At 55.9% G+C, this 461,373-nt stretch carries 334 protein-coding genes, 4 tRNA genes, 1 other RNA gene, 149 pseudogenes, 2 riboswitches and 1 other annotated feature (2 of these 491 only partly in view); of the genes and pseudogenes, 268 read left to right on the forward strand and 220 right to left on the reverse strand.

Translation table 11 applies throughout. From position 1 onward, the window contains the following. The 3 genes and pseudogenes from SOPEG_RS06840 to SOPEG_RS06850 form a co-directional block, all read right to left on the reverse strand. Positions 1 to 870: pseudogene (locus SOPEG_RS06840) on the reverse strand (thymidine phosphorylase) (it extends 122 nt beyond the left edge of the window). 77 nt (positions 871 to 947) lie between these two features. After that, entirely contained in the window at positions 948 to 1,727 is a 780-nt protein-coding gene (gene deoC / locus SOPEG_RS06845) for a deoxyribose-phosphate aldolase (RefSeq protein ID WP_025244784.1), read from the reverse strand. 487 nt (positions 1,728 to 2,214) lie between these two features. Further along, positions 2,215 to 2,858: pseudogene (locus tag SOPEG_RS06850) on the reverse strand (TatD family hydrolase). A 525-nt stretch (positions 2,859 to 3,383) separates the two neighbouring features. Here SOPEG_RS06850 and SOPEG_RS22590 point away from each other — a divergent pair. Further along, positions 3,384 to 4,592 (forward strand): annotated as a pseudogene (locus tag SOPEG_RS22590) (IS256-like element ISSoEn2 family transposase). A gap of 36 nt (positions 4,593 to 4,628) precedes the next feature. On the opposite strand, the pseudogene SOPEG_RS29240 reads toward SOPEG_RS22590, so the two are convergent. From SOPEG_RS29240 to SOPEG_RS06890, 7 genes and pseudogenes are all read right to left on the reverse strand, one after another. Further along, positions 4,629 to 4,793 (reverse strand): annotated as a pseudogene (locus tag SOPEG_RS29240) (CsbD family protein); the annotation flags it as partial. 66 nt (positions 4,794 to 4,859) lie between these two features. Further along, entirely contained in the window at positions 4,860 to 5,021 is a 162-nt protein-coding gene (locus tag SOPEG_RS24260; protein ID WP_071882147.1) for a DUF1328 domain-containing protein, read from the reverse strand. Between the two features lie 162 nt (positions 5,022 to 5,183). Then, positions 5,184 to 6,107, reverse strand: coding sequence for an IS5-like element ISSoEn1 family transposase (locus SOPEG_RS06865; RefSeq protein ID WP_025244788.1), 924 nt, complete (start codon positions 6,105 to 6,107; stop codon positions 5,184 to 5,186). A gap of 121 nt (positions 6,108 to 6,228) precedes the next feature. Further along, positions 6,229 to 6,843, reverse strand: coding sequence for a molecular chaperone OsmY (osmY, locus tag SOPEG_RS06870; protein WP_025244789.1), 615 nt, complete (start codon positions 6,841 to 6,843; stop codon positions 6,229 to 6,231). A gap of 731 nt (positions 6,844 to 7,574) precedes the next feature. Then, positions 7,575 to 9,164, reverse strand: coding sequence for a peptide chain release factor 3 (gene prfC, locus SOPEG_RS06880; protein WP_025244790.1), 1,590 nt, complete (start codon positions 9,162 to 9,164; stop codon positions 7,575 to 7,577). Positions 9,165 to 9,286: 122 nt separating this feature from the next. Beyond that, positions 9,287 to 9,730 (reverse strand): ribosomal protein S18-alanine N-acetyltransferase, encoded by a 444-nt coding sequence (rimI, locus tag SOPEG_RS06885; RefSeq protein WP_025244791.1) that lies wholly within the window; start codon positions 9,728 to 9,730, stop codon positions 9,287 to 9,289. Then, entirely contained in the window at positions 9,699 to 10,112 is a 414-nt protein-coding gene (locus SOPEG_RS06890) for a DNA polymerase III subunit psi (RefSeq protein WP_025244792.1), read from the reverse strand. The genes rimI and SOPEG_RS06890 overlap by 32 nt, the downstream gene beginning before the upstream one ends. A gap of 112 nt (positions 10,113 to 10,224) precedes the next feature. Between SOPEG_RS06890 and rsmC the strand changes: the two genes are divergently transcribed. The 3 genes from rsmC to SOPEG_RS06905 all read left to right on the forward strand — a co-directional run bounded on the left by rsmC (position 10,225) and on the right by SOPEG_RS06905 (position 13,067). After that, positions 10,225 to 11,277 (forward strand): 16S rRNA (guanine(1207)-N(2))-methyltransferase RsmC, encoded by a 1,053-nt coding sequence (gene rsmC, locus SOPEG_RS06895; RefSeq protein ID WP_025244793.1) that lies wholly within the window; start codon positions 10,225 to 10,227, stop codon positions 11,275 to 11,277. A 165-nt stretch (positions 11,278 to 11,442) separates the two neighbouring features. Further along, a tRNA-Leu gene (locus SOPEG_RS06900) sits at positions 11,443 to 11,529 on the forward strand. A gap of 440 nt (positions 11,530 to 11,969) precedes the next feature. Then, a complete protein-coding gene (locus SOPEG_RS06905) occupies positions 11,970 to 13,067 on the forward strand; it encodes a GGDEF domain-containing protein (protein WP_081742944.1) in 1,098 nt (365 codons plus the stop codon). Between the two features lie 575 nt (positions 13,068 to 13,642). Here SOPEG_RS06905 and SOPEG_RS06910 read toward each other — a convergent pair. Both SOPEG_RS06910 and SOPEG_RS22595 read right to left on the reverse strand, forming a co-directional pair. Further along, positions 13,643 to 14,566, reverse strand: a complete 924-nt coding sequence (locus SOPEG_RS06910; protein ID WP_025244795.1) for an IS5-like element ISSoEn1 family transposase — start codon at positions 14,564 to 14,566, stop codon at positions 13,643 to 13,645. 272 nt (positions 14,567 to 14,838) lie between these two features. Further along, positions 14,839 to 15,762: pseudogene (locus tag SOPEG_RS22595) on the reverse strand (IS5-like element ISSoEn1 family transposase). 78 nt (positions 15,763 to 15,840) lie between these two features. On the opposite strand from SOPEG_RS22595, the pseudogene SOPEG_RS06925 reads away from it, so the two are divergent. Continuing rightward, a pseudogene (locus tag SOPEG_RS06925) lies at positions 15,841 to 16,361 on the forward strand (type 1 glutamine amidotransferase domain-containing protein). Between the two features lie 401 nt (positions 16,362 to 16,762). Continuing rightward, a pseudogene (locus SOPEG_RS30445) lies at positions 16,763 to 17,026 on the forward strand (GIY-YIG nuclease family protein); the annotation flags it as partial. 119 nt (positions 17,027 to 17,145) lie between these two features. Here SOPEG_RS30445 and SOPEG_RS06935 read toward each other — a convergent pair. Further along, positions 17,146 to 17,667 (reverse strand): GNAT family N-acetyltransferase, encoded by a 522-nt coding sequence (locus SOPEG_RS06935; protein WP_038468399.1) that lies wholly within the window; start codon positions 17,665 to 17,667, stop codon positions 17,146 to 17,148. Continuing rightward, positions 17,661 to 18,173: pseudogene (gene ubiT, locus SOPEG_RS06940) on the reverse strand (ubiquinone anaerobic biosynthesis accessory factor UbiT). Before ubiT ends, SOPEG_RS06935 begins: the two are co-directional and overlap by 7 nt. Positions 18,174 to 18,462: 289 nt before the next feature. Here ubiT and ubiU point away from each other — a divergent pair. After that, positions 18,463 to 19,374, forward strand: a pseudogene (gene ubiU / locus SOPEG_RS06945) (ubiquinone anaerobic biosynthesis protein UbiU); the annotation flags it as partial. Between the two features lie 132 nt (positions 19,375 to 19,506). Here the strand turns inward: ubiU and SOPEG_RS06950 are convergent. Continuing rightward, a pseudogene (locus SOPEG_RS06950) lies at positions 19,507 to 20,266 on the reverse strand (DNA adenine methylase). 315 nt (positions 20,267 to 20,581) lie between these two features. Here SOPEG_RS06950 and istA (SOPEG_RS06955) point away from each other — a divergent pair. Then, positions 20,582 to 22,132: an IS21-like element ISSoEn3 family transposase gene (gene istA, locus SOPEG_RS06955; RefSeq protein WP_025244799.1), complete on the forward strand. Its 1,551-nt coding sequence runs from the start codon at positions 20,582 to 20,584 to the stop codon at positions 22,130 to 22,132. A gap of 11 nt (positions 22,133 to 22,143) precedes the next feature. Beyond that, entirely contained in the window at positions 22,144 to 22,893 is a 750-nt protein-coding gene (istB, locus tag SOPEG_RS06960) for an IS21-like element ISSoEn3 family helper ATPase IstB (protein ID WP_025244800.1), read from the forward strand. 82 nt (positions 22,894 to 22,975) lie between these two features. Here the strand turns inward: istB (SOPEG_RS06960) and SOPEG_RS06965 are convergent, their stop codons facing one another. The 3 genes from SOPEG_RS06965 to rcsA form a co-directional block, all read right to left on the reverse strand. Continuing rightward, a complete protein-coding gene (locus tag SOPEG_RS06965; RefSeq protein WP_025244801.1) occupies positions 22,976 to 24,184 on the reverse strand; it encodes an IS256-like element ISSoEn2 family transposase in 1,209 nt (402 codons plus the stop codon). Between the two features lie 196 nt (positions 24,185 to 24,380). Further along, positions 24,381 to 24,890 carry a zinc uptake transcriptional repressor Zur gene (gene zur, locus SOPEG_RS06970; RefSeq protein ID WP_025244802.1) on the reverse strand — a complete coding sequence of 170 codons (510 nt, stop codon included), beginning with the start codon at positions 24,888 to 24,890 and terminating at the stop codon, positions 24,381 to 24,383. Between the two features lie 69 nt (positions 24,891 to 24,959). After that, the gene (gene rcsA / locus SOPEG_RS06975; protein WP_081742945.1) at positions 24,960 to 25,589 is read right to left on the reverse strand and encodes a transcriptional regulator RcsA; all 630 of its coding nucleotides are present in this window, start codon (positions 25,587 to 25,589) and stop codon (positions 24,960 to 24,962) included. Between the two features lie 908 nt (positions 25,590 to 26,497). On the opposite strand from rcsA, the gene dusA reads away from it, so the two are divergent. After that, positions 26,498 to 27,484 (forward strand): tRNA dihydrouridine(20/20a) synthase DusA, encoded by a 987-nt coding sequence (dusA, locus tag SOPEG_RS06980; protein WP_236851779.1) that lies wholly within the window; start codon positions 26,498 to 26,500, stop codon positions 27,482 to 27,484. Here dusA and SOPEG_RS06985 read toward each other — a convergent pair. Next, positions 27,464 to 28,186, reverse strand: coding sequence for a helix-turn-helix transcriptional regulator (locus SOPEG_RS06985; protein WP_025244805.1), 723 nt, complete (start codon positions 28,184 to 28,186; stop codon positions 27,464 to 27,466). The two genes, dusA and SOPEG_RS06985, sit on opposite strands and share 21 nt — an antisense overlap. Before the next feature lie 952 nt (positions 28,187 to 29,138). On the opposite strand from SOPEG_RS06985, the gene SOPEG_RS06990 reads away from it, so the two are divergent. From SOPEG_RS06990 to pspG, 3 genes are all read left to right on the forward strand, one after another. Further along, a complete protein-coding gene (locus SOPEG_RS06990) occupies positions 29,139 to 30,239 on the forward strand; it encodes a DUF917 domain-containing protein (protein ID WP_025244806.1) in 1,101 nt (366 codons plus the stop codon). Next, positions 30,218 to 31,798 (forward strand): hydantoinase/oxoprolinase N-terminal domain-containing protein, encoded by a 1,581-nt coding sequence (locus tag SOPEG_RS06995; protein ID WP_236851646.1) that lies wholly within the window; start codon positions 30,218 to 30,220, stop codon positions 31,796 to 31,798. The genes SOPEG_RS06990 and SOPEG_RS06995 overlap by 22 nt, the downstream gene beginning before the upstream one ends. Before the next feature lie 206 nt (positions 31,799 to 32,004). Then, positions 32,005 to 32,235, forward strand: a complete 231-nt coding sequence (gene pspG, locus SOPEG_RS07000) for an envelope stress response protein PspG (RefSeq protein WP_025244808.1) — start codon at positions 32,005 to 32,007, stop codon at positions 32,233 to 32,235. 304 nt (positions 32,236 to 32,539) lie between these two features. Here the strand turns inward: pspG and SOPEG_RS07005 are convergent, their stop codons facing one another. Next, entirely contained in the window at positions 32,540 to 33,523 is a 984-nt protein-coding gene (locus SOPEG_RS07005; RefSeq protein ID WP_025244809.1) for a quinone oxidoreductase, read from the reverse strand. Between the two features lie 137 nt (positions 33,524 to 33,660). On the opposite strand from SOPEG_RS07005, the gene dnaB reads away from it, so the two are divergent. From dnaB to SOPEG_RS07030, 5 genes and pseudogenes are all read left to right on the forward strand, one after another. Further along, positions 33,661 to 35,067, forward strand: coding sequence for a replicative DNA helicase (gene dnaB, locus SOPEG_RS07010; protein ID WP_025244810.1), 1,407 nt, complete (start codon positions 33,661 to 33,663; stop codon positions 35,065 to 35,067). A 140-nt stretch (positions 35,068 to 35,207) separates the two neighbouring features. Next, positions 35,208 to 36,365 (forward strand): annotated as a pseudogene (locus SOPEG_RS07015) (amino acid aminotransferase); the annotation flags it as partial. A gap of 80 nt (positions 36,366 to 36,445) precedes the next feature. Beyond that, a complete protein-coding gene (locus SOPEG_RS07020; protein ID WP_025244812.1) occupies positions 36,446 to 37,654 on the forward strand; it encodes an IS256-like element ISSoEn2 family transposase in 1,209 nt (402 codons plus the stop codon). A gap of 147 nt (positions 37,655 to 37,801) precedes the next feature. After that, complete coding sequence (locus tag SOPEG_RS07025) at positions 37,802 to 38,218, forward strand: secondary thiamine-phosphate synthase enzyme YjbQ (protein WP_025244813.1); 417 nt, start codon at positions 37,802 to 37,804, stop codon at positions 38,216 to 38,218. Positions 38,219 to 38,221: 3 nt separating this feature from the next. After that, a pseudogene (locus SOPEG_RS07030) lies at positions 38,222 to 38,521 on the forward strand (MmcQ/YjbR family DNA-binding protein). Positions 38,522 to 38,825: 304 nt separating this feature from the next. Here the strand turns inward: SOPEG_RS07030 and SOPEG_RS07035 are convergent. Both SOPEG_RS07035 and uvrA read right to left on the reverse strand, forming a co-directional pair. After that, a pseudogene (locus tag SOPEG_RS07035) lies at positions 38,826 to 40,035 on the reverse strand (IS256-like element ISSoEn2 family transposase). A gap of 113 nt (positions 40,036 to 40,148) precedes the next feature. Beyond that, the gene (gene uvrA, locus SOPEG_RS07040; protein WP_025244814.1) at positions 40,149 to 42,992 is read right to left on the reverse strand and encodes an excinuclease ABC subunit UvrA; all 2,844 of its coding nucleotides are present in this window, start codon (positions 42,990 to 42,992) and stop codon (positions 40,149 to 40,151) included. Positions 42,993 to 43,236: 244 nt separating this feature from the next. Here uvrA and ssb1 point away from each other — a divergent pair, with 244 nt between their 5' ends. Next, positions 43,237 to 43,773, forward strand: a complete 537-nt coding sequence (ssb1, locus tag SOPEG_RS07045; RefSeq protein ID WP_025244815.1) for a single-stranded DNA-binding protein SSB1 — start codon at positions 43,237 to 43,239, stop codon at positions 43,771 to 43,773. Between the two features lie 824 nt (positions 43,774 to 44,597). Here the strand turns inward: ssb1 and SOPEG_RS07050 are convergent. From SOPEG_RS07050 to SOPEG_RS07070, 6 genes are all read right to left on the reverse strand, one after another. After that, entirely contained in the window at positions 44,598 to 45,521 is a 924-nt protein-coding gene (locus SOPEG_RS07050) for an IS5-like element ISSoEn1 family transposase (protein ID WP_025243926.1), read from the reverse strand. 60 nt (positions 45,522 to 45,581) lie between these two features. Next, complete coding sequence (locus SOPEG_RS07055) at positions 45,582 to 46,475, reverse strand: hypothetical protein (RefSeq protein ID WP_148297012.1); 894 nt, start codon at positions 46,473 to 46,475, stop codon at positions 45,582 to 45,584. 659 nt (positions 46,476 to 47,134) lie between these two features. Then, entirely contained in the window at positions 47,135 to 48,124 is a 990-nt protein-coding gene (locus SOPEG_RS07060) for an LLM class flavin-dependent oxidoreductase (protein WP_081742946.1), read from the reverse strand. A gap of 113 nt (positions 48,125 to 48,237) precedes the next feature. Further along, entirely contained in the window at positions 48,238 to 48,726 is a 489-nt protein-coding gene (locus SOPEG_RS07065) for an OsmC family protein (protein WP_200867868.1), read from the reverse strand. A gap of 44 nt (positions 48,727 to 48,770) precedes the next feature. Then, positions 48,771 to 48,923, reverse strand: a complete 153-nt coding sequence (locus SOPEG_RS28200; protein ID WP_158382334.1) for a hypothetical protein — start codon at positions 48,921 to 48,923, stop codon at positions 48,771 to 48,773. A 40-nt stretch (positions 48,924 to 48,963) separates the two neighbouring features. Next, on the reverse strand, positions 48,964 to 49,704 hold the full coding sequence (locus SOPEG_RS07070) for a PhnD/SsuA/transferrin family substrate-binding protein (protein WP_158382336.1): 741 nt from the start codon (positions 49,702 to 49,704) through the stop codon (positions 48,964 to 48,966). Positions 49,705 to 50,093: 389 nt separating this feature from the next. Here SOPEG_RS07070 and SOPEG_RS07075 point away from each other — a divergent pair, with 389 nt between their 5' ends. Beyond that, complete coding sequence (locus SOPEG_RS07075) at positions 50,094 to 50,504, forward strand: hypothetical protein (RefSeq protein WP_038468409.1); 411 nt, start codon at positions 50,094 to 50,096, stop codon at positions 50,502 to 50,504. Between the two features lie 295 nt (positions 50,505 to 50,799). On the opposite strand, the gene SOPEG_RS22600 is transcribed toward SOPEG_RS07075, so the two are convergent. The 5 genes and pseudogenes from SOPEG_RS22600 to istA (SOPEG_RS07105) all read right to left on the reverse strand — a co-directional run bounded on the left by SOPEG_RS22600 (position 50,800) and on the right by istA (SOPEG_RS07105) (position 55,389). Further along, positions 50,800 to 51,060, reverse strand: coding sequence for a LysR substrate-binding domain-containing protein (locus SOPEG_RS22600; protein WP_025244819.1), 261 nt, complete (start codon positions 51,058 to 51,060; stop codon positions 50,800 to 50,802). A gap of 177 nt (positions 51,061 to 51,237) precedes the next feature. Next, positions 51,238 to 52,445: pseudogene (locus SOPEG_RS07085) on the reverse strand (IS256 family transposase). A gap of 60 nt (positions 52,446 to 52,505) precedes the next feature. Next, on the reverse strand, positions 52,506 to 52,997 hold the full coding sequence (locus SOPEG_RS07095) for a LysR substrate-binding domain-containing protein (protein WP_025244822.1): 492 nt from the start codon (positions 52,995 to 52,997) through the stop codon (positions 52,506 to 52,508). Between the two features lie 80 nt (positions 52,998 to 53,077). Then, a complete protein-coding gene (istB, locus tag SOPEG_RS07100; RefSeq protein ID WP_025244823.1) occupies positions 53,078 to 53,827 on the reverse strand; it encodes an IS21-like element ISSoEn3 family helper ATPase IstB in 750 nt (249 codons plus the stop codon). Positions 53,828 to 53,838: 11 nt separating this feature from the next. Further along, positions 53,839 to 55,389 carry an IS21-like element ISSoEn3 family transposase gene (istA, locus tag SOPEG_RS07105; RefSeq protein ID WP_081743105.1) on the reverse strand — a complete coding sequence of 517 codons (1,551 nt, stop codon included), beginning with the start codon at positions 55,387 to 55,389 and terminating at the stop codon, positions 53,839 to 53,841. 28 nt (positions 55,390 to 55,417) lie between these two features. On the opposite strand from istA (SOPEG_RS07105), the gene SOPEG_RS27240 reads away from it, so the two are divergent. The 4 genes and pseudogenes from SOPEG_RS27240 (at position 55,418) to SOPEG_RS07120 (ending at position 60,914) form a co-directional block, all read left to right on the forward strand. Beyond that, positions 55,418 to 55,612: a hypothetical protein gene (locus SOPEG_RS27240; protein WP_148297013.1), complete on the forward strand. Its 195-nt coding sequence runs from the start codon at positions 55,418 to 55,420 to the stop codon at positions 55,610 to 55,612. A 122-nt stretch (positions 55,613 to 55,734) separates the two neighbouring features. Then, positions 55,735 to 56,493, forward strand: coding sequence for an SDR family NAD(P)-dependent oxidoreductase (locus SOPEG_RS07110; protein ID WP_025244825.1), 759 nt, complete (start codon positions 55,735 to 55,737; stop codon positions 56,491 to 56,493). A gap of 282 nt (positions 56,494 to 56,775) precedes the next feature. Further along, positions 56,776 to 59,016, forward strand: a pseudogene (locus SOPEG_RS07115) (TonB-dependent receptor). A 251-nt stretch (positions 59,017 to 59,267) separates the two neighbouring features. Beyond that, positions 59,268 to 60,914, forward strand: a complete 1,647-nt coding sequence (locus tag SOPEG_RS07120) for a Na+/H+ antiporter (RefSeq protein WP_025244826.1) — start codon at positions 59,268 to 59,270, stop codon at positions 60,912 to 60,914. A 63-nt stretch (positions 60,915 to 60,977) separates the two neighbouring features. On the opposite strand, the pseudogene SOPEG_RS07125 reads toward SOPEG_RS07120, so the two are convergent. Continuing rightward, positions 60,978 to 61,550: pseudogene (locus SOPEG_RS07125) on the reverse strand (LysR substrate-binding domain-containing protein); the annotation flags it as partial. 157 nt (positions 61,551 to 61,707) lie between these two features. On the opposite strand from SOPEG_RS07125, the gene SOPEG_RS07130 reads away from it, so the two are divergent. Together SOPEG_RS07130 and SOPEG_RS07135 are read left to right on the forward strand one after the other, a co-directional pair. After that, entirely contained in the window at positions 61,708 to 62,130 is a 423-nt protein-coding gene (locus tag SOPEG_RS07130; protein ID WP_025244828.1) for a CidA/LrgA family protein, read from the forward strand. Further along, positions 62,120 to 62,808, forward strand: a pseudogene (locus SOPEG_RS07135) (LrgB family protein). The gene SOPEG_RS07130 and the pseudogene SOPEG_RS07135 overlap by 11 nt, the downstream one beginning before the upstream one ends. A 67-nt stretch (positions 62,809 to 62,875) precedes the next feature. Here SOPEG_RS07135 and SOPEG_RS07140 read toward each other — a convergent pair. The 3 genes and pseudogenes from SOPEG_RS07140 to acs all read right to left on the reverse strand — a co-directional run bounded on the left by SOPEG_RS07140 (position 62,876) and on the right by acs (position 66,865). Beyond that, a pseudogene (locus SOPEG_RS07140) lies at positions 62,876 to 64,538 on the reverse strand (cation acetate symporter). Continuing rightward, positions 64,528 to 64,845, reverse strand: coding sequence for a DUF485 domain-containing protein (locus SOPEG_RS07145; RefSeq protein ID WP_025244829.1), 318 nt, complete (start codon positions 64,843 to 64,845; stop codon positions 64,528 to 64,530). The pseudogene SOPEG_RS07140 and the gene SOPEG_RS07145 overlap by 11 nt, the downstream one beginning before the upstream one ends. A gap of 61 nt (positions 64,846 to 64,906) precedes the next feature. Continuing rightward, a pseudogene (gene acs / locus SOPEG_RS07150) lies at positions 64,907 to 66,865 on the reverse strand (acetate--CoA ligase). Between the two features lie 534 nt (positions 66,866 to 67,399). On the opposite strand from acs, the gene gltP reads away from it, so the two are divergent. After that, entirely contained in the window at positions 67,400 to 68,698 is a 1,299-nt protein-coding gene (gene gltP / locus SOPEG_RS07155; RefSeq protein WP_025244830.1) for a glutamate/aspartate:proton symporter GltP, read from the forward strand. A gap of 196 nt (positions 68,699 to 68,894) precedes the next feature. Here the strand turns inward: gltP and SOPEG_RS07160 are convergent. Beyond that, a pseudogene (locus tag SOPEG_RS07160) lies at positions 68,895 to 69,563 on the reverse strand (efflux RND transporter permease subunit); the annotation flags it as partial. A gap of 160 nt (positions 69,564 to 69,723) precedes the next feature. On the opposite strand from SOPEG_RS07160, the gene istA (SOPEG_RS07165) reads away from it, so the two are divergent. Continuing rightward, positions 69,724 to 71,274: an IS21-like element ISSoEn3 family transposase gene (gene istA, locus SOPEG_RS07165; RefSeq protein WP_038468413.1), complete on the forward strand. Its 1,551-nt coding sequence runs from the start codon at positions 69,724 to 69,726 to the stop codon at positions 71,272 to 71,274. A 56-nt stretch (positions 71,275 to 71,330) separates the two neighbouring features. Further along, a pseudogene (gene istB / locus SOPEG_RS07170) lies at positions 71,331 to 72,034 on the forward strand (IS21-like element ISSoEn3 family helper ATPase IstB). Positions 72,035 to 72,277: 243 nt separating this feature from the next. Here istB (SOPEG_RS07170) and SOPEG_RS07175 read toward each other — a convergent pair. Further along, positions 72,278 to 73,486 (reverse strand): IS256-like element ISSoEn2 family transposase, encoded by a 1,209-nt coding sequence (locus tag SOPEG_RS07175; RefSeq protein ID WP_025244030.1) that lies wholly within the window; start codon positions 73,484 to 73,486, stop codon positions 72,278 to 72,280. 60 nt (positions 73,487 to 73,546) lie between these two features. Further along, entirely contained in the window at positions 73,547 to 74,722 is a 1,176-nt protein-coding gene (locus SOPEG_RS07180; RefSeq protein ID WP_025244833.1) for an IS256-like element ISSoEn2 family transposase, read from the reverse strand. Positions 74,723 to 74,788: 66 nt separating this feature from the next. Between SOPEG_RS07180 and SOPEG_RS07185 the strand changes: the two are divergent. Next, positions 74,789 to 75,055 (forward strand): annotated as a pseudogene (locus SOPEG_RS07185) (histidine phosphatase family protein); the annotation flags it as partial. Here SOPEG_RS07185 and robA read toward each other — a convergent pair. Beyond that, positions 75,052 to 75,929: pseudogene (gene robA, locus SOPEG_RS07190) on the reverse strand (MDR efflux pump AcrAB transcriptional activator RobA). The pseudogenes SOPEG_RS07185 and robA overlap by 4 nt on opposite strands. 180 nt (positions 75,930 to 76,109) lie before the next feature. Between robA and creA the strand changes: the two are divergent. Further along, the gene (gene creA, locus SOPEG_RS07195) at positions 76,110 to 76,592 is read left to right on the forward strand and encodes a protein CreA (RefSeq protein WP_025244835.1); all 483 of its coding nucleotides are present in this window, start codon (positions 76,110 to 76,112) and stop codon (positions 76,590 to 76,592) included. A 208-nt stretch (positions 76,593 to 76,800) separates the two neighbouring features. On the opposite strand, the gene arcA is transcribed toward creA, so the two are convergent. Further along, positions 76,801 to 77,517, reverse strand: coding sequence for a two-component system response regulator ArcA (arcA, locus tag SOPEG_RS07200; RefSeq protein ID WP_025244836.1), 717 nt, complete (start codon positions 77,515 to 77,517; stop codon positions 76,801 to 76,803). Positions 77,518 to 78,457: 940 nt separating this feature from the next. After that, positions 78,458 to 78,577, forward strand: a sequence feature (Thr leader region). Between the two features lie 25 nt (positions 78,578 to 78,602). Between arcA and thrA the strand changes: the two genes are divergently transcribed. The 3 genes from thrA to thrC are packed head-to-tail and all read left to right on the forward strand — an operon-like array spanning position 78,603 to position 83,292. Beyond that, the gene (thrA, locus tag SOPEG_RS07205) at positions 78,603 to 81,053 is read left to right on the forward strand and encodes a bifunctional aspartate kinase/homoserine dehydrogenase I (RefSeq protein WP_025244837.1); all 2,451 of its coding nucleotides are present in this window, start codon (positions 78,603 to 78,605) and stop codon (positions 81,051 to 81,053) included. A 1-nt stretch (position 81,054) separates the two neighbouring features. Further along, on the forward strand, positions 81,055 to 81,987 hold the full coding sequence (gene thrB / locus SOPEG_RS07210) for a homoserine kinase (RefSeq protein ID WP_025244838.1): 933 nt from the start codon (positions 81,055 to 81,057) through the stop codon (positions 81,985 to 81,987). Between the two features lie 3 nt (positions 81,988 to 81,990). Continuing rightward, a complete protein-coding gene (thrC, locus tag SOPEG_RS07215; RefSeq protein WP_025244839.1) occupies positions 81,991 to 83,292 on the forward strand; it encodes a threonine synthase in 1,302 nt (433 codons plus the stop codon). 101 nt (positions 83,293 to 83,393) lie between these two features. On the opposite strand, the gene yaaA is transcribed toward thrC, so the two are convergent. Together yaaA and SOPEG_RS07225 are read right to left on the reverse strand one after the other, a co-directional pair. Beyond that, positions 83,394 to 84,173 (reverse strand): peroxide stress protein YaaA, encoded by a 780-nt coding sequence (gene yaaA, locus SOPEG_RS07220; RefSeq protein ID WP_025244840.1) that lies wholly within the window; start codon positions 84,171 to 84,173, stop codon positions 83,394 to 83,396. A 58-nt stretch (positions 84,174 to 84,231) separates the two neighbouring features. After that, the gene (locus SOPEG_RS07225) at positions 84,232 to 85,605 is read right to left on the reverse strand and encodes an alanine/glycine:cation symporter family protein (RefSeq protein WP_025244841.1); all 1,374 of its coding nucleotides are present in this window, start codon (positions 85,603 to 85,605) and stop codon (positions 84,232 to 84,234) included. Positions 85,606 to 85,808: 203 nt separating this feature from the next. On the opposite strand from SOPEG_RS07225, the pseudogene tal reads away from it, so the two are divergent. The 6 genes and pseudogenes from tal (at position 85,809) to nhaA (ending at position 93,964) form a co-directional block, all read left to right on the forward strand. Next, positions 85,809 to 86,762 (forward strand): annotated as a pseudogene (tal, locus tag SOPEG_RS07230) (transaldolase). 119 nt (positions 86,763 to 86,881) lie between these two features. Continuing rightward, a pseudogene (gene mog / locus SOPEG_RS07235) lies at positions 86,882 to 87,471 on the forward strand (molybdopterin adenylyltransferase). Positions 87,472 to 87,671: 200 nt separating this feature from the next. After that, a complete protein-coding gene (locus SOPEG_RS07240) occupies positions 87,672 to 88,982 on the forward strand; it encodes an MFS transporter (RefSeq protein ID WP_025244842.1) in 1,311 nt (436 codons plus the stop codon). A 469-nt stretch (positions 88,983 to 89,451) separates the two neighbouring features. Then, on the forward strand, positions 89,452 to 91,344 hold the full coding sequence (gene dnaK, locus SOPEG_RS07245) for a molecular chaperone DnaK (protein WP_025244843.1): 1,893 nt from the start codon (positions 89,452 to 89,454) through the stop codon (positions 91,342 to 91,344). A gap of 111 nt (positions 91,345 to 91,455) precedes the next feature. Further along, positions 91,456 to 92,571, forward strand: a complete 1,116-nt coding sequence (gene dnaJ, locus SOPEG_RS07250; protein WP_025244844.1) for a molecular chaperone DnaJ — start codon at positions 91,456 to 91,458, stop codon at positions 92,569 to 92,571. Positions 92,572 to 92,740: 169 nt separating this feature from the next. Then, the gene (nhaA, locus tag SOPEG_RS07255) at positions 92,741 to 93,964 is read left to right on the forward strand and encodes a Na+/H+ antiporter NhaA (protein WP_025244845.1); all 1,224 of its coding nucleotides are present in this window, start codon (positions 92,741 to 92,743) and stop codon (positions 93,962 to 93,964) included. Positions 93,965 to 94,130: 166 nt separating this feature from the next. Here nhaA and rpsT read toward each other — a convergent pair whose 3' ends face one another. Beyond that, positions 94,131 to 94,394 (reverse strand): 30S ribosomal protein S20, encoded by a 264-nt coding sequence (rpsT, locus tag SOPEG_RS07260; RefSeq protein ID WP_025244846.1) that lies wholly within the window; start codon positions 94,392 to 94,394, stop codon positions 94,131 to 94,133. A 416-nt stretch (positions 94,395 to 94,810) separates the two neighbouring features. On the opposite strand from rpsT, the gene ribF reads away from it, so the two are divergent. The 5 genes and pseudogenes from ribF (at position 94,811) to ispH (ending at position 100,516) form a co-directional block, all read left to right on the forward strand. Continuing rightward, complete coding sequence (gene ribF, locus SOPEG_RS07265) at positions 94,811 to 95,749, forward strand: bifunctional riboflavin kinase/FAD synthetase (protein ID WP_025244847.1); 939 nt, start codon at positions 94,811 to 94,813, stop codon at positions 95,747 to 95,749. Between the two features lie 31 nt (positions 95,750 to 95,780). Further along, positions 95,781 to 98,600: an isoleucine--tRNA ligase gene (gene ileS / locus SOPEG_RS07270; protein ID WP_025244848.1), complete on the forward strand. Its 2,820-nt coding sequence runs from the start codon at positions 95,781 to 95,783 to the stop codon at positions 98,598 to 98,600. Beyond that, complete coding sequence (lspA, locus tag SOPEG_RS07275) at positions 98,600 to 99,106, forward strand: signal peptidase II (RefSeq protein WP_025244849.1); 507 nt, start codon at positions 98,600 to 98,602, stop codon at positions 99,104 to 99,106. Before ileS ends, lspA begins: the two co-directional genes overlap by 1 nt. 4 nt (positions 99,107 to 99,110) lie before the next feature. Further along, a pseudogene (fkpB, locus tag SOPEG_RS07280) lies at positions 99,111 to 99,585 on the forward strand (FKBP-type peptidyl-prolyl cis-trans isomerase). After that, positions 99,566 to 100,516: a 4-hydroxy-3-methylbut-2-enyl diphosphate reductase gene (ispH, locus tag SOPEG_RS07285; RefSeq protein ID WP_025244850.1), complete on the forward strand. Its 951-nt coding sequence runs from the start codon at positions 99,566 to 99,568 to the stop codon at positions 100,514 to 100,516. The pseudogene fkpB and the gene ispH overlap by 20 nt, the downstream one beginning before the upstream one ends. Before the next feature lie 195 nt (positions 100,517 to 100,711). On the opposite strand, the pseudogene SOPEG_RS30195 reads toward ispH, so the two are convergent. After that, positions 100,712 to 101,065: pseudogene (locus SOPEG_RS30195) on the reverse strand (SMP-30/gluconolactonase/LRE family protein); the annotation flags it as partial. Next, entirely contained in the window at positions 100,978 to 101,526 is a 549-nt protein-coding gene (locus SOPEG_RS26075) for an SMP-30/gluconolactonase/LRE family protein (RefSeq protein ID WP_071882148.1), read from the reverse strand. The pseudogene SOPEG_RS30195 and the gene SOPEG_RS26075, both read right to left, overlap by 88 nt. Before the next feature lie 165 nt (positions 101,527 to 101,691). Here SOPEG_RS26075 and dapB point away from each other — a divergent pair, with 165 nt between their 5' ends. The 4 genes from dapB (at position 101,692) to folA (ending at position 108,043) form a co-directional block, all read left to right on the forward strand. Further along, complete coding sequence (gene dapB / locus SOPEG_RS07295; protein ID WP_025244851.1) at positions 101,692 to 102,513, forward strand: 4-hydroxy-tetrahydrodipicolinate reductase; 822 nt, start codon at positions 101,692 to 101,694, stop codon at positions 102,511 to 102,513. 468 nt (positions 102,514 to 102,981) lie between these two features. After that, positions 102,982 to 104,130 (forward strand): glutamine-hydrolyzing carbamoyl-phosphate synthase small subunit, encoded by a 1,149-nt coding sequence (carA, locus tag SOPEG_RS07305; protein ID WP_025244853.1) that lies wholly within the window; start codon positions 102,982 to 102,984, stop codon positions 104,128 to 104,130. Position 104,131: 1 nt separating this feature from the next. Beyond that, on the forward strand, positions 104,132 to 107,356 hold the full coding sequence (gene carB, locus SOPEG_RS07310) for a carbamoyl-phosphate synthase large subunit (protein WP_025244854.1): 3,225 nt from the start codon (positions 104,132 to 104,134) through the stop codon (positions 107,354 to 107,356). A 201-nt stretch (positions 107,357 to 107,557) separates the two neighbouring features. Next, positions 107,558 to 108,043: a type 3 dihydrofolate reductase gene (gene folA / locus SOPEG_RS07315; RefSeq protein ID WP_025244855.1), complete on the forward strand. Its 486-nt coding sequence runs from the start codon at positions 107,558 to 107,560 to the stop codon at positions 108,041 to 108,043. 132 nt (positions 108,044 to 108,175) lie between these two features. On the opposite strand, the gene apaH is transcribed toward folA, so the two are convergent. The 6 genes from apaH to lptD all read right to left on the reverse strand — a co-directional run bounded on the left by apaH (position 108,176) and on the right by lptD (position 114,914). Continuing rightward, positions 108,176 to 109,024, reverse strand: a complete 849-nt coding sequence (gene apaH, locus SOPEG_RS07320) for a bis(5'-nucleosyl)-tetraphosphatase (symmetrical) ApaH (protein WP_025244856.1) — start codon at positions 109,022 to 109,024, stop codon at positions 108,176 to 108,178. A gap of 2 nt (positions 109,025 to 109,026) precedes the next feature. Then, a complete protein-coding gene (gene apaG, locus SOPEG_RS07325; protein ID WP_025244857.1) occupies positions 109,027 to 109,404 on the reverse strand; it encodes a Co2+/Mg2+ efflux protein ApaG in 378 nt (125 codons plus the stop codon). 13 nt (positions 109,405 to 109,417) lie between these two features. Beyond that, positions 109,418 to 110,236 carry a 16S rRNA (adenine(1518)-N(6)/adenine(1519)-N(6))-dimethyltransferase RsmA gene (gene rsmA, locus SOPEG_RS07330; protein WP_025244858.1) on the reverse strand — a complete coding sequence of 273 codons (819 nt, stop codon included), beginning with the start codon at positions 110,234 to 110,236 and terminating at the stop codon, positions 109,418 to 109,420. Further along, a complete protein-coding gene (pdxA, locus tag SOPEG_RS07335) occupies positions 110,229 to 111,221 on the reverse strand; it encodes a 4-hydroxythreonine-4-phosphate dehydrogenase PdxA (RefSeq protein WP_025244859.1) in 993 nt (330 codons plus the stop codon). The genes rsmA and pdxA overlap by 8 nt, the downstream gene beginning before the upstream one ends. After that, positions 111,211 to 112,506, reverse strand: a complete 1,296-nt coding sequence (gene surA, locus SOPEG_RS07340) for a peptidylprolyl isomerase SurA (protein WP_025244860.1) — start codon at positions 112,504 to 112,506, stop codon at positions 111,211 to 111,213. Before surA ends, pdxA begins: the two co-directional genes overlap by 11 nt. Positions 112,507 to 112,571: 65 nt before the next feature. Further along, positions 112,572 to 114,914 (reverse strand): LPS assembly protein LptD, encoded by a 2,343-nt coding sequence (lptD, locus tag SOPEG_RS07345; protein WP_025244861.1) that lies wholly within the window; start codon positions 114,912 to 114,914, stop codon positions 112,572 to 112,574. Between the two features lie 183 nt (positions 114,915 to 115,097). Here lptD and djlA point away from each other — a divergent pair, with 183 nt between their 5' ends. Continuing rightward, positions 115,098 to 115,922 carry a co-chaperone DjlA gene (gene djlA / locus SOPEG_RS07350; RefSeq protein ID WP_025244862.1) on the forward strand — a complete coding sequence of 275 codons (825 nt, stop codon included), beginning with the start codon at positions 115,098 to 115,100 and terminating at the stop codon, positions 115,920 to 115,922. A 125-nt stretch (positions 115,923 to 116,047) separates the two neighbouring features. Here the strand turns inward: djlA and SOPEG_RS29245 are convergent. Beyond that, a pseudogene (locus SOPEG_RS29245) lies at positions 116,048 to 116,250 on the reverse strand (bifunctional tRNA pseudouridine(32) synthase/ribosomal large subunit pseudouridine synthase RluA); the annotation flags it as partial. 71 nt (positions 116,251 to 116,321) lie between these two features. Between SOPEG_RS29245 and SOPEG_RS07355 the strand changes: the two are divergent. Next, positions 116,322 to 117,531: pseudogene (locus tag SOPEG_RS07355) on the forward strand (IS256-like element ISSoEn2 family transposase). Positions 117,532 to 117,565: 34 nt separating this feature from the next. Here the strand turns inward: SOPEG_RS07355 and SOPEG_RS07360 are convergent. Continuing rightward, positions 117,566 to 117,790, reverse strand: a pseudogene (locus SOPEG_RS07360) (pseudouridine synthase); the annotation flags it as partial. A 368-nt stretch (positions 117,791 to 118,158) separates the two neighbouring features. Continuing rightward, positions 118,159 to 119,082, reverse strand: a complete 924-nt coding sequence (locus SOPEG_RS07365; RefSeq protein WP_025244865.1) for an IS5-like element ISSoEn1 family transposase — start codon at positions 119,080 to 119,082, stop codon at positions 118,159 to 118,161. A 75-nt stretch (positions 119,083 to 119,157) separates the two neighbouring features. Here SOPEG_RS07365 and SOPEG_RS27245 point away from each other — a divergent pair. The 5 genes and pseudogenes from SOPEG_RS27245 to SOPEG_RS07385 form a co-directional block, all read left to right on the forward strand. Further along, positions 119,158 to 119,370, forward strand: a pseudogene (locus SOPEG_RS27245) (IS5/IS1182 family transposase); the annotation flags it as partial. A 64-nt stretch (positions 119,371 to 119,434) separates the two neighbouring features. Further along, entirely contained in the window at positions 119,435 to 119,626 is a 192-nt protein-coding gene (locus SOPEG_RS24280; protein WP_257720381.1) for a DUF3164 family protein, read from the forward strand. Between the two features lie 116 nt (positions 119,627 to 119,742). Next, positions 119,743 to 121,294: pseudogene (gene istA, locus SOPEG_RS07375) on the forward strand (IS21-like element ISSoEn3 family transposase). A gap of 11 nt (positions 121,295 to 121,305) precedes the next feature. Further along, positions 121,306 to 122,055, forward strand: a complete 750-nt coding sequence (gene istB, locus SOPEG_RS07380) for an IS21-like element ISSoEn3 family helper ATPase IstB (RefSeq protein ID WP_025244866.1) — start codon at positions 121,306 to 121,308, stop codon at positions 122,053 to 122,055. 181 nt (positions 122,056 to 122,236) lie between these two features. Continuing rightward, on the forward strand, positions 122,237 to 122,764 hold the full coding sequence (locus tag SOPEG_RS07385) for a phage repressor protein CI (protein ID WP_236851651.1): 528 nt from the start codon (positions 122,237 to 122,239) through the stop codon (positions 122,762 to 122,764). Here SOPEG_RS07385 and SOPEG_RS07390 read toward each other — a convergent pair. From SOPEG_RS07390 to SOPEG_RS07440, 10 genes and pseudogenes are all read right to left on the reverse strand, one after another. Next, positions 122,757 to 123,878 (reverse strand): annotated as a pseudogene (locus tag SOPEG_RS07390) (IS256-like element ISSoEn2 family transposase); the annotation flags it as partial. The gene SOPEG_RS07385 and the pseudogene SOPEG_RS07390 sit on opposite strands and share 8 nt — an antisense overlap. Before the next feature lie 188 nt (positions 123,879 to 124,066). Further along, positions 124,067 to 124,815 (reverse strand): annotated as a pseudogene (istB, locus tag SOPEG_RS07395) (IS21-like element ISSoEn3 family helper ATPase IstB). An 11-nt stretch (positions 124,816 to 124,826) separates the two neighbouring features. Continuing rightward, a pseudogene (gene istA, locus SOPEG_RS07400) lies at positions 124,827 to 126,378 on the reverse strand (IS21-like element ISSoEn3 family transposase). 190 nt (positions 126,379 to 126,568) lie between these two features. After that, the gene (locus SOPEG_RS07405) at positions 126,569 to 126,856 is read right to left on the reverse strand and encodes a YqjK-like family protein (protein WP_025244869.1); all 288 of its coding nucleotides are present in this window, start codon (positions 126,854 to 126,856) and stop codon (positions 126,569 to 126,571) included. A gap of 89 nt (positions 126,857 to 126,945) precedes the next feature. After that, positions 126,946 to 127,326, reverse strand: a pseudogene (locus tag SOPEG_RS07410) (phage holin family protein); the annotation flags it as partial. Positions 127,327 to 127,331: 5 nt separating this feature from the next. Next, positions 127,332 to 127,637 carry an ElaB/YgaM/YqjD family protein gene (locus SOPEG_RS07415; protein WP_025244871.1) on the reverse strand — a complete coding sequence of 102 codons (306 nt, stop codon included), beginning with the start codon at positions 127,635 to 127,637 and terminating at the stop codon, positions 127,332 to 127,334. Between the two features lie 428 nt (positions 127,638 to 128,065). Further along, positions 128,066 to 128,410: an EnvZ/OmpR regulon moderator MzrA gene (gene mzrA / locus SOPEG_RS07420; protein WP_038469750.1), complete on the reverse strand. Its 345-nt coding sequence runs from the start codon at positions 128,408 to 128,410 to the stop codon at positions 128,066 to 128,068. A gap of 26 nt (positions 128,411 to 128,436) precedes the next feature. After that, entirely contained in the window at positions 128,437 to 129,108 is a 672-nt protein-coding gene (locus tag SOPEG_RS07425) for a DedA family protein (RefSeq protein WP_025244873.1), read from the reverse strand. A 300-nt stretch (positions 129,109 to 129,408) separates the two neighbouring features. Continuing rightward, positions 129,409 to 130,332, reverse strand: coding sequence for an IS5 family transposase (locus SOPEG_RS07435; protein ID WP_025244875.1), 924 nt, complete (start codon positions 130,330 to 130,332; stop codon positions 129,409 to 129,411). 47 nt (positions 130,333 to 130,379) lie between these two features. After that, on the reverse strand, positions 130,380 to 130,577 hold the full coding sequence (locus SOPEG_RS07440) for a hypothetical protein (RefSeq protein ID WP_025244876.1): 198 nt from the start codon (positions 130,575 to 130,577) through the stop codon (positions 130,380 to 130,382). Positions 130,578 to 131,121: 544 nt separating this feature from the next. Here SOPEG_RS07440 and SOPEG_RS07445 point away from each other — a divergent pair. The 3 pseudogenes from SOPEG_RS07445 (at position 131,122) to SOPEG_RS07455 (ending at position 133,743) form a co-directional block, all read left to right on the forward strand. Then, positions 131,122 to 131,825: pseudogene (locus tag SOPEG_RS07445) on the forward strand (DUF969 domain-containing protein). Continuing rightward, positions 131,822 to 132,711: pseudogene (locus SOPEG_RS07450) on the forward strand (DUF979 domain-containing protein). Before SOPEG_RS07445 ends, SOPEG_RS07450 begins: the two co-directional pseudogenes overlap by 4 nt. An 81-nt stretch (positions 132,712 to 132,792) precedes the next feature. After that, positions 132,793 to 133,743: pseudogene (locus tag SOPEG_RS07455) on the forward strand (DUF2891 domain-containing protein). 16 nt (positions 133,744 to 133,759) lie between these two features. Here SOPEG_RS07455 and exuR read toward each other — a convergent pair. After that, positions 133,760 to 134,536: pseudogene (gene exuR / locus SOPEG_RS07460) on the reverse strand (transcriptional regulator ExuR). A 267-nt stretch (positions 134,537 to 134,803) separates the two neighbouring features. Then, positions 134,804 to 136,093 (reverse strand): annotated as a pseudogene (locus SOPEG_RS07465) (MFS transporter). A gap of 516 nt (positions 136,094 to 136,609) precedes the next feature. On the opposite strand from SOPEG_RS07465, the gene uxaC reads away from it, so the two are divergent. The 4 genes and pseudogenes from uxaC to SOPEG_RS07485 all read left to right on the forward strand — a co-directional run bounded on the left by uxaC (position 136,610) and on the right by SOPEG_RS07485 (position 141,690). Continuing rightward, a complete protein-coding gene (gene uxaC, locus SOPEG_RS07470; protein ID WP_025244877.1) occupies positions 136,610 to 138,019 on the forward strand; it encodes a glucuronate isomerase in 1,410 nt (469 codons plus the stop codon). 60 nt (positions 138,020 to 138,079) lie between these two features. After that, positions 138,080 to 139,531, forward strand: coding sequence for a tagaturonate reductase (locus SOPEG_RS07475; RefSeq protein WP_025244878.1), 1,452 nt, complete (start codon positions 138,080 to 138,082; stop codon positions 139,529 to 139,531). 13 nt (positions 139,532 to 139,544) lie between these two features. Then, on the forward strand, positions 139,545 to 141,035 hold the full coding sequence (locus tag SOPEG_RS07480; RefSeq protein WP_025244879.1) for a UxaA family hydrolase: 1,491 nt from the start codon (positions 139,545 to 139,547) through the stop codon (positions 141,033 to 141,035). A 100-nt stretch (positions 141,036 to 141,135) separates the two neighbouring features. Continuing rightward, positions 141,136 to 141,690, forward strand: a pseudogene (locus SOPEG_RS07485) (YgjV family protein). Positions 141,691 to 141,775: 85 nt separating this feature from the next. Here SOPEG_RS07485 and SOPEG_RS07490 read toward each other — a convergent pair. Both SOPEG_RS07490 and SOPEG_RS07495 read right to left on the reverse strand, forming a co-directional pair. Further along, positions 141,776 to 142,727 (reverse strand): annotated as a pseudogene (locus SOPEG_RS07490) (TerC family protein). A 236-nt stretch (positions 142,728 to 142,963) separates the two neighbouring features. Continuing rightward, positions 142,964 to 143,395 carry a glutamine amidotransferase-related protein gene (locus tag SOPEG_RS07495; protein WP_051419519.1) on the reverse strand — a complete coding sequence of 144 codons (432 nt, stop codon included), beginning with the start codon at positions 143,393 to 143,395 and terminating at the stop codon, positions 142,964 to 142,966. Positions 143,396 to 143,439: 44 nt separating this feature from the next. Between SOPEG_RS07495 and SOPEG_RS07500 the strand changes: the two are divergent. Together SOPEG_RS07500 and SOPEG_RS07505 are read left to right on the forward strand one after the other, a co-directional pair. Further along, a pseudogene (locus tag SOPEG_RS07500) lies at positions 143,440 to 144,501 on the forward strand (methyltransferase); the annotation flags it as partial. 81 nt (positions 144,502 to 144,582) lie between these two features. After that, positions 144,583 to 144,882 (forward strand): hypothetical protein, encoded by a 300-nt coding sequence (locus tag SOPEG_RS07505; RefSeq protein ID WP_025244882.1) that lies wholly within the window; start codon positions 144,583 to 144,585, stop codon positions 144,880 to 144,882. Between the two features lie 219 nt (positions 144,883 to 145,101). On the opposite strand, the gene SOPEG_RS07510 is transcribed toward SOPEG_RS07505, so the two are convergent. After that, positions 145,102 to 145,896 carry a hypothetical protein gene (locus tag SOPEG_RS07510; protein WP_025244883.1) on the reverse strand — a complete coding sequence of 265 codons (795 nt, stop codon included), beginning with the start codon at positions 145,894 to 145,896 and terminating at the stop codon, positions 145,102 to 145,104. A 26-nt stretch (positions 145,897 to 145,922) separates the two neighbouring features. Between SOPEG_RS07510 and SOPEG_RS07515 the strand changes: the two genes are divergently transcribed. From SOPEG_RS07515 to SOPEG_RS07530, 4 genes and pseudogenes are all read left to right on the forward strand, one after another. Continuing rightward, positions 145,923 to 146,846 carry an IS5-like element ISSoEn1 family transposase gene (locus tag SOPEG_RS07515; protein ID WP_025244884.1) on the forward strand — a complete coding sequence of 308 codons (924 nt, stop codon included), beginning with the start codon at positions 145,923 to 145,925 and terminating at the stop codon, positions 146,844 to 146,846. A 581-nt stretch (positions 146,847 to 147,427) separates the two neighbouring features. Further along, positions 147,428 to 148,351 carry an IS5 family transposase gene (locus SOPEG_RS07520; RefSeq protein WP_025244885.1) on the forward strand — a complete coding sequence of 308 codons (924 nt, stop codon included), beginning with the start codon at positions 147,428 to 147,430 and terminating at the stop codon, positions 148,349 to 148,351. Between the two features lie 582 nt (positions 148,352 to 148,933). Then, positions 148,934 to 149,857 carry an IS5-like element ISSoEn1 family transposase gene (locus tag SOPEG_RS07525; RefSeq protein WP_025243834.1) on the forward strand — a complete coding sequence of 308 codons (924 nt, stop codon included), beginning with the start codon at positions 148,934 to 148,936 and terminating at the stop codon, positions 149,855 to 149,857. Positions 149,858 to 149,919: 62 nt separating this feature from the next. Beyond that, a pseudogene (locus SOPEG_RS07530) lies at positions 149,920 to 150,844 on the forward strand (IS5-like element ISSoEn1 family transposase). A gap of 88 nt (positions 150,845 to 150,932) precedes the next feature. Here SOPEG_RS07530 and SOPEG_RS07540 read toward each other — a convergent pair. Next, positions 150,933 to 152,141 (reverse strand): IS256-like element ISSoEn2 family transposase, encoded by a 1,209-nt coding sequence (locus tag SOPEG_RS07540; RefSeq protein ID WP_025244030.1) that lies wholly within the window; start codon positions 152,139 to 152,141, stop codon positions 150,933 to 150,935. 95 nt (positions 152,142 to 152,236) lie between these two features. Next, a pseudogene (locus SOPEG_RS27250) lies at positions 152,237 to 152,341 on the reverse strand (IS5/IS1182 family transposase); the annotation flags it as partial. Between the two features lie 76 nt (positions 152,342 to 152,417). Here SOPEG_RS27250 and SOPEG_RS07550 point away from each other — a divergent pair. The 5 genes and pseudogenes from SOPEG_RS07550 to SOPEG_RS07565 all read left to right on the forward strand — a co-directional run bounded on the left by SOPEG_RS07550 (position 152,418) and on the right by SOPEG_RS07565 (position 157,175). Further along, a pseudogene (locus SOPEG_RS07550) lies at positions 152,418 to 153,505 on the forward strand (NADH:flavin oxidoreductase/NADH oxidase). Between the two features lie 164 nt (positions 153,506 to 153,669). Continuing rightward, positions 153,670 to 154,593 (forward strand): Kdo(2)-lipid IV(A) acyltransferase, encoded by a 924-nt coding sequence (locus SOPEG_RS07555; protein WP_025244887.1) that lies wholly within the window; start codon positions 153,670 to 153,672, stop codon positions 154,591 to 154,593. 179 nt (positions 154,594 to 154,772) lie between these two features. Continuing rightward, a complete protein-coding gene (mdtG, locus tag SOPEG_RS07560) occupies positions 154,773 to 155,999 on the forward strand; it encodes a multidrug efflux MFS transporter MdtG (RefSeq protein WP_025244888.1) in 1,227 nt (408 codons plus the stop codon). Continuing rightward, positions 155,996 to 156,118, forward strand: a complete 123-nt coding sequence (locus tag SOPEG_RS30375) for a hypothetical protein (protein ID WP_257720372.1) — start codon at positions 155,996 to 155,998, stop codon at positions 156,116 to 156,118. Before mdtG ends, SOPEG_RS30375 begins: the two co-directional genes overlap by 4 nt. Positions 156,119 to 156,794: 676 nt before the next feature. Then, positions 156,795 to 157,175, forward strand: a complete 381-nt coding sequence (locus SOPEG_RS07565; protein WP_038468426.1) for a MysB family protein — start codon at positions 156,795 to 156,797, stop codon at positions 157,173 to 157,175. 85 nt (positions 157,176 to 157,260) lie between these two features. On the opposite strand, the gene SOPEG_RS07570 is transcribed toward SOPEG_RS07565, so the two are convergent. The 5 genes and pseudogenes from SOPEG_RS07570 to SOPEG_RS07585 all read right to left on the reverse strand — a co-directional run bounded on the left by SOPEG_RS07570 (position 157,261) and on the right by SOPEG_RS07585 (position 163,037). Further along, positions 157,261 to 157,491, reverse strand: a complete 231-nt coding sequence (locus SOPEG_RS07570) for a YceK/YidQ family lipoprotein (protein WP_025244889.1) — start codon at positions 157,489 to 157,491, stop codon at positions 157,261 to 157,263. An 89-nt stretch (positions 157,492 to 157,580) separates the two neighbouring features. Then, on the reverse strand, positions 157,581 to 157,958 hold the full coding sequence (locus SOPEG_RS30545) for a hypothetical protein (protein WP_335334074.1): 378 nt from the start codon (positions 157,956 to 157,958) through the stop codon (positions 157,581 to 157,583). Then, entirely contained in the window at positions 157,942 to 158,190 is a 249-nt protein-coding gene (locus tag SOPEG_RS30550; RefSeq protein WP_335334075.1) for a hypothetical protein, read from the reverse strand. The genes SOPEG_RS30545 and SOPEG_RS30550 overlap by 17 nt, the downstream gene beginning before the upstream one ends. A gap of 713 nt (positions 158,191 to 158,903) precedes the next feature. Continuing rightward, a pseudogene (gene mdoH, locus SOPEG_RS07580) lies at positions 158,904 to 161,446 on the reverse strand (glucans biosynthesis glucosyltransferase MdoH). Next, positions 161,439 to 163,037, reverse strand: coding sequence for a glucan biosynthesis protein G (locus SOPEG_RS07585; protein WP_148297015.1), 1,599 nt, complete (start codon positions 163,035 to 163,037; stop codon positions 161,439 to 161,441). Before SOPEG_RS07585 ends, mdoH begins: the two are co-directional and overlap by 8 nt. Positions 163,038 to 163,260: 223 nt before the next feature. Here SOPEG_RS07585 and SOPEG_RS28205 point away from each other — a divergent pair, with 223 nt between their 5' ends. Continuing rightward, on the forward strand, positions 163,261 to 163,410 hold the full coding sequence (locus SOPEG_RS28205; RefSeq protein ID WP_158382340.1) for a hypothetical protein: 150 nt from the start codon (positions 163,261 to 163,263) through the stop codon (positions 163,408 to 163,410). 149 nt (positions 163,411 to 163,559) lie between these two features. Here the strand turns inward: SOPEG_RS28205 and SOPEG_RS07590 are convergent. Continuing rightward, a pseudogene (locus tag SOPEG_RS07590) lies at positions 163,560 to 164,076 on the reverse strand (O-acetyl-ADP-ribose deacetylase). Between SOPEG_RS07590 and SOPEG_RS28495 the strand changes: the two are divergent. After that, positions 163,960 to 164,238, forward strand: coding sequence for a hypothetical protein (locus SOPEG_RS28495; protein WP_162149697.1), 279 nt, complete (start codon positions 163,960 to 163,962; stop codon positions 164,236 to 164,238). The pseudogene SOPEG_RS07590 and the gene SOPEG_RS28495 sit on opposite strands and share 117 nt — an antisense overlap. A 58-nt stretch (positions 164,239 to 164,296) precedes the next feature. Beyond that, on the forward strand, positions 164,297 to 165,478 hold the full coding sequence (locus SOPEG_RS07595) for a beta-glucosidase (RefSeq protein ID WP_200867869.1): 1,182 nt from the start codon (positions 164,297 to 164,299) through the stop codon (positions 165,476 to 165,478). Between the two features lie 640 nt (positions 165,479 to 166,118). On the opposite strand, the gene SOPEG_RS07600 is transcribed toward SOPEG_RS07595, so the two are convergent. From SOPEG_RS07600 to SOPEG_RS28700, 3 genes are read right to left on the reverse strand one after another with little or no spacing between them, the layout of a single operon-like run. Continuing rightward, positions 166,119 to 166,304 (reverse strand): YodC family protein, encoded by a 186-nt coding sequence (locus tag SOPEG_RS07600; protein WP_025244892.1) that lies wholly within the window; start codon positions 166,302 to 166,304, stop codon positions 166,119 to 166,121. Beyond that, a complete protein-coding gene (locus SOPEG_RS07605) occupies positions 166,291 to 166,926 on the reverse strand; it encodes an SDR family NAD(P)-dependent oxidoreductase (protein ID WP_200867889.1) in 636 nt (211 codons plus the stop codon). Before SOPEG_RS07605 ends, SOPEG_RS07600 begins: the two co-directional genes overlap by 14 nt. Next, positions 166,881 to 167,060, reverse strand: a complete 180-nt coding sequence (locus SOPEG_RS28700; RefSeq protein WP_051419522.1) for a hypothetical protein — start codon at positions 167,058 to 167,060, stop codon at positions 166,881 to 166,883. Before SOPEG_RS28700 ends, SOPEG_RS07605 begins: the two co-directional genes overlap by 46 nt. Positions 167,061 to 167,718: 658 nt before the next feature. On the opposite strand from SOPEG_RS28700, the gene SOPEG_RS22610 reads away from it, so the two are divergent. Then, on the forward strand, positions 167,719 to 167,976 hold the full coding sequence (locus tag SOPEG_RS22610) for a hypothetical protein (protein WP_148297017.1): 258 nt from the start codon (positions 167,719 to 167,721) through the stop codon (positions 167,974 to 167,976). A gap of 172 nt (positions 167,977 to 168,148) precedes the next feature. Here SOPEG_RS22610 and SOPEG_RS07615 read toward each other — a convergent pair whose 3' ends face one another. Beyond that, positions 168,149 to 168,400, reverse strand: coding sequence for an HD domain-containing protein (locus tag SOPEG_RS07615; protein ID WP_025244893.1), 252 nt, complete (start codon positions 168,398 to 168,400; stop codon positions 168,149 to 168,151). Between the two features lie 381 nt (positions 168,401 to 168,781). Between SOPEG_RS07615 and SOPEG_RS24285 the strand changes: the two are divergent. Then, positions 168,782 to 169,991: pseudogene (locus tag SOPEG_RS24285) on the forward strand (IS256 family transposase). A 53-nt stretch (positions 169,992 to 170,044) separates the two neighbouring features. Here SOPEG_RS24285 and SOPEG_RS07630 read toward each other — a convergent pair. After that, positions 170,045 to 170,344 (reverse strand): annotated as a pseudogene (locus SOPEG_RS07630) (DUF1640 domain-containing protein). A 575-nt stretch (positions 170,345 to 170,919) separates the two neighbouring features. Between SOPEG_RS07630 and SOPEG_RS22615 the strand changes: the two are divergent. From SOPEG_RS22615 to SOPEG_RS07680, 11 genes and pseudogenes are all read left to right on the forward strand, one after another. Further along, positions 170,920 to 171,351: a hypothetical protein gene (locus SOPEG_RS22615; RefSeq protein ID WP_148297018.1), complete on the forward strand. Its 432-nt coding sequence runs from the start codon at positions 170,920 to 170,922 to the stop codon at positions 171,349 to 171,351. An 11-nt stretch (positions 171,352 to 171,362) separates the two neighbouring features. Continuing rightward, positions 171,363 to 171,521, forward strand: coding sequence for a hypothetical protein (locus SOPEG_RS29255; protein WP_236851654.1), 159 nt, complete (start codon positions 171,363 to 171,365; stop codon positions 171,519 to 171,521). Between the two features lie 235 nt (positions 171,522 to 171,756). Further along, entirely contained in the window at positions 171,757 to 172,509 is a 753-nt protein-coding gene (locus SOPEG_RS07645; RefSeq protein ID WP_025244897.1) for a Rha family transcriptional regulator, read from the forward strand. Positions 172,510 to 172,520: 11 nt separating this feature from the next. Then, the gene (locus SOPEG_RS29260) at positions 172,521 to 172,841 is read left to right on the forward strand and encodes a DUF7666 domain-containing protein (protein ID WP_025244898.1); all 321 of its coding nucleotides are present in this window, start codon (positions 172,521 to 172,523) and stop codon (positions 172,839 to 172,841) included. A 524-nt stretch (positions 172,842 to 173,365) separates the two neighbouring features. Continuing rightward, positions 173,366 to 173,563, forward strand: coding sequence for a hypothetical protein (locus tag SOPEG_RS24290; RefSeq protein ID WP_025244899.1), 198 nt, complete (start codon positions 173,366 to 173,368; stop codon positions 173,561 to 173,563). Further along, the gene (locus SOPEG_RS07660; RefSeq protein WP_025244900.1) at positions 173,556 to 173,807 is read left to right on the forward strand and encodes a hypothetical protein; all 252 of its coding nucleotides are present in this window, start codon (positions 173,556 to 173,558) and stop codon (positions 173,805 to 173,807) included. Before SOPEG_RS24290 ends, SOPEG_RS07660 begins: the two co-directional genes overlap by 8 nt. Continuing rightward, a complete protein-coding gene (locus SOPEG_RS31150; protein WP_071882149.1) occupies positions 173,797 to 174,006 on the forward strand; it encodes a ParE family toxin-like protein in 210 nt (69 codons plus the stop codon). The genes SOPEG_RS07660 and SOPEG_RS31150 overlap by 11 nt, the downstream gene beginning before the upstream one ends. Positions 174,007 to 174,021: 15 nt before the next feature. Beyond that, positions 174,022 to 174,165, forward strand: coding sequence for a protease FtsH-inhibitory lysogeny factor CIII (locus SOPEG_RS27260; RefSeq protein WP_148297019.1), 144 nt, complete (start codon positions 174,022 to 174,024; stop codon positions 174,163 to 174,165). Positions 174,166 to 174,475: 310 nt separating this feature from the next. After that, positions 174,476 to 174,946 (forward strand): ATP-binding protein, encoded by a 471-nt coding sequence (locus SOPEG_RS07665; protein WP_025244901.1) that lies wholly within the window; start codon positions 174,476 to 174,478, stop codon positions 174,944 to 174,946. A gap of 64 nt (positions 174,947 to 175,010) precedes the next feature. Beyond that, the gene (locus tag SOPEG_RS07670; protein WP_025244902.1) at positions 175,011 to 175,934 is read left to right on the forward strand and encodes an IS5-like element ISSoEn1 family transposase; all 924 of its coding nucleotides are present in this window, start codon (positions 175,011 to 175,013) and stop codon (positions 175,932 to 175,934) included. 157 nt (positions 175,935 to 176,091) lie between these two features. Next, a pseudogene (locus tag SOPEG_RS07680) lies at positions 176,092 to 177,300 on the forward strand (IS256 family transposase). 10 nt (positions 177,301 to 177,310) lie between these two features. Here SOPEG_RS07680 and SOPEG_RS07685 read toward each other — a convergent pair. Next, positions 177,311 to 177,817, reverse strand: a complete 507-nt coding sequence (locus SOPEG_RS07685; protein ID WP_025244905.1) for a thymidine kinase — start codon at positions 177,815 to 177,817, stop codon at positions 177,311 to 177,313. A 634-nt stretch (positions 177,818 to 178,451) separates the two neighbouring features. Here SOPEG_RS07685 and hns point away from each other — a divergent pair. Then, on the forward strand, positions 178,452 to 178,859 hold the full coding sequence (gene hns, locus SOPEG_RS07690) for a histone-like nucleoid-structuring protein H-NS (protein WP_025244906.1): 408 nt from the start codon (positions 178,452 to 178,454) through the stop codon (positions 178,857 to 178,859). Between the two features lie 75 nt (positions 178,860 to 178,934). On the opposite strand, the pseudogene SOPEG_RS07695 reads toward hns, so the two are convergent. The 4 genes and pseudogenes from SOPEG_RS07695 to galU all read right to left on the reverse strand — a co-directional run. After that, positions 178,935 to 179,300, reverse strand: a pseudogene (locus SOPEG_RS07695) (IS5/IS1182 family transposase); the annotation flags it as partial. Positions 179,301 to 180,051: 751 nt separating this feature from the next. Further along, entirely contained in the window at positions 180,052 to 181,059 is a 1,008-nt protein-coding gene (locus tag SOPEG_RS07700) for an NAD-dependent epimerase (protein WP_025244907.1), read from the reverse strand. 9 nt (positions 181,060 to 181,068) lie between these two features. Continuing rightward, positions 181,069 to 182,412, reverse strand: coding sequence for a UDP-glucose dehydrogenase family protein (locus SOPEG_RS07705; RefSeq protein WP_025244908.1), 1,344 nt, complete (start codon positions 182,410 to 182,412; stop codon positions 181,069 to 181,071). A gap of 50 nt (positions 182,413 to 182,462) precedes the next feature. After that, a complete protein-coding gene (gene galU, locus SOPEG_RS07710) occupies positions 182,463 to 183,365 on the reverse strand; it encodes a UTP--glucose-1-phosphate uridylyltransferase GalU (protein WP_025244909.1) in 903 nt (300 codons plus the stop codon). A 220-nt stretch (positions 183,366 to 183,585) separates the two neighbouring features. Here galU and SOPEG_RS07715 point away from each other — a divergent pair, with 220 nt between their 5' ends. The 7 genes and pseudogenes from SOPEG_RS07715 to SOPEG_RS07740 all read left to right on the forward strand — a co-directional run bounded on the left by SOPEG_RS07715 (position 183,586) and on the right by SOPEG_RS07740 (position 187,900). After that, positions 183,586 to 184,509: an IS5-like element ISSoEn1 family transposase gene (locus SOPEG_RS07715; RefSeq protein WP_025244795.1), complete on the forward strand. Its 924-nt coding sequence runs from the start codon at positions 183,586 to 183,588 to the stop codon at positions 184,507 to 184,509. Between the two features lie 274 nt (positions 184,510 to 184,783). Next, positions 184,784 to 185,248 (forward strand): annotated as a pseudogene (locus tag SOPEG_RS24300) (YchJ family protein). A 69-nt stretch (positions 185,249 to 185,317) separates the two neighbouring features. Then, positions 185,318 to 186,167: pseudogene (gene purU / locus SOPEG_RS07725) on the forward strand (formyltetrahydrofolate deformylase). 147 nt (positions 186,168 to 186,314) lie between these two features. Beyond that, positions 186,315 to 186,399, forward strand: a tRNA-Tyr gene (locus SOPEG_RS07730). A 39-nt stretch (positions 186,400 to 186,438) separates the two neighbouring features. Further along, a non-coding RNA gene (locus tag SOPEG_RS24305) (RtT sRNA) lies at positions 186,439 to 186,566 on the forward strand. 123 nt (positions 186,567 to 186,689) lie between these two features. Further along, complete coding sequence (gene xthA / locus SOPEG_RS07735; RefSeq protein WP_025244911.1) at positions 186,690 to 187,496, forward strand: exodeoxyribonuclease III; 807 nt, start codon at positions 186,690 to 186,692, stop codon at positions 187,494 to 187,496. A gap of 5 nt (positions 187,497 to 187,501) precedes the next feature. Further along, positions 187,502 to 187,900, forward strand: a pseudogene (locus tag SOPEG_RS07740) (pyrimidine (deoxy)nucleoside triphosphate diphosphatase). Here SOPEG_RS07740 and SOPEG_RS07745 read toward each other — a convergent pair. Both SOPEG_RS07745 and SOPEG_RS07750 read right to left on the reverse strand, forming a co-directional pair. Beyond that, positions 187,867 to 189,872, reverse strand: a pseudogene (locus tag SOPEG_RS07745) (DNA topoisomerase III). The pseudogenes SOPEG_RS07740 and SOPEG_RS07745 overlap by 34 nt on opposite strands. 170 nt (positions 189,873 to 190,042) lie before the next feature. Continuing rightward, a pseudogene (locus tag SOPEG_RS07750) lies at positions 190,043 to 190,378 on the reverse strand (NAD(P)H nitroreductase); the annotation flags it as partial. Positions 190,379 to 190,602: 224 nt separating this feature from the next. On the opposite strand from SOPEG_RS07750, the gene sppA reads away from it, so the two are divergent. From sppA to pncA, 3 genes and pseudogenes are all read left to right on the forward strand, one after another. Beyond that, entirely contained in the window at positions 190,603 to 192,456 is a 1,854-nt protein-coding gene (sppA, locus tag SOPEG_RS07755; RefSeq protein WP_025244913.1) for a signal peptide peptidase SppA, read from the forward strand. 179 nt (positions 192,457 to 192,635) lie between these two features. Further along, entirely contained in the window at positions 192,636 to 193,691 is a 1,056-nt protein-coding gene (gene ansA / locus SOPEG_RS07760; protein WP_025244914.1) for an asparaginase, read from the forward strand. Beyond that, positions 193,648 to 194,306, forward strand: a pseudogene (gene pncA, locus SOPEG_RS07765) (bifunctional nicotinamidase/pyrazinamidase). The gene ansA and the pseudogene pncA overlap by 44 nt, the downstream one beginning before the upstream one ends. Positions 194,307 to 194,461: 155 nt before the next feature. On the opposite strand, the gene SOPEG_RS07770 reads toward pncA, so the two are convergent. Beyond that, positions 194,462 to 194,734, reverse strand: coding sequence for a YeaC family protein (locus SOPEG_RS07770; protein ID WP_025244915.1), 273 nt, complete (start codon positions 194,732 to 194,734; stop codon positions 194,462 to 194,464). Between the two features lie 48 nt (positions 194,735 to 194,782). Beyond that, positions 194,783 to 195,196 (reverse strand): peptide-methionine (R)-S-oxide reductase MsrB, encoded by a 414-nt coding sequence (msrB, locus tag SOPEG_RS07775; RefSeq protein ID WP_025244916.1) that lies wholly within the window; start codon positions 195,194 to 195,196, stop codon positions 194,783 to 194,785. A gap of 342 nt (positions 195,197 to 195,538) precedes the next feature. Between msrB and gapA the strand changes: the two genes are divergently transcribed. Together gapA and SOPEG_RS07785 are read left to right on the forward strand one after the other, a co-directional pair. After that, positions 195,539 to 196,537 (forward strand): glyceraldehyde-3-phosphate dehydrogenase, encoded by a 999-nt coding sequence (gene gapA / locus SOPEG_RS07780; protein ID WP_038468430.1) that lies wholly within the window; start codon positions 195,539 to 195,541, stop codon positions 196,535 to 196,537. A gap of 107 nt (positions 196,538 to 196,644) precedes the next feature. Beyond that, positions 196,645 to 197,478: pseudogene (locus SOPEG_RS07785) on the forward strand (D-hexose-6-phosphate mutarotase). 141 nt (positions 197,479 to 197,619) lie between these two features. On the opposite strand, the gene SOPEG_RS07790 reads toward SOPEG_RS07785, so the two are convergent. From SOPEG_RS07790 to SOPEG_RS29270, 3 genes are all read right to left on the reverse strand, one after another. After that, positions 197,620 to 198,474: an aldo/keto reductase gene (locus SOPEG_RS07790; protein ID WP_025244918.1), complete on the reverse strand. Its 855-nt coding sequence runs from the start codon at positions 198,472 to 198,474 to the stop codon at positions 197,620 to 197,622. 90 nt (positions 198,475 to 198,564) lie between these two features. Beyond that, positions 198,565 to 199,059: a MipA/OmpV family protein gene (locus SOPEG_RS29265; protein ID WP_257720382.1), complete on the reverse strand. Its 495-nt coding sequence runs from the start codon at positions 199,057 to 199,059 to the stop codon at positions 198,565 to 198,567. Positions 199,060 to 199,083: 24 nt separating this feature from the next. Beyond that, entirely contained in the window at positions 199,084 to 199,302 is a 219-nt protein-coding gene (locus SOPEG_RS29270) for a MipA/OmpV family protein (protein WP_236851659.1), read from the reverse strand. Positions 199,303 to 199,732: 430 nt separating this feature from the next. Here SOPEG_RS29270 and SOPEG_RS07800 point away from each other — a divergent pair, with 430 nt between their 5' ends. The 5 genes and pseudogenes from SOPEG_RS07800 to SOPEG_RS24315 all read left to right on the forward strand — a co-directional run bounded on the left by SOPEG_RS07800 (position 199,733) and on the right by SOPEG_RS24315 (position 207,294). Then, positions 199,733 to 201,667, forward strand: a complete 1,935-nt coding sequence (locus SOPEG_RS07800) for a PrkA family serine protein kinase (RefSeq protein WP_025244919.1) — start codon at positions 199,733 to 199,735, stop codon at positions 201,665 to 201,667. 36 nt (positions 201,668 to 201,703) lie between these two features. Next, on the forward strand, positions 201,704 to 202,135 hold the full coding sequence (locus SOPEG_RS30200) for a DUF444 family protein (protein WP_250635979.1): 432 nt from the start codon (positions 201,704 to 201,706) through the stop codon (positions 202,133 to 202,135). Next, positions 202,027 to 202,983, forward strand: a pseudogene (locus SOPEG_RS07805) (YeaH/YhbH family protein); the annotation flags it as partial. The gene SOPEG_RS30200 and the pseudogene SOPEG_RS07805, both read left to right, overlap by 109 nt. A gap of 956 nt (positions 202,984 to 203,939) precedes the next feature. After that, positions 203,940 to 205,670, forward strand: coding sequence for a potassium/proton antiporter (locus tag SOPEG_RS07810; RefSeq protein ID WP_025244920.1), 1,731 nt, complete (start codon positions 203,940 to 203,942; stop codon positions 205,668 to 205,670). A gap of 413 nt (positions 205,671 to 206,083) precedes the next feature. After that, a pseudogene (locus SOPEG_RS24315) lies at positions 206,084 to 207,294 on the forward strand (IS256-like element ISSoEn2 family transposase). Between the two features lie 53 nt (positions 207,295 to 207,347). Here the strand turns inward: SOPEG_RS24315 and SOPEG_RS07820 are convergent. Further along, the gene (locus tag SOPEG_RS07820) at positions 207,348 to 207,647 is read right to left on the reverse strand and encodes a hypothetical protein (protein WP_025244923.1); all 300 of its coding nucleotides are present in this window, start codon (positions 207,645 to 207,647) and stop codon (positions 207,348 to 207,350) included. A 386-nt stretch (positions 207,648 to 208,033) separates the two neighbouring features. Between SOPEG_RS07820 and SOPEG_RS07830 the strand changes: the two genes are divergently transcribed. The 3 genes from SOPEG_RS07830 (at position 208,034) to SOPEG_RS29275 (ending at position 209,156) form a co-directional block, all read left to right on the forward strand. Continuing rightward, positions 208,034 to 208,654: a leucine-rich repeat domain-containing protein gene (locus SOPEG_RS07830; protein WP_025244924.1), complete on the forward strand. Its 621-nt coding sequence runs from the start codon at positions 208,034 to 208,036 to the stop codon at positions 208,652 to 208,654. 11 nt (positions 208,655 to 208,665) lie between these two features. Next, positions 208,666 to 208,929 carry a helix-turn-helix transcriptional regulator gene (locus SOPEG_RS07835; protein WP_335334076.1) on the forward strand — a complete coding sequence of 88 codons (264 nt, stop codon included), beginning with the start codon at positions 208,666 to 208,668 and terminating at the stop codon, positions 208,927 to 208,929. A 131-nt stretch (positions 208,930 to 209,060) separates the two neighbouring features. Next, positions 209,061 to 209,156, forward strand: a complete 96-nt coding sequence (locus SOPEG_RS29275) for a Rha family transcriptional regulator (RefSeq protein WP_236851662.1) — start codon at positions 209,061 to 209,063, stop codon at positions 209,154 to 209,156. Between the two features lie 41 nt (positions 209,157 to 209,197). Here SOPEG_RS29275 and SOPEG_RS07840 read toward each other — a convergent pair whose 3' ends face one another. Then, complete coding sequence (locus SOPEG_RS07840) at positions 209,198 to 210,121, reverse strand: IS5-like element ISSoEn1 family transposase (RefSeq protein WP_025243834.1); 924 nt, start codon at positions 210,119 to 210,121, stop codon at positions 209,198 to 209,200. 84 nt (positions 210,122 to 210,205) lie between these two features. Here SOPEG_RS07840 and SOPEG_RS29280 point away from each other — a divergent pair, with 84 nt between their 5' ends. The 8 genes from SOPEG_RS29280 to SOPEG_RS07865 all read left to right on the forward strand — a co-directional run bounded on the left by SOPEG_RS29280 (position 210,206) and on the right by SOPEG_RS07865 (position 214,006). After that, positions 210,206 to 210,877 (forward strand): Rha family transcriptional regulator, encoded by a 672-nt coding sequence (locus SOPEG_RS29280; RefSeq protein WP_025244926.1) that lies wholly within the window; start codon positions 210,206 to 210,208, stop codon positions 210,875 to 210,877. Between the two features lie 11 nt (positions 210,878 to 210,888). Further along, positions 210,889 to 211,203: a DUF7666 domain-containing protein gene (locus SOPEG_RS30555; RefSeq protein ID WP_335334077.1), complete on the forward strand. Its 315-nt coding sequence runs from the start codon at positions 210,889 to 210,891 to the stop codon at positions 211,201 to 211,203. Then, entirely contained in the window at positions 211,169 to 211,546 is a 378-nt protein-coding gene (locus SOPEG_RS30560; RefSeq protein ID WP_335334078.1) for a YdhT family protein, read from the forward strand. Before SOPEG_RS30555 ends, SOPEG_RS30560 begins: the two co-directional genes overlap by 35 nt. A gap of 174 nt (positions 211,547 to 211,720) precedes the next feature. After that, a complete protein-coding gene (locus SOPEG_RS24320; protein ID WP_071882151.1) occupies positions 211,721 to 211,918 on the forward strand; it encodes a hypothetical protein in 198 nt (65 codons plus the stop codon). Further along, the gene (locus SOPEG_RS07860) at positions 211,911 to 212,162 is read left to right on the forward strand and encodes a hypothetical protein (RefSeq protein WP_038468439.1); all 252 of its coding nucleotides are present in this window, start codon (positions 211,911 to 211,913) and stop codon (positions 212,160 to 212,162) included. Before SOPEG_RS24320 ends, SOPEG_RS07860 begins: the two co-directional genes overlap by 8 nt. Further along, entirely contained in the window at positions 212,152 to 212,361 is a 210-nt protein-coding gene (locus tag SOPEG_RS31155; protein WP_071882152.1) for a ParE family toxin-like protein, read from the forward strand. The genes SOPEG_RS07860 and SOPEG_RS31155 overlap by 11 nt, the downstream gene beginning before the upstream one ends. Before the next feature lie 15 nt (positions 212,362 to 212,376). Continuing rightward, positions 212,377 to 212,520, forward strand: a complete 144-nt coding sequence (locus SOPEG_RS27265; RefSeq protein WP_148297021.1) for a protease FtsH-inhibitory lysogeny factor CIII — start codon at positions 212,377 to 212,379, stop codon at positions 212,518 to 212,520. Positions 212,521 to 212,797: 277 nt separating this feature from the next. Next, positions 212,798 to 214,006, forward strand: coding sequence for an IS256-like element ISSoEn2 family transposase (locus tag SOPEG_RS07865; protein ID WP_025244929.1), 1,209 nt, complete (start codon positions 212,798 to 212,800; stop codon positions 214,004 to 214,006). Positions 214,007 to 214,063: 57 nt separating this feature from the next. Here SOPEG_RS07865 and SOPEG_RS07870 read toward each other — a convergent pair whose 3' ends face one another. The 5 genes and pseudogenes from SOPEG_RS07870 to istA (SOPEG_RS07900) form a co-directional block, all read right to left on the reverse strand. Then, a complete protein-coding gene (locus SOPEG_RS07870; protein WP_025244930.1) occupies positions 214,064 to 214,987 on the reverse strand; it encodes an IS5-like element ISSoEn1 family transposase in 924 nt (307 codons plus the stop codon). Between the two features lie 58 nt (positions 214,988 to 215,045). Beyond that, positions 215,046 to 216,254, reverse strand: a pseudogene (locus SOPEG_RS07885) (IS256-like element ISSoEn2 family transposase). A 134-nt stretch (positions 216,255 to 216,388) separates the two neighbouring features. After that, positions 216,389 to 216,535, reverse strand: a pseudogene (locus tag SOPEG_RS07890) (SDR family NAD(P)-dependent oxidoreductase); the annotation flags it as partial. Between the two features lie 119 nt (positions 216,536 to 216,654). Then, positions 216,655 to 217,404 (reverse strand): IS21-like element ISSoEn3 family helper ATPase IstB, encoded by a 750-nt coding sequence (gene istB / locus SOPEG_RS07895; RefSeq protein ID WP_025244934.1) that lies wholly within the window; start codon positions 217,402 to 217,404, stop codon positions 216,655 to 216,657. Positions 217,405 to 217,415: 11 nt separating this feature from the next. Then, positions 217,416 to 218,966, reverse strand: coding sequence for an IS21 family transposase (gene istA, locus SOPEG_RS07900; RefSeq protein WP_025244935.1), 1,551 nt, complete (start codon positions 218,964 to 218,966; stop codon positions 217,416 to 217,418). Positions 218,967 to 219,111: 145 nt separating this feature from the next. On the opposite strand from istA (SOPEG_RS07900), the gene SOPEG_RS07905 reads away from it, so the two are divergent. The 5 genes and pseudogenes from SOPEG_RS07905 to SOPEG_RS07925 all read left to right on the forward strand — a co-directional run bounded on the left by SOPEG_RS07905 (position 219,112) and on the right by SOPEG_RS07925 (position 224,098). Beyond that, positions 219,112 to 219,999, forward strand: coding sequence for a carbohydrate ABC transporter permease (locus tag SOPEG_RS07905; protein WP_038469787.1), 888 nt, complete (start codon positions 219,112 to 219,114; stop codon positions 219,997 to 219,999). Next, entirely contained in the window at positions 219,989 to 220,876 is an 888-nt protein-coding gene (locus SOPEG_RS07910; protein WP_025244937.1) for a carbohydrate ABC transporter permease, read from the forward strand. The genes SOPEG_RS07905 and SOPEG_RS07910 overlap by 11 nt, the downstream gene beginning before the upstream one ends. Before the next feature lie 9 nt (positions 220,877 to 220,885). Then, positions 220,886 to 221,701, forward strand: a pseudogene (locus SOPEG_RS07915) (phosphodiesterase). A gap of 2 nt (positions 221,702 to 221,703) precedes the next feature. Beyond that, a pseudogene (locus SOPEG_RS07920) lies at positions 221,704 to 222,777 on the forward strand (ABC transporter ATP-binding protein); the annotation flags it as partial. Then, a complete protein-coding gene (locus SOPEG_RS07925; RefSeq protein ID WP_025244939.1) occupies positions 222,776 to 224,098 on the forward strand; it encodes an ABC transporter substrate-binding protein in 1,323 nt (440 codons plus the stop codon). The pseudogene SOPEG_RS07920 and the gene SOPEG_RS07925, both read left to right, overlap by 2 nt. 210 nt (positions 224,099 to 224,308) lie before the next feature. On the opposite strand, the gene SOPEG_RS07930 is transcribed toward SOPEG_RS07925, so the two are convergent. Further along, positions 224,309 to 225,211, reverse strand: a complete 903-nt coding sequence (locus SOPEG_RS07930; RefSeq protein WP_025244940.1) for a LysR family transcriptional regulator — start codon at positions 225,209 to 225,211, stop codon at positions 224,309 to 224,311. A gap of 104 nt (positions 225,212 to 225,315) precedes the next feature. On the opposite strand from SOPEG_RS07930, the gene SOPEG_RS29285 reads away from it, so the two are divergent. The 4 genes from SOPEG_RS29285 to SOPEG_RS07940 all read left to right on the forward strand — a co-directional run bounded on the left by SOPEG_RS29285 (position 225,316) and on the right by SOPEG_RS07940 (position 229,958). Further along, on the forward strand, positions 225,316 to 226,863 hold the full coding sequence (locus SOPEG_RS29285; protein WP_236851665.1) for a molybdopterin-dependent oxidoreductase: 1,548 nt from the start codon (positions 225,316 to 225,318) through the stop codon (positions 226,861 to 226,863). A gap of 63 nt (positions 226,864 to 226,926) precedes the next feature. Further along, positions 226,927 to 228,087, forward strand: a complete 1,161-nt coding sequence (locus SOPEG_RS29290; RefSeq protein WP_236851667.1) for a molybdopterin dinucleotide binding domain-containing protein — start codon at positions 226,927 to 226,929, stop codon at positions 228,085 to 228,087. A 13-nt stretch (positions 228,088 to 228,100) separates the two neighbouring features. Further along, complete coding sequence (locus SOPEG_RS29295; protein ID WP_236851669.1) at positions 228,101 to 228,544, forward strand: 2Fe-2S iron-sulfur cluster-binding protein; 444 nt, start codon at positions 228,101 to 228,103, stop codon at positions 228,542 to 228,544. Positions 228,545 to 228,716: 172 nt separating this feature from the next. Beyond that, positions 228,717 to 229,958 (forward strand): TIGR00366 family protein, encoded by a 1,242-nt coding sequence (locus SOPEG_RS07940; RefSeq protein WP_025244941.1) that lies wholly within the window; start codon positions 228,717 to 228,719, stop codon positions 229,956 to 229,958. A gap of 572 nt (positions 229,959 to 230,530) precedes the next feature. On the opposite strand, the gene lhpI is transcribed toward SOPEG_RS07940, so the two are convergent. After that, the gene (gene lhpI, locus SOPEG_RS07950) at positions 230,531 to 231,526 is read right to left on the reverse strand and encodes a bifunctional Delta(1)-pyrroline-2-carboxylate/Delta(1)-piperideine-2-carboxylate reductase (protein ID WP_081742952.1); all 996 of its coding nucleotides are present in this window, start codon (positions 231,524 to 231,526) and stop codon (positions 230,531 to 230,533) included. Positions 231,527 to 231,991: 465 nt separating this feature from the next. Continuing rightward, a complete protein-coding gene (locus SOPEG_RS07955; RefSeq protein WP_025244943.1) occupies positions 231,992 to 232,633 on the reverse strand; it encodes a TetR/AcrR family transcriptional regulator in 642 nt (213 codons plus the stop codon). Positions 232,634 to 232,826: 193 nt separating this feature from the next. On the opposite strand from SOPEG_RS07955, the pseudogene SOPEG_RS07960 reads away from it, so the two are divergent. The 3 genes and pseudogenes from SOPEG_RS07960 to SOPEG_RS28710 all read left to right on the forward strand — a co-directional run. Beyond that, a pseudogene (locus tag SOPEG_RS07960) lies at positions 232,827 to 233,905 on the forward strand (MFS transporter). Positions 233,906 to 234,149: 244 nt separating this feature from the next. Beyond that, positions 234,150 to 234,314, forward strand: a complete 165-nt coding sequence (locus tag SOPEG_RS30450) for a hypothetical protein (RefSeq protein ID WP_158382344.1) — start codon at positions 234,150 to 234,152, stop codon at positions 234,312 to 234,314. A 9-nt stretch (positions 234,315 to 234,323) separates the two neighbouring features. Continuing rightward, positions 234,324 to 234,869: pseudogene (locus tag SOPEG_RS28710) on the forward strand (alpha/beta fold hydrolase); the annotation flags it as partial. Here the strand turns inward: SOPEG_RS28710 and SOPEG_RS30820 are convergent. From SOPEG_RS30820 to SOPEG_RS07985, 5 genes and pseudogenes are all read right to left on the reverse strand, one after another. Next, positions 234,846 to 234,938, reverse strand: a pseudogene (locus SOPEG_RS30820) (hypothetical protein); the annotation flags it as partial. The pseudogenes SOPEG_RS28710 and SOPEG_RS30820 sit on opposite strands and share 24 nt — an antisense overlap. Before the next feature lie 101 nt (positions 234,939 to 235,039). Further along, complete coding sequence (locus SOPEG_RS07970) at positions 235,040 to 236,839, reverse strand: alkaline phosphatase family protein (RefSeq protein WP_158382346.1); 1,800 nt, start codon at positions 236,837 to 236,839, stop codon at positions 235,040 to 235,042. A 72-nt stretch (positions 236,840 to 236,911) separates the two neighbouring features. Next, on the reverse strand, positions 236,912 to 237,595 hold the full coding sequence (locus tag SOPEG_RS07975) for a GntR family transcriptional regulator (RefSeq protein ID WP_025244947.1): 684 nt from the start codon (positions 237,593 to 237,595) through the stop codon (positions 236,912 to 236,914). 24 nt (positions 237,596 to 237,619) lie between these two features. After that, a complete protein-coding gene (locus SOPEG_RS07980) occupies positions 237,620 to 238,999 on the reverse strand; it encodes an MFS transporter (protein WP_025244948.1) in 1,380 nt (459 codons plus the stop codon). Positions 239,000 to 239,364: 365 nt separating this feature from the next. Next, positions 239,365 to 239,604 (reverse strand): hypothetical protein, encoded by a 240-nt coding sequence (locus SOPEG_RS07985; protein WP_025244949.1) that lies wholly within the window; start codon positions 239,602 to 239,604, stop codon positions 239,365 to 239,367. A 33-nt stretch (positions 239,605 to 239,637) separates the two neighbouring features. Here SOPEG_RS07985 and istA (SOPEG_RS26105) point away from each other — a divergent pair. Then, positions 239,638 to 240,342, forward strand: a pseudogene (gene istA, locus SOPEG_RS26105) (IS21 family transposase); the annotation flags it as partial. Here istA (SOPEG_RS26105) and SOPEG_RS24335 read toward each other — a convergent pair. From SOPEG_RS24335 to SOPEG_RS08025, 6 genes and pseudogenes are all read right to left on the reverse strand, one after another. After that, a pseudogene (locus SOPEG_RS24335) lies at positions 240,329 to 240,734 on the reverse strand (transposase); the annotation flags it as partial. The pseudogenes istA (SOPEG_RS26105) and SOPEG_RS24335 overlap by 14 nt on opposite strands. Positions 240,735 to 240,880: 146 nt before the next feature. Beyond that, positions 240,881 to 241,650, reverse strand: a pseudogene (istB, locus tag SOPEG_RS08005) (IS21-like element ISSoEn3 family helper ATPase IstB). 11 nt (positions 241,651 to 241,661) lie between these two features. After that, positions 241,662 to 243,187, reverse strand: a pseudogene (istA, locus tag SOPEG_RS08010) (IS21 family transposase). A 344-nt stretch (positions 243,188 to 243,531) separates the two neighbouring features. Beyond that, entirely contained in the window at positions 243,532 to 244,557 is a 1,026-nt protein-coding gene (locus SOPEG_RS08015) for an ExeA family protein (RefSeq protein ID WP_148297182.1), read from the reverse strand. Next, a pseudogene (locus SOPEG_RS08020) lies at positions 244,490 to 246,151 on the reverse strand (transposase family protein). Before SOPEG_RS08020 ends, SOPEG_RS08015 begins: the two are co-directional and overlap by 68 nt. Beyond that, positions 246,135 to 246,694: pseudogene (locus tag SOPEG_RS08025) on the reverse strand (recombinase family protein). The pseudogenes SOPEG_RS08020 and SOPEG_RS08025 overlap by 17 nt, the downstream one beginning before the upstream one ends. Positions 246,695 to 247,087: 393 nt before the next feature. Here SOPEG_RS08025 and SOPEG_RS08030 point away from each other — a divergent pair. Continuing rightward, positions 247,088 to 247,849: pseudogene (locus SOPEG_RS08030) on the forward strand (IS256 family transposase); the annotation flags it as partial. Between the two features lie 56 nt (positions 247,850 to 247,905). On the opposite strand, the pseudogene SOPEG_RS08035 reads toward SOPEG_RS08030, so the two are convergent. Beyond that, a pseudogene (locus SOPEG_RS08035) lies at positions 247,906 to 248,829 on the reverse strand (IS5-like element ISSoEn1 family transposase). 238 nt (positions 248,830 to 249,067) lie between these two features. Next, positions 249,068 to 250,042, reverse strand: a complete 975-nt coding sequence (hemB, locus tag SOPEG_RS08040) for a porphobilinogen synthase (protein WP_025244953.1) — start codon at positions 250,040 to 250,042, stop codon at positions 249,068 to 249,070. A 451-nt stretch (positions 250,043 to 250,493) separates the two neighbouring features. On the opposite strand from hemB, the gene SOPEG_RS08045 reads away from it, so the two are divergent. The 8 genes and pseudogenes from SOPEG_RS08045 to SOPEG_RS30205 all read left to right on the forward strand — a co-directional run bounded on the left by SOPEG_RS08045 (position 250,494) and on the right by SOPEG_RS30205 (position 254,631). Beyond that, complete coding sequence (locus SOPEG_RS08045; RefSeq protein ID WP_148297022.1) at positions 250,494 to 250,847, forward strand: hypothetical protein; 354 nt, start codon at positions 250,494 to 250,496, stop codon at positions 250,845 to 250,847. Between the two features lie 11 nt (positions 250,848 to 250,858). Then, a pseudogene (locus SOPEG_RS28720) lies at positions 250,859 to 251,277 on the forward strand (ATP-binding cassette domain-containing protein); the annotation flags it as partial. A 9-nt stretch (positions 251,278 to 251,286) separates the two neighbouring features. After that, positions 251,287 to 251,643 carry a hypothetical protein gene (locus tag SOPEG_RS28725; RefSeq protein ID WP_236851671.1) on the forward strand — a complete coding sequence of 119 codons (357 nt, stop codon included), beginning with the start codon at positions 251,287 to 251,289 and terminating at the stop codon, positions 251,641 to 251,643. A gap of 90 nt (positions 251,644 to 251,733) precedes the next feature. After that, positions 251,734 to 252,408 (forward strand): ABC transporter permease, encoded by a 675-nt coding sequence (locus SOPEG_RS08055; protein ID WP_025244955.1) that lies wholly within the window; start codon positions 251,734 to 251,736, stop codon positions 252,406 to 252,408. Between the two features lie 153 nt (positions 252,409 to 252,561). Next, a complete protein-coding gene (locus SOPEG_RS08060) occupies positions 252,562 to 252,942 on the forward strand; it encodes a CHASE4 domain-containing protein (protein ID WP_148297023.1) in 381 nt (126 codons plus the stop codon). Positions 252,943 to 252,975: 33 nt separating this feature from the next. Next, on the forward strand, positions 252,976 to 253,206 hold the full coding sequence (locus SOPEG_RS22655) for a hypothetical protein (RefSeq protein ID WP_148297024.1): 231 nt from the start codon (positions 252,976 to 252,978) through the stop codon (positions 253,204 to 253,206). A gap of 214 nt (positions 253,207 to 253,420) precedes the next feature. Next, positions 253,421 to 254,326, forward strand: a pseudogene (locus tag SOPEG_RS08065) (putative bifunctional diguanylate cyclase/phosphodiesterase); the annotation flags it as partial. 74 nt (positions 254,327 to 254,400) lie between these two features. Further along, entirely contained in the window at positions 254,401 to 254,631 is a 231-nt protein-coding gene (locus SOPEG_RS30205) for an EAL domain-containing protein (protein ID WP_158382349.1), read from the forward strand. 125 nt (positions 254,632 to 254,756) lie between these two features. On the opposite strand, the gene SOPEG_RS08070 is transcribed toward SOPEG_RS30205, so the two are convergent. Continuing rightward, complete coding sequence (locus tag SOPEG_RS08070; RefSeq protein ID WP_025244956.1) at positions 254,757 to 256,034, reverse strand: EAL domain-containing protein; 1,278 nt, start codon at positions 256,032 to 256,034, stop codon at positions 254,757 to 254,759. A 236-nt stretch (positions 256,035 to 256,270) separates the two neighbouring features. Between SOPEG_RS08070 and SOPEG_RS08075 the strand changes: the two are divergent. The 6 genes and pseudogenes from SOPEG_RS08075 to SOPEG_RS08100 all read left to right on the forward strand — a co-directional run bounded on the left by SOPEG_RS08075 (position 256,271) and on the right by SOPEG_RS08100 (position 262,056). Beyond that, positions 256,271 to 256,988 (forward strand): annotated as a pseudogene (locus tag SOPEG_RS08075) (alpha/beta fold hydrolase). Positions 256,989 to 257,030: 42 nt separating this feature from the next. Then, positions 257,031 to 257,710, forward strand: a pseudogene (locus SOPEG_RS08080) (heavy metal response regulator transcription factor). Next, complete coding sequence (locus SOPEG_RS08085) at positions 257,707 to 259,104, forward strand: heavy metal sensor histidine kinase (protein ID WP_025244957.1); 1,398 nt, start codon at positions 257,707 to 257,709, stop codon at positions 259,102 to 259,104. The pseudogene SOPEG_RS08080 and the gene SOPEG_RS08085 overlap by 4 nt, the downstream one beginning before the upstream one ends. 497 nt (positions 259,105 to 259,601) lie before the next feature. After that, positions 259,602 to 260,390 carry a heme/hemin ABC transporter substrate-binding protein gene (locus SOPEG_RS08090; RefSeq protein ID WP_038469806.1) on the forward strand — a complete coding sequence of 263 codons (789 nt, stop codon included), beginning with the start codon at positions 259,602 to 259,604 and terminating at the stop codon, positions 260,388 to 260,390. 5 nt (positions 260,391 to 260,395) lie between these two features. Next, the gene (locus SOPEG_RS08095) at positions 260,396 to 261,388 is read left to right on the forward strand and encodes a FecCD family ABC transporter permease (protein WP_025244959.1); all 993 of its coding nucleotides are present in this window, start codon (positions 260,396 to 260,398) and stop codon (positions 261,386 to 261,388) included. A gap of 7 nt (positions 261,389 to 261,395) precedes the next feature. Then, positions 261,396 to 262,056: pseudogene (locus tag SOPEG_RS08100) on the forward strand (heme ABC transporter ATP-binding protein). A gap of 98 nt (positions 262,057 to 262,154) precedes the next feature. Here SOPEG_RS08100 and SOPEG_RS08105 read toward each other — a convergent pair. Continuing rightward, positions 262,155 to 262,994 carry an oxidoreductase gene (locus SOPEG_RS08105; RefSeq protein ID WP_025244961.1) on the reverse strand — a complete coding sequence of 280 codons (840 nt, stop codon included), beginning with the start codon at positions 262,992 to 262,994 and terminating at the stop codon, positions 262,155 to 262,157. A 632-nt stretch (positions 262,995 to 263,626) separates the two neighbouring features. Then, positions 263,627 to 265,665 (reverse strand): annotated as a pseudogene (locus tag SOPEG_RS31160) (TonB-dependent copper receptor). Positions 265,666 to 267,282: 1,617 nt separating this feature from the next. Here SOPEG_RS31160 and SOPEG_RS08130 point away from each other — a divergent pair. From SOPEG_RS08130 to SOPEG_RS22670, 5 genes are all read left to right on the forward strand, one after another. After that, the gene (locus tag SOPEG_RS08130; protein WP_025244964.1) at positions 267,283 to 268,095 is read left to right on the forward strand and encodes a winged helix-turn-helix domain-containing protein; all 813 of its coding nucleotides are present in this window, start codon (positions 267,283 to 267,285) and stop codon (positions 268,093 to 268,095) included. An 11-nt stretch (positions 268,096 to 268,106) separates the two neighbouring features. Further along, positions 268,107 to 268,559, forward strand: a complete 453-nt coding sequence (locus SOPEG_RS08135) for a FidL-like protein (RefSeq protein ID WP_158382351.1) — start codon at positions 268,107 to 268,109, stop codon at positions 268,557 to 268,559. Positions 268,560 to 268,620: 61 nt separating this feature from the next. After that, positions 268,621 to 269,211, forward strand: a complete 591-nt coding sequence (locus tag SOPEG_RS22660; protein ID WP_051419541.1) for a PDC sensor domain-containing protein — start codon at positions 268,621 to 268,623, stop codon at positions 269,209 to 269,211. Positions 269,212 to 269,218: 7 nt separating this feature from the next. Beyond that, complete coding sequence (locus SOPEG_RS22665) at positions 269,219 to 269,584, forward strand: PDC sensor domain-containing protein (RefSeq protein ID WP_051419542.1); 366 nt, start codon at positions 269,219 to 269,221, stop codon at positions 269,582 to 269,584. A 14-nt stretch (positions 269,585 to 269,598) separates the two neighbouring features. Continuing rightward, positions 269,599 to 270,297: a diguanylate cyclase gene (locus tag SOPEG_RS22670; RefSeq protein ID WP_148297026.1), complete on the forward strand. Its 699-nt coding sequence runs from the start codon at positions 269,599 to 269,601 to the stop codon at positions 270,295 to 270,297. Between the two features lie 21 nt (positions 270,298 to 270,318). Here the strand turns inward: SOPEG_RS22670 and SOPEG_RS29315 are convergent, their stop codons facing one another. Beyond that, positions 270,319 to 270,606 carry an MDR/zinc-dependent alcohol dehydrogenase-like family protein gene (locus SOPEG_RS29315; protein WP_236851679.1) on the reverse strand — a complete coding sequence of 96 codons (288 nt, stop codon included), beginning with the start codon at positions 270,604 to 270,606 and terminating at the stop codon, positions 270,319 to 270,321. A gap of 137 nt (positions 270,607 to 270,743) precedes the next feature. Beyond that, on the reverse strand, positions 270,744 to 271,439 hold the full coding sequence (locus tag SOPEG_RS29320; RefSeq protein WP_236851681.1) for an alcohol dehydrogenase catalytic domain-containing protein: 696 nt from the start codon (positions 271,437 to 271,439) through the stop codon (positions 270,744 to 270,746). A 403-nt stretch (positions 271,440 to 271,842) separates the two neighbouring features. On the opposite strand from SOPEG_RS29320, the gene SOPEG_RS08150 reads away from it, so the two are divergent. After that, positions 271,843 to 273,051 carry an IS256-like element ISSoEn2 family transposase gene (locus tag SOPEG_RS08150; protein ID WP_025244966.1) on the forward strand — a complete coding sequence of 403 codons (1,209 nt, stop codon included), beginning with the start codon at positions 271,843 to 271,845 and terminating at the stop codon, positions 273,049 to 273,051. A 100-nt stretch (positions 273,052 to 273,151) separates the two neighbouring features. Here the strand turns inward: SOPEG_RS08150 and SOPEG_RS08155 are convergent, their stop codons facing one another. The 10 genes and pseudogenes from SOPEG_RS08155 to SOPEG_RS08190 all read right to left on the reverse strand — a co-directional run bounded on the left by SOPEG_RS08155 (position 273,152) and on the right by SOPEG_RS08190 (position 280,553). Then, the gene (locus SOPEG_RS08155) at positions 273,152 to 273,922 is read right to left on the reverse strand and encodes an alcohol dehydrogenase catalytic domain-containing protein (protein WP_025244967.1); all 771 of its coding nucleotides are present in this window, start codon (positions 273,920 to 273,922) and stop codon (positions 273,152 to 273,154) included. Between the two features lie 49 nt (positions 273,923 to 273,971). Beyond that, on the reverse strand, positions 273,972 to 274,136 hold the full coding sequence (locus SOPEG_RS24345) for a TetR family transcriptional regulator C-terminal domain-containing protein (protein WP_081742954.1): 165 nt from the start codon (positions 274,134 to 274,136) through the stop codon (positions 273,972 to 273,974). Between the two features lie 108 nt (positions 274,137 to 274,244). Continuing rightward, positions 274,245 to 274,994: pseudogene (gene istB, locus SOPEG_RS08160) on the reverse strand (IS21-like element ISSoEn3 family helper ATPase IstB). Positions 274,995 to 275,005: 11 nt separating this feature from the next. After that, positions 275,006 to 276,557, reverse strand: a pseudogene (istA, locus tag SOPEG_RS24350) (IS21-like element ISSoEn3 family transposase). A gap of 93 nt (positions 276,558 to 276,650) precedes the next feature. After that, on the reverse strand, positions 276,651 to 277,142 hold the full coding sequence (locus SOPEG_RS08175; RefSeq protein ID WP_236851683.1) for a TetR/AcrR family transcriptional regulator: 492 nt from the start codon (positions 277,140 to 277,142) through the stop codon (positions 276,651 to 276,653). Positions 277,143 to 277,404: 262 nt separating this feature from the next. Next, complete coding sequence (locus SOPEG_RS08180) at positions 277,405 to 278,802, reverse strand: DHA2 family efflux MFS transporter permease subunit (protein ID WP_236851685.1); 1,398 nt, start codon at positions 278,800 to 278,802, stop codon at positions 277,405 to 277,407. Beyond that, positions 278,765 to 278,920, reverse strand: a complete 156-nt coding sequence (locus tag SOPEG_RS29325) for a hypothetical protein (protein WP_236851688.1) — start codon at positions 278,918 to 278,920, stop codon at positions 278,765 to 278,767. Before SOPEG_RS29325 ends, SOPEG_RS08180 begins: the two co-directional genes overlap by 38 nt. Before the next feature lie 56 nt (positions 278,921 to 278,976). Continuing rightward, positions 278,977 to 279,555: an HlyD family secretion protein gene (locus tag SOPEG_RS29330; protein ID WP_236851691.1), complete on the reverse strand. Its 579-nt coding sequence runs from the start codon at positions 279,553 to 279,555 to the stop codon at positions 278,977 to 278,979. A gap of 135 nt (positions 279,556 to 279,690) precedes the next feature. Then, a complete protein-coding gene (locus SOPEG_RS29335; protein WP_236851693.1) occupies positions 279,691 to 280,101 on the reverse strand; it encodes an HlyD family secretion protein in 411 nt (136 codons plus the stop codon). Then, positions 280,098 to 280,553: a MarR family winged helix-turn-helix transcriptional regulator gene (locus SOPEG_RS08190; protein ID WP_025244969.1), complete on the reverse strand. Its 456-nt coding sequence runs from the start codon at positions 280,551 to 280,553 to the stop codon at positions 280,098 to 280,100. The genes SOPEG_RS29335 and SOPEG_RS08190 overlap by 4 nt, the downstream gene beginning before the upstream one ends. Positions 280,554 to 280,735: 182 nt before the next feature. Here SOPEG_RS08190 and SOPEG_RS08195 point away from each other — a divergent pair. From SOPEG_RS08195 to SOPEG_RS08220, 6 genes and pseudogenes are all read left to right on the forward strand, one after another. Next, positions 280,736 to 281,557 (forward strand): annotated as a pseudogene (locus SOPEG_RS08195) (ABC transporter transmembrane domain-containing protein); the annotation flags it as partial. A 72-nt stretch (positions 281,558 to 281,629) separates the two neighbouring features. Beyond that, positions 281,630 to 282,076: pseudogene (locus SOPEG_RS08200) on the forward strand (transposase); the annotation flags it as partial. Between the two features lie 758 nt (positions 282,077 to 282,834). Beyond that, entirely contained in the window at positions 282,835 to 284,169 is a 1,335-nt protein-coding gene (locus SOPEG_RS08205) for an anaerobic C4-dicarboxylate transporter (RefSeq protein WP_025244972.1), read from the forward strand. Positions 284,170 to 284,309: 140 nt separating this feature from the next. Next, positions 284,310 to 284,385 (forward strand) — tRNA-Asn (locus tag SOPEG_RS08210). Positions 284,386 to 284,546: 161 nt separating this feature from the next. Beyond that, positions 284,547 to 285,797, forward strand: a pseudogene (locus tag SOPEG_RS08215) (tyrosine-type recombinase/integrase). Between the two features lie 233 nt (positions 285,798 to 286,030). Continuing rightward, the gene (locus SOPEG_RS08220) at positions 286,031 to 286,954 is read left to right on the forward strand and encodes an IS5-like element ISSoEn1 family transposase (RefSeq protein WP_025244973.1); all 924 of its coding nucleotides are present in this window, start codon (positions 286,031 to 286,033) and stop codon (positions 286,952 to 286,954) included. A gap of 41 nt (positions 286,955 to 286,995) precedes the next feature. On the opposite strand, the gene SOPEG_RS08225 is transcribed toward SOPEG_RS08220, so the two are convergent. The 3 genes from SOPEG_RS08225 to istA (SOPEG_RS08235) form a co-directional block, all read right to left on the reverse strand. Next, the gene (locus SOPEG_RS08225) at positions 286,996 to 288,153 is read right to left on the reverse strand and encodes an IS256 family transposase (protein ID WP_025244974.1); all 1,158 of its coding nucleotides are present in this window, start codon (positions 288,151 to 288,153) and stop codon (positions 286,996 to 286,998) included. 154 nt (positions 288,154 to 288,307) lie between these two features. Next, the gene (gene istB / locus SOPEG_RS08230; RefSeq protein ID WP_025244975.1) at positions 288,308 to 289,057 is read right to left on the reverse strand and encodes an IS21-like element ISSoEn3 family helper ATPase IstB; all 750 of its coding nucleotides are present in this window, start codon (positions 289,055 to 289,057) and stop codon (positions 288,308 to 288,310) included. Positions 289,058 to 289,068: 11 nt separating this feature from the next. Continuing rightward, the gene (gene istA / locus SOPEG_RS08235) at positions 289,069 to 290,619 is read right to left on the reverse strand and encodes an IS21 family transposase (RefSeq protein ID WP_081742957.1); all 1,551 of its coding nucleotides are present in this window, start codon (positions 290,617 to 290,619) and stop codon (positions 289,069 to 289,071) included. A gap of 335 nt (positions 290,620 to 290,954) precedes the next feature. Between istA (SOPEG_RS08235) and SOPEG_RS08240 the strand changes: the two genes are divergently transcribed. Next, the gene (locus tag SOPEG_RS08240) at positions 290,955 to 291,659 is read left to right on the forward strand and encodes a hypothetical protein (RefSeq protein ID WP_148297027.1); all 705 of its coding nucleotides are present in this window, start codon (positions 290,955 to 290,957) and stop codon (positions 291,657 to 291,659) included. Positions 291,660 to 291,714: 55 nt separating this feature from the next. After that, positions 291,715 to 291,990 (forward strand): annotated as a pseudogene (locus tag SOPEG_RS29340) (Rdx family protein); the annotation flags it as partial. Positions 291,991 to 292,224: 234 nt separating this feature from the next. On the opposite strand, the gene SOPEG_RS08250 reads toward SOPEG_RS29340, so the two are convergent. From SOPEG_RS08250 to SOPEG_RS08270, 8 genes are all read right to left on the reverse strand, one after another. Next, entirely contained in the window at positions 292,225 to 292,830 is a 606-nt protein-coding gene (locus tag SOPEG_RS08250; RefSeq protein ID WP_051419545.1) for an MFS transporter, read from the reverse strand. Positions 292,831 to 292,851: 21 nt separating this feature from the next. Continuing rightward, positions 292,852 to 293,100 carry an MFS transporter gene (locus tag SOPEG_RS22675; protein ID WP_051419546.1) on the reverse strand — a complete coding sequence of 83 codons (249 nt, stop codon included), beginning with the start codon at positions 293,098 to 293,100 and terminating at the stop codon, positions 292,852 to 292,854. 58 nt (positions 293,101 to 293,158) lie between these two features. Further along, entirely contained in the window at positions 293,159 to 294,082 is a 924-nt protein-coding gene (locus SOPEG_RS08255) for an IS5 family transposase (protein WP_025244979.1), read from the reverse strand. 64 nt (positions 294,083 to 294,146) lie between these two features. Continuing rightward, positions 294,147 to 294,593, reverse strand: coding sequence for an MFS transporter (locus SOPEG_RS08260; protein WP_025244980.1), 447 nt, complete (start codon positions 294,591 to 294,593; stop codon positions 294,147 to 294,149). A 69-nt stretch (positions 294,594 to 294,662) separates the two neighbouring features. Beyond that, positions 294,663 to 295,007, reverse strand: coding sequence for an MFS transporter (locus SOPEG_RS26125; protein WP_025244981.1), 345 nt, complete (start codon positions 295,005 to 295,007; stop codon positions 294,663 to 294,665). Continuing rightward, a complete protein-coding gene (locus SOPEG_RS26130) occupies positions 294,982 to 295,362 on the reverse strand; it encodes an MFS transporter (protein ID WP_148297029.1) in 381 nt (126 codons plus the stop codon). The genes SOPEG_RS26125 and SOPEG_RS26130 overlap by 26 nt, the downstream gene beginning before the upstream one ends. Positions 295,363 to 295,373: 11 nt before the next feature. Further along, positions 295,374 to 295,949 carry an MFS transporter gene (locus tag SOPEG_RS26135; protein ID WP_025244983.1) on the reverse strand — a complete coding sequence of 192 codons (576 nt, stop codon included), beginning with the start codon at positions 295,947 to 295,949 and terminating at the stop codon, positions 295,374 to 295,376. Between the two features lie 56 nt (positions 295,950 to 296,005). Continuing rightward, complete coding sequence (locus SOPEG_RS08270; protein ID WP_257720383.1) at positions 296,006 to 296,521, reverse strand: FAD-dependent oxidoreductase; 516 nt, start codon at positions 296,519 to 296,521, stop codon at positions 296,006 to 296,008. Here SOPEG_RS08270 and SOPEG_RS29345 point away from each other — a divergent pair. Then, positions 296,478 to 296,630: a hypothetical protein gene (locus SOPEG_RS29345; protein WP_236851695.1), complete on the forward strand. Its 153-nt coding sequence runs from the start codon at positions 296,478 to 296,480 to the stop codon at positions 296,628 to 296,630. The two genes, SOPEG_RS08270 and SOPEG_RS29345, sit on opposite strands and share 44 nt — an antisense overlap. Positions 296,631 to 296,687: 57 nt before the next feature. Here SOPEG_RS29345 and SOPEG_RS30825 read toward each other — a convergent pair. The 3 genes and pseudogenes from SOPEG_RS30825 to SOPEG_RS08285 all read right to left on the reverse strand — a co-directional run. After that, a pseudogene (locus SOPEG_RS30825) lies at positions 296,688 to 296,966 on the reverse strand (FAD-dependent oxidoreductase); the annotation flags it as partial. After that, entirely contained in the window at positions 296,963 to 297,874 is a 912-nt protein-coding gene (locus SOPEG_RS08280; protein WP_158382357.1) for an MFS transporter, read from the reverse strand. The gene SOPEG_RS08280 and the pseudogene SOPEG_RS30825, both read right to left, overlap by 4 nt. Positions 297,875 to 298,067: 193 nt before the next feature. Continuing rightward, entirely contained in the window at positions 298,068 to 298,820 is a 753-nt protein-coding gene (locus tag SOPEG_RS08285; RefSeq protein ID WP_025244987.1) for a dihydrodipicolinate synthase family protein, read from the reverse strand. Between the two features lie 58 nt (positions 298,821 to 298,878). On the opposite strand from SOPEG_RS08285, the gene SOPEG_RS27270 reads away from it, so the two are divergent. The 7 genes from SOPEG_RS27270 (at position 298,879) to SOPEG_RS08320 (ending at position 305,253) form a co-directional block, all read left to right on the forward strand. Beyond that, positions 298,879 to 299,022: a dihydroxyacetone kinase family protein gene (locus SOPEG_RS27270; RefSeq protein WP_148297030.1), complete on the forward strand. Its 144-nt coding sequence runs from the start codon at positions 298,879 to 298,881 to the stop codon at positions 299,020 to 299,022. 27 nt (positions 299,023 to 299,049) lie between these two features. Next, entirely contained in the window at positions 299,050 to 300,633 is a 1,584-nt protein-coding gene (locus SOPEG_RS08295) for an aldehyde dehydrogenase (NADP(+)) (protein ID WP_025244989.1), read from the forward strand. A gap of 97 nt (positions 300,634 to 300,730) precedes the next feature. Next, a complete protein-coding gene (locus SOPEG_RS08300; RefSeq protein WP_051419551.1) occupies positions 300,731 to 301,396 on the forward strand; it encodes an IclR family transcriptional regulator in 666 nt (221 codons plus the stop codon). 325 nt (positions 301,397 to 301,721) lie between these two features. Beyond that, positions 301,722 to 301,823: riboswitch (TPP riboswitch) on the forward strand. A gap of 257 nt (positions 301,824 to 302,080) precedes the next feature. Further along, on the forward strand, positions 302,081 to 302,779 hold the full coding sequence (locus tag SOPEG_RS08305) for a TenA family protein (protein ID WP_025244990.1): 699 nt from the start codon (positions 302,081 to 302,083) through the stop codon (positions 302,777 to 302,779). Beyond that, positions 302,776 to 303,531, forward strand: a complete 756-nt coding sequence (locus tag SOPEG_RS08310; RefSeq protein ID WP_051419553.1) for an ABC transporter ATP-binding protein — start codon at positions 302,776 to 302,778, stop codon at positions 303,529 to 303,531. Before SOPEG_RS08305 ends, SOPEG_RS08310 begins: the two co-directional genes overlap by 4 nt. After that, the gene (locus SOPEG_RS08315) at positions 303,528 to 304,298 is read left to right on the forward strand and encodes an ABC transporter permease (protein WP_025244992.1); all 771 of its coding nucleotides are present in this window, start codon (positions 303,528 to 303,530) and stop codon (positions 304,296 to 304,298) included. The genes SOPEG_RS08310 and SOPEG_RS08315 overlap by 4 nt, the downstream gene beginning before the upstream one ends. Before the next feature lie 25 nt (positions 304,299 to 304,323). After that, the gene (locus SOPEG_RS08320) at positions 304,324 to 305,253 is read left to right on the forward strand and encodes an ABC transporter substrate-binding protein (RefSeq protein ID WP_025244993.1); all 930 of its coding nucleotides are present in this window, start codon (positions 304,324 to 304,326) and stop codon (positions 305,251 to 305,253) included. A 55-nt stretch (positions 305,254 to 305,308) separates the two neighbouring features. Here the strand turns inward: SOPEG_RS08320 and SOPEG_RS08325 are convergent, their stop codons facing one another. Beyond that, positions 305,309 to 306,298 (reverse strand): hypothetical protein, encoded by a 990-nt coding sequence (locus SOPEG_RS08325; RefSeq protein WP_025244994.1) that lies wholly within the window; start codon positions 306,296 to 306,298, stop codon positions 305,309 to 305,311. Between the two features lie 80 nt (positions 306,299 to 306,378). Between SOPEG_RS08325 and SOPEG_RS08330 the strand changes: the two are divergent. Beyond that, positions 306,379 to 307,277, forward strand: a pseudogene (locus SOPEG_RS08330) (LysR substrate-binding domain-containing protein). A gap of 302 nt (positions 307,278 to 307,579) precedes the next feature. Next, positions 307,580 to 308,978, forward strand: a pseudogene (locus tag SOPEG_RS08335) (MFS transporter). Between the two features lie 121 nt (positions 308,979 to 309,099). On the opposite strand, the pseudogene SOPEG_RS08340 reads toward SOPEG_RS08335, so the two are convergent. Further along, positions 309,100 to 311,204, reverse strand: a pseudogene (locus SOPEG_RS08340) (peptidase domain-containing ABC transporter). Continuing rightward, positions 311,194 to 312,471, reverse strand: a complete 1,278-nt coding sequence (locus tag SOPEG_RS08345) for an HlyD family secretion protein (RefSeq protein ID WP_025244995.1) — start codon at positions 312,469 to 312,471, stop codon at positions 311,194 to 311,196. Before SOPEG_RS08345 ends, SOPEG_RS08340 begins: the two are co-directional and overlap by 11 nt. A 293-nt stretch (positions 312,472 to 312,764) precedes the next feature. On the opposite strand from SOPEG_RS08345, the gene SOPEG_RS27275 reads away from it, so the two are divergent. Together SOPEG_RS27275 and SOPEG_RS08350 are read left to right on the forward strand one after the other, a co-directional pair. Next, positions 312,765 to 313,112, forward strand: a complete 348-nt coding sequence (locus tag SOPEG_RS27275) for a hypothetical protein (protein ID WP_148297031.1) — start codon at positions 312,765 to 312,767, stop codon at positions 313,110 to 313,112. Between the two features lie 96 nt (positions 313,113 to 313,208). Then, positions 313,209 to 313,436, forward strand: coding sequence for a hypothetical protein (locus SOPEG_RS08350; RefSeq protein ID WP_025244996.1), 228 nt, complete (start codon positions 313,209 to 313,211; stop codon positions 313,434 to 313,436). Between the two features lie 82 nt (positions 313,437 to 313,518). Here the strand turns inward: SOPEG_RS08350 and SOPEG_RS08355 are convergent. Continuing rightward, a pseudogene (locus SOPEG_RS08355) lies at positions 313,519 to 314,768 on the reverse strand (MFS transporter). Positions 314,769 to 315,342: 574 nt separating this feature from the next. On the opposite strand from SOPEG_RS08355, the gene SOPEG_RS08360 reads away from it, so the two are divergent. From SOPEG_RS08360 to SOPEG_RS08375, 4 genes and pseudogenes are all read left to right on the forward strand, one after another. Continuing rightward, a complete protein-coding gene (locus tag SOPEG_RS08360; RefSeq protein WP_025244997.1) occupies positions 315,343 to 316,035 on the forward strand; it encodes an ABC transporter ATP-binding protein in 693 nt (230 codons plus the stop codon). A 21-nt stretch (positions 316,036 to 316,056) separates the two neighbouring features. After that, the gene (locus tag SOPEG_RS08365) at positions 316,057 to 316,752 is read left to right on the forward strand and encodes a TroA family protein (RefSeq protein WP_025244998.1); all 696 of its coding nucleotides are present in this window, start codon (positions 316,057 to 316,059) and stop codon (positions 316,750 to 316,752) included. A gap of 10 nt (positions 316,753 to 316,762) precedes the next feature. After that, positions 316,763 to 317,722, forward strand: coding sequence for a FecCD family ABC transporter permease (locus tag SOPEG_RS08370; protein ID WP_025244999.1), 960 nt, complete (start codon positions 316,763 to 316,765; stop codon positions 317,720 to 317,722). Between the two features lie 129 nt (positions 317,723 to 317,851). Next, positions 317,852 to 319,126, forward strand: a pseudogene (locus SOPEG_RS08375) (MATE family efflux transporter). Between the two features lie 56 nt (positions 319,127 to 319,182). Here SOPEG_RS08375 and SOPEG_RS08380 read toward each other — a convergent pair. Beyond that, positions 319,183 to 319,821 (reverse strand): annotated as a pseudogene (locus tag SOPEG_RS08380) (transglycosylase SLT domain-containing protein). A 163-nt stretch (positions 319,822 to 319,984) separates the two neighbouring features. Here SOPEG_RS08380 and istA (SOPEG_RS08385) point away from each other — a divergent pair. From istA (SOPEG_RS08385) to SOPEG_RS08400, 4 genes and pseudogenes are all read left to right on the forward strand, one after another. Next, a pseudogene (gene istA / locus SOPEG_RS08385) lies at positions 319,985 to 321,535 on the forward strand (IS21-like element ISSoEn3 family transposase). A gap of 11 nt (positions 321,536 to 321,546) precedes the next feature. Further along, the gene (gene istB, locus SOPEG_RS08390) at positions 321,547 to 322,296 is read left to right on the forward strand and encodes an IS21-like element ISSoEn3 family helper ATPase IstB (protein ID WP_025245000.1); all 750 of its coding nucleotides are present in this window, start codon (positions 321,547 to 321,549) and stop codon (positions 322,294 to 322,296) included. Between the two features lie 201 nt (positions 322,297 to 322,497). Continuing rightward, positions 322,498 to 323,670, forward strand: a pseudogene (locus SOPEG_RS08395) (IS256-like element ISSoEn2 family transposase); the annotation flags it as partial. Between the two features lie 74 nt (positions 323,671 to 323,744). Next, on the forward strand, positions 323,745 to 324,953 hold the full coding sequence (locus SOPEG_RS08400; RefSeq protein ID WP_025245002.1) for an IS256-like element ISSoEn2 family transposase: 1,209 nt from the start codon (positions 323,745 to 323,747) through the stop codon (positions 324,951 to 324,953). A gap of 347 nt (positions 324,954 to 325,300) precedes the next feature. Here SOPEG_RS08400 and istB (SOPEG_RS26150) read toward each other — a convergent pair. The 3 pseudogenes from istB (SOPEG_RS26150) to istA (SOPEG_RS08410) all read right to left on the reverse strand — a co-directional run. Next, positions 325,301 to 325,492 (reverse strand): annotated as a pseudogene (gene istB, locus SOPEG_RS26150) (IS21-like element ISSoEn3 family helper ATPase IstB); the annotation flags it as partial. A gap of 56 nt (positions 325,493 to 325,548) precedes the next feature. Continuing rightward, a pseudogene (locus tag SOPEG_RS08405) lies at positions 325,549 to 326,436 on the reverse strand (IS5-like element ISSoEn1 family transposase); the annotation flags it as partial. A gap of 44 nt (positions 326,437 to 326,480) precedes the next feature. After that, positions 326,481 to 328,030, reverse strand: a pseudogene (gene istA, locus SOPEG_RS08410) (IS21 family transposase). A 270-nt stretch (positions 328,031 to 328,300) separates the two neighbouring features. Here istA (SOPEG_RS08410) and SOPEG_RS08415 point away from each other — a divergent pair. Beyond that, a complete protein-coding gene (locus SOPEG_RS08415; protein WP_025245004.1) occupies positions 328,301 to 328,636 on the forward strand; it encodes a CCDC90 family protein in 336 nt (111 codons plus the stop codon). A 286-nt stretch (positions 328,637 to 328,922) separates the two neighbouring features. Here the strand turns inward: SOPEG_RS08415 and SOPEG_RS29355 are convergent, their stop codons facing one another. Beyond that, positions 328,923 to 329,192, reverse strand: a complete 270-nt coding sequence (locus SOPEG_RS29355) for a hypothetical protein (RefSeq protein ID WP_236851697.1) — start codon at positions 329,190 to 329,192, stop codon at positions 328,923 to 328,925. A 78-nt stretch (positions 329,193 to 329,270) separates the two neighbouring features. Beyond that, positions 329,271 to 329,537 (reverse strand): hypothetical protein, encoded by a 267-nt coding sequence (locus tag SOPEG_RS08425; RefSeq protein WP_025245005.1) that lies wholly within the window; start codon positions 329,535 to 329,537, stop codon positions 329,271 to 329,273. Positions 329,538 to 329,601: 64 nt separating this feature from the next. On the opposite strand from SOPEG_RS08425, the gene SOPEG_RS08430 reads away from it, so the two are divergent. The 3 genes from SOPEG_RS08430 (at position 329,602) to SOPEG_RS08445 (ending at position 332,485) form a co-directional block, all read left to right on the forward strand. Continuing rightward, on the forward strand, positions 329,602 to 330,072 hold the full coding sequence (locus SOPEG_RS08430) for a hypothetical protein (protein WP_025245006.1): 471 nt from the start codon (positions 329,602 to 329,604) through the stop codon (positions 330,070 to 330,072). Between the two features lie 1,094 nt (positions 330,073 to 331,166). Continuing rightward, positions 331,167 to 332,090, forward strand: a complete 924-nt coding sequence (locus tag SOPEG_RS08440) for an IS5-like element ISSoEn1 family transposase (protein ID WP_025245008.1) — start codon at positions 331,167 to 331,169, stop codon at positions 332,088 to 332,090. A gap of 32 nt (positions 332,091 to 332,122) precedes the next feature. Further along, the gene (locus SOPEG_RS08445) at positions 332,123 to 332,485 is read left to right on the forward strand and encodes a DUF535 family protein (protein ID WP_257720384.1); all 363 of its coding nucleotides are present in this window, start codon (positions 332,123 to 332,125) and stop codon (positions 332,483 to 332,485) included. A 79-nt stretch (positions 332,486 to 332,564) separates the two neighbouring features. Here SOPEG_RS08445 and SOPEG_RS08450 read toward each other — a convergent pair whose 3' ends face one another. Next, complete coding sequence (locus SOPEG_RS08450) at positions 332,565 to 333,491, reverse strand: IS5 family transposase (protein ID WP_025245009.1); 927 nt, start codon at positions 333,489 to 333,491, stop codon at positions 332,565 to 332,567. A 26-nt stretch (positions 333,492 to 333,517) separates the two neighbouring features. Between SOPEG_RS08450 and SOPEG_RS08455 the strand changes: the two genes are divergently transcribed. Continuing rightward, entirely contained in the window at positions 333,518 to 334,054 is a 537-nt protein-coding gene (locus SOPEG_RS08455; protein WP_025245010.1) for a DUF535 family protein, read from the forward strand. A gap of 125 nt (positions 334,055 to 334,179) precedes the next feature. On the opposite strand, the pseudogene SOPEG_RS08460 reads toward SOPEG_RS08455, so the two are convergent. After that, positions 334,180 to 334,469, reverse strand: a pseudogene (locus tag SOPEG_RS08460) (YciI family protein). A gap of 160 nt (positions 334,470 to 334,629) precedes the next feature. Beyond that, on the reverse strand, positions 334,630 to 335,793 hold the full coding sequence (locus SOPEG_RS08465; protein ID WP_025245011.1) for a L,D-transpeptidase family protein: 1,164 nt from the start codon (positions 335,791 to 335,793) through the stop codon (positions 334,630 to 334,632). A gap of 226 nt (positions 335,794 to 336,019) precedes the next feature. Here SOPEG_RS08465 and SOPEG_RS08470 point away from each other — a divergent pair, with 226 nt between their 5' ends. Together SOPEG_RS08470 and SOPEG_RS08475 are read left to right on the forward strand one after the other, a co-directional pair. Beyond that, positions 336,020 to 336,904, forward strand: coding sequence for a LysR family transcriptional regulator (locus SOPEG_RS08470; protein WP_335334079.1), 885 nt, complete (start codon positions 336,020 to 336,022; stop codon positions 336,902 to 336,904). 232 nt (positions 336,905 to 337,136) lie between these two features. After that, positions 337,137 to 337,743 (forward strand): annotated as a pseudogene (locus SOPEG_RS08475) (alpha/beta hydrolase). Positions 337,744 to 337,804: 61 nt separating this feature from the next. Here SOPEG_RS08475 and SOPEG_RS08480 read toward each other — a convergent pair. Then, positions 337,805 to 338,029, reverse strand: a complete 225-nt coding sequence (locus SOPEG_RS08480; RefSeq protein ID WP_025245013.1) for a DUF2188 domain-containing protein — start codon at positions 338,027 to 338,029, stop codon at positions 337,805 to 337,807. 565 nt (positions 338,030 to 338,594) lie between these two features. Between SOPEG_RS08480 and SOPEG_RS08485 the strand changes: the two are divergent. Both SOPEG_RS08485 and SOPEG_RS08490 read left to right on the forward strand, forming a co-directional pair. Beyond that, a pseudogene (locus SOPEG_RS08485) lies at positions 338,595 to 339,804 on the forward strand (IS256 family transposase). Between the two features lie 42 nt (positions 339,805 to 339,846). Further along, positions 339,847 to 340,797 (forward strand): annotated as a pseudogene (locus tag SOPEG_RS08490) (tyrosine-type recombinase/integrase); the annotation flags it as partial. A 68-nt stretch (positions 340,798 to 340,865) separates the two neighbouring features. On the opposite strand, the gene SOPEG_RS08495 reads toward SOPEG_RS08490, so the two are convergent. Continuing rightward, positions 340,866 to 340,953 (reverse strand) — tRNA-Ser (locus SOPEG_RS08495). Between the two features lie 217 nt (positions 340,954 to 341,170). Here SOPEG_RS08495 and yccA point away from each other — a divergent pair. Then, complete coding sequence (gene yccA, locus SOPEG_RS08500; RefSeq protein ID WP_025245015.1) at positions 341,171 to 341,833, forward strand: FtsH protease modulator YccA; 663 nt, start codon at positions 341,171 to 341,173, stop codon at positions 341,831 to 341,833. Positions 341,834 to 341,955: 122 nt separating this feature from the next. Next, positions 341,956 to 342,282: a TusE/DsrC/DsvC family sulfur relay protein gene (locus SOPEG_RS08505; RefSeq protein WP_025245016.1), complete on the forward strand. Its 327-nt coding sequence runs from the start codon at positions 341,956 to 341,958 to the stop codon at positions 342,280 to 342,282. Between the two features lie 310 nt (positions 342,283 to 342,592). Here SOPEG_RS08505 and yccX read toward each other — a convergent pair. Further along, positions 342,593 to 342,876: pseudogene (gene yccX, locus SOPEG_RS08510) on the reverse strand (acylphosphatase). Positions 342,877 to 342,966: 90 nt separating this feature from the next. Here yccX and rlmI point away from each other — a divergent pair. Both rlmI and hspQ read left to right on the forward strand, forming a co-directional pair. After that, positions 342,967 to 344,157, forward strand: coding sequence for a 23S rRNA (cytosine(1962)-C(5))-methyltransferase RlmI (rlmI, locus tag SOPEG_RS08515; protein ID WP_025245017.1), 1,191 nt, complete (start codon positions 342,967 to 342,969; stop codon positions 344,155 to 344,157). Between the two features lie 76 nt (positions 344,158 to 344,233). Further along, positions 344,234 to 344,551, forward strand: coding sequence for a heat shock protein HspQ (gene hspQ, locus SOPEG_RS08520; protein ID WP_025245018.1), 318 nt, complete (start codon positions 344,234 to 344,236; stop codon positions 344,549 to 344,551). Between the two features lie 284 nt (positions 344,552 to 344,835). On the opposite strand, the pseudogene SOPEG_RS08525 reads toward hspQ, so the two are convergent. Then, positions 344,836 to 345,239: pseudogene (locus tag SOPEG_RS08525) on the reverse strand (CoA-binding protein); the annotation flags it as partial. A 179-nt stretch (positions 345,240 to 345,418) separates the two neighbouring features. Between SOPEG_RS08525 and SOPEG_RS08530 the strand changes: the two are divergent. From SOPEG_RS08530 to SOPEG_RS08535, 4 genes and pseudogenes are all read left to right on the forward strand, one after another. Continuing rightward, a complete protein-coding gene (locus SOPEG_RS08530; RefSeq protein ID WP_025245019.1) occupies positions 345,419 to 345,685 on the forward strand; it encodes a DUF2057 family protein in 267 nt (88 codons plus the stop codon). Between the two features lie 28 nt (positions 345,686 to 345,713). Further along, a pseudogene (locus SOPEG_RS30830) lies at positions 345,714 to 345,943 on the forward strand (hypothetical protein); the annotation flags it as partial. After that, on the forward strand, positions 345,944 to 346,045 hold the full coding sequence (locus SOPEG_RS27285; RefSeq protein WP_236851699.1) for a DUF2057 domain-containing protein: 102 nt from the start codon (positions 345,944 to 345,946) through the stop codon (positions 346,043 to 346,045). A gap of 95 nt (positions 346,046 to 346,140) precedes the next feature. Further along, a pseudogene (locus tag SOPEG_RS08535) lies at positions 346,141 to 346,506 on the forward strand (methylglyoxal synthase); the annotation flags it as partial. 29 nt (positions 346,507 to 346,535) lie between these two features. Here SOPEG_RS08535 and SOPEG_RS08540 read toward each other — a convergent pair. Next, positions 346,536 to 347,744 carry an IS256-like element ISSoEn2 family transposase gene (locus tag SOPEG_RS08540; RefSeq protein ID WP_025245020.1) on the reverse strand — a complete coding sequence of 403 codons (1,209 nt, stop codon included), beginning with the start codon at positions 347,742 to 347,744 and terminating at the stop codon, positions 346,536 to 346,538. 72 nt (positions 347,745 to 347,816) lie between these two features. On the opposite strand from SOPEG_RS08540, the pseudogene SOPEG_RS28990 reads away from it, so the two are divergent. Further along, a pseudogene (locus SOPEG_RS28990) lies at positions 347,817 to 347,927 on the forward strand (methylglyoxal synthase); the annotation flags it as partial. A gap of 71 nt (positions 347,928 to 347,998) precedes the next feature. Here the strand turns inward: SOPEG_RS28990 and helD are convergent. Then, the gene (helD, locus tag SOPEG_RS08545; RefSeq protein ID WP_025245021.1) at positions 347,999 to 350,053 is read right to left on the reverse strand and encodes a DNA helicase IV; all 2,055 of its coding nucleotides are present in this window, start codon (positions 350,051 to 350,053) and stop codon (positions 347,999 to 348,001) included. A 153-nt stretch (positions 350,054 to 350,206) separates the two neighbouring features. Between helD and SOPEG_RS08550 the strand changes: the two are divergent. Together SOPEG_RS08550 and SOPEG_RS08555 are read left to right on the forward strand one after the other, a co-directional pair. Then, positions 350,207 to 350,572: pseudogene (locus SOPEG_RS08550) on the forward strand (YccF domain-containing protein); the annotation flags it as partial. Positions 350,573 to 350,731: 159 nt separating this feature from the next. Further along, positions 350,732 to 351,355: pseudogene (locus tag SOPEG_RS08555) on the forward strand (FUSC family membrane protein); the annotation flags it as partial. A gap of 121 nt (positions 351,356 to 351,476) precedes the next feature. On the opposite strand, the gene istB (SOPEG_RS08560) reads toward SOPEG_RS08555, so the two are convergent. The 3 genes and pseudogenes from istB (SOPEG_RS08560) to SOPEG_RS28215 form a co-directional block, all read right to left on the reverse strand. Beyond that, on the reverse strand, positions 351,477 to 352,226 hold the full coding sequence (istB, locus tag SOPEG_RS08560) for an IS21-like element ISSoEn3 family helper ATPase IstB (RefSeq protein WP_025245023.1): 750 nt from the start codon (positions 352,224 to 352,226) through the stop codon (positions 351,477 to 351,479). Between the two features lie 11 nt (positions 352,227 to 352,237). Further along, positions 352,238 to 353,796: pseudogene (gene istA / locus SOPEG_RS08565) on the reverse strand (IS21-like element ISSoEn3 family transposase). Between the two features lie 16 nt (positions 353,797 to 353,812). After that, positions 353,813 to 353,962 carry a hypothetical protein gene (locus SOPEG_RS28215; RefSeq protein WP_158382359.1) on the reverse strand — a complete coding sequence of 50 codons (150 nt, stop codon included), beginning with the start codon at positions 353,960 to 353,962 and terminating at the stop codon, positions 353,813 to 353,815. Between SOPEG_RS28215 and yccS the strand changes: the two are divergent. Further along, positions 353,897 to 355,316, forward strand: a pseudogene (yccS, locus tag SOPEG_RS26160) (YccS family putative transporter); the annotation flags it as partial. The gene SOPEG_RS28215 and the pseudogene yccS sit on opposite strands and share 66 nt — an antisense overlap. A gap of 18 nt (positions 355,317 to 355,334) precedes the next feature. Here yccS and SOPEG_RS08575 read toward each other — a convergent pair. Next, on the reverse strand, positions 355,335 to 355,934 hold the full coding sequence (locus SOPEG_RS08575; RefSeq protein WP_025245027.1) for a TfoX/Sxy family DNA transformation protein: 600 nt from the start codon (positions 355,932 to 355,934) through the stop codon (positions 355,335 to 355,337). Between the two features lie 121 nt (positions 355,935 to 356,055). On the opposite strand from SOPEG_RS08575, the gene SOPEG_RS27290 reads away from it, so the two are divergent. After that, positions 356,056 to 356,520 carry a hypothetical protein gene (locus SOPEG_RS27290; RefSeq protein WP_148297033.1) on the forward strand — a complete coding sequence of 155 codons (465 nt, stop codon included), beginning with the start codon at positions 356,056 to 356,058 and terminating at the stop codon, positions 356,518 to 356,520. Positions 356,521 to 356,529: 9 nt separating this feature from the next. Here SOPEG_RS27290 and SOPEG_RS26165 read toward each other — a convergent pair. Beyond that, positions 356,530 to 357,752: pseudogene (locus SOPEG_RS26165) on the reverse strand (ISL3 family transposase). A 99-nt stretch (positions 357,753 to 357,851) separates the two neighbouring features. Here SOPEG_RS26165 and sulA point away from each other — a divergent pair. The 3 pseudogenes from sulA (at position 357,852) to ompA (ending at position 360,864) form a co-directional block, all read left to right on the forward strand. Further along, positions 357,852 to 358,382, forward strand: a pseudogene (sulA, locus tag SOPEG_RS30835) (SOS-induced cell division inhibitor SulA). 438 nt (positions 358,383 to 358,820) lie between these two features. Continuing rightward, a pseudogene (locus tag SOPEG_RS08595) lies at positions 358,821 to 359,743 on the forward strand (IS5-like element ISSoEn1 family transposase). Positions 359,744 to 359,782: 39 nt separating this feature from the next. Beyond that, positions 359,783 to 360,864 (forward strand): annotated as a pseudogene (gene ompA / locus SOPEG_RS08600) (porin OmpA). A gap of 106 nt (positions 360,865 to 360,970) precedes the next feature. Here ompA and SOPEG_RS08605 read toward each other — a convergent pair. Next, positions 360,971 to 361,495 (reverse strand): tyrosine-type recombinase/integrase, encoded by a 525-nt coding sequence (locus SOPEG_RS08605; protein ID WP_025245028.1) that lies wholly within the window; start codon positions 361,493 to 361,495, stop codon positions 360,971 to 360,973. A gap of 113 nt (positions 361,496 to 361,608) precedes the next feature. Between SOPEG_RS08605 and SOPEG_RS08610 the strand changes: the two genes are divergently transcribed. Continuing rightward, positions 361,609 to 362,817: an IS256 family transposase gene (locus tag SOPEG_RS08610; RefSeq protein ID WP_025245029.1), complete on the forward strand. Its 1,209-nt coding sequence runs from the start codon at positions 361,609 to 361,611 to the stop codon at positions 362,815 to 362,817. Positions 362,818 to 363,146: 329 nt separating this feature from the next. Here SOPEG_RS08610 and matP read toward each other — a convergent pair whose 3' ends face one another. After that, complete coding sequence (gene matP, locus SOPEG_RS08615) at positions 363,147 to 363,581, reverse strand: macrodomain Ter protein MatP (protein ID WP_236851704.1); 435 nt, start codon at positions 363,579 to 363,581, stop codon at positions 363,147 to 363,149. Positions 363,582 to 363,810: 229 nt separating this feature from the next. Between matP and SOPEG_RS08620 the strand changes: the two genes are divergently transcribed. Continuing rightward, on the forward strand, positions 363,811 to 365,562 hold the full coding sequence (locus SOPEG_RS08620; protein ID WP_025245030.1) for an AAA family ATPase: 1,752 nt from the start codon (positions 363,811 to 363,813) through the stop codon (positions 365,560 to 365,562). Between the two features lie 65 nt (positions 365,563 to 365,627). Further along, positions 365,628 to 366,146: a bifunctional 3-hydroxydecanoyl-ACP dehydratase/trans-2-decenoyl-ACP isomerase gene (fabA, locus tag SOPEG_RS08625; RefSeq protein WP_025245031.1), complete on the forward strand. Its 519-nt coding sequence runs from the start codon at positions 365,628 to 365,630 to the stop codon at positions 366,144 to 366,146. Between the two features lie 99 nt (positions 366,147 to 366,245). Here the strand turns inward: fabA and rmf are convergent, their stop codons facing one another. The 6 genes and pseudogenes from rmf to rlmKL all read right to left on the reverse strand — a co-directional run bounded on the left by rmf (position 366,246) and on the right by rlmKL (position 374,157). Further along, complete coding sequence (gene rmf, locus SOPEG_RS24380) at positions 366,246 to 366,410, reverse strand: ribosome modulation factor (protein WP_071882302.1); 165 nt, start codon at positions 366,408 to 366,410, stop codon at positions 366,246 to 366,248. Positions 366,411 to 366,679: 269 nt separating this feature from the next. Further along, positions 366,680 to 367,126 carry a membrane integrity-associated transporter subunit PqiC gene (gene pqiC / locus SOPEG_RS08630; protein ID WP_025245032.1) on the reverse strand — a complete coding sequence of 149 codons (447 nt, stop codon included), beginning with the start codon at positions 367,124 to 367,126 and terminating at the stop codon, positions 366,680 to 366,682. Then, positions 367,126 to 368,767: pseudogene (pqiB, locus tag SOPEG_RS08635) on the reverse strand (intermembrane transport protein PqiB). The gene pqiC and the pseudogene pqiB overlap by 1 nt, the downstream one beginning before the upstream one ends. Beyond that, a pseudogene (gene pqiA / locus SOPEG_RS08640) lies at positions 368,754 to 370,036 on the reverse strand (membrane integrity-associated transporter subunit PqiA). The pseudogenes pqiB and pqiA overlap by 14 nt, the downstream one beginning before the upstream one ends. 68 nt (positions 370,037 to 370,104) lie before the next feature. Beyond that, positions 370,105 to 372,027, reverse strand: coding sequence for an ABC transporter ATP-binding protein (locus SOPEG_RS08645; RefSeq protein ID WP_025245033.1), 1,923 nt, complete (start codon positions 372,025 to 372,027; stop codon positions 370,105 to 370,107). A 3-nt stretch (positions 372,028 to 372,030) separates the two neighbouring features. Beyond that, on the reverse strand, positions 372,031 to 374,157 hold the full coding sequence (gene rlmKL, locus SOPEG_RS08650; RefSeq protein WP_038468473.1) for a bifunctional 23S rRNA (guanine(2069)-N(7))-methyltransferase RlmK/23S rRNA (guanine(2445)-N(2))-methyltransferase RlmL: 2,127 nt from the start codon (positions 374,155 to 374,157) through the stop codon (positions 372,031 to 372,033). Positions 374,158 to 374,260: 103 nt separating this feature from the next. Between rlmKL and SOPEG_RS08655 the strand changes: the two genes are divergently transcribed. Next, positions 374,261 to 375,367: a YcbX family protein gene (locus tag SOPEG_RS08655; RefSeq protein ID WP_025245034.1), complete on the forward strand. Its 1,107-nt coding sequence runs from the start codon at positions 374,261 to 374,263 to the stop codon at positions 375,365 to 375,367. 59 nt (positions 375,368 to 375,426) lie between these two features. Here the strand turns inward: SOPEG_RS08655 and SOPEG_RS08660 are convergent, their stop codons facing one another. The 3 genes from SOPEG_RS08660 to pepN form a co-directional block, all read right to left on the reverse strand. Beyond that, a complete protein-coding gene (locus SOPEG_RS08660; protein ID WP_025245035.1) occupies positions 375,427 to 375,975 on the reverse strand; it encodes a cell division protein ZapC in 549 nt (182 codons plus the stop codon). Between the two features lie 168 nt (positions 375,976 to 376,143). Continuing rightward, positions 376,144 to 377,154, reverse strand: a complete 1,011-nt coding sequence (gene pyrD / locus SOPEG_RS08665) for a quinone-dependent dihydroorotate dehydrogenase (RefSeq protein WP_025245036.1) — start codon at positions 377,152 to 377,154, stop codon at positions 376,144 to 376,146. A 278-nt stretch (positions 377,155 to 377,432) separates the two neighbouring features. Then, the gene (pepN, locus tag SOPEG_RS08670; RefSeq protein WP_025245037.1) at positions 377,433 to 380,045 is read right to left on the reverse strand and encodes an aminopeptidase N; all 2,613 of its coding nucleotides are present in this window, start codon (positions 380,043 to 380,045) and stop codon (positions 377,433 to 377,435) included. Between the two features lie 304 nt (positions 380,046 to 380,349). Between pepN and pncB the strand changes: the two are divergent. Together pncB and asnS are read left to right on the forward strand one after the other, a co-directional pair. Further along, positions 380,350 to 381,422, forward strand: a pseudogene (gene pncB / locus SOPEG_RS08675) (nicotinate phosphoribosyltransferase). A gap of 310 nt (positions 381,423 to 381,732) precedes the next feature. Then, positions 381,733 to 383,133, forward strand: coding sequence for an asparagine--tRNA ligase (gene asnS / locus SOPEG_RS08680; protein ID WP_025245038.1), 1,401 nt, complete (start codon positions 381,733 to 381,735; stop codon positions 383,131 to 383,133). A 138-nt stretch (positions 383,134 to 383,271) separates the two neighbouring features. On the opposite strand, the pseudogene SOPEG_RS08685 reads toward asnS, so the two are convergent. Next, positions 383,272 to 384,273 (reverse strand): annotated as a pseudogene (locus SOPEG_RS08685) (phage integrase). A 66-nt stretch (positions 384,274 to 384,339) separates the two neighbouring features. Then, a complete protein-coding gene (locus SOPEG_RS08690) occupies positions 384,340 to 384,642 on the reverse strand; it encodes a helix-turn-helix domain-containing protein (protein ID WP_038468477.1) in 303 nt (100 codons plus the stop codon). Between the two features lie 52 nt (positions 384,643 to 384,694). On the opposite strand from SOPEG_RS08690, the gene SOPEG_RS08695 reads away from it, so the two are divergent. The 4 genes and pseudogenes from SOPEG_RS08695 (at position 384,695) to SOPEG_RS08710 (ending at position 387,966) form a co-directional block, all read left to right on the forward strand. Continuing rightward, positions 384,695 to 385,072 (forward strand): hypothetical protein, encoded by a 378-nt coding sequence (locus SOPEG_RS08695; protein ID WP_236851788.1) that lies wholly within the window; start codon positions 384,695 to 384,697, stop codon positions 385,070 to 385,072. Continuing rightward, on the forward strand, positions 385,069 to 385,248 hold the full coding sequence (locus tag SOPEG_RS08700; protein ID WP_025245039.1) for a hypothetical protein: 180 nt from the start codon (positions 385,069 to 385,071) through the stop codon (positions 385,246 to 385,248). Before SOPEG_RS08695 ends, SOPEG_RS08700 begins: the two co-directional genes overlap by 4 nt. 260 nt (positions 385,249 to 385,508) lie before the next feature. Beyond that, a pseudogene (gene ompF / locus SOPEG_RS08705) lies at positions 385,509 to 386,606 on the forward strand (porin OmpF). A 169-nt stretch (positions 386,607 to 386,775) separates the two neighbouring features. Then, on the forward strand, positions 386,776 to 387,966 hold the full coding sequence (locus tag SOPEG_RS08710; protein ID WP_025245042.1) for an amino acid aminotransferase: 1,191 nt from the start codon (positions 386,776 to 386,778) through the stop codon (positions 387,964 to 387,966). A 104-nt stretch (positions 387,967 to 388,070) separates the two neighbouring features. On the opposite strand, the pseudogene SOPEG_RS08715 reads toward SOPEG_RS08710, so the two are convergent. The 3 genes and pseudogenes from SOPEG_RS08715 to ldtD all read right to left on the reverse strand — a co-directional run bounded on the left by SOPEG_RS08715 (position 388,071) and on the right by ldtD (position 391,246). Continuing rightward, positions 388,071 to 388,699 (reverse strand): annotated as a pseudogene (locus tag SOPEG_RS08715) (MBL fold metallo-hydrolase). A 74-nt stretch (positions 388,700 to 388,773) separates the two neighbouring features. Next, a pseudogene (gene mepK / locus SOPEG_RS08720) lies at positions 388,774 to 389,323 on the reverse strand (peptidoglycan L,D-endopeptidase MepK). 180 nt (positions 389,324 to 389,503) lie between these two features. Beyond that, a complete protein-coding gene (ldtD, locus tag SOPEG_RS08725) occupies positions 389,504 to 391,246 on the reverse strand; it encodes a L,D-transpeptidase (RefSeq protein WP_038468482.1) in 1,743 nt (580 codons plus the stop codon). 376 nt (positions 391,247 to 391,622) lie between these two features. On the opposite strand from ldtD, the pseudogene SOPEG_RS08730 reads away from it, so the two are divergent. Beyond that, positions 391,623 to 392,832, forward strand: a pseudogene (locus SOPEG_RS08730) (IS256 family transposase). A 100-nt stretch (positions 392,833 to 392,932) separates the two neighbouring features. On the opposite strand, the gene SOPEG_RS08735 reads toward SOPEG_RS08730, so the two are convergent. After that, positions 392,933 to 393,184, reverse strand: coding sequence for a CCDC90 family protein (locus tag SOPEG_RS08735; RefSeq protein WP_236851706.1), 252 nt, complete (start codon positions 393,182 to 393,184; stop codon positions 392,933 to 392,935). Between the two features lie 386 nt (positions 393,185 to 393,570). Here SOPEG_RS08735 and SOPEG_RS08740 point away from each other — a divergent pair, with 386 nt between their 5' ends. The 10 genes from SOPEG_RS08740 (at position 393,571) to SOPEG_RS27300 (ending at position 397,603) form a co-directional block, all read left to right on the forward strand. Continuing rightward, on the forward strand, positions 393,571 to 394,191 hold the full coding sequence (locus SOPEG_RS08740) for a leucine-rich repeat domain-containing protein (protein ID WP_025245046.1): 621 nt from the start codon (positions 393,571 to 393,573) through the stop codon (positions 394,189 to 394,191). Between the two features lie 11 nt (positions 394,192 to 394,202). Then, positions 394,203 to 394,466 (forward strand): helix-turn-helix transcriptional regulator, encoded by a 264-nt coding sequence (locus SOPEG_RS08745; RefSeq protein WP_236851708.1) that lies wholly within the window; start codon positions 394,203 to 394,205, stop codon positions 394,464 to 394,466. A gap of 131 nt (positions 394,467 to 394,597) precedes the next feature. Beyond that, the gene (locus SOPEG_RS29365) at positions 394,598 to 394,984 is read left to right on the forward strand and encodes a Rha family transcriptional regulator (RefSeq protein WP_236851710.1); all 387 of its coding nucleotides are present in this window, start codon (positions 394,598 to 394,600) and stop codon (positions 394,982 to 394,984) included. Positions 394,985 to 395,020: 36 nt separating this feature from the next. Next, the gene (locus SOPEG_RS29370) at positions 395,021 to 395,350 is read left to right on the forward strand and encodes a hypothetical protein (protein ID WP_051419566.1); all 330 of its coding nucleotides are present in this window, start codon (positions 395,021 to 395,023) and stop codon (positions 395,348 to 395,350) included. Positions 395,351 to 395,361: 11 nt separating this feature from the next. After that, positions 395,362 to 396,018 carry a DUF7666 domain-containing protein gene (locus tag SOPEG_RS08755; protein ID WP_025245048.1) on the forward strand — a complete coding sequence of 219 codons (657 nt, stop codon included), beginning with the start codon at positions 395,362 to 395,364 and terminating at the stop codon, positions 396,016 to 396,018. A gap of 174 nt (positions 396,019 to 396,192) precedes the next feature. Next, positions 396,193 to 396,390: a hypothetical protein gene (locus SOPEG_RS24390; protein WP_071882151.1), complete on the forward strand. Its 198-nt coding sequence runs from the start codon at positions 396,193 to 396,195 to the stop codon at positions 396,388 to 396,390. Continuing rightward, positions 396,383 to 396,634 (forward strand): hypothetical protein, encoded by a 252-nt coding sequence (locus SOPEG_RS08765; protein ID WP_025245050.1) that lies wholly within the window; start codon positions 396,383 to 396,385, stop codon positions 396,632 to 396,634. Before SOPEG_RS24390 ends, SOPEG_RS08765 begins: the two co-directional genes overlap by 8 nt. After that, positions 396,624 to 396,833, forward strand: coding sequence for a ParE family toxin-like protein (locus tag SOPEG_RS31165; RefSeq protein WP_071882156.1), 210 nt, complete (start codon positions 396,624 to 396,626; stop codon positions 396,831 to 396,833). Before SOPEG_RS08765 ends, SOPEG_RS31165 begins: the two co-directional genes overlap by 11 nt. Positions 396,834 to 396,848: 15 nt before the next feature. Next, positions 396,849 to 396,992 carry a protease FtsH-inhibitory lysogeny factor CIII gene (locus SOPEG_RS27295; RefSeq protein ID WP_148297019.1) on the forward strand — a complete coding sequence of 48 codons (144 nt, stop codon included), beginning with the start codon at positions 396,849 to 396,851 and terminating at the stop codon, positions 396,990 to 396,992. A gap of 311 nt (positions 396,993 to 397,303) precedes the next feature. After that, complete coding sequence (locus SOPEG_RS27300; protein WP_148297034.1) at positions 397,304 to 397,603, forward strand: ATP-binding protein; 300 nt, start codon at positions 397,304 to 397,306, stop codon at positions 397,601 to 397,603. A 45-nt stretch (positions 397,604 to 397,648) separates the two neighbouring features. Here the strand turns inward: SOPEG_RS27300 and SOPEG_RS08770 are convergent, their stop codons facing one another. After that, positions 397,649 to 398,572 (reverse strand): IS5-like element ISSoEn1 family transposase, encoded by a 924-nt coding sequence (locus tag SOPEG_RS08770; protein ID WP_025243904.1) that lies wholly within the window; start codon positions 398,570 to 398,572, stop codon positions 397,649 to 397,651. A 72-nt stretch (positions 398,573 to 398,644) separates the two neighbouring features. On the opposite strand from SOPEG_RS08770, the pseudogene SOPEG_RS08775 reads away from it, so the two are divergent. Continuing rightward, positions 398,645 to 399,106: pseudogene (locus SOPEG_RS08775) on the forward strand (IS5 family transposase); the annotation flags it as partial. A 60-nt stretch (positions 399,107 to 399,166) separates the two neighbouring features. Beyond that, positions 399,167 to 400,375 (forward strand): annotated as a pseudogene (locus tag SOPEG_RS26175) (IS256-like element ISSoEn2 family transposase). Positions 400,376 to 400,831: 456 nt separating this feature from the next. Here SOPEG_RS26175 and SOPEG_RS08785 read toward each other — a convergent pair. Further along, entirely contained in the window at positions 400,832 to 401,266 is a 435-nt protein-coding gene (locus SOPEG_RS08785; RefSeq protein ID WP_025245054.1) for a MarR family winged helix-turn-helix transcriptional regulator, read from the reverse strand. A 218-nt stretch (positions 401,267 to 401,484) separates the two neighbouring features. Here SOPEG_RS08785 and SOPEG_RS08790 point away from each other — a divergent pair. Then, positions 401,485 to 402,681: pseudogene (locus SOPEG_RS08790) on the forward strand (Bcr/CflA family efflux MFS transporter). 33 nt (positions 402,682 to 402,714) lie between these two features. Here SOPEG_RS08790 and dadX read toward each other — a convergent pair. Then, the gene (gene dadX, locus SOPEG_RS08795) at positions 402,715 to 403,785 is read right to left on the reverse strand and encodes a catabolic alanine racemase DadX (RefSeq protein ID WP_025245055.1); all 1,071 of its coding nucleotides are present in this window, start codon (positions 403,783 to 403,785) and stop codon (positions 402,715 to 402,717) included. A 45-nt stretch (positions 403,786 to 403,830) separates the two neighbouring features. Then, positions 403,831 to 405,117 (reverse strand): annotated as a pseudogene (locus SOPEG_RS08800) (D-amino acid dehydrogenase). Positions 405,118 to 405,927: 810 nt separating this feature from the next. Here SOPEG_RS08800 and SOPEG_RS08805 point away from each other — a divergent pair. Continuing rightward, a pseudogene (locus SOPEG_RS08805) lies at positions 405,928 to 407,461 on the forward strand (SpoVR family protein). A gap of 49 nt (positions 407,462 to 407,510) precedes the next feature. Here SOPEG_RS08805 and fadR read toward each other — a convergent pair. Beyond that, on the reverse strand, positions 407,511 to 408,239 hold the full coding sequence (fadR, locus tag SOPEG_RS08810; protein WP_025245056.1) for a fatty acid metabolism transcriptional regulator FadR: 729 nt from the start codon (positions 408,237 to 408,239) through the stop codon (positions 407,511 to 407,513). 317 nt (positions 408,240 to 408,556) lie between these two features. Between fadR and dsbB the strand changes: the two genes are divergently transcribed. Next, positions 408,557 to 409,087 carry a disulfide bond formation protein DsbB gene (gene dsbB, locus SOPEG_RS08815; RefSeq protein ID WP_025245057.1) on the forward strand — a complete coding sequence of 177 codons (531 nt, stop codon included), beginning with the start codon at positions 408,557 to 408,559 and terminating at the stop codon, positions 409,085 to 409,087. Positions 409,088 to 409,988: 901 nt separating this feature from the next. Further along, positions 409,989 to 410,912 carry an IS5-like element ISSoEn1 family transposase gene (locus SOPEG_RS08820; protein WP_025245058.1) on the forward strand — a complete coding sequence of 308 codons (924 nt, stop codon included), beginning with the start codon at positions 409,989 to 409,991 and terminating at the stop codon, positions 410,910 to 410,912. A gap of 236 nt (positions 410,913 to 411,148) precedes the next feature. Here SOPEG_RS08820 and SOPEG_RS08825 read toward each other — a convergent pair whose 3' ends face one another. Both SOPEG_RS08825 and SOPEG_RS08830 read right to left on the reverse strand, forming a co-directional pair. Continuing rightward, positions 411,149 to 411,598: a YcgN family cysteine cluster protein gene (locus SOPEG_RS08825; protein ID WP_025245059.1), complete on the reverse strand. Its 450-nt coding sequence runs from the start codon at positions 411,596 to 411,598 to the stop codon at positions 411,149 to 411,151. A 116-nt stretch (positions 411,599 to 411,714) separates the two neighbouring features. Then, positions 411,715 to 411,945: pseudogene (locus SOPEG_RS08830) on the reverse strand (fumarylacetoacetate hydrolase family protein); the annotation flags it as partial. 166 nt (positions 411,946 to 412,111) lie between these two features. On the opposite strand from SOPEG_RS08830, the gene istA (SOPEG_RS08835) reads away from it, so the two are divergent. The 3 genes and pseudogenes from istA (SOPEG_RS08835) to SOPEG_RS08845 all read left to right on the forward strand — a co-directional run bounded on the left by istA (SOPEG_RS08835) (position 412,112) and on the right by SOPEG_RS08845 (position 415,825). Then, on the forward strand, positions 412,112 to 413,662 hold the full coding sequence (gene istA / locus SOPEG_RS08835; protein ID WP_081742964.1) for an IS21-like element ISSoEn3 family transposase: 1,551 nt from the start codon (positions 412,112 to 412,114) through the stop codon (positions 413,660 to 413,662). An 11-nt stretch (positions 413,663 to 413,673) separates the two neighbouring features. Then, positions 413,674 to 414,423 (forward strand): IS21-like element ISSoEn3 family helper ATPase IstB, encoded by a 750-nt coding sequence (gene istB / locus SOPEG_RS08840; RefSeq protein WP_025245062.1) that lies wholly within the window; start codon positions 413,674 to 413,676, stop codon positions 414,421 to 414,423. A 192-nt stretch (positions 414,424 to 414,615) separates the two neighbouring features. Then, a pseudogene (locus tag SOPEG_RS08845) lies at positions 414,616 to 415,825 on the forward strand (IS256-like element ISSoEn2 family transposase). Between the two features lie 35 nt (positions 415,826 to 415,860). Here SOPEG_RS08845 and SOPEG_RS08850 read toward each other — a convergent pair. Both SOPEG_RS08850 and SOPEG_RS08855 read right to left on the reverse strand, forming a co-directional pair. After that, a pseudogene (locus tag SOPEG_RS08850) lies at positions 415,861 to 416,301 on the reverse strand (fumarylacetoacetate hydrolase family protein); the annotation flags it as partial. 644 nt (positions 416,302 to 416,945) lie between these two features. Then, positions 416,946 to 417,227, reverse strand: coding sequence for a YcgL domain-containing protein (locus SOPEG_RS08855; RefSeq protein ID WP_025245064.1), 282 nt, complete (start codon positions 417,225 to 417,227; stop codon positions 416,946 to 416,948). A 134-nt stretch (positions 417,228 to 417,361) separates the two neighbouring features. Between SOPEG_RS08855 and minC the strand changes: the two genes are divergently transcribed. Genes minC through minE form a run of 3 tightly spaced genes read left to right on the forward strand, consistent with a single transcriptional unit; the run spans position 417,362 to position 419,146 of the window. Next, positions 417,362 to 418,039, forward strand: a complete 678-nt coding sequence (gene minC / locus SOPEG_RS08860; protein ID WP_025245065.1) for a septum site-determining protein MinC — start codon at positions 417,362 to 417,364, stop codon at positions 418,037 to 418,039. Between the two features lie 21 nt (positions 418,040 to 418,060). Continuing rightward, positions 418,061 to 418,873 (forward strand): septum site-determining protein MinD, encoded by an 813-nt coding sequence (gene minD / locus SOPEG_RS08865; RefSeq protein WP_025245066.1) that lies wholly within the window; start codon positions 418,061 to 418,063, stop codon positions 418,871 to 418,873. A gap of 3 nt (positions 418,874 to 418,876) precedes the next feature. Continuing rightward, complete coding sequence (minE, locus tag SOPEG_RS08870; protein WP_025245067.1) at positions 418,877 to 419,146, forward strand: cell division topological specificity factor MinE; 270 nt, start codon at positions 418,877 to 418,879, stop codon at positions 419,144 to 419,146. Between the two features lie 84 nt (positions 419,147 to 419,230). Here the strand turns inward: minE and rnd are convergent. From rnd to SOPEG_RS08890, 4 genes and pseudogenes are all read right to left on the reverse strand, one after another. Next, positions 419,231 to 420,372, reverse strand: a pseudogene (rnd, locus tag SOPEG_RS08875) (ribonuclease D). Positions 420,373 to 420,409: 37 nt separating this feature from the next. Further along, positions 420,410 to 421,021, reverse strand: a complete 612-nt coding sequence (locus tag SOPEG_RS08880; protein WP_051419568.1) for a Slp family lipoprotein — start codon at positions 421,019 to 421,021, stop codon at positions 420,410 to 420,412. 62 nt (positions 421,022 to 421,083) lie between these two features. Then, positions 421,084 to 421,785 carry a tRNA (adenosine(37)-N6)-threonylcarbamoyltransferase complex dimerization subunit type 1 TsaB gene (tsaB, locus tag SOPEG_RS08885; RefSeq protein ID WP_025245068.1) on the reverse strand — a complete coding sequence of 234 codons (702 nt, stop codon included), beginning with the start codon at positions 421,783 to 421,785 and terminating at the stop codon, positions 421,084 to 421,086. 80 nt (positions 421,786 to 421,865) lie between these two features. Then, positions 421,866 to 423,769: pseudogene (locus SOPEG_RS08890) on the reverse strand (ATP-dependent DNA helicase). A 105-nt stretch (positions 423,770 to 423,874) separates the two neighbouring features. On the opposite strand from SOPEG_RS08890, the gene SOPEG_RS08895 reads away from it, so the two are divergent. Continuing rightward, on the forward strand, positions 423,875 to 424,225 hold the full coding sequence (locus SOPEG_RS08895; RefSeq protein WP_025245071.1) for a RidA family protein: 351 nt from the start codon (positions 423,875 to 423,877) through the stop codon (positions 424,223 to 424,225). A gap of 90 nt (positions 424,226 to 424,315) precedes the next feature. Here the strand turns inward: SOPEG_RS08895 and SOPEG_RS08900 are convergent. After that, positions 424,316 to 424,481 (reverse strand): annotated as a pseudogene (locus tag SOPEG_RS08900) (YoaH family protein); the annotation flags it as partial. Positions 424,482 to 424,632: 151 nt separating this feature from the next. On the opposite strand from SOPEG_RS08900, the gene pabB reads away from it, so the two are divergent. The 4 genes from pabB to SOPEG_RS08915 all read left to right on the forward strand — a co-directional run bounded on the left by pabB (position 424,633) and on the right by SOPEG_RS08915 (position 428,256). Beyond that, positions 424,633 to 425,994 carry an aminodeoxychorismate synthase component 1 gene (gene pabB, locus SOPEG_RS08905; RefSeq protein ID WP_025245072.1) on the forward strand — a complete coding sequence of 454 codons (1,362 nt, stop codon included), beginning with the start codon at positions 424,633 to 424,635 and terminating at the stop codon, positions 425,992 to 425,994. Then, entirely contained in the window at positions 425,987 to 426,580 is a 594-nt protein-coding gene (locus SOPEG_RS08910; protein ID WP_025245073.1) for a CoA pyrophosphatase, read from the forward strand. Before pabB ends, SOPEG_RS08910 begins: the two co-directional genes overlap by 8 nt. Positions 426,581 to 426,754: 174 nt before the next feature. Continuing rightward, positions 426,755 to 426,895 (forward strand): hypothetical protein, encoded by a 141-nt coding sequence (locus tag SOPEG_RS28220; protein WP_158382361.1) that lies wholly within the window; start codon positions 426,755 to 426,757, stop codon positions 426,893 to 426,895. Then, the gene (locus tag SOPEG_RS08915; protein WP_025245074.1) at positions 426,892 to 428,256 is read left to right on the forward strand and encodes an L-serine ammonia-lyase; all 1,365 of its coding nucleotides are present in this window, start codon (positions 426,892 to 426,894) and stop codon (positions 428,254 to 428,256) included. Before SOPEG_RS28220 ends, SOPEG_RS08915 begins: the two co-directional genes overlap by 4 nt. Positions 428,257 to 428,482: 226 nt before the next feature. Here the strand turns inward: SOPEG_RS08915 and SOPEG_RS08920 are convergent. Together SOPEG_RS08920 and SOPEG_RS08925 are read right to left on the reverse strand one after the other, a co-directional pair. Further along, positions 428,483 to 428,953: pseudogene (locus tag SOPEG_RS08920) on the reverse strand (IS256 family transposase); the annotation flags it as partial. A 358-nt stretch (positions 428,954 to 429,311) separates the two neighbouring features. After that, positions 429,312 to 430,868, reverse strand: coding sequence for a TerC family protein (locus tag SOPEG_RS08925; RefSeq protein WP_025245076.1), 1,557 nt, complete (start codon positions 430,866 to 430,868; stop codon positions 429,312 to 429,314). 592 nt (positions 430,869 to 431,460) lie between these two features. Here SOPEG_RS08925 and SOPEG_RS26180 point away from each other — a divergent pair. After that, positions 431,461 to 432,224: pseudogene (locus SOPEG_RS26180) on the forward strand (mannose/fructose/sorbose PTS transporter subunit IIA). Here SOPEG_RS26180 and SOPEG_RS08935 read toward each other — a convergent pair. Further along, positions 432,217 to 433,140 (reverse strand): IS5-like element ISSoEn1 family transposase, encoded by a 924-nt coding sequence (locus tag SOPEG_RS08935; protein ID WP_025245077.1) that lies wholly within the window; start codon positions 433,138 to 433,140, stop codon positions 432,217 to 432,219. The pseudogene SOPEG_RS26180 and the gene SOPEG_RS08935 sit on opposite strands and share 8 nt — an antisense overlap. 237 nt (positions 433,141 to 433,377) lie before the next feature. Here SOPEG_RS08935 and SOPEG_RS08940 point away from each other — a divergent pair. From SOPEG_RS08940 to SOPEG_RS08950, 3 pseudogenes are all read left to right on the forward strand, one after another. Next, a pseudogene (locus SOPEG_RS08940) lies at positions 433,378 to 434,159 on the forward strand (PTS mannose/fructose/sorbose transporter subunit IIC). Positions 434,160 to 434,171: 12 nt separating this feature from the next. Beyond that, a pseudogene (locus SOPEG_RS08945) lies at positions 434,172 to 434,899 on the forward strand (PTS system mannose/fructose/sorbose family transporter subunit IID). Positions 434,900 to 434,960: 61 nt separating this feature from the next. After that, positions 434,961 to 435,421, forward strand: a pseudogene (locus SOPEG_RS08950) (DUF986 family protein). 197 nt (positions 435,422 to 435,618) lie between these two features. After that, positions 435,619 to 435,802, forward strand: a riboswitch (yybP-ykoY riboswitch). A gap of 96 nt (positions 435,803 to 435,898) precedes the next feature. On the opposite strand, the gene SOPEG_RS08955 reads toward SOPEG_RS08950, so the two are convergent. Next, a complete protein-coding gene (locus SOPEG_RS08955) occupies positions 435,899 to 436,822 on the reverse strand; it encodes an IS5 family transposase (RefSeq protein WP_025245079.1) in 924 nt (307 codons plus the stop codon). 84 nt (positions 436,823 to 436,906) lie between these two features. On the opposite strand from SOPEG_RS08955, the gene mntP reads away from it, so the two are divergent. After that, the gene (gene mntP, locus SOPEG_RS08960) at positions 436,907 to 437,437 is read left to right on the forward strand and encodes a manganese efflux pump MntP (RefSeq protein ID WP_025245080.1); all 531 of its coding nucleotides are present in this window, start codon (positions 436,907 to 436,909) and stop codon (positions 437,435 to 437,437) included. Between the two features lie 91 nt (positions 437,438 to 437,528). Here mntP and rlmA read toward each other — a convergent pair. Continuing rightward, positions 437,529 to 438,344 (reverse strand): annotated as a pseudogene (rlmA, locus tag SOPEG_RS08965) (23S rRNA (guanine(745)-N(1))-methyltransferase). Positions 438,345 to 438,440: 96 nt separating this feature from the next. On the opposite strand from rlmA, the gene SOPEG_RS08970 reads away from it, so the two are divergent. From SOPEG_RS08970 to SOPEG_RS22720, 6 genes and pseudogenes are all read left to right on the forward strand, one after another. Then, positions 438,441 to 438,914, forward strand: a complete 474-nt coding sequence (locus SOPEG_RS08970; protein ID WP_236851712.1) for a purine nucleoside phosphorylase YfiH/LACC1 family protein — start codon at positions 438,441 to 438,443, stop codon at positions 438,912 to 438,914. 40 nt (positions 438,915 to 438,954) lie between these two features. Then, a pseudogene (locus tag SOPEG_RS08975) lies at positions 438,955 to 440,165 on the forward strand (IS256-like element ISSoEn2 family transposase). Between the two features lie 177 nt (positions 440,166 to 440,342). Continuing rightward, positions 440,343 to 440,693 (forward strand): phage GP46 family protein, encoded by a 351-nt coding sequence (locus tag SOPEG_RS08985; RefSeq protein ID WP_025245086.1) that lies wholly within the window; start codon positions 440,343 to 440,345, stop codon positions 440,691 to 440,693. 13 nt (positions 440,694 to 440,706) lie between these two features. Next, on the forward strand, positions 440,707 to 441,039 hold the full coding sequence (locus SOPEG_RS29375) for a hypothetical protein (RefSeq protein WP_236851715.1): 333 nt from the start codon (positions 440,707 to 440,709) through the stop codon (positions 441,037 to 441,039). Beyond that, on the forward strand, positions 441,036 to 441,743 hold the full coding sequence (locus SOPEG_RS08990; protein ID WP_236851717.1) for a baseplate J/gp47 family protein: 708 nt from the start codon (positions 441,036 to 441,038) through the stop codon (positions 441,741 to 441,743). Before SOPEG_RS29375 ends, SOPEG_RS08990 begins: the two co-directional genes overlap by 4 nt. 126 nt (positions 441,744 to 441,869) lie before the next feature. Beyond that, the gene (locus SOPEG_RS22720) at positions 441,870 to 442,076 is read left to right on the forward strand and encodes a putative phage tail protein (protein WP_236851792.1); all 207 of its coding nucleotides are present in this window, start codon (positions 441,870 to 441,872) and stop codon (positions 442,074 to 442,076) included. Here SOPEG_RS22720 and SOPEG_RS09000 read toward each other — a convergent pair. Beyond that, positions 442,067 to 442,672 (reverse strand): annotated as a pseudogene (locus SOPEG_RS09000) (IS256-like element ISSoEn2 family transposase); the annotation flags it as partial. The gene SOPEG_RS22720 and the pseudogene SOPEG_RS09000 overlap by 10 nt on opposite strands. Before the next feature lie 164 nt (positions 442,673 to 442,836). Here SOPEG_RS09000 and istA (SOPEG_RS09005) point away from each other — a divergent pair. Both istA (SOPEG_RS09005) and istB (SOPEG_RS09010) read left to right on the forward strand, forming a co-directional pair. Continuing rightward, positions 442,837 to 444,387, forward strand: a complete 1,551-nt coding sequence (gene istA / locus SOPEG_RS09005) for an IS21-like element ISSoEn3 family transposase (protein ID WP_025245089.1) — start codon at positions 442,837 to 442,839, stop codon at positions 444,385 to 444,387. Positions 444,388 to 444,398: 11 nt separating this feature from the next. Next, complete coding sequence (istB, locus tag SOPEG_RS09010) at positions 444,399 to 445,148, forward strand: IS21-like element ISSoEn3 family helper ATPase IstB (RefSeq protein WP_025245090.1); 750 nt, start codon at positions 444,399 to 444,401, stop codon at positions 445,146 to 445,148. A 119-nt stretch (positions 445,149 to 445,267) separates the two neighbouring features. On the opposite strand, the pseudogene SOPEG_RS29380 reads toward istB (SOPEG_RS09010), so the two are convergent. From SOPEG_RS29380 to SOPEG_RS29385, 4 genes and pseudogenes are all read right to left on the reverse strand, one after another. After that, positions 445,268 to 445,411 (reverse strand): annotated as a pseudogene (locus SOPEG_RS29380) (transposase); the annotation flags it as partial. A 35-nt stretch (positions 445,412 to 445,446) separates the two neighbouring features. Beyond that, positions 445,447 to 446,656, reverse strand: a pseudogene (locus SOPEG_RS09020) (IS256-like element ISSoEn2 family transposase). Between the two features lie 60 nt (positions 446,657 to 446,716). Further along, entirely contained in the window at positions 446,717 to 446,878 is a 162-nt protein-coding gene (locus SOPEG_RS28225; RefSeq protein ID WP_158382363.1) for a hypothetical protein, read from the reverse strand. Between the two features lie 328 nt (positions 446,879 to 447,206). After that, positions 447,207 to 447,701 (reverse strand): Rpn family recombination-promoting nuclease/putative transposase, encoded by a 495-nt coding sequence (locus tag SOPEG_RS29385; RefSeq protein WP_051419574.1) that lies wholly within the window; start codon positions 447,699 to 447,701, stop codon positions 447,207 to 447,209. Between the two features lie 252 nt (positions 447,702 to 447,953). Here SOPEG_RS29385 and SOPEG_RS09030 point away from each other — a divergent pair, with 252 nt between their 5' ends. The 6 genes and pseudogenes from SOPEG_RS09030 (at position 447,954) to SOPEG_RS09050 (ending at position 451,843) form a co-directional block, all read left to right on the forward strand. Further along, positions 447,954 to 448,601: a DUF1989 domain-containing protein gene (locus SOPEG_RS09030; RefSeq protein WP_025245093.1), complete on the forward strand. Its 648-nt coding sequence runs from the start codon at positions 447,954 to 447,956 to the stop codon at positions 448,599 to 448,601. Positions 448,602 to 448,618: 17 nt separating this feature from the next. Continuing rightward, positions 448,619 to 449,402 (forward strand): annotated as a pseudogene (locus SOPEG_RS09035) (amino acid ABC transporter ATP-binding protein). Continuing rightward, positions 449,399 to 449,845 (forward strand): amino acid ABC transporter permease, encoded by a 447-nt coding sequence (locus tag SOPEG_RS09040; RefSeq protein ID WP_236851719.1) that lies wholly within the window; start codon positions 449,399 to 449,401, stop codon positions 449,843 to 449,845. The pseudogene SOPEG_RS09035 and the gene SOPEG_RS09040 overlap by 4 nt, the downstream one beginning before the upstream one ends. After that, entirely contained in the window at positions 449,809 to 450,054 is a 246-nt protein-coding gene (locus SOPEG_RS29390) for a hypothetical protein (protein ID WP_236851721.1), read from the forward strand. The genes SOPEG_RS09040 and SOPEG_RS29390 overlap by 37 nt, the downstream gene beginning before the upstream one ends. Before the next feature lie 89 nt (positions 450,055 to 450,143). Further along, positions 450,144 to 450,953: an arginase family protein gene (locus SOPEG_RS09045; RefSeq protein WP_236851723.1), complete on the forward strand. Its 810-nt coding sequence runs from the start codon at positions 450,144 to 450,146 to the stop codon at positions 450,951 to 450,953. An 86-nt stretch (positions 450,954 to 451,039) separates the two neighbouring features. Next, positions 451,040 to 451,843: a transporter substrate-binding domain-containing protein gene (locus SOPEG_RS09050; protein ID WP_025245095.1), complete on the forward strand. Its 804-nt coding sequence runs from the start codon at positions 451,040 to 451,042 to the stop codon at positions 451,841 to 451,843. A 271-nt stretch (positions 451,844 to 452,114) separates the two neighbouring features. Here the strand turns inward: SOPEG_RS09050 and istB (SOPEG_RS09055) are convergent, their stop codons facing one another. Then, a complete protein-coding gene (gene istB / locus SOPEG_RS09055) occupies positions 452,115 to 452,864 on the reverse strand; it encodes an IS21-like element ISSoEn3 family helper ATPase IstB (protein ID WP_025245096.1) in 750 nt (249 codons plus the stop codon). An 11-nt stretch (positions 452,865 to 452,875) separates the two neighbouring features. Further along, complete coding sequence (istA, locus tag SOPEG_RS09060) at positions 452,876 to 454,426, reverse strand: IS21-like element ISSoEn3 family transposase (protein ID WP_025245097.1); 1,551 nt, start codon at positions 454,424 to 454,426, stop codon at positions 452,876 to 452,878. Between the two features lie 168 nt (positions 454,427 to 454,594). Here istA (SOPEG_RS09060) and SOPEG_RS29395 point away from each other — a divergent pair, with 168 nt between their 5' ends. Next, positions 454,595 to 454,912, forward strand: coding sequence for a GntR family transcriptional regulator (locus tag SOPEG_RS29395; RefSeq protein ID WP_081742967.1), 318 nt, complete (start codon positions 454,595 to 454,597; stop codon positions 454,910 to 454,912). Next, the gene (locus SOPEG_RS29400) at positions 454,893 to 455,195 is read left to right on the forward strand and encodes an FCD domain-containing protein (RefSeq protein WP_236851725.1); all 303 of its coding nucleotides are present in this window, start codon (positions 454,893 to 454,895) and stop codon (positions 455,193 to 455,195) included. Before SOPEG_RS29395 ends, SOPEG_RS29400 begins: the two co-directional genes overlap by 20 nt. Here the strand turns inward: SOPEG_RS29400 and SOPEG_RS28740 are convergent. The 5 genes and pseudogenes from SOPEG_RS28740 to SOPEG_RS09085 form a co-directional block, all read right to left on the reverse strand. Next, positions 455,170 to 455,583 carry a hypothetical protein gene (locus SOPEG_RS28740; RefSeq protein WP_051419576.1) on the reverse strand — a complete coding sequence of 138 codons (414 nt, stop codon included), beginning with the start codon at positions 455,581 to 455,583 and terminating at the stop codon, positions 455,170 to 455,172. The genes SOPEG_RS29400 and SOPEG_RS28740 overlap by 26 nt on opposite strands. Further along, positions 455,559 to 456,281 (reverse strand): M20/M25/M40 family metallo-hydrolase, encoded by a 723-nt coding sequence (locus tag SOPEG_RS28745; protein WP_051419578.1) that lies wholly within the window; start codon positions 456,279 to 456,281, stop codon positions 455,559 to 455,561. Before SOPEG_RS28745 ends, SOPEG_RS28740 begins: the two co-directional genes overlap by 25 nt. Then, positions 456,278 to 457,495, reverse strand: coding sequence for a pyridoxal phosphate-dependent aminotransferase (locus SOPEG_RS09075; RefSeq protein WP_025245098.1), 1,218 nt, complete (start codon positions 457,493 to 457,495; stop codon positions 456,278 to 456,280). Before SOPEG_RS09075 ends, SOPEG_RS28745 begins: the two co-directional genes overlap by 4 nt. Positions 457,496 to 457,531: 36 nt before the next feature. Next, on the reverse strand, positions 457,532 to 458,095 hold the full coding sequence (locus tag SOPEG_RS09080) for a hypothetical protein (RefSeq protein WP_025245099.1): 564 nt from the start codon (positions 458,093 to 458,095) through the stop codon (positions 457,532 to 457,534). Between the two features lie 133 nt (positions 458,096 to 458,228). Then, a pseudogene (locus SOPEG_RS09085) lies at positions 458,229 to 458,498 on the reverse strand (membrane integrity lipid transport subunit YebS); the annotation flags it as partial. Between the two features lie 233 nt (positions 458,499 to 458,731). Between SOPEG_RS09085 and SOPEG_RS09090 the strand changes: the two are divergent. From SOPEG_RS09090 to prc, 3 genes are all read left to right on the forward strand, one after another. Continuing rightward, entirely contained in the window at positions 458,732 to 459,223 is a 492-nt protein-coding gene (locus tag SOPEG_RS09090) for a GAF domain-containing protein (protein WP_025245101.1), read from the forward strand. 101 nt (positions 459,224 to 459,324) lie between these two features. Further along, on the forward strand, positions 459,325 to 460,002 hold the full coding sequence (gene proQ / locus SOPEG_RS09095) for an RNA chaperone ProQ (protein ID WP_025245102.1): 678 nt from the start codon (positions 459,325 to 459,327) through the stop codon (positions 460,000 to 460,002). A gap of 19 nt (positions 460,003 to 460,021) precedes the next feature. Continuing rightward, a protein-coding gene (prc, locus tag SOPEG_RS09100) for a carboxy terminal-processing peptidase (RefSeq protein ID WP_025245103.1) crosses the window boundary here: on the forward strand, positions 460,022 to 461,373 show its 5' portion. 688 nt of this gene lie beyond the right edge of the window; the window shows 1,352 of its 2,040 coding nt (coding positions 1-1,352); its start codon is at positions 460,022 to 460,024; the stop codon falls past the right edge of the window.

Genomic DNA, 461,373 nt, shown 5'->3' on the forward strand with positions numbered 1-461,373 from the left:
CCGCCGCCGAGCGCCACAACGGTCATCCCGAGCGCACGGGTATCCATGACGCGGATATAACCCGCGCTGGCGGGGAAGACCGGCTTACTTAGCGTCGCCACCGGCAGATAGTGATCATAGCGCTGGAGGCCAGGACCTGATTCATATCGGTCAGTAGCGCGGTGGTTTTGCACCCCGCGCCGTTGGCGACGCCCACAATGGCCTGCGCCAGCGCCTCGGAGCGCGCGAAAGTGGGCATCAGGGCGCCGGAGCCCACCTTCCACATCCATCACCAGCGCATCAAGCCCTTCCGCCAGTTTCATCGCCAGAATCGAGGCGGTGATAAGCGGAATCGAATCCACCGTAGCGGTAATATCGCGGGTGGCGGTAGATGCGCTTATCCGCCGGCGCCAGCGAATGGGTTTGCCCCATAATCGCCACGCCAATGTGTTTGATCTGGGCGCGGAAGGCGTCGTCGTCCAGGAAAATCGATAGCCGCGGAATCGCCTCCAGTTTGTCGAGCGTACCGCCGGTATGCCCCAGCCCGCGCCCCGACACCATCGGCACGAAACCGCCGCAGGCGGCAATCATCGGCCCCAGCATCAGCTAGGTGACGTCCCCCACGCCGCCGGTGGAATGCTTATCCACCACCGGCCCGCTTAACCCATCCCGGCGCCAATCCAACGTATGGCCAGAGTCGCGCATCGCCAGCGTCAGCGCCACGCGCTCTTCCAGATTCATGTCGTGAAAGAAGATGGTCATCGCTAGGGCGGCGATTTGACCCTCTGAGACGGTATTATCGCGCACACCGTTGACGAAAAAGCGAATTTCCTCCGCGCTCAGCGGCTCGCCATCCCGCTTTTTACGGATAATTTCTTGTGCCAGAAACACGGTTTCCTCCCGGCAAAGCAAAACGGGCCTTAGCCCGAAAAACGGCCTATGCCGCTGCGACGGCGGGCCGCCACGGCTTAGTACCCGTTTTTGGCAGGCGGTGCTTCCTGTCTCAGCACCGTCAACAAACTGCCCAATAGACTGGAGGCGCCGAAACGGAAATGACGGGGGTTGACCCAGCCTTCGCCCATGATCTCATCGGCAAGGGCCAAATAGGCCGCGGCCTCTTCGGCGGTACGCACGCCGCCGGCGGCTTTAAAACCCACGCGATCGCCGACGCCCTCCTCTGCGATGACGTTCAGCATGATGCCGGCGTTCTCAAGCGTCGCGTTGACCGGCACTTTACCGGTAGAGGTTTTAATAAAATCAGCGTCGCCCGCAATCGCGATTTGCGATGCCCGACGGATGAGATCCGCCCGGCGCAGTTCACCGCTCTCTATGATCACTTTCAGCAGCACCTGTGAGGCATGACACAGTTCGCTGGCCTGTTTCACCATTTCCAAACCAATTTGCTCATTGCCGGCGATAAGCGCGCGATAGGGGAACACGATATCTACCTCATCCGCGCCGTAGGCGATAGCGGCGCGAGTTTCCGCCAGCGTGATGTCGAGGCAGTCATTACCGTGGGGGAAATTGGTCACGGTGGCAATGCGCACCGCCGTGCTGCCCTGGGCGTTCAACGTCTGCCAGGCAAGGGGAATGAAGCGTGGATAGAGACACACCGCCGCGGTCTCGCCCACCGAAGTGTGGGCCTGGCGGCATAAAGCGATGACCTTTTCATCGGTATCGTCATCATTCAAGGTGGTCAGATCCATGAGGCTCAGCGCACGCTGGGCCGCAAGGGTTAATTGATTCATTTTACTCTCCAACTTACCGTTTTTCGCCGTGGGGCGAATCAGCAAACAGAGCGCGGAACAGACGGCTGTTCACGCGCAACAAGGTTGGCGAGCGGACTTGGTTCCATGAAGAGCTACCCGCCGGCCATGCAGACCGCGGGCGTCAGAGTTCCTTCTCGCCGCGCCATTATCCAGTGCACGGGGTATCCTGCTCTCCCCGTATTGCGCTGACGCTATTTTTTCATATTTAAGCGAAATTAGCTGCTGCATTATCGCGTTTTATGCGCGACAACTCGGAATTCATGCTGCCCACGCGCCTTCCGCCGTCTGGTCATGGCTGAACGCATTTATCTTAGCGCGTCCAGCGTGGGCGCGCGTTCCGCGGCCCTCATGGCTGAACGTCTTTATCGCAGATCGGCCCCTTCGGGTGCGCGTTCTGCGGCCTTTATGGCTGAACCGCGTGTCGCCCGCAGGTGCGCGTCCCCTCGCTTTTATGGCGCGGCGCCCTTTACCGCGCTGCGGCGCCCGGCGGATGACTTTCCCCGGCTGGCTTTGCCGGCAGCCCGAACAGACGCAGGCTATTGTGATAAAGCGTCTCGGCAATCTCCGCCGGCGGCTCGCGGCGCAGATCGCATAGCGCAGCAAAGGTCTGGCGGATCCGCTCCGGGCGGTTAGGCTGGCCTTGGTAACCGGACAGCGGCATATCAGGCGCATCGGTCTCCAGCAGCAGGCACGACAACGGCAATCGCGCCATGACATCACGGGTTTTACTGGCGCGAGAATACGTGATGGTACCGCCGCCGCCAATAACGCCAGTTGACGCGGCAGCTGCGGCTGCGGCATATAGGTATCCAGGCCGATTTCCCCGACCGCCGTCAGCATCTCACGGTGCTGGCGCAAATGCTGCTCTAATAAGTCGACATCCGCATCCTGATGCTGTTCAATGGCGATGGGATGCAAACCGAGCGCGGCATGCAGCATCGGGTGCCGCTCTGCCAGCGCCAACACATCGGCGAAGCGCGCGGCCGCCACCGATGGCACCACAATACGTTCAATCCCGGCCGCCGCCTGACGTAAACTTTGCTGTTCCTCGCCCAAAAGCGGCGGGAAATCGAAATGACAATGTGTGTCGATAAAGCGCGGTGGGTTCATGAGCCTCCCCTGTGCCGGCGGCCTCGCGTTAGTCGGCCGAGCCGTGTTCCTCATCAAGCTTATAACATAAAGCGCCTTTGGGCGGTGACAAGCCTTCACCCATGCGAACAGCCGGCAACCGGCTGTGCATCGCAATAGCCGCACGTCGATAAGCCGCCGCGTCCTGCAGTGCTTCAAGGAGACTGCAACGCGTGGGGCGGCGGGCCAAAGGTAAGTCTCAGCGCCACAGCGAAGATCGCCCTTAATGAAAGAGTCCGTCTTGAGCAGCACAATGACACCAGGGGTACGGTCAACGCGATGAATACGCTAGGCAGGGCAAAACGTGACGATGGCGGTAGTGAGTTGACTAAAAGCGAGGCTTAAACGAAAACGGCGTCACAATCTGTCGCCGGCGGGCGCGAAAAGCAACGGGACGGTGATTCAGTGGCAGGATTTGCTGGCTAGCGGCGATACGAGCCTGTTTAGAAATTTGTGTATTTGCCTGATTTTGATATGTTCAATCCAACATCAAAAACAGGTTAATTTATGGACGAAAAACAGTTGCAGGCTCTGGCTAACGAACTGGCCAAAAATCTCAAAACCCCTGAAGATCTCAGTCACTTCGATCGGCTGCTGAAAAAAATCAGCGTCGAAGCAGCTCTCAATGCCGAAATGACCCATCACCTCGGCTACGATAAAAATCAGCCTAAACCGGGGACCAACGCCCGCAACGGCTATTCCACAAAAACCGTTACCACTGGCGATGGCCCGCTGGCGCTGCGTACTCCGCGCGATCGTGACGGTTCCTTTGAACCGCAACTGGTGAAGAAGAACCAGACCCGGATTACCGGGATGGATAACCAGATTTTATCGTTGTACGCCAAAGGGATGACCACCCGCGAGATCGCCGCCGCGTTCAAAGAGCTGTATGACGCCGATGTCTCGCCGGCGCTGGTCTCAAAGGTCACCGATGCGGTCATGGAGCAGGTTGTCGAATGGCAAAACCGGCCTCTGGATGCAGTCTATCCCATTGTTTATCTTGACTGTATCGTTCTAAAAGTCCGGCAGGACAGCCGCATCATCAACAAATCTGTGTTCCTGGCGCTGGGCATCAACATCGAAGGCCAGAAAGAGTTGCTAGGTATGTGGCTGGCCGAAAACGAAGGCGCAAAGTTCTGGCTGAACGTGCTGACAGAGCTGAAAAACCGCGGCCTGAACGATATCCTTATCGCCTGCGTAGACGGGCTGAAAGGTTTCCCAGACGCTATTAACGCGGTGTATCCGGAGGCGCGGCTCCAGCTGTGTATCGTGCATATGGTGCGCAACAGCCTGCGGTTCGTCTCCTAGAAGGACTACAAGGCCGTCACCCGCGACCTGAAAGCTATCTATCAGGCCCCTACGGAAGAAGCCGGCTTGCAGGCGCTGGAAGCGTTCTCCAGTGCCTGGGACATCCGCTACCCGCAAATAAGTCGAAACTGGCAGGCAAACTGGGCCAATCTGGCCACGTTCTTTGCCTACCCAACGGACATCCGCAAGGTGATCTACACGACCAACGCCATCGAGTCGTTAAACAGCGTGATCCGGCATGCCATCAAAAAGCGGAAGGTGTTCCCGACCGACGACGCAGTGAAAAAGGTGGTGTGGCTGGCGATACAGGCGGCCTCACAGAAATGGACAATGCCTTTGAGGGACTGGCACATGGCAATGAGCCGCTTTATTATCGAGTTCGGTGACCGCCTGGACGGTCACTTCTGAGAAAAGGCATTTACACAGAATCCGGTACGGGCTCGGCGATACCGGTTTCACCGATTTGCCGTAGTCTTCCTGTAAAACGCCGGAGAGGTAATCATTGCTTCCCGCAACCCAGGCACAGTCGCTATCAAACCACTCTGCCCACAACAACCACATCTGGCTTTTCCACTGTTTCAATCTGCCTACCACGATGTCGTTATTCATAAGCCTCTCCGGAAATAACCGTTCAACATGACTGGCCCGAAGGCCAGTGGCTGTTTCAAAGCTTCACTACCTGCCGCGACGGCCGGTAAACAGGCTTATCAGGAACAGGATAATACCGACGACGAATACGATTTTCGCTGTCCAGGCAGCCGTACCCGCCAGACCACCAAACCCTAATGCAGCTGTAATCAAGGCAATAACCAGAAAAATAATGCCCCAACGAAACATAAGCCTCTCCTTACCCAAATGATGGAAGTACAACTTTTGTGTTACCGGAGGAGAGGGAGCTTGCCCCTCTTCCTATGACGATACCGGCTGTTTTAGTCCCTTTAACCGCTTTGTTGAATAAATCCGAAATTTGTGACGACTTCCTCCCTATCAGGGCGATTGTTACATGATGCGGACGCTGTTTGGCATTCCTAACAGCGTGATCCGGTTAAGCGCTTTGACCATTGCCATAGCCTCACCTACCTGCGCGTCATAGTCATGCAGACTCAGATGACCACCCAGAAGTGTTTTAAACCGGAACATGGCCGTTTCAGCCAGTGAACGCCGGTGATAACCTACTTTCTTTTTCCAGGTATCGTTATTGCCGCTCAGATGCTGATTTGCCACCGCATGGTTACGCTCATGGTATCGAGCTGGCCAATATTGCGCACCACTTCGCGGTGGGATAAGCGGCTTTATTTTTTTCCTCAGCAGAGCATCATGACAGTAACGCGTATCGTAAGCACTGTCAGCCGACGCTTCCCTGATTTTCCGGTGGGTTTGGTTAATCAGCCCGGGCAGCGCCTGCGCATCTGTCGTACCGCTTAGCGATAAATCGGCACAGATAATTTCATGTGTCGCGTTATCTACTGCCAGATGAAGCTTGCGCCATACTCTGCGCCTCTCAGCCCCATGCTGCCTGACTTTCCATTCGCCTTCGCCGAAGATTTTCAGGCCGGTGCCATCGATGACCAGGTGTGAGATTTCGCCGCGGGTTGGCGTTTTTATGCTGATGTCGACGGTTTTTGCTCGCCGGCTGACCAGAGAGTAATCTGGGCAGCGCAGCGACAGCCCCATCAGTTTAAAAATCGCGTCAACGAAACCCTGTAACGCCCGGAGCGAAAGGTTAAACACGCGCTTTATCATCAGAACCGTGGTAATGGCCATATCGGTGTAGTGAAGCGGCCGGCCACGATGTTCAGGTGGTGTACTATCAGTCCATGCAGCAATGGCTGACTCATCAAGCCATACTGTCATGTCCCCCCGCTGCCTGAGCGCATTGTTGTATGCGGGCCAGTTGGTGATTTTAACCTTTTGCTTTGCCATGGGGACCTGATGTTGAAACGAATGTAGTGATCAGAGTCGCCAGTCACCTAAAAGTTCGATTTATTCAACAAAGCCCCCTTTAACCGCAAATTGACCGCGGTTACTTCGCAAGCCGCCCGGATTACTGGCCGGACGTCAGGTCGTTTTTAACGCTCTTCACGCCATCCACCGCTTTGGCAACGCTTTCTGCACGGGTGATCTGCGTCGCATTTTCCACTTTACCGCTCAACTGCACGATACCGTCAGTGGTTTCCACTTTAATCATCCGCGACGGTACGCTCTTGTCGGCCAGGAATTTCGCTTTCACTTCGCTGGTAATCGCAGCATCGCTGGCGTAGGTCTTGACCGACGTTTTATTGGTTTCCTTGACGTGCAACTTATCGCTAACCGATTTCACGCCTTTCACCGTGCGCGCTGAGGCGACGGCTTTTTCCGCCTGGCTTTGGTTGGCGACAAAACCGCTAAGCGTCACCACGCCTTCATTGGTTTCAACGGAAATGTCGTTGCTGTTAACGGCTTCATTGCCGACCAGCGCGCTTTTGACTTTCGCGGTAATGGCGCTATCGCCCATGTACCCCGACGCTGACTTCATTGAGCTATCGATTTTCTGCCCCGTGGTGTTCGCCGCGGACTTGGCGTCCTGCGTCACGGAGGTATCCGCCATTGCGGTTGCGCCGGCCAGGACTGAACCCAGTACGATAGCCGTCAGCGATTGTGCAATCTTGGTCTTATTCATCGATGTTTTCCTTTTGTCATTCCACCCAATGCCTGGGCTATGCGCCACAACTGTAGCCTGAATAATGCGCCGCCGCTTCACGAGCCGGTCTGGCATCCAACAATTTCAGCGTCCTGCAACCTTGCAGTGACCCTTCATTAAAGGTGATATCCACGCTTGCTGCGGTCTGATCTCCTATTGGCCTCATTCCCTCCTGAGGACCGTGGACAATAAACAGCCTATCTTCACGGCCCTTAACAGCAAATTGCTCTGACTTCGCCGGATTTATTAGCTTAATTAACCGCTCCATCAGTGACAATTTAACTATAGACCACCACAAGTAATTTGCATGCTCAGGGAAAAGAAAATCGTTAAATCAAAAGCAGAAGCAAGGATTTAGGAACTTTCCGGGACGAAAGCGTCGGCCGCCGCGGGCCGGACATCCAACAACTGACGCTTCGGCGAGCAGGCGTAAATGCAGGCGCGCGGCTGAGACGTCACCGCGGTCGCCAACGCTGATACAGGCGGCGCGCCGGTGCATCGGCTGGGCAGAAACGCCACAACAGCAAGGAAGGGATACCACCGCGGACGGAGACCCGGTTATCAACGTTCGGCGACACCCGCCGCGCGCGGCGCTATGCCGACGCGACGCCAAAACAGTGACACGCCATCCACAACAACGTCACCGTGCGACGCTGCCTGATAAGGGGGGTTGACGCCGCCGCTTTCGCGGCGGCCCAGGACAGACGCAATTAGTGTTCGCGCGTTTTATGGAACTGAATATCCGGATAGCGTTCCCGGGTCAGATTCAGATTTACCATGCTCGGGGCGATATAAGAGAGGCTATCGCCGCCGTCGAGCGCCAAATTGAGTTCATTTTTGCGCTTGAATTCTTCCAACTTTTTGGCGTCGCCGCACTCCACCCAGCGAGCGGTGGAAACGTTTACTGACTCATACAGCGCTTCAACGTTGTATTCGCTCTTCAGCCGCGCCACGACCACATCAAACTGCAGCACGCCGACCACACCGACGATAAGATCGTTATTGGCCAGCGGACGAAAGACCTGCACTGCCCCCTCTTCCGACAGTTGCACCAGCCCTTTAAGTAACTGCTTTTGCTTAAGCGGATCGCGCAAGCGGATACGGAGGAACAATTCCGGCGCGAAATTGGGGATACCGGTGAATTTCAGTTCTTCGCCCTGGGTAAAGGTATCGCCAATTTGGATAGTCCCGTGGTTGTGTAGGCCGATGATATCGCCGGCGTAGGCTTCTTCGATATGAGAGCGGTCGCCCGCCATAAAGGTCAGCGCATCGGCGATAACGACATCCTTACCGGTACGCACCTGGCGCAGTTTCATGCTCTTTTCATAGCGGCCGGAGACAACGCGCAAAAACGCCACCCGGTCCCGGTGCCGTGGATCCATGTTGGCCTGGATTTTAAAAACGAAGCCGGTGAACTTCTCTTCGTCCGCGCGCACCACACGAACGTCGGTCTGACGCGGCATGGGCGGCGGCGCCCAGGCCACCAGACCGTCCAGCATATGATCAACGCCAAAGTTGCCCAGCGCGGTACCAAAAAAGACCGGTGTCAGCTCGCCCGCCATGAAAGCCTGTTCTTCAAAGGGATGGGACGCGCCCTGCACCAGCTCCAGCTCTTCGCGCAGTTGCGCGGCCAGATCCTCGCCCACCGCCTGATCCAGTTCCGGGTTGTCCAACTTTTTTACCACCCGCACTGCCTGGATGGTATGACCCTGACCGCTTTGATAAAGGTAGGTTTCATCTTTCGCCAGATGATAAATGCCCTTGAACAGCTTACCGCAGCCGATAGGCCACGTGATCGGCGCGCAGGCAATACGCAGCTCGCTTTCCACTTCATCAAGCAATTCCATCGGATCGCGTATATCGCGGTCCACCTTATTCATAAAGGTCAGGATCGGCGTGTCGCGCAGGCGGGTGACGTCCATCAGTTTGCGGGTCCGATCTTCAACCCCTTTGGCGGCGTCGATCACCATCAAACAGCAGTCCACCGCCGTCAGGGTGCGGTAGGTATCTTCGGAGAAGTCCTCGTGCCCTGGCGTATCCAGCAGATTGACCAGCGCCTGGCGGTAAGGAAATTGCATCACGGATGTGGTAATGGAAATACCGCGCTGCTTTTCCATTTCCATCCAGTCGGATTTAGCGTGCTGATTAGAGCCGCGGCCCTTCACGGTGCCGGCGGTTTGAATCGCCTGTCCGAACAGCAGCACTTTTTCAGTGATTGTCGTTTTACCGGCGTCAGGGTGCGAAATAATCGCGAAGGTGCGCCGTGCCGCAATTTCGTCAGCGTAGAGGTCGTTCTTCATGGTCACTTTCTCGATGGGCGCGCGGCAGGCGCGCGCCACAGTGTCTGTCTAAAGGGAATTTGCTGGTTGCAGATTCTACATGGTGTGGGTAGGCATTGATAGCTCCCCGGCCGGCGGCGGCGTCAGCCCAGCGGCAGCGCCATGATAACGGCATCCTCCCGGCCGTCCGCCGACGGGTAGTAATGGCGCCGAATCGAGACTTCATTAAACCCCAGCGCGCGATACAGGGCGATGGCCGGCGCATTGGATTGACGCACCTCCAGCCAAAGCGTCAGTACTTGCCGCTGCTCCAGCTCGGCGATCAGATGATCGAGCAGCGCCCGGCCGTGGCCTTGCCGCTGAAAGTCGGGGTGAACCGCGGTGTTAAACAGCGACGCCTCATCCAGCACGGTCTGGATGATGGCGAAAGCCGCGATGCGATCGCCCACGCACAGTTTGAAATTCAAATAGCGTTCGTCTTGATTGCCGGCAAAGGTTTTAGCGCTCCAGGGAAAGGCGTGGCTAGCCTGTTCTATGTGCCAGGCTTCGGTGAGATCAGCCGGTAGCAGCGGTAATATGGTATTCATCATCACTTATCCGGCGCCATAGCTCGCGCTTGGCGCCAGCATCCCCTGAAAGCGCCGCCAGCGGCGGCGTATGGAAAGACATTCCCTCAAATTCGCGCAGGGCCTCAAGGCCGAGCCACCAGCAATGGCAACGGACATCATCCGGCATCATCATCACCTGTAAAGGCGTCACCCCGTAGAGCTGCGCCGGCGTCAGCGCCATGCTGCGCGCCACATCGGCCACCAGCGGATGATCGAGCGGCGGCGCCGCCTCGGCCACCAGCAATAAACGAATATGCCCCGGCAAGGTGATTGCAACCTCCCCCTGTAGCACCGCCGGGCGCCGGAGCGTCCATTGCGTAATGCCCAGTTGTTGTAACAGCCAATCGCGCCTTGTCGTCATTGTTTATCCCGTCGGCGGTCTCGATTCCGCGCCGCTATGCTACCAAACCCATCGAACCCAGGGCAATAAAGCACTATACTCCCTGCTCGAATTATTGAGGAGCGTTTGTCGCATGTCTGCATTAACCCCCGCCAGTGAAGTCATACTTCGGCATCAGGATACATTCTCAGATAAACAGGTATTGATTGCCGGCGATGTGCAGGATTTGCTGCCGGCCCGGCTTGAGGCGCGGGGTGTACGGGTTCATACCGCCTGGTTTCACCACCGGCAGACGCTGGCCCGCGCGCTGGGCGAGCAAGCGGTGCAATTCGGCCTGGTGGCGGACGCCGCCCTGGTCGGCGGGTGCGATACGCTGATTTACTTCTGGCCGAAAAACAAACCGGAAGCGCTGTTCCAGATGACCAATCTCCTGTCGCTGATGCCGTTGGGCTGCGATGTGTTCGTGGTGGGTGAAAACCGCAGCGGCGTGCGCAGCGCCGAAGCGATACTGGACGTGTGGTGTCCGCTGGGTAAGATCGATAGCGCCCGCCGCTGCGGGCTGTATCACGGCGAACTCGTCCAGCAACCCCGTTTCGATGCGGAGTCTTACTGGCAATCTTACCCGCTTGACAATGTGGTGATAAAAACCCTGCCGGGCGTCTTCAGCCGCGACGGGCTGGATAACGGCAGCCAGCTGCTGCTGTCAACCTTTGAGCAGCCGATTCAAGGCCATGTGGCCGATATCGGCTGCGGCGCCGGCGTCCTGTCGGCGGTTCTGGCGAAAGGCGTGGCGGGGGTGCAGTTGACTCTCAGTGATGTGCACGCGCCGGCGCTGGCGGCCAGTCACGCTACCCTGGCGGCCAACGGTCTGCAGGGGGAGGTGCTGGCGGGCAACGTCTACTCCGCCATCAGCGGCCGTTTCGATATGATTATCTCCAACCCGCCGTTCCACGATGGTATGCAAACCAATCTGAAAGCGGCGGAGACGCTGATTCGCGGCGCGCTCTACCATCTGCGCATCGGCGGCGAATTACGCATTGTCGCTAACGCTTTCCTGCCCTATCCGGATCTGCTGGATGCGGTATTCGGCAATCATCAGGTGCTGGCGCAAAACGGCCGTTTTAAGGTCTATCAGACTTTCCATCAAGTGAAGCGTACCCGCGATAACCGGGGAAAACGCCGCTAACGCCGGGTTGGCGCACCGTTGGCCGCCGCGCGCCGCTGGGCCCGGCGGGGCACGGTATTCTTTTGCAGCAAACGCCCGCGAAATCACAAATAATCATTGACCTTAACGCCAAAACCTCTAAAATTCGCCTCCGTGGTAACAGCCTTAAGCGGCTGTCCGTGTCAGGCGAAGGTAGCGGAATTGGTAGACGCGCTAGCTTCAGGTGTTAGTGTCTTAACGGACGTGAGGGTTCAAGTCCCTTTCTTCGCACCATTGTCAATGTCTCGCTTCGCGTTCATCTTTTGTTGCGTTAACCTTTAACAGGCTGCTCCGTTCGCCTTCCTTAGGCCTGCGCGATATCCCTTTGCCCATGCCGGCAACCCGCAACTTATTGGGTCAACTCACCATCAGAACATAGGCGATGCTGCCCACCGTCGCGCTGGTTGATTTGCGATCGCTTTGCCACGGCGCGACCGGTTTCGACGCTCTCGGTTTACTGGCGCGGGTGCACGGCGATTTCCTTTAATCTGGCAAGGTCTTTTACGGTGTCGCCGAGCGTAGTCAATGACAATGGCGGCTAAAGCTGGTAAATTGAGCGTAAAGCGAAAAATTAAATTCAGGTATAAAAACGCTTGGGGATTTATAGCGATCCGTTATTTTCTCGCAACATTATTTATTATTAGTTTTCACAGCCGGGGCTTATACGTTTGTCTATGTCTAAAACTTATAACACCTATGAGGAGCGCCGCCAAAGTAAGCTTCGCACATCGCTGCTGCTATTTTTGTTACTAAATATCGCCTTTTCTCTTTTTTACGTGGTGAGCGCGATAAATAACAGTCGCCAGCCGTCAGCGGCGGCGATAATCGTTGCGGAGTTATCTCTCACCGTTTTGGTAATAAGTCTCTTTCGGATGCGCAGTTATGCAGTTTCATTGAATTATCTTGCAATTATTATCGGCATCTCCTGGGCCTGGCATATTCTGTTTCGATTCAACCAGCTAGCAACACCCGATAAAACATTTCTTCTTTATAACCTGATGACGGTCTTTTTCATTAGCGCTATTACGCTTGCCGATAATTTACTGGCGTTTTGTCTGCATAGCCTGCCTTCGGCCGTGACGGTGGTGGTGCTGGATGAGTTTAGCCATATCGTCATGCTGCTATTTACTATCGTGCTGCCGCTTATCAGTTTCTCCTTGCACCACTTGATGCAAAACCGCAGCGAGGCTTTCACTATTGACTTGGTGAAACGCCTGAGCGAAGAGCGCGAAAAATTCAGCGATCTCAGCATGATCGATCCGCTTACCGGCCTCTACAACCGCCGCGGTCTGCATAACAGGCTCGAAGGGCTGCTCGGCGCGGGCGGCGGGCCGGGCTGCCACTATTTGCTGCTGTTGGATATCGACCATTTCAAGGCGTATAATGATAATTATGGTCATAGCATGGGTGATAAGGCGCTGACCGCGGTGGCGATACGTGACGCCGTACGCTCCCGAGACGTCGTGGTACGTTACGGCGGCGAAGAATTTCTGGTGCTACTGATTGATGTTGATGAAACCGAAGCGCTGACCCTGGCCGAGAACGTCCGGCAGGCGGTGCTGGATCTGAAAATACCGCATCTATATAACCAGGAAGCGTCCACCACCGTTACACTTAGCGTGGGTATTGCCTCGCTAACGGGCGCCAATATTGATGCGTCATTAACCACAGCCGACCAGGCTCTCTATCAGGCTAAACATCAGGGCCGCAATGCGGTAAAATTCGTCGGACTGCCCGTCGGGGAGAAATCGCCCTCTTCCGCCGAACGCTAACGCTCTTAAAATGTTAATCGTCCATTAAGCTACGTTCGCCGCCGTTATTCGTTGCCACTCTAACCGACTTAATCAAAATAACGGCAAAGTTGAGTATTATCCGAATGCCGTCGGTAACCTGTCGCCCGGAGATTTGCAGCATTATTACCGCCGCGAACTATTTATTTTGGCAGTATTTATCCTCGCGGGCGGCGTTAAAAGGTCCTCGCCCACGCGCCGGCAGTATTTACCCACCTGGCCGACATTAATCAGGCCCCGCGACGCGCTATTTAGCGCGGGCTTAAAATAGCAAGATTTTACCGAAACGCTCAGATCCATTGTGCAGAGGAATCAGGCGACTACCTAATTCCCTTTACCTAGAGATGAACAAAGCACTATTTATCCTTTTGCCGCGCGGATATTCTTGCCTACCATCAGCGGCTTTCTCGCCTAGCGCAATTCAGGTTTCGTCGTATCTTCCGGTCGGGGTCCGCAGAGCGGACATCGGCGAGACAGGGGTGACGTTGATGGCAATATCGGCGCTTTGTTGAATAAATCCGAAATTTGTGACGACTTCCTCCCTATCAGGGCGATTGTTACATGATGCGGACGCTGTTTGGCATTCCTAACAGCGTGATCCGGTTAAGCGCTTTGACCATTGCCATAGCCTCACCTACCTGCGCGTCATAGTCATGCAGACTCAGATGACCACCCAGAAGTGTTTTAAACCGGAACATGGCCGTTTCAGCCAGTGAACGCCGGTGATAACCTACTTTCTTTTTCCAGGTATCGTTATTGCCGCTCAGATGCTGATTTGCCACCGCATGGTTACGCTCATGGTATCGAGCTGGCCAATATTGCGCACCACTTCGCGGTGGGATAAGCGGCTTTATTTTTTTCCTCAGCAGAGCATCATGACAGTAACGCGTATCGTAAGCACTGTCAGCCGACGCTTCCCTGATTTTCCTGTGGGTTTGGTTAATCAGCCCGGGCAGCGCCTGCGCATCTGTCGTACCGCTTAGCGATAAATCGGCACAGATAATTTCATGTGTCGCGCTATCTACTGCCAGATGAAGCTTGCGCCATACTCTGCGCCTCTCAGCCCCATGCTGCCTGACTTTCCATTCGCCTTCGCCGAAGATTTTCAGGCCGGTGCCATCGATGACCAGGTGTGAGATTTCGCCGTGGGTTGGCGTTTTTATGCTGATGTCGACGGTTTTTGCTCGCCGGCTGACCAGAGAGTAATCTGGGCAGCGCAGCGACAGCCCCATCAGTTTAAAAATCGCGTCAACGAAACCCTGTAACGCCCGGAGCGAAAGGTTAAACACGCGCTTTATCATCAGAACCGTGGTAATGGCCATATCGGTGTAGTGAAGCGGCCGGCCACGATGTTCAGGTGGTGTACTCTCAGTCCATGCAGCAATGGCTGACTCATCAAGCCATACTGTCATGTCCCCCCGCTGCCTGAGCGCATTGTTGTATGCGGGCCAGTTGGTGATTTTAAACTTTTGCTTTGCCATGGGGACCTGATGTTGAAACGAATGTAGTGATCAGAGCCGCCAGTCACCTAAAAGTTCGATTTATTCAACAAAGCCCAATATCGGCATAAGCGGCAGCGGCAGAAAAATCATAACCCCTTGATTGGCTACAGCATACTACCTTCAATTTGCTGAGCGGCCGATCCAGCACTAGGCTTAGGTGAGGCCATCATTCAGCAGAAGGAGGACATGATGAGCCGCTTTGTTGAATAAATCCGAAATTTGTGACGACTTCCTCCCTATCAGGGCGATTGTTACATGATACGGACGCTGTTTGGCATTCCTAACAGCGTGATCCGGTTAAGCGCTTTGACCATTGCCATAGCCTCACCTACCTGCGCATCATAGTCATGCAGACTCAGATGACCACCCAGAAGTGTTTTAAACCGGAACATGGCCGTTTCAGCCAGTGAACGCCGGTGATAACCTACTTTCTTTTTCCAGGTATCGTTATTGCCGCTCAGATGCTGATTTGCCACCGCATGGTTACGCTCATGGTATCGAGCTGGCCAATATTGCGCACCACTTCGCGGTGGGATAAGCGACTTTATTTTTTTCCTCAGCAGAGCATCATGACAGTAACGCGTATCGTAAGCACTGTCAGCCGACGCTTCCCTGATTTTCCGGTGGGTTTGGTTAATCAGCCCGGGCAGCGCCTGCGCATCTGTCGTACCGCTTAGCGATAAATCGGCACAGATAATTTCATGTGTCGCGCTATCTACTGCCAGATGAAGCTTGCGCCATACTCTGCGCCTCTCAGCCCCATGCTGCCTGACTTTCCATTAGCCTTCGCCGAAGATTTTCAGGCCGGTGCCATCGATGACCAGGTGTGAGATTTCGCCGCGGGTTGGCGTTTTTATGCTGATGTCGACGGTTTTTGCTCGCCGGCTGACCAGAGAGTAATCTGGGCAGCGCAGCGACAGCCCCATCAGTTTAAAAATCGCGTCAACGAAACCCTGTAACGTCCGGAGCGAAAGGTTAAACACGCGCTTTATCATCAGAATCGTGGTAATGGCCATATCGGTGTAGTGAAGCGGCCGGCCACGATGTTCAGGTGGTGTACTCTCAGTCCATGCAGCAATGGCTGACTCATCAAGCCATACTGTCATGTCCCCCCGCTGCCTGAGCGCATTGTTGTATGCGGGCCAGTTGGTGATTTTAAACTTTTGCTTTGCCATGGGGACCTGATGTGGAAACGAATGTAGTGATCAGAGCCGCCAGTCACCTAAAAGTTCGATTTATTCAACAACGCCATGATGAGCAAGAAAATCGCCGTTTTGATTACCGATGAGTTCGAGGATTCCGAATACACCTCGCCGGCACAGACCTACAAACAAGCTGGGCACCAAGTGGTCACTGTCGAGAAGCAGGCGGGCAACACCGTCACCGGTAAAAAGGGAGAAGCCACCGTCACTATCGATAAAGGCATTGATGACGTTCAGGCCGCGGATTTCGATGCGCTATTGCTTCCGGGCGGCCATTCCCCCGACTCGCTGCGCGGCAACGACCGATTTGTCAATTTTACCCGCGCTTTCGCCGACAGCGGTAAGCCGATATTCGCGATTTGCCATGGCCCGCAATTGCTTATCAGCGCCGATGTCGTGCGCGGCAAAAAAATGACGGCCGTGAAACCGATCGTGGTGGATTTGAAAAATGCGGGCGCCGACTTTTTCGATAAAGAAGTCGTAGTGGATAACGATACGCTCGTCACCAGCCGGACGCCGATGATCTGCCGGCGTTTAATCGAGAATCCCTGCGCATCTTGAATAAGCCTTAAGCTGCCCCTCCCCTGGCCCCGGCCGCGCGCCGGGGCTTTTTTATGCCACTTTTTCGCCACCAGCCGGCACCGCCTGTCGCGGAGAACCTGTAGGGGCGGCAACGACGGAAACAGCCCGGTACGACAACCTGACGGAGACAGCCTGCTACGCACAACCTTTAGGGGACGCCGGTGGAGACTACCTACCGAGGGGCGAGCATGAGAGCGGCCTGCTGGAATTACCGGAAGGGCCAGCGCCAAAACAAACGTCCTGCCAGAGAGGCAACGAGACGAAGGCGGCGGCGCCAGAGAAGCGCCTTAGACGGGGCGGTAGCGGTGGCTGGCGGATTCCGCTACACTCGGCGCTGCACCCGCCAACTAGGTCAGCTAAGCCAGCTAGGTCAACTTAAGGGATCACCACCATGAGCAGCACCCTCTGGCATCTTTATCTCATCCGCACCACCAGCGGCATGCTCTATACCGGCATCACCACCGATGTACAGCGGCGCCTTGAGCAGCATCAACGCGGCGGCGGGGCCAAATCGCTGCGCGGTAAGGGACCGCTAACGCTGGTGTTTCAGCGTCCGGCGGGCGATCGCAGCAGGGCGTTGCGTTGGGAATACCGGGTGAAACAGCTGTCGCGGGGGCAAAAAGAGCGCTTTGTCGCCTTGCAGGAACAGGCGCTGGAATGCTTCGGGCTGCTCGCTGGCGAGGCACCTGCGCCATCCTTGGATGGAAGCCCGCTTGCATCAACGCCCACGCCGGGCGCGCAGCCGCCGGCGGGCGCCAAGACTGCCCGCCCGGATTAATGGCCCGTTCTTAACACGGGGTGGACGAACGGCGCGGGCCAGGAGACTTCCCCGCTTACGCCGTCCAGGGCGTTGTCCGCCAGCGTGAACAGCTGGAACGCCGCCTCGGTGCCGGGCCAAGACGTGCGCAATTGCCAACGCGCGGCGGGCTCGAAGCCAAAACGGTGAAACCAGGACGGATCCCCCAGCGTCACCACCGCGCTGTAGCCGAATTCATTGAGCGTATCCAGCCCTTTATAAACCAATTGGCGGCCGATGCCCTGCCCACGCCAGGCGTCGTCTACCGCCAGCGGCGCCAGCGCTACCCACTGGTGATCCTCACCGTCGATCCAGATCGGGCAATAGGAGGCATAGCCGATGACCCCGCCTTCGTCGTCGGTCGCCACCACGCCCAGGGTCAGCAGCCCGTCTTCCCGCAGCGCGCGCACCAAGGCGGCTTCGCTCTCCCGATTGAACGCCCGCTTGAGCAGACTGTCGATCCCCGGCGCATCAACCGGGATTTCCATTCGAATCAGCAAGACTGGGATACGCGATGGCCGTTAGCGGCGATCGCGTCCCCTTTCAGGCCGGCTTCCACCATGTCGGCCAGCTGTTGCAGGGCCGGCATGCGCTCAGGATCGATGGCGTCCAGCAGGTTTTTAACCGTCAGGCCAAGTTCCGTATCCCCTTCGATACGCAGCCGGCGTTGGAAAAACAGCGTGTCCGGATCTTCGCGCCGGGCGGCTATCATCAGCAAGTCATTCGCGTTACCGGTGAAAATGACGTCCAGCGTGGGATGCTGTCTCACCCGCAACTGTCCGTCGCGCAGCGTCATCGCCCAGCTCAGCCCAAGGTCGTCGACATTGATTTGCAACCAGCGGCCATCCAGAAAGTCCAACTCGCCTTCTTCCAGCGCTGAACGAAACTACCTGTGCAACACCTGTTCCAGGACCTGGCGCCGTACGGCAAATGGGGTCATTTTAATCGGCAAGCGCAACAGCGACGGCCCCCGGCGCACCAGCTGTGCTCGTAGTTTCTCCCACACTGTTTTCACTCCTTCAAAAAAAGTTATTGCCCATTTTGCCACAGCGGCCGGCGCACGCAGGGGCCTATATCAATGTTTCGCACAAAAACGTCGCGATTTACCACCGCCGGCGGCAGTTTTCCCCTGCCATTACGCCATAAACTGCCCCAAATCAAAATCCCTTCACCCGCCCTTATTTACAATTGCCGGCAGGCCCACGCGGCAAATGCTGTTAATTCAGCCTGTTGGCCTGGAATTATTTCTTGCCCTTGCCGGCTTCGGCAACGGGTGGCCACTTCTTGGGAGCTTTATGGAACTGCTCTGCCCAGCCGGTAATCTACCGGCACTCAAGGCGGCGATTGATAATGGCGCCAACGCGGTGTATATCGGCCTGAAAGACGATACCAACGCCCGTCATTTCGCCGGCCTCAATTTTACCGATCAGCGCTTACAGGAGGCGGAGCGCTATGTGCACCGTCACGGGCGCATGCTGCATATCGCTATCAATACCTTTGCCCATCCCGACGGTTATGCACGCTGGCAGCGCGTGATAGACATGGCGGCGCAAAGCGGCGCCGATGCGCTGATTCTGGCAGACCTGGCGATGCTGGCCTATGCCGCCGAGCGTTATCCCGCCATTGAGCGCCATGTTTCGGTGCAGGCCTCCGCCACCAATCAGGCGGCTATCCGCTTTTATCAGCAACAATTTGACGTCGCGCGGGTAGTCCTGCCGCGCGTGCTGTCGATCCATCAGGTGAAACAGCTCGCGCAAGTAAGCCCGGTGCCGCTGGAGGTGTTTGCCTTCGGCAGTCTTTGTATCATGGCCGCAGGACGCTGCTATCTCTCGTCCTATTTAACCGGTGAATCGCCCAACACGGTCGGCGCCTGCTCACCGGCGCGTTTTGTCCGCTGGCAGCAAACCGCCGCCGGGATGGAGGCGCGACTCAACGATGTGCTGATTGACCGCTATCAACCTGATGAAAATGCCGGTTATCCCACCCTGTGCAAGGGCCGCTATCTGGTGGACAGGCAGCGCTATCAAGCATTGGAAGAGCCCACCAGCTTAAATACGCTGGCGCTACTGCCGGCGCTATTCGCCGCCAATATTGCCTCGGTGAAAATCGAAGGACGCCAGCGCAGCCCCTCCTATGTCAGTCAAGTGACCCGCGTGTGGCGGCAGGCCATCGATCGCTGTCGCGCCAATCCCGACGCCTACCGGCCTGCTGGTTCCGGTCACATCCGATCACTGTAGCGATGCAATCAATTCTGGACTAATTTGCAAACAATTCTGGACTCCCATAACCCCTAAAAAATGGCTATTTTGGACAGTCCAGAATTGTTTGCAAACAGGAAATCAGGCGAAATTACGAATGACCAACTCGCGTCTACTATGACGGTTCTTGCCTAATGAGTATTTTAGGTCAACAACGTCGATATGAAGGTTTTTGAAGATGAGCCTCATTTCTGGGATATCATTAACTGAAATCACCATTCTTCCTGCTATTGAATGAGCAAGGCTATCAATGATGCTGTATTGCTCCAGGCCAAACGCTGCGCCATAGCCTTGAGTCTTCCAGTAAGGTGGATCAAGATAGAACAATGAATGTGGCCTATCATATTTTTCAATACAAGCCTGCCACCCAAGATGCTCTATGGTTGCATGGGATAAACGCAGGTGAGCCTGTGATAGCTGTTCTTCGATTCTTAAGAGGTTCAATGACTGTGATCGTACAGCCGAAGTACCAAAGTTCTGCCCGCTCACTTTGCCACCAAATGTGAGCTGCTGAAGACAGTAAAAGCGGGCGGCTCGCTGTATATCGGTCAGCGTTTGCGGAGGTATTTCTTTCAGCCAATCAAACAGCTGCCTGCTGCTCAAAGCCCACTTGAACTGGTGGACGAATTCCTCCAAATGGTACTTGACTACCCGATAGAGGTTTATCAAATCCCCGTTGATATCGTTCAACACTTCGACTGTGGATGGGATCCTTGCTGAAAAACAGCGCAGCTCCTCCACAGAATAGTTCAACGTAGAATTTGTGCGCAGGAAAGCACGGCTAAATATGTTTAGCCAGCCTCCGCTTTCCTCCCACCCATGGTATGATTGGTGTATTCATCAATATAGTTCCTACATATAAATATAAGTTTTACCGATCAATTATTGGTTATTGATCGTCAAAATAATTATCACTCATGCAGAAATATGCAGATACAAACAGAGCCGTAGAGTATAAATATCGCTATTCATTTTTCTGTGTCACTGCTGCTGGTTCCGGTCACATCCGATCACTGATTCCGATTTCACCCGATCACTAATTCTGATTTCATCCGATCACTGATTCCGGTCGCCCGATCAGCGATTCCGATTCTGTCCGATCGCTCATCTTCTGTTCCGCCATACTCTGGAGACTTTTAGCTTCCGGGGGCATGGCATGGCACGTAAAAAGAAGAAAGCGATAACGGAAATGTGCATCTATATTAATGTATTACGTATGAAATTCGAGCAGCGTCGCTCGAATCGCACTATCGCAGCAGCGCTCGGCATAGGCTGTACTACCGTGCACGATATCCTCGGCCGATTCACGGTAGCTAACCTGGTCTGGCCATTGCCGGCGGAACTGTCCCCCGTCGACCTCGACCGCCTGCTCTATCCCGGCAAATCCGGAAAAGTTATCAATACCTTACCCAGCTGGCTTGATATCGATACCGAGTTAAGCCGCAAGGGCATGACCAAGCAGCTGCTCTGGATGGAATATCAGTCCGCCGTGGGCGGTGATGCCCTCGGTTACTCACAGTTTTGTGCACTGTTCCGTGACTGGAAAAAGAAGCAGCGGCGTTCCATGCGCATGGAGCACAAGGCTGGCGAAAAGCTCTTCATCGACTTCTGTGGCCCCACCGTACCTATCGTCAACCCTGCGACCGGTAGCGTACGCCAAGTCGCTATCTTCGTCGCTGCCATGGGCGTGTCAGGTTATGCGTATATCGAAGCCTGCGAAGGCCAGGACATGGCATCGTGGCTCAACGCCAATAGCCGCTGCCTGCATTTCATGGGTGGGGTTCCGGAGCTGATGATACCTGATAATCTGCGCAGCGCTGTCAGCACCCCTGACCGCTATGAGCCGGTCATAAACCAGAGCTACCAGGCGCTGGCAAATCACTATGAGACAGTGGTGCTACCGGCGCGCCCGAGAAAACTGAAAGACAAGGCGAAGGCAGAATCAACTGTGCAGCTGGTAGAACGCTGGGTTTTGGCCCGGTTGCGTAAACGTAGGTTCTACTCGCTGGCCGAACTCAACCAGGTGATACGAGAACTCAATCATGAGTTGAATCTGCGCCCGATGCGTCATTATGGCGGACAAAGTCGCCTTGAACGCTTCGAGCAGCTGGACAAACCGGCTCTTGGGCCTCTACCGCCCACACAATGGGAATACAGTGAGTATTTCGTTGCCCGAGTGGGACCTGATTACCACATAGACTACGGCAAAAACTGGTACTCGGTGCCGCATCCGCTGGTTGGCGAGCGCGTTGACGTCATCGCCACCCAACGGCTGGTGCAAATCCACCATAAGGGCGTCTGCGTGGCTACGCACCCTCGCAGCGATAACGCCTATAGGCACACGACTCAGGCGGCGCACATGCCGGCTAACCATAAGGGGCAGAGTCAGTGGACGCCGGAAAGGCTGTGCAGTTGGGCGCTGTCGGTGGGTGTGTGCACACTGAAAGTGGTCGAGTCCATCCAAAAGAGCAAAGCCCATCCAGAGCAGGCTTACCGCTCCGTGCTGGGGCTACTCAATCTGCAACGGCGCTATGAGACGACGCGACTGGAGAAGGCCTGCGCGCTGGCGTTGGAGAAAGGGTGCATTAACCGCTCTTTCATAGCCAACGTATTGAAACACGGTCGTGAAAGTGAGGTCACCCAGGACGGAGCCTGCGTATCAATGCTGGTTCACGAAAACCTCCGAGGTCCGGACAGTTATCACTAAGGAGAATAAATATGGATACACTGTTAATGGCTCTGCGAGAGCTGAAGTTGTCGGCAATGGTCCAGGCGTTGGAGACGCAACGCGAACTCCCGGGAAGTTATGGGGAGCTGGGGTTCGAGGAGCGGTTGTCGCTGATGGTAGAAGCGGAAAATTTGCATAGAAAAAACAACCACATATGCCGTATGCGACGGCAATCGCAAATGCGCTTGCAGGCAAAACCGGAAGATATCCGTTATATCCCTAGCCGAGGAGTGACACCGGAACAGATGCGAGATCTGCTAGGGGAACAATATCTGAAATATCAGAAAAGCATACTCATCACGGGGCCGACAGGTACGGGCAAAACCTGGCTCAGTTGTGCGCTTGGTGAGCAGGTATGCCGGCAGCAATATAGCGTGCGTTACTGGCGAGTGGGTCGGTTGCTGGCCCATCTTCACCAGTGTCAGGTAGACGGGACCTATCTAAAACAGCTTAAGCAGTTAGAAAAAATAGAGTTACTGATCTTGGATGACGTGGGCCTAGAATCAATAAGTCCGATGCAGGCAACGATGCTGTTGGAGGTGATGGAAGATCGCTACGACAAAAGCAGCAGCATCCTGATCAGTCAACTGCCGGTGAAAAAATGGTATGGACTGATAGAAAACCCCACGACAGCTGACGCGTTACTCGATCGGTTAGTACACCCCAGCTATAGACTGGAACTTAAAGGCGAATCACTACGCAAAGAGCAAGGAGTAGCCAGCACAGGAAAAATAGACTAAACCCGAGTCAGAAGATGAGCGAACACGTGATCGAATATCACTGGAATGGACCCTGTACACGATTCTGTGTAAATGCCTTTTCTCAGAAGTGACCGTCCAGGCGGTCACCGAACTCGATAATAAAGCGGCTCATTGCCATGCGCCAGTCCCTCAAAGGCATTGTCCATTTCTGCGAGGCCGCCTGTATCGCCAGCCACACCACCTTTTTCACTGCGTCGTCGGTCGGGAACACCTTGCGCTTTTTGATGGCATGCCGGATCACGCTGTTTAACGACTCGATGGCGTTGATCGTGTAGATCACCTTGCGGATGTCCGTTGGGTAGGCAAAGAACGTGGCCAGATTGGCCCAGTTTGCCTGCCAGCTTCGACTTATTTGCGGGTAGCGGATGTCCCAGGCACTGGAGAACGCTTCCAGCGCCTGCAAGCCGGCTTCTTCCGTAGGGGCCTGATAGATAGCTTTCAGGTCGCGGGTGACGGCCTTGTAGTCCTTCCAGGAGACGAACCACAGGCTGTTGCGCACCATATGCACGATACACAGCTGGAGCCGCGCCTCCGGATACACCGCGTTAATAGCGTCAGGGAAACCTTTCAGCCCGTCTACGCAGGCGATAAGGATATCGTTCAGGCCGCGGTTTTTCAGCTCTGTCAGCACGTTCAGCCAGAACTTTGCGCCTTCATTTTCGGCCAGCCACATACCTAGCAACTCTTTCTGGCCTTCGATGTTGATGCCCAGCGCCAGGAACACAGATTTGTTGATGATGCGGCTGTCCTGCCGGACTTTTAGAACGATACAGTCAAGATAAACAATGGGATAGACTGCATCCAAAGGCCGGTTTTGCCATTCGACAACCTGCTCCATGACCGCATCGGTGACCTTTGAGACCAGCGCCGGCGAGACATCGGCGTCATACAGCTCTTTGAACGCGGCGGCGATCTCGCGGGTGGTCATCCCTTTGGCGTACAACGATAAAATCTGGTTATCCATCCCGGTAATCCGGGTCTGGTTCTTCTTCACCAGTTGCGGTTCAAAGGAACCGTCACGATCGCGCGGAGTACGCAGCGCCAGCGGGCCATCGCCAGTGGTAACGGTTTTTGTGGAATAGCCGTTGCGGGCGTTGGTCCCCGGTTTAGGCTGATTTTTATCGTAGCCGAGGTGATGGGTCATTTCGGCGTTGAGAGCTGCTTCGACGCTGATTTTTTTCAGCAGCCGATCGAAGTGACTGAGATCTTCAGGGGTTTTGAGATTTTTGGCCAGTTCGTTAGCCAGAACCTGCAACTGTTTTTCGTCCATAAATTAACCTGTTTTTGATGTTGGATTGAACATATCAAAATCAGGCAAATACACAAATTTCTAAACAGGCTTCTGGAATGGGTGATCGGAAAATATCGGAATAACTGATCGGATGTCGCCGGAACAGCTGATCGGATACGTCGGAATCTGCACTATCCCGCCCTCATTAAAATAATGCCCAGGTAGGCAAGGATTTTTATCGTTTTTTTATTGCAATGCTGTGGTCGTGTTCGCACGCGTCAGGATGCTCACAGGCCTGCACTTCAGCACACTGCGGACAGAAACCGTGCGCTTCTACCACGTTATGGGAGAGGGTAAAGCCGGCGACGGCCGCCATACGCTGTAATATGTCTTCAATGCCCTGCGTGGTTTGTTCAGTGACCAAGCCACAGCGGTCGCAAATGAAAAAAGCGGAGGTATGGAACGGTTCGGCAAAATGATGGCACAGCACAAAGCTGTTGGTGGATTCAACGCGGTGAACAAAACCTTGCTCTAGGAGAAAATCCAGGGCACGGTAAACGGTTGGTGGTTTTGCCTGCGGCTCAGACTGACGTAATAAATCCAGCAAATCATAAGCACTTATCGCACCGTTTTGCTGCGACATCAGGCGCAGTACCTCCAGCCGCTGCGGCGTCAGGCGGACATTGCGCTGCTCGCACAATTGTTCGGCCTGGCTGAGAAGTGGGTTTTCAGTGGTGGTTTTCATGATGCTTCCCGGTTACGGTTTCTCTAGTCATATTACCACGAAGGCGCCAAAACCACGACTAAAGGTGCCTCAACCGTTGTATTGGCGGGCATACAGATCATCGGTGACGCTGCCGGCGACCTGCAAAATATAATAGATAATCAATTTATTATCGGCATTTATTTTGCGTTTAATATTGATCTTATGTGACGACAGCGTTTTATCTTTAATATTCAAATGGGCGCAAATTGCTTTAGTGTTCTCACCAGCCATCCACATGGCCAGAATTTGCTTTTTGGTTTTACTGAATCGCAGTGGTGCGCAGCGTTTTGCTCTGCTGGCGATCGGAGATTTTTCTTGTCCAGCGAAATGGCGGAATAGCTGTGTAAATCCGTCAACGGCAAGAAATTTGGAGGTCACGATAACATTACTTTTAAGTGGGACAACGGCGTTATAGACAATGTTTTCATTACCAATAAAAATCAGAAAAAAAGTGTGGGGCAGTCGTTCAATTACTGTCTTTAAAATGTGGTCGTCATCTTTTGAATGCATATAGCGCTGACTGATTATGACAATGTCAGGGATAATTTTATGGCAAAGAATCTCCAATTTCAGAACATCATTAAGGGCATAGATATTTCCTCTCACGCCACTATCAGTTAGCAATGACCGCATTGCACTACGGGTAAATACACAATGATCAAGGATAAAGGCTGTCATATTGCTCAGTCTGGTAGCTTTTTCACCATCGGGAAAAAGAGATTATTATTTGGCTAACATATCAGGCCTCAGAACTACGCGTGTTGCCGCCGATTTCGGGGCGGCGCAGGCCGGTGCTATGAGTCGGCCGTTAATAGCAGTAAAATGACCTACCAATACTACGCAGTTGTTCACGATTGCATGCGTAGCGCTGGTCCTTTGCCTTGGGCAACGCCGGCACGCATTTTCAATGCCCAGCTTTCTTTTGATAGAACAGACGCGGCCTTTTGTAAATCCACCCTCCGGGTATTGGGACGCAATGTGGGCAATTTGGGGCAAAATGATCGCATCAGCTCCTGATTGAGGTTATCTAAGTATATGTACGTATGCCACGCCGGCCGGGACGGTAAACGACTGCGGCGCCCATCGTGCCATAGCCTTAAGCCGCACAGCCTGATAGGCCGTTGACTCCCCTTTCCATGATTATAGGGATTAATAAAAGACGCAAAATGCCTATCCGCTACATAACAAGTTAACCGGCTTCGTTGTTTACTGCCGATATGCCGCCGATTTATATGCATACGCAACCGGCATCTGTTGGAAACGGCGATAACAGGATATAGAGGTAAAATCGTGTCATCCTGCGGTCAAGCAATACGGAGAGTGGTTTAACAACCCATAGGCAAGAGGGGCGCCAACGTGTTTCGGTCGGAGTTCTGTTTGAACTTCTCTACCGCGCGCCCTGATGGAAGCGGCGTTTGACTTTTATCAGGGGCCACCGGCAACTGCTTTTCTATGCTAGAATCTCCCCGAAGAATTCCCTGTCGGTTCCCTTTGTTCCCGTGCCGCGTGGGTAGCCGATTGCCAGAACAGACATGAAAATATCAACCATGCTTGAAAACCGCCCTAATCAAAACGTTCAGCCGTCCATGATGACCTCGGCCGGTTTGGTATCGACCGCGCCCGGCCGGTTCAGTGTTGCGCCGATGCTCGATTGGACCGATCGTCATTGCCGTTTTTTTCTACGCCAGTTGAGCCGCCGTGCGCTGCTGTACACCGAAATGGTAACCACCGGCGCTCTGTTGCACGGTAAAGGCGATTATCTGGCCTATAACGACGCGGAACATCCCTTGGCGCTGCAACTGGGCGGAAGTGAACCGGATGCGCTAGCGCGTTGCGCGAAAATGGCACAGGCGCGAGGCTATGATGAAATCAATCTCAACGTGGGTTGCCCCTCCGATCGCGTGCAGAACGGCCGTTTCGGCGCCTGTTTGATGGCCGAGAAAGACCGGGTGGCGGCGTGTATCGCCGCCATGCGCGAAGCGGTATCGTTGCCGATAACGGTAAAAACCCGCATCGGTATCGACGAGCAGGACAGCTACACGTTCCTCTGTGAGTTCATCGATACCGTTGCCGCTCGCGGCGGCTGCCAGACCTTCATCATTCATGCCCGCAAAGCCTGGCTTAGCGGCTTGAGTCCCAAAGAAAATCGCGAAATTCCACCGCTGGATTACGACCGGGTGTATCAGCTAAAGCGGGATTTCCCGTCGCTTCGGCTCATGATCAACGGCGGAATCACCACCCTGCATGATACCCGGGAACATTTGCAGAGGCTTGATGGGGTCATGATGGGCCGCGAAGCCTACCAGAACCCGGGCATCCTGGCCCGGGTTGACAGCGAGCTGTTCGGCGAGGCGAATCCCCTGCCGAATCAGGCGGCGGTGATTGACGCGATGTTGCCTTATATAGAGCGGGAGCTGTCTTGCGGCACGGCCCTTGGCCACATTACCCGCCACATGCTCGGGCTGTTTCAAGGAATGCCGGGCGCCCGGCAGTGGCGCCGCTATTTAAGCGAACACGCCCACCGCCCAGGCGCCGAGGTGTTGATTAAAGCGCTATCCTGCGTCCAGCATTAATAATTGACTCAAGGGCTTTAAGAATTTTTGCGGCACATAACGGTCAAAACCGGTGTGGCGGCTGTATTCGCTAAACTGGCGCAAACAGTGTACTCCCGCTTTCTGATAGATGCCCTGGAGCTTGTTCTCCACCGTACGGTGCGAAAGACCAAGATGACGGCCAATGACTTTGCTGCTCATGTTTTGCAGGACAAAAAAGATCACGTCCAGCTCGCCCTCGGTAAAGATCGGTTCCGGCGGATAAAACAGGAAATAACCGGGGCTTTTGCCGCATAACTGCTTTTGCAGCGAGACGTCCTCGACTTTACGCGCGTGGAAAATTGAGCCAATGCACTCACGGGTGATCTGATGGTAGAGTGGATATTTATCGAAAAAATAAGGTTGAATAAGCTTTTCTCGGCCGTAACAATGGATCTCGATGGAGCAAAGGCGATCCTGCTGTTTGATGGTACAACGGTCGTGGCGTTGGAAATGCGAGGCAAAATCCGCCACCGGTGACGGTAAATCATGATCGAAGCAGCCGGGGATGGTGAAAAGTGCTGGATTAATATTCAGCAGATCGTAATAAGCAGGGTTGGCATAAAGATAGCGTGATTCAAGGTCCTTGACGCCCCAAGGTTCACGGGACGATTCCCATAGCATTAGCAGCTGTGGTGCTATGACGCTATCCTGAGTATCGCGAGATAGACAATCGCTGTTCATATAAAGTCCTTTTGAAAAATACCGCGTGGCAATTCTATTTTTACCGCAAATGTTATTTTTGATCCAGCCTGGCTCCCTATAAATTTATGATTAACGGCTTCGTCGATATAGCCCGTCCGCCTTTCGTGTAATATTCCCTCGGCCAAGGTTATTAATGAGGTGATAATTAATTTATTTATTTTGCTATCTGCGGGTGACTATTGTTGCGCTTATTTATGTGTTTATGGATGAGTATGTCGATGGCTCGACAAGGGTAATGTGGATAAATTGTCTTCTCGGCAAAAAAAGGGGGCGATTATATCACAGGTCATGGGCCGTTAAGGAAGCATGGCGCTGGACAAAAAATAGGTAATGGAGAGATGTCGGTGGGATAAGTCAACAAGCCGATAGCCGCGGATCCCATACAGGGGTATATCGCTGAGTAGGAAGAGGGACACAGGTCGGTAATGAGGTACGGTTTACTGTCACAAAGCGATTAATCCTACACCAAGAGATGTCGGAGAGGGGAGTAAATCGGCCAGGCGTCAAAGTATTTTGTTACCTGGCCGTGCGTTCGTTAAAAGGATAAGACGTTAGGCCTATCGGCCGATGCAGGGTTAATTGAATATTCCGCAGGAGGCGCACCAAAAGAATAGACTTCAGGCTTCTATTCAAAGTCCAGGATCGATTACTAATTCTGCTATTGTTTTGATCTGTTTTATTATGAATATTGCATTCATTAATCATGATATTAACTTTTTAGACCTGGATTGATTAGAAAAATTTTGTGAGGTCGAATAAATTTATGGTTTAATTTCTCTGTCTTTGAAGGGATTATCAAAGGTGGGGAATTATAATATGTCTAATATTGATGCTATGCTTATTATGCGTGCGCTAGTGTATATCTACGCAATGGGTTTCTTAACGGGGAATAGGGCATCAGCGCCTGTGCAGAACCAAGGGAGGTGGTGAGATGAAATGGCTGGATCATGAAGCGATTGATTACATCAGTTACGGCGCCGCTATCCTTGCCAGCGGCGGTGGAGGCGATCCCTATATCGGTAAAATCATGGCTCAGCGGGCAATTGCCGAGTATGGGCCTATTCGATTATTAACGTTAGATGAGCTTCAGCCGGAAGAATTGCTGCTGGCGACGGGCATGATAGGTTCGCCGGCCGTGATGATGGAAAAGTTGCCAAACGGTCAGGAATCCCTGACGGCCTGCCGAATTATCGCTCAGCATATGGGCCGCTCTTTATCCGCTATTTACCCGATTGAGACCGGCGGCATCAATTCGCTGTTACCGCTGGCCTCGGCCTGTATTCTCGGGCTACCCGTCATGGACGTCGACGCCATGGGCCGGGCTTTTCCCGAGTTTCAAATGACCACCTTCTATCTGGACGGCCTCAATGCGTCGCCGTTTGCCGTCGTGGATGAGCATGCTAACACCGTGCTGGTGGAGGCTGAAGACAGCATGAAGGCGGAGCAATTGGCCCGCGCGGTCACGGTGAAGATGGGCGGTGCCGCAACCTTCGCCGGTTATCCGGTTACGGTCGGCCAAGCGCACGCCTCGGGGATTGCGGGGACGCTGGGGCTGATGTGGCGCATCGGCCGAGAAGTTCAGCAAGCGCGCGCCGCGCGCCGCAACGTTATCCATACCCTCACGGCGCTGCTGCACGGCGTCGTGCTGTTTCGCGGTAAAGCGAATCGGGTAAACCAGCGTAGCGAAGGCGGTTTCAATCACGGCACCGCCTGTTTTGTCGGGGTGGACAACGATAGCGGCGGCCGCTTTGACGTGCTTTTTCAGAACGAATATTTGCTGGCACGCCGAGACGATCGGCCGCTGTGCATGACGCCGGATCTGATTATTCTGCTCGATGAGGAAACGGGGCTGCCGATTCTGGGCGAAAGGCTTTGTTACGGGATGCGCGTGGTGGCGCTGGGCGTTCCCGCCCATGAAAAATGGCGCACGTCGCGGGGAATCGAGGTATGCGGACCGCGTTATTTTCATTATCAAAATGACTATACGCCGGTGGAGACGCTGACGGCCCGGTGCAAGGAGGAAAGCGCATGAATATATCTTTGGGGATCGATGTCGGCGGCACCCATACGGATGCGGTGCTGCTGGATGCGCGGCAAAGGATTATCGCCCATACTAAACAGCCCACCAGCGTTGACGTTATGCAAGGGATAGGTCAGGCGTTGGCGGCCCTGCTGGCTTTGGTCAACATGGACCGCGGCGACATACGCCGGGCGATGCTCGGCACGACCCATTGCACCAATGCCATCGTTGAGCGTAAAGGTTTACAGCCGGTGGCGCATTTCCGCCTCGGCGCACCGGCCTCGCTGGCGGTGCCGCCGTTAAGCGATATGCCGGCCGACTTCCGCGCGCGTTTGCCGGTACGGCTGTTTACCCTTGCCGGCGGCTATCATTACAACGGCGATATATTATCAGCCCTGGATGAATCCGCCCTGCGTCAACAGTTGCAGGCGGTCAAAGGGGCGGTGCGCGCGGTCTCGGTCTGCGGTATTTTTTCACCGGTGGTGGCCGAGCAAGAGCAGCGGGTCGCGGCCCTGGCGCGTGAGATCCTGGGGGCAAATACGCCGATCTCCCTGTCATCGGAAATCGGTTCCATTGGCCTTTTGGAGCGGGAGAACGCCACGGTGCTGAATGCGGCGTTGTGCGGGATTGCGCATACTCTCACCGAGGGTTTTCGTCAGACGCTGGTGCGGCAGGGGATCATTGCCGAACTGTTTTTCGGTCAGAATGACGGTACGTTAATGCCGCTGCATCAGGAGCGGACTTTCCCGATCCTGACTATCGCCTCCGGACCCACAAATAGCCTGCGAGGCGCGGCCCGGCTATCGAGTCTGCAACAGGCGCTGGTGGTCGATGTGGGCGGCACGACCACGGACGTCGGCGTTTTGTGCGGCGGATTTCCCCGCCAGTCGGCGATGGAGGCTGAGATAGGAGGAGTACGTACTAACTTCCGCATGCCGGATATCGCATCTATCGGCCTCGGGGGCGGCTCTGTGGTCATTGTGGACGCGGACGGCGACATCAGCGTCGGGCCGGAGAGCGTGGGTTATGCCTTGCCGCCGCGGTCGCTGGTCTTTGGCGGCGACACCCTAACGGTGACAGATATCGCGGTGGCCCGTGGCTGGGCGGACATTGGCAACGCCGGGCGGGTCGCGCATCTGTGCCCGTCAATGGTGGCCCGGGTGGCGGAGCATTATGTGGCGATGGTGGAAAAATGCCTTGCGCGTATGAATACCAGTCAGCATGACATGCCCGTCATCCTGGTGGGGGGCGGTGCGGCATTGCTTCCCATGCATCTCAAAGGAGCCTCTGAGGTGATACGTCCGCCCCACGCCGGCGTCGCCAACGCCACCGGTGTGGCTATTGCCCAGATCAGCGGTAGCGTGGATCCCATTGTTTTACCGGGCGATGAGTCGCTGGAGTCGTGCCTGCGGCGGGCGGAACATCAGGCGCGAGAGGCGGCCATCGCCGCCGGCGCGCTGCCGGAGACGGTGGATATTATCGAGCTGGATTCGCTGCCGCTGGGTTATATGCCCGCAAATGCGATTAGGATTCGGGCCCGGGCGGTGGGCACGCTTGCCCCCGTACGTTAGTCGCGGTCCGCGGAAGGAACCCGTCGTGGCGCTTTTTGCTAAAAGGTGGTCAAATCCGCTAAGTCGCTTCAATGTCTTTTACCCGCTAATCAGCAAAAACAGCCGTTTAGGGGGATGCCAACTTGGCATGGTTCTTGTAATACATCTAGAGAGCTAAAATTTACCGTCGCGGCGAGCGCTATCACGCCCAATAAGGAGCCACCCCTATGCTGGAATTATTTTTTGTCATTGATTTTTTTCTCATGCTGTTGTTGACCGGTATCTCGGTGTTGGGCGTGCTGGAGGTGGGGTCTCTGGCGATGCTATTTGCCGGGCTGTTCGTTACGGCGGTCAAATTGCTGCCGTGGCTGTTGGTCGCGCTGGCGGCGGCGTGGCTATGGCGTGCGATAAAAAAACCGTCGCCCCCGCGCTCGCGGTTTGATTCCCGCCTGCGCTAGGTCTTCGGTGCGAAAATGGGGGATGGATCACAGCTTTGAGTTTTACTCCCCGGGGCGATATTTTTTTTAGAAGGCGGCTGCTAGGATAAAACCGCTTTAGACTCATTGATTTCATCATTGCCGGGCAATAATAGCGGCGGCAACTCGCATGGCCCGGCAAATTCTGTTCTGCCCCTACATTTTTACAGTGTGTTATGTCATAGCGTTACGTGACGGGCTTCCCTTGGGAAGCCCGTTGTTTTTACGGCCAGAGTGACGCTGGGGCAGGCAAAAGGGTCTTCGCGGGCCAGGCGGCAGTCTGCCGTTACGGGATAAGCAGTAGCGACCCGTTGGTTTGCCGGCTCTCAATCGCCTGATGCGCCCGCTGCACCTCGGCCAGCGGAAATTTTTGCTGGTCGGGCACGTCGACTTTGATCACCCCGCTGGCAATCATGCTGAACAGTTCATCGGCGGCGTGCTTAAGGCTTGCGGCATCGGTGATATAGCCGTTGATCGAGGGGCGTGTGACGTACAGTGAACCCTTCTGATTCAAGATCCCCAGATTGACGCCGGTAACCGGTCCCGAGGAGTTGCCGAAGCTGACCATCAATCCGCGGCGGCGTAGGCAGTCGAGGGAGGCTTCCCAGGTGTTTTTGCCGACCGAATCGTACACCACGTTAACCTTGTTACCGTGGGTCAATGCCGCCACGCGCTCAGGCACATTTTCCTCGCGGTAATTTATTGTTTCCCAGGCGCCCGCCCGTTTCGCCAACGCCGCTTTTTCCGCGCTACCGACGGTGCCGATCATTTTCGCGCCCAGCGCTTTCGACCACTGGCAGGCGATGCGCCCGACGCCGCCGGCTGCCGCATGGAACAAAAAGATCTCATTCGGCTTGATTTCGTAAGTCTGGCGCAGCAGATAAAACACCGTCAGGCCCTTCAAAAAAGCGGCCGCGGCCTGTTCAAACGAGATGGCCGAGGGTAACAAGGCCAGTTTTTCCGCCGGCACATTATGCACCGTGGCGTAGGCGCCCTGCGGGGACTGGGCGTACACCACCCGGTCGCCGGTGTTAAACTCCTCGACGCCGGGGCCGACCTTGCTCACTACCCCGGCCGCTTCCGTGCCAAGGCCCGAGGGCAGCGATCGCGTGGGGTAGAGGCCGGAACGGACATAGGTGTCGATATAATTGATGCCGATGGCTTTATTCTCTATCTGTACCTCGCCCGGACCGGGATCCACGGGCGTGAAATCCACATATTCCATCACTTCCGGTCCGCCGTGGGCGGCAAACTGTATACGCTTAGCCATCACTCTTCCTCCAATTAAGATATCTTTAATAACCATAAGCCTTGCGGCGTGGTTTGCAAAGCGCATAGGATCTCGATCCGAGAGAGGATACAATGCGCCTTTATCCAAGGACTTCTTGATAGGTAAAGTACCCTTTCATGTCAGAAAAAAAACCGTCTAACAAAGCAAATTTTCCCCGCGACCGTCAGGTTGAAGGTCTGAAGATGCCGCCCCATTCGCTGGAAGCAGAGCAGTCGGTGCTGGGCGGTTTGATGCTGGATAACGAACGCTGGGACAACGTCGCCGAACGGGTGACCGGCAACGATTTTTTTAACCGCCCGCACCGTCTTATCTTCAACGAGATGCAGCGTCTGTTGGAGCTGGGCAAGCCTATCGATCTGATCACGCTTTCGGAATCTCTCGAACAAAAAGGGGAATTGGACGCCGTTGGCGGGTTCGCCTATCTGGCGGAGCTCTCGAAAAATACCCCCAGCGCCGCGAATATTTCCGCTTATGCCGATATTGTGCGCGAACGGGCCATGGTGCGGGAAATGATCGCCGTCGCCCATGAGATCGCTGATGCCGGTTACGATCCCCAGGGACGTAGCAGCGAGGATCTGCTGGATCTGGCGGAGTCGCGGGTCTTCCAAATAGCCGAGAACCGCGCCAGTAAAGATGAAGGCCCGAAGAGCATCGACCGTATTCTTGAAGATACGGTGGCGCGCATCGAACAGCTTTACCAGAAGCCGCACGACGGCGTCACCGGCGTTTCTAGCGGCTATTTGGACCTGGATAAAAAGACCGCCGGCCTGCAAAAGTCGGATTTGATCATTGTCGCCGCGCGCCCGTCCATGGGGAAAACCACCTTTGCCATGAACCTGTGCGAAAACGCCGCCATGACCGAGGACAAACCGGTGTTGATCTTTAGCCTGGAGATGCCCGGCGAGCAGATCATGATGCGTATGCTGGCGTCGCTATCGCGCGTCGATCAAACCCGGATTCGTACCGGCCAGCTGGACGATGAGGATTGGGCGCGCATTTCCAGCACCATGGGGATCCTGCTGGAAAAACGCAACATGTATATCGATGACTCATCAGGGTTGACCCCGACAGAAGTGCGATCGCGCGCGCGGCGGGTATTTCGCGAACACGATGGCCTGAGTCTGATTATGATCGACTATCTCCAACTGATGCGTGTACCGTCGCTGTCCGATAACCGTACCCTGGAAATCGCGGAAATCTCCCGGTCGTTGAAGGCGCTGGCTAAAGAGCTGCAGGTGCCGGTGGTAGCGCTGTCGCAGCTGAACCGAAGCTTGGAACAACGTGCCGATAAGCGCCCCGTCAACTCCGATTTACGTGAGTCCGGTTCAATCGAGCAGGATGCCGACCTGATTATGTTTATCTACCGCGATGAGGTCTATCACGAGAATAGCGATATGAAGGGGATTGCTGAAATTATTCTCGGTAAGCAGCGTAACGGCCCTATCGGCACCGTGCGGCTAACCTTCAACGGACAATGGTCACGATTCGACAATTATGCCGGCCCGCAATATGACGATGAGTGATGCCCCTCGGCGCATTTTTTTTCTCATCGCGCTCCCATTTTTGACGCTTTTTGTTAACTTAATCGCCACTCAATTCGCTTTATTTGATATTGTGAGCAGTGGGTGCAACGTTGCACCCACTCATCCAGGAGAGCTGCACCGTGTTCCAAAATGTTGATGCTTATGCGGGAGACCTCATCCTTACGCTGATGGAAACCTATAAACAGGATCCGCGCCCTGATAGGGTTAATCTAAGCATCGGCCTTTATTACAATTATTACAACGAACTGGCGATTATCCCGCAACTGCGGGCGGTGGCCGAGGCACAGGTCATGCTGCTCGCCCGCCCGGCGCTAAGCTCATCCTCCTATTTGCCGATGGAAGGGTTGTCAACCTACCGCAGCGCCACCCAGGCGCTGCTGTTCGGGGAGGACCGTCCGATGCGCAACGCGCAGCGGATCGCCACGATTCAGACCGTGGGCGGGTCAGGGGCACTGAAAGTCGGCGCGGATTTTCTGAAGTGTTACTTTCCCGATTCCCAGGTCTGGGTCAGCAGACCAACGTGGGAAAACCACGTGGCCATTTTCACCGGCGCCGGATTCCAGGCTAATCGTTATCCTTATTTCGACGGTGAGAAACTGGGCGTCAATTTTGACGCGATGCTGGCCTGTTTTCAGCAATTGCCGCAGCGGAGCATTGTGCTGCTGCATCCGTGCTGCCATAACCCGACCGGCTCGGACCTGACCCGGTCCGAATGGGATCGAATCATTGAGGTGGTGGCGGAACGTCAGCTCATTCCTTTCCTGGATATCGCCTACCAAGGGTTCGGCGACGGGTTGGAGGAAGATGCTTATGCGGTGCGCGAAATGGCGCGTCTGGGGTTGCCTTGCCTAGTAAGCCACTCTTTCTCCAAAATTTTCTCCCTTTATCGTGAACGGGTGGGCGCGCTGTCGATTGTGTGCGATAGCGCGAACGAAGCCGAGCGCGTGCTGGGCCAATTAAAGGCGACCGTGCGCCGCAACTACTCCAGTCCGCCGAACTTTGGCGCTCAAGTGGTGGCGCAGGTGCTGAACGAACCGGCACTCAATGCTCTGTGGCGTAAGGAGGTGGCGGCGATGCGCCTGCGTATTCTGGCAATGCGCCAGAGCCTGGTGGCGGCGTTAAAGGTCGCGCTACCCGAACATCAATTCGAGTATTTGCTGCGTCAGAAGGGCATGTTCAGCTATACCGGCCTCAGTTCGGCCCAGGTGGCGCATTTGCGCGAAGTGTACGGCGTCTATCTGATCGACAGCGGCCAGATGTGTCTGGCCGGGCTGAATACCGCTAAGAGCCTGTTTAGAAATTTGTGTATTTGCTTGATTTTGATATGTTCAATCCAACATCAAAAACAGGTTAATTTATGGACGAAAAACAGTTGCAGGCTCTGGCTAACGAACTGGCCAAAAATCTCAAAACCCCTGAAGATCTCAGTCACTTCGATCGGCTGCTGAAAAAAATCAGCGTCGAAGCAGCTCTCAATGCCGAAATGACCCATCACCTCGGCTACGATAAAAATCAGCCTAAACCGGGGACCAACGCCCGCAACGGCTATTCCACAAAAACCGTTACCACTGGCGATGGCCCGCTGGCGCTGCGTACTCCGCGCGATCGTGACGGTTCCTTTGAACCGCAACTGGTGAAGAAGAACCAGACCCGGATTACCGGGATGGATAACCAGATTTTATCGTTGTACGCTAAAGGGATGACCACTCGCGAGATCGCCGCCGCGTTCAAAGAGCTGTATGACGCCGATGTCTCGCCGGCGCTGGTCTCAAAGGTCACCGATGCGGTCATGGAGCAGGTTGTCGAATGGCAAAACCGGCCTCTGGATGCAGTCTATCCCATTGTTTATCTTGACTGTATCGTTCTAAAAGTCCGGCAAGACAGCCGCATCATCAACAAATCTGTGTTCCTGGCGCTGGGCATCAACATCGAAGGCCAGAAAGAGTTGCTAGGTATGTGGCTGGCCGAAAATGAAGGCGCAAAATTCTGGCTGAACGTGCTGACAGAGCTGAAAAACCGCGGCTTGAACGAGATCCTTATCGCCTGCGTAGACGAGCTGAAAGGTTTCCCTGACGCTATTAACGCGGTGTATCCGGAGGCGCGGCTCCAGCTGTGTATCGTGCATATGGTGCGCAACAGCCTGCGGTTCGTCTCCTGGAAGGACTACAAGGCCGTCACCCGCGACCTGAAAGCTATCTATCAGGCCCCTACGGAAGAAGCCGACTTGCAGGCGCTGGAAGCGTTCTCCAGTGCCTGGGACATCCGCTACCCGCAAATAAGTCGAAGCTGGCAGGCAAACTGGGCCAATCTGGCCACGTTCTTTGCCTACCCAACGAACATCCGCAAGGTGATCTACACGACCAACGCCATCGAGTCGTTAAACAGCGTGATCCGGCATGCCATCAAAAAACGCAAGGTGTTCCCGACCGACGACGCAGTGAAAAAGGTGGTGTGGCTGGCGATACAGGCGGCCTCACAGAAATGGACAATGCCTTTGAGGGACTGGCGCACGGCAATGAGCCGCTTTATTATCGAGTTCGGTGACCGCCTGGACGGTCACTTCTGAGAAAAGGCATTTACACAGAATCCAGTACGGGCTCACCGCTAACGTCGGCAAAGTGGCCCAAGCCTTCACGGCCGTGCAGTAGGCGCGAGCGATTTTCCCCTGCTCCTGTGTAGCCACTATACTGAGTGGTAAAAAGGAGCAGGTATTATGTGGTACCAACAAACCCTGACCTTGAAAGCCCAACCGCGCGGCTTTCATCTGGTCACCGATGAAATCGTTTCCCAATTGACGTCGTTGAGCGCTGTCCGTAGCGGGCTGCTTCATTTATTGCTGCAACATACTTCCGCTTCCCTGACGCTAAATGAAAATTGCGATCCTACCGTCAGAACCGACATGGAAAACCATTTTTTACGTCAGATCCCGGAATCGGCCCCCTACCAGCACGATTATGAAGGGGCGGATGACATGCCGGCACATATCAAATCTTCTCTGCTTGGCACCTCACTGTTATTGCCCGTCGGTCATGGCACGCTGTTGTTGGGCACTTGGCAGGGAATTTGGCTGGGTGAGCATCGTAATTGCGGCGGCCGCCGCCGTATCGTCGCCACATTGCAGGGGGAATAATTTATGGATCAATCGACGCTGTTGAGTTATTGCATGACAAAACCGGGCGCGGTACAGAGCGTACGCCAGGAGTGGCAGGCAAACCAGATTAAAGTCGGAGAGGTGATGTTTGCTATGACCCATACCGTGGACGGCAGACCGGCGGTATCGCTGAAAAGCAGCGCCGAAATGGCTTAGGCATTACGCAGCGCGTTTAATGCGGCGGTGCCGGGCGAGCGGCTGAATAAAGCCCACTGGAGCACGCTGTTTCTTGACGGTGATATACCTGATTCACAGTTTTATCACCTGGTGGATGCTTCCTGACAATGGGCGGTAGCGGGCCTGCCGGAAGCGACGCGCCAAACGCTGAATATCTGACGCGGCGCTGCCTGTTCGCAGCGGAATACCCGCGCGCCGTGACGTGCGATGACACCTGCGTGCCGTGAGGCATAGCGGCGGCCTGGCACGGTATTAACAAAAAGACGCCTTTAAACTTTTAGGCACCAATGCGCCAATGGGTCCGCGGCCAAAGCGTCAATGCGCCGACGGATCCAGCGCCAAAGCGCCAAAGCGCCAGACGTTAGCGGAGATCGCGAGCCCGTACCGGATTCTGTGTAAATGCCTTTTCTCAGACGTGACCGTCCAGGCGGTCACCGAACTCAATAATAAAGCGGCTCATTGCCATGCGCCAGCCCCTCAAAGGCATTGTCCATTTCTGTGAGGCCGCCTGTATCGCCAGCCACACCACCTTTTTCACTGCGTCGTCGGTCGGGAATACCTTGCGCTTTTTGATGGCATGCCGGATCACGCTGTTTAACGACTCGATGGCGTTGGTCGTGTAGATCACCTTGCGGATGTCCGTTGGGTAGGCAAAGAATGTGGCCAGATTGGCCCAGTTTGCCTGCCAGCTTCGACTTATTTGCGGGTAGCGGATGTCCCAGGCACTGGAGAACGCTTCCAGCGCCTGCAAGCCGGCTTCTTCCGTAGGGGCCTGATAGATAGCTTTCAGGTCGCGGGTGACAGCCTTGTAGTCCTTCCAGGAGACGAACCGCAGGCTGTTGCGCACCATATGCACGATACACAGCTGGAGCCGCGCCTCCGGATACACCGTGTTAATAGCGTTATGGAAACCTTTCAGCCCGTCTACGCAGGCTATAAGGATATCGTTCAGGCCGCGGTTTTTCAGCTCTGTCAGCACGTTCAGCCAGAACTTTGCGCCTTCCATTTTCGGCCAGCCACATACCTAGCAACTCTTTCTGGCCTTCGATGTTGATGCCCAGCGCCAGGAACACAGATTTGTTGATGATGCGGCTGTCCTGCCGGACTTTTAGAACGATACAGTCAAGATAAACAATGGGATAGACTGCATCCAGAGGCCGGTTTTGCCATTCGACAACCTGCTCCATGACCGCATCGGTGACCTTTGAGACCAGCGCCGGCGAGACATCGGCGTCATACAGCTCTTTGAACGCGGCGGCGATCTCGCGGGTGGTCATCCCTTTAGCGTACAACGATAAAATCTGGTTATCCATCCCGGTAATCCGGGTCTGGTTCTTCTTCACCAGTTGCGGTTCAAAGGAACCGTCACGATCGCGCGGAGTACGCAGCGCCAGCGGGCCATCGCCAGTGGTAACGGTTTTTGTGGAATAGCCGTTGCAGGCGTTGGTCCCCGGTTTAGGCTGATTTTTATCGTAGCCAAGGTGATGGGTCATTTCGGCATTGAGAGCTGCTTCGACGCTGATTTTTTTCAGCAGCCGATCGAAGTGACTGAGATCTTCAGGGGTTTTGAGATTTTTGGCCAGTTCGTTAGCCAGAGCCTGCAACTGTTTTTCGTCCATAAATTAACCTGTTTTTGATGTTGGATTGAACATATCAAAATCAGGCAAATACACAAATTTCTAAACAGGCTCGAGGTCGCGAGGCACTTTCTTCCCACCTATCCGGCCGCTCCCTAAGCTTTTTGCAACGCTCGCTCGAGAATGGGACGCAGGAAGCGCGCCGTATGGGACGCTTTACAGACCGCCACCGTTTCCGGCGTGCCGGCGACCAGAATTTCACCGCCGCCGTTACCGCCTTCCGGGCCAAGATCGACGATCCAATCGGCGGTCTTAATCACGTCCAGGTTATGCTCGATCACCACGATGGTATTGCCCTGATCCCGCAACTGATGCAGCACCGCCAGCAATTGCTGAATATCGGCGAAGTGTAGGCCGGTCGTCGGCTCGTCGAGGATATACAGCGTTTGGCCGGTGCCACGCTTGGACAGTTCGCGCGCCAGCTTTACCCGCTGCGCCTCGCCGCCGGATAGCGTGGTGGCGGATTGCCCTAAGCGAATATAGGACAGACCGACATCTATCAGCGTTTGCAGTTTGCGCGCCAGGGCGGGAACAGCGTCGAAAAACTCGCGCGCTTCCTCGATGGTCATCTCCAGCACCTGGTGGATATTCTTGCCCTTATATTTCACTTCCAGGGTTTCACGGTTGTAGCGCTGGCCCTTGCAATGATCGCAGGGCACATAAATATCCGGCAGGAAGTGCATTTCCACCTTGATGACGCCATCGCCCTGGCAAGCTTCGCAGCGCCCGCCGCGCACGTTGAAGCTGAAACGGCCGGGCGTATAACCGCGGGCGCGGGATTCCGGCACGCCGGCGAACAATTCGCGCACCGGCGTAAACACGCCCGTGTAGGTCGCGGGATTGGAGCGCGGCGTCCGGCCGATAGGGCTCTGATCGATATCAATGACTTTATCGAAATGTTCCAGGCCCTGCACTTCGCGATAGGGCGCCACTTCGGTAGTGGTCGCGCCGTTGAGCTGGCGCTGCGCTACCGGGAACAGCGTGTCGTTGATAAGCGTGGATTTGCCCGAGCCGGAAACGCCGGTGATGCAGGTAAATAGCCCCACCGGCAGGGTCAGCGTCACGTCCTTAAGGTTATTGCCGCGCGCGCCGACCAGCTTCAATACCCGGGTGGGGTCCGCCAGAATGCGCGCCTGCGGAATGGCGATTTCCTGCTTGCCGCTGAGAAACTGGCCGGTCAGCGACGCCGGATGGGCCATGATCTCCTCGGCGGTGCCTTCGGCCACCACCTCTCCGCCGTGAACGCCGGCGCCCGGGCCGATATCGATAATATGATCGGCGGCGCGAATAGCGTCCTCGTCGTGCTCCACCACGATCACCGTATTGCCGAGATCGCGTAGATGCACTAAGGTTTCCAGTAATCGCTCGTTATCGCGCTGATGCAAACCGATGGAGGGTTCATCCAGCACATACATCACGCCCACCAGGCCGGCGCCAATCTGGCTGGCCAAACGGATGCGCTGCGCCTCGCCGCCGGAAAGCGTTTCCGCCGAACGCGACAGGGAAAGGTAGTTCAGACCGACGTTGACCAGAAACTTCAGCCGATCGCAGATCTCTTTTAATACTTTTTCAGCGATCTTGGCGCGCTGACCACTCAGTTTCATCTCGTCGAAAAATGCCAGCGCATGGCCGATGCCCATCTCGGAAATTTCCGGCAGGGTGGTGTGCTCCACGAAGACGTGGCGGGCTTCGCGCCGCAGACGGGTCCCACCGCAGGTGGCGCAGGGGCGGTTGCTGATATATTTGGCTAGCTCTTCGCGCACCGCGGTGGACTCGGTTTCCTTATAGCGGCGCTCCATGTTCGGCAGTACCCCTTCAAACGGATGGCGCCGCACCGAGGTGTCGCCGCGATCGTTAATATATTTGAATTCGATGTTTTCCTTGCCGGATCCGAAAAAAATTATTTGCTGAACCGTCGGACTCAGCGCATGGAACGGCGCCTCAACGTCGAACTTATAGTGTTCGGCCAACGAGCACAGCATCTGGAAATAATAGAAGTTGCGCCGATCCCAGCCGCGAATGGCGCCGCCCGCCAGGGAGATGTCCTGATTTTGCAATACCTGGTCGGGGTCGAAGTACTGCTGCACGCCGAGCCCGTCGCAGGTGGGGCAGGCGCCGGCCGGGTTGTTGAAGGAGAAAAGCCGGGGTTCCAGCTCGGGCATGCTATAGCCGCAGATCGGGCAGGCGAAGTTGGCGGAAAACAGCAATTCTTCCGCTTTTTCGTCATCCATATCCGCCACTACCGCGGTACCACCCGAGAGACCGAGTGCGGTTTCAAAAGATTCCGCCAGGCGCTGGGCGAGATCCTCTCGCACTTTGAAACGATCGACCACGACTTCGATGGTATGTTTTTTTTGCAGCTCGAGTTTCGGCGGATCCGACAAATCGCAGACCTCCCCGTCGATACGCGCCCGGATATAGCCTTGCGCCGCCAAATTTTCCAGCGTTTTGCTGTGCTCCCCCTTGCGCTCTTTCACGATGGGCGCCAGGAGCATCAGCCGTTTGCCTTCCGGCTGCGACAGCACATTATCCACCATCTGGCTAACGGTCTGCGCCGCCAGCGGAACATCATGATCCGGGCAGCGCGGCTCGCCGACGCGGGCGTACAACAGACGCAGATAATCGTGGATTTCGGTGATCGTGCCCACCGTCGAGCGCGGATTATGGGACGTGGATTTTTGCTCAATCGAAATGGCGGGCGACAGCCCTTCGATATGATCCACATCCGGTTTTTCCATCAACGACAGAAACTGCCGGGCATAGGCAGAAAGCGATTCCACATAGCGACGCTGACCCTCGGCATAGAGCGTATCGAACGCCAGCGATGATTTTCCCGAGCCTGATAAGCCGGTAATTACTATCAATTTATCGCGGGGTATCACCAGACTGATGTTTTTCAGGTTATGGGTACGAGCACCACGAACTTCAATCTTATCCATTCAACTAATCCCAACACCGGATGAACGAGGGCGGCCTGTGCGGTTGACAAAACCGCTGCGGCGCGAAACGGTCAATTATGGCACAAAAAAAGCTGAATGAATATCCAGTATTGATTGTAACAAATAATTCTGCTTCACCCGGTTTTTCGATGCGCAGTCCAAGTTTCTAAACATGTTCTTTAAGCGTTGGCAATGGTAAACTTGAGCGATTAAACTTAGTCATTCATCTTATCAGGAGACCCCCATGGCCAGCAGAGGCGTTAATAAAGTGATTCTAGTCGGAAACCTGGGCCAGGATCCGGAAGTCCGCCATATGCCTAACGGTGGTGCGGTAGCCAACATCACCCTGGCCACCTCTGAGAGCTGGCGCGACAAGCAGACCGGCGAGACCAAGGAGAAAACGGAATGGCACCGCGTGGTGCTGTTTGGCAAGCTGGCCGAGGTGGCGGGTGAATATTTGCGTAAGGGCTCCCAGGTGTATATCGAGGGATCGCTACAGACCCGCAAATGGCAAGATCAGAGCGGCCAGGATCGATACACCACCGAGGTGGTGGTCAATATCGGCGGCACCATGCAAATGCTTGGCGGTCGACAGGGCGGCGTGGCGGGCGGTAACGCCGGTGGCGCGCAGCAGGGTGGCTGGGGGCAGCCTCAGCAGCCGCAGGGCAATAACGCGCAGTTCAGCGGCGGCAACGCGCCGGCGGCGCGCCCCGCGCAGAACTCAGCGCCTGCGCCCAGCAACGAACCGCCGATGGACTTCGATGACGATATTCCGTTCTAAGGCTAACCTTAGACAACATTGTCAATGATGCGCAAAAAAACCTCCTATACCAGGAGGTTTTTTGTTTTAACTCGATGCTGAAGACGTTAACGGTAATGGCATAATTCAATGAATAGCATATCCTTTATTTTCGCGTCCACTATTTCATGTATTATCTAAAATAACGGTACGACATCAGCCTATTTGCGCTGGATAGCGGGAATGTTGCTGCCGAAAAATGGATCGGCTGCTTCCTATTCAATAACCATCATAACAATAAGGTTTAGCGTCCTATTCTGTGCGGCAATGTTCTCAGACTATGATAAGCAAAACGACAATAGTGGCGCCATCATTAACTTTCGCATCACGTTGCAACGCTTTATATACTGTCGGTTAAAATAAAACGCCTCCTTGAATGCTTATCACCAAGCAGCACGCTATATAAGCATGACCATTGAGCTGACTCATATTCAGAAATGCATCCCATGCCCCTAACGCGCTGCCTTGACAGAGGGTGAGTAAACGACATTACAACCCCAGAATACATTATCGGGAATGCTTACTTTGTTGAGGCGTTTTCACCATTTTCGCCAATGTGGATTTGGTGGGTTTCATGTAATTTGGCAATCGGCTTTCGGCGACAATCAGCTTATTGCGCGGCGAGCGAGTAATACGAGCCGTGTTATTGCTTGATGTATTGCTGGCGTTGGTCTGCGGATCTAACGAGGCTTGATGGGGCTGTGCTGGTGGCACAACAATCCTGGCCCCTTTTCTTTTGACGTTGACCGGCGCTTTGTTGAATAAATCCGAAATTTGTGACGACTTCCTCCCTATCAGGGCGATTGTTACATGATGCGGACGCTGTTTGGCATTCCTAACAACGTGATCCGATTAAGCGCTTTGACCATTGCCATAGCCTCACCTACCTGCGCGTCATAGTCATGCAGACTCAGATGACCACCCAGAAGTGTTTTAAACCGGAACATGGCCGTTTCAGCCAGTGAACGCCGGTGATAACCTACTTTCTTTTTCCAGGTATCGTTATTGCCGCTCAGATGCTGATTTGCCACCGCATGGTTACGCTCATGGTATCGAGCTGGCCAATATTGCGCACCACTTCGCGGTGGGATAAGCGGCTTTATTTTTTTCCTCAGCAGAGCATCATGACAGTAACGCGTATCGTAAGCACTGTCAGCCGACGCTTCCCTGATTTTCCGGTGGGTTTGGTTAATCAGCCCGGGCAGCGCCTGCGCATCTGTCGTACCGCTTAGCGATAAATCGGCACAGATAATTTCATGTGTCGCGCTATCTACTGCCAGATGAAGCTTGCGCCATACTCTGCGTCTCTCAGCCCCATGCTGCCTGACTTTCCATTCGCCTTCGCCGAAGATTTTCAGGCCGGTGCCATCGATGACCAGGTGTGAGATTTCGCCGCGGGTTGGCGTTTTTATGCTGATGTCGACGGTTTTTGCTCGCCGGCTGACCAGAGAGTAATCTGGGCAGCGCAGCGACAGCCCCATCAGTTTAAAAATCGCGTCAACGAAACCCTGTAACGCCCGGAGCGAAAGGTTAAACACGCGCTTTATCATCAGAACCGTGGTAATGGCCATATCGGTGTAGTGAAGCGGCCGGCCACGATGTTCAGGGGGTGTACTCTCAGTCCATGCAGCAATGGCTGACTCATCAAGCCATACTGTCATGTCCCCCCGCTGCCTGAGCGCATTGTTGTATGCGGGCCAGTTGGTGATTTTAAACTTTTGCTTTGCCATGGGGACCTGATGTTGAAACGAATGTAGTGATCAGAGCCGCCAGTCACCTAAAAGTTCGATTTATTCAACAAAGCCGTTGACCGGCTGAAGCGGTGGCGCTGAAGAGACGCTGGGCATCGCCGTGCTCTCAAACCGGCTCTGTGGGGTTGCCTGGGGACCGTCGGTCAGACGCGAGGAGTGTTGATTGTTGTCCCGGGATCTGATGCGTTGGCTGAACTCCGCCCTGGTGGCGTGATTTTTTTCCGCTAATGTTTGCAATGTTGCGCTTGTCGCTACAGCTTGATGTTGCATCGCCCGTATTTTTTTGCCGTTCTCCTCTAAACGCATCAATACATCGGTAACTTTAACGATGTTGGCCGTTAAATTAGCCCTTGTCTGTTGTGTATTCTCGCCGGTAGCGGTCATAGGCAATAGCGCCTTTGACTCTAGACGCTGATGTTGATGCAGATCTTTGGCCTGAGGTGGAATGCGTTCTTCCTGCGTTGGTGTACCAGTCTCGTTTGTGGTGGTATTAGCGAGCGAAGAAGGGGTATGCGTTACTGCGTTAAGAAGAGGGTGCGTGGACCATTTGATGGGTGACGGCGTGTCGTCAGTATTCAGCAACGTTTTAGCAAATTCAATGTTAGCGGTGGTATTGGCCTTGAATCTATCAACCGCAGGTGAGGTTTCCGCGAGGGGTTGGCTATTATATTGGAGGGCATTTTTGGCCAGCGGCAAGGCTTTATCTTGGTTAACCGCCGCGCCTGCGCCTTTCGGCGTTGACGCTATGATATTTAACGTGCCGGTGGAGCGATAAATACTGGTTTTCAACACGGCATTCGCATTATTGCCGCACCAATAAGGTTGAAATAATGTCCCATGCCGGTTGATTACTGGTGATGTTTGATTTACCTCGCGGCTTACGCTGTTATGAGCAGAATGAACTGGCTTATGAAGAGAAGTTATGCATGTCATAAATTTACCTTTTTTAAATTAACTAATCTATGAAGGATAGGAAATACTTGCAAAGCAGGGTGGCCGATATATTGACGTAGACCCAATAAATCCTTGCCGCCAATAGTTTCTTCAGACGATTTTATTTATTACTAATTCGTCTCTTATTTGGTTTTTTTATTCAGTGAGTCCAAGGAGTTTAATGATTCTAGAGGGGTATTCTATAAAATTTCGATACCGTGATAACTTGGCCTTTGCATTTCAATACACGTTGCAGCCCTTGTATAAATGATGGCCTATACTCGCGCACGCGTGGAATCTATCGATGAACTCACTATGATGAAGGTGTTTGATTCCGAAAACTGTCCACGAGATTAAACTACCGCATTGCAAAAGGAATGAAGGGTGGATTATTACGAATTCATCTCCCAGTCGCAGGCTGTAAACGGGTGAGGGATGAAATCTCTTGGCGCCGCAGGTGAGCGAATTGCGTTTTAGTCACGCAGAAACGACTTGATGATCGTTGGCGCAGAGACAATGTGGTAGAACCGGTGCTTTTGCCCGCGTTTTGACGATAGCAGCCGGGTCTGATACGCGGGTCAGCAACCCGCTGCTGATGACGTTCGCCACCGCCTTTGGCAATAATTAGCGTCGTTTTCGCCCTGACCAAACTTAGCCGGTTACGATAACGCCTCCTCAGCTGCCGCCACGCGCGCGCGCAATAATGGGATAAGTTGCTCCCCATAGCGGCGCGCGTCTTCGGCGATATCCCAGCCGCGCAGATACCAGGCGGAAACCCCCAACTGGCGGTAGCGTAAAAACGCTTCCGCGACTTGCTCCGCCGTACCGACCAGGGCGGTGGTAGATCCGCCCACTTTCAGTACGCGGGCATATTTCATCCATAATCGTTCGTCATAGATATCGCGCCAGGCAGCAAGTTCGTTAAGCTGTCGTGCGCTGGCGGATTGCTGCATATCCAATTTGAAATCGGCAGGCTGGTCCGCTTTCGTTCCCAACTGCTTCAGCGCCTGCTGATAAAGGTGTTCCGCTTTCTCCCACGCCAGTTTTTCACTGTCTTCCACAATCGCGCGCTGCGAAATGGAAAATTGCAGCTGGCGACCCTGAGCGGCGGCACGTTGCTGCAATGCGGCAATTTTTTGCGCCGTCTCCGCCAGCGGTTCGCCCCACAGCATATGCAGATCCGCATAACGAGCCGATAAATCCAGCGCCTCCTCCGACGTGCCGGCAAAGGATAAACCGATGCTGCCGTGCGCCAGCGGTTGCGCCAGCGACCAGACCTCGCGCAGTTGAAAATAGTCGCCCTGGTAATCGAAGGGCGCCGCCGCGCGCCAGGTCTGGCGCAAGATGTCCAGATATTCGGCGCAGCGATCGTAGCGTCTGGCATAATCGATTTGATCGCCGTCCCGTCGCTGGTCTTTTTCGCTACCGCCCGTTACCACATGTAGCGTCACGCGGCCGCGCCCCGCTAGCCGCTCAAGCGTGATGGCCTGGCGGGCGACATAAGTGGGTAGTGCGGTACCGGGTCTTTCGGCGATACAGACGCCTAGCCGTTCCGTTTGCGCGGCAATATGGGCGGCCAACAGCCAGGCGTTTGGCCGCCAGGCGTCGTGGCCTATCAGAACGCTGTCAAAGCCCGCCCGCTCGTGAATGCGGGCTCATTCGCTTATCCACGGCAGATCGATCTCGGCGGCGCGGCGTGCTTCCGGTTGTTCACTGAAGGCGTTGTGGGGGACATGACCAATAATGTTAAACGCCATAGCGATCAGCCTTCAGCCTGGATGCGCTGCACGGCGCCGGTAATTGTTTGGGGCCGTATGAGAAAATCATAAATCGGACAGGTTTTTTCCACCGCCGCCAGCACGGCGGCCAACTGCTCGTCGCTGGCGGGGGACGATACCTGTACGGTATAGCGCAAATTTTGCGGCCATACCGGCAAGTGCGCGAACGCTTCCTGAGTGGCGCGATGGTCGATTTCCGCCGTAACGTTTACCGACAAGGCATCCAGCGGCACCGACTGCAGCGCCGCCTGCGTCAGGTAGACATGGGTGAGGCAACTGCCCAATACGCCGAGCTGCACTTCCTGCGAGCCGGGACCGAGGCCGTAGCCTGCCAGCTCCGGCGAGCTGTCGAGAATAATTTGATGATCCTTGATACGGATACGGCGCACGCCGCTGCGGCCTTCAGCCGTCACCTGCGCGGAAATCGTGCTGGGCTGACTGCCGTCTGCGCTGATTTTTTTGCGCCAGGCCAACATTTTTTCGCGTTTAACCTGTAGGTATTCACGTAAACCGGACATTATTTTTTCTCCTGGAGCCGTTGCTGCAAAAAGGCGGCGTAGCGCGCATCAAAGACGGGGCTGACGTCGGTGGCATGGTCAATGATCCCGAGCCGATAAAAGTTATCGGCGATAGTTTGTACCGCCTTTTCAAGGCCGGCGTCGATCGGCACGAATTGTCCACCTACGCGGGAAGCGGCCAGACGCGCTACGTCACAGGGCTGATATTGGCCTCTTTCGCTTGGCAGCTCCGCCCACCGTTGCGGGTGCGCGCGTAGCCAGGCGGTCGCGCGGTAGCTGCGCAAATAAGAAGTCTTGCAACGCTTGGGATTTTCCTTTGTCTGCCAGGGTCTTCTGCGAGGCAAACTGCAAACCGAGGCTAAAGGTGCGCGGTGTGGTAAGAATGCGGGCGCCGAAGGTTTTCTCGGCGATGGCCGCGTTCGGATCCCAAATGCCCCAGGCAGCAACTCGACCTTGCGTCAGCGCGGCCAATCCTTCCGCCGGCGCCAGATAGCTCAACTGCACATCGTCGGCGGACAGGCCGTGATCCTGTAGGATGGACAGCAGGCTGTTGTGGAATCCTGAGCCGCGATAGACGGCGATTTTTTTCCCTTTCAGCTGCTCGACGGTGGTTATAGGAGAGTCTTTTGCTACCAGAAGCGCGCCAAACAGACCCTTTTCACTGGCCGCCACGACTTTGGCATCGCGCTGATTATAGGCGAGAAACACGGCGGGGGTGTCGCCGCCCCAAAAGGTGTCGATCGAATCCGCCAGCAAGGCATCCATCGCCGGCGGCGCGGCGTCGAAATTTACCCATTGCACGGTGTAAGGTAAGTGTTGGTCTTCGCCGGAAGCTTTGAACCACAAATCCTGGCCCAGACGGCTGACGACGCCGACGCGCAATACGGTCTGTGACTCTTTGGCCAACGGCGCGGCGGCGGAGGCGGACGTCATGCAAAGCAGACTTATCCATAATGGCCATGTGGCCCGCCAGCAGATTTTAAAGCGTAAATAAGCCGATAACAACATGGAACGCGTCCCCTGTGAAAGCGTTCACTCTAACCAGGCCGCACATTGATAACAAACAACTTTTTTGCGCACGCTTAGCGAATAATGTGCTTTAACAACGCTCGGATGAAACTGCGGCCTGGCGCTTGTTCACCCCGGCGGCTGTTGCGCCAATGGAGGCAATCGCGACACGCTTATCGCGCCGCGGTCAATAACGAGGGATTGCCAGGCGGGAGGGGCCGCAACGTTTATTAAGGCACTCATCTACCCGGTTACGCTATGCGGCGCTGCTTGTGCGGCAGGGAAGGCGCGCTCTGCCTAAGCAGGCCGCCGCGGTGGCCATTAACTTTATCTTCTGGATCGTTATGGAATCACGTATCGGGCCCTTTTGGCCAATGATAGTATTAACGCTGGCATTGCCGGCCGGCGCCCAGTCAGCCACTGATTCGCAGGGTGAAATGACCGCCGCAGGAGAGACTCCCGATGCTGTGGCGTCCGCACCGGCTGACGACGTTGGCGCCACGCAAACGACTCATACCCCCGCCGCGCCGCAAGAATCTGCCGCCGTGCCACAGAAAAATGCCGTTACCGCCGCGGAGAGCCTTTATTGGCTCAACGTGCAGGGCAAACGCTTTGTCGCGCTCACTATCGCGAAAGACGGCTCGGGACGCATCACTTTGCCCTGCGAGACACAGGCTTATCCGGTCGCCTATGATGCTGCGCTGTCGGCGCAGCTGAGTCCTTAATATTTCCTGGCGGATTACCTGAGCCGCAATTAATCTGCATCTGGCATCTGGCATCTGGCATCTGGCATCTGGCATCTGGCATTAGGCATTAGGCATTAGGCATTAGCGTTAAGCATTAGGCGTTATGCATTAGCCATTGCGCGTCAGGGGGTTTGACGCGCTAAGGCCAGCCGGAAACGGCGCGGATTTAGACGACGTGGGTCGGTGCGTTTCGTTTTGCCCGGCGCGCCTTGGCGGGGGATCCTCCAATGGCGGGCGGCGGCCGTGGCGTTTGCGGTCCTCTCGACATGCCGGTTCAACCAGGAAATACCCCTGGGGTAATCAGGTCCGCCAGCCAATCCATAAACATCTTTACCCGCGGGGGCAGATGGCGACGGTGGGCATAAAGTAGCGTGATATCCATGGGCAGCGGCCGGTAATCGGGCAATATCTCCACCAGTTGACCGGTGGTGAAAAGGTCAACATAACGGGCGACGGGAACCTGAATAATTCCCAGTCCGCGCAGGCAGGCCGCTTCATAGGCATCGGCATTATTCACCGTGACCCGGACGGGCATTTGGCGGCTGACACTGCGGCCCTATTGCTGATAGACAAATCCCGCCGATTGCGACCCCAAAACTTGGACATAATCTATCAAGACATGATGATCCAGGTCGGCAGGGGTGGCGGGTATGCCATGGGCCTGCAAGTAGACCGGACGACCCTGTACACGATTTTGTGTAAATGCCTTTTCTCAGAAGTGACCGTCCAGGCGGTCACCGAACTCGATAATAAAGCGGCTCATTGCCATGCGCCAGTCCCTCAAAGGCATTGTCCATTTCTGTGAGGCCGCCTGTATCGCCAGCCACACCGCCTTTTTCACTGCGTCGTCGGTCGGGAACACCTTGCGTTTTTTGATGGCATGCCGGATCACGCTGTTTAACGACTCGATGGCGTTGGTCGTGTAGATCACCTTGCGGATGTCCGTTGGGTAGGCAAAGAACGTGGCCAGATTGGCCCAGTTTGCCTGCCAGCTTCGACTTATTTGCGGGTAGCGGATGTCCCAGGCACTGGAGAACGCTTCCAGCGCCTGCAAGCCGGCTTCTTCCGTAGGGGCCTGATAGATAGCTTTCAGGTCGCGGGTGACGGCCTTGTAGTCCTTCCAGGAGACGAACCGCAGGCTGTTGCGCACCATATGCACGATACACAGCTGGAGCCGCGCCTCCGGATACACCGAGTTAATAGCGTCAGGGAAACCTTTCAGCCCGTCTACGCAGGCGATAAGGATATCGTTCAGGCCGCGGTTTTTCAGCTCTGTCAGCACGTTCAGCCAGAACTTTGCGCCTTCATTTTCGGCCAGCCACATACCTAGCAACTCTTTCTGGCCTTCGATGTTGATGCCCAGCGCCAGGAACACAGATTTGTTGATGATGCGGCTGTCCTGCCGGACTTTTAGAACGATACAGTCAAGATAAACAATGAGATAGATTGCATCCAGAGGCCGGTTTTGCCATTCGACAACCTGCTCCATGACCGCATCGGTGACCTTTGAGACCAGCGCCGGCGAGACATCGGCGTCATACAGCTCTTTGAACGCAGCGGCGATCTCGCGGGTGGTCATCCCTTTGGCGTACAACGATAAAATCTGGTTATCCATCCCGGTAATCCGGGTCTGGTTCTTCTTCACCAGTTGCGGTTCAAAGGAACCGTCACGATCGCGCGGAATACGCAGCGCCAGCGGGCCATCGCCAGTGGTAACGGTTTTTGTGGAATAGCCGTTGCGGGCGTTGGTCCCCGGTTTAGGCTGATTTTTATCGTAGCCGAGGTGATGGGTCATTTCGGCATTGAGAGTTGCTTCGACGCTGATTTTTTCAGCAGCCGATCGAAGTGACTGAGATCTTCAGGGGTTTTGAGATTTTTGGCCAGTTCGTTAGCCAGAGCCTGCAACTGTTTTTCGTCCATAAATTAACCTGTTTTTGATGTTGGATTGAACATATCAAAATCAGGCAAATACACAAATTTCTAAACAGGCTCGGCCGGACTGGCGCAATTGACCATGCGCAGTTTTCCCAGGCGGCGCGCTACCAGGTTGGTGTCGTTTAACTGGCCGATGCGCACCACGCAATCGAAACCCTCGCGCACTACATCCACCCGTCTGTCGGTGCAACTTATTTCCACCTGGATAGCCGGATGCGCCTGTAAAAACTCCCCCAGGCGCGGGAAGACTTCCAGTCGGGCAAAGGCAGTGGGCATGTCGACGCGCAGCCTGCCGGCCAACACCGGTCCCTGCTGGCGGAACAAGCCGTCCAGTTCATCCATCGAGGCCAGTACGTCCCGCGCGCGTTCATACAGGACCAGGCCGTCCTGCGTCGGCGTCACCCGGCGAATGGTGCGGTGCAGCAATCGGGCGCCCATCACGCTCTCCAGCGTTTGGATGTGCTCGGACATGGTTGATTTAGGCAGATCTAGACTGTTGCAGATTCCGACGTATCCGATCAGCTGTTCCGGCGACATCCGATCAGTTATTCCGATATTTTCCGATCACCCATTCCAGTGATATTCGATCACGTGTTCGCTCATCTTCTGACTCGGGTTTAGTCTATTTTTCCTGTGCTGGCTACTCCTTGCTCTTTGCGTAGTGATTCGCCTTTAAGTTCCAGTCTATAGCTGGGGTGTACTAATCGATCGAGTAACGCGTCAGCTGTCGTGGGGTTTTCTATCAGTCCATACCATTTTTTCACCGGCAGTTGACTGATCAGGATGCTGCTGCTTTTGTCGTAGCGATCTTCCATCACCTCCAACAGCATCGTTGCCTGCATCGGACTTATTGATTCTAGGCCCACGTCGTCCAAGATCAGTAACTCTATTTTTTCTAACTGCTTAAGCTGTTTTAGATAGGTCCTGTCTACCTGACACTGGTGAAGATGGGCCAGCAACCAACCCACTCGCCAGTAACACACGCTATATTGCTGCCGGCATGCCTGCTCACCAAGCGCACAACTGAGCCAGGTTTTGCCCGTACCTGTCGGCCCCGTGATGAGTATGCTTTTTTGATATTTCAGATATTGTCCCCCTAGCAGATCTCGCATCTGTTCCGGTGTCACTCCTCGGCTAGGGATATAGCGGATATCTTCCGGTTTTGCCTGCAAGCGCATTTGCGATTGCCGTCGCAGACGGCATATGTGGTTGTTTTTTCTATGCAAATTTTTCTCTTCTACCATCAGCGACAACCGCTCCTCGAACCCCAGCTCCCCATAACTCCCCGGGAGTTCGCGTTGCGTCTCCAACGCCTGGACCATTGCCGACAACTTCAGCTCTCGCAGAGCCATTAACAGTGTATCCATATTTATTCTCCTTAGTGATAACTGTCCGGACCTCGGAGGTTTTCGTGAACCAGCATTGATACGCCGGCTCCGTCCTGGGTGACCTCACTTTCACGACCGTGTTTCAATACGTTGGCTATGAAAGAGCGGTTAATGCACCCTTTCTCCAACGCCAGCGCGCAGGCCTTCTCCAATCGCGTCGTCTCATAGCGCCGTTGCAGATTGAGTAGCCCCAGCACGGAGCGGTAAGCCTGCTCCGGATGGGCTTTGCTCTTTTGGATGGACTCGACCACTTTCAGTGTGCACACACCCACCGACAGCGCCCAATTGCACAGCCTTTCCGGCGTCCACTGACTCTGCCCCTTATGGTTAGCCGGCATGTGCGCCGCCTGAGTCGTGTGCCTATAGGCGTTATCGCTGCGAGGGTGCGTAGCCACGCAGACGCCCTTATGGTGGATTTGCACCAGCCGTTGGGTGGCGATGACGTCAACGCGCTCGCCAACCAGCGGATGCGGCACCGAGTACCAGTTTTTGCCGTAGTCTATGTGGTAATCAGGTCCCACTCGGGCAACGAGATACTCACTGTATTCCCATTGTGTGGGCGGTAGAGGCCCAAGAGCCGGTTTGTCCAGCTGCTCGAAGCGTTCAAGGCGACTTTGTCCGCCGTAATGACGCATCGGGTGCAGATTCAACTCATGATTGAGTTCTCGTATCACCTGGTTGAGTTCGGCCAGCGAGTAGAACCTACGTTTACGCAACCGGGCCAAAACCCAGCGTTCTACCAGCTGCACAGTTGATTCTGCCTTCGCCTTGTCTTTCGGTTTTCTCGGGCGCGCCGGTAGCACCACTGTCTCATAGTGATTTGCCAGCGCCTGGTAGCTCTGGTTTATGACCGGCTCATAGCGGTCAGGGGTGCTGACAGCGCTGCGCAGATTATCAGGTATCATCAGCTCCGGAACCCCACCCATGAAGTGCAGGCAGCGGCTATTGGCGTTGAGCCACGATGCCATGTCCTGGTCTTCGCAGGCTTCGATATACGCATAGCCTGACACGCCCATGGCAGCGACGAAGATAGCGACCTGGCGTACGCTACCGGTCGCAGGGTTGACGATAGGTACGGTGGGGCCACAGAAGTCGATGAAGAGCTTTTCGCCAGCCTTGTGCTCCATGCGCATGGAACGCCGCTGCTTCTTTTTCCAGTCACGGAACAGTGCACAAAACTGTGAGTAACCGAGGGCATCACCGCCCACGGCGGACTGATATTCCATCCAGAGCAACTGCTTGGTCATGCCCTTGCGGCTTAACTCGGTATCGATATCAAGCCAGCTGGGTAAGGTATTGATAACTTTTCCGGATTTGCCGGGATAGAGCAGGCGGTCGAGGTCGACGGGGGACAGTTCCGCCGGCAATGGCCAGACCAGGTTAGCTACCGTGAATCGGCCGAGGATATCGTGCACGGTAGTACAGCCTATGCCGAGCGCTGCTGCGATAGTGCGATTCGAGCGACGCTGCTCGAATTTCATACGTAACACATTAATATAGATGCACATTTCCGTTCTCGCTTTCTTCTTTTTACGTGCCATGCCCCCGGAAGCTAAAAGTCTCCAGAGTATGGCGGAACAGAAGATGAGCGATCGGACAGAATCGGAATCGCTGATCGGGCGACCGGAATCAGTGATCGGATGTGACCGGAACCAGCAACTGTTGCCCGCCTGGGTAAAACTTGCCAGCTCGACAACCCGCACAAAGCTTTGCAGCAGCGCCAGTTTGTTCATCATCGCTTCCTTGATTGTTAGCTTTTATTGAACAGTATTTCCGGTTTAACGCTCTTTATCCCTTTCGCTCCGGTCAATATTCTTAGTAATACAGTCGCTGTTCTGCGTCAACCGGCGCAGGGTTATTCGATCGCAAGCCATAGGAGTTTTGCTATGAGTCGTCCCATTGCATTAATCACCGGCGCCAGCCGCGGATTGGGCTACAACGCCGCTATTCATCTTGCCGTTGCCGGTTTCGATATTATTGGCACTTATCACTCCCGGGCAGAGGAAGCGCAGGCGCAGGTAAAGGAAATTGAATGGAGCGGGGGCTGGGCGGCCATGTTGCAACTTGATACCGAGGAGAGCAGCCGCTTTGCCGATTTCGTCAGCGATTTGCAGCAGGTGCTGAACGATAAATTTAGCCAGACACAGTTTCACCATTTGGTGAACAATGCCGGGATTGGCATTCATGCCGAGTTTGCCGCGACCGACGAAGCGCAGTTCGATCAATTGATGAGCATTAATGTCAAAGGCCCGTTCTTCCTCACCCAGGCATTACTGCCGCTGCTGGCCGACGGCGGCAGTATTTTAAATATGTCGAGCGGGCTTACGCGGTTCACTACGCCCGGCTTTGCCGTCTATGCCGCGACAAAAGGGACGATGGAAGTATTGACCCGTTATCAGGCCAAAGAGCTGGGCAGCCGCGGGATACGGGTTAATATTCTCGCGCCCGGCGCGATCGAGTCGGATTTCGCCGGCGGCACGGTGCGCGACAATAAACAGGTGAATCAGGTCATCGCCGAAAATACCGTCCTGGGACGGGTGGGACTGCCGGATGATATCGGCACGGCGGTCGTGGCGCTGCTGAGCGATAATTGCCACTGGATGACCGCTCAGCGCGTTGAGGCGTCCGGCGGAATGTACCTTTAACCCGTTGCGGCCCAGGCACCGGCGTAGGGGCGTCAAGCGCCGAGGGCGGGCGGCGACTGACGGTATCATGTCGCCCGCGGGCCGGAGGCCCTAACGATGGCGAAGGAAGCGCCGTGCGCCTGCTCAGACCCTCTTTACGCTTTTTTAACGACGCGCCTCTCCCCCCAGTAAAACTTTTCATTAAAAATAGTTAATAAGCTCTTGCAAAATTGACCTGAATTTACATAATCACTAACTCTTATAATAATTATTATTATTCACATTTAACCGGGTAAAAAGTATATGTACAGCGCGCGTCTCGCTTTTCCTGCGGCCAAGATTTCTTCGCCGCGCCTGTTGGCGTTAGTGATTAGCGCCAGCTGCGGCTCTTTCGCCGTACCGGCCTTTGCCGCCACCACTGCAACGACATCCACGGCAGCGACCACCTCCGCCACCGCGACCTCGGCAACAACCGGCGGCGCTGCGTCCGCTGCTGCGACCGGTAACGGCACGGAAACCATTACCGTTGTGGCAAAACCGGACAACGGCTTTACCCCCGGCGGCGATCGGCTGGTGCCGGCCTATTTGGATGGCCAGATCGCCAACGGCGGCCGGTTGGGCCGGTTGGGCGAACAGTCGACACAAGATGTGCCGTTTAACGTGGTCGGCTATACCTCCAAGCTGATGCAGGATCAGCAGACCCGCTCTCTGAGCGATGTGTTGCGTAACGATGCATCGGTACAGACCACCTACGGCTACGGTAATACCCAAGAGTCGTACCGGGTGCGTGGTTTTGATCTTTACAGCGAAGATATCGCCTACGGCGGTCTCTATGGCGTGTTGCCGCGCCAATTTGTGGCCACCGAGCTGGCGGAACGCGTCGAGTTACTTAAAGGCTCCAGCGCGTTCCTGAACGGCGTTCCTCCCGGCGGTACCGGCGTGGGGGGTACCGTAAACATCGAACCGAAACGCGCCGGCGACGAGCCGCTGAACCGCGTCTCCGTCGACTACACCTCGAAATCTCAGGTTGGCGGCGCCTTTGACGTCGCGCGCCGCTTTGGCGATAACATCCAATGGGGCGTACGGGTCAGCGGCGTGCATCGCGAAGGCGAGACGGCGGTGGATGAGCAGAAACGCCGTCTGACGCTGGGCACCATTGGCCTGGATTACCGCGGTGACCGTTTCCGCGCCTCGCTGGATGCGGGCGCCGAGAAACAAACGGTTCACGGCGCCCGTTCGGTGGTGTACACCTCCGGTATGGATAAGATCCTCAAGGCGCCCTCCGCCACCACCAACTACGGAAAGAAGTGGGCGTTTACCAACACTGAAAGCCAGTTTGGCGCGCTGCGCGGCGAATACGATCTGACCAATGACTGGATGGTTTATGGCGGGATCGGGGGTAATCATATCCATGAATACGGCTCTTAACTCCTCGCCGACGCCTTATAATGATGACGGCGACGCGACCATAGGCCAGATGCGGGTTCCCTATTTTTCCGACAGCTTCTCCAGCCAGGCGGGCATTCGCGGAAAATTCGATACCGGCTTTATCGATCATAGCGTCAACCTAGGTTACTCCAGCAGCTACCGCCGCGTACGTACGGCCTATCAAATGTCGTCCAGCAACATCACCACCAATATCTACGATCCAAGCTATTCCGATGAGCCGACGGACGCGACCTATGCGGGCGGCAAAATGAGCAACCCTGGCGTCACCAACCGGACCTACAACAGCGGTGTGAGTCTGTCGGATACGCTTTCGATGCTTGATGACCGCGTCAAAGTGATTGCCGGTCTGCGTCGTCAGAGCGTGAATGTCACTAACTACGCCTATACCGGCGAGCAGTCCGCTAAATTTGAGCGCACCAAGTTGACGCCGGCCTATGGCCTGGTGGTGAAGCCCTGGGAACACATCTCCCTGTATGCTAACCATATCGAAGCGCTGCAGGCAGGCGAAACCGCCGGCAGCACCTATAACTCCGGCACCGTGGTCAACGGCGGCCAGGTGACCGGCATTGAAACGTCCAAGCAAAACGAAGTGGGAGTAAAAGCGGATTACAGCCGTATCGCCGGCTCGCTGGCGGTGTTTGAAATCAAAAAACCGGTCGCGGTATTGAGCTGAATCTGTTCGGCGAACCGGTAATCGGCGTGCGCCTGAACGGCAGCGCCACCTGGATGGATCCGGAGTTGACCAAAACCCAGGACGGCGCCAACGATGGCAACGACGCCATCGGCGTACCGCGCTATCAGTTCGTCTTGGGCGGCAAATGGGATCTGCCGTGGCTCAGCGGCGGCGTCGCCACCGGCCGTGTGATCCGTACCGGGTCACAGTATGTTGATGAAGCCAACGACCTGAAAGCCAGCGGCTGGACCCGCCTGGATTTGGGCATGCGTTACGACATGCAACTGCCGAAAAACAATATCGTCTGGCGCGCCAACGTGGAAAACGTCACCAACGAAAACTACTGGGCTTCCGCCAGCGATGGCTACCTGACTCAGGGCGATCCGCGCTCGCTGAAACTCTCCATGACCATGGACTTCTAAGCGCCACGCGGCTGGCGCTTGTCTCCCAGAGATACAGACGCACCGGCAAGCCGGTGCGTTTTTTTGCCCTACCGGCGGCGGCGGCGCGGCCGCCGCCCCACTCGGTTAAAAATTCCGTTACGCCGGCCGATAGTTGATAACGGCTTTTTAACTGCCGGGAAAATGATCTACTATCATCGGGGTTCGCGTTTGCGGGGAGATTTTCTCGCGCGTCCTGTACATTGCCGCAAAAGTTAGAGACTAAGGAAAGCATGGAAATCTTTTTTACGATTCTTATCCTCACCCTTATCGTGTCCCTATCCGGGGTAGTGACACGTATTCTACCGTTTCAAATTCCGCTGCCCTTGATGCAAATCGCACTCGGCGCGCTGCTCGCCTGGCCCAAATTCGGGCTGCACGTCGATTTCAATCCCGAGCTCTTCCTGGTGCTGTTCATCCCGCCGCTGCTGTTTTCCGACGGCTGGAAGACGCCGACGCGCGAATTTTTGCGTCACGGCGGCGAGATAGTGGCGCTGGCGCTGGTATTGGTCATTATCACGGTAGTGGGAATTGGTTATCTGATTTATTGGATGGTGCCGGGCATCCCGCTGGTGGCGGCGCTGGCGCTGGCGGCGGTGTTATCGCCCACCGACGCGGTGGCGCTGTCGGGCATCGTCGGCGAAGGCCGTATCCCGAAAAAGCTGATGGACATTTTGCAGGGCGAGGCGTTGATGAACGACGCTTCCGGTCTGGTGTCGCTCAAGTTCGCCATTGCGGTCGCGATGGGGACGATGGTGTTTTCCGTCGGCGGCGCTTCGCTTGAGTTTGTCAAAGTGGCGGCAGGCGGTCTGCTGGCCGGCGTGGCGGTGACGTGGGGATACAGCAAGTCCCTGCGGCTTATCACTCGCTGGAGCGGCGGCGACGCCGCGACGCAGACAGTGCTGCTGCTGTTGCTGCCGTTCGCCGCCTATTTGATTGCCGAACATATCGGCGTTTCTGGCATCCTGGCCGCGGTGGCATCAGGTATGACCATCGGCCAGTCGGGCATAATACGCAACGCGCCGCTGGCGATGCGCCTGCGCGGCAATAGCGTCTGGGCGATGCTGGAGTTTGTGTTCAACGGCATGGTGTTTATTATGCTCGGGCTACAGCTGCCCGACATTCTTGAGACCTCCATCACCCAGGCTGAATTGGATCCCACTATCCAAACCTGGATGCTGTTTACCGATGTGATCCTTATCTACGCCGCGCTGATGGTACTGCGTTTCGGCTGGCTGTGGCTGATGAAACGCATCAGTTTACGCTTTATGACCAAGCGGCCGATGGTCTTCGGCGACTATAGCACCCGCGAGATTCTGATATCGTCTTTCGCCGGCGTGCGCGGCGCCATCACGCTTGCGGGTGTGCTGTCGATCCCCCTTCTGCTCAGCGACGGTTCGGCGTTTCCCTCGCGCTATCAGCTGGTGTTTATCGCCACCGGCGTGATTCTGTTTTCCCTGATCTGCGGCGTAATTGTTTTGCCGCTGTTGTTGCGCGGTATTCAGGTGTCCGACAAGGCGCAGCACCGCCAGGAAGAACGCATGGCGCGCGCGGCGGCGGCGGAAGTGGCCATTGAAAGCCTGCATAAAATGGAAGAGCGGCTGGCCAATAGCCAGGAAGAGAATATCGACGCTCAGATCCTAAATGAAGTTAGCGCCCGGGTTATCGGCAATCTACGCCGCCGGATTGACGGCAATGACGACGCGGACAGCGCGCTGCTGATTGAAAATCTGGAACGGCGCATGAGGCTGAATGCGCTGCGCGCCGAGCGCGGTGAATATTATCATTTACGCGCGCAGCAAAAAATCAGCAATGAAACGCTGATGAAGTTGCTGCACGATTTAGATCTGCTGGAAGCGCTGCTGGTAGAGCACGAATAAGCCGCGCGGTCGGGCGGGCGCTTTGGGCGCCCTCACGCACCTTCTGCCCGCTGTGCCACGCGGCTAGCGGGGGGCTTGCTGCGCCCCCCGCAGGCGCTCGCCGGGTAGCCAACGTTCGCGGCAGGCGACAATCCACGCCTGCGCGCCATGGGATAGATAGCTGTTCTGACGCCAGATAAGCCCGAGTTGCCATAGCATTTGCGGCATCAGCGGCAGCCAGAGCAGACGTTGACTATCCAACCGCCGGCAGAGGGGTTCCGGCAGCACCGCTAATCCGATATCGGCTGCAACCATCGCCGCCAGAAAATCCCACTGGCCGCTACGTACCGCAATCTGCGGCTCAATCCCGGCCGCATCGAAAGCGTCGAGCAATTGCCGGTAGAGCGAAAAGTCTTCGTTATAAATCAATACCGGCCACTCCCCCAGCAGCGTAAAGGGCACTTCCCGCCGCGTCAGCCACGGCGCGCGACGCGGCACTACCGCACACAGCGGATGACTGAACAGCGGCAGCGCCGCGAGGTCGGGGTCGACTTCGGCGGTCAACGCGGTCAGCGCCAGATCCAGTTCTCCGGCCAGCACCGCCTGCTGCATGGTGACGCCGCCAAATTCGGCTATCTCCAGCTCGATGCCCGGGTGAAGCTTTGTTGCCGGATCACCTCGACAAAATAGCGTAGCGTTCGGATGTCCATTCACTATTCCTGGATGGTATAATTTCTATGATATTAATTTATTTTCAGTAATATTTGCTAGCCGCCTACACTGTGAGCAATCTCACACTAATAAGGGTATTGCTATGCCGCTGACCGGGCGCCTCGTTATGCCGTCGCGTTGGGGTCGAGTGCAGGTGCCGTTGCAGGTGGCGCTGTACGTCGGGTTATTTGTGCTGGCGCAGCAGCTGGTGCTGCGCTTGCATTTGCCATTGCCGGCCAATATCGTCGGCATGTTCCTGTTATTGGCGCTTATTCTATTGCGCATCCTTCCCCTGCGTTGGGTGCGCGACGGCGCCCGCTGGCTGCTGGCGGAAATGCTGTTGTTCTTCGTGCCGGCGGTGGTGGCGGTGGTGAACTACACTCAGCTGCTGCGCGTGGAGGGATGGCGGATCTTTCTGGTCATCGCGCTGAGCACCACCTTGGTACTGGGGATCACCGCGTTGGTGGTGGACCGGGTCTATCGTTTTGAACTCTGGCTGGCGCGCGGGAAACGACATGAGCAGTGATTTTATGCTGGGGGCGCTGTGTCTGCTGGTCACGCTGCTGCTCTATTTCTTTAACAAACATCTTTATCGCCGTTTCCATCATCTGCCGCTGATGCCGCTGATTTTTACGCCAGCGGTGCTGGTCTTGTTGCTGGTACTGACCCATATCTCTTACCAGCACTACATGGGCGAGGCTCGCTGGCTATTATGGCTACTGGGGCCGGCCACCATTGCTTTCGCGGTACCGGTTTATGAAAATATGGCCATCATCCGCCGGCATTGGCTTTCCTTGAGCGCCGGGGTCATCACCTCTACCGTGGTGGCGGTGGGCAGCTCGGTGTGGCTGGCGCGGCTGCTGGCGCTGCCGGAAGTGGTGCAGCGCAGTTTGTCTGTGCGTTCAATCACCACCCCCTTTGCGCTAGCGGCGGCGGAGCGGGTGGCCAGCCGGATTTGGTCGCGCTGTTCGTGGTGATTACCGGCGTGTTCGGCATGGCGGTTGGCGATATCCTGTTTTTGCGTCTGTCGGTGCGTGCCGGCGTGGCGCGCGAGGCGGGATTAGGTGCCTCCTCCCACGGAGCTGGCACCGCCCGCGCTTATGAAATGGGGCAACGGGAAGGGGTGGTGTCCAGTCTGGTAATGCTGCTGGCAGGGGTGGTAACGGTGCTACTGGCGCCATTAATTGGTCATATCATGTGGTAGCGCCCGTCACCCCGGGCCGCGCCCCCTCTGGCGCGGGCAAAGGGGGCGCGCGTAACGAAGCGCGAGGTCAATGATCCGCGCCGGTTGAAATACCGATACCGGTCTGCGAACGGATGAATTGCGGCAGAAACAGCTCGCGTTCCCTCGCTCCCTGCGCCGAGTGATCAGTTATGGAAAACAGCCAAGTCCCGATAAACGCCACCAGCATTGAGAACAGCGCGGGATATTCATAAGGGTAAATCGGCTTGGCGTGCCCCAACACCTGCATCCAAATGGTCGGGCCGATAATCATCAGCACCACCGCGGTAATCAGCCCCAGCCAGCCGCCGACCATCGCGCCGCGCGTGGTCAGCCGGCGCCAATACATCGACAGTAAAATGATGGGGAAATTACAGCTGGCGGCGATGAAAAACGCCAGGTCCACCATGAAGGCGATATTCTGGTTTTCAAACAGAATGCCGAGACCGATAGCCACAAAACCCAGCACCACCACGGTAATTTTCGACACCCGCAGCTGGTCGCACCCCGTTGCGTTTCCCGCTTTAATCACGCTGGCGTATAGATCGTGGGAAACCGCCGACGCGCCGGCCAGCGTTAACCCCGCCACTACCGCCAATAATGGTGGCGAAAGCCTCCGCCGAAATAAAGCCGAGGAAAAAGTTGCCGCCCACCGCATTGGCCAGATGGATCGCCGCCATGTTGTAACCGCCGAGCAGCGCGCCGGCGCTGTCTTTGAAAGCGGTGTTGGCGCCCACTAACAAAATCGCGCCGAAGCCGATAATAAACGTTAGAAAGTAAAAATAGCCCATAAAGCCGGTGGCGTAGAACACGCTTTTACTCGCCTCGCGGGCATCATTGACGGTAAAAAAACGCATCAGGATATGGGGCAGGCCCGCCGTCCCGAACATCAGCGCCAGCCCCAGCGACAGCGCCGAGACCGGATCGGCCACCAGCCCCCCGGGCCGCATGATAGCCGCGCCCTTGGCGTGTACCGCCATGGCATCGGCAAACAGTCAGTTAAAGCTGAAACCGACGGTTTTCATCACCATCAGCGCCATAAAGCTGGCGCCGGCCAACAGCAGCACCGCCTTGATGATTTGTACCCAGGTGGTGGCCAGCATGCCGCCGAACAGGACGTACAACACCATCAAAATGCCCACCAGCACCACGACGACATGATAATTGAGGCCGAAAAGCAGTTGAATCAGTTTGCCGGCGCCCACCATCTGCGCTATCAGGTACAGCGCCACCATCACCAGCGAGCCGCAGGCGGAAAGCGTGCGGCTCGGTTTCTGCTGCAAGCGGTATGACGCGACATCGGCAAACGTATAGCGCCCGAGATTGCGTAGCCGTTCGGCTATCAAAAATAAAATGATCGGCCAGCCCACCAGAAAGCCGAGCGAGTAGATAAGCCCGTCATAGCAGGAGGTATAGACCAGCGCCGAGATACCGAGGAACGATGCGGCGGACATAAAATCACCGGAGATCGCCAGCCCGTTTTGCAAGCCGGTGATATTGCCGCCGGCGGTATAATAATCTTTGCGCGAGCGGGTCCGTTTCGACGCCCAATAGGTAATATACAGCGTAGCGGCGACAAACAGCACAAACAGGATAATGGCCTGTAGGTTAAGCGGTTGGCGCTCAACCGCGCCGTTGACCGTTTCGGCCTGGATGAGCAGCGGAAAGGCGACCAGCGGCGGCGCCACGGTCCAGAGGTATTTATTGGTCATACTGCACCTCGCGCAACAGCTGTTGGGTCAGACGGTCGAACTCGCCATTGGCGCGAATGACGTAAATACCGGTCAGTATGAAGGAGGCCACAATCAGACCGATGCCGAGCGGGATACCGCGCGTCACGCTGGTACCGGGATGCAGCGGCGTTCCCAGCCAGTCTGGCGCGAAAGCGATAAGCAGAATGAACCCGTAGTACAGCACCAGCATGATTAGGGCAAGCAACAGGGCGAAACGCTGGCGTTTACTCACCAGCTCTTGAAAACGCGGATTGCTCTGTATCCGTTGATAAATGATCGCATTCATCAGGGATTCTCCAGTGGGGTCAGAGGTACGGCAGAAAAAGCCACCCGAAGGTGGCGGAGGACTACGAAGGCAAGGTCAGAGAGTGTTTTTCTTCCAGCAGCTTTTCGACCACGCCGGGATCGGCGAGCGTGGAGGTGTCGCCCAGATTGCCGGTATCGCCGGCGGCGATTTTGCGCAAGATGCGGCGCATTATTTTGCCGGAGCGGGTTTTCGGCAGCGAATCGGTCCAGTGCAGGACATCGGGGGTAGCGATAGCGCCGATCTCCTTGCGCATCCAGGCGCGGACCTCGTTATATAATTCCGGCGTCGGGGTTTCGCCCGCGTTGAGCGTAATATAGGCATAAATTGCCTGGCCTTTGATGTTATGGGGGATCCCCACCACCGCCGCTTCGGCAATTTTCGGATGCGTCACCAGCGCCGATTCGATCTCGGCGGTGCCGAGGCGGTGGCCGGAAACGTTCAGCACGTCATCCACGCGACCGGTTATCCAGTAATAACCGTCCTCGTCGCACCGGGCGCCGTCACCGCTGAAATACATGCCCTTGAAAGTGGAAAAATAAGTCTGCTCGAAACGATCGTGATCGCCATACAGCGTGCGCGCCTGGCCGGGCCAGGAGTCGGCGATCACCAAATTGCCTTCGCCGGCGCCCTCCACCGGCGTGCCGGCGTTATCCACCAGCGCGGGCTGCACGCCGAAAAACGGCAGCGCCGCCGAGCCGGGTTTCAGCGCCATGGCGCCGGGCAGCGGGGTGATCATGAAACCGCCCGTTTCCGTCTGCCACCAGGTATCGACTATGGGGCAGCGGCCATTACCGATTTTATGGTAATACCATTCCCAGGCTTCGGGATTGATCGGTTCGCCCACCGAGCCCATGAACCGCAGCGACGTACGGCGGGTGCCGGCTATCGCCTTGTCCCCTTCGGCCATAAGCGCGCAGATAGCGGTCGGCGCGGTATAGAGGATATTAACCTGATGTTTATCCACCACTTGCGCCATATGGCTGACGTCAGGCCAGTTGGGTACGCCCTCGAACATGAGGGTAATGGCGCCGCAGGCCAGCGGACCATAGAGAAGATAGCTGTGGCCGGTTACCCAACCGACGTCGGCGGTACACCAGTAAATATCGCCGGAATGATAATCGAATACGTATTTAAAGGTCGTGGCGGCGTAGACCAGATAACCGCCGGTGGTGTGCAGCACGCCCTTCGGGGTGCCGGTGGAGCCGGAGGTATAAAGAATGAACAGCGGATCCTCTGCGCCCATCGCCACGGGCTGGCAGGCCTCGTCGGCGCCGTCGACGACGACGTGCCACCACACATCCCGGTCGGGGTGCCAGTCAATGGCATTGCCGGTACGGCGGAACACGATGACTCGGTTGACGCTCTTCACCGCCGGATGATTTAGCGCGTCGTCGATATTCTTCTTCAGCGGGATCTTCCGCCCGGCGCGCAGCCCTTCGTCTGCGGTCACCACCAATTTGGCGCTGGAGTCGATAATGCGGCCGGCGATCGCCTCCGGCGAAAAACCGGCGAAAATCACCGAGTGGACGGCGCCAATGCGGGCGCAGGCCAGCATGACCACCGCCGCTTCCGGCACCATGGGCATATACAGGGCCACCACATCCCCTTTACCGATCCCTTGCGCCTTCAAAACATTGGCGAAGCGGCACACCGCCTGATGTAATTCGCGGTAGGTAAGGGTTTTACTTTGGCTGGCGTCATCCCCTTCCCAGATAATGGCGATTTGGTCGCCTCGTTCTGGCAAATGACGATCGAGACAGTTGGCGGCCACATTTAATGTGCCGTCTTCAAACCAGCGGATATTGACATGGCCGGGATCGAAGGTAGTATTTTTCACCGTCCTGAAAGGGGTAATCCATTCCACAATCTGGGCATATTCCCGCCAAAAGGAATCGGGATTGTTGATGGACTGCGCATACAATTTCCGTTACTGCTCTGCACAAATCAGCGTACGTTCCGCCAGGCTATCGGGAATCGGGTAACGATGGGGTTGGCTCATAGTTTCCTCCTTGTATTTGTTAATGATATGTCAACCCTTGGTTAATTAAACCTCCCTGGATTGGCTTTGTTTCTTTTTTGCGCGACAGATCACGCATCGCCTATAAGGTCTCTGCACTTATGGAAAAAACATACCCCCGCCAGACCTGGGATAACAGGCATTAATGGCCCTCTCAGACCCTTTTCAGCGATATTTATCATTTTATTCTGTTTAAAAAGCGTATATAAAAGGCGGGTAGCGCGTCTGATGGCAGCGATTCAGCGCGTTTTCTATTACTTAACCCTTAAATAACAAATAGTTAAAGTTAATCTCCTGTAAAATACGTGAAATAACCGGAAAAATTGTCGAAAGCTCTTATAAATCAAGTCTTAACGAGACACCGCGTGTGCTCGGCGTTTTTGAGATTTTCGATTTATACCAACTTTTTAAAGCGCCCCCGCTTCGCATGATCATTAGAGGTGAATAAGTGAAGTCGGTGACGAAGATGGACAGGTGTTCGTCACGGTGGGGTCTACTATGGAAAGCACTATTGTTATGAAAAAGTTAAAAATAACGCTCGCCTGGCAAATTCTCGTTGCTTTAGTCCTGGGTATCCTGCTCGGTGCGGTACTCCATAACCAGGGAGAATTACGCGATTGGATGATTGCCAATATTCTTTCGCCGGCCGGGGATATTTTCATCCGCATGATTAAAATGATCGTGGTGCCCATCGTGGTCGCCACGCTGGTTGTCGGCATTGCCGGTATTGGCGATGCCAAAAAGCTCGGCAGTATCGGATTTAAAACCATCCTGTATTTCGAGATAATCACGACGCTGGCGATTATTCTGGGAATTACCCTCGCCAATGTCTTTCACCCCGGCCACGGGATTGATATGTCGACACTGGCGGTGGTGGATATCTCAAAGTACGAACAAACCACCGTTGCAGTGCAGTCCAGCGGCCATAGTCTGGTCGGCACCATTTTGTCGCTTATCCCGGCGAATATTTTTGCCTCGATGGCCAACGGCGACATGTTGCCGATCATTTTCTTCTCCGTCTTGTTCGGCCTCGGCCTGGCCTCTTTGCCGGAAAATACCCGGGCGCCGCTGTTAAATGTGTTCAACGCGGTCGCCGAGACGATGTTCAAAGTCACGCATATGGTGATGCGCTATGCGCCGGTGGGGGTTTTTGCGCTGATTTCGGTCACCGTGGCGACCTTTGGCTTCGCCTCGCTGCTGCCGCTGGCCAAGCTGGTGCTGTTGGTATACGGCGCCATTATCTTTTTTGCCCTGGTGGTGCTGGGGGCCGTGGCGCGGCTCTGCCGGTTGCGTATCTGGACGCTTATCTGCATTTTGAAGGAAGAGCTGATTCTGGCCTTCTCCACCGCCAGTTCAGAAAGCGTGTTGCCGCGCATTATCGAAAAAATGGAGGCGTACGGCGCACCGGCGGCGATTACCGGCTTCGTGGTGCCGACGGGGTATTCGTTCAATCTGGACGGGTCGACACTGTATCAGAGTATCGCCGCCATTTTCATCGCGCAGCTGTACGGCATTGAACTGTCGCTGGGCCAGGAAGTGGTGCTGGTGCTGACGCTGATGGTCACCTCCAAGGGCATCGCGGGCGTACCGGGCGTGTCCTTTGTGGTGCTGCTGGCGACGCTTGGCAGCGTGGGCATTTCGCTAGAGGGGCTGGCGTTTATTGCCGGCGTCGACCGTATCCTGGATATGGCGCGTACCGCGCTTAACGTTGTGGGGAATGCGCTGGCGGTGCTGGTGATCGCCAAATGGGAAAATCAGTACGACAGCGTGCAGGCGCTGGCGTATGAGAAAGAGATGTTGGCAACCAAAGACTGATTTTCGCGCGTCTTTCCGACCCGCGCCCCATGGCGCTATCGGGAGGGGGAATGCCGGCGCGAAGCAGAGACCAAAACGGCCCGATGTTAATGACATCAGGCCGTTTTTGTTGGACCGGTAATGAGGTGTCAAGGTGACCCGCGCGGCCAAGGCGGCGTGGAAAAACCCGCGGATCGACCCAGGTGCGTTGACGCCATCAGCCGCGGCGGTGCAGCAGCTTGTACAGCGCCGGAATGACCAGCATCGACAACAGCGGTGCGCTGACCATCCCGCCGACCATCGGTGCGGCAATGCGCTGCATCACTTCCAAGCCGCCGCCCCACATGATCGGCAGCAGGCCGGCCATAATGGTCGCAACTGTCATGACTTTCGGCCGCACGTGCAGCACCGCGCCCTCGCGAATTGCCGCCAGCAACGCCCGTTCGTCTAACTGACCTTGTTCGTCGCGGTGCTTGACCAGCGCGTGGTTAAGATACAGCACCATAATCACGCCGAATTCCGCCGCAACGCCTGTCAGCGCGATAAAGCCCACCGCGGCCGCCACCGACAAATTGTAGTTCAGCAGATAGAGCAGCCAGACGCCGCCAATCAACGCAAACGGCAGTGTGCCCATGATAAGCAGCGCATCACGTACCCGGTTGAAGGTGATATACAGTAGAACAAAGATAATCGCCAGCGTGAAAGGCAGTACGATTTTCAGCTTGGCGCTGGCGCGCTCAAGATACTCGAACTGCCCGGACCAACTGAGCGACACCCCCTGCGGTAGCTTGACCTGTTGCGTCACCGCGCGCTGCATCTCCTCGACGGCCGATTTCAAATCCCGGCCGCGCAGATCGACATAAATCCAGTTCGACAGTTGCTGGTTCCGGTCACATCCGATCACTGATTCCGATTTCACCCGATCACTAATTCTGATTTCATCCGATCACTGATTCCGGTCGCCCGATCAGCGATTCCGATTCTGTCCGATCGCTCATCTTCTGTTCCGCCATACTCTGGAGACTTTTAGCTTCCGGGGGCATGGCATGGCACGTAAAAAGAAGAAAGTGAGAACGGAAATGTGCATCTATATTAATGTATTACGTATGAAATTCGAGCAACGTCGCTCGAATCGCACTATCGCAGCAGCGCTCGGCATAGGCTGTACTACCGTGCACGATATCCTCGGCCGATTCACGGTAGCTAACCTGGTCTGGCCATTGCCGGCGGAACTGTCCCCCGTCGACCTCGACCGCCTGCTCTATCCCGGCAAATCCGGAAAAGTTATCAATACCTTACCCAGCTGGCTTGATATCGATACCGAGTTAAGCCGCAAGGGTATGACCAAGCAGCTGCTCTGGATAGAATATCAGTCCGCCGTGGGCGGTGATGCCATCGGTTACTCACAGTTTTGTGCACTGTTCCGTGACTGGAAAAAGAAGCAGCGGCGTTCCATGCGCATGGAGCACAAGGCTGGCGAAAAGCTCTTCATCGACTTCTGTGGCCCCACCGTACCTATCGTCAACCCTGCGACCGGTAGCGTACGCCAGGTCGCTATCTTCGTCGCTGCCATGGGCGTGTCAGGCTATGCGTATATCGAAGCCTGCGAAGGCCAGGACATGGCATCGTGGCTCAACGCCAATAGCCGCTGCCTGCACTTCATGGGTGGGGTTCCGGAGCTGATGATACCTGATAATCTGCGCAGCGCTGTCAGCACCCCTGACCGCTATGAGCCGGTCATAAACCAGAGCTACCAGGCGCTGGCAAATCACTATGAGACAGTGGTGCTACCGGCGCGCCCGAGAAAACCGAAAGACAAGGCGAAGGCAGAATCAACTGTGCAGCTGGTAGAACGCTGGGTTTTGGCCCGGTTGCGTAAACGTAGGTTCTACTCGCTGGCCGAACTCAACCAGGTGATACGAGAACTCAATCATGAGTTGAATTTGCGCCCGATGCGTCATTACGGCGGACAAAGTCGCCTTGAACGCTTCGAGCAGCTGGACAAACCGGCTCTTGGGCCTCTACCGCCCACACAATGGGAATACAGTGAGTATCTCGTTGCCCGAGTGGGACCTGATTACCACATAGACTACGGCAAAAACTGGTACTCGGTGCCGCATCCGCTGGTTGGCGAGCGCGTTGACGTCATCGCCACCCAACGGCTGGTGCAAATCCACCATAAGGGCGTCTGCGTGGCTACGCACCCTCGCAGCGATAACGCCTATAGGCACACGACTCAGGCGGCGCACATGCCGGCTAACCATAAGGGGCAGAGTCAGTGGACGCCGGAAAGGCTGTGCAGTTGGGCGCTGTCGGTGGGTGTGTGCACACTGAAAGTGGTCGAGTCCATCCAAAAGAGCAAAGCCCATCCAGAGCAGGCTTACCGCTCTGTGCTGGGGCTACTCAATCTGCAACGGCGCTATGAGACGACGCGACTGGAGAAGGCCTGCGCGCTGGCGTTGGAGAAAGGGTGCATTAACCGCTCTTTCATAGCCAACGTATTGAAACACGGTCGTGAAAGTGAGGTCACCCAGGACGGACCCGGCGTATCAATGCTGGTTCACGAAAACCTCCGAGGTCCGGACAGTTATCACTAAGGAGAATAAATATGGATACACTGTTAATGGCTCTGCGAGAGTTGAAGTTGTCGGCAATGGTCCAGGCGTTGGAGACGCAACGCGAACTCCCGGGGAGTTATGGGGAGCTGGGGTTCGAGGAGCGGTTGTCGCTGATGGTAGAAGCGGAAAATTTGCATAGAAAAAACAACCACATATGCCGTCTGCGACGGCAATCGCAAATGCGCTTGCAGGCAAAACCGGAAGATATCCGCTATATCCCTAGCCGAGGAGTGACACCGGAACAGATGCGAGATCTGCTAGGGGGACAATATCTGAAATATCAGAAAAGCATACTCATCACGGGGCCAACAGATACGGGCAAAACCTGGCTCAGTTGTGCGCTTGGTGAGCAGGCATGCCGGCAGCAATATAGCGTGCGTTACTGGCGAGTGGGTCGGTTGCTGGCCCATCTTCACCAGTGTCAGGTAGACGGGACCTATCTAAAACAGCTAATCAGTTAGAAAAAATAGAGTTACTGATCTTGGATGACGTGGGCCTAGAATCAATAAGTCCGATGCAGGCAACGATGCTGTTGGAGGTGATGGAAGATCGCTACGACAAAAGCAGCAGCATCCTGATCAGTCAACTGCCGGTGAAAAAATGGTATGGACTGATAGAAAACCCCACGACAACTGACGCGTTACTCGATCGGTTAGTACACCCCAGCTATAGACTGGAACTTAAAGGCGAATCACTACGCAAAGAGCAAGGAGTAGCCAGCACAGGAAAAATAGACTAAACCCGAGTCAGAAGATGAGCGAACACGTGAACGAATATCACTGGAATGGGTGATCGGAAAATATCGGAATAACTGATCGGATGTCGCCGGAACAGCTGATCGGATACGTCGGAATCTGCAAACAGCCTGTAGACCCTGTACACGATTCTGTGTAAATGCCTTTTCTCAGAAGTGACCGTCCAGGCGTTCACCGAACTCGATAATAAAGCGACCCTGTACACGATTCTGTGTAAATGCCTTTTCTCAGAAGTGACCGTCCAGGCGGTCACCGAACTCGATAATAAAGCGGCTCATTGCCATGCGCCAGTCCCTCAAAGGCATTGTCCATTTCTGTGAGGCCGCCTGTATCGCCAGCCACACCACCTTTTTCACTGCGTCGTCGGTCGGGAACACCTTGCGCTTTTTGATGGCATGCCGGATCACGCTGTTTAACGACTCGATGGCGTTGGTCGTGTAGATCACCTTGCGGATGTCCGTTGGGTAGGCAAAGAACGTGGCCAGATTGGCCCAGTTTGCCTGCCAGCTTCGACTTATTTGCGGGTAGCGGATGTCCCAGGCACTGGAGAACGCTTCCAGCGCCTGCAAGCCGGCTTCTTCCGTAGGGGCCTGATAGATAGCTTTCAGGTCGCGGGTGACGGCCTTGTAGTCCTTCCAGGAGACGAACCGCAGGCTGTTGCGCACCATATGTACGATACACAGCTGGAGCCGCGCCTCCGGATACACCGCGTTAATAGCGTCAGGGAAACCTTTCAGCCCGTCTACGCAGGCGATAAGGATATCGTTCAGGCCGCGGTTTTTCAGCTCTGTCAGCACGTTCAGCCAGAACTTTGCGCCTTCATTTTCGGCCAGCCACATACCTAGCAACTCTTTCTGGCCTTCGATGTTGATGCCCAGCGCCAGGAACACAGATTTGTTGATGATGCGGCTGTCCTGCCGGACTTTTAGAACGATACAGTCAAGATAAACAATGGGATAGACTGCATCCAGAGGCCGGTTTTGCCATTCGACAACCTGCTCCATGACCGCATCGGTGACCTTTGAGACCAGCGCCGGCGAGACATCGGCGTCATACAGCTCTTTGAACGCGGCGGCGATCTCGCGGGTGGTCATCCCTTTGGCGTACAACGATAAAATCTGGTTATCCATCCCGGTAATCCGGGTCTGGTTCTTCTTCACCAGTTGCGGTTCAAAGGAACCGTCACGATCGCGCGGAGTACGCAGCGCCAGCGGGCCATCGCCAGTGGTAACGGTTTTTGTGGAATAGCCGTTGCGGGCGTTGGTCCCCGGTTTAGGCTGATTTTTATCGTAGCCGAGGTGATGGGTCATTTCGGCATTGAGAGCTGCTTCGACGCTGATTTTTTTCAGCAGCCGATCGAAGTGACTGAGATCTTCAGGGGTTTTGAGATTTTTGGCCAGTTCGTTAGCCAGAGCCTGCAACTGTTTTTCGTCCATAAATTAACCTGTTTTTGATGTTGGATTGAACATATCAAAATCAGGCAAATACACAAATTTCTAAACAGGCTCGCTCATTGCCATGCGCCAGTCCCTCAAAGGCATTGTCCATTTCTGTGAGGCCGCCTGTATCGCCAGCCACACCACCTTTTTCACTGCGTCGTCGGTCGGGAACACCTTGCGCTTTTTGATGGCATGCCGGATCACGCTGTTTAACGACTCGATGGCGTTGGTCGTGTAGATCACCTTGCGGATGTCCGTTGGGTAGGCAAAGAACGTGGCCAGATTGGCCCAGTTTGCCTGCCAGCTTCGACTTATTTGCGGGTAGCGGATGTCCCAGGCACTGGAGAATGCTTCCAGCGCCTGCAAGCCGGCTTCTTCCGTAGGGGCCTGATAGATAGCTTTCAGGTCGCGGGTGACGGCCTTGTAGTCCTTCCAGGAGACGAACCGCAGGCTGTTGCGCACCATATGCACGATACACAGCTGGAGCCGCGCCTCCGGATACACCGCGTTAATAGTGTCAGGGAAACCTTTCAGCCCGTCTACGCAGGCGATAAGGATATCGTTCAGGCCGCGGTTTTTCAGCTCTGTCAGCACGTTCAGCCAGAACTTTGCGCCTTCATTTTCGGCCAGCCACATACCTAGCAACTCTTTCTGGCCTTCGATGTTGATGCCCAGCGCCAGGAACACAGATTTGTTGATGATGCGGCTGTCCTGCCGGACTTTTAGAACGATACAGTCAAGATAAACAATGGGATAGACTGCATCCAGAGGCCGGTTTTGCCATTCGACAACCTGCTCCATGACCGCATCGGTGACCTTTGAAACCAGCGCCGGCGAGACATCGGCGTCATACAGCTCTTTGAACGCGGCGGCGATCTCGCGGGTGGTCATCCCTTTGGCGTACAACGATAAAATCTGGTTATCCATCCCGGTAATCCGGGTCTGGTTCTTCTTCACCAGTTGCGGTTCAAAGGAACCGTCACGATCGCGCGGAGTACGCAGCGCCAGCGGGCCATCGCCAGTGGTAACGGTTTTTGTGGAATAGCCGTTGCGGGCGTTGGTCCCCGGTTTAGGCTGATTTTTATCGTAGCCGAGGTGATGGGTCATTTCGGCATTGAGAGCTGCATCGACGCTAATTTTTTTCAGCAGCCGATCGAAGTGACTGAGATCTTCAGGGGTTTTGAGATTTTTGGCCAGTTCGTTAGCCAGAGCCTGCAACTGTTTTTCGTCCATAAATTAACCTGTTTTTGATGTTGGATTGAACATATCAAAATCAGGCAAATACACAAATTTCTAAACAGGCTCCATGCCGCCCTTAACCACTGCCTGACGTTGCCGGCGGGCAGTACGCCGCTGCTGGTCAGCCACGGCATGGCGCTTGGCTGTCTGATAAGCACCGTCTTGGGCCTGCCGGCCTACGCTGAGCGTCGACTCAGGCTGCGTAACTGCTCCCTCTCCCGCATGGATTACCAACAAAGCCCGTGGCTGGCGCCTGGCTGGGTGGTGGAAACGGCGGGCGATGTTTCCCATCTGGATATGCCCGCCCTGGATGAGCTGCAGCGTTAACGGCGCACTGGAATCAGATATTCGCAGCGGATAGTGTGCGGCAATTCCGCGTCCGGTTTGCGCTCCGGGGGGGGGGGGGAAGAATCGTTCGATATCGCATCCCTTGCGGCGCACCAGGCTTTGCGACGGCAGGCAGGTGCCGTACAGCGACAGAATGAAGTCCTGCAGGTCGTGGGGCGGGCCTTGATAAATAAAGCGGGCGTATTCCCCCCCATCCAGATGAACGGGCTCGCCGCCGTGGACATTTTCCGGCATGTGCTGCGGCTCAATAGCGGTGGTGTAAAGCACCTCCTGTTCATCCTCTTTCTCCAAGCTTGGTCGGGTATGATTCAGGCCGTACAGCGTCGGCGGCAGACATTTGGCCTCGCCGAGATATTGGCGCCAGAAATGGATGCTCAGCTCGGTACGGAAGCTGCTGAGCTGCTCCAACGTGCAGGTGTAACTTTGCGTGACGCCGATCAGCTCCATTGCCGGTAGCCGGATGAACTCCGCCTGGGGCAGCGCGCTTTGATCCAGACGAATCGGCGGTCGGATGCCGGTGGAATCCCACTCTTCTTTGCGGCGATACAGTGCCGGCGTCTGGGCAAATTGTTTCTTGAAAGCGCGGGTAAAGGTTTGCTGGGAATCAAAACGGTACTGGAGCACGATATCCAGTATTGGCCGGCTCGTCAGCCGCAAGGCCACCGCCGCCTTGGATAACCTGCGCGCGCGAATAATAGGCGCCGATGGCGTGGCCGGCCACTTCTTTGAACATACGCTGCAGGTGCCATTTGGAATAGCCCGCTTTGGCGGCGACATTATCTAGCGACAGCGGCTGGTCCAGATGGCTATCGAGCCAGCTTAACAGGTCACGGATGATACCGGCTTGATCCATAACAATCCTCAGAAAGCGGTGATGGCGTCGTTAAAAAAGCGTCGACGCATAATAGTAATATTTTGGCTAACAGGTCGCCAAAGATTTATAAGCTTATTATTGCCAGTTAATATTGACCAGTCCCGCCGGCGCCCTCGCCCCGGCGGCCTCAATGGGTGCTACAGGAAAATACGCTTAACTATGAATAAAAAAATCGTTCTCGCCCTGATGGGCTACGCCTTCTGCCTCGGGATGGCCCGGGCCGAGGAGGTCGGTTCCGTCGACACCGTATTTAAGCTGTTCGGCTCCGATCATAAAATCGTGGTGGAAGCGTTTGACGATCCCGAGGTGCCCAATGTGACCTGCTATCTCAGCCGCGCCAAGACCGGCGGCATCAAAGGCGGCCTCGGCCTGGCGGAAGATACTTCCGATGCGGCGATCTCCTGCCAGCAAGTGGGGCCAATCACCCTAAGCGACAAGATCAAAAGCCGTCCTGAGCACGGCAGCGTGGTGTTTCAAAAACGCACATCGCTGATTTTCAAACGCCTACAGGTGGTACGCTTTTATGATCCCAAACGCAACGCGCTGGTGTATCTCTCCTATTCGGATCGGGTGGTGGAGGGTTCGCCCAAAAATGCGCTGAGCGTGGTGCCGATTATGCCCTGGGGCGAATCGCGTTCGTAGCTGCCTTTTCCGGCGCCGTGCGTGCGGCAGCGGCACCACCTGTGCCGGTCACTGCCCGCGCTAAGGCATTTGGTTGCAAGGGGAACGGGAGCGAGCTGGAGCTATCTGGCGGCAGCCGATGGCGGCGACGGGAAGTCGTTTACCGGTGGGTGAGGAAAAGATCATCGGCCGCCCGCCCCACGGGGGAGGGCACCGTTGTCGGTGAAGCTTACTCTTCCAAATCGCCGCAGAAACGATAACCTTCGCCATGAATGGTGGCGATGATTTCCGGCGTATCCGGCAACGATTCAAAATGTTTTCGGATGCGGCGGATAGTGACGTCCACGGTACGGTCGTGGGCCTTGAGCTCGCGGCCGGTCATTTTTTTCAACAGTTCGGCGCGGGATTGGATCTTGCCTGGATTCTCGCAAAAATGCAGCATGGCGCGGAATTCGCTGCGCGGCAGCTTATAACTCTCACCGTGGGGGCTAAGCAGCGAACGGCTATTGATATCAAGCTCCCAGCCGTTGAATTTATAGCTCTCCACCAATTTGCGCTCCTCAAGCGCGCCGCCCAAATTCATGGTGCGGGACAGCAAATTGCGCGCGCGTATAGTGAGTTCGCGGGGGTTGAAGGGCTTGGTAATATAGTCGTCGGCGCCGATTTCCAGCCCGAGGATCCTGTCAACTTCGTTATCGCGGCCGGTGAGAAACATCAAAGCGACGCTGGCATGCTCACGGAGTTCTCGCGCCAGCAATAAACCATTTTTACCCGGCAGGTTGATATCCATGATAACCAAATTAATATCATGTTCCGACAGGGCGCGATGCATCTCTGCGCCGTCGGTAGCTTCATGGACCATATAGCCCTCGGCTTCAAAAATGCTTTTGAGGGTATTACGGGTGACTGACTCGTCTTCAACGATAAGAATGTGCGGGGTCTGCATGTTTGCTACCTAAAATTACCAACATAATTGAAAGAGGAGGTACTCAAGCCGCTGTCGTCCTTAACGGTAGCGGAGGAATGAGACGCATCCCCCAAGGCTTCAGGCCTAAGCACTTTAATCGTGCCCTATCGTGATTAACGCTCTGTTACCGGCGACGCTTACCTGTATTCAGGGCCTGATTTCTCAGGTTTAAATGCTGCATAGCTTAGCCCTTATTAACAACAATATAACAGCGTCAACCGAATTTACCACTCAAGAGAATATCATTTTGCTGACGTATATCAAAATAAACCCTAACACCTGTGCCATTTCTGTAGACAAGATTAACAGCTCAGCTCGTTAGATAACTTTCACGTCTCTTTATGTACCATTATCTTATATTGTTTAACCCGGCAGGGCGTTCGGGTGAAATTAACCTAACAGAACAGCCGCCGGTCGCGGCATAAGGGCGCTGGGGGGACGCAGCCCGGCGCTTGGCCTGGCGCGAATGGATTACTTTTGCTTATCGATTAGCATTATAATTACCGCAAGAGTGGCGAGAAAGCGTCTATTTTCCTGCCGCCATTTTCCACAAATGACAATAGCTTCCGCCTAATAACTTAAGTGACTATGTAAATTCGTCCTAGCACGGAACCTGATGGTGTACCCTGTTGATTCTTGGATGCCCGCCAAGGCGCCCAGTTGGATTGACGTCCCACGTCCCACGGCGCGCGGTGATTTCTGCCGTGATCGCGGTAATGGTTAGCATATTAGACTGCATTATCGATAATGATGATGCGTTCCGGCGTGCCTGCGGCGCAGGCGCGCGATATTGACCGGTGCGACTCGGGTCATGCAGCGGGCCGTAAAAGCAGATATTCATTGACTTTAGCGTCTGATTGCTTTAACCAATAGAGTATTAGTAAAAAAACAGTGATAATGCCAACCATCATGCGTACCCGCTTCAGCCACGGCACCATTATTATTACCACCACCGATACCACCACGGGTAGCGGCGCGGGCTGACGCATACAGGAATCCAGAAAAAAGCCCTCACCTTGACAGTGCGGGTTTTTTTTAAGCTTAATTCAGGAGATGAAACAGAAATGCGAGTACTGAAATTCGGCGGTACCTCCGTCGCCAACGCGGAGCGTTTTATCCGCGTCGCCGATATCCTTGAGAGTAATAGCCGCCAGGGACAGGTGGCGGCGGTATTATCCGCGCCGGCCAAAATCACCAACCACTTGGTCATGATGATAGACCGTACGCTCAACGGCATTGATATCCAGCCGAATATCCTTGACGCCGAACAGATCTTTACCCGACTGTTGGACGGGTTGGCTGCAGCCCAGCCGGAGTTTGATCATCCGGCGCTGCGTAGCCAGGTGGAGCAAGAGTTCGCACAGCTCAAACAGTTATTGCACGGCATTTCACTGCTGAAATACTGCCCTGATAGCGTTAACGCCGCGATCATCAGCCGCGGCGAAAAACTTTCCATCGCGCTAATGGAAGCGCTATTACGCGCCCGCGGTTTCAACGTGACGGTCATCGACCCGGTGGAGAAGCTGCTGGCGCAGGGGGGCTATCTGGAATCGACGGTGGATATCGCCGAGTCCACCCGGCTCATCAACGATGCCGCCATCCCCGCCGATCACATCATCCTGATGGCGGGCTTTACCGCCGGTAACGAGCGCGGTGAACTGGTGGTGCTGGGCCGCAATGGATCCGATTACTCGGCGGCGGTTCTGGCGGCCTGTCTGCGCGCCGATTGCTGCGAAATCTGGACGGACGTGGACGGCGTTTATACCTGCGATCCGAATCGGGTGCCGGATGCGCGTTTACTCAGTCAGCTTTCCTATCAGGAGGCGATGGAACTTTCCTACTTCGGCGCCAAGGTTCTTCATCCCCGTACCATCGTCCCCATCGCGCAGTTCCAAATTCCCTGTCTTATCAAAAACACCACCAATCCTCAGGCTCCCGGCACGTTAATCGGGCCCACCAGCGGCGAGGAAGGTAACCCGGTCAAAGGTATTACCCATCTGAATAATATGGCGATGATCAACGTTTCTGGCCCGGGAATGAAAGGCATGATCGGCATGGCGGCGCGGATTTTCGCGGCCATGTCGCGCGCCGGCAGCTCCGTGGTGCTGATTACGCAATCCTCGTCGGAATACAGCATCAGTTTTTGCGTGCCGCAGCATGAGTTGGCGGGTGCCCGCCGGGCGCTGGAGGAGGAATTCTACCTGGAGCTGAAAGACGGCCTGCTGGAGCCGCTGGATGTGATTTCCCGCCTGGCGATTATTTCGGTGGTCGGCGACGGAATGCGAACCCAGCGCGGTCTGTCCGCCAAACTTTTTGCGGCGCTGGCGCGCGCCAACATCAACATCATCGCTATCGCCCAGGGATCCTCCGAGCGTTCCATCTCGGTGGTGGTGGACAATGACAGCACCACCACCGGCGTACGGGTCGCGCATCAGATGCTGTTCAATACCGATCAGGTTATTGAAGTCTTCGTCATCGGCGTCGGCGGCGCGCTGATCGAGCAGATCCGCCGTCAGCACGCGTGGCTAAAGGATAAGCATATCGACTTGCGGGTATGCGGAATAGCCAACTCGCGCGCTCTGCTGACCAATGTGCACGGCATCGACTTGGCTAACTGGCAGGGGGCGTTGGCGGAGGCGCGCGAGCCGTTCAACCTGGGGCGGCTGATTCGGCTGGTGAAAGAGTATCACTTGCTTAACCCGGTCATCGTCGATTGCACTAGTAGCGAGGCGGTGGCCAACCAGTATGCGGATTTCCTGGCGGATGGCTTCCACGTGGTGACGCCAAATAAAAAAGCCAATACCGCCTCAATGGATTATTACCATCAAATGCGCGCCGCAGCCGCGACCTCGCGCCGTAAATTTCTTTATGATACCAACGTCGGCGCCGGTTTGCCGGTTATCGAGAATTTACAGAACTTATTGAATGCCGGTGACGAGTTGACCCGGTTTTCCGGTATTCTTTCCGGCTCGCTGTCGTTTATTTTCGGCAAACTGGATGACGGTATGTCGCTGTCGGCGGCAACGCTTTTGGCGCGCGGCAACGGCTACACCGAACCCGATCCGCGCGATGATCTGTCCGGTATGGATGTGGCGCGCAAACTGCTGATTTTGGCGCGCGAGGCGGGGTATACGCTGGAATTGGCGGATATTGATGTCGAGCCGGTGCTCCCGGCGAGCTTTGACGCCGGCGACGACGTGGAGACGTTCCTGGCGCGTCTGCCGGCCCTGGATGATGAATTCGCCGCCAGAGTGGCGAAGGCGCACGCCGAAGGTCAGGTGCTGCGCTATGTGGGCAGCATTGACGAAGGACGCTGTAAAGTCAAAATCGACGCGGTGGGCGCCAACGACCCGTTGTTCAAAGTAAAAGACGGGGAAAACGCGCTGGCGTTCTCAACCCGCTATTATCAGCCGTTACCGCTGGTGCTGCGTGGCTATGGCGCCGGCAATGATGTCACCGCCGCCGGCGTTTTCGTCGATCTTTTACGCACGCTGTCATGGAAGTTGGGAGTTTAACATGGTTAAAGTGTATGCGCCGGCCTCAATCGGCAACGTCAGCGTGGGATTCGATGTGCTGGGCGCGGCGGTGTCGGCGGTGGACGGGACGTTGCTGGGCGATTGCGTCAGCGTGACGGGCGCCGCGATCTTCAGTCTGCACTGCGCCGGGCGTTTCGTCGACAAATTGCCGGCGGAGCCAGAGCAAAACATCGTTTACCAATGCTGGCAGCGATTCTGCGAGGCGGTGGGTAAAACGGTACCGGTCGCCATGCGGCTGGAAAAGAATATGCCCATCGGCTCCGGCCTGGGATCCAGCGCCTGTTCGGTGGTCGCGGCGCTGGTGGCGATGAATGCCCATTGCGGCCGACCGTTAAACGATGACCAAATGCTAATGTTAATGGGGGAAATGGAAGGGCGCATTTCCGGCGGGGTGCATTTCGATAATGTGGCCCCCTGTTTTCTCGGCGGCATGCAACTGATGCTGGAGGAGAGCGGCATCATCAGCCAGCCGGTACCGGGGTTCGACGATTGGCTATGGGTGATGGCCTACCCGGGCATCAAAGTGAGTACCGCCGAGGCGCGGGCGATTCTGCCGGCGCAGTATCGCCGCCAGGACTGTATCAGCCATGGCCGTTATCTGGCGGGCTTTGTGCATGCCTGCCATACCCGGCAACCGGCGCTTGCGGCTAAACTGATGAAAGATGTCATTGCCGAGCCCTATCGCACCCGGCTGCTGCCGGGCTTCGCCGACGCGCGTCAGGCGGTGGGCGATATTGGCGCGCTGGCCTGCGGTATCTCGGGCTCGGGGCCGACGCTCTTTGCCATCTGCGATCGCCAGGATACCGCGGCGCGCGTCGCCGACTGGCTGACGCAGCACTACCTGCAAAACGACGAAGGTTTTGTTCATATTTGCCACCTGGATACCTCCGGCGCCCGTATAATGATGGATTAAATAATGAAACTCTACAATATTAAGGAACACAACGAGCAGGTCAGCTTCGCCAAAGCGATCAAGCAGGGCCTTGGCCGTCAGCAGGGGCTGTTTTTTCCCATGGAACTGCCCGAATTCGCCCTGACCGAGATAGACGAGTTGCTGGAAATGGATTTCGTTAGCCGCAGCGCACGTATTTTATCGGTCTATATCGGGGATGAACTGCCGCCGGAACGCGTATTGGCGCGGGTGGCGGCGGCGTTTGAATTCCCGGCGCCGGTGGTGCCGGTCGCCGAGGATATCGCCGCGCTGGAACTGTTTCACGGCCCGACGCTGGCGTTCAAGGATTTCGGCGGCCGCTTTATGGCGCAGATGTTCACCGAAGTCGGCCAGGGCCAGCCGGTGACCATCCTTACCGCGACCTCCGGCGATACCGGTGCCGCAGTGGCCCACGCGTTCTACGGACTTAAGAATGTGCGGGTTGTGATCCTCTACCCCGAAGGCAAAATCAGCCCGTTGCAGAAAAAGCTCTTTTGCACGCTGGGCGGCAATATTCATACCGTGGCGGTAGAGGGGGATTTCGATGCCTGCCAGGCGCTGGTGAAGCAGGCGTTCGACGATGAAGAGCTGAAACAGACGCTGGGGCTGAACTCCGCCAACTCCATCAATATCAGCCGGCTGCTGGCGCAGATTTGTTACTATTTTGAAGCGGTGGCGCAACTGCCGCAGCAGGCGCGCAATCAATTGGTGATTTCGGTGCCGAGCGGCAATTTCGGCGATCTTACCGCCGGCCTGCTGGCCAAAACCTTGGGGCTACCGGTGAAGCGTTTCATCGCCGCCACTAACGCCAATGATACCGTACCGCGGTTTCTGAGCGGCGGGAAATGGCTACCCAATCCCACCGTGGCCACGCTGTCAAACGCGATGGATGTTAGTCAGCCCAATAACTGGCCGCGGGTGGAGGAGTTGTTCCGGCGCAAAAACTGGCAGCTGACGACGCTCGGCTACGGCTGCGTCGACGATAAGACCACCGCCGAAACGATGCGCGAGCTGGCGGGGCTGGGCTATATTTCCGAGCCGCATGCCGCTATCGCCTACCGTCTGCTGCGCGACGGCCTGCAGCCCGGGGAGTTCGGTTTGTTCCTCGGCACCGCCCATCCGGCCAAGTTCAAGGAATCGGTAGAATCCATCCTTGGGCAGAATCTGCCGCTGCCGCTGCCGCTGCCGCCGGCGCTGGCGGTACGCGCGACGTTACCGCTGCTGTCGGCGCGCATGCCGGCGTCGTTCAGCGACCTGCGTCATTTCATGCTGGAACTGCCGCGTTAGCGTCCCGTCAGCGGCTCGCCGCCGGCAGTTTGGCGCCGACGATCCGGGATCGTAGCGCCGTCGGCCAGCGCGAAGCGCCGGTGGTTGCTATTTCCGTAGCGCTAACCGGCCTGCTGCGGTCGTTTGAACACCCACTCATTCTCGCTCGACGCCGCGGCGTCAAACCGATAACCGCCGGCATTGAACGCTTGTAAGGACCGGGGCTGCGTCAGCGCTTCGGTAATCACGAAGCGGCACATCATGCCACGGGCTTTTTTGGCGTGAAAACTGATTACCTTGTACTGGCCGTTTTTCTCATCCAGGAACACCGGTTTGATAACCCGGCCGTTGATGCGGTCCGGTTGCACCGCGCGGAAATACTCGTCCGACGCCAGATTGATCAGGATCGGATCGCCCTGTTCCGCCAGCGCCTGGTTCAATTTATCGGTCAGCGCGGCGCCCCAATAGCGATACAGATCGGCACCGGCCGGGTTGGCCAGACGGATCCCCATCTCCAGCCGGTAGGGCTGCATCAAATCCAGCGGACGCAATATGCCGTACAGCCCTGACAGCATCCGCAGGTGCCGCTGGGCAAAATCGAATTGCGCCTCGCTAAAGGTTTCCGCCGCCAGACCGGTATAAACATCCCCTTTAAAGGCCAGTATCGCCTGGCGCGCATTGTCGGGGGTAAACGGCGTTTGCCAGGCCTGGAAGCGGGCGGCGTTCAGATCGGCCAGTTTATCGCTGATACCCATCAAGGTGCCGAGACACGACGGCGTCAGCTGCCGGCACACGTCGATAAGCGCCGTCGATTGGGGCAGTAATTCCGGCTGCGTGTAGCGACGGATCGCCAGCGGACTCTGATAATCCAGCGTTTTCGCCGGAGAAATAACCATTAGCATTGCAGGTTCCTGTTATAGCGAAAAAATACGGGCGCCGGTCATGCCGCGGCGGCGCGTACTAGCCATCGCGGGAGAGCGGGGCGGCTGCCCGGCTGTTTTTATCGCGCGGCGTCGCCGGCCGAACCCATAGACCCGGCGCCAGCTGCGGCGCGATAGCGGGAAAATTCGCCGCATAAAACGTTGGCAGCTTACCGATAGCGCGCTGGCTATTGTAATCATTCGCCAGCATCAATACGACCGGCGACAGTAACAAAAGGGCGATAAGGTTGGTTATCGTCATCAGGCCCATAGCCAGATCCGCCAGCCGCCATACCACCGAGACCTCCGCCACGCAGCCAAATAGCACCATGGTTAGCGTCAGCAGACGCAGCAGCCATTTCAGTTTCACCGGCTGCGGCACGAAAAAGCGCAGGCTGCTTTCCGCATAGGTGTAATTGCCAATAATGGCGGCGAAAGAGAACACAAACACCAGCGCCATCAGTAGCGGCATGCTCCAGTGCCCGGTCACCGTGGCCAGCGATTGATAAATCAGCGCGATGCCGTGGATATCGGCATGGGCGTGCTCGAGCGTGCCGGAAGTAAGAATAATCGCCGCCGTGGCGCTGCATATCACCAGCGTGTCGATAAATACCGCCAGCATATGGATATAGCCCTGTGAGGCGGGGTGCGGCGGCCAGGGCGCGGCGGCGGCGGCGATATTCGGCGCCGAGCCGGTGCCCGCTTCGTTAGAGAACAGACCGCGCTGTACGCCTTGGAAAATCGCTTGCGCCAAGCCATAACCCACTAGACCCGAGGCGGCCGCCGGCAGGCCCATGGCCGGTACTAACCACTGGGTCAAGCGGGCGATGGCGCGCAGGCCGCCGAAAATCGCCGCCGCGCACAAGATAAGCAGCGCCAGGGTAATCGGCCAGCGGTCCATACCGGATAACTGCTGTGCCGATAGCGTAATCGGGTTGGCCTGCACGGCGCTGAAAAAACCGCCATAGCCCGCCAGCAAAAAGAGGGTGAATAGCGTACCCATCCAGCGTAGGCCGAGCCCGTTGGCCATATACCAGGCCGGCCCGCCGCAGGTGTCGCGTATTTTGTACAACTGTGCCAGGGTGCTTTCCGCAAAGGCGGTCGCCATGCCAATCAGTGCCGCCAGCCACATCCAGAAGATGGCGCCCGTCCCGCCCAGGATCAATGCGATGGCGACCCCCATTAAATTACCGCAACCGATACGGGTGGCAAGAGAGGTGCATAAGGCTTGGAACGGCGAAATGCCGCCGTCGCCGCGCGTCCCTGAGTCTTTGAGGATCGTGAAGGTGTGGCAGAAATGGCGTATCTGGATGAAACCGGTGCGCAGCGTGAACCAAATGCCGGTACCCAACAACAGATAAATTAATAGTGAATCCCATAATAGGTTATTGATAAAATTCAATAGATCAGCCATCGTTCCTTTTCTCCCGCTCCAGCGTCCCGGCTGGGTGTTGTAGGGTCTGGGCGCTTATTTTACCCATTTTACGCATGATTTCATCGATAGGTGCGACAGGTAAAAGCCCGCGTCCGGCCGCTTTCCGCCGCCGCCGCCCGTGCTATCATTCTCGCGCCGCACTGCCCGCTCCGTGATACACGCGACAACATGAGACCATGATTATGGCAGACAAACTCAGTTCCCTGCGTAAAATGACCACCGTAGTGGCCGATACCGGCGATATTACCGCCATCAAGCGCTATCAGCCTCAGGATGCGACCACCAACCCGTCGCTTATTCTTAACGCCGCCCAAATCCCGGAATACCGCGGCTATATCGACGACGCCATCTCCTGGGCGCGCGGCCAGAGCAACGATCGGGCCGCACAGGTGAATTACGCCGCCGATAGGCTGGCGGTCAACATCGGTAGGGAAATACTGAAGTGGGTGCCCGGCCGCATCTCCATCGAAGTGGACGCGCGGCTCTCCTACGACACCGAGGCCAGCGTCGCCAAGGCCAAGAGCCTGGTGAAATTTTACGACGATGCCGGTATCGGCAACGAACGCATTTTGATCAAGCTGGCCTCGACCTGGCAGGGCATTCGCGCCGCCGAACAGCTGGAAAAGGCGGGGATCAATTGTAATTTGACGCTGCTGTTTTCATTTGCCTAGGCGCGTGCGTGCGCCGAAGCGGGCGTGTATCTCATTTCGCCGTTCGTCGGCCGAATTCTCGACTGGCATAAGGCCAGCGGTGAACGCCAGACCTTCACGCCTGATGAGGATCCTGGCGTGGTATCGGTTACCGCCATCTATCGCTATTATAAAGAACACGGTCATGACACCGTTGTGATGGGCGCCAGTTTTCGCAATAGCGGCGAAATCCTGGCGCTGGCCGGCTGCGACCAGCTGACCATCGAGCCTGCGTTGCTTAAAGAGCTGGCGGACAGCGAAGGGGAGTTTGAGCGTAAACTTTCTTATACAGGAACGGTTAAAGCGCGTCCGGGAAAGTTAACGGAAGCAGCATTTCTTTGACAGTATCATCAGGATCCGATGGCGGTGGATAAACTGGCGCAAGGCATCCGTAACTTTGCCGTCGACCAGGAAAATCTGGAAAAAATGCTGGACGAACTGCTCTAACGCAGGCCGCCGGCTTTCCCGCCGGCGAGGGCGAGAGAGAACGTTTACGGCCCTGCGCGGGCCGTTTTTCATGGCGCCGTCGGTTGGCGCCCGAGATCGTGGTTAAGGAGAGCATCATTATGCAAACATGTCGCATCGGCCTGGTATCCATTTCAGACCGCGCCGCACGCGGTGTCTATGTCGATCAGGGGCTGCCGGCGCTCCAAGCCTGGCTGAACCGCGCCCTGACCAGCCCGTTCACCCTTGAGACCCGGTTGGTGCCGGACGAGCAGCCCCTGATCGAGAAAACGCTACGCGAACTGGTGGATGAAAGCGGTTGCCATTTGGTGCTGACCACCGGCGGCGCACCGGGCCGGCGCGGCGCGATGTCACCCCTGACGCAACGCTTGCGGTGGCCGATCATGAAATGCCGGGCTTCGGTGAACAAATGCGGCAAATCAGTCTGCACTTTGTTCCCACGGCCATATTGTCGCGCCAGACCGCCGTGATTCGTAAGCAGTCGCTGATCCTCAATCTGCCGGGACAGCCGAAATCGATTCAGGAAACGCTGGAAAGCGTGAAGAACGACCGCGGCGACATTGAAGTCCAGGGCATTTTCGCCAGCGTGCCTTACTGCATTCAACTGCTGGACGGCCCTTATCTGGAAACTGAGCCGTCGGTGGTCACGGCGTTTCGACCCAAAAGCGCCCGTCGGGCCGCGGAAGAGTAAGCGGCGTGGTGAAAGGTCCGCCGCTCGCGCCGCCAACATGGCTTAATCATCCGTCGTCTGCATCGCGCATGGCTGCTATATCGCTGCCGCTCGCGTGGCGTACATGAGTTATTGCCTGAAGGGTAAACATTTTTATCGTATCAGTAAGTTTACAAGCCGTGGTATATTGTTGCCATTTACCTTGTCAAGCGCAGATGATTATGCATGACGAACATCACCGCCGGCTGGACCGGCAGGATTGTAAGACGCTCACGCTTGCGGCATTAGGTGGAGCGTTAGAGTTTTACGATTTTATTATTTTTGTGTTTTTCGCCGGGGTCATGGGGCAGTTGTTTTTCCCGGCTGACATGCCGGAGTGGCTGCGCCAAATGCAAACCTACGGCATTTTTGCCGCGGGTTATCTGGCGCGCCCGCTGGGGGGCATTGTCATGGCCCATTTTGGCGATAGGGTGGGGCGCAAGAAAATGTTTACCCTGTCTATCTTATTGATGGCGCTGCCGACGCTGGCGATCGGGCTATTGCTGACCTATGCGGCGCTCGGCATCGCGGCGCCGCTATTGCTGCTGTTGCTGCGGATCTTGCAGGGCGCGGCCATTGGCGGCGAGGTTCCCGGCGCCTGGGTCTTTGTTGCCGAGCATGTGCCCTCCCGGCGCATCGGCTTCGCCTGCGGCGCCCTAACCGCCGGGTTGACCGTCGGCATTCTGCTCGGCTCGTTTGTGGCCACTCTTATCAACCAATTACTCCCCGCCAGCGCTATCGCCGCCGGCGGTTGGCGCATCCCTTTTTTTATCGGCGGCGTCTTTGGTTTGTGCGCTATGTATTTGCGCCGCTGGCTGCGGGAAACGCCAATCTTTATCGAGCTACAGGCGCGCAAAGCGCTGGCCCGCGAGCTACCGCTCAAATCGGTAGTGATGAGTCATAAAAAAGCGGTGGCGATATCCATGTTGCTGACCTGGCTGCTTTCCGCCGGCATTGTGGTGGTTATCCTGATGGCGCCGCTGTGGCTACAGCAGCAGCGCGGCATTAGCGCGCCCGTCGCGCTGGAGGCCAATTGCGTGGCGATTATCGCCCTGGCGTTCGGCTGCATCGTCGCCGGTGTGGTGATTGACCGTTTCGGGGCGCGTAAAACCTTCATTGCCGGTTTCGCCCTGTTGGCTATCGCCAGCTGGATCTTTTACCACAGCGACGTCACCCAACCGGCGCAGCTGTTTCTGACCTATGGTAGCGCCGGCTTCTTTGTCGGCATCATGGGCGGCGTGCCCTTTGTGATGGTCCACGCCTTTCCGGCGCCGATGCGGTTTAGCGGCATTTCCTTTTCCTATAATATTACTTACGCCATTTTCGGCGACTTGACGCCGATGGTGGTGACCTTGCTGATGAGCGTCACACCAATGGCGCCGTCCTGGTACGTGCTGGCGCTGGCGTTGATGGGGATTGCGTTGGGGTTCGCGCTGCCGGGGAACGCGAAGCGTATGCTGCCCAGCAGCGATGGGGCCAAGGCGGCGCTGTAGGCGGGTCGAATTGCCAGTTGACCGCGCAAGGCTTAAGCCAGCGGGTGGCAACCGCTTACCGGCGGCGGCGGGCAAAAATCCTCGGTCGTCGGGGGATATGGCAAGCTTAAAGAGCCGTGTCAACCAGGCGAGGTAACGCCGGCGCTATGCACGCGGTATGTGCGCGCCCCGAACGGGCGTCACGCCGCCGCTGCAATGGAAAATAGCCTAATTAATTTACTCTAAATTATTCAATAAATTAGGGAGGATCGCGCGCGTCATAGGGCAAAACGTCCGGCGCGCGAGGCGCTATCGCGGGATTTTTTTTGCCGTTACCCCTTGATGCAGGGTGGTGTGACCCCATCTTATTTGCATCCAACGTTGTTGAACCTGGGAAATAATCGGGCGGCGAAAACTTGAAAAGTTTATTTTCGGCCGCATATCAGGTTTACGACCACAACGAAATTGAACTTTTAGTGGAGATGTTTAGATGGGAAAAATCATTGGTATCGACTTGGGTACGACCAACTCCTGCATCGCAATTATCGAAGGCAGCAAACCTCGCGTACTTGAAAACAGCGAAGGCGATCGTACGACTCCTTCCATCATTGCCTATACGCAGGATGGTGAAATTCTGGTTGGCCAACCGGCTAAACGTCAATCCGTCACTAACCCGCAAAATACATTGTTCGCCATCAAGCGTCTGATCGGCCGTCGTTTCAAGGATGAAGAAGTGCAGCGCGATGTTAGCATCATGCCGTACAAAATCATCGCGGCTGACAATGGCGACGCCTGGCTGGAAGTCAAAGGCCAGAAAATGGCGCCGCCGCAGATTTCCGCTGAAATCCTGAAGAAGATGAAAAAGACCGCGGAAGATTATCTGGGCGAACCGGTCACCGAAGCGGTTATTACCGTGCCGGCTTATTTTAACGATACGCAGCGCCAGGCGACCAAAGACGCCGGCCGTATCGCCGGTCTGGATGTTAAGCGTATCATCAACGAACCGACCGCAGCCGCACTGGCCTATGGCCTCGACAAAGAAACCGGCAACCGCACCATCGCGGTGTATGACCTGGGCGGCGGGACGTTCGATATTTCGATTATCGAAATCGACGATGTCGACGGCGAAAAAACCTTTGAAGTCCTGGCGACCAACGGCGACACCCATTTGGGTGGTGAAGACTTTGACAGCCGCTTGATCAACTATCTGGTGGATGAATTCAAGAAAGATCAGGGTATCGATCTGCGCAACGATCCGCTGGCGATGCAGCGCCTGAAAGAAGCCGCCGAAAAAGCCAAGATCGAACTGTCTTCCGCGCAGCAGACCGACGTCAACCTGCCGTACATCACGGCCGATGGTTCCGGTCCGAAGCACATGAACCTGAAAATGACCCGCGCCAAGCTGGAGTCGCTGGTGGAAGAGCTGGTCAATCGCACGCTTGAGCCGCTGAAAGTGGCGCTGAAGGATGCGGGCCTGTCGGTTTCGGACATCAAAGACGTTATCCTGGTGGGTGGGCAGACCCGTATGCCGCTGGTGCAGAAGAAAGTGACCGACTTCTTCGGCAAAGAGCCGCGTAAAGACGTTAACCCGGATGAAGCGGTCGCCATCGGCGCTGCGGTTCAAGGCGGTGTACTGGCCGGCGACGTGAAAGACGTGCTGCTGCTGGACGTGACCCCGCTGTCGCTGGGTATCGAAACCATGGGTGGCGTGATGACGCCGCTGATTGCCAAGAACACCACCATCCCGACCAAGCACAGCCAGGTGTTCTCCACCGCGGAAGACAATCAGTCCGCCGTGACCATCCATGTTCTACAGGGCGAACGTAAGCGCACCGGCGATAACAAATCCCTGGGCCAGTTCAACCTGGACGGCATTGCGGCGGCCATGCGCGGCACGCCGCAGATTGAAGTGACGTTCGATATCGACGCCGACGGGATCCTGCATGTCTCCGCCAAGGACAAGAACAGCGGCCGCGAACAGAAGATCACCATCAAAGCTTCCTCGGGTCTGAACGAAGAGGAAATCCAGAAAATGGTGCAGGAAGCGGAAGCCAATGCCGAATCCGACCGCAAGTTTGAAGAGCTGGTGCAGACCCGTAACCAGGCAGATCATCTGCTGCACAGCACCCGCAAGCAGCTGGAAGACGCGGGCGACAAACTGCCGGCGGACGACAAGAGCGCTATCGAGGAAGCGCTGAAAAATCTCGACACCGCGCTGAAAGGCGAGGATAAAGCCGACATCGAAGCGAAAATGCAGGCGCTTATTCAGGTCTCCGGCAAACTGCTCGAAGTGGCTCAGCAGCAGGCTCAGGCGGCGGGCGAAGGCGGCACGGACGACGATGTGGTCGACGCCGAGTTTGAAGAAGTTAAAGACAAAAAATAATCGCCCTGAATGGGCACGGCGGCGGCGCACACCGCCGCTGCTGGCAACAGGCACGGGCGTCGAGGCAACTCTGCGCCCGTGCAAGCATGTTGAGGGCAGGAAGAGACGACGATGGCGAAATCAGACTACTACGAGATTTTAGGCGTTTCCCGGGATGCGGAAGAGCGTGAAATCAAAAAGGCCTATAAACGCCTGGCGATGAAATTCCACCCGGATCGCAACCCAGGGAATGCCGAAGCTGAAGCGAAATTTAAAGAGATCAAAGAAGCCTATGAAGTGCTGACCGACGCGCAAAAGCGCGCCGCCTACGACCAATATGGCCATGCGGCCTTTGAACAGGGCGGCATGGGCGCCGGCGGCGCGGATTTCAGCGATATTTTCGGCGATGTTTTTGGCGACATCTTTGGCGGCGGCCGGCGCCAGCGCGCCAGCCGGGGCGCGGATTTACGCTATAACATGGAGCTTTCCCTTGAGGAAGCGGTGCGCGGCGTTACCCGCGAAATTCGTATCCCTACGCTTGAAGAGTGCGATGTCTGCCACGGCAGCGGCGCGAAGCCGGGCACTTCGGCGGTGACTTGTCCGACCTGTCACGGCCAGGGCCAGGTGCAGATGCGCCAGGGTTTTTTCGCCGTGCAGCAGACGTGTCCCACCTGTCAGGGGCAGGGCAAGATCATTAAAGATCCTTGCACCAAGTGCCACGGCCATGGCCGGGTAGAGAAATCCAAGACGCTGTCGGTGAAGATCCCGGCCGGCGTGGATACCGGCGATCGCATCTGCTTAACGGGCGAAGGCGAAGCCGGCGAGCATGGGGCGGGCGCGGGGGATCTGTACGTACAGGTCCAGGTGCGTAAACATCCCATTTTTGAACGTGAAGAAAACAACCTTTACTGTGAAGTGCCGATCAACTTCGCCATGGCGGCGCTGGGCGGCGAGATCGAAGTCCCGACGCTCGACGGCCGGGTCAAGCTGAAAGTGCCGGCGGAAACGCAGACCGGTAAATTATTCCGTATGCGCGGCAAAGGCGTGAAATCCGTGCGTGGCGGGTCGCAAGGCGATTTGCTGTGCCGGGTCGTGGTGGAAACGCCCGTAAAACTCAACGAGCGTCAGAAACAGCTACTGCGCGAGCTGGAAGAGAGCTTTGGTGGACCGAGCGGCGATCAGAACAGTCCGCGCTCGAAAAGCTTTCTCGACGGTGTGAAAAAGTTTTTTGACGATTTGACCCGCTGATAGGCTCCGCCTCTGGCGCGGCGCAAATCTCCCCGGCCCTGCGCCGGGTTTTTTTGCCGCGCCGGCGGCGCCCTAAGCGAATTTTCGTCGGCACGGGGGGCAGTTTTCATTTACCCCCGCTGTCGCCTGCCGCACAATAATCCCTTCTCCGCCAAAATTGAGGATCGTTATGTTCGCTGCGTCTTTACGCCGCATGTTTGCTCACCCGGCCGCCGGCGGCGTATTGCTTTTCGTCGCCGCGCTTGCCGCTATTGTGATGGCCAATACCGACGCCAGCGCGCTCTATGACGCCATTATTCATTTTCCCGCACGGCCCGGGGGCGACACCTCTGCGCATCTGACCGTGCAGCTGATCGTTAACGATGGCATGATGGCGGTGTTTTTCTTGGCCGTGGGTCTGGAAGTCAAATACGAACTGTTGCAGGGGGAGCTCAATAGCCGCGCGCGGGCGGCGTTTCCCGCCCTTGCCGCGCTGGGGGGAATGGCGGCGCCGGCGTTGATTTATAGCCTGGTCACCGCCAGCGCGCCGGCATTGCGCGCCGGCTGGGCGATTCCGGCCGCCACCGATATCGCCTTCGCCGTCGGCGTGCTGGCCCTGTTGGGAACTCGGGTGCCGGCCAGCCTGAAAGTGTTTTTGCTGGCGCTGGCGATTATTGATGATCTTGGCGCGATAGTGATTATCGCGCTGTTCTACAATAGCGCGCTTAATCCGCTGGCGCTGGCCGCGGCAGGGGGCGTCATCGGGGTAATGGCGCTGATGAATCGCGCCAACGTCCGGTCTCTCGCGCTTTACCTGCTGCTGGGGGCGGCACTGTGGGGCTGTATCCTGCTTTCGGGTATTCACGCCACGCTCGCCGGCGTGATAGTGGGGGGGCTTATCCCGCTCACGCTGCCGGCAACCGGCAAATCGCCAGCGCGCGCCCTGGAGCACCGGCTGCAGCCGTGGGTGGTGTATCTGATTTTGCCGCTATTTGCTTTCGCCAACGCCGGTATCTCGCTGCGGGGCGTAGCGCCGGGGCATTTGGTCTCACTGCTGCCGTTGGGGATTGCCGCCGGGCTGGTGGTCGGCAAACCGCTGGGGATAGTGCTGTTTACCGCCGAGGCGGTGAAGCTTAGACTGGCTCGGCTGCCCGCCGGCATTGCATTTCGCCACATTGCCGCGGCGGGGGTACTGTGCGGTATCGGGTTTACGATGTCGATTTTTATCGCCAATCTGGCGTTCGGGCAGGGGGATCCGACCACCATCGTGCTGGCGAAGGTCGGTATTTTATCCGGCTCGGTGACCGCGGCGCTTTTGGGCTACCTGCTGCTGCGCGCGGTCTTGCCGCGGCCGCAGGGGAGCGGGGCGTCTGTCGCCCAGACGTTGCCAGAGGAAGGCAATACCCGCGCCTAATCACAAGCCGGTAGCCGTAGAAGAGCCATTGCCAAGGCCCGCTTGCGCGCCAGGAAAAGCGATCGAGGCCGTTTCGTTTGCGCCCGACAAGCGTTTAACGGCGATTTGCGGGCATAAAAAAACCGGCCAGGGCCGGTTTTCTCAACAAAGCACAACGTTACCGCAATTACTGCATGGCGTTGATTTGCGCGGTCAGGTTCGATTTATGACGTGCAGCTTTGTTTTTGTGGATCAACCCGTTGCTGGCCTGACGGTCAACAATCGGTTGCATGGCAGAAAACGCATTCTGCGCAGCTTCTTTATCGCCGGCGGCGATAGCAGAGTAAACCTTTTTCACAAAGGTGCGCATCATGGAGCGACGGCTTGCATTATGCTGACGACGCTTCTCAGACTGTACGGCACGTTTCTTAGCTGATTTGATATTAGCCAAGGTCCAACTCCCAAACTTGTTCTATGAGACAATTCAAAGGCCGAGGGATGTGCCCGTTCGGTCTTCTTTTGTCAATGGATTTGTGCAAATAAGCGCCGCTTAAACAACACAACGCGCGACGCCTGTTACAATGTGATGGCGCAATATTCTATCAGTTTCCGCCGACACAATACAGTGCTTCATGCGAAAAAAGCGTTTACCGGCGTGCTGAGCCGGCAGTTCGCCCGCGGGCAAGGGCGGACGTGCCGCCCACCGGCGTTTCGTGGCAGCATAACCTGCGTGAAAACAGGGCGGGGGCGAAATAAGCGCGGCTTTCTCTGCGCGCAATGTCAAAGATTGGAATCGCGGGTTAACCTTAGCGGTGGTACAAGGTATAATCCGCCGATTTCCACTGTTTTAGGTGTCTTGAGCCTGCTATGGAGCTTATTCGCGGCATACATAATTTACAGCCACGTCACCATGGGTGCGTGCTGACCATCGGCAATTTCGACGGCTTTCACCGCGGACACCAGGCGCTCATAGCAGAATTGCAGGCTGAGGGCCGCCGTCGCGGTCTACCGGTGATGGTGATGATATTTGAGCCTCAGCCGCAGGAACATTTCGCCGGCGATGCCGCGCCGGCGCGCTTGACCCGGCTGCGCGACAAGGTGAAATACCTGGCGGCCGCCGGCGTGGACGCGGTGGTATGCGTCACTTTCTACAAGCAGTTTGCGGCGCTCAGCGCCGGCGCTTTCGTGACGGATCTGCTGGTGCAAAAACTGGGCGTGCGTTTCATCGGCGTCGGCGACGATTTTCGCTTTGGCGCTCGGCGTCAGGGGGATTACGCCCTGCTCCAGCAGGCGGGGAAAGCGGCCGGATTCGAGGTGATGAGCACCGTCACCTACACCGAAGGCGGTCGGCGCATAAGCAGCACCGCCGTGCGCGAAGCGCTGGCGCAGGATCGTCTGATGGAGGCGGAAATGCTGCTCGGGCATCCCTATAGCCTCTCCGGCCGAGTGGTGCATGGCGACGCACTGGGGCGGACGATCGGCTACCCGACTGCCAACGTGTCGTTGAAAGGGCGGCAGGCGCCCATCAACGGCGTGTATGCGGTGGAAGTCTACGGCATCGCCGACCGGCCGCTGCCCGGCGTGGCGAATATTGGCACCCGGCCCACGGTGGCCGGTTTGCGCCAGCGGCTGGAAGTGCATTTGCTGGATGTGGACATGAACCTGTACGGTTGCCATATCGAGGTGGTGATTCGCGCGAAAGTGCGCAATGAACAACGGTTTGCTTCGCTTGACGACTTAAAGCGGCAAATCGCGAATGATGTGATGAGCGCCCGCGACTATTTCGGGCTGGCGACGCCTCAATAATGCTCAAACCGAAAACGGAACCGAGAATCGAATGACTGATTACAAAAATACCCTGAATTTGCCGGACACAGGGTTTCCCATGCGCGGCGATTTAGCCAAGCGTGAACCTGGCATGCTGCAACGCTGGTATGAACAGGATCTGTACGGGATTATTCGTCACGCCAGGAAGGGCAAGAAAACTTTCATTCTGCACGACGGCCCGCCGTATGCGAACGGCAGCATTCATATCGGTCACTCGGTCAATAAAATTCTTAAAGATATTATTATTAAATACAAAGGGTTGATGGGCTATGACTCGCCTTATGCCCCGGGCTGGGATTGCCATGGCCTGCCGATTGAGCTGAAGGTGGAACAACTGATCGGCAAGCCGGGCGAGAAGGTCAGCGCCGCGGAATTCCGCGCCGCCTGCCGCCGTTATGCCGCCGAACAGGTGGAGGGGCAGAAAAAGGATTTCATTCGTCTGGGCGTGCTTGGCGACTGGGAACACCCGTACCTGACGATGGATTTCACTACCGAGGCGAATATTATTCGCGCCCTCGGTAAGATTATCGCCAACGGCCATCTGCATAAAGGCGCCAAGCCGGTGCACTGGTGCATCGACTGCCGCTCCGCGCTGGCGGAGGCGGAAGTGGAGTATTACGACCGGACTTCGCCGTCCATTGATGTGGCTTTCGCGGCCGCAGACGCCGCCGCGGTCGCCGCCAAGTTGTTCGGCATCGCTGATTTTACTGGTCAAGTGTCACTGGTGATCTGGACCACCACGCCGTGGACCCTGCCGGCCAACCGCGCCATCGCCGTCCATCCCGACTTCGACTATCAATGGGTCGAGATTGACGGGCAAGCCTATATCCTGGCCGCCGATTTGGTGGACAGCGTCATGGCGCGCGCCGGCATCACGGGTTGGACGGTGCTCGGCAGCGCCAAAGGTAGCGCGCTGGAGCTGCTGCGGTTCCGTCATCCGTTCATGGGCTTCGATGTGCCGGTCATTTTGGGCCAGTACGTGACGCTGGACGCGGGCACCGGCGCGGTGCATACCGCCCCCGGCCATGGCCCCGACGACTATGTCATCGGCCAGCAATACGGTCTGGAAGTCGCCAATCCGGTCGGTCCCGATGGCTGCTATCTACCGGGTACGCTGCCGGCGCTGGACGGTTTGCAGGTGTTTAAAGCCAATGATGTGGTCATCGATCTGCTACGCGACAGCGGCGCCCTGCTGCACGTGGAAAAGCTACAGCACAGCTATCCGCACTGCTGGCGCCATAAAACGCCGATTATCTTTCGCGCCACGCCGCAGTGGTTCGTCAGCATGGATCAGCTCGGCCTGCGTAAGCAGTCGCTGGCAGAGATCAAGGACGTGCAGTGGATCCCCGGCTGGGGCCAGGCGCGCATTGAGACCATGGTCGCCAACCGTCCCGACTGGTGCATTTCGCGTCAGCGCACTTGGGGCGTACCGATGGCGCTGTTCGTGCATAACGAGACCGAAGCGCTGCATCCGCGCACTATTGAACTGATGGAAGCGGTGGCGCAGCGGGTTGAGCAGGACGGCATTCAGGCCTGGTGGGATTTGGATCCGGCCGAGATTTTGGGTGACAATGCCGCGCATTATCACAAAGTGCCGGATACCCTCGACGTTTGGTTCGACTCCGGCTCCACCCACTCCTCCGTGGTGGCGGTGCGGCCGGAATTTGAAGGCCATGCGCCCGACATGTATCTGGAAGGGTCTGACCAGCATCGCGGCTGGTTCATGTCGTCGCTGATGATCTCTACCGCCATGCACGGCAAGGCACCGTATCGTCAGGTGCTGACCCACGGCTTTACCGTTGATGGGCAAGGCCGGAAAATGTCCAAATCGGTGGGCAACGTAGTCAGCCCGCAGCAGGTCATGGACAAGTTGGGGGCGGATATTCTGCGTCTCTGGGTCGCCTCCACCGATTACACCGGCGAGATGGCGGTGTCCGATGAAATCCTCAAGCGTTCCGCCGACGCCTATCGCCGCATCCGCAACACCGCTCGTTTCCTGCTGGCCAACCTGAACGGTTTTGATCCGGCGCGCCACAGCGTCAGCCCGAAGCAGATGGTGGTGCTGGATCGCTGGGCGGTGGGCCGGGCGCAGGCGGCGCAGGCGGAGATCGTCGCCGCTTACGACAGCTATGATTTCCATAATGTCGTACAGCGTATGATGCAGTTCTGTTCCGTCGAGATGGGCTCTTTTTATCTGGATATCATCAAGGACCGTCAGTACACCACCAAAGCGGACAGTATCGCCCGCCGCAGCTGCCAGACCGCGCTGTATCATATCATTGAAGCCCTGGGGCGCTGGATGGCGCCCATCATGTCGTTTACCGCCGATGAGATCTGGGGCTTTATGCCGGGGGAACGGGCGCAGTATGTCTTTACCGAAGAGTGGTACGATGGCCTGTTCGGACTGGACGCCGCCCAGCCGTTGAACGATGCTTATTGGCAGACGCTGTTGCAGGTGCGCAGCGAAACTAACAAGGTTATCGAGCAGGCGCGGGCGGACAAGCGCATCGGCGGCTCACTGGAGGCTCGGGTCACGCTGTACGCGGAGCCGGATCTTGCCGCTTCACTGCGTGAATTGGGCGATGAACTCTACTTCGCGCTACTGACCTCAAGCGCGGTCGTGGCGGATTATGGCGACGCCGGCGATGACGCGGTGCAGTGCGAAGGGCTGAAGGGGCTGAAGATTGCCTTGGCAAAAGCCGAGGGGGAAAAATGCCCGCGCTGCTGGCATTATGAGACGGATATCGGTCAGCATGCCGATCATCCGGAAATTTGTGGTCGCTGTGTCACCAATGTGGCCGGCCCGGGCGAAGAGCGTAAGTTTGTCTGATGAATAAAACGATTATGTCCACGGGACTGCGCTGGCTTTGGCTGGCGCTGGTGGTTCTGGCGCTGGATCTCGGCAGCAAGCAGTGGGTCATGGCGCATTTCTGGCTTGGCGAGTCGGTGCCGGTTATCCCGTTTATTAATTTTACCTATGCCCACAATCCGGGCGCCGCCTTCAGTTTCCTGGCGGACGAGGGAGGATGGCAACGCTGGGCGTTCTCCGCCATAGCGGTGATCATCGCGGTGGTGCTGCTGGTCATGATGTATCGTTCAGACAAGCGGGCCAGGCTGTCTAACGCCGCCTATGCGATGATTATCGGCGGCGCGCTGGGCAATCTGTTCGACCGGATGGTGCATGGCGTGGTGATCGACTTTATTGATTTCTATGTCGGCGATTGGCACTGGCCCACGTTCAACGTGGCGGATGCAGGCATTTGCATTGGCGCCGTACTGATTGTGCTGGAGGGCTTTTGCCGTCCCGCCGGCAAAACCGCCAGGCAGAAAGGGTGAAGTGATGACTAATCACGCCGTACAACCGGACAGCGCGGTATTGCTGCATTTTGATCTTAAACTGGCGGACGGGCAGTTGGCCGATTCGACCCGGCGCGAGAAACAAACCGGCGCTTTTTCGGCTCGGGGACGGCAGCCTGTCCGCCGAGTTGGAGCAGGCGCTGCTCGGCCTGCGGACGGGAGACCGGAAAAGCTTCTCCCTGGCGCCGGAGTCGGCGTTCGGTCCGTCCAATCCCGATCTCATTCAGTTTTATTCGCGCCGCAATTTTATTGAGACCGGCGTGCCGGACGTGGGTACCATTATGCTGTTTACCGGTATCAACGGCAGCGAAATGCCGGGGCTGATAAGCGACGTGGCGGACGACTCTATCACCGTCGATTTTAATCATCCGCTCGCCGGTAAAGTGGTCTGGTTCGATATTGAAGTACTGGCAATTGACCCGCAACTGGAGGCGACCGTTGCGCATACTGCTGGCTAATCCGCGCGGATTTTGCGCCGGCGTTGACCGGGCAATCAGTATCGTTGAGCGCGCGCTGGAAATCTATAGCGCGCCCATCTATGTGCGCCATGAAGTCGTGCACAACCGCTATGTGGTCGATACGCTGCGCCAGCGGGGAGCGATTTTCATCGAGCAAATCGCTGAAGTGCCTGATGGCTCCATCCTGATTTTCTCCGCCCACGGCGTCTCCCAGGCGGTGCGGGCAGAGGCGCGCCGCCGCGATTTGACCGTGTTTGACGCTACCTGCCCGCTGGTGACCAAAGTGCATATGGAGGTCGCCCGCGCCAGCCGTAAGGGGACCGAGGCCATTCTGATTGGCCATACCGGTCATCCCGAAGTGGAAGGCACCATGGGGCAATACAACAACCCCGACGGAGGGATGTATCTGGTCGAATCGCCGGAGGATGTCTGGCGGCTTAACGTCAAAAACGTTGATAATCTGTGCTTTATGACCCAGACCACGCTATCGGTGGATGATACCTCTGACGTGATTGACGCGCTTCGCGCGCGGTTCCCCGCGATTATCGGGCCGCGCAAAGACGATATTTGCTACGCGACCACCAACCGCCAGGAAGCGGTGCGCAATCTGGCCGCCGATGCCGATGTGGTGCTGGTGGTCGGCTCGAAAAACTCCTCCAACTCCAACCGGCTGGCGGAACTCGCCCAGCGGGTTGGCAAGCCGGCCTATCTGATTGACAGCGCCGGCGACATCCAGGAAAGCTGGCTGCAGGGCACGCAGGCAATCGGCGTTACCGCCGGCGCCTCGGCGCCCGATATCCTGGTGCAGCGGGTAATCGAACGTCTGCGCTCGCTGGGCGCCGAAGACGCTGAAGAGCTCATAGGCCGCGAGGAAAATATCGTCTTTGAAGTGCCGAAAGAGCTGCGGGTCGACGTGAAGATGGTGGAGTAATGCCATCATCGCCGTCTTGCCTAACGCTTTCGTAACGGCGTACCCTCCCAAGCCGCGGGTCAATCGAACCGGAAACGGTAGGTTGGTGCACTGCAGCAGTGCGCCGTCCAGCTCGCCGGGGGCCGCCAGCTGCTTACGTGCCGAAGTGATAAACAGCGTCGTGCCTCCGGGGCCGCCAAAGGCGCAGCAGCTGGGCTGCGTGACCGGCAGCGGCACATGCTCGGCGAGCGTAAGCGTACCGTGGCGGATACGGTAGCGGCTAAGACACCCGTGGCCGAAGCGGGCGTTAATCAAATCCCTCTCATGACTGAGCGCCGACCCGTCGGGCGTCATATCGTCGGCGGCGTGGCTACGCATCTCCTGCGGCAGAATTCCCAGGCCGCTGGCTGAGAAAAACAACTGCTCGGCGCTGTCGGCAAACCAGACGCGATCTTCATGCCAGGCGAGCGTGTTGGGAATGGTCATGGCGCCGGCCATTTTGACCGGCCGGGAATCGCCCGGGGCAAACCGATACCAGCCGCCGAGGGGCGCCGATTCGTTAACGTCCATGGTGCTGAATCACAGGGAACCATCAGGGGCGATGGCGGCCTCGTTGAGGGGGTGCCGGCCGCGTCACGCTGGTAGGGGCAGAGCAACGCCGGCTGCGCCTGACAATCCTCCCAGTGATAAAGCAGGATGCCCTGGTCGCTCAACAGCATAAACTGTTCGCGACGCTCGGTCAGCAGCGCGGCGCTGAACAGCGGCGCGAGCCTGCGCTGTTCGATGGCATCCCGCTCCGGCCAATAGCGCAGCAATCGGCGTTGTAAAATATCGACCCACAATAGGGACCGACTCTGGCTGCACCAGACCGGGGATTCCCCCAGCTCGGCGCGATAATCGCCCACCGGACGCACCTGACCGCTAAAAAGCGTCTCCGTCCTGACCTCATCTTTGGCTTGCCAATAAGCGCTAAGTGTAGCGGCTTTACGCGATGGGGAAAGCGTAAAAACGCATTGGCTATGAATAAACATTCAATTTGCGCTGCGCGGCGCAAAAAAATGTCGTCGGTCAGCGGCCTAGCTCATCCTTTGCGCGCCCGAGCGCAAATTTATCATCACCACGGATTTCTGCTGGCGGCGGCGCTCCGGCACGGTTAACCTGAGAATAACCGACAAGATAAAAAAGTGAGAGGATCCATGAGCAACATAACAATCCGCATCGCGGTCGCCGGCTCGGGTGGCCGGATGGGGCGCCAGCTAATCCAGGCGGTGGCGCAGTCGGAACAGGCGGCGCTGGGCGCGGCGTTAAGCCGCGACGGTTCGGGATTGTGCGGGATGGACGCCGGTGAGCTGGCAGGTATCGGCGCCCTCGACGTCACGATAAGCGACGATCTCGTGGCGGTAAAAGAGGATTTTGATATCCTCATTGATTTTACCCGACCCGACGCTAGCCTGGCGTACCTGGATTTTTGCCGTGGGCATCGCAAAGGCATTGTCATCGGCACCACGGGGTTTAGCGATGCGCAGAAAGAGGCCATTCACGCGGCGGCGCAGGAGACGGGCATTGTTTTCGCCGCCAACTTCAGCGTCGGGGTCAATCTGATGCTTAAGTTGCTGGAAAAAGCGGCGCAGGTGATGGGGGAGGAGGCCGATATTGAAATTATCGAGGCGCATCACCGCCATAAAGTGGATGCCCCGTCAGGCACGGCGCTAGCCATGGGGGAAGCGATTGCCGGCGCCCTCGGGCGCGATCTTGCCGATTGCGCGGTGTACAGCCGTGAAGGCCATACCGGCGAGCGCAAAGCGAAAAGCATCGGCTTTGCCACGGTGCGGGCCGGCGATATCGTGGGTGAGCATACCGCCATGTTTGCCGAGGTCGGCGAGCGCCTGGAGATCACCCATAAAGCGTCAAGCAGAATGACTTTCGCCAGCGGAGCGGTGCGTGCCGCCGTTTGGCTTTCGGGCCAAAAAAAGGGCCTTTTTGATATGGTAAATGTGCTTGGTCTTGACAAATTATAGGGTTTTTTCTAAATTGTTTTCTTCATATGTTCGTATTAACGGCTTGTTTATATTGAATAATTAGGGGTGGGTCGCTTAAGTGGTCTGATTTTTGCCAATTTAGGTTGATTCCCTCGTTAAACTCCCCTTTTTTAACATTAAGCGTGGGATTATACGGCGCCATCAGCGGTTTCCTCCGCCAAAAGGCGCCGAAGAGCACCACTTGCCGCTCTGGCGCCATCAAAATAGCGAGCAACCGTTTTCCTGGGCTGTCTTATCCTCTTTTTTACGCTATTCATGCCATCATTACGCTAAAGTGGACGAAAACAGTTAAAAAATATCCCTTTAGGGTAGACAAACTATAGGGTCATCTTTAAAATGCGCCCAATTTGCCAAAATTCTACCTTACAGGTGATTTTTGCATTGATTCATGCCGTTTGAATGAATTAATATGCAAATATAATGACTGAATATTCCTTGGAGGGTGTTTTGATAAAGTCAGCGCTGTTGGTTCTGGAAGACGGAACCCAATTCCATGGTCGGGCCATTGGGACAGAGGGCACGGCGGTGGGGGAAGTGGTTTTCAATACGTCAATCACTGGTTATCAAGAAATCCTCACTGATCCTTCCTATTCTCGCCAAATCGTTACTCTCACTTATCCCCATATCGGCAATGCCGGCACCAATGAAGCAGACAACGAATCCCCCCGCGTGCAGGCGCTGGTGATCCGCGACCTGCCCCTCATCGCCAGCAACTTTCGCGATACGCTGTCGCTCTCGGATTATCTGAAGCAGCAGAATATTGTCGGCATCGCCGATATCGATACCCGTAAGCTGACGCGTCTGCTGCGGAAAAAAGGGGCGCAAAACGGCTGCATCATCGCCGGCGATAATCCGGATGCGCAGCTGGCGCTGCGCAAAGCCCGCGAATTCCCCGGCCTGAATGGCATGGACCTGGCGAAAGAGGTGAGTACCACTGAGCAGTACAGCTGGACCCAGGGCAGTTGGACTCTGGACGGAGGATTACCCGCGCCGGCGACTGACCTGCCTTATCATGTGGTGGCTTATGACTATGGGATCAAGCGCAATATCATGCGCATGCTGGTGGATCGGGGCTGCCGCTTGACGGTGGTGCCGGCGCAGACGCCGGCTGAAACGGTGCTGGCCATGAACCCCGATGGCATTTTCCTGGCCAACGGCCCGGGGGATCCGGCGCCCTGCGATTACGCGATCGCCGCCATCCAAACCTTCCTCACCACCGATATTCCGCTGTTCGGCATTTGCCTGGGCCATCAATTGCTGGCGCTGGCCAGCGGCGCCAAGACGGTGAAGATGAAATTCGGTCACCACGGCGGCAACCACCCGGTAAAAGATTTGGCGGCCGATCGGGTGATGATCACCGCCCAGAACCACGGCTTCGCGGTGGATGAAAAAACGCTGCCCGCCACGCTCAGGGTAACCCATACCTCACTGTTTGACGGCACGCTTCAGGGCCTGCACCGCACCGACAAACCGGCGTTCAGTTTCCAGGGGCATCCCGAGGCCAGCCCTGGCCCGCACGACGCCGCGCCGCTGTTCGACCATTTTATCGAGCTCATCAACGCTTATCGCTCACAGCCTAACGTATCAGGAGCCTGAGATGCCAAAACGTACCGATATAAAAAGTATCCTGATCCTGGGCGCCGGTCCTATCGTTATCGGCCAGGCGTGTGAGTTCGATTATTCCGGCGCGCAAGCGTGCAAAGCCCTGCGCGAAGAGGGCTATCGCGTGGTACTGGTGAACTCCAACCCCGCCACCATTATGACCGACCCCGACATGGCCGATGCAACCTATATCGAGCCTATTCACTGGGAAGTGGTGCACAAAATTATCGAAAAAGAGCGGCCGGATGCGCTGTTGCCAACCATGGGCGGCCAAACGGCGCTCAACTGCGCCCTGGAGCTCGAGCGTGAAGGGGTGCTGAAAGCGTTCGGCGTGGAGATGATCGGCGCCACCGCTGACGCGATCGACAAGGCGGAAGACCGCCAGCGTTTCGATAAGGCAATGAAAAAAATCGGCCTGGAAACCGCGTGCTCCGGCATTGCACATACCATGGACGAGGCGCTGGCGGTGGCGGCGGATGTCGGCTTCCCCTGCATTATCCGCCCCTCGTTCACCATGGGCGGCACCGGCGGCGGCATTGCCTATAATCGCGAAGAGTTTGAAGAAATTTGCGAGCGCGGTCTGAATTTGTCCCCCACCACCGAACTGCTGATCGATGAGTCTCTCATCGGCTGGAAAGAGTATGAGATGGAGGTGGTGCGCGATAAAAAAGATAACTGCATCATCGTCTGTTCTATCGAGAACGTCGATTCGATGGGTATCCACACCGGTGACTCGATAACCGTCGCGCCGGCGCAGACCCTGACCGATAAAGAGTACCAAATCATGCGTAACACCTCAATGGCGGTATTGCGCGAAATCGGTGTGGAAACCGGCGGCTCTAACGTCCAGTTCTCGGTCAATCCGAAAACCGGCCGGTTTATCATTATCGAGATGAACCCGCGCGTTTCCCGCTCCTCCGCGCTGGCGTCCAAGGCGACCGGCTTCCCCATCGCCAAAGTCGCCGCTAAGCTGGCGGTGGGATATACCCTCGATGAGCTGATGAACGACATTACCGGCGGCCGCACGCCGGCCTCCTTCGAGCCCTCCATCGACTATGTGGTGACCAAGATTCCGCGCTTTAACTTCGAGAAATTCGCGGGTACCAACGACCGTTTGACCACGCAGATGAAATCGGTGGGTGAAGTCATGGCCATCGGCCGCACCCAGCAAGAGTCGCTGCAAAAAGCGCTGCGCGGGCTGGAAGTGGGAGCCAGCGGCTTCGATCCCAAGGTCAATCTCGACGATCATGAAGCGTTGACCACCCTGCGGCGCGAGCTGAAGGATGCCGGCGGCGAGCGTATCTGGTATGTGGCCGACGCCTTCCGCGCCGGCATGTCGGTGGACGGCGTGTTCAACCTGACCAATATCGATCGCTGGTTCCTGGTGCAAATCGAGGAGCTGGTCAAGCTGGAGAACGACGTGGCGGAGCGAGGCGTCACCGCCCTTAGCGCCGATTGCCTGCGCCAGTTGAAACGCAAGGGCTTTGCCGATGCGCGGCTGGCCGCTCTGGTGGGCGTGGCGGAGGCAGAAATTCGCAAATTACGCGAAAGCTACAATCTGCACCCGGTCTATAAGCGGGTGGATACCTGCGCCGCCGAGTTCGCCACCGATACCGCCTATATGTACTCGACCTATGATGAGGAGTGTGAATCCCAGCCTCATCAGGATCGCGAGAAAATCATGGTGCTGGGCGGCGGCCCGAACCGGATAGGCCAGGGCATCGAGTTTGACTACTGCTGCGTACACGCCTCGCTGGCGCTGCGGGAAGACGGTTACGAGACCATCATGGTCAACTGTAACCCCGAAACGGTCTCCACAGATTACGACACCTCGGATCGTCTTTATTTCGAGCCGGTGACGCTGGAAGACGTGCTGGAAATCGTGCGTATCGAAAAGCCCAAGGGCGTCATCGTACAGTACGGCGGCCAGACGCCGCTGAAACTGGCCCGCGCGCTGGAAGCCGCCGGCGTGCCGGTGATTGGCACCAGCCCCGATTCCATCGACCGGGTAGAAGATCGGGAGCGTTTTCAGCAGGCGGTCGAGCGTTTGGGGCTGAAACAGCCGGCCAACGCCACCGTCACCACCATTGACCTGGCGGTGGAAAAAGCTGCCACTATCGGTTATCCGCTGGTGGTGCGCCCCTCTTATGTCCTGGGCGGCAGGGCGATGGAAATCGTTTACGATGACACGGACCTGCTGCGCTACTTCCACAGCGCGGTTAGCGTGTCCAATGATGCGCCGGTGCTGCTTGACCGTTTCCTGGATGATGCGGTGGAAGTGGATGTCGATGCGGTTTGCGATGGCGAAAACGTGCTGATTGGCGGCATCATGGAGCACATTGAGCAGGCCGGGGTGCACTCCGGCGACTCGGCCTGTTCGCTGCCGGCGTATACGCTGAGCCGTGAAATTCAGGATGTCATGCGCCAGCAGGTGGAGAAACTGGCGTTTGAGCTGCAGGTCAGGGGGCTGATGAACGTCCAGTTCGCGGTGAAGGATAATGAGGTGTACCTCATCGAGGTCAACCCCCGCGCCGCGCGCACGGTGCCGTTTGTTTCCAAGGCCATCGGCGTAGCCTTAGCGAAGGTGGCCGCCCGGGTGATGGTCGGCAAATCCTTGGTGGAGCAGGGAGTGACGCGCGAAGTCATTCCCCCCTACTACTCGGTGAAAGAGGTGGTGCTGCCGTTTAACAAATTCCCCGGCGTTGACCTGATTCTGGGGCCGGAGATGCGCTCCACCGGCGAGGTCATGGGCGTAGGGCGGACCTTCGCCGAAGCGTTCGCCAAGGCGATGCTCGGCAGCCAGTCGCGCATGAAGAAAAGCGGCCGTGCGCTGCTGTCGGTACGTGAAGGCGACAAAGACCGGGTGGTAGACTTGGCGGCCAAGCTGCTGAAACACGGCTTTGAGCTGGACGCTACCCACGGCACGGCGGTGATCCTGGGCGAGGCAGGTATCAATCCGCGTCTGGTGAATAAAGTCCATGAGGGACGGCCGCATATTCAGGACCGGATCAAAAACGGCGAATACAGCTATATCGTGAATACCACCGCCGGCCGCCAGGCGATTGAGGATTCCAAACTCATCCGGCGCAGCGCCTTGCAGTATAAAGTCCATTACGACACGACGCTGAACGGCGGGTTCGCTACCGCGATGTCCCTCAACGCCGACGCCACCGCCCAGGTAATTTCGGTGCAGGAAATGCACGCGCAAATCACCGGCTGAATCCGCGTGTAACGGTGTTAAAAAGGGTGCGAAAGCATCCTTTTTTTATGGCTGTTTCGCTCCGGTTTAACCGATTTCCTTCTGTCGGCGCGGCGCTTTTAAGTGCTTTCTGAAATTTGTCACGCCTTACAAAGCCAGCTATCGACGCCCCGGATCTCTTTCCGTATAGTGTCAGCAATTTTGTTGCCTGTAAGGGTTTTTATGATTATTAGCCTGATTGCCGCCCTGGCGGTAGATCGTGTGATTGGGATGGAAAATGCCATGCCCTGGCATCTTTCCGCCGATCTGGCCTGGTTTAAACGTAACACACTCGACAAACCGGTTATCATGGGGCGCCGGACGTTTGAGTCCATCGGTAAGCCGCTGCCGGGGAGACACAATATCGTGCTGAGCAGCCACCCCGGCGTTAATGACGACGTGACCTGGGTGTCAACGCCTGCGCAAGCGCTGGCCGCGGCGGGTGCAGTGGCAGAAGTGATGGTCATCGGCGGGGGGAAAGTTTATGAGACCTTTTTGCCACAGGCCGGGCGGCTCTATCTGACCCATATCGATGCGGAAGTGGATGGCGATACCTGGTTTCCCGATTATGAGCCGGATGAATGGCAATCCACCTTCAGTGCATTCCATGACGCCGACGAGAAAAATACCCACAGTTACTGCTTTGAAGTTTTGGAGCGCCGCGGCTGACGCGCGGCTTGTCCTCGAACGCCGCGCGTGACGTGCGACCCGGCCTGTAGCGCCGCGAATGATGCGTGATTTGTGGCGTCGTCCGCGCCGGGGTTTAACGGCCAGACACCCGTCAGGCCGCCGGGGTTGGCCTTAAGCGCTGATGGGATTTTCGATGCCGGTCTCGTTTTGCCGGTTGGAGGGCACGCGGGTAAAGGTTTTATCCTCCCAGCGCAGCAGAGTCAGTTCGCGGCCCCAGCAGCAGCCGGTGTCGAGCCCGTAGATATTCACCGGTGTTCCCTGTCCCATTAGCGAAGCCCAGTGGCCGAAAATGATGCTATAGCATTCGGGCACCGGCCCCGGCAGCGCAAACCAGGGCCGCAGCGGCGCCGGCGCTTTCTCCGGTATATCCTTGCAGTTCATTTCCAGCTGGCCGTTGGGAAAGCAGTAGCGCATGCGGGTGAACACGTTGGTACTGAACCGTAAACGCGCCAGACCGCTCAGCTCCGGGCTCCAGTTGTTCGGCATATCGCCGTACATGGCGTCGAGGAACAGCGGATAGCTGTCGCTGCTGAGAACCGCCTCTACCTCCCGTGCGCACTGGCGCGCCGTCGCGAGATCCCACTGCGGCGTGATGCCGGCGTGGGCCATCACCAATTTTTTCTCCTCATCCACCTGTAGCACCGGCTGGCGGCGCAGCCAGTTGATTAATTCATCGGCGTCCGGCGCTTCCAGCAGCGGTGTGATGCGATCTTTCGGCTTATTGCGGCTGATACCGGCATAGACCGCCAGTAAATGCAGATCGTGATTGCCCAGCACCATACGTACGCTATCGCCCAAACTGCGCACCAGACGCAGCACCTCTAGCGAATCGGGGCCGCGCGCGACCAGATCGCCGGTCAGCCACAGGGTGTCCAGCGCCGGATTGAACTCAACCTGCGCCAATATGATTTTCAGCTCATCGAAGCAGCCGTGAATATCACCGATTAAATAAGTCGACATAGTTAGTTTATAAGAGTAGGAATCGCCAGGCGGAAGACGGGGATCGCAACGTGAAACCCTTGTCCCTGATCATCGACCATATCGTAATGGCCCTGCATGGTGCCGAGCGGGGTTTCCAACACCGCACCGCTGGTATATTGAAACTCGCCGCCGGGAAGGATGCGCGGCTTCTCGCCCACCACCCCTTCGCCCTGGACCTCGATCTCCTGGCCGTTGGCGTTGGTGATAAGCCAGTAACGCCCCATCAGCTGCACGGGGTGCCGTCCCAGATTGCGCAGCGTGATGGTATAGGCGAAAACGTAACGATCCTTTTCCGGCTGAGACTGGGTCTCTATGTACATGCTCTGAACCTGAACGCAGACACGGGGCGAGTTTATCATCAAAGCACTCCTGTTAGTCCTGTGAAACGAGGCGCTCCGCCAGCACGTTAGCCAACCGGCAGTAATGCTCAACGCTCAAATTTTCCGCGCGCAGCGTCGCGTCGATACCCTGTTCCGCCAACTGTTGCGCACTGAAAAGGTTGCCCAGACTGTTGCGCAGCGTCTTGCGGCGCTGGTTGAACGCCAGGCTGGTCAACGTGGCCAGTTTACTCAAATCGCGGACCGGGAACGGTAGCGTAGCATAGGGCACCAGCCGCACCACCGCCGAATCCACTTTCGGCGCCGGGCGAAACGAGGTCGGCGGCACTTCCAGTACCGGGATGATGTTGCAGTAGTACTGCGCCATCACACTCAACCGGCCGTAGGCCTTGCTGTTCGGGCCCGCCACCAGCCGGTTGACCACCTCTTTTTGCAGCATAAAGTGCATATCGCGAATGGCATGAGTATAGCTGAAAAGGTGGAACATAAGCGGCGTGGAAATGTTGTAGGGCAGATTGCCGAATACCCGCAGCGGCTGGCCCCGTTCGGCGGACAGCGCGGCGAAATCCACCGTCATCGCGTCCTGCTGTACGATGTTGAGCTTGGACTGCAAAAAAGGATGGCTGGCCAGGCGGGCGGCCAAATCACGGTCAAGCTCGATAATGGTCATGGCGTCGATGCGCTCCGCCACCGGCTCGGTCAGTGCGCCCAGGCCGGGGCCGATTTCCACTATTGCCTGGCCAGGCTCGGGATGAATGGCGGCAACAATAGCATCAATAATTGAGCTATCGTGCAGAAAGTTCTGGCCGAAACGCTTGCGCGCCAGATGCTCCTGATGAACGCGGTTATTCATTACGATGTTTTATCATGTCGATGGCGAGATTAAGCGCCGTTTTGATACTGCCGGCCTCCGCCTGTCCCGATCCGGCCAGCTCCAGGGCGGTGCCGTGATCGACGGAGGTACGAATGAAGGGGAGCCCCAGCGTGATATTGACCGCCCGGCCGAATCCCTGATATTTCAGCACCGGCAGACCCTGATCGTGATACATCGCCAGCACCGCATCCGCCTGCTGTAAATATTTCGGTTGAAATAGGGTATCGGCAGGCAACGGACCGACCAGATTATACCCTTTGGCGCGCAGCGTATCCAGGGCAGGCGTGATCACTTCGATTTCTTCCCGGCCCATATGGCCGCCTTCGCCGGCGTGGGGGTTAAGCCCGCAGACATAGATGCACGGCTGTGCGATACCGAATTGCCACTTGAGATCCTGGACCAAAATCGTAATGACTTCATCCAGGGACTGGCGGGTGATGGCGCCCGGAACCGCCAGCAGCGGCAAGTGGGTGGTGGCGAGCGCGACGCGCAGCGACTCGGTGGCCAACATCATAACGACGCGATCGCAGCCGCTGCGTTCGGCGAAATATTCGGTATGGCCGCTAAACGGCAGGCCGCCGTCGTTAATGATGCCCTTATGCACCGGACCGGTGAGCAGCGCGGCGAACTCGCCGCTGAGGCAGCCGTCGCAGGCGCGGGCCAGGGTCGCTATCACATAATGGCTATTGGCGGCATTGAGTTCACCGGCAGTGACCGGCGCCGGCGCCTCGATGGCCAGCACCGTCAGCTCTCCAGCCTGGCGCGGCGTAGCCGGCTCTTCGGGACGGTAGGGGTGCAGCCGCAGCGGCAGGTTGAGCTGCCGCGCCCGCGCCGTTAACAGCGCCGGATCGGCGCAGATCAACAGCTCGACCGGCCACGCCTGCTGGGCCATTATGGCGACGAGATCGGGACCTATCCCGGTGGGTTCGCCGGGAGTGATGACTATGCGTTGGTTATTGCCCATTGTTGTCGATAATTTTCACATAGGCGGACGCGCGCTGCTCCTGCATCCAGGTTTGCGCCTCTTCGGCGAACTTACGATTGAACAGCAGGCGATAGGCGCGGTTTTTCTGGGCGGCGTCGGTGCGGTCCACCTGACGGGTGTCGATAAGCTGAATCAAATGCCAGCCGAAGGACGAATGCACCGGCGTGCTGATTTCCCCTTTCTTCAGGTGCATCAGCGCATCGCGGAAGGCCGGGTCGAAGGCATCGGCGGAGCTCCAGCCCAGATCGCCGCCCTGATTGGCGGAACCCGGATCCTCGGACAGCTGTTTAGCGGCGGCGCTAAAGCTGATGCGACCGCTCTTGATTTGCGCCGCGATATCCTCAAGCTTGGCGCGAGCCTGCTGATCGGTCATCATCACCGAGGTGCGCAAAAGAATGTGGCGCGCATGTACTTCGGTAACCGCCACTTTCTGATCGCCGCCGCGAATGTCGTTGACTTTCAGGATATGAAAACCGACGCCGGAGCGGATCGGGCCGACAATGCTGCCCTTCTGAGCGCCCTGCAAGCGCGCCGCGAACAGCGACGGCAGCTCTTCAAGTTTCCCCCAGCCCATTTGACCGCCTTTCAGCGCCTGCGGGTCAGCGGAGTAAGTGATTGCCAACTTTCCGAAGTCCGCGCCGCTCTTGCTCTGCTCGACTAAAGAATTGGCCAGCGCTTCCGCTTTATCCACCTGATCCTGGGTCGGGTTTTCTGGCAGCGGAATCAGAATATGGCTGAGATTAAATTCCGCGCCGTTGCCGGTTTGGGCGGCGATCTGCTGCGCCAGCGAGTCCACTTCCTGCGGCAAAATATTCACACGGCGACGAACTTCGCCGTTGCGCACTTTGGCTATAAGCATCTCTTTGCGGATTTGCGCCCGGTAGGTGTTGTAGTCCATGCCGTCATAGACCAGGCGGCTGCGCAACTGATCGAGGGTCATGTGGTTCTGGGCGGCGATATTGCCGATGGCCTGATCCAGCTGCTCGTCGCTGATGGTGATGTTGGCGCGCTGGGCCAGCTGCAAAATAATGTTATCCATAATCAGCCGGTCGAGGATCTGGCGGCGCAGCGTCGCGTCGTCCAGCAGTTGTTGATTGGCTTCCTGCGCGCCGCGTTTCACCGTGGTCAGCATGTTGTTCACATCACTTTCCAGGACGACGCCGTTGTCCACTACGGCGGCAACTTTATCCACGACCTGCGGGGCGGCGAGGGCGCCTTGGGCGCACAGGGCGAGGCCGAGGATAAATGTTTTCCAGTTTTTCATGACTTTTCCATATATATCAGCCGCATACGCGGATTAAGTTCAATGTTTGCGTCGAGACTGCAGCATTAAAACGCCCGCTGATAGGGGAGAATGCCGGATCCCAACATCTTATCCGTACCCAGGCCATAATTGCTGCTCAAATCGCGCAGTTCAATATTAAACGACACTTTGTTGTCGTACTGGCTGGAACTGTCGGTATTGTTCCAACCGATGATCTTCCGCTCATAGCCCACATTGATAGCCCAGCAGCAGGTGTTGTATTGCAGGCCGACCAATTGATCCGCCGGCTGGTTGGCCTTGGTATCGTAATAATACGCGCCGACCAGCGACCAGTGGTCAACCAGTGGCCAACTGCCGGTGACCCCCACCTGCGAAATGCCCTGTTGATAGCCGGGATGGCTAATGTCGGACAGCATCTGCTCAATATATTGCGGGCTGGCGTAACGGTAGTTCAGCTGCAGGATGCGGTTCTCGTCGCGCCGGTACTCCAGCACCGCATCGCCCAGCGCAACGCTGTTCAAACGGGAGTCATACTGCAGGCCGCCGCGGACCCCCCACTGATTGCTGATACGCCAGTAGCTATCTCCCGCCCAAACCACGCTGCCGGTATTATCATAATTATCCCAGGTACCGGTGATATCACCGGTACGGGGCCACGAGAAGTAGTAGATTTGACCCACGGAGGCGTTAAATCGTTCCACGCGCTGATCGTCATAAATTCGGGTGGTCACGCCGCCCGCCAGTTGGTTGGCGGACGAAATACGGTCGAGGCCGCTGTAGGTGCGATCGCGGAACAGGCCGGAGTAGTCGGTTTGCAGGATAGTGGAGTCGTAAACGCCGATATCGTTCTGATTGCGATAGGGGACATACAGGTATTGCAGCCGCGGCTCCAGCGTCTGGGTGTAATCGGGCGCGTAATCCATATCGCGCTCGAAAACCATCTTGCCGTCGGTTTTAAACTGCGGCATAACCCGGTTGACCGAGCCCTTCAGGTGACGGCCGGTGGTGGTATTCTCGTTGTAATAATCGATATTTTCCTGCTGATAGTGTGTGGCTATCAGCTTGACTTCGGTATTCAGACTGCCCCAGAGGTTGGCCAGCGGCAGGTTGAGCGTGGGCTCAATATGCAGCCGGGTGGCTTCGGGATAATCGTTGTTGACGTTGGTAAATTTGGCCGTCTGGCTGAATACCTTGAGGTCAAAGGGACCGATGTCGTTTTTATAGTAGGTCAAGTCGAACTGGGGCGCGGCGCGGTAAGCGTCGCTGCTATTGGTGTCAAACACCTGGAACTGCTTGTACGACAGGGCGGAATCCCAGTTTTCATCGGCATAGCCGAAGCTGAATTTTTGCGTGGCGTAGCCGTCGGTGGTACTGCCGTACTTGGAATCCAGATCGTCGAAATAGTTGGAATCGCTGACTTTGGTATAGTCGACGTTGAAACGCCACACCTGATCCATGACGCCGTTATGATGCCAATAGAGCAGCCAGCGGTCGCTATCGCCATCGCTGGCGTGTTCGCTGCTGTAAACGCGATCTTTGGGTAGCCAGTCGAATTCCACCAGCCCTTCGCCCGGGGTCGTCAGGTAGCGGAACTCGGTCTGGATCTGGGTGCCGCGTTTACTCATGTAATTCGGCGTGATAGTGGCGTCGTAATTGGGCGCCAGGTTCAGGTAGTAGGGCGCGCTGAACTCGAAGCCGTTGTTACTGCCGTATTTGGCATTGGGGATAAGGAAACCGGAGCGGCGCTTGTCGCCCACCGGCATTTGCAAATATGGACTGTAGAAGACCGGCACCTTACCGATTTTAAAGCGCGCGTTCCAAATCTCGGCGACTTGCTCCTCGCGGTCGTGGATCACCTCCGAACCGACCACGCTCCAGCTGTCGTCCCCCGGCAGGCAGGAGGTAAAACTGCCGTTTTCCAATACCGTGTAGCGGTTATCGCCGCGCTGTTTCATGGTATCGGCGTCGCCGCGGCCCTGCCGGCCCACCATCTGGTAATTACCCTGATAGACGTCGGTATCTTTGGTGTTGAGATTAGACCAGGCTTTGGGGCCCTGCAGTTTGATCTCATTGCTGGCATAATTGACATTGCCGGTGGCGGTAACGGTACGCAGCGGAGCCTGGTTTTGCTCCTGGCGCTGCGTGAGCTGCACTTCATCGGCGGTGAGCGTGCTGTTGCCTTGTTCAATATCCACGTTGCCGCTAAATAGCGCATGTTCGGGATAATTCGCCGCGGCTTTATCGGCCTGTATATACACCGGCAGCGCGTTGGGGTCGCCATTGACAAGAGGTTTGGTATAGGCCGGCACGCCTAACAGGCATTGATCCGCCAGATCGGCCAGCGCCTGCTGGCTATAAAGAGCGGACCCGATAAGGCTGGCCAGCAGTGTGGGTAAACGTTTTTTCATAAGCGTTTTTCAGGTGTTCCGTCATCCAGGGCTTATCGTGGCAAACGGTCAGAGACTATATCACTCATAAGCGTTGCGCCAGTGTTAAATCCTGCCGTTTCGCCGCGCACCGTTAGGTTTAGCGTTAAATGACAGGTATGATAAAGCAATTTTGTACCGACGGCATGATGAATTGAGGAGTATATGCGTTATTGGGGTAAGCTGTTGGGCGTTATTGTGGCGATTTGGTCGGGCGGCGGTTTTTGGGTCATCGTACTGGGCCTGCTGATTGGCCATATGGTGGATAAGGTGCGGGGCGCCCGCGTGACCGGTCCCGGCTATTTTTCCGATCAACAAACCCGGCAAAACGTTTTTTTCCGCACCACTTTCCAGGTGATGGGCCATTTGACCAAGTCCAAAGGGCGGGTCACCGAGGCGGACATCGTAAACGCCAATCGGTTGATGACGCGGATGCAGCTGAATGATGCGCTTAAAAGCGCCGCACAGGAGGCGTTCCGCGAAGGGAAAGATAGCGATTTCCCGCTGCGCGGCCGGCTGCGCGAGTTTCGCCAGGTCTGCTTTGGCCGTTTCGATCTTATCCGCATGTTTTTGGAAATCCAAATCCAGGCGGCCTTCGCGGATGGTTCGCTGCACCCCAACGAGCGGCAGGTGCTGTACGTCATCGCCGAAGAGCTGGGCATCAGCCGCGGCCAGTTTGATCAGTTCCTCAGCATGATGGAGGGCGGCGCGCAGTTCGGCGGTCAGCATGAGTCTTACCAGGGCAGCTACCGCCAGCCGGGGCGGGCGCAGGGACCGACTCTGGAGGACGCCTGCAAAGTGCTCGGCGTCAGTCCCCAGGACGATGGCCCGACGATTAAGCGCGCCTACCGCAAGCTGATGAGCGAGCATCATCCCGACAAGCTGGTGGCGAAAGGGCTGCCGCCGGAAATGATGGAAATGGCCAAACAGAAAACGCAAGCGATCCAGCAGGCCTATGATCTCTTAAAGCGGGAAAAGGGCTTTCGCTAAGCGGTAAATGACGCTCAGGGCTAACCGCCGGGCGCAGGCCGCGCCCGGGTGGGCGGGGCAAGGCACGCCGAGGTTCGGTATGTCGTGCCGCGCGTTCGCCGCAGCGGCAAAGCAAGAGCGGCGGTTTAGAAATCTGCCTCGCGATGGAAATGAATCGGCGAGCCGTAATGGGGATGGGTGATGGCCAGGGTTTGGGCGTGAAACAATAGCCGCGGCGCCATGGCTTTGGCCGCACGCGGGCGCTATGATCGGGATCGCGGGATAGCACCTCAAAGTGGGTCAGCGCCGCTTTACCGGTGTCAAAGCAGACCTTTTGCCGCGGCCGGTGAGCCTGTTTAGAAATTTGTGTATTTGCCTGATTTTGATATGTTCAATCCAACATCAAAAACAGGTTAATTTATGGACGAAAAACAGTTGCAGGCTCTGGCTAACGAACTGGCCAAAAATCTCAAAACCCCTGAAGATCTCAGTTACTTCGATCGGCTGCTGAAAAAAATCAGCGTCGAAGCAGCTCTCAATGCCGAAATGACCCATCACCTCGGCTACGATAAAAATCAGCCTAAACCGGGGACCAACGCCCGCAACGGCTATTCCACAAAAACCGTTACCACTGGCGATGGCCCGCTGGCGCTGCGTACTCCGCGCGATCGTGACGGTTCCTTTGAACTGCAACTGGTGAAGAAGAACCAGACCCGGATTACCGGGATGGATAACCAGATTTTATCGTTGTACGCCAAAGGGATGACCACCCGCGAGATCGCCGCCGCGTTCAAAGAGCTGTATGACGCCGATGTCTCGCCGGCGCTGGTCTCAAAGGTCACCGATGCGGTCATGGAGCAGGTTGTTGAATGGCAAAACCGGCCTCTGGATGCAGTCTATCCCATTGTTTATCTTGACTGTATCGTTCTAAAAGTCCGGCAGGACAGCCGCATCATCAACAAATCTGTGTTCCTGGCGCTGGGCATCAACATCGAAGGCCAGAAAGAGTTGCTAGGTATGTGGCTGGCCGAATAATGAAGGCGCAAAGTTCTGGCTGAACGTGCTGACAGAGCTGAAAAACCGCGGCCTGAACGATATCCTTATCGCCTGCGTAGACGGGCTGAAAGGTTTCCCTGACGCTATTAACGCGGTGTATCCGGAGGCGCGGCTCCAGCTGTGTATCGTGCATATGGTGCGCAACAGCCTGCGGTTCGTCTCCTGGAAGGACTACAAGGCCGTCACCCGCGACCTGAAAGCTATCTATCAGGCCCCTACGGAAGAAGCCGGCTTGCAGGCGCTGGAAGCGTTCTCCAGTGCCTGGGACATCCGCTACCTGCAAATAAGTCGAAGCTGGCAGGCAAACTGGGCCAATCTGGCCACGTTCTTTGCCTACCCAACGGACATCCGCAAGGTGATCTACACGACCAACGCCATCGAGTCGTTAAACAGCGTGATCCGGCATGCCATCAAAAAGCGCAAGGTGTTCCCGACCGACGACGCAGTGAAAAAGGTGGTGTGGCTGGCGATACAGGCGGCCTCACAGAAATGGACAATGCCTTTGAGGGACTGGCGCATGGCAATGAGCCGCTTTATTATCGAGTTCGGTGACCGCCTGGACGGTCACTTCTGAGAAAAGGCATTTACACAGAATCGTGTACAGGGTCCGGCCGGTACGGCCAGTCGCAGATAAGCGGCAAATCGACGTCGCCTTCATCGCGCGCGGGATGCCCCCACACCCGGGCGATATAGGTTTTGCGCGGCTCGCGCTCGCGAAACTGGCGTTTCGGTTCGCGCTCCGCGGCCTTGGTCAGCGCCACCACCAGCACGCCGCTGGTGGCCATATCCAGACGATGCACCGATTCCGCCTGCGGGAAATCCGCCTGTATCCTGTGGGTTAGCAATCATTTCTGGACTCTCAAGGGGAACGTCGGATTAGCCGGAAGCCCTTTTCTGGCGAGGCTCACAACGATTTTAAGGATTCTGGACTCGTCGTAAAAAAATGAGCGGAAAATGAGTTTTTTGCACTATATTCTGGACTGGATTGGTCGTGATTTGAGTAAGTTTGAAAGCCGTTTAAACAGTTTTCTATTAACAATTTCGTTGCTAAATACACCCAATGTATTTATATTTTGTCTATTTAAACGGCTCTTTTGCTATAGCTTGTTAAGGTTTCTTCTCCTGCCTCATTTCTGCCATCAAGGCGCTTTGTTGAATAAATCCGAAATTTGTGACGACTTCCTCCCTATCAGGGCGATTGTTACATGATGCGGACGCTGTTTGGCATTCCTAACAGTGTGATCCGGTTAAGTGCTTTAACCATTGCCATTGCCTCACCTACCTGCGCGTCATAGTCATGCAGACTCAGATGACCACCCAGAAGTGTTTTAAACCGGAACATGGCCGTTTCAGCCAGTGAACGCCGGTGATAACCTACTTTCTTTTTCCAGGTATCGTTATTGCCCCTCAGATGCTGATTTGCCACCGCATGGTTACGCTCATGGTATCGAGCTGGCCAATATTGCGCACCACTTCGCGGTGGGATAAGCGGCTTTATTTTTTTCCTCAGCAGAGCATCATGACAGTAACGCGTATCGTAAGCACTGTCAGCCGACGCTTCCCTTATTTTCCGGTGGGTTTGGTTAATCAGCCCGGGCAGCGCCTGCGCATCTGTCGTACCGCTTAGCGATAAATCGGCACAGATAATTTCATGTGTCGCGCTATCTACTGCCAGATGAAGCTTGCGCCATACTCTGCGCCTCTCAGCCCCATGCTGCCTGACTTTCCATTCGCCTTCGCCGAAGACTTTCAGGCCGGTGCCATCGATGACCAGGTGTGAGATTTCGCCGCGGGTTGGCGTTTTTATGCTGATGTCGACGGTTTTTGCTCGCCGGCTGACCAGAGAGTAATCTGGGCAGCGCAGCGACAGCCCCATCAGTTTAAAAATCGCGTCAACGAAACCCTGTAACGCCCGGAGCGAAAGGTTAAACACGCGCTTTATCATCAGAACCGTGGTAATGGCCATATCGGTGTAGTGAAGCGGCCGGCCACGATGTTCAGGTGGTGTACTCTCAGTCCATGCAGCAATGGCTGACTCATCAAGCCATACTGTCAGGTCCCCCCGCTGCCTGAGCGCATTGTTGTATGCGGGCCAGTTGGTGATTTTAAACTTTTGCTTTGCCATGGGGACCTGATGTTGAAACGAATGTAGTGATCAGAGCCGCCAGTCACCTAAAAGTTCGATTTATTCAACAAAGCCCATCTGAGCGGCAATAACGATACCTGGAAAAAGAAAGTAGGTTATCACCGGCGTTCACTGGCTGAAACGGCCATGTTCCGGTTTAAAACACTTCTGGGTGGTCATCTGAGTCTGCATGACTATGACGCGCAGGTAGGTGAGGCTATGGCAATGGTCAAAGCGCTTAACCGGATCACGCTGTTAGGAATGCCAAACAGCGTCCGCATCATGTAACAATCGCCCTGATAGGGAGGAAGTCGTCACAAATTTCGGATTTATTCAACAAAGCGCCCGTATTCTGCAATTACGTCGCCATGATATCACCGACCCGCGCTGGTTGCGGGCGATGGATGCGCTGGCGGAAGCGGTGCAGGTGGTGAGCAGCAAGAGCTACATTCGCCTTTATGAACGTATCGACGAGACCGGGCAATATCGGCCGCTGTCACTGGATATTGCAGGGGTGCTGGTTCCGGTCACATCCGATCACTGATTCCGATTTCACCCGATCACTGATTCCGGTCGCCCGATCAGCGATTCCGATTCTGTCCGATCGCTCATCTTCTGTTCCGCCATACTCTGGAGACTTTTAGCTTCCGGGGGCATGGCATGGCACGTAAAAAGAAGAAAGCGAGAACGGAAATGTGCATCTATATTAATGTATTACGTATGAAATTCGAGCAGCGTCGCTCGAATCGCACTATCGCAGCAGCGCTCGGCATAGGCTGTACTACCGTGCACGATATCCTCGGCCGATTCACGGTAGCTAACCTGGTCTGGCCATTGCCGGCGGAACTGTCCCCCGTCGACCTCGACCGCCTGCTCTATCCCGGCAAATCCGGAAAAGTTATCAATACCTTACCCAGCTGGCTTGATATCGATACCGAGTTAAGCCGCAAGGGCATGACCAAGCAGCTGCTCTGGATGGAATATCAGTCCGCCGTGGGCGGTGATGCCCTCGGTTACTCACAGTTTTGTGCACTGTTCCGTGACTGGAACAAAGAAGCAGCGGCGTTCCATGCGCATGGAGCACAAGGCTGGTGAAAAGCTCTTCATCAATTTCTGTGGCCCCACCGTACCTATCGTCAACCCTACGACCGGTAGCGTACGCCAGGTCGCTATCTTCGTCGCTGCCATGGGCGTGTCAGGCTATGCGTATATCGAAGCCTGCGAAGGCCAGGACATGGCATCGTGGCTCAACGCCAATAGCCGCTGCCTGCACTTCATGGGTGGGGTTCCGGAGCTGATGATACCTGATAATCTGCGCAGCGCTGTCAGCACCCCTGACCGCTATGAGCCGGTCATAAACCAGAGCTACCAGGCGCTGGCAAATCACTATGAGACAGTGGTGCTACCGGCGCGCCCGAGAAAACCGAAAGACAAGGCGAAGGCAGAATCAACTGTGCAGCTGGTAGAACGCTGGGTTTTGGCCCGGTTGCGTAAACGTAGGTTCTACTCGCTGGCCGAACTCAACCAGGTGATACGAGAACTCAATCATGAGTTGAATCTGCGCCCGATGCGTCATTACGGCGGACAAAGTCGCCTTGAACGCTTCGAGCAGCTGGACAAACCGGCTCTTGGGCCTCTACCGCCCACACAATGGGAATACAGTGAGTATCTCGTTGCCCGAGTGGGACCTGATTACCACATAGACTACGGCAAAAACTGGTACTCGGTGCCGCATCCGCTGGTTGGCGAGCGCGTTGACGTCATCGCCACCCAACGGCTGGTGCAAATCCACCATAAGGGCGTCTGCGTGGCTACGCACCCTCGCAGCGATAACGCCTATAGGCACACGACTCAGGCGGCGCACATGCCGGCTAACCATAAGGGGCAGAGTCAGTGGACGCCGGAAAGGCTGTGCAGTTGGGCGCTGTCGGTGGGTGTGTGCACACTGAAAGTGGTCGAGTCCATCCAGAAGAGCAAAGCCCATCCGGAGCAGGCTTACCTCTCCGTGCTGGGGCTACTCAATCTGCAACGGCGCTATGAGACGACGCGACTGGAGAAGGCCTGCGCGCTGGCGTTGGAAAAAGGGTGCATTAACCGCTCTTTCATAGCCAACGTATTGAAACACGGTCGTGAAAGTGAGGTCACCCAGGACGGAGCAGGCGTATCAATGCTGGTTCACGAAAACCTCCGAGGTCCGGACGGTTATCACTAAGGAGAATAAATATGGATACACTGTTAATGGCTCTGCGAGAGCTGAAGTTGTCGGCAATGGTCCAGGCGTTGGAGACGCAACGCGAACTCCCGGGGAGTTATGGGGAGCTGGGGTTCGAGGAGCGGTTGTCGCTGATGGTAGAAGCGGAAAATTTACATAGAAAAAACAACCACATATGCCGTCTGCGACGGCAATCGCAAATGCGCTTGCAGGCAAAACCGGAAGATATCCGCTATATCCCTAGCCGAGGAGTGACACCGGAACAGATGCGAGATCTGCTAGGGGGACAATATCTGAAATATCAGAAAAGCATACTCATCACGGGGCCGACAGGTACGGGCAAAACCTGGTTCAGTTGTGCGCTTGGTGAGCAGGCATGCCGGCAGCAATATAGCGTGCGTTACTGGCGAGTGGGTCGGTTTCTGGCCCATCTTCACCAGTGTCAGGTAGACGGGACCTATCTAAAACAGCTTAAGCAGTTAGAAAAAATAGAGTTACTGATCTTGGACGACGTGGGCCTAGAATCAATAAGTCCGATGCAGGCAACGATGCTGTTGGAGGTGATGGAAGATCGCTACGACAAAAGCAGCAGCATCCTGATCAGTCAACTGCCGGTGAAAAAATGGTATGGACTGATAGAAAACCCCACGACAGCTGACGCGTTACTCGATCGGTTAGTACACCCCAGCTATAGACTGGAACTTAAAGGCGAATCACTATGCAAAGAGAAAGGAGTAGCCAGCACAGGAAAAATAGACTAAACCCGAGTCAGAAGATGAGCGAACACGTGATCGAATATCACTGGAATGGGTGATCGGAAAATATCGGAATAACTGATCGGATGTCGCCGGAACAGCTGATCGGATACGTCGGAAGCTGCAGTATCTTTGCGGAAACCATGCCATGTTAAGTATAAATTTTAAAGCGGGAGGCGGTGCAGTCTTGGACAGAATTATCCAAGCCTATGGTTTTGATACTAAAATTGAGTATTGTAAGCATCTCGGTATCACGGCCAGCAATCTTTCAATGTGCTATAAAAAAGATTTATACCCTTCTGATTTAGTGGTCAAATGCCTGGCGGATACGGGCGTCCGTCTGGAATGGCTCACCGGCGGTCAGGGAGATATGTTTGCCGGTCCGAACGCGCGCAATCAAAGTCAGCAACAAACACTCGAAGTCCCGGCAAGTAAACTTATCAAGGGTGAAATCTATGATGCAGGCACATTTTACCTTGATATTGGTTGGTTTAAACCCGATCGTGATATCCCCGTCCGGCCCGGCGTACTGTTGGAAGGTAGCAAACGCTTTATCGTCGATTATCAGTTCAGTGACGTTAGCGACGGCCGGTGGTTAACGGAAATTGAAGGCCGCCTTCTGATACGGGACCTGTTCCGCATCCCGGTCGGACGGGTTAAAGTCTGCGGGGGGGGGGAGAGAGGCCTTTTGGACCCTGTACACGATTCTGTGTAAATGCCTGTATCGCCAGCCACACCACCTTTTTCACTGCGTCGTCGGTCGGGAACACCTTGCGCTTTTTGATGGCATGCCGGATCACGCTGTTTAACGACTCGATGGCGTTGGTCGTGTAGATCACCTTGCGGATGTCCGTTGGATAGGCAAAGAACGTGGCCAGATTGGCCCAGTTTGCCTGCCAGCTTCGACTTATTTGCGGGTAGCGGATGTCCCAGGCACTGGAGAACGCTTCCAGCGCCTGCAAGCCGGCTTCTTCCGTAGGGGCCTGATAGATAGCTTTCAGGTCGCGGGTGACGGCCTTGTAGTCCTTCCAGGAGACGAACCGCAGGCTGTTGCGCACCATATGTACGATACACAGCTGGAGCCGCGCCTCCGGATACACCGCGTTAATAGCGTCAGGGAAACCTTTCAGCCCGTCTACGCAGGCGATAAGGATATCGTTCAGGCCGCGGTTTTTCAGCTCTGTCAGCACGTTCAGCCAGAACTTTGCGCCTTCATTTTCGGTCAGCCACATACCTAGCAACTCTTTCTGGCCTTCGATGTTGATGCCCAGCGCCAGGAACACAGATTTGTTGATGATGCAGCTGTCCTGCCGGACTTTTAGAACGATACAGTCAAGATAAACAATGGGATAGACTGCATCCAGAGGCCGGTTTTGCCATTCGACAACCTGCTCCATGACCGCATCGGTGACCTTTGAGACCAGCGCCGGCGAGACATCGGCGTCATACAGCTCTTTGAACGCGGCGGCGATCTCGCGGGTGGTCATCCCTTTGGCGTACAACGATAAAATCTGGTTATCCATCCCGGTAATCCGGGTCTGGTTCTTCTTCACCAGTTGCGGTTCAAAGGAACCGTCACGATCGCGCGGAGTACGCAGCGCCAGCGGGCCATCGCCAGTGGTAACGGTTTTTGTGGAATAGCCGTTGCGGGCGTTGGTCCCCGGTTTAGGCTGATTTTTATCGTAGCCGAGGTGATGGGTCATTTCGGCATTGAGAGCTGCTTCGACGCTAATTTTTTTCAGCAGCCGATCGAAGTGACTGAGATCTTCAGGGGTTTTGAGATTTTTGGCCAGTTCGTTAGCCAGAGCCTGCAACTGTTTTTCGTCCATAAATTAACCTGTTTTTGATGTTGGATTGAACATATCAAAATCAGGCAAATACACAAATCTCTAAACAGGCTCGATTCCGACGTATCCGATCAGCTGTTCCGGCGACATCCGATCAGTTATTCCGATATTTTCCGATCACCCATTCCAGTGATATTCGATCACGTGTTTGCTCATCTTCTGACTCGGGTTTAGTCTATTTTTCCTGTGCTGGCTACTCCTTGCTCTTTGCGTAGTGATTCGCCTTTAAGTTCCAGTCTATAGCTGGGGTGTACTAATCGATCGAGTAACGCGTCAGCTGTCGTGGGGTTTTCTATCAGTCCATACCATTTTTTCACCGGCAGTTGACTGATCAGGATGCTGCTGCTTTTGTCGTAGCGATCTTCCATCACCTCCAACAGCATCGTTGCCTGCATCGAACTTATTGATTCTAGGCCCACGTCGTCCAAGATCAGTAACTCTATTTTTTCTAACTGCTTAAGCTGTTTTAGATAGGTCCCGTCTACCTGACACTGGTGAAGATGGGCCAGCAACCGATCCACTCGCCAGTAACGCACGCTATATTGCTGCCGGCATGCCTGCTCACCAAGCGCACAACTGAGCCAGGTTTTGCCCGTACCTGTCGGCCCCGTGATGAGTATGCTTTTCTGATATTTCAGATATTGTCCCCCTAGCAGATCTCGCATCTGTTCCGGTGTCACTCCTCGGCTAGGGATATAACGGATATCTTCCGGTTTTGCCTGCAAGCGCATTTGCGATTGCCGTCGCATACGCATATGTGATTGTTTTTTCTATGAAAACATTCCGATTCTACCATCAACGACAACCGCTCCTCGAACCCCAGCTCCCCATAACTCCCCGGGAGTTCGCGTTGCGTCTCCAACGCCTGGACCATTGCCGACAACTTCAGCTCTCGCAGAGTCATTAACAGTGTATCCATATTTATTCTCCTTAGTGATAACTGTCCGGACCTCGGAGGTTTTCGTGAACCAGCATTGATACGCCGGCTCCGTCCTGGGTGACCTCACTTTCACGACCGTGTTTCAATACGTTGGCTATGAAAGAGCGGTTAATGCACACTTTCTCCAACGTCAGCGCGCAGGCCTTCTCCAGTCGCGTCGTCTCATAGCGCCGTTGCAGATTGAGTAGCCCCAGCACGGAGCGGTAAGCCTGCTCCGGATGGGCTTTGCTCTTTTGGATGGACTCGACCACTTTCAGTGTGCACACACCCACCGACAGCGCCCAACTGCACAGCCTTTCCGGCGTCCACTGACTCTGCCCCTTATGGTTAGCCGGCATGTGCGCCGCCTGAGTCGTGTGCCTATAGGCATTATCGCTGCGAGGGTGCGTAGCCACGCAGACGCCCTTATGGTGGATTTGCACCAGCCGTTGGGTGGCGATGACGTCAACGCGCTCGCCAACCAGCGGATGCGGCACCGAGTACCAGTTTTTGCCGTAGTCTATGTGGTAATCAGGTCCCACTCGGGCAACGAGATACTCACTGTATTCCCATTGTGTGGGCGGTAGAGGCCCAAGAGCCGGTTTGTCCAGCTGCTCGAAGCGTTCAAGGCGACTTTGTCCGCCGTAATGACGCATCGGGCGCAGATTCAACTCATGATTGAGTTCTCGTATCACCTGGTTGAGTTCGGCCAGCGAGTAGAACCTACGTTTACGCAACCGGGCCAAAACCCAGCGTTCTACCAGCTGCACAGTTGATTCTGCCTTCGCCTTGTCTTTCGGTTTTCTCGGGCGCGCCGGTAGCACCACTGTCTCATAGTGATTTGCCAGCGCCTGGTAGCTCTGGTTTATGACCGGCTCATAGCGGTCAGGGGTGCTGACAGCGCTGCGCAGATTATCAGGTATCATCAGCTCCGGAACCCCACCCATGAAGTGCAGGCAGCGGCTATTGGCGTTGAGCCACGATGCCATGTTCCTGGCCTTCGCAGGCTTCGATATACGCATAGCCTGACACGCCCATGGCAGCGACGAAGATAGCGACCTGGCGTACGCTACCGGTCGCAGGGTTGACGATAGGTACGGTGGGGCCACAGAAGTCGATGAAGAGCTTTTCGCCAGCCTTGTGCTCCATGCGCATGGAACGCCGCTGCTTCTTTTTCCAGTCACGGAACAGTGCACAAAACTGTGAGTAACCGAGGGCATCACCGCCCACGGCGGACTGATATTCCATCCAGAGCAGCTGCTTGGTCATGCCCTTGCGGCTTAACTCGGTATCGATATCAAGCCAGCTGGGTAAGGTATTGATAACTTTTCCGGATTTGCCGGGATAGAGCAGGCGGTCGAGGTCGACGGGGGACAGTTCCGCCGGCAATGGCCAGACCAGGTTAGCTACCGTGAATCGGCCGAGGATATCGTGCACGGTAGTACAGCCTATGCCGAGCGCTGCTGCGATAGTGCGATTCGAGCGACGCTGCTCGAATTTCATACGTAATACATTAATATAGATGCACATTTCCGTTCTCGCTTTCTTCTTTTTACGTGCCATGCCATGCCCTCGGAAGCTAAAAGTCTCCAGAGTATGGCGGAACAGAAGATGAGCGATCGGACAGAATCGGAATCGCTGATCGGGCGACCGGAATCAGTGATCGGATGAAATCAGAATTAGTGATCGGGTGAAATCGGAATCAGTGATCGGATGTGACCGGAACCAGCACGCCCCTCGATTCGGGTGAAGGCTAGCGGGTTTCCAGCGCCTTACGCACCATTTTGACCGCGCCCAAGATGCCAATGCCTCGTTTCGCCCAGCGCATAAGTCGGCTGGGGTGACGAACGTTGTACAGCGCCAATAGACTGGTGCCCGCAATCAGATAGCGGCGGAAACTTAACAGACGCATCCAGCGCCGATCCCAAGGGGCGGTGACGAGCTGCCACCGGCGACTTTGCACGCCCAGCGCCCGGCGCTGTTGCTGGATTTGGTGCAGCAACAGCAGCTTTTTGGCGTGTTTCGGCTTGGGTTCGCTCATTTTGCCTCCGCAATCCTGTCGCGCTGCTTACTTTTTACCTCTTCCTCGTGCTTGCGTTCGACTTCTTCGTTTTTAATTTCATCCTGAAGCTTTTCAAGAATATTACGATCCACCTGCAACTCCTCGCGCGTTGCGCCAAGTAACGAGGATTTCCGCGCTTTAGCTAAGGTCACCACCGCGCCGACGATCGCCAGCAGCAGTATGCCGGTCGTGGAGGCGATCGCCGTCAGGCGGTATTGCGGATCGATGGCCAGGACCACCAGTACCAGCAGACTCATCAGACCAAACGCGGCAAACAGCAGCGTGATACCGGCCATCATCAGCATCTGGATGATATTGAATTTTTCCTCCTCCAGCTCCACTACGGCCAGGCGCAGTCGGGTCTCTATCATACCGACGACAATAGTAAGGATTCGCTGGGCGATATTGAATAAGCCATTACCAGGGCCCTGGTTTTGCTGTTCGATCATAATGATTAGCGCCGTGTAATAAGTGCACCGAGGATAAAGCCGACCACGGCGCCAACGCCAATGCCCGCCCAAGGATATTCGTGTACGTATTCATCTGCCTTACTGGCCACTACGCGGGTTTGCTCCGCCAGACGCTCGCCGCCATCGCCAAGACGGCTGCGGGTATCCTTGAGCGCGCGCTCCGCTTTAGTACGCAGTTTTTCAAACTCGGCTTTGGGTTTTTGCGCGGAACCACGCAACACTTCTTCCAGCGTATCCGCCAGTGATTTCAATTCCGCACGTAAATGTTCAGAAGTGGCATCTTTGACCATGGTTAGACTCCTTCAAGGCTTTGGCATCGGGGGCGGGGGTGAAAAAAAGCCCGCGTCCACCCGACCAACCATTAATTATTTTTAACCCTGCTACGCCCTGAGCCGTGTTGCCCGCCGGCGCTGATAGCGCCGATGAAACCTCCCGGCGTCATGAGCCAGGCATGAAGCGCGGCCTGTAGCGGCGTACCGCGGGGTGAGAGGTCATTGCACCGGGTGCGTTGAATCCGGGTCGTCATGCTAAAAGCCAGAAGGGCTTCTGATGTTTAGCGCTTAAGGTAAGCGTAGCCCCGGATCCGCTAAACCGCAAAAAAGTGGTAACAATTTCTTAGGGTTAATCCGGTTAAAGACAAGGCCGCCTGACGGCGGCAGTGGGCAGAGGGTCGGCGAGCGCGCCTGCTTGGCAAGGACGGCACGCCGAAGCGGCGGGGTTAACCCAGACGCTCCTCATCGGCGGCAGGACGGTATAGCCACTGCCAGGCGCTGTAGCGGCGGCTTTTCAGTATCGCATAGCCCTCGGGCAGGTGACTTTGCAGCACCAATTGCGCTGCCTGCGCTTGTTCCGGGGTGTCCAGATGAATAATCATACTGTCCTTGGCGGGGGTAATGCTTTTCACGCGGATACCGCGATCCTCAAGCAACTGATAGAGAAAAAAACCGTCCGGCAGCGAACCGCGTTCGCGGGCAACGGTGATTTGCAGCGTGTTGTCGTCGCGGCACAGCGTCAGCGACACCAGCACCGCCACCGCCAGCAAACCGAGGCGGGAGCGTTTCATAAGGCCAAAACAACCTGACACTTTCATCATTCTTTATCCGAATCGGTAAGCCGTTTACGGCGCCAGATGACCACCAGCGAACTCACCAGCCCGATAGTCAACAGCGCCAGCGGCAGCAGCATCAGGCACAGCATCAATTCCTCTTCATAGCGCTGAAACACCGGCGTTTTCCCGAGGATGAACCCGACGAGCGTTAAGATAAACACCCATAGAAAGGCGCTGATCCAATTAAAAAAATGAAAACGCGAACTGCCTAGGCCGGACAAACCGGCGATAGTCGGCAGCAGCGTTCGCACAAACGTGACGAACCGGCCGATAAGCAAAGCCGAAAGCCCATGGCGATGAAACATCCGGTAGGCCCGCTGATGATAGTGCGCTGGAAGATGCGCCAGCCAGCTCTTCACCAGCCGGTTATTTTCCAGCCATTTCCCCTGTATGTAACTAATCCAACTGCCCAAGCTGGCGGCGACGGTCAGAAGCAGCAGCACGAGAGGAAAATTCAGCGTCCCTTTTGCAATCAGCACGCCGATTAATATCAATAAACTGTCGCCGGGTAAAAAGGCGGCGGGCAGTAGGCCGTTTTCCAAAAAAAGGATGACAAACACCAGCAAATAAATGGTCCAAACCAGGCTGGGATCGGAAAGTGTTTCAAAATCCTGTTGCCAGAGGGCGTGCAACAGTTCCTTAAAGATATCCATTGTGTATTCTCAACCATTGACGGTATGTCATCTACTGCCCGCCGCCGAACCGGAACAGAGGAAGCGAACCCGCGGCGTTGGCTTCGGAACGCACGCTTACGCGCCTATCAACCGCGAACGGCAAGGCAAACGCTGCTCTATCCGCGCCGGCGAAACCCGTCCCTGCGTCTGAAGCGAGAGAAAAACCGCGCGCGAAACGGCGGCTGGCGAACCGGCTAAAGTGTAAAAAAATCATCCACACTGTCGCTTTGTTGAATAAATCCGAAATTTGTGACGACTTCCTCCCTATCAGGGCGATTGTTACATGATGCGGACGCTGTTTGGCATTCCTAACAGTGTGATCCGGTTAAGTGCTTTAACCATTGCCATTGCCTCACCTACCTGCGCGTCATAGTCATGCAGACTCAGATGACCACCCAGAAGTGTTTTAAACCGGAACATGGCCGTTTCAGCCAGTGAACGCCGGTGATAACTTACTTTCTTTTTCCAGGTATCGTTATTGCCGCTCAGATGCTGATTTGCCACCGCATGGTTACGCTCATAGTATCGAGCTGGCCAATATTGCGCACCACTTCGCGGTGGGATAAGCGGCTTTATTTTTTTCCTCAGCAGAGCATCATGACAGTAACGCGTATCGTAAGCACTGTCAGCCGACGCTTCCCTGATTTTCCGGTGGGTTTGGTTAATCAGCCCGGGCAGCGCCTGCGCATCTGTCGTACCGCTTAGCGATAAATCGGCACAGATAATTTCATGTGTCACGCTATCTACTGCCAGATGAAGCTTGCGCCATACTCTGCGCCTCTCAGCCCCATGCTGCCTGACTTTCCATTCGCCTTCGCCGAAGACTTTCAGGCCGGTGCCATCGATGACCAGGTGTGAGATTTCGCCGCGGGTTGGCGTTTTTATGCTGATGTCGACGGTTTTTGCTCGCCGGCTGACCAGAGAGTAATCTGGGCAGCGCTGCGACAGCCCCATCAGTTTAAAAATTAAGTCAACGAAACCCTGTAACGCCCGGAGCGAAAGGTTAAACACGCGCTTTATCATCAGAACCGTGGTAATGGCCATATCGGTGTAGTGAAGCGGCCGGCCACGATGTTCAGGTGGTGTACTCTCAGTCCATGCAGCAATGGCTGACTCATCAAGCCATACTGTCAGATCCCCCCGCTGCCTGAGCGCATTGTTGTATGCGGGCCAGTTGGTAATTTTAAACTTTTGCTTTGCCATGGGGACCTGATGTTGAAACAAATGTAGTGATCAGAGCCGCCAGTCACCTAAAAGTTCGATTTATTCAACAAAGCCTCACACTGTAACAAAACCAACTCCATTGAGACAGTGAAATATAGCCGAAAATGCCCCGCGATGGGCGCTTTTAAGGGGAAAAATAGGCCCTGCGCCGTCAGTTTTACATCGGCTGACATAAAATCACGCTTACTGACTTTATCCGCCCGCGCCGCCGCCTTGCGCTGCAAAATAGCGCCGGCTAAGCCTTAATGACGAGCAGCGGCGGCACCCCTCATCGGGCGTGAAAACGCGTCTAAGGCGGCGACCGGCGCGACAGGAACAGCGTTGAGGGTGGCGAAGAGCGTTGCCAAACAGAAGAGATCGCGTTAGCCGGCAAAAAGGTCTGGTCGGAAAGCCTGCAAAAAAAAGGCAATTTGCCGCGCCATACGGTAATAAAACAGCATAAAAAACCAGCGGTAAAGATATTTATGCCGGCCGACTTCTTTGCATAGTAGATAATTAACGCCGTAGCTATCTTGCGCGCGTGCGGTAATCCCTTACGTGCAGCGATGATAATTCCCCGCTTCGCTTCTCGTCAGGCCGATTATGCGCCGTCGCGGGTGCGTACTTTTTATTCTGTTAAAAAATGATCGGTAATTAAATATTCCAAATTCTTTGGAAATAGCTTAGAAAGGAGTTTACCCATTGTTCGGACTGGCCAGCGGAAGGCTATTCCTTAAGCCTTCAATCACTCGGGTGAAGGCCATTCTCATCATTTTTTGGGGTATCATTATGTGGCCTTTAATAGGCATCGTTATCGTTATTTTCGGCTTTGCGCTACGTTTCAATCCTCTGGTGGTCGTAACGCTTGCGGGCTTTATCACCGGGCTGACCAGCGGCCTGGATTTGCCTGCGGTAATAAGCGATTTTGGTACCGCCTATGTGCAAAATCGTTATATGGCGCTTATCTTGCTGGCGCTGCCGGTCATCGGGCTGCTGGAGCGCAACGGACTGCGCGAGCAGGCGCAGTGCCTGGTGACGCGCATCCACTCCGCGTCGCTGTCGCGCATTCTGATTCTCTATATGCTGATGCGGCAGTTAACCGCCGCGCTGGGCTTGACCGCGCTCGGCGGCCATGCACAAATGGTGCGGCTACTGATAACCCCCATGGCCGAAGGGGCGCGCGTAAACGGTTGGGGGATTTACCCCAGGCGGAGCGTGAAAAAATCCGTGCGCACTGTGCGGCGGTAGATAATATCGGCGTATTCTTCGGCGAAGACATATTTATCGCCATCGGCTCGATCTTATTGATGAAAGGATTTATGGAGCAAAACGGTTATATTATCGAGCCGCTGCATTTTGCCGTCTGGGCCATTCCCACCGCCTTTTTTGCGTTTATCATTCATAGCTGCCGCGTGGCATTTTACCAGCGCGCGCTTATTCGGCGCTATGCCGCGCAGAACAAAACGCGGGCAGCAGGGGAGTATAAAGGATGACAATTCTGGATGCGCTTTATTTGCTGGTGGGCATCATGTTTGCCGCCACGGCTATAATCAACTTGCGTGATAGTTCTAACCCAAAACGTTGGAAAAGCGCCGGCTTTTGGGGCATTAATGCGATTATTTTCATTTTCGGCAGTTATTTGCCGGCGCTGGCAAATGATCTGTTGGTGATAGTCATGGTGCTGCTCGCGGGGCTCGGTGGATTGGGCCGCAGCAAGCAACCCGAGGCGTCTGTTGAACAGCGGGAAGTGCGCGCCAGTCGTTTTGGCAACCGATAGTTCATTCCGGCGTTGCTGATCCCCGCCGGCTCCTCCACCCTGGCCGCGCTGGGCCTGGGTATTATCGTCGTGTCCTTCGTCGCGCTGATGATGTTGCGTGAGACGCCCGCCAGCGCGATGAACGAAGGCCGGCGGCTGCTGGACGCCATCGGCTGGGCCAGCGTCCTGCCGCAAATGCTGGCGGCGCTGGGGGGAATTTTCGCCCTGGCCGGGGTGGGTAAGCTGGTGGTGGGGCTGATTACCGATGTCATCCCGCTAGGACTGCCCATCGTCGCGGTCGCCGCCTACTGCATCGGCATGGCGCTGTTCACCATTATTATGGGCAACACCTTTGCGGCATTTCCCATCATGACCGCCGGCATCGGTTTACCCATTATCGTCGGCCATATGGGCGGCAATCCGGCTATCATGTCCGCCATCGGCATGTTGGCGGGATTTTGCGGTACGCTAATGACTCCTATGGCGGCCAATTTTAATATTGTTCCCGCCGCACTGCTGGAGCTTTCCGGCCAGCATGAGTCATCAAGGTGCAATTTCATACCGCCATCTTATTGTTAATCATCAATATTATTTTAATGTCGATACTGGTGTTCCGTTTTTGATTCGGTGAAGAGAATAAGGAAAAGTAAATGACTACCCTGCAAAGCGACGCGTTTCTATTGGACGGCGAACGGGCCGCGGCTATGGCGCGCATCGCTCTGGGACATGTGGAACGCGAATATCCCAACCACATCATGCACAATTTACAGGACGAACGGGACATCAACGGACCGCGCGCCCTGCATCCGGTTTTTTTCGGCAGCTACGACTGGCACTCCTGCGTACATAGCTATTGGCTGCTCGCGCGCATTGTCAACCGCTTTCCCCAGCTTGCGGAGGCGGAAGCGGCCCGCGCGCTGTTTGCCCGCCGCCTTACGCCCGAGGCGATAGCGCAAGAACTGGCCTATTTTACCTAGCCTAACCGCGGCAGCTTCGAGCGTCCCTACGGATGGGCCTGGCTGTTAAAACTGGTGGCTGAGTTTGGCGCCGGTCACGAAGATCGTCTCAGCCGCTACGCCGAGGCGCTGGCGCCGCTGGCGGATCACATGGTGACGAGTTTCAAAAAATTCTGGCCGCTGCAAACCTACCCCATCCGCACCGGCATGCACTTTAACAGCGCCTTTGCCAGCGTGCTGGCGCTGGATTACGCGCAAGGCAGCCAGGATGCGACGCTGGTCGAAGGCGGGAAGCGCTGGTTCGGCGGCGATCGCGCCTGTCAGGCGTGGGAGCCGGCGGGAGATGAATTTTTATCGCCGACGCTGATAGAAGCGGTCTATATGTCGCGCTGTCTCTCGGCTACGGCGTTTAGCGCCTGGTGGCAGGCGTTCTTGCCACAGCTTGACGCGCAACAGCCACTGTTCCACCCGGTTTTCGTCAGCGATCGCTTTGACAGCAAGATTGCCCATCTCGACGGCTTGAACCTCAGCTGCGCCTGGTGCTGGCGCACCCTCGCCCGGCAGTTGGGAACGGCGCCGGATCATGGGCTACAGCAGGTGGCCGCGGCGCATCTACACGCCGCGCTGGCGCATTTGGACACCAACTATATGGGCGCCCACTGGCTGGCCACCTACGCTCTGCTAACCTTCGAGGCCTGAGGCGGCGGCGCGCCGGTTATTTTACCCCGGTAGTCACGGTGTCCAGGTGCACCACGGGGTTGTCGCTGAACATATAGCGGTCAACGCTGGATTCAAAATCGTCGGTGGTGGCGTGGAACAGCATCTGCTTGGTGTTTTCCAAATGTTGCCACATCGCCAGTTTGGCCGCGTAGGGATCCTTGCGGATCAGCGCATTGAGAATTTGGTCGTGCTCTTCGCACCAGCTTTCTATCGCTTTATCGTCGATATGCTCGTGCAGCTTGATCCAATAAGGGTTATGCACCCGCTGGGTCCACATTTGTTCAACGATGGACGCCATCGCGCTGTTGCCGGTGGCCAGCGCCACCTGAACGTGGAATTTCAGGTCCCATTACGAATCGCGAAATCTGTCTTCCTGGCGCGCATTCTCCTGGATTTCCATCAGCAGGATAATGTCCTGTTTGAACACCTGGGTCGCCGCGAACTCGGCAATATTACTTTCGATAAGCTGCCGCGCTTGTAGCATCTCAAACGGGCCGGGCGTGGCGGCCTGAATTTCGCCGGCGGGCAACACCACATGCTTTTGCTGATTGGCGATGACATGGATACCCGAGCCTTTGCGCACTTCCACGTAACCTTCCACCTCCAGCATGATAATCGCTTCCCGCACCACCGTGCGGCTGACGTTCATCTCCTCGGCGATATAGCGTTCCGCCGGCAGCTTCTTGCCGACCGGATAGATACCGGATTCGATGCACCGTTTCAGTTCGGCCGCCAGTTGCTGGTATAATCTGCGGGTCTCAGTGGGTTCCATTTTGCATGCTCTTCACAATACAGAGAAAGGGTGGCGCTGACGTTTAGCGGCCGGCGCCGGCGGGACAAAAAAAGGAGGGCCGGCACGTATTTATTATACCACTTTTTGTCCTCGTGGGCCAGATGCGCCACCCGACCTTACCGCTCTTTAATTTCCCCACCCCGTGGAGGAAAAAATCCCCGGCGCGGTTGACAACCGTCGCCGGGGAGCGGGGCAGAGAAGGGCGGGCGCCAGGCAGACTGCGGGCGCTGGCGCGCCGGGGCGACGTTACACCGTCGCCGGGGTTCTCTGTGATTCCACCTCATCCGCCGGACGGTTTTTCAGAATGGTCCAGATGCACAGGGCGCCTAACAAATCGAACAGCGCCAGGACCGCGAACAGCGGACTAAAGCCGATGGTATCCGCCAGCGCGCCGACCACCAGGGCGAACAGGGTGCTCGCCAGCCACGCGGCCATGTCGGTCAGGCCATTGGCGGTCGCCACTTCATTACGACCAAAGACGTCCGAGGACAGGGTAATCAGCGCGCCAGACAGCGACTGATGGGCGAAACCGCCGATGCACAGCAGGCCGATAGCCACATACGGGCTGGTAAACAGGCCAATCATGCCGGGGCCAATCATCAAGAACGCCCCCAGCGTCACGACTAGTTTGCGCGAGACGATCAGATTCACGCCAAAGACGTGCTGGAAGAACGGAGGCATGTAACCGCCGACGATACAGCCCAAATCGGCGAACAACATCGGCATCCAGGGCGAACATAGCGATTTCTTTCAGGTTAAAGCCGTAAACTTTAAACATGAACAGCGGGATCCAGGCGTTAAAAGTCCCCCAGGCCGGTTCGGCGAGAAAACGCGGCAGCGCGATGCCCCAGAATTGGCGGTTGTGCAGGATTTCCCAGGCGCTCATTTTCTTACCATCATTGACCTGGTGCTGGGCTTCCTGGCCGCTCAGGATGTAATCCCGTTCTTCTTCCGTCAATTTCTTCTGATTTTTCGGGCGATTATAGAACACCAACCTGCAGAGTGCCCAGATAAGGCTCAGCACGCCGGTAATGATAAAGGCCATTTCCCAGCTGTGAATCATAATCGCCCAAACCACCAACGGCGGCGCAACCATGGCGCCGATGGAGGATCCAACGTTAAAGTAGCCGACCGCAATAAAGCGTTCTTTCGCCGGGAACCATTCGCTGCTGGCCTTCAGACCGGCCGGGATCATCGCGGCTTCCGCCATCCCCACCGCGCCGCGGGCGATAGCCAGGCCGCCCCAGCTGCTGGCCAGCGCCGTGGCCATACAGAACACCGTCCACAGAATCGCGAACACCGCATAGCCGACCTTGGTGCCCAGCATGTCCAGGACATAACCCGCCACCGGTTGCATAATGGTATAACAGGCGGAATAAGCGGCGATGATATAAGAGTATTGCTGTGTGGTAATGTGCAGCTGGTCCTGCAACGTCGGGGCCGCCACCGCAATGGCGTTACGCGTTAGGTAGCCCAGCACCGTGCCCACGGTGACCAGGGCGATCTATACCAGCGTAACCCTTTAATCTTACGCATTAAAACTTCTCCCAATAGTAGTGCCGTCAATCCAACTGCTCGGTCGGTGGCTCGACGGTGTGATATAGAGAACCCAACGTAGGGTGTTCCCCTAGGTATTGTTTTTATCAGGCTGCCCAGGGTGCTGCGTCCTGCCGGTGCGGCTTTTCAGCGGGCCGGTTAATTGCCGGCTCTTCCGAATCGCACCCACCCCGCTTGGGTGTCGCTAAACGCCCCGCGGTCCTCGCCAATAAACAAAACTTGAGTCCTGACTGAAAACGGCGTTACGATAACTTATCATACATATTTAAAAGCTGAGGACCATCACAAAAACCATTAATAATTTAATGGATAATAATTCGGTCCCGCCAGCCGCCTTTTTCGGCAGAATTGGCGCAAAGATGTGACATTTTTGTTGATTCATGAAGGGTGTTCGCTACGACAGGGCTTAGAATCCAATCAGTTGGTCCTAAATTGGTATAACATATTTCAACATTTTGGAAACATTGCTAAAAAAACGAAGGTGAGGAGCCTGTTATGACCGCGTTTTTAACTGAAGATTTTTTGCTGGACAGCGAATTCGCCCGCCGTTTGTATCATGATTATGCGAAAAACCAGCCGATTTTTGATTATCACTGCCATTTACCGCCGGAACAGATCGCGCAAAATTACCGCTTTAAAAACCTGTACGACATCTGGCTGAAAGGAGACCACTATAAATGGCGCGCGATGCGCACCAACGGCGTGGCCGAACGTTTTTGTACCGGCGACGCCGGCGACTGGGAAAAATTTGAAGCCTGGGCGCAGACCGTGCCGCACACCATCGGCAACCCCCTCTATCACTGGACCAATTTGGAACTGCGCCGTCCATTCGGCATCAGCGACACCTTATTGTCGCCAGCGACCGCGCGGCAAATCTGGGACCGCGGTAATGCCCTGCTAGAACAGGATAATTTCACCGCCCGCGGTATTATGCAGCAGATGAACGTGAAAATGGTTGGCACCACCGATGATCCGATCGATGACCTGCGCCATCATAAAGGCGTCGCGCAAGACAGCAGCTTCTCCATCAAAGTGCTGCCCAGCTGGCGCCCGGATAAATCCTTCAATATTGAAGCCGAAGGTTATGTGGATTATCTGAAGAAGCTCGAGGGCGCTTCGGACACCGCCATTAGCGGATTCAGCGCGCTTTGCGACGCGTTGTCGAAACGTCTGGACCATTTCGCCGCCCACGGCTGCCGCGTCTCTGACCACGCGCTTGATGTGGTGGTCTATGGCGAAGCCGATACCCACACGCTCGATGGCATCCTGGCCCGTCGCCTGGACGGTAAGCTGCCGAATGCCGAGGAAATCGCGCAGTTCAAAACCGCGGTGCTGGTGTTCCTCGGCGCAGAATACGCCCGCCGCGGTTGGGTACAGCAGTACCATATTGGCGCGCTGCGCAATAACAATAGCCGCATGCTGAAACTGCTCGGCCCCGATACCGGTTTCGATTCCGCCAACGATCAGCCGGTGGTCCAGAACCTCTCCCGCTTGTTGGACGCACAGGCGAAAAACGATGCGCTGCCGAAAACCATTCTTTATTGCCTGAACCCGAGCGACAACGAAACCATCGGGACCATGGTCGGCAACTTCCAGGGCGAAGGCATGCCCGGCAAGATGCAGTTTGGTTCCGGCTGGTGGTTTAACGATCAGAAGGACGGCATGGAGCGTCAGATGACCCAACTGGCCAACCTCGGCTTGCTCAGCCGCTTTGTCGGCATGCTGACCGACAGCCGCAGTTTCCTGTCCTACACCCGTCACGAATACTTCCGCCGCATTCTATGCCGGATGATCGGTCACTGGGTCGAGCAGGGCGAAGCACCGGCGGACATAAAGCTGTTGGGCGAAATGGTGAAAAACATTTGCTTCGACAACGCCAAAAACTACTTTGTCATTGAACTCTGATTAAGCCGGGCGGGCCGACGGCCCGCCCGTGAACGGCTTTATATTGAAGGTAACCCCCGAATGCAAACGCTAAATCGTCAAAATTTTCCCGGTCGCCAGTATACCGACCGCGTTATTCAGTTCGGCGAAGGGAATTTCTTGCGCGACTTTGTCGACTGGCAACTGGACTTGCTGAACGAACACACCGATCTTGATGCCGGCGTCGTCGTCGTGCGCCCTATCGATACCGATTTCCCCCCGTCGTTGTCGACCCAGGACGGCCTGTACACCACGATTATCCGCGGCCTGAACGAGCAGGGCGACGCGGTGCGCCAGTCGCGCGTTATCCGGTCGGTCAACCGCGAGATTAATGTCTACCGCCAGTTCGATGACTATCTGGCGCTGGCTCATGATGCCAACATCCAGTTTGTCTTCTCCAACACCACCGAGGCCGGCATTAGCTTTAACGACGGCGACCGGCTGCAAGATGCGCCGCCGCAAAGTTACCCCGCCAAACTGACGCGTTTGCTGTACGAACGTTTCTGCCATTTTGACGGCGCGGCGGATAAAGGATGGGTGCTTATCCCCTGCGAACTTATCGATTATAACGGCGACGCGCTGCGCGAAATGGTGCTGCGCTATGCCGACCTGTTGGCGCTACCGGCGGAATTTGTCCACTGGTTGAACGATAGCAATACCTTCTGCTCGACGCTGGTGGACCGCATAGTCACGGGTTACCCGCACGATGAAGTGCAGGCGCTGCAAACGGAACTCGGCTATCAAGACACCTTCCTCGACACCGCCGAATATTTTTATCTGTTCGTTATTCAGGGACCGGCCTGGCTGGCCCAGGCGTTGTGTTTGGATCAGCTCAACCTGAACATCCGCATCGTCGACGACATCAAACCCTATAAAGAACGCAAAGTGGCCATTTTGAACGGCGCGCATACCGCACTGGTGCCGGTAGCCTGGCTGGGCGGTCTGGATACCGTGGGCGCGGCGATGAACGACGAGCAGATCAGTGCGTTCGTGGCAAAAGCCATCGCCGAAGAAATCGTGCCGGTGCTGGATCTGCCTCACGACGAACTTATCTCTTTTGCCGAGGCGGTACAGGGGCGTTTTCGCAATCCGTTTATCCAGCATCAACTGTTGTCCATCGCGCTCAACGGTATGACCAAATTCCGCACCCGGATCCTGCCGCAGCTGCTGGCCTACCGGCAACAGCATGGTGAACTGCCGGCACGGCTGACTTTCGCGCTGGCGGCGCTTATCGCGTTTTATCGCGGCGAACGCAACGGCGAGTCTTATCCACTGCAAGATGATAAGTCATGGCTGGATCGTTACCAGACGCTATGGAGCGGCGTGACGGCCGGCACCACCCCGCTTGGCGAACTGGTCGAAACCGTACTGAGCGATACCGGACACTGGCAGCAGGATCTGCTGCAGGTACCCGGTCTGGCGAAACAGGTTGAACAGCAACTGCAGGCCATCCTTGACCGGAGCATGCGGGACACCGTTTCCGCCTATTGCTGAAACCCAAAGGTTCATCATGAATATTATTAAAATTCATTCCCTTGACAATGTGGCGGTCGCCCTGCAAGACCTGCCGGCTGACGAGACGGTAACTGTCGGTAATGACCGCGTTACGCTACGTCAGCCCGTTGCGCGCGGCCATAAGTTTGCCCTAACGCCCATCGGCGAAGGGGACATGATTATCAAATACGGTTTGCCCATCGGGCACGCCAAAAGCCTCATCCAGCCGGGCGAACATATTCACTCACAGAACGCGAAAACCAATCTCAGCGATCTGGATGAATATCAATATCAGCCCGCGTTCCCCGCACTGCCGCCGCAAATGCCCGACCGTGAGGTGCAGCTTTACCGGCGCCGCAACGGCCAGGTCGGTATTCGCAACGAGCTGTGGATCCTGCCGACCGTGGGCTGCGTCAACGGCATCGCCCGCCAGATCCAGCAGCGGTTCCTCAAGGAGACCTTTGGCGCGGAAGATATCGACGGCGTGCATTTGTTCACCCACCCGTTCGGCTGTTCGCAGCTGGGGGCAGACCATGAGAACACCCGCACCATGCTGCAAAACATGGTGCGCCACCCCAACGCCGGCGCGGTGCTGGTCATCGGGCTGGGCTGCGAGAATAATCAGGTGGATGTGTTTCGCACCACCCTCGGCGAGTTCGATAGCGGGCGGGTCACCTTCATGATTTGCCAGCAGCAGGATGATGAAGTGGAGGCCGGACTGGAATGTTTGCGCGCGCTTTATCAGCGCATGCGCGACGACCATCGCGAACCGGGCAAGCTCAGCGAACTGAAATTTGGACTGGAATGCGGCGGTTCTGACGGCCTGTCGGGGATTACAGCCAACCCCATGCTCGGACGTTTTTCGGATTATCTGATTGCCAACGGCGGCACCACCGTGCTGACGGAAGTCCCGGAAATGTTTGGCGCCGAACGGATCCTGATGAGCCGCTGCTGTGATGAAGCCACCTTTGAAAAGACCGTGCATATGGTCAACGATTTCAAACAGTACTTTATCGCCCATCAGCAGCCGATTTATGAAAACCCCTCTCCCGGCAATAAAGCCGGCGGTATCACAACGCTTGAGGAGAAATCTCTTGGCTGCACGCAGAAAGCCGGTCAGAGCAAGGTGGTCGACGTGTTGAAATACAGTGAGCGGTTAAGCGTACCGGGGCTGAATCTCCTGAGCGCGCCGGGCAACGATGCGGTGGCCACCAGCGCCCTCGCCGGTGCAGGCTGCCACATGGTGCTGTTCAGCACCGGTCGCGGTACGCCCTACGGCGGTTTTGTGCCGACCGTGAAATTGGCGAGCAACAGCGAGCTGGCGGCGAAAAAACCGCACTGGATCGATTTCGACGCCGGGCGGTTGATCCACGGTATGAGTATGGATGCGGTGTTAACCGAGTTTGTCGATCTTATCGTCGCCTTTGCCAACGGCAAGCAAACCCGAAACGAGATCAACGATTTTCGCGAACTGGCGATTTTCAAAAGCGGCGTGACCTTGTAATTTTTTTTAACGGTTTTTTTTGCGGCCGGGGAACGGCGTTTCGTATTATGAAACGCTGTTTTCATTGACTTTCCCATTCTCTTGACCGAGATTTTCCCTCATGACGTTGTATTGGTTTGCCCAAGCGGTAGGCGGGCTGGCGTTCGTCGTCGGCATCACCACTTTTTTCAACCGCAACGAGCGCCGGTTTAAGCTGCAACTGGCGCTCTATAGCCTGATAATCGGCCTGCATTTCTTTTTAATGGGCGCTAATGCCGCCGGCATGAGCGCCGTACTGAATACGCTGCGCACGCTAGTTTCCACGCGCACCCGCAGTGTCTGGGCCATGCTGGTATTTATCGCTTTAACGCTGGGGCTCGGTTTGCCGAAAGTCCGCTATGGGGTCGAATTACTGCCGATCGTTGGCACGGTGGCCAGTACCTGGACGCTGTTTCGCTGTAGCGGTCTGACCACACGCTGCGTGATGTGGTGCTCGACCGCATGTTGGGTTACCCACAATATCTAGCTCGGCTCCATCGGCGGTTCATTGATAGAGGGCAGCTTTCTTATCATGAATGGCCTGGCGATTGTGCGTTTTCACCGGCTTATCAAGCAGGGTATTGACCCCTTCGTCACGGAAAACCGCGCGCTGCCGGTTCAGGTCCCCGGCCGCTGACCTGCCTATTTAAGCGCGCCGCTGGCGCATAACCCCGACGGAATGACCCCGTCCCACGCGCACCGGCGCGCTAGCTCCGCCGCCGCTACCGTTGCCTGACTCGGCGTTGCCGCCGGTTGACCCAGGCGTTCAGCATCAGCGTCACCGTGAGCGCGACCATGGCCAGCGATACGGCGACCGGAATATGGATGATATCCACAATGAGCATTTTGATACCGATAAAGACCAAAATCACCGCCAGCCCGTATTTCAGCAGCGAGAAACGTTCGGCCACATTGGCCAACAGAAAATACATTGCCCGTAGCCCCAGGATGGCAAACAAATTGGAGGTCAGCACGATAAATGGATCGGTCGTGACGGCGAAGATCGCCGGTATGCTGTCGAGAGAGAAAATGACGTCGCTGAATTCCACCATGATCAGCGCCAGCAAGAGCGGCGTGGCGAACAGCAGACCATTGCGGCGGATGAAAAAACGCTCGCCGTGCAGTTCATTCGTCACCCGCAAATGGCGGTAGAGCCAGCGGACGGTTACCGATATCCTGTTCGTTATGGCCGGGTAGGGCCATCTTGATGCCGGTGAACAGCAAAAACGCGCCGAAGACATACAACAGCCACTGAAATTCGCTGATAAGCCAACTTCCGGCGAACACCATGACGGCACGCAGCCCGATGGCGCCCAGAATGCCCCAGGTCAGTAGGCGGCGCTGTAGCGAAAGCGGTACGGCAAAATAGCTAAACAGCATCAGCCAGATGAACACATTATCGGCCGCCAGGGTTTTTTCCAGCAGGTAGCCGGTAAGGAACGCCAGCGCCTGGCTATCGGCCACCGCCCGGCTTTCGGTCTGGAGCAAATAGGCCCAGAACAGGGCGTTAAACACCAGCGCCAGCGCGACCCACAGCAGCGACCATAGCGCCGCCTGTTTCATCGACGGGGGTTTGTCCCCCGCGCGGCCCTGCATTAATAAATCCACGGCCAGCATGATTATCACCACGACAGCAAAGCTGCCCCACAGCAAGGGATTTCCGACGGTATGCATCTGAAATAGTCCTTCCACAACGAACAACGGCTGCCGTCAGAAGGCGCCAGCCGTTGTTCACGGTCTGGGTTATAAGCGAGTCTCGCCTTCCGGCAAGGTCTCACTTACAACCCGCATGAAAATTCTGCAGTTGCCCGGCTACCGGATGCTTTGGCATCGTATTGACGGCTGGCCGGCAGAAAGTTACTCCCCTTTGCTGCGAACCATGCTAATGTAAAAAAATGCAACCGTCAATATCAAACCGTAACATCGCCGCGCAAACAGCGGCGCACGAAGCGCGCCAGTAGACTCTGGCTGTGGGGCGTAGCGACGATTTGACCCTCCAGATGCTGGTAATTGTCGCACCGTTTCGGCTCTTGCGCCATCATGCGCACCAAATAGCTGCGCATGATGGCTGCGGTGAACTCAGGATGAAACTGGGTAGTGATAACGTTGAGCCCATAGCGCAGGATCTGGTGGGGATCATGAGCGGAACGGCCAAGCACCGTAGCGCCTGGAGGCAAAGTAAGCACTGACTGCGAGTGCACCAAATTGGCGCCGAAACGCCGGGGCAGCGCCGTCAGCAGCGCGTCATCCGCCGCCGCCGGCAGCAGTTCGATGGCCTGAGTGCCCAGCTCCATGCCGTCGGGGTGATAATCCACCTTACCGCCCAGCGCATAGGCCAGCAACTGATGACCATAACAGGCGCCGAAAACGGGCGTGCTCCCCGCCACCGCCCGGCGCGGCCAATGACACCCTACAGGCCTGGGACGCCGCGGATGAATATTTGCTACAGGCGTGCCCGTCGGCGCAGGCGATAACCGGACCGACGTTGATTTTCAATGACGCCTTCGGCGCGCCGTTTTGCGTCAGCGATTCGTACCTGAGCCAGCTCGCCACCCGTCATAACCTGGCGCAAAACACACAGGTGGAGCAGATCACCCTGCTGGACAGTCTGGCGCCTTTGCCGCCGTCGCCCGGGTTGGTGCTGTTAAAAGTGCCCAAAACCCTCGCACTGCTTGAACATCAACTGCACGCCGTGCGTCAGGTGGCGGGCCCTGACACCCTTTTCCTTGCCGCCGGCAGGGTACGCGAGATCCATCGTTCCACGCTGGCGCTGTTTAGCGACATTATCGGCTCGACCCACACCTCGCTGGCGCAAAAAAAGGCGCGGCTCATCTACAGCACCTTGGCCGAGCAGGCGCCGTCATTGCCGCCAACGCCCTGTATCTGGCCGCTGGAGCACACGCCGTATCGGATCCACAACCACGCCAACGTCTTCTCCCGCACATCGCTGGATATCGGCGCGCGTTTTTTTCTGTCCTATTTGCCGCAAGAGGTTGAGGGTACGCTGGTGGATCTGGGGTGTGGCAACGGTATCCTGGGGTTGATGGTGCTGACGGCCAACCCGCGGGCCGAGATACATTTTGTTGATGAGTCCTATATGGCAATCGCCTCCAGCCGGCTTAATATAAGCGAAAACCGGCCGGCGGATCTGCCGCGCTGCCGGTTTCAGGTTGACAACGGCTTGGCGGGCGTCGCGGCGGACAGTGTACAGGCCATTGTCTGCAATCCGCCTTTTCACCAACAGCAGGCGATAACGGATCACATCGCCCGGCAAATGTTCCGCGATGCTCGGCGCAGCCTGCAGCAGGGCGGCGAGCTGCGGATCGTGGCCAATCGTCATTTGGATTATTTTCGTCAACTTAAACGTTTGTTTGGCAACTGCCAGGCCCTGGGCGCCAATCAGAAATTTGTGGTGCTAAAAAGCGTAAAGACGCGCCAGGGGCGCTGACAGGCGGCCCGCGCCATAATGGGTTTGTTGCCGCGCTGGACAATCATTATACTGCGCCAAAGACCGAGGAAAGGAACAGTCATGTTGTTGCAAGAGTTAGAGACGCGTTTAAATGCGGCCTTTTCACTGCTGGAAAACAGTGTAATACAGCGCCAGCATGTGTGGCGGCAGGAGTACCAGTCGTTGCAGCACCAGTTAGAGCAATGCCTGGCGCGTGAGGCGCGGCTGCGGGAGCATAACGCTATGCTGGTGGGCAAACTAAATAGCCTGGACAGCTCGCCGGATCGCAATCCCCTGCTTCACAAGATAAAAATTATCAGCGCGCATATTGATGCGTTAGCGAAAGAGGCCGCGGCGTTTCGCCAGTCATGCCAGCACTGATGGGCGGGATAGGCGCTTTGTCCGATTCCCGACCGGTGGCGCACCTGTGCCGTGCCGCGTGCAGCGTTATTCATTTCACCCGCGGCGCCGCGCTACAGTGAACCCTGGCATGCCATGCCAGCCGCGGTGGTGCGTTTTGTGATATCCCGGGTGGCGCACCCACAAACTGGCGTCGACGCCCTCCCTTAACGCCCGAGATTTTGCCTCGGCGCACTACGCTTAATTGTCTTCCAGCCGCCGATAGTGGCCGGTACAGCCCAACAAATGACGGAAAGAGTGCGACAAACTCAGACCGCGTCTAGGCTCGCGCCGCAAAACTGGTCCATTTTGCACCATTGCCCATTCGTCGGGACGATAGTCGTTTATTAGGCACTCCAGCATAAAATAGCAGCGCAACATCGTGCTGCTTAAGGTGCTATCTTCGCCCAGCATTAGCGTCAAGTCCGCGGTCTCTTGGCAATAATCATCAAAGAGCTGCCCCCATTGCTCCGGTCCGCTCCAATACGTTTCCTTCAAGGTGAGACAGCGGCTGAAGAAATTAAAGGCATGAATGGCACAGTCGTTGCGCTGCTGAAAATGTTGCTGGAAAAAATAATAGCGCCCGCGCTTTTTGGGCACTAACTGAGCGAGTACCGCTTCTTTTAGCGGCTCAGTGTCGCTGTCGTCAAGACTGTCGAAAATGGCGAAATGCCAATACTCATCTTTTTTCACCGCGACGACCGCGCTGAAATGCCCGGTTAGCACGGTTCCTTCATAAGGACAAATGGGGACGGACATCATCGGCAACAGCAGCATCTGCCCCTCCAGCTGCTGTTTTAACTTCTCCCGCGACAGGTTGAGGCCCAGCGTCAATTCATCGCGCAGGTAGCGCGCAACATCCTTGATGCTGTCCTGGTGTATCGGATTGTAGAGCACGGTTGGGCTCACCACCACATTGTCATGGGGCGCGCACAGTAGCGAAATGCGGCTTTGTTGAATAAATCGAACTTTTAGGTGACTGGCGGCTCTGATCACTACATTCGTTTCAACATCAGGTCCCCATGGCAAAGCAAAAGTTTAAAATTACCAACTGGCCCGCATATAACAATGCGCTCAGGCAGCGGGGGGACCTGACAGTATGGCTTGATGAGTCAGCCATTGCTGCATGGACTGAGAGTACACCACCTGAACATCGTGGCCGGCCGCTTCACTACACCGATATGGCCATTACCACGGTTCTGATGATAAAGCGCGTGTTTAACCTTTCGCTCCGGGCGTTACAGGGTTTCGTTGACTCGATTTTTAAACTGATGGGGCTGTCGCTGCGCTGCCCAGATTACTCTCTGGTCAGCCGGCGAGCAAAAACCGTCGACATCAGCATAAAAACGCCAACCCGCGGCGAAATCTCACACCTGGTCATCGATGGCACCGGCCTGAAAGTCTTCGGCGAAGGCGAATGGAAAGTCAGGCAGCATGGGGCTGAGAGGCGCAGAGTATGGCGCAAGCTTCATCTGGCAGTAGATAGCGTGACACATGAAATTATCTGTGCCGATTTATCGCTAAGCGGTACGACAGATGCGCAGGCGCTGCCCGGGCTGATTAACCAAACCCACCGGAAAATCAGGGAAGCGTCGGCTGACAGTGCTTACGATACGCGTTACTGTCATGATGCTCTGCTGAGGAAAAAAATAAAGCCTCTTATCCCACCGCGAAGTGGTGCGCAATATTGGCCAGCTCGATACCATGAGCGTAACCATGCGGTGGCAAATCAGCATCTGAGCGGCAATAACGATACCTGGAAAAAGAAAGTAGGTTATCACCGGCGTTCACTGGCTGAAACGGCCATGTTCCGGTTTAAAACACTTCTGGGTGGTCATCTGAGTCTGCATGACTATGACGCGCAGGTAGGTAAGGCAATGGCAATGGTTAAAGCACTTAACCGGATCACACTGTTAGGAATGCCAAACAGCGTCCGCATCATGTAACAATCGCCCTGATAGGAAGGAAGTCGTCACAAATTTCGGATTTATTCAACAAAGCGGCTGACGTGCTGAAAGCCGGAGCCAGACCCCATGCGGATTTAACAACGATAACGTGAGTGTTAAACTCCAGCCATCAACGGAATACATTAAGCGGGGGAAAACGGACAAGTCTTGCTTGGTAATCTTCAAGGGATAATTGTGACGGAAACCGAACTGAAATACTTTTCCCAACCAGCGCTATCATCAAGTTGATATTCTTTCACTTGCGTCTGTCGCATACTCAGTAACGGAGTCATTACATAATCACGAACAATTCAATATGTTTTACGAGCAGTGTTAAAGTTTTAAAAACTTAAAGGGATCCATCTGAATCATCACAACTTTTAATTATTTATAATCAGTTTATTAAACGGTAATCTTATCGGTCGTAATGGTTGTCACGGTTGTCCGATGACGGCTAAAATTTAAGGTAGGGGGGGGCAAACTGTGATATTTGACATCTGATGGGGGGCTTTGTTGAATAAATCGAACTTTTAGGTGACTGGCGGCTCTGATCACTACATTCGTTTCAACATCAGCTCCCCATGGCAAAGCAAAAGTTTAAAATTACCAACTGGCCCGCATATAACAATGCGCTCAGGCAGCGGGGGGACCTGACAGTATGTCTTGATGAGTCAGCCATTGCTGCATGGACTGAGAGTACACCACCTGAACATCGTGGCCGGCCGCTTCACTACACCGATATGGCCATTACCACGGTTCTGATGATAAAGCGCGTGTTTAACCTTTCGCTCCGGGCGTTACAGGGTTTCGTTGACTCGATTTTTAAACTGATGGGGCTGTCGCTGCGCTGCCCAGATTACTCTCTGGTCAGCCGGCGAGCAAAAACCGTCGACATCAGCATAAAAACGCCAACCCGCGGCGAAATCTCACACCTGGTCATCGATGGCACCGGCCTGAAAGTCTTCGGCGAAGGCGAATGGAAAGTCAGGCAGCATGGGGCTGAGAGGCGCAGAGTATGGCGCAAGCTTCATCTGGCAGTAGATAGCGTGACACATGAAATTATCTGTGCCGATTTATCGCTAAGCGGTACGACAGATGCGCAGGCGCTGCCCGGGCTGATTAACCAAACCCACCGGAAAATCAGGGAAGCGTCGGCTGACAGTGCTTACGATACGCGTTACTGTCATGATGCTCTGCTGAGGAAAAAAATAAAGCCTCTTATCCCACCGCGAAGTGGTGCGCAATATTGGCCAGCTCGATACCATGAGCGTAACCATGCGGTGGCAAATCAGCATCTGAGCGGCAATAACGATACCTGGAAAAAGAAAGTAGGTTATCACCGGCGTTCACTGGCTGAAACGGCCATGTTCCGGTTTAAAACACTTCTGGGTGGTCATCTGAGTCTGCATGACTATGACGCGCAGGTAGGTAAGGCAATGGCAATGGTTAAAGCACTTAACCGGATCACACTGTTAGGAATGCCAAACAGCGTCCGCATCATGTAACAATCGCCCTGATAGGAAGGAAGTCGTCACAAATTTCGGATTTATTCAACAAAGCGGCTGACGTGCTGAAAGCCGGAGCCAGACCCCATGCGGATTTAACAACGATAACGTGAGTGTTAAACTCCAGCCATCAACGGAATACATTAAGCGGGGGAAAACGGACAAGTCTTGCTTGGTAATCTTCAAGGGATAATTGTGACGGAAACCGAACTGAAATACTTTTCCCAACCAGCGCTATCATCAAGTTGATATTCTTTCACTTGCGTCTGTCGCATACTCAGTAACGGAGTCATTACATAATCACGAACAATTCAATATGTTTTACGAGCAGTGTTAAAGTTTTAAAAACTTAAAGGGATCCATCTGAATCATCACAACTTTTAATTATTTATAATCAGTTTATTAAACGGTAATCTTATCGGTCGTAATGGTTGTCACGGTTGTCCGATGACGGCTAAAATTTAAGGTAGGGGGGGGGCAAACTGTGATATTTGACATCTGATGGGGGGCTTTGTTGAATAAATCGAACTTTTAGGTGACTGGCGGCTCTGATCACTACATTCGTTTCAACATCAGGTCCCCATGGCAAAGCAAAAGTTTAAAATCACCAACTGGCCCGCATATAACAATGCGCTCAGGCAGCGGGGGGACCTGACAGTATGGCTTGATGAGTCAGCCATTGCTGCATGGACTGAGAGTACACCACCTGAACATCGTGGCCGGCCGCTTCACTACACCGATATGGCCATTACCACGGTTCTGATGATAAAGCGCGTGTTTAACCTTTCGCTCCGGGCGTTACAGGGTTTCGTTGACTCGATTTTTAAACTGATGGGGCTGTCGCTGCGCTGCCCAGATTACTCTCTGGTCAGCCGGCGAGCAAAAACCGTCGACATCAGCATAAAAACGCCAACCCGCGGCGAAATCTCACACCTGGTCATCGATGGCACCGGCCTGAAAATCTTCGGCGAAGGCGAATGGAAAGTCAGGCAGCATGGGGCTGAGAGGCGCAGAGTATGGCGCAAGCTTCATCTGGCAGTAGATAGCGCGACACATGAAATTATCTGTGCCGATTTATCGCTAAGCGGTACGACAGATGCGCAGGCGCTGCCCGGGCTGATTAACCAAACCCACCGGAAAATCAGGGAAGCGTCGGCTGACAGTGCTTACGATACGCGTTACTGTCATGATGCTCTGCTGAGGAAAAAAATAAAGCCGCTTATCCCACCGCGAAGTGGTGCGCAATATTGGCCAGCTCGATACCATGAGCGTAACCATGCGGTGGCAAATCAGCATCTGAGCGGCAATAACGATACCTGGAAAAAGAAAGTAGGTTATCACCGGCGTTCACTGGCTGAAACGGCCATGTTCCGGTTTAAAATACTTCTGGGTGGTCATCTGAGTCTGCATGACTATGACGCGCAGGTAGGTGAGGCTATGGCAATGGTCAAAGCGCTTAACCGGATCACGTTGTTAGGAATGCCAAACAGCGTCCGCATCATGTAACAATCGCCCTGATAGGGAGGAAGTCGTCAAAAATTTCGGATTTATTCAACAAAGCGCTCCCCATGGCAAAGCAAAAGTTTAAAATCACCAACTGGCCCGCATACAACAATGCGCTCAGGCAGCGGGGGGACATGACAGTATGGCTTGATGAGTCAGCCATTGCTGCATGGACTGAGAGTACACCACCTGAACATCGTGGCCGGCCGCTTCACTACACCGATATGGCCATTACCACGGTTCTGATGATAAAGCGCGTGTTTAACCTTTCGCTCCGGGCGTTACAGGGTTTCGTTGACGCGATTTTTAAACTGATGGGGCTGTCGCTGCGCTGCCCAGATTACTCTCTGGTCAGCCGGCGAGCAAAAACCGTCGACATCAGCATAAAAACGCCAACCCGCGGCGAAATCTCACACCTGGTCATCGATGGCACCGGCCTGAAAATCTTCGGCGAATGCGAATGGAAAGTCATGCAGCATGGTGCTGAGAGGCGCAGAGTATGGCGCAAGCTTCATCTAGCAGTAGATAGCGCGACACATGAAATTATCTGTGCCGATTTATCGCTAAGCGGTACGACAGATGCGCAGGCGCTGCCCGGGCTGATTAACCAAACCCACCGGAAAATCAGGGAAGCGTCGGCTGACAGTGCTTACGATACGCGTTACTGTCATGATGCTCTGCTGAAGAAAAAAATAAAGCCGCTTATCCCACCGCGAAGTGGTGCGCAATATTGGCCAACTCGATACCATGAGCGTAACCATGCGGTGGCAAATCAGCATCTGAGCGGCAATTAACGATACCTGGAAAAAGAAAGTAGGTTATCACCGGCGTTCACTGGCTGAAACGGCCATGTTCCGGTTTAAAACACTTCTGGGTGGTCATCTGAGTCTGCATGACTATGACGCGCAGGTAGGTGAGGCTATGGCAATGGTCAAAGCGCTTAACCGGATCACGCTGTTAGGAATGCCAAACAGCGTCCGTATCATGTAACAATCGCCCTGATAGGGAGGAAGTCGTCACAAATTTCGAATTTATTCAACAAAGGACCCTGTACACGATTCTGTGTAAATGCCTTTTCTCAGAAGTGACCGTCCAGGCGGTCACCGAACTCGATAATAAAGCGGCTCATTGCCATGCGCCAGTCCCTCAAAGGCATTGTCCATTTCTGTGAGGCCGCCTGTATCGCCAGCCACACCACCTTTTTCACTGCGTCGTCGGTCGGGAACACCTTGCGCTTTTTGATGGCATGCCGGATCACGCTGTTTAACGACTCGATGGCGTTGGTCGTGTAGATCACCTTGCGGATGTCCGTTGGGTAGGCAAAGAACGTGGCCAGATTGGCCCAGTTTGCCTGCCAGCTTCGACTTATTTGCGGGTAGCGGATGTCCCAGGCACTGGAGAACGCTTCCAGCGCCTGCAAGCCGGCTTCTTCCGTAGGGGCCTGATAGATAGCTTTCAGGTCGCGGGTGACGGCCTTGTAGTCCTTCCAGGAGACGAACCGCAGGCTGTTGCGCACCATATGTACGATACACAGCTGGAGCCGCGCCTCCGGATACACCGCGTTAATAGCGTCAGGGAAACCTTTCAGCCCGTCTACGCAGGCGATAAGGATATCGTTCAGGCCGCGGTTTTTCAGCTCTGTCAGCACGTTCAGCCAGAACTTTGCGCCTTCATTTTCGGCCAGCCACATACCTAGCAACTCTTTCTGGCCTTCGATGTTGATGCCCAGCGCCAGGAACACAGATTTGTTGATGATGCGGCTGTCCTGCCGGACTTTTAGAACGATACAGTCAAGATAAACAATGGGATAGACTGCATCCAGAGGCCGGTTTTGCCATTCGACAACCTGCTCCATGACCGCATCGGTGACCTTTGAGACCAGCGCCGGCGAGACATCGGCGTCATACAGCTCTTTGAACGCGGCGGCGATCTCGCGGGTGGTCATCCCTTTGGCGTACAACGATAAAATCTGGTTATCCATCCCGGTAATCCGGGTCTGGTTCTTCTTCACCAGTTGCGGTTCAAAGGAACCGTCACGATCGCGCGGAGTACGCAGCGCCAGCGGGCCATCGCCAGTGGTAACGGTTTTTGTGGAATAGCCGTTGCGGGCGTTGGTCCCCGGTTTAGGCTGATTTTTATCGTAGCCGAGGTGATGGGTCATTTCGGCATTGAGAGCTGCTTCGACGCTGATTTTTTTCAGCAGCCGATCGAAGTGACTGAGATCTTCAGGGGTTTTGAGATTTTTGGCCAGTTCGTTAGCCAGAGCCTGCAACTGTTTTTCGTCCATAAATTAACCTGTTTTTGATGTTGGATTGAACATATCAAAATCAGGCAAATACACAAATTTCTAAACAGGCTCTCAGGTAGTGTACTCTCAGTTCATGCAGCAATGGCTGACTCATCAAGCCATACTGTCAGGTCCCCCCGCTGCCTGAGCGCATTGTTGTATGCGGGCCAGTTGGTGATTTTAAACTTTTGCTTTGCCATGGGGACCTGATGTTGAAACGAATGTAGTGATCAGAGCCGCCAGTCACCTAAAAGTTCGATTTATTCAACAAAGCCACTGTTTAGCCCTATCGCTCTGGGCAACCTGGAGCTGGAAAACCGTATTGTCATTGCGCCAATGTGCCAATATTCTGCCGATGAAGGGGCAGCACCTCATGGCATACCGTGCATCTCGGGCATTTGGCGCTGTCGGGCGCCGCGCTGTTAATCCTTGAGGCCACCGCGGTCAATCCGGTCGGACGCATCTCCCCGCAGGTTCTGGGATTATGGGACGATCGGACAGAGCAAACCCTGGCCGCGGTGGTCGATACGGTAAAAAAACATTCGCCGATTGCGCTGGGGATCCAGCTGGCCCATGCTGGGCGTAAAGCGTCTACTCAACCGCCCTGGTCCGGCGGAGGCGTTATTGCTGCCGAAAAGGGCGGCTGGGAAACGGTCGCGCCGTCGGTGCTCGCCTATGACGACGCCTCCCCCGCGCCACGCGCGCTGAGTCTCGATGAGATAGCGGCTCTCATAGACGATTTCGTCACCGCGGCCAGACGCGCGCAGCGTATCGGTTTTAATCTCATTGAATTGCATGCCGCCCACGGCTATCTGCTGCATCAGTTTTTATCGCCATTGACGAATCAGCGCGAAGATCGCTACAGCGGCAGCTTGGAAAACCGCATGCGCCTAACGCTTGAGGTGTTTCAGGCCTTGCGTCAGGCGCTACCGTTAACCATGGCGGTAGGGGTGCGCATTTCCGCCACCGACTGGGTTGACGGCGGCTGGGATGAGGCGCAGTCCGTGGCGCTCGGACAGGCGCTGAAAGCAGCCGGCTGCGATTATATTCACGTTTCCAGCGGCGGCCTGTCGCCACAGCAGCGCATCAGCGTCGGCCCCGGCTATCAGGTGCCGTTCGCCAAGAAAATCCGCCAGGAAACCGGTCTTACGACCTTTGCGGTCGGCATGATTACCGAACCGGAGCAGGCGGAGGCGATTATCGCCAACGGCGACGCGGATGCTATCGCGTTGGCCCGCGGTGAGTTATACGATCCGCGCTGGCCCTGGCATGCGGCCGCCAAACTCGGCGCGCAGGTACAGGGGCCGAAGCAATATTGGCGCTGTGAGCCTCATGAAGTGAAGGGGCTATTTCGCCGGACGTAGCGTTATTCACCGCTTATTGCACAAAAAGCGCGCGCCAAGAGGCCGATAATGCCCCGGGCGCGACGCTTTATTCCACCGCGGCAAAAAAAATGCCAGAATATTGCAAGGTATTAACGGCACGAATGAAATACGGGCTGTCCCGTAACGTTCACACTTGAGACGCTATGACCACACTTCCTGTTTTTAATCGTTCATTGCTGCATCCGCGTTTTTGGCTTACCTGGCTGGGTATTGGCGCGCTTTATCTGCTGGTGCTGCTACCTTATCCGCTGCTTTATACTTTGGGGACCCGCCTGGGACGGCTCGCGATGCGCTTTATGCGCCACAGAGAGGCCATTGCGCGCCGGAATTTGCAATTGTGTTTTCCCGCGATGCCGGAACCGAAGCGCGAAGCGCTGCTGCGGCAGAATTTTGAGTCGGTCGGCATGGGGCTTATCGAAACCGGCATCGCCTGGTTTTGGCCTGATTGGCGCATTAAACGTTGGGTCACCGTCAGCGGCCTGGAACATATCGCCAACGCGCGTACCGAAAACAAAGGGGTGCTGCTTATCGGCATGCATTTTCTCACGCTTGAGCTGGGCGCGCGAATTTTCGGTATGTATAACCCCGGCATCGGCGTTTATCGCCCCAACGATAACCCGCTGCTTGACTGGCTCCAGACCTGGGGACGGTTGCGGTCCAATAAATCCATGCTGGACCGCTCCGATATCAAAGGCATGATCCGCGCACTGAAAAACGGCGATATTATCTGGTACGCGCCGGACCACGATTATGGGCCGAAAAGCAGCGTATTCGCGCCGCTGTTCGCCGTTCCCGAGGCCGCGACGACAGCCGGCACTTATCTGTTGGCCAAAATGGCCAAGCCGGCGGTGATCCCCTTTATGCCGCGCCGCCTGCCGCAGGGGCGCGGTTACGAGCTGCTGATTTTGCCTGATGAACGCGGCATGCCGCTCGATAGCGATATCGCCACCGCCAGCTATATGAATAAGGTGGTAGAGCAGGCGATTTTGCGGGCGCCGGACCAATACATGTGGCTGCACCGCCGTTTCAAAACCCGCCCGCCCGGCGAGCCTTCGCTTTACCGCTGATGCCTTGCGCGTCGGCGTCCGCCGGCGCGGTGATTGCGAAAGGCCGCGCAAAAACGAGCGGTGAAATTGCCCCAGCCCCCCTTTCGGCGCATACTGTGCCTCTGACTTAATCTCCCCCGGCGAGAGCGTTTCCAGCCCTGGTGTGTTGTCGACCGCCGTAAATACGTAAACAGGACGTCATGACGCCGGAACCGATCCTTATCAATTGGAAACGCAATCTTTTTGTGACCTGGATAGGCTGCTTTCTCACCGGTGCCGCCTTCAGTCTGGTCATGCCGTTCCTGCCGCTCTATGTTGAGCTGTTGGGGATTTCCTCGCCCGAAAAATTAAATCTTTGGTCCGGCGCGGTCTTCAGTATCACGTTTCTTTTCTCCGCCATCGCATCGCCGATATGGGGCGGTCTTGCTGATCGCAAAGGCCGCAAAGTCATGTTGCTGCGCTCGGCGCTGGGCATGGCCATTGTCATGATGCTAATGGGCCTGGCGCAAAACGTCTGGCAGTTTTTAATCTTGCGCGCGCTGCTCGGGCTGCTTGGCGGCTTCGTGCCTAACGCCAACGCGCTTATCGCCACCCAGGTGCCGCGTAACAAGAGCGGCTGGGCGCTGGGCACGCTGTCCACCGGCGCGGTAAGCGGCGCGCTGATTGGCCCGCTGATCGGGGGGCTTCTGGCGGATCTTTACGGTTTACGACTGATCTTCTTCATTACCGCGCTGGTGCTGTTCATCTGCTTTATTACCACCGTGCTGTTCGTGCAGAAGCGTTTCACCCCCGTGCAAAAAAAAGACATGCTCTCCGGGCGTCAGGTGCTGGCCTCGCTGAAAAATCCGCGTTTGGTGCTGAGTTTGTTTGTCACCACGCTCATCATCCAGGTCTCCACCGGCTCTATCGCGCCGATACTGACGCTGTATGTCCGTGAACTGGCGGGTCATTCGCAGAACCTGGCGTTCATCAGCGGCATGATTGCCGCCGTGCCCGGCATGGCGGCGCTGCTGAGCGCGCCACGCCTGGGTAAGCTCAGCGATCGGGTCGGGCCCGAGCGCATTTTGATTAGCATGATGGCGTTGTCGGTACTGCTGCTGATCCCCATGTCATTCGTGCAATCGCCCTGGCAGTTGGGCGTACTGCGCTTTTTGTTGGGCGCCACCGACGGCGCGCTGCTGCCAGCGATGCAAACCCTGTTGATTTATAACTCTTCCAGCCAAGTCGCGGGCCGTATTTTCAGCTATAGCCAATCATTTCGCGATGTGGGTAACGTCAGCGGGCCGCTCCTCGGCGCCTTTATTTCGGCCAGCTATGGTTTCCGGGCGGTTTTTTTTGTGACGGCGCTGGTGGTAATGGTCAACGTGGTGTATTTCTGGTGGAGCCTGCAGCGCAGCGCGGCACGCATCAGGCTACCTAATGATTGAAGCAAAAAAAGGGCGGCGTGCTAACGCCGCCGCCAAAATCGACCGTCGAAGGGGGGTTGACGACCGTCTGCTGCCGGGACGCCCGCCACTGGGGCGCCCTGAAAATCACGTTGTTTTAGGGCTGAGGCGCGCTTTGTCCGGGCCTAGGCGCGGGTTTTCCACCCCGCTCTTCTCATGCACCCGGTTTATGATCCGGTATCGTCACCACGGCTACCCGCACTTGGTAATGTACGCCGTTCGCCGCAGGCGGCAGTATGCTGTTCAGTTTCTGCAAACTTTCCGTCGGATTATCGCTGGCCATTGAGGCGCAAAACAGTTCATCGCCGTGGCAAAACGCCCGGGCCGCCGTGGGCCCCCCGGGAATGGAGGCAGCGGCATCCCCAGCGGGGGCTGTCCGTATTGCGCCCCCGGAGGCGGTGGCGTATTGCCGGCACCGGCGGTGGTTATCAGGGTAAAGGCCAGTAAAGTGCTGCGTTTCATCATGTTTTTCTCCTCTACATCGGGTTTACTTCTTCACTTTAGCGATTCCCGCCCGCCCCGTGCAGACCTTTGCGAAACCTTTACCCCTTGCCGTAATCTTCTTTGCAAAATCCCGTCGCCGGAAACATTCACGGGGTAATCAGCCGGTTATCGGCCGACTCACCCACGGTCACGCCGTCCGGGGCCGGTTTTTGTTCTTCTAACTACTGTATAGCGGGCGGTACTTGCAACTTTGGCCAGAGCGACAACAATTACTTCTACGCCCGTAATCGGCGTGACGACCTCTGCCCCCCTCATCAGCACAGGAGAGTAACTATGAGCATGTATGCAACTCTGGAAAAAGCGATCGATATCGCCCGCGAGGAGTTTCTGGAAGCGTCAGCCGACAGCAGCAAAGAGGACGAAACCCCGTCAGTGCAACAATTCAGCCTACAGAAATATGTCCTGCAGGACGGAGAGATCATGTGGGAAGCCGAATTTCAAGCTGAAGAAAATGATGCTACCGAGACGATGTCGTTTCGCACCGGCGAAGCCGCACAGGCGATTTTCGATGGTGATTACGATGAAACCGAACTGCGCCTGGAGTGGCAGGAGGAAAATACGCTGCACGAGTGGGACGAGGGCGAATATCAATATGAACCGCCGCTCGATACCGAAGAGGGTAAAGCCGCTTCCGATGAATGGGACGCGATGTGATGTCCCACCCTTCTCGCATCACCCCGCACCGCTAACGCCGCCGTAGCCATTGTGCCGCGACGACGGGAACGGCCGAGCCGGCGGTTTAATCATATGGGCCATGGCGCCAATCCACCGGCAGCAGCAGTGTATCAACCACCATAGACAGGGGTAAGTCAATAATGGTGAGGTATTTCCAGGCCGTGTCGCGCAGATCCCACTGCACGCCCGGATAAAATTGATTGCCGTACCCTTGGCCGGGCACCGTGCAACTGATAATGCTGCCGCAGCCGGTAAGCAGCAGCAGCGCGGCAAACACCAGACAAAATCGTCCCATAGTGGCTTTTATTACCTGATTGAAAACAGCGGTCCTGCGTACGCGCCTTGGGTAAACGATCGTGCCGACACCATGCCGGCACGTTCAGGTTATCGGTCTGTCGCTACCGGCTGCGCCACTTGCGCGTCATTGCCGCGCTGGGTGTGGAAATACGACAGGGTCGCCAGCAGGCAAAACGTGTAGCCAAACAGCTCCGTCCCCTCTTCCACGGCGTTTTTGACGGTACGGATGAAATCATCCGCCAGCAGCGTGTGCCATAGCGTGCCCATGCCCATCAAACGGGCGAACAGTAGCACCGTCAACAGACCGGCGCTCAGCATACCGTAGCTGGGGTGTTTAAAAAAGCCCACCAGTCCGGCCAAGGTACGTTGCGACGCGCGGCCGGCATAGATAAGCGCCACCAGCGTCACCGCCAACGCGAACCACAGCCAACTGCCGTGGCGGATAATATCAAACGCAAAATCCATCTCGCGAATCAACATACACAGAAAAAAGCCGCCAATCAGCGCGCTGCTGTGGCGCAAGGCGGGATTGCGCAATAACAAGCCGTGGTATCACAACAATAGCCAGTAAAATCAGCTCCTGCGCGATTTCCGTCAGCGAAGATTCATGCTCCCCATTATGAAATCCATTAATATCGATAAACAATAATGAAGTCAGCAGCGCGATGACTGCGGCACAAACCAGAAATACACCCAATTTTTTACGACAAACAGCCAATCACTCTGCATGGTATCCTCATACCCTGAATTTTGATCAGGATTTTAACGTCCAACACCCGCCGTCAAGTTACAATAAATGCTGCCGCTCCATGATTTGGCTCCTTATTAGGAACCAAATGGTATATTTGTGGTCCGCCGTTGCGTCAAACCACATACGCCTACGTCACAGCGCGGTGGAAATAACGTTTTTCCCTTCCGCATAAGGTAGGGTGCTCGCCGCGCCTGCGCTTTTACGGGGAGGTCAATGACGTCTCTTTACGTCGCTTTGATAGGGTGTTCGCCCCGTCTACGCTTTAGCGCAAAGGTCACCATGCCCTTCTTTACGCCGCTTGGATAAGATGCCCGACGCGTCGCCTGCGCCCCTGCGCCGGAAAATTGGTGGCGCAGATGGCCCTAAATGCTTCGATGGTGGTTGCCACCCCTCTACATCAGCAAAAAACGTTAATTAGCTCTCTAATTATAGCCTATCCGTGCGCATCCCCGCCTGGCCTATAGAGGGGAGAAGCCGCGAGGTAACCTATCACGGCCTTACCTTACCCTGACGACGGGAAATGGACAGTTCCGTTTTCCTTTCTGATGGAATTACCGCGCTAATGGCAGACACGGCAAGCCGCTTTGGTGCAAAAAAAACCGGACGCGATTAAACGGCCGGGTTCGATTAGGCAGAGTCAGTGGCGGTTGTGTGAGCGTCTAACGCCGCCTGGCGATGACGGGCGCGCGCCAGGCGGCCATGTGCTCCGGTTGCGACCACAACCGCAAGTGCAGCCGGGACAATGTGACCGGATCGCTTAAAACGGCCAGACGCTGCGCGGGCGAAAGTTTCGTCGGTCCCAGGGTCAAGGCCGCGACGAGATGCTCTTGCCGGTTACGCTCGACCAGATCCGAGACGCCATGACGCGCGGTCGCCGCCATGCCCACGGCCAGGGCGTTATAGGCCGGATCCACTACCGCACGGCGGAAGCCGTCCGCCAACATACGGGCGCGGTTGCGCTGCAAATAATTCTCGGTAGCCACCAGTTCCTTTGGCGGCGAATACTCCTCGGGAATAAGAAACAGACCTGCGCGCTGACATCTCAGACCAAGACCTGCCCGGCTGGAATAGACCGACACCCACGGCGACAGGATAAGCGACACCACGATTAGCGAGAGCCACCACAAAAAGCGCAGATCCAGCCAGGCCATGCCGCCGGCCCATACCAGACAGAGCAGCATTTGCGAGCCGTGGCGCTTAAAGGATTCACTCCAGGGCGTCGCGTCGTCGTCACGCTGCGGCGAATTCCACTGCACCGACCAGCCCAGGAAGGCGCTCACCACAAACAGTGTGTGAAACAGCATCCTGACCGGCGCCAACAGCACGGAAAACAGCATTTCCAACAGCATCGAAACGGTCACCCGCAGTACACCGCCGAATTCCCGCGCGCCCTTGGCGATGATCAGAATGACGCTCAACAGTTTGAGCAGGAACAGCAGCACCAGCGTCGTGGAGAATAACGCAATCGCCAGCTCCGGCCGCCATTGAGGCCACACCGGGAAGAGTTGGCGCGGCTGTAGGAAGTACTGCGGCTCCATTAACGTGTGCACCACCTGAAGGGCGGTCGATAGCGCCAGAAACATAAACCACAGCGGCGCCGATAAATATGACATGACGCCGGTCAGGAACACCGCGCGGTGGACCGGATGCATTCCCTTGACCAAAAACAACCTGAAGTTCATCAGGTTACCGTGGCACCAGCGACGATCGCGTTTGAGCTCATCCAACAAATTGGGCGGTAGCTCTTCATAGCTACCGGGCAAATCGTAGGCTATCCAAACTTCCCATACTGCCCGGCGCATCAAGGCCGCTTCCACGAAGTCATGGGACAATATGGAGCCGGCGAAGGCCCCTTCGCCCGGCAGCGGCGCCAGCGCGCAATGCTTGATAAACGGCTCGACGCGGATAATGGCGTTATGGCCCCAGTAGTGGGACTTCCCCAGCTGCCAAAAATGCAGGCCGGCGGTGAATAACGGCCCATAGACCCGGGTCGCGAACTGCTGGCAGCGCGCGTACAGCGTATCCATGCCCGACGCCTTTGGCGCACTTTGAATAATGCCGGCGCGCGGATTGGCTTCCATTAGCCGCACCAAATTGGTCAGGCAATGGCCGCTCATGACGCTGTCGGCGTCCAAAATCACCATATAGGCGTATTGATTACCCCAGCGCCGGCAAAAGTCGTCGATATTACCGATTTTGCGCTTTACCCGCCGGCGGCGGCGATAAAAAATGCGCCCCGTGCCGCCGGTTTCTTCACACAGCTCCATCCAGGCTTTTTGCTCGGCGACACAGATATCGGGATGATAACTGTCGCTGAGAATATAGACGTCGAAGTGATCTATCTGGCCGGTGGCGACCACGGATTCATAGGTCGCGCGCAGACCGGCGTACACCCGCTCCACGTCTTCATTACAGATAGGCATAATCAAGGCGGTGCGATGCGCCGGATTCAGCGGTTCATCGCCGGTGGTACTGACGGAGATGCTGTATTTATCATGGCCAATCAGCAGTTGCCAAAAGCCCATCAGCGCGGTCCAGAAGCCGGCCGACACCCAACAGAACAGGATGGCAAACAAGATGAGGATCCCGCTTTGCAACACATACGGCAGCAACTGCAGCACCGATTGCAGCAGGTCCTGATGGATCATATCCATCGGATCGATAAGCGCCCAGCCCTGGTACGGTAAAATGGTTTTCATGTACCAGGTAGCAATGGCGGTCTGGAACAGCGTCAGCGCCAGCAAAATATAGCGACGGATGGTGCTGACAATCCGCCAGTTACCGTTTTCGCGGGCGACCATTTCCTGCTTATGGCGCGGCGCGCGCGACCTGCCGCGCAGCCCCCCCCCCAGAAGCGAACCAGCGGATTGGTGAACCAGGGTTCAGGAAACATTGTGGTGCGCTTGATGGTCGGCATCGCCTTAATGGCCTTACGCCCGCGGCTATCATTGACCAACAGCTCAGGATGGCGCGCGGTTTGCGACCAGGCCATATGCAAACGGCTTTTTACCGACCGCAGCGCCACATCTTCGTCGGCAAGATTTTCGCCATCCGGCGCCGGGCCATCGCTTAGGGCCTGATGCACGGCATCAGGCGCGTCATCGCCCTGCCCGCGCAGTCTATCGCGCAGGCCGGCCTTTTGCTCGGCGGCAAGCGGCAACGCCTCAACATAGTCGAGGCTGGTGGAGGTAGAATTATTCATTGGCAGGCAGCAGATAGCTCCAGGTTTCGGTCAATGTCTTATCGCCGTTAACCAGTGCGGCACGCATCTCGGTAGGTTGCTTGGTGGCTTTCACCTTAAGACGCAGGGTCAGACGCCAACCGTGGGTAACCGGATTGAAGCGGACGCTGTTTTCGACCACATCGGCATTGTCGCCCACGCTAATCTGGGAAGCGACCGGTGCGGCCGGGTCCAGCTCTTTCAGCGGCTGGCCGACGAAGTCCACTTGAAAGGCGGTCGTGCCGTCCGGCTGACGCGTCAGGTTGGTCTGTTTCACATCCCCCGCAGAACGTAGGGTTTGTTTCACATAGGCGAAATCCGACGAATGGATTTTATCTTCATCGCGGGAGAAGTGCAGCCGATAGGCGACCTCCAGCGGCTGACCGACATCCTGCAATTTCTCCGGCGTCCAAAACGCTACGATATTGTCGTTGGTCTCATCGTTGGTGGGGATTTCTACCAGCTTGACATGCCCTTTGCCCCAATCGCCGCGGGGTTCAACCCAGCCGCTCGGGCGCAAGTCGTAGCGATCGTCCAGATCTTGATACTGGAAGAAGTCGCGCCCGCGCTGTAGCAGCCCGAAACCGCGCGGATTTTCCACCTGGAAAGTGCTCACGGACAGGTGACGGGGGTTATTCAGCGGACGCCAGATCCACTCGCCGTTGCCGGCGTGAATCGATAGGCCGTTGGAGTCGTGCAGCGTGGGACGGAAGTTCATCGTGGTGGCGGGCTGATTCGGCCCGAACAGGAACATGCTGGTGAGCGGCGCCAGCCCCAGTTTCCCGACTTTATCGCGCAAATAAACGCGAGACTGCACATCTACGCTGGTGTCGCGCCCCGGGTAGATGACGAAGCGGTAAGCGCCGGTGGCGCGGAGGGAGTCGAGCAGCGCATACAGCACCAGGTGCTTGTCGTTGGCCTTGGGACGCTCAATCCAGAATTCACGAAAGCGTGGAAACTCTTCCCCGGACGCCAGCGCAGTATCGATCGCCAGACCGCGCGCGGAAAGGCCATAAACTTGTCCTTTACCGATAACACGAAAATAACTGGCGCCCAACATGCTGACAATTTCATCGTTTTTATCGAGCTGATTTATCGGATAGAGGATTTTGAACCCGGCGAAACCGAGGTCCTTCACCGCATCGGGATCGTGATTGACCGATCCGAAGTTGAACATATCCGATGAATATTTGACCTCATTAACGGCGGTCGCCGTCACTTCATTGATTTTCACCGCCTGGTCGAAATACATCCCTTGATGGTAGAACTCGATTTTTAATGGGGTCGGTAAATCGTGCCACAGCGCCTTATCATGATTGAATTGAATTTGCTGATAGTCAGCGAACTTCATTTCGCAAAATTGCGAAGGCACATTGCTTCTTGGCGCTTCATACCCTTTGGCCGCCAGCGCCTGGGCTTGCTTAGCCACATCGTCAATAGAAAATGCCCATGAGGGCAAAGCGTATAGCGTCAACAGCACCGTGTCTCCCAGCCAACGGAGACTCGCTTTGGATGATTTGACGAAGAATTTATTATTTGGCACATCCCCCCCTCTGCTTGTGCTCTTAATCATTTACAGCAATCTTTGATTACTGAAATCACTTGTCCGACAGTATGATACAGTAATGATTCCTCTTATTCGCCTTCCCGGCACCCTGTATTTCAATAGGCTGAAAAACCCACTCTTCGAGTGATAAAAGATAGTCTATAAAAGGGTAAGCCAACAGTTGTCGCCCGGTTTGATTTTACCTGAGCCATCGGGCGGGGGTTAATGCTTTTTTCTCTTTCAGCGGATTATGGGCAAAAAAGCAAATTTTTTAACCCCGACAAATCAGCATATTGCCCTGACCGCGGACGCTAGGGTGCCGATCGGGCCGGATAGCGCCCATGAATCACCGGCACCCGGAAAGATCTTATTACATTTCCTTGCCGGCGATGACCCATAACGCGTTGGCGCCGGGCGTCACCGTACTCGGCACTGAAGGAGCGTCGATTGCTGCCCGGACCCTGGCGCGGTTTATCACCCATTATCCCCGCGTCATTGGGTCGCCTGCCGGCGATTGACCTCAATACCGTTTGACTTGCCGCCGGCGATTTACGCCAGCGCCGTTTGATATAAATGCGCATTTTCCGCATCGAAACAAACAAAAATTACTTGCTGCGGCCAGTCATGGCGCGTCAGGAACGCGCGCACGGCGTCGATGGCGATACGGGCCGCGGCCGGTTTGGGAAAACCGTATACGCCGGTGCTGATATTGGGGAAATCCAAACGGGCCAGACGGTACTCCGCCACGAGCCGAAGGCTATTGTCATAGGCGCTGCGCAACAGCGCCGTTTCATGCTGCCCGCCGCCGCGCCAGACGGGGCCGACGGTGTGGATGATGTGACGCACTCCTAGGCGGCGGCCGCCGGTTATCACCGCCTCCCCCACTGCGCATCCGCCGCGCGCGGCGAATCGCCGCACATTCTTGCACAAGTGCCGGGCCCGTCGCACGATGAATGGCGCCATCGACACCGCCCCCACCCATCAGTCGCTGATTGGCCGCATTGACAATACCCTCGACCGACAGATGGGTAATATCGCCGGTGATGATCTGAATACGCGTGTCCATTATTTCTCCTCTCATCCTCCCGCGTGGAGAACCATTATCCCCTTTGCCGGTCATAAAGTGAACGGCGCGGTAGACCCGCCGCGCTGGCCTAACGCCCTTGTCTGGGCGATCGCAATTCAGGCGTTTTTCGCTCGCGTACCTCTAGGCTGGGTCTACGCTTAAAGGATACGCTTCATTCGGCCCGCACGGCGCAAAACCGTCACGGTTAGGGGGACGCATTATGCAAGATCAAATTATCCATAACCTGCCCGCGATTCACGGCCCTTCACTCTTCCAAAGCTTTTTCCAGGCCAGCTTCGACTGTTCCACCGAATGGCGCGGCGACGGACGCCGGCTCGATATTATTCATTCCAGCGGCCATGAAATGCTGGCGGCGAAAGATTACGCCCAATTGGCCGACTGTCGGCTCACCACCGTGCGCGATGGATTGCGCTGGCACCTTATCGAAACCACGCCCGGCCAGTATGATTGGTCGAGCTTTTTGCCGATGCTACATAGCGCGCAGGCCAACGGACTCCAGGTTATTTGGGATTTGTGCCACTTCGGCTGGCCTGATCATCTGGACATTTGGCAGCCGGCGTTCGTGGACGGTTTTGCCCGCTTCGCCGGCGCCGCCGCGGCGCTGGGGCGCGCTGAAGGGGTAGTGCAACCCATTTATACCCCTATCAATGCGGTTTCATTTTGGAGCTGGGCGGGAGGCGATATGGCGTCCATCGCGCCGATGGCTTCCGGGCAAGGCAAGGCGTTAAAACAGCAGCTGGTTCGCGCCAGCCTGGCCGCCATGGCGGCGCTCCGCGCGGTAGATCCCACAACGCGCTTCCTTCAGCCGGAACCGGTGGTGCATATCAATGCGCCGGCGGGCAAACCGGAGCTGGAACAGGCGGCGGAAGCTTTGCGCCTGCGTCAGTTCGAGGTGTGGGATATGCTCTGCGGCCGGGAAATGCCTGCGCTGGGCGGCGGTGAAGAGTGGCTGGATATCATCGGCGTCGGGTATCGGCCTGGCAATCAATGGTTTTATCACGGTGAGACGATTGCGCTGGATGACGGCCATTACCGCCCCTTTGCGACTATATTGCAGGAGGTGTGGCAACGCTATCAACGCCCGCTCCTCATCGACGAAACGGGTGCGGAAGAGAAGATGCGCGTCCCCTGGGCGCGCTATATTTTTGAACAGGCGGTGCAGGCCCACGTGGCGGTGGAAGGCATTTGCCATTATCCCATCGCCGACTACCGCAGCTGGAGCGAGGAAAAGCACCGGCCTTTCGGTCTGTTGGGTATGCAAGATGTCAACGGCTGCCGTTCAATTTATGAACCGTTGGCGCTGGAGTTGCGCGATCAGCAGATACGCCTGGCGGGCCTGCTAAAGGACGCCGAACCGGGTAATCAGGCGGTTTCCGCCTGACCTGGCGCGGTAGAAGAAGACGTAGGGGGTCGGCGAGTCATCCTCATCCTGTGACCATGGGCTATCCGACCCGCCGTTAAGGCGCCTTTTTATAGCATGACTGGACATCAATAGGATCCGCCGAATGACGGAGATCGTTTAACCAGGCGAGACCGAATAAAACCGTTACGGCGATTAAAATGGATATTAACAAACCGATTAGCAGCAGTAATTTTGTCTCATCAAGTTTGCTGGATTCCATATCTGCTCCTTTCCCTCGCCGATAATCAGATTATCCAGAGTGTCATCAAACTGACAAAGAGGATAAGGGTTCCTGATGCAATCGCCAATACCTCAATGGCAAACTGCGCATCGCTCAATGTCTCGCGATGATATTTTTTGCGACTGATTCGACGGCGTATTTTCACAACACATTTTTCTGATGTAGCAACGGAAACCCAACCGGAGCGGCCGGCGAAAACAGCAAATAAATTAGGTGAATTACAACCTGAATGCAAGGGGAAACGGCGCGCTCAGGCACCGCGCTGCCCAGACGATAGGGCCAAAGTGCGCGGGCTTTAGCGCGTCAATAAGGTGTCAGGCTGGGTGACGCGCTGCGGCCTGCGGCGTGAACCCGCGGCGGCGCATGCTGCGGCTTGGATCAGCAAACGCCGAAATCCCCCTCTTCTTTATACAGGGTCAATTCTTCCGCTCTGAACACCTTACTGTTCTCCTCGCCGAAATCCATCATGCCGCCATAGACTAAGCCATCCTCGATTTTCACCACGCTCATCGCGGGTCCGCCTTTTTTCGGCTGTACGATATCGCCGGTTTCAAATGCCATCATTACCTCCCTCCCGTAGGCTGAGTGCTTGTTTCTCGTCGGGTCGCCGGACAGGCGATATGGCAGCGGCCTGCGGCGTCCAGATCGGTCCCGGCGCTACCCCGTTCACCCGAATGCCTTTGGGAGCCAGGTGATTGGAAAGAGCACGGGTGAAAGAGGTAATCGCGCCCTTGGTCGACGAATAGTCGATAAGATCAGGCCGCCCCTGGTAGGCCGTAATGGAAGCGGTATTGATGATGGTGGCGCCGGATTCCAAATAAGGTAATGCGGACTGACAAAGATAGAACATCGAAAAAATGTTGGTTCGGAATGTTCGCTCCAGTTGTTGGGGCGTGATGGCGCCGAAATCCGCCTGTGGATGCTGCTCGCCGGCCACGTTGACCAAAATGTCCAGCTTGCCGAAGTGCGCCAAGGTCTCATTGACCACCTGCGCGCTAAAACTCACCTCCGCCAAATCGCCACGAATAAGTAACGCCCGCGTGCCATAATACTCTACGGCGCTGCGGGTCTGCTGCGCATCGTTGTCCTCGCTCAGATAGACGATCGCCACGTCCGCCCCCTCTTTTGCGAAAGCGACCGCTACAGCACGGCCGATACCGCTGTCGCCGCCGGTAATAATGGCGATTTTACCCTTAAGTTTGCCCCCGCCCGATAGTCGGGGTCATCATAAACCGGCTGCGGGTCCATCGCGCTTTCTTCACCCGGTTGTGTATGCTGCCGCTGTGCGGGCGGTGCCTGCTGTGGATATTTCTCGCTCATGGGCGCATCCCCTCTTCCTTATCCGTTAGCGTGACTTGAATCATTAGCCTAGAAGCTGCCGTAAGGAGCGTCAAACCGACGAAGTATTAGTTAAACTTATCTTCGGTCTGGTGGTAAATCCGTGGGCAACAGCCAGACCCGTCGACATCGTGGTCTGCCCCGCGCGCAGGACATGCGGCTATCCCTCGCGGCAAAAGGTGAATAAAACGACAAAATCGGGTTATAAATTCGGCAGAAAACGGGATCTGCACCCTCTGTAAGACGAATGACACACCATCCTGACAAATGGCGTGTCATTCTCGGTGAGGTTAGCGCCTGGCGTCGGTGGCCACAAAACAATCTAATTTATTTATAATTAAATGATGACAATAATAATTAACGCAATACTTCATCTTTGCTCATGGATGTAGAGATAATTCGAGCTTGAGGGCAAAGCATCGACGAGCTATTACGGATTTTCTCAGGAGGGCGCCATGTATAGAAGATACTCAACCGATTTTGCAATTGCCAGCCTGGATGCGCAGGGCATCGTCCGGCGCTCGGGCTGGATGGTGGTCTACTGCACTCACCCATCAACCCGCGAATACCTTTGCGCCACGCAGGAATATTTATGCGTGGGCGCGACCCTCCCCCCCCCCATAGCTTTGCCGATAAACCGGTGCTGCCGACCAAGGGCTGGGCGTTGGTGCGCAGCTGCGATGGTCGCTGTTGGCAAACGGTGGTCGATTTGCGCGGTGAAGTGGCGTATTGCAAGGACACCGGCAGCCGGCTAAACATCGATTTTGTGGGCAGCCTACCTACAGGGCTGACCCTACTGGCGCCAACGTCACGCAGCGATATCAGGGATGGGCAAAAGTGGGTCCATCAGGATAATCAGCGCTGCCATTGCGGCACGACCCCCGAAACACCGAATTAATTTTTTCTGCCCCTTGTCGCTACAGCAACCGCCCCGCGCCATGTCAGACCTCCTCGCGGTCGCCTATTTCCGCCGAGATCGGGCGAGCGGTGTCTTGGCGGTGCCGAACGCGGGAAACTAACGCTCTTCGTCATTGAACGCAATCGATTTAGAAAAGAAACGTTAAAAAACTTTACTCTGCCGCCGCGCTCCCTTCCGCTTTATAACCCATACCCAATCTCTCCAGTGTTTCCTTATCCAATTGGTAATATTTCCCTTTTAATTTCGCACATAATTTACTCATAAACGTCACCAGATATTCAGTATTATAGCGGGCCATTTCCTTGCCCAGTTCCGTTTGCATACTGTCAGCCAAGGTCAATAATTTGGTTTGAAAATGATCAAAGGTATAATTGACATCATCCAGCGGCCTGTAGCGATGCAAAATATTCTGGACTAATTTGCAAACAATTCTGGACTCCCTAAAACCCTAAAAAATAGCTATTTTGGACAGTCCAGAATTGGTTACAAAATTTATAGCTAAGGTAGACGTCAATGTAGTTATCGTATCTGTTAAGTTATGCAGCGAGAGATTTCTGCTCCCGATTTAGCCAAACTTCGTCCTGACAACTCCGGTTCCGTGTTTGACCTGACCACAGGTTAGATTACGGATTTTGACGGCCACACAGATCTATTTTCGCTTCTCCAGCGACTCCCCATTTTCTGCGGAGATACAGCTGATTGGGGAGTCACAGAGCCTGTTTAGAAATTTGTGTATTTGCCTGATTTTGATATGTTCAATCCAACATCAAAAACAGGTTAATTTATGGACGAAAAACAGTTGCAGGCTCTGGCTAACGAACTGGCCAAAAATCTCAAAACCCCTGAAGATCTCGGTCACTTCGATCGGCTGCTGAAAAAAATCAGCGTCGAAGCAGCTCTCAATGCCGAAATGACCCATCACCTCGGCTACGATAAAAATCAGCCTAAACCGGGGACCAACGCCCGCAACGGCTATTCCACAAAAACCGTTACCACTGGCGATGGCCCGCTGGCGCTGCATACTCCGCTCGATCGTGACGGTTCCTTTGAACCGCAACTGGTGAAGAAGAACCAGACCCGGATTACCGGGATGGATAACCAGATTTTATCGTTGTACGCTAAAGGGATGACCACCCGCAAGATCGCCGCCGCGTTCAAAGAGCTGTATAACGCCGATGCCTCGCCGGCGCTGGTCTCAAAGGTCACCGATGCGGTCATGGAGCAGGTTGTCGAATGGCAAAACCGGCCTCTGGATGCAGTCTATCCCATTGTTTATCTTGACTGTATCGTTCTAAAAGTCCGGCAGGACAGCCGCATCATCAACAAATCTGTGTTCCTGGCGCTGGGCATCAACATCGAAGGCCAGAAAGAGTTGCTAGTGTATGTGGCTGGCCGAAAATGAAGGCGCAAAGTTCTGGCTGAACGTGCTGACAGAGCTGAAAAACCGCGGCCTGAACGATATCCTTATCGCCTGCGTAGACGGGCTGAAAGGTTTCCATGACGCTATTAACGCGGTGTATCCGGAGGCGCGGCTCCAGCTGTGTATCGTGCATATGGTGCGCAACAGCCTGCGGTTCGTCTCCTGGAAGGACTACAAGGCCGTCACCCGCGACCTGAAAGCTATCTATCAGGCCCCTACGGAAGAAGCCGGCTTGCAGGCGCTGGAAGCGTTCTCCAGTGCCTGGGACATCCGCTACCCGCAAATAAGTCTAAGCTGGCAGGCAAACTGGGCCAATCTGGTCACGTTCTTTGCCTACCCAACGGACATTCGCAAGGTGATCTACACGACCAACGCCATCGAGTCGTTAAACAGCGTGATCCGGCATGCCATCAAAAAGCGCAAGGTGTTCCCGACCGACGACGCAGTGAAAAAGGTGGTGTGGCTGGCGATACAGGCGGCCTCACAGAAATGGACAATGCCTTTGAGGGACTGGCGCATGGCAATGAGCCGCTTTATTATCGAGTTCGGTGACCGCCTGGACGGTCACTTCTGAGAAAAGGCATTTATACAGAATCCGGTACGGGCTCCGCGGGTGTATGGCTGAAGCTATTTCAGCACTTTCAAAATAGCGGTCATGAGGCCAACGGCAGCAATCAGCATCCCTCCGACACGAACCGTCATCTATAATCCCAGCTTATCAAACCTGTTAGCAATATCCTTACGGACATCGGCTATCTCTACGGATAAGTCCTTACGGACATCGTCAAGGTCACGCTTGGTAGCCACACCCGCCACCTCATGAGACTTACGGACGGCAATAGAAATCGCCTTGGCCTGGTCTTTCGGCAACCCGGCGTTTTCCAGTGTCTCAACGAATTCTTGAGTATCAAATGCGACTTGGCCCATGGGGAAGTCCTCCTGTTTATGCCAAGTGTAGCGTATCCACCACATCAACGGAAGGAGTAACACCAATGGCTCCGGCATTTCCAAGCATTTATGGTGCTAACTATTCAACACAAAACGGAAGGTTCTTTCAACGACGAGGCGATATCTGGATACAGATTGAACGATATCTGCCATGTGCCACTGGAGCTCTAAATGAACCGCTTGAGGCAACGGCCCTTCGTTGGCTAAACGAACTGGAGAACGGAACGCTCAAGACCAAACGAGCCATCGGAAGTACGGGAGCTACCAAGACCGCTGTATACAAGCTAACCGAAGGTGGCCTCAAAAATAGTTCACCTATGAAGTTTACAAAGTAATTAACTACATCAACGAAAGGAGTTACCTCCATGAACATGAATGACTTCATTGAAATGTTGCAGGAAAAGTAGGTCCCGTACTCCATTGACGGAGATAAGATTTTCGTCAATGGAAACCTCAATCTCCATGATGCGAGCATTACCAATTTACCGGACAACCTGAGTGTTAGAGGCTGGCTTGATCTCCGCGGTACAAGCATAACCAGCTTGCCGGACAATTTGAGTGTTGATGGCAGCCTTTACCTCCGCGGTGCAAGCATAACCAGTCTACCGAATGGTCTGAGTGTTGGCGGTGATCTTGGTCTCAGCCGCACAGGCATTACCCGCCTACCGGAAAACTTGAGCGTCGGTGGCAGTATTGACCTCTGCTATACGGGCATTTCTAGCTTGCCGGATAACCTTGAAGTTTATGGGTCAATATATTTACAGCCCAACAGAATAACCAACATTGTCTATCGTGAATTCTGGAAACATGACTATTACACGGTTTTTGCTGCTTGGCTAAATGGCGCGTACTGCGTTGTTGTTAACGAAAAGATTTACACATTGAAAGAGTTTGACGGCGAATCAGTAATAGCAGATGTCGAACAGGCGGCGCGGGAATGCGTGGCTGAATTAGAGCAACGCAGGAAAACCGGGGGTGCGGCATGAAGTCCTTTAACGTGAAACAAGTAGAGAAATTCCGTGATGTGTTCCCTGAGCTGACCACGATAGAACAGCTTGAAACGGCGATGCTCTTCTCTCTTGGCCTCTCCAAAAAAGAGATTGCAGCGGCGCGTGATGTTGCTTACATAACGGTTGAAAGATGCTTGATGCAATAAAAAGCAAATTTAATCTTTACTCTTTAAATAATCTGTTTTCTGTCTTTCAGGTCCGGCTGGTGTTTTTTGCCTTAACTGGCGGCACAGTAAAAAATAAGAAATAAGGATAACCCACGCGCTAGAAAAATGGCAACAGGCGAACGTTAGCCAGTTCCTACAACGCCACTAATCACTAATCTCGCCCCGGTATCGTGCCGGGGTTCCATTATCGTTTTAACCAACGAGGTATATCTGCATGCAAAATTTAACCATTGCACAAACATTAACCATGTCCAGCCGCGAGATTGCGGAGTTGACCGAAAAGCAGCATAAACACGTGCTGGAGGACTGCCGCAAAATGTTCGAGGCGCTCAATATTCAATCGGCCGACTTTTCGGCTGATTACAAAGACAGCAAAGGACGCGTCTATCAGGAGTTTTTGCTTGACCAGGACTTAACGATGACACTCGTCATGGGGTACAGCATTGAGCTTCGCCATAAAGTTGCCAAGCGCTGGCGTGAACTGGAAGAACAAGCCAAGAAGCCAGCTATTCCGCAAACATACCCCGATGCACTGCGCCTCGCTGCCAAACTTGCAGAGGAAAAACAACATCTGGCATTGGTCAACAAGAAGCAAGAAAAAGAGATTCATTGCTTACAAAACTTATTTCAAACAGGAATGACGCCGGTCAAGTTCTGCAAGCAACTCAACGGCGTGAATATCAACCGTGTCAGCCTGTTTTTGGCCGAACGTAATTTTCTCTACGACGCGCAAAAAGACACGAACAAGTCCTATATATGGCGCGTGAAAGCTCACGCACGTGATAAATATTTCACTGAATCACCATATACCATCAAGTCATATAAAGGCGACATGCAATTATATGAAATCATTCTGTTACAAGACGGTGCTAAATGGCTTTATCGCCACTATCTGAAAGGAGAGCTTCCGATGAAAAAAGACTGGAACGGCGAATTCACCCACGACAAATATCTTCAGGCTGCATAAGGATAAACACCATGACAAAAATCACCGCCTACAAAGGCTTTAACGCCGATATGACTTGCCGTGATTATCAGTTCGAGATCGGGAAAACCTACCAGCACGAGGGCGCGGTAGAAATCTGTAGTTCAGGTTTCCATGCCTGCGAATATCCGCTCGATGTCTTCTGCTACTACGAGCCAGCAAACCATCGTTTTGCCGAGGTTGAGGTATCCGGCGATATCGCCCATGAAGCGGGAAGCGGGAAGCGGGAAGCGGCAAACTCACCAGTAGCACAATTACCATTAAGAAGGAACTGTCCCTCCACCAAATGGTTGGCCGCGCCGTCGAGTGCATAGCGAGTAAAATTGATAAGTCCGCAGAATAGACGATCATTGAAGGCCGCGGGTCAGCCGCTACCAACACTGGCGACTGGTCAGTTGCCACCAACACCGGCTACCAGTCCGTCGCCACCAATGCGGGCGACCAGTCAGCCGCAGGCGTTAGCGGCTTCGGATCGGTTGCCGCGTCTCTCGGCGCGCAGGGTAAGGCCAAAGCCGCTGAGGGCGGCGCAATTGTACTGTGCTATCGCAATAGTGAGGGCAATATTATCCACATCCGCGCCAGCAGGGTGGGTGATAACGGCGTGAAACCGGATACCTGGTATGTGCTTAATGCAAACGGCGAGTTTGAAGAGGCCGATGATTAACCTCTGGTTCAGTTTTGCACTGGAAGCATCTGCACACCAGGAAGGGAACAAGTTGACGAGGATGTACGTCAGCCGCCCCGCAGTTTCGGAATAACATCTTTAAACATTAAACTCAGGATGCCCGCCAGCAGGAACCATTGCAGCAGCGTCCATGTACGCAGGAGGTAAGTATTGATGAATAATTTTCGTGGTAAGAAAGTTCACATAGAAATAAGTCACAATCAGGAAGGTGGTTTTTCTCTGCTCGTTTCTGATGACGATGTCGGATGCAGAGTGGCCGGGGCTAAAGTTGGAGGTTGTAAAACCCTGGAACGATTTACCGTAGATGCCCAGGAGCTTATCGACGCAATAATGGAGCATGCCCATGTTTAAAACATTCTGGACACTGAAGATTATCAACACGCTGTTCATTATTTCATGCATTGCTTGTCTGGTGCTGGCCCTTGCATCGTTCAGCGGTACAGCCGCGCCCTATATGCAAGTCACCGACGGTATATTGGCATTACTGACACTGCTCAGCGTCAGGCTGACGTTTGAATGTATTGCTGTGCAATTTGTACAGGCCGAAACATTACAGAAGATTCTCAGTAAACTGGAGAAGGAGCATGAAACCTAAAATACCCATCGGGGTAAGAGAGCGGGCAAAACGATTTGAACGCCTGTACCGTGAAGGGGTTATCCACGCGAGACGTATCCGACGAACAGGCTATTTATCAATACGGTTTTCCCTTTGCTGGCGTATGTTATCGAAAGATAACGGTCAGAGTTGGAAAACCATGAGTCACGCAACATACAATACACAAATAACAATATAATAACAGGAGCACCCCATGAATTACGCATTCGCGGGTAATGCTGCCCTCATGGGGAGCTATCACCCGGAAGAAACCTTATTGGATAAAATCATAAAATGGCTGAGGAATGGATGCAGGAAACTTATCGATATTCTCCGGCAGGAAGGCAATCCTCTATGAGCTATGCCAATAAATTAATTCAGGCGCTAATCGCCGAATCTCTACGATTACACGACGCGTTGCTATGGGATATCACCATCAAGATATATGAAGCACGGAGGAGAAATGAGCTCATCAAGTAAACTGACTGACTTCCCGCAAACACTGCGAATCAATCAGGAATGGCGACGCTTCTGCTTAATTCAGGCGCTTGAATATCGTCGATTAGGCATGCGTGAAGCCAAAAAGTAATCACTGCATTATGCACATACCGCAAAGCTAAATATCAGATACTTATGCCGAACGGTAACGAACCTTTTTGAGGTGAACGATGAGTATAGCAACATTAGTATTGGGCGAATCAGGTAGTGGCAAATCTACCAGTCTGAGAAATCTTGACCCAGAAAAAACAGGGATTATTCAGTGCATCAATAAACCACTGCCATTTAAATCCTCTGGCTGGAAAGTGGAGCTTAACGTCGCAAGGACAAATGACCCAGTCAAGATATTAGATATATTAAGAGCGCACAATAAAGATATCATTGTTATTGATGACTTTCAAAGTGTCCTTGTTGATGAGTTTATGAGACGAGCGACCCAACGGGGTTATGACAAATTTACCAACATAAGGAAAATAGCATGGGACACATTTAATCTTGCCGGGGCGCTGGCAGAGCATAGCCGCGTCTACATTCTAACGCATTCTCATACTGACGATAATGGAGGTATACACGTTAAAACCGTAGGAAAAATGGTTGACCAGGTTATTACCCCGGAAGGTTATTTCACCAGGCTTTGTTGAATAAATCGAACTTTTAGGTGACTGGCGGCTCTGATCACTACATTCGTTTCAACATCAGGTCCCCATGGCAAAGCAAAAGTTTAAAATCACCAACTGGCCCGCATACAACAATGCGCTCAGGCAGCGGGGGGACCTGACAGTATGGCTTGATGAGTCAGCCATTGCTGCATGGACTGAGAGTACACCACCTGAACATCGTGGCCGGCCGCTTCACTACACCGATATGGCCATTACCACGGTTCTGATGATAAAGCGCGTGTTTAACCTTTCGCTCCGGGCGTTACAGGGTTTCGTTGACGCGATTTTTAAACTGAGGGGGCTGTCGCTGCGCTGCCCAGATTACTCTCTGGTCAGCCGGCGAGCAAAAACCGTCGTCATCAGCATAAAAACGCCAACCCGCGGCGAAATCTCACACCTGGTCATCGATGGCACCGGCCTGAAAATCTTCGGCGAAGGCGAATGGAAAGTCAGGCAGCATGGGGCTGAGAGGCGCAGAGTATGGCGCAAGCTTCATCTGGCAGTAGATAGCGCGACACATGAAATTATCTGTGCCGACTTATCGCTAAGCGGTACGACAGATGCGCAGGCGCTGCCCGGGCTGATTAACCAAACCCACCGGAAAATCAGGGAAGCGTCGGCTGACAGTGCTTACGATACGCGTTACTGTCATGATGCTCTGCTGAGGAAAAAAATAAAGCCGCTTATCCCACCGCGAAGTGGTGCGCAATATTGGCCAGCTCGATACCATGAGCGTAACCATGCGGTGGCAAATCAGTATCTGAGCGGCAATAACGATACCTGGAAAAAGAAAGTAGGTTATCACCGGCGTTCACTGGCTGAAACGGCCATGTTCCGGTTTAAAACACTTCTGGGTGGTCATCTGAGTCTGCATGACTATGACGCGCAGGTAGGTGAGGCTATGGCAATGGTCAAAGCGCTTAACCGGATCACGCTGTTAGGAATGCCAAACAGCGTCCGCATCATGTAACAATCGCCCTGATAGGGAGGAAGTCGTCACAAATTTCGGATTTATTCAACAAAGCGACGTCACTGGTAAATGGTGCGATGCATCGGAGCCTGTTTAGAAATTTGTGTATTTGCCTGATTTTGATATGTTCAATCCAACATCAAAAACAGGTTAATTTATGGACGAAAAACAGTTGCAGGCTCTGGCTAACGAACTGGCCAAAAATCTCAAAACCTCTGAAGATCTCAGTCACTTCGATCGGCTGCTGAAAAAATCAGCGTCGAAGCAGCTCTCAATGCCGAAATGACCCATCACCTCGGCTACGATAAAAATCAGCCTAAACTGGGGACCAACGCCCGCAACGGCTATTCCACAAAAACCGTTACCACTGGCGATGGCCCGCTGGCGCTGCGTACTCCGCGCGATCGTGACGGTTCCTTTGAACCGCAACTGGTGAAGAAGAACCAGACCCGGATTACCGGGATGGATAACCAGATTTTATCGTTGTACGCCAAAGGGATGACCACCCGCGAGATCGCCGCCGCGTTCAAAGAGCTGTATGACGCCGATGTCTCGTCGGCGCTGGTCTCAAAGGTCACCGATGTGGTCATGGAGCAGGTTGTCGAATGGCAAAACCGGCCTCTGGATGCAGTCTATCCCATTGTTTATCTTGACTGTATCGTTCTAAAAGTCCGGCAGGACAGCCGCATCATCAACAAATCTGTGTTTCTGGCGCTGGGCATCAACATCGAAGGCCAGAAAGAGTTGCTAGGTATGTGGCTGGCTGAAAATGAAGGCGCAAAGTTCTGGCTGAACGTGCTGACAGAGCTGAAAAACCGCGGCCTGCACGATATCCTTATCGCCTGCGTAGACGGGCTGAAAGGTTTTCCTGACGCTATTAACGAGGTGTATCCGGAGGCGCGGCTCCAGCTGTGTATCGTGCATTATGGTGCGCAACAGCCTGCGGTTCGTCTCCTAGAAGGACTACAAGGCCGTCACCCGCGACCTGAAAGCTATCTATCAGGCCCCTACGGAAGAAGCCGGCTTGCAGGCGCTGGAAGCGTTCTCCAGTGCCTGGGACATCCGCTACCCGCAAATAAGTCGAAGCTGGCAGGCAAACTGGGCCAATCTGGCCACGTTCTTTGCCTACCCTACGGACATCCGCAAGGTGATCTACACGACCAACGCCATCGAGTCGTTAAACAGCGTGATCCGGCATGCCATCAAAAAGCGCAAGGTGTTCCCGACCGACGACGCAGTGAAAAAGGTGGTGTGGCTGGCGATACAGGCGGCCTCACAGAAATGGACAATGCCTTTGAGGGACTGGCGCATGGCAATGAGCCGCTTTATTATCGAGTTCGGTGACCGCCTGGACGGTCACTTCTGAGAAAAGGCATTTACACAGAATCGTGTACAGGGTCCAGCTCGTCGATGCGCAGCACGCGGTTGGCCTTGCGCCCGCAATAGCATACGGTTTTCAGCTCCACCAGCTTGTCCGCCCAGGAGGCCAGCAGCCACAAACTGCCGGTAAACGGCTCCGCGCGAAAATCGGTGCGCAGGCCATAGCACAGCACCGGAATCGTCAGTTTGTCCACCACTTCACACAGGCCGGCGACCAGTTCGCGGCTTAAAAAGTGACATTCATCTACCAGCCCGCAATGAACGGCCTGTTGCCGATGGGCGGCCGCCACGGCCGCAAACAAATCGGTTTCGGCATTGAACACCTCGGAGGGAGAAGACAGACTGATACGGGAACTGACCTGCCCGCGGGCGTAGCGGTCATCGATTTCCGCCGTGAACACCAGCGTGCGCATGCCGCGTTCTTGGTAATTATAGGAGGACTGCAGCAGCGCGGTAGACTTGCCGGCATTCATTACAGAATAATAAAAATAGAGTTGCGCCATCCGTTCGGCACTCCGTCTCAATAATAAGACCAAATAAATAGGATGAGAGTGTATCATATTCGCCGACGTGATGAAGCTGTCCCGGTGCCCACAATCCCGCACCGGCGGCAGCGGCGAGCCCGCCGGACAATAACTAGCTTCCCCGAGCAATAAAAAAACGCGCAGCGGCCGCCAACGGCGGGCGAGTTATAGTTTCCTCCAGGTTAAAAAGCTCGCGCTATCGGCATTAACGGGGGGTAAAGGCGGCATTTATCGCGGCTGTGAGCGGACCCAAAGGGGGAACGTCCCGCTGCGGGCGATATAAGAAAACGCAGGAGATTATGCTGTAAAGCTTTTATTTTTCAGCCGCCGGGAAGGTCTACAGCGGTTATAACCCCCCGCTGGCGCGGTGATATAAACCTTCCTTATAATGAAATCAGCAGTGCATTATGCACTCATAAGGCGTCCTGAAGGAAAAACGGAACCTGATGAATCAATTTTGCCGCGTCCGGCGAACATAATATATTTACAGTTGCGGGGTCATGGGCATTTATAAAGAATATTTTTGATTAATCACAATCTAGGTATTGCAGAAAAGAAACTAGCGCTCTATTATTACTGGGATGCCCCCTTTATAATATTCGAGATTATGTCAATGAGCGAAGCATTAAAGATTCTTAACAACATCCGTACTCTGCGCGCACAGGCCAGAGAATGCACTCTGGAAACTCTTGAAGAAATGCTGGAGAAACTAGAGGTCGTTGTCAATGAACGCCGCGAGGAAGATAGTCAAGCCCAGGCCGAAATTGAAGAGCGTACGCGCAAATTACAGCAATACCGCGAAATGTTGATTGCTGATGGCATCGACCCGAACGAATTGCTGCAGTCGATGAGCTCCTCTAAATCCGCGGGTAAAACCAAGCGTGCCGCTCGTCCGGCGAAATATCAGTACACCGACGAAAACGGCGACGTTAAAACCTGGACCGGCCAAGGCCGTACCCCAGCGGTAATCAAAAAAGCGATTGATGAAGAAGGCAAAGCACTGGAAGATTTCCTGCTGTAATCGCCTAGCCGGCCCAAGTCGCTTTGTTGAATAAATCCGAAATTTGTGACGACTTCCTCCCTATCAGGGCGATTGTTACATGATGCGGACGCTGTTTGGCATTCCTAACAACGTGATCCGGTTAAGCGCTTTGACCATTGCCATAGCCTCACCTACCTGCGCGTCATAGTCATGCAGACTCAGATGACCACCCAAAAGTGTTTTAAACCGGAACATGGCCGTTTCAGCCAGTGAACGCCGGTGATAACCTACTTTCTTTTTCCAGGTATCGTTATTGCCGCTCAGATGCTGATTTGCCACCGCATGGTTACGCTCATGGTATCGAGCTGGCCAATATTGCGCACCACTTCGCGGTGGGATAAGCGGCTTTATTTTTTTCCTCAGCAGAGCATCATGACAGTAACGCGTATCGTAAGCACTGTCAGCCGACGCTTCCCTGATCATTTATACAGAATCGTGTACAGGGTCTTCCGCGTGCGTGCATTTGATGAATCGCAAAAGATATAACGGCGGAGCCCCGTTTATGCCGACCTAAATCCGCAGTCCGATCCTGGAAGGCTTTCGTCCCCGCTTATTCCTACCCGCGGCGATAAGCCAGCCGCCGGGAATATCAGCAACGGCAAGTGGCAAGACAACGACCTCATCAGAGTCGCATTAGCTCAGGTGTCGCCGCGGCATTGCCCCTACTGCCGAGTCATGTTTCCTATCAAGGCATATCACCAACAGGAATCCTTGAGCGCCGTCCATCGCCCGGGCCACTGCCTATTGGCACGCTAGCAATAACCGCCTTCTCTCGCCGCGTTGAGACGCGCAGACGGGCCTTGGCGCGAGCGCTCCGCCACCAAACCAGTTCCATGGCTGGCGGACCAAGGCAAGCCATACGCCCCCACCCTGACCGCCTCCCTTAAGGCAAGAAACAGTGACTATTTTTTTGCTACGCGTCGACCCGCGCCGACGGTTTACCCTAACGGCGGCCCTGTATCGCTAGGGTATAGCCTACCTGCCGCCGCCTTGCCTCTATTCCCCCTATCTGGCCGCTAGGCTCCCGCGTGGCCGCTATGCCCCTTGGCGCGGCGCGCGTGGCTTTCCTCCTGCCGGGTGGCGCATAAACGACCGCGGCGGAGACCCCAGACATGACAGGCAAAAAAAAGCGGCCGAACGGCCGCTTTTATCGCTATTGAGTGGCGATACATTAACGCTGATAATACTCGCGATACCATTCGACGAAATGTTTGACCCCTTCCGCCACCGGCGTCTGCGGTTTGAAGCCAATCGCGCGATACAGCGCCTGCGTGTCCGCGCTGGTTTCCAGCACATCGCCGGGCTGCATCGGCAGCAGATTCTTCTCTGCTTGGATACCGAGGGCCTCTTCAAGCGCCTGAATATAGTCCATGAGCTTTACCGGCTGACTATTGCCAATATTGTAGACGCGATAAGGCGCGGAACTCGCTGCCGGCGAGCCGGTTTCCACCGTCCAGCCGGCATCCGGCGCCGGAATAACGTCCTGCAGACGAATGATGGCTTCGACAATGTCGTCAATATAGGTAAAGTCGCGCAGCATATCTCCGCCGTTGTAGACGTCGATACGCTCGCCGTTGAGCATCGCCCGGATAAACTTGAACAACGCCATATCCGGGCGCCCCCATGGGCCATAGACGGTAAAAAAGCGCAGGCCGGTGGTCGGCAACCGATACAGGTGCGCATAGGTGTGCGCCATCAACTCATTGGCTTTTTTGGTGGCCGCATACAGCGACACCGGATGATCCACCGCGTCGTCCGTGGAAAAGGGCAACTTGCGGTTAAGGCCATAGACCGAACTGGAGGAGGCGTACAACAGATGCCCCACCTGCGTATGCCGGCACCCTTCAAGGATATTAAGATGACCGATCAGGTTGGCGTCACCGTAGGCCAGGGGATTGTCCAGCGAATAGCGTACCCCGGCTTGTGCGCCAAGGTGGATCACCCGATCAAACCCTTCATCGGCAAACAGGCTGGCGATGCCCTGCCGGTCCGCCAAATCAAGCTTGTGGAAACGAAAAGAGTCATAGGCCCGCAAGCCGTCAAGACGGGCTTGCTTTAACGACACATCATAATAATCGCTCAGGTTGTCGATACCGATCACCTGATGACCGTCAGCGAGCAGACGCCCGCTGACATGATAGCCAATAAAACCGGCGGCGCCGGTGACCAAAAATTTCATCGCGGTCTCTTAGGAAGGAGAAGCAAGCGACGCGCCGCGGCCAATGCCATAATAGACAAAGCCGCGATTAGCGAGGCGCTCCGGATCGTATAAATTACGGCCATCAAAGATCACCGGCTGTTTCAGCGCCGCCTTAAGGACATCGAAATCCGGCGCGCGGAAGTTCTGCCATTCGGTGCAGATGACCAGCGCCTCGGCGCCACGCAGGGCGGCTTCTTTGGTGCCCATCAATTGCAGATCGTCGCGGTGGCCGTAAATGCGCTGCGTTTCATTCATCGCTTCCGGATCGAAAGCCTGAATCGTCGCGCCGGACTGCCATAACGCTTCCATCAACACTCGGCTTGATGCTTCGCGCATATCGTCGGTGTTGGGCTTAAACGACAGCCCCCACAGCGCAAAGGTTTTGCCGCTTAAATCGTCGCCGAAATGGCGGCGAATAAAGGCCGGCAGTTTGTCTTTCTGCTTATAGTTTACGTCTTCGACAGCCTGCAGCAACTTGGGCTGATAACCGATCTGCTCGGCGGTCCGAATGAGCGCCTGCACGTCTTTCGGGAAGCAAGAGCCGCCATAGCCGCAGCCAGGGTAAATAAAACTGTAACCGATGCGCGAGTCCGAGCCAATGCCCTGGCGTACTTTCTCCACATCCGCACCCAGCAATTCCGCCAGATTGGACATTTCATTCATAAAGCTGATTTTGGTTGCCAGCATGCAGTTGGCGGCATATTTGGTCAGCTCGGCGCTGCGGATATCCATCAGGATCATCCGATCATGGTTGCGGTTAAACGGCTCGTAAAGCTCATGGAGTAATTCCACCACATCTTCATTGTCGGTGCCTACCACAATTCGCTCAGGGCGCATGCAGTCGGCTACCGCCGCCCCTTCTTTTAAAAATTCAGGGTTGGATACCACATCGAACGTCAGCGTGCTATTGCGGCTTTGCAGCGTTTCCTGCATCACGGCGCGGACTTTATCCGCCGTACCCACCGGCACGGTGGATTTATCCAGAACCACTTTGTGATCGTTCATGTGCTGGGCGATGGTCCGCGCCACGGCGGTCACGTATTTCAGATCAGCAGAGCCGTCTTCGTCCGGCGGCGTTCCTACCGCGATAAACTGCATGACGCCATGATTGATGCCGGTCTGCGCATCCGTCGTAAATTTTAGCCGTCCGGCTTCATAATTCTGCTGCACCAGCGGCGTCAGCCCCGGCTCGAAAATGGGAATCACGCCTTTTTTCAGATTCTCGACTTTGCGCTCATCCACGTCGACACACAACACGTCGTGTCCCACTTCGGCTAAAACCGCCGCCTGCACCAAGCCGACATAGCCGATACCAAAAACCGTTACTTTCATGTTGGATGATCCTGGTCTGTGTCAATATGTAGCCAAAAAGCTTCAGCGCTTTATTCTGTGATGGCGTCTTTTAACCACGTTTTGAATTCTTTGCCAAGACTTTCATGACGCAGACCATATTCAACGAACGCCTGCATGTAGCCCAGTTTGTTGCCGCAGTCGTGGCTCAGCCCCTTCAGGTGGTAGGCCTCGACGGTTTCTTTGTCCATCAGCATTGCAATCGCGTCGGTCAGCTGAATTTCATTGCCGGCTCCGGGCGGGGTTTTTTCCAGCAGTGCCCAAATATCGGCGGACAGCACATAGCGGCCAACCACGGACAAATTAGACGGTGCTTCTTCCGCCGACGGTTTTTCGACCACGCCCACCATCTCTACGCTATCACCCGGATTGAGGGTCTTGCCCTGACAATACACCACGCCGTAGCTGGTGACATCGTCCACCGGCTCGACCAAAATTTGACTGCGGCCGGTATCTTCAAAACGTTTTAGCATCGCCGCCAGATTTTCGGTCTGTAGGTTAGATTCATATTCATCGATAATCACGTCGGGCAGGATCACCGCAATCGGTTCATCTCCCACCAGCGGGTGCGCGCACAAGACCGCGTGCCCCAGGCCTTTGGCCAGCCCCTGACGAACCTGCATAATGGTTACATGGGGGGGGCAGATCGCCTGGATCTCCGCCAACAGTTGACGCTTGACGCGTTTTTCCAGCATCGCTTCCAGCTCGAAACTGGTATCGAAATGGTTTTCAATGGAGTTTTTGGACGAGTGGGTGACCAAGATGATCTCGTTGATGCCTGCGGCAATACATTCATTCACCACATACTGAATCAGAGGCTTATCCACCAGGGGAAGCATTTCCTTCGGGATCGCTTTGGTTGCCGGCAACATTCGTGTGCCCAATCCCGCCACCGGGATTACTGCTTTTTTCACTTTTGTCGTAATAGCAGACATGAACCACCTCTCTTTCGTTAAGATAAAATTTTATCTATATAATATGTTTAACTTTTCGATTATATCAGTTTCGGCATGGGAAACCCGTGGAATAATGGGCGTTCAGTCTAAAATAGGACAATTACCCAATATTGAGGGTTAAAGGGGCTTTGTTGAATAAATCGAACTTTTAGGTGACTGGCGGCTCTGATCACTACATTCGTTTCAACATCAGGTCCCCATGGCAAAGCAAAAGTTTAAAATCACCAACTGGCCCGCATACAACAATGCGCTCAGGCAGCGGGGGGACATGACAGTATGGCTTGATGAGTCAGCCATTGCTGCATGGACTGAGAGTACACCACCTGAACATCGTGGCCGGCCGCTTCACTACACCGATATGGCCATTACCACGGTTCTGATGATAAAGCGCGTGTTTAACCTTTCGCTCCGGGCGTTACAGGGTTTCGTTGACGCGATTTTTAAACTGATGGGGCTGTCGCTGCGCTGCCCAGATTACTCTCTGGTCAGCCGGCGAGCAAAAACCGTCGACATCAGCATAAAAACGCCAACCCACGGCGAAATCTCACACCTGGTCATCGATGGCACCGGCCTGAAAATCTTCGGCGAAGGCGAATGGAAAGTCAGGCAGCATGGGGCTGAGAGGCGCAGAGTATGGCGCAAGCTTCATCTGGCAGTAGATAGCGCGACACATGAAATTATCTGTGCCGATTTATCGCTAAGCGGTACGACAGATGCGCAGGCGCTGCCCGGGCTGATTAACCAAACCCACCGGAAAATCAGGGAAGCGTCGGCTGACAGTGCTTACGATACGCGTTACTGTCATGATGCTCTGCTGAGGAAAAAAATAAAGCCGCTTATCCCACCGCGAAGTGGTGCGCAATATTGGCCAGCTCGATACCATGAGCGTAACCATGCGGTGGCAAATCAGCATCTGAGCGGCAATAACGATACCTGGAAAAAGAAAGTAGGTTATCACCGGCGTTCACTGGCTGAAACGGCCATGTTCCGGTTTAAAACACTTCTGGGTGGTCATCTGAGTCTGCATGACTATGACGCGCAGGTAGGTGAGGCTATGGCAATGGTCAAAGCGCTTAACCGGATCACGCTGTTAGGAATGCCAAACAGCGTCCGCATCATGTAACAATCGCCCTGATAGGGAGGAAGTCGTCACAAATTTCGGATTTATTCAACAAAGCGTCTTTGCAGTGCAAAATGATGGAGCTTTCTGGCCGGCTTGACAAGGGCTAACCGCCGATACAGGGTAAAACCCCGCCCTTGTGGCCACCGCCGGGCATTTTATTCGCCGGTGTTTAGCCAAAATAGTCGCAGCGGCGGTCGCTTTGGGTAAAATACCTTTTTGTCCCCCGCATCTGCGATCGCGTGGGTCTCTACCCCATCATTGAACAAGGAGTCGCATGCGCTCAATTTGCCCCTGCGACAGCGGTAGGCCGTATGCCGACTGCTGTGCCCCATTCCTTTCGGGTGACGTGCTGCCCGCGACCCCCGAACAGCTGATGCGTTCACGCTACAGCGCCTTTGTGGTAGAGGATGTCGATTATTTACTTGCCACCTGGCACCCACAAGCCGGCGCCGCGGTGTGCCGGAATGAGCTGACCGACGGCTTTCGCGCCACCCGTTGACGCGGTCTGCGGGTGATCGACTGCGCCGCCGGCCAAGATGCCGGCCAGGGCTATGTGGAATTTATCGTCCGCTTTTACGACGAGCGGCAGCGGCGCAACGGCTTTATTCACGAACGTTCCCGCTTTGTCCGCCTCGATGAACGCTGGTATTATGTCGACGGCCGGCATATTGTACCCGGCAGGAATGTGCCGTGCCCGTGCGGCTCCGGCCTCAAATTTAAAAAGTGTTGTGGACAATAATTCGGCCGCCGCTCTTTCGCGGCCCGCTTCATGGCAAAAATCAACAGATAGGACAGGATCCGCAAATCAATGCAGTCGCAAAATGTACAAAGAAAGGTATTACGCACCCTGTGTCCGGATGCCAAAGGTCTGATTGCGCAAATCACCAACATTTGCTTCAAGCATCAGTTGAATATCGTGCAAAATAACGAGTACGTTGATCATCATACCGGTCGCTTTTTTATGCGCACCGAATTGGAAGGATTATTCAATGATGCTGCGCTGCGGGCCGATCTGGACGCGGTACTCCCCGCGGGAACGCTGCGAGAATTGAATCACGCCGGACGGCGCCGCATCGTGGTGCTGGTAACAAAAGAAGCCCATTGTCTTGGGGACCTGTTGATGAAAAGCGCTTATGGCGGACTCGATGTGGAGATCGCCGCGGTCATCGGCAACCACGAAACGCTGCGGCCGCTGGTAGAACGGTTTGATATCCCCTTCCACCTGATAAGCCATGAAGGGTTCAGCCGCGAGGAACATGATGCGCGCATGATGGCGCAGATTGACGCCTTCGCCCCGGACTATGTGGTGTTGGCGAAATACATGCGCGTGCTGACGCCGACATTTGTGCGTCATTACCCCAATCAAATCATCAATATTCACCACTCGTTCCTGCCGGCGTTTATCGGCGCGCGTCCGTATCACCAGGCCTATGAGCGCGGGGTGAAGATCATTGGCGCCACCGCGCACTACGTTAACGATAACCTGGATGAAGGCCCTATCATTATTCAGGACGTGATTCACGTAGATCATACCTACACCGCGGAAGATATGATGCGCGCGGGGGCGGGACGTGGAGAAAAATGTCCTGAGCCGGGCGTTATACCGCGTGCTGGCTCAGCGGGTGTTCGTCTACGGCAATCGGACCGTTATTTTTTAACGCTGCGCGGCGTAGGGGCCATCATCGCGCGCATTTCGTCCGCGACTGGAGAAAAAAGCGGCAAAAGAATCGGGGGGCGTGCTTTACAGCGCCGCTTTATTTGATATGATGCGCCTCGCTTGACGCGTTATTGTCATCTTTCGCTCAGGTGAGGTTCCCGAGCGGCCAAAGGGAGCAGACTGTAAATCTGCCGTCACAGACTTCGAAGGTTCGAATCCTTCCCCCACCACCATTCCATCAAGCTTCTTGCTAACCACCACCCCCTAGTTTCCCTGATATTCGCGGGGGAAGGTGAGAACCTTCGACCAAGGTTAGCGTCGAGCAGCGCGAGACAACGATGCACAGCATCGGCCCGGAGGGTGAGCCGTAAAGCGGCGAATCATCCTTCCCCTACCCGCTCCCTTAAACATCCTGTTAACAGCACACAGACCTATTTCTCGCCCGACGCTGACATTGCGCCGCGTTTTCATGACTGACGATTTCTGCTAACATCTGCCGATAACCTCTCACCTGGCATAAACCATGAAGTTTGTCTCATTCAATATCAATGGGCTACGCGCGCGCCCCCATCAGTTTGGAGCCATCATCACGACATTGCAGCCGGACGTGATCGGTCTACAGGAAACCAAAGTTCACGACGATATGTTCCCTCTCGAAGAGGTCTCTCGCCACGGTTATCATGTTTATTATCATGGTCAGAAAGGCCACTACGGCGTGGCGCTGCTCAGCCGGGAAAAGCCGTTAGCCATTCGCCGCGGCTTTAGTACCGACGACGACGACTCCCAGCGCCGGATTATCATGGCCGATTTCATCACGCCCAAAGGTGTATTGACGGTGGTTAACGGCTACTTTCCCCAGGGTGGAAGCCGTGACCACCCGGTCAAATTCCCGGCCAAAGAGCGCTTCTACCGCGATCTGCAAGACTATGTGGAACAAAGCCACCACGGCGAATCCCTGCTGCTTATCATGGGGGATATGAATATCAGCCCCACCGATCTGGACATTGGCATCGGCGAAGAGAGCCGTAAACGCTGGCTGCGCACCGGGAAATGCTCTTTCCTGCCGGAGGAGCGCGCCTGGTTGGACCGTCTGTTGACGTGGGGACTGGTGGATACTTACCGCCAAGCCAATCCTTCCGGCGATGATCGTTACTCCTGGTTTGACTATCGCTCGCGCGGCTTTGATGATAACCGCGGTCTGCGTATCGACCTCCTGCTGGCCTCGCGGCCGCTGGCGGCCGCCGTTCGGGCGACCGGCATCGATTACGGTATCCGCGCGATGGACAAACCGTCCGATCACGCGCCGGTGTGGGCGGATTTCGATTTGTGAGTGCCATGCAGCCGCTTACGGTGGTGGCGGGGCTCATCGTCCGCGACGGCGCCCTGCTACTGGCCCGGCGCGATGAGCGCCGTGACCAACCGGGCTTGTGGGAATTGCCCGGTGGCAAGGTGGAGCCGGGCGAAACACAGCCCCAAGCGCTCAGACGCGAGCTGTTTGAAGAATTATCCCTGCGCGCGCGGATAGGCTCGTTTGTCGCCCTGCACCGCCGTGTCCTAGGGGAGTGAGAAATTCTGCTCTACGGCTGGCGCGTGACCCACTTCAGCGACGAGCTGGAGTTACACTATCATAGCGAGTGCATTTGGCTTTCTCCTTCGCGCGCGCTTGCCCTGCCGCTGGCTGCGGCGGATGCCCCCCTCATTCAGGCGTTAATCACCCAAGACGCCGCCCGATGATAGGGGCCCAATAATGAGGCCTTACCTGACGCCGCGCTGCCGGCGGGCGGACGCGGGTCGGCGGGGGGTTTTGGCGGTTTACGCTTACGCCGTGCGCCTTTGACCGGCGGTTTTTCGGTCGCCGGCGGCAGACCCCGCAAGGATGAGGGCGCCGGCTGCTGGCGCGCCTGATGATATAAGTTGCTGTAGCGTTTGCGTCAAGGGCTGCATAAAATCTTAATAGCAGCACTGTTTCTCGCTTATTTGGGTGAGCGACGATTCCCACTGCGCGGTCATATCCGGGCTGGCGGCGCTCGACGGCAGCGCATGGATCAAACCGCGTCCGCTATCGCTGGCGTGGATATAGCGTCCTTGTTTAAACAAAAAACCGCACTTAAACAATAACTCGATAATGCCGGCGCGCGTCGCTTCGGTGCCCAGCCCGTCGGTGGCGCGCAGAATTTTCTTTAGCGCTTTATCCTGGACAAAACGGGCAATCCCGGTCATCGTCGACAACAGACTGGCGTCGGTGAACGGCCGCGGCGGTTGCGTTTCACGCGCCACCACTTCCCCCCGTTCGCAAAGCAGCGTATCCCCCTTGGCGACCACCGGCAATGGCGTGCCCTCATTCTCCTCATCCCGCTCTTTCGCGCCCAGCAGCGCGCGCCAGCCGCTTTCGGCAAGAAACCGGGCGCGGGCGACAAATTTGCCCCCGGCGATAGCCAACTCGATAGTACAGCGACGAAAAACCGCGTCGGCGCAAAACTGCATCAAATACTGGCGCGCCACCAGACCGTAGATTTTCTGCTCGCTGTCGTTGAGCGTCCCGCGGCCGGCTCGGGCGGTGGGTATAATGGCGTGGTGCGCATCCATCTTTTTATCGTTCCAGCAGCGGTTGCGCTGGTCGGTGTTCAGTTGGCCCTGCGTCATCAGCTCGGGCTGGTGACCGGCAATGGCGGCCAACACCGCTTGACGTCCGGCGAAATGCTCTTCCGGCAAATAGCGGCAATCGGAGCGCGGATAGGTGATGAGCTTGTGGGTTTCATATAGCCGCTGACAGGTATCAAGCACCTGCTGCGCGCTGAGACCAAAACGCTTGGCGGCCTCGATTTGCAGCGCCGACAAGGAAAACGGCAGCGGCGCTGTTTCCGACTCCCGTTTGTCTTGATAGAGCACCACCTGCGCCGACTGGCCGGTGATACAGGCTACCACATGCTCCGCCAGCGGACGATGCAGCAAGCGCCCTTCTTCGTCCTACCAACTTTCACACGCGTCGCTGGGTACCCATAGGGCGGTAAAGCGTTCTTGTGACGGCGTCACAATATGCGCTTTCACTTCAAAATAGGCTTTTGGCACGAAATGTTCTATCTCTTCTTCCCGTCTCACCACCAGGCCCAACACCGGCGTCTGCACTCTGCCTACCGACAACACCCCCTGATAGCCTGCGTTGCGTCCAATCAAGGTGTAAGCCCGGGTCATGTTGATCCCATACAGCCAGTCGGCGCGCGCGCCAGCGCCGATACGCACAACGGCACGAATTCGCTGTTATCCCGCAAACGGCTCACCGCTTTGCTGACCGCCTGCGGATTGAGATCATTGACCAAACAGCGCTTGGCGCCGCGGCGTTTGGCCTCGTCGAGCGCCAGATAATCCAGCACCTCATCCACCAGCAGTTGCCCCTCGCGGTCGGGGTCGCCGGCGTGGATAACCTGTTCGGCCTGCGCGAGCAGAGTTTTGATCACATTCAGCTGTTTTTGCACCGCGGGCCGCGGCTGTAGCCGCCACTTTTCCGGAATAATAGGCAAATCAGCCAGCGGGCATAGCGCCCGTCATAGACGTCAGGCTGCGCCTGCTCCAGCAGATGACCAATACACCAGGTCACCACGTGATCCGGGCCGCAGGCGATATAGCCATCGCCGCGGCGATGGGGCTGCGGCAAAACATCGGCGATGGCGCGGGCCAGACTGGGTTTTTCGGCGATAAACAACTGCATGTGTGATGTGTATACCTAATGATAAGCAACCGTCTTGAGCGCCACAGCATAGCATTTTACGCCTGCGGGCGCTGCGTCTTGCGCATATGCTGCGATACGCATCGCTGCCGGCGCGGGTCGAACATCGGCCGCCGACGCGCAATCAAAAGCGGCGCACGAAGGCGTCGGTAGCCGGCGGAAACCACCTGTTCCCAGCGCGGTACGTTACTTTGGCTATCGCAGTAGGCCACGACCGCGATAATCAACGGCGCGCGAAACGGCGCCTGTTTCGCTTTTTCAATGCCTTTGGGATCCATGCCGGCGTTAATCGCCGACTGGCTGAGCAACTCGCTCAGCCGAGTGCGGCCTTCGCCTTCGATGAGGATGAAGCGCCACGGTTGCAAAGCGCCATGGTCCGGCGCGCGCATACCCGCACGCAGCAGCAGGTCCAGCGCCTCACCGGCCGGCGCGGGCTCGGTTAAACGGGAAGCAGAGCGGCGATTTAGTAACAGTTCCAATGTATCCATGAGTTCACTCCTAAGGTAGAATAAGGCGTTAACGGTATCATAGCGCCCTGACCTGTAATAGCGTGCTACCGTTGTTGAGGGCGGCGGCAAACCCGCTTTTCTCCGTACGCCCGGGGCGAGGGCCTGAACGCGCGGCGGTAAGGTTTACCTGTAGCGTTTTTTAGAGCGCGGCCGAACAAATTTTATATTATGATTTTGGACTTCGCTGTTTTATTGGAGATCACATGCGCACATTGTGGCGAATTATTTCCGGCCCGTTTAAATGGGGCTGGCGTTTACTGAATTTTATCCGCGAATTTATCTTCAACGTATTTCTAGTGGTCCTCATCATCGTGGTGGTCGGGATCTATTTACAAGTGCGGCACACGCCGCCGACGCCGACAAAAGGCGCATTGGTGATGGATCTGACCGGCACCGTGGTCGATAAGCCGGCAATGAATAACAAAGTCCGTCAGCTCGGCCGCGAATTGCTCGGCGCTTCCAGCAACCGGCTGCGGGAAAATTCGCTGTTTGACGTGGTGGATACGCTGCGCCAGGCGAAAGGCGACGCCAATATCACCGGGCTGGTACTGTCGCTGAAAGATTTCGCCGGGGCGGATCAGGCCTCGCTGCAGTACATCGGTAAAGCGTTGCGTGAATTCCGCGATAGCGGCAAACCCATCTACGCCGTGGGCGACAGTTATAGCCAGGCGCAATACTTCCTTGCCAGCTATGCCAATAAAATCTATCTCACGCCCCAGGGCGCGGTGGATTTACACGGTATCGCCACGAATAACCTTTACTACAAAACCTTACTCGATAAGCTAAAGGTCAATAGCCACATCTTCCGCGTCGGCACGTATAAGTCCGCGGTCGAACCTTTCCTGCACGACAATATGTCCGACGACGCCCGCGAGGCCGATAGCCGTTGGGTAGGTCAGCTTTGGCAGCATTATCTGACGACGGCCGCGGCCAACCGGCAAATTACGCCGCAGCAGCTGTTCCCGGGCGCCCAAGCAATGCTGGACGGTCTGCGCGCGGTTCAGGGCAATACCGCGCAATTTGCCCTTAATAACAAATGGGTCGATGAAGTGGCGTCCCGTTCGGCGATTGACGACGCGCTGACCAAGGCTTTTGGCTGGAACAAGCGCGACAAAGCGTACAAAGGCATCAGTATTTACGATTATCAGCCGGCGACGCCGTCGCAGCAGGGCAGGCAAATCGCCGTGATCTTCGCCAATGGCGCCATTATCGACGGCCCGGAAACACCGGGGTCGGTCGGAGGCGACACTACCGCCGACCAGATCCGCGATGCCAGGTTGGATCCCGATATCAAAGCCATTGTGTTCCGGGTTAACAGCCCCGGCGGCAGTGTCACCCCCTCCGAAGTTATCCGCTCTGAGCTGGCCGCCGCACGCGCCGCGGGCAAACCGGTAGTGGTGTCCATGGGTGGCGTCGCGGCCTCGGGCGGTTATTGGGTCTCCACCCCCGCCAATTACATCATCGCCAGCGCCAGCACGCTGACCGGATCGATTGGTATCTTCGGGGTGATCAACACCGTGGAGAGCTCTCTTGACAGCATCGGCGTCCACACCGATGGCGTCGCGACCTCGCCGCTGGCGGATGTGTCGATAACCAAAACGCTGCCGTCGGAATTCTCGCAGATGATGCAGCTTAACGTCGAAAATGGTTATCACAACTTTATCGACCTGGTGGCGCAGTTCCGCCACATGACGCCGGAGGAAGTCGATAAGATCGGCCAAGGCCATGTTTGGATCGGTAGCGATGCAGCACAAAACGGCCTGGTGGACCAGTTGGGGGACTTCGATGACGCGGTAAGTAAAGCCGCCGAACTGGCGCAGTTGAAGCAATACCAGTTGAACTGGTATCTGGATGAGCCGGGCCTGCTGGATTTACTGTTTACGCAAATCAGCGCGTCGGTATATGCCGTACTGCCCAGTGTGATTCAATCCTGGCTGCCGGCGCCGGTTACCCAGGTGGTGGACCGGCTGAAGATGGATGCCGGCCTGGGGTTCAACTGGAACGATCCGCAAAACCGCTACGCGTTCTGTCTCTCCTGCGAGCAAGTGGTGCGCTAAAGGAGCCGGCGCCGTTACCGCATCGCAACGGCCCGGCGCGCCAGCGCCCTCGCCAACACCAACGCCCGGTCTGAACCGGGCGTTTTTTTCTGCTTGCGACGCGTTACGCCGCGGGCGGCTGGTGTTATTTAATAAGTGCCTTATAATTGGCGCAACTGCCCACTACGCGTCGCGCTCCCATGCAGAAGAAATCCATTTACGTCGCCTATACCGGCGGCACTATCGGCATGCAGCGCTCGGACAATGGCTACGTGCCGGTTTCCGGGCACCTACAGCGTCAACTGGCGCGGATGCCGGAATTCTACCGCCCCGAAATGCCGGACTTTACCGTGCATGAATACGTCCCGCTGATCGATTCATCGGACATGACGCCCGACGACTGGCAAGCCATCGCCCGCGATATCGCCGCCAACTATGACCGCTATGATGGCTTTGTTATCCTGCACGGGACGGATACCATGGCCTTTACCGCCTCGGCGCTGTCGTTCATGCTGGAGAATCTCGATAAGCCGGTCATCGTCACCGGCTCGCAAATACTCCTGGAAGCGCTCCGCTCCGACGGGCAAACCAATCTGCTCAACGCTCTGTATCTGGCCGCCCATTATCCGGTCAAGGAAGTCGGTTTGTTTTTCAATAACAAACTGTTGCACGGCAACCGTACTACTAAGGCCCATGCCGATGGGTTCGATGCCTTCGCCTCACCGAATTTGCCGCCGTTGCTGGAGGCGGGTATCCATATCCGCCGTCTTACGCCCTCACCGGCAAGCGCGGAAGGTGGCCCGCTTATCGTGCATCCCATAACGCCCCAACCTGTCGGGGTGGTCACCCTCTACCCCGGGATTTCCGCGGACGTGGTCGGCAACTTTCTGCGCCAGCCGGTGCGCGCACTGATTCTGCGCTCCTATGGCGTGGACAATGCGCCGCAGCACCCGGCGCTATTGCACGAACTTAAGCAAGCGGACGACCGTGGTATTGTGGTGGTCAATCTGACGCAATGTCTCTCCGGCCGGGTGGATATGGGCGGCTATGCCACCGGCAACACCCTGGCCCGCGCAGGGGTCCTTAGCGGTTTTGATATGACGGTGGAAGCCGCCCTGACCAAGCTGCATTTTTTACTTAGCCAATCGTTGCCCTACCAGGATATCCGCCGTCTCATGCAGCAGGATCTGCGCGGCGAATTGAGCAGCAGCGATGCATCAGGAGAAAGCCATAGCCAGAGCATTATTGTTGGTTGATTTACAAAATGATTTCTGCGCCGGCGGCGCCGCAGGGCGATGCGGTGATCCCCATGGCCAATGCGGCGCTGGTGCTGTGCGCCCGGCGGAGCATTCCCGCGGTGGCCAGCCAGGACTGGCATCCACGGGATCACGGCAGTTTCGCCATTAACGCGGCAGCCGGTCAATACGCTCGGCGTACTGGAGGGGCTTGAGCAGATTTGGTGGCCGGTGCATTGCGTGCAAGATACCCCGGGCGCGGACTTCCATCCCCGGCTTAACCGCACGGATCTGGCGGCGGTATTTCGCAAAGGCGAACAGCGCCATATCAACAGTTACAGCACCTTTTTTGACAACGGGCGCCGGGCGCAGACCGCCCTGGACGGCTGGCTGCGCGCGCACGACATCGACCGGCTGACCGTCTTGGGATTGGCCACGGATTATTGCGTGAAATACAGCGTGCTGGACGCCCTGCATTTGGGCTACGCCGTCGAGGTGCTCACCGACGGCTGCCGCGGCGTCAATTTGCAGCCGGAGGACAGCGCCGAGGCGCTGCGGGAAATGGCGCGCCGCGGCGCAGAAATGCTGACGCTGGACGCCTTCGCCGCGCGGCTGGAGACCTGCGAGGTTCGCTAACCCCCAAGCCCCCCCCCGCCGAGCGGATAATCGGCGCTTTGAAGCGCCTCGCCGACAGTCCGCCGAGACGCCGTTGCGTCCAGGGTGAGATCCCGTCGCGCGCTGAGCCGCCGGAGGCGCAAACGAAGCCCATCAGAGCAATCCGCGCCGGCGCCTTATTGGGGTTTCAGTACGTCGACGGTCCCGGCCTTCAGTTCTTCCAGCAAGGCACGCTTACTCCTCATAGTAATCTGGCCATCGGTACCGATGCTCATATGCTCGGGATGACGGTTATGACGCGACTGCCACAGCATAACCATCTGCAAACAGTTGGCTTGCTGCTCCGGCGTTAGCGCCACCCCGGCGGGCCATTTGCCCAATTCCACGGCCGTCATCAGCCGTTGATAAATCTCCGGCGTCATCGTCGCCAGAAGCGCTACAACATCCATTGCCGCACCTTTCATGTGGAATAATTAGCTAAATCGATAAATCTGGGCTTATCCGGCAACCTCTTCGCCGTTTTCACCGTCCTTGAAGCGCATAGAGGCGCTGTTGACGCAAAACCGCGTTCCGGTGGGTTGCGGCCCGTCGGGGAAAACATGCCCTAAATGGGCATCGCAGGTGCCGCAGCGGATTTCCACCCGCTGCATACCGTGGGTGTTATCCTCAAGGTAGCGGATGGCCTCGTCGCTCACCGGCTCATAAAAGCTCGGCCAGCCACAGCCTGATTCGTATTTCGTTTCGGAGTAGAATAGCGGCGCATGGCAAACCAGGCAATGGTACTGCCCCGTTCGATTATTTTCCAGCAGCTTACCGCTGTAAGGCGGTTCAGTGCCGCGTTGTTGGGTGACATAGCGCTGCATGTCGGTCATTGCTTCATCGGGTAATCGTGAGGGTGTATTATTGGCCATTGTTACACGTCTCTGGCGAGGGATGGGAAAGCTTTCCAGTAGAGCCATTATAACAAATAATTAACAACACGGCAGGCAATTTTGGCATAAACTCTATAATGAAATGTTGTAGCCGTGGAAATGTGATTCTTATCACAAATTGCAACTTCGCAGTTTATATTGGACGATGACGACCCCATATGAGCTGCAGGTGTGTTGACGTCAATTGCGTACATATCGTGCGCTGAACGGGGTGTGGATTGATTTGTCGCAACTATTGACACGATTCTGCTTGACGCTGCGCGAGGTTTTTGTAAATTTACAAGTAACCTTTTATTCATTATTAAATAGGTGGTGGAATATATGACTATCAAAGTAGGTATCAACGGTTTTGGCCGTATCGGTCGTATTGTTTTCCGTGCTGCGCAGGAACGTAACGACATTGAAATCGTTGCCATCAACGACCTGCTGGATGCGGATTATATGGCCTACATGTTGAAGTACGACTCAACCCATGGTCGCTTCAACGGCACCGTCGCCGTGGAAAACGGTCATCTGGTGGTAAACGGTAAAACCATCCGCTGTACCTCTGAGAAAGATCCGGCTAACCTGAAGTGGGGCGAGGTCGACGTCGACGTTGTCGCCGAAGCCACCGGTATCTTCCTGACCGACGAAACCGCGCGCAAGCACATCACCGCCGGCGCTAAAAAAGTGGTGCTGACCGGGCCGTCCAAAGATAACACCCCGATGTTCGTTATGGGCGTTAACCACAAAGCCTATGATGGCCAGGATATCGTGTCCAACGCCTCTTGTACCACCAACTGCCTGGCGCCGCTGGCCAAGGTTATCAACGACAATTTCGGTATTGTTGAAGCCCTGATGACCACCGTTCACGCCACTACCGCCACCCAGAAAACCGTCGATGGCCCGTCTCATAAAGACTGGCGCGGCGGCCGCGGCGCGTCCCAGAACATCATTCCGTCCTCGACGGGCGCCGCCAAAGCGGTAGGTAAAGTCATTCCCGAGCTGAACGGTAAACTGACCGGTATGTCCTTCCGCGTCCCGACGCCGAACATCTCGGTTGTCGACCTGACCGCGCGTCTGGAAAAACCGGCTTCCTATGAAGACATCTGCGACGCCATCAAAAAAGCCGCTGAAGGCGAGCTGAAAGGCGTGATGGGCTACACCGATGAAGACGTGGTATCTACCGATTTCAACGGCGAGAAGCTGACCTCCGTATTCGATGCCAAAGCGGGTATCGCGCTGAACGACAAATTTGTCAAATTGGTCGCATGGTACGATAACGAAACCGGCTATTCCAATAAAGTGTTGGATCTGATCTCCCATATCGCCAATAAATAAGTCTGGTGACCGGATGACGAAAGGGCGGCAGCGATGTCGCCCTTTTCTTTTACTCAGGAGGTATAACGATGTTTGACTCTCTTTTTGCGTTGCCCGTCAAATAAACCCTGTCGCCGTCTCTAACGCTACGCCAGCAAGATGAATTGCCGCTGGTGGTGGTCGAACATCCGCAGGTACGGGCGGCGGTGACACTGCAGGGCGCGCATCTTGTCGCCTGGCAGCCGGCCGGCGAAAAGCCGGTACTGTGGTTAAGCGAAAAAAGCGCCTTCCAGGAAGGCGTGGCCATCCGCGGCGGCGTACCGATCTGTTGGCCCTGGTTTGGTAAGGTTGCCACTCCCAACCACGGCTTCGCCCGCATCCTTCCCTGGGAATTAAGCGACCACAGCGAGGACGATAAACAGGTCCACTTGACCTTTACCCTGCGCGATAGCACCTTGACTGAACCGTTTTTCCCCCATCCGTTCACAGCTTAAGGCCCACTTTACCCTCGGGCAAACGTGCAGTATCGAACTGGTGGCAGAGGGTGAGTATCAGACGACGTCCGCGCTGCATAGCTACTTCACCGTGGGGGCCATTGGCGATATCCACGTCAGCGGGCTCGGCGACAGCTTTATCGATAAAGTCAACGGCGGCAAGGCTGAACAACAACAGGGCGATGTGACCTTCGCCGGCGAGGTGGATCGCGTCTATACCGCACCTGAGCCGACAAGCCTTATTATGATCCGGTGCTGGGGCGGGTCATCGAAGTTCACCATCAACACCATAGCGACGTGGTGGCCTGGAACTGCGGGCAGTCCCTTTCGCAATCGATCGGCGATTTCGCCGACGACAGTTATCTGAGCTATGTGTGCGTGGAGACGACGCGGGTGAACGATCCGCTGGTCAGTACGGCCGCGGCGCCGGCGCGTTTACGGCAGACGCTGCGCCTGCGCAAGTCCTAAGCCATCGCTGTGGCGGTGCCCAGCGCCCAGCAGACCGGTTTCTGGCGAATGCTGCCCCTGAGCAAGCTCGCCGCCAATGCTATGACGGCGCCCAATCCTGATCGTGCGCTAAAATCAGGCCCGCGATAGCGGGCCTTGGCTTTAAGCACTATTCAGCGCGGTCTTGCCCAGCGGCGCCGGAAAAGCCCGGTCCAATGCCACGAGGTGCTCGGCGGATAAGGTGATCGCTAAAGCGCCGGCGTTCTCTTTCACATGCGCCAGGCTGGATGCCTTCGGGATAGCCACCACTCCCGGTTCGCGAATAACCCACGCTAGCAGCACCTGCGCCGCGCTCGTCCCTAATTCAGCGGCAATGCCCTGCACCGCCTCGTGGTGCATCAACCCTGTACGTAATTTACCGGCCTGCGCCAGCGGGCAATAAGCCATTACCGGCAGCCGCCGCTCGCGGCACCAGGGCAGTAGATCATATTCAATCCCCCGCGAGGCCAAGTGATACAGTACCTGATCGGTCATGCACGCGTCGCCGCCCGTCAGCGACCATAGCTCTTGCAGATCCGCCACATCCAGATTGGACACGCCCCAGCGGGCGATTTTACCATCCTGCTGCAGCCACATCATCGCATCAACGGTTTGCGCCAGCGGAATACCGCCGCGCCAGTGCAGCAAATACAAATCAAGGTGGGCGGTCTTTAGGCGGCGGAGGCTATTCTCACAGGCGGTCAGGGCTTTTTGTCCGCCGGCGTTTTGCGGATAGACCTTCGACACCAGGAACACTTCGTCGCGACGACCGGCGATCGCCTGACCCACCACGCGCTCCGCACCGCCGTCGCCGTACATTTCGGCGGTATCGATAAGCGTTAAACCTAAATCCAACCCGGCGCGCAGCGCGCGCACCTCCTGCGCGATATCGCTATTACGCTCGCCCATATACCAGGTCCCCTGCCCAATGGCGGGAACGCAATGCCCATCGGGAAAGCGGATCTCTTTAACGCTCATAGTCCCTCCTGTAAAGATAAAATAGGCCCCCTGTTCTCCCATTGTGCAAACGGGGCGCAAGCGCCCCGTTTTAGTGCATGTCCTGCACCATCAGAAGCTGTAGGTGGTACCGATGCCCATCAGGCCGATAGATTGCCTATCGGTCATCGGACTGTCTTTCGCTTCATCGCTCATACGCAGATAGCGCGCCATCACGTAGGTGCGCCAGCTTTGGGTAATAGCATAGTTCACGGTCAGCTCCACATAGGGGGACCAGCCGTCGTTGGCATGATACTCACGCAGGCCGCTGCGGCTCACGCCGTAGTAATAGTTGTTTTGGTCTTCGCTAGCCCACATCGCGCCGATGCCCGGCACCAGGGTAAACCGGCCCTGCTGGATAGGGTACAGATATGACAAATCGGCGGTGAAACCATCGCTGTTATCCAGAATATCGCCCAAATATTCCGCGCGCACCACCCCCCAATCGGCGGTGTGACTGTAACGCAGTCCGGCCATCACCGTGGAGCGACGCTTGTCCAGGGCTTTCATGTCGTCATAATCATTTTTACTTGGCCGGAAATGCCAAGGCGCATAAACCGCCGTGATCGATAACTGATTCTGCGGGTCTTTTCACAGATAGTAGCCGGCACTTAAGCCTTTCACATACACGTACTGACTATCATAATTAATCTGCGGAAACGGCAGAACTTTATCATCGTCACCCCGGTAGGGGCTGGTGGCGTACACGGCCGAGACGCCGAGTGATAAATCGTCGGCCACGGCGGCCATTGGCGACAGCAATCCCGCGGTCAAAACGAGGCTAAGCGGTTTAAGAGAATGCGTTTTCACGAATGTATGTTTCCCGTTAAGAAAAAATATGCGCATACTGTAGATATAAGATAAAAGGTCGCGCGCGTAACGTACATCGGTTCATTTACAGACATATAAAATAACAAACATATTATATCTTAAATCTATATATGTCCTTTACATATCTTGCGCATTGCGCCGCAGACCGCGTGAGACGGGGCGTAGACGATAAAACGCAAACTGAGTCATTGAAATCTCTTCAAAAAAGGCGTTGGCTACCATGACAATTGTCGGATGCCAACTAAACTTTGTTGTAGAGGAGGATTAATCTGAGTCCGGTAGCATAAAAGTGCGAACAAGTTGGCATAGTGGTTGCTGTACTCAGTGAGCATCTTTTTTTCGGGAGCGGTTCTAGTATTATTTCTTAGCTCCCTTTTAACCTGTGCTAAACGTAAGGACGGGCATCGCTATGAACATATTTGACCATTACCGTCAGCGCTACGAAACTGCAAAGGACGAAGAGTTCACCCTGCAGGAATTCCTCACGATATGTCACCAGGACCGAAGCGCGTTCGCCAACGCCGCTGAACGGCTGCTGATGGCCATCGGCGACCCTGTGATGATCGACACTGCTCAGGAGCCACCGCTCTCCCGCCTGTTTTCCAACCGTGTGATCGCCCGATACCCGACTTTCGAGGAATTCTACGGCATGGAAGAGGCTATCGAGCAAATCGTTTCTTATTTGAAGCATGCGGCCCAGGGGCTGGAAGAGAAGAAGCAAATCCTATACCTGCTCGGTCCGGTAGGCGGCGGGAAGTCGTCTCTGACGGAGCGCCTGAAATCCCTCATGCAGCGGGCTCCCATCTATGTGCTTAGCGCCAACGGCGAGCGCAGCCCGGTGAATGACCATCCCTTATGCCTGTTTAACCCGCAGGAGGACGCGCATATTCTCGAGAAGGAATACGGCATCCCCCGGCGCTATCTCGGCACCATCATGTCGCCCTGGGCCGCCAAACGGCTGCACGAGTTCGGCGGCGATATCACCCGCTTTAAAGTCGTCAAAGTCTGGCCGTCGATTCTTGAGCAGATAGCCATCGCGAAAACCGAACCCGGCGATGAAAACAACCAGGATATTTCCGCGCTGGTGGGCAAAGTGGACATTCGTAAACTGGAGGACCACGCCCAGAACGATCCCGACGCCTACGGTTATTCCGGCGCGCTGTGCCGCGCCAACCAGGGGGTGATGGAATTCGTCGAGATGTTCAAGGCGCCTATTAAGGTGCTGCATCCGCTGCTGACCGCGACGCAAGAGGGCAACTACAACGGCACCGAAGGCATTGCCGCGCTGCCGTTCAACGGCATCATCCTGGCGCACTCCAACGAATCGGAGTGGGTCCAGTTCCGCAACAACAAAAACAATGAGGCGTTCCTCGACCGCGTCTACATCGTCAAGGTGCCCTACTGCCTGCGGGTGTCGCAGGAAATGAAGATTTACAGCAAGCTGCTCAGCCACAGCGAATTGTCAGAATCGCCGGGCGCGCCGGGTACGTTGGAAACGCAGGCCCGCTTCTCGATTCTGTCGCGGCTGAAGGAGCCGGAAAACTCCAGCATTTACTCGAAAATGCGGGTGTACGACGGCGAAAGCCTGAAGGATACCGATCCCAAAGCCAAGTCATATCAGGAGTATCGCGACTACGCCGGCGTCGATGAAGGGATGAACGGCCTGTCAACCCGCTTCGCCTTCAAGATCCTCTCGCGGGTGTTCAATTTCGACCACACCGAAGTGGCGGCCAACCCGGTGCATCTGTTCTACATGTTGGAACAGCAGATTAAGCGTGAACAGTTCCCGCAGGATGTGGCGGAAAAATACCTGGAACATCTGAAGGGCTACCTTATTCCGAAATATGCCGAGTTCATCGGCAAGGAAATTCAGACCGCCTATCTGGAATCCTATTCAGAATATGGTCAAAACATTTTCGACCGCTATGTCACCTATGCCGATTTCTGGATCCAGGACCAGGAATACCGCGATCCGGATACCGGGCAGCTGTTCGACCGCGAAGCTCTGAACGCCGAGCTGGAGAAAATCGAAAAGCCGGCCGGCATCAGCAATCCCAAGGATTTTCGCAACGAAATCGTCAATTTCGTCCTGCGCGCCCGCGCCAGCAACAACGGCCACAATCCGAACTGGACCAGCTATGAGAAGTTGCGGGTCGTTATTGAGAAAAAGATGTTCTCCAATACCGAAGAGCTGCTACCGGTTATCTCATTTAATGCGAAAACGTCCACGGATGAGCAGAAAAAACATGACGACTTTGTGGATCGTATGATGGAAAAGGGATATACACGTAAACAGGTGCGCCTGTTATGCGAATGGTATCTGCGGGTAAGGAAATCGTCGTAATACACGACGCGTAGACACTGTCGTCCGGAGGATATAATGGCCTATTTTATTGACCGACGACTTAACGGCAAAAACAAGAGCATGGTCAACCGCCAGCGTTTCTTGCGCCGTTATAAGTCTCAAATTAAACAGTCGATTGCCGGGGCCATCAATAAGCGTTCGGTTACCGATGTGGAAAGCGGGGAGTCGGTGTCGATTCCCAATACCGACATCAATGAACCCATCTTTCATCAGGGCCGGGGAGGCATGCGCCATCGGGTGCATACCGGCAACGACCATTTTGTGCAAAACGATCGCATCGAGCGGCCGCCCGGGCGGGAGGGGGCGGCGGCGGTCAGGGCAATGCCAGCCAGGACGGCGAAGGGGAAGATGAATTTGTTTTTCAGATTTCCAAAGATGAATATCTGGATCTGCTGTTTGAAGATCTGGCGCTGCCCAACCTGCAGAAAAACCAGCATAAGCAGCTAAACGAGTACAAAACGCATCGCTCTGGCTACACGTCAACCGGGGTGCCGGCCAACATTAGCGTAGTTCGCTCGCTGCAAAATTCGCTGGTCCGGCGCACCGCCATGACCGCCGGGAAGCGGAGTGCCATCCGCCTGCTGGAGGCCGAGCTCGATAGGCTAGCCAACACAGTGAACCGGTGCAGTTGCTGGAGCAAGAAAAGATCCGGCGCGAGATCGCGGAACTACGCCAGAAAATCGATCGGGTGCCGTTCATCGATACCTTCGATTTACGCTAATAAGAACTTTGAGCGTCGTCCAGAACCGTCCAGCCAGGCGGTAATGTTCTGTTTGATGGACGTTTCCGGCTCGATGGATCAGGTCACCAAGGATATGGCGAAACGTTTTTATATTTTGCTGTATCTGTTCCTGAGCCGCACCTACAAAAACGTGGATGTGGTCTATATCCGGCACCATACCCAGGCAAAGGAGGTGGATAAGCATGAGTTTTTCTATTCTCAGGAAACCGGCGGCACCATTGTCTCGAGCGCACTGAAGCTCATGAAAGAGGTCATCAAGGCGCGTTACGACCCAAATCAATGGAATATCTATGCCGCGCAGGCGTCGGACGGCGACAACTGGGCGGACGACTCTCCTCTGTACCATGATCTGTTGGCGAATCATCTGCTGCCAATGGTGCGTTATTACAGCTATATTGAAATCACCCGCCGGGCGCATCAGACGCTGTGGCGTGAATACGAAGACCTACAGGCGCGTTTCGACAACTTTGCCATGCAGCATATTCGCGATCAGGAAGATATTTACCCCGTGTTCCGCGAATTGTTCCAGAAACAACTCAACGAGAGCCGCTAATATTTCCACCAACAGCCAGCCCGGTCCGACTGGCTGTTTATTCCTGTTGCGTTTCACCGCCCCCTGACTTAAACCGCCCAGGTAACGCCTCCTGACGTGGCCCTCCAGAGAATGATAAGTAGGCGAGATTGCCGCGCCGCCCCGTTCAATGCCTTAACGCCGTGCGAAAATCAACTGGCCTGCGGCGCTAGACCGGCAACTGACGGCGTTTCGCCACGGGTTGATAGCGCCAAAAATGACGCTTTTTGATGGGTCATCGGAATTTACTTTCATATCAAATTATTGACTATATCTCATAATTAACTAGCTATCGTCCTGGCAGGGCCACGCTGCTGGGCTGCACCACTGCGTTGGCGCAACGGCGCACTCCTCATGGTGCCGCTCGCGCGCGGCGCTGCGGGTTACCAAGTTGCGCCAGAGTAGCACCCAACATGGTGCCGATCGCGCATGGCGCGGCTGTCGCCGTCCGCAGGACCCGGTCAGCAATGCCGTGCTTAACCACGCCAGGATGACGGCCGGCATAAACCCTGCGCGTGGTGCGATGAGGCGGCGGCTGAGGCGGTTGTCTCCTCGCTTCACAGGCATGAACGGCGGCGGACGGACCATCCCATGGTGCGGGAGTAAAAAGGCATTTTTGGCCCGTTGTGACAAAAAAAGCGCTTAAACGCCTTAAAAGAGATAAATACGAAAAAAACGACTTTTTTGTTGATAATAAAAAAGGTAGTTTAATCGAGTACCGGCCAAGGATCCGCCGGATCAGGTTTCCCGCCTCCCCCGCTCCCGTCGCGGGCTCCGACGGAGGACACGCTGGGCAGTAAGGTGAACTTCCCTCCCCTTTTCAGGTCTTGGTGCCGACGCTTTCAGCCAGACAGTCGCGGTAGGTATTTGGGGTCACGACGCCTCTGCGGGATAGGCAGAGACAGAGTATGAAATAAAAAATCAAAAGGAGACCGCGTTTGGACAGCAGCATCATTATAAGTTTGTTTATTATCGGTTCAATATTGGTGGGGGGGAGTATCCTGCTGAGCTCCTTTTCCTCACGTCTTGGCATCCCTATTCTGGTCATTTTTCTGGCCATTGGCATGTTGGCGGGAATAGATGGCCTGGGCGGCATCGCGTTTGATAACTATCCCGTGGCGTATCTTATCAGTAACCTGGCACTGGCGGTGATTCTGCTCGATGGCGGTATGCGTACCCGCGCCACCGCCTTTCGCGTTGCGCTTTGGCCGTCATTGTCGCTGGCGACGGTGGGGGTCATCATCACCGCCGGGTTAACCGGCATGGCCGCGGCCTGGCTGTTTGGGCTGGATATGATTGAAGGCATGCTTATCGGCGCCATCGTCGGTTCCACCGACGCCGCGGCGGTGTTTTCGCTTCTAGGCGACAAAGGCTTAAACGAACGTGTCACCTCTACGCTTGAGATTGAATCGGGCAGTAATGATCCGATGGCGGTGTTTTTGACCATCACGCTTATCGCCATGATTCAAAACGGGCAAACCCACCTTGATTGGCTGTTTCTGGTGCATCTTATCCGCGAATTCGGCCTGGGTGTCGTCATGGGCCTGGGCGGCGGCTGGCTATTGCAGCAGGTGATCAACCGCATCTCGCTGGCCAACGGGTTATATCCGCTGCTGGCGGTGAGCGGCGGCATTATGATTTTCGCTCTGAGCACCGCGCTAGAAGGCAGCGGCATTCTGGCGGTCTATTTGTGCGGCTTTGCCTTGGGCAACCGGCCGATACGCAACCGATACGGTATTTTACAAACGTTTGACGGCATGGCCTGGCTGAGCCAGATCTGCATGTTTTTGGTGCTGGGTCTTTTAGTCACCCCCAGCGACTTATGGATGATCGCCATTCCGGCGCTCATCTTGTCGCTGTGGCTGATGCTGGTAGCGCGTCCGCTGTCGATTTTTGTCGGTCTGCTGCCGTTTCGCAACTACACCACCCTCGAGCGGTTTTTTCTCTCCTGGGTCGGCCTGCGCGGCGCGGTGCCGATTATTTTGGCGGTATTTCCAATGATGGCGGGCCTGGACAACGCGCGGCTCTATTTTAATGTGGCGTTCTTTATCGTCCTGATTTCCCTGCTGCTCCAGGGCACCTCGCTGGGCTTCGCCGCCCGCCTGGCGAAAGTGGTTGTGCCGCCGACTGCGTCGCCCATTTCCCGCGTGGGGATGGATATCCATCCCGAGAACCCCTGGGAGCAGTTTATTTATCAGTTGGGGTATGAAAACTGGTGCGTGGGCGCGGCGCTGCGCGATCTGAAAATGCCCCGCCATACGCGCATCGCCGCGCTGTTTCGCGACAATGTACTGCTTCACCTTACCGCCAACACCCGGCTGCGCGAAGGAGATGTGCTTTGCGTCATCGGTCGGGAGCGCGATTTGCCCGCGTTGGGCAGGCTGTTTAGCCAATCGCCGCCCGTCGCGCTGGATCAGCGCTTTTTCGGGGATTTTATACTGGAAGCCGACGCCCACTTGCGCGATGTTTCCTCTATCTACGGACTGGAATTCGCTGGCGAAGTGGATGGCGAGCTGACGCTTGGCCAGTTTGTCATGGCGTTGCTGGGCGGGGGCGAACCGGTGGTGGGGGATAATGTGGTGGCGGAAGGCGTAGTCTGGACTATTGCGGAAAAAGACGAGCATCAGGTAAGCAAAATCGGTATCAAGATTGCCGACGATGCGGCATGAAACCGCAGCCGCACGCGTGTGTAGCGATGCAAAATATTCTGGACTAATTTGCAAACAATTCTGGACTCCCTAAAACCCTAAAAAATAGCTATTTTGGACAGTCCAGAATTGGTTACAAAATTTATAGCTAAGGTAGACGTCAATGTAGTTATCGTATCTGTTAAGTTATGCAGCGAGAGATTTCTGCTCCCGATTTAGCCAAACTTCGTCCTGACAACTCCGGTTCCGTGTTTGACCTGACCACAGGTTAGATTACGGATTTTGACGGTCACACAGATCTATTTTCGCTTCTCCAGCGACTCCCCATTTTCTGCGGAGATACAGCTGATTGGGGAGTCACAGAGCCTGTTTAGAAATTTGTGTATTTGCCTGATTTTGATATGTTCAATCCAACATCAAAAACAGGTTAATTTATGGACGAAAAACAGTTGCAGGCTCTGGCTAACGAACTGGCCAAAAATCTCAAAACCCCTGAAGATCTCGGTCACTTCGATCGGCTGCTGAAAAAAATCAGCGTCGAAGCAGCTCTCAATGCCGAAATGACCCATCACCTCGGCTACGATAAAAATCAGCCTAAACCGGGGACCAACGCCCGCAACGGCTATTCCACAAAAACCGTTACCACTGGCGATGGCCCGCTGGCGCTGCGTACTCCGCGCGATCGTGACGGTTCCTTTGAACCGCAACTGGTGAAGAAGAACCAGACCCGGATTACCGGGATGGATAACCAGATTTTATCGTTGTACGCCAAAGGGATGACCACCCGCGAGATCGCCGCCGCGTTCAAAGAGCTGTATAACGCCGATGCCTCGCCGGCGCTGGTCTCAAAGGTCACCGATGCGGTCATGGAGCAGGTTGTCGAATGGCAAAACCGGCCTCTGGATGCAGTCTATCCCATTGTTTATCTTGACTGTATCGTTCTAAAAGTCCGGCAGGACAGCCGCATCATCAACAAATCTGTGTTCCTGGCGCTGGGCATCAACATCCGAAGGCCAGAAAGAGTTGCTAGGTATGTGGCTGGCCGAAAATGAAGGCGCAAAGTTCTGGCTGAACGTGCTGACAGAGCTGAAAAACCGCGGCCTGAACGATATCCTTATCGCCTGCGTAGACGGGCTGAAAGGCTTCCCTGACGCTATTAACGCGGTGTATCCGGAGGCGCGGCTCCAGCTGTGTATCGTGCATATGGTGCGCAACAGCCTGCGGTTCGTCTCCTGGAAGGACTACAAGGCCGTCACCCGCGACCTGAAAGCTTATCTATCAGGCCCCTACGGAAGAAGCCGGCTTGCAGGCGCTGGAAGCGTTCTCCAGTGCCTGGGACATCCGCTACCCGCAAATAAGTCGAAGCTGGCAGGCAAACTGGGCCAATCTGGCCACGTTCTTTGCCTACCCAACGGACATCCGCAAGGTGATCTACACGACCAACGCCATCGAGTCGTTAAACAGCGTGATCCGGCATGCCATCAAAAAGCGCAAGGTGTTCCCGACCGACGACGCAGTGAAAAGGGTGGTGTGGCTGGCGATACAGGCGGCCTCACAGAAATGGACAATGCCTTTTAGGGACTGGCGCATGGCAATGAGCCGCTTTATTATCGAGTTCGGTGACCGCCTGGACGGTCACTTCTGAGAAAAGGCATTTACACAGAATCCGGTACGGGCTCCGCGGGTGTATGGCTGAAGCTATTTCAGCACTTTCAAAATAGCGGTCATGAGGCCAACGGCAGCAATCAGCATCCCTCCGACACGAACCGTCATCTGTAATCCCAGCTTATCAAACCTGTTAGCAATATCCTTACGGACATCGGCTATCTCTGCGGATAAGTCCTTACGGACATCGTCAAGGTCACGCTTGGTAGCCACACCCGCCACCTCATGAGACTTACGGACGGCAATAGAAATCGCCTTGGCCTGGTCTTTCGGCAACCCGGCGTTTTCCAGTGTCTCAACGAATTCTTGAGTATCAAATGCGACTTGGCCCATGGGGAAGTCCTCCTGTTTATGCCAAGTGTAGCGTATCCACCACATCAACGGAAGGAGTAACACCAATGGCTCCGGCATTTCCAAGCATTTATGGTGCTAACTATTCAACACAAAACGGAAGGTTCTTTCAACGACGAGGCGATATCTGGATACAGATTGAACGATATCTGCCATGTGCCACTGGAACTCTAAATGAACCGCTTGAGGCAACGGCCCTTCGTTGGCTAAACGAACTGGAGAACGGAACGCTCAAGACCAAACAAGCCATCGGAAGTACGGGAGCTACCAAGACCGCTGTATACAAGCTAACCGAAGGTGGCCTCAAAAATAGTTCACCTATGAAGTTTACAAAGTAATTAACTACATCAACGAAAGGAGTTACCTCCATGAACATGAATGACTTCATTGAAATGTTGCAGAAAAAGAAGGTCCCGTACTCCATTGACGGAGATAAGATTTTCGTCAATGGAAACCTCAATCTCCATGATGCGAGCATTACCAATTTACCGGACAACCTGAGTGTTAGAGGCTGGCTTGATCTCCGCGGTACAAGCATAACCAGCTTGCCGGACAATTTGAGTGTTGATGGCAGCCTTTACCTCCGCGGTGCAAGCATAACCAGTCTACCGAATGGTCTGAGTGTTGGCGGTGATCTTGGTCTCAGCCGCACAGGCATTACCCGCCTACCGGAAAACTTGAGCGTCGGTGGCAGTATTGACCTCTGCTATACGGGCATTTTTATCTTGCCGGATAACCTTGAAGTTTATGGGTCAATATATTTACAGCCCAACAGAATAACCAACATTGTCTATCGTGAATTCTGGAAACATGACTATTACACGGTTTTTGCTGCTTGGCTAAATGGCGCGTACTGCGTTGTTGTTAACGAAAAGATTTACACATTGAAAGAGTTTGACGGCGAATCAGTAATAGCAGATGTCGAACAGGCGGCGCGGGAATGCGTGGCTGAATTAGAGCAACGCAGGAAAACCGGGGGTGCGGCATGAAGTCCTTTAACGTGAAACAAGTAGAGAAATTCCGTGATGTGTTCCCTGAGCTGACCACGATAGAACAGCTTGAAACGGCGATGCTCTTCTCTCTTGGCCTCTCCAAAAAAGAGATTGCAGCGGCGCGTGATGTTGTCTACATAACGGTTGAAAAGATGCTTGATGCAATAAAAAGCAAATTTAATCTTTACTCTTTAAATAATCTGCTTTCTGTCTTTCAGGTCCGGCTGGTGTTTTTTGCCTTAACTGGCGGCACAGTAAAAAATAAGAAATAAGGATAACCCACGCGCTAAAAAAATGGCAACAGGCGAACGTTAGCCAGTTCCTACAACGCCACTAATCACTAATCTCGCCCCGGTATCGTGCCGGGGTTCCATTATCGTTTTAACCAACGAGGTATATCTGCATGCAAAATTTAACCATTGCACAAACATTAACCATGTCCAGCCGCGAGATTGCGGAGTTGACCGAAAAGCAGCATAAACACCGCTTTGTTGAATAAATCCGAAATTTGTGACGACTTCCTCCCTATCAGGGCGATTGTTACATGATGCGGACGCTGTTTGGCATTCCTAACAACGTGATCCGGTTAAGCGCTTTGACCATTGCCATAGCCTCACCTACCTGCGCGTCATAGTCATGCAGACTCAGATGACCACCCAGAAGTATTTTAAACCGGAACATGGCCGTTTCAGCCAGTGAACGCCGGTGATAACCTACTTTCTTTTTCCAGGTATCGTTATTGCCGCTCAGATGCTGATTTGCCACCGCATGGTTACGCTCATGGTATCGAGCTGGCCAATATTGCGCACCACTTCGCGGTGGGATAAGCGGCTTTATTTTTTTCCTCAGCAGAGCATCATGACAGTAACGCGTATCGTAAGCACTGTCAGCCGACGCTTCCCTGATTTTCCGGTGGGTTTGGTTAATCAGCCCGGGCAGCGCCTGCGCATCTGTCGTACCGCTTAGCGATAAATCGGCACAGATAATTTCATGTGTCGCGCTATCTACTGCCAGATGAAGCTTGCGCCATACTCTGCGCCTCTCAGCCCCATGCTGCCTGACTTTCCATTCGCCTTCGCCGAAGATTTTCAGGCCGGTGCCATCGATGACCAGGTGTGAGATTTCGCCGCGGGTTGGCGTTTTTATGCTGATGTCGACGGTTTTTGCTCGCCGGCTGACCAGAGAGTAATCTGGGCAGCGCAGCGACAGCCCCATCAGTTTAAAAATCGAGTCAACGAAACCCTGTAACGCCCGGAGCGAAAGGTTAAACACGCGCTTTATCATCAGAACCGTGGTAATGGCCATATCGGTGTAGTGAAGCGGCCGGCCACGATGTTCAGGTGGTGTACTCTCAGTCCATGCAGCAATGGCTGACTCATCAAGCCATACTGTCAGGTCCCCCCGCTGCCTGAGCGCATTGTTATATGCGGGCCAGTTGGTGATTTTAAACTTTTGCTTTGCCATGGGGACCTGATGTTGAAACGAATGTAGTGATCAGAGCCGCCAGTCACCTAAAAGTTCGATTTATTCAACAAAGCCCATAAACACGTGCTGGAAGACTGCCGCAAAATGTTCGAGGCGCTCAATATTCAATCGGCCGACTTTTCGGCTGATTACAAAGACAGCAAAGGACGCGTCTATCAGGAGTTTTTGCTTGACCAGGACTTAACGATGACACTCGTCATGGGGTACAGCATTGAGCTTCGCCATAAAGTTGCCAAGCGCTGGCGTGAACTGGAAGAACAAGCCAAGAAGCCAGCTATTCCGCAAACATACCCCGATGCACTGCGCCTCGCTGCCAAACTTGCAGAGGAAAAACAACATCTGGCATTGGTCAACAAGAAGCAAGAAGAAGAGATTCATTGCTTACAAAACTTATTTCAAACAGGAATGACGCCGGTCAAGTTCTGCAAGCAACTCAACGGCGTGAATATCAACCGTGTCAGCTTGTTTTTGGCCGAACGTAATTTTCTCTACGACGCGCAAAAAGACACGAACAAGTCCTATATATGGCGCGTGAAAGCTCACGCACGTGATAAATATTTCACTGAATCACCATATACCATCAAATCATATAAAGGCGACATGCAATTATATGAAGTCATTCTGTTACAAGACGGTGCTAAATGGCTTTATCGCCACTATCTGAAAGGCGAGCTTCCGATGAAGAAAGACTGGAACGGCGAATTCACCCACGACAAATATCTTCAGGCTGCATAAGGATAAACACCATGACCAAAATCACCGCCTACAAAGGCTTTAACGCCGATATGACTTGCCGTGATTATCAGTTCGAGATCGAGAAAACCTACCAGCACGAGGGCGCGGTAGAAATCTGTAGTTCAGGTTTCCATGCCTGCGAATATCCGCTCGATGTCTTCTGCTACTACGAGTCAGCAAACCATCGTTTTGCCGAGGTTGAGGTATCCGGCGATATCGCCCATGAAGCGGGAGGCGGCAAACTCACCAGTAGCACAATTACCATTAAAGAAGGAGCTGTCCCTCCACCAAATGGTTGGCCGCGCCGTCGAGTGCATAGCGAGTAAAATTGATAAGTCCGCAGAACAGACGATCATTGAAGGCCGCGGGTCAGCCGCTACCAACACTGGCGACTGGTCAGTTGCCACCAACACCGGCTACCAGTCCGTCACCACCAATGCGGGCGACCAGTCAGCCGCAGGCGTTAGCGGCTTCGGATCGGTTGCCGCGTCTCTCGGCGCGCAGGGTAAGGCCAAAGCCGCTGAGGGCGGCGCAATTGTACTGTGCTATCGCAATAGTGAGGGCAACATTATCCACATCCGCGCCAGCAGGGTGGGTGATAACGGCGTGAAACCGGATACCTGGTATGTGCTTAATGCAAACGGCGAGTTTGAAGAGGCCGATGATTAACCTCTGGTTCAGTTTTGCACTGGAAGCATCTGTACACCAGGAAGGGAACAAGTTGACGAGGATGTACGTCAGCCGCTCCGCAGTTTCGGAATAACATCTTTAAACATTAAACTCAGGATGCCCGCCAGCAGGAACCATTGCAGCAGCGTCCATGCACGCAGGAGGTAAGTATTGATGAATAATTTCCGTGGTAAGAAAGTTCACATAGAAATAAGTCACAATCAGGAAGGTGGTTTTTCTCTGCTCGTTTCTGATGACGATGTCGGATGCAGAGTGGCCGGGGCTAAAGTTGGAGGTTGTAAAACCCTGGAACGATTTACCGTAGATACCCAGGAGCTTATCGACGCAATAATGGAGCATGCTCATGTTTAAAACATTCTGGACACTGAAGATTATCAACACGCTGTTCATTATTTCATGCATTGCTTGTCTGGTGCTGGCCCTTGCATCGTTCAGCGGTACAGCCGCGCCCTATATGCAAGTCACCGACGGTATATTGGCATTACTGACACTGCGCGGCGTCAGGCTGACGTTTGAATGTATTGCTGTGCAATTTGTACAGGCCGAAACATTACAGAAGATTCTCAGTAAACTGGAGAAGGAGCATGAAACCTAAAATACCCATCGAGGTAAGAGAGCGGGCGAAGCGGTTTGAACGCCTGTACCGTGAAGGGCTTATCCACGCGAGACGTATCCGACGAACAGGCTATTTATCAATACGGTTTTCCCTTTGCTGGCGTATGTTATCGAAAGATAACGGTCAGAGTTGGAAAACCATGAGTCACGCAACATACAATACACAAATAACAATATAATAACAGGAGCACCCCATGAATTACGCATTCGCGGGTAATGCTGCCCTCATGGGGAGCTATCACCCGGAAGAAACCCTATTGGATAAAATCATAAAATGGCTGAGGAATGGATGCAAGAAACTTATCGATATTCTCCGGCAGGAAGGCAATCCTCTATGAGCTATGCCAATAAATTAATTCAGGCGCTAATCGCCGAATCTCTACGATTACACGACGCGTTGCTATGGGATATCACCATCAATATATATGAAGCACGGAGGAGAAATGAGCTCATCAAGTAAACTGGCTGACTTCCCGCAAACACTGCGAATCAATCAGGAATGCGCTTTGTTGAATAAATCCGAAATGTGTGACGACTTCCTCCGAGCCTGTTTAGAAATTTGTGTATTTGCCTGATTTTGATATGTTCAATCCAACATCAAAAACAGGTTAATTTATGGACGAAAAACAGTTGCAGGCTCTGGCTAACGAACTGGCCAAAAATCTCAAAACCCCTGAAGATCTCAGTCACTTCGATCGGCTGCTGAAAAAAATCAGCGTCGAAGCAGCTCTCAATGCCGAAATGACCCATCACCTCGGCTACGATAAAAATCAGCCTAAACCGGGGACCAACGCCCGCAACGGCTATTCCACAAAAACCGTTACCACTGGCGATGGCCCGCTGGCGCTGCGTACTCCGCGCGATCGTGACGGTTCCTTTGAACCGCAACTGGTGAAGAAGAACCAGACCCGGATTACCGGGATGGATAACCAGATTTTATCGTTGTACGCCAAAGGGATGACCACCCGCGAGATCGCCGCCGCGTTCAAAGAGCTGTATGACGCCGATGTCTCGCCGGCGCTGGTCTCAAAGGTCACCGATGCGGTCATGGAGCAGGTTGTCGAATGGCAAAACCGGCCTCTGGATGCAGTCTATCCCATTGTTTATCTTGACTGTATCGTTCTAAAAGTCCGGCAGGACAGCCGCATCATCAACAAATCTGTGTTCCTGGCGCTGGGCATCAACATCGAAGGCCAGAAAGAGTTGCTAGGTATGTGGCTGGCCGAAAATGAAGGCGCAAAGTTCTGGCTGAACGTGCTGACAGAGCTGAAAAACCGCGGCCTGAACGATATCCTTATCGCCTGCGTAGACGGGCTGAAAGGTTTCCCTGACGCTATTAACGCGGTGTATCCGGAGGCGCGGCTCCAGATGTGTATCGTACATATGGTGCGCAACAGCCTGCGGTTCGTCTCCTGGAAGGACTACAAGGCCGTCACCCGCGACCTGAAAGCTATCTATCAGGCCCCTACGGAAGAAGCCGGCTTGCAGGCGCTGGAAGCGTTCTCCAGTGCCTGGGACATCCGCTACCCGCAAATAAGTCGAAGCTGGCAGGCAAACTGGGCCAATCTGGCCACGTTCTTTGCCTACCCAACGGACATCCGCAAGGTGATCTACACGACCAACGCCATCGAGTCGTTAAACAGCGTGATCCGGCATGCCATCAAAAAGCGCAAGGTGTTCCCGACCGACGACGCAGTGAAAAAGGTGGTGTGGCTGGCGATACAGGCGGCCTCACAGAAATGGACAATGCCTTTGAGGGACTGGCGCATGGCAATGAGCCGCTTTATTATCGAGTTCGGTGACCGCCTGGACGGTCACTTCTGAGAAAAGGCATTTACACAGAATCGTGTACAGGGTCCTTCCTCCCTATCAGGGCGATTGTTACATGATGCGGACGCTGTTTGGCATTCCTAACAGCGTGCTCCGGTTAAGCGCTTTGACCATTGCCATAGCCTCACCTACCTGCGCGTCATAGTCATGCAGACTCAGATGACCACCCAGAAGTGTTTTAAACCGGAACATGGCCGTTTCAGCCAGTGAACGCCGGTGATAACCTACTTTCTTTTTCCAGGTATCGTTATTGCCGCTCAGATGCTGATTTGCCACCGCATGGTTACGCTCATGGTATCGAGCTGGCCAATATTGCGCACCACTTCGCGGTGGGATAAGCGGCTTTATTTTTTTCCTCAGCAGAGCATCATGACAGTAACGCGTATCGTAAGCACTGTCAGCCGACGCTTCCCTGATTTTCCGGTGGGTTTGGTTAATCAGCCCGGGCAGCGCCTGCGCATCTGTCGTACCGCTTAGCGATAAATCGGCACAGATAATTTCATGTGTCGCGCTATCTACTGCCAGATGAAGCTTGCGCCATACTCTGCGCCTCTCAGCCCCATGCTGCCTGACTTTCCATTCGCCTTCGCCGAAGATTTTCAGGCCGGTGCCATCGATGACCAGGTGTGAGATTTCGCCGCGGGTTGGCGTTTTTATGCTGATGTCGACGGTTTTTGCTCGCCGGCTGACCAGAGAGTAATCTGGGCAGCGCAGCGACAGCCCCATCAGTTTAAAAATCGCGTCAACGAAACCCTGTAACGCTCGGAGCGAAAGGTTAAACACGCGCTTTATCATCAGAACCGTGGTAATGGCCATATCGGTGTAGTGAAGCGGCCGGCCACGATGTTCAGGTGGTGTACTCTCAGTCCATGCAGCAATGGCTGACTCATCAAGCCATACTGTCAGGTCCCCCCGCTGCCTGAGCGCATTGTTGTATGCGGGCCAGTTGGTGATTTTAAACTTTTGCTTTGCCATGGGGACCTGATGTTGAAACGAATGGACCCTGTACACGATTCTGTGTAAATGCCTTTTCTCAGAAGTGACCGTCCAGGCGGTCACCGAACTCGATAATAAAGCGGCTCATTGCCATGCGCCAGTCCCTCAAAGGCATTGTCCATTTCTGTGAGGCCGCCTGTATCGCCAGCCACACCACCTTTTTCACTGCGTCGTCGGTCGGGAACACCTTGCGCTTTTTGATGGCATGCCGGATCACGCTGTTTAACGACTCGATGGCGTTGGTCGTGTAGATCACCTTGCGGATGTCCGTTGGGTAGGCAAAGAACGTGGCCAGATTGGCCCAGTTTGCCTGCCAGCTTCAACTTATTTGCGGGTAGCGGATGTCCCAGGCACTGGAGAACGCTTCCAGCGCCTGCAAGCCGGCTTCTTCCGTAGGGGCCTGATAGATAGCTTTCAGGTCGCGGGTGACGGCCTTGTAGTCCTTCCAGGAGACGAACCGCAGGCTGTTGCGCACCATATGTACGATACACAGCTGGAGCCGCGCCTCCGGATACACCGCGTTAATAGCGTCAGGGAAACCTTTCAGCCCGTCTACTCAGGCGATAAGGATATCGTTCAGGCCGCGGTTTTTCAGCTCTGTCAGCACGTTCAGCCAGAACTTTGCGCCTTCATTTTCGGCCAGCCACATACCTAGCAACTCTTTCTGGCCTTCGATGTTGATGCCCAGCGCCAGGAACACAGATTTGTTGATGATGCGGCTGTCCTGCCGGACTTTTAGAACGATACAGTCAAGATAAACAATGGGATAGACTGCATACAGAGGCCGGTTTTGCCATTCGACAACCTGCTCCATGACCGCATCGGTGACCTTTGAGACCAGCGCCGGCGAGACATCGGCGTCATACAGCTCTTTGAACGCGGCGGCGATCTCGCGGGTGGTCATCCCTTTGGCGTACAACGATAAAATCTGGTTATCCATCCCGGTAATCCGGGTCTGGTTCTTCTTCACCAGTTGCGGTTCAAAGGAACCGTCACGATCGCGCGGAGTACGCAGCGCCAGCGGGCCATCGCCAGTGGTAACGGTTTTTGTGGAATAGCCGTTGCGGGCGTTGGTCCCCGGTTTAGGCTGATTTTTATCGTAGCCGAGGTGATGGGTCATTTCGGCATTGAGAGCTGCTTCGACGCTAATTTTTTTCAGCAGCCGATCGAAGTGACTGAGATCTTCAGGGGTTTTGAGATTTTTGGCCAGTTCGTTAGCCAGAGCCTGCAACTGTTTTTCGTCCATAAATTAACCTGTTTTTGATGTTGGATTGAACATATCAAAATCAGGCAAATACACAACTTTCTAAACAGGCTCAACGAATGTAGTGATCAGAGCCGCCAGTCACCTAAAAGTTCGATTTATTCAACAAAGCCACTGTTCAGATCCATCACCGCGTCCCACTCTTGCTCTGTAAAATCAATGGCATCTTGGCGCAAAATGATGCCTGCGTTGTTGACCAGAATATCAATTCTGCCCGCGTGCGCCAGCGCCTGGCTGAGGATGTCGGGGATCACGCGAGTATTGCAGATTCCGACGTATCCGATCAGCTGTTCCGGCGACATCCGATCAGTTATTCCGATATTTTCCGATCACCCATTCCAGTGATATTCGATCACGTGTTCGCTCATCTTCTGACTCGGGTTTAGTCTATTTTTCCTGTGCTGGCTACTCCTTGCTCTTTGCGTAGTGATTCGCCTTTAAGTTCCAGTCTATAGCTGGGGTGTACTGACCGATCGAGTAACGCGTCAGCTGTCGTGGGGTTTTCTATCAGTCCATACCATTTTTTCACCGGCAGTTGACTGATCAGGATGCTGCTGCTTTTGTCGTAGCGATCTTCCATCACCTCCAACAGCATCGTTGCCTGCATCGGACTTATTGATTCTAGGCCCACATCGTCCAAGATCAGTAACTCTATTTTTTCTAACTGCTTAAGCTGTTTTAGATAGGTCCCGTCTACCTGACACTGGTGAAGATGGGCCAGCAACCGACCCACTCGCCAGTAACGCACGCTATATTGCTGCCGGCATGCCTGCTCACTAAGCGCACAACTGAGCCAGGTTTTGCCCGTACCTGTCGGCCCCGTGATGAGTATGCTTTTCTGATATTTCAGATATTGTCCCCCTAGCAGATCTCGCATCTGTTCCGGTGTCACTCCTCGGCTAGGGATATAGCGGATATCTTCCGGTTTTGCCTGCAAGCGCATTTGCGATTGCCGTCGAAGACGGCATATGCGCTTGTTTTTTCTATGTAAATTTTCCGCTTCTACCATCAGCGACAACCGCTCCTCGAACCCCAGCTCCCCATAACTCCCCGGGAGTTCGCGTTGCGTCTCCAACGCCTGGACCATTGCCGACAACTTCAGCTCTCGCAGAGCCATTAACAGTGTATCCATATTTATTCTCCTTAGTGATAACTGTCCGGACCTCGGAGGTTTTCGTGAACCAGCATTGATACGCCGGCTCCGTCCTGGGTGACCTCACTTTCACGACCGTGTTTCAATACGTTGGCTATGAAAGAGCGGTTAATGCACCCTTTCTCCAACGCCAGCGCGTAGGCCTTCTCCAGTCGCGTCGTCTCATAGCGCCGTTGCAGATTGAGTAGCCCCAGCACGGAGCGGTAAGCCTGCTCCGGATGGGCTTTGCTCTTTTGGATGGACTCGACCACTTTCAGTGTGCACACACCCACCGACAGCGCCCAACTGCACAGCCTTTCCGGCGTCCACTGACTCTGCCCCTTATGGTTAGCCGGCATGTGCGCCGCCTGAGTCGTGTGCCTATAGGCGTTATCGCTGCGAGGGTGCGTAGCCACGCAGACGCCCTTATGGTGGATTTGCACCAGCCGTTGGGTGGCGATGACGTCAACGCGCTCGCCAACCAGCGGATGCGGCACCGAGTACCAGTTTTTGCCGTAGTCTATGTGGTAATCAGGTCCCACTCGGGCAACGAGATACTCACTGTATTCCCATTGTGTGGGCGGTAGAGGCCCAAGAGCCGGTTTGTCCAGCTGCTCGAAGCGTTCAAGGCGACTTTGTCCGCCGTAATGACGCATCGGGCGCAAATTCAACTCATGATTAAGTTCTCGTATCACCTGGTTGAGTTCGGCCAGCGAGTAGAACCTACGTTTACGCAACCGGGCCAAAACCCAGCGTTCTACCAGCTGCACAGTTGATTCTGCCTTCGCCTTGTCTTTCAGTTTTCTCGGGCGCGCCGGTAGCACCACTGTCTCATAGTGATTTGCCAGCGCCTGGTAGCTCTGGTTTATGACCGGCTCATAGCGGTCAGGGGTGCTGACAGCGCTGCGCAGATTATCAGGTATCATCAGCTCCGGAACCCCACCCATGAAGTGCAGGCAGCGGCTATTGGCGTTGAGCCACGATGCCATGTCCTGGCCTTCGCAGGCTTCGATATACGCATAGCCTGACACGCCCATGGCAGCGACGAAGATAGCGACCTGGCGTACGCTACCGGTCGCAGGGTTGACGATAGGTACGGTGGGGCCACAGAAGTCGATGAAGAGCTTTTCGCCAGCCTTGTGCTCCATGCGCATGGAACGCCGCTGCTTCTTTTTCCAGTCACGGAACAGTGCACAAAACTGTGAGTAACCGAGGGCATCACCGCCTACGGCGGACTGATATTCCATCCAGAGCAGCTGCTTGGTCATGCCCTTGCGGCTTAACTCGGTATCGATATCAAGCCAGCTGGGTAAGGTATTGATAACTTTTCCGGATTTGCCGGGATAGAGCAGGCGGTCGAGGTCGACGGGGGACAGTTCCACCGGCAATGGCCAGACCAGGTTAGCTATCGTGAATCGGCCGAGGATATCGTGCACGGTAGTACAGCCTATGCCGAGCGCTGCTGCGATAGTGCGATTCGAGCGACGCTGCTCGAATTTCATACGTAAGACATTAATATAGATGTACATTTCCGTTCTCGCTTTCTTCTTTTTACGTGCCATGCCATGCCCCCGGAATCTAAAAGTCTCCAGAGTATGGCGGAACAGAAGATGAGCGATCGGACAGAATCGGAATCGCTGATCGGGCGACCGGAATCAGTGATCGGATGAAATCAGAATTAGTGATCGGGTGAAATCGGAATCAGTGATCGGATGTGACCGGAACCAGCAACACTGCCTCCCCTGGTTAATCCTGTCGCCCTCACTCGTATTTTTGCTGTTGTTTACCTACTTCCCGCTGGTCCGTTCGGTCTATGACAGCCTGTTTGACAGCCGCATGGCGGTGAATGACCCGCCGTTCGTGGGCATGGATAATTTTATCCGCCTGCTGCAAGACAGCGTATTTTGGCGGGCGCTGGGCAATAATATTGTCTATATCCTGCTGACGGTGGTGCCGGGGGTAGTATTGGCGCTGCTGCTGGCGGTGGCGCTGTGGGAAAACCACCGCGTCAATCGCTGGCTGCGCACGGCGTTCTTTTTTCCGATGATTGTCCCCATGGTCAGCGCCACCGCCCTGTGGCTGTTTATTTTCATGCCCGGTCTGGGCCCGCTCGATCATGCGCTATCGATGTTCTTCGGCCCGCTCAATACCAACTACCTCGGGCGCAGCAACAGCGCGCTGCTGGCGCTATCGCTTATCGGCGTGTGGAAGTTCGCCGGTTACTACATGCTATTTTTCCTCGCCGGGCTACAGGGCATTCCCGCTTCGACCCGGGAGGCCGCAATCATGGAAGGCGCCTCCCCCACCCAGGTGTTTTTCGGCGTCACGCTGCCGTTGCTGCGGCCCACGCTAAGCTTTGTCGTTACCACCGAGTTGATCTACGCCATCACGCAAATCGACCACGTCGCGGTAATGACCCGCGGCGGGCCGGATAACGCCACCACCGTACTGTTGTACTACATCCAGAATCTCGCCTGGGATACCCACGATCTTGGTAAAGCTTCCGCCGCGACTTTTATCACGCTGCTGGGGCTGTTCGCTTTTTCGCTGTTCAATCTGAATCTGCTGGAAAAAGGGGCGCATTATGAACGTTGATCTGGCCTCCCACCCGACGGCGCCCAAGCGCCTTTCCCTCCCGGCATGGTGGCGCTTACTCCGCTCGTTACCGGCGACGCTTACCCTGCTGCTGGTCTGTCTGGCCTTGCTGTGGGTAAGCCCCTTCCTGTGGATGCTCTCCTCCGCCTTCAGCGCCAGCACCTTCGGCGAGGGCATGGCGTCGCTGCTGCCGCGCTGGCCGTTAACGCTGGACAATTTTCGCGACGCCTGGCAGAGCGCGGACTGGCTCAGCCTGTACGGCAACACCCTGCTGTTTGCCGGCGGCACCTTCCTGGTACAGCTATTGACCATCACCACCGCCGGCTACGTGTTCGCCTGTCACGAGTTTCGCGGTCAACGGACGCTGTTTGTCCTGTTTCTGGTGCAGTTGATGATCATGCCGGTCATGATGATGGTGCCGAATATGCTCACCCTGAACACCTTCGGCCTGTTGAATACGCTATTGGGCGTCATGATGCCCTATTTCACCTCCGCCTTCGGCGTCTTTTTGATGCATCAGGCATTTATGTCGATTCCCAAAGAAATGGAAGACGCGGCCTTAATGGAGGGCTGTCGCTGGTGGCAGGTGCTGTTCAACGTGCTGCTGCCGATGTCCTGGTCCACCGTCCTGGCGTTCGCCACCGTCAGTATTACCTATCACTGTAACGAATACCTCTGGCCGCTGATGATGCTCAACGACCCGGATAAACAGGTTCTGACGGTCGGTTTGGTGTCCTTCGCCATGGGCGCCGAGTCGGGGGGCCAGTGGGGCATGATAAGCGCGGGCACGCTGATGGTCTGCCTACCGCTGATGCTGGCCTTTATCGTATTTCAAAAACAGTTTCTGAAAAGCTTTGGTTTTTCAGGCATTAAATAAGGAGTGCTCATGTTTCTGGCGCAGATATCCGACACCCACTTTCGCCGCCCCGGGCAAAAACTGTACGGATTTATCGATGTTAACGCCGCCAATGCCGAGGTGGTCTCCCAGCTTAACGCGCTGCGCGAACGGCCGGATGCCGTTATCGTCAGCGGCGATATCGTCAATTGCGACCGCCCGCAGGAATATCGCAGGGCGCGGGAGATCCTGGGCACGTTGCGCTACCCGCTATTCCTCATCCCCGGCAATCATGACGATAAAGCCCACTTCCTGGAGTATTTGCACCCCTTGTGCCCGCAGCTCGGCACCGACCCGCAGAATATGCGCTATGCCATCGACGACTACCCCACTCGCCTGCTGTTTATCGATTCCAGCCTTGCCGGCAGCTCAAAAGGGTTTTTGACCGACGAGACGCTGGCGTGACTGGCGGCCGGCGGCAATAAACCCACCGCCCTTTTTATGCATCATCCCCCTTTGCCGTTAGGATCGGCGCAGATGGACCCCATCGCCTGTGAAAACGGCCATCTGCTGCTGGCGCTGGTAGCGCGGTTTCCGTCGCTTATGCGCATCTTCTGCGGCCATAACCACTGTCTGATTATGACCCAATACCGCCAGGCGACCATTGCCACCGTGCCCGCCGTCGTACATCAGGTGCCCTATTTTCACGACGACCCCCGCCCCTACTACACCCTGTCGCCGCCGGCCTGTCTGATGCACCGCCAGGAACAGCTGCAATGGATAAGCTATTTGCACCCGCTGACGCAGACCGCCGGCCCGTGGTTGTATGACGAGGCCATCAGTTGCCCGCTGGATGAGGGGGAGTAGTCATGTTACGCCTGCATAATGTCACCAAACGCTTCGAGGAGAAAACGGCGCTCGACGGCGTTACGCTTGAGATCGCCGCTGGGGAATTTTTGGTGCTGGTCGGCCCCTCCGGCTGCGGTAAAAGCACGCTTTTACGCCTGCTGGCCGGGCTGGAGCACCCAAGCCACGGCGAAATCTGGCTCGATGAGGTCAACATTACTGCCGCCTCCCCGCGACAGCGCAACTTCGCCATGATTTTCCAGAATTACGCCCTGTTCCCGCATTTGTCGGTCAAAGACAATATCACCTTCGGCATGCGGGTCCGACGCGAGCCGAAAGCCGGCTGGTCGGCCCGCGTGGCGCAGGTGGCGCGCATGCTGGAGCTCGACGAGCTGCTGGAAAGAAAGCCCGCCAAACTCTCCGGCGGTCAGCGCCAGCGGGTGGCCATGGCGCGCGCCATCGTGCGCGATCCGCGGCTGTTTCTGATGGACGAACCGCTATCCAATCTGGACGCCAGACTGCGCGGCGACGTCCGCGACAGTATCATGGCGCTGCACCGGCAACTGTGCACCGCTACCGTTTACGTCACCCATGATCAAATCGAAGCCATGTCGATGGCGGATCGCATCGTGGTCCTTGACCAGGGCCGGGTTCAGCAAATCGGCCCGCCGGAATACGTCTACGACCGGCCGGCCAATGTTTTTGTCGCGGGGTTCATCGGCTCGCCGGGCATGAATATCCTGACCCTACCTTGCGAGCGGGGCGCGATAGCGCTGGGCGCGCAGGCGTACTTGCTGCCCGCGCCGGCGCAACAGCGGGACAGCGTTATTGTCGGGATCCGCCCGGAACACATCACCGATGACCTACAGGGCACCCGGCAATTGCTCTGCCTGCCGGCCACCGTGACGCAGCGAGAACTGATGGGGGCGGACTATCTGCTTCACATCAGCACGCCTATCGGCGCGCTGCGCTATTGCCGTAAAAATCGCGGCGACGCCCCCCGGGTGGGCGACAGTTTATCCATCGGTTTTTCCCCCATTGATATCCATCTTTTTGATGCGCAAACACAGCGCGCTTTATACCAGGAAACCCCCCATGCATTTGCCTCTGACACAGCGCTTACCGGCGCTCACCTTTATCGTCTCGCTCACGCTTTGCGTCAGCGCGCGGGCGAAGGAGAACATCGACTTCATGTTTCCGGCCCCGGTTGACGGTAAGCTGACGATGGAGATGACCCGCGTTATCAAAAAATTTAACGACACCCAGGACGAGGTGGCGGTTCGGGGCATTTTTACCGGCAACTACGACACGACCAAAATCAAAGCGGAATCCGCGCAAAAAGCGGGACAGCCGCCGGCGCTAGTGATCATGTCGGCCAATTTCACCACCGACCTGGCGCTTAAGGATGAGATCCTGCCGATGGACGAGCTGTTCCGCTTCGGCAGCGATAAGGCCTCGACCTTCCTGACCCGTGAATTTTGGCCCGCCATGCAGCAAAACGCCCAGGTGATGGGGGTAACCTATGCTATTCCTTTCCATAACTCGACGCCTATCCTGTATTACAACAAGACGCTGTTCGAGCAGGCCGGTATCCGTCAACCGCCGCAAGACTGGCGGGAGCTGCTGGAAGATGCGAAAAAACTGACCGATAAGAGCAAAGGTCAGTGGGGCATTATGCTGCCTTCCACCAACGACGATTACGGCGGCTGGATTTTTTCGGCGCTGGTGCACGCCAACGGCGGTGATTACTTCAACCAAAGCTACCCGGGAGAGGTGTATTACAATACCCCGACCACTGTGGGCGCGCTGAGCTTTTGGCAGAATTTGATTTACCGCGACAATGTGATGCCGTCAGGGGTGCTGAACTCCAAACAGATAAGCGCGGCCTTTTTCTCCGGCAAGCTGGGCATGGCGATGCTGAGTACCGGCGCGCTGGGCTTTATGCGGGAAAATACCAAAGACTTCGAGCTGGGTGTCGCCATGTTGCCGGCGAAACAGCAGCGCGCCGTGCCGATTGGCGGCGCCCGTCTGGTCAGTTTCAAGGGCATTTCCGATGGACAGAAAAAAGCGGCTTATCGATTCCTGAGCTACCTAGTCAGCCCGGAGGTGAACGGCGCCTGGAGCCGTTTCACCGGCTATTTCTCGCCCCGGAAAGCGGCCTATGACTTGCCGGTGATGAAGGCCTATCTGGCGCACGATCCGCGCGCGGCCATCGCGCTGGCGCCGCTGAAGTATGCCCATCCCTGGTATTCCACCTATGAAACGGTGGGAGTACGCAAAGCGATGGAGGATCAGCTGGCGGCGGTAGTGAACGACAAAAACGTGACGCCAGAAGCCGCCGCCAAGGCGGTGCAGGAAAAAGCCAATAGTCTGCTGCAGCCTTACGTGGCCCAAACGGCGCTGGCGCCGGTGGAGTAAGCTGAAACTTGCCATGCCGCGCTCGCGCGACCAGTCCGACCTCCCTCTACGATAAAGGGGGTTCGGGCTGGTCGACGTTTTCCCATCCCGGGGCTGGGGCAAACTCGGCATCCTCCACCGCCGCCGGGCGCGGCGCCTCTTAGTTTGTCGGCTCCGAATCCCCTCTGACGTCGTGTCAGACGCTTTTTATGCCGTCGGCATCAATATTCCCTATGCCGCGGGGATAAGGGTGCGGATGAAATCAATCAGCGCCCGGTAGGCCTGCCCGGTCTGGCGTCGGCCGCACCAGGCGACGCCGATATCCATCGTCGGCACGCTGTCGCTGACGGGCCGACGGGCGATGCGCTGTCCCTCCAGCGACCAGGCGCGGTAAACAATATTGGAAAGAATACTGACGCCCTCGCCCGCGGCGACCAGGCTGCGCACCGCCTCGATGGACCGGCCTTGAAAGGTGATGCGCGGCCGCAGCCCGCGCGACGACCAGTAGCGATCCAGCACCGTGATATGTTCGTCCATATCCAGCAGGATATAGTCGTGTGCCGCGACATCCGCCAGCGTTACGCGCCCGGCCAGGATGAGCGGATGTTCCGGCTGTGCCCACAGCATACGCGGCGAGCGCGTCAGCACGTCATAGGCCAGGTGTTCCGATGGGGAGATGTTGGCGGTCAGCATCAGCGCCAAATCCAGCTGGCCCGTTTTCAGCATCGCCTCCAGCGTCTGGCGATCGTGCTCGCCGTAATGGACATCAAGCAGGGGAAAATTCTGCTGAATTTTGGCAATCAATGACGCCATTAAATAAGCGCTAACTGTCTCGGTCAGCCCGATGCGCACCGGCCCTTGCAGCGCGGGGGACGTTTGGCTTATCTCGTCCATTGCCTGGTCGAGATCGGCGAGAATGCTTTGGGCATGGTGAAGAAAACGCTGCCCCGCCGGCGTGAGCGCGATGCCGGCGGGCCCGCGCCAGAACAGTGCCGACCCCAGCATCTGTTCGAGCCGTTGCAGCGAGGCCGTCATGGAAGATTGGGATATGTGACAGAGTAACGCCGCTTTCGATACCTGACCGCAATGGGCCAGGGCGATGAAATGCTGCAATTGCCGAACGGTGGGCCTCATCGATTTTTTCGATATTCCTAATTCACTTTTTTGTATTAGAAATAATGACGCGCTTTCCTTAGCTTCGCAAGAGGTCTATGGCGACATCACGGGGAAGGCGCATCATGACGGGCAAGGTCGTTAAAGGGTACTGCACGCTCTGCCGATCGCGCTGCGGTACGCTTAATCATATTGAAGACGACCGCCTGATAGCCGTCAGCGCGGACACCAGCCATCCCACCGGGCAGGCGATGTGCCTGAAAGGCAAAGCGGCGCCGGAGCTGGTGGACAGCAGTGAGCGGCTGCGCTATCCCCTGCGCCGCACGCGGCCCAAAGGCGCGGCCGATCCGGGCTGGCAGCGGATAAGCTGGGATGAAGCATTAGCGGAACTGGCCGGCCAAATGGCGGCGATAAAAGCGCGCTCGGGCGCGCACGCTTTCGCCTTTGGCGTCACCACCCCCAGCGGCACCCCCCTCAGCGACAGTATCGATTGGATTGAGCGATTGATTCGCAGCTACGGCAGCCCCAACACCTGTTACGCCACGGAAATCTGCAACTGGCATAAAGACGTCGCCCATACGTTCACCTTCGGCTGCGGCATGCCGACGGCGGATTACCCCCACAGCGATCTTATCATGCTGTGGGGCCACAATCCCGCCAATACCTGGCTGGCGCAGGCCCATGCCATCGGCGAAGGTCGCCGCAACGGCGCCCGGCTGCTGGTCATCGACCCGCGGGAAACCGCCCTGGCGCAACAGGCCGACATGTGGCTGCGCATCCGGTCCGGTACCGATGCTGCGCTGGCCATGGGGCTGGCCAATCTGTTGCTGGCGGACGGCGAATTCGACGCGCAGTTTATCCGTCGCTGGTCCAACGCCCCTGCCCTGGTCCGTGACGACAACGGCCAATTTTTACGCGCGGGCGACGTTGGCCTGCAACCGGCGGACGCCTTAACCTACTGGGACCGTCACGCCAATGCGGTGCGCGTCTTGCCGCGGCTGGAGGCGGTAGAGGGCGAATGGGACGAGACGACGGCGGCGCTGCGTGGCCATTTTCATGTCGCCACCGACACTGCGGCACTCACGTGCCGATCGGCGTTTACGCTCTATGCCCGGGCCTGTGCCGCCTATAAGCCAGCGCGCACCGCCGCGCTGACCTGGGTATCGACGCACGATCTGCACCGCGCGGCCGATCTGCTCGCCAGCGCCCACCGAGTCGCCTACCACGCCTGGTCCGGCGTCGCGCAGCAGACCAACGCCACCCAAACCGACAGAGCCATCGCCTGCCTGTATGCCCTGACCGGCAGTTTCGACGCCGAAGGCGGTAATCGCATTTTCGTCAAACCGCCTTACCGGCCGGTCAACGGCCTCGATCTCATCGACCCGCGTCAGCGGGAAAAAGCGCTGGATTACGCCGAGCGCCCGCTGGGTCCGCCGGCGCAGGGCTGGATCGCCGGCCGCGATCTGTATGAAGCGATCCTGACCGGCAAACCCTATGCCATCGAAGGGATGCTGGCCTTCGGCACCAATATTCTGGTTTCTCAAAGCGACACCGCGCTGGGGGTCGAGGCCCTGAGCAAGCTGCCGTTTTATGCGCATTGCGATCTGTTCCTCAACCCCAGCGCCCACTATGCGGACATCGTGCTGCCCGTCAATACCCCCTGGGAGCGGTAGGGGCTGCGTATCGGGTTTGAAATCTCTTCCCGCGCTGAATCGCTGATACAACTGCGCCCGCAAATGGTTTCCTCGCGCGGTGAAGCCCGCTCGGATAACGACATCGTTTTTGCCCTGGCGAACCGGCTGGGGTTACAGGAGACCTTTTTTGGCGGGACGCTGGAGCAAGGCTGGAACGCGATGCTGGCGCCGACCGGGCTCACCGTGGCCTGCCTGCGCGCACGACCGGGGGGCGTGACGGTCCCCGTCGCACCGCGTGAACGGCACTACCGCGCAATCGGTTTCGCGACCGAAACCGGCAAAGTCGAACTGTACAGCGAACGGTTGCTAAAACACGGCTATCCCCCGCTGCCGACGTTTGACGACGCGACGCTGACGCAGCTGGATACCCGCTTTCCTTATGTATTAACCAGCGCGAAAAACGGCTTTTTCTGCCACAGCCAGCATCGCAGCCTCGCCAGTCTCCGGCGCAAGGCGGCCGATCCGGTCATCGAGATCGCCGCCGCCCTGGCGCGACTGAAAGGTATCGCGGAGCAGGATTGGGTCCGCGTCACCACCCGTCTCGGCAGCGCCCGCTTCCGCGCCCGGCTGCGCGACTCGCTCCATCCCTGCGTCCTGGTGGGGGAATTCGGCTGGTGGCAGGATTGCGTCCCCTTGGGACAACCGGGCATGCCTCTACAGGGTGAGGGTAATAGTCACTATAACGGCCTCGTCGACGGCGCCAGGCGCGACCCCATCAGCGGCACTACACCGCTGCGAGCGTTCGCCTGTGATGTGGCGCGCGAAGTCTCCCACGATCTCGCGCCCGCCCGCTGGCAGGGCTATCGGCCGTTTATCGTCCAGCAATTGCACAAAGAGCGCCAGGATGTGACCCGCGTGACGCTCAATGGGGAGGAACACGCCGCCGGCGAAGCGGCGATGTTCGCCGTCCGCGCCTATTCGCTTATCGGCCCCGCGCTCGCGCCAGACGCCGCGTGTTATCACATTGCGGTCCGCCATTTAAAGGAGACCGATGCCCAAGGCAACAGCCGGGAAGGCGCCGTTTCCGCCTTTATCAATCGCCACCTTCGCCCGGGGGATCGTCTGGAGCTGATGGCCCCCGGCGGCCATTTCGTCATCCCCTATCGTTCGCCGCGGCCGCTGGTGTTTTACGCCGGCGGTATCGGTATTACCCCGTTTTTAAGCGCGCTGGAAACCGCGGCCGACGCCGGCTCCCGCGCCTAGATACTGCTGCTCTATGCCAATCGCGATCCCCTGTGCCACGCGTTTGACCAGCGTATCGCGGCGCTGCAGGCGCGCCTGCCCGGACTGCGCATCATCCATCTCTACAGCCATCACCGAACAGCTGCTGGCCAAGGGGGTCGCGCGTTTCGCTATCTTTCAAGAAGCTTTTCGCGCCCCGGCCGCCGCGGTTATCGCAAGCGATCGCCCGTTTAACGTCCATTTTCAACGCTCGGGGCAACGGCACGTCTGGACCCGCGAATCCGGCCCGCTGCTGAGCTTCGCTGAACGACTCGGCATCCCGCTACCGAGCGGTTGCCGGGTGGGCCAGTGCGAAAGCTGCGCTGTCCGTATTTTACAAGGCGAGGTGAAACACCTGCATGCCGCCGCGCCCGATGAGCCCGACACCTGCTTAACCTGTCAGGCGATCCCCATCAGCGATCTGACGCTGGATGCATGACCCGTTAGAGGTCAACCCTACTGCACATAACAAACGCGCCTGGCGGGCCGATAACCGCCCGCGGTATAGGCGCCGCCCGACGCAATAACATGACGCTACAGTGAGGATGAGAGGAGCAAACCCATGAATGTGAGAACCGAGGTGCAAAGAGCAACCCCCCCCCTCCGGGCGGATGGAAAACATCGCCATCGGGGTGAGTAACTGGTCGAAAAAATGGTTCCCCGAAGCCTATGTCTTCGCGGCGCTGGCGGTGGTGGTCGTCGTGCTGGCGGCAATGGCAATGGGCGTCCCCTTGGCGAGTGCCGCGCGCGGCTTCGGCGATGGCTATTGGAGTCTGATTCCGTTTACGATGCAAATGGCGCTGGTGGCCATCTCCGGCTATATCGTGGCGGTTTCGCCGCCGGCCGCCAAGCTTATTATGCGCCTCGCCGCCCTGCCCCGCGGCGCCAAGGGCGCGGTGGTGCTGATTGCCGCCGTTAGCCTCGGTTCCTCGTTGTTCAACTGGGCCATCAGCCTGGTCTTCAGCGGCCTGCTGGAAATAAGCGGCGTTATCCCCTTTACCGACACGATTGTTACCTGGCAATCGCTGCTGATGATGCTCATCCTGATCATCATTTCGCTGTGGGTGGCCTACCTCTCGGCGCCGACCGGGGCGCGCATCCGCACCGCCGCCGATTTGGGTGTGGACTTGACCGAGCCCAGCATGGCGGTCAACAAACCGCAACGGCCGGGGGAATGGCTGGAATACTCACCGCTGGTGACCCTTCTGCTGGCGCTCTTGAGCGTGCTGTGGCTGTACACGGAATTCACCAGCAGCAACCCGATACTGGTGATTTTCAACTTAAACACCTATAACTTTCTGTTTCTGACGTTGGGGATGATACTCTGCTGGCGGCCGATCCGGTTTATCCGCGCCTTTTCCAAAGCGGTTCCTTCCGTGGCGGGCGTGCTAATACAATTTCCGTTGTACGGCGGGATCGCCTTCATTATGACCAAGACCGCCAATGCCGACGGCGAGACCCTCTCGCACCTGCTGGCGTCGGGCTTTGTCTCGGTCGCGTCCTCCGAATCCTATGCGGCGGTGATGGGGATTTACTCCGCGGTGCTGGGGTTTTTTATTCCCTCCGGCGGCGGCAAGTGGCTTATCGAAGCGCCCTATGTCCTGCAGGCGGCAAACGAGTTGCGCGTCAATCTTGGCTGGGCAGTGCAGGTGTATAACGCCGCCGAAGCGCGGCCGAACCTCATCAACCCGTTCTGGATGTTGCCGCTTTTGGGGGTATTGGGGCTACGCGCGCGGGATATTGTCGGATTCACCTTCACCCAGCTTATTGTCCACCTTCCCCTGGTGTTATTGCTGCTGTGGCTTTTCACCGCCACCTTTCATTACGTGCCGCCTATGGTGCCAGCGAAATAAGCGCGCATGCGCGGCAATAACGCAACAGAAAAAGCGCCAGAGTGAAGTTCACCTCTAGCTCATAATGCGCGATAAGACGGCGGGAGACTATTTTATCCCGCCGTGTCGTAGCGGGAAGAGGTTATTTCCTGCGTTAACTGATGACAACACATCGCTATCTTCTTTAGCGACCAGCGGCAAAGCCGGAGGATTAACCGCGCTAACGGCGCATGCCTATTTTATGGCGTTGCTCGACAGCGCCGCGGCGCTATTTTTTCGGCAACGTTGCGACAGCAAAGCGCTATTTTGGCATCGACGCGCGACTCTCAGGCGTTATTACCGCATCGACGCAGGCTCACCCACGCCTATTCGTGCGCGAAGAGCGCATTCAGCAGAATTCTACTCATTGCGCGCTTGGCTAACGTTGCGGCGTCATTTTCTCACGCGATGTTGGTCACCATTGAATACGCGGCGCTCTTTTTTCGGCCGCAGAAAACTTGCCAAAAGGGGCTCGATGGGGCGCCAGTCAGCCCCCTTGCTGCCGACAACGCTGCGCCGTGACAGGTTTAGCGCGGCGACGTTTACCGCCGCCGTTATCTGCCCAGGGACGCGTTACTTACCCAAGCGCTGTTTTGGACGCGTCCGGCGGCTAAATCCCAAGCGGCGGTGCCGACGGTTTTAAAGACGATGGGACGCGTGCTTTCCGGTGGTGTGGTTAACCCCTGGGCCAGGGAAAAGGTGGCGCGCCAGTCGATATTGGCTTGAATTAAATCCCCCGCCTCATGCCTGGCGCCGTCGGGATCGTCCAGGTAAATATCGCTGCCGGACAGCGTCACCTCGCCTATTTCCGCCATTTCCGGTTTGAAGACGCCGACGCCGATAATCAACAGCCCCGCCCGCGCGGCCGCGTTATATACCGGCCGCTGGCTGGTGGTCAGCGTGATGACGACCGACACTTTGTCCGGTATGGCGTCGCTGACGCAGGGGTGAAGATCGCCATGCAGCGGGCGCAGTTCATCGCAAAACGCCTGCGCACGCGCCGCGCTCGTCCCGCGCACCCAGACCCGGCACTCGGGATACAGCGCTGCGATAGCGAGTAAATGATAGCGGAATTGCGTTCCGCTACCGATGAGCAAGATTTCCCGCGGCGGCTCGGGCAGCAGCGCAATAATGCCAAGCATTGATACGGCCGCCGTCCGCCGGCCGGTCACTTCTGGACCATCCAGCACAAAGAGCGGCACGTCATTTTGCGCATCAAACACCGCCACCTGCCCGTAAAGGGTGGATAAACCGAGCTGACGGTTATCGGGCACCACATTCACCAATTTGTGTATCGCCAAATCCGGCGCGACGGCGGGCATACTGAACATGACCCCTTTGTTGTTCAGCGGCACCACCATGCATTCGGGGCTGAGGATCCGTCCCGCGGTATAATCGGCTACCGCCTGACGCAAAACATCGACGAAAGGTTTAAACGGCAATAAATCGGCGGTCTGTTTTCGGTCGAATACCTGATAGGGATCTGGGGTTATATTCTTTCCTGACGGCTGTGGCGTGAATACTGCAAGGTAGCCTGCATGATAAGGCATTTCATTGCTCCTTTCCCGCAAAATTACCCGAAAGGCGCGCTGAAATAACTCGATGTGGGCGCTAGTGGCAGGTTGGGTAATGATGCCGGCGGATGTTTGTGAAATAGACTTTCCGTTATTTTCAGCCATTGCCCTCGCCGCTATGGGCGACCAGAAAAATAACGGCGTCGCCTAGAGCTGCGTTGAAAAAAATAAAGGGTTCTGAACGACCATTAATGGCGGCAGGGGTCACCGTGGCGACTTATAAAGTATATTCGTACCGGCCAGATGGCCTTATAACTTATAAGCGGGAAAAAGCCTTTTCACCGTCTGCGTTGCCGCACCCTTATTCGCGCTCCCCCTTGCGCGCTTTACCCCTGCGCTGACGCGCCATTATGCGCGCTTACGCCCACTCTCCCTCACCTAATGACCCATCACCCCTGCGGCGGCGCGCCGTTGGACATATCCGCCATACCGGCATGGCGCTCACTGGCCAGCGGCCTGGCGTGGTAGGTTATCCGCCCGGTTGTTGTCCCATAAGGTCATGATTTGCGTGATGCCCCCCTCTATCGCCGCCAGAGGGATACCATCACGGGCCAGCGTCGAGATGCCCAGCAAGAAGCCATCGAACGCCACCGTCAACGCTGGAATATCGCTGTTGCGCCGCAGCTCACCCGTTTCTACGCCCCGCGCTAGGCAGCGTTGCAAGCCGCTGCGCGTACGCTGTCGAGAGTCCGCCAGCAGCTGCATCAGCGGCTTATTGGCCGCCGAGCAGGCCGTCATGACGCCGAGGGCCACCATACACCCTTGCGGATGCCCCGGCTCGCACTGCATGCGCGCGGATCGCAGCAGCGCAGTTTCAATGGCGACGCGCGGCGGCAGATCCGCCTGCCATAGAGAGTCGGTCACACGGCCGTGGGTGGTGAGATAGCGATCCACGGCTTCGCGAAACAGCGCCTCTTTGGAACCAAAAGCCGCGTAAAAGCTGGGAGCGGTGATTCCCCTCCCGATGGCGGCTTTCAACTGCGCCAGCGACGTCGACTCGTAGCCATGCTCCCAGAAAAGATGCATTGCCTGACTCACCGCCGCCTCCCGGTCAAAGGTCCTCGGCCGTCCCGTTCTCATTATTGTGCTCCACGCTAAAGGTACTTATTTATACTAATCGATACATAAAAGATTGACAACCTGCGGTCGGTCAGATATTTATACCGTTCGATATATAAGTAACCTTGTCCGCCGCGCCACCTCGCTCTTCTGCTGGGGATTTTCCGGCGCGGCAGCGTATATCTTATATTTATACCAATTGATACAAAAGGTAATGATGATGACTCAATGGCCTTCGGTTAAGGCATCCCGTATTGCAGATCAGGGCGCGCTGCCCGTTCTGGCATTGTTGGCGCTCGCCATGACCGGTTTTATTTGCATTCTGACCGAGACGTTGCCCGCCGGCCTATTGCCGCAAATCGGCGCCGGCCTGCATATCTCCCCCGCGCTGGCGGGCCAGATGGTCACCGCCTATGCCGCCGGTTCGCTTATCGCCGCCATACCGCTGACCCTCGTCACCCGTACCTGGCCGCGCCGGCAGGTGTTGCTGGCGACCGTTCTCGGTTTTCTGCTGTTCAATACCTTGACGGCGGCAACCTCCCAGGTGGCGGTGCTCCTGACGGCCCGTTTTCTGGCCGGGGCCGCCGCGGGTCTGGCCTGGAGCCTGTTGGCGGGTTATGCCCGGCGAATGGTTCCGCCGCCATGTCGCTGCTGTTGATGGCGTGGATTGTACTGGCGATACCGAACTTTCCCGGCCAGCGGGACCGGCGGCAGGCGCGGCCGGGCACGGTGCTGCGCAACCCCGGCGTCCAGGCGGTGCTGGCGGTGGTCTTCACCTGGATGCTGGCGCATAATATTCTTTACACCTACGTTGCCCCCTTGGTGACACCCGCCGGGCTGGCGAACCGGGTAGATAGCGTGCTGTTGATATTCGGTCTGGCGGCGCTGGCGGGGATTGTCATTACCGGGCGGGTGATCGACCGCCATTTGCGCCGGGCGGTGTTGGCGTCGCTGTCCGGCTTTGCCCTGGCCGCGCTGGCTTTTGCGCTGAACGGCGTCTCCCCCGTGCTAATGTATGCCAGCGTCGCCGTCTGGGGGGTAACGTTTGGCGGCGGCGCCACGCTGCTGCAAACCGCGCTGGCCGATGCGGCGGGGGAAAGTGCCGATGTGGCGCTGTCCCTGAATGCCGCGACCTGGAATAGCGCCATCGCTCTGGGCGGCCTGGCGGGCGGGCTACTGCTGACGCACGGCGGCGTCAGTACGTTCCCGCCGGTGGTCATGCTACTGTTCCTGACAGGCCTCGCTATTGCCTGGCGCACTTCGGACTACGGCTTTGTCGCGGGCCGGCGCCACTAGCGCCGCGCCAGAAACAGCCTGTGACCCTGACGCAGAATATCGCGCCGGCAACCGTATTCACCCTGTCGCGTTGTATCGCGGCGGAAAGCCGTAGTTACCCTGATGCGGAGTATCGCGTCGGAAGTCTTTAATTATTCAGGCGCCGGTCGCCGCCCTTGGGCCCTGTCTTCACCCAAGCGCCGGACGCCGCCCCACGACAGGAGCGCACACGATGATACCCCTTATACGCACCTGCTATGGCGCATTGCTGAGCGCCGCGCCGGCGGCAGCCCAGGACAGGTTTTTACCGCCGGCCGGTTTTACCGCCGCCTATCAGACCATCAATCATGTCAGGTTACATTATGTCAAAGGCGGACAGGGACCGCTGGTTTTGCTGGTGCACAGCTTCGGCCAGTCCTGGTACGAGTGACGCACGCTAATGCCGCTGCTGGCCGCACAGCATACGGTGATAGCCGTGGACTTACCCGGCCTCGGCGATTCCGCCACGCCCGTCAGCGGCTATTCCGGCGCAGCGATCGCCGACTCTCTTTACCGGTTGGCGCTACACTATAGCCAAGGGCAACCCTTCTCACTGATGGCCCATGATATCGGTATTTGGAATACCTATCCGCTGGCGGTAAAACACCCGCGCCATATCGATAAAGTGGTATTTATGGAAGCGCCGATACCGGATAAACGCCTGTATGACTTCCCGGCTTTCTCGCCGCAGGGTGAATCGCTGGTCTGGCATTTCAGCTTCTTTGCCGCCGGAGACAATTTGGCTGAAACGCTGATTGCCGGACACGAAAAAACGTTCCTGACGCATTTTATCCGCTCCCACGCCACCCGCCAGGCGGCGTTCACGCCGCAGCCCCTTTTGGCCGTGATCGCGCAGCCGGGCGTACAGATCCTGCCAAATGAATTCGCTGTTAAGCGCGTCGCTGCCGATGATCATCCCCGCCAGCTCATCCACTACCGCTTTGATCATGCGCGCCGGGCCGTAGCACTCGCCCCAACCGGTAATACCCTCATCGGTCATGATTTCCACCAGCATCTCGGTGCGGGTATCGTAGCGCGCACGAATAAGCAAAGGGTTGGCTCAGCTTGGCCGACAATAAATGGGTGGTAACGCTTGTGATTTTCATGGAACCGTCCTTAGGGGCGAGCGTGACCATCCGCGAGAAGACTGTGGATCACGCGGCCATCCAGCGTCGCCAGCGGCAGGCCGAGTAAATGGGCTATCGCCGCCGCCGGATCCACCATGGTGTAAGGGCCGAGCGTTGCGCGATCGTGGTAGTAGCCGGCGCGCACGCCCGCCCCCATCATCACCAGCGCGCCGTAATTGGAGGACATCGCCGTCGCGGCGGTGGGTTTTTGCGGCCCGTGATTGGCCCCCGGCACCTCGACCGGGCAAATATCCTCCCCGCCGCGGCTTACGCCCCAGACAAAACCGGCGTTATAGGCAAAAACGATATCCCCCGCGCACGGTCCCCAAAAGCCGATGCCCGCCGCGTCGTCTTTCAATAGAGCTAGGCTAACCGCATTGCGCAATTTACCCTGCTCCAGCACATGCCAACTGCCCAAGGCGTGCAGCGTTTTGGCGCACACGGCATCGTAATCGGCTGACGACACGATGCCTGTCGCCTCGCGTCCGGTCAAATTGACGAAAATCTCCAGGCCGCCGCGTTCATCTTTCAAATAGACCTGGCTGCGCGCCATATCCGGTTTTAATTGTTCGTCCAGCACCACCAGCTGATGCTTCGCCAAGTAGCGGTAGATATCGCACATATAGGCGTTGGGCACCGCACCGTGATCGGACGCCAGCATCAGCACCGTTTCATCGTCCATCTGCGCCATAAGCTTGCCCATGGTCTTATCAAGGATCTGGTAGCAATCGCGCATCACCGCGTCATAGCGCGCCGCCTGCGCCGGATCAAAGAAGGGCGACGCCGGATCGCATTGACCGAGACAGTTATGGTGCGATTCGTCCACCAACCGATGCACCGTCGCCCATAGAGCATAGCCCTGCTGCTGGGTTAATGTCAGCGCCGTATCGGCGAGCCACAGCGACTGTTCATCCCCTTCCTGGTAGGTGGCCTGCGGGTAATCTTCCTGCGGCGAGGCTTTGACCACCCACTTACTGAAAAACGGCCCGGCGTGAGCCAGCAGCGCCCTGGCCTGTTCGGATGTGCCACACAGTTGGTCCGGGTCGGTGACCTGCGCTTGCAGAATCTCAACATCGTCGCGTTCGGGCCGGTAGCATCCCAGATAGAACCGCACGCTGCCGCTCACGTTGAGGGCGCGCAGTGAACACCAGGGGCTCCACTCGCCTTCGGCCAGCGCCACGGCCTGGTCGCCTATCCAGATCACCGGTTTTCCTCCTTGCTCGCCCAGGGGCAGCGTTAAGGTGTTGCCGCGCTGGCCCTGCAACATCAGCGCGTAGCGTCCGTCAGCGCCTTTTTCCAGCGGCTGCCAGGCGCCTTTATCATGGTAGGTCAGCGTGCCGTTGGGCGGCCAGCCAAGCTTTTGCTGCTTGATGTGTTTATCGTCGGTGCGCGCCTGATAGCGGGTGGTATGGCCCATGGGTTTAAAATGTTCGGCGGCCCAGAGTGCGCTTCTGCCCCAGTATGGCGCGAAACTGAAATGCCCGGCGTCGGCCACGACAGTCTCGGGAAAATGCACTAAGGCGGCTTTCAGCCCCTGGCGCGTCATCTGGTCAAGTAAATTGCCGGTCTGATGGTTATCGGCGGGCAGCGCCTGTCCGCGCCAGGCGGTTCCCAACCCTTGGCCCGCCATAAAGGCCACCCAGTTGACATCGCTCCAGGAGGAAATAAAGGGCAACAGCTCGGTCGCCGCCCCCTGTTGCAGCATCCGGGAAATATTCGGTAACGCGCCCTGCGCCGCGTAGCGTTTCAGTAACGGCATCGATAAGCCATCAACGCCAAACACAATCACTTTTCGCATACTCTCTCCTAAAATTCGCGCCGCCGGCCGCCCCTGCGGCGATTTGCCGTCGGCACCCTCGTGCTACAGCGCGTTAAACGTCTGGTTTTTTTGCAGCAGATCTTGCAGCAGGCTGTCGAGACTGCTGCGAATATGCCGACGCATGGTTTGCTCGACGCGATCTTCATCACGGGCTTTTAGCGCATACAAAATTTCCCGGTGCTCGCGCCAGGACTGTAATTTCCTGCCCGGCAAATTGCTGGCGATAACGTGAAATATGCGCAGACGTTCCAAATGAATCGCCATCATCGTGTTGATGAGCTGATTGTCGGCATAGGTAAAAATTAAATCATGCAGGGTATCGCCAGGATCGACGACCGCTTCTTCATTCGCCAGCAAAGGGGACTCCAGCGAATCGAGATAGGCCTCCATCTTCGTCAATGCCTCATCGCTGATACGCGCGGTCGCATGGCGTGCGCAAATACCCTCCAGCGCTTCACGGATCACAAACAGCTCCTGGATATCCCGCAATTTGATTTCGCTGACATACCAGCCTTTATGGCGTGTCAGCTCAACAAACCGCTCCTGCTGTAGCCGGTACAGCGCCTCACGAATCGGTGTACGGCTCATGTCTAATTTGCCGATTAGCCACATCTCGGTTAGCGAGCTGCCGGGCTGTAATTCCATATTCAGGATCATCGCTTTAATTTTCTCGTAAGCGATGAAACTCAACGATTGCTTGATTCTGGGCGTTTCTGCTGTCGACATCCTATAACTCCTTACTTCGGCAGGTTATGGTGTATCCGTGAGAATAAAACGTTTGATTTTTCCGACCACGAACAAGTAACAGAGCATCACCACCACCGCATGGGCAATCACAAACCAGAGTACGGCGTGAAACGAACCGGTCACTTGCAGAATGTATACGGTAATAACGGGAGTGGTGATGCTGGAGGAATTGCTAAAGGTATTCAGTACGCTACCCGATAACCCGGCAATTTCCTTCGGTACGGTGTCGGCGTTAACCGTCCAGCCCATGCCGCCAATGCCTTTACCCAAAAAGGACATCGCCATGATAAAGATGACCGCCGATTCAGAATCGGTGTAATTACACAGCACCATAATGCAGCACAGCACCATCCCGCCGACGATGGGGATTTTACGCGCTAACGACCGCGACATCCCACGGCGAATCAGCATATCGGAAACAAAACCGCCCATGATACCGCCGACAAAACCGCACATCGCCGGAATGGCCGCTACCATCCCCGCCTTCATGATTGACATATGCTTTTCCTGCACCAGGTATACCGGGAACCAGGTGATAAAGAAAAAGCCGATGGCGTTAAGACAATATTGGGCGAAATAGATCCCAAGCATCATCCGGCTGGACAGCAGTTGTTTCAAATAACTCAAGCGCGGTCCTTTATGGGCGGCGCGCTCTTGCTTGTTGGGGTCGATATTCACCAGCGCCCCGCCCTGCTCCATATACGCCAGTTCCGCCGCGTTGACCATGGTGTGGCGGTTGGGGCTATGCACCAGTTTGCGAAAGACCGGCAGAAAAGTGATGCCTATCAATCCCAGCACCGTAAAGACGGAATGCCAGCCATAGGTATGGGCCAGCCACCCCATCAGCAGCGCGAAAAACACCGTGGAACCATATTGGGCAGAATTGAAAATGGCCGCCGCCGTACCGCGCTCCGACGCCGGAAACCAGGAGGCGACAATCCGGCTATTGGCCGGAAACGAGGGGGACTCCGCCGCACCGACCAAAAAGCGCAAAATAAAAATGACCATTACCGCGGTTGCGCCGGTAACAAAGCCCGCCAACCCGGTCATCAAGGTGAAAAGCAACCAGAGCAAGATGCTCAGACTGTAAATCATTTTCGAGCCGAAGCGGTCCAACAGCCAACCGCCGGGCAATTGAAAGATGACATAGGCCCAGCCGAAAGCTGAGAAAATAAACCCCATGTCCACCACACTTAAACCCAACTCTTTTGCCATGCCCGGCCCGGCCCGGCCCGGCCCGGCCAGAGAAATGGACGCGCGGTCGGCATAGTTAATCAAGGTCACGAAGAACAACACCGCCACCACCATCCAGCGGACATTGGTTTTTTTGGCCCCGGTCGCGCTGCTCGCCGCCGCGACCGTTTCTTTGTTTTCCCATTGCATAGCGAACCTCTTTGGTTGACATCAGTCGATGCGCAGACACCCCGTGTCGACTCTTATGACCGTTGTAGACGTCTCCGTTTAACGCGAGGTACCGCTGGTCAATCTGACCACCATCGGGATAAAGGGGATCACTTGATTAAGTATTCATATTATATACAATACAAATATAATCTAAATTCTCACCGCTGACGCTGCAAGAGTCCGTGGAGAGGTTTACCTGAATTGTTTGAATTTTGGGCGAAGGATCACACATTGCCCGCGGCATGCCGTCCCTCGTACGGCGTGGACGTCATCCGCAGCCAATAGAGAATAAACGTGAATGGTCGGCTTAGAACAGAACTTAAAACTATATATTATGAATTCACCTAATTAAATTGCGCCCCGCCGTGGAAGGGTATTTTCTTATCGTCCGGCGGCCGCCGTGTTTGAGGCAGCCCGTCCTTGAGTTGAATCTTGCAGAGGTAATGAACAATGCGCGTAACAACCACAACACGTCCCGCCCTCATCGGCTGTGCCATGATGGCGATGCTCAGCATTTGCTGGTTCCGGTCACATCCGATCACTGATTCCGATTCTGTCCGATCGCTCATCTTCTGTTCCGCCATACTCTGGAGACTTTTAGCTTCCGGGGGCATGGCATGGCACGTAAAAAGAAGAAAGCGAGAACGGAAATGTGCATCTATATTAATGTCTTACGTATGAAATTCGAGCAGCGTCGCTCGAATCGCACTATCGCAGTAGCGCTCGGCATAGGCTGTACTACCGTGCACGATATCCTCGGCCGATTCACGGTAGCTAACCTGGTCTGGCCATTGCCGGCGGAACTGTCCCCCGTCGACCTCGACCGCCTGCTCTATCCCGGCAAATCCGGAAAAGTTATCAATACCTTACCCAGCTGGCTTGATAGGGCATGACCAAGCAGATGCTCTGGATGGAATATCAGTCCGCCGTGGGCGGTGATGCCCTCGGTTACTCACAGTTTTGTGCACTGTTCCGTGACTGGAAAAAGAAGCAGCGGCGTTCCATGCGCATGGAGCACAAGGCTGGCGAACAGCTCTTCATCGACTTCTGTGGCCCCACCGTACCTATTCGTCAACCCTGCAACCGGTAGCGTACGCCAGGTCGCTATCTTCGTCGCGGCCATGGGCGTGTCAGGCTATGCGTATATCGAAGCCTGCGAAGGCCAGGACATGGCATCGTGGCTCAACGCCAATAGCCGCTGCCTGCACTTCATGGGTGGGGTTCCGGAGCTGATGATACCTGATAATCTGCGCAGTGCTGTCAGCACCCCTGACCGCTATGAGCCGGTCATAAACCAGAGCTACCAGGCGCTGGCGAGACATCGGCGTCATACAGCTCTTTGAACGCGGCGGCGATCTCGCGGGTGGTCATCCCTTTGGCGTACAACGATAAAATCTGGTTATCCATCCCGGTAATCCGGGTCTGGTTCTTCTTCACCAGTTGCGGTTCAAAGGAACCGTCACGATCGCGCGGAGTACGCAGCGCCAGCGGGCCATCGCCAGTGGTAACGGTTTTTGTGGAATAGCCGTTGCGGGCGTTGGTCCCCCGGTTTAGGCTGATTTTTATCGTAGCCGAGGTGATGAGTCATTTCGGCATTGAGAGCTGCTTCGACGCTGATTTTTTTCAGCAGCCGATCGAAGTGACTGAGATCTTCAGGGGTTTTGAGATTTTTGGCCAGTTCGTTAGCCAGAGCCTGCAACTGTTTTTCGTCCATAAATTAACCTGTTTTTGATGTTGGATTGAACATATCAAAAACAGGCAAATACACAAATTTCTAAACAGGCTCAGTTATTCCGATATTTTCCGATCACCCATTCCAGTGATATTCGATCACGTGTTCGCTCATCTTCTGACTCGGGTTTAGTCTATTTTTCCTGTGCTGGCTACTCCTTGCTCTTTGCGTAGTGATTCGCCTTTAAGTTCCAGTCTATAGCTGGGGTGTACTAACCGATCGAGTAACTCGTCAGCTGTCGTGGGGTTTTCTATCAGTCCATACCATTTTTTCACCGGCAGTTGACTGATCAGGATGCTGCTGCTTTTGTCGTAGCGATCTTCCATCACCTCCAACAGCATCGTTGCCTGCATCGGACTTATTGATTCTAGGCCCACGTCGTCCAAGATCAGTAACTCTATTTTTTCTAACTGCTTAAGCTGTTTTAGATAGGTCCCGTCTACCTGACACTGGTGAAGATGGGCCAGCAACCGACCCACTCGCCAGTAACGCACGCTATATTGCTGCCGGCATGCCTGCTCACCAAGCGCACAACTGAGCCAGAAGCGCACAACTGAGCCAGGTTTTGCCCGTACCTGTCGGCCCCGTGATGAGTATGCTTTTCTGATATTTCAGATATTGTCCCCCTAGCAGATCTCGCATCTGTTCCGGTGTCACTCCTTCGGCTAGGGATATAACGGATATCTTCCTGTTTTGCCTGCAAGCGCATTTGCGATTGCCGTCGAATACGGCATATGTGGTTGTTTTTTCTATGAAAATTTTCCGATTCTACCATCAGCGACAACCGCTCCTCGAACCCCAGCTCCCCATAACTCCCCGGGAGTTCGCGTTGCGTCTCCAACGCCTGGACCATTGCCGATAACTTCAGCTCTCGCAGAGCCATTAACAGTGTATCCATATTTATTCTCCTTAGTGATAACTGTCCGGACCTCGGAGGTTTTCGTGAACCAGCATTGATACGCCGGCTTCGTCCTGGGTGACCTCACTTTCACGACCGTGTTTCAATACGTTGGCTATGAAAGAGCGGTTAATGCACCCTTTCTCCAACGCCAGCGCGCAGGCCTTCTCCAGTCGCGTCGTCTCATAGCGCCGTTGCAGATTGAGTAGCCCCAGCACGGAGCGGTAAGCCTGCTCCGGATGGGCTTTGCTCTTTTGGATGGACTCGACCACTTTCAGTGTGCACACACCCACCGACAGCGCCCAACTGCACAGCCTTTCCGGCGTCCACTGACTCTGCCCCTTATGGTTAGCCGGCATGTGCGCCGCCTGAGTCGTGTGCCTATAGGCGTTATCGCTGCGAGGGTGCGTAGCCACGCAGACGCCCTTATGGTGGATTTGCACCATCCGTTGGGTGGCGATGACGTCAACGCGCTCGCCAACCAGCGGATGCGGCACCGAGTACCAGTTTTTGCCGTAGTCTATGTGGTAATCAGGTCCCACTCGGGCAACGAGATACTCACTGTATTCCCATTGTGTGGGCGGTAGAGGCCCAAGAGCCGGTTTGTCCAGCTGCTCGAAGCGTTCAAGGCGACTTTGTCCGCCGTAATGACGCATCGGGCGTAGATTCAACTCATGATTGAGTTCTCGTATCACCTGGTTGAGTTCGGCCAGCGAGTAGAACCTACGTTTACGCAACCGGGCCAAAACCCAGCGTTCTACCAGCTGCACAGTTGATTCTGCCTTCGCCTTGTCTTTCGGTTTTCTCGGGCGCGCCGGTAGCACCACTGTCTCATAGTGATTTGCCAGCGCCTGGTAGCTCTGGTTTATGACCGGCTCATAGCGGTCAGGGGTGCTGACAGCGCTGCGCAGATTATCAGGTATCATCAGCTCCGGAACCCCACCCATGAAGTGCAGGCAGCGGCTATTGGCGTTGAGCCACGATGCCATGTCCTGGCCTTCGCAGGCTTCGATATACGCATAGCCTGACACGCCCATGGCAGCGACGAAGATAGCGACCTGGCGTACGCTACCGGTCGCAGGGTTGACGATAGGTACGGTGGGGCCACAGAAGTCGATGAAGAGCTTTTCGCCAGCCTTGTGCTCCATGCGCATGGAACGCCGCTGCTTCTTTTTCCAGTCACGGAACAGTGCACAAAACTGTGAGTAACCGAGGGCATCACCGCCCACGGCGGACTGATATTCCATCCAGAGCAGCTGCTTGGTCATGCCCTTGCGGCTTAACTCGGTATCGATATCAAACCAGCTGGGTAAGGTATTGATAACTTTTCCGGATTTGCCGGGATAGAGCAGGCGGTCGAGGTCGACGGGGGACAGTTCCGCCGGCAATGGCCAGACCAGGTTAGCTACCGTGAATCGGCCGAGGATATCGTGCACGGTAGTACAGCCTATGCCGAGCGACGCTGCTCGAATTTCATACGTAAGACATTAATATAGATGAACATTTCCGTTCTCGCTTTTTTCTTTTTACGTGCCATGCCATGCCCCCGGAAGCTAAAAGTCTCCAGAGTATGGCGGAACAGAAGATGAGCGATCGGACAGAATCGGAATCGCTGATCGGGCGACCGGAATCAGTGATCGAATGAAATCAGAATTAGTGATCGGGTGAAATCGGAATCAGTGATCGGATGTGACCGGAACCAGCAGCTGTAGCGAATCGCATTTGAAATCGCGTCAAATCGCATTTATCCCGTTTTTCTGCTCGAATTAACTGCAAATGAAAAACACGCTCTGCTCACATTAAATGCAACTGTACTCGCATTTATTCTGGCCGGCTTGCATTCCATTGCGCCGGAATCACAATAACTGCAAATCAACATCATTATATTGGCAACCCTACCGCCAGCATCCTGTCACGCAACTCTGCCGTTCTGGCCGGATCTAACTGATTACTGAATAATGCCCTGATTTCAGAAGGTTTTGCGTCAAACTGTTCCACCATATCCTTCAGACGGTAGCCGTGTCGCGTCAGGGTTGGCTCCAGGTCGTCAAGCTGCCGGGAAAGCACGGACTCAACCAGCGCAGCAGTAACCGGCTTTTCACCCGCCAGGTAACCGCCCTCCAGTGCCAGCGCCAGATGCTGTTGTACCTGCAATGGTGTGCGGAGTTTTGCGGCCAGCAGATCAATGGCATCGCTGGTCAGGATATCTTCAGGCTTTCCCTTACCGGTGCTGGTCTTCAGCAGCCAGTGGATATACTCACGCTGGCTGCCGGCGATCCCATCCAGGGTGAAAATATCGGTCCGGTAACCAATTTCTTCCATCGTCGGGCGGTGTAAATCATTGCGCAGCTTCGGGTGACCGGCCAGCACGACAGACAGGCGGCCACCACCATCCTCCACCACTTCCATCAGCCACTTGAGGCCGGTCAGGGTATTTCCGTTCAGGTCGTGAGCATCGTCAACGAACAGCGCTACCGGACGTTTTCCCTTTTTGACCAGCTCCTGGAGTTCACTCTCGCGTCGTTCCCCCTGTTTGGGGATCTGCACCTGTCTGTCCGGCGCCAGATCGTAAAACAGGGCGCTGATCAGCGTGGCAAGCCGGATATTATGTTTTTCCACCGAGAGTGAGCGGGCAACGATGATTTTATTTTCATCCGTCAGCTGTTGCTGTAAACATCGCAGTGTCACGGTTTTACCGCTCCCGACTACACCGCAGACAGCGACGAGGCGCCCTTCATGTATTGCGCCTTTAATGTCCTTCAGCAGCTGTTTATGGTGCGCCGTTTCATAATATCCGGCCTGATCGATGGGCCGTGTCAGCCCGTACTGCTCCATCACTTCAACCCGCATGATCTTCTCCTGATTGTCTGTTACGGAAATGAGCCCTGACGCGGGCGAGTACTTCACTGCGGATGAGGGTTTCCGCCAGAAGGCTGTCGATAAACGCCCGATCTTCGCCTGACATTCTGGCCAGAGAAATTGCCAGGTCACCGGCTATGGCCAGTTTTGCCGCAATAACCGTGGGGTACTGGTATTCAGACTCCGGGGAGATAAAAGGCTGATGGGGCAGCTCATGCGGAGTCTCCGTGCTGTCGCTGACCAGCCGGATATCACTCCCGGCGAGGGCACTGACGGGCAGGCCCAGTTGTGCGGCCAGGGCGTGAATACGGTCAGTGCGTTCTGCTGCCTTCCCCTGGCGGAACGCCCGGTAACGGTGCAACGGAACCGGGCCGGAGACCGGATAGTAAGGCCCCCATGTCTCACCGGCAAACTCGGCAAAAATTTCGTCATCGAACAGCCCCCACAGCAGAGTCACGGTTTCTCCGGTCATATCCGGCTCCACCTCCCAGACCGTGCCGTCAATCGTCACCCGCGCATCCACCCCCACCCGACGCGATTCCGGCTCGCGGGCAAAACGGCAGTACTGCTCCCTGGTGCACATGTCCCGCAGTTCGTCTTCCGGCAGGTGTGTCAGCCAGTCTTCCAGCCGGGAATGTTTTTCGCGGCGGTGGCGCTGGGCGTTATAGCGCGACAGGTAATGCCACAGCCATTCGTTGGCCTGCTGCTCCGTTTCCGGTTTGTGAAAGTAATACAGGGTCTCGTGGGCTTCCTTGACGGTACGAAAAGGTCGTTCAACCTTCCCCTTGGCCCGGGCTGTCGTCCGGGTACCATCCTTACCCGCCGGTACATGAGTCTGCCAGTCGATTTGCAGGGACTGCATCACGTTGCGGAAGACGCGGCTTTTGGCCACCGGACCATTATCAAGGTACAGCATGCGGGGACGACCGCGGAACGGGCAGTCCGGACTGGTCTTTGCTGACATGGCGTTAAACAGAAAACGCAAGGCGGATTCGGCATCTTCGCCGTACACGCAGCGGTATTCCTGCCAGGCGACACCACTACGGTCATCCACCACACTGAACAGCATCAGGGTGGGTTCACCCTTGGCAGGGTCGACCCACTCAGGGCGGTCGATATGTTTCAGGTCGGAAGGCGACATATCAAACTGTCAGCAGTCATTGCTGTATTCAGCCTGAAACCGGGTGGCCGGAGGTTCCCGCAGCAGGCGGGGCTGGTCGAGACGGTACAGTGAGAGCCAGCGGTTAATCATGGGCACACTCAGCACGCCGGCAGGTGCCCTGACGAGGCCCTGCAGTGTTTCCACGCCATACTCTTCAAGCAACTGTATTGCACGCCCGCTCGACAGATGGCGTCCAGCTTTGTTGGTGGTGCGCAGCTTCAGCGCGGCGATCAGCTCGCAGTAATATTCCAGGTCCGGGCGGGACATCACCCGCGGACGGCCATGATCCCGCCTGTGAGCCGTGCGGGGGCGGAGTGTGCGATGGAGGGAGCGGTAAACCGTGGTGGCAGACACGCCATACAGTTGAGCGACAGTGGCGATTTGAACGGCCCGTTCGGGACTTTTGGGCGGCAGACGATCAAGCCGCTGCCGCAGTTGCAACAGGGAGTATGACGGGATGGATTTACGCCGGCTGCTCATAGTTATCCAGCACCCGGTAGACCGATGCCCGTCCGATACCCAGCTGGAGGGCAATTGCCGTGGCGCCCATTTTCTCGTCCACATACAGGCGGTACACCTTGGCAGGATTAATGGCCGGTTTGCGGCCACGGTAAACCCCGCGCGCTTTGGCGGCAGCGATGCCTTCCATCTGACGTTCACGGCGCAGGTTGGTTTCAAATTCCGCGAACACACCCAGCATATCGAGGAAAGCCTTGCCGGCAGCACTCCTGGTATCCACCGGCTGCTCTGTGGCCCTGAGGGTGACCCCCGCTGATTCAGGCTGTAAACGATATCCTGCAAATCCCGGATGCTGCGCGCCAGACGATCCACCCGCGTCACCATCAGCGTGTCACCCGGGCACAGGAATTCAAGCAGCAGGCTGAGTTCTGTCCGGCCATCCCGGCTGCTGCCGCTGGCTTTTTCCGCACAGATAATTTCACAACCGGCGGCGCTCAGGGTCTGCGTCTGGAGAGTGAGGTCCTGTTCGTGAGTGGAAACGCGGGCGTAGCCGTAAAGTGCCATAATAATGAAAACTGTCTCGTTAGCCTTTAGATGATGAAAACGTAGCACCGGAACGAGACAAAACAACCCGGTGAGACAGAAAAACTGTCTCACCGGGTTGTCTTCTTTGAGTATACCCTAACTCGCTTACCACGGGCGAGAATTTATAGCGGGCTGGTGCGATTAGCCAAATTTGACTCGGTCATAGTTATATAATTTTTTTGCCAGTAAAAAAGGTTTATTGAACACATTTTCTTGTAAATAAGAAACCAGTGATATGCCATCAGGCAGGGATTGAGCATAATTTTTGAATAAATTTAAATGCTGTTTTTCATTTAATAAGAGCCTGTTTAGAAATTTGTGTATTTGCCTGATTTTGATATGTTCAATCCAACATCAAAAACAGGTTAATTTATGGACGAAAAACAGTTGCAGGCTCTGGCTAACGAACTGGCCAAAAATCTCAAAACCCCTGAAGATCTCAGTCACTTCGATCGGCTGCTGAAAAAAATCAGCGTCGAAGCAACTCTCAATGCCGAAATGACCCATCACCTCGGCTACGATAAAAATCAGCCTAAACCGGGGACCAACGCCCGCAACGGCTATTCCACAAAAACCGTTACCACTGGCGATGGCCCGCTGGCGCTGCGTACTCCGCGCGATCGTGACGGTTCCTTTGGACCGCAACTGGTGAAGAAGAACCAGACCCGGATTACCGGGATGGATAACCAGATTTTATCGTTGTACGCCAAAGGGATGACCACCCGCGAGATCGCCGCCGCGTTCAAAGAGCTGTATGACGCCGATGTCTCGCCGGCGCTGGTCTCAAAGGTCACCGATGCGGTCATGGAGCAGGTTGTTGAATGGCAAAACCGGCCTCTGGATGCAGTCTATCCCATTGTTTATCTTGACTGTATCGTTCTAAAAGTCCGGCAGGACAGCCGCATCATCAACAAATCTGTGTTCCTGGCGCTGGGCATCAACATCGAAGGCCAGAAAGAGTTGCTAGGTATGTGGCTGGCCGAAAATGAAGGCGCAAAGTTCTGGCTGAACGTGCTGACAGAGCTGAAAAACCGCGGCCTGTACGATATCCTTATCGCCTGCGTAGACGGGCTGAAAGGTTTCCCTGACGCTATTAACGCGGTGTATTCGGAGGCGCTGCTCCAGCTGTGTATCCGCTTTGTTGAATAAATCCGAAATTTTTGACGACTTCCTCCTTATCAGGGCGATTGTTACATGATGCGGACGCTGTTTGGCATTCCTAACAACGTGATCCGGTTAAGCGCTTTGACCATTGCCATAGCCTCACCTACCTGCGCGTCATAGTCATGCAGACTCAGATGACCACCCAGAAGTATTTTAAACCGGAACATGGCCGTTTCAGCCAGTGAACGCCGGTGATAACCTACTTTCTTTTTCCAGGTATCGTTATTGCCGCTCAGATGCTGATTTGCCACCGCATGGTTACGCTCATGGTATCGAGCTGGCCAATATTGCGCACCACTTCGCGGTGGGATAAGCGGCTTTATTTTTTTCCTCAGCAGAGCATCATGACAGTAACGCGTATCGTAAGCACTGTCAGCCGACGCTTCCCTGATTTTCCGGTGGGTTTGGTTAATCAGCCCGGGCAGCGCCTGCGCATCTGTCGTACCGCTTAGCGATAAATCGGCACAGATAATTTCATGTGTCGCGCTATCTACTGCCAGATGAAGCTTGCGCCATACTCTGCGCCTCTCAGCCCCATGCTGCCTGACTTTCCATTCGCCTTCGCCGAAGACTTTCAGGCCGGTGCCATCGATGACCAGGTGTGAGATTTCGCCGCGGGTTGGCGTTTTTATGCTGATGTCGACGGTTTTTGCTCGCCGGCTGACCAGAGAGTAATCTGGGCAGCGCAGCGACAGCCCCATCAGTTTAAAAATTGAGTCAACGAAACCCTGTAACGCCCGGAGCGAAAGGTTAAACACGCGCTTTATCATCAGAACCGTGGTAATGGCCATATCGGTGTAGTGAAGCGGCCGGCCACGATGTTCAGGTGGTGTACTCTCAGTTCATGCAGCAATGGCTGACTCATCAAGCCATACTGTCAGGTCCCCCCGCTGCCTGAGCGCATTGTTGTATGCGGGCCAGTTGGTAATTTTAAACTTTTGCTTTGCCATGGGGACCTGATGTTGAAACGAATGTAGTGATCAGAGCCGCCAGTCACCTAAAAGTTCGATTTATTCAACAAAGCCCAACAGAACGCCAATTTTGGTCTATAACATCGTTAGCGTAACCGCAAGGGGCGCTGGGCTTCATATCAGCCCATGGTCCGGGCCTACTTGCCTAGCCAAGACCACGGCGGTGATAGGTGAGTCTAACGCCGGCGGGCATCGAAACCGCGCCGGGCGCCGTCAATCAAAAACCCTGTTCGGCAATATCCATGGCGAAATAACTGAGGATAATATCTGCCCCCGCGCGCTTGATGGCGCCCAGGGTTTCACGCACGATTTGCCGTTCGTCAATGGCGCCGGCAGCGGCGGCGAATTTTATCATCGCGTATTCGCCGCTCACCTGATATGCCGCAAGCGGCAAATGGGTTGCCTCGCGGATATCGCGGATAGTGTCCAAAAACGCGCCGGCCGGCTTCACCATCAGCGCATCGGCCCCCTCCTGCTCGTCCAGCAGCGACTCGCGAATCGCTTCACGGCGGTTCATCGGGTTCATTTGATAGCTTTTGCGGTTGCCCTTCAGGGCGGTACCGCCGGCTTCGCGGAACGGGCCATAAAATGCCGAGGCAAATTTGGTGGAATACGCCATGATCGCGGTGTCGGTGAAGCCGGCGCCGTCCAGGGCGGCGCGTATCGCCTGGACCTGTCCGTCCATCGCCGCCGAGGGGGCGATAAAATCCGCCCCGGCGCGCGCCACCACCACCGCCTGACGCCCCAAATTCACAAGCGTAGCGTCGTTGTCGACCCCGTTATCGTGCACGACGCCGCAATGACCGTGGGTAGTGTATTCGCAAAAGCAGGTGTCGGACATCACGATCATCTCCGGCACCGTCTCTTTACAAATGCGCGCCATCCGCGCGACCAACCCGTTTTCATGCCAGGTATCGCTGCCGGCCTCATCCAGATGATGGGAGATGCCGAAGGTCATGACGAATTGAATGCCGGCTTTGGCATAGCGCTCGATTTCAAAGGCCAAACGCGCTTCCGGTATTCTGACCACGCCCGGCATGGCGGACACCGGCACATAGTCGCTGACCTCCTCTTCGACGAATATCGGCAGCACCAAAGAGCTTAACTGCACCTCGGTTTCCTGGAACAACGAACGCAAAGCAGGGGTGCGGCGCAAACGGCGCGGGCGTGAAACGGGATAAACACTGGACATTTTTTCTCCTGCTGGTGGTGAAGCATTGATCGCAACGAAATGGCCGGACAATGGAACCTGCGCGCGACATTAAGCTCCGCTAGGACATAACCTGGCAATCGCATCAAAGGTGACGAAAAGTGAGGGCGTCGCTGTTGCCGATGATAACGCGCGGGTGCCGGGACGGCACCTCGCTTTACACGACACCTTCTGAGGGTTAACGTCCAGCGACGCGCCAATTTCTGATAGAATGTCAACCCAGCGACAAAAGCGGTAAACGCTAACGGTTCGTAGGCGCCGGCCGCGACAAAGGAAACGCCGTGCGACATTATAAGGCAACGCGGCGCAAGTGCAATCGCCGCCCCGGGTAATGTGCGCCGCCGCGGCCGCTGAGACGCGACGTCCGGCTGAGCGCAAAGGCACAGTACCCTGCCCAGGGCCGCGCCGTGGACGTCTCTATGAGGTGGTTGCGTTGCAAAACCTGCCTGACCCCATGAAGGCTGAGCAGCGGGACTCCGTCCCGGGAGGCGCTATGAGGTCAATAGCCGGCGCGAGCACCCTGATTACCGTCCAGCGACGCGCCGGCGGCGATTCCGTGCACTTTTCCGGCGGCTATGCCGTGCCATTTAATGCGCTAACCCCCGATCGCACTTTGCATTTTGGCGCGCTATTAACAAAAATGAAATTAGAGCGTATACCGCCAGCGCGCCAAACTGCTTTGGCGCTGAATGTCATGACCGGCGCTAAGCATATCATTGGCGCCGGACGGATTGCCGGCGCCCAACGGCCCTTCGGCGCGGGATCTTTTGGCCGAGGCTTAACATAAAGAGACTGCTGATGTCCGCCGTGAAATTAGCGTTACGCCAGGTTTGCCGCAGTTTCGGCACACTCACCGCGCTGGCGCCGACCGATCTGGACCTGCAGCAAGGGGAATTTATTTGCCTGGTCGGTCCCTCCGGCTGCGGCAAAAGTACATCATTCAATGTCATTTCGAGCGTATTGGCCCCGGACAGCGGCCAAATCCTGATCGACGGCCGCGACGTGACCGGCAGCAGCGGCCACGTTGGCTATATGCTGCAAAAAGATTTGCTGTTGCCGTGGAAGACGGTCATCGACAATATTGTGCTGGGCGCGGTAATCAACGGCGGCGCCAGCCGGGCGCAGCGCGCGCAGGGCGTGGCGCTGGCCAGACGCTATGGCCTGGGGAGTTTATCAATCACTATTCCGCCGCACTGTCCGGCGGCATGCGCCAGCGGGTAGCGCTGATGCGCACCCTGTCGATGGAACACGATATTATGCTGCTCGATGAGCCGTTCGGCGCGTTGGATTCGCAAACCCGCCTCGCCATGCAGCAATGGCTGTTGCAAGTGTGGTCGGAACAGCGCCGAACGGTGGTGTTTATCACCCATGACATCGACGAAGCCATTATGCTTGCGGATAGGGTCGTGGTGATGACGCCGCGCCCGGGGCGCATCCGCGCCATCTTGCCGGTCCCGGTTTCCCGGCCGCGCACGCTCGCCACGCTGACCGACCCGCGCTTTATCGCGCTGAAAGGGCAGATCCTCTCTTTGATTTATCACGACGCGGCCACGGAGTCTAAAGCGCATGAAAACTCTGCCTAAAGGGCGGTAGGCGGACCGTTCCTCGCCCTACTGCTGGTCATCGTCATCTGGGCCGCGGCGGTCCAGCTGTGGGCTATCCCGCCGTATGTAATGCCCTCGCCGGCGCTGACCTGGGCCCATATTCTGGCTGATTTGCCGGTGCTGCTGGCAGGTTTCCGGCAAACCTTTCTCACTTTTTTGCTGGGCTTCGTATTAGGCGCCGGCTTTGCCTTCGCGGTGATAATGGATGCCCTGCCCTGGGTAAGGAGCGTATTGTATCCGATTCTTATCGCCAGCCAGGCGGTGCCGGTTATCGCCATTTCGGCGGCCCTGACTATCTGGCTGGGGTTCGGCCTGGCGCCCAAGTTGGTCATCGTCGCGCTGGTCGTCTTTTTCCCGGTGGTGGTCAATGTGCTCGACGGGCTACATTCCGTCGATCGGGATATGCTGAATTTGGTGCGGTCCATGGGCGGCAGCCGGCTGGGCATTTTCCGCCATGTCAAACTGCCGGCCACCTATACCCCGCTATTTTCCGCCCTGAAGCTCTCTGCGACCTTCAGCGTGACCGGCGCGGTGATAGGCGAATGGACAGCCTCCACCAGCGGCGGGCTGGGCGCCTATCTGTTGCAGGCCAACTCCCGATTAAACACGGCCGGCACTTTTGCCGCCATCGCTTTTCTGGCGCTGCTGGGCGTGGTCAGCTTCCTGATGGTACTGGCGCTGGAGCATCTGATGACGCCCTGGCGCCATAGCCCCCACGCGCGGCCCTGGTCGCAACGCTACTGACGCGATTGACGGCCGGGTAACCTTGCGCCGGCTCAGGCCCGCGGCAGCCGACGCGGGCGAACAAAACTTACTTAAACGACCACCTTTTTCTAGTCTATTGAAAGACACTACCACGACCGGCGCCCGCGGTGGCGCGACAGGAAACATTGACTGTTGAATAATCGTATGGCTTTACCCGAGGGATTCCGCCGCACTTTTTTCAAAAATGTTTCGTTCCCTTTACTACTGGTGTTACTTCTAACGCTTTGCGTCGCGGCGGCCAGCCTGTGGCTTACCTCCCAGCAAATTAACGCGAATGTCGTGCGACGTGAACAGGAAACGGTGCGCGCGTCCGTCGCCCATCACCTGCAAGAACTGGCGGTCCAGCAGTACAGCATCACAGCCTGGCAGCCGCTGTACACGCAACTCATCCGGCCCACATTGGACAGGCAATGGCTGGACGAAAATGTTGGCAGCTGGCTGTATACGGTATTTCACCATCAGCAGGTTTACCTGCTCAACGCCCACCGGCAGGGGATCTACGCCGCGTTATAGGGCTTGTCGGTCTCGCCCCAGGCGCCAGTGCCGTTGCTGGCGCAGGCGGCAAGGCTCATTGATGCCGCCTCTCGTCTGTCGGAGAATACTCCGCTGGCGGCGCGCGATAATCACGTCAGTCTGACGCCGCCCCGTAAGCTTGTGCCCCGCGGCTTTGCCGCCTTTGCCCGTATTGCCGGCCAGCCCGGTGCGACCGCCGGCAAGCGCTACCGACCCGGTATTTTATCTGCTCAGCGTGGTACCGCTGGACGCGGCTTTTATTAACGATTTGAGCAATCACCATCTGCTTAACCCTCTCAGTTTCAGCGACAATCCTCCGGGCCGGCGCGAGACCGCCCTAACGTTAGTCGACCCGTAGGGACAAACGGTCAGCTCCCTCCGCTGGCGGCCGCAACATCCTGGCGCCGAGGTGCTGCGCGCTATCTGGCCCGTGATTCCCCCGCTGGCAATCTTGCTGTTCGTCGTGATCGCCTGGATGATGCGCGCCATTTGGCGTTCGGCGCTGCGCCTGCGCCAAACCCTGATAGCGCTACAAGCGAGCGAGGCGCAAGCGCTGGCCTACACTTCCCGCCAGTCGGACTGCGTCGCGCTGCTGGCGCTGGATCTCGATCGGTTCAAGCAGGTCAACGACAGTCGGGGCCATCACGGCGGGGATGCGCTGATCAAAGCCGTGGCAACGCGGCTGTGCAGTCTGGTGCGCGAAGGCGATGTGGTGGCGCGCACCGGGGGCGATGAATTCCTGATTTTGCTACGCGACGTCAAAGCGCGGGAAGCGGTGCGGGCGCTCGGTCTGCGTATCATCGATGCCGTCAAACAGCCTTTCGCGCTCGGCGGACGCGATATCTTTATCGGGGTCAGCATTGGTGTTGCGCTGGCCCCGGCGGATGCTATTGAGAAAGAGGACTTGAAACGCAAGGCCGATATCGCCCTTTATGCCGCCAAGGCCCGCGGTCGCGACGGGTTACAGTGGTTCGAGCAGTCGCTGGACGAGTCGCTGCGCGCGCGGGAGGCGCTGGCGGACGATCTTCGTGCCGCGCTCCAACACAAAGACACCTTGACCCTCCATTTCCTGCCGCAGGTGGACATCACGGGCGAACAGATTGTCGGCTTTGAGGCACAATTGCGCTGGCAGCATCCCCCGCACCGTTATCTGTCGTCGTCGCAACTGCTGAGGGTCGCCGAGGAGAGCGGGCTCAGCATTGCCTTGGGGGAATGGATGCTGACGCAGTCCTGCCGGGTGGCGCAACAATGGCCGGATCGGTTTATCGCGGTGAGCATCACGCCAGTGCAATTTTACAGCCCCGACTTCGTCGAGCGCGCCACGGCGATTCTTCAAGCACAGCAGTGCGATCCGTCACGCATCGAACTCGGCATCAACGAAAGCGTGTTGTTTAATCAAGATGTTTACTCTCTCGGCATCCTTCTCTGGCGCTGCGGGCCAGCGGGTTTACCATTACCGTGGAAAATTTTGGCGTCCGCTACGCCAGCATCCGGCACCTTAATCATTTCCCGGTGGATAAAATCAAAATCGACCCGTCGTTCATCCAACATATGGGACAAGACGACAATGCGGCGGCCATCATGGAATCGGTGATACGCCTGGGCCACGCCATGGGCGTATCGGTCACCGCCCGTGGCGTGGACAGTGAGGAAAAGCGCGCCGCGCTGAAGCAAGGTCGGCTGCAATGAACTACAAGGGCCGTTGTTCTCCAAAGCGCTATCGGAAGCGAGCGTCGCGACGCTGCTGTCCGCCGCGGACAGCGCATCGTCACCGGTCGGTGGCGGGAGATGACGCAGGCGACACGCCCGGGCGCTTAGATCGGGGCCGTCGCGTGGGGCTCGACCCGCCACGGCTGCCCCACCGTCGCCATAAACTGATCGAACGCCGCCAGGGGCAGCGGCCGTGAGATATAAAACCCCTGCGCGCCATCAAACCCCAGTGCGGCCACTTCGTCGTACGTCGCCTGGTCCTCGACGCCCTCGGCGATCACCTGATAGTGCAAATCATACAGCATTTTAATCAGATAGGTCAGAATCACCCGGTTACGCGCATCCTCCGCCATATTACTTATCAGCGAACGGTCGATCTTAATAACGTCCGCCGGCATCGTAATCAGATAGCCGAGATTGCTGTAACCGGCGCCGAAATCGTCAATGGCAATACGATAACCTTCGCGTTTGAGCGCGTCAAGGTGGGTTAACGCCCGTTGATTATGCAAGATTTCCTGCGTTTCCAGGCATTCCAGCTCCAATAGGGCCGCCGACGCCGGGTATGCTTTTTTCAGCTCGCGCATCAGCCGCAGAAAACGCTCGCTAGAGAGATCCTGCACCGATACATTGACCGATACTGATACTGATACTGATACCGATACCGATACCGATAGCGGCCGCCCCTCCTCGCGCCACAGCGCCATATGTTTTAGCACTTCACGCAGCACCCAGCGGGTAATGGCGGAGATCGACCCGGACTTTTCCGCCACAGGGATGAACTCCGCCGGCGAGATATCGCCAAACAGCGGGTGCCGCCAGCGGATCAGCGCCTCGGCGCTTTCAATCATCCCGGTACGCAAATTCAATTTCGGTTGGTAATAAACGGCAAATCCCGCGGCGGCGGAAATCCGCTTCGTCAGATCCTGCACCAGGGTGGTTAAGCGCTGCTGCGAGAGATCATTATCCGGATGATAGCGCATCACCCCCTGCTTACTGCCTAGCGCGTCGTGCAGCGCGCTCATGCATTCGCGCAGAATTTGCTGCGGCTGGCGTCGAGCTGAAGCGCTAAAGCTGGTCAAGCCGGTGTTCAGTTCAAAAGGCAGGGTAGAGAAACGCGCATGGCCCGTGTTGAGTGTTTTACGCAGACGGCGGATGGTGTCCAACAGATCGGCGGTGTCCGCCTCGTCATACAACACCGCAAACCGGCCAAACGCTACGCTGTAAAGATGATAGCGCGACCCCAGCGCCGTACGCATTTGCTGGGCCTGGGGCTGTGTATCTGGGCATTTCGTCGTTACCGCGCGACGTTCCGCCTCATTAATTTGGGCTAAGACGGCCGACGGCGCGGCCCTGTCGGAACCCGGCGCACACTCTTGGCCCACATTACGCGTCGCCGTCCGGCGCAGGTGCGCTGACGCCGGTGAGTATCGGATTTGCTCCGGGCCGCTCTGCGCTATTGGCCACCGGCGACGTCATACTTTTGTCATAACTCGCTCATGCCGCGGTCAGTTTCACCCGCCTACACTCCTCTATGAAATGAACACCTATACTTACTCACGAGAGGAACACGCCATGAAACCAATCCATCAAGATCATCGCCCTTTCTACCGTCTGTCTGATGGCGGGCGTCAGCACCGCAGCACAGGCCGAAAACGTAAAAAACATCGTCCTGGTGCACGGCGCCTTTGTCGGCGGGGCCGGCTGGCGCCCGGTCTATGACATTCTTACCCAAGATGGCTATAAGGTGACGCTGGTGCAGGAGCCCCTGACCTCGTTCAAGGAAGACGTCGCCGCCACCCAACGCGTCCTGGACCAGCAGGACGGCCCCGTCATCCTGGTGGGCCACAGCTACGGCGGTACGATCATCAGCGAAGCGGGCAATGATTCGCACGTGGCGGACCTGGTGTAAATCGCGGCCCATGCGCTGGACGTCGGCGAGTCGAGCGGCGGTAACGGCAAAAAATACCCCAACAACGCGCATCCGTATGTGAAAACGCCGGATGGTTTTATGATGCTGGCGCCGGCCAATTACCCCGGTGACTTCGCGGCGGATCTTGCCCGCCAAACAGGCTAAATTTGAAGCACAGGCGCAGATGCCCACCGCCGCCGGTATCTTCTCCACGACCATCGACAACCCGGCCTGGAAAACCAAACCCAGCTGGTACATGGTCGCCAAAGCGGACAAAATCATCAATCCGGATTTAGAACGGATGTATGCTCAACGCGCCAAAAGCCATACGGTAGAAGTTGCCGGCGCCAGCCATTCGGTGTATGAATCCCATCCTAAAGAGGTGGCGGCATTGATCGAGCAGGCCGCCGCGCAGGCGGTGAAATGATCCCCCGCTGCGCACTATTCCCTTGCTGCGACGGAGTGAACGATGAAAATACTGGTCATTGATGATGAACCCAAAGCACGGGAATATATGCGCAGCGGTTTAACCGAATCAGGTTATGTCGTTGATGCCGCGAGCGACGGCCGCGAAGGGCTGTTTATGGTCCAGGAGTACCATTACGACTTAATACTGCTCGACGTGATGATGCCGGAGGTAAACGGGTGGGAGGTCATGAAAACGCTGGATTCTCTGCTGGATACACCGGTGATTTTTCTTACCGCCAAAAGCACCGTCGACGACCGCATTAAAGGGCTGGAGCTGGGGGCGGACGATTACCTCATCAAGCCCTTCTCCTTTGCCGAACTGCTCGCCCGCATCCGTACCGCGCTGCGGCGCGGCATGCAGGTGAAATGCGAAGAGCTTCTCGCGGTGGCCGACCTGCGGCTGGATATCGCCAAACGGCGCGTGGAGCGGGCCGGCCGGCGAATCGATCTGACCAATAAAGAGTTCAACCTGCTGCAATTGCTAATGTCCAATCCCGGACAGGTGATGAGCCGTACCTTGATAGCCTCGCGGGTCTGGGATATGAATTTCAATAGCGATACCAATGTGGTAGATGTGGCCATGCGCCGTCTACGGCAAAAAGTCGACGAACCTTTCCTCGCCCCCTTATCCATACCGTGCACGGCGTGGGCTACCGCTGCGAGGACGACGATACGCCATGAAAAGCCTGTCGCTGACCGCGCGCCTGTCGCTGTTGATTTCCACTACCGTGCTGCTGGTCATGATCCTGACGGGGATGGCGCTGTATCAATCGCTGGCGCAACAAATCAGCGTGCGTGACGATGCGGCCCTGCTGAACCGGATGGATCAGATCCGCACCCTGTTGCTTAACGAAGATGTGCTGGAGCTCATTCATACCAAGCCACGGCTGTTTGCCAATATGCTCGGCAATACCGAGTCGCTGCTGGTGCTGCGCTTTCCCGGTCAACCGCCGCTTATTGAAGTCAACCCCGGCAAGGCAACCATACCGGACATCCCCGCGGTGCCCGCCCAGCAGCCGCTGGCGTTGAAAAATGTGCGTCACGAGCTTGCGCGCGACGGCACGCCGTTTATCTCCGCCTCCGCCCTGGCGAAAACGCGCAACGGCCCGGGTGAGGTGGAAATTATTACCGGCAGGCTCATGACGGAGCGTACCAGCACGCTGGCGGGCTACCGCCACCAAATGCTGTTGCTGATCATCGTCGCCACCGCCATTGCCGCGCTCAGCGTCGCGTTTTTGACCCGACGCGGGCTGCGCCCCCTGCATCGCCTGGCGCAGGAAACCGCCGCCATCGACGTGCGCCATTTGGCCTGGCGCATCCGGCTACATCACGTACCGCGGGCGCTACTGGCACTGGTGGCGGCCTTCAATCAAATGCTCGATCGGTTGGAAACCAGCTTTCAGCAGCTCAGCCAGGTGTCGGCCGATATGGCCCACGATCTGCGAACGCCGATTGCCAACCTACTCGGGCAAACGGAGGTGGCGCTGACGCAGAATCGCAGCCTCAAGTACTATGAAACGCTGCTTGGATCCAACTTTGAAGAGCTGTTGAGATTATCGCGCATGATTGACAGCATGCTGTTTCTGGCGCAGGCGCAGGACGCCAGCCAAGCGATCCATTGCGAACATGTTAATCTGGTGACGGTGTTGCCGCCGCTGGCGGACTATTTTAAGGGGCCGGCCGAGGAGCGTCAGCTGACGGTGGTCTATCCCACGGAGGGCACCCTCTGGGCCGACGGCGACCTGTTGCGGCGCGTGCTCGCCAATTTGCTGGCCAATGCGATCCGCTTCGCACAAAGCGGCAGTACCATCCGGGTGATTGTCCAAACGCAGCGCGAGGGCGTGACGCTGTCGGTGGAGAACCACGGCGACACCATCGCCGCGGCGCAGCAGGCGCGAATATTTGACCGTTTCTATCGGGTCGATGCGTCCCGCCACGATTCTGCCACCGGCAGCGGTCTGGGGCTTTCTATCGTGCGCAGCATTATGCAGCTGCATCACGGCCACTGCGCGGTGAAGAGCCAGGATCGCCTAACGCGCTTTACGCTCTTTTTCCCGTCTCCCGAGACGCCATAGAGGGTTTAACGCGTAAGGCGCGCTCCCGTATAACCCTCTATATTACATGCCTTTTAAGCAAAAAAAATTGCAGTTCGATATTGATAACGATAATAGTTCGTATTATTTTTCCAGCTAAAGGGATTGCGATCCCCTTTCGCGGCGGCAAACGGCCAAAAGCCGGGACCGACGCCTTGCTATCGCCCCGCCCAAACAGAGACCGTTAACGCCTATCATGAATCACGCCGTTTACGCCAGAGCGTTACCCTGCCGCCGCCGGTTTACCGACCTGCGCCCGAGAGGCCACACGCGGCGTTTTTCCTGACGGCAGCGGAAAGCCCGCGTCGGGTGTTATCATTTTTTTAACTCGGATGACGTGGCGCAATCCTCACTTGACCGTTTACGGCGGCTTGCCGCCCGGCAGCGCCGGGTGCCGCGCCGCCCACGCCTTTCAGCCGTTCATCGGCTGCGGGTTAGGTTCCGGCGCGCGAGGTTGTCTGGCGCTGGCGCTTCTCACCATGCCCTTTACGCTGCTGGCCGAACAGCGGGTGGTTACCATCGGGGGCGATGTGACCGAAATCGCGTTTGCCCTGGGTGGCGGTGCGGAGGTGGTGGAGCGCGACAGTACCAGTCTTAAGCCCGCTGATCAGGTGCGTCGCTTACCGGATGTCGGTTACCTGCGGCAATTGAACGCGGAGGGCATTCTGGCTCTGCGCCCGACCTTAGTGCTGGCAAGCGAGCTGGCCAAACCCTCGCTGGCGCTCAAGCAGGTGGCCGATAGCGGGGTACGGGTGGTCAGCGTGCCGGGCGAGACCTCCCTTAGCGCCATCGACCGCAAAATTCAAACCGTCGCCGGCGCGCTGGACCGCACGCCGCAAGGCGAAAAACTGATTGCCCAATTACATGACCAGTTGAACGCCATCCCCGCCGGCACGCTGCCGGTCAAAGTACTATTCATTCTTAGCCATAGCGGCATGTCGGCGATGGCCGCCGGTAAAGATACCGCCGCGGATGCGGCTATTCGCGCCGCCGGGCTGGAAAATGCCATGCAGAGCTTCAGCCGTTATCAGCCACTATCCGCGGAGGGCATCATCGCCTGCGCGCCGGATATGGTGCTGCTGACCGCTGACGGGGTAAAAACTCTCGGCGGCGAGGAGAAAGTCTGGCAATTACCGGGACTGGCGATGACGCTGGCGGGGAAACATCACCGGCTGCTGGTGCTGGACGATATGGCGCTGCTGGGTTTCGGTCTGGATACACCAGCGGCGATAGTCAAGCTGCGCACGGCCGCGGCCAGGCAGCCCTGAGCCCTATGCGCGCGACTAAACCTCTGCTCATTTTGGGAATGATGTTGGCGCTGATGCTGGCATTAGCCGTGGCCGCGGCGGGATCCGGCGCTATGCGGCTCACGCTTTCTAATGTCTGGCACAGCCCCGGCGACGGCATGCTCTGGCAAATCTGGTTCAGTATACGGCTGCCGCGGGTGGCGCTGCTGGTGGGCGCCGCGCTGGCGCTCTCCGGCGCGGTGATGCAGGGGCTGTTTCGCAATCCGCTGGCCGATCCTGGGCTGCTCGGCATTAGCAGCGGCGCGGCGCTGGCGGTCGGGATGTCGGTAGTATTGCCCTTTACGCTGACGCCGATTTTCGCGCTCTACTCATCGATGGCGGCGGCCTTTATCGGCAGCCTCGCCGTGACCGTGGTGATTTTCTCTTTAAGCAGTTTCAGCGCCGGTCTGGCGCGTCTGTTGCTCGCCGGCATCGCCATCAATGCCTTATGCGGCGCGGCGACCGGCGTGCTCTCCTGGTTAAGCAACGACCAGCAGTTGCGCCAACTGTCATTATGGGGCATGGGCAGTATCGGTCAGGCCCAGGGGCCGACGGTGGCTACCGCCGCATCGCTGATATTGCCCGCGGCGCTGCTGGTGCAACGGTTGTCCACCGCGCTCAATGTGCTCCAACTGGGTGAGGAAGAGGCGCATTACCTTGGCGTGGACGTCAAACGAACCCAGCGCCGTCTGCTGTTGTCGAGCGCACTGCTGGTAGCGACGGCGGTGGCGGTCAGCGGCGTGATCGGCTTCGTTGGCCTGGTGATGCCACACCTGATTCGCATGACGCTCGGGGCCGATCACCACTGGCTGTTGCCCGGCGCGACCCTTGCCGGCGCCATATTGCTGCTGCTAGCGGATACGGTAGCGCGGACCGCCGTGGCCCCGGCGGAGATGCCGGTAGGGCTGCTGACCAGCCTGTTGGGCGGTCCGTGGTTTTTGTGGTTGATCCTGCGCAGACGGGAGGCGGCCGGTGTCTGAGTAGTTTTTGCGCGCCGACAATCTTCATTACCGCGTTGGCGGGCGCCTGCTGATCGAGGCCGTCTCGCTGACATTGGCGCCGGGTGAGATGGTGACCCTGATTGGCCCCAACGGCGCCGGTGAATCGACCCTTTTACGGTTGTTGAGCGGCTATCTCGATCCACTCCAGGGACAGTGTCGATTGCAGGGACGCGCGCTGACCGCCTGGCCGGCCGCTCAGCGCTCCCTTGCTCGAGGAGGTAATGACGCTGACCGGCTGCGAGATGTTGGCGCAGCGGGAGTTCCGCCGGTTGTCCGGCGGTGAGCAGCAGCGGGTGCGCCTGGCGATGACGCTGGCGCAATTATGGCGGCAGGACGGACCGGCGGGATGACTGTTTCTCGATGAACCCACCTCGGCGCTGGATCTCTATCACCAACAGGCATTGCTGCGCCTGTTGTATCAACTCACCCGCGCGGGCAAGCTGGCCGTTTGCGGCGTACTGCATGATGTCAATCTGGCGGCGCTATGGGCCGATCGGATACTGTTGCTGCGGCAAGGGCGACTTATCGCCAGCGGTACGCCGGCGGAGGTCTTGACGGAAGCGCAATTGCGCGCCTGCTATCACGCCGATCTTCGCGTACAAACCCAAGAAGATGATGGCGTGCCGCAGGTTTACCTGCGGCGTTAACGCGGCCATGGAATATCGCCCAGGGCAGATAGCTCGCGCCGAAGCGGACGGCCGCCGCCGATCACCAGGCGCGTTGCGCTCGCCGCAGTGCAGCGTGCCTATTGCGGGTAATCGGCGCCGAGGCTGACGTCGCGCCAGGCCGCCATTTCATCTAACCGCTCGCGTAATTTGCCGGTCACCGTCTCGAATCCCCAGGCGCCAAGCACCAGATGGCGCGGCGGCCGCCCGTGCAGGATCAGATCCAGCATTGCGTCGGCGGCGCGCACCGGATCACCGGCCTGTTTGCCGCTGTTGGCGGCGGTGGTTTTCATCCGAGCCGCGGCAGTATCGGCATAATCCGCCAGCGTACTCGGCGTTTGGCACAGGTAGCGCCCGGCCCAATCGGTGCGAAACGGACCCGGTTCGACGCAGGTCACTTTGATGCCCAGCGGCGCGCACTCCGCCTGTAACGCATCTGACCAGCCTTCGACGGAGTGCTTGCTTGCCGCGTAATAACCGGAACTGGGGAAGCCCACCAGCCCCGCCACCGAGGTGATATTGATAACATACCCTTGGCGCTGCGCGCGCATCAACGGCAGCACCGCACGGGTTAAGGCAAACAGGCCGAATACATTAGTGTCGAATTGCGCGCGGATTTCCTCCTCCACACCTTCCTCAACGGCGCTTTGGTAACCGTAACCAGCATTATTTACCAGGACATCGATAGCGCCGAATTTGTCGACCGCCGCCTTGACCGCGCTGGCGATCGCCGCGTCATCGGTCACATCCAACGCCATCGCGCGATCGGGCGCGTCCTGCGCGAGTGTCGCGACCTGCTGCACATCACGGGCGGTGATCACCGCCCGCCAGCCGCGTGACAATACGCGTTTCGCCAACTCCCGGCCAAACCCTGTAGAGCAGCCGGTGATAAACCATACGGGGATTTTTTCTGCGGACATAATGCTCTCATATTGATGAGCCCTAAACGCTGGCGGACCGTCTCACCGGTCCGCGTCAAGTCAAATAGCCTGCGCGCGTCGAGCGCGCTGCTTACCCGTCGCAGCGCCGATACGATCGGTACGATCAATTCCTCAGTCACGCCGGACGGCGCCAGCCGGAGTGTTTCTTGCTCAACGTTGGCCTTCGGCACCAGCCGAAATCTTTCTCGCTCAACGTTGGCTTTCGGCGCCGCCTACACGTTTTCGCTCGACGGTAGCGTACGGCGCCAGCCGCGCGGGACGTTTTGACGGGCGTAGTGATACCCAAGGTGGCAACGTTATCAGCAAAACCGCGGCGGCGCTAAATGGCAACGGCCGCACAACGCCGGTCCATCGTCGACGGCTGCCCATGGCGCCGGAATGCCGTTTATGCCGAGCGGCAGCTGATGGGTTTACGGGAACAGGCTAAAGGCGTCATGGCTGGCATGCGCCAGCCCTTCAGCCCGCTGTTACCGCCATTGCCTTACGCAGGGGCGCAACTTCACAGTGTAGCACCTGCTGAATTGGCGGTTAAAAAGTTATTCTTGACTCCCCTGCGTTAGATCCACCGGCTGCCATAGTGCCAGCGCGACGCGACGCATGTCGCACTGGCGTTAGAACGTTACACCGGCCCTGGCCCAGATCGTGCGGCCCGGCTCCAGCAGCGGCGCATCCGCGGAGTAGCCAAAACCGCGGTTGCCCGCCAGGTTAAGGTGTTCGCTATAGCGTCTGTTGAACAAATTATCCACCCCGGCGCTGATTTTGATATTGGCGGCGGCCTGCCAAGCCATATTGGCCGACATAACGCCAAAGCCAACGCTGCGGTCAAAATCCTTGCCGACCACATTGCCTTCGTTAAGCGCGATTCGGCGTTGCGCCGCCACAGCGCGGGGGCGCTCAAGTCCCCCGCGTCCCAGGTCAACGCCAGCCGCTCCTCGAGCGGCGGGATCTGCGGCAGCGGCCGGCGCGTATCCCGATTTTCCCCAAACGCCCAGGCCAGGCTGCTTTCGAGCCGCAAGCGTTCATTGAAGCGGTAACCCAACCCGGTCTCGCCGCCGTAAATGCGGGCATCGATATTGTCTGCCCGGCTGGCGTTCGGGCGCGGAACGCCATAGCGGAACAAGATAAAATCCTGCACCTGGCCGATATAGGCCGATGCCCAGGCGTCCAGCGGCGCCAGTTGCCAATGCGCGCCGAAATCGAGCTGCGCGGTTTTCTCGCGCTTGAGCCGGTGAAATGCATCCTGCCCGGCGCCCCGACCGGCTCTGAGCGTAATGAGTTCTCAATAGTCCGGGAACCGCTCGGTTAACCCCACGCCGACATAGGTCATCAATGGCAGCGTCTCGGGCTGGTGCTCCAGGCGAACAAAGGCGGCGGGATACACCTCGCGGCGTCGCTCCGAGCCGCGCGCGCCATGGTACTGCGCCGCGGTATGCTCAAGGCGCATGCCGCTTATCAACGTCTGCGTCGGCCTGAACCGCCAACTGACTTCTGCAAACAGGCCGCTATTCTGAAATTCCGCGTCCTCCTGCCAGCGGCCGCCAACCTTTCTCCGGTGCCGGTTGACCTGCAAGTCCGCCCCGCCCTGCAATTCTACATCTTGCCATTGCCAGGTGCCGATGCCGCGGCCCCCGAGCGTCAAACGGTCAACGTTGCTGCGCAGGGGGACCCAATTGCCGGATGTGGCGCCGCCTTGACGCGACAGGCGCTGCGCGCTGCACCGGGCAGAGTTATCCATGACGTGATCGGTGTAATGGTACTAGCCCCGCATTTCGACGCTGTCCAGCACCTCGCCTAGCGCATGCTGCTCGAAGCGCAGGCCAATGCTTTCCCGCGCAAAGCGGGTACCGTCCATACCGCGTGCGGCGTAACGGGCATTGCCGTCCCCGCGACCCACCGTCAGCTCCATCAAGGTATCGGGTGTCGGGGTAAAGCCGGCCGCCACATCGCTGCTCCATTTACGCCAGCCGGAATAGACCCGCTGACCCGCGCCATCTTGATAATCGCCGGCGCGGAAGACATTGCCCATTAAGCGCAGATAGCCTGACGCGTTGCCGAAAGCGCCATCAATATTCTCGTCTAACCGCCCGCTTGAGCCGGCGAGCGCGCTGGCGTGCACCGTCATCCCCGGCGCGTCAAAGCGCTGCGGCAGCCTTTCAAAGCGTAAGGTGCCGGCGGAGGCGCTCGGTCCCCACAGGACGGTCTGGGGACCTTTAGTTAACGACACGATGTCAAAACTTTCCGGGGAAATATAGGCGCTAGGGGAATCCATGCGTGAAGAGCAGGAGCCGAGCATTTCTCCCCCGTCCACCAGCATGCGCAGCCGGGAACCGAACATCCCGCGGAACACCAGATCGCCATTGGTGCCGCCATTGCGGATTAGCGCAAAACCGGGAATGATTTTCAGGTAATCGGCGCCGTCGCTGGCGGGCACGGGCTGTCGCGGTATTTTGGGCGCCAGAGACACCGAGAGTGGGGACCCCTTGGGGGCGGTCACGGTAATGACGTCCTGCTCGGCGGAATCGGCGAGGGTATCGCTCTCCTTTGGTACAATGGGCGCCTGTGCCAAACGGACGTCGCGTTCGGCGGCAAGGATTTCCCCGGCGCACGCGCCGGGGGCAACACCGCAAGCAAATAACGCCAGCAGCGACATCGCGCGCGGCGCCAAGGCTGGGCGCGAACGCCCCTGTAGGTCAACGTACATATCACTTCCTTTTGCAAAAATAACCGGCTTCCTGGCCATGACCTTCTGGAGCGCGATGCAGTGCGCGCCCGCGATTCCCCGACGTCAACCGGGTCAGGGCGCATCAACGCGGACGGAGAGAGCAAACGGGTTTTTCACGGCAACCAGAGATCGCCGTACCCGCCTAAATTGTAACTGAATGCGACATTAGCGGCGGGCATTTTTCATATGACTTGCCCATTGCCGCTGTTCTATTTAGCGCTGGCATAAGAAATAGCGGTAAAACTATTTATTTTGCATTTATTATAATATTTGAATATTCGCCAAAGCATATTTGGCTTATTAGCGCCGACATCAAGTTCAATAACTTATTGCCGCAAATGTTTCAACGCATGTTTCTCTCCGCAGGATTGCGCCAGCGCTCGGACGTTGCGACTTGGCGTAATGTCTTTAACCCGTTAAAAACGAAAATGATCTTTCGGCAGGCAAAAAAAGCTCCATGACGGCGTCAAGTCAATTGGCATATTGCGTCGTGACGAGGGATAAACGCCAGCGGCGCGCTTGGCCTACTAAAAGCCAGCTAACAGGACTATTGACTACGCTAACTCCCTATCTCCAGTGGATCCCCTCAGCCACGCTGCGGCAAGGCCGAGCAGGATGAGCGAACGCGGCTCGCTGCGTTCGCCGCTTACACCCGCACCGCGCAGGCAGACGCCCTTACCCTCCCCTGGCGACGGCCCGGTAACGAGCCCAGGTTCTATCGCGCGTAGCGTCCGACCCAGGCCGCTCCACGACAACATCCCGCTGGACCGCGGTGCGGCGGTGCCTTCTTCCCCCGGCTTGCAACGGCGCTCGGACGACGTGTCCTTAACGGTGCAAAGCGGCGAGGGCGGCAGGCGCCGGCGCGAGGGCAACAGCGGCTTACACACGAAACGGCGCTGCCTGCCGGTGGGAAGGGTTACACGCTTATGCCATCGCTATCGGCGGCACGCTTTAGCCCGCCATAAATTTTCCGCGCCTACGCCCTCGCCGCCCCTATTTCCCTTTGGCTGTTCTGGAAAGCGAAGAGAATTAACCATAGACAATTTAAGGTCATCTGGCGTCTGCTTGATAACGCTTACACCGCGCGATGAATGCGGCATCCGTTATTTACCTGATTGAGTAACCTTATAGCATCTGAAACAATGAGATTATGCAATTTTCGGCACAGCATCAATTTGCCTATGTAGTGCTAAAATTAGGGTTAAATCGCCTCATTATTTCGCAGCCTGAAGGATTACTCTCTATTTTTGTCACTTATGAGAGGCGGTCGCAGACTAGTTAAGGTTTTTTGTGCTGGCTTTGTTAGTTTTTTTAGATTTTAAAACTTTTTTGCTATTTTTAAAACAAAAAATCTCTTTTTAAGAGTTAGCAAGGATATAATCCTGAAAATATGATAATTATCCAATTTGCGGCCTTCATAACGTTAGAATTCTCTTCACGATATTATGCGCAGAAAAGGCAGGGTCTTCTCTTTAACAGGTACATCTATAAACAAAAATGTCTGGTATGAATATTGACCAGAGGCAGGTCAATATGGAGTAGCCCATGAAATATATTATCAATTCAACCGTGGCGTTTGATACCACCGAATACCTTCTCACGCTGGTGGATGATGCCGATACATCAGTAAAACTGTCCAATTCCGCCGGCCGGGTATTGGAGGAGCTTATTCAGTATCGCGGGACCGGCGAACCGGTGACCCGGGAGCACCTCTTTGCCAGCGTCTGGAGCGCCCACGGTCTACAGCCGTCTAATGGCAATTTAAATCAACAGGTTAGTTTAATACGTAAGGGATTAACCTCATTAGGGCTGGATGCCTCAGCGGTAGTCACAATTCCCAAGCGCGGGTTGAAATTAAATGATCAGCTGGTGATAAGCACGCTGGAAGACGATATCACCCAGGCGACATGCATTCCCGCGGTGAATGAATTCCCGGTGGAAATAGCGCATCCCGTCATGCTTACCGGCGGGCGGAAAAATATCAATGGTGCGCTGACCTTTTTAATGGTGATTGTCACGCTGCTGACTGTTGTCATGGCGTATATTTATTCTGAAGATGATGATAATCAGAAACTATACTTCTTCAGCCAGATCAATACCTGCAAAGTTTATACTTTCCACCCCATTCCCGGCCTGGAAAAAGAGGACTACCGTTTACGAATCGCCGAAGCTATGAAAGGGAATGTGGAAAAATGCAAAAACAATTACATCATCATTTTTTCTAAAACGCTCATCCCCGATCCGCTTATCCAGGATAATATCAATGTCCGCACTTTCATGGCCAAGTGTCGTAAAGATGAGGATGGCCAGATTTCCAATTGTTTAAATTTCTTCTTTTACAATTGGAGTGAGGCATGAAAAGGCTCATCGTGATTGTGGTGATGTGCTTCATCGCGGGCTTTCTTTTTTATCTGCACCAGCATAAGCAATCGCTATCAGGCTTCAACTGCTCAGGGTTGATGGTGATGAAAGCCAATACTTTTCCCGGCACCTACAGCTATGTGGTGGATGTTCGCATGTATTTTACCAACGCCTCGGAAGGTTTTTACATTCTTAATGGGACTTTTAGCGCCAACGATAAAACTTATGAACTCCAGCGCATCAAGCATTTCAGCTATCAGCTCAAAAATGACAAAGATCTCTATGAGATTATCATCACCAAGGAAAATATTTCGACCTTCGACAACACGCCGAAAAGGCTCGCTGACCAGATTCTGATGCCCCTCGGTTCGTCGTTTTTACCGCAGATGAAAAGGATCGATAAGAACGTATTGCTGCTGAATATGCTGTATTCACCGTATTTTATCTGCACCGCCACCTGAGGGCGTCACCCGCGCAACGCAGACAAGCGCCTGCTTCCCCTGCGCGCGTTTGTCATCGCCTATGAATATCAACAGCGATAATTTTGACGAACGGCGAAATGCCATAAATACTTGCATGAGGGAGGGAAAGTATTTCAAATTCGCCGGGGAGCTGCGCGCGGGTCATATGTTAAAACTTACACATTTTTTTGGCCGCGGGCGTCGCAACGACGATACCGATTCGCTGGATGGGCCGCCTCGTTTTTCGCTGATTCTTCAGGTAGCCGCCTCCGCGCTGTTTCTGGCCGTGGTGCTCGTCTCGCTGACCGGCTGGCATCTTTACCATACCTATCAGCTTGCGCTGTCGCGATCCCAAACCAATATTCTCAATTTGACCCAGGCGCTTTCTCAGCATGCCAATGATACTTTCATGCAGGCCGAGATCCTGTTAACCGATTTGGCCCAACGTATCGCTCAGGACGGTTTGGCTGCCGCACAGCAGGGGCAATTACACCCGCTTTTCACCGCCAAAATGCGCGCCCTGCCGCAGGTACGCGGCATTTTTCTCTATGACGCCGCGGGGCATTATGGTTGCCACCTCCGACAACGCATTACCGGCCAATACCGATTTCGCCGATCGCGATTATTATCGCTACCACCGCGATCACAATGACGCTAATTTGCATATCGGCAAAGTGATTCGCAGCCGGCTTACCGGCGAGCTCATTTTACCGGTCTCGCTACGCATTAATCGCCCCGACGGTAGTTTCGCCGGCGTACTGTTAGAAAGCGTCGTCATTGACTATTTCCGCCATTTCTACGCCCGTTTCGTGATAGACGATGATTCCACCTTGATGATGATGCTCAACAATGGCACCGTACTCTATCGTCATCCTTACAACGAACGGGCGATCGGCAGCTCGATTTCTGCAACGCCGCTTTATCAAAAGCATATTGGCCAGCAGGCTTCAGGGGTCAGGACGCCCTCAATGGCCAGGATGCGCAAAAAATCTACAGCTTCACTCATTTGCAGCAGTTTCCCGTAGCGATCACCACCGGTATGTCGCTGGATCAGGCGCTGGTGGACTGGCGTCAGGATGCAATAAGTCATTTGATTCTGGTGGGGATTTTTCTGGCGCTGCTCAGCCTGTTGGCGATTTCGTTTATTCGTCAAATTCGCCGCCGCATGCGGGTGGAAGAAGAATTGCGCCACGCTCAGCGCGAGCTGCGCAAGCTCAACCGGTCTCTGGAACATTTGGCGCGTCGCGACGGACTCACCGGCCTGTATAACCGTCGCCATTTCGATCTGGCCCTGACCGACGAGTTCAATCGTGCGGTGCTAAGCCACGATTCGCTAGGCATTATTTTGCTGGATATCGACTTTTTCAAACAATATAACGATCTCTACGAACACGTCGCCGACGACAATTGCCTAAAACGGATCGACGAGGCGCTGAAAGCGCTTTCACTGCGGCACCGGGACCGGGTTGCGCGCTACGGCGGCGAGGAATTCATTATCCTGCTGCCGCAAACCGACGTGGCGGGCGCGCGGGAAGTCGCACAGCGGGTGTATGAGGCGATAACCGGGCTGGCAATTACGCACCAGGCCAGCCCCACCGGTAGCCTCATCCCGAGCATCGGTGTGTATGTGGGACAGCCGGCGAGCGGCGATGAATCCCCTTCCAGGATGGTGAGTCGGGCTGATACCGCGCTTTATCAGGCCAAACGCGAGGGACGCAACCGTATTTGCCTCGCCTGACGGTAGCGCGGTACCTCGGCGTCAGTGCTTAAGGATCACTTTGGTCCAGCCGGCAGCGCGCTCGTCAAAATGGCCGTAAGCCGCCGGCGCCTCCGCCAATTTCAGCCTATGGGAGATAATCGCCGCGGGATTGGCTTTGCCTTGATGGATAAGCCGCGCCAATTGGCGGTTATAGGCCTTCACATTGGCCTGGCCGGTGCGGATCTGCTGGCCTTTAAACCAGAAACTACCGAAATCGAACGGCATCTTGCCGGCCTGCGCCAGCTCGCTGGCGGCGCCGGGATCCTGCGGCACAAAAACGCCTACCACGCCAATACCGCCGGTGGCGCCGCGTGAAGGCGACCAAGCTGTTCATCGTTGCGGCATTATCTTCATGCCCATGTTTATTGCAGCATTGATAGCCGACACATTCACAGCCGCAGTCGGTACCCTGGCCGTCGGTCAGATCAAGGATCTTTTGCACCGCGGCATCCCCCACCGCGTTCACGGCCGTGGCGCCAAGTTTTTCGGCCAGCGCCAGCCTGTCGGGATGGGTTATCCAGCACCTGTGATGCGCCTTTGATGACCGCCGCGTGTGCCGCCATCAGCCCAACCGGGCCGGCGCCGTAAATAGCGACGCTATCGCCGGGTCGCAAACCTGCCAGCTCGGTGGCGTGCCAACCGGTCGGGAAAATGTCGGATAGCATGACATAGTCATCCTCTTTCTCGGCGGCATCCTCCGGCAGAACGAGGCAGTTGAAATCCGCATAGGGAACGCGGAGCAATTCCGCCTGGCCGCCATCCCAGGGCCCCATCTCGGCAAAGTCATAGGCGGCGCCGGGATTTGCGGTGAGACAAAAACCCGTCAGGCCCCGCTCGCAATTCTCGCAAAAACAATAGCCTATGTTAAACGGCAAACAGACCAGATCCCCCACCTTCACCCGCTCCACCGCGTTGCCAATCTCGATTACCTGTCCCAGATTTTCGTGGCCGAAAATCCGGCCTGGCTCAAAGCGGGTCCGCCCTTCGTACATATGTAAATCTGAGCCGCAAATATTAGTGGTGCTAATCTTAACCAGCACGTTGGTCGGTTTCACAATCCGCACATCCGGTACCGTTTTCACCGCCACATCACGCGGCCCGTTGTAAACGACTGCTTTCATTATTACTCCTCCGATTATCGTAGACGCTGCGCGTCCCGGTTGCTGAGTCGAGTTATAAGGTGTAGTGTAAAATCCCGTTTTTTTCCCCATCATTAACATTTATTAATGCTTTACGGGGTATAATCGCCGCTTCATATTCGCGGTATCTATAAAGTGACAACGTCACCTGTATAGCAACTAGCAGAGCTTTTTTTCGACGGTTTTCTCGGCAAGATTCACTTTGATGACGTTGTCGAAGTATTCTGTTTGATGGCGTAGTCGAAAAGTTCACTTTACCGGCCGGGATATCACAATGGCGAGAGAAACCGGCTCAATCGGTAAATCGCCGTGGGAGCCTGTTTAGAAATTTGTGTATTTTCCTGATTTTGATATGTTCAATCCAACATCAAAAACAGGTTAATTTATGGACGAAAAACAGTTGCAGGCTCTGGCTAACGAACTGGCCAAAAATCTCAAAACCCCTGAAGATCTCAGTCACTTCGATCGGCTGCTGAAAAAAATCAGCGTCGAAGCAGCTCTCAATGCCGAAATGACCCATCACCTCGGCTACGATAAAAATCAGCCTAAACCGGGGACCAACGCCCGCAACGGCTATTCCACAAAAACCGTTACCACTGGCGATGGCCCGCTGGCGCTGCGTACTCCGCGCGATCGTGACGGTTCCTTTGAACCGCAACTGGTGAAGAAGAACCAGACCCGGATTACCGGGATGGATAACCAGATTTTATCGTTGTACGCCAAAGGGATGACCACCCGCGAGATCGCCGCCGCATTCAAAGAGCTGTATGACGTCGATGTCTCGCCGGCGCTGGTCTCAAAGGTCACCGATGCGGTCATGGAGCAGGTTGTCGAATGGCAAAACCGGCCTCTGGATGCAGTCTATCCCATTGTTTATCTTGACTGTATCGTTCTAAAAGTCCGGCAGGACAGCCGCATCATCAACAAATCTGTGTTCCTGGCGCTGGGCATCAACATCGAAGGCCAGAAAGAGTTGCTAGGTATGTGGCTGGCCGAAAATGAAGGCGCAAAGTTCTGGCTGAACGTGCTGACAGAGCTGAAAAACCGCGGCCTGAACGATATCCTTATCGCCTGCGTAGACGGGCTGAAAGGTTTCCCTGACGCTATTAACGCGGTGTATCCGGAGGCGCGGCTCCAGCTGTGTATCGTGCATATGGTGCGCAACAGCCTGCGGTTCGTCTCCTGGAAGGACTACAAGGCCGTTACCCGCGACCTGAAAGCTATCTATCAGGCCCCTACGGAAGAAGCCGGCTTGCAAGCGCTGGAAGCGTTCTCCAGTGCCTGGGACATCCGCTACCCGCAAATAAGTCGAAGCTGGCAGGCAAACTGGGCCAATCTGGCCACGTTCTTTGTCTACCCAACGGACATCCGCAAGGTAATCTACACGACCAACGCCATCGAGTCGTTAAACAGCGTGATCCGGCATGCCATCAAAAAGCGCAAGGTGTTCCCAACCGACGACGCAGTGAAAAAGGTGGTGTGGCTGGCGATACAGGCGGCCTCACAGAAATGGACAATGTCTTTGAGGGACTGGCGCATGGCAATGAGTCGCTTTATTATCGAGTTCGGTGACCGCCTGGACGGTCACTTCTGAGAAAAGGCATTTACACAGAATCCGGTACGGGCTCCGCCGTGGCTCACCCGACTGAGCGATAACGTCGGTCGGGTGTCTATTTGGCGCCGCGCAGGCCCGTTTAGCGCTGGGTATTGACCACGATACGGCCACGAACCTTACCCGCCATTAGCGCCTGGGCGGTGTCTATGACCTCCGACAGCCCAATTTCCCGGCTTATCTGATCTAATAGCGGTGTATCGACAACTTCGGCGATGCGTTGCCACGCCTCACGGCGGTCAGCCTCGGAGCGCATGACGCTGTCGATACCTACCAGGGTAATGCCGCGCAGAATGAAGGGTGCCACGCTGGCGGGAAAATCCATACCTTGCGCCAGACCGCAGGCCGTCACGACGCCCTGATAGCGTAATCCGGCACAAACATTGGCGCCCGTGACCAGCACCTTACCGCTGTCCGGCGTGATACCGTGGCGCTGTAGCGCCAATACCGACAACATGGCGGTATAGCCCACCGTGCCGACCGCCATGGCCGCCCGCGCATCTAGCCCTTCCGGCAGCGGAATCAGCCAGTCGCCGTTCACGCGGGCTTTTTGCGCCAGTCCGCCCCAGTGCTTTTCGCCGACTCCCCAGCCGTTCAGCAATACCCGATCGCCGACGCGAAACCCCGCATGGCGACTGTGCTCCACCGTACCGGCCAAATCTATGCCGGGCACCATCGGGAATTGGCGCACCACCGACCCTTGTCCGGTAATGGCCAGGCCGTCTTTATAATTCAGGGTGAAGTAATCCACCCGCACCAGCACATCCCCCGGCGGTAATTGCGCTTCCTCAAGGGGGGTCAGTCCGGCGCGGTAGCCCGCGTCGTCTTTTTCAATCACGATGGCGTTAAACATGGATGCTCCTTGAACATGGGCGACGTCGCCTGACGCAACGCCTTGAAATTCAGCGCGGCAAACCGGCCAGAAACCCTTGGGCGAAACGATCGAGAGGCTGGCGATTGCCCGCCAGCCGGGCGCACATGACCGCCCCTTCCCAGCCGATCCAGAAAAATTCCGCCAGCGCCGCACAATCCGCCTGGGAATGAACCTCCCCCGCTGCAGATTCCAACGTATCCGATCAGCTGTTCCGGCGACATCCGATCAGTTATTCCGATATTTTCCGATCACCCATTCCAGTGATATTCGATCACGTGTTCGCTCATCTTCTGACTAGGGTTTAGTCTATTTTTCCTGTGCTGACTACTCCTTGCTCTTTGCGTAGTGATTCGCCTTTAAGTTCCAGTCTATAGCTGGGGTGTACTAACCGATCGAGTAACGCGTCAGCTGTCGTGGGGTTTTCTATCAGTCCATACCATTTTTTCACCGGCAGTTGACTGATCAGGATGCTGCTGCTTTTGTCGTAGCGATCTTCCATCACCTCCAACAGCATCGTTGCCTGCATCGGACTTATTGATTCTAGGCCCACGTCGTCCAAGATCAGTAACTCTATTTTTTCTAACTGCTTAAGCTGTTTTAGATAGGTCCCGTCTACCTGACACTGGTGAAGATGGGCCAGCAACCGACCCACTCGCCAGTAACGCACGCTATATTGCTGCCGGCATGCCTGCTCACCAAGCGCACAACTGAGCCAGGTTTTGCCCGTACCTGTCGGCCCCGTGATGAGTATGCTTTTCTGATATTTCAGATATTGTCCCCCTAGCAGATCTCGCATCTGTTCCGGTGTCACTCCTCGGCTAGGGATATAATGGATATCTTCCGGTTTTGCCTACAAGCGCATTTGCGATTGCCGTCGCAGACGGCATATGCGGTTGTTTTTTCTATGCAAATTTTCCGCTTCTACCATCAGCGACAACCGCTCCTCGAACCCCAGCTCCCCATAACTCCCCGGGAGTTCGCGTTGCGTCTCCAACGCCTGGACCATTGCCGACAACTTCAGCTCTCGCAGAGCCATTAACAGTGTATCCATATTTATTCTCCTTAGTGATAACTGTCCGGACCTCGGAGGTTTTCGTGAACCAGCATTGATACGCCGGCTCCGTCCTGGGTGACCTCACTTTCACGACCGTGTTTCAATACGTTGGCTATGAAAGAGCGGTTAATGCACCCTTTCTCCAACGCCAGCGCGCAGGCCTTCTCCAGTCGCGTCGTCTCATAGCGCCGTTGCAGATTGAGTAGCCCCAGCACGGAGCGGTAAGCCTGCTCCGGATGGGCTTTGCTCTTTTGGATGGACTCGACCACTTTCAGTGTGCACACACCCACCGACAGCGCCCAACTGCACAGCCTTTCCGGCGTCCACTGACTCTGCCCCTTATGGTTAGCCGGCATGTGCGCCGCCTGAGTCGTGTGCCTATAGGCGTTATCGCTGCGAGGGTGCGTAGCCACGCAGACGCCCTTATGGTGGATTTGCACCAGCCGTTGGGTGGCTATGACGTCAACGCGCTCGCCAACCAGCGGATGCGGCACCGAGTACCAGTTTTTGCCGTAGTCTATGTGGTAATCAGGTCCCACTCGGGCAACGAGATACTCACTGTATTCCCATTGTGTGGGCGGTAGAGGCCCAAGAGCCGGTTTGTCCAGCTGCTCGAAGCGTTCAAGGCGACTTTGTCCGCCGTAATGACGCATCGGGCGCAGATTCAACTCATGATTGGAGTTCTCGTATCACCTGGTTGAGTTCGGCCAGCGAGTAGAACCTACGTTTACGCAACCGGGCCAAAACCCAGCGTTCTACCAGCTGCACAGTTGATTCTGCCTTCGCCTTGTCTTTCGGTTTTCTCGGGCGCGCCGGTAGCACCACTGTCTCATAGTGATTTGCCAGCGCCTGGTAGCTTTGGTTTATGACCGGCTCATAGCGGTCAGGGGTGCTGACAGCGCTGCGCAGATTATCAGGTATCATCAGCTCCGGAACCCCACCCATGAAGTGCAGGCAGCGGCTATTGGCGTTGAGCCACGATGCCATGTCCTGGCCTTCGTAGGCTTCGATATACGCATAGCCTGACACGCCCATGGCAGCGACGAAGATAGCGACCTGGCGTACGCTACCGGTCGCAGGGTTGACGATAGGTACGGTGGGGCCACAGAAGTCGATGAAGAGCTTTTCGCCAGCCTTGTGCTTCATGCGCATGGAACGCCGCTGCTTCTTTTTCCAGTCACGGAACAGTGCACAAAACTGTGAGTAACCGAGGGCATCACCGCCCACGGCGGACTGATATTCCATCCAGAGCAGCTGCTTGGTCATGCCCTTGCGGCTTAACTCGGTATCGATATCAAGCCAGCTGGGTAAGGTATTGATAACTTTTCTGGATTTGCCGGGATAGAGCAGGCGGTCGAGGTCGACGGGGGACAGTTCCGCCGGCAATGGCCAGACCAGGTTAGCTACCGTGAATCGGCCGAGGATATCGTGCACGGTAGTACAGCCTATGCCGAGCGCTGCTGCGATAGTGCGATTCGAGCGACGCTGCTCGAATTTCATACGTAAGACATTAATATAGATGCACATTTCCGTTCTCGCTTTCTTCTTTTTACGTGCCATGCCATGCCCTCGGAAGCTAAAAGTCTCCAGAGTATGGCGGAACAGAAGATGAGCGATCGGACAGCATCGGAATCGCTGATCGGGCGACCGGAATCAGTGATCGGGTGAAATCGGAATCAGTGATCGGATGTGACCGGAACCAGCACCCGCCGCCTGCGCCAACCGCAGGCAATCGGCGACCTGCCGCTGCCAACCGTGCAAGATGGCGCTTAATTGCTGGCGGTAACCGGCCGGCAGGACCGCGATTTCCTGCCCGAGGTTGCCCACCAGACAACCGCGCCGGAAATCATATTTCGCCATGCCTGCGGCCGATTGCTCGATAAAAACCTGCAACCGGGCCAGCGGCGTCAAATCTGACTGCGTGAGACAGCGTGCCAACCGGGCGGCGAAATAGTCGCCGTATCCGGCGACGATCGCCTGGCCGAACGCCGCTTTGCTGGGGAAATAATAGTAAAAGGAGCCTTTGGGTACGCCAGCCGCCTTGAGAATGCCGTCAATGCCCGAGGCGGTGAATCCCTGCTCAGTCAGCATAGCGATGCCGGCGAGAATCAGCGCCTGACGGGTATCTGGGTCGGCGGCCGCCACTTTACGTGGCCGGCCGCGTCGCGCGGAAGGTAGGGTCGATTGCATCGCTAGAATATAGACTGATCGTCTAGTTAAATCAAGCGGACGTCACCTGAGTACGTCAGATGAGCGACCGAAGTGCCCCAAAGGTGTGATAGGCGCCTAACGCCGCGAGGCCAGATAAGCCGGCGATGCTCCGCTCGCCTTTTGCGCCATCGCGGTCGTTGGCGAGGTAGTGGCGGTAGCGGTCCGTTTTTTGCGCGTCACCGCGACAGACCGGAAGTTATTGCGCCGGCGGTAGTGGGTTTGTCTTGCGCTCCATTGCCGGTCGCGGCCGCTTGATGCGCATCAGCCAAGCAGGCGCGAGCGCAGCGAAGAAGAACAGTGCAACGAGATAAAACCCATCCTGATAAGCCATCATCTGCGCCTTGGGCACCAGCATGCTTCCAGCCAGGCCAGCGCGCCGGTATGAATACCGGCCCGCAGCGGGTAACCGAACGGATTGCCCCAATGGGACATCAGCAGCCCCAGCCGGCTGATGGCTTCCATGCCGGCGGCATTGGCGGTGGTCAGCGCATCGCCGTGGAACGTGGTGTGCCTGTCGACCACCACCGACAACACGTTGACGCCAAACGCCCCCGAGCTGCCGCACGAAATTCAAACTCCCTGACCCCTGCGCCAGTTTTTCCGGCGGCAGCGCCCGCAGCGCGCCAGCGTTCAGAGCCGGCAGCATTACGCCAAGACCGATGCGGCCCAGCATTACCCACCAGGCCATCGTCCAGAAAGGCGTGTCCACGTCCGCCCCGCCGGAAAGCCAACACGACAGGCCGAACAACACCAGTCCGCTCATTACGTGGATATGCGGCGGCAGTTTATCGCTCAGTTGGCCGGCGATAGGAAACACCAGGCCCAGCACCAGGCCCGCCGGCATCAGCAATAACCCGGAACGGGTAGGCGTGAAGCCCTGCACCGTTTGCACAAACAGCGGAATAATATAGGTCGACCCATAAATGCCGGCACCGAGAGCGAACGCCACCACGCAGCCCGCGGAAAAGCCGAGATTGCTGAAGACCTGCAGGCTCAGCAGCGGATGCGGCGTCACCAGCTCCCAGAGAATAAAACCGGCCACCGACAACAGCGCCAGCGTGAACAGCGCCAGGATAAAAAAGGCATTCCACCCTTCGCGTTGGCCGTTTGATAACCCCGTCAGCCATGTCGTCAACGCGCAAACCAGCAATAAAAACCCCGTGACGTCGAAACGGCGCGGCACCGCCTTGCTGTCCTCGTCCCGCGTCGGCATGATGAACAGCGCCACCGCCATGCCGGCCAGGCAAAACGGCACCACCACCAGGAAAACATCGCGCCAATCGTACTGATCGACCAGCAAACCGCCGACCGTTGGGCCCAGCGCCGGCACCAGCACAATTTCGACGCCATAAATGCCCATCGCCCTGCCGCGCTGGGACGGGGGAAAAATCTGCGACATCACCACCATCGCCAGCGGCTGGACGATGCCCGACGCGCTCCCCTGTAGAACCCGCGCCAAAATCACCTTGGCGCCGCTGCCGCTGGCAAACCCCAACAGACTGCCGACGATAAATACACCCATGGCACATACAAAGGTACGGCGATAGCCGAATCGCTCAAGCGCCCAGGCGGTCATCAGCATGGTGGCGGTCATGGCGGCCAGAAACGCCGTCGAAAGCCACTACACCTGCTCTTGCCCCCAACCCGAACGCGCCCATGATATCGCGCATCGCTACATTGACGATGGTGGCAGTGGCGATGGTGCCCAGCATGACGGGTGCCGGTGGCCAGCCAGCGGTAGGCCGGGCCAAAGCGTTCGGCCTGGCGCTCAATGGGCGACATTAATCGCGACCTCCACCATGAGCCCTGGACGCAGGCGCGGGTCGTTGTTATCCAGCGCGATGCGCACCGGCACCCGCTGGGTAATTTTGGTAAAATTACCGGAGGGGTTAGGGCTGGGCAACAGCGCGAATTGGTTGGTGGCGGCATCGCCCACCCGCAGGACATGCCCATGCCAATCGCGGCCGGGATAGGCATCAACGCCGATCGTTACCGGCTGACCCACGGCGACCTCACCGAGCGCGGTTTCTTTAACGTTGGCCTCAACCCAGACATTGTGCGGATCGTGTACCATCATCACCCACTGGCCCGCTTGGATATAATCTCCCACGTCCCCCAGCGTCCGGTCGACGACCCCGTCCACCGGCGAGCGCAGCGTGCGATCGGCGATTTCCTGCTTCAGTTGATCGGCCTGCGCCTGCAGCGCCTTGACCTGCTGACGCTGCATATCGGCCTGACGATCCAGCACCTGGAGTTGACCGCGCGGCGCCAAGGTATTGGCATAAGCGGCCTGACTGGCGACCTGTTGCGCCTGGGCCTCGCGCTGTTCGTCCTGACGCTGCAGCAAAAGCGTGCGCGATTCATCCCAGGTCTTTCGCGACGTCCCGCCACCTTTTACCAGGCTGTCGTCGCGCTGAAAGTTGGTTTGCGCCAGCGCCAGTTGATGGCCGGCGGACGCCAGCGCGCTTTGTGCCGCGCCGAGCTACGCCTGCGCCTGTTGCATTTGCACCTGGGTAGTTTTGTCGGCGGTATCCCGCTGTGCCTCAATGTAGCTCACCTGAGCCCGGGCGGCGGCCTGACTCCCCTCCACGGCCGCCAGCCGCCGCCGCGCGTCGCGGTCGTCGATACGGGCCAGGATCTGACCTTTGACGATCCTATCGCCGTCCATGACCGGGCGCGAGACCAGCCACCCGTCCACCCGGCTGGCCAGGGTTATCACTTCGCCTTTGATTTGGGCGTCATTCTCCGCTACATGGCCGAAACGCCAGCTTAAGTAGTGGATAAGCCATGCCACCAGAAGGATAACCACCACCAGCGCCGCCATCATTAGCCACTGCCGCCGGCGGTCCAACCGTTGGAAGCCGCCGAAACGCCTTCCGCGCAGCAGATTCATAAGGTGTCCTTGCTTAAAGTATCCAGTGCCGCCAGGACCTGTTCCAATACGTGGTTGACCCGCTCGATGTCCTCTTCAGGCAACGTGACCAGCACACTGTCCCGCACCTGGCGGGAGATCCCCTCCACCTGCTCGACCCGCTCCAGACCGCGCGCCGCTAAATGGATCTCCTTGGCCCGCCGATCGCTGCCCTCGCGCCTTTCAATAAACCCCTGCGCCTGCAGGTTATCCAACAGGCACACCACCGATGACGCATCCAGCGCGATAGATTCCGCCAGCTCTTTCTGGCGCATCGGCGCGGCGGCGCGCGAGATATGCAGCAGCGGCACCCAGGTTGCTTCGGTGAGGCCATAGGGTTGCAATTGACGGTCAATCAGACGGCGCCAGTGTCGCGCGGTCTGCGCGATGAGACCGGCAAAGCGCCGGCGCGAGTGGGAGGTGGAAGAAGCCATGGCATTTCAATTCATATCCAATTATAATCATGATATTAATAAATAAAAAAATACTCCCCAAATACTGTAAATTTTACGGGTATTCTGCGCGCCGCAAGTGCGATTAATAGGCATTTCCGTTTGCTAAAACGACAATTACTAAGCATGATATCAATCTATTACGTCATCATGAGATTGTAGCAATGTTTCGCCGCTTTTTTAGCTATTACGCCCCGTATAAAAAACTGTTTTACCTGAATTTCGGCTGCGCCATTTTAGGCGGCCTGCTGGAGCTGGGGTTTCCCATGGAGGTTAAGACATTTATTGATAAACTGCTTCCGGCCCAGAATTGGACATTGATTATCGCGGCGGCCGTTGGCCTGCTGTTAATCTATCTCATTAACACGGGACTGATGGCGATAGTGAATTACTGGGGGCATGCGCTGGGCGTCGGCATTGAGACGGATATGAGCCGCGAGGCGTTTAATCACCTGCAAAAGCTGTCCTTTTCCTATTACGACAATACCAAGACCGGCCACATTATTACCCACGTCACCAAAGATCTGGAGGAAGTGGGTGAAATCGCCCATCACGGTCCTGAAGATATCTTTATTGCCTTAATGACCTTTATCGGCGCCTTTTTACTGATGGCCACCGTGCATATGCCGTTGGCGCTGTTGACGATTATCATCGTGCCGTCGATGACCTGGCTGGTCAGCCGCCACGGCGCGCAAATGACCGAAACCTGGCGGCGGTTATTTGGGCAAGTCGGCAATTTCAACGCGCGCATCGAAGAGAGCATCGGCGGGATTCGGGTGGTAAAGGCGTTCGCCAACGAGCGTCAGGAAGAAAAGCTGTTCGCCCAGGATAACGCGAATTACCGCACCACCAAACTGCACGCTTACCGCATCATGACCGCCAACCTGACCTTAAGCTATCTCAGCACCCGGCTGGTGCAGCTTATCGTCATGGTCGCCGGCACCTGGTATGTGGCCGACGGCGAGCTGAGCTACGGCGGTTTCGTCGAGCCTGTTTAGAAATTTGTGTATTTGCCTGATTTTGATATGTTCAATCCAACATCAAAAACAGGTTAATTTATGGACGAAAAACAGTTGCAGGCTCTGGCTAACGAACTGGCCAAAAATCTCAAAACCCCTGAAGATCTCAGTCACTTCGATCGGCTGCTGAAAAAAATCAGCGTCGAAGCAGCTCTCAATGCCGAAATGACCCATCACCTCGGCTACGATAAAAATCAGCCTAAACCGGGGACCAACGCCCGCAACGGCTATTCCACAAAAACCGTTACCACTGGCGATGGCCCGCTGGCACTGCGTACTCCGCGCGATCGTGACGGTTCCTTTGAACCGCAACTGGTGAAGAAGAACCAGACCCGGATTACCGGGATGGATAACCAGATTTTATCGTTGTACGCCAAAGGGATGACCACCCGCGAGATCGCCGCCGCGTTCAAAGAGCTGTATGACGCCGATGTCTCGCCGGCGCTGGACACCTCCACCGAGCAGGCGATCCAGCAGGCGTTGACCGTGCTTTCCGCGGGCAGAACCACGCTTGTGATCGCCCACCGGCTGGCCACCATCCGCAACGCCGACCGCATCATAATCGTCGACAATGACGGTATTCAGGAGCAAGGCAGCCATCACGAATTGTTGCAGCGCCAGGGCACATATGCCCGGCTGCACCAGACGCAATTCGGCACCGCCTGACGGCTAAGGGCGGACGGGCGCCGTGACCCGCGGTGGCCCGTCCCTTCTTGCGCCGGCGCAATTCACCACCCCGGCGTCACCCTTTCCCGGTCTGACACTGACGTGTGCCACCTGGCACTTCAAGCCCTTACTCGTGCCGCCCCTTTTTCCTCCTTGCCGCTACTTACGCTGCCGCCTGCCCCGCCATGTCTTTACTCGTGCCGCCACTTATTCCCCTTTGCCGTTAAGTTTGCTACCGCCCGTCCCCACCTCCACCGGTGTTTGTCCGCAGGCTGTTATTTATAGGGTGTGGGTTAGCCATACTATTTTTACTTAATTTAACGCCGTGCGTTATTTTTGGTTAACTACTGCTGCGCGGTTATAGGCCGAGATTTATTTTTACCGGTCGCAAAGCAATTCGCTAAAATCCCCCGCGGCTACGCGGGAATGAATTAATGCAACCCCTTCAATAAAAATATAGAAATTCCCATTCCGCGCCCCAAAAAGTCGATCCTAAGCAACGATTTTTTTACTTTAAACCACCATGTTAATGACAGAAATCTGCGTCATTGATTATTAAAATATAAAACGAGGGAACCATAGAATTTATTATTCAGCTCACCGTTGTTGTCGTTTGCCTATTATTTGGCGCGCGCAAAGGTGGTATCGGTCTGGGACTTGCAGGCGGTTGCGGTATGCTGACGCTCGTCTGGATATTTGACCTGCAACCGGGTCAGCCGCCGGTGGATGTGATGTTGGTTATCATCGCGGTCGTGGCCGCTTCGGCCACTCTACAGGCCTCCGGCGGACTGGATGTCCTGCTACAACTGGCGGAAAAGCTGCTGCGCCGCAATCCCAAATATATCTCGCTGGTCGCGCCGCTGGTCACCTGTCTGCTGACCATGCTCTGCGGCACCGGCCACGTGGTGTATACCCTGTTGCCCATCATCTACGACGTGGCGATAAAAAATAATATCCGCCCGGAACGTCCGCTGGCCGCCAGCTCCATCGGCTCGCAAATGGGCATCATTGCCAGCCCGGTCTCGGTCGCCACCGTCTCGCTGGCGGCAATGCTGGCCTTGTCCGGCAGCGCGGCGATAGATTTCATCACGCTGCTTTCGCTCACCATTCCCGCCACGCTGTGCGGCATCCTGGCTATCGCGTTATTTAGCGGCTTTCGCGGCAAGGATTTGAGGGATGACGACGACTTTCTCGCCTTTATCAATACCAAGGACAATCACGACTACGTCTACGGCACCGCACCGACGCTCCTGAACAGCACTCTGCCGCGCAGCAGCTGGCTGGCGATGGGCATTTTTATCGCCACCATCCTGGTGATAGCGCTGCTGGGGGCATTCCCCGCCCTGCGCCCGCACGGCAACGGCGTGCCGCTCTCGATGGTGCTGATGATACAGATGTGCATGCTGTGCGGCGGGGCATTCATCGTGCTGTTTACCGACACCGCCCTCGCCGCCATTACCAAAAATGATGTATTTCGTTCCGGCATGGTGGCCATCGTCGCCGTGTATGGAGTCGCCTGGATGGCGGATACGCTATTCAGCCATCATTTGTTGCAGATCGAAGCCGCGCTGGCCGGCGTGGTCTCCGACCATCCCTGGACCTATGCGCTGGCGCTGCTGCTGTTATCGCAATTCGTCAACTCCCAGGCTGCGGCCCTGGCGGCGGTGGTCCCCATTGCCCTGGCGGTCGGCGTGCCGCCGGCGCTTATCGCCGCCACGGCCCCCACCTGTTATGGCTATTACATTTTGCCCACCTACCCCAGCGATTTGGCCGCCGTCCAGTTCGACCGCGCCGGCACGACACGCATTGGCCGTTGGGTGATTAACCACAGCTTTTTGCCCGTCGGACTGATTGGCGTTGGCGTATCCTGCTGCGTCGGCTGGCTGCTGGCCCACGCCTACGGGCTGATGTAGCCGCGGCGCCCGACAACGGCAGCCGCTGCACGGCCGGTTGTGACCGGAGATGGGCAATCTCTGAGCGATCGGCCAATTTTCGCCATCTCCCCCTTTGACAACGTTCGAGCCCCCCGTTATCATGCCAACCACTTCGCGATTCCTCTGTAGTTCAGTCGGTAGAACGGCGGACTGTTAATCCGTATGTCACTGGTTCGAGTCCAGTCAGAGGAGCCAAATTTATGTTTTCATGCATCTTCACGAATCCTTATCTGATGTGGATTCAATAAGTTAGCGTAAAAACTCTTCCCGTTGCATTATGATTTTATCCTCCGCATCGGGAAAAATTGGTGGTCAAATCTGGGGTCAGGTTAGTTCGATAATAGAGTGACCCCCATATGTCTCTTACCGACGCGAAAATCCGTACTCTCAAGCCTTCTGCTAAACCCTTTAAATTTTCCGATTCCCACGGTCTGTATCTGCTGGTAAAGCCGGGCGGCTCCCGTCACTGGTATCTCAAGTACCGTATTAACGGTAAAGAATCCCGCATTGCGCTGGGTGCATATCCTGCCATCACATTCTCAGATGCGCGACAGTAGCGAGAAGGTATCCGCAAGATGCTGGCGCTGAACATCAACCCCGCACAGCAACGCGCTGCTGAACGTGGCTCACGGGCACCGGAGAAAGTGTTTAAAAACGTGGCGCTGGCGTGGCATAAAAGTAACAGGAAATGGTCGCAGAACACCGCTGACCGTCTGCTTGCCAGCCTGAACAATCACATCTTTCCGGTCATCGGGAACCTGCCTGTATCAGAACTTAAACCCCGTCATTTCATTGATCTGCTGAAAGGGATCGAGGAAAAAGGTCTGTTGGAAGTTGCGTCCCGCCCGCGGCAGCACCTGAGTAACATAATGCGCCATGCGGTCCATCAGGGGTTAATCGATACGAACCCGGCAGCAAACCTTGGCGGCGTAACGACACCTCCCGTCAGACGGCACTATCCCGCTCTGCCGCTTGAGCGGCTACCTAAGCTGCTCGAACGCATTGAAGGGTATCATCAGGGCCGCGAACTTACCCAGCTTGCCGTCCTGCTGATGCTGCATGTGTTCATTCGTTTCAGTGAACTGCGTTTCGCCCGCTGGTCAGAGATTGATTTCACGAACAGAGTCTGGACGATACCCGCGACGCGAGAACCCATTATTGGCGTGCGTTATTCCGGGCGCGGGGCCAAAATGCGAATGCCGCATATCGTCCCCCTCTCAGAACAGGCCATCGCCATTCTGAAACAGATTAAAGATATCACCGGTAATAATGAACTGGTCTTCCCCGGCGACCATAACCCGTATAAGCCAATGTGTGAAAACACGGTCAATAAGGCACTGCGGGTGATGGGCTACGACACGAAAAAGGATATCTGTGGCCACGGCTTTCGGGCGATGGCATGCAGTGCGCTGATGGAATCGGGTTTATGGGCAAAGGACGCAGTAGAACGCCAGATGAGTCATCAGGAGAGCAATACCGTGCGCATGGCTTATATTCACAAGGCAGAACATCTGGAAGTCCGCAAGGCGATGATGCAGTGGTGGTCCGATTATCTGGATATGTGCCGTGAAGCCTACGTTCCGCCATATATTCTTATCAGAGAATAAAGCATTCCACCAGACTAGTTCATGAACTATCTGTTGTAGCAAATCAAACGAGCCCGTACCGGATTCTGTGTAAATGCCTTTTCTCAGAAGTGACCGTCCAGGCGGTCACCGAACTCGATAATAAAGCGGCTCATTGCCATGCGCCAGTCCCTCAAAGGGGCTTTGTTGAATAAATCGAACTTTTAGGTGACTGGCGGCTCTGATCACTACATTCGTTTCAACATCAGGTCCCCATGGCAAAGCAAAAGTTTAAAATCACCAACTGGCCCGCATACAACAATGCGCTCAGGCAGCGGGGGGACCTGACAGTATGGCTTGATGAGTCAGCCATTGCTGCATGGACTGAGAGTACACCACCTGAACATCGTGGCCGGCCGCTTCACTACACCGATATGGCCATTACCACGGTTCTGATGATAAAGCGCGTGTTTAACCTTTCGCTCCGGGCGTTACAGGGTTTCGTTGACTCGATTTTTAAACTGATGGGGCTGTCGCTGCGCTGCCCAGATTACTCTCTGGTTAGCCGGCGAGCAAAAACCGTCGACATCAGCATAAAAACGCCAACCCGCGGCGAAATCTCACACCTGGTCATCGATGGCACCGGCCTGAAAGTCTTCGGCGAAGGCGAATGGAAAGTCAGGCAGCATGGGGCTGAGAGGCGCAGAGTATGGCGCAAGCTTCATCTGGCAGTAGATAGCGCGACACATGAAATTATCTGTGCCGATTTATCGCTAAGCGGTACGACAGATGCGCAGGCGCTGCCCGGGCTGATTAACCAAACCCACCGGAAAATCAGGGAAGCGTCGGCTGACAGTGCTTACGATACGCGTTACTGTCATGATGCTCTGCTGAGGAAAAAAATAAAGCCGCTTATCCCACCGCGAAGTGGTGCGCAATATTGGCTAGCTCGATACCATGAGCGTAACCATGCGGTGGCAAATCAGCATCTGAGCGGCAATAACGATACCTGGAAAAAGAAAGTAGGTTATCACCGGCGTTCACTGGCTGAAACGGCCATGTTCCGGTTTAAAACACTTCTGGGTGGTCATCTGAGTCTGCATGACTATGACGCGCAGGTAGGTGAGGCAATGGCAATGGTTAAAGCACTTAACCGGATCACACTGTTAGGAATGCCAAACAGCGTCCGCATCATGTAACAATCGCCCTGATAGGGAGGAAGTCGTCACACATTTCGGATTTATTCAACAAAGCGCCTCAAAGGCATTGTCCATTTCTGTGAGGCCGCCTGTATCGCCAGCCACACCACCTTTTTCACTGCGTCGTCGGTCGGGAACACCTTGCGCTTTTTGATGGCATGCCGGATCACGTTGTTTAACGACTCGATGGCGTTGGTCGTGTAGATCACCTTGCGGATGTCCGTTGGGTAGGCAAAGAACGTGGCCAGATTGGCCCAGTTTGCCTGCCAGCTTCGACTTATTTTCGGGTAGCGGATGTCCCAGGCACTGGAGAACGCTTCCAGCGCCTGCAAGCCGGCTTCTTCCGTAGGGGCCTGATAGATAGCTTTCAGGTCGCGGGTGACGGCCTTGTAGTCCTTCCAGGAGACGAACCGCAGGCTGTTGCGCACCATATGCACGATACACAGCTGGAGCCGCGCCTCCGGATACACCGCGTTAATAGCGTCAGGGAAACCTTTCAGCCCGCCTACGCAGGCGATAAGGATATCGTTCAGGCCGCGGTTTTTCAGCTCTGTCAGCACGTTCAGCCAGAACTTTGCGCCTTCATTTTCGGCCAGCCACATACCTAGCAACTCTTTCTGGCCTTCGATGTTGATGCCCAGCGCCAGGAACACAGATTTGTTGATGATGCGGCTGTCCTGCCGGACTTTTAGAACGATACAGTCAAGATAAACAATGGGATAGACTGCATCCAGAGGCCGGTTTTGCCATTCGACAACCTGCTCCATGATCGCATCGGTGACCTTTGAGACCAGCGCCGGCGAGATATCGGCGTCATACAGCTCTTTGAACGCGGCGGCGATCTCGCGGGTGGTCATCCCTTTGGCGTACAACGATAAAATCTGGTTATCCATCCCGGTAATTCGGGTCTGGTTCTTCTTCACCAGTTGCGGTTCAAAGGAACCGTCACGATCGCGCGGAGTACGCAGCGCCAGCGGGCCATCGCCAGTGGTAACGGTTTTTGTGGAATAGCCGTTGCGGGCGTTGGTCCCCGGTTTAGGCTGATTTTTATCGTAGCCGAGGTGATGGGTCATTTCGGCATTGAGAGCTGCTTCGACGCTGATTTTTTTCAGCAGCTGATCGAAGTGACTGAGATCTTCAGGGGTTTTGAGATTTTTGGCCAGTTCGTTAGCCAGAGCCTGCAACTGTTTTTCGTCCATAAATTAACCTGTTTTTGATGTTGGATTGAACATATCAAAATCAGGCAAATACACAAATTTCTAAACAGGCTCATCCGATCAGTTATTCCGATATTTTCCGATCACCCATTCCAGTGATATTCGATCACGTGTTCGCTCATCTTCTGACTCGGGTTTAGTCTATTTTTCCTGTGCTGGCTACTCCTTGCTCTTTGCGTAGTGATTCGCCTTTAAATTCCAGTCTATAACAGGGGTGTACTAACCGATCGAGTAACGCGTTAGCTGTCGTGGGGTTTTCTATCAGTCCATACCATTTTTTCACCGGCAGTTGACTGATCAGGATGCTGCTGCTTTTGTCGTAGCGATCTTCCATCACCTCCAACAGCATCGTTGCCTGCATCGGACTTATTGATTCTAGGCCCACGTCGTTCAAGATCAGTAACTCTATTTTTTCTAACTGCTTAAGCTGTTTTAGATAGGTCCCGTCTACCTGACACTGGTGAAGATGGGCCAGCAACCGACCCACTCGCCAGTAACGCACGCTATATTGCTGCCGGCATGCCTGCTCACCAAGCGCACAACTGAGCCAGGTTTTGCCCGTACCTGTCGGCCCCGTGATGAGTATGCTTTTCTGATATTTCAGATATTGTCCCCCTAGCAGATCTCGCATCTGTTCCGGTGTCACTCCTCGGCTAGGGATATAGCGGATATCTTCCGGTTTTGCCTGCAAGCGCATTTGCGATTGCCGCCGCAGACGGCATATATTGTTGTTTTTTCTATGCAAATTTTCCGTTTCTACCATCAGCGACAACCGCTCCTCGAACCCCAGCTCCCCATAACTCCCCGGGAGTTCGCGTTGCGTCTCCAACGCCTGGACCATTGCCGACAACTTCAGCTCTCGCAGAGCCATTAACAGTGTATCCATATTTATTCTCCTTAGTGATAACTGTCCGGACCTCGGAGGTTTTCGTGAACCAGCATTGATACGCCGGCTCCGTCCTGGGTGACCTCACTTTCACGACCGTGTTTCAATACGTTGGCTATGAAAGAGCGGTTAATGCACCCTTTCTCCAACGCCAGCGCGCAGGCCTTCTCCAGTCGCGTCGTCTCATAGCGCCGTTGCAGATTGAGTAGCCCCAGCACAGAGCGGTAAACCTGCTCCGGATGGGCTTTGCTCTTTTGGATGGACTCGACCACTTTCAGTGTGCACACACCCACCGACAGCGCCCAACTGCACAGCCTTTCCGGCGTCCACTGACTCTGCCCCTTATGGTTAGCCGGCATGTGCGCCGCCTGAGTCGTGTGCCTATAGGCGTTATCGCTGCGAGGGTGCGTAGCCACGCAGACGCCCTTATGGTGGATTTGCACCAGCCGTTGGGTGACGATGACGTCAACGCGCTCGCCAACCAGCGGATGCGGCACCGAGTACCAGTTTTTGCCGTAGTCTATGTGGTAATCAGGTCCCACTCGGGCAACGAGATACTCACTGTATTCCCATTGTGTGGGCGGTAGAGGCCCAAGAGCCGGTTTGTCCAGCTGCTCGAAGCGTTCAAGGCGACTTTGTCCGCCGTAATGACGCATCGGGCGCAGATTCAACTCATGATTGAGTTCTCGTATCACCTGGTTGAGTTCGGCCAGCGAGTAGAACCTACGTTTACGCAACCGGGCCAAAACCCAGCGTTCTACCAGCTGCACAGTTGATTCTGCCTTCGCCTTGTCTTTCGGTTTTCTCGGGCGCGCCGGTAGCACCACTGTCTCATAGTGATTTGCCAGCGCCTGGTAGCTCTGGTTTATGACCGGCTCATAGCGGTCAGGGGTGCTGACAGCGCTGCGCAGATTATCAGGTATCATCAGCTCCGGAGCCCCACCCATGAAGTGCAGGCAGCGGCTATTGGCGTTGAGCCACGATGCCATGTCCTGGCCTTCGCAGGCTTCGATATACGCATAGCCTGACACACCCATGGCAGCGACGAAGATAGCGACCTGGCGTACGCTACCGGTCGCAGGGTTGACGATAGGTACGGTGGGGCCACAGAAGTCGATGAAGAGCTTTTCGCCAGCCTTGTGCTCCATGCGCATGGAACGCCGCTGCTTCTTTTTCCAGTCACGGAACAGTGCACAAAACTGTGAGTAACCGAGGGCATCACCGCCCACGGCGGACTGATATTCCATCCAGAGCAGCTGCTTGGTCATGCCCTTGCGGCTTAACTCGGTACCGATATCAAGCCAGCTGGGTAAGGTATTGATAACTTTTCCGGATTTGCCGGGATAGAGCAGGCGGTCGAGGTCGACGGGGGACAGTTCCGCCGGCAATGGCCAGATCAGGTTAGCTACCGTGAATCGGCCGAGGATATCGTGCACGGTAGTACAGCCTATGCCGAGCGCTGCTGCGATAGTGCGATTCGAGCGACGCTGCTCGAATTTCATACGTAACACATTAATATAGATGCACATTTCCGTTCTCGCTTTCTTCTTTTTACGTGCCATGCCATGCCCCCGGAAGCTAAAAGTCTCCAGAGTATGGCGGAACAGAAGATGAGCGATCGGACAGAATCGGAATCGCTGATCGGGCGACCGGAATCAGCGATCGGATGAAATCAGAATTAGTGATCGGGTGAAATCGGAATCAGTGATCGGATGTGACCGGAACCAGCATTCCGCGGCGCCAGACCTGTTTTATGAGTGGTTCTGGGTCAATAACATCGGCCGGTTTGCCGGCTTTACCTCGCTCGGCGGCCACGATAACCCGCTGCTGGACAGGCTATTTGCCGTTGTGCTGGCCGGCGCTGGGGGCGGCCTTCCGCCGTTATCCGGCGCGGAGCGTGGCGACGCTGCTGTCATCGGGCTCGATGCGCGATATCTACCTGATGCCGTTCCTGCCCGCCATGGCGCTGCTAGCGCTTGGGCTGCTGCCGGCAGGCCAGCCGTGGCACCGGCTGGCGGCCCGCGCGCTGGACGGGTTGTTTCTTTTGCTGCTGTTGGTCATCGTCGTCACCGCGTTGCAGTTATACCACGCCGGCACGCCGCGTCTCCTGCATGGGCTTTGGCCCAATATTGACAGCCAGTTGCCCGCCCCGTTCTGGCTTATCCTCGACGGGCCGAGTCTCGGGCTTGCCTGTTTGGTCCTGGCGTTGTGGGCCGGCGTAACCTGCCGCCGTAAGCCGGATTTGTTGTGCTCCTGGGTCGCCGGCATGACCGCCGTCTGGAGCGTCGCGCTGCTGCTATTGCTGCCCTGGCTGGACGCGGCGCGCAGTTATCATCAGCCCTTCGCGCAGCTGCGACCGCTGCTGACGTCACCCCACTGCCTGGCGACAGACGGTCTGGGTGAATCGGAGCTCGGTATGCTGCATTATTTGACCGGCGTGGCGGGCCGGCGTATTTATGCCGGCCATTCGGGCCAGGGGGAACCGGGGCATCTCAATGAGGCCGCGCTCGGCTGCGATTATCTGCTGGTACAGCAGGCGCAGGAAGCGCGCATCGCGCCGGCGGCGGCGGGCGGTAGCGTCAACATGGCTCGCGCGCCTTGACAGCGGCGGCGCGCGCATCAATGATGGGGTTGGTTTCCGTTATGAGGTTGTACCCATGCATCCGCCCTTTGTCGTGTCTATCCACTATTACTCTCAATGTAACTGGTTGCTGCGCGCCGCCTGGATGGCCCAGGAGCTGCTGAAAACGTTCGGTGCCGATCTGGCCTCGGTAAATTTAGTGCCGGGCACGGGCGGTATTTACCAAATCACCGTTAACGACGCGCTGCTGTGGGAGCGCAAGCGCGACGGCGGGTTTCCTGACGCGGCGCAGATGAAAAAACGCCTGCAGGATCACTGTTTCCCCGATCGCGACCTGGGCCATAGCGACCGCCACGCCCCCCCCCCGGCCCGCCTAACGGCGCCGACTCGGCGACGTCCTGCGCCTCTGCCGCGGGCGCCCCTTAACGAAGACGAACGCTGCATCTGCTGCCGCCAACGTCGCTCAAGGGAGTATATTGCGTCGTTGCCGACAACGCCGCTCAATGGGAGCGTACGGCGCACCTGCTGCCGATAACGCCGTTCGACGGGGGGCGTACTGTGCCCCCTACACAACCTAAACCTAAACCTAGACTTGGCTCGGCGGGATCTTCTCCTCGCGCAGCCGCAGCGCGCACAGGCCGGATATGACCGCCATCAGCGCCATATACCCCGCGATAAGCCCGTTATTGTGCCACCCCACCAGCAGCGCCGTGGCGATCATCGGCGACAGACCGCCGCCCAGGATGGGCCCGATTTGCTGTACCAGAGATAAGCCGCTGTAACGTATCCGCGCCGGGAACAGCGCGGAGAAAAAGGCCCCCTGCGCGCCGAAGGTCGAACCGTGGCCCAGCCCCAGACCGAGCGCAATCGCAAGATAAATCAACCCCAAATGCCCGCTGGCCAGCATCAGCATAAACGGCCATGCCAGTAGCGCCAGGGCAATCATGCCGGCTAAATAGACACGTTTTTTACCATATCGGTCGGCAAGATGGCCGAACAGCGGTAAAGTAAAGCACTCCAGCAGACAGGCCAGCAAAATCCCGTACAGGATCACCTGGCTCGACAGGGATAACACATTGACGCAATAGCTGATGGCGAACACGGCGTAAATATTAAACAGACCACTTTCGGCAATTTTGGCGCCGATACCCAACAAGATGGTTGGGAAATGGTGCCGCAGCGCCTCGAACACCGGTACGCTGGCCTGACGTCCCTAGCGCTGGATTTTTTTAAAGGCCGGCGTTTCGCTAATTTGGCTACGGATAAACAGGCCAATACCCAACAGCACCACGCTGAACAAGAACGGTATACGCCACCCCCAGGATAAAAAGGTCCGTTCATCCATAAACGCGTTCAGTAAGGTGATGGCGATAATCGGCAACAGGAAGCCGGCAGGGACGCCAATATGCATCAGCGCGCTGTAAAACCCCCGGCGTCCGGGGGGAGAGTGTTCCACCACCATGGCGCTTTGTTGAATAAATCCGAAATTTGTGACGACTTCCTCCCTATCAGGGCGATTGTTACATGATGCGGACGCTGTTTGGCATTCCTAACAGTGTGATCCGGTTAAGTGCTTTAACCATTGCCATTGCCTCACCTACCTGCGCGTCATAGTCATGCAGACTCAGATGACCACCCAGAAGTGTTTTAAACCGGAACATGGCCGTTTCAGCCAGTGAACGCCGGTGATAACCTACTTTCTTTTTCCAGGTATCGTTATTGCCCCTCAGATGCTGATTTGCCACCGCATGGTTACGCTCATGGTATCGAGCTGGCCAATATTGCGCACCACTTCGCGGTGGGATAAGCGGCTTTATTTTTTTCCTCAGCAGAGCATCATGACAGTAACGCGTATCGTAAGCACTGTCAGCCGACGCTTCCCTGATTTTCCGGTGGGTTTGGTTAATCAGCCCGGGCAGCGCCTGCGCATCTGTCGTACCGCTTAGCGATAAATCGGCACAGATAATTTCATGTGTCACGCTATCTACTGCCAGATGAAGCTTGCGCCATACTCTGCGCCTCTCAGCCCCATGCTGCCTGACTTTCCATTCGCCTTCGCCGAAGACTTTCAGGCCGGTGCCATCGATGACCAGGTGTGAGATTTCTCCGCGGGTTGGCGTTTTTATGCTGATGTCGACGGTTTTTGCTCGCCGGCTGACCAGAGAGTAATCTGGGCAGCGCAGCGACAGCCCCATCAGTTTAAAAATCGAGTCAACGAAACCCTGTAACGCCCGGAGCGAAAGGTTAAACACGCGCTTTATCATCAGAACCGTGGTAATGGCCATATCGGTGTAGTGAAGCGGCCGGCCACGACGTTCAGGTGGTGTACTCTCAGTCCATGCAGCAATGGCTGACTCATCAAGCCATACTGTCAGGTCCCCCCGCTGCCTGAGCGCATTGTTATATGCGGGCCAGTTGGTGATTTTAAACTTTTGTTTTGCCATGGGGACCTGATGTTGAAACGAATGTAGTGATCAGAGCCGCCAGTCACCTAAAAGTTCGATTTATTCAACAAAGCCCCACCATGGTCATCCCGCCGCCATATTCGCCGCCTATCCCGATGCCCTGCAAACAACGCAGCAGCACCAATGCCACCGGCGCCCAAACGCCGATTTGCGCATAGGGCGGGATTAAACCAATCAACAATGTGCCGATGCCCATAATCATCAGCGTCATCATCAGCGTAATTTTGCGCCCGACGCGATCGCCAAAATGGCCAAACAGCACGCCCTCCAACGGTCGGGCGCAATAGCCGACGAAATAGGTGGTGAACGCCGCCAGGGAGCCGATAAGCGGCGTTTCTCCCGGAAAGAAAATTTTGTTGAATACCAGCGCGGTGGCCGTGGTGTACAGGGTGAAATCATAATATTCAATGATGGTCCCCATGACGCTGGCGGTCACCACCTTACACATTTCATTGTCTGAAATCGCCTGTTCGGCCAGCGTAGCTGGCATAGTATCCCTGACGTTCATAACCGGTTCTCCTACAGAGCAGGGTTAACTGGCGTAACGATGTCCTGGCGCTCAATGATCATCAAGCGAACATCCCCGGGTTTCAGGTCCATAGCACAGCGCCACAACGGTAATCACGCTCAGCGCGACCATATACCAGGCGACAGCGGCATAATTGCCGTTTGACCACAGCAGCAGACTGCTGGCGATAATGGGCTCCAGCCCGCCGGCAAAGATTGAAGAAATTTCCCGCGACATTGAAATAGCAGTGACCCGCGTCGCGCTATTAAATAACTCCGCGAAATAGGCCGCCTGGACGGAAAACATGGAATAGTTGGCCAACGCGATCATGGCAATCATGGCGAGAATAATCAGCAGCGGATTACCGGTATTAAGCAACCAAAAATACGGGAACATCCCCACGCCGAATAAAATCGCCCCGCCGATATACACGGGCTTTCGCCCGATCCGATAGCGCGCCGAACAGGGGGATAGTAATACAGCCTATTCCGGACCCCAGCAGAACCCCGGTGACCGGCACCACGTTCGGCACATGCAAGGTTTGCGTGACGTAGGACAAACTCCACACTTGCAGAAAAAACCCCGCCGTGTTTTCCGCCATCCGCGCCCCCAGCGCGACGAAGAAGTGGCGACGCTGGGTCTGCCAAACGGTGATAAACGGCGCGCGGGCCAGTTTGTGGCGCTGTTCCAGTTTGTTGAAAATCGGCGATTCCGTCACGTATAGCCGAATCGCCCCGCCGACGGCCAGCACCGCCAAAATGCTCAATAAAAACGGGATACGTCATACCCAGGCGATAAAACTGGCCTGCGGCAGCTGCTGCGCCAGCGCGAAGGCCGAGGCGGATAGCAGCACGCCGCAGCCGATGCCCACGCCGGACCAGCTGGCATAATAGCCGCGCCGGCGCCGAATCCCTGCAACAAGCGTAACAGGGTTAGCAACAGCGGAGCGGCAAAGCCAATGCTGCCATAGCCCGGCAGTAGACCGATCGCCGTGGTGCTAACGCCCATCAGCACCAGCGTACCGATAAGCACCGGCCGTCGGCCGTACTTATCGCCGATATAGCCCCAAAACAACCCGCCGAGCGGACGGACCGGAAAGCCGACGCCATAGCTGGCGAAGGCCGCCAGCGTACCGCTGAGCGGCGATAGCTGGGGGAAGAACAAGTGATTGAAAATCAGCGCCGCCGCGGTCCCGTACAGGTAAAAGTCATACCACTCCAAGGCGGTACCCACCACCGAGGAAATCAGCGTCAGCCGCAGCTGCCGCGCGGTAGTGACTGCGGTTTGAGACGCGGCATTGCCGGCGGCAGCCTCACGATTGACATCTGAATCGACCATACTCCCGTCATCCTGTCGTTGTCCGCCAGGCATCGCCTGGCCTGGGCGTTACCCTGTCAGGCGCAAGCGCTATCCAGACTGATAATGGCGCCACGTTGTACTAACCGCGCCCGCAATGCGGCCGCCGGAAGCTGCGCCGGCAGGCACGCCTGTTGTACCGCTAGCGCCGCCGCCACCCCCGCCGCTTCGCCGGTGGCGAAACAGGTGGCGGTAATGCGCAGCGACCCGTTGGCCGCATGGTCCGATGACAAGCATCGTCCGGCGACCAGCAGATTGTCGGGAGTCAGTGGCAGCAGGCTGCGGTAAGCAATCTCGAAACCGCGCCCAACGGCATCGGTATGGGACAGCCCCGGCTGCAAAGAGGAGTGGATATCCATCGGAAACCCGCCGCAGGCGATGCTGTCCGCAAAATGGGTGCCTTGCTGCACATCGTGCTGCGTCAGGGTGTAATGCCCCTGCACGCGCCGCGATTCGTGTACCCCGACCTGATTGCCGATCGCGGCGACGTAGGTCCAGGCGACCGTCGCGATGCCCCTGTTGCAGCAGCGTGGTGAAGCCCCACAAGTTAATATGCTCTTCGGCGGCGTCGGGAAATACGCTTCCCGGGAGGAACTCTTCCGGGTGGCTGCAAGCATAATCCATCAGTGGCCGGAAATCGACGCCGGCCAGCTTGAACAGTAACGACACCGGCTGACAGGCATCGGCGCTGTCCGGCTGAAATGAAGATTGCGCCAGGTGCGCCACCACCGCATCACCGCTGGTATCGACCAGGCGCTGGGCGAAGTCCGCCACCACTTGATGCCCTTCCCGATTGTGGAAGCCGGCGCTGTGCTCCAGCAATTGCCCGGCCAAGGTACCGCCAACGCTGCCCGCCGCCTCCACCAGCAGGGTGCGGGCGCCTTCCTCCGCCGCGCTTACCGCCGCGGCGACGCCGGCCGATCCCGCGCCCACCACTAGTACATCGATAGCCAACGGCTGCCGGGGTTGAAGAGATTGTGTCATGAGATCCTCCTTCATACCGGCAGACGGCGGCGCAGCGCAATGCCATACATCAACGCGGAAATCATCGCCATCGCCATCACAATCGCCGGGACAAACCCGCCGAAACGGTCAATAACGATGCCGGTGACGATCGGCGCGCAGGCCCCGCCGAGGAAGCCGCCGAAATTTTGAATACTGCTCACCGAGGCCACCAGCCGTTTAGAGGTGACGGCCTCGGCGGCCAACGTCCAGTAGTTACCGGAAGAGAGGCTATAGGTGAACATGCCGAGCGTCAGCAGTGCCACGCCGCCGGCGATATAAGGTAACGCGGAGAGCAGACCGGCGCGGTTGAGGGTGAACCCCTGCGCCTGTTGCAAATAGGTGGGTAACCAGCTGATATAAAACCAGAACACATATTGCAGGCAAAAACCGCCGATGACCATGTACCAGGTCGAGGCATAACGGAACAGCTGACTCCATTCGTTAAGCGATACCCTGCCCTGCTGCGCAGCGGGCGCCTCCTGGCGGTGCTGCTGGCCGGCGGTAATATAGCGCAATTCATCGCTGTGCAATCGCGGGTGCTGTTCGGGTTCGCTGTAAACCACCAGCCAGCCCAACAGGGCTACGAAGCCGAAGATCCCCATAATGATGAACATCGCCGGCCAGCCGAAGTATTCCATCAGCAGCGTGGAAACCGGAGGCGCTAGCGCCAGACCGACCTGGGTGGCCGCCAGGGCCAGCAGTAGCTTGACGCCGAAGCGGTCTACCACCCAGCCGGTGGGTAAATTCATAATGGCGTAAGGCCAGACGAACGCCGAGAGCACCACCCCCATCATGGCGTTGCTGATATGCAGATCCTGCATGATTTGCGGCGCCGCCACCGACAGATTGCCGCGATCGAGGTAATTGGTAATGGTCAATAATGCGATAATGCCGATGATCACCCAGCGTAGGTTACGTCCTTTGGGACGGGGCAAATCCAGCGGCGCCGACGCGGCGGGCGGTTTGCGCCCGTCGTGCGCGAGTGTTGATTGGTAAGATTTCATCGCCGTAGGCCTCCATCGCGCCCGGGTACAGTGGGCGCTGGGCTATTTTATTATTGATGCCTGCGCCTTGACGGGACGCAGGCCGTAGCGGCTAACTCATAAGCTGATCAAATGCCTGTTTAATTTCACGTTTTAACGCCTCGCTGACGGGCTGCATGGGCGGACGCGGCTGGAACAGCGGCACCCCCTGCAACGACTGAATATACTTCACGCAGGCCGGCAGATTATCGTGGGGTAAGGTGTTCCACAGTTTGGCCAGGCGGAAATGTAAATCCCGCGCCGTTCGGTGATCGTTTTGCTCCACGGCGGTGAACATTTTGTGCACCACCGACGGCACCGCGCTGGTCAACGCCGAAATGGCGCCCTGACAGCCCAGGGCAAAACCGGGATACAACAGCGCATCCACGCCGCTGACGATAATTTTGTCCGGACAGCTGAGCAACAAATCGGATACGGCTTTCAGGTCGCCGGAGCTTTGCTTCATCCCCACCACCCCCGGCACTTCTTCCATAATGCGGCTCATCAGCTCCAGGCTGAGATAATTCCAGGGAATGACGTTATAAATCAGAATCGGAATGCCGGTGGCGTCATAAATCTCGCGGAAATGGCGCACGGTGGCGTCCGCGTCGGGCTTGAACAAGTAGTGAACCGGCGTCACCTGGAGCGCATCAAGCTTCAGCCTTTCAAGCAACTTCACCCGCGCGATCGCCTGCCGCGTGCTGTTGACGATAAGTCCCGCCACAAACGGCACGCGCCCCTGGTTGGTATCATACGCCTCGGCCATCGCCTGTTTGAATTCCTCGTCCGAGAGGGTGTGGCCTTCGCCGGTACTGCCGCCGACCACGATCGCGCTGGCGCTGGCGCTAGAGAGTCAGCCGGTGCCGGAGGATCCACGCGCCCTGATGCGCGCCACGCTTGAAGAGACGCTGGCGGCATTTCAGCAACGGCCCAACCGCATCGGCCGCGCGCGCATGTTCGCGGAACGCTCTATCGGTCTGGACGATCCCGGCCAGGTGGCGCTGTTGCGAATGGTGGAAGCTTTGTAATCACGTGACTTTATCGGGAGGATACTAATGGAACTGACGGGTAATCTGATTTTGGGGAATCGCTGCACCCGGGGCGGCGGCAACGGATTCTATGCCGATGAGCCTAGCCAGGACTGTCCCCTGGCGCCCGAGTTTTTTGCCGCCGATGCCGCGAATGTCGACCTCGCCTGCCAACTGGCCGAGCAGGCCTTTGACGCCTACCGCGCGCTGCCGTTGTCGACCCGCGCCGACTTTTTAACGCGCATCGGCGAAAACATCGTGGCGCTGGGGGATAGCCTTATCATCCGCGCCGTACAGGAGACCGGCCTGCCTCGCGGCCGCATTGAAGGGGAACGCGCCCGCACCGTCGGCCAGCTGGCGATGTTTGCCGCGGTGGTGCGCCGGGGGGGGGGGGAATTTTTGCAGGCCATCGTCGAGGAAGCTCTGCCGGAGCGTAAGCCGCTGCCGCGTCCCGACCTACGCCAGTGCCACATCCCGCTCGGCCCGGTGGCGGTGTTCGGCGCCAGCAATTTCCCGCTGGCGTTTTCCGTGGCCGGCGGCGATAGCGCCTCGGCGCTGGCGGCCGGGTGCCCCATCGTGGTAAAAGCCCACCCGTCCCACCCCGGCACCAGCGAACTCGTCGGACGTGCCATACAACAAGCGGCACAGCAGCTCGCACTACCGGAAGGGGTTTTCTCCCTGTTGCACGGCGGCGGCCATGAGGTGGGGGAGCGGCTGGTCACGCATCCGCTTATTCCAGGCCGTGGGATTTACCGGCGCGCGCGCGGCCTGGCACTGCTGGCGCTGGCGCTGCGGCGAACGGTGCCTGTGCCCTTTTACGCCGAGATGAGCAGCATTAATCCGCAGATCCTGCTGCCCACGGCGCTGGCGAACCGATCAACGGAGCTGGCCGCCCGCTTTGTGGACTCGCTGACCCTGAGCGTCGGCCAATTTTGCACCAGTCCTGGGCTGGTCCTGGCGCTGAAAGGCAAAGCGCTGACGCAATTCTGCCAGCATCTGACTGCAACACTTGCCAAGGCCCCCGCAGCCACCATGTTAAGCCGCGGGATTTGGCAGGCCTGGCGGGATAAAGCCGCAGGGCTCGCCGCCGTCGACGGCGTGAGCCTGCTGGCCCAGGGGCAACCGGTGCAAAGCGCCAATCAGGGGCAGGCGTCGGTGCTCTACACCGACGGGGCGCACTTTCTTGCCGAGCCTCGGTTGAGCGAAGAAGTGTTCGGCCCCACGTCGCTGGTGGTGGGCTTTGACGATGACGCGCAATTACAGCAGGCGATCCGCGCGCTGGAGGGGCAATTGACCTTGACGCTGCATTTGGACGAGGCCGACCATCCGCTCGCCCAGACGCTGCTGCCAACGCTTGAGCGTCGCGCCGGCCGCCTATTGGTCAATGGTTTTCCCACCGGGGTAGACGTTGGCTATGCCATGGTTCACGGCGGTCCGTTTCCGGCCACCAGCGACGCGCGCTCGGCGTCGTTCAGGCGTATGCCGGCGCCTTGCAGGGCGCGACGCCTGATGCCTTTTGGTATAGGGAAGGTTAAGCGATGCAAAAATCCCACTATTCGAGATATACTCGACATTATCGAAGGCGTTGGCGCAAAGCGGCCCATGCCGTGACCGCCCGCGCACGGGGCGGCGCCGGGGTCGTCGGTGTCAAGGTTAAGGGCGGCGTGAGGCCGTCCGGATTGTCTGGCGGGTCATTGATGGGGTGGGTATGAACAACAGCGCCAATAGTGAAACAACCAATCAGGCGTCAATCAAAAGCCTGACCAAGGTGCTGCAAATATTGGAATGCTTCTCTCAGCGGGATGCGAACCTGACGCAGGCCGAAATCGCCGGACGCACGGGGCTGCCGCGCGCCACCACCCATCGTCTGGTCTCCTCCCTACGCGACATCGGCCTGTTGGAGCAAAACGGTAAACGCGACACCTATAAGCTGGGCATGAAATTATTCCAGTTGGGCAGTCTGGTGCTGCATAATCTCGACCTCGATAGTCACGCGCGGCCATACGCCACCCAGTTGCAGCTGATTACCGATGAAAACACCCATCTATGTATATTTGACGGCGCACAAATGGTCTATGTTGAGCGCCAGGCGATGAACAGCAGCGGCAACACCATGATAACCCGTATCGAAGCGGCGCTGGTGCATTGCACCAGCGTGGGCAAAGCGTTCCTTGCCTGGCAACTCCCCCCCACGCTTATCAATAAAATCATCAGCGACACGCTGATTGAGCGCACGCCGCACACCTTGACCGACGGCGATGCCCTGCTTGCAGAGCTGCGGCTTACCCGCGAGCGGGGCTATTCTTTTGATCTGCAAGAAAATGAGCTGAGCGTTCACTGCGTCGGCGCCCCCGTGCGCGGCACCAATGGCTAGGTTTTCGCCGCGGTCAGCGTATCCGGGCCTGCGGATCGCCTTCCTCTGCCTAGACTGGAGGGGCTGGCCGGCCTGGTAATGGAAACTGCCCATAAAATCTCACTGGAACTCGGCTGGACGCCGGGCAGGCTCCAGAGCGCACCGTCGGCCACTGCGCCGCTCGACGCGCTGTCATCGCATCCTGACTAATACGCCTCTCTTGTTCTCCCTTTTGCCGCGACCGACGGTCCACGGGTAGGCCTCCGCGGCCCGCGCGCGTCGTGGTCCGCGCAGCCGTCCGATGCGCCGGTAAGGATTGAAATAAAAAAACGAATCCCGTATAACTAGCGTATCCGAGGGGTGTCTTGTCTGGACTGAGATGGCTATCGCCGAACCCTTTGAACCTGATCTGGGTCATGCCAGCGAAGGGACGGTCGGTAATAGCTTGTTGCCTATTCACCTTAGCGTACCCGGATCTCCGCACCCTGATTGGAGGTCTCATGCATTTTCCCCCTGTCCGTGACATCGTCCGCCGTTATTCGCTCTGGCTGCCGCTGGCCGCTGTCGCTTTGCGCGCATGCTCGCTCTCCGCCCCCCGGCACGCAATGACATGCCCTGCCTACTCCCCCTGTCCTAAGGTCTCCTGCAAGGGTGCACTTATCGCCCTGCCGGGCCGCGGCTGTCTTTCATAAAGGAATGCTCGCCATGAATCGAACCGCTTTCGAGCACGGTCTGTACGGACGCTTAAAACAAGAAGCAGGCCATCACTGGCAGGCTTATATTCATCACGATTTTGTCCGCCAACTGGCGGCGGGTACGCTGCCGGACGGCGCTTTTCGCTGCTATCTTGTGCAAGACTATCTCTTTCTTATTCATTTCGTCCGGGCTTATGCCCTGTTGGCCTACAAATTGCGCACGCTGCCGGAGATCCGCGCCGCGGTAGTTTCCCTGGAGGCTATCGTGAAAGAATTGCCGATGCATGTGGCCTATTGCGCGCAATGGGGGCTGCGCGAGGAGGAGATGGCAAAAGAGCCCGAAGCCAACGAGACGTTGACCTATACCCGCTATGTGCTGGATATCGGCCAGTCCGGCGATGTCCTTGACTTGCTGGTCGCGTTGATTCCCTGCGTCGCGGGCTATGCCGAAATCGGCCAGCGCCTACGGGATGATCCCGCCACGGTTCTGGCGAGCAATCCCTATGCTGAATGGATCCAGAATTACTCTGACGGCGACTACCTGAGCGGCGCGCGGGCCGCCATCGATCAATTAGAGCGCGTAGGCCAGGCGCGCGGCGCCGAACAGCGTTTTGACGCTCTGTCCGCCATTTTCACCACCGCCACCCGGCTGGAAAGCGCTTTCTGGCAAATGGGGTTGACGCCCCACCCCACGGTAATAGCCGTATGATCGCTGCCGTGACGCCCGCGCCCCCTGCAGCAATCGGGATTGTGGTGCGTGACCTGACGCTGCGCCTGAATAATCGGGTCCTGTTCGACAAACTGAATTTTACCCTCGACGGCGGCCAATGCGCTGCGGTGCTGGGCGCGAGCGGCGTGGGTAAAACCAGCCTGCTGAAGATCATCGCCGGTCTGACGCCGGCGGACGCCGGTACCGTCAGCGGCAGCGATGGCCTGCCCCTTGCCGGTCGGATTGCCTATATGGGGCAAAAGGACCTGCTCTATCCGTGGTTGACGGTGAAACAAAATATTACCCTCGGCGCGCGTTTGCGCAGAGAGAAAGCCGAGAGCGACTGGGCCGACTACTTACTTGCCGAGGTCGGCCTGGACGGCGTCGGCGCGAGCCTGCCCGCCGCGCTTTCCGGCGGTATGCGGCAGCGCGCCGCCCTGGCCCGAACGCTCTACGAACGTCAGCCCGTGGTACTGATGGACGAGCCGTTCTCTGCCCTCGACATCCTGACCCGCGCCAAGATCCAGGCGCTGTCGGCACGGTTGCTTAGCGCGCATACCGTGATGCTTATCACCCACGATCCCCTCGAGGCGTGCCGCCTGAGCCATCGGCTGTGGGTCCTCGCCGGGCAACCCGCGCGGTTTCTCACCGGCCTGGACCTCGCCGGCGAGTCGCCGCGGGCGCCGGATGATCCCGCCGTGCAGCAAAGCCAGGGCGCGCTGTTGCGCCAACTACTGGGGAGCGCGGAATGATAGCGGCGATTAATGCGCCGGGCGCGCGCTGGCGGCAAGGCCTGACGGTGGCCGCCGGTCTGCTGTTGCTATGGTGGCTGATTACCCTGACGGGCATCCCCGCATTCCTCCTGCCCTCGCCGACGGCCGTGGCCACTGCCCTGTGGCGCGGCCGCCTTCTACTGGCGCATCACGGTGCTATCACCGCGCTGGAAATTATGGGCGGCCTACTGATCGGGGTGGTTTTGGGCGGGCTGCTGGCGCTGGGGATGGTTCATTTCCCCCGATTGCAGCGTTGGTTAATGCCAGTGGTGCTCACCAGCCAGGCGATACCGGTTTTCGCGCTGGCGCCGCTGCTGGTGCTGTGGTTCGGCTACGGCATGAGCGCCAAAGTGGCGATGGCGGTGCTTATCATCTTTTTCCCGATCGTGTCGGCCTTTTTCGACGGGCTGCGCCGGGTAGATAACGACTATCTGGATTTGGCGCGCACCCTGCGCGCGTCGTCCTATGCGCAACTGCGCCATGTCAGATTGATGGCCGCGCTGCCGGCATTCGGTTCCGGGTTGCGCATGGCGGCCGCCGTCGCCCCTATCGGCGCCATTATCGGTGAGTGGGTCGGCTCGGCCGAAGGACTGGGGTATGTAATGCTTAACGCCAATGCGCGCATGCAAGCCGATATGTGTTTCGCCGCCCTGCTGATTCTGGTGGTAATGACGCTGTTGTTATGGACGGTAGTGGATGCGCTGATTCGGCGCCTTATTTTCTGGATGCCGGAAAACGGCGCCTGATGCGTTTTTTTAATGGGTAACGACAATGATAAAACAGAGTATTGCCGCTCTTCTCCTCGCCGCCGCCGGCTATGCCGGCGCCGCGGATAAGATTACGCTGGTGCTGGATTGGCATATTAATCCCGATCACGCACCGATTATCGTGGCTCAGCAGATAGGCGCCTTCCGGGCGGCGGATTTGGACGTTACGCTGGTGCCGCCGTCGGATCCGTCACTGCCGCCGCGGCTGGTGGCCGCCAAGCAAGCGGATCTGGCCATTACCTATCAGCCACAGCTGCATTTTTTTGCCGATCAGGGGCTGCCGTTGGTGCGCGTCGGGACGCTTATCGACACCCCGCTTAACACGGTGATGACGCTGGATAAAAACATCCGTACCCTGGCCGATTTGAAAAGCAAAAAAATCGGTTTTTCCGTCAGCGGTCTGGAGGAGGCAACGCTCGATACCATGTTGCGCCATGATCACTTGACCCTGCAAGATACCCAGATGGTCAACGTCAACTTTCAACTGACCAGCGCGCTGATGGCGGGCCAGGTGGATGCGGTTATCGGCGGTTATCGCAATATCGAAGCGTTGGAACTCCAGCAGCAGGGCAAACAACCGGTAGTGTTTGACGTGGAAGACTACGGCGTGCCGGCGTATGACGAATTGATCATCGTTGCCAATAAGGCGGCATTGGCGGAACCCAAGATCAGGCGCTTTTTGGCGGCCCTGAAGCAGGGCACCGACTATTTGCTGGCTCACCCTGATGAAAGCTGGCGGACGTTCGCCCGCGCCTATCCTGATCTGGATACGGCGCTCTACCGGCGCGCCTGGCAGGCAACGCTACCGCTGTTCGCCAAAGATCCGGCGCGGCTGGACATACCGCGCTACCAGGCGTATCAGCAATTCCTCGACGACAATCATCTGATTACCCACCCCCGCCCGGTCTCGACCTATGCCGTGGAGCTGCGTTAAGCGCCGAGCCAGTATAAAGCGCGCCGCCCGCAATAGCCCTATGATGCCTGCGCCATCAGGGTTGCCACCGCGCCGCACACCGCCAGCAGGGTAAAACGTGAAGATAGCCCGCGCTGCCGCCATTCTGCCCCAGCACAATCATCACCAACCCCGCCGCCACGGCCGCACTGACGGCGGGAACGGCCGCCATCAGCCACGCCGTCCCCGCATCGCGCCGTCCGGCAATACCCTGCACCGGCGTTGTCAACATCAGGCCCAGCCCCACGCCAATCAGCGCCAGCGACGACAACAGGACCATCCCCAGCGCGGGAGAATCAACGCTCGCCAACAGCATGCCGGTCCCCGCGACGCTGCACAGGGAGCCGCCGTAGGTCGGTCCCGCCGGCGCGATTCGCCGCCGCCGACTCAACCCGGCGCTGAGCGCCAACGCCAGCAACACCGGCAGGACCCACATCCCCGGCGGCGTTGCTCCCGCCCAAGGCACCATCATCACCCGGCTGTGCAGATAAGACGGCAGAATAAGCAGCGTTGCCCCCGCCCCGGCTGTGGTAAACGCCAGCGCCCAGCAGCGAGCCAGAAAACGCCGCTCCGCCCGCAGCGCGGTCGGTAGCCAGGGCTGCGGATTGTAGCGTTCGTTTAGCCCCAGCAGCAGCAGCGACAGGGCCGCCAGGCCGTTGCCAGCATGCGTGAGCGGGTGGTCCAGACCATAGTATTCCCAGCATCCCATGGCTGCTAACGGGCACGCCACCGCCAGCGCGCCAAGCAGGCGTGATAGTCGGGCGAAACCGCCGCACCGCGCCGGGGGCAGATACCGCGTGCGCCACCAAAATCTGGCGCCCCCGACGGCAATACAGGCAGAGTAGACCGCAGGCCAGACGACCAGAGTGGTCATCACCCCCGCCAGCGCCAGAAGCGCTAAGGGACCCAGCAGGTCCGGCGCCGTGCGCGCGGAGCGGGGAGCCTTCGGGTCCTCGAGCGTTGAGATCATCATCGGATATTCCTCCCTTATCCAGCCGATAAAAGCTAAAAATATTTCATCCTCCATGCATTGCCAAATCAGCTTACCCTGCTTATTCTGCCCTTGACAAAATCAAAGTTTTCACCCGGAGATGAAAATAACTCATCATGCGATCTTATCGTCTCCCGCCGCTCGGCGCGGTCAAAGCCTTAGATGCGGTGGCCCCCAGCGGCAGTTTCAAACAGGCGGCACAACAGATAGGCGTTACTCCAACTGCCATCAGTCACCAGATTCAGCTACTGGAGCAATTCCTCGATACCCCCGGTTTTTATCCCCGGCGCGCGGCAGGTCCAACTGACCGCCGCCGGCCAGCGTTTATTGCAGGCCTCTACCCGGGCCTTCGCCGATCTGTTGAGCGCGGTGGAGGATATCCAGCGGGCGAAATCGCCGCCTACCCTGACGCTGACCACTACTTCCAATTTTCTTACCCACTGGCTGGTGCCGCGCCTGGTCCTCATGAAAGCCTGCTGCCCGGCCCTGGACCTGCGATTGCATACCAGTCTGGACGTCATGAATCTGGCCCACGACGCGGTGGACGTCACCATTCGCTACAGCATGGCGCCAGACGAGGCGCTGGATACCACCCTGCTGTATGAGGACAGTTTCATTGCGGTAGCCAGTCCGGCGCTTGGCCTGACCCCGCAGGAAGGATTACTCACCGCAACCTTGATTCATGCTGAGGACCGGCATATCCCCCAACCCGCGCCGGACTGGCGTCACTGGCGGGCGCTGTACGGGCCGGCGCAGCTCAACGCGCATGCCGGTCTGCGGTTCACCGACGAAACGCACGCCATTCAGGCCGCCATTGCCGGTCAGGGCGTGGCGATTGTCAGCCGCCTGCTGGCCGAAGGATTTTCTGGATAAAGCCATACTCTGCGCGCCGTTTGCCCAGACGTTACCGGGCGGGCGTTATTATTTCGTCACCACGCGCGAGAAATCCCAGCGCCCGGATGTCATGGCGCTAAAACGCTGGCTGACGCACTGTATGGCGTCATCCGGCGCCTAAAGACGGCGAGGCGTGGCGCCTGTGGCCGGCGTCGCATTGGCGGTGGAGGACGCGCATCGCGTTTATGGCCTGGTATGGCGGCTTGTTTGCCCTGTCATGCCGGCAGTGCACCGCCGGCGGGCGGTTAACGCCCGGTAAAAATATGCAAGATAACGTTGCTAAAATCGCAACGTGTGGCCTCTCGGCAACCCCCAGGGGATCTGCTATTCTGCGGTCTTTCCATCGACGGGCGCAGGCGGGCAACCCTAATCACCCTGGCGTCACCGTCAACACCTGCGCCCATCATCGAGGTCAAGACTATTATGTCATCCGCTTACGCTACCGGCGTGGGGCCCGCGCCGACGCCCTCACCGACCAATTACAGCTTGGCCAGCCGCATCGACGTCTTACCCGCCTCACGGGGGCTGTGGCTCTTTATCTCTTTACTTGCGCTTGGCGGTTTTTTTGAGTTGTATGACCTCTTTGAAACCGGTTATATCAGCGCGGGATTAATCGCCGCCAATATCTTCCATACCGGCAGCAATGGCGTATTGGGCTTTTCCGATCAGGCGGCGTTTGCTTCCGCCACCTTCTTGGGTCTGTTTATGGGCAGCAGCCTGCTTGCCCCCTATGCGGACCGTTTCGGCCGCCGCCTGACCTTTATGTGCACGCTGGCCTGGTACGGCTGTTTTTCCCTGGTCATGGCGTTACAAAACAGTGCGGAAGGCATTATTCTGTGCCGTTTCCTGATGGGTATCGGGCTGGGCATCGAGCTGGTGACTATCGATACCTACCTGACGGAGTGAGTGCCAGCCCACCTGCGCAGCCGGGCGTTCGCGTTCTCATTTTTCGTGCAGTTTCTGTCGGTGCCTACCGTGGCCATCATGTCGTGGCGGTTGATCCCGAAAACCTTTCTGCACCTTGAGGGCTGGCGCTGGGTGGTGATTGCCGGCGCCCTGTGTTCGCTGGTTATTTGGTTTATTCGTAAAAATTTGCCGGAATCCGCGCGCTGGCTGGCTCAGCAGGGACGCCATCGCGAGGCGCACCAGGTCATGTGCACCATGGAAAAGCGCTGCGGGCGCGAGCCTGGCGCCGATTTTCCCGCCGACGATGTCACGGCGCAGTTACCCAAGCGGGCCGCTTTCGCGAAATTTGGTCGCCCGCCTACCGTCAACGCACCCTGATGTTGGTGGTGATGAATTTTTTTCAGGCGATCGGCTTCTTTGGCTTTGGCAACTGGCTGCTGTCGGGCAAGGGCTCGACCATTACCCACAACCCCTGCTGTATGCCTTTTTTATCACCCTCGCCTATCCTTTAGGGTCGTTAATTTGCAGCCGCTACGCCGATAAGATCGAGAACAAGTGGCAAATCGTCCTGTCATCGCTCATGACGATGGTGTTCGGCACGCTGTTTGCGCTGCTGACCCACCCGGTGATGCTGATCGTCTGCGGTTTTCTGATTACCTATTCCAATGCGTGGCTGACCTTTAGCTATCATGCGTATCAAACCGAGATTTTCCCCACCCATATTCGCGCCCGAGCCGTCGGCTTTTGCTATTCCTTTAGCCGATTATCCACGGTCTTCAGCAGTATTCTTATCGGTCTTATTTTGCAATACGCCGGCGGCGTCATCACCTTTATCGTCTTGAGTATGGTGATGGTCATACTGTCGGTGGGAATTTACGGTCCGCGCACCCGCGGCATTGATCTGGAGAACATCTAACGCCGACCGGCGAGACCGGGCCTTGGCCGTTCGCGGCTAACGAGGTCGCCGGCCCCTTTCCCGCCGGCGGGCGAGAGCACCCTGCTCACGGCCGTCGAGCATCGTTAGCGCGCCGCGCCGCTCAGAGCGTCAGGATCCTATCGGCTGAGCGTAACGTTGACTCCCGGTGCGCGATAATCACCCGCGTGATACGCATCGTTTTTATCGCTTGATTTACCGCCTCTTCACTCAACTTGTCCAGATGGCTCGTGGCTTCATCCATAAACAGGATCGCGCGTTTGCGATACAGCGCGCGGGCGATGAACACCCGCTGCTTTTGACCGCCGGAAAGTCCCTCGCCCAATTCGCCGATCGTCGTGTCGTAGCCCATCGGCATCGCCATAATGGTCTCGTGTATATGGCCAGCGCGCGCGCAGGCTATCATCCAGGCTTCGTCCTCACAGGGGCCGAAACCGCAAATGTTCTCCCGCAGCGATCCTGAAAACAGTTTGTCGTCCTGCATAACGCAGGCGATCATCTGGTGATAATGGTTCAATCCCAACCGATAAATATCAATATCGTTGACTTTAATAGTACCGGTGTCGGGGGGGGGGGGGGGAACAACCCGCACAGCACTTTTACCAATGTGGTTTTCCCGGCGCCCGACGGCCCGGCTATCGCCACGCTTTCTCCCGGCGCGATGCGAAAGTCGACCTGGCTGAATACCGGCGGCGATTGGCTGTCGTAACGGTAACCGATATTGTCCGCCGTCAGGGAAACCGGCCCGCTAAAAGCGTGTGCCGAGAGCAACGCCCCGGTAGGCGCCGGTGCGTGCAGGGCAATATCGGCGATTCGCTCGTTGTGCAAGCCCATCATCCTTAATTGCAGCACGAAACTTATCAGCGATGCCATGCGATCGGAAAATTGCGCCCGAAACGCGCCGAACGCCACCATCATCCCGAGCGTCATTCGATTATCGATAACCAGCCGGGTACCCAGCCATAAAATGATCACCTGTTCACAGGCATTAATGAAGCCGTTCACGCCGTCAAAAAACAACGTCATTTTGCTGACCTTGATCTGGGTATTAATTTTATCAATCATCAAATTCAGCCAGCAGGTGCGGCGTCGTTCCGCCATGCCCTGCATTTTGATCGTCTGAATCCCGTACAGGGTTTCCATAAAATAGGAATTCGCCCGCGCATCGCGCACCAGTTCATCCTGGCTGAGCTGGCGATAGCTATCATAGGTGGCAAACCGGATACCGACGTAGAGCAGGGAGAAACCGCACACCACCCAAACAAGATGCCCGCCGTAAAAGACCATCATCGCGGCCGCCCCGGCGACCATCATCCCATCCATGACGGCGCCGACCACGCTTTTGGTGAAAGTGACGCGCAACACATCCAGCGAGGCAAAACGGGCATGTATGTCTCCAAGCTTTCGCCGTTCAAAATAGGTTATCGGTAACGTTAACAAATGCGAAAATAGTCCCGCCTTCCATTGCACATCGATAAGCGTCCCCATGACCAAAGACGACCAGGCGCGGATCAGGCCGATTACCGTACGCATCAAAATGAAAACCAGCAAGCCGGTGCAGATAAGCATCAGCAGACCGCCATCGCCGGCCGGTACTACCTGATCCATCACCAGTTGCGTGCCTACCGGCATCAATAGATTAATCGTCTCAATCACCAGCGACAGACAACCTATCTTTATGAGCGCGGGGACCAGGCCTTTCACCCCCCGAATTAACGCCCGCAGGCGCAGTCCGGGCGACGGTGTTTTGGCGGTAAAATGACTACCGGGCCAGACTTCCAGCGCCACCCCGGTGAAATGTTTCGCCAGCACGTTAAGGGGAATGCTGCGCCGTCCCCGTGCCGGGTCATGAATAATCAGCCGCTGACGGCGCGCTTTTACCAGCACGACAAAATGGCTGAAGTCCCAGTGCAGGATACAGGGTAATTTCAGGCGCGGCAGGTCCTCAAACTCAAGGAAGAGCGCGCGGGTGACCATCTCCAGCTGACCGGCGATACGCTCAATCCCCGCCAGGGTGGCGCCGCGCGACGACAGCGAACAGCGGTGACGCAAGGAAATAAGGTCGACCGGATTGCCGTAATAGCCGCAAATCATGGACAGACAGGCGAGGCCGCACTCCGCGGTTTCGGTTTGATGGACCAAAGGTACGCGCTTAAAAAAGCCGATATCCAGATTTTCTCTTAAACGGTCCCATTTTTTAGGGTTCATTCACGGGCCCCATGACACTGCGCTGCATGGTGAAAACCGGTGATAACATCCATTGATAAATCCTCCTCTTTTCAAGAAATAAGGTGACCTGCGCTTTCATGCCGGCTTTCAGAGACCTATTCTCGCCGTCGTAAAAAACACTCCGTTTATCCGGTTTAACCACCACCTTGTAATAGGGAATCGCCGTTGACTGCGTATTTCGGGGTGAGCCTGGGTAGGTGAGCATTTCCTGCGCCGTTGCGGGGGTTTTGGTCACCACGTCGATGATCCCGGAAAAATAACCGAACTTCTCCGCCGGAAAAGATTCATAATTCACGTTAACGCGATCCCCTACTGAAATAAAAGGAACGGCCTCGTTCGGCACCCAGAGGACCAAAAAGTAATCGTCTATCGAACGCGGAAGAATTTGTACTAAGCTATCGCCGGCGTTGATCATCTGGCCGACCGTGACGCTGAGGGAGTCAATGGTTCCATCACCGTGGGCGCGGATAATAATAGCCTCCCCCGCCTCGTTTCGCGCCAGCTCTTTTTTAAGCTCGTGGTGCTGCATTTCCAGCTGCTCAATCTGATTGGCAAACTCCGCCGACTGCGTTTGTATACGGCTTTCCAACAGCAGAATTTGCAGTGAGTTTTGCTCATTCAGGCCGCTGAGATTCAATAAATTGTTTTGCTGCTGATAATATAATGACGTCTGGTGCGTCAATTGATCTTTGGTGATTAACCCCCGTTGCTGATAGCGGCGGTAATTTTCCATATTCTCCTTCATGAGGGTCACGCCTTGCTCCGCCTGCCGCATAATCTCAGCGGAACGCCGGTAGGCGGCCGTATATTGCGTTTTCTGTTGCGCCAGCGAAGCAAGCGCAATCCTTTTATTCTCTTCGAGTCGACCCATCATGGTATTCAATGTGGCAAGTTGCTTATCGATTTCCCGCCGCTGATTTTCGCTAACAATGCCGGCCGGGGTGCGTTTACTGACATCAAGCAGATAGAGAGGAGAGCCTTTGGTCACGGCCTGCCCCTGCGAGACATAGCGCTTAACGACATAACCCTGTACGGAAGAATAGACGTTTATAGCGCGCGGCGATGTGGTGACCTCGCCCAGCACCTGGATGCGGCGCGCATAGGTCCCCATCATAATCAGCGCGATAAGCGCGGCGAAAACGCTAAGGCACGCGCCGGCGATAAGCCAAGCTGGAATACCGGGCAACAGCAGCGCTCGTCCTTGCCACTGCCTTTTTCGATTTTCTATCGCTTCCTGGCGAAACACACACCACCTCCTTAGCGCTTCTGGTTAGGTCTACAGCGAATCACCACACATCACATCATTCCCCACGCTTTTCCCCTGGCAGCAATCATTTTCCTGCGTATCATGGGAAGTCACTCCGCTTGCCGGTATTTTCATAAAATCATTCAAATCGTAATTGATAAATTAGGCTTTATCCGGCTAGCGAGGCTCGAGCGCTTTATCGGCCTGCTGGAAAATAAATTTAGCCTTTATTAGGGGGGAAGTAAAACTCTTTTACGCTGCCCATCGGCGGTCGATACTGAAATTGACTTATCATGGCAATCAGGTTTTTTACTTATTGTATTTTGTTTATTGCAACGAACAAAACAATTATTTTTCCCAACAATCATCCTGCCCGCACGCTTTATTTTCAACATCGCCAACAAGGTAGAAAACACCTAGACAAATGTCGCCGGCCGTGGGAAATTCCATTTCTGGTTAGCAAGGTTAATGGGATAGAGAATACCACCATTGCTTTCCCGATTTATTATCCGCCCGGCCATCTCTGTCGTAATAATGAAATAGGCTGCGTTGACGAAAAGCCTTACCGTTTATTGCAGAAGCGATTTACTTGCGCAAAGGGCCACGCCATTTTAACGCGGGTAAATGCAGAAGCTGCGTAATAACAGCGACGAGCGCGAAACGGTAGCGTGCGGCTTATTGAGGCGTAATGGCGCCGGGCATCTCAGAACTACCTTGGTTACGATAAGGACTTAACTATGAAAGAACTTAATGCGATGGAAATGCAGGCCGTCTCGGGTGCGGGCATGTACGGCGACGCGGGCGCCGTGTTGGGTAGTCTCATTGGCACTCTGGTGGGCTGCGTCTATCCGCAGGCGAGCGCCGCATCGGGTACCGTTCAGACCCTGGGCCAAGACATCGGCCTCATGATCGAAAAAGGCATCGATTTATATCAACACCACTCAGGCAATCCGCAACACGCCTAAAAGCCGAAGCCGCCCTCGGGCGGCTTCCTTCCTCCGGCGTCCGTACTACCATCACACGGGCGCCGTTTTGCCGAAAAACGGGCTAGAGCGTGTCCGTGGCCCCTTCGTTGAACGTCGCCTCTTTATCCAACCGCTGGCGCCGCCGTAAACCGGGGAACCACGCCATCCATAATCCCACCACCAGCAGAGTACCGATGCCCCCCAGCGCGGCGGCCGGCACCGCGCCCAGCCAGGCGGCCAGCATGCCGGATTCAAACTCGCCCAACTGATTGGAAGTATTGATGAAAATCGAGTTGACCGTGTTCACCCGGCCACACATATCGTCCGGGGTATCCAGTTGTACCAGCGCAGCGCGGATCACCATACTGACCATATCAAAAGCGCCCAGAGCAAACAGCGCCAGCAGCGATAGCCAAAGTACGGTCGACAGCGCGAAGACCAGCGTCGCGAGCCCAAAACCGGCCACCGCGGCGAACATGATCATGCCGACATGGCGTTCCAGCGAGCGGCGGCTGAGCCACAGGCCGACCAACAGCGCGCCCACCGCCGGCGTGGCGCGTAACAAGCCGAGTCCCCAAGGGCCGGTATGCAAAATATCCTTGACGAAAATCGGCAGCAGCGCGGTCGCGCGCCCAGCAGTACGGCAAACAAATCCAGCGAGATAACCCCCAGCACATCGGGCCGCGCGCGGATGAATTTAATTCCTGCAAACAGCGTAGCAAAGCTGGCCGGTACCCGGCGCGGCGGCGCCTGCTCGTAGCGTAATTGCGCCACCATCATCACCGCCAGCAGATACAGCAACCCGGCCGCGGCATAGACCGTCGCCTGGCCCGCCACATACAAGAACCCGCCCAAAGCCGGCCCCACCATCATGGCGGCTTCGCCGGCGGCAGCGTTGGCCGCCATGGCGCGGGTGAGGATCGGCGCCGGCAGCATGGATTGCAGCGCCGGCGTTTCCATGGCACGCACGGTGGAGATGATAAACACCAGTCCCAGAATAACCCACTCATCGGCGCGATGGAGAAAGGTGAGCACCGCCAGCAGAAGGATGGCAACCCACTCGACCAGCTGGCCGAACAGCACAATACGCCGGCGATCGTATTGGTCGGCGACATGCCCGGCGTACAGCGCCACCGCCACCGAGGGCAGAAACTGCGCCAGGCCGATAAGGCCGAGGTCTAGCGCGCGGCCGGTCAAAGAATATATCTGCCAGCTCACCACGATGGAAAGCATCTGGAAACCGAAGCTGGAACAGGTGCGCGCCAGCCAGAAGGCGACAAAAGAACTGTGACGGAATAACGAATCCGAATTGCCGGAAGCGGTGGAAGACATGACACATCCCGATGAATAAAGCCATCATGCGGCCCGCGGATCGCCCCGCCCCCTGCCGCAATTTTAGCTAAATCTTAACGTAATTCGCCGGCGAATGTTACCAACATGTTAACCTTTAATTATCTTCATCCATTGCCTATTGCTTACAAAACGTTTCAGCCATCGGCCGCCGCTCGCGGCTATCTCAAACTTTGCTGGCTCGCGATCCGCGCCAGGACAAAACGCGAGACAAGACGCCGAGACAAAACATAGTGCCTGATGATCACTCGCCATTCGGCACAAAAAACGGATCAATAAGCAGCGTAACGACCTGTCGTCAAGCAACGCGGCGCCCAGCATCGGGCTTGACATGGCAGGCGCGACAGCGTCTGGCTCTACCTGAGGTACGCCGTCAAATTCAGCCCTGCGCGGCGGCGCCCGGCTCAGCCCTATGGGGCGCCATAATAGCCAGCCCGCTACGGCGTTTAGGATATGACGCGCAGGCCAACACCAGGAGGGCGGCAAAAATTGCTGGCCACAATGCATACATAATAATATGTTATAACATAACATTCACGATTTTTCGTTTCTTATTATGACGCTCTTATTTCCCCCCTTTCTGCTAGAGCTGCACTCGCTCAAGGTTGACGGCAGCGCACGCCGGCCGCTTTTAAGCGATATCTCCTTTACCCTCGCCGCCGGGGAACGGCTGGCGGTGATCGGTCCTAATGGCTGCGGTAAATCGACCTTACTCAAAACCCTGGTCGGGGAGCGGCGGAGCGCCGGCGGCGAAATTCGGTTGGCGGGCCAGCTCCTATCGGCAATCAGCCGCCACCAGCGGGCGCAGCGCATTGCGTATCTTGCCCAGCACGATGAGGCGGATCCGGGGTTACGCCTTGAGGACTACGTCGCCCTCGGTCGCCTGCCGCACCACGCGCGCATCGGGACGCTTTCCGGCGGCGAACGTCAGAGAGCCGCGCTGGCCCGCGCGCTGGCGCAAACGCCGCAGCTGTTGTTGCTGGATGAACCGACGAATCATCTGGATCCGCTCGCCCGAGCGCGCTTATTGATGCTGGTGCGGCAAAAAGGCATCGCCACCATCGCCGTGTTGCATGATTTGCCGCTGGTGGATCCCTTTGCCGATCGGGTGCTGGTGCTGCGGGAAGGCCAAACGGTCATTTGCGCGCCGCCTATCATGATGGCGACCTTTGGATTGGAAAGCTACACCCTTCCCCATCCCCAGACCGGGCTACCGGTCCGCTTTTTTGCCGCGCCGTCCGGCGCCTGATTCCGCTAACAGGAAACCTGTATGAATACCGTATTGAGCATCGCTACTGTTCTCGTTGCTCTGCTGCCCGCCGCCGCGCTGGCCTCCGGCTTTCCGGTCACCGTGACCAGCTGCGGCCATCCTCTCACTTTTGACCACGCCCCCAAACGGGCGGTCATTAACGATGTGAACATGGCTGAAATGGCGTTCGTGCTGCGGCTGCAGCCGGCCATTGTCGGTCTCACCGGTTGGTATAAAACCACGCCGGCTTTTCAGGCGCTGCGCGGGGCGATCCCCGAGTTGGCACCTAAATATCCCGCGCTGGAAAACCTGCTGGCGGTGCATCCCGACTTCTTCTTCGCCGGCTGGAATTACGGCATGAAAGTGGGCGGTGATGTGACCCCGGCGACGCTGGCCCGCTACGGTATCAAGACGCTGGTGCTGAGTGAAAGCTGCATACACGTCGACGGCCAACAGCCGCACGCCAGCATGGCGTTGCTTTATCGCGATATCCTGACGCTCGGCAGCATTTTCGGTAAACGGGAACTGGCGCAGCAGAAGGTCAGCGCGGCCACGCTACGCCGCTTTCTTGAATCCCATCCCCTTATGCGTCTTACCCCCGCGGTACGGCAGCACCGTTATCTGGCGCTGCCGTACCAGGCGTTAACGCCGGGACCGGCCAATATCGACGCGGTGCGCGCGCTGGCGCGTGCGCTGTATCCGGACGCATTTCAATGATCACCTCTCAATGATCACCTCCCGCCTGGGCTATGCCGTGCTGCTCTGCCTGATGGCGTTGCTGGTGGCCGGGCTGATGATAGCGGGCATCATCGCCGGCACGGTAACGCTTCCGGTACAGCAGGTGATGGCCGCCCTCACCGGGCGGGAAGCCTGGGTGCCGGAAATGGTCGCGCGTATCGTCATCGATCTGCGTCTGCCGCGTAGCGTACTGGCCGCCGGCGCCGGGTTGGCGATGGTGGGTGCCTATTTGCAGACCGCAACCCGCAACGCGCTGGCGGACCCTTTTTTATTCGGTCTCTCTTCCGGCGCCTCGGCGGGCGCGGTGCTCATCATCACCCGTTTAGGCGACAGCCTGGGTCAGTGGTCGCTGCCCCTCGCGGTGTTCGCCGGCGGGATTACGTCGGCCTTGGCGGTCATCTGCGGCCTAGCTATCTCGTTTTTGTTCGGCTCATTCACCCATTATTTGGTGTTTTCCGGCGATCAGCGTGCCGCCGGCGCGTTGCTGTTCTGGACGCTGGGAGGGCTGGGGCTGGCCCGATGGGATAATCTGCCGTTCACCCTGCTGCCGTTGGTCATGCTATTTGGTCTGCTTAATCTGCGCTGGCGTTCGCTGGACGCCTTACTGGCCGGCGAAACCATGGCGCTGTCGCTGGGCGTAGCGGTCATACGGCTACGGATGGAAATCTTCTTGGTTTGCGCGCTGGCCACGTCCCTACTGGTGGCGCTCACCGGCGTAATCGGTTTTGTGGGGCTGATGATCCCCCACCTGGCCAGGCCATTATGCGGGATTCGCCACCGGCGCGTGCTGCCCCTGTGCGCGCTGCTGGGGGCCGCCTTGCTGTGCGGCGGCGATCTGCTCAGCCGGCTGCTGATAGCGCCCCAGGAGCTGCCCATCGGCATTATCACCGCCGGCCTGGGCGGCTTTTTCGTGCTGAGCCTGTTATTGCGCGGGCATCGACCCGGCTAGCGCGGACGCACAACCGCTGCGCCCAACTGAAACCCCGTGCCGTTTGGTCTAAAAAGGTTTTGCATATTAACATAAAGACAATCATCATTATTTAAGTATTCGGCCACTTCTCACAACGCTGGGACTATCTTGCAAAACATCAAAGACTCTGTGCTGCACGCCATCCAGCGTACGCCCTGGTATGCCAAACGGCGTTCCTATCGGGTGCTGTTCTGGCGTGAAATCATCCCGCTGGCGGTACCGATTTTTTTCGAGAACCTGTGCGTGCTGCTAATGGGGGTATTGAGTACCTTTCTGGTCAGTTGGCTAGGCAAAGAGGCGATGGCCGGCGTCGGGCTGGCGGACAGTTTCAACATGGTGATCATCGTCTTTTTCGCCGCGGTGGATCTGGGGACCACGGTGGTGGTGGCCTTTAGTCTGGGCAAGCGCAATCCAGAGCGCGCCAGTCGCTCGCGCTCATGACCGTGCTGTCGGTGCTGATGGCGATAGTCATTCAGTTCTACGGCCACCACATTATCAATGTCATCGCCGGAAACGCCACACCGGAAGTCAAGGCGCTGGCCCTGAGCTATCTGCACATTAGCGTCTGGAGCTACCCCGCCGCCGCGATTGCGCTTATCGGCAGCGGTTATCTACGTGCTCATGACGGGCTTTAATCCGGCGCTCAAAATTTCTTTAAAGAGTTACTTCAGCCGTCTGAACACTAACATCCTGATGGAAGTGCTGGGCATTGGCATCCCCGCCAGTATCGAGTCGGTCTTGTTCAACGGCGGCAAGCTGCTGACCCAGGTATTTGTGGCGGGGATGGGAACCAATGTGATTGCCGGCAACTTTATTGCCTTTTCCATCGTCTCGCTGATTAATCTGCCCGGTAACGCGCTCGGTTCGGCATCGACCATTATTGTCGGCACCCGGCTCGGTAAACGCCAAATCAGCCAGGCGGAGCGCCAGTTGAAACATATTTTCTGGCTCTCCACGCTGGGATTGTGCGCGTTGGCGCTGCTGTCGGCGCCGTTCGCCGGCCTGCTCGCCGCGTTCTACACCAACGAGGCGGACGTTATTTCGGTGGTGAAAATGCTGGTGTGGCTCAATGCGGCGTTCATGCCGCTTTGGGCGGCTTCATGGGTCTTGCCCGCCGGGTTGAAGGGCGCGCGCGATGCGCGTTTCACTATGTGGGTCTCGCTGCTGGGAATGTGGGGCTGCCGTATTGTCCCCGGCTACGCGCTGGGCATCATGTTGGGCATGGGCGTGGCCGGTATCTGGCTCGGCATGTTCCTTGATTGGCTGGTTCGCGGCCTGCTGTTCTATTGGCGGCTCACCAGCGGCCGCTGGCTGAAAAAGCACCCCCGGATCCGGCCGACGCCCGACGAGAGCGCCGCGGTACCGCCCGCACGGCGGGCATAGCGCCGCTAAGCGCTATCTGGCCGCCGTGCGGGGGTCGTTACGTATAGCGCCCCACGTCAGCGCATCGCCAGGTAGGCGGTATTCACTTTCCATAGATAGCGCGGCGCCTGCGGCGCGGGGTGCTTGCGCTGCACATGCTGGTAGAATTGCTGCGGCGTCATGGCATTAATCTGCGCAACGGCAGCGTCGCGGTTGGCGGAAAAGGTGCGCAGCAGGGCGCCGGCGCCATTGACATACGCCACCGTCAGCGCATAGCGCCGGGTTTCCGGGTTGCTAATGCCCGCCAGCTGTTTCTGCAACAAGGATAAATAGGCGGTACCGAGGTCAATATTGGTGGCGGCGTCCTTAAGTTCATGGGTACTGGGCTGACCGTGGCGCCCTTTCAGCCGATAGGCATCGCGTCCCGCGGTGGACGCCTTGAGCTGCATGAGCCCGATGGCGTTGGATTTACTGACTACCGACGGATTGTAACCGGACTCCACCTGAATAATGGCTTTCACCAGCGTTTCATCGACACCATAAATGCTGGCGGAATCGTGAATGTAATCGCTGTATAACCCCGCGGGCTACGTTACCGGCATCAGCAGTTTTGAGCCAGGATGGGTGGTCAACGCCTGCCTGGGTGGCTCTGGACTTTGCCGAGCGCAGCCGGTCAGCAGCAGAGCGACAATGAGACCAATAGAATATCGTTTCACCGTTCCTCTCTTGGTAGGATTGCACCTGCTGGCCTGACGGGTGCTGGTTCCGGTCACATCCGATCACTGATTCCGGTCGCCCGATCAGCGATTCCGATTCTGTCCGATCGCTCATCTTCTATTCCGCCATACTCTGGAGACTTTTAGCTTCCGGGGGCATGGCATGGCACGTAAAAAGAAGAAAGCGAGAACGGAAATGTGCATCTATATTAATGTATTACGTATGAAATTCGAGCAGCGTCGCTCGAATCGCACTATCGCAGCAGCGCTCGGCATAGGCTGTACTACCGTGCACGATATCCTCGGCCGATTCACGGTAGCTAACCTGGTCTGGCCATTGCCGGCGGAACTGTCCCCCGTCGACCTCGACCGCCTGCTCTATCCCGGCAAATCCGGAAAAGTTATCAATACCTTACCCAGCTGGCTTGATATCGATACCGAGTTAAGCCGCAAGGGCATGACCAAGCAGCTGCTCTGGATGGAATATCAGTCCGCCGTGGGCGGTGATGCCCTCGGTTACTCACAGTTTTGTGCACTGTTCCGTGACTGGAAAAAGAAGCAGCGGCGTTCTATGCGCATGGAGCACAAGGCTGGCGAAAAGCTTTTCATCGACTTCTGTGGCCCCACCGTACCTATCGTCAACCCTGCGACCGGTAGCGTACGCCAGGTCGCTATCTTCGTCGCTGCCATGGGCGTGTCAGGCTATGCGTATATCGAAGCCTGCGAAGGCCAGGACATGGCATCGTGGCTCAACGCCAATAGCCGCTGTCTGCACTTCATGGGTGGGGTTCCGGAGCTGATGATACCTGATAATCTGCGCAGCGCTGTCAGCACCCCTGACCGCTATGAGCCGGTCATAAACCAGAGCTACCAGGCGCTGGCAAATCACTATGAGACAGTGGTGCTACCGGCGCGCCCGAGAAAACCGAAAGACAAGGCGAAGGCAGAATCAACTGTGCAGCTGGTAGAACGCTGGGTTTTGGCCCGGTTGCGTAAACGTAGGTTCTACTCGCTGGCCGAACTCAACCAGGTGATACGAGAACTCAATCATGAGTTGAATTTGCGCCCGATGCGTCATTACGGCGGACAAAGTCGCCTTGAACGCTTCGAGCAGCTGGACAAACCGGCTCTTGGGCCTCTACCGCCCACACAATGAGAATACAGTGAGTATCTCGTTGCCCGAGTGGGACCTGATTACCACATAGACTACGGCAAAAACTGGTACTCGGTGCCGCATCCGCTGGTTGGCGAGCGCGTTGACGTCATCGCCACCCAACGGCTGGTGCAAATCCACCATAAGGGCGTCTGCGTGGCTACGCACCCTCGCAGCGATAACGCCTATAGGCACACGACTCAGGCGGCGCACATGCCGGCTAACCATAAGGGGCAGAGTCAGTGGACGCCGGAAAGGCTGTGCAGTTGGGCGCTGTCGGTGGGTGTGTGCACACTGAAAGTGGTCGAGTCCATCCAAAAGAGCAAAGCCCATCCGGAGCAGGCTTACCGCTCCGTGCTGGGGCTACTCAATCTGCAACGGCGCTATGAGACGACGCGACTGGAGAAGGCCTGCGCGCTGGCGTTGGAGAAAGGGTGCATTAACCGCTCTTTCATAGCCAACGTATTGAAACACGGTCGTGAAAGTGAGGTCACCCAGGACGGAGCCGGCGTATCAATGCTGGTTCACGAAAACCTCCGAGGTCCGGACAGTTATCACTAAGGAGAATAAATATGGATACACTGTTAATGGCTCTGCGAGAGCTGAAGTTGTCGGCAATGGTCCAGGCGTTGGAGACGCAACGCGAACTCCCGGGGAGTTATGGGGAGCTGGGGTTCGAGGAGCGGTTGTCGCTGATGGTAGAAGCGGAAAATTTGCATAGAAAAAACAACTACATATGCCGTCTGCGACGGCAATCGCAAATGCGCTTGCAGGCAAAACCGGAAGATATCCGCTATATCCCTAGCCGAGGAGTGACACCGGAACAGATGCGAGATCTGCTAGGGGGACAATATCTGAAATATCAGAAAAGCATACTCATCACGGGGCCAACAGGTACGGGCAAAACCTGGCTCAGTTGTGCGCTTGGTGCGCAGGCATGCCGGCAGCAATATAGCGTGCGTTACTGGCGAGTGGGTCGGTTGCTGGCCCATCTTCACCAGTGTCAGGTAGACGGGACCTATCTAAAACAGCTTAAGCAGTTAGAAAAAATAGAGTTACTGATCTTGGACGACGTGGGCCTAGAATCAATAAGTCCGATGCAGGCAACGATGCTGTTGGAGGTGATGGAAGATCGCTACGACAAAAGCAGCAGCATCCTGATCAGTCAACTGCCGGTGAAAAAATGGTATGGACTGATAGAAAACCCCACGACAGCTGACGCGTTACTCGATCGGTTAGTACACCCCAGCTATAGACTGGAACTTAAAGGCGAATCACTACGCAAAGAGCAAGGAGTAGCCAGCACAGGAAAAATAGACTAAACCCGAGTCAGAAGATGAGCGAACACGTGAACGAATATCACTGGAATGGGTGATCGGAAAATATGACCCTGTACACGATTCTGTGTAAATGCCTTTTCTCAGAAGTGACCGTCCAGGCGGTCAACCGAAGAGCCTGTTTAGAAATTTGTGTATTTGCCTGATTTTGATATGTTCAATCCAACATCAAAAACAGGTTAATTTATGGACGAAAAACAGTTGCAGGCTCTGGCTAACGAACTGGCCAAAAATCTCAAAACCCCTGAAGATCTCAGTCACTTCGATCAGCTGCTGAAAAAAATTAGCGTCGAAGCAGCTCTCAATGCCGAAATGACCCATCACCTCGGCTACGATAAAAATCAGCCTAAACCGGGGACCAACGCCCGCAACGGCTATTCCACAAAAACCGTTACCACTGGCGATGGCCCGCTGGCGCTGCGTACTCCGCGCGATCGTGACGGTTCCTTTGAACCGCAACTGGTGAAGAAGAACCAGACCCGGATTACCGGGATGGATAACCAGATTTTATCGTTGTACGCCAAAGGGATGACCACCCGCGAGATCGCCGCCGCGTTCAAAGAGCTGTATGACGCCGATGTCTCGCCGGCGCTGGTCTCAAAGGTCACCGATGCGGTCATGGAGCAGGTTGTCGAATGGCAAAACCGGCCTCTGGATGCAGTCTATCCCATTGTTTATCTTGACTGTATCGTTCTAAAAGTCCGGCAGGATAGCCGCATCATCAACAAATCTGTGTTCCTGGCGCTGGGCATCAACATCGAAGGCCAGAAAGAGTTGCTAGGTATGTGGCTGGCCGAAAATGAAGGCGCAAAGTTCTGGCTGAACGTGCTGACAGAGCTGAAAAACCGCGGCCTGAACGATATCCTTATCGCCTGCGTAGACGGGCTGAAAGGTTTCCCTGACGCTATTAACGCGGTGTATCCGGAGGCGCGGCTCCAGCTGTGTATCGTGCATATGGTGCGCAACAGCCTGCGGTTCGTCTCCTGGAAGGACTACAAGGCCGTCACCCGCGACCTGAAAGCTATCTATCAGGCCCCTACGGAAGAAGCCGGCTTGCAGGCGCTGGAAGCGTTCTCCAGTGCCTGGGACATCCGCTACCCGCAAATAAGTCGAAGCTGGCAGGCAAACTGGGCCAATCTGACCACATTCTTTGCCTACCCAACGGACATCCGCAAGGTGATCTACACGACCAACGCCATCGAGTCGTTAAACAGCGTGATCCGGCATGCCATCAAAAAGCGCAAGGTGTTCCCGACCGACGACGCAGTGAAAAAGGTGGTGTGGCTGGCGATACAGGCGGCCTCACAGAAATGGACAATGCCTTTGAGGGACTGGCGCATGGCAATGAGCCGCTTTATTAGGAGCCTGTTTAGAAATTTGTGTATTTGCCTGATTTTGATATGTTCAATCCAACATCAAAAACAGGTTAATTTATGGACGAAAAACAGTTGCAGGCTCTGGCTAACGAACTGGCCAAAAATCTCAAAACCCCTGAAGATCTCAGTTACTTCGATCGGCTGCTGAAAAAAATTAGCGTCGAAGCAGCTCTCAATGCCGAAATGTCCCATCACCTCGGCTACGATAAAAATCAGCCTAAACCGGGGACCAACGCCCGCAACGGCTATTCCACAAAAACCGTTACCACTGGCGATGGCCCGCTGGCGCTGCGTACTCCGCGCGATCGTGACGGTTCCTTTGAACCGCAACTGGTGAAGAAGAACCAGACCCGGATTACCGGGATGGATAACCAGATTTTATCGTTGTACGCCAAAGGGATGACCACCCGCGAGATCGCCGCCGCGTTCAAAGAGCTGTATGACGCCGATGTCTCGCCGGCGCTGGTCTCAAAGGTCACCGATGCGGTCATGGAGCAGGTTGTCGAATGGCAAAACCGGCCTCTGGATGCAGTCTATCCCATTGTTTATCTTGACTGTATCGTTCTAAAAGTCCGGCAGGACAGCCGCATCATCAACAAATCTGTGTTCCTGGCGCTGGGCATCAACATCGAAGGCCAGAAAGAGTTGCTAGGTATGTGGCTGGCCGAAAATGAAGGCGCAAAGTTCTGGCTGAACGTGCTGACAGAGCTGAAAAACCGCGGCCTGAACGATATCCTTATCGCCTGCGTAGACGGGCTGAAAGGTTTCCCTGACGCTATTAACGCGGTGTATCCGGAGGCGCGGCTCCAGCTGTGTATCGTACATATGGTGCGCAACAGCCTGCGGTTCGTCTCCTGGAAGGACTACAAGGCCGTCACCCGCGACCTGAAAGCTATCTATCAGGCCCCTACGGAAGAAGCCGGCTTGCAGGCGCTGGAAGCGTTCTCCAGTGCCTGGGACATCCGCTACCCGCAAATAAGTCGAAGCTGGCAGGCAAACTGGGCCAATCTGGCCACGTTCTTTGCCTACCCAACGGACATCCGCAAGGTGATCTACACGACCAACGCCATCGAGTCGTTAAACAGCGTGATCCGGCATGCCATCAAAAAGCGCAAGGTGTTCCCGACCGACGACGCAGTGAAAAAGGTGGTGTGGCTGGCGATACAGGCGGCCTCACAGAAATGGACAATGCCTTTGAGGGACTGGCGCATGGCAATGAGCCGCTTTATTATCGAGTTCGGTGACCGCCTGGACGGTCACTTCTGAGAAAAGGCATTTACACAGAATCGTGTACAGGGTCTTAGCCAGAGCCTGCAACTGTTTTTCGTCCATAAATTAACCTGTTTTTGATGTTGGATTGAACATATCAAAATCAGGCAAATACACAAATTTCTAAACAGGCTCCCGGCGTCGGTTCCCCCACCTGAGCCACCATTGATCTGTGACTAGGTTTTGACCAATAAAAAACACGCTCCCGGCGTGTTATTGGCCGGTGCAGATTCCGACGTATCCGATCAGCTGTTCCGGCGACATCCGATCAGTTATTCCGATATTTTCCGATCACCCATTCCAGTGATATTCGTTCACGTGTTCGCTCATCTTCTGACTCGGGTTTAGTCTATTTTTCCTGTGCTGGCTACTCCTTGCTCTTTGCGTAGTGATTCGCCTTTAAGTTCCAGTCTATAGCTGGGGTGTACTAACCGATCGAGTAACGCGTCAGCTGTCGTGGGGTTTTCTATCAGTCCATACCATTTTTTCACCGGCAGTTGACTGATCAGGATTCTGCTGCTTTTGTCGTAGCGATCCGCTTTGTTGAATAAATCCGAAATTTGTGACGACTTCCTTCCTATCAGGGCGATTGTTACATGATGCGGACGCTGTTTGGCATTCCTAACAGTGTGATCCGGTTGAGTGCTTTAACCATTGCCATTGCCTCACCTACCTGCGCGTCATAGTCATGCAGACTCAGATGACCACCCAGAAGTGTTTTAAACCGGAACATGGCCGTTTCAGCCAGTGAACGCCGGTGATAACCTACTTTCTTTTTCCAGGTATCGTTATTGCCGCTCAGATGCTGATTTGCCACCGCATGGTTACGCTCATGGTATCGAGCTGGCCAATATTGCGCACCACTTCGCGGTGGGATAAGCGGCTTTATTTTTTTCCTCAGCAGAGCATCATGACAGTAACGCGTATCGTAAGCACTGTCAGCCGACGCTTCCCTGATTTTCCGGTGGGTTTGGTTAATCAGCCCGGGCAGCGCCTGCGCATCTGTCGTACCGCTTAGCGATAAATCGGCACAGATAATTTCATGTGTCACGCTATCTACTGCCAGATGAAGCTTGCGCCATACTCTGCGCCTCTCAGCCCCATGCTGCCTGACTTTCCATTCGCCTTCGCCGAAGACTTTCAGGCCGGTGCCATCGATGACCAGGTGTGAGATTTCGCCGCGGGTTGGCGTTTTTATGCTGATGTCGACGGTTTTTGCTCGCCGGCTGACCAGAGAGTAATCTGGGCAGCGCAGCGACAGCCCCATCAGTTTAAAAATCGAGTCAACGAAACCCTGTAACGCCCGGAGCGAAAGGTTAAACACGCGCTTTATCATCAGAACCGTGGTAATGGCCATATCGGTGTAGTGAAGCGGCCGGCCACGATGTTCAGGTGGTGTACTCTCAGTCCATGCAGCAATGGCTGACTCATCAAGCCATACTGTCAGGTCCCCCCGCTGCCTGAGCGCATTGTTATATGCGGCCTTTGCAAACCCTTAAAGGTTTTCCCACTTTTTTATTCTCCTTAGTGATAACTGTCCGGACCTCGGAGGTTTTCGTGAACCAGCATTGATACGCCGGCTCCGTCCTGTGACCTCACTTTGACGACCGTGTTCAATACGTGTGGGTTAGGAAAGAGCGGTTAATGCACCTTCTTCCAAACGCCAAGCGCGCCAGCCTTTTTCCAGTGGGTCGTCTCATAGCGCCGTTGCAGATTGAGTAGCCCAGCACGGAGCGGTAACCCTGCTCCGGATGGGCTTGTTTTTTTTGGATGGACTCGACCACTTTCAGTGTGCACACACCCACCGACAGCGCCCAACTGCACAGCCTTTCCGGCGTCCACTGACTCTGCCCCTTATGGTTAGCCGGCATGTGCGCCGCCTGAGTCGTGTGCCTATAGGCGTTATCGCTGCGAGGGTGCGTAGCCACGCAGACGCCCTTATGGTGGATTTGCACCAGCCGTTGGGTGGCGATGACGTCAACGCGCTCGCCAACCAGCGGATGCGGCACCGAGTACCAGTTTTTGCCGTAGTCTATGTGGTAATCAGGTCCCACTCGGGCAACGAGATACTCACTGTATTCCCATTGTGTGGGCGGTAGAGGCCCAAGAGCCGGTTTGTCCAGCTGCTCGAAGCGTTCAAGGCGACTTTGTCCGCCGTAATGACGCATCGGGCGCAAATTCAACTCATGATTGAGTTCTCGTATCACCTGGTTGAGTTCGGCCAGCGAGTAGAACCTACGTTTACGCAACCGGGCCAAAACCCAGCGTTCTACCAGCTGCACAGTTGATTCTGCCTTCGCCTTGTCTTTCGGTTTTCTCGGGCGCGCCGGTAGCACCACTGTCTCATAGTGATTTGCCAGCGCCTGGTAGCTCTGGTTTATGACCGGCTCATAGCGGTCAGGGGTGCTGACAGCGCTGCGCAGATTATCAGGTATCATCAGCTCCGGAACCCCACCCATGAAGTGCAGGCAGCGGCTATTGGCGTTGAGCCACGATGCCATGTCCTGGCCTTCGCAGGCTTCGATATACGCATAGCCTGACACGCCCATGGCAGCGACGAAGATAGCGACCTGGCGTACGCTACCGGTCGCAGGGTTGACGATAGGTACGGTGGGGCCACAGAAGTCGATGAAGAGCTTTTCGCCAGCCTTGTGCTCCATGCGCATGGAACGCCGCTGCTTCTTTTTCCAGTCACGGAACAGTGCACAAAACTGTGAGTAACCGAGGGCATCACCGCCCACGGCGGACTGATATTCCATCCAGAGCAGCTGCTTGGTCATGCCCTTGCGGCTTAACTCGGTATCGATATCAAGCCAGCTGGGTAAGGTATTGATAACTTTTCCTGATTTGCCGGGATAGAGCAGGCGGTCGAGGTCGACGGGGGACAGTTCCGCCGGCAATGGCCAGACCAGGTTAGCTACCGTGAATCGGCCGAGGATATCGTGCACGGTAGTACAGCCTATGCCGAGCGTTGCTGCGATAGTGCGATTCGAGCGACGCTGCTCGAATTTCATACGTAAGACATTAATATAGATGCACATTTCCGTTCTCGCTTTCTTCTTTTTACGTGCCATGCCATGCCCCAGGAAGCTAAAAGTCTCCAGAGTATGGCGGAACAGAAGATGAGCGATCGGACAGAATCGGAATCGCTGATCGGGCGACCGGAATCAGTGATCGGGTGAAATCGGAATCAGTGATCGGATGTGACCGGAACTAGCAGCCGGTACACACGGCGGGTTGCGAATCCTGGCATCTGAATTTGCAGATTAGCTATAGCGCATGGGTTGATCTTCCGTCAATACGATTGCTGGGTTACACTTGCTCAAAAGAGGAGGATCCCTCATATGGGTCAAGTTGCGTTCGATATATTAAAATTCGTTGAAACGCTTGAAACTGCTGGCTTGCCTAAAGATCAGGCTAAGGCAATTTCGCTTGCGGTTCGTGAATCGCATGAAGCCGTCGATGTTGCTACTAAGCGCGACCTTGATGATCTGCGGAAGGAAATAATTGCCCGCTTCGAGAAGAACGAAGCTCAGATGGATGCCAGATTTGATAGGGTCGATGCTCGTTTTGATAAAATTAACGATAAATTTGAGAAGTTTGGCATGCAGATGACCATTCGGCTCGGGTTAATGGTGGCTGCTGGTGTCAGCATCATCGCCGCTATTCTTAAAATGTGACGCTGGCCTGTGCGCTATAGCGCATGGGTTATTATCCTTGTTTCTTATTTTTTCACGGTGCCGCCAGTTAAGGCAAAAAACACCAGCCGGACCTGAAAGACAGAAAGCAGATTATTTAAAGAGTAAAGATTAAATTTGCTTTTTATCGCATCAAGCATCTTTTTAACCGTTACGTAAGCAACATCACGCGCTGCTGCAATCTCTTTTTTGGATAGGCCAAGGGCTTTGTTGAATAAATCGAACTTTTAGGTGACTGGCGGCTCTGATCACTACATTCGTTTCAACATCAGGTCCCCATGGCAAAGCGTAGGCCAAGAGAAAAGAGCATTGCTGTTTCAAGCTGCTCTATCGTGGTCAGCTCAGGGAAAACATCACGGAATTTCTCTACTTGCTTTACGTCGAAGGACTTCATGCTGCACTCCCAACTTTCAGTAGGTGGATACGCTGACGCGGGGTCAGATGCTTCGAGGCGAATGCAAAATGAACAATCTCGCTGCGGGTGAACGGTTGCACTTTCAATGCGCGTGCGGGCGCTGTACTCTTTTTCATAGCTCAAATCCTATGTTGGTAGGTTTTGGGTTAGGTGTCTGTTGGGATGTGTGGTCCCTTCAGGCACCGCCAGTTTTGTTGTATTTCACTTCTTGCGGGCTGCACAAAATCGCTGTAGCCCTTGTGGAATGCGGGCTCTTCTGCTCGCAAGCCCCATTACGCCGACGTCAAAAGCATTTATGAATGCCTCACGCATTTTTGCTGTGAGCGACCAACGGGCAGTGGCAACGCCCATTTCCGTGGGTTTCAGGATGATTCCACCTCTCTCGCTAGAGTAGACCTCAAGGCCGGTGATACGCGGCTCCCAATGTTCAATACCATTAGGCACGATAAGCGTTTGGTTATAGTTCATGGAGGTAACTCCTTCCGTTGATGTGGTGGATACGCTACACTTGGCCTAAACAGGAGGATTACCCATGGGCCAAGTTGCATTTGATACATTGCAGGCGTCAGAAGAGCTTCAAACCGCCGGGCTTACCAGTGAGCAAGCCAAGGCGATTTCGCTCGTTGTACGCAAGTCTCACGAGGTGGCGGATGTAGCTACGAAGCGTGACCTTGAGGATGTGCACAAAGATTTAACGGTTCAGATAACCGATGTTCGTAAAGATATGGACGCTCGCTTCGAGAAGAACGAAGCTCAGATGCAAGCCCGCTTCGAGAAGACCGACGCGCAGATAGCCGATGTCCGTAAGGATATGGAAGCTCGCTTCGAGAAGAATGAAGCTCAGATGCAGGCTCGCTTCGAAAAGACTGAAGCTCAGATCGCCTTACTCCGTAAGGATGTTGAACATACTGCGGATGGGTTACTGATAAAACTGAGTGCTGTGATGCTTGCTATCGCCGGTCTGGCATCAACCATTGTCACTGTGGTCATTAAGCTGCTTTGATTTTCAGCAACATACCTCCTGCGTCAGGCGCTTAACCTGCTTGCGTAGCCGCTGAGCCCGTACACGATTCTGTGTAAATGTGTTTTGGCATGTACACAGAATCGTGTACAGGGTCGCCTTGTTCAAATAGACGAATTTAGACTCTTTGTTTTTCATTCCCCAAGGAATCGCCGCATGCTCCATTATGGCGATAAGGGGAATGTGGTTCAAGGTATGTAGGGTTAAACCGCCGGAGACTGGATCATTGAGACTACCCATGATTGCTATTCCTCTATGATGAATTGTCAGTTTAAGAAAACCTCTGACCGGTGACTCAGAAAATTACATGATTTAAGGGGCAGGTAAAGAGTAATTCCTTCCCAATAAACGGGAGTCCATCAACATAGGTGCATAACTAAAAGCAATACTCGCGCAGACAGCGAGTTAATTAATCTTTAGCAAGTCAAGGGAGTGGCCTGATGGTCACCATGCCGTCGTCAAGAACGCCGACCGTCCAGCAAGCGACACAGGTCGTCGGCCGGGCCCGCCATTGCCGAACGGACGCCGAGGAAATGATTCCGTGTCGTCGCTACCGCTTGGCCACTCATTTTTGCGGGTTTTGCCGCGAACGGTTGGTGCCAACGACGAGCTGTGTCCTGAGGCGCGCTCTTTTTGATGGTGTTTACCACCGCGGCGGGCCGTAAACGGTCATTATTAATAATCTTTACTGCCGGTGAAGGATACAAAAAGCCTCTTTTGCGGCGGAACGCGTCGGGACAAACCAGGGTGGAAATCAAAAAAAACCATAACGTTTACTATTAGTTTGAGTTTGGCGTGATGTAAATCTGTTCATAATTAATATATTGATAATCAGTTTAAAATTATGAGCACTATAATAGTTTTGTTTTGGATAAGCCGTTATGTCCCATTCGATCGTGCATGAAATTGATGGTTATCCGCAAAGCGGATGGAGCCTGTTTTGGGCCCTTTTTTCAGGTGAATGTAAATCGGGTGAAATTTGGGATAATACTCCGTTTCGCGGCTTTGTTGAATAAATCGAACTTTTAGGTGACTGGCGGCTCTGATCACTACATTCGTTTCAACATCAGGTCCCCATGGCAAAGCAAAAGTTTAAAATTACCAACTGGCCCGCATATAACAATGCGCTCAGGCAGCGGGGGGACCTGACAGTATGGCTTGATGAGTCAGCCATTGCTGCATGGACTGAGAGTACACCACCTGAACATCGTGGCCGGCCGCTTCACTACACCGATATGGCCATTACCACGGTTCTGATGATAAAGCGCGTGTTTAACCTTTCGCTCCGGGCGTTACAGGGTTTCGTTGACTCGATTTTTAAACTGATGGGGCTGTCGCTGCGCTGCCCAGATTACTCTCTGGTCAGCCGGCGAGCAAAAACCGTCGACATCAGCATAAAAACGCCAACCCGCGGCGAAATCTCACACCTGGTCATCGATGGCACCGGCCTGAAAGTCTTCGGCGAAGGCGAATGGAAAGTCAGGCAGCATGGGGCTGAGAGGCGCAGAGTATGGCGCAAGCTTCATCTGGCAGTAGATAGCGTGACACATGAAATTATCTGTGCCGATTTATCGCTAAGCGGTACGACAGATGCGCAGGCGCTGCCCGGGCTGATTAACCAAACCCACCGGAAAATCAGGGAAGCGTCGGCTGACAGTGCTTACGATACGCGTTACTGTCATGATGCTCTGCTGAGGAAAAAAATAAAGCCTCTTATCCCACCGCGAAGTGGTGTGCAATATTGGCCAGCTCGATACCATGAGCGTAACCATGCGGTGGCAAATCAGCATCTGAGCGGCAATAACGATACCTGGAAAAAGAAAGTAGGTTATCACCGGCGTTCACTGGCTGAAACGGCCATGTTCCGGTTTAAAACACTTCTGGGTGGTCATCTGAGTCTGCATGACTATGACGCGCAGGTAGGTGAGGCAATGGCAATGGTTAAAGCACTTAACCGGATCACACTGTTAGGAATGCCAAACAGCGTCCGCATCATGTAACAATCGCCCTGATAGGAAGGAAGTCGTCACAAATTTCGGATTTATTCAACAAAGCGCCGTTTCGCCTGAAATTCTTATTGCGTACGCTTATTAATCCGGTGGTAACGCTGAGTTTTCTACAGCGCGTCGCGACCGACTCGCTATTGCATCACGTGGCGTTGGCGCAAAATACCTTGCCCGCGAAAATCCATCGTCCCTATCTTTTTGCCGCCTTACCGGTAGCGACGCGCGCTCAGGCTATCCTTGAACACTATACTTTCATCCAAACGCTGCCATCTTTGCCGCTGCGGCAAGCGCTGTCGGTGCCAACGGCCACCCGGCTGTGCGTACTGGAGGGCAAGAACGGTGAACGTTTTGAGATCAAACTGAGTATGAGCCGTTTTGAACGCGGGTGAGGCGACGTTGACCATCCACGACGCGCTTTGTTGAATAAATCCGAAATTTGTGACGACTTCCTCCCTATCAGGGCGATTGTTACATGATGCGGACGCTGTTTGGCATTCCTAACAGTGTGATCCGGTTAAGTGCTTTAACCATTATTGCCATTGCCTCACCTACCTGCGCGTCATAGTCATGCAGACTCAGATGACCACCCAGAAGTGTTTTAAACCGGAACATGGCCGTTTCAGCCAGTGAACGCCGGTGATAACCTACTTTCTTTTTCCAGGTATCGTTATTGCCGCTCAGATGCTGATTTGCCACCGCATGGTTACGCTCATAGTATCGAGCTGGCCAATATTGCGCACCACTTCGCGGTGGGATAAGCGGCTTTATTTTTTTCCTCAGCAGAGCATCATGACAGTAACGCGTATCGTAAGCACTGTCAGCCGACGCTTCCCTGATTTTCCGGTGGGTTTGGTTAATCAGCCCGGGCAGCGCCTGCGCATCTGTCGTACCGCTTAGCGATAAATCGGCACAGATAATTTCATGTGTCACGCTATCTACTGCCAGATGAAGCTTGCGCCATACTCTGCGCCTCTCAGCCCCATGCTGCCTGACTTTCCATTCGCCTTCGCCGAAGACTTTCAGGCCGGTGCCATCGATGACCAGGTGTGAGATTTCGCCGCGGGTTGGCGTTTTTATGCTGATGTCGACGGTTTTTGCTCGCCGGCTGACCAGAGAGTAATCTGGGCAGCGCAGTGACAGCCCCATCAGTTTAAAAATTGAGTCAACGAAACCCTGTAACGCCCGGAGCGAAAGGTTAAACACGCGCTTTATCATCAGAACCGTGGTAATGGCCATATCGGTGTAGTGAAGCGGCCGACCACGATGTTCAGGTGGTGTACTCTCAGTCCATGCAGCAATGGCTGACTCATCAAGCCATACTGTCAGGTCCCCCCGCTGCCTGAGCGCATTGTTGTATGCGGGCCAGTTGGTAATTTTAAACTTTTGCTTTGCCATGGGGACCTGATGTTGAAACGAATGTAGTGATCAGAGCCGCCAGTCACCTAAAAGTTCGATTTATTCAACAAAGTCTCCACGACGCTGAAAATCGCCTGGCGTCGCTTACCTTTTCGATAATGACGTTCCAGAAAAAGCAGACCCTATTTATCGGTGGACTACAGGGCGCCAGCCGCAGCACGTCCCATAACGTTATCAAAGAGGCGACCAAAGCCTGCCATGGTTTATTTCCCAAGCGGCTGCTGGTCGAGATGTTACAGCTTATCAGTGGTGAGATAGGGGCGCCGCAAATTATCGCGGTCGGCGATAAAAGCCATGTTTTCCAGAGCGCACGTTATCGCGGCAGTAAGCAAAAAGTGTTTCTTGCCCATTACGATGATTTTTGGGCCTCGGTGGAAGGCGTTGCGCTTACGGGAGGGCTTTACGCATTGCCGCAGCGAATCACCCGTAAATCCCTCGACGATCTTCCAAGCAAGAAACGCGCCGAGTATCGCAGGCGATTTGCCCTGCTGGAGGACATGCAAGCGCAATTCGCTGCGTTTATTCATACCACGGCGGCATAATCGACGGACTCCCCCGGCGCGCGGGGGACGTTTTTACCGGCTGACTCAAAACACCACCGGCTGCCCTGGGCGAAGGGCCAATGCCGGCGGCGTGAGGCGGCAAGCCGCGTGCGCCGGCACGGGCTTCACAGCGTCATCAGCGCGGCTACTCTTTCGTCTGTCAGAGTGGACATGAATTCGGTTATGTCGTAATCTGCCACGGCGGTGAAGGGATCCTCGGCTAAAATGCGTTCCAATTCATCCCGCGCCATGCTACGAGCGAGAATGACGCCGCCGGTGCGGGGGATCTTACGGCCGGCGGCGATGAAGATACCCTCGGCAAAATAGGTCTTCAGCCAGTTTATGTGATCTTCCTGCAAGGCCGTCACTTGGGGCATGGCATGGGCTGGTTATAGCGCAACGTAATAAGAAACATGGACCACTCCAAATCAAAAGAATCCCGCAAGCGTCTCGCGGTCGTTGAGTCAAACATTTTGTGTCGGGGCTGGGACGCTGGCGCGCGGGAACACCTGTCGTTCGGGTGATGCGCCGGTTTGTGGGGTGGGGGAGGGAGCTTAAAGAAATAGACGTTCAGATCAGCGTTTCGCCTGCCCTGGCGCGACGCGCTTGCGCCAGGGAGGTGCCGTTGCCCGGCCGGGGGGGGCGGGCGCGGTATTGTCCACCGGTACCGCGGCGCCGCTTTGTTCCGGTACGCTGGTTTGCAGGGTAACCGGTGCGGCGGTCCCCTGTTGTTTCTGATCGGTGTCGGGACCTTCGGTAATGGTCCGCTCATCAACCGGTTGCACCTGTACCGTCGCAGTTTGGCCGTTGTCGCCCTGGGCGGTGATGTTCTCCGGCATGCCGGAACGACGCTGTAACGCCTGATCAACCGTACCTTGATAAACGCTGGGATCCACCAGAACATGGCTAACGTTGACCGGCAGATTAATCGGCACCGGCTCGTTCGAGTTAAATTGTTCCTCGGTCACCGAAAGCGGGTTATGCACTTCCAGGTAGCGCGAACCATCCGGTTCAATCGTGGCTTTTACCGGTTCATTAATAAACTGAACGCGGGTGCCGACCGGCACATGATCAAACAGATATTTGATATCGTCGGCGCGCAGACGTACGCAGCCGTGGCTGACGCGCAAACCGATGCCGAAGTTGGCGTTGGTGCCGTGCACCGCATACAGGCGGCCAACATACAGCGCATAGAGACCCATCGGGTTATCCGGGCCCGCCGGGAACACTTCCGGCAGCGTTTCACCGCGCGCGGCGTATTCCGCGTGCATGGCTTTGGTCGGCGTCCAGGTGGGACCGTCTTTCTTGCGTTGCACCGAGGTCACCCAGTTGGAAGGGGTGTCTTTACCCAGCTCGCCAATGCCGATAGGCAGTACGATGACCGTCTTGGTGCCTTTCGGATAGTAATACAGACGCATTTCGGCGCTGTTGATCACGATGCCTCCATGGGGGGTGTCCGGCAAAATCAGCTGCTGTGGAATGATCATTTTGGTGCCGGGGGCCGGGAGATAGACATCCACGCCCGGATTGGTTTCGAGCATATTGCTGAGCCCCATTTGGAACTGGGCGGCAAAATGCTCAAGCGGTAGTTTGTTCCCTTCGGGAACGGTGATTTGCAAGTTTTCCCCCACCAGGCGGCTTTTGCCTTCCGGTAACGGATAGACAACGGCGAAGGTGGACTGACTGTAAACAGCCATTGCCAATACCATGCTACAGAACGCGCGAATTTTCATTTTCATAAAGTGTCAGATGTAATCGCCTTACAGGCAGCCAATGAGTGTTTACCCGGCATCATGTGCCGGAGGTGCATTATAAGTGCTCAATCCCCGGCGTGGAAAGGATAAGTGTAACCGAAACGGTAACGCTCTGCTCAGCGTATACGCGAATCAACGTATGCTGTGATAATCTGTGAGGGTAACTGCGTCAAAAAAAGGAGCGCGAATGGAACGGCTCGATTGCGATCGCATGCTGGTGGCGGTGCTGGAGATGGGGAGTTTTGCCGCCGCCGCTCGTCTTGGCACCAGTAGTGGCCAGGCGTCGAAAATGATTTCGCGCCTCGAAGCCTGTCTGGGGGTGCAATTTATCAAACGCACTACCCGCGCACTGTCCCCTACCGAGGTTGGACAAACTTATTATCATCGGATCAAAATTCTGCTCGATGAGCTGGACGCGCTAGACGCCTCGGTGCGCAGCGCCGCGGATGCGCCGTCGGGCCGTCTGTGGCTGACCTCTTCCATTTCCTTCGGCGCCCGACAGCTGGCGCCGGTACTGGTGGATTTCGCCCGCCAATATCCCGCGATTATTCTCGATGCCGATTTTTCGGAGCAGATGGTGAATCTGGTAGATGAGGGGTGTGACATCGCGTTGCGCATCGGTCGGCTGGACGACAGCAGTCTGGTTGCCCGCAAGCTCTGTGATGTGCGCATTGTGCTGGCGGCCTCGCCGGACTATTTGTTGCGCCGTGGCGAACCGACGCAACCCTCCGATCTCCGCTTTCATGACTGTATCGTTGATACCAATTTTCGCGATCCGAACTGGCAATTTGGTTCCAGTGGCGATGATGGCGCGGTGTCAATTAGCATTAATAGCCGTCTGCATTTTGCCAACGCCGACGCGTGCTTGTACGCGGCGATGTCCGGCCTGGGCATTACCCGGATTCCTTCGTTTATTTGCGATGAGCATTTTCGCAGCGGCCGGCTCACTCCGCTCCTCCCGCAGCGGGAAATGACGCCACTTGGTCTATACGCCATTTATCCGCCGGCACGTCATCTGGCCACTAAGGTGCGAGCGTTGGTGGATTATCTCGCAAATCGCTTCCGCGGCCAACCAGCCTGGGATCAGGGCTGGTGAGGAATTGCTTCCATAATGGAAATTAATAACCTCTGAGTGGGAGGATTATCATCCGATCGGCATCACGGTATCTTGCGAAATGTGAACGCAGCCATAGGCTTGCGCGCCTGCTGGTGCGGCTAATGACGCTGGCGATTTTCCTTCCGGCCCGCAGCGGCGGAAAAAACGAACGGCATTAACCCGGTGGCTCCGGCGTTGGTGATACTGGATTTGTAATAGTAAGGAATACGCGATGAACACTAGCCTGATTATTCTTTTGCACGGCGTAGGCAGCAGCGGCGATGATTTGCTTCCTCTGGCGGATGCCTGGAAGCACCAGTTACCCGGCTGTGACTTTGCTTCTCCCGATGCGCCGACGCATTCCGATTTTGGTCAAGGCTATCAGTGGTTCAGCGTAGTAGGCGTAACGGAACAAAACCGGCCGAGGTGCATTCAGGCGGCGCGGGTATCGTTTGATACCACGCTGGCGCGCTTAATGGCGGTCCGGGGACTGGAGGGACAGCCGGAGAAGGTGGTGCTGGTGGGGTTTTCCCAGGGCGCGACCATGGCTCTGGATGAGGTCGCTTCCGACCACCGGCCGGGTGGTCGCTTTTTCCGGCAGATTGGCGACACCGCTCCCCCTAACGCCGGCAGCGGCGCAGACGCCGGTGCTATTGCTGCATGGAGGGCAAGATGACGTTATTCCCGCGAGCGAAAGTCCGCTGGCCGCGCGATTGCTGACCTCGGTGGGCATGAAGGCGACGACGAAAATCTTTCCGGGCCTCGGCCATACGCTTTCACCGGAGGGCATTACGCTCGCCGGACGGTTCATTGCCCAGGCCGTAAGCCGCGGAAGGTAAACCGCCCCGAACGTCTTACCGCGGGAGTAACAGGACGTCGGAGCGGTGGCGGCGACATCGGTTATCCCTTGGATTTACGGGGATCGCTGGTGCGCGGATAGGTGCGTTCTTCCTGAATCGTGCCATCCTGTTTATGAATTTTCACCGAGGCCGTTTTGCCGGTCATATAACTGTGGGTGAGGGTAATAATTTCATCCTTGGTCGCCGCCGTTTTTGAGGGACGACTATTACCTTCCTTGGTTAAGACCCATTTATCTTCAGCTTTAGTGACATAATAATTATCCATCTTAACTCCTGTTGCGTGATAGGGGTACGGCACGGCAAGCGTCTTTTCCACAGCAGAATGAAAGAAGTATTAATACTGCAATAATAAGCGTAGCAGTTAAACGGCCGTTTGTCGCGCTGGCAATCGCTATTACCATGATGTGCAGGTTGCTCCCGGTACTCGCCTGCTGTGCCGGCGGGACGTTGACAGGTTGTCATTCCGATGGCCCGGCGGGCGGATAACAGGTTGTCATATCGATATGCTGTAATAGCGGTTGCGGGGCGCGCTGGGGTGCGGACGAGGGGAGGATGATGAAGGGGAATGGCGGGAACAATAACAAAAGGAAAGAGAGTAGGTGCTTAAGGCGCAACGGGGCAAAAGGGAGAAGGCGTGGATAACTTAGGCGGCAACAACGTAAAGAGGGGGGGGGGGGGGAAACAACGCAGGATCGCGGCTTCGATGCCGCTTGCTGGCGCATGCCGGCCTTGGGCGCGTTATCGCACGCGACGGCAAGGAGCCTGTTTAGAAATTTGTGTATTTGCCTGATTTTGATATGTTCAATCCAACATCAAAAACAGGTTAATTTATGGACGAAAAACAGTTGCAGGCTCTGGCTAACGAACTGGCCAAAAATCTCAAAACCCCTGAAGATCTCAGTCACTTCGATCAGCTGCTGAAAAAAATTAGCGTCGAAGCAGCTCTCAATGCCGAAATGACCCATCACCTCGGCTACGATAAAAATCAGCCTAAACCGGGGACCAACGCCCACAACGGCTATTCCACAAAAACCGTTACCACTGGCGATGGCCCGCTGGCGCTGCGTACTCCGCGCGATCGTGACGGTTCCTTTGAACCGCAACTGGTGAAGAAGAACCAGACCCGGATTACCGGGATGGATAACCAGATTTTATCGTTGTACGCCAAAGGGATGACCACCCGCGAGATCGCCGCCGCGTTCAAAGAGCTGTATGACGCCGATGTCTCGCCGGCGCTGGTCTCAAAGGTCACCGATGCGGTCATGGAGCAGGTTGTCGAATGGCAAAACCGGCCTCTGTATGCAGTCTATCCCATTGTTTATCTTGACTGTATCGTTCTAAAAGTCCGGCAGGACAGCCGCATCATCAACAAATCTGTGTTCCTGGCGCTGGGCATCAACATCGAAGGCCAGAAAGAGTTGCTAGGTATGTGGCTGGCCGAAAATGAAGGCGCAAAGTTCTGGCTGAACGTGCTGACAGAGCTGAAAAACCGCGGCCTGAACGATATCTTTATCGCCTGCGTAGACGGGCTGAAAGGTTTCCTGACGCTATTAACGCGGTGTATCCGGAGGCGCGGTTCCAGCTGTGTATCGTACATATGGTGCGCAACACAGCCTGCGGTTCGTCTCCTGGAAGGACTACAAGGCCGTCACCCGCGACCTGAAAGCTATCTATCAGGCCCCTACGGAAGAAGCCGGCTTGCAGGCGCTGGAAGCGTTCTCCAGTGCCTGGGACATCCGCTACCCGCAAATAAGTCGAAGCTGGCAGGCAAACTGGGCCAATCTGGCCACGTTCTTTGCCTACCCAACGGACATCCGCAAGGTGATCTACACGACCAACGCCATCGAGTCGTTAAACAGCGTGATCCGGCATGCCATCAAAAAGCGCAAGGTGTTCCCGACCGACGACGCAGTGAAAAAGGTGGTGTGGCTGGCGATACAGGCGGCCTCACAGAAATGGACAATGCCTTTGAGGGACTGGCGCATGGCAATGAGCCGCTTTATTATCGAGTTCGGTGACCGCCTGGACGGTCACTTCTGAGAAAAGGCATTTACACAGAATCGTGTACAGGGTTCTCATGGTTCTACAAAAACAATAGGCTTAGGTAAAGTAAAAGAAACGACGATTTCGCAGGTATGGGCCAACTATGAAAGATTAATGGCTGAATTATCCACCACATTAACATTTTCTTAACTGTGGACTTATTTTCTTGATAGTGCCTATTTTTTTGAACTCAAGCCCCGAACCCAAAAAGATTATCTACAGCACCAGAAGAAACTGCTCGCTGTTTTTGGTAAGGTCAGCGTGAACAGCATCAAGCCAGAGCACGTCAGAACATTCATGGATAAGCGTGGCTTGCAGAGCAAAACACAGGCAAATCATGAGATGGCAAGCATGTCTAGAGTCTACCGCTGGGGCTATGAGCGTGGGTATGCTAAAAGTAATCCCTGTTCTGGCGTTATGAAATTCAAGGCGATCAAAAGAGATAGGTATATTACCGATGATGAGTATCTTGCTATTTATCAATCTGCTGATAATATAGTAAAGGCTGCATTGGAGATAGCCTACCTCTGCGCCGCCCGATTATCAGACGTACTTGGCATGAAGTGGCAACAAGTTACTGAGCAAGGGATATTTATTCAGCAGGGGAAGACGGGAATTAAACAGATTAAGGTCTGGACGCCAAGACTACGGGAAGCCATAGAGTTAGCTAAATCGGCATCAGTGCCCACTCAGGCCGATGCTCCCGTCATCATGGAACAGCATAAAGGGCACTACAGCAAGCGTGGATTCAGTAATCGATGGATGGAAGCGCGCTCAAAAGCGTCAGCCCAACTTGGCTACGAGCTTGACTGTACATTTCATGATTTGAAAGCTAAGGGTATTTCAGACTACAACGGAAGTACAAAAGATAAGCAACTATTTAGCGGGCATAAATCAGAAAGTCAGGTTTTGGTGTACGACAGGAAGGTTAAATTATCGCCTACTCTTGATGTCCCGTCGCTGCCCAAGAGCGAGAAATATACTAAGTAGATATATCAAGAGAATACCACCACCGATTTCTAATCTGTATGACATTCCACATAACCTATTGATAACTATGGCGGAGGAGGTGGGATTTGAACCCACGGAAGGTTGCCCTTCGCCGGTTTTCAAGACCGGTGCCTTCAACCACTCGGCCACTCCTCCGCAACGAGGCGAACTATAAACAGAGTCATTCCGGTTGTAAAGAGCGTTTTGCGCTAATCGACTGAAAAATCGCCATTAGTCTGCTGTCCGCCTGTGCTTTGTCCGCCGCCGGGGGCATTGGTGCGTAAAGATGGGTAAAAGCCATAGGCGCAACGGTGGCAAGCTATTAATCTTACATCAAATATTCTTGGCTCACCTTTATGATGAGAGGCAAATTATGGATCGTTTGATTGCGACGTCCTCGCGCAGGCATTCGTTATTAAGCACCCACAAGGTGCTGCGCAATACCTATTTCTTGTTGTCGCTGACGCTGGCATTTTCGGCGTTTACCGCCACTGCAAGTACGTTGCTACGTTTGCCGGCACCCGGTTTGATCCTGATGCTGGTCGGTTTCTACGGACTCCTGTTCCTGACGTATCGGCTGGCCAACAGTCCGGCGGGTATCCTCGCCACTTTCGCCCTGACCGGTTTTATGGGCTATATCCTGGGACCGCTACTGAGTATGCTGCTGGCGTCCGGTGCAGGGGACGTCATTATGCTGGCGCTGGGCGGCACCGCGCTGGTGTTCTTCTGCTGCTCAGCGTACGTACTCACCACCCGCAAGGATATGTCTTTCCTCTCGGGAATGATGATGGCCGGCTTCGTGATGCTGCTGGTCGCGGTCATCGCTAATCTTTTCCTGCACATTCCCGCCCTGTCAATGGCGATAAGCGTCATGTTTATTCTGTTTTCCTCAGGTGCGATCTTGTGGGAAACCAGCAATATCATCCACGGCGGAGAGACAAATTATATCCGCGCCACCGTCAGCCTTTACGTATCGCTGTACAATATCTTTGTCAGCCTGCTGAGTATCTTCTTCGGCGGTATGCGCAGCAACTGATATCGCGTCTTATCATCCCCCCGCCAGTGGCCGCGCCGATGCGCCCACAGGCGGGGCGGGGTGTTTTCTGGCCGGCGGATTTGCTATCCTTTCTGAATCAGATTTGAGCCGGACAGGAATCGATGGAGTTTAACGGCGCAGAAATCAAAACCGATGCACAGGGGTATTTGACCCACCCGCAGGACTGGAGCGAGGCGCTAGCGGTAGAAATTGCCCGCCTCGAAGGGCTTACCCTTAGCGAAGCCCACTGGCAGGTAATCCATTTCGTACGCGCGTTCTATTTACAATACAATACGTCGCCGGCCGTTCGCATGCTGGTAAAGGCCATGGCTCAGGCTTACGGCGAGGAGAAAGGGAACAGCCGTTACCTTTTCCGTTTGTTTCCACAGGGCCCTGCCAAGCAGGCAACGAAAATCGCCGGCTTGCCCAAACCGGTGAAATGCCTTTAACGTCCCTGCGGTGCTGCTGGCTATAAACGATAACGCTCAGTGATCCGCGGCATCACCGCTCATGCAGTCAGCAAGCAAAGCGGCAAGACATGACGTTCGCCAGGTCCGCCCTTGAGCTCGACTTTCCCTACGGACAAGCCTCACCCAGCAGATTACGCCTAGCCTACCTATGCCCCCTAGCCTGTATATGAAGCCTACCCTGGCTTCCTGCATGGCTAACCTACCCAGCCTATGAAGCCTATCCTGCATGTTAAGCTTAGTGAGAATGAGACGCTTAGCTGGCGGGTAAAATGCTGATGCCCGCTGGCGGTCAGTAGTGGATGTCAAAGCCGTGAAAATCACCAAGGCTACCGTTGCACGGTTCGGTAAGCACTTTATCCACCCGGGCGTGCGCCGGCCCCCCTGCCGTAGCCAGGCCAGCAGATGTTCAACCCGCTCACTTTCGCCGCAGGCCACGACTTCCACGCTGCCGTCATCCTGGTTACGGACATAACCGCTCAGCCCCAATTGCTTTGCCTGATGTAAAGTGGCGAACCGAAAGCCGCCCCCCTGCACTTGCCCATGGATCCAGGCCGCCGTACATATCTTTGTCATCGTCTCCTCCTGCCGAACGGCGTAGGTTGCATTTAGCCGCGCTTATTCGCAAAATGGCGCTCTTTAGCTAGGGTTTAGCATACTTTTATGATGACAAAACGTCTATTTTTGGCGCGCGGCCGTGAAAAATCGCTTATGCGGCGCCATCCCTGGATCTTTTCCGGCGTGGTAGGTCGGCTGGAAGGGAAAGCCCAGCCGGGCGAAACCATCGATATTTTTGACGAGAAAGGCCGTTGGCTGGCGCGTGGCGCGTGGTCGCCGCAATCGCAAATGCGCGCCAGGGTGTGGACCTTCACTCCCGACGAGCAAATTGATGTCGACTTCTTCGTCCGCCGGTTGCAGGTCGCTCAGCGTCTGCGCACGTTTTTGGCGGCGCGGGACGGTCTGGATGGCTATCGCCTGATCGCGGGTGAGTCTGATGGTTTGCCCGATATCACTATCGATCGCTATGGTGATTTTCTGGTTCTGCAACTGCTGTCCGCCGGCGCCGAATATCAACGCGCCACCCTGTTAGCGGCGCTGAAACACTGCTATCCCGACTGCACCCTTTACGATCGTTCCGATGTCGCGGTGCGGAAAAAAGAGGGGCTCAAAGAAACTCGCGGCGTCATCAGCGGGGCCACCCCACCAGACCTGCTTCCTATCCGTGAACACGATATGGCGTTATTGGTGGATATTGCCCAAGGCCATAAAACCGGTTTCTATCTTGATCAGCGTGATAGCCGCCTGTCCGCCCGTAAATACGCCGCCGGGCGCCGGGTTCTTAACTGTTTTAGCTATACCGGCGCGTTTTCCGTTTCGGTAATGAAAGGGGGGGGCCGAGAAGTAATAAGCGTCGACACGTCTCAAAAGGCGTTGGACGTGGCGCAACAAAACCTGGCGCTTAATCAGCTGGATTTAGCGCGTGCGCGTTTCGTCCGGGACGATGTTTTTCAATTGCTGCGGCGTTATCGCGAGGAGGGTGAACAGTTTGATATGATTATCCTGGACCCGCCCAAGTTTGTTGAAAATAAAAATCAGTTGGCCAGCGCCTGTCGCGGTTATAAAGATATTAACCTGTTGGCGCTGCAACTGCTGACGCCGGAGGGGGTCCTGCTGAGCTTCTCCTGCTCCGGTCTGATGACCACCGATCTGTTCCAGAAGATTCTGGCGGATGCGGCGCTTGATGCCGGCCGCGAGATACAGTTTATTGTGCAGTTTCGCCAGGCCACCGATCACCCGGTTGCCGGCGCTTATCCCGAAGGGCTGTATCTGAAGGTGTTTGCCTGCCGAGTCGGCTAAATTATGTTCTGACGCCTTGAATTCCCCGACGCCTCCCCCATATTAAGTGTAAGGCATACTTTTCACTGGAGGTCTCATGATTGCCAGCAAATTTGGCATAGGGCAGCAGGTCCGGCATAAGCTGCTGGGGTATCTGGGGGTCATTATCGATGTGGATCCGGAATACTCCCTGGAGAAGCCTTCGCTGGATGACATTGCGGCTGACGATAGCCTGCGTACGGCCCCTTGGTATCATGTGGTGATGGAAGATGAAGAGGGAAAACCGGTGCATACCTATCTGGCGGAAGCGCAGCTGGGATATGAATCGTTTCCAGTCCATCCCGAACAGCCGACGCTGGATGAGTTGGCGGAATCCATCCGCCAACAACTTCAGGCGCCCCGCTTGAGAAATTAATCTCATGGCTGTGCGAGCACGCGCAGTCTGATTTCTGCCGCCCCGAGGGCCGGTAAACAAGTCCCAGCCTTGCTCGTGCCAGCAAAGGGCCGTGGCGTGAGCCGGTTTCTCACGCTTTCACTGGCCGGTAACTCAAACTGAGATCATTACGTGCACCCTGACCCTTAGCGTAACCCTAGCTTTCGCTCGACCACCCTGACTTGGGGGCAATGCCGACCTTCCCTCAACACGCTGGCCATCGGCGCGATTCCGGTTTTCCGCCACGCCACCGGCAACGCTCGGTGGTCCAGCCCCAGTCGTGGGATTTCAATTTTGGGGCAGCGATCCATGACCACTTTCCGACGTTCTTCGCCAGCACCGCCGCTTGCTCATTTATGATGCCTAACTGCAGCCACAGCACGTCGGCATCAATGGCAATCGCTTCCTGCGTCAGGTCGTAAACCGTATCAGCGCGGCGAAAGACATCCACCATGTCGATTTTGGCAGGGATCGCCGCCAAATTGGCGTAAACGGTTTGTCCCAAGAGGGTTTTCCCTGCCAGGGCTGGGTTCACGGGGTAGACCTGATAGCCATGGGCCAATAAATAAGCCATGACGCCGTGGCTGGGTCGGGCCGGATTATCGCTGGCGCCCACCAGGGCGATGGTCTTCACGGTCTGCAGAATGTCGCTAATTTCAGCGTCTGTCATGGCGGTTCTCCGCGAAAAAAAGGTGTGTTAAGTGTACACCCCCCGGTAAAAAACACCTTTCGTCAGCGGAAATCAATAATATCAAAATAAAAACAAGTGTTACTAAATTCTTCAAAATTATTATTATTGCTATAGAGACATGGTGAATTATTCTGAGTGCGTTCTGATAAGGTGAGAGAATGAATTTCCTGCGCGTCCTGGTTATGGGGCTATGCATCTTAACCGGGTTTCCCGTGATGGCGACCACGCTGCAACTCCCTGAAGAACTTGAACTATTGATTGTCGATGGTAAAGCGCTGGGGAGCTCCCTGCTGCGCGGCGCCAGCAGCCTGGAGTTGGAACAAGGCCACCATCAGCTTGTTTTTACCCTGCTACAACCCTTGGCCGAGGGTAAAACCGTGATGCCGCCGGCCTGCAGCTCCCCCTACATTAATCATCGGCTTTGACACGGGCGAGGCGCGACGGCTGAAATTTGTGCTGCCGAGGCTCGCAAGCCGCGCCGAAGGCGAACGTTTTTGCCATCAGCCGCTGGTCGGTCTTCAGGATCAGGACCAGAAACCGCTGCCCGTCAGCGTCAGCCGGCTCGATGCGGACAAGAAGAGTTTACTGCCCGCGTTGGAGCAATATAACCGCCGGCACCTCGCCCGGCGCAGTCCGTTGACGGTTTGTCCCGCCAAGGTTCTGCGAGCGCAGAGGCGAAGCAAATGCTGCGGTTCTGGTTTTTGCAGGCCGACCTGGCCAGCCGGGAGCGTTTTCTTGCCTGGGTGCGCCAACGCCAGTCAATCTCTGGCGAGGAGACAAAATAAACGGCGCTTTTTTACCGATTTGCCGGTTTGTCTCTTTGCAGTGAAACAGAGTTTCAGTAGTCTATAGTTAGATCGTCAGACTTAAGGAACTGGACATGGAATCTACCACCCGCACCATTGCCGCGCGCAAACATATCGCGCTGGTGGCGCATGATCATTGTAAACAGTCTCTGCTCAATTGGGTGGAGACTAACAAAGCGCAACTTTCGGAACATGTGCTGTACGCCACCGGCACCACCGGCAACCTGGTGCAGCTTAAAACCGGTTTACCGGTCAACAGCATGCTCAGCGGCCCGATGGGGGGGGGAATCAACAGGTGGGCGTCCTGATTTCCGAAGGCAAAATCGATATGATGATTTTCTTTTGGGATCCACTAAATGCCGTTCCGCACGACCCGGATGTCAAAGCGCTGCTGCGACTGGCGACGGTGTGGAATATCCCCGTGGCCACCAACCGGACCCTGTACACGATTCTGTGTAAATGCCTTTTCTCAGAAGTGACCGTCCAGGCGGTCACCGAACTCGATAATAAAGCGGCTCATTGCCATGCGCCAGTCCCTCAAAGGCATTGTCCATTTCTGTGAGGCTGCCTGTATCGCCAGCCACACCACCTTTTTCACTGCGTCGTCGGTCGGGAACACCTTGCGCTTTTTGATGGCATGCCGGATCACGCTGTTTAACGACTCGATGGCGTTGGTCGTGTAGATCACCTTGCGGATGTCCGTTGGGTAGGCAAAGAACGTGGCCAGATTGGCCCAGTTTGCCTGCCAGCTTCGACTTATTTGTGGGTAGCGGATGTCCCAGGCACTGAAGAACGCTTCCAGCGCCTGCAAGCCGGCTTCTTCCGTAGGGGCCTGATAGATAGCTTTCAGGTCGCGGGTGACGGCCTTGTAGTCCTTCCAGGAGACGAACCGCAGGCTGTTGCGCACCATATGCACGATACACAGCTGGAGCCGCGCCTCCGGATACACCGCGTTAATAGCGTCAGGGAAACCTTTCAGCCCGTCTACGCAGGCGATAAGGATATCGTTCAGGCCGCGGTTTTTCAGCTCTGTCAGCACGTTCAGCCAGAACTTTGCGCCTTCATTTTCGGCCAGCCACATACCTAGCAACTCTTTCTGGCCTTCGATGTTGATGCCCAGCGCCAGGAACACAGATTTGTTGATGATGCGGCTGTCCTGCCGGACTTTTAGAACGATACAGTCAAGATAAACAATGGGATAGACTGCATCCAGAGGCCGGTTTTGCCATTCAACAACCTGCTCCATGACCGCATCGGTGACCTTTGAGACCAGCGCCGGCGAGACATCGGCGTCATACAGCTCTTTGAACGCGGCGGCGATCTCGCGGGTGGTCATCCCTTTGGCGTACAACGATAAAATCTGGTTATCCATCCCGGTAATCCGGGTCTGGTTCTTCTTCACCAGTTGCGGTTCAAAGGAACCGTCACGATCGCGCGGAGTACGCAGCGCCAGCGGGCCATCGCCAGTGGTAACGGTTTTTGTGGAATAGCCGTTGCGGGCGTTGGTCCCCGGTTTAGGCTGATTTTTATCGTAGCCGAGGTGATGGGTCATTTCGGCATTGAGAGCTGCTTCGACGCTGATTTTTTTCAGCAGCCGATCGAAGTGACTGAGATCTTCAGGGGTTTTGAGATTTTTGGCCAGTTCGTTAGCCAGAGCCTGCAACTGTTTTTCGTCCATAAATTAACCTGTTTTTGATGTTGGATTGAACATATCAAAATCAGGCAAATACACAAATTTCTAAACAGGCTCACCAACCGCTCTACCGCCGATTTCTTCATTAGCTCCGCTCTTTTCCATCAGGACGTGGCGATCGCCATCCCTGATTATCAACGTTATCTGGCGGAGCGCCTGTCGTCCTAACGGAGCCCACTCCACATCAGGCGCGCCCGCGCGTGCCTGGCGATGCCGCGCCGTGAAGCGACATGCGCGGTTTAGGGTTTTCTCGCCTGCGGCACCCCCTGACTCAGCAGTTCCTCTATAAATACCGACGGGTTCGCCTTGTCCGTCAGCAGCCATACCTGCTCTTTGGCGCGGGTAAGCGCCACGTACAGCAGGCGACGCTCTTCCGCGTCCGGGTAGTCCTCCGGTTGGGGAAGGAGAACCTGTTCGATAATCGATTCCCGCACCGCAGCAGGAAATCCGTCGCGGCCGTCGTTGACGCCGACAATGATCACATACTCCGCCTGCTGCCCTTTGCTGGCATGAATAGTCATAAAATCAATCGTCAGGTTGGGCCAGCGCGTCGCCGCTTTTGCCAGCAGCGCCGGACGCAGATGGTGATAACGTGCCAGCACCAGAATACGTTGCGTCGGCGTGACAAAACCGCTGAGTTTGTTTAAAAGCGCGTCAAGTTGATCTTCAGGCAGGATCAACACCGCTTTTTTGCCGCCGCGCGTCAGGTTGTTAAGCGGCTTTGCCAGTTGAAACGGATTTTGCTGCACAAACCGGTTTGCCACTTCGCCAATACGTTGATTAAAGCGGTAGGTGGTATCCAGAGCCAGCGGTTCGCCACCGCCAAAACTCGCGCTGAAGGCGGTGGTCAACGCCAGCTCCGCGCCGCTGAAGCGGTAAATCGCCTGCCAATCATCCCCAACGGCGAACAATGCGCTGGCGCTGTTTTGTTGGCACAGCGCGGTGATAAGCCTGGCGCGCTGGAGTGAGATATCCTGAAACTCATCCACCAGAATATGTTTCCACGGGCTCACGAAGCGGCCTTTTTGCAAAATATCCACCGCCTGATGGATAAGACCGTCAAAGTCCACCGCGCCCTCTTCTTTCAATGCCTGTTTCCAGGCTTTCAGCAGCGGCGCCAGCAGCCGGATGCATTTTTGAAACTGCTCGCGCAGCGCATCGGGCGCCGCGTCTATCATCTCGGCCTGGCTGCCGCCGTGCGAACGCATCAGCCCGACCCAGCGCTCCAGCCGTCCCGCCAGGCGGTTAGCCAGTTTATCGTTCTGCCAGAAATCGCCGTCCGGCACTTCCCAGTCTAGTTCCTCGCCAATCCACTGCCGCCACCCTTTGGCCTGCGCCTTTTTTTCGCGGCATTGCTGTCGCCAATGGTCAATCAGCAGCTTACGCCGCGCGGCGCCATCGCTTTCAAGCTGGCTCACGGCCGGCGCCTTTTTGTTGCCTTGACGAATAATCATCAGCGCCAAGGCATGAAAAGTACTTGCCTGAATCGTATCCACGTCCAGCCGCTGCCGCAGGCGTTCGTCCATTTCCCGCGCCGCCTGGCGGCCGAATGCCAGCAGCAAAATCTGATCCGGCGTCGCCAGATTACGCCGCAGCAACCAGCAGGCGCGCGCCACCAGCAGCGAGGTTTTACCGCTACCGGCGCCGGCCAGCACCAGCAGCGATCGCTCGCCGTTGACCACCGCCCGGCTTTGGGCAAGATTAAGCGGCGAACTTTCCACCGAGCGAAAGAAGTCCTCATGCTCTTGCAGCATACGCGTCGTCCATTGCTGATTGCGCATCGCCACCCGTTGCACGCCCTCCTCCAGCCACTCCCGGCATTGACGCCAAGGTTCACGGCAATCGTCAAATGCCCCCAGCCGGGCGACGGGCAGCGGCAGCGCGTCAACAGCCTGCTGGATCCCCGCCTGCAGCCGGGCCAGATCCTGCTGTAGCAGCCAGCTATCCTTATCGATGATCTGTTGGATTTTCACCACTTGCTCGTTCAGCACCCCGGCGGCAATGGCGCCCATTTCCTCGCTCCAGGTCTGCCACGACTGCTGTAGGTAACGGTAGAACCGCTGGGTTTCCTGCCATTCGGTGCCGTGCAGGCGCACGACTTTATCTTCCGGCAGCTCAAATTCCAGCTCGCCCCACACGATGCCGCGGCGGCATTGAATCGCGAGAATTTGATTGAACGGGATCAGATAGTGATATTTATCGCCGCTGACCTCGACGCCGGCATGCAATAGCCGTACGCGGTTATAAGGATGCTGCGCCAGACGTTTGCCGATTGAGGTGGATTTGAGTTCCATAAGCTTGCAAGGATTCCGGATGGCCATGATGTCTGTCTTTAGTGTACCCGCTTTGAGTTGTCCTGCTCCAGCCAGAAAAACAGAGTAGAATTCGCAATGGAGATCAGAGACAATCAACGCTAACGATTATCAGCCTTTACTGCCCAGAGCGCTATGCGAACGCTACTCAATATCATCAATTTTATTTTTGGCGGTTTCTTGACCACCCTCGCCTGGCTACTGGCGACACTCCTTAGTATCGTGCTTATTATCAGCTGGCCTTTTACCCGCGCCTTCTGAGAGATAACCAAGTTGTCACTGGTACCGTTCGGCAATACCGTGCTGCATGTGGATGAGCTTTATCCCGAACGGCGCAGCGGTTTGCTTAATACCGGCGGCACGCTGCTTAATGTCTTTTGGTTCGTGGTGTTCGGCTGGTGGCTGTGTCTGTCGCACATTCTGACGGGGATTGCCCAATGCTGCACGCTGATTGGCATCCCCTTTGGTATCGCCAATTTCAAGCTGGCGCTCATCGCGGTTTGACCGGTGGGCCGCCGGGTGGTGTCGGTCGAAGAGGCCGACAGGCTACGAGCGGGTTTTCGCGGCCCGCATCATGGTTAAGCGACGCGAGGACAGGACGTGCTAACATCCGCCCCGGGCTTGCGTCAGTGGGTGTTCAACAGTCGCTGACACGATACCCTGAAAATTATCTTCGCCCTTAGCGGGACGGCGGCCGTGCCCTGGTGGCTGGGTTCGCCCACGTTGACGATTCCGCTGACCTTAGGTGTCGTTGCCGCCGCGCTGGCGAGTCTGGATGACCGGCTCACCGGCCGATTACGTAATTTGCTCATAACGCTGGTAAGTTTTTTCATCGCCGCCGTTTCCATTGAGCTCCTCTTTCCCTATCCGTGGCTGTTAGCCCTCGGCCTTGCCTGTTCAACCTGCGGTTTTATCTTGCTCGGCGCCCTTGGGCAGCGCTATGCCACCATCGCTTTTGGCGCTCTGTTAATTGCGGTATACACCATGCTGGGCACCGCGATGTATCAAAGCTGGTATTTGCAGCCGCTACTGCTGGCAGGCGCTATTTGGTACAATGCGCTCACCCTGCTTGGCCACCTGATGTTTCCCATAAGCCCTTTACAGGATGACCTGGCGCGCGGCTATCGGTCTCTGGCCCACTATCTTTCCGCCAAGGCCGACTGTTTCGATCCCGACAGCGAGGAAAGCGACGACAGCATCCTGATAACGGTGGCGATGGCCAACGGCCAACTGGTGGAGGCGCTTAACCAAGTAAAGGCCACCTTGCTTACGCGCCTGCGCGGGGTGCAGATTTCGACGTATCCGATCAGCTGTTCCGGCGACATCCGATTAGTTATTCCGATATTTTCCGATCACCCATTCCAGTGATATTCGTTCACGTGTTCGCTCATCTTCTGACTCGGGTTTAGTCTATTTTTCCTGTGCTGGCTACTCCTTGCTCTTTGCGTAGTGATTCGTCTTTAAGTTCCAGCCTATAGCTGGGGTGTACTAACCGATCGAGTAACGCGTCAGCTGTCGTGGAGTTTTCTATCAGTCCATACCATTTTTTCACCGGCAGTTGACTGATCAGGATGCTGCTGCTTTTGTCGTAGCGATCTTCCATCACCTCCAACAGCATCGTTGCCTGCATCGGACTTATTGATTCTAGGCCCACGTCGTCCAAGATCAGTAACTCTATTTTTTCTAACTGCTTAAGCTGTTTTAGATAGGTCCCGTCTACCTGACACTGGTGAAGATGGGCCAGCAACCGACCCACTCGCCAGTAACGCACGCTATATTGCTGCCGGCATGCCTGCTCACCAAGCGCACAACTGAGCCAGGTTTTGCCCGTACCTGTTGGCCCCGTGATGAGTATGCTTTTCTGATATTTCAGATATTGTCCCCCTAGCAGATCTCGCATCTGTTCCGGTGTCACTCCTCGGCTAGGGATATAGCGGATATCTTCCGGTTTTGCCTGCAAGCGCATTTGCGATTGCCGTCGCATATGGCATATGTGGTTGTTTTTTCTATGCAAATTTTCCGCTTCTACCATCAGCGACAACCGCTCCTCGAACCCCAGCTCCCCATAACTCCCCGGGAGTTCGCGTTGCGTCTCCAACGCCTGGACCATTGCCGATAACTTCAGCTTTCGCAGAGCCATTAACAGTGTATCCATATTTATTCTCCTTAGTGATAACTGTCCGGACCTCGGAGGTTTTCGTGAACCAGCATTGATACGCCGGCTCCGTCCTGGGTGACCTCACTTTCACGACCGTGTTTCAATACGTTGGCTATGAAAGAGCGGTTAATGCACCCTTTCTCCAACGCCAGCGCGCAGGCCTTCTCCAGTCGCGTCGTCTCATAGCGCCGTTGCAGATTGCAGATTGAGTAGCCCCAGCACGGAGCGGTAAGCCTGCTCCGGATGGGCTTTGCTCTTTTGGATGGACTCGACCACTTTCAGTGTGCACACACCCACCGACAGCGCCCAACTACACAGCCTTTCCGGCGTCCACTGACTCTGCCCCTTATGGGTTAGCCGGCATGTGCGCCGCCTGAGTCGTGTGCCTATAGGCGTTATCGCTGCGAGGGTGCGTAGCCACGCAGACGCCCTTATGGTGGATTTGCACCAGCCGTTGGGTGGCGATGACGTCAACGCGCTCGCCAACCAGCGGATGCGGCACCGAGTACCAGTTTTTGCCGTAGTCTATGTGGTAATCAGGTCCCACTCGGGCAACGAGATACTCACTGTATTCCCATTGTGTGGGCGGTAGAGGCCCAAGAGCCGGTTTGTCCAGCTGCTCGAAGCGTTCAAGGCGACTTTGTCCGCCGTAATGACGCATCGGGCGCAAATTCAACTCATGATTGAGTTCTCGTATCACCTGGTTGAGTTCGGCCAGCGAGTAGAACCTACGTTTACGCAACCGGGCCAAAACCCAGCGTTCTACCAGCTGCACAGTTGATTCTGCCTTCGCCTTGTCTTTCGGTTTTCTCGGGCGCGCCGGTAGCACCACTGTCTCATAGTGATTTGCCAGCGCCTGGTAGCTCTGGTTTATGACCGGCTCATAGCGGTCAGGGGTGCTGACAGCGCTGCGCAGATTATCAGGTATCATCAGCTCCGGAACCCCACCCATGAAGTGCAGGCAGCGGCTATTGGCGTTGAGCCACGATGCCATGTCCTGGCCTTCGCAGGCTTCGATATACGCATAGCCTGACACGCCCATGGCAGCGACGAAGATAGCGACCTGGCGTACGTTACCGGTCGCAGGGTTGACGATAGGTACGGTGGGGCCACAGAAGTCGATGAAGAGCTTTTCGCCAGCCTTGTGCTCCATGCGCATGGAACGCCGCTGCTTCTTTTTCCAGTCACGGAACAGTGCACAAAACTGTGAGTAACCGAGGGCATCACCGCCCACGGCGGACTGATATTCCATCCAGAGCAGCTGCTTGGTCATGCCCTTGAGGCTTAACTCGGTATCGATATCAAGCCAGCTGGGTAAGGTATTGATAACTTTTCCGGATTTGCCGGGATAGAGCAGGCGGTCGAGGTCGACGGGGGACAGTTCCGCCGGCAATGGCCAGACCAGGTTAGCTACCGTGAATCGGCCGAGGATATCGTGCACGGTAGTACAGCCTATGCCGAGCGCTGCTGCGATAGTGCGATTCGAGCGACGCTGCTCGAATTTCATACGTAAGACATTAATATAGATGCACATTTCCGTTCTCGCTTTCTTCTTTTTACGTGCCATGCCATGCCCCCGGAAGCTAAAAGTCTCCAGAGTATGGCGGAACAGAAGATGAGCGATCGGACAGAATCGGAATCGCTGATCGGGCGACCGGAATCAGCACGGGGATCGCGGCCAGCGCAGCACCCGACGCAGCCTGCATTACTATTTCGTCGCCCAGGATATCCATGAACGGGCCAGCTCAGCGCATGCGCGTTATCAGCAACTCCGCGGAGAGCTGCGTTTCAGCGATGTGCTGTTCCGTTTCCAACGCCTGTTGGAAATGCAGGCCCGCGCCTGCGAAAAACTCTCGCAATCTATTCTGCTGCGCCGTCGTTATCAGCACGATCCACGTTTCGAGCGCCTTTTTAGCCATCTTGACGCCGCCATCGCCAGCGCCGGTGCGGGGGCGCCCCTCGGCGCGCTGCACCCTTTGCTGAGCAACCTGCGCTCGATTGATGCCCAACTGGCCACCATCGAATCCGAGCAGGCCATCGCCCGAATGCCCACCGAGGATAATAGCCTGTCCGACGATAAGCTTACCGGCTGGCTGGATATCCGCAGCCGTTTGCGGCTGAATCTGACGCCGGAATCCGCCCTGTTCCGTCATGCGGTGCGCATGTCGCTGGTATTGTGCGCCGGCTACGCGTTTATCCGTTTAAGCGGCATGCATTATGGCTATTGGATAATGCTGACCAGCCTGTTCGTCTGCCAGCCAAACTATCAGGCAACGCGACGGCGGCTGGCGCTGCGTATTATCGGTACCGTCGCCGGGGTAGTGATTGGCCTGCCGGTGCTGTATTTTATACCGTCCACCGAAGGTCAGCTGGTGCTTATCGTGTTGAGCGGCACGCTGTTTTTTTGCCTTTCGCAATAGCCAATATGCCCAGGCCACCCTGTTTATCACCCTGCTGGTGATGCTCTGCTTCAACCTGGTCGACCAGGGCTTTGAGGTCGCGCTGCCGCGCCTGTTCGATACCCTGGTGGGCTGCGCCATCGCCTGGGCGGCGGTCAGTTTTATCTGGCCCGACTGGCGCTTTCGGCGCCTGCCCGCCGTGGTGGAAAAAAGCCTGACTGCCAACTGCCGCTACCTGGATGCCATTTTGGTGCAATACCATCAAGGCAAAGATAACCGCCTCGAGTACCGCGTGGCGCACAGTGATGCCCACAACCGCGATGCGGAACTGGCGTCGGTGGTGTCGAATATGTCCGCCGAACGCCGCGCGGGCGGGGAGCTCATGGATAACGCCTTCCGCCTGCTGTGTTTGAGCCACACCTTTCTCAGTTATGTTTCCACCTTGGGCGTCCACCGGGGGCTTATCGACAACCCGGCGGTGCTAGATATTCTTAATGACGCCACCTGTTATGTCGATGCTTTTCAGGCGCGTCTTAGCCAGGAGCGCGAAAAACTGCTGGCGCGTATCGCACAACTGGAGCCGGAGCCGGGCGCCCGGGAACAGCTGGTGATGCAGCAGGTCGGCCTGTTGCTGGCGCTGCTCCCTGAATTGACCGGCCGCAGCCGGCTGATAGCGCAGCAGAGTTAGCTTGCGCCCGAAGTGACATCAGGCATGGCGGCGATGCCACTCCATCAGTTCGTTTCGCAAACACGGGGGCAGCGCCGCCAAATGCCGCCCTGCCAATGCCCCTTCCAGGGCCAACAGAACTTTGACGCTCAAATCCCGTTTGATGTTACGTAATTTCAGATAACTTGCTTTAGCGCCATGATTGCGCAGCGCATCCACATTTTGGATACCGGCTTTCCATAAAAGCCGCTCAATGCCCTGGCCGATGTTGGGCAGGTCTTTCAGGCGCGGGTGATCCGCCCGCACCTGCCGTTCGCGGCGCGCCTCCTCCAGCGTTTGTCTCCTGAGTACTATCAGCGTCGCCGGCGCATCCCACAGGGTCTCCGGCAGATGATAATAGTTCAGCGTGACAGGGATGCCGCGCTTGGTGTAGATCAGTTTGCGCATCCCCAGCTCGCTATAGCGGTCTTCGTTGCCGCGAATACCGCGCAGCCAGCACTCGCCCTCGAGGATTAGCGCGAACATGACCCCTCCTGCCGCCACGCTGTAGCCCCCGAATTGAGAACGGGTCGTTATCTCCCCTAATGGAGAAAACAGCGTCTTTGCCTGTTGAATACGTAACTTATAGTTAGCGTTCATGTGTTTTTCCTCTCATTCCTTTCATTGCGTGGCGTGATCCCGCCACTGCTGCATCACGTCCCGCAGGCTATCAACTTAATTCGCGCTATTTAAATACCTATTCACGGATCTGCGAGGCCGATTGATCTTTTGGTTGATTTTAACGCGCATCCCGGATACTGTGTTTTTATGGGTCTTCCCCTGTTGTGGTGGCTCAATCGACAGTTTTGCATTTTTACTTTACTTATTTCTTTTGGCTGGAACTTGGACTTCTATATGGATGTCAAACGTATTTACGTTTAAAGGAATAACGTTCATGTCATGCTTAAAAAAATATGCATATGCCCCATTTATCTTACTGCTTCATGGTGTTGCAGCATCGGCCTCACCAAATCTGATGTATAACACTGATAAGAAAGACTATTCACTGTCACCAGAGGTAACGCCAAAATTATCTTGGGAGAAAAGTGAGTCTCAAGTTGATAAAACTCAATATTGTCTTACCCCTAGCGATCCGGGATGCAGCAATATGTGGCAAAAGGAAAATGAAAAGGAGAATGACGAGCGAATACAACATCACCAGCAAAAAAATTTTATAACTCCCTAAAATGATTGCTCAAAAATTCATATTTAGTTTCCCATAGTGGAACATTACGCCCATCTTGAAACGTTCTTTGTTCCTGAGGCCCCGTGACTTGATCCTGAGCAGCCGTATTTTGCTGTTCAGGGACTCCGCATTCCCATTTGATACCCGGTTTTTCATTGCATTCAGAATGCCGTAAAGGCGTTTTGCCACCATGCGGGCAATGCTGGCCATGAGCGGTATGCCGGTGTCTTTAGCCATCGCTATTCATTCCTGCCACAGCTTACGGCTATGATTGTCATAGCGGCGGTGCCACAGATCGCGAGCAAGCTCTTTCATTACCCAGCACTGGCTCGTTTGGGGTAACATCAGCCGGGCAACTTCTAACCTCTCTGCCCGGCACCCGAGGCGATTTTGCTTGCTGTAAAACCATAGATAGCGTGAGCGGTGGGCGTCTTTCCTGTCTGACGACGGGATCTGTTTCATCTCAGCCTGACGGGTTTTATCAACGACGGCGCACAACATTTTTGCCACATGGAAGTGATCGAAAGCGATTTTATCGACGGCATTGGGGAGATGGATGCGGGCTGCACTGATATAGGCCATGTTCATGTCCATAGACAGCGTTTTTATCTCATCAAGCTGGTGATCTCTCAGCCTGCGCAGATAACTGGCAAGGCTTTCTACACCACGGTCGTCGATCAGTTGCAAAGCGCGTCCCTGCCTGTCAGAGATAACGGTGACGTACTGGTGTCCTTTTTTGAACCCGACTTCATCCACGCAGAGGTGACGGGCGGATAAGGGTTGTTTTATCCGGGCCAAGCCTCGTTTGACTGCGCGCATCATGATGCCGTCAACGGCATTCCAACTGAGTTTGAACTGCTTTCTGACAGCATCCACGGTGCTGACTTTCAGCCATGAAAGAACAAAGGGTTAGAACAACAAGGTGTAGCGGCTGCCTGACCCTGCCCAGGGAACAGGCAGTATCTGGCAACCGTGCTCGGGGCAGTCAACACGCGGGGGACATCAGCCTCAACCAGCGTGGTGAACTGACAGGTATCGAGGTGACGCCATTTACGACGCCGGTGATCATGTATGGAGCAGGATTTACCGCAGGTTGGGCAGGCCAGTTGTGTGTGCTCGGCAATGCCGACAATTACCGTCACTGATCCAGATTTTTCATCAAGAGAAAGGGATTGTACCTGCCACGGTGCGAACAGGTTAAGGATATCGGCATAGAGGGACTTTTCGTCCATGGCAGACTCCTCAAAAATCAAGACTGCCATCATAATGCCCTTAGCCACCACAACAGAGGAAGACCCGTTTTTATACAGTAACACAGGGGCAGACATCCAATGCAAACTCATCCTTATGCCACACCCGTAACCGGCGCACGCCGCCGCCGCGACGCCCAGCCTGAGGGCGTGAACGCGCCTTTGGCGCAGGGAGGGATCAGCGAAGTGGTTTATATTGAAGATCAGCCGGTGGTCGGACATATTCTGCTGCCGCTGCCGCTGCCGCTGCCGCTGCCGCTGCTGCGCCAGCTGGGTTTGCAATCCCGGCGGCTGCTGTGGCTGACATCGTCACGGCGGCTGAGCCGTCCCTGGCTGGCCCAGTCGGGCCTGCCGCTGCAAAAGGTGGTGCAGCTGCGTCAGCCGTCAGCGTTCGATACCGTTGCGGCAATGGAAAAAGCCTTGCTCACCGGCAATTTCAGCGTCATTCTGAGGTGATTTCCCGCTGAGCTGTCGGAAACGGACAAGCGTCGTTTGCAGAATGCCGCCCAGCAAGGCGGAACTTTCGGTTTCATCATGTATCCGCAAAGCGGCTCGAATCGTCATTCTGGACAGTTTTCAGGGTTAAAAATTCACTCAACTTTGTATCATTAAGTAAAATTAGGATTATTCTCAGGTCGACGGCCCGTCGACCAGAATGATCGCCTCCCAAACGGGGGAAATCCAGTGGATATGCGGCTTCGCGACCGTTTTCTTTCCTCACCGCAGCGTTTTTTTTGGCCCTTTTTTCCCTTCGTCGCTGCCCTGAAACGCTGTTTTTTATTAGCGGCTTACTACATCTTTCTTGTAAGTTTCCTACTTCGTTGTAGACTTTAATTCGCCGGGGTTGCTCTATAACGCTATTTTAATGGCGATGCACAGAGTCTGAGCACGAACGCCGGCAATGGATTTCTAAAATTAGCTTTAAAAGCTCATTTCCTATTTGGATGATAACGAGGCGCAAACGATGAAAAAGACGGCTTTGTTGAATAAATCGAACTTTTAGGTGACTGGCGGCTCTGATCACTACATTCGTTTCAAAATCAGGTCCCCATGGCAAAGCAAAAGTTTAAAATCACCAACTGGCCCGCATACAACAATGCGCTCAGGCAGCGGGGGGACATGACAGTATGGCTTGATGAGTCAGCCATTGCTGCATGGACTGAGAGTACACCACCTGAACATCGTGGCCGGCCGCTTCACTACACCGATATGGCCATTACCACGGTTCTGATGATAAAGCGCGTGTTTAACCTTTCGCTCCGGGCGTTACAGGGTTTCGTTGACGCGATTTTAAACTGATGGGGCTGTCGCTGCGCTGCCCAGATTACTCTCTGGTCAGCCGGCGAGCAAAAACCGTCGACATCAGCATAAAAACGCCAACCCGCGGCGAAATCTCACACCTGGTCATCGATGGCACCGGCCTGAAAATCTTCGGCGAAGGCGAATGGAAAGTCAGGCAGCATGGGGCTGAGAGGCGCAGAGTATGGCGCAAGCTTCATCTGGCAGTAGATAGCGCGACACATGAAATTATCTGTGCCGATTTATCGCTAAGCGGTACGACAGATGCGCAGGCGCTGCCCGGGCTGATTAACCAAACCCACCGGAAAATCAGGGAAGCGTCGGCTGACAGTGCTTACGATACGCGTTACTGTCATGATGCTCTGCTGAGGAAAAAAATAAAGCCGCTTATCCCACCGCGAAGTGGTGCGCAATATTGGCCAGCTCGATACCATGAGCGTAACCATGCGGTGGCAAATCAGCATCTGAGCGGCAATAACGATACCTGGAAAAAGAAAGTAGGTTATCACCGGCGTTCACTGGCTGAAACGGCCATGTTCCGGTTTAAAACACTTCTGGGTGGTCATCTGAGTCTGCATGACTATGACGCGCAGGTAGGTGAGGCTATGGCAATGGTCAAAGCGCTTAACCGGATCACGTTGTTAGGAATGCCAAACAGCGTCCGCATCATGTAACAATCGCCCTGATAGGGAGGAAGTCGTCACAAATTTCGGATTTATTCAACAAAGCGGAAAAAGACAGCTATCGCACTTGCAGTGGCACTGGCAGGTTTCGCAACCGTAGCGCAAGCCGCTCCGAAAGACGACACCTGGTACACTGGCGGCAAACTGGGCTGGTCCCAGTACCACGACACCGGTTTCTACGGTAACGGTTTCGACAACCGCATCGGCAACGGTCCTACCCGTGATGACCAGTTAGGCGCGGGTGCTTTCGTCGGCTACCAGGCGAACCAGTACCTTGGTTTCGAGCTGGGCTACGACTGGCTGGGCCGTATGGCGTACAAAGGCAGCGTGAACAACGGCTCGTTCAAAGCGCAGGGTATTTCCCTGGCCGCCAAGCTGAGCTACCCGCTGACCGACGACCTGGACATCTACACCCGTCTGGGCGGCATGGTATGGCATGCTGATTCCAAAGGTGCTTACGACAACGGCAATGCAGGCCCGCGTAAGCGACCACGACACCGGCGTTTCCCCGCTGGCCGCTGTGGATCTGGAATATGCCTGGACCAAAAACTGGGCTACCCGTCTGGACTACCAGTGAGTTAACAACATCGGTGATACCGGTACCGTCGGTATCCGTCCTGATAACTCCATAGCTGAGCGTTGGCGTGTCCTACCGCTTTGGCCAGGATGAAGTGGCTGCCCCGGCTTCGGCTCCGGTTGTTCAGACCAAGCGCTTCACCCTGAAGTCTGACGTGCTGTTCAACTTCGACAAAGCCACGCTGAAACCGGAAGGTCAGCAAGCGCTGGATCAGCTGTACTCCCAGCTGAGCTCGATGGATCCGAAAGACGGCTCCGTTATCGTTCTGGGCTACACCGACCGTATCGGTTCCGACGCCTACAACCAGAAACTGTCTCAGGCGCGCGCACAGAGCGTCGTAAGCTACCTGGTTTCCAAAGGTATCCCTTCCGACAAGATTTCCGCACGCGGTATGGGTAAATCCAACCCGGTTACTGGCAACACCTGTAACAGCGTGAAAGGCCGCGCCGCAGTCATCAGCTGCCTGGCCCCTGATCGTCGCGTAGAGATCGAAGTGAAAGGCATCAAAGACGTGGTAACTCAGCCGCAGGCTTAAGTTATCATATCGTGATAAACCCCGGCGCGGCCGGGTTTTTACCCCTTGATATTACTAGGCGTTAAGCATATTTTCAATGACTTAAGCCCTCTTTGGGGTCTAGTGATTAACCATCAGAACCCATATGTGTGGATGGAATGTGGATGTTCCCCCTCAGCGGATTCAGCGCTATGGCATCTTGCAAATAGTCTGGAGCAAGATGTGCATAGGTCATGGTCTGCTGAATATTTGCATGGCCCATTATCTTCTGTAGCGTCAAAAGATTACCTCCGTTAATCATGAAATGCGCAGCAAATGTATGGCGGAGTACGTGAGCAGCTTGACCTTTGGGCAAGTCAGGTTTGACTTCTCGCAACATTTTTCTGTACTCACTATAATTCACGTTGCACAATGTTCCTGATGCTTTCATTTTTACCGCTTTTATCACTTCATCAGAAAGGGGAACAGTGCGAACCTTACCGTTTTTGGTTTCCGTAAAAGTTGCCCTGTTGTGCTGGATGCGCTCAGCCTTCAGGCTTGTAGCCTCTCCCCATCTCGCACCTGTACTAAGGCATAAAATAGTGATCCGCTGTGCATCACCTTCCGTAGCTTCTAACAAGCGGGCTATCTCCTCGCTCGTAAGATAGGTCATCTCGGGTGTTTTTTCTTTAAGCGCTGAAAGTGCCCGTATTGGAGCCTGTTTAGAAATTTGTGTATTTGCTTGATTTTGATATGTTCAATCCAACATCAAAAACAGGTTAATTTATGGACGAAAAACAGTTGCAGGCTCTGGCTAACGAACTGGCCAAAAATCTCAAAACCCCTGAAGATCTCAGTCACTTCGATCGGCTGCTGAAAAAAATCAGCGTCAAAGCAGCTCTCAATGCCGAAATGACCCATCACCTCGGCTACGATAAAAATCAGCCTAAACCGGGGACCAACGCCCGCAACGGCTATTCCACAAAAACCATTACCACTGGCTATGGCCCGCTGGCGCTGCGTACTCCACGCGATCGTGACGGTTCCTTTGAACCGCAACTGGTGAAGAAGAACCAGCCCCGGATTACCGGGATGGATAACCAGATTTTATCGTTGTACGCCAAAGGGATGACCACCCGCGAGATCGCCGCCGCGTTCAAAGAGCTGTATGACGCCGATGTCTCGCCGGCGCTGGTCTCAAAGGTCACCGATGCGGTCATGGAGCAGGTTGTCGAATGGCAAAACCGGCCTCTGGATGCAGTCTATCCCATTGTTTATCTTGACTGTATCGTTCTAAAAGTCCGGCAGGACAGCCGCATCATCAACAAATCTGTGTTCCTGGCGCTGGGCATCAACATCGAAGGCCAGAAAGAGTTGCTAGGTATGTGGCTGGCCGAAAATGAAGGCGCAAAGTTCTGGCTGAACGTGCTGACAGAGCTGAAAAACCGCGGCCTGAACGATATCCTTATCGCCTGCGTAGACGGACTGAAAGGTTTCCCTGACGCTATTAACGCGGTGTATCCGGAGGCGCGGCTCCAGCTGTGTATCGTGCATATGGTGCGCAACAGCCTGCTGTTCGTCTCCTGGAAGAACTACAAGGCCGTCACCCGCGACCTGAAAGCTATTCTTCAGGCCCCTACGGAAGAAGCCGGCTTGCAGGCGCTGGAAGCGTTCTCCAGTGCCTGGGACATCCGCTACCCGCAAATAAGTCGAAGCTGGCAGGCAAACTGGGCCAATCTGGCCACGTTCTTTGCCTACCCAACGGACATCCGCAAGGTGATCTACACGACCAACGCCATCGAGTCGTTAAACAGCGTGATCCGGCATGCCATCAAAAAGCGCAAGGTGTTCCCGACCGACGACGCAGTGAAAAAGGTGGTGTGGCTGGCGATACAGGCGGCCTCACAGAAATGGACAATGCCTTTGAGGGACTGGCGCATGGCAATGAGCCGCTTTATTATCGAGTTCGGTGACCGCCTGGACGGTCACTTCTGAGAAAAGGCATTTACACAGAATCGTGTACAGGGTCGTTGTCTATAATCCCATTATTTCGCCGTCATCGTTTCCGCATTATTTCGGCCAAGCTACATCCATTGCGCATTCCAATTAATGATGTCGGACTATGTTGCCCGTCCATGGCGCTATCTCACCGTGATAGTCGCCTCTTCCATGAATAGGGCCGCACGGTGCCAATGTGGCCACAAAGTGCCGATGATGGCGCGGCAGTTAATTGCCCCCGCCCTTTTCTCGCAAACGCAGGGCTGGCAAACAGGGGGTGTCCTTTGCGGCTGGTGACAGGCGTAGGGCATCACCCTTTGCGGCCATCAGTTGGTTTTTTCGCCGAGGATAGCCTTCAGGTCGCTGCGCAACGACGACAGGGTTTTGTCGACTTTTTCCTTACGTTCCGCATCTTCTAGCAGGTTGATAATGGTCTCTGACAGGGTGTTCCCGCGTCGCTGGGCCAGCGCGGCCAAGCGTTGCCAAACCAGGTATTCCAAATCGATGGATTTCTTGCGCGTATGTTGATGTTCAGCGTTAAAGTGCCGCTTACGCCGCGCCCGAATGGTTTGCTTCATGCGGTTTTCCAGCACGGGATGCATTGACTCGCGAATCCATTTCAGAATTTTTTCCGGCTGGTGCTGATAACTGATAAGCTCCTGAACAGATTCCGCCGCCGCGCTGTTCTCTTCGTGACGGGAGATGCGCTCCCCTTCACGGTGTTTTTTAATCAGGTATTTCCACTTCCAACCGGTTTCCAAATTTTCAAGCTACTGGTATTTCATAGGAGCGCACCTGTGACCGTGTAACCTGTGCCTGATGATAGCATTGTTGGTTGTTAATTCACTAATATTTGTCCGTACCGATCATTTGACGCCCGCACCGGGGCATTCAGGCAATGATGCGTCAGGGAGCAAAACAGGCCGAGACGAAGCAATGTCTCTTCTTGTATAATCAGCGTTTCCCTGAACAGCGACGTTATTTATCATTTTGACCAATAAAAAATTAGAATGGAAATATTTACTGCCCGATCTGGCCGGTTTCGCGGCGGTATTTGACCAACCCTGCCCGCCTCTGTCCGCCCCTTTGGCAACGCTTCAGGCCCGTCTCACGGACGGGTTGACGCAATTTTGCCATTCACGCTCGCCCAGCCGTTTTATGCTGCTGACGGCGCAGGAGGAGGAGGAATATTTTCAGCTAATTGCCGAGACGGTGAAACAGATCCTGCCAGCGTCGGGTCACCCCGTCGGCAGCCGCTATGTCGTGACTGGTATGGGCGTAAGCGAACAGCCGGCGACCAAGGTGGATGATAACTTCGCCGCGCGCGACGCCTGCGTCTGGCAGTCCTGGGTGGAGTATGAGCCGCTGTTTGGCGCGCTGCGCTGCTATCGGGATGTAATCGATCTACAGCCGGGCCTAGTGCACCACGCCAACGGCGGTGTCCTTATCGTCGGCGTACGCGCGCTGGTGAGCCAGCCTTTGCTCTGGCTGCGGCTCAAGCAGATGATTTTACAGCAGCGCTTTGATTGGCTGCCGGCGGACGACCGCCGGCCATTGCCGGTGTCCGTACCGTCAATGCCGCTGAACTTGCGGCTTATTGTGGTCGGCGATCGCGAAGGATTGGCCGACCTTAACGATTTGGAGCCCGAGCTTACCCGTTTGGCGCTGTATGGCGAATTTGAGTCCGAATTGCGCATTGCCGGCGCGGAGGAGATGAGCCAGTGGTGCGCCTGGGTAAACACGCTCGCGCAGCGCCAGGGATTACCGCTGCTGAGCGCCGATGCCTGGCCGGTGCTGGTGCGGCAGTCGGTCCGCTACAGCGGCGATCAGTGCCAACTGCCTTTATGTCCGCAATGGCTTATCCGCCGGTTAAAAGAGGCGGCGCTGTACGGCTCGCAGCAGGCGCTGACCGCCGCGGCGTTTACCGACAGTGAGCGCACCCGTGTCTGGCGCGAAAGTTATCTCAGCGAGCGTATGCAAGACGAGATCGCCGAAGGCCAGGTTATGGTGGAAACCGAGGGACAGGTGGTCGGCCAGGTCAATGCCCTTTCGGTGCTGGATTTTCCGGGCCACCCGCTGCCGTTCGGCGAGCCGTCGCGCATTAGCTGCGTGGTTCATTTGGGCGATGGCGAAATTAACGACGTGGAGCGTAAGGCGGAACTGGGCGGCAATCTTCACGCTAAGGGCATGATGATTATGCAGGCGTTTTTGATGTCGGCGCTGGAACTCGACCAACAGCTGCCCTTCTCCGCCTCGCTGGTCTTCGAGCAGTCCTATGGCGAGGTCGACGGAGATAGCGCCTCGCTGGCGGAAGGGGTGGCGCTAATTAGCGCCCTGGCGGATAGACCCATCAATCAGCAAATCGCCGTTACCGGCTCGGTGGATCAATTCGGCCACGTACAGCCCATCGGCGGCGTCAATGAGAAAATAGAAGGCTTCTTTGCCCTGTGCCGGTCGCGCGAGCTGACCGGCGCTCAAGGGGTAATTATTCCTACCGCCAATGTGCGCTACCTTTGCCTCAATGACGATGTCATCGATGCGGTGCGCGAGGGGCAATTTTCCCTTTGGGCGGTGGATACTATCGATGAAGCGTTGGAAATCCTGACCGCGATGCCGTTTGACCACGACAAGGGTCCAAGTCTTCTTGCGTCGATACGCGAACGTATCGCCAATGTTAATCTGCACGAACGGCAACGTTTGCCCTGGGGCTTCCGCTGGCTAAACTGGTTTAACCAGAGCTAAGGGAATTGTCAGCAGCCTGCATGTCGGGTAATGTGCGAGACTCAATAATTAGGGTTTAGAGAAATATGGTAGATAAACGCGTATACTATACCAAAGAAGATCTGCTGGCGTCCAGCCGCGGCGAACTGTTCGGCAAAGAGGGCCCGCAGTTGCCGGCACCGAATATGCTGATGATGGACCGGGTGGTCAAAATGACCGAAGACGGCGGTAATTACAATAAAGGTTTCGTGGAAGCGGAACTGGATATTCACCCGGATATGTGGTTCTTCGGCTGCCATTTTATCGGCGATCCGGTGATGCCCGGCTGTTTGGGTCTGGACGCCATGTGGCAATTGGTGGGTTTCTATCTGGGCTGGCTGGGCGGCGAAGGCAAAGGCCGCGCGCTTGGCGTCGGCGAAGTGAAATTCACCGGGCAAATCTTGCCGAGCGCGAAAAAAGTGACTTATCGCATTCATTTCCGCCGCGTGATTAACCGCAAGCTAGTAATGGGCATGGCTGACGGCGAAGTACTGTGCGACGGTACCGTGATTTATACCGCGAGCGATTTGAAAGTCGGCCTGTTCAAAGATACCGCGGCTTTCTGATGTTTATGGCCGGCATGACGACGCTTTCTGCCGGCGCGCGCCGACGACGTCCGTAAAAAAAACCTCCGCGCCAGGCGGAGGTCGTTCTTGGGCGACAAATCAGATTACCGACCTGTCTTCCATGGCTTTGCGCCAGCCTCCCAACCAGTGAGAGCGTGCGTCAAGTGATTGATATGGACAAAGTTCACGGGGACGCCCTGACAGACCCGCTTGATAGCCGCGTGAATGAGCACGTTCAAGGCGATCTCGTTTTTGTCTTTTCATAGGTTTATCCCTCATCATCTTGGCTGGTTGAAAGAAAACGGTAAGCTCTAGCGGCGAGGTTACACCTAATCTTTAATGAGAAAAGCGGCGAAGATCAAACCACCACGTCATCGATTTGTCATCTCGGCAGGGCAAAATTGACAAATCTCTCGGCCCTAAAAAAGACGCCGGTCGGGATAAACCGCTGAATTACCTCTTGTGTCGGCAACCTCCGCGAACGCCGGCCGCGACAGCCGGCGGCTTATGTAAATGCCTATAACAAATAATTATTAGTTTATAGCTATAAATTCTTTCGCCACCTGCTGCCCGACAGTTTCCCAGCCCTGCGCCAGCGTACGCACCAGCGCATCGTAGCCATCCTTTTTCTGGGGCAGCGTCAAATTAAACGGCTGGCGGATGACGCGTCCGTCGTGGGTCAAAAGCCACACCCCCTGTACGACTGCGCGCCCATCGTAACGGCCGTGGAAACCGGTGATGGTGACCGCCAACTGGTCGCTATCACCGCTGCTACCGATGGGTTGCGTGGATACCAGCGTCCCCGGTAGCGCGGCGCTTAAATTCGCCACCAGCGATTGCTGTAACTGCTGTTCCAGCGGACTGGCCCACAGATTGCTGCGGGCCGTGATGTACTGCACGTCGCTGGTTTGATAGACCAGTCCGTTGCCGGCCAGAAAATCCGCCACCGATACCTGCGCTAAAAGTCTCCCTTTTTGCATTATTTCGCCCTCTTCGGCTGTGGATCTTTACCTTTATCCGCTTCAAAAACCAGCGCGTTGCTCTTGCTGTTCAGCGTCCGCAACACTGGTTGCAGCTCGCGCAGCACCTGATCGAGGCGCTGCATGTCCACCACCATTTTATTGTAGGCGGGGGCGCCGGGCTGGAACCCTTTCATACTGCGGTTCAGCTCTTTCAGAGTCTGCTGCATATCTTGGGGCAATTGCTGCATCGACGCGCTTTCGGTGATCTTATTCACGACCTTCAGCGTGCGCTGTAGCTCTTGTAGCATGCTCCAACTTTGCGCCAGCGTACTGGTGGCTTGATTGAGCATCGGATCGAGCGGTAGCGCATTAATTTTATCCAGCGTTGCGGTCAGTTTTTGCTGTATCTGCGCCAGACCGGCGCTGGTGGTCGGCAGGACCGGGTAACCCTTGACGGTCGAGGGCCTCGGCCAGGCTTTGGCCTGCGGATAGAAATCCAAATCGACATTATAGCGCGCCGGTCAGCAAGTTGGCGCTCTTGAGCGCCGCGCGGAAGCCCTGCCCTTCGACCTCGGTCAGGCGCTTATTAATATCAAAGTTTTTACCTACCTTGCTGATAAAGCGATCCGGCTCAATGCGAATGAGCACCGGTACGCGATAGTCGCCGTTCATTTCCTGATCGGCGCTAACGGTGGCGAACGGCACCTCCGCCACGGTCCCCAGGCGGATGCCGCGGAATTCTACCGGCGCCCCCGGTTGCAGGCCGCGAATCGAATCGTCAAAGAACAGGACATAGTCCTGATGTTGGGTGTAAAGGGAATCGGCGATGTCGTTCTTATTATCGAACAGCTGATAACGCTGCTGTTCTTTGGCCGACTGTCCCAGTTCCCAGCCGGTCGGCACATCGAAACTGACCCCGCCGGCAAACAGCGTGGTCAGCGAGCCCATTTCCACGCGCATGCCGGAGGCCGACAAATTGAGCGCCACGCCGCTGTCCTTCCAGAAACGGACATTGGTGGTCACCAGGGTATCATAAGGCGCGTTGATAAAGAGCTGATAATTCATCATGCGCTTAAGCGGATCGAAGTGGCTGGTTTCCACCGTACCGACGCGGAAGCCGCGAAACAGCACCGGATCGCAGGCGCTCAACTGGCCAGAACGATCGCTGTCCAGCTGGATTCGGATTCCGCGCGCATCGGGAGAAGCCAGCGGCGGCGCGTCCAACAATTTGAATTCCCGCGAGGTCTCTTCGCTGGATCCGGGTTGCAGTTGAATATAGGCGCCGGATAATAGGGTCCCTAATCCCGACACCCCTTCCTTGCCGATCTGCGGCTTCACCACCCAAAACGCCGAGTCTTTATTCAGCATTTTTTCCATGCCGTTATAGATGCGCGCTTTGATTTCCACCTGGCGTAAATCGTCACTCAGCATCACGCTCTCGACGGTGCCGACATCCACGCTGCGGCTTTTGATGGCGGTTTTTCCGGCTTCAATACCCTCAGCGCTGCTGGTGGTCAGGGTGATCACTTTGCCCTGATGGCTGAAATGGTAAAACAGGATCCAGGCGCCAATGAGGACGGTGACAATGGGAACGATCCACACCGGCGACCAGCGTTTGATCTTCTCCACTCGGGCTTTCTGATAATTATTTTCCGTCAACGGTCGACTCCTTTAGCGTGGTATGCGAAGCCCTGTCCCACAAAAGACGGGGGTCAAAAGTTTTGGCGGCGATCATGGTCAAGATGACCACCGCGGCAAACAGCAGCACGCCGATGCCGGGGCTAATGCTCATCAGCCTACCCATGCGCACCAGGCCAGACAGCACGGCAATAACAAAAACATCTATCATCGACCAGCGGCCGACGAATTCCACCACCTCGTAGAGCAGGTGCATCCGTTCGCTGTCGGCCGCGTTTCGCTCGCCGCGGCCGGCGGCGTCCCAGCACAGCCAGCCCAGCGCAATCATCTTCAGGCTGGGGACCATGATACTGGCGATAAAAATTACCGCCGCCACCGGTATCGGGCCGTCCTCCCACAGCAGGATAACGCCGGCCATGATGGTGGAATTAAGTCGATTACCCAGCCCGTCGGTAATCATAATCGGCAGCAGATTGGCCGGCACATAGAGCATCAATGAGGTGAGTAACAGCGCCAGCGTCCATTGCAGGCTATGGATACGTCGCGCGTGCTCGCGGGTACGGCAGCGCGGACAAATGGCGGCGTCCGCGGGCAGGATCAGCGTACAACAGCTGCAAGCGCGTATGCCCTGCGCCAGGAGGCCGCCCTCACCGGGCCGCAATCGCGTTACCGGCGACGTGAACGGCATGATGACGTTCCATAACCAGCAGGGGTCAACGCATTGTAACGCCCTCAGTTGCAGCAAGCAGAAGAAACAGAATGGAATAAAACTGTTGCCGATGCCTATCTGGCTGTAAGCCATCAATTTGACAAAACTGACCAGCACCCCAACCAAGAAAATCTCCGCCATGCCCCAACTGCGCAGGGCGAATAATAACTTGGCCAGAAACGCCTTCAGGCGAAACGGCAGCGGTACATCTAGACACAATAAGATGATCAAAATCATGCAAAGCGCGGGGATAGCCTGCACGCACAGCAAAAACACGCCCGCCAGGCTGGAAAAATGATCGCTAACCATCACCAGCGGAATTTGCGGCAGCGTTATTTGCCGCTTTATGCCGGAGACTTCCATATTGACAAAGGGGAAGAGATTGGCCAGCCCCTGCATCACCAGCGCGCTGATGGCGCCCCCCCCCCCGGCTGGCGTTTGGGATCGTGCCAATAGCTCTGCAAGGTGTTACGGCACCGCGGGCAGATCCCCATCTGGCCGGGCGTCAGCGGCGGCAGCGCCACCAATAAATCACAGTGCGGGCAAAGCACGTGATGTTGATGTCGGGGATAATCGCACACGCCTACCTCCTATGGTGCTTTCCGTTTGCGCGGGTAATCGGCGGGCGGCATAGACCGCCCGCCAGGGCCTATTCCGCCGCGCCGTTCCTTTGCGCTTCCAGCGTTTCCCAGCGGCTGAACGCCTGCTCAAGCGCGTCCTCCGCCTGCGCAATCGCCGTCAGCACCGGCTGCGTTGTCTCGTGGGGTTGACTGAAAAAGTCCGGCGCCGCCACTTGCGCCTGCAATTGGCCTATTTCCTGCTCCAATCGCTCGATCTGCCCCGGGAGGGTTTCCAGCTCCCGTTGCAGGTTATAACTGAGTTTCCCCCCGCCGCGTTTGGCAGAAGATGGGGTAGCCCCAGGCGCGGGCGCCGGGGGCTTCTGCACCGGCGCCGGCTGCGCCCTTAGCGCGCGCCGATTGCTGCGCTGGCGCTGCGCGTCAAAATAACCGCCCACGTAACACTCGATGCGCCCTTCCCCTTCAAAAATCCAGCATTCGGTCACCGAGTTATCCACAAACTGGCGATCGTGGCTGACCAGCAGTACGGTGCCCTGATAGCTGTCGAGGAGCTCTTCCAGCAATTCCAGGGTTTCGACATCAAGATCGTTGGTGGGTTCGTCAAGAATCAGCAGGTTGCTGGGATTAAGAAACAGCCGCGCCAATAACAACCGATTACGCTCGCCGCCTGAAAGCGCTTTTACCGGCGTCATTGCCCGTTTCGGATGAAACAGAAAGTCCTGTAGGTAGCCCAACACGTGACGCGAGCGACCGTTGACCATCACCTCCTGCTTACCCTCGGCCAGGTTGTCCATCACGGTACGCTCCGGATCGAGCACCGCGCGATACTGGTCGAAATAGGCGACTTCCAGCTTGGTGCCGCAGTGTATGCGGCCGCTATCGGCGCCAAGTTGACCCAGCATCAGCTTCAGCAGCGTGGTTTTACCACAGCCGTTGGGGCCGATAAGAGCAATTTTATCCTCGCGCTGCACCTGCGCGCTGAAGTGGCTAATCAGCGTTTTCCCTTCTAGGCCATAGCTGACGTCTTCCAGTTCAAAGACGATTTTGCCCGACCGCGCCGCCTCTTCCACCTGGATTTTCGCGCTGCCCATCACTTCACGACGCTCGGAACGCTCTTGACGCAGCGCCTTCAACGCGCGCATCCGCCCTGCATTCCGCGTGCGCCGGGCTTTAATCCCCTGGCGGATCCACACCTCTTCCAGAGCCAGTTTGCGATCGAACTCGGCGTTCTGCAGCTCCTGCACCCGCAGCTCTTCCTCTTTTCCTTTCAGGTATTTGTCATAATTACCCGGCCAGGAGACCAGCTTGCCGCGGTCCAAATCGACGATGCGGGTCGCCATCGCGCGGATAAACGAGCGGTCATGGGAGATGAAAATAATGCTGCCGGGAAAGGTCTTCAGGAAAGCTTCCAGCCAGTCAATGGTTTCAATATCCAGATGGTTGGTCGGTTCATCCAGCAGCAGCACCTGTGGTTCGCACACCAGCGCGCGGCCCAGCGCCGCCTTGCGCAGCCAGCCGCCGGACAGCGATGACAGTTGGCTGTCTGCGCCCAGGCCTATCTGCGCAATTACCTCATGGATGCGCTTTTCCAAATGCCACAAATTTTGATGGTCGAGAATTTCCATCAGCCGGCCCATTTCCGCCAGATTTTTTTCGCTCGGGTCCTGTTCTACCCGCTGAGAAATCCCGTGATAGGCTTTCAGTATCTGTGCCTGCGCCTCGACACCTTCGGCAACGAAATCGAAAACGCTGCCAGTAACGTCCCGTGGCGGATCTTGCTGCAGCCGGGCGACGATGACATCCTGCTCGAAAATCAGTTGACCATCGTCGAGGGGCACCTCGCGGCTCAAGATTTTCATCAAGGTGGATTTGCCGGCGCCGTTGCGCCCCACCAGGCAGACGCGCTCGTTGCGCTCAATATGTAGCTCGGTGTTATCCAGCAGCGGCGCATCACTGAACGACAACCAGGCGCCGGAAAGACTGATTAATGACATGGCTTAGAGATCCTTGTCCGCATGGCTTATCAGCCAGCAGTGATGAATTTGTCGGTTGCGGGCGAAGTCCGGCGAGCGGGTACGATCGGTTATCGGCTGCGCCCTCAGGCCCAGCGCGGTCAGCCCCGCATCATCCAGTTGGAAACCGCGTCTGTTGTTGGAGAACATGATGGTACCGCCGGTGCGCAACAGCCGTTTGAGCTCGGCCATCAGCGCCACATGGTCGCGCTGAACGTCAAAGGTATCGGCCATCCGCTTGGAATTGGAGAAGGTGGGCGGGTCGATGAATATCACATCGAACGTTTCCTGCACCATCGATAGCCACGCCCGGCAATCCGCCTGTATCAGCCGGTGCTGACGGCCCACCAGGTCGTTGCTGCGCAGATTTTTTTCCGCCCACTCCAAATAGGTGCGCGACATATCCACCGAGGTGGTGCTGCGCGCGCCGCCAATACCGGCATGGACGCTGCCGCTGCCGGTGTAGGCGAACAAATTGAGGAAGTCTTTGCCGCGGCTCATTTCCCCCAGCATCCTGCGCGCAATGCGGTGATCGAGGAATAGCCCGGTATCCAAGTAGTCGGTCAAGTTGACCCACAATTTGGCGCCGTACTCCTCCACCAGCAAGAATTCGCCCTTCTGCGCCAGTTTTTCATATTGATTCTTGCCTTTCTGCCGCTCGCGCGCTTTGACCACCAGACGGCTGGCCTGTATCGCCAGCACCGCCAGGGTGGCATTAATCACATCGTACAGCCGCTGCCGCGCACGCTCGGGTTCCACGCTTTTCGGCGCCACATACTCCTGAATCACCACCCAGCTGCTGTAGCGATCGATAGCGACATTGTAATCCGGCAGATCGGCGTCATACAGCCTGTAGCAATCCAGCTTTTCCCGCTCGACCCATTTTTGCAGCGAGCGCACATTTTTGCGCAGGCGGTTGGCGAAATCGGCGGCAATTTGCCCTTTCCCCTGGCCGGGCGGAACGGCGGTTTCCGCCAGCAGGTAGTTCTTCTGCTCGCAGTCCAGCGGGCCGTTTTTGGCTTTAAAACTGCGTTCTGCGCGCAGCATCAACGCGCCGAGCAGCGCCGGCGAGGCGCTGAACAACGACAGCCGCCAGCCGCCGAACCGGCTTTTCATGACCCGCCCGAGCTGGTTGTGCAGGGCGATAAGCGCCGGTTCACTCTCTAGGCGCTCACCGTAAGGGGGATTGCTTACAACCGTCCCGCGCGGCCCCTCCGGCAGCGGATTTACCCGCTGCGCCACTTCGCCGGCCTGGAAGGTTATCAGCGCAGACACGCCGGCGCGGCGCGCGTTTTGGCGCGCCTTCTCCAGCACCCGGCTGTCGACATCGGAGCCGTAAAAGCGCGACGGCGTTTGTGCCAGCCCCGCTCGGGCACGCTCGCGCGCTTCGCGCACCGTCTCTTGCCATAGCGCCTCATCATGCCCGGACCAGGCGGAAAATCCCCAAAACGGACGCGTAAGCCCGGGGGCGCAATCGGCCGCGATCAGCGCCGCTTCAATCAGCAGCGTACCGGAGCCGCACATCGGATCCAGCAGCGGCGTACCGGGTTGCCAGCCGGAGCGCAGCACGATGGCGGCGGCGAGATTCTCCTTTAACGGCGCCTGACCCTGCGCATCGCGATAGCCACGCTGGTGCAGGCTGCTGCCTCTCAGATCAAGCGACAGCATCACCCGGTCGCGGTGCAGATAGGCCTGAATGCGGATATCGGGCTGCTGGCGGTCGACATCGGGTCGACGCGCGCCGTGGCGGGTAAAACTGTCGACGATGGCGTCCTTAACCTTCAGCGCGCCATACTGGCTGTTGCGGATTGCCGCGTTGGTGCCGCTGAAATGTACGGCGAAACGTTTATCCACCGTGAACAGCGACGGCCAGTTCACCGCCTGCACACCGCGATACAGGTCGCCATCGCTGCCGACGCTGAAATCGTTCAGCGGCAGGACGATGCGCGACGCCAGACGACTCCACAACAGCGCGCGGTAAAGCAGCCGGCTATCGGCCTGGAAGTGCACGCCGCCCAGCGCAACTTTACACGAGGCGGCCCCCAGGGTTTCCAGCTCGCTTTTCAACAGTTCTTCCAAGCCTTGTGCCGTGGTGGCAAACAGAGAATTCATCTGGTCTCTTATTATTAATTAAAAAGAAAATCGTTGCGCATTATAGCCAATCCTGCCCCATTGTCATAAAGTTGACCGTCATCACAAACGGCACGGAGGCAGAATGAGTATTTTATCGCGTTTATATGTGCATCCGGTGAAATCAATGCGCGGGTTGCAGCTATCGCACGCCCTGGCCGGCGCCGAAGGGTTGGCGTTTGATCGCGTTTTTATGCTCACCGACGCCGACGGCGCCTTTATCACCGCCCGTCAGTATCCGCAGATGTTATTATTCACCCCGGTAATGCTGCCGGGCGGGCTGCACCTTACCGCCCCCGACGGGCAAAGCCGCCACGTGCGTTTTACCGATTTTTCCGCGCCGGCGCAGCCGGTTGAGATCTGGGGGAATCATTTTACCGCTCATCCGGCGCCGGAGACCATCAATACCGGGCTTTCCGGCTATCTTGAACAGCCGGTTACCCTCTGCTGGACGGGCGAGCATAGCCACAGGCGGGTGAAACGCTTCCTGGCCGTCCCGCTGTCGTTCGCCGACGGCTATCCCTATATTCTGATAAGCGAAGCGTCCTTTTTGGATTTACAGCGCCGCTGCCCGGCGGGCGTCACCCTGACCCAGTTTCGGCCAAATCTGGTGGTGACCGGCACCGAAGCGTATGCGGAAGATAGCTGGCATCGTCTGCGTATTGGCGAGGTCGAGTTTGAAGTGGTAAAGCCGTGCAGCCGCTGCGTTCTGACCACGGTCAACGTGGAACAGGGCCATAAACATCCTGGGGATGAGCCGCTGCGCACCTTACAAGGCTATCGCAGTGCCGACGACGATAACGTCTATTTCGGCCAGAATGTGATCGCCCGCACCACTGGTATCGTGCGGGTCGGCGACAATGTCGAGGTCCTTAGCACCCGTAAGCCGCGTCGCTATCGCGCCGCCAGCCCCGCAAGCGCGGCCACGCCCCCCCCCCAGGCCGCCGACGCGCCGGTGACCATTGTGTATCAGGGCCGGCAATTTATCGGCAACCAACGGGATATCTTACTGGAGCAGTTGGAGCTGCAGGGCATACGCATCCCCTACTCCTGTCGGGCTGGCATTTGCGGCACCTGCAAGGTGAAATTATTGTCGGGTGACGTTGCGCCGCTGACCGGCAGCGCGACGGCATCGGCGCCGTGGATCCTCTCTTGCAGTTGCCTACCGCGCGGCGATGTCCATCTGGAATAGCCATCGCGCCCGCGCGAGCGGCCTGGGACCGCTGACGCTTTCGCCAGCCTGATCGGGTCTTATACCGCCGTCGCGAACTGCAAATCGTCCTGGCGCGGCGCCGGTTGAAGCCGGTCATGCATAATTTTTATCGCGTCGCCAAGCGCCATGCGGCGGCCGGCCAGCGTCAGACAGGGTTGCGCCAGCACGCACAGGCTGGCGTTGTCGCCGGCCTCGGCGATAAGCAATCGCGCCCGTTCGCCGCCGCCGTTCACGCAAACCAACACGCTGTCCCTCTCTTGGGGTTGCCAGGCGTCCGTCGGATGCTGCGTTTGAAAATGCCAACTCTTGGGCATTTGCGGCTTTAAAAAGCGCAACGCCACCAGCGCATTGAGCACCAGTTCAGCGCGCAGGGCATCGGTGAGCGGCAACGCCCGGCTTTTATCCTCAAATTGATAATAAAGCGCGGCGTCGTCAACGCAAAAACGCGTGCGCTCGAACGCATCAGGGGTCAGCATTTTCGCGCAAAAGCGCGAACGGAATACCAAGCCTTCCGACAGATCAAGCATCATACGGTCGTGTTCAGCATCGAAAAACCAATGCCAGTTATCGCCAGGGGTGATCTTCATCCATTTACCTTTTATCACGTCGCCAATTCAGGGCCTGGTCGCTATCCGGCAAGCGTCACCTGCAGAGCCGGAAATTTAATTGATCTTAAATTAGCAGTAAACGAATAAAAGATAAACGAGGCTGGATAAGAAATATGCCTCCAGCCCCCATTATTTTGTCAAGATTGTCTAAATATCGCTGACAATATCCTTTATCAAGCGCGGACCATGGAAAATAAAGCCCGAATAGATCTGAATAAGCGAAGCGCCGGCCGCCATTTTTTCCCTGGCCGCGATAAGCGAATCGATACCACCGACCCCGATAATCGGTAATTTACCTTGTAACTCAGCGGACAATTGTCGGATAACTTCCGTACTGCGCAATTGCAGCGGCCGGCCGCTCAGACCACCGGTTTGGGCACTATGGTCCAGGCGCTGCACCAGCTTCCGGCCCGTAGTGGTATTGGTCGCGATGACGCCGTCGATATTATGGCGCACCAAACTATCGGCAACCTGGATCAATTCCGCCTCGCTCATGTCGGGGGCTATTTTCACCGCCACCGGCACATATTTGTGATGGTAGGCTTGCAGCGCCGCCTGCTTATTTTTTATCGCCGACAACAGATCATCCAGCGCCGCGCCAAATTGCAGGGTGTGCAGCCCGGGCGTATTGGGGGATGAAATATTCACCGCGATATAACAGGCGTAAGGATAGACCTTCTCCATGCAGATCAGATAATCATCCTTGCCCTGCTCCACCGGCGTATCTTTATTTTTCCCGATATTGATACCCAGCACACCGCCGAAATGGGATTTTTGGACGTTCTCCACCAGGTTGTCGACCCCGTGGTTATTAAAGCCCATACGGTTTATCAAGCCGCCGGCCTTCACCAGACGGAACAAACGCGGTTTTTCATTGCCGGGCTGCGCGCGAGGCGTGACCGTGCCCACTTCAATAAAACCGAAGCCCATGGCGCCAAGCGCGTCGATGCAATCACCGTCTTTATCCAATCCTGCGGCCAGCCCAAGGGGGTTTTTGAAAGCGATACCCATACAGTTGACGGTTTTGGTTGGTACCGATTGGCGCACCAGCCATTCCAGCGGAGTGCCGGTAATGCGCTTAAGCTGCCGAAAAGTCAATTCATGGGCCCGTTCCGGGTCGAGCTGGAACAATACCTGCTTGATAAGCGGATATAACATGAGGTCTCCTGATTCCCGGTTGCAACCGGGGCGGTATTATCAATCATCGGCGCGGGAAAGGGAATCAATGATGGCCGCAAAAAAGGGCACCCCTGCGGATGCCCTGCGAACGACGGCGCGTTGGCGCGCGGCGATAGCCCGTTTTCGCCAGTCCTCTCCGCGGACCGCGCTGCGCCGAGGCGGGCTGCCATACTGCGCCCCCGCCGGCCAACCGTGATTATCTATCGCCGGCGGAAACCGTGCGGCGCCTGCCGTGGAGCGCCGATGACCGCCGCGGCTTAAGCGTCGGCCAGCGCCTTGGTTATTTTCTCAAACAGATCCCCGGAGAGATTCTCCAGCGCCTTGAGTTGCTCCAGCGCCGCGCGCATGAGGCGCTGACGCGGCGCATCATAGCGCTTGAGCCGAATCAATGGCTCAACCATCCGCGAAGCAACCTGGGGATTGCGGGTATTCAACTCGGTCAAGATCTCGACCAAAAAGGCGTAACCGCTACCGTCAGCCGCATGGAACGCCGCCGGATTATTGGCGGTGAACGCGCCGATAAGCGCCCGAACGCGATTGGGATTATTAAGGCTAAAGGCGCGATGGGTAAGCAGCGATTTGACATGATCCAGCGCGTCCTCCGCCGGACTGGTCGCTTGCAGGCTGAACCATTTGTCCATGACCAAACCGTCGTGGTGCCAGCGCAGGTCGAACTCCGCCAGCAGCGTGGCCTGGCAGGGTAACTGCGCCGCCGCCGCCGCCGCCATTGCCGCCAGCGTGTCGGTCATATTGTCGGCCTGATAGTATTGCTCGGTGGTAAGACGAACCGCACGATCGCGATCGCCGAACGCCAGATAGTGCAGACAGCAGTTGCGCAGCGCGCGCAGGCCGATATCACGGTGCTCCACCCGATACTCACCGTTAGGGCTGGCACGATAAACCGCTAACAGTTCATCGCCAAGCTCGTTCGCCAGACAACTGGTCAGCGCGTCATGCACGCTGTGAATCGCCACCGGATCCACGCTATCAAACAAACCGGCCATTTCATTCTCGCTCGGCAGCGTCAGTATTTGCGCCGCCAGCGCCGGATCCAGCTCGGGGTCAAGCAGAATACCGCGGAACGCGTCAGCTACATGCAGCGTCAGCGGCTGCCCCTCCTGATAGCGGGCCACGTTCAAACGGATATAGATAGACAGCAGGCTTTGCGCCGCGTCCCAGCGGGAGAAATCGCTGGTGGCGAAACGCATCAGGGTAATCAATTGCTGATCGCTATAGGGATAATCCAGCTTCACCGGCGCGGAGAATTCACGCAGCAGCGAGGGGATGGGCAGCGACGGGACATGATCGAAAATAAACGTCTGGACGCTTTCGGTCACATTCAGCACCGAATTTACTGGCGCGCCGGCGTGCTGTAGCGGGATGACCTGTCCGTGGTTATCGTACAGTTCGATATCCAGCGGAATATGCAGCGCCTGTTTTTCCTGCTGGTCCGGCGTCGGCGGCGTCATCTGCGTCACGTGCAGAGTGTATTGCTCCAGCTCGGCATTATAATCGTCGCGCACCGTCACCAGCGGCGTACCCGACTGGCTGTACCAGCGGCGGAACAGCGTCAAATCGATATCGCCGGCTTCCTCCATCGCTACGACGAAATCTTCGCAGGTGGCGGCGCTGCCGTCGTGGCGGGAAACGTAGCGGCGCATCCCGGCCTGGAACTTTTCCTCCCCCAGCAAGGTATGCAGCATACGGATCACTTCGGCGCCCTTTTCATACACCGTCAAGGTGTAAAAGTTATTCATTTCAATAACTTTATCGGGGCGAATGGGGTGCGCCATCGGGCTGGCGTCTTCGGCGAACTGCGCGCTGCGCATCACGCGTACATTGTTAATTCGATTGACGGCGCGCGAGCCGATATCCGAACGGAACTCCTGATCGCGGAATACGGTCAGGCCCTCTTTCAGACTCAGTTGAAACCAGTCGCGGCAGGTAATGCGATTGCCGGTCCAGTTATGGAAATATTCATGGCCGATGACCCGTTCGATATTGAGATAATCCACATCGGTGGCGGTTTGCGCCCGGGCCAGCACATATTTGGCGTTGAATACGTTGAGCCCTTTATTCTCCATGGCGCCCATATTGAAAAAATCGACCGCCACCACCATATAGATATCCAGGTCGTACTCAAGACCGAAGCGGGTTTCGTCCCAGCGCATGGCGCGCTTGAGTGACGCCATCGCCCAGTCGGCGCGATCCAGGTTGCCGCGATCAACAAACAGCTCCAGCGCGACCTCCCTGCCGGAGCGGGTGGTAAAGCTGTCGCGCAACACATCAAAATCCCCCGCCACCAGCGCAAAAAGGTAACACGGTTTTGGAAAAGGATCTTTCCAGATGACCCAATGCCGGCCATCGCCGTTATCCCCGTAATCAATACGGTTGCCGTTGGAGAGCAGGAACGGATAGCGTTGCTTATCCGCCAAAATGCGCGTGGTGAACCGGGCCAGAACATCCGGACGGTCCAGATAAAAGGTAATATGGCGGAAACCTTCCGCCTCGCATTGGGTACAGAGCGCGTCGCCGGAAAGGTAGAGCCCTTCCAGGGCGGTATTATTGGTGGGATGGATCAGCGTTTTGATGGTCAAGGTAAAGGTGGTGGGCAACTGCTCAATGACCACTCCCGGGGCGTCCAGGCGATAATGCATCCATTCCTGGTCGTCCACCCGCAAACTCAGTAGGCGTAAATCTTCGCCGTTGAGCAGCAAGGGCGCGCCGGCCTGGCCCTGACGCACAACGGTGCTGGTTGCCGTAACGGTGGTATTTTCGGCCTCGAGATCAAAATCCAGGTGAATATCGGTAATCGTATAATCCGGCGCACGATAATCATGGCGGTACTTGACTTGCGGCTGTTGCGTCATAGTTAACCTTTAGGCATCAATGTCGATTTCTGCCGTTAAGTCTATTCCTGTTAGCGGCAGGTTGCCATTGTAAAGCCCGGCAAGCGCGCTAAAATGCAGCGTTCGCGCAAAAAACAGCGCGGGCGGGCGGTAAAACCCGCCAAATGACCGGGCGACTAACCCGCGGGACGGCACGTTTGGTCCCGACGTTATCACGCCAACTGTGCTCTGATGTGACTACACTTATAGGATAACGCGGCTTTTCATGGCCGTTACCCCTTATCCGACTGAGATGAGATGTCGTAAAAGGATGCTTGAACGCACCATGAATGTTGCTACCGATCCGATTTTAACATCGATACTCGACACTGATGCCTATAAATTCCATATGCAGCAGGCCGTTTTTCATCGCTATTACGATGTGACGGTGAGCGCGGAGTTCCGCTGCCGCGGGGACGATCTGCTGGGGGAATACACCGCCGACATCAGTGCCCAGATTGAGATGATGCGTAGTCTGAAATTGGGCCAGGAGGAGTTTGCCTACCTGCGCGAATTGCCGTTTTTTCAAAGCGACTATCTCAACTGGCTGCGCCAGTTCCGCTTTGACCCGAGCCAGGTGCGCGTACGCAATCACCACGGCAAACTCGATATTCGCATCACCGGCCCCTGGCGCGACGTCATTTTATGGGAAGTGCCGCTGCTGGCGGTAATAAGCGAGGTGGTGCACCGCCGCTCGCCGCACCCGCCGACGCGGTGGCGCAATTGCAGCAGAAGCTGCGTTATTTTCGCCAGATCAGCGCGGATGTCGACCTGTCCCGCTTCAAGCTAATGGATTTCGGCACCCAGGCACATGAATGGTTTCAGGCGCATCAGCAGATAAGCCCCGATCTGGCCAACAGCCAGCGCGCCGCGCTCCAGGCCTGGCTGGACGAATACCCCGACCAGTTGGGGATCGCGCTCACCGACTGTATCACCATGGATGCTTTTTTACGCGACTTCGGGCCGGCGTTTGCCCATGCCTATCAGGGTCTGCGGCACGACTCCGGCGACCCGGTAGAATGGGGCGAGAAGGCCATTGCGCATTATGAACGGCTGGGTATCGATCCGCTCGGCAAAACGCTGATGTTTTCCGACAGCCTCGCTTTTGACAAGGCGCTGATGCTGTACCGCCATTTCTGGCAGCGCATCAATCTCGTTTTTGGCATCGGCACCCGGCTGAGCTGCGATATCCCCGCCGTAAAGCCGCTGAATATCGTCATCAAACTGGTGGAGTGCAACGGTAAACCGGTGGCGAAGCTGTCGGACAGCCCCGGGAAAACGATCTGTCACGATAAAGCCTTTGTTCGCGCCCTACGTAAAGCGTTCGACGTGCCGCTGGTGGTTAAAAAGGCCAGTTGAACCGCCGGTCAAGCCGCGGCGGGTATGGGGTCGCCCCCCGTTTTGCACGGGGGGAAAAAGGCCGGTTGAGTCTTTCGCCAAGCCGCGGCAGGCATTTTCCGTTCACCCCTGATTGATGTGAAAGCGTCGGCAGAGACGGCGCGGTGGCGCGTTTTAACACCGTTTCCCCCCCTCATTGCCCGCCCTAAACACCATCGCCGCCAGAAATATGCGATTTCCCCTTGTGGTCTTGCCGCCGCCAAGTAACATATTATGGTCCGTTAGCGGACTCAAGGCCTTTTCCTATTTTAACTGAGTAAGAGAGTATTTTATGAGCGTAGTGCCTGTAGTCGATGTACTGCAAGGGCGCATGCCGGCTGACAGTGAAGTCACTGTACAGGGTTGGGTGCGTACCCGCCGAGATTCCAAAGCCGGAATCTCCTTTCTTGCCGTCTATGACGGTTCCTGCTTCGATCCTTTACAGGTCGTCATTAATAATACTCTGCCCAATTATCAGAACGACATTCTACGCCTAACCACCGGCTGCTCGGTATCGGTTACCGGCCGGGTAGTGAAATCTTTAGGGGGCGGTCAGCGTTACGAAATACAGGCTCAGGCCGTTGAGGTGCTCGGCTGGGTCGACGATCCGGATACTTACCCCATGGCCGCCAAGCGCCATAGCGTGGAGTATCTGCGCGAAGTGGCCCATCTTCGCCCGCGTACCAACCTGATTGGCGCGGTGGCGCGAGTCCGCCATACCCTGGCGCAAGCCATTCACCGTTTTATGGACGAGCAGGGTTTTTTCTGGGTGTCGACGCCGTTAATTACCGCCTCCGATACCGAAGGCGCCGGCGAAATGTTCCGCGTTTCCACTCTCGATCTGGAAAATCTGCCGCGTACGGCCGATGGCAAAGTCAATTACGGTGAAGATTTCTTTGGCAAAGAGGCCTTTTTAACCGTTTCCGGCCAGTTGAACGGTGAAAGTTACGCCTGCGCCCTGTCAAAAATCTACACATTCGGTCCAACGTTCCGGGCGGAAAATTCCAATACCAGCCGCCATCTCGCCGAATTCTGGATGGTTGAGCCGGAAGTGGCCTTCGCCACCCTGGAGGATGCCGCCGGCTTAGCGGAAGCGATGCTTAAATATGTCTTTCAGGCGGTATTGACCGAGCGCGCCGATGATATACAATTCTTCGCCGAACGGGTCGACAAGGAAGCGATAAACCGTCTGAAACACTTTATTAGTACAGATTTCGCGCAAGTGGACTACACCGAGGCGGTCACTATTTTGCAAAACTGTGGCCAGGCATTTGAAAATCCGGTTTCCTGGGGCATTGACTTATCTTCGGAACATGAACGCTATTTGGCGGAAAAACATTTCAAAGCGCCGGTGGTGGTGAAGAATTATCCCAAGGATATCAAGGCGTTTTACATGCGCATGAATGACGATGGCAAAACCGTTGCCGCTATGGATGTGCTGGCCCCGGGCATCGGCGAAATCATTGGCGGATCCCAGCGCGAAGAGCGTTTGGACAGACTGGATGCGCGTTTGGAAGAAATAGGCCTCAACAAAGAAGATTACTGGTGGTATCGTGATTTGCGCCGCTATGGAACCGTTCCGCATGCAGGTTTTGGATTAGGTTTCGAGAGATTAATAGTTTATGTCACAGGAATGCAAAATATTCGTGATGTAATACCCTTCCCGCGAAGTCCACGCAATGCCGATTTTTAAATTTCGGCATTTAATATAAGAAAAACATATATATACGTCACCAAGGCCAGCGCCGCGTGGCTTTTCTATACTTTGTATTGCAAGGGATTAAGCCTACTTTCAATGACTTCATCCCTTTTTGGGGACTCTATGCTAGCCCTAAAAACCCTTATGTGTGGATGGAATGTGGATGCTTCTGTCCAGTGGGTTGAAGGTTATCGCGTCCTGTAAGTAATCAGGAGCAAGATGCGCATAGGTCATCGTCTGCTGGATTGAAGCGTGTCCCATAATTTTTTGTAGTGTTAGTATGTTCCCTCCGTTCATGATGAAGTGTGCAGCAAAAGTATGGCGCAACACATGTACGGACTGGCCTTTAGGCAGATCAGGTTTAACATTACGCAAAATTTTTCGATATTTTCCATAATCTATATCAAAGAGTTTTCCTGATTTTTTCCTCTTTATTGCTTTCACTGTCTCATCAGAGATGGGAACCGTGCGAATCTTGCCATTTTTGGTTTCAGTGAAAGTAACTCGATTATGCAGTACATGCTCTGCCTTAAGGCTGGCTGCTTCTCCCCATCTTGCCCCAGTAGCTAGGCATAGAATGGTTATTCTACGGGCGTCTCCATCTGTTGCATCCAGCAATTGGGTAATTTCCTAGCTGGTTAGATAGGTCATCTCGGGCGCTTTTTCCTTTAAGACCGATAACGCTCTGATTGGGTTATCCCCATGGTATTCCCCAGCATTAATTAGCACGCGAAACATACTGCTAAGTACTGCCTCATCCCGATTAACGGTTGATGCTTTTGCGCCATCATGTAGCCGCTTAGAGCGCCATTCTTGCATGAAGCGCTGATTTAAGCGTCCAGCACTTAGATCTCCGATAGCCTTGATGATTCTACATAGTGCAACTTTTCGTTTTTCTCCGTATTTCAGGTTTCGGCCTTCAAGTTGCCACCATATTTCCATTAGGGCAGATAATTTCCGTTGATCTGCGGGTTTTTCCAGCCAATCTTTGTTGTGCAAATTGCCTAGTACGTAGCGCTCATAGGCCACTGCATCAGCTTTTTTCTTAAATATTTTTTGGATCCTGCGGCCATCCCGACCACGGGGTCTCACATCAACTTTGTATCGTCCACCATCGAGCGTTTTAATCGTCATGATTACGCCCTCCGGTCATAAGCTCTGAGTGTTTGCCTGTTTGGCAAACATAAGCCTCATAAACCCCTAGCCAGCCTTTTGTTCCAATGATGTAGATTCCGCATTGTTTTGCCCAAAGTGTGCGAGAGCCGGAGCTATCTGCCCGGATTCTGGCGCAATTTTACCTGTGGTGAACCATAATGCATATTTTTCAAAAATTGGTGTTGACAATATTTTCATTAAAACATCTCCTTTAGGAATTGCCTCTCCTGTCTCATATCTCCATAGCGCATTATGAGGTATGCCTATTATTTCAGCGGCCTTCCTTCTACTTGAGATGCGTTCGCTTTCACGCATCACCTTTAATTTCTCTGCTATATCCAAATTCATATTGCTTTATCCAAGTCAATATTCCAGAATGGTGTCATGTAATGCTTTGGGGGTGATTTTTCTTCAATACCCCAGCTTGGGAGATTACCACATGACAGACGACGAATTGAGGGCCTTGTTTAAGATCCCTGATGCCATTACCACTGATGAGTTTGTCCGCAGGACAGGGAAGTCGGAGCAAAGCGTACGCAAATGGATAGAACGCCGCTTTTTGCCTCTTGCGACGGAAAAAGAGGTTTTTGGAGAAAAAGGCAGCTCTCGCCGGTTACTTATACTTTGGAATGAATGGCTTGAGATGATCTCTGACGTTACAAGCCAACTTCCTCCTGTGCGCTGCGACTGGAAGCGTGCATGGCATAAGCGCGCCAAAAAGCTCCGTGAAGATTTGGGTGTGCCGTATCGCCTTGGGGGAGAGGATAAGGCTGCATGAAAGACTTTTTGCTCATTGCGTACTACTTGATCGTTCTTGGTGCCGTTGGTTTCATGCTCTACGTATTCTTCGAGAGGCTGATAGACGTCATTCGGAGTGAACACGCAGACGACATGCGCAAAGCTTATCAGGCGAGCAAGGCAGCCGTTGAGCGCCAAGCCCGCCAACGTTTGTAGGAGAAAGCCAATGCAGCTGGCCTTTCTCTTTTTAAAGTTAGAGATATCTCACAAAGTTCCCTAAAAATTACATTTAGACATACATTTTTCTTTATGAAACATTGTTACGACATTTGTATCATTTTCGGGGTAGATTAACGACTCTGTGAATGGAACACTGTGTGCAGACACAGGAAAACACCAAACTCTCAATAATGTTTCGTAAGAAATTATTAGCGGCAGTGGCAGGTGTCCGAATAACACCAATGAGGGTAGTAATAATGATGAAGAGCAATCTTCTTGCAGTGGTAATTCCGGCCTTATTGGCTGCCGGTGCCGCTAACGCGGCCGAAGTGTATAACAAAGATGGCAATAAATTAGACATCTACGGTAAGGCTGTCGGCCTGCACTACTTCTCCCACAGCGACAACAGCTACGGCGACCAGACTTACGCCCGTCTCGGCTTCAAAGGTGAAACTCAGATTACCGACCAGCTGACAGGTTTCGGCTAGTGGGAATACAACTTCCAGGGCAAAAACTCCGAAAGCAGCGTCGACGCTCAGGACGGCAACAAAACCCGTCTGGCGTTCGCCGGTCTGAAATTTGGCGATGCCGGCTCATTCGAGTACGGCCGTAACTACGGCGTTGTGTATGACGCTATCGGCTGGACCGACATGCTGCCGGAATTCGGCGGTGACTCCGGCTACAGCGACAACTTCATGGTGGGTCATACCACCGGCGTCGCAACCTACCGCAACACCAACTTCTTCGGGTTGGTTGACGGCTGAGATTTCGCCGTACAGTACCAAGGCAAGAACGATCGTGACGAAATCCGTCGCGCCAACGGCGACGGCTGGGGCGCATCTACCAGCAACACCTCCGCCATCGGTGTTGCTATCGTCGGTGCTTATGCTTCTTCCGACCGTACCGATGCCCAGCAAAGCGCTTACTATGCTAACGGCAGCGAAAAAGCTCAGCAGTGGGCAGCCGGTCTGAAATATGACGCCAACAACGTTTACCTGGCCGCTATGTACGGTGAAACCCGTAACGCGACCTACATCTCCAACGCCAATCTGCAGATTGATGGCGCTGACGCGACCGGTTTTGCTAACAAAACCCAGCTGATTGAATTGGTTGCTCAATATCAGTTCGACTTCGGTCTGCGTCCGTCCGTCGCTTACGTGCAGTCGAAAGGTAAAGACATCGAAGGCATTGGCGATGTTGACCTGATCAAATACTTTGAAGTGGGCGCAACTTACTACTTCAACAAAAACATGTCCACCTATGTTGACTACATCATCAACCAGATTGATGACGACAACCAGCTGGGCATCGGCAGCGGCGATACCGTTGCTCTGGGTCTGGTCTACCAGTTCTAATCCCCTTTCGGCCCTCTACATCTGAAATCAGGATAGCGAAGGCAGGGTTTATACCCTGCCTTCTTTTTTTGTGCCGTTGAAAAATATGCGGTAAACGGTTGGCAAAGGGCTCTCGTAACGGTAACCTGATAGCACTTTTCGCACACTGTGACGTTTGGACACATCTCCCATGTTTGAATCAATCCCGGTCGCACCGGCGGACCCGATTCTCGACCTGCTGGATGTCTTTCGCGCCGATGATCGCCCGAATAAAATCAATCTTGGTATCGGCGTTTACAAAGATGAAACCGGTAATACGCCGGTGCTGACCAGCGTAAAAAAAGCGGAATCGCTGCTGCTGGAAAATGAGACAAGCAAAAACTACCTGAGTATTGACGGCATCGCCGCCTTCGCCGCGGGCACGCAACGCCTTATGTTCGGCGCAAAGAGCGATATTATCGCCAGCGCGCGGGCGCGCAGCGCGCAAACCCCCGGCGGCACCGGCGCCCTGCGCGTGGCCGCGGATTTCCTGGCGCACAATACCGCCGTGCGCCGCGTTTGGGTAAGCAACCCTAGCTGGCCGAACCATAAAAACGTGTTTAGCGCGGCGGGATTGACGGTGTGCGATTACGCCTACTATGATGCCGTCACCCATACGCTCGATTTTACGGCAATGTTGGCGTCCCTAAGCCGGGCGCAGGCCGGCGACGTTGTTTCGTTCCACGGTTGCTGCCATAATCCGACCGGGATCGACCCCACCGAGCAGCAATGGCGCGAACTGGCGGCGCTGTCGGCCCGACAGGGCTGGCTGCCGCTGTTCGATTTCGCCTATCAGGGTTTCGCTCACGGTCTGGAGGAAGATGCGGCGGGTTTGCGGATTTTTTGCGAAGCGCATCAGGAGATTATCGTGTGCAGCTCCTTTTCAAAAAATTTCGGCCTGTATAATGAACGCGTCGGCGCCTGCACTCTAATTGCGCCCGACAGCGCGATTGCCGATCGCGCCTTCAGCCAGTTGAAAGCCATCATTCGCGCCAATTACTCCAACCCGCCGGCGCACGGCGCCGCCGTTGTCGCCACCATTTTGGCCGACGACGTGCTGCGTGCCATGTGGGGGCAGGAGTTGAGCGGTATGCGCGAGCGCATTCAGCGTATGCGCCAACTGTTCGTCAACACCCTTCTGGACAAAGGTGCTCGGCAGGACTTCAGCTTTATCAACCGGCAAAACGGCATGTTCTCCTTTAGCGGCCTGACCCAGGAACAGGTGCTAAAGCTGCGGGACCAATCGGGCATTTATGTGGTGAATTCGGGCCGCATCAACGTGGCCGGAATGACGCCGGATAACATGGCGCCGCTGTGCGAAGCGATCGTGACGGTACTATAACCGCCGGTTGAGCTGTCTGAAGCGGCGCGTCGGTTGGTGAAACGATGACACTGTCATGGCGGTTGGCGCAACGGCAGTAACCGCCATGAAGCGCTAACCGACGGCTATTGCAGGAAAGGATTCGTGCGGCGCTCGTGGCACAGCGTCGACATGGGGCCATGACCGGGCAGAAAGGCAATGTCATCCGCCAACGGCATAAGCTGATGATGGATCGAACGTATCAGCGTCGCGCTATCGCCGCCCGGCAGGTCGGTACGACCGATGCCGCCATTAAACAGCACGTCCCCCATCAAAATGAACTTCGCCGCTTTGTTCCAAAACACCACATGCCCCGGTGAATGACCGGGGCAATGCAATACGCTAAACGACAACGTCCCAACGCTCACCGTAGCGCCATCCGCCAGCCAGCGATCGGGCGTCAAGGGCGGAATGCTTTCCACGCCAAACATTTGGCACTGCCCCGGCAAACTCGCCAGCAGCGGTTCATCGTCGCGATGGGACCGACGATGGGCACACGATAGAACGCCGCGAGCTCGCTAGCGGCACCGACATGATCCAAATGGCCGTGCATCAGCCATATTTCTTTTACCGTTACGCCCAGCGGCGCGACTTCTTGACGCAACCGCTGCGCTTCACCTCCGGGATCCACCAGCGCCGCTTCACCGGTCTGCTCGCACCAAACCAAAGAACAATTCTGGCTGAACGCCGTTACCGGCATGATGTGATATTTCATACTGTATCCTGTCTGACCTTTTGCACCCGATTATACGGCGAAACGGCGCTGGTGTTGACAGGAATTGCGGTGCGTTACCAGGTGCGCGCCGGCCCGGTATCGATATGGACGAAATTACTGCGCGGATAGTATCCCACGCCGCCCATGCGCAGCTTGAGCGCCGCTTTACGGATCATGCTGAGCGGCGTGCCCTCAATATGAAAATCCATGGCTTTGCCCAGCGTATGATAACTGTGCTTCGCCACGCCCTCGCTTTTTGCCCGCAGCGAATTATTGGTCTGTACCGTTCGATAACCGGAAATAAGCTGCACCGGCTTGCTGGTTTGCAGCACCGTTTGCAGACGATTAAAGATGATCAAAAAGCTGAGGATCGATTTCGGTTATCTTATTGGCGCGAAAATCGCGGAAAAAATGATTTAATCGGCTAAGCTCGCTTTGATCATAGCTTTTACCATTGAAAAATTCCGTTTTTAGCGTTTCACCAGTATGCAAATTATTCAGGGTAAGCATGCGCGGGCGGGGCGTGGAGAGCGTGGCGAAAGCGGTGCCGGGAAGCAGCGCCAGCCCGGCGGCAGCCGTTCCGAACACCAGCAATTGACGGCGTAGATGATTAATATGATCCATGGGCAAAGTAACCAGTCGGCAGAGTTGATGAACCAAATGCACAGTAGCGCACCGCCCGAACCATAACCGTATGGGTGGGCCACGTCAATCACTCAAGCGTCAGGATTTGCAAAAGCTCACAAAGTAGTCTACGCGGGCGTTCGATCAGGCCCGCGCATAAATTCACCGGCGTTCAGCGGCTTATTGCAGCAGCCGTTGCGCTTGCGGCAGGCTTCTGGCGCCCTTCTGGGTGGGCGTATCATAATTGTAAATATCTGTACGGAACTGCGGTTTACCGTCGTCCGCGACCCAGGCGGTAAGATAAAACAGATTGACCGAAATCTGATGTCGAATCGGCACATAGGTCGTATTGCCCTGCCTTAGGGTCGCACTGACGCGAGCGTCGCCCCAGCCGGCATCTTGCAGCAGCATGTTCGCCAGCACCGCCGCCTTGTTCACCCGAACACAACCTGAGCTCAGCGCGCGCTGATCTTGGCCGAACAAATTATGGTTGGGCGTATCGTGCAGATAGATGGCATCCGAGCTGGGCATATTGAATTTATACCGTCCCAAGGCGTTCTTCGGCCCCGGCGCCTGCTGCAAACGATAAGGAAAATGGTTGGGCGTGACCATATTCCAATCAATATTGGCCGGGTCGATCACGGCGGCATCGCTACTCCAGCCCGATAATATGGTGAAGTCGTTGCGCGGCAAATACCCCGGATCGCGCAGCGCTTTCGGCAGAATATCCTGACGCACCAGCGAACTGGGCACATTCCACGGAGGATTAAGCACCACGCTGCTCAATGCGCTGCGCATCAGCGGCGTTTTGCGGCTGGGGCGGCCGACGATCACCCGCGAGGACAGCACCTCTGCCCCCTGCTGATAGTAAACAAGGGAGTAATTGGGAATATTGACCAGGATGCCGGTATTAACGCGATTGTTCAGCAGACGCAAACGCTGAATATTTAACGCCAGCAGCGTGACCCGGGTCTTCGGGGAAACGTTAAGCCAGTTGCGCGTCTGGCGGCCGATCACACCGTCGGCGTCCAACCCCTGCCAGCTTTGGAAACGTTTCACCGCCGCCACCAGATCGGGCGAATACATCTTGTCCTGCACATCTACCGTGGCGACCACCGTTGGATTATCGCTGGAGGGCGTGGGCGTGAGCTCCGCGGCGGCGGGGCTGACCACCGCCGACGGCGGCTCCTGGCTAATAGGCTGCGAGGCGGTAGGCGTAGTGGCCGAGGCGTTATCCACCGTCGGTTGCGGCGCGGCGTCGCCGCGCTGGAGCATACCGGTACGCCGCAAAATCTCGCGCAGCGCGGGAATATCATCGCTTAATTGGCCGGGACGCAGGTTGGCGCTGCCGGTCAGCTGCGGCCAGGGATGGTTATCGGCGAGAATGGTTTTCAACGCTTGATGCATTTTGGCGTATTGCGGATGTTGCGGCACCAGGCCGCTGATAAAGGCATCCAGCCTGCCGTCGTTCAAAGCATTCTGCCAGCGGTCAATCAACGCGCGCGGCGGCAGCACCAGCGTATAGGGTGCATTGCCGTAAAGCCATCTTTCGCCGTTGGCGCCGACGCCGTTGGTGAATTGCAGGTAGCCCAGCAGAGCGTCGGACAAGATTTTATCCCGCGCCAGACCGGTGATGCGTGGATCCGTGAGCCACTGCGCCCAGGTGGTGAATTGCGGCTGGACGCCCGACAGCGCCAGTTCCGCCAGTTGCTGCTGAAAATGCCGCACCGCGGCCCGGTCCTGCCACATCGGCGCATCCTGGCGAGCGGCGTAAAGGGCCGCTATTTCGCGGGCAAAGTAAGGTTGTACATGAGCAGGGGAAATTTGTCCCGGCAAAGGGGCGCCAACACCCTGGCTTTGCGCGGCCAGCGCGCTAAAGGCGGGGCCGGAGAGCGACGCGATACCTGTAGCGATGCAAAATATTCTGGACTAATTTGCAAACAATTCTGGACTCCCTAAAACCCTAAAAAATAGCTATTTTGGACAGTCCAGAATTGGTTACAAAATTTATAGCTAAGGTAGACGTCAATGTAGTTATCGTATCTGTTAAGTTATGCAGCGAGAGATTTCTGCTCCCGATTTAGCCAAACTTCGTCCTGACAACTCCGGTTCCGTGTTTGACCTGACCACAGGTTAGATTACGGATTTTGACGGCCACACAGATCTATTTTCGCTTCTCCAGCGACTCCCCATTTTCTGCGGAGATACAGCTGATTGGGGAGTCACAGAGCCTGTTTAGAAATTTGTGTATTTGCCTGATTTTGATATGTTCAATCCAACATCAAAAACAGGTTAATTTATGGACGAAAAACAGTTGCAGGCTCTGGCTAACGAACTGGCCAAAAATCTCAAAACCCCTGAAGATCTCGGTCACTTCGATCGGCTGCTGAAAAAAATCAGCGTCGAAGCAGCTTTCAATGCCGAAATGACCCATCACCTCGGCTACGATAAAAATCAGCCTAAACCGGGGACCAACGCCCGCAACGGCTATTCCACAAAAACCGTTACCACTGGCGATGGCCCGCTGGCGCTGCGTACTCCGCGCGATCGTGACGGTTCCTTTGAACCGCAACTGGTGAAGAAGAACCAGACCCGGATTACCGGGATGGATAACCAGATTTTATCGTTGTACGCCAAAGGGATGACCACCCGCGAGATCGCCGCCGCGTTCAAAGAGCTGTATAACGCCGATGCCTCGCCAGCGCTGGTCTCAAAGGTCACCGATGCGGTCATGGAGCAGGTTGTCGAATGGCAAAACCGGCCTCTGGATGCAGTCTATCCCATTGTTTATCTTGACTGTATCGTTCTAAAAGTCCGGCAGGACAGCCGCATCATCAACAAATCTGTGTTCCTGGCGCTGGGCATCAACATCCGAAGGCCAGAAAGAGTTGCTAGGTATGTGGCTGGCCGAAAATGAAGGCGCAAAGTTCTGGCTGAACGTGCTGACAGAGCTGAAAAACCGCGGCCTGAACGATATCCTTATCCCCTGCGTAGACGGGCTGAAAGGCTTCCCTGACGCTATTAACGCGGTGTATCCGGAGACGCGGCTCCAGCTGTGTATCGTGCATATGGTGCGCAACAGCCTGCGGTTCGTCTCCTGGAAGGACTACAAGGCCGTCACCCGCGACCTGAAAGCTATCTATCAGGCCCCTACGGAAGAAGCCGGCTTGCAGGCGCTGGAAGCGTTCTCCAGTGCCTGGGACATCCGCTACCCGCAAATAAGTCGAAGCTGGCAGGCAAACTGGGCCAATCTAGCCACGTTCTTTGCCTACCCAACGGACATCCGCAAGGTGATCTACACGACCAACGCCATCGAGTCGTTAAACAGCGTGATCCGGCATGCCATCAAAAAGCGCAAGGTGTTCCCGACCGACGACGCAGTGAAAAGGGTGGTGTGGCTGGCGATACAGGCGGCCTCACAGAAATGGACAATGCCTTTGAGGGACTGGCGCATGGCAATGAGCCGCTTTATTATCGAGTTCGGTGACCGCCTGGACGGTCACTTCTGAGAAAAGGCATTTACACAGAATCCGGTACGGGCTCCGCGGGTGTATGGCTGAAGCTATTTCAGCACTTTCAAAATAGCGGTCATGAGGCCAACGGCAGCAATCAGCATCCTCCGACACGAACCGTCATCTGTAATCCCAGCTTATCAAACCTGTTAGCAATATCCTTACGGACATCGGCTATCTCTGCGGATAAGTCCTTACGGACATCGTCAAGGTCACGCTTGGTAGCCACACCCGCCACCTCATGAGACTTACGGACGGCAATAGAAATCGCCTTGGCCTGCTCTTTCGGCAACCCGGCTTTTTCCAGTGTCTCAACGAATTCTTGAGTATCAAATGCGACTTGGCCCATGGGGAAGTCCTCCTGTTTATGCCAAGTGTAGCGTATCCACCACATCAACGGAAGGAGTAACACCAATGGCTCCGGCATTTCCAAGCATTTATGGTGCTAACTATTCAACACAAAACGGAAGGTTCTTTCAACGACGAGGCGATATCTGGATACAGATTGAACGATATCTGCCATGTGCCACTGGAACTCTAAATGAACCGCTTGAGGCAACGGCCCTTCGTTGGCTAAACGAACTGGAGAACGGAACGCTCAAGACCAAACGAGCCATCGGAAGTACGGGAGCTACCAAGACCGCTGTATACAAGCTAACCGAAGGTGGCCTCAAAAATAGTTCACCTATGAAGTTTACAAAGTAATTAACTACATCAACGAAAGGAGTTACCTCCATGAACATGAATGACTTCATTGATATGTTGCAGAAAAAGAAGGTCCCGTACTCCATTGACGGAGATAAGATTTTCGTCAATGGAAACCTCAATCTCCATGATGCGAGCATTACCAATTTACCGGACAACCTGAGTGTTAGAGGCTGGCTTGATCTCCGCGGTACAAGCATAACCAGCTTGCCGGACAATTTGAGTGTTGATGGCAGCCTTTACCTCCGCGGTGCAAGCATAACCAGTCTACCGAATGGTCTGAGTGTTGGCGGTGATCTTGGTCTCAGCCGCACAGGCATTACCCGCCTACCGGAAAACTTGAGCGTCGGTGGCAGTATTGACCTCTGCTATACGGGCATTTCTAGCTTGCCGGATAACCTTGAAGTTTATGGGTCAATATATTTACAGCCCAACAGAATAACCAACATTGTCTATCGTGAATTCTGGAAACATGACTATTACACGGTTTTTGCTGCTTGGCTAAATGGCGCGTACTGCGTTGTTGTTAACGAAAAGATTTACACATTGAAAGAGTTTGACGGCGAATCAGTAATAGCAGATGTCGAACAGGCGGCGCGGGAATGCGTGGCTGAATTAGAGCAACGCAGGAAAACCGGGGGTGCGGCATGAAGTCCTTTAACGTGAAACAAGTAGAAAAATTCCGTGATGTGTTCCCTGAGCTGACCACGATAGAACAGCTTGAAACGGCGATGCTCTTCTCTCTTGGCCTCTCCAAAAAAGAGATTGCAGCGGCGCGTGATGTTGCTTACATAACGGTTGAAAAGATGCTTGATGCAATAAAAAGCAAATTTAATCTTTACTTTTTAAATAATCTGCTTTCTGTCTTTCTGGTCCGGCTGGTGTTTTTTGCCTTAACTGGCGGCACAGTAAAAAATAAGAAATAAGGATAACCCACGCGCTAGAAAAATGGCAACAGGCGAACGTTAGCCAGTTCCTACAACGCCACTAATCACTAATCTCGCCCCGGTATCGTGCCGGGGTTCCATTATCGTTTTAACCAACGAGGTATATCTGCATGCAAAATTTAACCATTGCACAAACATTAACCATGTCCAGCCGCGAGATTGCGAAGTTGACCGAAAAGCAGCATAAACACGTGCTGGAGGACTGCCGCAAAATGTTCGAGGCGCTCAATATTCAATCGGCCGACTTTTCGGCTGATTACAAAGACAGCAAAGGACGCGTCTATCAGGAGTTTTTGCTTGACCAGGACTTAACGATGACACTCGTCATGGGGTACAGCATTGAGCTTCGCCATAAAGTTGCCAAGCGCTGGCGTGAACTGGAAGAACAAGCCAAGAAGCCAGCTATTCCGCAAACATACCCCGATGCACTGCGCCTCGCTGCCAAACTTGCAGAGGAAAAACAACATCTGGCATTGGTCAACAAGAAGCAAGAATAAGAGATTCATTGCTTACAAAGCTTATTTCAAACAGGAATGACGCCGGTCAAGTTCTGCAAGCAACTCAACGGCGTGAATATCAACCGTGTCAGCCTGTTTTTGGCCGAACGTAATTTTCTCTACGACGCGCAAAAAGACACGAACAAGTCCTATATATGGCGCGTGAAAGCTCACGCACGTGATAAATATTTCACTGAATCACCATATACCATCAAATCATATAAAGGCGACATGCAATTATATGAAGTCATTCTGTTACAAGACGGTGCTAAATGGCTTTATCGCCACTATCTGAAAGGCGAGCTTCCGATGAAGAAAGACTGGAACGGCGAATTCACCCACGACAAATATCTTCAGGCTGCATAAGGATAAACACCATGACCAAAATCACCGCCTACAAAGGCTTTAACGCCGATATGACTTGCCGTGATTATCAGTTCGAGATCGGGAAAACCTACCAGCACGAGGGCGCGGTAGAAATCTGTAGTTCAGGTTTCCATGCCTGCGAATATCCGCTCGATATCTTCTGCTACTACGAGCCAGCAAACCATCGTTTTGCCGAGGTTGAGGTATCCGGCGATATCGCCCATGAAGCGGTAGGCGGCAAACTCACCAGTAGCACAATTACCATTAAGAAGGAACTGTCCCTCCACCAAATGGTTGGCCGCGCCGTCGAGTGCATAGCGAGTAAAATTGATAAGTCCGCAGAACAGACGATCATTGAAGGCCGCGGGTCAGCCGCTACCAACACTGGCGACTGGTCAGTTGCCACCAACACCGGCTACCAGTCCGTCGCCACCAATGCGGGCGACCAGTCAGCCGCAGGCGTTAGCGGCTTCGGATCGGTTGCCGCGTCTCTCGGCGCGCAGGGTAAGGCCAAAGCCGCTGAGGGCGGCGAAATTGTACTGTGCTATCGCAATAGTGAGGGCAACATTATCCACATCCGCGCCAGCAGGGTGGGTGATAACGGCGTGAAACCGGATACCTGGTATGTGCTTAATGCAAACGGCGAGTTTGAAGAGGCCGATGATTAACCTCTGGTTCAGTTTTGCACTGGAAGCATCTGCACACCAGGAAGGGAACAAGTTGACGAGGATGTACGTCAGCCGCCCCGCAGTTTCGGAATAACATCTTTAAACATTAAACTCAGGATGCCCGCCAACAGGAACCATTGCAGCAGCGTCCATGCACGCAGGAGGTAAGTATTGATGAATAATTTCCGTGGTAAGAAAGTTCACATAGAAATAAGTCACAATCAGGAAGGTGGTTTTTCTCTGCTCGTTTCTGATGACGATGTCGGATGCAGAGTGGCCGGGGCTAAAGTTGGAGGTTGTAAAACCCTGGAACGATTTACCGTAGATACCCAGGAGCTTATCGACGCAATAATGGAGCATGCCCATGTTTAAAACATTCTGGACACTGAAGATTATCAACACGCTGTTCATTATTTCATGCATTGCTTGTCTGGTACTGGCCCTTGCATCGTTCAGCGGTACAGCCGCGCCCTATATGCAAGTCACCGACGGTATATTGGCATTACTGACACTGCTCGGCGTCAGGCTGACGTTTGAATGTATTGCTGTGCAATTTGTACAGGCCGAAACATTACAGAAAATTCTCAGTAAACTGGAGAAGGAGCATGAAACCTAAAATACCCATCGGGGTAAGAGAGCGGGCGAAGCGATTTGAACGCCTGTACCGTGAAGGGCTTATCCACGCGAGACGTATCCGACGAACAGGCTATTTATCAATACGGTTTTCCCTTTGCTGGCGTATGTTATCGAAATATAACGGTCAGAGTTGGAAAACCATGAGTCACGCAACATACAATACACAAATAACAATATAATAACAGGAGCACCCCATGAATTACGCATTCGCGGGTAATGCTGCCCTCATGGGGAGCTATCACCCGGAAGAAACCCTATTGGATAAAATCATAAAATGGCTGAGGAATGGATGCAGGAAACTTATCGATATTCTCCGGCAGGAAGGCAATCCTCTATGAGCTATGCCAATAAATTAATTCAGGCGCTAATCGCCGAATCTCTACGATTACACGACGCGTTGCTATGGGATATCACCATCAAGATATATGAAGCACGGAGGAGAAATGAGCTCATCAAGTAAACTGGCTGACTTCCCGCAAACACTGCGAATCAATCAGGAATGGCGACGCTTCTGCTTAATTCAGGCGCTTGAATATCGTCGATTAGGCATGCGTGAAGCCAAGAAGTAATCACTGCATTATGCACATACCGCAAAGCTAAATATCAGATACTTCATGCCGAACGGTAACGAACCTTTTTGAGGTGAACGATGAGTATAGCAACATTAGTATTGGGCGAATCAGGTAGTGGCAAATCTACCAGTCTGAGAAATCTTGACCCAGAAAAAACAGGGATTATTCAGTGCATCAATAAACCACTGCCATTTAAATCTTCTGGCTGGAAAGTGGGGCTTAACGTCGCAAGGACAAATGACCCAGTCAAGATATTAAATATATTAAGAGCGCACAATAAAGATATCATTGTTATTGATGACTTTCAAAGTGTCCTTGTTGATGAGTTTATGAGACGAGCGACCCAACGGGGTTATGACAAATTTACGCTTTGTTGAATAAATCCGAAATTTGTGACGACTTCCTCCCTATCAGGGCGATTGTTACATGATGCGGACGCTGTTTGGCATTCCTAACAACGTGATCCGGTTAAGCGCTTTGACCATTGCCATAGCCTCACCTACCTGCGCGTCATAGTCATGCAGACTCAGATGACCACCCAGAAGTATTTTAAACCGGAACATGGCCGTTTCAGCCAGTGAACGCCGGTGATAACCTACTTTCTTTTTCCAGGTATCGTTATTGCCGCTCAGATGCTGATTTGCCACCGCATGGTTACGCTCATGGTATCGAGCTGGCCAATATTGCGCACCACTTCGCGGTGGGATAAGCGGCTTTATTTTTTTCCTCAGCAGAGCATCATGACAGTAACGCGTATCGTAAGCACTGTCAGCCGACGCTTCCCTGATTTTCCGGTGGGTTTGGTTAATCAGCCCGGGCAGCGCCTGCGCATCTGTCGTACCGCTTAGCGATAAATCGGCACAGATAATTTCATGTGTCGCGCTATCTACTGCCAGATGAAGCTTGCGCCATACTCTGCGCCTCTCAGCCCCATGCTGCCTGACTTTCCATTCGCCTTCGCCGAAGATTTTCAGGCCGGTGCCATCGATGACCAGGTGTGAGATTTCGCCGCGGGTTGGCGTTTTTATGCTGATGTCGACGGTTTTTGCTCGCCGGCTGACCAGAGAGTAATCTGGGCAGCGCAGCGACAGCCCCATCAGTTTAAAAATCGCGTCAACGAAACCCTGTAACGCCCGGAGCGAAAGGTTAAACACGCGCTTTATCATCAGAACCGTGGTAATGGCCATATCGGTGTAGTGAAGCGGCCGGCCACGATGTTCAGGTGGTGTACTCTCAGTCCATGCAGCAATGGCTGACTCATCAAGCCATACTGTCATGTCCCCCCGCTGCCTGAGCGCATTGTTGTATGCGGGCCAGTTGGTGATTTTAAACTTTTGCTTTGCCATGGGGACCTGATTTTGAAACGAATGTAGTGATCAGAGCCGCCAGTCACCTAAAAGTTCGATTTATTCAACAAAGCCGTAGATAGCGCGACACATGAAATTATCTGTGCCGATTTATCGCTAAGCGGTACGACAGATGCGCAGGCGCTGCCCGGGCTGATTAACCAAACCCACCGGAAAATCAGGGAAGCGTCGGCTGACAGTGCTTACGATACGCGTTACTGTCATGATGCTCTGCTGAGGAAAAAAATAAAGCCGCTTATCCCACCGCGAAGTGGTGCGCAATATTGGCCAGCTCGATACCATGAGCGTAACCATGCGGTGGCAAATCAGCATCTGAGCGGCAATAACGATACCTGGAAAAAGAAAGTAGGTTATCACCGGCGTTCACTGGCTGAAACGGCCATGTTCCAGTTTAAAACACTTCTGGGTGGTCATCTGAGTCTGCATGACTATGACGCGCAGATAGGTGAGGCTATGGCAATGGTCAAAGCGCTTAACCGGATCACGTTGTTAGGAATGCCAGAGCCTGTTTAGAAATTTGTGTATTTGCCTGATTTTGATATGTTCAATCCAACATCAAAAACAGGTTAATTTATGGACGAAAAACAGTTGCAGGCTCTGGCTAACGAACTGGCCAAAAATCTCAAAACCCCTGAAGATCTCAGTCACTTCGATCGACTACTGAAAAAAATCAGCGTCGAAGCAGCTCTCAATGCCGAAATGACCCATCACCTCGGCTACGATAAAAATCAGCCTAAACCGGGGACCAACGCCCGCAACGGCTATTCCACAAAAACCGTTACCACTGGCGATGGCCCGCTGGCGCTGCGTACTTCGCGCGATCGTGACGGTTCCTTTGAACCGCAACTGTTGAAGAAGAACCAGACCCGGATTACCGGAATGGATAACCAGATTTTATCGTTGTACGCCAAAGGGATGACCACCCGCGAGATCGCCGCCGCGTTCAAAGAGCTGTATGACGCCGATGTCTCGCCGGCGCTGGTCTCAAAGGTCACCGATGCGGTCATGGAGCAGGTTGTTGAATGGCAAAACCGGCCTCTGGATGCAGTCTATCCCATTGTTTATCTTGACTGTATCGTTCTAAAAGTCCGGCAGGACAGCCGCATCATCAACAAATCTGTGTTCCTGGCGCTGGGCATCAACATCGAAGGCCAGAAAGAGTTGCTAGGTATGCGGCTGGCCGAAAATGAAGGCGCAAAGTTCTGGCTGAACGTGCTGACAGAGCTGAAAAACCGCGGCCTGAACGATATCCTTATCGCCTGCGTAGACGGGCTGAAAGGTTTCCCTGACGCTATTAACGCGGTGTATCCGGAGGCGCGGCTCCAGCTGTGTATCGTGCATATGGTGCGCAACACTTGCGGTTCGTCTCCTGGAAGGACTACAAGGCCGTCACCCGCGACCTGAAAGCTATCTATCAGGCCCCTACGGAAGAAGCCGGCTTGCAGGCGCTGGAAACGTTCTCCAGTGCCTGGGACATCCGCTACCCGCAAATAAGTCGAAGCTGGCAGGCAAACTGGGCCAATCTGGCCACGTTCTTTGCCTACCCAACGGACATCCGCAAGGTGATCTACACGACCAACGCCATCGAGTCGTTAAACAGCGTGATCCGGCATGCCATCAAAAAGCGCAAGGTGTTCCCGACCGACGACGCAGTGAAAAAGGTGGTGGTGGCTGGCGATACAGGCGGCCTCACAGAAATGGACAATGCCTTTGAGGGACTGGCGCATGGCAATGAGCCGCTTTATTATCGAGTTCGGTGACCGCTTGGACGGTCACTTCTGAGAAAAGGCATTTACACAGAATCGTGTACAGGGTCTATAGCAAAAGAGCCGTTTAAGTTTAAATATATAAAATATTTATGCATTGAGTATGTTTATCAACAAAATCGTTAATTGAAACTGTTTAAACGGCTTTCAAACTTACTCAAACCACGGCCAATCCAGTCCAGAATATAGTGCAAAAAACTCATTTTTCGCTCATTTTTTGCGACGAGTCCAAAATCCTTAAAATGGCTGTAAGCCGCGCCAGTAAAGGGCTTCCGGCTAATCCACCGTTCCCCCTGAGAGTCCAGAAATGCTTGCCACCCCACACGTGGAGTCAGCGCCGGTGCGAAGCCCTTAGGCCCAGAGTGAGAACGCCGGCGTTCAACCGATCTCAAAAAGCGCCAACGGTTAGACGTCTGCGGCCGCTACGTCGCCCTCTTGCCGCGCACCGCTCAGGGCGTTCCTCCGTCGCCGGTCAGGTCAGCGTTTCCGTCGCGCTGTAGACCTTCTCGAGCACCCGCATGGCCACCTGCATATCCCGGGCATCGACATCCTCAAGGATCTCCTTGCCCAGAGCATCCGCTTCCGTGCGCACTTTCTCATACAGCGCTTTACCCTCATCGGTGACCACCAGCAGCTTTTTACGCCGGTCGGCCGGGGTGGGGATGCGCAGTACCAGACCGATTTTGACCAGACGGTCCACCATCGTTACCACCGTTGCACCTTCAACGCCGAGCCGCTGCGCCAGTTCGCTTTGCGACAGCGGTGATTCCGCGCCGGCGATAGCCGCCACCGCCACCCAGCTCGCCTGACTGAGACCCAAATATTTCAGGCGCCGGTCAATAGCCATGCGCAGCGCGCGCGAGGTCAAATGCAACATTTTTGAAAAATTTTTATATTCAGTTTTCATCAGCCGTATCAGGTAAAGACACACTATGTTAAAAATTATCACACATTGATTACGAAGACCAATGACACACGCATTGTCGAACAAAGAAATGATCCCTTACCAATCATGCACATCCGTTCATCGTTATCAGGGAAATAAATTATCCTAACAGCATTCAATGCTTTATTTACCTGGCAACTATTATTATGCTTTCCATCCCTTCATGGCGTGGCGTGTCAATGCAAAAGTTTCTTTTCCTTCTACTACTGCTGGTATTACTGGGTCCGCTGGGCATCGATCTTTATCTACCCGTTATCCCCCTCATCGCCCACGGCCTCCAGACCGACGAATCGCTCATCCAGTCAACGATCCCGCTCTATTATTGGCGTTATGGGCCTCGGGCAACTGATTACCGGACCGCTGGTGGACTATTTTGGACGCCGTCCGCTGGCGCTGGCCGGAGTCACGCTGTATGGCGCAGGCGCCCTTCTGGCAGCGGCGGCGACCCTTCCTTGGCTCTTCGTTTTATCGCGGGTGTTGCAGGGACTGGCGGTGTGCTGCACGACCGTTGCGTTGTTCAGCTGCGTGCGTGACAGGCTGGACGATGACGATGCGGCTCGCGCCTTCAGTTTTCTTAATGGCACACTGAATATTGTGCCGGCGCTGGCGCCGATGGCGGGCGGTCTACTGGCGGCCGGTTTCGGCTGGCGCGCGCCATTTTGGGCCTTGGCCGCCTTTTCGTTGCTGGTTGGGATATTGACGGCGGTAGGCCTGGCTGAAACGCGTCCGGCTGGCACGAGGGCGTCAACCACGCTGCCATTTGTCCGCTACTGGCAGATAGCGACCCAAGGCCGTTTTATTCTGTTCGCGCTGGTGAATACGGGCGCTATGGCGATGGCGTTGACCTACGTTTCGTTATCGTCACAGGTCCTGATGGGCGAAGGCGGCCTTACGCCGCTGGGCTTTTCGATGGTATTCGGCGCGAACGGGTTTTGGATCATGCTGGCGAGCGTTATCGCCAATCGGGTGATTCGCAAAATGGGACGCCCCGTTTGTCTGACGTTCGGCACGGTATTCATGGCGCTCGGTAGTCTGATGCTGCTGTTCAGCGTCACGGCGGCGCCGGCGAGCTGGCAGACCCATTGGCTGAGTTATATGTTACCCGTCGCCCCGCTTGTGCCGGACTGGCGTTTTTAATGGAGCCCGCCACCAGCTATGCGCTCGAGCCGTTCGCCGAGGAGGCGGGCGTGGCGTCAGCGCTGAATGGTTTTGTGCAGATGGCCGGCGCGGCCGCGGTCAGCCTGTCGATGATGGCGCGGCCGCTGGCGCCACGCCAGGTGCTGGCGCTGGTGATGCTATTGGGGACGGTATTTGCTTTCGCGGCCCGGCTGCGCGCGCGCCACAGCGCGCCACGATTGACCCGGTTGCGCCCGTAACCTTCTCCCGGCATTTCGCGGCCGCGGCACGGGTTAGCGGAGCTGGACCGTCACCCGCGGCGCCAGCGCGCTCATGAGTTCATAGCCCAGGGTACCGGCGGCGGCGGCGACCTCATCGATTTTGACGTGATCCCCCCAAAGTTCGACCTTAGCGCCAATACGCGCCTGTGGACAAGGCTGCAAGTCCACCATAAGCATATCCATGGAAACCGCGCCCAGAGTGCGCGTTCTGACGCCGTCGACCCAAACCGGCGTCCCGGTGGGCGCGTGGCGCGGATAGCCATCGGCGTAACCGCAGGCGACAACGCCGACCCGCTGCGTCTCGCTTAGCCGGTGGCGACCGCCGTAACCGATGCGTCCCCCGGCGGGCACCGACTGCACGGCAATCAATTCGCTTTCTAACGTCATTACCGGCCGCAAACCGCTGGCGGCGATGTCTTGCCAGTCGCCACTCGGGGAGGCGCCATAAAGAATAATGCCGGGCCGGACCCATTGCCCATGGGTCTTAGGATGCCATAAAGTCGCGGCGGAATTCGCCAGACAGCGCGGGCCCGTCAGCCCATCGCCGGCGCGCGCCACTACCGCCATTTGCGCCTCGACCCCTTCCGGCATGTCGGCATAAGCGAAATGGGTCATCAAGGTCAGCGTCGCCACCTGCTTTAGCTCGCTTAGCGCTTGCCAGGCACCGGGCAGCGCCCGATCGCTGAAGCCCAGCCGATTCATGCCGCTGTTCAGTTTGAGGTAAATATCCAGCGGCGCACGCGGGGTCATGCGCCGCAGGGCGTCGATCTGCCAGTCGCTGTGAACAGCGGTGGTCAATCGATAGCGATCGATTTCCTCCAAATCAGCCGGCTGAAAAAATCCCTCCAGCAGTAAAATGGGGCCGCGCCAGCCCTTCTTCCGCAGCACGACCGCCTCATTCAGATCCAGCAGCGTAAAACCGTCCGTCTGCTGCAACCCCTGCCAAACGGCGCTCAGGCCATGGCCATAGCCATTGGCTTTGACCACCGACCACACGCGCGATTGCGGCGCATGGCGGCGGACAATGGTTAAATTTGACGCCAGCGCAGCTAAATCCACCATAGCGACAATCGGACGTGGCATGAAAACAGCTCCTTACCTCTCAAGAAACGGCCGCGCGAGGCGGCCTCAGATCCGTCGCGCAACGGCGACGGCATCAAATCCAGGCGCATAACGCGCGACGGACAGATCGTCATAACGAATTTCCGGCACCCGCACGCTGATAATATCCGCCAGTAATCGTCCCGAGCCACACGCCATTGTCCAGCCCAGCGTACCGTGACCGGTATTCAGATACAGGATGTTAAGCGCCGTGGCACCCACCAGCGGCGTGCCGTCCGGCGTCATCGGCCTCAGGCCGGTCCAGAACATCGCTTGCTCAATATGGCCGCCGGTGGGAAATAAATCGCGCACCACGGTCTCCAGGGTCAGCCGGCATTTCGACGGCAGCTCGGTATTGAAGCCGGCAATTTCCGCCATTCCTCCCACCCGAATACGCCGATCGAAGCGGGTGATCGCCACTTTATAGGTTTCGTCCAGCACGGTGGATACCGGCGCGCCCTGCTCATCCGCCAACGGGATCGTTAACGAATACCCCTTCAACGGATAAACCGGAATAGAGGCCACATCTTTTAGCATGGCGGTGGAATATGACCCCAACGCCATCACATAGGCATCGCCGTGCACGATTTCCCGGCCGCAGCTTACGCCGTCAATGCGGTTGCCATTGCGCACCAGCGCGTCGATTTGACAGTTATAACGAAATGCGACGCCCTTTTCCGCCGCCATGGCGGCAAGGTGGCGGGTAAATAATTGGCAATCGCCGGTTTCATCGTTCGGCAAGCGTAAACCACCGGAGAGCTTATGGGCTACGCCGGCCAGCGCTGGCTCGACATTGGCCAATTGGTTGGCCTCCAGAAGCGAATAAGGTACGCCTTCAGCGCGCAGTACCGCAATATCTCTCTGGGCGTTGGCGAATTGCTTATCGGTGCAGAACAACTACAGCGTTCCTCCCTGACGGCCTTCATAGCTGATACCGGTTTCGCCGCGCAACGCTTTCAAACAATCGCGACTGTATTCCGCCAGCCGCACCATGCGGCTTTTATTAATATAATAATGTCTACTATCGCAATTGCGCAGCATTTGCCACATCCAGCGCAGTTGCTCCGCATCGGCATGCCATCTGACGGCCAGCGGCGCGTGGCGCTGAAACATCCACTTAATGGCTTTGAGCGGCACTCCCGGCGCGGCCCAGGGCGCAGAATACCCGGGCGATATTTGGCCGGCATTGTTTGCGCTGGTTTCCAGCGCCGGACCGGGCTGGCGATCGAGCACGGTGACCTGATGCCCCTGCTGAGCCAAATACCAGGCCGACGTCACGCCTATCACGCCACTGCCTAACACAATTACCTGCATGATTGTCTTGCCTTATACCCACATCCGCCACAGCATAAAATGCGGGCGTAGGAAAGATGATGAGAAAGATGCACCGCGAGCGTCAATAACGCCAACCGGAGAGTTATTTACATTTTATTAAATACTTTGCCGCGAGGCTAATTCAATAGCAAAATGAAAAAACTGATTTAATCATTTAAAGTGATAATAAGCCTAGAAAATCAGCATTAACCTCTCAACTCTCATCATTCTACAGCACAAAAAACGTCGCCATTCCCGCGTCATGCCCACGACGCGCTGATAAGGGCGAGTCTTGCGATAAGCAGGTAATAGGGTTTAACGCGTCAGACAGCGGATAATGCCCTGCCGGCATCCTGCCAGAGACTTTCCCACGCCTGTGCCTCACAACATGATAGCACGGCGCGTACGGCGCGTTGTACAGGGGCCACACGCCAGCGGCGCGGTGCTGCGCACGGTGTTAGAAGTAGGCATCCGTACTCCCGTTCGCACTCGGCTCCCAGGGCGCGCGCCAGCATTAAGGTTCCGGGCGCGATTTCACAGGTGCGCCTGTTGCCCTTCCGACGTTCGGTCATGTCTGCCCGGCAGGCTATCGTGGCTAAGGCGCTTGGTTCCCGCGCGGGCTCGCCGCCGACACCCTGTGCGGCCGGGCCCCTGCTAGCGGCGCTTGGCTCCTAGCCCGTCGCGCGTTCTAAATAGAGAGGCGTCCAGGCGCGAAGGTGCCTTAGCGCATCCTCCGCGATTTTCATCTTGCGCTAGGATTAATAATAAGACAGCATGATCTCGTGCTGTCTGTAACGATGAGGTGCGCTGATGACGATTTCTATTGATGAACGATCACGCTCTGCCACATGTCTTAGCGATGGACCGGATTGGACATTTGAACTGCTCCAGCAATATCTCGATGAAATTGACCGGGTAGCCAAACATTATCGGCTGAATACCTACCCCCATCAAATAGAAGTCATCACTTCCGAACAGATGATGGACGCCTATTCCAGCGTGGGGATGCCTATCAATATTACACCCACTGGTCATTTGGCAAAAAGTTTATCGAAACCGAGCAGCGCTATAAGCACGGTCAGCAGGGGCTGGCCTATGAGATTGTGATCAATTCCAATCCTTGTATCGCCTACCTTATGGAAGAGAATACCATGCCCATGCAGGCGCTGGTCATGGCTCACGCCTGTTACGAGCACAATTCGTTTTTCAAAAACAATTACCTTTTCCGCAGTTGGACCGATGCCAGCTCTATCGTTGACTACCTGATTTTCGCCCGCAACTATATTACCAAATGCGAAGAGCGCTATGGCGTTGAACAGGTGGAGCAATTATTGGACTCCTGCCATGCGCTGATGAATCACGACGTCGACCGTTACAAACGCCCGCAAAAAATCTCGCTGCAGGAAGAAAAATCCCGCCAAAAGAGCCGGGAAGAGTATTTGCAAAGCCAGGTCAACGAACTGTGGCGCACGCTACCGCGCAGGGAAAAAGAGGAAGTGACGGAACAGCGTTTGCGCTACCCCCAGGAGCCGCAGGAAAACCTGCTGTATTTCATGGAAAAAAACGCGCCGCTGCTCGAACCCTGGCAACGGGAAATATTGCGTATCGTGCGCAAAGTCAACCAGTATTTCTATCCGCAAAAACAGACCCTGGTCATGAACGAAGGCTGGGCCACTTTCTGGCACTATACCATCCTCAATCACTTGTATGATGAAGGTAAAGTCAGCGATAGGTTTATGCTGGAATTCCTGCATAGTCATACCAATGTGGTCTATCAGCCGCCCTATAACAGCATCATCAACCCCTATGCGCTGGGTTTTGCCATGTTCCAGGATATAAAGCGCATCTGCCAATCGCCCACGGAGGAAGAAGACCGCCGCTGGTTCCCCGATATCGCCGGCAGCGATTGGCTGGAAACGGTGCATTTCGCCATGTACAACTTTAAAGACGAAAGCTTTATTAGTCAATTCCTATCGCCGAAGGTGATGCGAGATTTTCGCCTGTTTACGGTACTCGACGACGATCACAACAACTATCTGGAAATCGCGGCCATCCATAACGAAGAAGGGTATCAGGCAATACGCCAGGAGCTCTCTTCCCAGTACAATTTGAGCAATCTGGAGCCGGATATTCAGATTCGGAATGTGGATTTGCGCGGCGATCGGTCGCTGACGCTGCGTTACACGCCGCAAAACCGCGCGCCGCTGGCCTGGCGAAAAGCCGCCGCGAAGTGATGAAGCATATTCATCGGTTATGGAGCTTTGACGTCTATATGGAGCAGGTGAACGACGGGGGCAATATCGAGCTTATCGAACGCTGTCCGCCGCGCCAGCCGCCGCTCTGATGCCTTCCAAAGGGCCGCCGTCCATCCCAGGGCGGCGCCTTCGCCGAGGTCAAATTCCCACGATATCTTTAGGCATCGCGGATTGCATGGCGCCCCAAATATCCCGGCTCTCATTACCGTAGCGGCGCACCAACTCCATGACCTGATCATATAGCCCCGCGCGGCATAGCGTCGCCAGCTGGCTATAGAAATTGCGCGCCAGTTCGCGGGCCTGCGGATTAGTAAAATAATAGCGCCCCGCCCGTAAATAAAGCCCCTTCAGGCCGTTAAAAATGAGGCCGTAGATAGGATTGCCTGAGGCAAACGCCAGGCCGTGGAAAATGCGGTAATCCAATTCGGTGAAGGCATCAGCCTTATCCGCTTCCGCCTTATCGTCCACCGCCGCAGCCTGTGAGAGCACCGCCTGTGCTTTATCAGGATACAGCGACACCGCCAGACGAATGAAAATCGCGGCGATGTTGGTGCGCACCGAGAGCAAATTATCAATGAGCTGAGGCACGCTGTCATGATCAAGCCGCGCCAGCGTCTCCAGGATATTCAAACCGGACGTTTCCCATACATTATTCACCCGGGTCGGCTTGCCGTGCTGGATTTTAAGCCAGCCGTCACGGGCCAGTCGCTGCAGTACCTCCCGCAGCGTGGTGCGGGTGACACCTATCAGATCGGAAAGCTCCCGCTCCGCAGGCAGGATGGAGCCAGGCGGAAAGCGATTGTTCCAGATGCTTTCAATCAGAAATTCTTCCGCGAAACCGGCAGGACTTTGCGCCTTGATGACCATATTCGTTTGTTCCATAGCAACTCTAACAATTCACATGCCTCTCACCCTCCCTTGCGAGCGGGCGCGGGGTGACTTCATCATGAACAAGCGAGTTAGTTTACCTTGCCCGCTGCCGGCAGACTATAACCCATCTCCCGCTTATGACTATCGGCAGCCAAAAGGACCTTTTTTCCGCGCCGTACACGTGGGGTAACTTCAATAATAGTAAAACGGCGCGGGCTCTGGTATGCCGCCGACGGAAAAGTCGCTGGTGTCTGTTGTTTTTTGATTTAGAATGCTCGTTTCACGCCACTTATAACTGCTCTGGACAACCCTCTATGTTGCAATCGTTAAACCGCTGCTCCAAAAATCGTGCAGCCTGGTTACTATTGGCACTGACCGCCTTCGCGCTGGAACTGGTTGCGCTCTACTTTCAGCATGTATTGCTGTTTAAACCCTGCGTCCTGTGTATTTATCAACGTTGCGCCCTCTACGGCGTCGTTGCCGCCGGTCTGGTAAGCGCCATCGCGCCCGCCACGCCGCTGCGTTTCGCCGGTCTGGCGATTTGGCTGTACAGCGCCTGGCAAGGCCTGCTGCTGGCAATGAAGCATACCGATATCCAACTTCATCCATCCCCCTTCGTCACCTGCGACTTTTTCGTGAATTTCCCCGCCTGGCTGCCGCTGGACAAGTGGCTGCCGTCGGTCTTCAGCGCCAGCGGCGATTGCGCCGTTCGCCAATGGCATTTCCTGTCGCTGGAGATGCCACAATGGATGATTGTCATCTTCGGCGCCTACCTGGCGGTAGCGGCGATCATTTTGCTCGCGCAATTCTTCCCTCCGCGCAAACGCGACCTCTTTTCCCGCTGATGGCGGCATGGGCGCATGACAGCGCCGCTATGCCGTCATGCGCCGACGATCGCCACGCGGCAACGATAAAATTATCCGCCTATTTATCGCCGTATGCCTAAAACAACGGCCTTATTCATTTCGTTTCCACACGGCCCCTGCGCCATTAACCGTCAAATTGAGATCGGACGCGTTTATACCCGGCGCATCCGCGCCGTCGTTACCGCTAAGAGGTTTTTCGTGCGTCGGCTTTAATAACACCCCTCTATGAGCCGGACTCTTTTTTAATGACGCTTCGCCGCACAGTGCATGACGTGCTTAGCGAAAGAGCGTCATGTTCAGCGGTTAAGCATCAACACCACTTTACTGGCTCATGGCGCGTGGAGCAATGGAAGGAGACACAAGAAGTAATAAATACCTGCCTCACCCGCACCCGATTTATTTATGACCCACAGTATTATAGTCAAAAACAATCTTAAACTGATAACAATTATTGCAATACCCTACCCGCGGCGAATAGTTTATTTTTTTCACCTTTAGGCGATGTATTTATTGCTATGCATTGCTTATGAATTGCATAAGCACGACATTAATAAGTCATTGCACAATTAATTAATGCCTGGCGTCGGCCGTTTACGTTATTGTTATCTAAAGAAGGTATGATGGCGCCAATAGTGCTTGGTTTGTTCATCTCAACTACCGAGACCATAACAAGAGGAAGAATATGAATACAATTTCAGACAGCGCGTTGAGCTTAATAAACGGGAAGACAAAATATGACCACGCCCCTCATTCAGATTCAACGTCAACAGGACGGCCCGTGTGCCAAACCCTCTTTCTGGCGTTGAGCTTTGTTGAATAAATCGAACTTTTAGGTGACTGGCGGCTCTGATCACTACATTCGTTTCAACATCAGGTCCCCATGGCAAAGCAAAAGTTTAAAATCACCAACTGGCCCGCATATAACAATGCGCTCAGGCAGCGGGGGGACCTGACAGTATGGCTTGATGAGTCAGCCATTGCTGCATGGACTGAGAGTACACCACCTGAACATCGTGGCCGGCCGCTTCACTACACCGATATGGCCATTACCACGGTTCTGATGATAAAGCGCGTGTTTAACCTTTCGCTCCGGGCGTTACAGGGTTTCGTTGACTCGATTTTTAAACTGATGGGGCTGTCGCTGCGCTGCCCAGATTACTCTCTGGTCAGCCGGCGAGCAAAAACCGTCGACATCAGCATAAAAACGCCAACCCGCGGCGAAATCTCACACCTGGTCATCGATGGCACCGGCCTGAAAATCTTCGGCGAAGGCGAATGGAAAGTCAGGCAGCATGGGGCTGAGAGGCGCAGAGTATGGCGCAAGCTTCATCTGGCAGTAGATAGCGCGACACATGAAATTATCTGTGCCGATTTATCGCTAAGCGGTACGACAGATGCGCAGGCGCTGCCCGGGCTGATTAACCAAACCCACCGGAAAATCAGGGAAGCGTCGGCTGACAGTACTTACGATACGCGTTACTGTCATGATGCTCTGCTGAGGAAAAAAATAAAGCCGCTTATCCCACCGCGAAGTGGTGCGCAATATTGGCCAGCTCGATACCATGAGCGTAACCATGCGGTGGCAAATCAGCATCTGAGCGGCAATAACGATACCTGGAAAAAGAAAGTAGGTTATCACCGGCGTTCACTGGCTGAAACGGCCATGTTCCGGTTTAAAATACTTCTGGGTGGTCATCTGAGTCTGCATGACTATGACGCGCAGGTAGGTGAGGCTATGGCAATGGTCAAAGCGCTTAACCGGATCACGTTGTTAGGAATGCCAAACAGCGTCCGCATCATGTAACAATCGCCCTGATAGGGAGGAAGTCGTCAAAAATTTCGGATTTATTCAACAAAGCGCCATACCGGCGAAACCCGGAATAATGGCGTTAAGGCGCCGCGATATCAGTAAAGTCGTGCCAAAGGCACGGAGATTGACCCGTGCGCCAGGCGACGAGCTATAGCGAAAATGCACTCTCCTCCTTATTGCGCGGGACAGCCCGACCTCATCGCGAGTGAAAGCCCCCGCGCGTGCGGCGTTTATCCTTTGGCCCAGTCAGGCTTATTCAATATGTGGTCTTCCCAGTCGACGACGTCGCTTTCCCGCACCGCAATATGGCGGACCGAAATACGCTCGCCGTGCATCGCGGCCTTTGAGCCGCTCAACAAGGGGTGCCAATGGGGCAGCGGTTTGCCTTCACTCTGCAACCGATAAGCGCAAGTGGGAGATAACCAGTCAAAGGTGGTCAGATTTTCCCGGGTCAACTTGATACAGTCCGGCTCATAGACAAATCGGTTGGCATAATGTTGACACTGGCATGTTTTTAAATTGAGTAGATTACAGGCGACATTCGTGAAATAGATTTCATCCGTATCCGCATCGATCAATTTATTCAGGCAGCAGCGCCCACAGCCATCGCACAGGGACTCCCACTCCTCATCGGACATTTCAGCCAGGGTTTTGGTCTGCCAAAAGGGGCGTTCAGGCATGGTGGTCTCCATAACGGGAATCAAGGGGGCGTTATATAATGCTTTCCCCCCCGCATGCAACTTTTTTCGGCGCAGGATCAGGCGCGACGACAAGCGGCCGGGCGTAAAATCAAACGCTAAATTATCCGCGTGCTCAATTGATGCTGATTCAGACTTACCGTGAGCGCATAGCCGGGCTTAAGCGCTGCGACCCCTTCTGGCGTACCCGTCAGTACAATATCGCCGGGACGCAAGGTAAAGAAACGGCTCATATACGCAATGAGCGGCAGGATGGGATGGATCATGTCGCGGGTATTGCCCGTTTGCCGAACCTGATCGTTAACCGTTAGCGTCAAATCCGCCTGTTGCTGGTTCCGGTCACATCCGATCACTGATTCCGATTTCACCCGATCACTAATTCTGATTTCATCCGATCACTGATTCCGGTCGCCCGATCAGCGATTCCGATTTTGTCCGATCGCTCATCTTCTGTTCCGCCATACTCTGGAGACTTTTAGCTTCCGGGGGCATGGCATGGCACGTAAAAAGAAGAAAGCGAGAACAGAAATGTGCATCTATATTAATGTGTTACGTATGAAATTCGAGCAGCGTCGCTCGAATCGCACTATCGCAGCAGCGCTCGGCATAGGCTGTACTACCGTGCACGATATCCTCGGCCGATTCACGGTAGCTAACCTGGTCTGGCCATTGCCGGCGGAACTGTCCCCCGTCGACCTCGACCGCCTGCTCTATCCCGGCAAATCCGGAAAAGTTATCAATACATTACCCAGCTGGCTTGATATCGATACCGAGTTAAGCCGCAAGGGCATGACCAAGCAGCTGCTCTGGATTGAATATCAGTCCGCCGTGGGCGGTGATGCCCTCGGTTACTCACAGTTTTGTGCACTGTTCCGTGACTGGAAAAAGAAGCAGCGGCGTTCCATGCGCATGGAGCACAAGGCTGGCGAAAAGCTCTTCATCGACTTCTGTGGCCCCACCGTACCTATCGTCAACCCTGCGACCGGTAGCGTACGCCAGGTCGCTATCTTCGTCGCTGCCATGGGCGTGTCAGGCTATGCGTATATCGAAGCCTGCGAAGGCCAGGACATGGCATCGTGGCTCAACGCCAATAGCCGCTGCCTGCACTTCATGGGTGGGGTTCCGGAGCTGATGATACCTGATAATCTGCGCAGCGCTGTCAGCACCCCTGACCGCTATGAGCCGGTCATAAACCAGAGCTACCAGGCGCTGGCAAATCACTATGAGACAGTGGTGCTACCGGCGCGCCCGAGAAAACCGAAAGACAAGGCGAAGGCAGAATCAACTGTGCAGCTGGTAGAACGCTGGGTTTTGGCCCGGTTGCGTAAACGTAGGTTCTACTCGCTGGCCGAACTCAACCAGGTGATACGAGAACTCAATCATGAGTTGAATCTGCGCCCGATGCGTCATTACGGCGGACAAAGTCGCCTTGAACGCTTCGAGCAGCTGGACAAACCGGCTCTTGGGCCTCTACCGCCCACACAATGGGAATACAGTGAGTATCTCGTTGCCCGAGTGGGACCTGATTACCACATAGACTACGGAAAAAACTGGTACTCGGTGCCGCATCCGCTGGTTGGCGAGCGCGTTGACGTCATCGCCACCCAACGGCTGGTGCAAATCCACCATAAGGGCGTCTGCGTGGCTACGCACCCTCGAAGCGATAACGCCTATAGGCACACGACTCAGGCGGCGCACATGCCGGCTAACCATAAGGGGCAGAGTCAATGGACGCCGGAAAGGCTGTGCAGTTGGGCGCTGTCGGTGGGTGTGTGCACACTGAAAGTGGTCGAGTCCATCCAAAAGAGCAAAGCCCATCCGGAGCAGGCTTACCGCTCCGTGCTGGGGCTACTCAATCTGCAACGGCGCTATGAGACGACGCGACTGGAGAAGGCCTGCGCGCTGGCGTTGGAAAAAGGATGCATTAACCGCTCTTTCATAGCCAACGTATTGAAACACGGTCGTGAAAGTGAGGTCACCCAGGACGGAGCCGGCGTATCAATGCTGGTTCACGAAAACCTCCGAGGTCCGGACAGTTATCACTAAGGAGAATAAATATGGATACACTGTTAATGGCTATGCGAGAACTGAAGTTGTCGGCAATGGTCCAGGCGTTGGAGACGCAACGCGAACTCCCGGGGAGTTATGGGGAGCTGGGGTTCGAGGAGCGGTTGTCGCTTATGGTAGAATCGGAAAATTTGCATAAAAAAAACAACCACATATGCCGTCTGCGACGGCAATCGCAAATGCGCTTGCAGGCAAAACCGGAAGATATCCGCTATATCCCTAGCCGAGGAGTGACACCGGAACAGATGCGAGATCTGCTAGGGGGACAATATCTGAAATATCAGAAAAGCATACTCATCACGGGGCCGACAGGTACGGGCAAAACCTGGCTCAATTATGCGCTTGGTGAGCAGGCATGCCGGCAGCAATATAGCGTGCGTTACTGGCGAGTGGGTCGGTTGCTGGCCCATCTTCACCAGTGTCAGGTAGACGGGACCTATCTAAAACAGCTTAAGCAGTTAGAAAAAATAGAGTTACTGATCTTGGACGACGTGGGCCTAGAATCAATAAGTCCGATGCAGGCAACGATGCTGTTGGAGGTGATGGAAGATCGCTACGACAAAAGCAGCAGCATCCTGATCAGTCAACTGCCGGTGAAAAAATGGTATGGACTGATAGAAAACCCCACGACAGCTGACGCGTTACTCGATCGGTTAGTACACCCCAGCTATAGACTGGAACTTAAAGGCGAATCACTACGCAAAGAGCAAGGAGTAGCCAGCACAGGAAAAATAGACTAAACCCGAGTCAGAAGATGAGCGAACACGTGATCGAATATCACTGGAATGGGTGATCGGAAAATATCGGAATAACTGATCGGATGTCGCCGGAACAGCTGATCGGATACGTCGGAATCTGCGAGGCCTGTTTAGAAATTTGTGTATTTGCCTGATTTTGATATGTTCAATCCAACATCAAAAACAGGTTAATTTATGGACGAAAAACAGTTGCAGGCTCTGGCTAACGAACTGGCCAAAAATCTCAAAACCCCTGAAGATCTCAGTCACTTCGATCGGCTGCTGAAAAAAATCAGCGTCGAAGCAGCTCTCAATGCCGAAATGACCCATCACCTCGGCTACGATAAAAATCAGCCTAAACCGGGGACCAACGCCCGCAACGGCTATTCCACAAAAACCGTTACCACTGGCGATGGCCCGCTGGCGCTGCGTACTCCGCGCGATCGTGACGGTTCCTTTGAACCGCAACTGGTGAAGAAGAACCAGACCCGGATTACCGGGATGGATAACCAGATTTTATCGTTGTACGCCAAAGGGATGACCACCCGCGAGATCGCCGCCGCGTTCAAAGAGCTGTATGACGCCGATGTCTCGCCGGCGCTGGTCTCAAAGGTCACCGATGCGGTCATGGAGCAGGTTGTCGAATGGCAAAACCAGCCTCTGGATGCAATCTATCCCATTGTTTATCTTGACTGTATCGTTCTAAAAGTCCGGCAGGACAGCCGCATCATCAACAAATCTGTGTTCCTGGCGCTGGGCATCAACATCGAAGGCCAGAAAGAGTTGCTAGGTATGTGGCTGGCCGAAAATGAAGGTGTAAAGTTCTGGCTGAACGTGCTGACAGAGCTGAAAAACCGCGGCCTGAACGATATCCTTATCGCCTGCGTAGACGGGCTGAAAGGTTTCCCTGGCGCTATTAACGCGGTGTATCCGGAGGCGCGGCTCCAGCTGTGTATCGTGCATATGGTGCGCAACAGCCTGCGGTTCGTCTCCTGGAAGGACTACAAGGCCGTCACCCGCGACCTGAAAGCTTATCTATCAGGCCCCTACGGAAGAAGCCGGCTTGCAGGCGCTGGAAGCGTTCTCCAGTGCCTGGGACATCCGCTACCCGCAAATAAGTCGAAGCTGGCAGGCAAACTAGGCCAATCTGGCCACGTTCTTTGCCTACCCAACGGACATCCGCAAGGTGATCTACACGACCAACGCCATCGAGTCGTTAAACAGCGTGATCCGGCATGCCATCAAAAAGCGCAAGGTGTTCCCGACCGACGACGCAGTGAAAAAGGTGGTGTGGCTGGCGATACAGGCGGCCTCACAGAAATGGACAATGCCTTTGAGGGACTGGCGCATGGCAATGAGCCGCTTTATTATCGAGTTCGGTGACCGCCTGGACGGTCACTTCTGAGAAAAGGCATTTACACAGAATCGTGTACAGGGTCGAATCTGCACCTGTTGGGGATCGCCGAATTCCGCTGCCGGAATAAACCCCGAAATCGGACAGGCGCCATCAAAACCTTTCGCTTTCTCCCAGGGCTGCCCTGCTTTTTTGAACTGCGCCTGCAGATCTCGCAGCGTTAAATCCAGCGCCACGCCCACGCCGGCGATACCCTGAGCGACCTGCTGCTCGTTAGCCTGTTTTAACGGCGCGCCAATCAAAATAGCCAGCTCTACCTCATGATGCACTTCCCCCCGATCGGTAGGAATCACGATAGGTTGATGAATATCGCACAGCGCGGTCTCGGGCTTGATGAATAGCACCGGTTCGCTGGGGGTGGCGCTGCCCATTTCTTTGATATGATTACGGTAGTTGCTGCCGACGCACACCACCTTGCTGACCGAAAAATCCAACAGTGAGCCCTGCCAATTTCTATGCTGATACATTGCTCTCTCCTGCAATCGTTAACACTCTGTTTACTTGTTTAACGCTGTTATCATACGCCAGACGACGCAAAGGGGTAGCCCCACGGCACATTTCTTCCACCGTCGTAGGCGGCAGGGTGCCGACGTGGGCTTCATGGTGGCGACGTGGGGGCATGGTGCCGACGTGGGCGACAGGGTGCCGTCGTGGCGGTGATGCTATGGCGTTAGCGGCAGACCCTGCGCGACCCTGGCCGATGACCTCAGCTTCATATTGGCTGAAGACGCGTTGGCGCCTAAGGCTTTTCCTTCGTTAAGGGAATATCGAAAGCGCCGTCGCAGTGTGCAAACTGTCGCCCAAACGGCAACCGGTTTGTCACCCCCGAGCATGACGACCAAAGCGCTTTGCCCTGCGTGAACAGAGAAAGCAGGAGGTGGAGCAACAGCACACGTGACAGCGTCACACATGGTGCGCCAATTACGCCATCGGGGGCGTGGGACAGGGGATAGTGGCAAATGGGCTCATACCCGCCAAAGGTTCACATCGCGCGCGGGCGTATGGCATAGCGCGGCTGCCGCCGTTGGCTTAACTTACAGAATCGCCAATGGGATAATTGATTCAGCCCTGCGAGTGCGGCGCCGGTAATTCCGCCGCGCGAACCTATGGGTTAATGATCAGGCTTTTTTTCGGCGAGATGATGCTGGGTCAATAAATTTTCCACCGGCGGGGGGACTTGCAGATAGAAGCCCTGCTCTTTAAGTAATTCTTTTACTTTTCCTATATCCGCGGAAACGAGTTTTTTGCTACCGTCTAAGGGTAAAATCATTGAGAATAGCGGTTTGCCGAAGTGCGCCATTAAGTCGGCCGGGACGCGGGTAAAATCCTCTCTTCTTTCGACAAAAAGATAGGTTTGATCCTGTTTTGAACTTCGATAGATCACACAAAACATATTTTTTACTCTATTTCCGTGGTCTAGTGTCTTGCCTGTATATAGCGGTAACTATAACATGCATGCAGTACTTCGGAATATCGCCTCCCGTGACGAATCGGGAAATTACACGTGCTCAGACTGAGTCAGAATAGATGTCGCAAACGCCAATTGAGTTGAAAGGCAGTAATTTTACTTTATCGGTAATTCATGTGCATGATGCGCAGCCAGAAGAAATCCGTCGGGCGATAGATGAAAAAGTTGAACAAGCACCTGGATTTTTACAAGATGCGCCGGTTGTCATCAACGTCGCCGGCCTCAGTCGCGACACGCCCTGGGAGGCGCTGTCACAGGCGGTGCTGGCGACCGGCCTGCATGTGGTCGGCGTCAGCGGCTGTCGCGACGCGAAACTGAAACAGGCGATCGTTCGCAGCGGGCTGCCGCTGCTGACCGAAGGCAAAGCGCCAAAGCGCAGCGTCGCCGAGGCGCCCGCGCCGGCGGCGGTCAAAACGCGGCTTATCAACACGCCGGTGCGCTCCGGGCAGCAAATTTACGCCCGCAACAGCGATTTGATTGTCACCAGCAGCGTTAGCGCCGGCGCCGAACTTATTGCCGATGGCAATATCCATATTTATGGCATGATGCGGGGCCGCGCGCTGGCCGGTGCGTCGGGCGACGGAGAGTGCCAGATTTTCTGTACCCATCTCTCCCCGGAGCTCGTATCCATCGCCGGTCAGTATTGGCTGAGCGATCAAATTCCGGCCGAATTTTCAGGCAAAGCCGCGCAGTTATGTCTGCAGGACGGCACGCTTACCATTCATCCTTTAATTTAGCCCTTGACAAGGAATCCATTTATGGCACGCATTATAGTTGTTACTTCGGGTAAAGGGGGCGTTGGCAAGACCACATCGAGCGCGGCCATCGCTACCGGTTTAGCCCGCAAAGGAAAGAAAACCGTGGTGATCGATTTCGATATCGGCCTGCGAAACCTCGATTTGATCATGGGCTGTGAGCGCCGGGTGGTCTATGACTTCGTCAATGTCATCCAGAGTGATGCCAAGCTGAATCAAGCGCTGATAAAAGATAAGCGGACCGAGAACTTATATATTCTGCCTGCCTCGCAGACGCGGGATAAAGATGCCTTGACCCGCGACGGCGTAGAAAAGGTATTGAATGATCTCAGCACGATGGAATTCGATTTTGTCGTTTGCGATTCACCGGCCGGTATTGAAACCGGTGCCTTAATGGCGCTGTATTTTGCCGATGAAGCGATTATCACTACCAATCCGGAAGTGTCGTCGGTGCGCGACTCCGACCGTATTCTGGGCATTCTTTCGTCCAAATCGCGCCGAGCCGAAAGCGGTCAAGACCCCATTAAAGAGCATCTGCTACTGACCCGTTACAATCCGGGACGCGTCAGCCGCGGCGACATGCTCAGTATGGAAGATGTGATTGAAATTCTACGCATTCCTCTGGTAGGTGTGATCCCCGAGGATCAATCGGTGTTGCGGGCTTCCAACCAGGGAGAGCCGGTAATTCTCGATGAGGAGTCTGATGCTGGCCAGGCCTATTCAGATATGGTTGATCGCCTGTTAGGAGAAGAACGTCCCTTCCGCTTCATCGAAGAAGAGAAGAAGGGATTCCTGAAACGCCTGTTTGGGGGATAAACCATGGCATTACTTGACTTTTTTCTCTCCCGTAAAAAAACGACAGCCAATATAGCCAAGGAACGGCTGCAGATCATCGTTGCCGAGCGGCGCAGAGGCGATAACGAGCCGCATTATCTGCCGCAGCTGAAACGCGACCTGCTTGAGGTCATCAGTAAATATGTGCAAATCGACCCCGAAATGCTTTCGGTTCAATTGGAGAAGAAGGATGGGGATATCTCCATCCTGGAGCTGAACGTAACGCTGCCGGAAACGGAAGAAAGCACCAAATGAACGCCGCCGCTCTTCCGCCTCCTGCCTGACGGCAGGAGGCTCGCGGCCTCATGGGCCAGCCACGCCATTGACTCCACCCGCCGCTTAAGAGCGCGTTTCGCTTTCGTCCTGGGATAACAACGCCAGCAATTGCGCGCCGAACAGCGCTCCCCGCCAGCCGCTTATCAATTCCGGCTGCCGCGCAGTGGGAGTCAGCCCCCAAACCACGCTGATTAACTGGTTTATCTGACGCCGGGACGCCAACAACTCACTGCTCAGCCCCGTCTTGTTAGCCGTCAGTTGTATCTGCTCTTTCAACGCTTTAAGCGTCTGGCGATATCCGGGACGATCGATAAGATTGAGTACCGGCGGAGGCAACGCTTCGTCCGACAGCGCCTGAGCCTCCTGCACCCGCGCCAGCAGCGCCCGGCCGTGGAAGCGGATTTCGGGTCCGCTGAGGCCAAGCTGCTCCAGCTCGCCAAGGGATCCCGGCATATAGCGCGCCACCTGCCAGAGATTTTCTTCACGAACAACGAAATTGACCGCCATATCGCGCTCGCGGGCCTTATTCAGGCGCCAGCTGGCCAGCCGTTGTAGGCACGCAAGCTGACGCGTGCGCAGCTGCCAGGCGTTAGCGATATCTCGACAGGCTAATTCAGGATCGGTGACGTCCTGACGCCGTTGACAAAGGGCCGCGCATTCCTGGCTGGCCTGCGACCACCATCCCGCCTGTTGCGTTTGCGCTATTAGCTTATGCGCCATCGGCAAGAGCCAGTAAACATCAGCGGCGGCATAATCACACTGCCTGTCGCTGAGCGGCCGCGCGAGCCAGTCGGTGCGAGATTCCGTTTTATCTAGCGTGACCTGCAACGTTTCCGCCACCAGCGCGGCGAATCCGCAGGAAAGCGCGCGGCCGGTAAACGCTGCCAGCACTTGGGTATCGATCATCGGTTCCGGCATCTGACCAAAGCGATGCCAGAACACTTCCAGGTCTTCTCTGGAGGCATGCAGCAATTTAGTGACCTGTTGATCCGCCAGAAGAGCAATGAAGGGCTGCCAATCGGTAATCGCCAGCGGATCGATAAGCGTCAGCGCGTCACCGTCATATAACTGAATCAGGCCCAGTTGGGGATAGTAGGTGCGGGTACGCACAAATTCGGTATCTACCGCTACCCACGAAAATGCTGACGGGCCTGCTGACATCTGTCGTGAAAAGCCTGATCCGTGGTAATTAATTGATAATCCAATACTGCACTCTCTTTTTGCGCGTATGTTAAGAAAAAGTTAGTCCACCAAGACGGTGTCTACCCGCGTATCACCGTAGTAAGCACCCCATGCCGGACCGTAACCGGGCCCCCACGGCGATCCATAGCGGTAGTCCCAACCCCAGGGTCCGAGCGGCGGCCCCATGGGCGCCGACACCTCACGCACGATGCGCCAGCGTTTATAGCCGTTCACCTGCATAACCATGTAAGTGTAATCCGCTTTATCGATATGGCCCTTTTCCGTGCCGGTGATCGGTCCCACAACCGTTATCCATTGCCCTTTCAAATCGGAAGGTTCGACGAAACCGCTGATTTGAGCAATGATGCGGCCAGGGGACGGCTGGTGCATCAACGGCACCGCGCCATCATCAAGGGGTACGGTGGCGATTTCCAGCCGGGTGCGATCGGTTTCATTCGTCACTTTGACCACTTTACCGCCGAAGCGCCCTTCTTGACCGATATACAGCTGCGGCGCATTCATCACCCGCACCAAATCATCCTGCGGCGTCGGGGTCGTGCCGCGGATCGCCTCCGGTACCGTAACACACCCCGTAAGCGTTAACATCGCGGCCAGGAAAGCGACCGGCATCAGCCGGCGCAACGATACGGGTGAAGCCTGATGGCTGAACATAGTACTTTATCTCGTTAATAAACTTACTACTTTGACCCGCACCGGCCGGATAAGTTTAGCGCTCAGGCGCGGCCAGGTAATTTTTTCCATGCCACTTCATTGCGCAAATAGGTCGGTTCCGCCAGCGCGACCAGCCGAGCGCCGCCGTGGCGATAGTGATGAAGCGCTATCGGCAACATGTCCCGCGCGCTGGGCAGCAACGTTTCACCCGCGACGAGCTGCAATCCGTCATGCTGTAGCAACGTCGAATACGTTTGCCAGCCAGTGCCGGCGGTGGCCCAGCATCCGGTCAGGTCTGCGCTCAGCGCCGCCAGGGCCGCGGGCGCCGCCGCCGCTTCGCCCTCCTCCCCCAGCCAGACGCCCGCCTCTCGTCGATACGCCGCCCAGTACACTTCCCCCATGCGCGCGTCTATAGCGGTCAGCACCTGGCTAGCGCCGGTTTGACGCCAGGCGCCTTCGGCCAGCGCCGCCAGGGTGGAGACGCCGATAAGCGGCAGATCGGCGCCCAGCGCCAGCCCCTGGGCAATGCCGATGCCGATGCGCACGCCGGTAAAGCTGCCCGGGCCGCGGCCGAACGCCAGCGCATCAAGACTATCAAGCGTAATACCGGCCTCCGCCAACAGGCTGTCCACCATGGGCAGGATGCGCTGCGTGTGTTCACGGGGTGCAACGGCGAAGCGCTCCAGCAACAGCTCGTCGTCGAGCATCAGCGCGGCGGAACAGGCTTCTGTCGCGGTATCAAGGGCTAAAATGCGGGTAGACATGCCAAACCTCAGGCGGGAGTAATAAGGACTGTAACGGGCGCTTATCATAACACACCCGCTGCCACAAGGGGATACGGCGCTCAGCCGCCGGTCAGAAAGGCGATGGCACGCTCCAGCGATCGCGTGCGGCGCGCCGGCGGCAGACTTTGCAGAAAAATCTTGTCGTACGGGCGGGTCACCAGCCGCTGATCGCAAATGATGAGCACGCCACGGTCATCGCTGTCGCGTATGAGCCGGCCGACCCCCTGTTTCAGGGCGATGACCGCCTCGGGGATCTGCACCTCGGTGAACGGATCGCCGCCGCGCAGTTGGCAATCCTCAATGCGCGCCTTCAGCAGCGGATCGTCCGGCGCGGTAAACGGCAGTTTATCGATGATAACGTATGACAGCACATCACCGCGCACGTCCACCCCTTCCCAAAAACTGTTGGTGGCCACCAGCACCGCGTTACCGGCGTCGACAAACTGGCGCAGGATTTCGCGCTTGCTGGTTTCCCCCTGCACCAAAACCGGTAGCGTCAGCGAGGCGCGAAACTCCACCGCCAGATCGCGCATCATCTGATGCGAGGTTCAGAGGAAAAAACAGCGACCGCGGTTGGCGACAATGACCGGTAGCAACATCCGCGCCAGCTTCTGCGCGGCGCCGCGTTCCCGCGGTTCCGGTAAAAAGCGCGGCACGCACAGCAGCGCCTGAGCGGCATAATCAAACAGGCTGGCAAGCAAAAGCGATGTCGCATTCTCCAATCCCATGCGCTGGGTGAAATGATCCAGCTTGTCATTCACCGACAGCGTCGCGGAGGTGAAGATCCACGTGCCGGCCTTCTCCGCCATGACTTCGTGAAAACGGTTAGAGACCGACAGCGGCGTCAGCGCCAGGACAAAATGACGCGCGTTACATTCGTACCAATAACTGAATCCCGGCTCGCTGGTATTTTTTAAGCGTTTTAACCTGGCGCGGTACAGCGTCGCACGTTCAAACGCGGCATCCAGCAGCGCCGAGCGGCCGAGCGCCAGCTTCGCCACGTCATGACATAACTCCAGCGCATCATCCAGCAGCACCAGCGCGCGCTGCACCATCGGCTGGGCCAGCGCGTCGCGCAGGTTACCGCGAAACCCCGGTTCACCCAACGCCAGGCGAAAATCCTGGGCGCGAAACGAGAGCTGATCGGCGCTCTTTTGCAGCTGCTGCATGTCGCGGACATCGGTGCGGTAGGCCAAGGTCATATCGCGCGCCAAATCCAGCATGTGGCGGCTGGTGAGCTGCTGGCCGAAATACTGGCTCGCGATATCCGGCAGTTGATGCGCTTCGTCGAAAATCATCACGTCGCCCGCGGGGGATCAGTTCGCCGAAACCGCTGTCTTTCACCACCATATCCGCCAGGAAAAGATGATGGTTGACCACCACCACGTCGGCATCCATAGCCCGGCGGCGCGCTTTAACCACAAAGCACTCTTTATACTCAGGACAATCGCTGCCAAGGCAGTTGTCGTTCGTGCTGGTCACCAGCGGCCAGATAGGGCTGTCTTCGGCGATCCCGCCGCAGTTGGCGATGTCTCCATCCTCGGTTTGCGATGCCCAGGCGCACACCTGGCTCAGCGCGTCGAGCGTCTCCGGCGGCAGTGCGCCCCCTGCCGCCGCGTGCTGCGCCATGCGTTCCAGGCACAAATAGTTGGCGCGCCCTTTCCAACAAAGCCAGTTGTCCGCGGTAGGACAGGGCCTGCGCGATACGCGGCAGATCCCGGGCGTAGAGTTGATCCTATAACGCCTTAGAGCCGGTGGAAATGATCACCTTTTTATCGGCACGCAGGGCCGGCACCAGATAGGCGTAGGTCTTGCCGGTGCCGGTACCCGCCTCCACCACCAGCGGTTGTTGCGCGCCGATGGCGTCGCGAATAGCGTCTGCCATCAGGCGCTGGGACTCCCGCGGCTTAAAACCGCTCAGGGCTTTCGCCAGCACGCCCTCGGGCGTAAAATCGTCTGTCACACTGTCTCCCACGCAAACGCGTTTCGCTACCGCCGTCGGGCGCGCTGGGCTTCCCGCGCCGGTATGGTATGCTGTTGTTTTCACTAACCACTGAAAGGAAATGCAATGACCCTCCAGCGTATTGATGACGGCGCCCGTATGTCCGACGTGGTGATCCATCATCAGACTCTTTACTACACCAGCGTGGCGGCGGATGCCGCGCTTGACGAAGACATTACCGCCCAGACCGTCAGCGCGCTCGCCGCTATCGCCGCCATGCTGGCGCGCTGCAACACCGACAAACGCCGCCTGCTGGATGCGACTATTTTCCTGCCTAACGCTGCGGATTTCGCCGCGATGAATGCGGTGTGGGATAACTGGGTCGAGGCCGGCAGCGCGCCGGTGCGCTGTACGGTTCAGGCGGGGCTGATGAATCCGCGCTATAAAATCGAAATCAAAATCATCGCCGCGCTATAAGGACGGGCCACCCTGCGCTCAATCGTCATCGGGAAAGCTATCGTAAGGATCCGCCTCCGGGCGCACCGCCGGGGCTTCATGGGCCTCGGTTTCCTCCTCATCCTCCCAGCGCAGGGTCACCCTTTCGCCGGCGTGGTCGGCGCGCCACCAGCGCAATGGCCTCGCCGCTGCTCATCCCCTGGGCCATTAACGCTTGAATACGCTCGACGGCCTGTTGCTGCTGCTCATGGGTTAACGCGGGCATATCGTTTAACATCAGTTTCTCTCGGTGGCGGCAATCATGTCGATTATCTCATGACGCGGCCGGTTACGCCATGGCGAGGATGTATGCTAGGATCGCGCCATCATATCTCCACAAACACGGACAGGTTGCCGTTGCCACGTCATTCGGGAACAGGCGCTTATCCATGCAGCCACAACTGACAGCATTATCCTACCGGCCCGATGCCGTGCTGGACTACTTTACCCCGCTGGCCGGACAGCCCTGGGCGATGCTGCTGCATTCCGGCAACAGCAGTCATCCCGACAGCCGTTACGATATTATGGTAGCGGCGCCCGCGGTCACGCTGGTAACACGTGACGGTGTCACCGAAATTTGCCGAGGAGATGACCGCGAGTATCGCCACGACGACCCTTTTGCGCTGGTCCAGCAGGCGTTGGCGGCGGCGAGCATGACGGATCTGCCCAACGCGTCATTGCCGTTCCTCGGAGGGGCGCTCGGCTATTTTGGCTACGATCTCGCCCGCGGCATCGAGACCCTACCTGCGCTGGCGCAACAGGACGTCCCCCTGCCGGAAATGGCGGTGGGCATTTATCGCTGGGCGGTGATAGCCGACCACCATCGCCATACGGTGACCCTGGTGAGCTACGACGATCCGGCGCCCTTGCTTAGCCGGTTGACCGCCGTCCCGCCGCCTACATCGGCGCCGTTTCATCTGCTCGGCCCCTGGCGCGCCAATATGTCCCGCGCCGAATATGGCGAGAAATTTCGCCAGGTCCAGCAACACTTGTTGGCGGGAGACTGCTATCAGGTCTGTTTAGCACAGCGCTTCAGCGCCCCTTGCGACGGGGATGAATGGCCGGCGTTTCGCCATTTGCTGGCCCATAACCGAGCGCCGTTTTCGGCCTTCATCCGCCTGGGAGACCAAGCAGTGATGAGCTTGTCGCCGGAACGTTTCCTGCGCCTGCGCACCGGCGAAATCCAGACCCGCCCCATTAAAGGGACGCTGCCGCGGCTGGCGGATGCCGACGCCGATCGCCAGCAGGCAACGCGGCTGGCCGCTTCCGCCAAAGATCAGGCGGAAAATTTGATGATAGTGGACCTGTTGCGTAACGATATCGGCCGCGTGGCGCAACCCGGCAGCGTGCGTGTGCCCTCGCTGTTTGCTATAGAGACCTTTACGGCGGTGCATCACATGGTCAGCACCATCACCGCCACCCTGGCGGCCGACCGCACTCCCTGCGATCTGCTGCGCGCCTGCTTCCCCGGCGGCTCCATTACCGGCGCGCCAAAGGTGCGGGCAATGGAAATCATCGAAAGGCTCGAACCCCAGCGTCGCAGCGCCTGGTGCGGAAGCATCGGCTATGTCAGCTGCGGCGGCACGATGGATACCAATATCGCCATTCGCACCCTCCTGGTGGCGGACCAGCATATACACTGCCCCGTCGGCGGCGGTCTTATCGCCGACAGCGACGAAGAAGCGGAATATCAGGAAACCCTGGCGAAGGCCGCCTCGCTACTGCCGCTGCTGGAGCAGTTGCATGCCTGACGCCGTGATCGAGCACCCGCTGCCGCTAGCGGAATTTATTACCCGTTTTCAACTGCTGCTGCCGGAGACACGTCACGTGACCTACCATCGCCGGCGTGCGGCGGTGCTGATTCCGATTATTTGCCATTCCACGCCGACATTGCTGCTCACCCGCCGCGCCGCGTCCCTGCGCAAACACGCCGGTCAGGTCGCGTTTCCGGGGGGACAGCGCGGAGCGGACGACGTTTCCGCGATCGCCACCGCGCTGCGCGAGGCGCAAGAGGAGGTCGCCATCGATCCCCGTCAGGTCAGGGTGTTGGGGCAATTGCCGCCGGTGGACAGCAGCAGCGGTTTTCAGGTCACCCCGATCGTGGGGCTGCTGGCGCCAGGCGCCCGTTTTGTCGCCAGCGAGGCCGAAGTGGCGGAAATTTTTGAAATACCGCTGGCCGAGGCCTTGTCGCTGGCGAGCTATACCCCGCTGGACATTGAACGGCGAGCGCAAACCCGGCGAGTGTATTTCTCCTGGTACCGCCAACACATGGTCTGGGGCATGACCGCTCAAATCCTTTATCGCCTCGGCCAACATATCCGTCCGCCAATCGAATAATGGGACCCTGCTCCCCTTAACGGCACAGAGTTCTTTTCTTTTCCATTTAACTGGCTAAAATCCCCGACAAGCGACATTAAGCAGAACATAATACTAATACATTAATGTTAATTGGCATTTAATTTTACTACTGCACTTAAAAATATCGCTTGATGGTCGGCGCAGCAGGGGCAAATGACGCGTGGCATCGTCAACGCCGTTGACATTAGTTTATTTCATGCGAAAACGCGCCTGTGCCCCCCGTTCAACTATTACAACCAGGTCAATGCCACCTGCCCGTTGCCTTATAAAAATTTTACAGGAGAGCAAACGTGATCAGCGTTTTCGATATGTTCAAAATCGGTATCGGTCCGTCCAGTTCCCATACGGTGGGCCCGATGAAAGCCGGTAAACAATTTGTGGACGATTTGGTCGAAAAACATCTGCTGACCTCCGTCACGCGTATCGCCGTCGAGGTTTACGGCTCCCTTGCCCTGACCGGAAAAGGACACCACACCGACCAGGCGATCATTCTTGGCCTGGCCGGCAATAGCCCGGATACGGTGGCCATAGACGCCACGCCGGCGTTTTTGCGCGACGTCGCCCAGCGCCAGCGGCTGATGTTGGCCGGTACTCCCCATGAAGTGGACTTTGCGCGCGAAGGGGGCATGGTGTTTCATCACACTAACCTGGCGCGGCACGAAAACGGGTTGCGCATCCACGCGTTCGCGGGCGATCACTGCGTTTACAGCCAAACCTACTATTCTATCGGCGGCGGTTTTATCGTCGAGGAAGCACAGTTCGGCCAAGCGGTGGTGAATGAGGTCAGCGTTCCCTTCAGTTTCACTAGCGCTCAGCAATTGCTGGAACACTGCCGCGATACCGCCCTGTCGGTATCCGGTTTGGTGTTACGCAACGAACTCGCGCTGCACGAGCGCGCGGAGATAGACCGCTATTTTGCCGCCGTCTGGCAGACCATGCGCGCCTGTATCGATCGCGGCATGAATACCGAGGGCGTGCTGCCGGGGCCGCTGCGGGTACCGCGCCGCACCGCCGCGCTCAGAAGGATGTTGATCGCCGGGGATAAGCATTCAACCGATCCCATGCAGGTGGTGGACTGGATCAATATGTTCGCCCTGGCGGTCAATGAAGAGAATGCCGCCGGCGGTCGTGTTGTCACTACGCCCACTAATGGCGCCTGCGGGATCGTGCCCGCCGTCCTGGACTATTATGACCATTTCATCGAGCCGGTCTCGGCCGATATCTGGCTGCGGTATTTCCTCGCCAGCGGCGCAATCGGTATTTTGTACAAGATGAATGCCTCCATTTCAGGCGCCGAAGTCGGCTGTCAGGGCGAGGTAGGCGTCGCCTGCTCCATGGCGGCGGCCGGCCTGACAGAGCTGATGGGCGGCAGTCCGGAACAGGTGTGCGTCGCGGCGGAAATCGGTATGGAACACAATCTGGGGCTGACCTGCGATCCGGTGGGCGGCCAGGTACAGGTGCCGTGCATCGAACGTAACGCGATCGCGGCCGTAAAAGCGATCAACGCCTCGCGCATGGCGCTCCGCCGCACCAGCGCGCCGCGGGTGTCCCTCGATAAAGTGATTGAAACCATGTATGAAACCGGCAAGGACATGAATGCCAAATACCGCGAAACCTCGCGTGGCGGCCTGGCCATCAAGGTGCAATGCGACTGAGTGGAGATGCGCCGCGGACGTGGCGTGCGACAGCCGCGGTGCGGTTGAAAGGTCAAGGGTGACCACGCGCAGGTCGTAGCAGCGTGGCGCAATAGGGGCCAATACGGGAACCCCACCGCTCAGTTTTACTTGCGCCCGGCGCCACCAAAAATCCGCCGGCGCGAGCCCGTACCGGATTCTGTGTAAATGTATAAAAATCATTTACACAGAATCGTGTACAGGGTCCATCCAGAGGCCGGTTTTGCCATTCGACAACCTGCTCCATGACCGCATCGGTGACCTTTGAGACCAGCACCGGCGAGACATCGGCGTCATACAGCTCTTTGAACGCGGCGGCGATCTCGCGGGTGGTCATCCCTTTGGCGTACAACGATAAAATCTGGTTATCCATCCCGGTAATCCGGGTCTGGTTCTTCTTCACCAGTTGCGGTTCAAAGGAACCGTCACGATCGCGCGGAGTATGCAGCGCCAGCGGGCCATCGCCAGTGGTAACGGTTTTTGTGGAATAGCCGTTGCGGGCGTTGGTCCCCGGTTTAGGCTGATTTTTATCGTAGCCGAGGTGATGGGTCATTTCGGCATTGAGAGCTGCTTCGACGCTGATTTTTTTCAGCAGCCGATCGAAGTGACTGAGATCTTCAGGGGTTTTGAGATTTTTGGCCAGTTCGTTAGCCAGAGCCTGCAACTGTTTTTCGTCCATAAATTAACCTGTTTTTGATGTTGGATTGAACATATCAAAATCAGGCAAATACACAAATTTCTAAACAGGCTCGCCGGCGCTGCCGTCCACCCTCTGCAATCCCTCCCGGCGACTGCAACATGAAACTGCGGCGCCGGCGGCGTTGCGAATGATGCATCCTTATCGCCGCACGGTGGGATCCGGCGGATGACGCCTCCTCACCGGACTGTCGTCGCGCGGCAGGCTACAACGAGTGTTGCTCCCTCATTGCCGCTCGGCCAGCTCCGGCGGATGGCGCATCATGGTTGCCGTCCTATCGCCGAACGGTGGGATCCGGCGAAGGCGCATGCTCAGCGCCACGTCGGCGCCGTTTAGCGGTTTACTCCTCCTCATCCTCGCCGTGCCGCGGCGCCAGGCATTCAATCCACACCTGCTCAATGCGATATTCCACCATCTGGCGAATGGTAAAGTGCCATTCGTCAAGCGTTAGCACATCCCCCTCCACCGGCATTTGATCGCACTGGGATAACAGCAAGCCGGCCAACGAGGCGACGTTATCCTGCCCGCGCGCCAGCTCCTGGGTGTCCAGCGCCTGCTGTAGCGCATGCAGATCGGTACTGCCTTTCGCCAGCCAGCCGTCCTCGTGGACCTCTATTTCCGGCGTTTCGTCTTCGTCGGGAAACTCACCGGCAATCGCTTCCAGCGCGTCCAGGGGCGTCACTAGCCCTTGAACCACGCCGAACTCGTTGGACACCATCACCATGCTGCCTTTCGCCCGGCGCAACTCCTCCAGCAGCTTCAACACATCCAGGGTTTCCGGCACGACGATCGCTGGATTGGCGGCGGCGTAGGCTTTGACCTGTTCGCCGTTATCCACCGCCGCCATCAAATCCTTCGCGCGTACGATACCGATAAGCTGATCCAGCTCGCCGTTACAGACCGGGAACATATTGTGCGGCGTTTCCATCAATGTCGCACGCAGCTCCTCTACCGGCCGCTGGCAGTCCAGCCAGGTTATCTCATTGCGGGGCGTCATCACGCTGCGCAGGGTGCGCGAAGCCAGCGACAGCACGCCGGTGATCATATGGCGCTCTTCGTCGGCGAAATGCGCCTGCTTGAACGCCTGGGCCGAATCATCCTCGCCGGTTTCGCGCTGAGCCCTGCCCCCCATCAACCGCATAATCGCTTCCGCGGTACGCTCGCGCATCGGCTTGGCGGACTGGTTTTTGATAAAGTTGCGGCGCGCTATCTGGTTGAACATCTCAATCAGGATCGAGAAGCCGATGGCGGCATACAGGTAGCCTTTCGGAATATGGAAACCAAAACCTTCAGCAATCAGGCTGAGACCTATCATCAGCAAGAAGCTGAGACACAGCACCACCACGGTTTGATGACGGTTAACGAAACGGGTCAGCGAACGAGAGGCCAGCAGCATAATCGCCATAGCAATTACCACGGCGGTCATCATGACGGGCAGATTGTTAACCATCCCCACCGCCGTGATGACCGCATCCAGGGAAAATACCGCGTCGAGAATAACGATTTGCACCACCACCGCCCAAAAGCTGGCGTAGCCGCGGCCGGCGCTGCTGTCGTGCTCTTTATTTTCCAAACGTTCGTGCAACTCCGTGATTGCCTTAAACAACAGAAAAATCCCGCCCAGCAGTAAGATGAGGTCGCGGCCGGAAAAGGAAAAGTCGCCCAAATGAAACAGCGGGCGCGTCAGCGTGACAATCCACGAAATCAGCGACAGCAGCCCAAGGCGCATAATCAACGCCAGCGACAGGCCTACCCCCCGCGCGCGATCGCGCTTTTTGGGCGGGAGTTTGTCCGCCAGGATCGCAATAAAGACCACGTTATCGATGCCGAGAACGATCTCCAATACGATCAGGGTCAATAATCCCACCCAAATTGAGGGGTCCATTAAGAATTCCATCACAGGCTCCGTAAGGTATTTAGGCTGTAGAGATTACAGGGTTAAACCGCATCTTTGCCGGCAAACGCGCAGGGGCAAGCCGCCAAGAGGCACACTTTCTTGGGGAGCGGGATCAAACATGACGAAAGCAGGATCCAGCGCGAAGCGCCAGTGAGAAGACAACGATGACCGCGCAAGCGGACAAACAATGATGAAACGGCTTCGGTGACAGTCCATCGGAGGGCTGTTTGCTCCTTTTATAATTTAAACGCTTTACTGTATCAGGGAATCACCGCCCGGCATAAAATTTTTTCACTTCAAACCGTTTGTTCATTCTCAGCTACACTCTTTTGTGCGCTTGTACCGATTCCGGTAGCCAAATAACTGAGCGCCGTCACAATTTTTATTTTTTTACACACTAAAATAAATCGCGATTTACTTATGATCATCCGAACCAATAACTGAAGCAGATCAATCTGTAGGGCGGACATCGGTCAGGGCAGGCATCGTTCCTGACTTTGCAGTTATACCACCAAAGAGTTAGGGCCCTCGACACGGCTTTCGTGCGGGGCGCATAACCCATTTTGTCAATAGAGAAGGTATCCAGTAAGTATTGCTATTGTTTATTGGCACTCACGGGTCAGCGGCCGAGCAATTATTGAAAACGGCCGAAATGATTTTGGGCGCACAAGACAACGTCGCCTGGATCGATTTCGTCCCCGGCGAAAACGCTGAAACATTGATTGAAAAATATACCGCCCGTCTGGCGGATCTTGACACCACAGCAGGCGTGTTATTTCTGGTCGATACCTGGGGAGGCAGCCCGTTTAATGCCGCCAGCCGGATTGTCATCGATAAAGAAAATTATGAAGTCGTGACCGGCATAAATATCCCCATGCTGGCCGAAACCTTTATGGCCCGCGACGATAATCCCACCTTTCAAGAGCTGGTCGGTATCGCGGTGGAAACCGGACGTATTGGCGTAAAAGCGCTGACGTGGCCGCGGATACGGTGCGCAAAACCCTGCTCACCTAGGTGGCGCCTCCGGGCGTTACGGCCCATGTGGTTGACGTGGCGAAAGCTATTCGCGTTTACGACAACCCGAAATATGCAAATGACCGCGTCATGCTGTTATTCACCAACCCGACCGACGTCGTGCGTCTGGTCGAGGGCGGCGTCGGCATTACCTCGGTCAATATTGGGGGTATGCCCTTCCGCCAGGGTAAAACCCAGGTGAACAATGCCGTGTCGGTAGACGAAAAAGACATTGAGGCGTTTAAGACGCTCAACGAACGCGGTATTGAGCTGGAAGTCGCTTTGTTGAATAAATCCGAAATTTGTGACGACTTCCTCCCTATCAGGGCGATTGTTACATGATGCGGACGCTGTTTGGCATTCCTAACAGCGTGATCCGGTTAAGCGCTTTGACCATTGCCATAGCCTCACCTACCTGCGCGTCATAGTCATGCAGACTCAGATGACCACCCAGAAGTGTTTTAAACCGGAACATGGCCGTTTCAGCCAGTGAACGCCGGTGATAACCTACTTTCTTTTTCCAGGTATCATTATTGCCGCTCAGATGCTGATTTGCCACCGCATGGTTACGCTCATGGTATCGAGCTGGCCAATATTGCGCACCACTTCGCGGTGGGATAAGCGGCTTTATTTTTTTCCTCAGCAGAGCATCATGACAGTAACGCGTAACGTAAGCACTATCAGCCGACGCTTCCCTGATTTTCCGGTGGGTTTGGTTAATCAGCCCGGGCAGCGCCTGCGCATCTGTCGTACCGCTTAGCGATAAATCGGCACAGATAATTTCATGTATCGCGCTATCTACTGCCAGATGAAGCTTGCGCCATACTCTGCGCCTCTCAGCCCCATGCTGCCTGACTTTCCATTCTCCTTCGCCGAAGATTTTCAGGCCGGTGCCATCGATGACCTGGTGTGAGATTTCGCCACGGGTTGGCGTTTTTATGCTGATGTCGACGGTTTTTGCTCGCCGGCTGACCAGAGAGTAATCTGGGCAGCGCAGCGACAGCCCCATCAGTTTAAAAATCGCGTCAACGAAACCCTGTAACGCCCGGAGCGAAAGGTTAAACACGCGCTTTATCATCAGAACCGTGGTAATGGCCATATCGGTGTAGTGAAGCGGCCGGCCACGATGTTCAGGTGGTGTACTCTCAGTCCATGCAGCAATGGCTGACTCATCAAGCCATACTGTCATGTCCCCCCGTTGCCTGAGCGCATTGTTGTATGCGGGCCAGTTGGTGGTTTTAAACTTTTGCTTTGCCATGGGGACCTGATGTTGAAACGAATGTAGTGATCAGAGCCGCCAGTCACCTAAAAGTTCGATTTATTCAACAAAGCCGCTGGAAGTGCGTAAAGTGTCCAGCGATTCCCCGTTGAAGATGATGGATTTAATTAAAAAACTCGGCAATTAAGCCCTACGCCGCATTATCACCCTTAAGAGCGTAAGTTTGCCTGGAAACGGATTCATCGCTCTATTACGCAAGGTAAGAGGAGAAGTACAATGGAGATCACCACGCTTCAAATTGTACTGATATTCGTCGTCGCCTGTATTGCAGGCATGGGATCGATTCTCGACGAATTTCAGTTTCACCGTCCGCTCGTGGCCTGTACCTTAATTGGTCTGGTCCTGGGCGACATGAAAACCGGTATCATCATCGGCGGAACATTGGAAATGATCGCGCTGGGCTGGATGAATATCGGCGCCGCGGTGGCGCCCGATGCCGCGCCGGCGTCTATCATCTCCACCATTCTGGTCATCGCCGGTAATCAAAGCGTCGGCGCCGGTATCGTGCTGGCCGCCGCCGGACAGGTATTGACCATCATCGTGCGCACCATCACCGTCGCCTTCCAGCATGCCGCCGACAGCGCCGCCGAACGCGGTAACCTGACGGCGCTGAGCTGGATCCACGTTTCAGCGCTGGTCTTGCAGGCGATGCGCATCGCCATCCCTGCGGTCATCGTGGGCGTGTCGGTCGGGACAGACGCCGTACACAACATGCTCAGTTCGATTCCAGAAGTCGTCACCAACGGCCTGAATATCGCCGGCGGCATGATTGTGGTGGTCGGTTATGCGATGGTCATCAACATGATGCGCGCGGGCTATTTGATGCCGTTCTTTTACCTCGGTTTCGTCACCGCGGCCTTCACCAGATTTAACCTGGTGCTGCTGGGGGTGATCGGCGTGGTCATGGCCATACTCTACATCCAGCTCAGCCCGCGCTACAACCGGGTCGCAGGATAGGCCGCACCGGCGCTAACGATCTCGATAATGAACTGGATTAATAGGTGAGAGAAATGGTCGATACTACAGCTACAGGTCAGAAGAAACTGACGCCCGGCGATGTACGCGGCGTATTCATCCGCTCCAACCTGTTCCAGGGATCCTGAAACTTTGAACGTATGCAAGCGCTCGGTTTTTGTTTTTCGATGGTGCCAGCGATTCGCCGCCTGTACCCGGAAAATAACGATGACCGCAAGCAGGCGATCAAACGGCATCTGGAGTTCTTCAACACCCATCCCTATGTAGCCACACCGGTATTGGGCATCACCATGGCCATGGAAGAACAGCGCGCCAACGGCGCACCGATTGATGACGCCGCCATCAACAGCATCAAAGTCGGCTTGATGAGGTCGCTGGCCGGGGTCGGCGACCCGATTTTCTGGGGTACCGTACGGCCGGTATTCGCCGCTCTCGGCGCCGGTATCGCCATGAGCGGCAGCTTCTTGCAAAAATTGACCGAAGGGGCGTCCATCCTCGGGCTATTTGTTATGGCGCGTTGGTCAATAAGTGGACCCACGTCAATATCCTCTTTGTGGTGTCCCGTATCACCAGCACCGAGGGACAAACCACCGTCACCACCGTCCAGACGATTCTGGATCAACTGATGCCCGGGCTGGTGCCGCTGCTGCTTACCTTCGGTTGTATGTGGCTTCTGCACCGCAAGGTGAACGCCCTGTGGATTATTATGGGCTTCTTCGTCATCGGTATCTTCGGCTACTGGGTGGGGCTGTTGGGTCTGTAAGCATACCGTTATCAAACCGGGGGATGTCGCCCCGGTTTTTTTTGCTTTTTTGGGGGGAAGCATGACCGTTACCGATATCGGCCTGGTGGTAATGATTGTTATCGCACTGCTGTTTGCCGTCTTTGATGAGTTTATTGTGGATTACGCACTGCGCGGCAAAACCCGTCTACGGGTACCTCTGCGCCGCCAGGGCCGGCTGGACGGTCTGATTTTTATCGTCCTGCTGCTGATACTGCTGTACAAAAACATCACAACCAGCGGCACGGTCGTCACCTCCACCCTGATTTTAATTCTGGGATTGATGGTGGTTTATCTGGCCTATATTCGCCGTCCACGTATGCTGTTTAAGACAGAAGATTTTTTTATGGCAATGTATTTATCCGTTATTCCCGTATCAAAAATATAAATTTATCAGAAGTTGGTTATTTGGTTATTGACCTGGAAAAACGGCGTTTGCTGATCCAGGTCAATAAATTAGACGATCTTCAGAATATTTACCATTTTCTTATGGAATTACAGTAGGTTAAATTAATCATATAGCCTTGGCTAAATAGATTAGTCAACGCAATGAAAAATACCTTATTCTTTATTTCCCGGTCAGTTCCCGGCGAAATCCCGCCATTATCCTCACGCTGCGCGCAATTAATCAACAGCAAACCTGAGGGTATTTACCCCTGTTATTTTTGTAGTTGTTATTATGGGAATCATTATGTTAAAGTTGCGCCGTCATTAGGGAGTAACCTATTTTTGCCTTGTAGCGAAAATGCCCGTGTCAACATACTCGTTTCTTTGGTAAACGTGGTGCGGGCGGCCTTTATCGGCTGGCGAGACTATAGACATGCGGACCTATCGGTAAGGTTGGGGGGACAGGGAAGCGTGGATATGGGCGCCCAGCCGAGGCTTAACAATGAATCTTTCCGCCACACTTATTCTTGCCTTTGGCCGCTTTGTTGAATAAATCCGAAATTTGTGACGACTTCCTCCCTATCAGGGCGATTGTTACATGATGCGGACGCTGTTTGGCATTCCTAACAGTGTGATCCGATTAAGTGCTTTAACCATTGCCATTGCCTCACCTACCTGCGCGTCATAGTCATGCAGACTCAGATGACCACCCAGAAGTGTTTTAAACCGGAACATGGCCGTTTCAGCCAGTGAACGCCGGTGATAACCTACTTTCTTTTTCCAGGTATCGTTATTGCCCCTCAGATGCTGATTTGCCACCGCATGGTTACGCTCATGGTATCGAGCTGGCCAATATTGTGCACCACTTCGCGGTGGGATAAGCGGCTTTATTTTTTTCCTCAGCAGAGCATCATGACAGTAACGCGTATCGTAAGCACTGTCAGCCGACGCTTCCCTGATTTTCCGGTGGGTTTGGTTAATCAGCCCGGGCAGCGCCTGCGCATCTGTCGTACCGCTTAGCGATAAATCGGCACAGATAATTTCATGTGTCACGCTATCTACTGCCAGATGAAGCTTGCGCCATACTCTGCGTCTCTCAGCCCTATGCTGCCTGACTTTCCATTCGCCTTCGCCGAAGACTTTCAGGCCGGTGCCATCGATGACCAGGTGTGAGATTTCGCCGCGGGTTGGCGTTTTTATGCTGATGTCGACGGTTTTTGCTCGCCGGCTGACCAGAGAGTAATCTGGGCAGCGCAGCGACAGCCCCATCAGTTTAAAAATCGAGTCAACGAAACCCTGTAACGCCCGGAGCGAAAGGTTAAACACGCGCTTTATCATCAGAACCGTGGTAATGGCCATATCGGTGTAGTGAAGCGGCCGGCCACGATGTTCAGGTGGTGTACTCTCAGTCCATGCAGCAATGGCTGACTCATCAAGCCATACTGTCAGGTCCCCCCGCTGCCTGAGCGCATTGTTATATGCGGGCCAGTTGGTGATTTTAAACTTTTGCTTTGCCATGGGGACCTGATGTTGAAACGAATGTAGTGATCAGAGCCGCCAGTCACCTAAAAGTTCGATTTATTCAACAAAGCCGCCTTTGGCATGTCGATGGACGCCTTTGCGGCCTCGGTCGGCAAAGGCGCCACGCTGCACAAGCCCGCGCTGCGTACCGGACTGATTTTCGGAGTAATAGAAGCCATTACCCCGCTTATCGGCTGGGGGCTGGGCCTGCTGGCTAGTCAGCATATTATGCGCTGGGACCATTGGGTGGCGTTTGTCCTGCTGGCGTTTCTGGGCGGCCGAATGGTGCTGGCGGGCTGGAAAGCGCAGGCGGCCATAGTTGGTAAACACAGCTTGGGCGTGCTGGTAGCCACCGCCATCGCCACCAGTCTCGATGCGCTGGCCATCGGCGTGGGTCTGGCGATGCTACAGGTCAATATTGTTCACACCGCGCTGCTAATCGGTCTTGCCACCCTGCTTATGTCGACCATCGGTATGCTGCTGGGGAGCTTTGTGGGGCCTTGTCTGGGCAATAAAGCGGAAATCATTGGCGGTTTCATCCTGATTGGCATCGGCTGCAACATTCTCTACAGCCATATCGGCGAAACCATGCTCGCCAATTTGATTGGGTAATCCCGGCGCTGCCCGCGCCAATAAAGCAAGGCCTCCCCTGCCCGCGCTAATCAAGCGGAAGACTCTCCGCCCCGCCGGTGCCGCTCAGGCTTCAGACCCGCCGCCACAGGCGCACGATAAAATCCGTTTCGAGGTCAAACGGCGTCGCGACCGCCAACCGTTCGAGCACCTCAGGGGTGGCGCGCCAGGCGAAAGGCGTCATGCGCAGCAGCGACACGCCTTCCGCGCCGGTCAGCCGCAGCGGATAGCGAAGAGCGCTGTCCCCTAGCGGCGCAAACCCCGCGAGGGTTTCTTCCTTATGGCGCGTGCAGCTGCACGTCGCGATAAATGAGCGCTTTGAGCTGATAGAGTTGGCGCGGGCCGGGTGTCACCGTCAGCAGCACGCCCCCCGGTCGCAGCGTGCGCCGTAGCTCGGCGGGATTGCTCGGCGCATAAATGCGCATGACGCCGTCCAGTGACGCATCGGCAAACGGCAGGCGCTGGCTGGACGCGACGCAAAAGCGAACCTGGGCATAGCGTTTCGCGGCGCTGCGCACCGCATTTTTCGCGATATCCATCCCGTACACCTCCGCCGCTGGCGTGTGAGCAGGTCCGCCAGCGCGGCGGTGTAATAGCCTTCGTCGCAGCCGATATCCAGCCAGCGTAGGCCCGCATGCGGCGTGAGCACGGCGATGGACGCCATCACGCTATCGCGCAGCGGCTGATAATGGCCGGCGTCGAGAAAGGCGCGCCGCGCCGCCATCATCAATGGCGCGTCGCCAGGATCCTTGCTGCGTTTAAACTGCACCGGCAGCAGATTGACATAGCCCTCTTTAGCACAATCGAAACAGTGCTGCCCGGCGCAGCGATAGTGCTTATCGTGCCGGACGAGCGGAAGATGGCAAAGCGGACATTGGAAACAAGACATGGCGATTCCGGTCGAAAAACATTTAGGGCGCAGTGTAGCGCAAAATAGCCTCTCTGGCGGTAGAAAACGCGCTACACTGGGCACTTCATCCACCGATTGTACACACCATTGATGACAGCTTATTCATCCCTGTTGTCCCCGATACACGGGGTGGCGCACAGTTTTGGCGACAAAGCGTCGCTGATGCCGGAGGTACTGCAAGCGTGGCAAACGACATTACCGGACAAGAAGCAAGTTCATGGCACCGATATTGGCTGGGTAAGCCGACCGGGCGAGGCCCTGGGGGAGCTTGATGGCGTCGTTACCGACGTTCCCGGCATACTGTTGACGGTACTGACCGCCGATTGCCTACCCGTGCTATTCTGCCGCCGCGACGGCGGGCGTATCGGCGCGGTACACGCGGGTTGGCGCGGTTTGCTGGCCGGAATACTCGGGCAGTTCGCCGCCACGCTCAACACCGCGGGCGACTCCCCGTCACGCTGGGTCGCGGCGATAGGGCCCGCGGCCGGGCCGTGCTGTTATGAAGTCAGCCAGACACGAGCCTGTTTAGAAATTTGTGTATTTGCCTGATTTTGATATGTTCAATCCAACATCAAAAACAGGTTAATTTATGGACGAAAAACAGTTGCAGGCTCTGGCTAACGAACTGGCCAAAAATCTCAAAACCCCTGAAGATCTCAGTCACTTCGATCGGCTGCTGAAAAAAATCAGCGTCGAAGCAGCTCTCAATGCCGAAATGACCCATCACCTCGGCTACGATAAAAATCAGCCTAAACCGGAGACCAACGCCCGCAACGGCTATTCCACAAAAACCGTTACCACTGGCGATGGCCCGCTGGCGCTGCGTACTCCGCGCGATCGTGACGGTTCCTTTGAACCGCAACTGGTGAAGAAGAACCAGACCCGGATTACCGGGATGGATAACCAGATTTTATCGTTGTACGCCAAAGGGATGACCACCCGCGAGATCGCCGCCGCGTTCAAAGAGCTGTATGACGCCGATGTCTCGCCGGCGCTGGTCTCAAAGGTCACCGATGCGGTCATGGAGCAGGTTGTTGAATGGCAAAACCGGCCTCTGGATGCAGTCTATCCCATTGTTTATCTTGACTGTATCGTTCTAAAAGTCCGGCAGGACAGCCGCATCATCAACAAATCTGTGTTCCTGGCGCTGGGCATCAACATCGAAGGCCAGAAAGAGTTGCTAGGTATGTGGCTGGCCGAAAATGAAGGCGCAAAGTTCTGGCTGAACGTGCTGACAGAGCTGAAAAACCGCGGCCTGAACGATATCCTTATCGCCTGCGTAGACGGGCTGAAAGGTTTCCCTGACGCTATTAACGCGGTGTATCCGGAAGCGCGGCTCCAGCTGTGTATCGTACATATGGTGCGCAACAGCCTGCGGTTCATCTCCTGGAAGGACTACAAGGCCGTCACCCGCGACCTGAAAGCTTATCTATCAGGCCCCTACGGAAGAAGCCGGCTTGCAGGCGCTGGAAGCGTTCTCCAGTGCCTGGGACATCCGCTACCCGCAAAATAAGTCGAAGCTGGCAGGCAAACTGGGCCAATCTGGCCACGTTCTTTGCCTACCCAACGGACATCCGCAAGGTGATCTACACGACCAACGCCATCGAGTCGTTAAACAGCGTGATCCGGCATGCCATCAAAAAGCGCAAGGTGTTCCCGACCGACGACGCAGTGAAAAAGGTGGTGTGGCTGGCGATACAGGCGGCCTCACAGAAATGGACAATGCCTTTGAGGGACTGGCGCATGGCAATGAGCCGCTTTATTATCGAGTTCGGTGACCGCCTGGACGGTCACTTCTGAGAAAAGGCATTTACACAGAATCGTGTACAGGGTCGATAGCTCGCCTGTCTGACGACAATGAAAAACGCCTCTGCATTGACGCCGAATTTTTAATTGTCGCGACCTACGTCACTCGGCCAGTTACCCCCTACGCCCGCGTCACTCCTCCCATCCCGTCTCCTGCCTTACCCTGTCGCCATGGACGCACTGATTGACAGCCTGACCGACGATTACACCGGCACCCGCACCACTGACCTGCATAACGCGGTCTACCTGCGCTTAATGACGCCGCTTGGGCAGTATTGGGCTGACCCACAGCTGGGGTCACGCCTGCATGAGCTGGCGCGGGCCAAGGACTCAGCCACCACCCGGCGGCTGGCACAGCAATATGCCGAGCAGGCGCTGCAACCGCTGCTGGCCGATAACCGCGCCCGTCGTATTGACGTCAGTGTCAGCCGTCCGGCACAGGGCGACCTGCGGCTGCATATCGACGTCGTGGCCGCCAACGGCAATTTGCAGACCTTTAGCCACCCGGTAAAGGTCATTTAAACGGGATATCACCATGGCGCACAGCACCCCCACCCATACCGAGATTGCCGACACGCTCTTGCGCGATATCCGCAACCAGCTGCCGGACGCCGATACCGGCCCCGACAGTGACTACGCGGTGCGCGCAAACGCCATTGCCAGCGTGCTGCAGGGGCTGTACCAGCACCAGCTGTGGATAGTGCGGCAGATGTTCCCGGACACCGCCGACCATGACTATCTGGTGATGCACGCCCGCACACGCAACCTGACGCCGAAAGCGGCGACGCCGGCGCAAAGATTACCGGCCTGCTGCAATTGCGGCCCACAGGCCACCGTCAGCGCTACCAGACCACCGCGCCGGGCGTGATAGACGCAACGGGCAGTCTGACCTTGCCCGCCCGCGCACTCGACAGCGGTACCCAGGGCAATCTGGCGGACAACACGCCAGGAACGCTGCTGATGGCCCCAGCCGGTGTTGACAGCAACGTCACTCTCACCCGCATGGTCGGCGGCAGCGAGGCCGAATCCGACGCGGCCCTGCTGGCACGTCTGCTGGAGGTGATACGCCGTTCGCCGGCGGGCGGCAATCAATATGATTACCACCGCTGGGCGGTGTCCCTGCCCGGCGTCACCGAAGCCTATGTCTATCCGCTGCGCCGGGGCTACGGCACGGTAGATGTGGTGATAGTCACCCATAACGACCTGCCGTCGTCGGAAACGATTAAATCGGTTCAGAGCTACATTGACGAAATGCGCCCGGTCACCGCGAAAGACTGCCTGGTGCTGGCCCCCGAAGTGGTCAAAACCGATATCACGGCCCAGGTCAGCCTGAGCAACCTGACGCTTGACGCGGCCCGTAAACAGATTACAACCGCCCTCAGTGACTATTTTAACCGCCTGGCCCCCGGCGAGGTGGCGGTCAGAACCCAGCTGGGGGCGCTGATATCGGAGGTGGTCGGCGTGGTGGACTACCAGCTGCTTGCCCCGAAAACCAATGTGGTGCCGGTGGTGAACAAACAGACCGTGCAGTGGATACGCGCAGGCCGCATTACCGTGGAAACAATGCCATGAATGACCGCGACTACGCGCAGTTGCTCAGTGCCCTGCTGCCACCGAAAAGCTATGCGCTGAGCGCTCAGCGGTGAGCGCCTGACGGCTGAACTGCAGGCCGAAGGGAAGAGCCTGGCACAGCTGGAAATCCGCGCAGGCGAAGTGGCCGACGGTATCACGCCCTTTCTCGCCGTGGAGCTACTGGCCGATTGGGAGCGAATGTTAAGTCTTTCCCGCGACAGCGGCATGACGCTACAGCAGCGTCGTCAGCAGGTGCTGGCGCGAATCAACGCCACCGGCGGTCTGAGCCGACCCTGTACACGATTCTGTGTAAATGCTTTTTCTCAGAAGTGACCGTCCAGGCGGTCACCGAACTCGATAATAAAGCGGCTCATTGCCATGCGCCAGTCCCTCAAAGGCATTGTCCATTTCTGTGAGGCCGCCTGTATCGCCAGCCACACCACCTTTTTCACTGCGTCGTCGGTCGGGAACACCTTGCGCTTTTTGATGGCATGCCGGATCACGCTGTTTAACGACTCGATGGCGTTGGTCGTGTAGATCACCTTGCGGATGTCCGTTGGGTAGGCAAAGAACGTGGCCAGATTGGCCCAGTTTGCCTGCCAGCTTCGACTTATTTGCGGGTAGCGGATGTCCCAGGCACTGGAGAACGCTTCCAGCTCCTGCAAGCCGGCTTCTTCCGTAGGGGCCTGATAGATAGCTTTCAGGTCGCGGGTGACGGCCTTGTAGTCCTTCCAGGAGACGAACCGCAGGCTGTTGCGCACCATATGCACGATACACAGCTGGAGCCGCGCCTCCGGATACACCGTGTTAATAGCGTCAGGGAAACCTTTCAGCCCGTCTACGCAGGCGATAAGGATATCGTTCAGGCCACGGTTTTTCAACTCTGTCAGCACGTTCAGCCAGAACTTTGCGCCTTCATTTTCGGCCAACTGCTGGTTTCGGTCACATCCGATCACTGATTCCGATTTCACCCGATCACTAATTCTGATTTCATCCGATCACTGATTCCGGTCGCCCGATCAGCGATTCCGATTCTGTCCGATCGCTCATCTTCTGTTCCGCCATACTCTGGAGACTTTTAGCTTCCGGGGGCATGGCACGTAAAAAAAAGAAAGCTAGAACGGAAATGTGCATCTATATTAATGTCTTACGTATGAAATTCGAGCAGCGTCGCTCGAATCGCACTATCGCAGCAGCGCTCGGCATAGGCTGTACTACCGTGCACGATATCCTCGGCCGATTCACGGTAGCTAACCTGGTCTGGCCATTGCCGGCGGAACTGTCCCCCGTCGACCTCGACCGCCTGCTCTATCCCGGCAAATCCGGAAAAGTTATCAATACCTTACCCAGCTGGCTTGATATCGATACCGAGTTAAGCCGCAAGGGCATGACCAAGCAGCTGCTCTGGATGGAATATCAGTCCGCCGTGGGCGGTGATGCCCTCGGTTACTCACAGTTTTGTGCACTGTTCCGTGACTGGAAAAAGAAGCAGCGGCGTTCTATGCGCATGGAGCACAAGGCTGGCGAAAAGCTCTTCATCGACTTCTGTGGCCCCACCGTACCTATCGTCAACCCTGCGACCAGTAGCGTACGCCAGGTCGCTATCTTCGTCGCTGCCATGGGCGTGTCAGGCTATGCGTATATCGAAGCCTGCGAAGGCCAGGACATGGCATCGTGGCTCAACGCCAATAGCCGCTGTCTGCACTTCATGGGTGGGGTTCCGGAGCTGATGATACCTGATAATCTGCGCAGCGCTGTCAGCACCCCTGACCGCTATGAGCCGGTCATAAACCAGAGCTACCAGACGCTGGCAAATCACTATGAGACAGTGGTGCTACCGGCGCGCCCGAGAAAACCGAAAGACAAGGCGAAGGCAGAATCAACTGTGCAGCTGGTAGAACGCTGGGTTTTGGCCCGGTTGCGTAAACGTAGGTTCTACTCGCTGGCCGAACTCAACCAGGTGATACGAGAACTCAATCATGAGTTGAATCTGCGCCCGATGCGTCATTACGGCGGACAAAGTCGCCTTGAACGCTTCGAGCAGCTGGACAAACCGGCTCTTGGGCCTCTACCGCCCACACAATGGGAATACAGTGAGTATCTCGTTGCCCGAGTGGGACCTGATTACCACATAGACTACGGCAAAAACTGGTACTCGGTGCCGCATCCGCTGGTTGGCGAGCGCGTTGACGTCATCGCCACCCAACGGCTGGTGCAAATCCACCATAAGGGCGTCTGCGTGGCTACGCACCCTCGCAGCGATAACGCCTATAGGCACACGACTCAGGCGGCGCCCATGCCGGCTAACCATAAGGGGCAGAGTCAGTGGACGCCGGAAAGGCTGTGCAGTTGGGCGCTGTCGGTGGGTGTGTGCACACTGAAAGTGGTCGAGTCCATCCAAAAGAGCAAAGCCCATCCGGAGCAGGCTTACCGCTCCGTGCTGGGGCTACTTAATCTGCAACGGCGCTATGAGACGACGCGACTGGAGAAGGCCTGCGCGCTGGCGTTGGAGAAAGGGTGCATTAACCGCTCTTTCATAGCCAACGTATTGAAACACGGTCGTGAAAGTGAGGTCACCCAGGACGGAGCCGGCGTATCAATGCTGGTTCACGAAAACCTCCGAGGTCCGGACAGTTATCACTAAGGAGAATAAATATGGATACACTGTTAATGGCTCTGCGAGAGCTGAAGTTGTCGGCAATGGTCCAGGCGTTGGAGACGCAACGCGAACTCCCGGGGAGTTATGGGGAGCTGGGGTTCGAGGAGCGGTTGTCGCTGATGGTAGAATCGGAAAATTTACATAGAAAAAACAACCACATATGTCGTCTTCGATGGCAATCGCAAATGCGCTTGCAGGCAAAACCGGAAGATATCCGCTATATCCCTAGCCGAGGAGTGACACCGGAACAGATGCGAGATCTGCTAGGGGGACAATATCTGAAATATCAGAAAAGCATACTCATCACGGGGCCGACAGGTACGGGCAAAACCTGGCTCAGTTGTGCGCTTAGTGAGCAGGCATGCCGGCAGCAATATAGAGTGCGTTACTGGCAAGTGGGTCGGTTGCTGACCCATCTTCACCAGTGTCAGGTAGACGGGACCTATCTAAAACAGCTTAAGCAGTTAGAAAAAATAGAGTTACTGATCTTGGACGATGTGGGCCTAGAATCAATAAGTCCGATGCAGGCAACGATGCTGTTGGAGGTGATGGAAGATCGCTACGACAAAAGCAGCAGCATCCTGATCAGTCAACTGCCGGTGAAAAAATGGTATGGACTGATAGAAAACCCCACGACAGCTGACGCGTTACTCGATCGGTCAGTACACCCCAGCTATAGACTGGAACTTAAAGGCGAATCACTACGCAAAGAGCAAGGAGTAGCCAGCACAGGAAAAATAGACTAAACCCGAGTCAGAAGATGAGCGAACACGTGATCGAATATCACTGGAATGGGTGATCGGAAAATATCGGAATAACTGATCAGATGTCGCCGGAACAGCTGATCGGATACGTCGGAATCTGCAGCCAACCACATACCTAGCAACTCTTTCTGGTCTTCGATGTTGATGCCCAGCGCCAGGAACACAGATTTGTTGATGATGCGGCTGTCCTGCTGGACTTTTAGAACGATACAGTCAATATAAACAATGGGATAGACTGCATCCAGAGACCCTGTACACGATTCTGTGTAAATGCCTTTTCTCAGAAGTGACCGTCCAGGCGGTCACCGAACTCGATAATAAAGCGGCTCATTGCCATGCGCCAGTCCCTCAAAGGCATTGTCCATTTCTGTGAGGCCGCCTGTATCGCCAGCCACACCACCTTTTTCACTGCGTCGTCGGTCGGGAACACCTTGCGCTTTTTGATGGCATGCCGGATCACGCTGTTTAACGACTCGATGGCGTTGGTCGTGTAGATCACCTTGCGGATGTCCGTTGGGTAGGCAAAGAACGTGGCCAGATTGGCCCAGTTGCCCTGCCAGCTTCGACTTATTTGCGGGTAGCGGATGTCCCAGGCACTGGAGAACGCTTCCAGCGCCTGCAAGCCGGCTTCTTTCCGTAGGGGCCTGATAGATAGCTTTCAGGTCGCGGGTGACGGCCTTGTAGTCCTTCCAGGAGACGAACCGCAGGCTGTTGCGCACCATATGCACGATACACAGCTGGAGCCGCGCCTCCGGATACACCGCGTTAATAGCGTCAGGGAAACCTTTCAGCCCGTCTACGCAGGCGATAAGGATATCGTTCAGGCCACGGTTTTTCAGCTCTGTCAGCACGTTCAGCCAGAACTTTGCGCCTTCATTTTCGGCCAGCCACATACCTAGCAACTCTTTCTGGCCTTCGATGTTGATGCCCAGCGCCAGGAACACAGATTTGTTGATGATGCGGCTGTCCTGCCGGACTTTTAGAACGATACAGTCAAGATAAACAATGGGATAGACTGCATCCAGAGGCCGGTTTTGCCATTCAACAACCTGCTCCATGACCGCATCGGTGACCTTTGAGACCAGCGCCGGCGAGACATCGGCGTCATACAGCTCTTTGAACGCGGCGGCGATCTCGCGGGTGGTCATCCCTTTGGCGTACAACGATAAAATCTGGTTATCCATCCCGGTAATCCGGGTCTGGTTCTTCTTCACCAGTTGCGGTTCAAAGGAACCGTCACGATCGCGCGGAGTACGCAGCGCCAGCGGGCCATCGCCAGTGGTAACGGTTTTTGTGGAATAGCCGTTGCGGGCGTTGGTCCCCGGTTTAGGCTGATTTTTATCGTAGCCGAGGTGATGGGTCATTTCGGCATTGAGAGCTGCTTCGACGCTGATTTTTTTCAGCAGCCGATCGAAGTGACTGAGATCTTCAGGGGTTTTGAGATTTTTGGCCAGTTCGTTAGCCAGAGCCTGCAACTGTTTTTCGTCCATAAATTAACCTGTTTTTGATGTTGGATTGAACATATCAAAATCAGGCAAATACACAAATTTCTAAACAGGCTCATCAACTCCAACGATCCCCCAACCTAATAATCCATCCCATAAATTTTTATAGTTTTCATTTTGGTGCAAATAAAGTCGGTAATGGCTCAAAACCACAGCCATCGCAGCAATACCACGAAGAGCCTGTATTGTTTTTAACTTTTGATTCATAGCGATTCCGTGTCGATAGAGCTAAGTTACCATCATCCCTCAATTCTGGCCTTGGACCGAAACTGTTGTCGATGGTTAAGATTAGCGAAAAGAAAACTACGAACGAGTTAAATCATCCAACTCGTAGTCGGATAGTCCAGTAAATAATTTGACAATTAAGCGTTCGACGCCATTAGCAATAAGCTGCCGAGTGATACTTTGGGTAGATTCTTGGCGGTCTTCCTGACACATGAATTGAATGCCCTTAGCTTCTAGTTGCCCTACAATTGTCATGGTGTCCTCTCGGTAGTCAGTGTCTTTGGCGGCAATATGCTGTAGAAATTGCGATTCATCCGAAGTATTTCTCCACTCTTCGATATAGTACACCAAGCAGCGGAACTGGCTCTTTCAGTATCTCCCCCCATAGATTTAATAGGTGGGCTATATCTCCGGTCAGTTCCGACATATTCCGTAACTTTAGCAGAGCTACCCGTCGGTGCTGAAGCATTTCATCATCCAGCATAGCGGTGATATCAACTAGCGGGAATGCTTGGCTGTAGACTGATTCTGCCAGTTCAGGATCAGCAAAGCAATCGAACCATTTGTTTCTGTACGGATAGGGCGATCTGGTGCCGAGGTAAAACAGGAGTGGTATCACGACCGGCAATGTACCGTTCCCCTGCTCAAGATGACGCTGCATGCCTGCCAGCATGGGGTGAGGACAGGCCATGACTGGATGATCCTCCCCTAAGAACAGCGTGTACCACTTTTCCGTTACACCGTTCAAGCATTCAAAATAAATGAAGTGCTCCTGTGTTTTTGCAAACAATTCTGGACTGTCCAAAATAGCCATTTTTTAGAGTTCAAAGGAGTCCAGAATTGACTGCAAATTAGTCCAGAATCTTTTGCATCGCTACATGTGCGCGCAGCCTTTCAATACCGCAGGTGTGGATGGGCTGCGGAATAAGACAATATTTTTCCATAATAAACACCGCGCTCGGTTCGGGATGGCGTCATGGCATTTTAATTGCATTCCCAGTGTATACCAAGGTAATTCCAAAGAATGCCTGCGTAATCGATGTCAGTAAGGAACCATGTGAACTCAAAAAACCACAACTTTGTCAATGGCTTCCGGTTGGGTGCCGGCCGGGGTGTCGCGGTGGGGCTCACGTCCAGGCAGATTCTTGAAATTGAAAATATCCGGGGAAATCAAGTGGTCGATACCTGGGCATTAACGCAGGCGGACGTGCTGGAATACTCTTCCATGGACCATACGCGCTCGGTCAATAGCAATCTGTTTTACCAAACCGGCATGACGGTCGTCAGTAACCACCGCCGCCCGTTGTTCACGTTGATAGCGGACAGCACGCCAGGCTGGCACGATACGCTGCTCTGCCCCTGTAATGCCGCGATCTATCGTGAATTGGGCTGCCGCGATTATCATCGCAGCTGTACCGATAATTTCCATGAGGCGCTAGCGGCGCATGGGTTGTCGCTGCTGTTTACGCCCGCCTCGCTGAATTTATTCATGAATGTACCGGTTGCCGCGGACGGCGCCCTGGATCGGGTGCCGCCCCGATCAGTCGCCGGCGATACGCTGCAATTGCGGGCCGAGTGCGATATTTGGCTGGTACTTTCCGCCTGCCCGCAGGATATCACGCCCATCAACGGCGCCGCACGCCAGTCCTCAGACATCGGGCTGCGGCGGGGAGTTGCCGCCGCGGGCAGGGAGGGAACGGCATGAGCGAGTTGTCCGCGCCGCTGTTGCGGATCCGCGAGCTGAATAAGAGTTACGGTGATTTGCACGTCTTAAAGAATGTCGCCCTTAACGTTAACGCCGGGGAAGTGGTGTCCATCATCGGTGCCAGTGGTTCCGGCAAAAGTACCTTTCTGCGCTGTTTGAACGTCATGGAAATGCCGCAAAGCGGTTTCATGGACTTCGAGGATTTTTCCTTTGATTTCCGCGAGGGCGCGCGCTCAGCCGACGCCCGCACAGTTGAAATTGCTACGGGCCCGCATCGGCATGGTGTTGCAAAGCTACAACCTTTGGCCGCATATGACGGTGCTGGAAAATGTGATCGAAGCGCCGCTCCGGGTGCGTAAACTGCCGCGCAAGCAGGCTATTGACGAGGCGGAAGCGCTGCTTTCTCGGGTTGGCCTGTACGAGAAACGACAACAGTATCCCGCGCGGCTTTCCTGCGGACAACAGCAGCGGGTGGCCATCGCCCGCGCGCTGGCGATGAAACCGCAGCTGATGCTGTTTGATGAGGTAACGTCGGCGCTGGATCCCGAGCTGGTGGGCGAGGTGCTATCGCTGATGGCGTCGCTGGCGGAGGAGGGGATGACCATGTTGCTGGTGACCCACGAGATTGCTTTCGCCCGCGATGTGTCGAGCCGGGTGCTGTTTTTCGATCAGGGCGTTATGGCGGAGGACGGCCCGCCGGGACAGGTCCTTCATGATCCGGAAAGCCCGCGTTTGCGGCAATTTTTGCGTCGCATTTTACATCAGGACCTCCGCCAGGCATCACGGGAGGCGCAGCCATGAATCAGCTTTGGAGCGATATCGATACCTACGGTCTGGGTTTCCTGCAGGCCGGTTGGACCGTGCTGCTGATAACCGTCGCCACGATCGTTTTAAGCTGGATCGTCGGTTTCCTGGCCGTGTCGGCGAAAATGTCGTCGGTGAGGTTTTTTAGCGTCATCGGACGGTTTTATATCTGGTTTATCCGCGGAACCCCGGCGCTTATCCAGGTCTTTGTGGTGTATTTTGGTTTCCCGCAAATAGGGATCCATTTGTCGCCGTTCGTCGCCGACGTCGTGGCGCTGGGGCTCAACAGCGGTGCCTACGTGGCGGAAATCATGCGCGCCGGGCTGCAAGCTATCCCGCGCAGTCAGATGGAGTCCGCCTATGCGCTCGGTATGAGCAAAGGGGAAGTGATGCGGCGGATATTTTGCCGCAGGTGTTCCGCATCGTCTTACCGCCGCTGACCAACGAGGCGATTTCGACGCTGAAGAATACCTCGTTGCTGTCGACCATTACCGTCATTGATATCACGCTGTACGCACAGACGATAATTTCCGCGACGTTCCGCCCGTTCCAGTTTTATATCGCCGCAGCCTTGATTTATCTGCTGCTGACTTCGCTTTTGACCGAATTTTCCGCCTGGCTTAAACGGCGCCAGCGCCGTTTAAGTTAACCCAAAGGACGTAAGCTATGAGTGTGTTACCGACTAACTCCCTGGAGACCCCCCGTTTCTGCGGTGTGCCGACCTTTATGCGACTGCCGATGGCAACCGATCTGAGCGTGCTGGACGCGGCGATAATCGGCCTGCCCTCCGACGCCGGCGCGCCTTTTCGACCCGGCGCGCGGTTTGCCCCCAACGCCGTGCGCGCAATGTCCATTATGCTGCGGCCGATAAATCCCTATCGCGACAACATTAATGTGTTTGATGTGCTGCGGGTGGCGGACGCCGGGGATGCCCTGGTGGTGCTGGGCTACGAAGAAGAGACCCTGGCGCGTATGGAGCAGGCGGTGTCGACGCTGGCGGAACTGCGCGCTGTCGCCAAACGCTACGGGCCGGTAGCGCTGGTGCAGTTCGACTCCCACAGCGACACCTGGGATAAGTACTTCGCCGACAAGCGCTACAGCGCCGGCACGCCGTTCAGCCGCGGGGTGGAGGAAAATATCATCGATTCTGCGCACTCGATTCAGATCGGCTTGCGGGGATCGCTGTTCCAAACAACGAATATCACGCAGTCGCTGGATTTGGGCTTCGAGGTGGTGACCACCGACGCCATGTTCGAGATGGGCATCGCGGCGCTGGCCGAACGCATCGCCGGCCGGCCCACCTTTATTACCTTCGATATGGATTTTGTCGATCCCGCCGCCGCGCCGGCGGTGGAGACCCCCGAAGCGGGGGGACCCACGGCGCGCGAATCATTACTGCTGCTGCGCCGCTTGTCCGGTATCAATCTCGTGGGATGCGACGTCACCGAAATCACCCCGACCTACGACGGTCCTGGCCAAATCACCTCGCTGCTGGGCGCGACGGTAATGGAGGAATTGCTAGCGCTGCTGGCCAGCGAAAAACGGTAACGGTCCCGTGCGCCGCCGTTGAGGCGCGCGGCGCCGGCAGGCCATGAACCACCCTTAATTTTTTTGCAGCCTAATGAGAGCGACCAATGAAAATCAAGCGTTTACTCTGTATTGCCACGGTTGTTGCCATAATGACCCCGCTGTTTGGCGCCAGCGCCGCCGATGACGGCGCACTGGAACTTAAGCAGCCCGGTAAGCTATCGGTCGCGACCGAAGGCACCGATCCGCCTTTTAGCATGCGCAGCGCCGACGGCAAGCTGGACGGGTTGGAAATCCGCGTCATGAAAGAAGTGGCCAAACGGCTGCATTTGGAATATGTGCCCGTGATCACAAAATGGGACTCGGTACTGGTGGGGCTACAGGCCAATCAGTTTGACATGAGCAGCGCGGCGATGGATATTACCCCCGCGCGGCAAAAGGCGATTTTGTTTTCCGACGGCTGGATAAAGTCCGGCGGCCGCATCATTATCCCGCAAGATTCATCGATTACCTCCTCGCAGGATTTGAAAGGTAAACGCATCGGCGCGCAGGTGTCTTCGACCTATGCACAACTGGCGGTGGATCACGGCGCAACGCTGAAGAATTATATCGATGTGACCGCGGCGGTGCAGGACTTGGCTAACGGCAATATCGACGGCGTAATCAATGATTTTATCGGTAACGCCTACTTGATAAAAGACATGCATTTGCCGCTGCGCCAGACGCCGGATTATGTCAGCCGGATTCAAAAAGGGTTCGCCTTTACCAAGAGCAAACCGCATCTGGCGGCGGCGGTCAACAAGGCGCTGGCGGAGATGGTGGCGGATGGGACCTATGCGAAACTCGTCACTCCCATCATCGGCTACGATCCCTATCCGAAAGAGCCGGTCCGTTCGCTCTTGCAGCCCTAAGTCTGCCGGGTCGGCGTTGCGCGGGCGCGCCGTCCGCGCAACAGCCGTGTCTGCACATTGGGTGGGCCCGCGGCCTGCCTTTTTTAATCGGGGTGTTGACGATATGAAACGACGCTATGGATCCCTTTAAAACGACGGGCGAGATGATGGGTGCAGATTCCGACGTATCCGATCAGCTGTTCCGGCGACATCCGATCAGTTATTCCGATATTTTCCGATCACCCATTCCAGTGATATTCGATCACGTGTTCGCTCATCTTCTGACTCGGGTTTAGTCTATTTTTCCTGTGCTGGCTACTCCTTGCTCTTTGCGTAGTGATTCGCCTTTAAGTTCCAGTCTATAGCTGGGGTGTACTGACCGATCGAGTAACGCGTCAGCTGTCGTGGGGTTTTCTATCAGTCCATACCATTTTTTCACCGGCAGTTGACTGATCAGGATGCTGCTGCTTTTGTCGTAGCGATCTTCCATCACCTCCAACAGCATCGTTGCCTGCATCGGACTTATTGATTCTAGGCCCACATCGTCCAAGATCAGTAACTCTATTTTTTCTAACTGCTTAAGCTGTTTTAGATAGGTCCCGTCTACCTGACACTGGTGAAGATGGGCCAGCAACCGACCCACTCGCCAGTAACGCACGCTATATTGCTGCCGGCATGCCTGCTCACTAAGCGCACAACTGAGCCAGGTTTTGCCCGTACCTGTCGGCCCCGTGATGAGTATGCTTTTCTGATATTTCAGATATTGTCCCCCTAGCAGATCTCGCATCTGTTCCGGTGTCACTCCTCGGCTAGGGATATAGCGGATATCTTCCGGTTTTGCCTGCAAGCGCATTTGCGATTGCCGTCGAATACGGTATATGTGGTTGTTTTTTCTATGTAAATTTTCCGCTTCTACCATCAGCGACAACCGCTCCTCGAACCCCAGCTCCCCATAACTCCCCGGGAGTTCGCGTTGCGTCTCCAACGCCTGGACCATTGCCGACAACTTCAGCTCTCGCAGAGCCATTAACAGTGTATCCATATTTATTCTCCTTAGTGATAACTGTCCGGACCTCGGAGGTTTTCGTGAACCAGCATTGATACGCCGGCTCCGTCCTGGGTGACCTCACTTTCACGACCGTGTTTCAATACGTTGGCTATGAAAGAGCGGTTAATGCACCCTTTCTCCAACGCCAGCACGCAGGCCTTCTCCAGTCGCGTCGTCTCATAGCGCCGTTGCAGATTGAGTAGCCCCAGCACGGAGCGGTAAGCCTGCTCCGGATGGGCTTTGCTCTTTTGGATGGACTCGACCACTTTCAGTGTGCACACACCCACCGACAGCGCCCAACTGCACAGCCTTTCCGGCGTCCACTGACTCTGCCCCTTATGGTTAGCCGGCATGTGCGCCGCCTGAGTCGTGTGCCTATAGGCGTTATCGCTGCGAGGGTGCGTAGCCACGCAGACGCCCTTATGGTGGATTTGCACCAGCCGTTGGGTGGCGATGACGTCAACGCGCTCGCCAACCAGCGGATGCGGCACCGAGTACCAGTTTTTGCCGTAGTCTATGTGGTAATCAGGTCCCACTCGGGCAACGAGATACTCACTGTATTCCCATTGTGTGGGCGGTAGAGGCCCAAGAGCCGGTTTGTCCAGCTGCTCGAAGCGTTCAAGGCGACTTTGTCCGCCGTAATGACGCATCGGGCGCAGATTCAACTCATGATTGAGTTCTCGTATCACCTGGTTGAGTTCGGGCAGCGAGTAGAACCTACGTTTACGCAACCGGGCCAAAACCCAGCGTTCTACCAGCTGCACAGTTGATTCTGCCTTCGCCTTGTCTTTCGGTTTTCTCGGGCGCGCCGGTAGCACCACTGTCTCATAGTGATTTGCCAGCGCCTGGTAGCTCTGGTTTATGACCGGCTCATAGCGGTCAGGGGTGCTGACAGCGCTGCGCAGATTATCAGGTATCATCAGCTCCGGAACCCCACCCATGAAGTGCAGACAGCGGCTATTGGCGTTGAGCCACGATGCCATGTCCTGGCTTTCGCAGGCTTCGATATACGCATAGCCTGACACGCCCATGGCAGCGACGAAGATAGCGACCTGGCGTACGCTACTGGTCGCAGGGTTGACGATAGGTACGGTGGGGCCACAGAAGTTGATGAAGAGCTTTTCGCCAGCCTTGTGCTCCATGCGCATAGAACGCCTCTGCTTCTTTTTCCAGTCACGGAACAGTGCACAAAACTGTGAGTAACCGAGGGCATCACCGCCCACGGCGGACTGATATTCCATCCAGAGCAGCTGCTTGGTCATGCCCTTGCGGCTTAACTCGGTATCGATATCAAGCCAGCTGGGTAATGTATTGATAACTTTTCCGGATTTGCCGGGATAGAGCAGGCGGTCGAGGTCGACGGGGGACAGTTCCGCCGGCAATGGCCAGACCAGGTTAACTACCGTGAATCGGCCGAGGATATCGTGCACGGTAGTACAGCCTATGCCGAGCGCTGCTGCGATAGTGCGATTCGAGCGACGCTGCTCGAATTTCATACGTAAGACATTAATATAGATGCACATTTCCGTTCTCGCTTTCTTTTTTTTACGTGCCATGCCATGCCCCCGGAAGCTAAAAGTCTCCAGAGTATGGCGGAACAGAAGATGAGCGATCGGACAGAATCGGAATCGCTGATCGGGCGACCGGAATCAGTGATCGGATGAAATCAGAATTAGTGATCGGGTGAAATCGGAATCAGTGATCGGATGTGACCGGAACCAGCAATGGGTGAACGGGAACAGAATCTCAGCGTTAAGGCTTATGATGTGCTGCTTAATATGCTGATAAATCGTGAACTCCCAGTCAATACCGTCCTTCCGGAGCGCCGGCTTGCCGAGATGCTGACGATTTCACGCACGCCGGTACGCGACGCGCTGAATAAATTGGAAAACGAGGGCTTTATCGGCCGCAGCGGCGGCAGAACGCTGGTGGTTAAAGAGTTCTACTATCCGCGAACTTATCGAAACGCTGCACGTGCGGCGCACGCTGGAGGCGGAAGCCGCCCGCTTGGCCGCAGGGCGGGTGCCAGCGGCGACGCTTGACGCGATTGAAGAGGGCATCAACGCGCTGCTGGCGGCGGCGGATCCCAGCCCCCAACAGGATTGGCAGATAGACAGCCAATTGCACCAGTCGCTGGCCCATTACAGCGGTAATGCGCTGCTGATGCAGTATATCGAAAGCCTGCGCCTCAAAACCCGCATGTTCAATATGCGCCAGGTACCGGAACGTTTCATCAAAGGTCACCATGAACATCTGGCGATCATTGCCGCTCTGCGCCATGCTTTCCGCGGGGTTGTGGCTACCGTTGGCGTTGCGCACGAATAACATCGCGGTGGGCACGCCCTGCGCCGCTGGGCATGACGCGGGCCGGCACGTGCTGTTGCTCGGCCGCACGCGTCAAATCGGCCAGTAGCGCGGGGTCCATTTGCGCTGGGGCACTTTCGGTCTGCTCGCCGAGTTCAAAGCGTACGCCGTGCCGAAGGCTAATGTCGTCTATTAAGCGCCGCAGCGCGGCATCCATTAGTGACAGCGTTTGCGGGCTGCGCGAGCGAAAATCCAGGCAAAAGGCCACTTCACCGCTCACTTTACTGAAATCCGCCTGCTGGGGGTGGGTCGCAAACTGGCCGACGGTCACCGTCAGCTCGTGCCCTTCCTGCTCTAGCGTGCCCCATTGGTGATGTAGGCCGGTCACCAGCTCCGCCGTCGCCACCACCGCATCTTGCCGGTGGCCGAGCGATAGCGCAAACTGCCGCATATGCCGCTGACCAGGCCCAGCGGGATGCCGCTGTCCAGCAGAACCGGCCCCTGTTCAATATGCAATTCGATAAAACAGGCGATTGCCGCCGCGCTTAACCACGGCGGCTGCGCCAGGAATTGCGCGACATCCGCGCCCCGGTCGGCGAAATGCTGCGCCAGGGTTTGCCCGTTATCGGCCCGCGGCGTCCGCATCGCCGACGGCGGCAACAGACCGAAAGCCGCTTTGCTGCCTAAATAGGAAATCGGGAACCAGGCGCTCTCCTCCGCGCGGATGGCCATTACCGTGACATCTCGCTGCGGCCGGTAACCTGCCGCCACCCAGCCCGCCAATACGGCAATGCCGGCCAGCACGCCGGCGGCGCCGTCGAAATTGCCGCCGCAGGGTACCGAATCCAGATGGGAGCCGGTGATCACCGCCGGCGCACCCGGCAGAGTGCCGGGCAGCGTCATATAAAGATTGAGCGCCGCATCGGTGGCCACGCGCAGCCCCAGCGCCCGCGCGGTACGGTGCAGCACATCGTGGGCGCGCTGTTCCCCCTCGCCGTAGCTACCGCGGCTAATGCCGCTACCGTCGAAGCTCAGTTGCTGCAGTTCGGTGAATAAGCGCTGCGCCAGCGCAATATCCGGGGCCGGGAGCGGCTGGGCGCGCGTCACCGCAGGGCCTCGCAGGCCGCGACGATGCGCTCACAGGCCCGCGCCACAAGTGCGTCGGCTATGCTATAGGCGATGCGGAAATGATGCGCGAGACCGAAGGCGGAGCCCGGCACTACCGCGACCCCGGCGTGTTCCAATAGGTAGGCGGCCAGCCCCACGTCGTCATTAATCGTCTCCGCGTAGGGGCTCTGCTTGCCGATAAGCGCGCGGCAATCTACGAACAGATAAAACGCGGCGGGCGGCGTTGCGACCCGCAGGTCGGGCGCCTGACGCAAAATCGACAGCGCCTGGTCGCGGCGAAGCCGCAGGCGGCCGCACCACTCGGGCAGTAAGCTTTGCGGGCCGTTAAGCGCCGCCAGCGCGCCGGCCTGACCGATAGCGCTGGGGCAGGAGGTGCTTTGCGATTGCAGCAGCGCCAGCCCGTCTATCAGCCACTCCGGCCCACCGGCGTAACCGAGGCGCCAGCCCGTCATGGCATAGGCTTTCGACACGCCGTTGACGGTAAGGGTACGTGCCGCCAAGGATGGCACGGCGGTGGCGAACGAGACGAATTCCCCTTCATAGACGATGTGTTCATAAATATCGTCAGACATCACCAGCACCCGAGGATAGGCCGCCAGAACCTCGCCCAGCGCGCGCAATTCCTCCGCGCTATAAAGTGCCCCGGACGGATTTCCCGGTGAGTTTAACAGTAACCAACGGCTGTTCGCGTTCAGCGCGGCAGCAAGACGCGCGGGCGTCAGTTTAAACCCGTCCTGCTCGCCCGGCTCGACGTAGCGCGGCGTGGCACCGGTCAACCGCACCATTTCGGGATACGATACCCAATAGGGGGCGGGGATAATCACCTCATCTTCCGGCTCAAGGGTCGCTAACAGCGCATTGAAAATGATCTGCTTGGCGCCGGTGCTGGCGATAATTTGACGGGGAGTAAAAGCGAGCTGATTTTCGCGGCGGAATTTGGCGATAATCGCCGCCTTGAGCGTCGGGGTGCCGCCGACATCCGTATAACGGGTCTGTCCGTCGTGCAAAGCGGCAATGGCCTCGCGCACGATAGGCTCGGGGGTGGGAAAATCGAGCTCGCCGGAACTCATGTTGATGATGTCGCGGCCTTCCGCGGACAATTTGCGGGCGAGCTGGGAAATAACCAGCGTCACCGAGGGTTGCAGCGCGCGCAGGCGCGAGGACACTTGGGCATGAGTGGCGTGGGCGGACATCCTGCTGTCATCCTGTGGTAACGTAAAGGTTTATTTTTATCCAGCGTCCGACGGATGAACAGCAAATATTTCGATTGCCCAGTATAAAGAATTTTGATGAGTCAGCGCGCCTGGGGCGCCGCCGGCGTCCTGCGCGGCGGTTTGCCGCAACACCTCGCTTACCACCCGGTAACAATCATCGATATGGCTATTCCCCAGCAATTTCATCGCGCTGAAGCTTAAGCCTGCCGCCAGCGCCTGGCCTAACAGCGGGACATAGCGTGCCACCGACTTGGTGGCGACCCGTACGCCGACGCGTTTAAGCGCGTGGCTGACCGCTTCGCGGGTGAGAATCCTGCCGATGAGACGGCTGCCGACGCCGATGATGGCAATAAAAGTATATTTTTTACGGTTGGGGTGAAGTTGAGCCAGTTGCTGCTCGCTCAGGCCAAATCGCTCATTAATCGCCGGCAGTAGCCCAAGAAGAATCGACACATCGGTACCAATATCCAGGCCGGGCAGCGGAATGACCGAGGCGCCGGCCGACAGGGCGGCGCGTTGGGTCACAAGTTTGCGGCATGCGTCGCGGACTTCATCAAGCTGTTCACGGGTCTGTATCATTCGCTGTAGCGTTCCTGTTGCTTATCCATGGCGGTAAGTTTAGCAGGCGTCCCGCGTAAGATACGGGCGCGCGCCGATCATCCTATTACAGCGATAGGTCGCGCGAACGCCGCGAGGGCATTATTATTTTCCTACCCTCATTCGTACTGGCGCGAATGGGTGTGCCCAGCCAGCGGATGCTTATCAACGGTTCGGTATAGGCAAAAGGCATCAGCAGCGTGACCGCCAGCGCCGCCAGGCGCGTCATGCTCCAGTCGCGTCCACGCACCACTTTCGCTTGGCAGCGTGGGCAGCAGGCATCCTGGTTATCGCCGAGGAGCGGCAGGATAAATAAGACATCGCATTCCGGACAGCGTTGATATTGGCCGGACGGAAAGGCATCATGAATCGCGGTTATTTTCATCGCGCGGCGTTTACGCCTCCCTCACACCTCATTTTTCACGCTGCACGCCGCCGTTATCGGGTTATAATAAACCGCCGGCGCAACGCCTGTCTGGCCGGGCAAACATACCCGCGCGCGAACACTTTGTGAAGTCATAACGGATTAATCTTGTGGCTTTGGGCATTTATTGCTTATTTTATAGAAGCTGGTGTGCCGTCTGCTAACACAAAGATTAGCTCATTTAATGGTTTATTATGAAAAAACAACAATTTTACGCCGAATTATTGCAAGATATGTCGGCACTCCTTGAGGGCGAAACGCATTTTATCGCCGCGCTGGCCAACGCCAGCGCCTTACTTTATGAACGTCTGGAAGGGGTGAACTGGGCCGGTTTTTATTTACTCGAGGGTGATATACTTGTGCTCGGGCCCTTTCAGGGCAAGGTTGCTTGCGTGCGCATCCCGCTGGGTAAAGGCGTCTGCGGCACCGCGGCGGCGGAAAACCGGATTCAGCGTATCGGCGATGTGCATGCTTTTCCAGACCATATTGCCTGCGACGCCGCCAGTAACGCGGAAATCGTATTGCCTATCACAATCGATGAACGCGTGGTGGGGGTTTTGGATATCGATAGCACGATTTATCAACGCTTCGATCAGGATGATGAAGATGGACTGAAGGCGGTGGTGGATTACCTCTGCCGGCAGTTGGGAACCACCAATCTGCGCAAATTTATCACTAATACTTGATAATGATATACGGATAACGTGGCATTTGCCGATGGCGTCATTATAATGACGCCTGTTCATGCCTGCGCTGGTTGGCAAACCCGTCGTAATCAGGAAAATTCATGGAAAATCAACCTAAGTTGAACAGCAACAAAGAAGTCATTGCCTTTCTGGCGGAGCGTTTCCCGCTCTGTTTCACGGCCGAAGGTGAAGCCAGGCCGCTTAAGATCGGTATTTTTCAGGACCTCGTTGAACGTGTTCAGGGCGAAGACAATATCAGCAAGACGCAACTGCGTTCCGCATTGCGCCTTTATACTTCAAGCTGGCGTTACCTTTATGGGATAAAGCTTGGCGCGCAGCGCGTTGATCTCGATGGTAATCCTTGCGGCGAGCTGGAAACGCAGCATGTTGAACATGCGCGCAAACAATTAGAGGAAGCCAAGGCCCGCGTTCAGCTTCAGCACGCCGCCCAGCAGGCGAAGAAACGCGAAAACGGCGAGGCCGTTGCGCCGCGTCGTCCCGCTGCGGCCAAGCGGCCCGTTAAAAGTGACGCCGTCACGCCTCGCAAACCCCGTCCCAAACAAGAACGTCCTGCGTCTGCCCCCAGGCAACCGGCGCCGGTCGTCAAAACCGTGCCTGTCACCGATATTTCCACGTTGCAAATCGGCCAGGCTATCAAAGTCAAAGTGGGTAAAAATCCCATGGACGCAATAGTCATGGAAATCGCCAAAGAAGGGGTACGAGTGCAGCTCTCTTCCGGGATGGCTTTGATAGTACGCGCAGAACACCTGCAGTTCTGATACGGAGGCCAACCAGGGCATGAACACATTTGTCAGAGTCGCCATGATGGCGGGGGCGCTGCTAGCGGGCGGGGCGATGGCGAAAGACGACATCACCCGCGCCGATCAGATCCCGGCGTTGAAAGAAGAAGCACAGCAGCAAACGGTGAGCCAGCGGGTCAGCGCGCGTTTTACGCGGTCGCACTATCGCCAGTTCGATCTGGACGGGGCGTTCGCCGGCAAAATTTTCGATCGTTACCTCAACATGCTCGACTACAGTCACAATGTGTTGCTGGCGTCAGATATTGCGCAGTTCGCCGCCCAAAAATCACAGCTGGCCGATGAGCTTAAAAGCGGTAAGCTGGATTTGCCGTATGCGATGTACAACCTGGCGGAGAAGCGCCGGTTTGAGCGTTATCAATATGCGCTGGCGCAGTTGGCGAAACCGATGGATTTCAACGGTAACGGCGCCATCGAAATCGACCGCAGCAAAGCCCCCTGGCCCAAGACCACCGCTGAGCTCGACGCGCTATGGGATGCCAAGGTGAAGTATGACGCGCTGAATCTCAAGCTTACCGGCAAAGACGAGAAAGAGATCCGCGACATTTTGACAAAGCGCTATCAGTTCGCCATCCGGCGCCTGGCGCAAAGCAATAGCGAAGACGTTTTCCAGCTGATCATGAACGCTTTCGCCCATGAGATCGATCCGCACACCAATTACCTTTCCCCGCGCAACACCGAGCAGTTCAACACCGAGATGAGCCTGTCGCTGGAAGGCATCGGTGCGGTGTTGCAAATGGATGACGATTACACGGTGATAAACTCGCTGGTGCCGGGCGGCCCGGCGGCCAAAAGCAAAGCCATTACCGTCGGTGATCGCGTGGTGGGCGTAGGCCAGATCGGCAAACCGATGGTGGATGTTATCGGCTGGCGGCAGGATGACGTGGTGTCGCTGATAAAAGGGCCGAAGGGCAGCAAAGTGCGCCTGGAAATCTTGCCTGCCGGTAAGGGTACCAAAACCCGTATCGTCACCGTTACCCGCGAGCGTATTCGGCTTGAGGATCGGGCGGTGAAGATGTCGGTGAAAACCATTGGCAAGGAAAAAGTCGGCGTTTTGGATATTCCCGGTTTTTATGTGGGCCTGACCGATGATGTCAAGGTGCAACTGCAAAAGCTGGAAAAACAGAACGTGCAAAGCGTCATTATCGATTTGCGCGCCAACGGCGGCGGTGCGCTAACCGAAGCCGTATCGCTATCGGGGCTGTTTATTCCCAGCGGGCCGGTGGTGCAGGTGCGCGATAACAACGGTAAAATTCGCGAGGACAGCGATACCGACGGTATTGTCTATTATAAAGGACCGCTGGTGGTGTTGGTGGACAGGTTCAGCGCCTC

Origin of the sequence: Candidatus Sodalis pierantonius str. SOPE, assembly GCF_000517405.1 — a bacterium.
Classification (GTDB): Bacteria; Pseudomonadota; Gammaproteobacteria; order Enterobacterales; family Enterobacteriaceae; genus Sodalis_C; species Sodalis_C pierantonii.

Coding starts and splice junctions, on each gene's coding strand:
- deoC (WP_025244784.1), bottom strand. CDS start 1,727: ATGAATCAATTAACCCTTGCGGCCCAGCGTGCGCTGAGCCTCATGGAT.
- SOPEG_RS24260 (WP_071882147.1), bottom strand. CDS start 5,021: ATGTTTCGTTGGGGCATTATTTTTCTGGTTATTGCCTTGATTACAGCT.
- SOPEG_RS06865 (WP_025244788.1), bottom strand. CDS start 6,107: ATGGCAAAGCAAAAGGTTAAAATCACCAACTGGCCCGCATACAACAAT.
- osmY (WP_025244789.1), bottom strand. CDS start 6,843: ATGAATAAGACCAAGATTGCACAATCGCTGACGGCTATCGTACTGGGT.
- prfC (WP_025244790.1), bottom strand. CDS start 9,164: ATGAAGAACGACCTCTACGCTGACGAAATTGCGGCACGGCGCACCTTC.
- rimI (WP_025244791.1), bottom strand. CDS start 9,730: ATGAATACCATATTACCGCTGCTACCGGCTGATCTCACCGAAGCCTGG.
- SOPEG_RS06890 (WP_025244792.1), bottom strand. CDS start 10,112: ATGACGACAAGGCGCGATTGGCTGTTACAACAACTGGGCATTACGCAA.
- rsmC (WP_025244793.1), top strand. CDS start 10,225: ATGTCTGCATTAACCCCCGCCAGTGAAGTCATACTTCGGCATCAGGAT.
- SOPEG_RS06905 (WP_081742944.1), top strand. CDS start 11,970: ATGTCTAAAACTTATAACACCTATGAGGAGCGCCGCCAAAGTAAGCTT.
- SOPEG_RS06910 (WP_025244795.1), bottom strand. CDS start 14,566: ATGGCAAAGCAAAAGTTTAAAATCACCAACTGGCCCGCATACAACAAT.
- istA (WP_025244799.1), top strand. CDS start 20,582: ATGGCACGTAAAAAGAAGAAAGCGATAACGGAAATGTGCATCTATATT.
- istB (WP_025244800.1), top strand. CDS start 22,144: ATGGATACACTGTTAATGGCTCTGCGAGAGCTGAAGTTGTCGGCAATG.
- SOPEG_RS06965 (WP_025244801.1), bottom strand. CDS start 24,184: ATGGACGAAAAACAGTTGCAGGTTCTGGCTAACGAACTGGCCAAAAAT.
- zur (WP_025244802.1), bottom strand. CDS start 24,890: ATGAAAACCACCACTGAAAACCCACTTCTCAGCCAGGCCGAACAATTG.
- rcsA (WP_081742945.1), bottom strand. CDS start 25,589: ATGACAGCCTTTATCCTTGATCATTGTGTATTTACCCGTAGTGCAATG.
- dusA (WP_236851779.1), top strand. CDS start 26,498: ATGATGACCTCGGCCGGTTTGGTATCGACCGCGCCCGGCCGGTTCAGT.
- SOPEG_RS06985 (WP_025244805.1), bottom strand. CDS start 28,186: ATGAACAGCGATTGTCTATCTCGCGATACTCAGGATAGCGTCATAGCA.
- SOPEG_RS06990 (WP_025244806.1), top strand. CDS start 29,139: ATGAAATGGCTGGATCATGAAGCGATTGATTACATCAGTTACGGCGCC.
- pspG (WP_025244808.1), top strand. CDS start 32,005: ATGCTGGAATTATTTTTTGTCATTGATTTTTTTCTCATGCTGTTGTTG.
- SOPEG_RS07005 (WP_025244809.1), bottom strand. CDS start 33,523: ATGGCTAAGCGTATACAGTTTGCCGCCCACGGCGGACCGGAAGTGATG.
- dnaB (WP_025244810.1), top strand. CDS start 33,661: ATGTCAGAAAAAAAACCGTCTAACAAAGCAAATTTTCCCCGCGACCGT.
- SOPEG_RS07020 (WP_025244812.1), top strand. CDS start 36,446: ATGGACGAAAAACAGTTGCAGGCTCTGGCTAACGAACTGGCCAAAAAT.
- SOPEG_RS07025 (WP_025244813.1), top strand. CDS start 37,802: ATGTGGTACCAACAAACCCTGACCTTGAAAGCCCAACCGCGCGGCTTT.
- uvrA (WP_025244814.1), bottom strand. CDS start 42,992: ATGGATAAGATTGAAGTTCGTGGTGCTCGTACCCATAACCTGAAAAAC.
- ssb1 (WP_025244815.1), top strand. CDS start 43,237: ATGGCCAGCAGAGGCGTTAATAAAGTGATTCTAGTCGGAAACCTGGGC.
- SOPEG_RS07050 (WP_025243926.1), bottom strand. CDS start 45,521: ATGGCAAAGCAAAAGTTTAAAATCACCAACTGGCCCGCATACAACAAT.
- SOPEG_RS07055 (WP_148297012.1), bottom strand. CDS start 46,475: ATGACATGCATAACTTCTCTTCATAAGCCAGTTCATTCTGCTCATAAC.
- SOPEG_RS07070 (WP_158382336.1), bottom strand. CDS start 49,704: ATGACGTCCGCCTCCGCCGCCGCGCCGTTGGCCAAAGAGTCACAGACC.
- SOPEG_RS22600 (WP_025244819.1), bottom strand. CDS start 51,060: ATGCCCGTCCGGGTCACGGTGAATAATGCCGATGCCTATGAAGCGGCC.
- SOPEG_RS07095 (WP_025244822.1), bottom strand. CDS start 52,997: ATGTCGCCGGAACAGCTGATCGGATACGTCGGAATCTGCAACAGTCTA.
- istB (WP_025244823.1), bottom strand. CDS start 53,827: ATGGATACACTGTTAATGGCTCTGCGAGAGCTGAAGTTGTCGGCAATG.
- istA (WP_081743105.1), bottom strand. CDS start 55,389: ATGGCACGTAAAAAGAAGAAAGCGAGAACGGAAATGTGCATCTATATT.
- SOPEG_RS27240 (WP_148297013.1), top strand. CDS start 55,418: ATGGCGGAACAGAAGATGAGCGATCGGACAGAATCGGAATCGCTGATC.
- SOPEG_RS07110 (WP_025244825.1), top strand. CDS start 55,735: ATGAGTCGTCCCATTGCATTAATCACCGGCGCCAGCCGCGGATTGGGC.
- SOPEG_RS07120 (WP_025244826.1), top strand. CDS start 59,268: ATGGAAATCTTTTTTACGATTCTTATCCTCACCCTTATCGTGTCCCTA.
- SOPEG_RS07130 (WP_025244828.1), top strand. CDS start 61,708: ATGCCGCTGACCGGGCGCCTCGTTATGCCGTCGCGTTGGGGTCGAGTG.
- SOPEG_RS07145 (WP_025244829.1), bottom strand. CDS start 64,845: ATGAATGCGATCATTTATCAACGGATACAGAGCAATCCGCGTTTTCAA.
- gltP (WP_025244830.1), top strand. CDS start 67,400: ATGAAAAAGTTAAAAATAACGCTCGCCTGGCAAATTCTCGTTGCTTTA.
- istA (WP_038468413.1), top strand. CDS start 69,724: ATGGCACGTAAAAAGAAGAAAGTGAGAACGGAAATGTGCATCTATATT.
- SOPEG_RS07175 (WP_025244030.1), bottom strand. CDS start 73,486: ATGGACGAAAAACAGTTGCAGGCTCTGGCTAACGAACTGGCCAAAAAT.
- SOPEG_RS07180 (WP_025244833.1), bottom strand. CDS start 74,722: ATGGACGAAAAACAGTTGCAGGCTCTGGCTAACGAACTGGCCAAAAAT.
- creA (WP_025244835.1), top strand. CDS start 76,110: ATGAATAAAAAAATCGTTCTCGCCCTGATGGGCTACGCCTTCTGCCTC.
- arcA (WP_025244836.1), bottom strand. CDS start 77,517: ATGCAGACCCCGCACATTCTTATCGTTGAAGACGAGTCAGTCACCCGT.
- thrA (WP_025244837.1), top strand. CDS start 78,603: ATGCGAGTACTGAAATTCGGCGGTACCTCCGTCGCCAACGCGGAGCGT.
- thrB (WP_025244838.1), top strand. CDS start 81,055: ATGGTTAAAGTGTATGCGCCGGCCTCAATCGGCAACGTCAGCGTGGGA.
- thrC (WP_025244839.1), top strand. CDS start 81,991: ATGAAACTCTACAATATTAAGGAACACAACGAGCAGGTCAGCTTCGCC.
- yaaA (WP_025244840.1), bottom strand. CDS start 84,173: ATGCTAATGGTTATTTCTCCGGCGAAAACGCTGGATTATCAGAGTCCG.
- SOPEG_RS07225 (WP_025244841.1), bottom strand. CDS start 85,605: ATGGCTGATCTATTGAATTTTATCAATAACCTATTATGGGATTCACTA.
- SOPEG_RS07240 (WP_025244842.1), top strand. CDS start 87,672: ATGCATGACGAACATCACCGCCGGCTGGACCGGCAGGATTGTAAGACG.
- dnaK (WP_025244843.1), top strand. CDS start 89,452: ATGGGAAAAATCATTGGTATCGACTTGGGTACGACCAACTCCTGCATC.
- dnaJ (WP_025244844.1), top strand. CDS start 91,456: ATGGCGAAATCAGACTACTACGAGATTTTAGGCGTTTCCCGGGATGCG.
- nhaA (WP_025244845.1), top strand. CDS start 92,741: ATGTTCGCTGCGTCTTTACGCCGCATGTTTGCTCACCCGGCCGCCGGC.
- ribF (WP_025244847.1), top strand. CDS start 94,811: ATGGAGCTTATTCGCGGCATACATAATTTACAGCCACGTCACCATGGG.
- ileS (WP_025244848.1), top strand. CDS start 95,781: ATGACTGATTACAAAAATACCCTGAATTTGCCGGACACAGGGTTTCCC.
- lspA (WP_025244849.1), top strand. CDS start 98,600: ATGAATAAAACGATTATGTCCACGGGACTGCGCTGGCTTTGGCTGGCG.
- SOPEG_RS26075 (WP_071882148.1), bottom strand. CDS start 101,526: ATGTTTATTCATAGCCAATGCGTTTTTACGCTTTCCCCATCGCGTAAA.
- dapB (WP_025244851.1), top strand. CDS start 101,692: ATGAGCAACATAACAATCCGCATCGCGGTCGCCGGCTCGGGTGGCCGG.
- carB (WP_025244854.1), top strand. CDS start 104,132: ATGCCAAAACGTACCGATATAAAAAGTATCCTGATCCTGGGCGCCGGT.
- folA (WP_025244855.1), top strand. CDS start 107,558: ATGATTATTAGCCTGATTGCCGCCCTGGCGGTAGATCGTGTGATTGGG.
- apaH (WP_025244856.1), bottom strand. CDS start 109,024: ATGTCGACTTATTTAATCGGTGATATTCACGGCTGCTTCGATGAGCTG.
- apaG (WP_025244857.1), bottom strand. CDS start 109,404: ATGATAAACTCGCCCCGTGTCTGCGTTCAGGTTCAGAGCATGTACATA.
- rsmA (WP_025244858.1), bottom strand. CDS start 110,236: ATGAATAACCGCGTTCATCAGGAGCATCTGGCGCGCAAGCGTTTCGGC.
- pdxA (WP_025244859.1), bottom strand. CDS start 111,221: ATGGGCAATAACCAACGCATAGTCATCACTCCCGGCGAACCCACCGGG.
- surA (WP_025244860.1), bottom strand. CDS start 112,506: ATGAAAAACTGGAAAACATTTATCCTCGGCCTCGCCCTGTGCGCCCAA.
- lptD (WP_025244861.1), bottom strand. CDS start 114,914: ATGAAAAAACGTTTACCCACACTGCTGGCCAGCCTTATCGGGTCCGCT.
- djlA (WP_025244862.1), top strand. CDS start 115,098: ATGCGTTATTGGGGTAAGCTGTTGGGCGTTATTGTGGCGATTTGGTCG.
- SOPEG_RS07365 (WP_025244865.1), bottom strand. CDS start 119,082: ATGGCAAAGCAAAAGTTTAAAATCACCAACTGGCCCGCATACAACAAT.
- istB (WP_025244866.1), top strand. CDS start 121,306: ATGGATACACTGTTAATGGCTCTGCGAGAGCTGAAGTTGTCGGCAATG.
- SOPEG_RS07405 (WP_025244869.1), bottom strand. CDS start 126,856: ATGAGCGAACCCAAGCCGAAACACGCCAAAAAGCTGCTGTTGCTGCAC.
- SOPEG_RS07415 (WP_025244871.1), bottom strand. CDS start 127,637: ATGGTCAAAGATGCCACTTCTGAACATTTACGTGCGGAATTGAAATCA.
- mzrA (WP_038469750.1), bottom strand. CDS start 128,410: ATGAAACGCTCCCGCCTCGGTTTGCTGGCGGTGGCGGTGCTGGTGTCG.
- SOPEG_RS07425 (WP_025244873.1), bottom strand. CDS start 129,108: ATGGATATCTTTAAGGAACTGTTGCACGCCCTCTGGCAACAGGATTTT.
- SOPEG_RS07435 (WP_025244875.1), bottom strand. CDS start 130,332: ATGGCAAAGCAAAAGTTTAAAATTACCAACTGGCCCGCATACAACAAT.
- uxaC (WP_025244877.1), top strand. CDS start 136,610: ATGACCGCGTTTTTAACTGAAGATTTTTTGCTGGACAGCGAATTCGCC.
- SOPEG_RS07475 (WP_025244878.1), top strand. CDS start 138,080: ATGCAAACGCTAAATCGTCAAAATTTTCCCGGTCGCCAGTATACCGAC.
- SOPEG_RS07505 (WP_025244882.1), top strand. CDS start 144,583: ATGTTGTTGCAAGAGTTAGAGACGCGTTTAAATGCGGCCTTTTCACTG.
- SOPEG_RS07515 (WP_025244884.1), top strand. CDS start 145,923: ATGGCAAAGCAAAAGTTTAAAATTACCAACTGGCCCGCATATAACAAT.
- SOPEG_RS07520 (WP_025244885.1), top strand. CDS start 147,428: ATGGCAAAGCAAAAGTTTAAAATTACCAACTGGCCCGCATATAACAAT.
- SOPEG_RS07525 (WP_025243834.1), top strand. CDS start 148,934: ATGGCAAAGCAAAAGTTTAAAATCACCAACTGGCCCGCATATAACAAT.
- SOPEG_RS07540 (WP_025244030.1), bottom strand. CDS start 152,141: ATGGACGAAAAACAGTTGCAGGCTCTGGCTAACGAACTGGCCAAAAAT.
- SOPEG_RS07555 (WP_025244887.1), top strand. CDS start 153,670: ATGACCACACTTCCTGTTTTTAATCGTTCATTGCTGCATCCGCGTTTT.
- mdtG (WP_025244888.1), top strand. CDS start 154,773: ATGACGCCGGAACCGATCCTTATCAATTGGAAACGCAATCTTTTTGTG.
- SOPEG_RS07565 (WP_038468426.1), top strand. CDS start 156,795: ATGAGCATGTATGCAACTCTGGAAAAAGCGATCGATATCGCCCGCGAG.
- SOPEG_RS07570 (WP_025244889.1), bottom strand. CDS start 157,491: ATGGGACGATTTTGTCTGGTGTTTGCCGCGCTGCTGCTGCTTACCGGC.
- SOPEG_RS30545 (WP_335334074.1), bottom strand. CDS start 157,958: ATGGATTTTGCGTTTGATATTATCCGCCACGGCAGTTGGCTGTGGTTC.
- SOPEG_RS07585 (WP_148297015.1), bottom strand. CDS start 163,037: ATGATTAAGAGCACAAGCAGAGGGGGGGATGTGCCAAATAATAAATTC.
- SOPEG_RS28205 (WP_158382340.1), top strand. CDS start 163,261: ATGGGCAAAAAAGCAAATTTTTTAACCCCGACAAATCAGCATATTGCC.
- SOPEG_RS28495 (WP_162149697.1), top strand. CDS start 163,960: ATGAATGGCGCCATCGACACCGCCCCCACCCATCAGTCGCTGATTGGC.
- SOPEG_RS07595 (WP_200867869.1), top strand. CDS start 164,297: ATGCAAGATCAAATTATCCATAACCTGCCCGCGATTCACGGCCCTTCA.
- SOPEG_RS07600 (WP_025244892.1), bottom strand. CDS start 166,304: ATGATGGCATTTGAAACCGGCGATATCGTACAGCCGAAAAAAGGCGGA.
- SOPEG_RS28700 (WP_051419522.1), bottom strand. CDS start 167,060: ATGAGCGAGAAATATCCACAGCAGGCACCGCCCGCACAGCGGCAGCAT.
- SOPEG_RS07645 (WP_025244897.1), top strand. CDS start 171,757: ATGCAAAATTTAACCATTGCACAAACATTAACCATGTCCAGCCGCGAG.
- SOPEG_RS29260 (WP_025244898.1), top strand. CDS start 172,521: ATGACAAAAATCACCGCCTACAAAGGCTTTAACGCCGATATGACTTGC.
- SOPEG_RS24290 (WP_025244899.1), top strand. CDS start 173,366: ATGAATAATTTTCGTGGTAAGAAAGTTCACATAGAAATAAGTCACAAT.
- SOPEG_RS07660 (WP_025244900.1), top strand. CDS start 173,556: ATGTTTAAAACATTCTGGACACTGAAGATTATCAACACGCTGTTCATT.
- SOPEG_RS31150 (WP_071882149.1), top strand. CDS start 173,797: ATGAAACCTAAAATACCCATCGGGGTAAGAGAGCGGGCAAAACGATTT.
- SOPEG_RS27260 (WP_148297019.1), top strand. CDS start 174,022: ATGAATTACGCATTCGCGGGTAATGCTGCCCTCATGGGGAGCTATCAC.
- SOPEG_RS07665 (WP_025244901.1), top strand. CDS start 174,476: ATGAGTATAGCAACATTAGTATTGGGCGAATCAGGTAGTGGCAAATCT.
- SOPEG_RS07670 (WP_025244902.1), top strand. CDS start 175,011: ATGGCAAAGCAAAAGTTTAAAATCACCAACTGGCCCGCATACAACAAT.
- SOPEG_RS07685 (WP_025244905.1), bottom strand. CDS start 177,817: ATGGCGCAACTCTATTTTTATTATTCTGTAATGAATGCCGGCAAGTCT.
- hns (WP_025244906.1), top strand. CDS start 178,452: ATGAGCGAAGCATTAAAGATTCTTAACAACATCCGTACTCTGCGCGCA.
- SOPEG_RS07700 (WP_025244907.1), bottom strand. CDS start 181,059: ATGAAATTTTTGGTCACCGGCGCCGCCGGTTTTATTGGCTATCATGTC.
- SOPEG_RS07705 (WP_025244908.1), bottom strand. CDS start 182,412: ATGAAAGTAACGGTTTTTGGTATCGGCTATGTCGGCTTGGTGCAGGCG.
- galU (WP_025244909.1), bottom strand. CDS start 183,365: ATGTCTGCTATTACGACAAAAGTGAAAAAAGCAGTAATCCCGGTGGCG.
- SOPEG_RS07715 (WP_025244795.1), top strand. CDS start 183,586: ATGGCAAAGCAAAAGTTTAAAATCACCAACTGGCCCGCATACAACAAT.
- xthA (WP_025244911.1), top strand. CDS start 186,690: ATGAAGTTTGTCTCATTCAATATCAATGGGCTACGCGCGCGCCCCCAT.
- sppA (WP_025244913.1), top strand. CDS start 190,603: ATGCGCACATTGTGGCGAATTATTTCCGGCCCGTTTAAATGGGGCTGG.
- ansA (WP_025244914.1), top strand. CDS start 192,636: ATGCAGAAGAAATCCATTTACGTCGCCTATACCGGCGGCACTATCGGC.
- SOPEG_RS07770 (WP_025244915.1), bottom strand. CDS start 194,734: ATGGATGTTGTAGCGCTTCTGGCGACGATGACGCCGGAGATTTATCAA.
- msrB (WP_025244916.1), bottom strand. CDS start 195,196: ATGGCCAATAATACACCCTCACGATTACCCGATGAAGCAATGACCGAC.
- gapA (WP_038468430.1), top strand. CDS start 195,539: ATGACTATCAAAGTAGGTATCAACGGTTTTGGCCGTATCGGTCGTATT.
- SOPEG_RS07790 (WP_025244918.1), bottom strand. CDS start 198,474: ATGAGCGTTAAAGAGATCCGCTTTCCCGATGGGCATTGCGTTCCCGCC.
- SOPEG_RS07800 (WP_025244919.1), top strand. CDS start 199,733: ATGAACATATTTGACCATTACCGTCAGCGCTACGAAACTGCAAAGGAC.
- SOPEG_RS30200 (WP_250635979.1), top strand. CDS start 201,704: ATGGCCTATTTTATTGACCGACGACTTAACGGCAAAAACAAGAGCATG.
- SOPEG_RS07820 (WP_025244923.1), bottom strand. CDS start 207,647: ATGGGCCAAGTCGCATTTGATACTCAAGAATTCGTTGAGACACTGGAA.
- SOPEG_RS07830 (WP_025244924.1), top strand. CDS start 208,034: ATGAACATGAATGACTTCATTGAAATGTTGCAGAAAAAGAAGGTCCCG.
- SOPEG_RS29275 (WP_236851662.1), top strand. CDS start 209,061: ATGCAAAATTTAACCATTGCACAAACATTAACCATGTCCAGCCGCGAG.
- SOPEG_RS07840 (WP_025243834.1), bottom strand. CDS start 210,121: ATGGCAAAGCAAAAGTTTAAAATCACCAACTGGCCCGCATATAACAAT.
- SOPEG_RS30555 (WP_335334077.1), top strand. CDS start 210,889: ATGACCAAAATCACCGCCTACAAAGGCTTTAACGCCGATATGACTTGC.
- SOPEG_RS30560 (WP_335334078.1), top strand. CDS start 211,169: ATGGTTGGCCGCGCCGTCGAGTGCATAGCGAGTAAAATTGATAAGTCC.
- SOPEG_RS24320 (WP_071882151.1), top strand. CDS start 211,721: ATGAATAATTTCCGTGGTAAGAAAGTTCACATAGAAATAAGTCACAAT.
- SOPEG_RS07860 (WP_038468439.1), top strand. CDS start 211,911: ATGTTTAAAACATTCTGGACACTGAAGATTATCAACACGCTGTTCATT.
- SOPEG_RS31155 (WP_071882152.1), top strand. CDS start 212,152: ATGAAACCTAAAATACCCATCGAGGTAAGAGAGCGGGCGAAGCGGTTT.
- SOPEG_RS27265 (WP_148297021.1), top strand. CDS start 212,377: ATGAATTACGCATTCGCGGGTAATGCTGCCCTCATGGGGAGCTATCAC.
- SOPEG_RS07865 (WP_025244929.1), top strand. CDS start 212,798: ATGGACGAAAAACAGTTGCAGGCTCTGGCTAACGAACTGGCCAAAAAT.
- SOPEG_RS07870 (WP_025244930.1), bottom strand. CDS start 214,987: ATGGCAAAGCAAAAGTTTAAAATCACCAACTGGCCCGCATACAACAAT.
- istB (WP_025244934.1), bottom strand. CDS start 217,404: ATGGATACACTGTTAATGGCTCTGCGAGAGCTGAAGTTGTCGGCAATG.
- istA (WP_025244935.1), bottom strand. CDS start 218,966: ATGGCACGTAAAAAGAAGAAAGCGAGAACGGAAATGTACATCTATATT.
- SOPEG_RS07910 (WP_025244937.1), top strand. CDS start 219,989: ATGAACGTTGATCTGGCCTCCCACCCGACGGCGCCCAAGCGCCTTTCC.
- SOPEG_RS07925 (WP_025244939.1), top strand. CDS start 222,776: ATGCATTTGCCTCTGACACAGCGCTTACCGGCGCTCACCTTTATCGTC.
- SOPEG_RS07930 (WP_025244940.1), bottom strand. CDS start 225,211: ATGAGGCCCACCGTTCGGCAATTGCAGCATTTCATCGCCCTGGCCCAT.
- SOPEG_RS29285 (WP_236851665.1), top strand. CDS start 225,316: ATGACGGGCAAGGTCGTTAAAGGGTACTGCACGCTCTGCCGATCGCGC.
- SOPEG_RS29290 (WP_236851667.1), top strand. CDS start 226,927: ATGGTTTCCTCGCGCGGTGAAGCCCGCTCGGATAACGACATCGTTTTT.
- SOPEG_RS29295 (WP_236851669.1), top strand. CDS start 228,101: ATGCCAATCGCGATCCCCTGTGCCACGCGTTTGACCAGCGTATCGCGG.
- SOPEG_RS07940 (WP_025244941.1), top strand. CDS start 228,717: ATGGAAAACATCGCCATCGGGGTGAGTAACTGGTCGAAAAAATGGTTC.
- lhpI (WP_081742952.1), bottom strand. CDS start 231,526: ATGCCTTATCATGCAGGCTACCTTGCAGTATTCACGCCACAGCCGTCA.
- SOPEG_RS07975 (WP_025244947.1), bottom strand. CDS start 237,595: ATGTCGACAGCAGAAACGCCCAGAATCAAGCAATCGTTGAGTTTCATC.
- SOPEG_RS07980 (WP_025244948.1), bottom strand. CDS start 238,999: ATGCAATGGGAAAACAAAGAAACGGTCGCGGCGGCGAGCAGCGCGACC.
- SOPEG_RS07985 (WP_025244949.1), bottom strand. CDS start 239,604: ATGGCGGAACAGAAGATGAGCGATCGGACAGAATCGGAATCAGTGATC.
- hemB (WP_025244953.1), bottom strand. CDS start 250,042: ATGTCCAGTGTTTATCCCGTTTCACGCCCGCGCCGTTTGCGCCGCACC.
- SOPEG_RS28725 (WP_236851671.1), top strand. CDS start 251,287: ATGCGCACCCTGTCGATGGAACACGATATTATGCTGCTCGATGAGCCG.
- SOPEG_RS08055 (WP_025244955.1), top strand. CDS start 251,734: ATGCCCTCGCCGGCGCTGACCTGGGCCCATATTCTGGCTGATTTGCCG.
- SOPEG_RS08085 (WP_025244957.1), top strand. CDS start 257,707: ATGAAAAGCCTGTCGCTGACCGCGCGCCTGTCGCTGTTGATTTCCACT.
- SOPEG_RS08090 (WP_038469806.1), top strand. CDS start 259,602: ATGCCCTTTACGCTGCTGGCCGAACAGCGGGTGGTTACCATCGGGGGC.
- SOPEG_RS08095 (WP_025244959.1), top strand. CDS start 260,396: ATGCGCGCGACTAAACCTCTGCTCATTTTGGGAATGATGTTGGCGCTG.
- SOPEG_RS08105 (WP_025244961.1), bottom strand. CDS start 262,994: ATGTCCGCAGAAAAAATCCCCGTATGGTTTATCACCGGCTGCTCTACA.
- SOPEG_RS08130 (WP_025244964.1), top strand. CDS start 267,283: ATGAAATATATTATCAATTCAACCGTGGCGTTTGATACCACCGAATAC.
- SOPEG_RS22660 (WP_051419541.1), top strand. CDS start 268,621: ATGAATATCAACAGCGATAATTTTGACGAACGGCGAAATGCCATAAAT.
- SOPEG_RS22670 (WP_148297026.1), top strand. CDS start 269,599: ATGTCGCTGGATCAGGCGCTGGTGGACTGGCGTCAGGATGCAATAAGT.
- SOPEG_RS29320 (WP_236851681.1), bottom strand. CDS start 271,439: ATGAAAGCAGTCGTTTACAACGGGCCGCGTGATGTGGCGGTGAAAACG.
- SOPEG_RS08150 (WP_025244966.1), top strand. CDS start 271,843: ATGGACGAAAAACAGTTGCAGGCTCTGGCTAACGAACTGGCCAAAAAT.
- SOPEG_RS08155 (WP_025244967.1), bottom strand. CDS start 273,922: ATGTTTAACGCCATCGTGATTGAAAAAGACGACGCGGGCTACCGCGCC.
- SOPEG_RS08180 (WP_236851685.1), bottom strand. CDS start 278,802: ATGACCGCCACCATGCTGATGACCGCCTGGGCGCTTGAGCGATTCGGC.
- SOPEG_RS29325 (WP_236851688.1), bottom strand. CDS start 278,920: ATGCTGGGCACCATCGCCACTGCCACCATCGTCAATGTAGCGATGCGC.
- SOPEG_RS29335 (WP_236851693.1), bottom strand. CDS start 280,101: ATGAATCTGCTGCGCGGAAGGCGTTTCGGCGGCTTCCAACGGTTGGAC.
- SOPEG_RS08190 (WP_025244969.1), bottom strand. CDS start 280,553: ATGGCTTCTTCCACCTCCCACTCGCGCCGGCGCTTTGCCGGTCTCATC.
- SOPEG_RS08220 (WP_025244973.1), top strand. CDS start 286,031: ATGGCAAAGCAAAAGTTTAAAATCACCAACTGGCCCGCATACAACAAT.
- SOPEG_RS08225 (WP_025244974.1), bottom strand. CDS start 288,153: ATGGACGAAAAACAGTTGCAGGCTCTGGCTAACGAACTGGCCAAAAAT.
- istB (WP_025244975.1), bottom strand. CDS start 289,057: ATGGATACACTGTTAATGGCTCTGCGAGAGCTGAAGTTGTCGGCAATG.
- istA (WP_081742957.1), bottom strand. CDS start 290,619: ATGGCACGTAAAAAGAAGAAAGCGAGAACGGAAATGTGCATCTATATT.
- SOPEG_RS22675 (WP_051419546.1), bottom strand. CDS start 293,100: ATGGTGGTGGAACACTCTCCCCCCGGACGCCGGGGGTTTTACAGCGCG.
- SOPEG_RS08255 (WP_025244979.1), bottom strand. CDS start 294,082: ATGGCAAAACAAAAGTTTAAAATCACCAACTGGCCCGCATATAACAAT.
- SOPEG_RS08260 (WP_025244980.1), bottom strand. CDS start 294,593: ATGCCAGCTACGCTGGCCGAACAGGCGATTTCAGACAATGAAATGTGT.
- SOPEG_RS26125 (WP_025244981.1), bottom strand. CDS start 295,007: ATGTTCCCGTATTTTTGGTTGCTTAATACCGGTAATCCGCTGCTGATT.
- SOPEG_RS26135 (WP_025244983.1), bottom strand. CDS start 295,949: ATGGTCGATTCAGATGTCAATCGTGAGGCTGCCGCCGGCAATGCCGCG.
- SOPEG_RS29345 (WP_236851695.1), top strand. CDS start 296,478: ATGCCCCTGTTGCAGCAGCGTGGTGAAGCCCCACAAGTTAATATGCTC.
- SOPEG_RS27270 (WP_148297030.1), top strand. CDS start 298,879: ATGCGCGCCACGCTTGAAGAGACGCTGGCGGCATTTCAGCAACGGCCC.
- SOPEG_RS08295 (WP_025244989.1), top strand. CDS start 299,050: ATGGAACTGACGGGTAATCTGATTTTGGGGAATCGCTGCACCCGGGGC.
- SOPEG_RS08300 (WP_051419551.1), top strand. CDS start 300,731: ATGAACAACAGCGCCAATAGTGAAACAACCAATCAGGCGTCAATCAAA.
- SOPEG_RS08305 (WP_025244990.1), top strand. CDS start 302,081: ATGAATCGAACCGCTTTCGAGCACGGTCTGTACGGACGCTTAAAACAA.
- SOPEG_RS08310 (WP_051419553.1), top strand. CDS start 302,776: ATGATCGCTGCCGTGACGCCCGCGCCCCCTGCAGCAATCGGGATTGTG.
- SOPEG_RS08315 (WP_025244992.1), top strand. CDS start 303,528: ATGATAGCGGCGATTAATGCGCCGGGCGCGCGCTGGCGGCAAGGCCTG.
- SOPEG_RS08320 (WP_025244993.1), top strand. CDS start 304,324: ATGATAAAACAGAGTATTGCCGCTCTTCTCCTCGCCGCCGCCGGCTAT.
- SOPEG_RS08325 (WP_025244994.1), bottom strand. CDS start 306,298: ATGGAGGATGAAATATTTTTAGCTTTTATCGGCTGGATAAGGGAGGAA.
- SOPEG_RS27275 (WP_148297031.1), top strand. CDS start 312,765: ATGGCAATCAGGTTTTTTACTTATTGTATTTTGTTTATTGCAACGAAC.
- SOPEG_RS08350 (WP_025244996.1), top strand. CDS start 313,209: ATGAAAGAACTTAATGCGATGGAAATGCAGGCCGTCTCGGGTGCGGGC.
- SOPEG_RS08360 (WP_025244997.1), top strand. CDS start 315,343: ATGACGCTCTTATTTCCCCCCTTTCTGCTAGAGCTGCACTCGCTCAAG.
- SOPEG_RS08365 (WP_025244998.1), top strand. CDS start 316,057: ATGAATACCGTATTGAGCATCGCTACTGTTCTCGTTGCTCTGCTGCCC.
- SOPEG_RS08370 (WP_025244999.1), top strand. CDS start 316,763: ATGATCACCTCCCGCCTGGGCTATGCCGTGCTGCTCTGCCTGATGGCG.
- istB (WP_025245000.1), top strand. CDS start 321,547: ATGGATACACTGTTAATGGCTCTGCGAGAGCTGAAGTTGTCGGCAATG.
- SOPEG_RS08400 (WP_025245002.1), top strand. CDS start 323,745: ATGGACGAAAAACAGTTGCAGGCTCTGGCTAACGAACTGGCCAAAAAT.
- SOPEG_RS08415 (WP_025245004.1), top strand. CDS start 328,301: ATGGGTCAAGTTGCGTTCGATATATTAAAATTCGTTGAAACGCTTGAA.
- SOPEG_RS08425 (WP_025245005.1), bottom strand. CDS start 329,537: ATGAACTATAACCAAACGCTTATCGTGCCTAATGGTATTGAACATTGG.
- SOPEG_RS08430 (WP_025245006.1), top strand. CDS start 329,602: ATGGGCCAAGTTGCATTTGATACATTGCAGGCGTCAGAAGAGCTTCAA.
- SOPEG_RS08440 (WP_025245008.1), top strand. CDS start 331,167: ATGGCAAAGCAAAAGTTTAAAATTACCAACTGGCCCGCATATAACAAT.
- SOPEG_RS08450 (WP_025245009.1), bottom strand. CDS start 333,491: ATGGCAAAGCAAAAGTTTAAAATTACCAACTGGCCCGCATACAACAAT.
- SOPEG_RS08465 (WP_025245011.1), bottom strand. CDS start 335,793: ATGAAAATGAAAATTCGCGCGTTCTGTAGCATGGTATTGGCAATGGCT.
- SOPEG_RS08470 (WP_335334079.1), top strand. CDS start 336,020: ATGCTGGTGGCGGTGCTGGAGATGGGGAGTTTTGCCGCCGCCGCTCGT.
- SOPEG_RS08480 (WP_025245013.1), bottom strand. CDS start 338,029: ATGGATAATTATTATGTCACTAAAGCTGAAGATAAATGGGTCTTAACC.
- yccA (WP_025245015.1), top strand. CDS start 341,171: ATGGATCGTTTGATTGCGACGTCCTCGCGCAGGCATTCGTTATTAAGC.
- SOPEG_RS08505 (WP_025245016.1), top strand. CDS start 341,956: ATGGAGTTTAACGGCGCAGAAATCAAAACCGATGCACAGGGGTATTTG.
- rlmI (WP_025245017.1), top strand. CDS start 342,967: ATGACAAAACGTCTATTTTTGGCGCGCGGCCGTGAAAAATCGCTTATG.
- hspQ (WP_025245018.1), top strand. CDS start 344,234: ATGATTGCCAGCAAATTTGGCATAGGGCAGCAGGTCCGGCATAAGCTG.
- SOPEG_RS08530 (WP_025245019.1), top strand. CDS start 345,419: ATGAATTTCCTGCGCGTCCTGGTTATGGGGCTATGCATCTTAACCGGG.
- SOPEG_RS27285 (WP_236851699.1), top strand. CDS start 345,944: ATGCTGCGGTTCTGGTTTTTGCAGGCCGACCTGGCCAGCCGGGAGCGT.
- SOPEG_RS08540 (WP_025245020.1), bottom strand. CDS start 347,744: ATGGACGAAAAACAGTTGCAGGCTCTGGCTAACGAACTGGCCAAAAAT.
- helD (WP_025245021.1), bottom strand. CDS start 350,053: ATGGAACTCAAATCCACCTCAATCGGCAAACGTCTGGCGCAGCATCCT.
- istB (WP_025245023.1), bottom strand. CDS start 352,226: ATGGATACACTGTTAATGGCTCTGCGAAAGCTGAAGTTATCGGCAATG.
- SOPEG_RS28215 (WP_158382359.1), bottom strand. CDS start 353,962: ATGGATATCCTGGGCGACGAAATAGTAATGCAGGCTGCGTCGGGTGCT.
- SOPEG_RS08575 (WP_025245027.1), bottom strand. CDS start 355,934: ATGAACGCTAACTATAAGTTACGTATTCAACAGGCAAAGACGCTGTTT.
- SOPEG_RS08605 (WP_025245028.1), bottom strand. CDS start 361,495: ATGACCTATCTTACGAGCGAGGAGATAGCCCGCTTGTTAGAAGCTACG.
- SOPEG_RS08610 (WP_025245029.1), top strand. CDS start 361,609: ATGGACGAAAAACAGTTGCAGGCTCTGGCTAACGAACTGGCCAAAAAT.
- fabA (WP_025245031.1), top strand. CDS start 365,628: ATGGTAGATAAACGCGTATACTATACCAAAGAAGATCTGCTGGCGTCC.
- rmf (WP_071882302.1), bottom strand. CDS start 366,410: ATGAAAAGACAAAAACGAGATCGCCTTGAACGTGCTCATTCACGCGGC.
- pqiC (WP_025245032.1), bottom strand. CDS start 367,126: ATGCAAAAAGGGAGACTTTTAGCGCAGGTATCGGTGGCGGATTTTCTG.
- SOPEG_RS08645 (WP_025245033.1), bottom strand. CDS start 372,027: ATGTCATTAATCAGTCTTTCCGGCGCCTGGTTGTCGTTCAGTGATGCG.
- rlmKL (WP_038468473.1), bottom strand. CDS start 374,157: ATGAATTCTCTGTTTGCCACCACGGCACAAGGCTTGGAAGAACTGTTG.
- SOPEG_RS08655 (WP_025245034.1), top strand. CDS start 374,261: ATGAGTATTTTATCGCGTTTATATGTGCATCCGGTGAAATCAATGCGC.
- SOPEG_RS08660 (WP_025245035.1), bottom strand. CDS start 375,975: ATGAAGATCACCCCTGGCGATAACTGGCATTGGTTTTTCGATGCTGAA.
- pyrD (WP_025245036.1), bottom strand. CDS start 377,154: ATGTTATATCCGCTTATCAAGCAGGTATTGTTCCAGCTCGACCCGGAA.
- pepN (WP_025245037.1), bottom strand. CDS start 380,045: ATGACGCAACAGCCGCAAGTCAAGTACCGCCATGATTATCGTGCGCCG.
- asnS (WP_025245038.1), top strand. CDS start 381,733: ATGAGCGTAGTGCCTGTAGTCGATGTACTGCAAGGGCGCATGCCGGCT.
- SOPEG_RS08690 (WP_038468477.1), bottom strand. CDS start 384,642: ATGAATTTGGATATAGCAGAGAAATTAAAGGTGATGCGTGAAAGCGAA.
- SOPEG_RS08700 (WP_025245039.1), top strand. CDS start 385,069: ATGAAAGACTTTTTGCTCATTGCGTACTACTTGATCGTTCTTGGTGCC.
- SOPEG_RS08710 (WP_025245042.1), top strand. CDS start 386,776: ATGTTTGAATCAATCCCGGTCGCACCGGCGGACCCGATTCTCGACCTG.
- SOPEG_RS08735 (WP_236851706.1), bottom strand. CDS start 393,184: ATGGGCCAAGTCGCATTTGATACTCAAGAATTCGTTGAGACACTGGAA.
- SOPEG_RS08740 (WP_025245046.1), top strand. CDS start 393,571: ATGAACATGAATGACTTCATTGATATGTTGCAGAAAAAGAAGGTCCCG.
- SOPEG_RS29365 (WP_236851710.1), top strand. CDS start 394,598: ATGCAAAATTTAACCATTGCACAAACATTAACCATGTCCAGCCGCGAG.
- SOPEG_RS29370 (WP_051419566.1), top strand. CDS start 395,021: ATGACGCCGGTCAAGTTCTGCAAGCAACTCAACGGCGTGAATATCAAC.
- SOPEG_RS08755 (WP_025245048.1), top strand. CDS start 395,362: ATGACCAAAATCACCGCCTACAAAGGCTTTAACGCCGATATGACTTGC.
- SOPEG_RS24390 (WP_071882151.1), top strand. CDS start 396,193: ATGAATAATTTCCGTGGTAAGAAAGTTCACATAGAAATAAGTCACAAT.
- SOPEG_RS08765 (WP_025245050.1), top strand. CDS start 396,383: ATGTTTAAAACATTCTGGACACTGAAGATTATCAACACGCTGTTCATT.
- SOPEG_RS31165 (WP_071882156.1), top strand. CDS start 396,624: ATGAAACCTAAAATACCCATCGGGGTAAGAGAGCGGGCGAAGCGATTT.
- SOPEG_RS27295 (WP_148297019.1), top strand. CDS start 396,849: ATGAATTACGCATTCGCGGGTAATGCTGCCCTCATGGGGAGCTATCAC.
- SOPEG_RS27300 (WP_148297034.1), top strand. CDS start 397,304: ATGAGTATAGCAACATTAGTATTGGGCGAATCAGGTAGTGGCAAATCT.
- SOPEG_RS08770 (WP_025243904.1), bottom strand. CDS start 398,572: ATGGCAAAGCAAAAGTTTAAAATCACCAACTGGCCCGCATACAACAAT.
- SOPEG_RS08785 (WP_025245054.1), bottom strand. CDS start 401,266: ATGAAAACTGAATATAAAAATTTTTCAAAAATGTTGCATTTGACCTCG.
- dadX (WP_025245055.1), bottom strand. CDS start 403,785: ATGCCACGTCCGATTGTCGCTATGGTGGATTTAGCTGCGCTGGCGTCA.
- fadR (WP_025245056.1), bottom strand. CDS start 408,239: ATGGTCATCAAGGCGCAAAGTCCTGCCGGTTTCGCGGAAGAATTTCTG.
- dsbB (WP_025245057.1), top strand. CDS start 408,557: ATGTTGCAATCGTTAAACCGCTGCTCCAAAAATCGTGCAGCCTGGTTA.
- SOPEG_RS08820 (WP_025245058.1), top strand. CDS start 409,989: ATGGCAAAGCAAAAGTTTAAAATCACCAACTGGCCCGCATATAACAAT.
- SOPEG_RS08825 (WP_025245059.1), bottom strand. CDS start 411,598: ATGCCTGAACGCCCCTTTTGGCAGACCAAAACCCTGGCTGAAATGTCC.
- istA (WP_081742964.1), top strand. CDS start 412,112: ATGGCACGTAAAAAGAAGAAAGCGAGAACAGAAATGTGCATCTATATT.
- istB (WP_025245062.1), top strand. CDS start 413,674: ATGGATACACTGTTAATGGCTATGCGAGAACTGAAGTTGTCGGCAATG.
- SOPEG_RS08855 (WP_025245064.1), bottom strand. CDS start 417,227: ATGTTTTGTGTGATCTATCGAAGTTCAAAACAGGATCAAACCTATCTT.
- minC (WP_025245065.1), top strand. CDS start 417,362: ATGTCGCAAACGCCAATTGAGTTGAAAGGCAGTAATTTTACTTTATCG.
- minD (WP_025245066.1), top strand. CDS start 418,061: ATGGCACGCATTATAGTTGTTACTTCGGGTAAAGGGGGCGTTGGCAAG.
- minE (WP_025245067.1), top strand. CDS start 418,877: ATGGCATTACTTGACTTTTTTCTCTCCCGTAAAAAAACGACAGCCAAT.
- SOPEG_RS08880 (WP_051419568.1), bottom strand. CDS start 421,021: ATGTTCAGCCATCAGGCTTCACCCGTATCGTTGCGCCGGCTGATGCCG.
- tsaB (WP_025245068.1), bottom strand. CDS start 421,785: ATGTCTACCCGCATTTTAGCCCTTGATACCGCGACAGAAGCCTGTTCC.
- SOPEG_RS08895 (WP_025245071.1), top strand. CDS start 423,875: ATGACCCTCCAGCGTATTGATGACGGCGCCCGTATGTCCGACGTGGTG.
- pabB (WP_025245072.1), top strand. CDS start 424,633: ATGCAGCCACAACTGACAGCATTATCCTACCGGCCCGATGCCGTGCTG.
- SOPEG_RS08910 (WP_025245073.1), top strand. CDS start 425,987: ATGCCTGACGCCGTGATCGAGCACCCGCTGCCGCTAGCGGAATTTATT.
- SOPEG_RS28220 (WP_158382361.1), top strand. CDS start 426,755: ATGACGCGTGGCATCGTCAACGCCGTTGACATTAGTTTATTTCATGCG.
- SOPEG_RS08925 (WP_025245076.1), bottom strand. CDS start 430,868: ATGGAATTCTTAATGGACCCCTCAATTTGGGTGGGATTATTGACCCTG.
- SOPEG_RS08935 (WP_025245077.1), bottom strand. CDS start 433,140: ATGGCAAAGCAAAAGTTTAAAACCACCAACTGGCCCGCATACAACAAT.
- SOPEG_RS08955 (WP_025245079.1), bottom strand. CDS start 436,822: ATGGCAAAGCAAAAGTTTAAAATCACCAACTGGCCCGCATATAACAAT.
- mntP (WP_025245080.1), top strand. CDS start 436,907: ATGTCGATGGACGCCTTTGCGGCCTCGGTCGGCAAAGGCGCCACGCTG.
- SOPEG_RS08985 (WP_025245086.1), top strand. CDS start 440,343: ATGGACGCACTGATTGACAGCCTGACCGACGATTACACCGGCACCCGC.
- SOPEG_RS29375 (WP_236851715.1), top strand. CDS start 440,707: ATGGCGCACAGCACCCCCACCCATACCGAGATTGCCGACACGCTCTTG.
- istA (WP_025245089.1), top strand. CDS start 442,837: ATGGCACGTAAAAAAAAGAAAGCTAGAACGGAAATGTGCATCTATATT.
- istB (WP_025245090.1), top strand. CDS start 444,399: ATGGATACACTGTTAATGGCTCTGCGAGAGCTGAAGTTGTCGGCAATG.
- SOPEG_RS28225 (WP_158382363.1), bottom strand. CDS start 446,878: ATGAATCAAAAGTTAAAAACAATACAGGCTCTTCGTGGTATTGCTGCG.
- SOPEG_RS09040 (WP_236851719.1), top strand. CDS start 449,399: ATGAATCAGCTTTGGAGCGATATCGATACCTACGGTCTGGGTTTCCTG.
- SOPEG_RS09045 (WP_236851723.1), top strand. CDS start 450,144: ATGGCAACCGATCTGAGCGTGCTGGACGCGGCGATAATCGGCCTGCCC.
- SOPEG_RS09050 (WP_025245095.1), top strand. CDS start 451,040: ATGAAAATCAAGCGTTTACTCTGTATTGCCACGGTTGTTGCCATAATG.
- istB (WP_025245096.1), bottom strand. CDS start 452,864: ATGGATACACTGTTAATGGCTCTGCGAGAGCTGAAGTTGTCGGCAATG.
- istA (WP_025245097.1), bottom strand. CDS start 454,426: ATGGCACGTAAAAAAAAGAAAGCGAGAACGGAAATGTGCATCTATATT.
- SOPEG_RS29395 (WP_081742967.1), top strand. CDS start 454,595: ATGGGTGAACGGGAACAGAATCTCAGCGTTAAGGCTTATGATGTGCTG.
- SOPEG_RS09075 (WP_025245098.1), bottom strand. CDS start 457,495: ATGTCCGCCCACGCCACTCATGCCCAAGTGTCCTCGCGCCTGCGCGCG.
- SOPEG_RS09080 (WP_025245099.1), bottom strand. CDS start 458,095: ATGATACAGACCCGTGAACAGCTTGATGAAGTCCGCGACGCATGCCGC.
- SOPEG_RS09090 (WP_025245101.1), top strand. CDS start 458,732: ATGAAAAAACAACAATTTTACGCCGAATTATTGCAAGATATGTCGGCA.
- proQ (WP_025245102.1), top strand. CDS start 459,325: ATGGAAAATCAACCTAAGTTGAACAGCAACAAAGAAGTCATTGCCTTT.